We start from the raw sequence: 351,918 nt of genomic DNA, 5'->3' as shown, positions 1-351,918 counted from the left end.
AGACATTAGCCAGTACCTGATGCATCACTACAACTGGATCCGACCTCATCAATTTAACGATGGATTGGCCCCAGCGAAAACGGAAGAAAAACTCAAAACCGTGTCCGGGATGAGTTGACCACTACAATGCGACTTACGCCATCGACCGGCCTCAAACCCTCCAAGGTGGGATGAGCATCGCACTCCTCATGTAGAGTTCGTCACCTACGTAACTCCATTTCTTTCCGCTCAGCCAAACGCCTAACAGTTAGCCGTATGTCGCTGATGTTGTATGAGCTCAGGGCAAGGATGCTCACTACGCAGTAAGTTATCCATAGACCTCAATCAGAGTCGCAGACACTGGCCGAGGAAAATTTCCGGGCTTCCGGGATATGCCCTAGATCGGGGTGTGTCAGGAAGGTCAAGGCAAGAGCACTCCCAATCAAAAGCAGGCTTTAACTGCTTTAAAGACAGAAGCAAGAGCGTGTCAAAGCCTAAGGGCTTTGACACCAAGGCGGTGTCTGTCTAGAAAATTACGGCTGAGTAGATCGTGTCACGCACCAGGGTCGGCGATGCCTCGTTGCTCATCATGATCGCCAGGATCACCACTTCCACCAGCACCGCCGCCAGGGTCAGGATCATGGTGCCGTAGGGGTCGCCGACCTTTTCGGCGAGCAGTTCGGCATGGTGGGCCACGCGCATCGAGGCCATGACGATAAAACCGATCAGCACCAGGCCGCCGAGCAGGGCCGTCACCTGTCCACTGTGCAACAACCTGTGCTCCAGAGGGTAGGCCGCGAGGGCGGCGATCAGCGCCAGCCACATGTACTTTTCTTGCTTGAGGGATGTGAGCATTACGGGCCTTTTCGAGCGGCAAATCAGTCATTGATGGGGTACAGACTGCGGCGTATCGCTAACGTTTCGTTACACCTTAGTTCATTCGCCCATTGCCGCAGGCACGAACAATGCTTACCGCTCGGTCAGGTTTTACCGATTATTTGCGCCCTGGCCTGTAGAATGCCGCCATTGCACCTGATGAGAACGCACCCATGTACGACTGGCTCAATGCCCTGCCCAAGGCCGAACTGCACCTGCACCTGGAGGGCTCGCTGGAGCCCGAGTTGCTGTTCGCCCTGGCCGAACGCAACAAAATCGCGCTGCCGTGGAACGACGTCGAAACCCTGCGCAAGGCCTACGCCTTCAATAACCTGCAGGAGTTTCTCGACCTCTACTACAAGGGCGCCGATGTATTGCGCACCTCCCAGGATTTCTACGACCTGACCTGGGCCTACCTGCTGCGTTGCAAGGCGCAGAACGTGATCCATACCGAACCGTTCTTCGACCCGCAGACCCACACCGACCGGGGGATCCCGTTTGAAGTGGTGCTCAACGGCATCGCCAGCGCGCTCAAAGATGGCGAGCAGCAACTGGGCATCACCAGCGGCCTGATCCTCAGCTTCCTGCGCCACCTGAGCGAAGAGCAAGCGCAAAAAACCCTCGACCAGGCGCTGCCGTTCCGGGATGCGTTTGTCGCCGTAGGCCTGGACAGCTCGGAAATGGGCCACCCGCCAAGCAAGTTCCAGCGCGTATTCGATCGCGCCCGTGGCGAAGGTTTCCTGACCGTCGCCCATGCCGGTGAGGAAGGCCCGCCGGAGTACATCTGGGAAGCCCTCGACCTGCTGAAGATCCAGCGCATCGACCATGGTGTGCGCGCCATTGAAGACGAGCGCCTGATGCAGCGGATCATCGACGAGCAGATCCCGCTGACCGTGTGCCCGCTGTCCAACACCAAGCTGTGCGTGTTCGACGACATGGCCCAGCACAACATCCTCGACATGCTCGAGCGTGGGGTGAAGGTCACGGTGAACTCGGATGACCCGGCGTACTTCGGCGGTTATGTCACCGAGAACTTCCACGCGCTGCACACCTCGCTGGGCATGACCCAGGACCAGGCCCGCCGCCTGGCGCAAAACAGCCTGGATGCACGCCTGGTCAAGCCCTGACCAAACCCTGTAGGGGCCGGTTTTCCGGCTCCTACAAGGCCGCCATCCGGGCAATTTCCAGGCGCCCGGTCTCGGTGACCTGCAGTACGCTCGACTCATTGATCACCGTCAGCCAGCGTGACTGCATGAACAACTGCAACAATCCCGCCCCCAATGCCCCGCCCAGGTGCGGTTGCTGCTCGCTCCAGTCAAAACAATCACAAGCCATCGTCGAGTAACTGTGCTGCGCCAGGGCCTGGGTGTAAATGCCACGCTCGGCCAATTGGCGTGCGCCCAACGGCGTCACGTGAAGCCGCTGTTCGAAGCGTTCAACCCACTTCGCCAACACCATGCGTTGATAGAGTGCTGCCGCCATTTCACCCCCCAGATGGTCATGACAAAGCCGCGCATGACGCAACGACGACGGTGCCAGCAAGGCCGCCACCGGCAGGCCGACTGCACTGCGCGCCACACTGGCCATGGTGGTACTGGCCAGCGCATCGACTGCCGCGCTCACATCGGCCGCCGCCATGCGAAAGAAGCGTTTGCGCCCCCGGGCTTCAATGCGCAGCAATCCACCCGCCGCCAATCGCGCCAGATGCGCATTGGCCGATGACGCGGATAACCCCGCCAGCATCGCCAGTTCTTCGGACGGCTTGGCCGAGCCGTCCATCAACGCCCAGATCATCGCGGCGCGTTTGGGGTCGGCCAGCAAGGTGGCGATCTGGCTGATGCAAGGTGCCTGTTCCATGTATTCACTCCCTGTAGATTCGTTGGTCTGCTCCATTTCGCGGAAAAGTATAAGTGTGTAAGCAGCAGATTCCGTGGCGTCTTACAGCCAAATCAGCGACAGCATTTGCCTGAAATTTCCTGAATTCCCTGGGGTTATTACGTAGTCCCTTGCTGTTCAGGCAACTGCGCACTCAACTTCCCACAACGTGCCACGAGCATTTCACGCAGGAGGTTGATCGGCTTACTCAACTGCGCGCGATGGGCGCACAGCAGATTGAGCGGTGTGCGCTCACCCTGCAGCTCCGGCAAGAGCAACCGCAGGCGGCCTGCCAGTACGTCGGCGCTGACATCCAGCCAGGACTTATAGGCAATCCCCACCCCGGCCACGGCCCAGCGCCGCACCACATCGGCATCGTCACTGAAGCGGTCACCGGTAACCGTCAGACTGATTTCCCGTTTGCCATCCTGAAAGCTCCAATGGTCATGCACTCGGCTACCGAGCATGTACAGCAGGCAGTTGTGCTGGGCCAGTTCCTCCAGGTGGCGCGGCTCGCCATGCCGGGCCAGGTAGCTGGGCGCGGCGCAGAGCACCCGGCGATTGTCCGGCGCGACCGGCAAGGCCACCAGGCTCGAATCCTCGGGTTCGCCATAGCGCAAGGCGATATCCACCGGCTGGCGGAACAGGTCGGCAATCCGGTCGCCCAGTAGCAGGCGCACACTTAATTGCGGGTGCTCGCGCTGAAATTCGTCCAGCCACGGCAACAGCAGGTTGCGGCCGAAGTCCGAAGGCGCCGACAGTTGCAAAACACCACTGACATGGTCCTGGCTGCTGGCCAGCAGGCGCCGGCCTTCATCCAGTTGGCTCAAGGCACCGCGGGCGTATTGCAAGAAACCCTCGCCCTCGGCAGTCAGGCGCAGGCTGCGAGTAGAACGTGCCAGCAAGCGCGCGCCCAATTGTTGCTCAATGCGTTTCAACGCTGCGCTGGCCACCGCCGCCGACATATCCATGACCCGTGCGGCGGCCGACAAACTCCCCAAATCCGCCGCACGTACGAACAACTGCAAATCATCAAAACGCAGCATGACCACCGCCCCGAGGGATTATCAAAAAACCATTGAAAGAGACTGCTCTTTTAGCGGGTTTTATCTGCAAGAGAAATAGCTAATGATCTAACCATCCCATTCCGCCCTTCCTGGAACTTGCCATGAAAGCCATCGCCTACTATGCCGCATTGCCAATCAACGACTCCAAGTCCCTGCAAGATATCCAGTTGCCTGAGCCGGTGGCCGGGCCACGCGACCTGCTGGTAGAAGTCAAAGCCATCTCGGTCAACCCGGTGGATACCAAGATCCGCCAGAACGTCACCCCGGAAAACGGCGCGGCCAAAGTGCTGGGCTGGGACGTGGCCGGTGTGGTCAAGGCCGTGGGCAGTGAAGTGACGCTGTTCAAGGCCGGCGACAAAGTGTTTTATGCGGGCTCCCTGACCCGCCCGGGTGGCAACAGCGAACTGCACACCGTCGATGAGCGCATCGTCGGCCATATGCCCAAGAGCCTGGGGTTTGCCGAAGCCGCAGCCCTGCCGCTGACTGCCATCACCGCCTGGGAACTGCTGTTCGAGCGCTTGCAAGTGCCTGAAGGCAAGACCGATCAAGGCCAGAGCCTGCTGATTGTCGGCGCTGCCGGTGGCGTAGGTTCGATCCTCACCCAATTGGCGGCGCAACTCACCGCACTCAAGGTGATCGGCAGCGCCTCGCGCCCGCAAACCCAGGCCTGGGCCAAGGACCTGGGCGCTGACCTGGTAGTCGACCACAGCCAGCCACTGAGCGAAGAGCTCAAGCGCGTAGGCCACCCACAGGTGACCCACGTCGCCAGCCTGACCCAGACCGACCAGCACCTGGACCAGTTGGTCGAAGCGCTCGCGCCCCAAGGCAAACTGGCACTGATTGATGACCCCAAGTCGCTGGATGTGCTCAAGCTCAAGCGCAAGAGCCTGTCGCTGCACTGGGAATTCATGTACACCCGCTCGATGTTCGAGACTGCCGACATGATCGAGCAACACAACCTGCTCAATCGAGTGGCCGAGCTGATCGATGCCGGCACCCTGAAAACCACGGTGGGCGAGCACTTCGGCGTGATCAACGCAGAGAACCTGCGCCGCGCCCATGCTTTGCTGGAAAGCGGCAAGGCCAAGGGCAAGATTGTGCTGGAAGGCTTCTAAGAAGCGGGCTCTGTCAGTGTCGTCCGTTCCACCTGTGGGCAACGGACGGCACCGCTAGTCAGACACTTGATCCTTGTCATATTTTTGAGCGTCTTCGGGTTTATATTGGCCGCCTTTGCCACGCAATCTTTTACGTGAGGAAGTCAGCAATGAAGATCCTGATAAAAGCGTTAGCAAAATCCCAAGGCAACAAATGGCAGGTCCGCCTGGACCAGGACGCCTTTACCTTCCGCAGTGAAGCCGAGGCCCGCGCCTTCGCCAACACCCTGCAAAACCGGATCCAGGCGCCCCACCGGTTTCCCGAAAACCAGCAGCGCGCTACGGGCTGAAAAGACTGTCAGACCTGCGCTTGCAAGGCTCGCTGCCGCTGCAGGCGCTGGGTCCACATGGCCACCACTACCGCCAACACTCCGCACAGGCTGATGACGATCGACATCGGCATGGCCGTGCCGTCGTGCAATGCGCCGACCAACGATGCCGCACCTGCCGCCACACCAAACTGGATGCAGCCCAGCAGTGCCGAGGCGCTGCCGGCCCGCGCGCCCTGGCCGTTCATGGCGCACGCCGAGGTATTGGGCATGATGCAGCCCAGGCTGGCGATACACAGGAACAGCGGCACCAGCAGCGGCCACAGTGCTTCGGTATGCAAGGCACTGACGGCCAACAACGCCAGCGCTGCCGCGAGGTAAACCCATACTGTACGGGTCAGGAGAAAGGCCGGCCCGCGCTTGGACAGCAGCCGCGCATTGACCTGCGCCACCAGGATAAAGCCCGCGGCATTGGTGCCGAACAGCCAGCCATAATGCTCAGCCGGCACGCCGTACAGCTTGATAAAGACGAAAGGCGAACCGGCAATGTAGGCAAACATCCCGCCAATCGCGATGCCGCCGGTCACGGCATACCCCAGGTATACGCGGTCGGCCAGCAGGCGCCCGTACTGGCGCAACGCTCCGGACAGCGGCTGCCGAGGTTGATGGGCCGGAAAACTCTCCGGCAGACCGACAGCCACTGCCACACCCGCACCGACGCTGAACAGGGTCAACGCCAGGAAGATCGACTGCCAGCCCCACAGGCTGACCATCACCCCACCGAGCATCGGCGCCAGGATCGGCGCCAGCCCGACCACCAGCATCAACTGCGAAAAGACCTTGGCCGAACCCACCGCGTCGCACTTGTCGCTGACCACCGCCCGGGAAATCACCATGCCCGCACACCCGCCCAGGGCCTGGACGAAGCGCGCACCGATCAGCCACTCCAGGGACGGCGCATAGGCGCACGCCAGGGAGGCCAAGGTGAACAGGGTGACACCACTCAATAGCGGGACGCGCCGGCCAAAACGATCCGCCAGCGGCCCATAGATCAATTGACCGACCGCAAGCCCGGTGAAGTACACCGCCAGGGTCAACTGGATATGTTTTTCGTCGGTGCCGAACGCCACCGCCATGGCCGGGAAGCCCGGCAGATAAAAGTCGATGGCCAGCGGCGCAAATGCGCTCAAGGCCCCCAGAATGAGGAGTATGCGAAGGTTCATCAGGCACCCAAAAGAGTCGGCAGCCCGACAGTCTAGCCGCGCTTGGGTGCCTTGAACATTACGATAGCTCGCTAACTATTAAATAATCAGGCGAGCTTGGCGCTGTAGCCTTCATCGGTAATCACGCGGATCACTTCTTCCGGTAACAAACGACTTTCCACCCCCACTTCCTTGGCGCCCAGATCGACCTTCACACTGGCTGCCGGGTCCAGGGCCTGAACGGCTTGGGTGACGGCACGAACGCAGTGGCCGCAGGTCATTCCTTCAACGCTGAATATTTGCATGACATGACTCCTTAAGTGAGGTTGCACCCAGTTTCATCCTTGCCACGATGGCAAGGTCAAGCGCCGAAAACAACAGCCGGGCTGGTATTCCCTGGCGGCGTCGGCCAAGCTGCAACCATCCACGATTTGAAACCCGGAGAATTCACCATGCGCTGGTCGCTTTTTGGCCTTGTGAGCCTGTTGAGCCTGTTCGCCGCCGCCCCCCAGGCCAGCGCGGCCGAGGATTATGCGGTGCTGATCATTTCCAGGGAGCGCCTGGAAGTCCCCACCAATTGCGAGATTGGCCTGTACGTCAATGACCAGTTGGCCGGGCGGCTGTTCCAGGAGCAATCCACCTCGTTCAACTTCCCCGCAGGCCCGGTCTCGCTGCGCCTCAAGCTACTACCAGGCCAAGCCCCAGGCTGCCTGCCGGGATTGCTGGCGCCCAAGGCACAACACATCGAGTTGAAGGCAGGCGATGTGCGCAAACTGCGCATTGCCCAGGGTGCGGACGGCATGTACCTCAAGGCGGCAAAGCTGGGCTATTAATCCACGCCAGGCAAACAATGGAGCTTGACCTTCCCCTAAGGTCAAGGTTGATCCTACAGCTAACATTTCCCGGAAGACTGCCGCAAAGCGCAACCGCCGGCCGCGAGATCTGCGCAAAATTGGGCAGCATCCATTCGGGGCTGTTGTGTCCAACTGGTTCGGCCTGCTCGACCTGCTACGGACCCTGTCCAGCGCGGACATGGTGAGCAATGCGCTGCTGTTGAAACCTGGAAACCCAAGGATCTTGAGGATCACCGCCCATGAACATCGGTCTGGCAGCCCGGCAAAGCGGCTTGAGCGCCAAGATGATTCGCTATTACGAATCCATCAACCTGCTTAAACCGGCCAATCGCAGCGACAGCGGCTATCGCCTATATGGCCACGACGACCTGCACACCCTGGCATTCATCAAGCGTTCGAGGGATCTGGGGTTTTCCCTGGAGGAGGTCGGCAAGTTGCTGGAACTGTGGCAGGACCGGCAACGGGCCAGTGCCGACGTCAAGGCGTTGGCTCGACAGCATATTGAAGAGTTGAACCACAAGATCCGCGAGTTGGGGCAACTGCGCGATACATTGCAGGACCTGATGGAGCACTGCCAGGGCGATCACCGGCCGGACTGTCCGATTCTCAAGGAGTTGGCAGCGGGCGGTTGTTGCAAGTGACGGGGTATCACTGACCGCCCACAAAACCCAATGTGGGAGCCAGCTCCCACATTTACATTGCCAGTGACCTGAAGGTCACTGCATCCAAGGCGGTGGCGGTTCTTCCGCCGGTTTGCCCGGTGGCGCATCATCCGCCGCACGGATCGCCTGGCGCCGCTCTTCGTCGAGCCGTGCCGCTTCGATCTCGCGCATCACGCCGCCCACATCCGCCAACTCTTCCGGCTCGTCGAACTCGCCGGTCAGCACGCTGGCCGGGTGCAAGGTGCCGGCTTCGTACAGCGCCCACATTTCCTTGGCGTACTTGGTGGTCTTCAATTCCGGGGCAAAGCGCCCGAAATACGAAGCCATGTTGCCCACGTCCCGCTCCAGCATGGTGAATGCGTGGTTGTTACCCGCCGCATCCACCGCTTGCGGCAGGTCGATAATGACGGGGCCGGTCGGCGTCAACAGCACGTTGAACTCCGAAAGGTCACCGTGCACCAGGCCGGTACACAGCATCAGCACGATCTGCGAGATCAGGAAGGCGTGATACTCACGGGCCTGATCCGGTTCCAGGACCACGTCGTTCAGACGTGGCGCCGCGTCACCGTATTCATCGGCCACCAGCTCCATCAGCAACACGCCTTCGAGGAAGTCGTAGGGCTGGGGCACACGAACGCCCGCACCGGCCAGGCGAAACAGCGCCGCTACTTCGGCGTTCTGCCACGCGTCTTCGGTTTCTTTCTTGCCGAACTTGGAGCCCTTGGCCATGGCCCGGGCCTGTCGGCTGTTACGGACCTTGCGGCCTTCCTGGTATTCGGCCGCCTGACGAAAACTTCGTTTATTCGCCTCCTTGTAGACCTTGGCGCAACGTAACTCGTTGCCGCAGCGCACCACATAAACAGCTGCTTCTTTACCACTCATAAGTGGGCGCAGCACTTCGTCGACCAGACCGTCCTCGATCAGGGGTTCAATGCGTTTAGGAGTCTTCATCAGCTTTTATTGTGGGTCCTTTATTACCAAACACGCGTATGGCACTCGTTATACGGCAATCCTCGCACAGCGGGGAGAGGGTAACGAGCTTTGATCTGCTAAAGAATGCATCCAATATGCCAGATTAATCCGACAAAGCCGTTATTGCCCAAGGCGTTCGGATGATAGCCGAGATCAGCGCTCAATGATCGCTGTCACACCCTGCCCGCCCGCCGCGCAGATCGAGATCAGCCCGCGCCCCTTGCCCGCCGCATCCAGCAGCTTGGCCAGGTTGGCGACGATACGCCCACCGGTGGCGGCAAACGGGTGTCCGGCCGCCAGGGAGCTGCCCTTGACGTTAAGGCGGCTGCGGTCGATAGCGCCCAACGGCGCGTCCAGGCCCAGGCGGGTCTTGCAGTAATCGGCATCTTCCCAGGCCTTGAGTGTGCACAACACCTGGGCAGCGAAGGCCTCGTGAATTTCGTAGTAATCAAAATCCTGCAGTGTCAGGCCATTTCTCGCCAGCAGGCGTGGCACGGCATACACCGGCGCCATCAACAGCCCTTCGGCGCCGTTGACGAAATCCACCGCCGCCGCCTCGCCATCGCGCAGGTAGGCGAGGATCGGCAGGCCACGCTCCTTGGCCCAGGCTTCGCTGCCCAACAACACCAGGGACGCGCCATCGGTCAGGGGGGTGGAGTTGCCGGCGGTGAGGGTGCCCTTTTCGCTGCGTTCAAAAGCTGGTTTGAGGCTGGCGAGTTTTTCCAGGGTCAGGTCCGGGCGCAGGTTATTGTCGCGGGTCAGGCCGAGAAACGGCGTGAGCAAATCGTTGTGCCAGCCCTCGGCGTAGGACGCAGCCATCTTCTGGTGGCTTTCCAGGGCCAGTTGGTCCTGTTCGGCGCGGGGAATCTGCCAGGTCTGCGCCATCAGCTCGCAGTGCTGGCCCATGGACAGGCCAGTACGCGGCTCGCCATTGCGCGGCAGTTCCGGCTTGAGGTGTTGCGGACGAAGTTGTAACAGGACTTTTAATTTATCCGCCATGGATTTGCTGCGATTGGCTTGCAGCAGGATTTTGCGCAACCCCTCATTGACGCCAATGGGCGCGTCGGAGGTGGTGTCGACGCCGCCGGCAATCCCGCATTCGATCTGCCCCAGGGCAATCTTGTTGGCCACCAGCAGCGCCGCTTCCAGCCCGGTGCCACAGGCCTGTTGAATGTCATAGGCCGGGGTTTGTGGCGACAGGCGCGAGCCCAGCACGCATTCGCGGGTCAGGTTGAAATCCCGCGAGTGCTTGAGCACTGCACCTGCGGCTACCTCGCCCATGCGCAGACCGTGCAGGTTGTAGCGCTCGATCAAACCTTCCAGGGCGGCGGTCAACATGGCCTGGTTACTCGCTGTGGCGTAGGGGCCATTGGAACGAGCGAAGGGGATACGATTACCGCCAATGATCGCGACGCGGCGCAACTGAGTCATGTAAAGCTCCCTGAAGGTGGTAGGTGCAATCCTGAGCCTAGACTAGGAACGACTGTCACCGATTGATGGTCCACCCTTTGAACCCCAGCAGCCGGAGAGCGTTCCATGTCTGACCGTTATATCGACTTCGCCAACTCAAGCCTCGGCCACCGCCTGGTCTCGGCCATTGGCCTGCCGTCCCCGGTACGCCTGGAGCGCTGGCAAGCCGGGCGCCTGCGTCCGGTGGACGGCGCCCTGCTGTTGGGCGGCGGCCCGCTCGCGGCCCAGGTTCAGGGGTTTGCCAATAAACTCACCGAGGCCATCTACAGCTACGGCCCCGAACCGTTGCAGGCCACGCCGTGGATTCCCGGGCATGGCCCCAAGCTCAAGGCGGTGCTGTTCGACGCCAGCCACTTGCAGCACACCGACCAACTCAAGCAACTGCGCGAATTCTTTCAGCCGCTGCTGAAAAATCTCGACCACAGCGCACACTTGGTGATTCTCGGCCGCGCCCCGGAAAGCCTCGACGAGCCGTTTGCCGCCAGCGCCCAGCGCGCCCTCGAAGGCTTCAGCCGGTCCCTGGCCAAGGAGCTGCGCAACGGCGGCACCCTGCAACTGCTGTATGTCGCAGAAGGCGCCGAGGATCAGTTGGAAGGTGCGCTGCGGTTTTTCCTCTCGCCGAAAAGTGCCTATATCAGCGGCCAAGTGCTGCGCCTGAGCGCCTGCCCGACCCAGGTGCACGACTGGACGCGCCCGCTGGCCGGGCGCAAGGCCCTGGTGACCGGAGCTGCCCGTGGCATCGGCGCGTCGATTGCCGAAACCCTGGCGCGCGACGGTGCCGAAATTGTGTTGCTGGATGTGCCGCAAGCCAAGGCCGATCTCGACGCCCTCGCCGCACGGTTGGGCGGGCGTGGCATTGCCTTGGATATCTGCGCCGATGACGCGGCCACGCAATTGATCGAGCAATTGCCGGACGGCATCGACATTGTGGTGCACAACGCTGGCATCACCCGCGACAAGACCCTGGCCAATATGACCCCGGAATACTGGGACGCGGTGCTGGCGGTCAATCTCAACGCCCCGCAAGTGTTGACCAAGGCCCTGCTCGACAGCGGCACCCTGCACGACAATGGCCGCGTGGTATTGCTCGCGTCCATCAGCGGCATCGCTGGCAATCGCGGGCAAACCAACTACGCCGCGAGCAAGGCCGGGCTGATCGGCCTGGCCCAAGCCTGGGCGCCGTTGCTGGCGCAACGCGGCATCAGCATCAACGCGGTGGCACCGGGCTTTATCGAGACCCAGATGACTGCGCATATTCCCTTCGCCTTGCGTGAAGCCGGGCGACGCATGAGCTCCCTGGGCCAGGGCGGCCTGCCGCAGGACGTTGCCGAAGCAGTGGCCTGGCTAGGCCAGCCAGGCTCGGGGGCGGTCAGTGGTCAGGCGTTGCGGGTGTGCGGGCAAAGCCTGCTGGGAGCATAACGATGCTGTGGCACACATTACCCAGCAGCCCGGCGCTGCCACCGTTGTACTGGCGCGCCGCACTCAAGCGCAAAATCACCGGTACCACCCTGCCCGACTTTGGGCTGCACTGCCGGGTGCAGGTCAATCCCGAGGCAGTGGCGGCCTATCGCAAGGTCTGCGGGTTTGCCGACAGCCCAATGCTGCCGGCGACCTATCCGCACATCCTGGCGTTCGGCCTGCAGTTGCAGTTGCTGACAGCCCGGGAATTTCCTTTCCCACTGTTGGGGCTGGTGCATCTGAGCAACCGTATCCGCGTATTCCGCCCCATGGGCGGGGTCAGCGAGGTGCGGGTCAGTGTGCATACGCGCAACCTGCAACCCCATGCCAAGGGTGCGACCTTTGACTTGATCACCACCGTCGAGGATTCCCTGGGCTTGCTGTGGGAAGGCGAAAGTCGAATGCTCTGTCGTGGGGTGAAACTCGAGGGGGAGACGCCGGAGCAATCCCTGCCAACAACTAATACCGTCAGCGAACTGACCCGCTGGCAGGCGCCGTCCGACATCGGTCGGCGGTACGCCCGAGTATCCGGCGACTACAACCCGATCCACTTGAGCGCCCTCACTGCCAAGCTGTTCGGCTTCCCCCAGGCGATCGCCCATGGGCTGTGGAACAAGGCGCGCACCGTCGCGGCCCTGCATGAACATCTGCCGGCGGCGAATATCGAGATCTACGTTGAGTTCAAGAAACCTGTGCGGCTGCCTGGACAGGTCATCTTGTTAAGCAGTGCCCCCGGCTCCGGCGGCGAGTTGCAACTCAAGGGCGATGGCGACATCGAACATATGCTCGGGAATTGGCAGCCGATTGCCTGAAACCGGGGTAATTTGCTGATTAATTGTATATATACACCCTAAGTTATAGCGGGTCATTGGTAGCCCGCAAGCTTATTTAAGCCATTGATTTAAAACACATCACCCCAAACAAAAAGCCGTCTTATATACCTTTGGTATTAGTCACCAAGACGAATAAACCTGCCTGTATATAAATCGTTAATACCAAGTTGAGCGTTGCGACAAAGAGTACCGAGGACTGTTATAGCCACAACGGACGCATGTATTGCTCGCTGAAGAACGGGCGGACTAGCGAAACCAACAAAGGCTGTACCAGGTGCTAAGGAACTCATCATGAAAACTCAAGTCGTGTTGTGGAAGGCAAGTACTGCATTGGCCCTTATTCTGGCGATGAGCCTGGGAGGCTGCAGCAGTGGTGGTGGCGGTCATAAGAGCAGCGTCGCATCCTCCTCCCCGGATGCCGGTGCCGGTACCGGCGGTGGTGATGGTGGTGGCACTGGCGGCGGCACTGGTGGCGGTACCGGCGGTGGCACTGGCGGCGGCACTGGTGGCGGTACCGGTGGTGGCACTGGCGGCGGCACTGGTGGCGGTACCGGCGGTGGCACTGGCGGCGGCACAGGTGGCGGTACCGGCGGTGGCACTGGCGGCGGCACTGGTGGCGGTACCGGCGGCGGCACTGGCGGCGGCACAGGTGGCGGTACTGGCGGCGGCACTGGCTCGACCACCAGCCCCTTGGTCACCGGGCAGATTGCAGCCAACCTGGGCGACACGCTCGGCAATGTCGGCACAGCCATTGGTGGCATCGGCACAACCGTTGGCGGCGTTCCAGTAGTCGGCACTACGGCAGGTGGCCTGGTGACCAGCGTGGGCACCGCAGTCGGCAGCATCGGCACTGGCGTCGGCGATGGCCTGGGTTCCCTGGGCACTAACAGCAACTCCCTGGGCGTTACCGTGGCCGGCGTGGCCAACGGCGTTGCCGACCTGGGCACCGGGGTTTCGAACACCGGTAAAACCCTGTCGACCACCTTGGGCGGTATCCCAGTAGTCGGCGGCCTTACTGGCGGCGTCGGTGGGGCCGCCGGTGGCCTGGTGGATAAAGTCGGCCAGGCGGTCACCATGCTCGGCGATACCTTGAGCACTGCCAGCACCACCGGTCCCCTGGGATCGGTCACCAACACCCTGGGCGGCAAAGTGCTGGTGCCTGTGGTCTCGCTGGTGGAAAACACCACGGGCAATCTGGGCAAAGCCACTGGCCTGGGCAACCCGGTCAACGGCCTGCTGGATAAAGTCGGTTCTACCGCCACCGGCCTCGGCACCCAGGTGGCAGGCGCAGGTGGCACAGGCAACCCGGTGACCGGTGCCCTGGGCACGGTACTCGGCGGTGTCGGTGCGGTAGCAGGCACTGCAGGTGGTTATGTCGCACCGTCTGCCGGAACCGGCAGTGGCAGCGCCCCAGCCTCCGGTCTGCCTGAACTGGTGGGCGGCCTGGTGGCCAACGTCGGTAACGGCCTGAATGCGGGCAACACCAACGGTACCGTCAGCGCGGGCGGTGTGGCAGGTGGCGCATTGGGCAATACGGTGGCTTCGCTCGGCACGGTGATCGGTGGCAACGGCGTCGCCAACACGGCGGCAACCGCACCGGTCGCAGGTCTTGCGAACAATGTGGGCGCGGCGCTGAACCCTGTGACTTCAGGTATCAGCAGCCTGACCCAAAACATCGGCACCACTACCGGCATCGGTGCACCGGTCAATGGCCTGGTGACTCAAGTAAGCGGCGCAGTCAGCGGCCTCGGCGGCAACATCACCGCAGCCAATGCCAACCCGATCACCAACACCGTGGGTCAGACCGTCAACGCAGTCGGTGGAGTGGTCTCCTCAGTGGGTGGTCTGGTCACCGGCGGCACCAGCGGCAGTGGCGGTGGCCTGCTCGGCGGCCTGAACATCAACGCCAATGCCACGGCGTCTGGATCGGCCACTGCAAACACCGGCGTAGGCGGCCTGCTCAAGGGCCTGACCGGCAAATAGAAGAATTGCACCTGGCCATTAGACGGCCTCCCCTACAGCGCCTACGCTTGGTTGAGACGAGAGATTCCAATGGGTCTCTCGTCTTTTTTATTGGACTCCCAACCGCGTCCAAGAGCCCGGTGGGAACCTGCGAAATGCCGCTGCAGTTTTGACCATGGAGTGTCCTATGCGCGCCTTGACCCCGTTGTTATTGCTCACCCTCAGCGCCTACGTCCACGCCGAGACCCTACCCAGTTTCCTCAACAGCAACGACACCATTCGCAATCTCCCGGTTCCCAACCTGCCGGCCGACGCCTACCGCCCAGTGACGCCGCAGACCCAGCTACCCGAGACCCCGGCCGCACAAGCGCAACCGCTACTGATGGACACCAAAGTCACCATCCGCAAGCTGCAGATCGAAGGCGGCACGGTGTACCCGCTCAAGGACGTTGCACAGGTGTTCGAGCCGTTGATTGGCCGTGAAACCAACCTCGCGCAACTGATCGAAGCGACCCGCAGCATCACCCGCCGCTACCAGCAGGATGGCTACTTGTTGTCCTACGCGTTTCTGCCCGACCAGCGCTTCGAACAGGGCCTGGTGCGCGTGGTGCTGGTCGAGGGCTATATCAAGGACTACCAGGTACAAGGCGACATTGGTTCGGTCTCGGCCTACGTCGACAAACTGGCGCAAAAACTCCAGGCCGAACGCCCGCTGACCCGTAAGACCTTTGAGCGCTATACCACCTTGATGGGGCGCATTCCGGGCGTCACGCTGCAAGCGCAAGTACCGCCACCGGGCACCACCGATGGTGCCGCGCATATGAACATCCAGGCCAGCCGCAAACCCTTTACCAGCAGCATGAGCATGACCGACGACAGCCGTGGCGGCCTGCAAGCCTTGATCGCCGGCACCAGCAATTCCCACACGGCAATGGGCGAACAAGTGAGCCTCAGCGGCCTGTTCCCGCCGGGTGAAGACAAAGAGCATTACTACCGGCTCGACTACAGCCAATTCATCAACGCCGAAGGCACACAACTGAGCCTGTATGGCGCACGCTATCGCAGCGACCCTAGCACCCATATCCGCCTGGACGGCGGCTTCTCGCTCAAGCCGCACCGCGAGAACGACCGCTTCTCCATCGGCCTGAGCCACCCACTGATCGCCTCGCCCAGCGAGTCCCTGACCCTCGGCACCCGCTTCTACGGGGTGAACGACAAGACTCGCTATCAACTGGTGGGTTACCCGCAACGCTTTGACGTAGAAACCGACTTGCGTGCGCTGGCCTTTGAAGGGGATTGGCGCAAGGCCGACAATCGCCAACTGCGCATCCTCAGCGCCGGCCTGTACCAGGGCATCGACGGCCTGGGAGCCCACACGCGCAGTGACCTGGAGGGGACAAAGTCGGACCTGGACTTCTTCCGCCTGCGCCTGTCCGGGGTGCAGAGCGACAAGTTCTTCGACAACTGGCAAGGCGTGCTCTCGGCAGCGCTGTACTGGAGCGACGACACCTTGCCCGACAGCGAACGTGCGGTGTTCGGTGGGCAAAATTTCGGCCGAGGCTACCCGGATGACCAGGGCTCGGGCGACAAGGGCTGGGGGGTGGCCTACGAGGTGAACTACAGCTACAACCGCGCCGGCGATTGGGTAAGAATCGTGCAGCCCTACGTCGTGCTCGACCGCGCCAAGGCCTGGTTCAACAACCTGCCGGTCAAGGACAGCGACATGTCATCCGCCGCCGTTGGCGTGCGCTTTGGCGATGCCAAGTACTACAACATAGCGCTGGAGGCGGCCAAGCCGATGTCCGATATGGCATTGGATAGCTTTAACCGGCGGCCGCGCTACACATTGAGTTTTAGCTATCAGCTATAGGAACCGGCTTGCCGGCGATGTAGCGACCCGAAAAGCCAGCTCCCACAGGGAACGCAGCTTCGCCCTCTGACTCTGTTGTTGTGGCTCTGCTTTTGATCTGGCTTTTGATCTTGATCTCAGGCGCCCCGTTAAACCACGCTGGCCGCAGGCAGGTATTGCGCAGTGGGCACCCCGGCATGGATGCCGGGGTAGCCGCGACACGGCCATGGATGGCCGATCGCGGCGGGCCCACGGAGCAATGCCTGACTGCGGGCATGCCGAGCCTAGGCGAGGCACCGAGTGGTGGGGCAAAAGCGCTTTGGTTACTTTCGCGCTCTTAGAAAGTGACCCGCCGTAAGGGCGGAACCAATAGCCGCCGTGACCGCAGCAACGGATATGTACACAAACCCAGTGTAGATACCTATGGCCATCGCACTCAGGTCAACGCATCCCCCACCTTGCCAAAAAACGCCTCAATCTGCGGCCCCAACAACCTCCCAGCCGCCAACACCACCAACGCAATCACCACAATCAAAATCACATACTCGATAGCCGTCGCACCGTCCCGCCGGCGCCAGAACAGCATCGACCACGCATACATCCTCAGCAGCAGGGCAGGCAACATAGGGCATCTCCTCAGCAGGGCGCTACGGACAGGCCAACTGTTCCCTACGCCCGGGGAAACAGATTGTTCAGAGTGTCGATCAACCGAACCAGATAGATCGGTTTGCGAAACAGGTCCAGGACCTGCAACCGCAACATGTCACTGACATCATCCATTTCGGCATGACCGGACATGACAATCACGGGCAAGTGCTGGCGTGAGGTGTGCTCACGCAAGCGCTTGATCAGGGAAATGCCGCTTTCTTCAGGCATGCGCAGGTCGGTAATGACCAGCGCAATATCAGGATGCAGTGTCAGTTCCTGCAATGCGTCCGTAACGGAGTTGGCGCAGAAACAAACGAAGCCCTCGTCTCCCAGCGATTCCGCCAGTTCAACGAGGGCCTCTTCTTCGTCATCCACCAACAGGATCTGCTGGCGGCTCGCAACAACAGCGTTCATGAGCAATACCTTCCAAGACAATCACTGATGGGCTTGCTCAAGGCTCTATTGCCAATCAGCTCAAGGCATCCCCGATTCTTTCGAACATGTCCGCGATCTGAGGCCCAAGCAGTTGCCCGGCCGCCAGCACGACCAGCGCAATAACCGCGACAAGAATCACGTACTCAATCGCCGTCGCCCCCTCTTTGCGATGAAAGAACAGTTGGAGTTGAACGTAGAGTTTCATCATGAAGGTAAGGAACATATGACTTCTCCTTTGCGCTTGCTTGCGCTGATATCGCAGTGCTGCACGGTGATTGCCGCGTGCCACTAGAGCATTGTCAACAAAACCCACCTCAACAACTGTAAGAACGGATTAATCACAAAGTATTAGCCGCCATTTTGGCGCCATAAACCTGTGCGTCTAAGGCAATGCGCGAGGGTTCCAAAATAAATCGTGGTGGCTAATGGCATTTTGTCTTAGCTCGGCTACCGTCAAATAGCGAAATCGTTAGATGTTCATAGCTGCCTGGTTGCGAAATCAACTCGTTAGGAAAAACGGGCCCGTAGTGCAAGCAACAGGATAGGGAGAGCCTTCATGAACAGTCGTGTCAGCATGATCCTGGCCGGGTTGTTATTAATCGGTGCGCTGTTTGCAGGCTATTGGGGGCTGGTGCTAAGTCGTCCGCCTGAGCCGGCTGCAGAGCCTGCGCCCTCTGGTGTTTCTGTAGAAAAAACCGTCGCCGCCGTCGAAGACCAGACCCGCCAATCGGTGGTGGTACTGGCCCATGATGTGCCACCGTATGTTGCCCTCACCGCCACCGACCTGACCCTGGAAAAGCTGCGCACCGCACCCGCTGGCAGCTTGACCAGCCTCGACCAGGCCATCGGCCGCACGCCCTTGAGAGCCCTGAGCGCTGGCACTTGGCTGGACGATTCGAGCTTCAATGCCGGTGGCCCACTGGCCCGCATGATCCGCACTGACGAACGCGCCCTGGCAGTGGCCGTCGATGAAGTCATCGGTGCCGCAGGCCAGTTGAGCCCTGGGGATTATGTGGATGTGCTGCTGTTCCTGCGCCCGGAAGGCACTAATCCGGAGCCCACCTCGCAGATCATCGTGCCAGCCCTGCGCCTGCTCAGTGTGGGCGATAACTTGGGCCCCACCAACGATGGCAAGCCCGCCGTTGCGCCGCCCACTACCGATGAAGAAAAAGCCCGCCAGGCACAACGTCAGGCAGGCCCGCCGCGGACGGTAGTGCTGGCGGTGCCGCAACAGTTGATGAGCCGCTTGATGCTGGCCACCAGCGTCGGCGCCTTGCGCCTGGCAGTGCGCAGTGCCGATGAACAATTGCTGAGCCAGTACTGGGCCGGGGACAACGAGGCCTTCGCCAAACTGCAAAGCGCCAATCGCGAGCTGTACCAGTTCACCCAACTGGCCATGCTCGGTACGCCGAAAAGAGTCGCCCAGGCCGCAGGCGCCAGCGAACCCCGGCGCTCCGGCATCGAGGTCATACGCGGTAACCAAGCGACCCAACAAAATCCCTGATTGAACAAGGACGCCTTGAATGCGCCAACGTTTTGCACCTGCGTTCACTCAAATGGCCTGGGCACTGATGCTGTCCAGCCTGCCTGTGGGCCTGGCGTTCGCCGCCACCGACAGCTGCAGCAACCTGGGCGCCTTGCCGGCCGTGGTCGAGGTCGGTGAAGGCCTGCAACAAACCCTGCAATCGCCAGTGCCTATTACCCGCCTGGCCATCGGCGACCCGAAAATCGCCGACGTGCACCTCAACGGGAATCGTGCGTTCCTGCTCACCGGCGTTGCCTCTGGCGCCACCAGCCTGATGGTCTGGACCCACTGCTCCAGCGCGCCGCGCCAGAGCATGGTGTTCGTCAAGGGCAAGGCCACCTCGACCCTGACCAGCCTGGCCCTGTCGCCCTCCGACGACCCGTCCCTGCCGAGCCAGGTGCAGACCGATATCCGCTTTGTCGAAGTCAGCCGCACCAAGCTCAAGGAGGCCAGTACGTCGATCTTTGGCGGCACCCGCAACTTCCTGTTCGGCAGCCCGCGCACAGCCGGGGGGGCCCTGCCGCTGGACAACGAAAGCTTTAACATCGGCATCGGCGGCGGGCGCTTTTCGGCGATGATCAACGCCCTGGAGCGCAGCGGTTTTGCCTATACCCTGGCACGTCCGAGCCTGGTTGCCATGAGCGGGCACAGCGCGACCTTTCTTGCCGGCGGCGAAGTGCCGATCCCGGTGCCGAGTGCCGGCAGCGACACGATCTCCATCGAGTACAAAGAGTTCGGTATCCGCCTGACCCTGACCCCCACCGTGATCGACCGCACGCGGATTTCCCTCAAGGTCGCACCGGAAGTCAGCGAGCTGGATTACGCCAACGCCTTGGAGTTAGAAGGCATCCAGGTACCGGCCCTGACCGTGCGCCGCACCGACACCACGGTCTCCCTGGCCGATGGCGAAAGTTTTGTGATCAGTGGCCTGATCAGCAATAACAACCGCTCCACCATCAGCAAGTTTCCTGGCCTGGGCGATATCCCGATCCTTGGCGCGTTTTTCCGTGACAGCAACGTCAGCCGCGAGGAAAAAGAGCTGCTGATGATCGTCACCCCGCACCTGGTCCAACCCCTGGCCGCCAACGCCCGTTTGCCGTCCCTGCCCGGTGAAAAACTACGCAACTACGACCCCAACTGGTATCGCTTGTACTTCCTGGAAAACGGCAACTTCGACCGACACACAGGACTTTCCCAATGAGCGATAGCCTGAGCCAGACGTTCCTGGCAATTACCCGCAACACCACCGACCTGGAATGGCTGCAGGGGGCCCTGGCGCCCCTGGGCCAAGTGGTCAGTGCCGGTGGCGGCAGCCTCGACGAACTGTTGGCCCTGGTGGACGTAACCTTCGCCAACCTGGTGTTCGTCGGCCTGGACCGCGAGCATGTGGTCGCCCAGAGCGCCTTGATTGAGGGCGCGCTGGAAGCCAAGCCGATGCTGGCCATCGTCGCCCTCGGCGACGGCATGGACAATCAACTGGTGCTCAACGCGATGCGCGCCGGGGCGCGGGATTTTGCCGCCTACGGTTCACGCTCCAGTGAGGTCGCCGGCCTGGTGCGGCGCTTGAATAAACGCTTGCCGCCAGTCGCCCACAATGCGCACCTGGGTGGCCTGACGGTGCTGTATGGCACCCAGGGCAATGCCGACGGCGCGCTGCTGGCCAGCCACCTGGCGATGGTGGTGCAGAAGAGCGGGCAAGAGACCCTGCTGCTGGACCTGGGCCTGCCCCGTGGCGACAGCCTGGCGCTGCTGGGCCTGGAAAGTTCGTTCAACTTTGGCGATGCCCTGCGCCATTTGCGCCGCCTGGACACCACCTTGATCAACAGCGCCTTCACCGCCACCGAAGGCGGCCTGCGCATCCTCGCCTACACCGAAAACGACGAACCGCTGGAAATGACCAGCGCCGCTGAGCTGTACATGCTGCTCAGTGCCTTGCGCCAACACTTCCAGCACATCGTGGTGAACCTCACCGGCCAGCGCGACAGCGAAGCCCTGCGCACCTTTGTCAGCCACTGCGACAAGCTTTTGTGGTGTACCGACCAGAACGTCCTCGACTGCCGGCGCAACCTGGCCGTGCTGAACCATTGGCGGGAAAAAGGCATGAAGCTTGATCATGCCAAGCTGCTGGTGGACCGCTACCTCAAAGGTGCCGCGCCGGATACTGATACATTGGAAAAGAGCTTCGCCCTGGAAGCCATCGCGGTTTTGCCGTTCAGCCCCGAGGTGCGCCTGAACGCCAAGAACCAGGGGCAAACCTTATTCAGCCTGGCGCCCAGGGAGCCCCTGACGCAAAACCTCAAGACCCTCGGTGAACGCCTGGCCAAGCGTTCCGAAGGCCTGCAAAAACCCTCCACCCGTTGGTTTGAACGGCTGTTGGGGACGACCAAATGAACAGCGAAAAACTCTTTGGCGCCCCCGCTCGCGGGCTTAACAGCGCGGTGGATCACGACGGTCTGAAACTGGTGCTGCACCGCTACATCATCGACGCCATCGAAGAGTCGGGGAAAAACCTGCTGGAAGGTTCGCGCCAATCCCTGGCGCAATTTGTCATCGACAAGGTGTCCGAATACATCACCCGCATGCACCTGGCGATTTCCCGTTATGAGATGGAGCGCCTGGCCGAAGAAATCGTCGATGAACTGACCGGCTTCGGCCCGCTGGAAGTGCTGTTGCGTGACCCGTCGGTGACCGAGATTCTGGTCAATGGCCCGCACAGGGTGTTTGTCGAGCGGGACGGCCTGTTGCACCAGAGCGACCTGCGTTTTATCGACGCCCACCATGTGGAGCGGGTCATGCAACGCATCCTCGCCCCCCTGGGCCGGCGCCTGGATGAGTCATCGCCGATGGTCGATGCCCGGCTGCCCGACGGCAGCCGGGTCAATGCGATCATCCCGCCGATTGCCCTGGACGGGCCGTGCCTGTCGATTCGAAAGTTTCGCAAAGACATGCTCAAAAGCAGCGACCTGGTGGCGATGCAGACCATCGACCAGTCGATCTTCGAGTTCTTCCAGGAGGCGGTGGGCAAGCGCTGCAATATCCTGATCAGCGGCGGTACCGGCACCGGCAAGACCACCTTGCTCAATATTCTCAGCCAGTTGATCAACCCCCACGAACGCCTGGTGACCATCGAAGACGTCGCCGAACTGCAACTGGGCCACCCTCACGTGGTGCGCCTGGAAACCCGCCCGCCGAATGCCGAAGGGCACGGCGAGGTGAAGGCCAGCGACCTGATCCGCAACGCCCTGCGGATGCGCCCGGACCGCATCATCCTCGGCGAGATCCGTGGCGTGGAAGTGCTGGATGTGATGACCGCAATGAACACCGGCCACGACGGCTCCATGAGCACCGTGCACGCCAACAATGCCCAGGACGCCCTGTTGCGCCTGGAAACCCTGGTGGGCCTGACCGGTCGCGTGGTTGCCGAAAAAACCCTGCGCCAGATGATCTGCGCGGCCCTGGATGTGGTGATCCAACTGACCCGCCTGCCCGATGGCCGGCGTTGCGTCAGCGAAGTGGTGGAAGTGGTGGGTGTGCGCGATGACGTGTATGTCACCAACACCCTGTTCCGTCATGACCGGCGCACCGGCTTTGGCTTCCTGCGCGAGGCCCTCAACCCGGCGGGTGACAAGCTGCGCCGCGAATCCGCCCTGCCGCTATAGGAGCGTCACCATGACCGGCGCCATCCTGATGTTCAGTTGCGTGATTCTGATTGGCGTGTCGCTGCACCTGTTCCTCAGTGGCCTGCACCAGGCGGAAACCGACCGCGTGCTGGAACGGCTCGCCGCAGGCCAGCCACTGCTGGCCGAAGAACGCGGGCGCTGGGTCGGCCTGGAGCGCATGTTCCTGCGCGCGGGCCTGGGCAAACCCACCGACAGCCTGGGCCTGTGGCTGACCTGTTGGGTGTTGGGCGCAGTCCTCGGGTTTCTGGTATGGAGCTGGGTCGGCCTGCTCGCCATGCTTCTGTTGCCGCCGCTGATACTGCGGCTGTACATCGCCTGGCGCTATCGGCGGCGGGTGAAGCGGATGATCGAACAACTGCCCCAGGTGCTCGACCATACCGTGCGCAGCCTGAAGTCCGGGCGCACCCTGGCCGATGCCTTGCTAGGGGCCATCGACAGTACCGAGGAGCCCTTGAAGCCCGCCATGGGGCGCATTCAGCGCAACGTGCAACTGGGGGTCAGCCTGCCCGAGGCCGCCAGTGATTTCGCCGAATTCTACGAACAGGACGAGTTCCGCATGCTCGCCCTGGGACTCAAGGTCAACCATCGCTATGGCGGCAACGCCAGCGACTTGCTGGAGAACCTGATCAAGGTCATTCGCGAGCGAGAACAAGGCGCCCGGCAATTGCGCGCCATGACCGGCGAAACACGCGTCACCGCGTTCGTGCTGGCCGGCATGCCGATTGCGATGGTGGGCTATTTCATGCTGATCAACCCCGGCTACCTGATGACCATGTGGAATGACGACAGCGGCCGCTACATGCTGCTGGCCGCGCTGAGCATGCAGGTGCTGGGCTGCCTGACGATGTGGCGCATGTTGCGGAGTATTTGAGATGGTCCTGCTGATCAGTGCCTTATTATTTCTGGCTGCGCTCGTGCTGATCGCCGGCCAGCTGCTGAACCAGCGCCGCCGCGAACGCCTGGTCAACCAACGCCTGCAAGGCCAACTGGTGCGCGGTGACCGTCTCGGCACCCTGCTCAGCCAGTTTGGCAGCAGCCAGTTGGCCCAACGCTCAGTGAGCATGGATAACGAAACCCAGCTCCTGCTCAACCGCGTGGGCTGGCGCAAAGCCAATCAGCGCTCGATCTTCGCTGCCTGCCAGATTGGCGTGCCGCTGTTGCTGGCCGGGGTGATGCTGGTGGGACAAAGCCTGATCTTTCCCAATGCCGACTCCCCGTGGATCGCCCCCCTGCTCGGCCTGGGCGTGGGCTACCTGATCCCCAAGCGCATCCTCGCCAGTGCCGCCAAGGCCCGGCAGCAGCAAATCTCCCGCGAGGTGTCGACCTTTATCCCGCTGCTGCGCATTCTGTTCGAGTCGGGCATGGCGGTTGAGCAGTCGCTGCGTGTGTTGAGCGTTGAAGCGCAGCGCCTGCTGCCCGCCCTGACCCAGGAATTGCGCTTGATCCTGGCACGGGTCGACTCGGGCCTGGAACTGGGCGAGGAACTGGGCAAGACCGCCAGGCTCTTGGCCGTGGATGAGTTCACCGACACCTGCATCATTCTTCAGCAACTGATCCAGCAGGGTGGCGGTGCCATGAAGTCGCTGCTGGCCCTCAAGCAACTGCTCGATGACCGCCGCTTGACCCGTTTGCAGGAATTCATCTCGAAGATGTCGGCCAAGATGTCGGTGGTGATGATGGTCTTCCTGTTTCCCGCTTTATTGATTGTGCTGGGGGGGCCGGCGTTTATTGCGATCTCCCGGGCCCTGAGCAGCTTTTGAGGAGCACTCGATGAAAGCACTGATTGCAGGCCTGAGCCTGCTGATGCTCGGCGGTTGTGCCAGTAACGGCCAGACGCCGTGGTCGGCATTGATGACCCCGGGCAGTTGCGCCAAGCCCAGCGCCGAACAGGAGCTGTCGCTGAACCTGGCTGACGACATGGCCAACGAAGGGAAGATGCACGCCAGCCTGGCCAACCTGCAAAGCCTGCCGGACTCGTTGCCGCAAGTGCGCCAGCGCAAGGCCAAGGTTTATCGCCTGCTCGGGCGCAGCGAAGCGCAACCGCTTTACCGCAGCCTGCTGGGCACCTGCATGGCCGCCGAAGGGGAACACGGCCTGGGGCAATTGGCGGCGACCCAGGGCGACAACGCCCAAGCCCTGGCCCATATGCAGCGGGCGGCGCAACTGGCGCCCACCAACGAGAAAATCCGCAATGACCTGGGCGTGGTCTACCTCAATCAACGGCGCCTGGAAGAGGCGCGTTTTGAGTTCATGACGGCCATGGAGCTCAAGCAAAGCGACCAATTGGCGGCGGTCAACCTGGTGACGCTGTTGATCTACCAGGACCACTGGGGGCAGGCCGCGCAACTGGCCAGCCAGGTGGGCTTGAGCCCCGAGCAGGTCAGCGAGGCCCAGGCCCGCGCCGAGAAACTCAAGGCCGCCGGCACACCTGCGGCCAAGGACCAGGTCGCGGCGGCCAGCGATGCACCGCCCGTACTAATCAAGTAAGCGCTTGAAGGAGCCGATGATGAAATTCCATTACCTCGCCAGCCTGACGCTGCTGGCCCTGCCCCTGACGGCAATGGCCATCGAACCGGGGCCCTCGTCCAAGGCCCAGGAGGAAACGGAAAACTGGCTGGGGCTGCAAGTCAACGGGCAAGCCGCCTCGCCCACGGTGCAGAGAGCAACGCCCGCCGAACGCGAGCTGGCGATGCAGCGTTTGCTGGAAAGCAAAAGATACGCGATCCCCGAAAAGTTCGGCGAAGGCAGCGAAGGCGGGAGCTCGGGTGGCAGCAAATAAACCACAGCCATTGGAGAAATGTGGGAGCGGGCTTGCCCGCGATGGCGGGTGTCAGCCGATACATGCCCTGGCTGATCCGACGCTATCGCGGGCAAGCCCGCTCCCACATGGCTGTACGCAAAGCGTCAGTGCGCCGTCACCCGCTGGCGCAATGCCGAGTTGCTCGGCGACAGTGCCAACGCCAGTTGGGTGCGGTTGTGCATATGGGTCAAGCGCAACACCTGGGACACGTACAGCTTGACCGTGTTCTCGGTAATACCCAGCTCGCAGGCAATCTGGTAGTTGGTCTGGCCCTTGCCCACCAGCCGGGCAACATCCAGTTGCCGGGGTGACAGCTGATTGAAGATCGCCGGCACTTCCAGGACCTCCTCGCTTACCGCCTCACCCTCGGATTGCGGCGCCGGGCCGCGACGGACCTTGTCCAGGTCCTGGTACAAATCGTCGATGGACTCGGAAAGATACTGCAGCTTCTGGTTCAGCTTCCCCAAATGCAGATTCTTGTGGCGTTCTTCCAGCGCGGCTTCCTGGCGCTGCAACCCCTCCAGCAACTCATTGAGGTTGATGGGCTTCTGGTAGTAATCGGAGATGCCCACGCGCAAGGCCTTGATCACGTCCTGCTTGTCGGCCCGACCGGTCAACATAATGGCTTCGAAGGCACGCTGCTTGCCGGCGATTTTCTGCAGGGCCTGCACCAGTTCGATACCGTCCATGTCCGGCATATGCAGATCACACAGCACCAGGCCGATCTGCGGATCGTCGCTGAAGCGTTGCACGGCCTGCTGGCTGGACTCACAAGGGACACAGCGATAACCGCTGCTTTCAAGAAATTCGCAAAGCTCCTCCACAATCAGCGGCTGATCGTCGACCACGAGCACTTTTACTGCAGATGTAACTTTGTCCACACGCTACTCCATGCCTGGCAAGCCAAAGATTGACCTATCGGTTGCGAAGAACCTTCCTACTTGCTTGTATAAATAAACGTAGACGTACTTTCCGACTATGTACATAGCGATACAGAGCGCCCACGACTAATGGAGCCACGCCCAGGCCAGGCTAAAACCCACTAAAAGAAACGGCGCGAAAGGCAGCTTTTTTGACGGGTCCACCACCAGGTAACCCAGGCGCGCTCTAACACCTTGACTGGCAAGGGGCAGCAGCCGCGGCCCATAGACCAGCCAGGCGACATTGGCTACGCCAGCACCGATCAGAGACCACAACAGGTAGGTCGAATTCGACGCCAGCGCCAACGCCGCCAGCATCTTCACATCGCCCGCGCCCAGGCGCCCGAGGGCGTAGCCGGGCAGGGTCAACAGCAGGGCCAGGCAGAACGCCCACAGCCCTTGCGCCCTGGAAGTACCCAGCCACGTGCTGCCGCTCCACAGCAGATAGAACAGTGCCAGCAGCAGCGCGCCCAGGGTCAGGCGATTGGCAATCTGCCGCTGGCGAATATCCTGCTGCGCACACACCACCAACCAGACAAACACCACGAGGCCTTGGATCACGTAAAAACCGTCCCTTTTTGCTGATTGATTCTATGCTGATAGCAGGTAGTAGCAGTCAGGGTAGTCGCAGTGATGAAAACCAGCCTCCCTAGAAAGCAAAAAGGCGCCGTCGCTATCGAATTTGCCGCGGTGTTCGTGATTTTTTTTGCCGTGTTCTATGCCATGGTCAGCTACAGCCTGCCACTGTTGCTGCTGCAGTCGTTCAACCAGGCCACCGCCGAGGCCGTGCGCCGCAGCGTGGCACTGGACCCCAGCACCCCCAACTACAATGCAGCGCTCATCCTGCGGGCGACCCAGACCGTGCAAAGCCAATTGCAGTGGATTCCAGCGACCTTCCAGTTCCAGACGGCCCATATCAATCCGACCTACACCGCAGGCGTGCTGACCGTCGAGATCAACTACCCCTCGGCCAACCTGAAGAACGTCCTGCCGTTTATTGTGCTGCCGGGCATTGGCACGGTGCCTCGGCTGCCGACCACGTTGCACGCCCAGTCGAGCCTGCAATTTTGAACTCCGGTGACAAAATCTTCGGCAGGCTGCTCGGCCGCAACAGCGCCCAGGCCCTGGAGACGCCCGCCAGCCCACCCGCACAAGGCTTGCACCTGCGCCTGGATCAGCATGGTCATGTGCTGGATATCAGCCGCGCGTTGCACCCACAGTTAGCCCGCCACCTTAGTGCCCAGGCTCACCCGCTGTTGCGCGACCTGCTGTGCCTGCCTGGCGCCCTGAGCATCGAAGGCACCCCTGCCGACTGGCAGCGGCACAGCCTGGACCTGGATTTCCAGGGCGCCGCCGAGACCATCCTGCATACCCGTGGCTGGATCGAACCGGATGGCGACGGCTGGATCCTGCGCCTGCTGGATATCAGCGACCTGCTGAGGGGCCGGCAATTGGCCCTGCAGCGCGAGCAGAACCATCTGCTCGCCAGCCAGATGAGCGAACAACTGCGCGTGTGCAGCCTGTCGCGCCTGCCGCAAGTGTTCAGCGAGCACCTGCGCAGCCTGACCCAGCGCTGGCGTATCCCTTGCGCGGCGATGGTGCTGCTCGACCAGCAGGATCAGGACTGGCTGGTCTACAGCAGCTACAGCGCCCATGACGCGCCGCAACTGTGGGCGCCTGGGCAGCGCCTGGGCACCTGCCTGGACAGCCTCAACGGCAACACCCCGCTAAGCCTGAAAACCCTTCAGGGCCGCAGCGAGCACCCGCGCCTGCACAGCGTGTTTGGCAATGCCGAGGGCCTGCTGGTGCCGTACCGCGATAGCCAGGGGGTCGCCGCGTGGTTGCTGTGCGGGTTCTACAGCGGCCACGCCGACGTCAGCGAGCGTGACTGGCTGAACCTCACCGCCGCCCTCGCCGCGCCCTTGCTCAGCCGCCTGCGCGAGCAGCGCCATCACCAACAACTGGAGCGGGTGGAAGCCCTGCAAGGCCTGCTCGGCACCGGCTGGTGGGAACTGCTGGCCAACGGTGAAGAGATCCTGCTGGCCCCCCAACTGATGCGCAGCCTGAGCCCGGAAGATGCACCGACCAAACAGGTGCTGGCCAACTGGCTGGAACTGATCCACCCCGCCGACCGCCAGGAACTCAACAGCCGCCTGCAAGACCTGCAAAGCCTGGGCAAACCTTTGCTCGCCAGCGTGCGCCTGCTGCGCAGCGACGCCAAACAGAACCCCATCTGGTACCGCGTCCAGGGCCAGGTGCTGGGCGCCGGCGAGCAGCGGCGCTGGATCGGCTTCATGCTCGATATCAGCGACATCAAGAACCAGCAACTGCAGGCCGCCGCCGCCCATGCCCGCCTGGACAACCTGATCGCCAGCTCACCGGCGGTGATCTACGTGCAGCGCTACGTCAACGGCGCGCTGCACCCGGCATTTTTCAGCGACAGCCTGCTACCGCTGCTGGGCTGGACCCTAGCCGAATGCACCCACGACACCTCCGTGGAATGGGTGCACCCCGAAGACCGCGACCTGTACTTCGAACGCACCCGGCAATTGCTACGCGAAGGCAACGTGCGCAGCCGCTACCGCGTACGCGATCGCCAGGGCAACTACCACTGGCTGCTGGACGAAGCCAAGCTGCTGCGCGACGACCTGGGCTTGCCGGTGGAAGCCGTCGGCCTGTGGCTGGACGTCACCGAAGCCACCCTGGCGGCGCAACAGATCAAGGACAGCGAAGAGCGCTACCGCCTCCTCGTCGAAGACTCGCCGGCGATGATCTGCCGCTACCGCCCGGACCTGACCCTGACCTTCGGCAACACGCCCCTGGCCAACTACCTGGAATGCACGCCAGCCCAATTGCCGGGGATCAACCTGGGCCACTGGTTATCGGACGAACAGCGCAACGCCTTTGTAAAACGCATCGGCCAACTGAGCCCGGAATTCCCGGTCAGCACCGCGGAAATCAGCCTGCAACTGCCGGGACGCGAACATGCGTGGTGGGTCTGGTCTGACCGTGGTGTGTTCGACGAGCACGGCCAGTTGCAGGAAATCCAGGCCGTGGGCCGCGACAACACCGAAGTGCGCCGCTCCCAGCAACAACTGACCCAAAGCGCGAAAATGGCCACCCTCGGCGAGATGGCCACCGGCCTGGCCCATGAGATCAACCAGCCGCTGAACGTCATGCGTATGGCCATCGCCAACGTGCTCAAGCGCCTGGGCAACGGCGACGTACAACTCGACTACCTGACGGAAAAACTCCAGCGCATCGATGCACAGGTCCAGCGTGCGGCCAGGGTGGTGGACCACATGCGCGTGTTCGGCCGCCGCTCGGAGGTCGAGCAACAGCCCTTCGACCCGGCCCAAGCGGTGGAAGGTACGCAATCACTGCTGGGCGAAGGCCTGCGCGGTAAAGGTGTGGACCTGCGCATCACGCCCATGGACTTCAAGGTGCAGGTCAACGGCCATGTCGACCAACTGGAGCAAGTACTGATCAACCTGATGGTCAACGCCCGCGATGCGCTGATGGCGCGACACGAAAAAAACCACGATTTTCGCCCATGGATCGCCCTGTATAGCGAACACGACAGCCGCCATGTACGCATCTGGGTCGAAGACAATGGCGGCGGCATTGATGCACGGCTGCTGGAGCGGATTTTCGAGCCCTTTTTCACCACCAAACCGATTGGCGTCGGCACCGGGCTGGGGTTATCGGTGAGCTACGGCATTGTGGAAAACATGGGCGGACGCCTGAGCGTCGCCAACAGTGAACATGGGGCGCGGTTTTGCGTGGAGTTGCCGGTAGTGGGTGGGGGGTTAGATGACTAGGTAGGCGCGGCCTGATTGACAACTCAGGTTGGCACCTACATCCACTTTGTTCAGGTCGACGCCCAAGGCTAGTAATAGGGTGTTGATCAGCGAGTCCAGCAACGGTGTCAGTGTGGTTTTGATGGTATTGATCAACAGGGAAGTTACGCTGTTAAACACGGTTCCAAGACCACCAATGATATTACCTAGTAAGTTTTCATTTCCGGGCTGTGGGCCGTACATATTTAGAACAAGACCTGCTGCCGTCCCCTTGGCCGGGTCCGTGAGCCCGCTGACGATATTGCTAGTGGTGTAAGCGTAATAAAACGGTGGCTGCGAAATTTCCGGCAAATTGGGGGACAGGTATGTATGGGCAAGGTTTTTACTCCCACCCACATCAATGTTGGCAGATAACCCAATACCCCCCCCCACGGAGGGAACACGGGCGTTGCAGTCGTTGAATATCAAAAAGCGGCGGCATGACTCGGTACCGATATCCACGACCTTCAATGGTTTCACAACCATCTGGGGCGGAGTTTGACTGCTGCCGAAAATGCTGGACAAGCCATCAACCTGACCCAGTTTCAAATTGACCAGCGAGGTATTGGTGCTGGTTGTCAGGCTTTTATTGGTAGGACTTGCGCAACTGTAGGCTGTCACCCAACTACTGGCACTGGCGGCTTCCACCGCAATATCCACACGGACAGGCGGAGGCAGAATCTGCAGGTTGGGCGAAGTACACAGTGCTCCCAAGCTACACGTCAGCGCATTGATCGCGCCCACAACATTCAGCTGTAGCAGTGCACCCACCGTATTTGCCAGTGGTCCTGCCAATCCAGTCACCCCGTTCACCAGATCCAGGACTGTGTTCATTACGGGCAAGTTGACCGAGAGCAGAACCCGCAATTGAGACGTGCGCACATAGATGCGATTCGGACCGGTTTCAGGATTATGCCCCGATGCTACAGCTTTGGCTGGATTACCGACCGCAGATAATTGAGGCGGCTGTAAAACCTGAACGGTCGCAGTGATTTGCGCCACTCCAGGCACGTTGATCGGAACACTCGCCAGCAGGCCATTTTTCTTGTTGGCCAGTTGCACAAAACCTTCGATCAGATCAAACACCCGCATGTTCACTGCCAGAGACGCCACATCCGTGCCACTCGCAATCTGCAGAATATCGCCCAACACCACTTGAGTGGCACCCGCCGCCGTCTTGAGCGCGTTCAAGCCGACAATCGTCACATCTGCGGCCAATGTATTGGTGGGGTCCAATACATTGATTGCACTTTGAATGAGCTGACCAACACCGACGGTATTGCCAAGAACTTCTGTATAGCCGACCGCTGTCAGGCCCAGGTCGAGCTTTAGCCGGTCCAGGTAACTCAGTAGAGAGATGTTGGTATTAACTAAACCATTCCACCCGGCCACCGACAGGTTCAGGCCACCGCCCAACAACCCTCCGAACAGAGCATTGAGAGTGGAAGCCTTGTTGGCTGTATCGACAACGACTGCCGTGCTGCGGATTGTGAGTGCCGCCACCGGAGTCGCCAGCGCCGCAACGGCCGTCGCGGTCAATGTCGTATTGGCGTTATACGTACCGCTGAACAACCTCCAGACCCCGTTGGCGATACCGGTGGTCACCGTGCGGGTAGCAACGACGCGGATGGCTTCATTCTTGGTGGCATCTGCAGTAAAGACACGGATATTGGCCGCATTGGTCAGCAACGTCCCACACGTCACCGCCAATGCGCGGCTGCTGTCGTTGGCGACAACGGTGAAGCCGTTCCGGGTGGCATTCTGCTTGGCGTAATCGACGGCGGTGGTGCTGCCTGAACACTGCCCGCCACGATTGGCGGCTTCCAGGGCAGCGGTGTCGGCGACGGCCTGCAGCTTGCGTTTTTCCAGGTACAGGCGGCCGCTATCGACCACCAGCAACAGAAACACCAGGGCCAAGGCCAGGGTGCCGGCGAACACCAGACCGATTGCGCCACGCTGGCCAGAACGAAGTCGGGGAGACATCGAGCACTCCTTTGCCGGCGAACTGCCGAGCGCTTACTCTCCTGTAGTCAACAGCAGTGTAGACAAGGCTTGGCAGGTGCGCTGGCAAGTCGCCACTTTGGCGACTGACGGAAATAAACAGCGCCTGATGCTGGCTTGTCGGGCCGCCGTGCGATGCGGGCACCTCAGTGGATCGGGTGTAAGGAGGCGATCCCATCGCAGCCTCGCCGGGGCTCGACAGCTTCCACAGGGGAGCCGCGGCACCTGCAAATCTGTCTTGGAAACACAGATCGAATGTGGGAGCTGTCGAGCCCCGGCGAGGCTGCGAAGGGATCGCCTCGGTGTACCTGTTAAACCGCAGCGCCCGCATCGCAGTGATGCAGCGGCCCTACACGGACCGAGTACAACTTAGCGTGGCGGGTAGTTGGACAACACCTTGGTCACTGTCGCCCGGATCGCTGCACTGCGGTCCTGGGGGCTGGGCGAGTTGCTCATCATCTGTTCGTCGCTGCCGCGCCATACCAGCTTGCCGTCCTTGCCGTCGAGCAAGTCGATCTGGAGGGTCGCGACCTTGTAGGTGACGTTGCGGGTTTCGTTGTACATCGGTGCGCCCCAGTAGCCATTCCACGGGCCGCCCCAGGCGCCGCCGTAGTTGGTGGTGACTTGCTGCTGGCGGTCTTCGACGATCAGGTAGGCCTGCACGTTCAGGTCTGCCTTGGCCCCGGGGGCTGCCGGGCGCAAGCCGCGCTGGTCGAGCTGATCGGCCACCGCCTGGCGGATGCGCTGCTCGGTCAGGTCGCTCTTGATCCGCGGATCGTCAGGGCGGTACTGCAACGCCGGGTCTTTCCAGGCCCAGCTGCGGTAGGCGGCAAAGTCGCGGCTGGCGTCAAAATCGTGATTGACCTGATGGGTCTGGCAACCGCCCAGCAGCACGGCAAAAGCGAGCAACGCGATACGACGCAACATGGTAGTTCTCCAAAGGGCAAACCGAGCCTGAAATGAGAATAGCTGTTAACTGGGAGGATACGCCGTCATGGCCTTCTGCACAGCCTGGCGCAAGGCATCGCCGCGTTCACTCAGGCTGCCCTGGCTGCCCGTTTCGGCGCTGGCGCTCCATACCGCCTGGCCCGTGCGGGCGTCGAACAGGTTGACGCGCACCACCACGACTTGCACTTCATAGGTGCGCACGATCGGCACCGAGTTGTACATGCCGTAGCCGTTGCCATAGCGGTTGTAGCCACCGTAGCCGTAGCCATAATCGTCCTGCACCTGGCGCAGGCGTTTTTCCAGATGCACATCGGCGCTGACCAGCAAGTCCGGCGCGCGCTGGTCATGCACCGGTCGCAGGCCACGCTGGTCAAGGGCACCGCTGACGGCTTCGGCGATCTGCGCAGGATCTGCCCAGGCCGAGCCGGCCGGCAACTGGCCGTTGCGCCAGGCCCAATTGCGATAGGCACCGTAGTCACGCACCGGCGCCGGGTAGGCGCTGGCATCAAAGGTGTTGGCCGCCTGGGCAGGCGCCGGCGGCATGGGCTTGGAGGCCGCCACATACGGGTTGTTGCTGGAGCAGGCCCCCAGCCCCAGGCACAGCAGGATCAATGCACAGCGCTTCATTTCGATCTCCGCAGACTGGGCCGCTTAAACCGGACGGCAGATCCAGTGCAAATAACGCCCAAGTCCGGCAAAGCTTGGGTGACGACGGTGAGCGAGTTCCATCTCCAACAAGTCCTGCAAATCGGCGCGGGCCTGGAATTCCACCGGCATATAGTCGTGGAAGACCCGCACCCCGCTCTGGCTTTCGACCTGCCACAAGCCTTCAAGTTGCGCCGCCAGTTCCCGTGGGTCCAGGGGCTGTTGCGGGGTCAGGCTCTGCTTTTCGCCGGCCATGTCATTTTTGCGCATCTTGCGAAAGTGGCCCTTGAGCAAGTTGCGGTAAATCAGCGCATCACGGTTATAGAACGCCAGGGACAACCAGCCACCCGGCGCCGTCAACTGGTGCAGCACCGGCAGGATCGCATGGGGTTCGGCCAGCCATTCCAGCACGGCGTGGCACAGCACCAGGTCGTAGGGCTCGGTGAGCTGACCCAACAGGTCCTGCCAGGGCGCCTGGATGAACGTTGCACTCTGCCCCGCTGCGGCGAACCGCTGGCGGGCGCCTTCGAGCATCGGCTCGGCGGGCTCGGCCAAGGTCACATGATGCCCGCGCTCGGCCAGCCACAACGACATATGGCCCAGGCCGGCGCCGATATCCAGCACGCGCAACGGCCGCTCCGGCAGGGCCTCGGTCAAGTCGGCCTGCAACACCGCCAGGCGAATCGCGCCCTTGGCACCGCCGTAGATCTTCTCGGCAAAACGCGTGGCCAACTGGTCGAAATGGCGATCACTCATGGGTAAACCGCCGCTCGTTGTCGGCCAGCTTGGCGCTGACCACTTGATCCATATCCAGGCCCAGCTCACCGCAGAGCAGCAGCAGATAGAGCACGATGTCCCCCACTTCCTGGCCGGCATGGGCGAGTTTGTCGGCGGGCAACTGGCGCGACTGGTCTTCGCTCAGCCACTGGAAAATCTCCACCAGCTCGGCCATCTCTACGCTGGCGGCCATGGCCAGGTTTTTCGGGCTGTGGAATTGTTTCCAGTCGTTGTTATCGCGGATGCGATGCATGCGTTCGGTAAGGTGTTCGAGATTCATGGGGCGCTCCTGAAGGGGTATAGCTTCAGGCTCAAAGGCGGGGATGGCAAATAAATTTGCGGTGCTTGTCAGGGCGCTATCGCAGGCAAGCCAGCGCCCACATTGGACGGTGTTAACAAATCAAACTGTGGGAGCCGGCTTGCCCGCGATGGCGATTTTAATCAACCACGCTGAACTCAACCCTGGCCGTCTGCCCCGCCTCATCGAGCACACTCAGTTGATAGCGCCCCAACTGCTCCAGGCTGGCATTGATGCTGTCCTGGTTGGCACTGTCGCCCAGCGGCGCACCATTGAGGAACCACCAGCGCCGCCCACTGCCGCCCAGGGCCGAGAGCTTCAGGCGCAGTTGCTGCTGGCTGCCCGCCGGCAAGCGCAGTTGATCGCCCTCACGTACACCCACCACCGACAACGGCGACGACGCCGCCAGCGCCGGTGGCGGGCAATCCGGGTCTGGCGCAGGGATGCGTGCGTCACGCCGCTCGATCCTCGGCAACCACGGTTCCAGCGGTGCCGGCCACAGGGCAATGTCCCGCGATACCGCGCCTGGGCAACTGGCCGCCACGCGCAGGCCCTTGGCATTGACCCATACGGTTTCCATCAAGCCGACACCCAAAGGTTGGTCCAGGGCCTGCAAGGTCGGCGGCGTGGTGTTGTCCAGCGTCCAGGCAAACCGCTGGCGCCGGCAATTGGCGTCGCTGCGGCTCATGGGCTGGCCCAGGGGCCAACAGATCGCCGCCACGCCGACATTCATCGGCACGGGTTTAACCGGCGCGGTAATGCCGCGCTGGCTGTCGCGGTTGGTCAACACATCGTGCACTTGCAGCATCAACGGCGCCGCCGAGGCCAGGCCAAACTGGCCGGGCACCGGGGTGCCGTCCGGGCGGCCGATCCACACACCAATCAAATAGCGCGGCCCGACGCCAATGGCCCAGGCATCGCGAAAGCCGTAGCTGGTGCCCGTCTTCCAGGCCAACACCGGGCGCTGCACCAGCTCGGCCCGGGGATCACGGTCCGGCCGTGCCTGGCCACTGAGGATGCGCCGCACAATCCACGCCGAACCCGGCGATAACAACGGCCGCTCCTTGAGCACATCATCGGGCTGCAAACGGATGGCCGCGCTCTTGCCGTCGCGGGCCAACACGCTGTAGCCACCGACCAGGTCTTCCAGGCGGCTGCCGGCGCCGCCCAGGATCAACGCCAGGTTCGGCTCGGCCAGCGCCGGCAGCGCCAGGGGCATGCCGCCGATGCGCATTTCGCCAGCAAAGCGCTTGGGCCCATAGGCTTCCAATAGTTGCACCGCCGGCAGGTTCAGCGAGCTGGACAGCGCCGTACTGGCCGGCACCGCGCCGGTAAAGCCCATGGAAAAATTGCCCGGTCGGTAATCGCCATAGCGCCGAGGCACATCCTGCAACAGCGATTCGGAGTGAATCAGCCCCGCGTCCAAAGCCATGCCATACAGGAAGGGTTTGAGGGTCGAGCCCGGCGAGCGCAGGGCGCTGATCATATCCACATGGCCAAAGCGCCGCGCATCGTTGATATCCACCGAGCCCAGGTAGGCGCGCACGGCCATGCTTTCTTCTTCGACCACCAGGATCGCGGCCGAGGTGTGCTCCGGCAGCCGCGCGCGCCAACCCAGCAGCAGGTCTTCGAGACGGCGTTGCAGGGTCGCGTCGAGAGTGGTGCGAATCAGCGGCGGGCTGTCGGGACGGTTCAGGCGGCGCGCCAGCAGCGGCGCCAGGCTGGGTTCCAGGCGCGGCGCCAGCAACAGGGGTTCTTCCAGGGCTTCGTCGACCGCCGATTGCGGCCACACCTGGAACTCGGCCAGGCGCCGCAGCACTTTGTCCCGGGCCTCCTGGGCGCGCTGCGGGTGACGGTCCGGGCGCAGACGGCTCGGTGCCTGGGGCAGTACCGCGAGCAACGCTGCTTCGGCGTGGGTCAGCTGTTGCGGCGACTTGCCCAGATACGCCCAACTGGCTGCCGCCACGCCCTGCAAGGTGCCGCCAAAGGGCGCGCGATTGAGGTACAGGTTGAGTATCTGGTCTTTGGACAGGTGCCACTCCAGTTGCGCGGTGCGCCACAGCTGGCGCAACTTGCCCGGCAGGGTGCGCGAATGGGGATCGAGCAGGCGCGCCACCTGCATCGACAAGGTGCTGCCGCCAGACACTACCCGCGCGCCGGTCAGGTTCTGCCAGGTCGCCCGCACCAGGGCCAGCGGGTTGACGCCGGGGTGCTGGTAGAACCAACGGTCTTCGTAGGTCAGCAGCGCATCGAGGTAATACGGCGAGACTTCATCGGTCGCCACCGGGTAACGCCATACGCCGTTGGCATCGGCAAAGCGCCACAACGGCGTGCCGTCCTCCGCCAGTACCACACGGGCCAGATCGTCCTTGGGCAACGGCAGGGGCCAGAGGCGGTCGGCCAGCCACAGCAGGGCTATCACCACCAGCAGGCTACCCAGGGTAGCGCGTGCAACTATTCGCAAATTCAAACGGGCAAACCTCTATGCTTCTAGGGAACTCGCCCAAGGGATTGGCGACCAAAGGCTCAGGTCCGGCAGATACGCCCACCCTTTCATCAGGAAACTCATATGCAGGTAGAAAGCTTTTTCGAATGGCTGGGCCAGGCGCTCGGTTCGGTCATCCGCTTTATCGTCGATGGGCTCAGCGGCTTGTTCGGCGCCCTGACCAATGCCGGCGGCAACTTTATCGACGGCCTGTCGCGCACCCTGGGCATGGACACCTCGATCATCAGCATCATCACCCTGATCATTGGCCTGATGCTGCTGTACTCGGCAGTCCGGGCGTTTATGCGGGCCTCGATCATCATGGGGATTATCTGGTTGATGCTGGGGTTGTGGCTGCTCAGTTGGGTTGTGCATTAAATACAGACCCTGTGGGAGCGAGCTTGCTCGCGATAGCGGTGTGTCAGTCGCCGAATACATCGGCTGAAAAACCGCTATCGCGGGCAAGCTCCCACATTAAAGGCAGCACCAGTTCCTACAGGAGGCGCTTAACGCCCCTTGATCACCATATCCACTGGGGTATCCCCCACTGCCTGCCAGTTCGGCCGGTACATCGACTCCACTTGCGGCGGCGGTACGCGATAAGTCCCAGGCGTGACAGCGCGGGCCAGGTACAGCAGGTGCGTGGTGCCGTAGCCGTCCAGGTTCAGCGCGGCCACATAGCGATCATCGCGGTATTCCTGATGCTTGATCGACGCATTCTGCATCGACTCGCGCCATTCCTTGACCTGACTGCTGGCGTTTTCCAGGCTGGCGGCGCTTTGGCCCAGGTTCTGGTTCTCCAGCTCCAGGCCAGCTGGTAGCAGGTCGACCACCAGTGCATCCGGCACCCGTTGCTTGTTGGCGCTGACCGCAATGTGCACCAGCACCAGGTCGCCGCTGCGCAGGTTTTGCAGGTTCAGCGGCTGGCCGTTCATCCCCAGGTACTCACGACGAATACTCAGGTTTTCGCTACCCGCTACCGGCGCGTGCTGTGGATAACCGGAGATGCTCAGTTGCTGGTAAATCGGCTCGCTGCCCGGGTTGCGCAGGGTCAGCGGTGAAGCCAGCAACGGGCCTTCCAACTTCAGGCCGGACTGGCCGTTGTTCAGCTCGCGGGTTTCGCCGCCGCTGCTCAACTGCGCCGTCCAATTGGTTTCCGGTTTGCCCAGCAGGCCACGGCCGGCGAGGAACAGCGAGTTGCGCTCCTGGGTCGACAGCCATGGGCTGGCCGCCATCTGGTCCGACAGCTCGAACAGGCGCTCTTCACGCTTGCCCTTGGCCAGGTCGTTTTCTTCCAGCAAGGCCAGGATCATCGCCTGATCACGCAGTGGGCTGCCGTAGTCGGCCAGCCATTCATTGGCTTTGCGCTTGACCGCCAAACCGGCAAGCAATGCCTGGTCGGCGCGCGGCTGGTCGCCCATTTTCTGCAAGGCAATCGCCAACTGCACCAGGGGCAGGCCGGAACGCGCATCGCTGCGGCGTTCGAACAAGCTGCGCAATGCGCCCAGCGGCGCCTGTTGACTGCGCGCCAGCACCAGCCCGGCGTAGGCCTGCACGGCAAAGCGCGTGTGGTCGGCGTTGTCGCTGTAGTCGACTTCAATCAGATTGCGTTCCTGCACATAGCGCAGCAGGCGTTCGCTGGCCTTTTTCAGCGCTTCAGGCGGTACGGCAAAACCCTGGTCGCGGGCGCGCAGCAGGAAGTCGGTGACGTACGCCGTCAGCCAGTATTCTTCCTCGCCATCGGCGCCCCACAAACCAAAGCTGCCGTTGTAGCGCTGCATGCCCAGCAGGCGCTCGATGCCCAGTTCGATCTTGCGTTTGCGCTCGGCATCCGGCTCGCCGGTCAACCCCAGGCGCGTCAGCACGGCGGCGTCGGCGTACAGCGACGGGTACAGGCCGCTGGCGGTTTGCTCCAGGCAGCCATACGGGTAGGCCTTGAGCGCACGAATCTGCTCGCCCAGGTTCAACGGCGGGCGGCTCGACAGGCTCAACAGCGCCTCACGCCCGGCCGGTTCAAACAGGGCCAGTTCGCTGTCCGGCAGGCTCCAGGCTTCGTCCTTGAGCACTGCGCGGTATTGCTTGAGCAGCGCCGGATAAGCCGGGCGCACACCCAATGTCCATTCGCGGGTAAACGCCGGCAGGTTCTCGCCCGGCAGGTCCAGGCCGTTGACCGTAACCTTGATCTTGCCCTGGCCAAAACCGCCCAGCGCACGCACTGGAATCTGCAAGGTGGTGCGCTGGCCCTGGGTCAGTTGCACGCTTTGCGATGGCTCGCCCAGCAGGGTCAGTTGACCTTCGGCGGTCAGTTGCACATCGAGCTTCTGCGCCTTGCCCGACAGGTTGGACAGGTCCAACGCCAGGCGCGTCTGGTCGCCGCCAGCGAGGAAGCGTGGGGCCGACAGCTCGGCAATCAAGGGCGCGGCGATCACGGTCTTGGCTTCGGCCATGCCGTAGCGGTCATCGCTCCAGGCCTGGGCCATCAGGCGCAGCTCGCCGTTGAAGTCGGGGATATTGACGCTGACTTCGCCCTCGCCTTTCTCGTTCAGGGTCACCGGCGCGCTTTGCAGGGCGACGATGGTGACGCTGGTGTCCGGGCGCTTACCGCCCTTGGCCAGCGCCGCGTCACCACCAAAGGCCAGGCTGGCCAGGCGGCCCTGGCCGGCTTCGATCAACTGCCCATAGATATCGAACTGATCCACGCCATACGCCTTGCGGCCGAACAGGCTGGAGTAAGGATCCGGGGTCGGGTACTCGGTGATATTGAGGATGCCCACGTCCACCGCCGCCACCAGCACATGCACCTGTTTCGGCACGCTGCCATCGGCATTTTTTGCCGCGACCTTGACCGTCAGTGGCTGCTTGGGGCGCATTTTTTCCGGTGCAGTCAGGGTCAGGCCCAGTTTGCGCTGGGTACGATCCAACGGCAGGTGCAGCAAGCCCACGGCGCGTTTGGGGGTGATGTTGGCTTTGCGCTCGCCGGGACGGATCACCAACGCGCTGACATACAGATCATGACGCGACCATTTCGGATCGAGCTTCACTGCAAAGCTCTTGCCTTCGGCCGGCACCTCGATTTCCTGCCACCACAACGGGCCTTCACTGGATTCGACCAGCAGGTAGCCCTTGCCGGCTGCCGGCGGGGTGACGGTGACGTTGGCCGTATCGCCATCGCCATATGCCGGTTTGTCCAGCGCCAGCTTGACCTGGTCCGGGCGCACGGCGCCGCCTTCGGTGTTGTCCTGAGCCTGGTAGCCAGCCCAGAAGCGCTTGCTGCTGATCAACCCGGTCTGTGGGTCTTCGACTTCGACGCGGTAAGGGCCCCACTCCACCTGGAAGCTGACCTTGGCCGTATCGCCGGCCTTGATGTTGACGGTCTGCTCATCGAGGTTGAGGAATTTCTCGTTGTAGTGATAGCTCCAGCCGTCGTTGTCCGAGTAGTTCCAGTAGTAGTCGCGGCGCTCGCGGATCAGGCGGACCTTGAGGTTGTCCGCCGCCAGCTTGTCACCTTGCTGGTTGGCCAGCAGTACTTCGAATTCCGCCGGGCCATCGCCATCGGTCTCCTTGCCATCGAACAAGCCGCGCAGGCCGGGCAGTTGCTCGGCCGGCCATACCGGCTGTACCAGGCGGCGGGTGATCGGGCGCCCGCCGGATTCTTGCAGGCTGGCCTGCACGATCAGTTGCAGCGGCGACCTGGCCTCGCTCCATTTGCTTTCCAGGGTCAGCTTTTCCTGGCCCTGGGCATCGAGCACGCTTTCGTCCAGTTCAAAATCCTGGCTCAGCTCTTCTTCCGTTACCGAGCCAAACTCGTAGCCCGGCAGGGCTTTGACCGCCTCGCGCAGCGGGCGCACATACACTTGCCCGCTCAGGCGATTGCCCGCCGCCGGGGCGCCATAGAGGTAGCGGCCGTTGACCTGGATAACGGCGTTGTCCGCCGGGCTCAACGGCGTGTCGCTGCCCTTGAGTTCCAGGGCCAGGCGCTCAGGCAGGAAGTCCTCGACGAGGAACTCATACAGCTGCGGCTTACCGTCACCCAGGTCGAACACCAGCTGCCAGCGCCCGGTCGGCGCTTCGCCGGCCAACTGCAACTGGTATTGATAGAGGCCAGAGGCATCGGCGTCCCATACGAATTTGCGGCTGACCTGCTCATCCGGGCGGCGCACTTCGACACTCACGGGCTGCGGCTTGACGGCATTGCCGTCCTTGTCGCGCAGCAGGGCGTTGAGCAGCACGGTTTCGCCAGGGCGGTACAGATCACGCGGGCCGAACACAAAGAATTGCAGCGGGTGCGCGGGCTGGCCGCCGATATCGAACTCGGCCAGGTCCAGCGCTGCGCTGTCGAGGCGCAACAGGCTGGTTTGCTCGCCCTGCTTGGCCAGCAGTACCTGGGCCTTTTTCGGCAATGGCAGTTCGGCGTGGCCGCCCTTCTCGGTCTTGCCCTGGCCCAACACGCGGCCTTCGGCATCGAGGATTTCCAGCTCGACGCCATCGAGTGCCTTGCCGCCTTCCAGCGCCTGGGTAAACACATCCAGGCGGTTGGCGTAACGGTGCACCGACAGGCCGATATCACTGAGGGTGAACAGCGTGGCCGGTTGCGAATAGTTGTAAGTGCCCGAGGCGCGCATCACCGCCAGGTACACGCCCGGCTGTTGCAGTTGCTTGAGGCCGGCGATGGGCAGCAGCAGGGTTTCACGGGTGTTGCGCGCAGGATTCAGGTCGAAACGGCCGCCGTACACCAGGTCGGCCATGGGCAGCAGTTCACGGGACTCATAGCTTTGCAGGCTGGTATTGCGGCCCCACTGGGCGAGAAACGCCGGTAGCGATTCGGGCTTGATGCGGAAGAATTCGACGTCGATCTTGTCGACATTCAGCGCGATCACCGGCAAACCTTCGGCCAGACGGGTGGGCAACAGGGTGCCACGGCTGGCGAAGCCGACGGTGGCTTGCAGGTCGCGGGTTTCCAGGCGGCTGACGTACTCGGCGGCGAGCTTGGCGTCATTCACCCCACGCAGGCCGGCGTCCACGGTCAGCACCAGTTTGCGCTGGGGCTCCAGGTGACGCAGGCGCAGCTCCATCAGGTTGTCGGAAAGCTCCCAGGCACCGTCGACCTTGCCGGATTTGCTGTCCACCAGGTGCAGCTTGTCGGCGAACTTCTGGTCCGGGTCCAGCGGGATCGAGAAACTCACCGACAAGGTGCTGGCGCCATCCAGTTGCACCTCAGACACGTCCACCACGCTTAACTCACGGCCGGCATAACGCTGCTTGAGCGTCGCCACGTCTACCGCGGCCTTGGCCGGCGCCGTCACCGCTGCCGCAGGGGCTGCTGGGGCTGCTGGTTTGTCGGAAGAATCGCAGGCGCTCAGCAGGGCCAGCGTGCAGGCCAGGAACAATCCTTTGTTAAGCATAGGGCACTCGTTGTGAGGGTGTCTGAGGGGTGAACTATATATCAGCGCCAGTGAAGCGGGTGATGGTGGCGATCACATTGACCGACGGAGGGCGATTTGGTTCTGTGTACAGACCAAGTCAGGTCAAACCCTACCTCTGAAATGCTCCAGCGCCCGCTATTTGCGGATGCCTCGCCCCAACCTCCCGCAAAAACTCACCCGCGCTGAGCTTGAGCCAATCAATCAACCGAGCGATGGCCGGCTCGGACTGTCGACCCTTGCGGCAAATAATGTAGTACGCCGCCGGCGACATCATCACCGGGCTGCTCAAGGCAACCAATCCCCCCTCTTCCAACTGGTCATATACCAAAGCCGTCCTGCCCAGTGCGATCCCACCCCCCTTGACCGCAAGGCTTATAGCCAGGCTCGAATCCGGAAACCGAGGCCCAGGGTGATACGGGGGCGCCGCCACCCCCTGGAACGCAAACCAACTCTCCCACCCCGGACAGATCTGATCATCCGCCCGGTGAATCAATGGGTACCGGGCGATATCCTTCGGCGCAATATCGCCATGCTCGCGATAAAACGCCGGCGAACATACGGGAAACACCGCATCGCGCATCAGCAACTCGACATGATGCTCCGGATAGTCCCCGCCCCCTATGACCACTGCGACATCAAATTGATGAGCACCCAGGCTGGCAGGGCTCATATCTGCGCTGGTCAGCACCAGGTCGAGATTGAACGAGGCGTCAGTATGCGAGCCATGCACTCTGGGAATCAGCCAGGTCGAACAGAGTGAAGAGGTGCACGAGAGGTACAACGGTTGGGCTTCGCGCGGATTGAGAACCTGCAACGCCGCCTCCAGCCCTTTGAAAAACCCATCAGTGACCGGCAACAAGGCCTGCCCTGCCGACGTCAGCTTGACGCCACGTGAGTGCCGCTCAAACAACTGCACGCCCCACCACTCTTCCAGGCCCGCAATTTGATGGCTGATGGCACTGGCGGTGAGGTTAAGCTCAGATGCCGCACGCGCGAAACTGCCCGTTTGCGCGGCGCTGACAAAAGCCTGAAGCATCGCAGTGGGTGGAGAACGCTGAGCCATCAAGTGCTCACTTTGATCAGGATGATCCCGCAAACAATGACGCACGCCGAGAGCATCCGTCGCCAGCCGAACCGTTCATGAAAGAACAGCGCGGCAATAATGGCGCCGATAATAACACTGGTTTCCCGCAGCGCTGAGACCTTGGCCACCGCGTCCAGCGACAGCGCGAACAACACCAGGCCGTAGGATGCCAGGTAAAAAACACCCCCCAAGACACCCACTCGCCAATGACTGCCAATGGTTTGGACAAGTGCCGCACGCTCCTTGCAAAACGCCAGCAGCGGGATAGGAATGCTCTGGAACACCGTCAGGTAAATAATGTATTGCAGCACCGTTTCACTGGCTCTCACACCCTTGGCGTCCACCACTGTGTAGGACGCAATAAACACTCCAGCGCCCACCGCCATCAGGATTGGTTTGAGCATGTGCGCGGTCATCCTGCGCACAAATGTCAGGCTGATGATCCCCAGGCAAATCAACAACACCCCGGCCATCGCCTGGAACGACAGTTGCTCATGCAGCAGAAAGTAGGAAAACAACGCCACCAGCACTGGCGGCACACCGCGCATCACCGGGTAGACCTGACCGAAGTCGCCCGTCTCATAGGCCTTGATCAGAAACAGGCGATAGACCGTATTCAATATCACCGAGAGCAGTACATAACCCCAGACTTGCAGGCTCGGCACATTGACCAGCGGCAGCGCCGCCAGGCAGATCAGCAATGCTGTGCCATCGACCAGGGCCAGGGTCATGAAGCGGCTGCTGCCGGCTCGGACAACAGCGTTCCAGGTGGCGTGCATGAAGGCGGAGATCAGGACCAGGGTGATCGCGATATCGGAGTTATCCATGGAGTTTGGCTGTTCTGAGGAGAAGGCGGGTATTTAACTCAGCCTCGCGTGCTGGCCAGAAGCGAAAGCTCATCAGCGCAGCCATGAGCCTTCATCATGCCGACATTGCCACCCACAACGCTGGGACCTGCTGTGGGAGCTGGCTTGCCTGCTCCCACATTGGGTCTGCGATGCTGCCCAGGCAGCGTTACAATGCCGCTCCCCCAAGGAGCCCGCATGTCCACCTTACTCACCGACTGGCGTCATCGCCCCACTCACCGCCGTGTCTGGGTCCTGGCCGCGCCGATGATTCTGTCGAATATTTCGGTACCGCTGGTGGCGCTGGTGGACAGCATGGTCATCGGCCACCTGCCCCACGCCCACCAATTGGGCGCCGTGGCCGTAGGGGCCAGCCTGTATACCTTCCTCGCCTGGGCCATGGGCTTTCTGCGCATGGGCACCACCGGGTTTGCCGCCCAGGCCGCCGGGCGCAATGATGGCGCGGCGCTGCGGCAAATCCTGCTGCAAGGTCTGCTGCTGGCACTGGGGTTGGCAATGGTGCTCGGCACGGTGGGCATTCCCCTGAGCCACCTGGCGCTGGAGTGGATGCAGCCCTCCGCCGAGTTGAATCAACTGACCCGCGAGTTCTTCCACACCCGCCTGTTCGGCCTGCCCGCCGCCCTGGCTACCTATGCCTTGGTGGGCTGGTTCCTGGGCACGCAAAACGCCCGGGCGCCGCTGGCGATTCTGTTGACCACTAACCTGGTGAATATCGCCCTGAACCTGTGGTTTGTGCTGGGCCTGGACTGGGGCGTGGTCGGCTCGGCGCGGGCCTCGGTGATTGCCGAATGGACCGGCGCCCTGCTCGGCCTGGCCCTCACGCAAAAAGCCCTGCGCGCCTACCCTGGGCATATCGCCTGGGCGGCGCTCAAGGTCTGGCAAAGCTGGCGCGCGCTGCTGGCGGTCAACCGCGACATCTTTATCCGCAGCCTGGCGCTGCAGTCGGTGTTTTTCATGATCACGGTGCAAGGTGCGCGGTTGGGCGATGCCACCGTCGCGGCCAATGCCCTGCTGCTCAACGGGCTGTTGCTGACCGCCCATGCCCTGGATGGTTTGGCCCACGCGGTAGAAGCGCTATGCGGCCACGCCATCGGCGCCCGTGACCGTCAGGCCCTGCGCCGCTCACTGGTGGTCGCTTGCGGTTGGTCGCTGATCGCCAGTCTCGGCTTCGCCCTGCTGTTTACCTTCGGCGGGCACCTGTTTATCGCCATGCAGACCGATATCCCCAGCGTGCGCGCAACCGCCGATCTCTACCTGCCGTACCTTGCGGTACTGCCGTTGATTGCGGTGTGGAGTTACTTGTTGGACGGTTTGTTTATCGGCGCGACCCGTGCGCGGGAGATGCGCAATGGCATGCTGCTGACGGTGCTGATTATGCTGCCGCTTGCCTGGGCGCTGCAGGGTTTGGGTAACCACGGGCTGTGGATAACGTTCCTGCTGTTTATGGCGGTGCGCAGTCTGACGTTGTGGGCGATTGCGTGGCGACTGAACAAACAGGACCGCTGGCTCGGCCAACCCTGAGAACGCGGGCTATCTGTTGATTGTTACAAAACAGCTTGGCTGTTTTCGGGGAGCAGACCACAGAGCATTTACACCTTCGAGGTCAAACATCACCTCTCATCCAAGGTAGGTCTGTGAATGAATATACTCCCGACACCAGCAACCGCAGCCCCCCTTTCACCACGCGTCACTCCACCGGCGGAACCGGTCGGCACCCCACATATCAGCGTTTTAGCGGATGATGGAAACACCAAGATCCAGCAGATTTCAACCTATAAAACAGACCCTCAAGGCAAGCGTGTGCCCGGTGTCAGCAGAGTGCTGATTACCACCTCCGACCGGGCTGACAACGTCAGTATTACCGTAGGCGCAAACCACCAGCTCAACGCGCGTATCAATGGCAAAGACTACAAACTCCCACTGACAGCAAACAACAACGCGCACTCACTGAGGATCAACACTGCTGGAGGCAATGACCGTATTACCGTCGACAAGTACGTCAACATCGAAATGCACATAAACAGCGGCGAGGGTGATGACGATATTGTTTCAAATGGGCGAGTGGGGACCGTGATCGGTGGAAAAGGAAACGATCACATACGCCTGGGCACCGGCGATATGGCGGTAACTGGCGGTGATGGCGACGACACAATTACTGCCGGCACGGGCAACGCTGCGATATCGGGAGGAAAAGGAAACGATCACCTGTACGCAGGCTTTGGTCCTTCCAACAGAGTGTTATTCCTCAACGGCGACAGGGGAGATGACCATCTTTATGCTGGGCCTGGCAAGGTTGTACTAAACGGGGGAAGGGGCAATGACACACTGAGTGGTTATTACCGGACTACTTTTTATAGCGGCGAGGGCGCCGACACCATTAACTCTTATGATAAAAACGATAAGATCTATGCCAAGTCTACCGACACAATTAACAACCAAGGCAACTCTAAAATCATCCCTGTTACATATTCCGAGAGCGGTAGAAAAGGCTTGGTAATAAAAGGTACAGAACAATTCATAGAACAGACGGAAGATGTTATAGACCGACTAAGAGCCTCACCAGCGGGTCAAAAAGCACTCGAAGCCATGGATCAATTTGTTGAAGACGGGCATAGGCCTATCGTCCTTACCGAATCGCACACCCCAGGCTTTAGCGCCTACGGATTCAGGAATGAGTACACCTCAAACGCTGAACTCAGGAAAGACCCTTTCCGCCCTGAGTTTGGTTATATAAAAGACAACAGACCGGGTTCAGTTTCGACCCAGCCCGAAATCGTTTTCGAACCCGCTGACTTTGACCAGACCTTTTCCATCTCCCCGGAGATTACGCTCCATCATGAACTCGCTCACGCGTTCAATGGAGCCACAGGGACGGGCATACCTGGCAAACAAATCCTGAAGGACGCTAATGGAGCCCCCCTCCTCAGAGGCGGAGTGCCGAGAACCGTAAACAACGAGGAGTACCAAGTGGTTGGAATTCCCACGGATGCCACGCCTTTCGACTTTGACAATAACCCCAACACTCCAGCGACCAACGTCAACCCTTATCCCTTCACGGAAAACGCCCTCCGTGAGGAAATGGGCGTTCCGCTGCGCGACCGTTATGACGTGGATGAGGCGCCGCGCATCTGATAAGTCAGGAAGACAGGTACGAGGAGCGGGTCAGGCCCAGGCGCAAAGCATCCAGGAACTGCGTACGCTCCGCCGCCGTGATCTTCGCGCTGGCGCACTTGTCACGGTAGTGGGTCATCAACTCCTCCGGCGACAAGTGCACGTAGCGCAGCATGTCTTCGATGGTGTCGTGGGTCTCGATCCCAGCGCTGTAGACCGTGCCGTCGTCGCGCTGGTAGATGTTCACCGAGTCGGTGTCACCGAACAGGTTGTGCATGTCCCCGAGGATCTCCTGGTAGGCGCCCACCAGGAAGATGCCCAGCAGGTAATCTTCGCCTTCGTTCAAACCGTGCACCGGCAAGCTGGTCTCGATGCTCTGCTCGTCGACGTATTGCTTGATCTTGCCGTCGGAGTCACAGGTCAGGTCTTGCAGTACTGCACGGCGCAGCGGCTCTTCGTCGAGGCGATGCAGCGGCAGAATCGGCAGTACCTGGCCGATGGCCCAGGTGTCCGGCAGGCTCTGGAATACCGAGAAGTTGCAGATGTACTTGTCGGCCAGCTTGTCATTGAGTTCGTCCAGCACCTGGCGGTGCGAGCGCTGGCGGGCCTTGAGCGAGTTGTGCAGGCGGCGGCACACGGCGAAGTAGCACTGTTCGGCCAGGGCTTTTTCCGCGAGGGTCAGTTTGCCGTCGGCGTACTGGGCGGCCACGTCGCTCATGTAGTGGGTGGCGCGCCAGTAGGTTTCGGTGACCATTTCAATGTCGGTCGGGCCCAGCAGGTCAACCAGCCATTGCACGGTTTCCGGCAGGCTTTCCTTGTTCTCGATCACCGGCACGTCGTCGTTGTGTTTCTCGACGTCGGTGACTTGCACCACCAGCATGGCGTGGTGAGCGGTCAGGGAGCGGCCGCTTTCGGAGAAGATGTTGGGGTGCGGCAGGTTCTGCGCGTCGCAGAACTCCTTGAGCATGCCCACCACCACGCCGGCGTAGTCGTCCATGTCGTAGTTGATCGAGCTGGCGTTGCGCGAGTGGGTACCGTCGTAGTCCACGCCCAGGCCGCCGCCGACGTCGATGTGGTCCACCGGCAGGCCAAGGTTGCGCAGTTCACCGTAGTAACGGATGGCTTCCTTGAACCCGTGCTGGTAGTCCGCCAGGTTGGCGATCTGCGAGCCCATATGGAAGTGCAACAGGCGGATGCCCTGGTCCAGGCCGGCGGCGCGGAAGCGCTCGACCACCGACAGCAACTGCGCCGCCGACAGGCCGAACTTGGACTTCTCGCCACCGGTGTCTGCCCACTTGCTCGACGCCAGGGACGACAGGCGCACCCGCAGGCCGACCTGTGGCTTGACCTTGAGGTTGGCGGCTTCTTCGATCACCAGGCCCACTTCGGACTCTTTCTCGATCACGATAAACACGTTGTGACCCAGCTTCTGCCCCATCAGCGCGAGGCGGATGAACTCACGATCCTTGTAACCGTTGCAGACGATGGTGCCGCCTTTCGGTGCCAGGGCCAGCACCGCCAGAAGCTCAGGCTTGGAGCCGGCTTCCAGGCCGATGGACACGTCCTGGGTGGCGATGATGTTCTCGATCACCGCTTCCTGCTGGTTGACCTTGATCGGGTACAGCGCGGTGTATTTGCTCTGGTATTCCAGGCGCTCGATGTTCGCGTCGAAGGCGCCGGTCAGCTGGCGCACGCGGTCTTGCAGGATATCCGGGAAGCGCACCAGCAACGGCAGGGACAGGCCGCTTTTGCGCAGCTCGTCCACTTGCTCGTACAAGTCGATGGGCGAGCTGTTCGGGCCGTTCGGACGGACTTCAACGCGACCGGCATCATTGATCGCGAAATATCCGGCCCCCCAATGGCGAATCCCGTAAACACTGCGGCTGTCCGCAACTGTCCATTGGCTGCCATCGTCTTTGCGTGTGCGTCGTACGGACATCGAAGTCCCCTATATAAAGTCGAAGAGCGCCACCCAAGTCAGAGGCTGGCGCAGTCTAAAGAGTGAAAATGACGATTTGCCTGTGAGAGAGGTAGACCCCGCTCGCAGGACAGAGTTTAGACACCGGTCAGGAACAGGCTCTGTGAAACCATGGAGACGACGAGCGCGCTCGTCGGTGCGGGTTTCACAGAGGCTGCTAGCCGCCGGATTTCTTCGCCTTGTAACCGAGCTTGATCAACTCGGCCAACAGCAACTCGACGTGATCGCCCTGGATTTCGATGATTCCGTCTTTCAGGGCGCCACCGGTGCCACAGCGCTTTTTCAGCACGGTGGCCAGCTCCTTGAGTGGCTCGGCGGCCAGGGGCACGCCGGTGATGGTGGTCACCGTCTTGCCGCCACGGCCCTTGCTCTCGCGGCGTACGCGGGCAATACCGTCACCTTCGGGAATCAGGGTCTGTTTGCAGGTACAGGCATCCACGGGCTGGCGACAGTCCGGGCAATGCCGACCTGCGTCGGTGGAAAACACCAGGCCACCAAGGGCGGCGAAGGATGCGGCTTTTTTGGCCACCGGCAATCCTCTTGGGAGGATGAAGACTGATCAGTGCCCGTCAACCGGCCACCAACCGCGAAGCCCCACTCAGGCAGGGGCAGCGCTACCGAACCGCCAAGGCAGTTCGGCTTGAAAAGTCGCGCAGTGTAACGGCAAAAAGCCTACTTGCTAAGAGCCAAATGGCGCCAATTTATGCAACTTTAGCGACGCGCCGCCAGATAGCGTTTTAAGGCGGCCAGGGAGTCGGGGCAATAGGACTTTTGCTCGATATCGGCCAGGACTGCCTCAATGGACATAAAACGCGCTTCCAGCACCTCTTCGGGCTGCAACTGCAGCGGCCCATCCCAGACCGCCGAAAACGCCGAGCACCAGAGCCGATTACCCGTGTCCTCGAAAAAGAAGTGGTCGTGGGCGGTAAGCTCTACACCGCTGACGCCCAATTCTTCTGCCAGCTCACGGGCGGCCGACTGCTCGTAGGTCTCGCCAGCCCCGACCATGCCGCCCGCCGCCAGGTCCCAATAACCGGGATAGATGGCTTTGCTCAGGGTGCGCCGGTGCACGCACAGTTCACCCTTTGAGTTAAACAGCATGATGTAGGTGCCGCGCCCGATCAGCCCGCGCTCACGCAGGTCAGCACGCACCAGGGCGCCGAGCAGGTTGTCCTGCTCGTCGACCCAGGCGATGTGTTCGGCATCCGAGGCCGCGCGGTGCGCGACCTCCTTGGCGCTATCGACCATGACTCAACCCTGGTTCAGCAGTTGACGCAAGTCGATCACCGCCGCGTTGGCGCGGGAGATGTAGTTGGCCATCACCAGCGAGTGGTTGGCCAATACGCCATAGCCGCTGCCATTGAGGATCATCGGGCTCCACAGGGTTTCCTGGGACGCCTCCAGCTCACGAATGATCTGGCGCACGCTGACGGTGGCGTTTTTCTTGGCCAGCACGTCGGCAAAGTCGACTTCGATGGCGCGCAACAGGTGGGACAGGGCCCAGGCCTGGCCGCGGGCCTCGTAGAACACGTTGTCGATCTGCATCCATGGAGTTTCCACCACTTCTTCATCGAGCTGCGGCACTTCGCCCGGCGCCAGCGTTTCGGTTTTCAGCGCGGTATTGAGCTTGACCCGGCCGACACTGGCCGACAGGCGCTGCGACAACGAACCGAGGCGGGTAGCAACATCGCCCAGCCAGTTGTTCAGGTTGTCGGCACGCGCGTAGAACAACGCGCCTTTCTGGTTGGGGTCGGACAGGCGCGCCTGATAGCGGTTCAGGGAGTTGATGCCTTCCTGGTACTCCGATTCGCTGGAGGGCAGCACCCAGCTCTTGTTGTCGAAGTTAAAGCGCGGCTCGGCCTTGGCCAGGTCGGCGTCTTCGGCCGATTGCGATTGCGAGCGGGCGAAGTCCTTGCGCAGGGCACGGGTCAGGTCACGCACCTGCACCAGCACGCCATATTCCCAGCTGGGCATATTGTCCATCCACAACCCAGGCGGGAAGCGGTCATTGGAAATATAACCACCAGGCTTGTTCAGCAGGGTACCCACCACGGTCTTGACGGTTTCGACAGTGGTAAAGCCGATGACCATTTGCTTGCCGTCTTTTTCAGCGGCAATTTGCGCGTTTTGCTGGACCGGGAACAACGCCGGCTCCTGGCTCCAATACCAGCCCAGGCCACCGGTGACCAACAGGTAAATCACCACCAGGGTCATCAGGGCACGGCTCATCAACAGATTACGAAAATAGCTGCGGGAGGCCGACTTGGGCGCAGGGCTTGGGCCTGGGGCGCTGCCTGCACGGTTTTTCCAGTCCAGCATGGCGGATATCCTTTCAGTCACTTGAGTTCAATAGCTACGACCACAACCCTACCCCATCGTGCCCGTCGGTGCGGGGCTTTTAATCAAGGTGGCGTAAAGCTGGCACTCAACTATAAAGGATGGGCGCCGATGCGCCTACGCGACCCAAGGGTCAGCAAATGAATCCACAGGACGCTGCAGTTAATTGACGTATGACACTCGTGCGAATGAAAAGAGGTGCTAGCATAGAGCCACCAGTCGACCTCAGCATGCACCCTTACCTAGTAGTCAGGATATGACCGAGCCAGAAGACCCCAGTCGTGAGCGTCTCAAGCACCACTTTGCCCAGCGGGTAATTCATCAGGCGCGTCAAATTCTTGAGATCTGGCAGCGTTTACAGCGCAGCGAATGGTCGAACGCCGAATTGAATGAACTCAGCGAGGCCAATCTGCGCCTGCTGCGTTTTGCCGAACGCTTCGAACAACCCGAGCATGGCCAACTGGCCCGGCACATCATCGAGTCGCTTAAAGCCGTGGACGAAAACCGCGGCCGCCTGAGCAGCCACCTGATCACCGACCTCAACCGTTTGATGCAGCGCCTGTCGCGGACCGGCCTGCGTCAGGGCGACCAGTTGGACCAGACCTTCCTGCCGCCGATGCGCAAGCCGATCTACGTGATGCTCGCCGATCACGACCGCGCCGAGCGCCTGGCCAAGCAGCTGGAATTCTTTGGTTTGAGTGCGCAGTCCCTGGACAGCGTGGCCGCCTTCCGTTCGTCCATGGCCGAACGCCTGCCGGCGGCGATTGTGATGGACGTGGACTTCTGTGGCGCCGGCCTGGGCCTGAAGTTGGCCGCCGAAGCCCAGGAAGGCCTGGAGCAGAAACTGCCGCTGCTGTTCTTCAGCCTGCACGAAACCGACACCCCCACCCGCCTGGCCGCCGTGCGCGCCGGTGGCCAGGAGTTCCTTACCGGGACCCTGGAGGCGTCGAGCCTGCTGGAAAAAATCGAGGTGCTGACCTGCGTCGCCCAGTACGAACCCTATAAAGTGTTGATCATCGACGACTCCCGCGCCCAGGCGATGCACACCGAACGCCTGCTCAACAGCGCCGGGATCGTCACCCGCACCCTGATCGAGCCGATCCAGGCCATGGCCGAGCTGGCGGACTTCCAGCCCGACCTGATCATCCTCGACATGTATATGCCAGCCTGTACCGGCACCGAGTTGGCCAAGGTGATCCGCCACAATGACCGCTATGTCAGCGTGCCGATCATTTATCTGTCGGCCGAAGATGACCTGGATAAACAGCTGGATGCCATGAGCGAAGGCGGCGACGACTTCCTCACCAAGCCGATCAAGCCGCGCCACCTGATCACCACCGTGCGCAACCGCGCCGCCCGCGCCCGCCACCTCAAGGCGCGGATGGTGCGCGACAGCCTGACCGGCCTGTACAACCACACCCATATCCTGCAACTGCTGGAAGACTGCAGCTTCCGCTCGCGCCGCGAGAACAAGCCGTTGAGCTTTGCCATGCTCGACATTGACCACTTCAAGCGGGTCAACGACAGCCACGGCCACCCCATGGGCGATCGCGTGATCAAGAGCCTGGCGCTGTTTCTCAAGCAGCGCCTGCGCAAGACCGACTACATCGGCCGTTACGGCGGCGAAGAATTCGCCATCGTGATGCCCGACACCGACCTGGACGCCGCTTGCAAAGTGCTCGATGAAATCCGTGGGCGCTTTGCCGAAATCCACTACCCGGCCCAGCCCCAGGACTTGTGGTGCACCTTCAGCGCCGGAGTGGTCGAGCTGTGCGACGGCTCCGACAGCCTGATGATGGCCGCCCAGGCCGACGAAGCGCTCTACCGGGCCAAGGACGCCGGGCGCAATCGCGTGCACGCCGCAGGCACATCAAGGCAAAGTGCCACCTTTTCATCGGATTCCACTCAGTCCGTCATAACGCTGTAACGAAAACGCAATAACTTCAGGCACTTATTCTTCCGCCGTTGGTTGAAACCACGCATGCGCCTGAAGCTGCTGACAAATCTCAATACCCTTCTGCTGGTCGCCGTTTGCCTGGCCCTGAGCGCTACGCTCTGGTGGTCGCAACGGGCGCTTGAACGCCCTTATGTGCTGATGGAGCGCTACCTGGGCCTGTCCCAAGCCTTCCAGAACCAGACCGCGCGCAATATCGACGACTATTTGGCCAGCGGCGATGCCTTGCGCCTGAGCGCTGCCGGCCAGAGCCTGGAAAGCCTGGCGCTGAACCTGGACGAACTGCCGCCTGAGCTGAGCGAAAAATTGCGCCCCGGCTTGCTGGACCTTGAGGGTTTCAGCAAGACCGACCTGCTGGCCGCCGGCAAGCTGGCCGGCGACCCACAAGCCTTGCTGCTGCAAGCCGAGCGGGAGCTGGGGGCCAATCTGGAGCAACTGAGCCAGTACGCCATCGGCGTCAGCTCACCGGACGCGGCGCGTTATCTACCACCGTTGCTCGCCGCCGCGCAGCATCTGGGGCGGCTATCCCTGGCGCGGGACAAACTGGTGAGCAGTGGGCGCAGCGAGCTGGCGGCCGATGTGGAGCGTGAACTGGCCAACATCCGCAGCCAGGCGGACTTGATTGAGCAGCTACCACTGTTGGGCGTGACCGCCAGCAGTGCCTCCAACAGCGATGATTTTTCGGCGTTGATGGGCCTGGAAAGCAGCGAAACCAAGGTCGCCGAAGACACCGGCGTAGGCCTCAAGCGCGAGCTCAACAGCCTGCTCACGCGCTACCCTTCCGAACTGGCGCGGACCCGCGAGCAAATCCAGAAACGTACCGAATTGGCCGCCGCCACCCACCTGAAAATCAACACCGTGCAGCACGCCATTGCTGCGCTGGAGCCCGAAGTGCGCGCCCAGCACGCTCGAATCCAGGGCGAAGTGCGGGTGATCCAAGGCGTAATGATTGGCCTGATCCTGCTGATCGCCCTGCTCATCGACACCCTGCAACGGCGCCTGGCGCGGGTGCTGACCAGCCTGGCGCCGGCCCTGTCGACCTGGGCCGAGGGCGACTTCAGCCAGGAGATCGCCCTGGGTGCAACCAACCGTGAACTGCATGATATTGAAGCCTCGCTCAATCGCCTGCGGACTTACCTGGTGAACCTGGTGGGCACTATTCGCGCAAATGCCGAGCAAGTGGCCGGCAGCAGCCGCGCCCTGGCCGAACTGAGCGGCGGCCTGCATGACGGCGCCGAACGCCAGGCCGGGGACACTGCGCAAATCCGTGATTCATTGGGCGAGTTGGAGGCCACTATCCAGCAGGTCGCGGGTGACGCCAGCCAGGCAGCCGGGGCCAGCCGCAGCGCCGGCGAGGCCGTGGAGCATGGGCAACGGGTGATCGGCTTGAGCCTGACCGGCCTGCACGCGCTGGTGGGCGAAGTGCAGGGCAATGCGCAAATGATCGAGAAACTCGCCGAAGAGTCCGCGACCATTGGCAACGTGCTCACGGTGATCCGCTCGATTGCCGAGCAGACCAATCTGCTGGCGCTCAACGCCGCCATCGAAGCCGCCCGCGCCGGCGAGGCCGGGCGTGGGTTTGCCGTGGTCGCCGACGAAGTACGCTCCCTGGCCCAGCGCACGGCGGGCGCCACCGCCGAGATCCAGACCTTGATCGCCGGCCTGCAAACCGCAGCACGGCAATCGGTGGAAGGCATGCGCGCCCAGGTCGAACACGCCGAAGCCACCGCCCAGCAAGCCGAAGCGGCCGACGGCGCACTGGACGAAATCGTCGGCGCGATCCAGACCATTTCCGACACAGCCATCCGGATTGCCGATGTAACGGCCCAGCAGAGCGGCGCGGTCAGTGAGATCCGCGATAATAGCGAGCGCATCCACCAGTTGGGTGAGGACAACCTGTTGCGCATTGGCCAGGGCCGCCGCCAGGGCGAGCATCTGTTGGTGCTCGGCGGGCAACTCAACACGGCAGTGCAGGCATTTCGCGTCTGACTCTATCTCCCAAATCAGACGGGAATCAAAAATGTGGGAGCGGGCTTGCTCGCGAATGCGGTGGGTCAGTGATGGATAGGTTGACTGATACACCGCATTCGCGAGCAAGCCCGCCCCCACATTTGATCTCCTGTGTACTCGCAACCGTGTTACCAATGACCGGATCCAAGGCCCTAGTCACAAATTTTGCGCAATCCTCGCTAATCGTGCTGGCTATTGCAGAGAACTGGACAGTCACAAAGGCTTTGCGGCATAGTCGCCGGGTTCTGACGTACCCACATCAATAACAAGGAACAGCCGATGGCGACCTTACTGGTTCTGCACGGACCCAACCTGAACCTGCTCGGCACCCGCGAACCGGGTGTGTACGGTGCAGTCACCCTCGAACAGATCAACCTCGATCTGGAGCGACGGGCCCGTGAAGCCGGCCACCATCTGCTTTACCTGCAAAGCAATGCCGAGTATGAATTGATTGATCGCATTCACGCCGCGCGCAGCGAAGGCGTGGACTTTATCCTGATCAATCCCGCCGCTTTTACGCACACAAGTGTTGCTTTACGTGACGCGCTGCTGGCGGTGAGCATCCCATTCATCGAAGTGCATTTATCGAACGTGCATAAACGCGAAGCTTTCCGCCATCACTCTTACTTCTCCGACGTAGCGGTAGGAGTGATCTGCGGCCTTGGCGCCAGCGGTTACCGACTGGCCCTGGAGGCCGCCCTGGAACACATTGAAGAACAGGCTAAACGCCCCTGACCGACCCTTGGGAGTTGATGATTCATGGATATCCGTAAAGTTAAGAAACTGATCGAACTGCTGGAAGAATCCGGTATCGACGAGCTGGAAATCAAGGAAGGCGAAGAATCCGTACGGATCAGCCGTCACAGCAAGACCCCGGCCCAACAGTTCTACGCACCCCAGATGCAAGCGCCGGCGCCTGCCGCTGCTGCTCCAGCCGCCGCACCTGCTGCTAGCGCTGCACCTGCCGCACCTGCTGCCCCTGCGCTGAACGGTTTCGTGGTCAAGTCGCCAATGGTCGGTACTTTCTACCGCACCCCGGCACCGACCTCGCCAGCCTTCGTTGAAGTGGGCAAGACCGTGAAAGTGGGCGACACCATCTGCATCGTGGAAGCGATGAAGATGATGAACCACATCACGGCCGAAAAAGCCGGCGTCATCGAATCCATCCTGGTAGAAAACGGTCAGCCGGTTGAGTACGACCAGCCGCTGTTCACCATCGTTTGAACCGCGGAGCGCCTTCGATGTTGAAACCTGCGAAGAAACTGCAAAAAGTCCTGATCGCCAACCGCGGCGAGATCGCGCTGCGGATCCTGCGCGCCTGTAAGGAAGAGGGCATCAAGACCGTCGCTGTTTACTCGACGGCCGATACCGAATTGATGCACGTGAAACTGGCGGACGAAAGCATCTGCATTGGCCCGCCACTGGCCACGAACTCGTACCTGAAGGTCTCGAACATCATCGCCGCGGCTGAAGTGACCGGCGCTGACGGCATCCACCCTGGCTACGGCTTCCTCGCGGAAAACGCCGATTTCGCCGAACAGGTGGAAAAATCCGGCTTCGCCTTCATCGGCCCGAAAGCCGAGACCATTCGCCTGATGGGCGACAAGGTGTCGGCCAAGGACGCGATGATCGCAGCCGGCGTGCCAACCGTTCCAGGCTCCGACGGCCCACTGCCGGAAGACGAGGAAACCGCCCTGCGCATTGGTCGCGAAGTCGGTTACCCGGTGATCATCAAGGCCGCCGGCGGCGGTGGTGGTCGCGGCATGCGCGTGGTGCACAAGGAAGAAGACCTGATCGAAGCGGCCAAGCAGACTCGCTCCGAAGCGGGTGCCTGGTTCGGCAACCCGATGGTCTACCTGGAAAAGTACCTGACCAACCCACGTCACGTGGAAGTCCAGGTACTGTCCGACGGCCAGGGCCACGCCATCCACCTGGGCGACCGCGATTGCTCGCTGCAACGCCGTCACCAGAAAGTCCTGGAAGAAGCTCCGGCACCGGGCCTGGATGAAAAAGCACGTCAGGAAGTCCTGGCACGCTGCGTCAAGGCTTGCATCGATATCAACTACCGTGGCGCCGGGACTTTCGAGTTCCTCTACGAGAACGGCCGCTTCTACTTCATCGAGATGAACACTCGTGTGCAGGTAGAGCACCCGGTTTCGGAGATGGTCACCGGTATCGACATCGTCAAGGAGATGCTGAGCATCGCCGCTGGCAACGTGCTGTCCTTTACCCAGGACGACGTGAAGATGCACGGTCACTCCCTGGAGTGCCGGATCAACGCCGAAGACCCGAAAACCTTTATCCCGAGTCCAGGCCTGGTCAAGCATTTCCATGCACCAGGCGGCAACGGCGTTCGCGTCGATTCGCATCTGTACAGCGGCTACAAGGTTCCGTCCAACTACGACTCGCTGATCGGCAAGCTGATCACCTGGGGCGCCACTCGCGACGAGGCCATGGCCCGTATGCGCAATGCCCTGGACGAAATCGTGGTCGACGGCATCAAGACCAACATCCCTCTGCATCGGGATCTGGTTCGTGATGAAGGCTTCTGCGAAGGTGGTGTGAACATTCACTACCTGGAACACAAGCTGGCCAACCAGTAAGTTTGTGCTCCACCCACAAAACCGCCTTCGGGCGGTTTTGTCGTTTATGCGCACACAAGAACACCACAAAACCCTGTAGGAGCTGGCTTGCCTGCGATAGCGGCAGGCCAGGTACTGATGAGCAAGCTGACACCCCGCCATCGCAGGCAAGCCAGCTCCCACATTTGGCTCCCGTGCTGTCAGTGGTGTCGTCTTCTGGCCTGCTCTCGCGTAAACTTGCGCCCTTTCGCAGCCCCACCCCGCTGCACACTCATTTTTTCAAAGGTGCCCGCCATGCCTTGGCTGCAAGTCCGTCTCGCCATCAGCCCAGAACAAGCCGAAACCTATGAAGACGCGTTCCTCGAAGTCGGCGCCGTGTCGGTGACCTTCATGGACGCCGAAGACCAGCCGATTTTCGAGCCTGAGCTGAACACCACGCCGCTGTGGTCCCACACCCACTTGCTGGCCCTGTTCGAAGACGGCACCGACGCCAGCAGCGTGTTTGCCCATATGGAACTGCTGACCGGCGGCCCGCTGCCCGAGCACCATAGCGAAGTGATCGAAGACCAGGACTGGGAGCGCAGTTGGATGGATAACTTCCAGCCCATGCGTTTCGGCCAGCGCCTGTGGATCGTACCAAGCTGGCACGCGGCCCCGGAGCCTGAGGCGGTCAACCTGCTGCTGGACCCGGGCCTGGCGTTCGGCACCGGCACCCATCCGACCACCGCCCTGTGCCTGGAATGGCTCGACGGCCAGGACCTGCAAGGCTGCAACGTGCTGGACTTCGGTTGCGGCTCGGGCATCCTGGCCATCGCCGCGCTGTTGCTGGGCGCCAAGGAAGCCGTCGGTACCGATATTGACGTGCAGGCCCTGGAGGCCTCCCGCGATAACGCCGGGCGCAACAACATTCCTGAAGGCAAATTCCCACTGTACCTGCCGGAGCAATTGCCCCAGGTGCAGGCCGATGTATTGGTCGCCAATATCCTCGCCGGGCCGCTGGTTTCGCTGGCTCCACAACTGTCGAGCCTGGTCAGGCCCGGTGGGCGCCTGGCGCTGTCGGGGATCCTCGCCGAGCAGGGCGAAGAAGTCGCCGCCGCCTACGCCCAGGACTTCGACCTGGACCCCATCGCCAACCGCGATGGCTGGGTACGCATCAGCGGTCGTCGGCGCTAGAATGAGCGCCTGCATGAATCGGATGGCCGCATGACCGACAGTTTCGTCACCCAGTGCCCGCATTGCCAAACCCGCTTCCGCGCCAGCCATGCTCAATTGAGCGTGGCCCGTGGTGTGGTTCGTTGCGGCTCGTGCCTGCAAGTGTTCAATGCCGCCCGGCAACTGCTGGAGCAACGCGCCCACGCGCCTGAAGCGCCGGCTGCCGAAGCCCCGCCACGCGCCATCAGCCAGAAGCAATGGACCGCCGAAGAGCTGGACCTGGACCACCTGAACCTCGACGAAGAATTGGCCAAGCTTGAGCGCCGGGAGATCCAACACACCCAGCCCCAGGGCAGCGACCGCCGCCAGGCCGGCGCGGACCGTCGGCAAAAAGACGAGTCGATGATCGCCAGCCGCGATACGGTCAAGGCTGAAGAAGAACAGTGGGCCGCCAGTCTGTTCAGCGACCCGCCGGACGAACGGGCTGCGACAATCGCCCACACCGAGGAAACCGTCGAACCAGCCCCGGCCCCCACGGGCAAGCCCCAGCGTACCGAGCCCTCGATGTCCTTCGACATTCACGAGGTGGACGATGAGCCTGTGCTGCGTGCCGACGACGCTCTCGAGTCGCCCGAACCAACGCTCAGCAGCGAGCCGGACGAACCCGAGCCTGAACCACGCCGCAAGCGCACACGCGCCACGGGCAACGTCCATGACGAGATGCTGCAGGACCTGGAAGACGACCCGCTGCACCTCTACGCCGGCAAGCGCCCCGCCGGCTGGGGCCGCCGCCTGCTCTGGCTGACCCTGGTGCTGCTGGCCGCCGCCGCCCTCGCCGGCCAGTACATTGCCTACCAGTTCGACGACCTGGCCCGCCAGGACAAGTACCGCCCATGGTTCCAGGAACTGTGCCCGAAACTGGGCTGTACCGTGCCGTCGCGGGTGGATATTGCCCATATCAAGAGCAGCAACCTGGTGGTGCGCAGCCATCCGGAGTTTGCCGGCGCGCTGGTGGTGGATGCCATCATCTATAACCGTGCGACGTTCTCCCAGCCGTTCCCGCTGCTGGAGCTGCGCTTTGCAGACCTTAATGGCCGGATGATCGCCAGCCGGCGCTTCAAACCCGCCGAATACCTCAGCGGCGAGTTGGCCGGCCAGACCGAGATGCCGTCCCAGACCCCGATCCATATCGCCCTGGACATTCTCGACCCAGGCAACAAGGCCGTGAACTACAGTTTGAGTTTCCACTCCCCCGAGTGATTGGTTGCGCGCGTCAAGGTTCGGACGGCAGGTTATTGACTTGCTCGTCCACGACCAAACCGCTGGCGATAAGAAAATAACTGCTCAGATTTTATCCAATTCAGCCTTTAACCAGTCATCGAGAGCGGGTATCATGCCAACCCTTTTTCGAACTCTAATGATCCGGCCCCACAACAGGGAAGTCCTATGTCGGCGGTACGCATCGGCCCATATACATTGCCAAACGCTTTGATTCTCGCCCCGATGGCGGGCGTCACTGACCAGCCCTTTCGTCAGCTGTGCAAACGTTTGGGGGCAGGGCTTGTAGTCTCGGAAATGGTCACCAGCGACATGAGCTTGTGGAACACCCGCAAATCGCGGATGCGCATGATCCACGAAGGTGATCCCGAGCCCCGCTCGGTGCAGATCGCCGGCGGTGATGCGCAAATGCTGGCGGATGCAGCCCGAGCCAACGTAGAGCTGGGTGCACAGATTATTGATATCAACATGGGTTGCCCGGCAAAAAAGGTCTGCAACAAGGCCGCCGGTTCCGCCCTGTTGAAGGATGAGCAGTTGGTGGCCGAGATCCTGCACGCCGTGGTGGGTGCAGTGGATGTGCCGGTCACCCTGAAGATTCGCACCGGCTGGGACCGGGACAACAAGAACGGCCTGACGGTGGCGAAGATCGCCGAACAGGCAGGCATTGCAGCATTGGCGGTGCATGGCCGCACCCGCGCTGACCTTTATACCGGCGAGGCCGAATACGACACCATTGCCGCGATCAAGCAGGCAGTGTCGATTCCGGTCTTTGCCAACGGCGACATCGACTCGGCCGAGAAAGCCCGGCGCGTATTGCACGCAACCGGTGCCGATGGCCTGTTGATCGGCCGGGCCGCCCAGGGGCGGCCATGGATTTTTCGTGAGATCGAGCATTTCCTGCGTACCGGCGAAATCATGCCGGCACCGGGGCTGATCGAGGTGGAACGTATTCTGCTAGAGCATCTGGCCGCCCTGCACATCTTCTATGGGGACGTGATGGGCGCGCGCATTGCTCGCAAGCATGTGGGTTGGTACCTCGCAACCCTGCCCGGCGCCAAAGAGTTTCGCACCGGGTTCAATCGTTTGGATGAAACGCAAGCACAGGTCACCGCCGTTCGTGAGTTCTTTGCCGAACGAGACAAGAGCCTGAGAGCAGGGGACGGAGAAGGGGTGGCCGCATGACGATGATGACCGAGACTTTAGTGAGTGGAACAACACCCGTGAGCGACAACGTCAATTTGAAACAGCACCTCAACACGCCGAGCGAAGAAGGCCAGACCCTTCGCGGGAGCGTCGAGAAAGCGCTGCACAATTATTTCGCCCACCTTGAGGGCGCGGCCGTCACGGATGTGTACAACCTGGTGCTCTCCGAAGTCGAGGCGCCCTTGCTCGAAAGCGTGATGAACTACGTCAAGGGCAACCAGACCAAAGCCAGTGAGCTGCTGGGCCTGAACCGTGGGACCCTGCGCAAGAAGCTCAAACAGTACGATTTGCTGTAAGCATTCAATCAAACCAGAAAGGCGCCCGCGTAAAACCGGTCGCCTTTTTTGCTGACTCCTTTGCTTTTGATGGAAATTGAGATGACCGACCAGACTACCCGCCTGCCGATCCGCCGCGCCTTGATCAGTGTTTCCGACAAGACCGGGATCCTCGAATTTGCCCGGGAGCTGGAAGCCCTGGGTGTGGAAATCCTCTCCACGGGCGGGACCTTCAAACTGCTGCAGGACAACGGCGTGGCCGCAGTAGAAGTCGCGGACTACACCGGTTTCGCAGAAATGATGGACGGTCGGGTCAAGACCCTGCACCCGAAAATCCACGGCGGCATCCTCGGCCGTCGCGGTATCGACGACGCCATCATGAACGAGCACGGCATCAAGCCGATCGACCTGGTGGCCGTCAACCTCTACCCGTTTGAAGCCACCATCAACAAGCCAGGCTGCGACCTGCCGACCGCTATCGAGAACATTGATATCGGCGGCCCGACCATGGTGCGCTCGGCAGCCAAGAACCACAAAGACGTGGCCATTGTGGTCAACGCCAGCGACTATGCCCAAGTATTGGAAAGCCTGAAAGCTGGCGGCCTGACCTACGCCCAGCGTTTCGACCTGATGCTCAAGGCCTTCGAACACACGGCTGCCTATGACGGCATGATCGCCAACTACATGGGCACCGTGAACCAGGCCGCCGAGACCCTCAGCACTGAAGGCCGCAGCCAGTTCCCGCGCACCTTCAACAGCCAGTTCATCAAGGCCCAGGAAATGCGCTACGGCGAGAACCCGCACCAGAGCGCGGCGTTCTACGTGGAAGCCAAGCCTGCCGAAGTCGGGATCGCCACCGCGACCCAACTGCAGGGCAAAGAGCTGTCCTACAACAACGTGGCTGATACCGACGCCGCGCTGGAATGTGTGAAGAGCTTCGTCAAGCCGGCCTGCGTGATCGTCAAGCACGCCAACCCGTGCGGCGTGGCCGTGAGCCCGGACGCTGAAGGCGGGATCCGCCAGGCCTACGAACTGGCCTACGCCACCGACACCGAATCGGCATTCGGCGGCATCATCGCCTTCAACCGCGAACTGGACGCCGAGACCGCCAAGGCCATCGTCGAGCGTCAGTTCGTCGAAGTGATCATTGCCCCATCCGTCAGCGAAGAGGCCCGCGCCATCGTCGCCGCCAAGGCCAATGTGCGCCTGCTGGCCTGTGGCGAGTGGTCGGCTGAGCGTGCCGCTGCCTGGGACTACAAGCGCGTCAATGGCGGCTTGCTGGTGCAGAGCCGCGACATCGGCATGATCGGCAGCCAAGATCTGAAAGTGGTGACCAAGCGCGCACCGACCGAGCAAGAGATCAACGACCTGATCTTCGCCTGGAAAGTAGCCAAGTACGTTAAGTCCAACGCCATCGTCTACGCCAAGAACCGTCAGACCATCGGTGTCGGCGCCGGCCAGATGAGCCGCGTGAACTCGGCGCGTATTGCGGCGATCAAGGCCGAACACGCCGGCTTGCAGGTGGTCGGTTCGGTGATGGCCTCGGACGCGTTCTTCCCGTTCCGTGATGGCCTGGACAACGCTGCAAAAGCGGGCGTGACTGCGGTGATCCAACCGGGTGGCTCGATGCGTGATGCTGAGGTTATCGCCGCAGCGGATGAAGCCGGCATTGCCATGGTCTTTACTGGCATGCGCCACTTCCGTCACTGATTGATCGCGCCCACGCTCCGCGTGGGTGCGCAGCCCGGGACGCTCCGCGTCCCTCGGACGCAGGGCGTCCGTAGAGGCATTCCCACGCAGAGCGTGGGAACGATCAACTAACAGAATTTGAGGTTTTTGAAATGAATGTTTTGATCATTGGCAGCGGTGGCCGTGAACACGCCCTGGCCTGGAAAGTCGCCCAGGACCCTCGCGTCCAGAAAGTCTTCGTCGCGCCCGGCAACGCCGGTACCGCCATTGAAGCCAAGTGCGAAAACGTCGCCATCGACGTCTTGGCCCTGGAGCAACTGGCCGACTTCGCCGAAAAGAACGTGTCCCTGACCATCGTCGGCCCTGAAGTACCGCTGGTGGCCGGCGTCGTGGACCTGTTCCGCAGCCGTGGCCTGGACTGCTTCGGCCCTACCGCTGGCGCCGCCCAGTTGGAAGGTTCGAAAGCCTTCACCAAGGATTTCCTGGCTCGCCACAAGATCCCGACTGCCGACTACCAGAACTTCACCGAGATCGAGCCCGCCCTGGCTTACCTGCGTGAGAAAGGCGCCCCCATCGTGATCAAGGCCGATGGCCTGGCCGCCGGTAAAGGCGTGATCGTGGCGATGACCCTGCAGGAAGCCGAAGACGCGGTGCGCGACATGCTCGCCGGCAATGCCTTCGGTGACGCCGGTTCGCGGGTGGTGATCGAAGAATTCCTCGATGGCGAAGAAGCCAGCTTCATCGTGATGGTCGACGGCAAGAACGTCTTGCCGATGGCCACCAGCCAGGACCACAAGCGCGTCGGCGACGGCGACACTGGCCCGAACACCGGCGGCATGGGTGCCTACTCCCCTGCCCCGGTGGTCACCGCCGACGTGCACCAGCGCGTCATGGACCTGGTGATCTGGCCGACCGTGCGCGGCATGGCCGATGAAGGCAATGTCTACACCGGCTTCCTGTACGCCGGGTTGATGATCGACAAGGCCGGCAACCCGAAAGTCATCGAGTTCAACTGCCGCTTCGGCGACCCGGAAACCCAACCGGTGATGCTGCGTCTGCAGTCGAGCCTGGTACTGCTGGTGGAAGCCGCCCTGGCGCAAGCGCTGGACAAGGTTGAAGCCCAGTGGGATCCACGCCCAAGCGTCGGCATCGTGCTGGCCGCCGGCGGCTACCCTGCCGACTACGCCAAGGGTGACCTGATCCAGGGCCTGGACGCCGCGGCTACGCTGGAAGGCAAGGTGTTCCATGCCGGGACCGCGCTCAAGGATGGCCAGGTGGTTACCGCCGGTGGCCGCGTGCTGTGCGCCACCGCCATGGGCGCCAGTGTCGATGCCGCCCAGCAGCAAGCCTACAAGCTGGCTGCAAAAATCGACTGGCAGGGCTGTTTCTACCGCAAGGACATCGGCTATCGCGCCATTGCCCGTGAGCGGGGCGAGAGTCAGTAAACAGCTATCCGTTCGGCTAGGCAGGGGCCTTTGGCCCTTGCCGTCCCATTACGGTCCCGCGCATAGTTAACCCCGTGCATTAACCTACGAAGGGATTTCGCCGTGCGCTGGCTCAGGATCGCCATAATCTTCACGGTCAGTCTGCTGACCCTGCTCTGTCTGTTGCCGGCCCAGGCCGTTGCGCAAGGCAGTGGCTGGGCCGTATTGCTTGATGAACAGGCCGACCTGCAATTGAGCGATATTCGCTCGCCACGCTACATCAACCAATTCAGCCCTATTGAACTGGAACGGATCACCGCCGCCGAACCCAGCGGCGCGCTATGGGTACGTTTCAAGCTGCAACCCGGCAAGCACGAGCAAGTGCTGCGGGTCTTCGCGCCGGACCTGGCGCATCTCAATCTGTATGTGCTGGACGGCGACACGCTGATCGAGCAGATCAACACCGGCACCCGCCAACCCCAGGCCGAACGCCCACTGCCCAGCAGCGAATTCATGCTGCCCATGCCCCAGAGCCAGAAGCCCCTGGATGTGTATGTGCGCCTGGTCTCGGAGCATGAGCTGCGGCCCTACCTGACCCTGGAACCGGCCGTGCAGGCCGCCGCCAACCAGACCCAGACCCTGGTCTACGGCCTGTTGTTCGGCTGCCTGCTGATGCTGATCCTGCACAACCTCACCCGCTACGCCTACCATCGCTCGCGCAGCAGCCTGTGGCTGGCGGCCTGCGAAGTGCTGCTGATGCTCAGTCTGTTGCTGTTGCTCAACCTGCTGGGCCCGTGGCTGCCGAACTGGCAGGCGGTGCAAACCCCGGGCGCCTACATGGCGTTGCTGCTGACCGCGCCATGCGGCCTGATGTTCGCCTACCGTTTCTTCGCGCCATTGGGCCCGCACCCTCTGAACAAGCTGCTGATGGCGGACATCCTGTTGATCGTGCTGTGCGGCCTGTTGCTGCTGTTCGTCAACACCCTGCCGCTGAATATCATCACCTACGCCCTGGTGGCGCTGGCCGGCCTGAGCATGCTGTTTGTCTCGGCCTACCACTGGCAAAAAGGCTACCGGCCGGCACGTCTGTTCCTGCTCGCCATGGTGGTGTTCAACACCGGCACGCTGATTATCCTCCCGGCCCTGCTGGGCCTGACCCTGGTGGCGCCGCAAGGCCTGATCATCACCTTGCTGGCGGTGATCTGCGTCAGCGGCCTGTTGATGAGCCAGGCCCTGGGCGAGCGCCAGCGCAGCATCGTCGAGGATCGCTTCAGCCTCAGCCGCGACCTGGCTGCCAGCAATGCCGAAATTGCGGCCAAGGCCGAGTTCCTGGCGAAGATCAGCCACGAAATCCGCACCCCCATGAACGGCGTGCTGGGCATGACCGAGTTGCTGCTGGGCACGCCGCTGTCGGTCAAGCAGCGCGACTACGTGCAGACCATCCACAGCGCCGGCAATGAACTGCTGACCCTGATCAACGAGATTCTCGACATCTCCAAGCTCGAGTCCGGGCAGATCGAACTGGACGATGTGCAGTTCGACCTCAATGCCCTGATCGAAGACTGCCTGAGTATTTTCCGCGCCAAGGCCGAGCAGCAGAACGTCGAACTGATCAGCTTTATCCAGCCCCAGGTGCCACGGGTCATCAGTGGCGACCCGACGCGCCTGCGCCAGGCCCTGTTGAGCCTGCTGGAAAACGCCCTGCAAAAGACCGACGAAGGCGAAGTGCTGATCGTGGTCGCCCTGGATGAGCGCAGCAGCAAACCGCGCCTGCGCATCGCCGTGCAAGACAGCGGCGTGCCGATGGAGGCCGCCGAGCGCGATGCCCTGCTGCACAGCGAACTGCACAGCAAGAACTTCCTCTCGGCCACGCGCCTGAGCGGCCACCTCGGCCTGGTGATCGCCCGCCAGCTGATCCTGTTGATGAATGGCGAGTTCGGCATCAAGGCGGGCAGCCAGCAAGGCAGCACCCTATGGCTGACCTTGCCCCTGGACCCGGAGCGCCTGGAACACCCGACCTCGGACCTCGACGGCCCGCTGCAAGGCGCGCGGGTGTTGGTGGTGGACGACAACGACACCTGCCGCAAGGTGCTGGTGCAGCAGTGCACCGCCTGGGGCCTGAATGTCAGCGCCGTGCCATCGGGCAAGGAGGCCCTGGCCCTGCTGCGAACCAAGGCACACCTGCGCGACTATTTCGATGTGGTGCTGCTGGACCAGAACATGCCCGGCATGACCGGCATGCAACTGGCGGCGAAGATCAAGGAAGACCCGAGCCTGAACCACGACATCCTGCTGATCATGCTCACCGGCATCAGCAATGCGCCGAGCAAGATCATCGCGCGCAACTGCGGGATCAAGCGCATCCTGGCCAAACCAGTGGCGGGCTACACCCTCAAGACCACCCTGGCCGACGAGTTGACCCAGCGCAGCAAGGGTGTGGTCCAGCCGCGCCATGCCGCGCCGAACGTCCCCGTGACCATCACCGTGCCCAGCGATTTCCGCATCCTGGTGGCCGAAGACAACAGCATCTCCACCAAAGTGATTCGCGGCATGCTCGGCAAGCTCAACCTGCAACCCGACACGGCCAGCAATGGCGAGGAAGCCTTGCAGGCGATGAAGGCCCAGCGCTATGACCTGGTGTTGATGGACTGCGAAATGCCGGTGCTCGATGGCTTCTCCGCGACCCAGCAGTTGCGGGTCTGGGAAGTCAGCAACCAGCGCACCCGCACGCCGGTGGTGGCGCTGACCGCGCACATCCTCTCGGAACACAAGGAACGCGCACGCCAGGCCGGGATGGATGGGCATATGGCCAAGCCGGTAGAACTGTCGCAACTGCGCGAGCTGGTGGAGTACTGGGTGACACAGCGCGAGCAGCCGCAGGAGCAGGTGCACACGTCCTGAATCACCACACATCCCTGTGGGGGCCAGAGCTGGTTTGGGGGAACTGGCTTGTGTGGGAGCTGGCTTGCCTGCGATGCAGGCACCCTGGTTTTCCAGTTGCACCGAGGTGATGCTATCGCAGGCAAGCCAGCTCCCACACAAGCCAAGCCCACTCCCACATTGGTTCGCAGTCGCGCCTTCTGGCCCACAAGCCTGATAAACTCCCCCTCGCCCTTCCTTCGCTGTGAGCTCCCACCATGCTCCACGTGTTGTTCAGCGTTTATTTGAAGATGCTGGTGCTGTATAGCCCCTTCTTCGTCCTGTCCTGCTTTATCAGCCTGACCCGGGGCTATTCCAGCAAGGAGCGGCGACGCCTGGCCTGGAAGGTCGCCCTGGCGACGCTGGTGTCGAGCGTGTTGCTCTACCTGTTTGGCCGGGTGATTTTCAGTGTATTTGGCATCACCGTGGACGCCTTCCGCATCGGCGCCGGCAGTGTGCTGTTTATCTCCGCCCTGGGCATGGCCCAGGGCAAGTCGGCAGTGCAGACCGACAATGTGCAGCAGGACGTGACTATCGTCCCCCTGACCATCCCCTTGACCGTCGGCCCCGGCACCATCGGCGCACTGCTGGTAATGGGTGTCAGCCAGCCCCATTGGGATGACAAGCTCATGGCCATTCTCAGCATCGCCCTGGCCAGCCTGACGGTGGGCGTGGTGCTGTATCTGTCCAACCGCATCGAACGCATCCTCGGCGACCAAGGGCTGCAGATTGTCAGCCGCCTGATGGGCTTGTTCGTCTGTGCGCTGGCGGCGCAAATCATCTTTACCGGCGTACGCGGTTACCTGGTGCCCTGAGGCCCCGGTCAGATCCGGTATTGGGCGATGGCCAACAAGACCTTGTCGCCCGCACTCTCACGCAACTGCTGGAGGGTTGCGTCGTTGACCACGGCAGGGTTGAGCATCAGGCAGGTCTGGCCGCTGTAGGCTTCGACCGTGGAGCTGTCCCATTCAAAAAACGGCACCCCCACTTTCTTGCTGACGCCCTGGGCGCTGTAGGTCACCAGCACCATCAACACCTCACCGTCGACCTCGGAACAGGACGCCAGGCCAAAGTCGCCGCCCTCATGGTTGACGATGTTGCGCTTGAACAGATCAAAGGGTGCCGACAGCTGTTTCAAGGCGTCGAAAGCATCCGCCGCCAACTTGGGCAGCACCATCGCCAGGGAGCCTGACAGAAACGTCGAGGCCACCGTGGAGGTAATGATATTCAGCGCCGCCACCTGCACGCTCAGGCCCTTCACGGAGGTGGTGACGCGTTCGAAACTGCTGCGTATCGGTAGCCACCCCAGGTTGCCCATGACCTTGATGAACTCGTCGTACCAGGCCTGCGTGCCGCGCCCCACTTTCAGCACATCACTCACGTAGCTACTGGCCAACAGGTAACTCTTGCGGGTGTATTCCTTGTTGAGGCGGCTCATGCCCGCGACAAACGAAAACACACTGTTATTGATCACCGCGCCATTCAGGTCGCCGTCAGCCTGCACAGGCGCCGGCGAACCCGCCGGCCGGCTGCTCAGCGGCAGTCGGTACGCTGCGATCAGCTTGTTCTTTTTAGCCAGATTGATTCGTTTATGTTTGCGCTCCATAACTGTTTCTCCACAAAAACCCACATGGGCTTACAAGAAACACTAGTCGCGTGATTGAACTTTTTTCAGGGGGTACGGAGAGCGTCATTTCACCGTAGGAAAAATCAGAGTTTGTTGCACCCCGCGTAAATACTGGGGATGGGGTGACGCCTGATAATCGCAGGCTTACTTTCTGCAACTGAAAGAGAGGAACCGTTAATGGCATTGCGAAATGACGCGGCAGAACACAGAGGTTTCTGTCATCAATGATTAGCCTTTTCTGACAGATTAGCGGCCCCATTGCGGGGCCGCTGCCGTTTCAGGAGGCCGGTTTCTCGCCATACCAGCGTGGCGTGTACACCCACTCACCACCGCCCACCCGAGGGAACGCGCAGGTGGTGGACGAACCGATCAGCACCATGGTGCGCATGTCCACCTGGTCCGGGGTCAGTTGGCCCAGGGTGGTGGTGCGCAGCGTTTGCCCGGGGCGACCGATATCGCGCCCCAGCACGACCGGCGTGGCGGCGAGGCGGTGCTGGGCGACGATTTCCAGGGCACGCCCCAATTGCCATGGGCGCGAACGGGAGATGGGGTTGTAGAACGCCAAAGCCAGGTCGGCCTGGCAGGCCAGGTCCAGGCGTTTCTCGATGATGGACCAGGGCTTGAGGTTGTCCGACAGCGACATCACGCAGAAGTCATGCCCCAGCGGCGCACCCGCCTGGGCCGCGGTGGCGAGGGACGCCGAGACCCCCGGCAAAATCTCCAGCTCGACCCGCTGCCAGGCCGGGTCGCTGGATTCGTGCAGCGCCTCCAATACCGCCGCAGCCATGGCGAACACCCCTGGGTCGCCGGAAGACACCACCACCACCGAACGCCCCTGGGCCGCCAGCTCGAAAGCATGCCGTGCCCGTTGCATCTCTTCGCGGTTATCGGTGCAGTGCTGCACCTGGTCGGCGCGAAACGGCCCGGCCATGCGCACATAGGTTTCGTAACCCAGCACATCGGTGCAGCGCGCCAGTTCTGCCTTGACTGCCGGCACCATCAACTCGGCTGCGCCGGGACCCAGGCCGATCACGGCGAGACGGCCACGGGGGCGGCCCAGTTGCGCCAGCTCCACGGGCCCGGCGGCCGAGTGGATGACGATATCGGGGCCTGCCGCCAGCGCCGTAAAACGCAGCGGCACGCCCAGCTCCAGCGCCGCCTCATGCAGTTCGCCACTGGCCATGTCGGCGTCATCGGCCAGCAGGCACGCCAGGGACTGCACGGCGATGCCGTCCTGCTGCAACGCCTGGCGCACCCGCGCGGCCAAGCCGACGCCGGGGCGGCAGGTGACCCAAGTATTTTTCGGATAGATCAGCAGCTCATTGGCCGCCGGCACGCGCTCGGCACTGCCGACATGAATACTCAGGCGCGCCTGCTGGTCCTGCGGCAGGTTGGCCTGCTCCAGCCATGGCGCGGCGCCTTCAATGCGCACCTGTTCGCCAGCCAGCAAGTCCGAGACAAAACGCTTGCCCAGCTCAAGGTCCGCCAACTGATAACCCTGGGGCGGGTTGAGCAGACAGGTGCCAAAGCGCAGTTCACCACTGGTGGTAATCGCAGCCGCCACCCCCAGGGCCGCCGCGATTTCCCGCGCCATGATATTCACCCCGCCCAGGCCGCCGAGCAACGGCACCACCGCACTGCCGTCTTCAGCGACGGCCAGCACCGCCGGCTCTTCGCCTTTCTCCAGCAACAGCGCCGCCAAGGTGCGGATCACAATCCCGGCCGCGCACAGGGCAATGATCGGCGTGCCCTGTTGATACAACTGGCGCACGGTCGCGCCAAATTCGCTGTAGGCCTGGTCGGCGCCTTCCACCCGGCCTGCCAGGCCGTGGATCAAGGCGCCGGGGTACACCTGCTGGATGCTGCGCGCGGTGGCGAGGCTGCCCTGGCCGAGAATGACGATCGCCGGCGTCATCACCCTTGCCACCTTTCGCCCGGCACGATAATCAACGAGAAATATGGCGAAGACATGGGTTCCACCTGATCCAGCGCGACGATTTTCTGGTTGGCCATGGTGGCGCGTTCCACATACAGCGCACGCCCGGCCAGCCCCAGCTCCTCCAGCACCTGGCGCACCTTGGTGAAGTTGCGTCCCAGCTTCATGATCACCGCCGCATCGGCATCCGCCAGGCGGCGTTTGAGTTCGTCGTGGGGCAGCACCCCGGACAATACCGACAGGCTCTGGTTGCGATACACCAAAGGCGCCCCCAGCACCGAGGCACCGCCGAGCATCGAGCACACCCCGGGGATGACTTGGGCGTCATAGCGCTCGGCGAGGCGGTCATGCAGGTACATGTAGGAGCCGTAGAAGAACGGGTCGCCTTCGCAGATCACCGCCACATCGCGCCCGGCATCCAGATGCGCGGCCACATCAACACTGGCCGCGTCGTAGAAATCGCTGATCACCTGTTCATAGGACAGCGGCGCCGGCAAGGCTTCGGTGGTCACCGGGTACACCAGCGGCATCAGCGTCTGCTGGGGCACCAGGTGTTCTTCGATAATGCCGAACGCATTGCCCTTCTTGCCCTTGGCGACGAAGTACGCCACCACCGGCGATTCGCGCAGCAGGCGCAGGGCCTTGAGGGTAATCAGTTCCGGGTCGCCGGGGCCGACGCCCAGGCCGATCAAACGTCCACGCGCCTGCATCATTCGACCTCCGTAGCCAGGGCGTTGACCGCTGCGGCGGCCATCGCACTGCCGCCCAGGCGGCCTTGCATGATCACAAACGGCACGCCACGGCTGTCTGCGGCGAGCATCGCCTTGGACTCGGCGGCGCCGACAAAACCCACCGGAAAACCGAGGATCAGCGCCGGCTTGGGGGCGCCAGCGTCGAGCATTTCCAACAGATAGAACAACGCAGTCGGCGCGTTGCCGATCACCACCACACTGCCTGCCAGGTGCGGGCGCCACAATTCCAGGGCGGCAGCGGAACGGGTGTTGCCCAGCTCCCGCGCCAGCTCCGGCACGCTATCGTCACGCAAGGTGCAGATCACTGGGTTATTGGCAGGCAGGCGCGCACGGGTCACGCCTTCGGAGACCATCCGCGCATCGCACAGGATCGGCGCACCGGCGGCCAGGGCCTCACGGCCGGCTTTGCCTGCGCCTTCAGAAAACTGCAAACCGTCGATAGCCTCGACCATGCCGCAGGCGTGAATCACCCGCACGGCGAGTTTTTCCAGGTCGGCCGGGATGCGATCCAGCTTGGCCTCTGCGCGAATGATCGCAAAGGAGTTGCGATAGATCTCCTGACCGTCGCGGATGTAATCAATCATCGGTGTTGCTCCGTGGACGGGCACGCAACACGGCGCCCGCCGCTTCAATAGAAAGGTTGTGCGCGTGCAGGCGGCCGAAACCCGGCTGGCCTGCATCGCGAAAATAGAGGTCGTAGTGCCCGGTGCCCACTGCCAGCAGGGTGACCGGGGCAATGTGTGCCGCAGCGCAGGTGCGTGGGCAGCCAGACAGGTGCACATCAAGGCCATGGCCCTGGAGCAGCGTGGCCAGGTGCAGGGCGTCGGCCTTGGTGTCGGCCAGGGCCTTGGCGCAGCCGCTGGAACCGGTGCAGGCAATCAGCCGCGCCAGGGCCTGGTCGGCGGAACAGAGGAAGCCCAATTGCGCCAGGCCCGCCGTCACGCGCACGGCGGCGTCCGGGGCCAGGTTGGGCAGCAGCAGGCCTTGCCACGGGGTGAAGCGCAATGTGCCGTCGCCCTGTTCGAGGGCCAGTTGCGCGGCGCCACGCAGCATGCTCGAGTCCAGGCGTCCTAATGGCGTGACCGCCGCCACATAGACCTGCTGCGGTTGGCGCTGTGGATAAGTGCCCAGGCGCAAACTGCTCGGGTTGGCGCGGCGACGATAGCCATCGGCGGGCAGTACCGGCAGGCGCAAGCGCCCGACGAAGTTATCCACAGACGTGTGTGTCAGCAGGTCGCGCATGCGGTTCTGGTCGGGTCGGGCCAGCTCAAGAAACAGTTCCAACACCGCCACGACCAGCTCATGGCCTTGCTCCAGGGGTACGGCGCCCAGCGGCCTGTCACGCCCCGGGCAACCGGCCAGGCCGAATGCCAACAAGGTCTGGCCCTGCGCGGGGTAAGCCGATAACCACAGGTCGTGATGATGTTCGAGCATCGCCAGGGCTTCGCCGCCATCCAGTTGCACGGCGAACTTGGCCGACAACTCATGGAACCGTGGATGGGTTTGCAGGGTAGCGAGGATCTGCTCCGCCAGGGGCCGGGTGTCCAGCAGCATGTCGCGGTCGATGCCCGCGCCGGGGCTGAGCATTACATTGCGCACATCATCGCCCGCAGCGGTGGTCGGGCCCAGGCCTGCGGCTAGCAGGTGCGCGATCAAACCCTCGTGCTCCAGGCCAATGCCGCGGACCTGCAGGTTGGCGCGGTTGGTCGCCTCGATCACCCCGCCGGCGTAGGTCTGCGCGGCGTGTGCCACGGCCAGCGCCTGCGCGGCGGTGATGACCCCACCGGCCAGTTTGATCCGGCAAATCCCGCCATCCAATGCCTGGACAATACGCAGCAACCCCGGACAACCCGAGGGACGTTTGCTGGCGGACAGAGGAAGTGGCTTCACGGGGGCTACCGGTTCACGGGTAAAGGCGCGGTATTATGCCTGCTTTGTCCGGCAGCATGAAAAGCCTGCCCGTCGGATGTCGTTCAAGGAATCAATATGTCGCCCTGGCTGACAGTAGTAGGCATTGGTGAAGATGGCTTCAAGGGCCTGGGCAGGAATGCCCGGCATGCTCTGTTGCGCGCCTCTCGTATCATCGGCGGCCAGCGCCAGCTGGATTTGCTGCCGGTGTGCATCCGCGGCGAACGCGAGCTGTGGCCCAGCCCGTTTTCCCTGGAGCCGCTGCTGGCACGGCGCTTTGAACCGGTGTGCGTACTGGCCAGTGGCGACCCGATGTTCTACGGCGTCGGCGCCAGCCTGGCGCGGCAGGTGGCGGCGGATGAGCTGTTGATCCTGCCGGCGCCTTCGTCGGTGTCACTGGCGGCGGCGCGCCTGGGCTGGCCGTTACAGGACGTGGTGACACTGTCGGTGGTCGCCCGCCCGGTGGCCGCGCTCAATGCTCATCTGGCCAGCGGCGTGCGCTTGCTGGTGTTGAGCAACGACGGGCAGAGCCCGGCAGCCATCGCCGCGTTGTTGCGCGCCAGCGGGTTTGGCCCGAGCCGCCTGAGTGTGTTTGAACACCTCGGCGGCACGGCCGAACGACGTATCGATGGCCACGCCGAAAGCTGGCAAGACCCAGCCATTGCCGCGCTGAACCTGGTCGCCATCGACTGCCTCGCCGACGCCAACACCCCACGCCTGTCGCGCCTGGCCGGCCTGCCGGACTCAGCGTTCAAGCATGACGGCCAACTGACCAAGCGCGATGTGCGGGCGATGACCCTCGCGCGCCTCGCCCCCACCCCTGGCGAATTGCTGTGGGACGTCGGCGCCGGCAGCGGCTCCATCGGCATCGAGTGGATGCGCGCCCATCCCAGCTGCCGCGCCCTGGCGATTGAAGCCGACGCCGGCCGCCAGCAACTGATCGAACATAACCGCGATGCCCTCGGCGTGCCTGGCCTGCAATTGATTCGCGGCAGCGCGCCCCAGGCCCTGGCAGGGCTGGAAGCGCCTGATGCGATTTTCATCGGTGGCGGCGTGACCTGCGACGGCGTGCTCGACACCTGCTGGCAACACCTGCGCCCCGGTGGGCGGCTGGTGGCCAATGCCGTGACCCTGCAAAGCGAAATGACCCTGATGGCCTGGCGCGCGCAACACGGCGGCGAGTTGACCCGCATCCACGTGGCCCAGGCCCAGCCCCTGGGCGACTTCGATACCTGGCGCCAGGCGCTGCCCATCACCTTGCTTGAAGTGCTCAAGCCGCTATGAAGCGCATCCTGCTGCTGGGCGGCGTGACGGAAGCCCTGGCCATCGCCCGCACCCTCGGGCCCCAGCATATCTACAGCCTGGCCGGGATTGGCCGGGTGCCCACTGACCTGAGGTGCCAGGTGCGCGTCGGTGGTTACGGCGGCGCCGCAGGGCTGGCGCAGTTTATTCGCGAACAGGGCATCGACCTGCTGCTGGACGCCACCCATCCCTACGCCGCACAAATCAGCGCCAACGCCGCCCAGGCCGCGCGCTTGTGCACGATCCCCTGCTGGGCCCTGCGCCGTCCCGCCTGGCAGCCACAACCGGGTGATGACTGGCGTGAAGTCAGTGACTGGGCCGGGCTGATCGAGGCGTTGAAACCCTTCCAGCGCCCACTGTTCACCCTCGGTCGCGAACCGCTGCAACACCTCGATGAAATCCCCGCCGGGCAGTTCTGGACCTTGCGCGCACTGGACGTCTACCCCGGCAACGAACGCTGCGAAGTGATCGGCGCCCGTGGGCCGTTTTTGATCGAGGATGAACGGGCGTTGTTCGAACGACGGAGGATTGATGTGCTGATCAGCAAGAACAGCGGCAGCAGCGCCACCGAACCCAAGCTGGAAGTGGCCCGCGAGCGCGGCATACCGGTGGTGGTTTTGCAGCGGCCGGTGTTGGCGGGGGTGGATCGGGAGTTTTTGACGGTCGACTCGATACTGCAGGCTTTATAGAACAACACAGCTCAAATGTGGGAGCGGGCTTGCCCGCGATAGCGGTGTATCAGTCAGCATATTTGATCCTGACATACCCCAATCGCGGGCAAGCCCGCTCCCACATTTAGGACTGTGGTGTTTTCGCGATTGGTAATCCTGCGTTCGCGTCTATCATGATAAGCACAGCCACTGACATCACTGCGACACCAAACCACACCAGCAACTTTTACTTATGCCCCCCGATCAGGCTAAATACCCACCTGATCGCTTAACCCTACGGATTGTCCGCTATGGCCCGTCAACGCTTTGCATTTGCCTGGATCGCCTGCCTTGCAGTGCTGTTCAATGCGTTTGCCATGCCATTGGCCGGGGCAATGCAACAGGGTAAAAGCCCTGCCGAGCAATTGCTGTGGGGCAGTTTCTGTTCGTCCAATGGCAGCAAGCTGGTGGCGATGTCCCTGGGCACGCTGGATATACCGGCGCCGCAGCAGGATGAACATTCCAGCATGCAGCATTGCTGGTGCTGTTCGGGCTCGGCGCCGTTGGTGGCGCTGCCGGGACATGTGCCGCAGTTGTATCTCACACGAATCGACCCGGCGCCTGGCCTGCCATCGCCTGCCCTGCAAGCCCCGACTCCGCGCCAGCAATGGCCGAGCCTCAGCCCCCGCGCCTCTCCTACCGTTTGATCACTTCGCAATTGAACTGCGTTTGAATCGTTCTGGAGAACTGCCATGCTCAAATCTTCCCTGCTTCTGGCGGCCTTGCTGCTGCCTGCGTTCAGTGCTGCCAATGCCGATGACTACAAGGCCGGCGACCTGCTGGTGAGCGACCCCTGGTCACAGGAATTGCCGCCCAATGCGCCGACGGTAGCCGCCTACTTTGTGATCCATAACCAGGGTGAAGCCCCGGACCGCTTGCTCAGTGTCGACACGCCAGTGGCGGCCAAGGCCGAGCTGCATGAGCATGTGATGCACGGTGACCTGATGAAGATGCAGCAGGTGCCCAGCGTGGCCGTGCCGTCCAAGGGCGAGCTGACCTTTGCGCCGATGGCCTATCACGTGATGCTCCTGGATCTTAAAGATCGCAGCCAGTTGCGCGACGGCCAGCACTTCCCGCTGACCTTGAACTTCGAAAAGGCCGGGCCGGTAAAAGTGCAAGTCTCGGTGCAAAAAGTACCGCCGATGGCCGAGCACGGGCACAAGCACGCCCATTAACCAGCTCAGGCCGCTCCCCATGGGTGCTCGCGCCAACAGGTCGACCACGCGCCGCCGCCAGCCTTTGAGGTTGGCGGGCGGCAGTTGGATCAGCCTGTTCGCCATGCTGATGATCTTTATCGGACCGCTGATTTCCCAAGCGATGCCGATGGATCATCACGCCGGCATGTCGATGCAGATGTCCATGGACGACACCTGCCATGCCGCGCCCCAGCACCCGGCCGAGCACACCAAGGCCCCCGCCGCCGACCACGTGATGTGGGAGAAATGCGGCTATTGCAGCCTGTTGTTCAGTTGCCCGGCCCTGCCTGGCAGCGTGTCATTCGTGGCCCTCGGCAGCCCGCCGCCGGCCACTGGCCTGATCCCCGCACCGCGCCTGGGCCATGCCCGGCAGAGCATTTTCCCCGGCGCCCGCAGCCGCGCCCCGCCCAGCCAGTCGTAGACCGCCAATAACACACAACTTCGCACGGCCGCCTTCACACAGACAGCCGCAGGCTGCTGGCCGTGTTGTTTACGACTGATTGATGGAATTTTTATGTCCAGGTTTCCTGCTGACACCCGTATGGGACGTACCCCTGTGCTCGCCGTTTTGTGCGGCGCACTGTTGGCGCCACAGGCGTATGCCGACGAACACGCCGAGCACCACAATGAGCTGAGCCCGACAGTGATTACCGGCGTCGCCCCCAGCTCCCCCCTGACCATCGTCACCAACCCCAAGGACCCGCGCCAGCCTGTGCCGGCCAGTGATGGCGGTGATTACCTCAAGACCATCCCCGGCTTTGCCCTGGTGCGCAATGGCGGCACCAATGGCGACCCGGTGCTGCGCGGCATGTTCGGCTCGCGCCTGAATATCCTCACCAACGGCAGCATGATGCTCGGCGCCTGCCCTGGCCGCATGGACGCACCCACCTCCTATATCTCGCCGGAAACCTACGACAAGCTGACCGTGATCAAAGGCCCGCAAACCGTGCTCTGGGGCCCGGGCGCCTCGGCCGGTACGGTGCTGTTCGACCGTGAGCCGGAGCAGTTCGGCGAGTTGGGCACCCGAGTCAATGCGAGCATCCTCGCCGGCTCCAACGGTCGCTTCGACAAAGTCGTGGATGCCGCCGCCGGCGGTTCACTGGGCTACATTCGCGTGATCGGCAACCAGGCTCACTCCGACGATTACAAGGACGGCAACAACGACACCGTCGCCTCGCGCTACGACAAATGGAACGGCGACGTCGCCCTCGGCTGGACCCCAGACGCCGACACCCTGCTGGAGCTCACCGCCGGCCGTGGCGATGGCGAAGCGCGTTACGCCGGGCGCGGCATGGACGGCTCGCAGTTCCTGCGCGAAAGCCTCGGCCTGCGTTTCGAGAAATCCAACATCGGCGAGGTGCTGGACAAGGTCGAAGCGCAGGTCTACTACAACTACGCCGACCACGTGATGGACAACTACAGCCTGCGCACGCCGTCGGGCACCGGGATGATGGCCGGGCCCATGGCTTCCAACGTCGACCGCCGTACCCTCGGCGCGCGGATCAAGGCCACCTGGCGCTGGGCCGATGTGCAACTGATCAGCGGTATCGACGCACAGACCAACGAACATCGCCAGCGCAGCAGCGCCGGGGTCGACACCTACAAGAACCTGCCGCGCAACAAGGACGCCGACTTCCATAACTACGGGGTGTTTGGCGAGTTGACCTGGTACGCCGCCGACAATGACCGGCTGATCACTGGCGCCCGCCTGGATCGCGCCTCGGCCAAGGATTACCGCCAGCGCACCGGCAGCGGCATGATGAGCCGCGCCAACCCGACCGCCGGCGATACCCGCGCCGACACTCTGCCGTCCGGTTTCGTACGTTATGAACATGACTTGGCCGACAGCCCGACGACCCTCTACGCCGGCCTTGGCCACGCCGAACGCTTCCCGGACTACTGGGAGCTGTTCTCCCCCGGCAAAGGCCCAGCGGGTTCGCTGAATGCCTTTGATGCAGTCAAACCAGAGAAAACCACCCAACTGGACTTCGGCCTGCAATACAAAACCGCTGACTTGGAAGCCTGGGCCTCCGGGTATGTCGGCCAGGTGCGCGACTACATCCTGTTCAACTACACCCCGGGGATGATGGGCATGACCTCCCAGGCGCAGAACATCGACGCGCGGATCATGGGCGGTGAATTGGGCGCAGCCTACAAGCTGACGGCCAACTGGAAAGCCGATGCGACCCTGGCCTACGCCTGGGGCAAAAACAGCAGTGATGGCAAGGCCCTGCCACAAATGCCGCCATTGGACGCGCGCTTCGGCCTGACCTACAGCGAAGACGACTGGAGCGCCGGCGCCTTGTGGCGCGTGGTGGCGGCACAAAACCGCATCGACCAGAACAAGGGCAACGTGGTCGGCAAGGACTTCGCCAAGAGCGGTGGCTTTGGCGTGTTCTCCCTCAATGCGGCGTACCGCATCAACAAGAACTTCAAGGTCAGCACCGGCGTCGACAACCTGTTTGGCAAGGCCTACGCCGAACACTTGAACCTGGCCGGCAACGCTGGCTTCGGCTACCCGGCCAACGACCCGCAAGCCATCAATGAACCAGGGCGCACGCTCTGGACCAAGGTGGATATGAGCTTCTAACAGGTGGCTTTGTGTAGGAGCGAGCTTGCTCGCTCCTACACAGGCCCGTACCTCCAGACCTACCTATAAATAAAAAACCTTGCGGAGCACCCTGATGAACCCGCCAAAGATTTCCTTCTACAACCTGGCCTGGCGCTGGCATTTCTACGCCGGGCTGTTTGTCGCGCCCTTCATGGTGTTGCTGGCAGTGACCGGCATCATCTACCTGTTCAAACCCCAGCTGGACCCGTTGATGTATGGCGACCTGCTCAAGGTCGAGCCCGCCGCGCATGTCCTCAGCGCCGACGAGCAATTGCAGCGCGCCAAGGCCGCCTACCCCCAAGCCACCCTCAGCAAATACCTGCCACCTGTGGACGCCAGCAGCAGCGCGCAATTTGTCCTGCACAACGCCGGCCACGAACTGACAGTGTTCGTCGACCCCTATCGCGGCAACGTGCTCGGGGAGCAGGACGCGACCTACAACCTGCAAGCCATCGTGCGTGCCCTGCATGGCGAGTTGATGATCGGCACCACTGGCGACCGCCTGATCGAACTCGCGGCGGGTTGGGGCGTGATGCTGGTGGTGTCCGGCCTGTACCTGTGGTGGCCGCGCGGCCGATCGGCCGCCGGGATCCTGTGGCCACGCCTGGGCAGTCGCGGGCGCCTGTTCTGGCGCGACCTGCACGCGGTCACCGGGTTTTGGGGCGCGGCGTTCCTGCTGCTGATGATCCTCAGCGGCCTGACCTGGACCGGCTTCTGGGGCAAGCAATACGCCGACCTTTGGAACCGCTTCCCGGCCTCCATGTGGAACGACGTGCCGCAATCCGACCAGCAAGCCCGCAGCCTCAATACCGCCACGCAACAGACCGTGCCCTGGGCCATGGAAAACACCCCCATGCCGATGTCCGGCGAGCATGCCGAGCACATGCAGCACGGCGGCATGCACCACGGTCCTGCCGCCCCGACAATCAGCCTGCAGCAGCTGGTGGACCTGGCCACCGCACGCCAGGTCGAGCCGGGCTACAGCATCACGTTCCCGACCACAGCCACGGGCGTGTTCACCCTCGCGGTGTTCGCCAACGACCCGCGCAATGATGCGACCCTGCATGTCGACCAATACACCGGCAAGGTCCTGGCCGATGTGCGCTGGGAGCACTACAACACCGTAGCGCGGGTCACCGAGTCCGGGGTGATGCTGCACGAGGGCAAGATGTTCGGCGTGGTCAACCAGATCATTGTGCTGCTGGTGTGCCTGATGATTCTGCTGAGTTCGGTCAGCGGCCTGGTGATCTGGTGGAAGCGCCGGCCACAGGGTGGCCTGGGGGTTCCGCCGTTGCGCCATGACTTGCCGAAGTGGAAAACCGCGATGGTGATCATGCTCGCCCTGGCGATTGTTTTCCCGCTGGTCGGCGCCTCGCTGATCGTGGTCTGGGTATTGGATCGGCTGGTCTTGTCACGCCTGTTCAAGCAACGTGAATCGGCCTCATCTTCTGCATGAGGTAGGCGAGATGCCCTACATAGAGGCGTTATGTAGTCTTACGCGGGCTTTCATCCTTCACGTAAGAAGTGTTAACTTATAACACTTATTGCACTGTCCCCACTCGCCGCGCCCAGCGGCGAGTACCGTCTCGAAGAAGCGATCTGCCGCCCGATGAACAAGTACCTTGCCAGCGGCCTGTGCCTGCTTGCCTTGCACAACAGTGCCCAGGCCCTGACCCTGCCCGTCAGCCCCGTGACCGCCCCGGCGGTGGACAGCGCACCGGTCGACCTCAACACCCCGACCACCGCCGGTTCGCGCCTGGGCCTCAGTGCCCTGCAAACCCCCGGCAGTGTCGAAAGCCAGACCGGCGAGCAGATCCGTGAACGCGCTGACGCCAGTGTGCAGGACGCCATCTCCCGCGCCACCGGCATCAGCCGCACCGGCACCCCGGGCGACGGCGGTACCTCGCTGCAGGCTCGGGGTTTTGCCGGCCAGGGCTCAGTGATGCAACTGTATGACGGCAACCGCCTGTACAACGGCATGGGCACCTCGACCTTTCCGGTCGACACCTGGGCCGTCGAGCGCGTGGACGTGCTGCGCGGCCCCGCATCGGTGCTGTATGGCGAAGGTGCCACCGGCGCGGTGGTCAATACCGTCGCGAAAAAGCCCTTTGAGGGCGAGATCGAAAACCACATCCGTCTCGGCTACGGTTCCTATGATCGCCAGCAACAGGCCCTGGACAGTGGCGGCTCGCTGACCGACACCCTGAGCTATCGCCTGAACCTCAACCGCCTGCGCAGCCATGGCTTTATCGACCGTGGCGACTCGGCCAGCGATTTTGCCAGCGGCGCCCTGCGCTGGCAGGCTGCCGACAACCTGAGCTTCACCCTGGCCCACGACTACGGCGACCAGCGCCCGCAGAACTACTTCGGCACACCACTGCTCAACGGCCACTTGCACAAGGGCCTGCGTGACAAGAACTACAACGTCAGCAACGACACCCAGCATTACAACGACCAGTGGACCCGCCTGAGCAGCGAGTGGCAGATCAACGACAGTGTCAGCGCGCGCAACGAGCTGTACTACCTCAAGGCCCAGCGCCGCTGGCAGAACGCCGAGAACTACAATTTCAGTGCCGGGCAACTGACCCGCAGCGGCTTCTACGGCATCAAGCACAACCAGGAACAGGTCGGCGACCGCCAGACCTTTACCTTCAAACACACCCTGTTTGGCCTCGACAGCCAGACCGTGACCGGCGTGGAATACAACCGCATCCGCTTCCGCCTGGCCAGCAATTCACCGTTTACCGACGTAGTGACCGGAGGTCAGCCCATTGACCTGAAACACCCGGCCCAGGCACCGTTTGAAAGTGCCACCCCGTTCCTGCCGCTGTTCGCCACCACCACCAAGCAGTTCGCGGGCTTTGCGGAAAACCGCCTGCAACTGACTGACCGGCTCTCGCTGATCACCGGCATCCGTCGCGACTACGTGCACCTGGACCGCGATGAACTGCGCAGCGGTGAACGCAACGACAAGACCCTCACCGGCAACAACTGGAAGGCCGGCCTGGTGTTTGCCCTCACCCCGGACACCTCGGTCTACGGCCAGTACGCCACCAGCACCGATGGTGTCGGCGGCCTGATCTCCCTGGACTCAAGCCAACAGGCGTTCGACCTGTCCACCGCCAAACAGACGGAAATCGGCATCAAGCAAGCCTTCTGGGACCAGCGCGGCGAGTGGACCCTGGCGGCCTACCATATCGTCAAAAAGAAACTGCTGACCGATGTACCGGGCAACCCGCAGTTCAAACAGCAGGTGGGCCAGCAATCCTCCGACGGCCTGGAGGCCAGCCTCGACCTGCAACTGCCCCACGCCTGGCAACTGCAGGCCAATGCGGCCATCGTGCGGGCGCAGTACGACGACTTCCAGCAGAACGTCGGCGGCCTGCAGGTTTCGCGCGACGGCAATCGCCCGGTGGACGTGCCGCGCCGCACCGCCAACCTGTGGCTCAGCAAGGCCGTGACCGACGACATCCGCGCCGGGGCCGGCGTGCGTTATGTGGATGCGCGTTACGCCGACATGGCCAACCGCAATGAGCTGCCCAGCTACACCGTGGTCGACGCCACTGTTTCGTGGAAAGCCCTGCGCAACACGACATTGGGCCTGCAATTGAATAACCTGTTCGACCGCACCTATGCCGTAAGCCAATACAATGACGGCCAGCAATGGATTCTGGGGGAGCCGCGCTCGTTCTTCGTGACGGCGGACTACACCTTCTGACCCCCACCCCGGATCGCTGTTTGACTTGAGATATTTGATGCCCACACTCAACCTTCACCACCTCGCCTGGTCCCCCCTGGGGCATGGCCACTGCCATCACCAGTTCCATCTGCGTGATGCCAGCCTGCAGGTGGGTGCCGGGGAGTTTGTCGGGTTGATCGGGCCCAATGGCAGCGGCAAGACCAGCCTGTTGCGCTGCGCCTACCGCTTCAGCAAACCCGAGCAGGGCGAAGTGCACCTCGATCACCAGAACGTGTGGAAGCAATCCTCGCGCTGGTGCGCCCAGCGCATCGCCGTGGTGCTGCAGGAATTCCCCGATGCCTTCGGCCTGCGGGTCGATGAAGTGGTCGCCATGGGCCGCACTCCGCACAAAGGGCTGTTCGACAGCGATACCCTGCACGACCGCCAATTGATTCAACAGGCCCTCGAGTCCGTCGGCCTGCTGGGCTTTGAAGACCATGCCTTCGCCACCCTGTCCGGCGGTGAAAAGCAGCGCGTGATCCTCGCCCGCGCCCTGGCCCAGCAACCGCAACTGCTGATCCTCGACGAGCCGACCAACCACCTCGACCCGCGCTACCAACTGGAGCTGCTCAAGCTGGTCAAGCGCCTGCAGATCGGCACCCTGGCCAGCATCCACGACCTGAACCTGGCCGCGGCCTTCTGTGATCGCCTGTACGTGATCAACCATGGCCGTATCGTCGCCAGCGGCACGCCCCACCAAGTACTGACCGTCGAGCTGCTGCGTGAGGTGTTCGGGGTTGATGCCTTGATCGACACCCACCCTTTGTCCGGCTACCCACGAATCACCTGGATAACCCAACCATGATCCTGCGTTCCCTGCTGTGCCTTACCCTGCTGTGCGGTGCGACCCAGGCCTTTGCCGAAGCCACCCGCTACCCGTTGAAGATCCAGAGCTGCAACCGCGAGGTAACCTTCAATCAAGCCCCTGAACACGCGGTCAGCCACGACATCAACATGACCCAGATGATGCTCGCCCTGGGCCTCAAATCGCGCATGGTCGGCTACAGCGGCGTGACCGGCTGGAAGGCGGTGACCCCGCAAATGGCCACCCTTCTCGACGGCCTGCCGGAGCTGGCGGCCAAGTATCCGTCGGTGGAAACCCTGCTCAATGCCAACGTGGATTTCTTCTTCGCCGGCTGGGACTACGGCATGCGCGTCGGTGGCGATCTCACCCCGCAAACCCTGCAACCGTTGGGCATCAACGTGCTGGAATTGACCGAGTCGTGCGCATTCGTGATGAAGCGCCCGGCCGCGACCCTGGACGACACCTATAACGACCTGCGCAACCTGGGCCGGATCTTCGACGTGCAGGACCGCGCCAATGCCCTGATCGCCCGGATGCAGGCCCAGGTCGGCGCCGTGCAGAAAACCCTGCCCGCCGAACAGCCACGGGTATTTCTCTACGACAGCGGCGAAGACCGCGCCATGACCTCCGGCCGCCTGGGCATGCCCCAGGCGCTGATCGCGGCCGCCGGCGGGCGCAATATCCTCGACGATGTGGATGCCAGCTGGACCCGGGTCAACTGGGAGACCGTCGTCGAGCGTAACCCCCAGGTGATCGTGATCGTCGACTACAGCGAAATCACTGCCGAGCAGAAAATCCAGTTCCTGTTGGATAACCGGGCCCTGCAATCGGTGGATGCGATCAAGCAGCGACGCTTTATCGTGATCCCCTACGTGCAGGCCACGCCGGGCATCGACAATGTGCTGGCGGTGGAAACCCTGGCCAAGGGGTTCCACGGCCAATGATCGAGCGCCGCTATGCCCTGCTGCTCGCCGCCCTGGGTGCGGTGCTGCTGGTGTCCTGTGTGGTCTCGCTGGGCTTCGGCTCGGCGCGGGTGCCGGTGGACGTGGTGTGGCGGATTCTGTTGTACAAGGCCCTGGGGATCGGCGAAGTGGATTGGTCGGTGGGCCAGGAGCATATCGTCTGGCTGATCCGCGTGCCGCGCATGGTGCTTGGGGCACTGGTGGGCGCCGGGCTGGCGCTGATCGGCGCGGTCTTGCAGGCAGTCACCCGCAACCCGCTGGCCGACCCGCACCTGTTGGGCGTGACCTCGGGCGCAACTCTGGGCGCAGTGATTGTGGTGCTGCATGTCGGCCAGATCATCGGCCTGCTGACCCTGCCCATCGCCGCCTTTATCGGCGCCTTGCTGAGCATGCTGGTGGTGCTGGCGGTAGCCAGTCGCAACGGCCGGCTAGAAAGTGATCGCCTGTTGCTGTGCGGCGTGGCGGTGTCGTTTGTGATGATGGCGGCGGCCAATCTGCTGCTGTTCATGGGCGACCATCGCGCCGCGTCGGCGGTGATGTTCTGGATGCTCGGCGGCCTCGGCCTGGCACGCTGGGAACTGCTGGCGATTCCCAGCGCCACCGTGCTGTTGGGCCTGCTGTTGCTGCTGGGCATGGCCCGCCCACTGAACGCGCTGATGGCCGGCGAGCAGACCGCCGTGACCCTGGGCCTGAATGCCCGCACGGTACGGCTGCGGGTGTTTTTGATTGCCTCGCTGATGACCGGCGTACTGGTGTCGATCAGCGGCTCTATCGGCTTTGTCGGGCTGATGGTGCCGCATATCGCCCGGCGCCTGGTGGGCGCCGAGCACCGGCGCTTATTGCCGGTGTGCGTGCTGGTGGGCAGCCTGTTCCTGGTCTGGGTGGACGTCGCCGCGCGCACCCTGATCGCCCCCGAAGACCTGCCGATAGGCGTGGCCACGGCGGCGATTGGCGGGCTGTTTTTTATTGGTCTGATGCGCAGGCGCTAGGCCTCCTCAACACTCATCGACCGGCGGCGTATCGGCAGGTTGACCCTCGCCCTTACAACTCATCGCGGTCGCGTATCCTCAACGCTTCATCCATCTGGATTTCTTCGGTTTGCGTGTCGTCGCGGGTATCGACCTGAGCGTCTGACAGGCGTCCCTCGTACCGCCATAAGGCATCCCGCTCCAGTACAAAAAGCTCGCCGCTACTGGTCACGCGTTTCAAGAAGACACTGGGCTGAAGACCGGTGCCCAACACCATGACTTCCTCTTCCATCCTGGAAAAACTTGGGATGTATTTGAGGAGCGCCCCTTCGCGAACCGACAGATAAACGCTGGCTGGCCGTTGCGCATGGGCACGTACCACGCGCAGATAGAATCCGAGGAGGGTCGGGCCGACAAAGTTGTTGATCAGCCTCTGTTCCTTGGGATCACTGCTTTGAGTAGACGGCATGCTTTTATAGACAAGCTGGGCAGCGACCACTTCATAGCGCGATGGGAACACGGGTAACGGCACCGGGCGGCCCACCGGCTGTACCAGAGGCTGTACCGGCCCGTCGGGCCCCGTGTAGAAAAGTGCCAGTTGCTGCGCCGTATCGAGCCCGGCCGCCAATGGTTGCGTGCCGACAAACGAGGTGCGCGTGGGGTTACCCAATACGGCGGCCAGGTACTCCCGCCCCCGATACGGCGCGAGCCTGCGATGGATGGAGCGCGCTGCATCGTCGGCAAGGGAAAAGAGCGGGCCACAGGCCTGCCAGGTTGCAAAAAAGCCTTCCCCCGTACCGGGTCGCCAATCGGCGGCGACCCGCACAGTGCCGGACCAGACCCGGCCCTCGATCAATATATCCAGATTGCCTCGGGCAATCAGGCTGCGCACGTAGTCGAGCATGCGGGCGCCCCCCTGCAGTAGCTGCAAACGCAGGGTCTGTAGCGTGCCCAGGGTGTCCAGTTGCTCATCAGTGCCAAGGTACTGATACCTGAGCAGCGCGCCGTCCAGGCACGACAGGTAAAACGTTAGTTTTTTGTCCTTGAGCCCGTGAATGGAGAAGCGTATCCCCGTATCAATATCCGAGGGCAGAAAGAACGCCTGATGCAACGGGTCATCCTCCGCGGTCAGAACCTCCCGGGTAGCACAGAGGTAGAAACCTTCGAGCGTATAGCCCTGGGGAAACAGGCCCTGGGGGAAAACCTGGTTGTAGTCGCGATAGCTCTGGCGCACCAGCGGCAGACTGACCATGTAATGCCCCGATCTGTGCGATTTGAAGATGTAGCCGAACTGCAGGCTTTCGCCGTGCCTGCAGTGCTCATGGGCATAGCGCACTGCATCCTGTTCCTGAGTGAAGACCGGGCTGAACGGCGGATCGGCCAGCGAGTTCCTGATCAATAACGGCTCAGGTCGGTCGAGGTTGGCAATGAACGGGGTGCTGATCCTGCGAGGCAGGCCCCACACCTGGCTCCCCTCCACGACCCGCAATACACCGGCCTGGCCCAACCGGGACACAAACTCGACCGGGGTCAGCGTGCCATCGCGCATCTGGCGCTCGACAAGGTTATCCAACAGTTCCGCCCGTTCGAGCTTCAACGGCAGCAAGGCCTTTTTCAGCTCATCCTCCAGGACTGTATGGCTTCGGGTGTAACTGAGCACACAGCCGTCACTGCCCAATAGATACTCGCGGGTCAGACGCGTGTCCGGGGACTGCAACGATGAACTGATCACCCGAGTGGAGAGCATGTTGCGATAGACGTTTTTCTGCGTGACCTCCAGAGCAAACGGCAACTCCCGCACCGGGCTGGTGCGGTAGCGCGCGACAATCGTGTGCCCCGCCGGAAAGCCCCCGGAGGCGACCACTTCATCCGGCAGGATCCACTTGGGATCGAAATCTTCCCGAGGCACCCTCAACGGTTCGGTCGCCACGAACAGGCCGTCAGGGCGTTTGAGGATCACCCCCCCCATCCCTCCGTTATCGTGATTGCTCAGCTGCGAGCGCACATGCCGCACCGCATCATCCTGCTCCTGGAAAGCCGGCCCCAGGCGACGACGGATAAAGTTCCTGTAGGGCCGCCATAACACAGCGTTTTCGCTCACCGGGCCCCGTCGGTCCCAGCACTGGCTGCTGTACAACACCCGCAAGTCTCCGGCCTTGGCAATCAGCGAAATATAGCGGCGGGTATCCAGGGAGCCATTGCGCAGGCTCATGCCCTGGATCGTCACACCGTCCCCGCCACTACTCTGCTTGAGCAATGACGAAGCCTGGGGCTGATACCGCAACAAGGCCCCGTCCAACGTCGAAAAATACACCGGCAGCACGGGAGTGGTGGAAGACCGCGGTAAATTCCGGGCATCCTCTTCAGCACGCAACAACACCTCGGGCGTGACAAAAAAACTCGTCAGCCAGGCCTCTGTCGTGGATAGCCCCACGGGCAGCCATTGCTGTGAATACAGCAGGCCCACCAGGACAAACCCCTTGGCGAAATCGCCACCGGCCAGATACCCGGCGCCTCGGGTGGAATCACTCAACCAACGCCCGTCCGTCTTGACCGGCAACAGTTCACTGACCACGAATTCATCGCGTTGTGGGTGTTTGAGGATGTAGGCCGCCCCTCCCTGGGCATCCAGGTTCCTGCCGTACCAGCGAACGTGGGCGTTGAGTGCCGCCGCGTCCTGGCTGTTGAAAATCGCACCAAACGCCGGGGCTTGCAGATCCACTTCGGCGTACTCAAAGTTGGGCGTCCAGTCGTTGTAGACCTTGCCACGCGGCCCCCACAACTGGCTGCGAATCAGCACCTGCAGATTGCCCGCCTCCGCCAGGCGGCTGACAATGTCCACCGGCTTGAGCTTGCCGCTTTCCAACCGTTCGAAATACCCATGCTGGCCCGGCTCGCGGGTGGTGTTGTTGAGCACCAGCAATTCATTGGCCGAGCCACTGGGGGTGTAGCCGATCAGGTTGTTCGGCGACCCGCTCAGATAGGCCGGCTGCCGGGATTCGATCACCGAGCGGATCTCCCTGTCCGAGAACATCGTGATATTCACCTCCAGGTCGGCAAGGGTCCAGCCAAGACGCCGCTGGCGCCCCAGGTCACTCAAGGACAAAGCCGCATGGGAGGCGTAGCGGGCATGAATTTCATAACCCGCCGGGGGCACCAGCAAGCCACTGCCCTGTGTCGGCAGCAGCAGGTCGGAGGCAAAGCCGTCACCGTGGATGCTCACCGGATCAGTGAACACAAACCGCCCGTCGGTCTTCTTGAGGAGGTAGCCACCCAGAGCGGTCCCACGGCGAAAGCCGATCTTCTCGTGGGCATGGCGTGCGGCGTCATCGGCCGTCAGGAACGAGGCACTGAGCACCATGGCGCCCAAGCCCAACGGCAGTTGCTCAAGGTCATGCATCGGCCCCAGGACGTTCCATAACCCGCCCTGCTGAAGCACCACCAACTCCCCAGCGCGGATGACCCGGCGCACGAACTCGCGCGGGGCCAGCGAGCCATCGAGCAAGGCGGCCTGGTTGCCGTTGTCGGTGACTGCCTGGCCCGCCACGCTGAACAGTTCGTTGGCGGTCTGCGCACTCGGCACCTGCCAATGCAGCAGCGCGTTGTCGGCGGTCTGCAGATACAGCTTGAACCCCAGTCCGGCGATTTGCAGGCCGAAGGTGGCGATGGCCTGAGTCATGGCGTCCACCCACAGCGCCGGGCTGGCAAAGCGCTTGTACAACCAGGCTTCGCTGGCCGGCAATTGCCCGGGCTCGAAGCGCGGTGCGTTCCGGTAGACGCCGACCACCCGATAGTTAGAGAGCAGTTTCGGCTGACCGTCGGCGCGGGTCGGGAACAGGCTTGCCAGGGTCGAGCCCGCCGCCACCGGTAACGTCGCGACATACGACGAGCGGGTCTGATGCTTGAGGACAAACCCCTGGTATGCAGCAGGCGGCAGCGAGTCGAGATTATTCAGGGCGATCAGCGCCGCCACATGCCCCATGCCGGCGACCGGTGTAAAGAACGGCTGTTCCTGCACACTGCCGGCGGGGGCGACCGGGTGGCCGAGACGCCAGCCTCTGGATATCCGACCGCGAGCACCGCCCCAGACACGATTGGGCAATACCACCCGCAGGTCTCCAACATCCGCAAAGCCCCAGATGGCCCCTTCAAAGTCAGTGAACGGCTCGATCTCCAGCTCGCCGGTCAGTTGCTTGAGCAGCTTCTGCTCCGCTGCCGAGCCGCTGCTCATGTACTTGAGCAAAGAGCCCTCCGGCCCCGAGAGATAGTGGGCCGGGGCGAACTCGCGGTTACCGATGATAAACGCCTGGTCGGCCGACGAGAAAAAGCTGATAAACACCCTGACCTGGTCGGCGGAAAACTGTTCGTGCAGCTGTTGTTCCCCAGCGGAGCCTGCCGGATGCGAATGGTAGAAGGCGTGGCAGTCATAGGGCGACGGTGCAATGAAGTAGTCATGCTCGTCGGTGGCCATCATGGTGCGGAAATCAAACTGAATGGACGCACCGGCCACCGGCTCAGTGGCGAAATAACGCCCGCCCTGTTTCAGTACCGCGCCGCCATACTCCTTGTCACGCCGCTCGCCGATCCGATTGTGGGCCCAGCGGGCAGCATCGTCGGCCGTGGCAAAAGGCGGGCTCAAGACGGGCTTGGGAATCAACGAACAAGCACGCCAGTGCCCATCGACCGGGCCAACCTTGTCCCAGATCTTCCCTGCCCGGATCACCGCCAAATGCCCGGCTGCTGCCACGCGCAGCACAAAATCCCGCGGCCGCAACGTGCCGGCAAGCAGCGCCGAATCAATCTGGTTATCCACCACCCGCCCGCTGGGCTCGACGCGAAAAAGCTCCGTCTCAGCCGCCGAAAACCCACAGGTGTATCGCAACAACGCGCCATCGTTGAGGTTGCGATAGAACCACAGCTGGCGCCCCGGCCCCAGTAAATCCGTGGCCTGGTGCCCCTGATAAAGCTGGGTCGCCAGCTCAAGCGGAGTAAAGAAGTTACGGTACAGCCAGGGTTCCAGGGCGGCGAGCCGCACTGGCGTCGGGGTTTTTCCCAGATAGACCCCGACCCAATGAAAATGGTCGTGCACCACGCGCTTGCCATCCGGGGTGCGCGGGAAGAGCTGTTGAACCGACAGCGCCGGTGCGCCATCGGCCTGGGGTTCGCTCAGCACATAGTCTTCTTTGTCGACGTGCTTGAGGATAAACACCGGCCGTGTCCGCTGGGGGCTGCGCGCCTGCAGCACCGCCAACGCAGCCGTCAGTCCCGCCTGGACAGGCCCGCAGGCAGGCAGGTCGTAGGTGTGTGAGGCAAAGGGTGAATACGCCTGCCACTGCTTGGGAACGGTGCCCACCGAACCGCCCCACAAGGGACTGGACACCACAAAGGACAGTTGGCTGACACTGAGCACCTTCTTGATAAGGCTTTCCGGTTTGTTGTCGGGGATCCCGTCCTCATGATTGAAGTGCAGCTTTTGATCAAGCCAGACCCCGAAACGGCGCTCCTCTTCCGAGCCGCTGGTGACATGCTTGAGCAACGCGCCGTCGGGAGCGGACAGATAGGACGCAGAGAAAAAACCGCGCTCCAGAATATTGATGGCCAGATCAATGTCCGAAAAAAAGCCGTTCAGCGCCCGGACCTGACGATCGGAAAACTGCGGATTATTGGCTTCGAACTCATCGAACAGATCGGGGTGAGAGTGGTAGTCGGCCACACACCGATAGCCTTCCGGGGCCAGGTACTGCCCATTGCTGTCGACTTTCAGTACCTTCCAGTGATCGAAACTATTGCGCTCCCCGGCGATGGGCTCGGTGGAATGAAAGTAACCATCCGCCAGGCTCTCCAGAATCACTCCGCCGTACTCCACATCCCGCCGCCGACCAATCTGCTGATGAGCATAACGAGCCGCATCATCCATGCTGGCAAAGGCCGGCCCCACTGGCGGCAGCACCGCATCTGACTGCAAACCGCCCCCGAACCAGCCGCGTTTAGGTCGCTCCATGACATCCCCTCCAATTGGATAATCGCTGTGGCCAGACGCTGGCCACACAACCAGCCAAATAATCACCGCTGCGGCCAGGCAGGGGGCGCTAGATAGTTATCTGCCGCCGCGCCCTGCCCTATTCGGGCGCGCGTCACGCACCAGCATGCAAAACAGGCCCTCACTTGGTGCAGCGTGCCTTGCCCACCCAGTCGATAGCCCCTGCAACCGCGCGGTGCAGGCACTAGGCACAGCCTTTGCAAACGCTCCAGCAATGCCCCTATCTGCCCTCATGAAAATAATCAGTTCTGGAGATCGCACCATGAAGCGTCGCAGCTTGATCAAGGCTTTCACTCTGTCGGCATCCATTGCCGCCATGGGCCTGACCTGGACCGTCCAGGCCGCCGAGACCATCAAGGTCGGCATCCTGCATTCGCTGTCCGGGACCATGGCCATTTCCGAAACGTCCCTCAAGGACATGGCGCTGATGACCATCGACGAGATCAACGCCAAGGGCGGAGTGAACGGCAAGATGCTCGAAGCGGTGGTGGTCGACCCGGCCTCCAACTGGCCGCTGTTCGCCGAGAAGGGCCGACAGTTGCTGACCCAGGACAAGGTCGCGGTGGTGTTCGGCTGCTGGACCTCGGTGTCGCGTAAATCGGTGCTGCCGGTGTTCGAAGAACTCAACGGCCTGCTGTTCTACCCGGTGCAATACGAAGGCGAAGAGATGTCGCCCAACGTGTTCTACACCGGCGCCGCGCCGAACCAGCAGGCGATCCCGGCGGTGGAATACCTGATGAGCGAAGAAGGCGGCAGCGCCAAGCGTTTCTTCCTGCTGGGCACCGACTACGTGTACCCGCGCACCACCAACAAGATCCTGCGTGCGTTCCTGCATTCCAAAGGCGTGGCCGACAAGGACATCGAAGAGGTCTACACCCCGTTCGGCCATAGCGATTACCAGACCATCGTGGCCAACATCAAAAAGTTCTCGGCGGGCGGCAAGACCGCCGTGGTCTCCACGGTCAATGGCGACTCCAACGTGCCGTTCTACAAGGAACTGGCCAACCAGGGCCTGAAGGCCACCGAGGTGCCGGTGGTGGCGTTCTCGGTGGGCGAAGAAGAACTGCGCGGCATCGACACCAAGCCGCTGGTGGGCAACCTGGCGGCGTGGAACTACTTCCAGTCGGTAGAAAACCCGGTCAACGCCAAGTTCGTCGCCGACTGGAAAGCCTACGCCAAGAAACACAACCTGCCGGGCGCCGATAAAGCGGTGACCAACGACCCGATGGAAGCCACCTACGTCGGCATCCATATGTGGGCGCAGGCCGCTGAGAAAGCCAAGTCCACCGACGTCGACAAGGTGCGCGAAGCCCTGGCCGGCCAGACTTTTGCGGCACCGTCGGGCTACACCCTGACCATGGACAAGACCAACCACCACCTGCATAAGCCGGTGATGATTGGCGAGATCCAGTCCGACGGCCAGTTCTCGGTGGTGTGGCAGACCGAAGGGCCGATCCGTGCCCAGCCGTGGAGCCCGTACATCCCTGGCAATGACAAGAAGCCGGATCACGCGGTGAAGAGCAACTAAACCGCACCACAGATCAAATGTGGGAGCAGGTCGAATCGCCGCTCCCACATAAACCTAGTCCGCGCATGACCAGGACATTTGTTTATGCCCACTGCCCTCCACCGCTTCCTCCTGGCCTGCCTGCTGCTGCTGCCCCTGGCCGCACACGCCGGTGATGCCGAAGACTTCCTCGCCGCCAACCCGAGCCAACAAGCCAAGCTGTTGCAGGACTGGGCCGCCCAGCCTGACCCGGCGCGCATCGAGTTGGTCAACGCCCTGCAACAAGGCCAACTCACGGTCAACGGCGAACCCAAGACCGTGCGCCTGAACAACCGCCTGCGCGGCCTGATCGATAATGTGCAGGCCAGCCAACAACTGCTCGCCGCCGATCCCACGGTGCGCCTGGCCGCTGCGCGGACCCTGCAAAAAAGCGCGCAGCCTGCGCAACTGAAATTCCTCGACCAGCAACTCGCCAGCGAAGCCGACGACGACGTCCACAGTGCCCTGAGCCTGGCCCTCGCCAACCTGCAACTGGTCGACCCCGATCCGGCCGTGCGCCTGGCTGCCGTGCGCCTGCTTGGCAGCACCGGCGACCCGCTGGCCCGCACGCGCCTGGAAGCCTTGCTGGCGCCCGGCGTGGAAACCGATGCCGGGGTGCACACCGCCGCCGAAACCAGCCTGGCCCAGGTCAAGCGCAAGTTGCTGGTGGGCGAGATCCTCGGGCAAGCCTTCAGCGGCATGTCCCTGGGTTCGATCCTGCTGCTGGCGGCCCTGGGCCTGGCGATCACCTTCGGCTTGCTCGGGGTGATCAACATGGCCCACGGCGAGATGTTGATGCTCGGTGCCTACTCCACCTACGTGGTGCAGTTGCTGATGCAGCGCTACATGCCCCAGGCAATCGAGTTCTACCCGCTGATCGCGCTGCCGGTGGCGTTTTTTGTCACCGCCGGCATCGGCATGGCCCTGGAACGCACGGTGATCCGTCACCTCTACGGCCGCCCCCTGGAAACCTTGCTCGCCACCTGGGGCATCAGCCTGATGCTGATCCAACTGGTGCGCCTGCTGTTCGGTGCACAGAACGTCGAAGTGGCCAACCCGGCCTGGCTGTCGGGCGGGATCCAGGTGCTGCCCAACCTGGTGCTGCCGTACAACCGCATCGTGATCATCGGCTTTGCGTTGTGCGTGGTGGTGCTGACCTGGCTGCTGCTGAACAAGACCCGCCTGGGCCTCAACGTGCGTGCCGTGACCCAGAACCGCAACATGGCCGCCTGCTGCGGCGTGCCCACCGGGCGTGTGGACATGCTCGCCTTTGGCCTCGGTTCGGGTATCGCCGGCTTAGGTGGCGTGGCCCTGAGCCAGATCGGCAACGTCGGCCCGGACCTGGGCCAGAGCTACATCATCGACTCGTTCCTGGTGGTGGTACTCGGCGGGGTCGGCCAGTTGGCCGGCAGCGTCATGGCCGCCTTTGGCCTGGGGATCGCCAACAAGATTCTCGAACCGCAGATCGGTGCCGTACTCGGCAAGATCCTGATCCTCGCGCTGATCATTCTGTTTATCCAGAAACGCCCGCAAGGACTCTTCGCACTGAAAGGACGGGTGATCGACTGATGAACCAGCCATTGATGCTTACAGCCGCGCAAAAGGCCGGCCCCAAGGTAACGATCGCGGTGGGTGTGGTGATCCTCGCCGTGCTGCTGGCGTTGCCGCTGCTGTCGCTGCTGCCTGCCGATAACGCATTGCATGTCTCGGCCTACACCCTGACGCTGGTGGGCAAGATCCTCTGCTACGCCATCGTCGCCCTGGCCCTGGACCTGGTGTGGGGCTACGCCGGTATGTTGTCCCTGGGGCACGGCCTGTTCTTCGCCCTCGGCGGTTATGCCATGGGCATGTACCTGATGCGCCAGGCCGCCGGCAGCGAGTTGCCGGCGTTCATGACCTTCCTGTCGTGGACCGAACTGCCGTGGTATTGGCTCGGTACCCAGCACTTCCTCTGGGCCCTGTGCCTGGTGGTGTTGGCCCCGGGTTTGCTGGCGCTGGTGTTCGGCTTTTTTGCCTTTCGCTCGCGGATCAAGGGCGTGTATTTCTCGATCATGACCCAGGCCCTGACCTTTGCCGGGATGCTGTTGTTTTTCCGCAACGAGACCGGCTTTGGCGGCAATAACGGCTTTACCAACTTCCGCAGCATCCTGGGCTTCGGTATCACCGAGCCCGGTACCCGCGCGGTGCTGTTCCTGGCCACGGTGCTGCTGTTGGTGGGCAGCCTGTTTATCGGCTGGCGCCTGGCCCGGAGCAAGTTCGGGCGGGTGCTGACGGCCCTGCGCGACGCGGAAAACCGTCTGATGTTCTGCGGCTATGACCCGCGTGGCTTCAAGCTGTTTGTGTGGGTGTTGAGCGCGGTGCTGTGCGGCCTCGCCGGGGCGCTGTACGTGCCGCAAGTGGGCATCATCAACCCCAGTGAAATGTCGCCGACCAACTCCATCGAAGCCGCCGTATGGGTGGCCCTGGGCGGGCGCGGCACACTGATCGGCCCACTGCTGGGTGCCGGCGTGGTCAACGGCATGAAGAGCTGGTTCACCGTGGCCTTCCCGGAGTACTGGCTGTTCTTCCTGGGGGCACTGTTCATTATCGTCACCCTGTACCTGCCCAAGGGCATCATCGGCCTGCTGAAGAAAAGGGGCGAACAATGAGAGTCACGGCAACCGACCAGTTCATGCTCGAACCGATCATCGAACCGAACCGCGACCAGGGCACCAGCCGCGACGCCATCGGCCTCGGCCAGGCCGCCGGCAAGGGCCTCAATACCCGCCATGGCACGATCCTGACCCTGGAAGATATCAGCGTCAGCTTCGATGGTTTCAAGGCCCTCAACGACTTGAACCTGTACATCGGCGTCGGCGAATTGCGCTGCATCATCGGCCCCAACGGCGCGGGCAAGACCACGCTGATGGACGTCATCACCGGTAAGACCCGCCCCAGCCACGGCAAGGCGTGGTTCGGTGAGACCCTGGACCTGACGCGCATGAGCGAAGTGCAGATCGCCCAGGCCGGTATTGGCCGCAAGTTCCAGAAGCCCACGGTGTTCGAAGCCCTGAGCGTGTTCGAGAACCTGGAGCTGGCACAGAAGACCGACAAATCGGTGTGGGCCAGCCTGCGCGCGCGTCTGAGCGGTGAACAGAAAGACCGCATTGAGGAGGTGCTCGACACTATTCGCCTGACCACGTCGGTACAGCGCCCGGCCGGCTTGCTGTCCCACGGCCAGAAGCAGTTCCTGGAAATCGGCATGCTGCTGATGCAAGACCCGCAACTGTTGCTGCTCGACGAGCCGGTGGCCGGCATGACCGACGCCGAGACCGAGTTCACCGCCGAACTGTTCAAGCGCCTGGCGGGCAAGCATTCGCTGATGGTGGTGGAGCACGACATGGGCTTTGTCGGCTCGATTGCCGACCATGTGACGGTGCTGCACCAGGGCAGCGTGCTGGCCGAAGGGTCGCTGGAGCAGGTGCAGGAAAACGAGCGGGTGATCGAGGTATACCTCGGTCGTTGAGCCAGACACAGACCGCTTACTGTGGGAACCAAATCAAATGTGGGAGCTGCCTTGTCGGATCGCCGCATCGCTGCGATCCAGACAACTCGGTATGTCTGATGGACCGAGGTGATGCCATCGCAGGCAAGCCAGCTCCCACAGTTGATCCGGTTCCTACCAGGGATTTGAGGAGAGTTTGAACATGTTGCAAGTCGACAAGCTGCACCAGTACTACGGCGGCAGCCACATCCTGCGCGGCCTTTCGTTCGACGTGAAAGTCGGTGAGGTCACCTGCCTGCTCGGCCGTAACGGCGTGGGCAAGACCACCCTGCTCAAATGCCTGATGGGCCTGCTGCCCGCCAAGGAAGGTGCGGTGAACTGGGAAGGCAAGGCCATCACCGGCTTCAAGCCGCACCAGCGGGTACACGCCGGCATCGCCTACGTGCCCCAGGGCCGCGAGATTTTCGGCCGGCTGACGGTGGAAGAAAACCTGCTGATGGGCCTGTCGCGTTTTCCCGGCAGCGAAGCCAAGCAAGTCCCGGCGTTTATCTACGAGCTGTTCCCCGTGCTGCTGCAAATGAAGCACCGGCGCGGTGGCGACCTGTCCGGTGGGCAACAGCAACAACTGGCCATCGGGCGCGCCCTGGCCAGCCGTCCGCGCCTGTTGATCCTCGATGAGCCCACCGAAGGTATCCAGCCGTCGGTGATCAAGGAGATCGGCGCGGTGATCAAGAAGCTCGCCGAGCGCGGCGACATGGCGATTTTGCTGGTGGAACAGTTCTACGATTTTGCCGCCGAACTGGCCGATCAATACCTGGTGATGTCCCGGGGTGAGATCGTCCAGCAGGGCCGTGGTGAAAATATGGAGGCCGACGGTGTACGCGGCCTGGTTACCATCTAATCTGTAGCGTCCCGTTGATTAAGCCCTGACCATGACCGTTCCTGCCCCCACCGCCCTGTTCACCCCCAGCTGGCACGCCGCGCTGGAGTTGGGCTATGCACGCTTCGGCGCCAGCACACGCCCGGTGATGCGCCGCCACCTGGGCCCGCTGCGGGTGCAAAAGCACCTGTACGCCGAAGGCCCCGAGGTGTGCCAGCACATCATCGTGCACCCGCCGGGCGGGATTGCCGGAGGGGATCGCCTGGAGATCACCGCCCACCTGGCTGAGGGCGCGTGGGCGCAATTGACCAGCCCCGGCGCTGCCAAGTGGTACCGCGCCAGCGGGCCGGCCTATCAGCAGGTGGCCTTGACGGTCGAGGCCGGCGCCACCCTGGAGTGGCTGCCCCAGGAAACCATCGTGTTCAGTGCGGCCCAGGCCGAACTCAGCACCCGCATCGACCTGCACGGCGACGCCCGGCTGTTGTACTGGGATGTGGTGGCGCTGGGGCGCCCGGCCAGTGGCGAGCGTTTCGAGCGCGGGCACTTCCAGTCGCACCTGGACATCCGCCGCGACGGCCAGTTGCTCTGGCATGAGCGCCAGCGCATCGTCGGCGACGACGGCCTACTCGACTCGCCGATCGGCCTGGATGGCCAGCCGGTGTTTGCCACCTTGCTGGTGACCGGTGAAATCGACAGTGAACTGCTGGAACAGTGTCGCGCCCTGCCCCATGCAGTACGCGGCGACCTGACCCAGTTGCCGGGCTTGCTGGTGGCGCGCTGCCTGGCCAGCGAGACCCTGCTGGCGCGGGCGTGGTTGATTGATTTATGGCGACTGTTGCGCCCGGCACTGCTGGGGCGTGAGGCTGTACCCCCAAGAATTTGGAACACATGAAGGTGGAACCGGGCTTGTGTGGGAGCGGGTTCCCACAATGAATCTTCGGTGTTTTTTAGAATGCTTTTTATGACGGACTGCTGACCATGGACCTGACCCCAAGGGAAAAAGACAAACTGCTGATCTTCACCGCAGGCCTGGTGGCCGAGCGCCGCCTGGCGCGCGGGGTGAAGCTCAATTACCCGGAAACCATCGCCTATATCTCCGCCGCCCTGCTTGAAGGCGCGCGCGACGGGCGCACCGTGGCCGACCTGATGCACTTTGGCACCACCCTGCTCAGTCGCGAGCAAGTGATGGAAGGCATCCCGGAGATGATCCCGGATATCCAGGTTGAAGCCACTTTCCCGGACGGCACCAAACTGGTGACCGTCCACCAACCCATCGCCTGAGGCCCGGCCATGTCCTTGCTGATTCGTGACGCGGTACACGGCGACCTGCCGGCCATCTGCGATATCTACAACGATGCCGTGCTCAACAGCACCGCCATCTGGAACGACCAACCCGTGGACCTGGGCAATCGCCAGGCCTGGTTCAGTGCGCGCCAGGCGCAGTGCTATCCGATTCTGGTGGCGGTGGAAGCCGAGGAGGTGGTCGGCTATGCCTCGTTCGGCGATTGGCGGCCCTTCGACGGTTTTCGCCACACCGTCGAACATTCGGTGTACGTGCGCAACGACCAACGCGGCAAAGGCCTTGGCCCCTTGCTGATGCAGGCACTGATCGAACGCGCCAGGGCCTGTGACAAACACGTGATGGTCGCCGCCATCGAAAGCGGCAACCAGGCCTCGATCCGCCTGCATGAGCGCCTGGGCTTCAGTGTCACCGGGCAGATGGCCCAGGTAGGCACCAAGTTTGGCCGCTGGCTGGACCTGACCTTTATGCAACTGCTGCTCAACCCTGGCGCCCAGCCGCCGGCGGTTCACAAGGAGTAATAGCGATGAACGCTGCCCAACTGCGTCGAGTGAATGCCGAAAGTTTTGCCCATTACCGCCAGGGCTTGATTGAGTTGTTGCTGGACGCCGTGCAGCACGGCGCATCGGTAGGCTTCATGGCCGACCTCGACGCGGCCCAGGCGCGCAGCTACTTCGATGGCGTACAAGCCGGCGTCGAGGACGCCAGCGTGTTGCTGTGGGTGGTGGTGCGTAATGAGCAAGTCCTGGCCAGCGTGCAACTGGCGCTGTGCCAGAAAGCCAATGGCCTCAACCGTGCCGAGGTGCAGAAACTATTGGTGCGCAATGACGCCCGGCGCCACGGCCTCGGCCAGCAATTGATGAGCGCCCTGGAGCTGTGCGCGCGCCAGCACAAGCGCGGCCTGCTGTACCTGGACACCGAAGCTGGCTCCCCCGCCGAAGCCTTCTACCAGGCCCTGCGCTACACCAAAATCGGCGAGCTGCCGGACTACTGCCAAAGCCCGGACGGGCGCTACAGCCCGACCGCCATCTACTACAAGACCCTGGGGCAACCTGCATGATTCCTGGCCAATTCCAGATCCAGCCTGGCGACATCGAATTGAATGTGGGCCGGCGCACATTGAGCCTGAGCGTGGCCAACAGTGGCGACCGGCCGATCCAGGTCGGCTCCCATTACCATTTTTTCGAGACCAACGACGCGCTGACCTTTGACCGCGCCCTCAGCCGTGGCATGCGCCTGAACATCCCGGCGGGCACGGCGGTGCGCTTTGAACCGGGGCAGAGTCGCGAGGTGGAGTTGGTGGAGCTGGCAGGGTTGCGCCGGGTGTTTGGCTTTGCCGGACGGATCATGGGCGACCTCGACTGACTGATCGTTCCCACGCTCCGCGTGGGAACGCCGCCTGGGACGCTCCGCGTCCCGCTCTTAACGTCGTGACGCAGAGCGTCAGCGGATGCATCCCCACGCAGAGCGTGGGAACGATCAACACAAATTTTTCAGGACACCCCAATGAAAATCAGCCGCCAAGCCTACGCCGACATGTTCGGCCCCACCGTCGGCGACAAGGTCCGCCTGGCCGATACCGAGCTGTGGATCGAAGTCGAACAGGACTTCACCACCTACGGCGAAGAAGTGAAGTTCGGCGGCGGCAAGGTCATCCGGGACGGCCAGGGCCAGAGCCAACTGCTGGCCGCCGAGGTGGTCGACACGGTCATCACCAACGCGCTGATCATCGACCACTGGGGCATCGTCAAGGCCGACGTCGGCCTGAAAAATGGCCGCATCGCCGGGATCGGCAAGGCCGGAAACCCGGATATCCAGCCCGGCGTGACCCTGGCCATCGGCGCCAGCACGGAGGTGATTGCCGGCGAAGGCATGATCCTCACCGCCGGCGGCATCGACACCCATGTGCACTTCATTTGCCCGCAGCAGATCGAAGAGGCGCTGACCAGTGGCGTCACCACCATGATCGGCGGCGGCACGGGCCCGGCCACCGGCACCAACGCCACCACCTGCACCTCCGGCCCATGGCACCTGGCGCGCATGCTGCAATCAGCCGAGGCGTTTCCGATGAACTTGGGCTTTACCGGCAAGGGCAACGCCAGCCTGCCCGAGCCTTTGATCGAGCAGGTCAAGGCCGGGGCGATTGGCTTGAAGCTGCATGAAGACTGGGGCACCACCCCGGCCAGCATCGACAACTGCCTGAGCGTGGCCGACGAGTACGACGTGCAGGTGGCAATCCACAGCGACACGCTCAACGAGTCGGGTTTTGTCGAAACCACCCTCGCCGCCCTCAAGGGCCGCACCATCCACACCTATCACACCGAGGGTGCCGGCGGCGGGCATGCGCCGGATATCATCAAGGCCTGCGGCTTCCCCAAGGTGCTGCCCAGCTCCACCAACCCGACCCGGCCGTTCACCCGCAATACCATCGACGAACACCTGGACATGCTGATGGTCTGCCATCACCTCGACCCAAGCATTGCCGAGGACGTGGCCTTCGCCGAAAGCCGCATCCGCCGCGAGACCATCGCCGCCGAAGACATCCTGCATGACCTCGGCGCCTTTTCGATGATCAGCTCCGACAGCCAAGCCATGGGCCGCGTAGGCGAAGTGATCATGCGCACCTGGCAAACCGCCGACAAGATGAAGAAACAGCGCGGGCCGCTGCCCGGCGACGGCGAGGGCAATGACAACTTCCGCGCCAAGCGCTATATCGCCAAGTACACCATCAACCCGGCGATCACCCACGGTATCAGCCATGAAGTGGGCTCCATCGAAGTCGGCAAATGGGCCGACCTGGTGTTGTGGCGCCCGGCGTTCTTCGGCATCAAGCCCACGTTGATCCTCAAGGGCGGGGCAATTGCGTCCAGCCTGATGGGCGATATCAACGGCTCGATCCCCACCCCGCAGCCGGTGCACTACCGCCCGATGTTCGCCAGCTTCGGCAGCTCGCTGCACGCCACCAGCCTGACGTTTATCAGCCAGGCGGCGCTGGCCGAGGGCCTGCCGCAGGCGTTGGGCCTGAAGAAGCAGATCGCCGTGGTCAAGGGGTGCCGCCAGGTGCAGAAGACCGGCCTGATCCACAACGACTACCTGCCAGACATCGACGTAGACCCGCAGACCTACCAGGTCAAGGCCGATGGCGAACTGTTGTGGTGCGAGCCGGCGGACGTGCTGCCGATGGCCCAGCGTTACTTCCTGTTCTGACCGTTCATCGGCAGATACCCGCCGTGCCAGTGAAGCGAAGAGGTGTAAGGCGCTACGATGCGCCACGCTTCTTCACTGTCTTGCACTTGGGAACCTGGCTATGCGCCTATCCGAATTCATCGTGTTACATGCCGACCGGATCGTCGATGAATGGGAACAGTTTGCCGAAACCTTGACCCCGGCCGCCGAAACCCTGAACCGCACGCAACTGCGCGACCACGCGCACTCCATCCTGCTGGCCGCTGCGCGGGACATGAACACCCGCCAGAGCGCCAGCGAACAGGCGGCCAAGGCCAAGGGCGAAGGCCTGGAAAAAACCCCGAGCCTGGACGAAGCCGCCGCCAGCCATGGCGAGCTGCGCCATACCGTTGGCTTTGACCTGGTACAGATGACCTCCGAGTTCCGCCACCTGCGCGCTTGCGTGATCCGCCTGTGGGTCAATCACCTGGAATCGCCAGAGCTGACCTATTTCCAGGACATGATCCGCTTCAACGAAGCCATCGACGAAGCCCTGGCCGAATCCACGGCGGCCTACGCCGAGCAGGTCAATCGCTCGCGGGATATCTTCCTCGCCATCCTCGGCCACGACCTGCGCGCACCGTTGCAGGCGGTGAAGATGTCCACCGAGATGTTGTTGCGCAAAGCCCCGCTGGACAGCAAAGGCCTGAGCCTGGTGGGCAATATCCAGAATGGCGCCCGGCATATGGGAGCGATGGTCAGCGATCTCTTGGAGTTTGTGCGCAGCCGGCTGGGCAGCAGCCTGCCGATCGAGCCCAAACCGATGAACCTGGCCGATGCAGCCAGGGAGGCCATCGCCGAAGCGTGCGCAGGCCGCCCGGATTGCCAGGTTCACTTGCATACCGACGGGGACACCCAAGGGCAGTGGGATCGCGGGCGCATTGATCAACTGCTGCAGAATCTGATCGGCAATGCGTTACAGCACGGGCTCAACGGCCAGGCGCCGACCCTGAGCCTCGACGGCACCGCCGACAGCGTGGAACTGCGCATGCACAACTTTGGCCCGCCGATTCCCCAGGCGGCGCTAGGTACCGTATTCGACCCGCTGGTGCGCAGCGCCACTGAAGAACTGGGCAGCAACTCGACCAGCCTTGGGCTGGGGTTGTTTATCGTCAAGGAAGTGGTGCAGGCCCACCGAGGCACGATTGAAGTGGCGTCCAGCGAGGCGGGGGGCACCACGTTTACCGTGGTACTGCCACGCCGATAGGCCACGCAAATCCTTTGTGTGTCGAGCGATAGCGAGGCTGCGATAGCGGTGGGTCAGCCAACATCAATACTGGCAATGCCGCCGCCATCGCAGCCTCGCTGGGGCTCGACAGCTCCCACAGTAAACTTGCGTTCCTGACACAGATTGAGAGGCGCCGCCAATCCCTGTGGGAGCTGTCGAGCTTTAGCGAGGCTGCGATAGCGGTGGGTCAGCCAACATCCACGCTGGCAATGCCGCCGCCATCGCAGCCTCGCCGGGGCTCGACAGCTCCCACATTGGACTGGTGTTCCTGACATAGACTGAGAGGCGCCGCCAATCCCTGTGGGAGCTGTCGAGCTTTAGCGAGGCTGCGATAGCGGTGGGTCAGCCAACATCCACGCTGGCAATGCCGCCGCCATCGCAGCCTCGCCAGTGCTCGACAGCTCCCACAGTAAACTTGCGTTCCTCACACAGATTGAGAGGCGCCGCCGATCCCTGTGGGAGCTGTCAGCGGCTCCAGGTTTCCCGTGGATCAAAGTTGGCCTTTTTCGCCAATTCCTGCCACAGCGCCTTGACCTCTTCGTCGCTGCTTTTCGGCATCACTGCCTTGAGCTGCACAAACAGATACCCGCGCTGCCCGGCCTTGTTCAGCAAGCCATGGCCCTTGGCCCGCATGCGCTGGCCATTCTGGCTGCCGGCCGGGACTTTGAGGTTGATCTTGCCGGTCAGGGTCGGCACCGCGACTTCTGCACCCAGGGCCAATTCCCACGGTGCCAGCGGCAAATTAATCACCAGGTTTTCGCCTTCCACCTCAAACTTCGGATGCGGCGCAAAGCGGATGATCAGGTACAGGTCGCCATTCGCGCCGCCACCAATCCCCGGGGCGCCCTGGCCCTTGAGGCGGATGCGCTCGCCATCGGCCACGCCGGCCGGGATCTTCACGTTCAGGCTCTTGGTGGTGTTGCTGACGTGCTGGCCCGCCGCATTGTATTGCGGCACCTGGAAGCTGATCGCCTTGGACTCGGTAGACAGCGTCTCTTCCAGGAACACCGGCAGTTCCATCTCCACATCCTGGCCGCGACGGCCGGGGCTGCGCCCTTGAGCGCCGCCGAAGCCGTTGCCACGCGAACCAAAGATCGAGCTGAAGAAGTCCGAAAACTCGCCCGTGTCCTGGCCACCGCCAAACCCGCCACGGCTCTGCCAGCCTGGCGGCCCCTGGAAAGGTTGACCGTGCTGGCCATAGCGGCGCAATTCGTCATATTCGGCGCGCTTGTCGGCACTTTTCAGCGCTTCATAGGCTTCCGAGGCGTCCTTGAACTTCTCTTCCGCGTCCTTTTCCTTGCTGACGTCAGGATGATACTTACGGGCCAGCTTGCGATAAGCGGCCTTGATTTGCTTGTCATCGGCCGTCGGCTCGACACCAAGAATCTTGTAATAGTCTTTGAAATCCATGGGGGCATCACCATCCGTTATCGAGATCGCACAGTCGAGCCCTGCCTGCCGGGGCATTGCGGGGCGATTCGAGGTGCGTCAGAAAAATATCGGCGGCTTGCAGGACAAACTTGATCCTTTCGACAGCCACCAACCGTATGCACAGGAGTTGGGGGCAAGGAGCCGACCTTTCAAGGTAACAAGTCTGCTGTATTTAGCGGATAGTCGGCCTACGCATCTGCACGCGAGTGACATACACTGCGCGGCCGTTTTTTAACCGGAACCTGTTAGACATGAACAACACCTCCCCAGCCCGTGCCTGCGGCATCGACTTCGGCACGTCCAACTCCACTGTCGGCTGGATCCGTCCCGGCATGGAAACGCTTATTGCGCTGGAGGACGACAAGATCACCCTGCCGTCGGTGGTGTTCTTCAACTTCGAAGAACGCCGCCCGGTGTACGGCCGCCTGGCGCTGCACGAGTACCTGGAAGGCTACGAAGGCCGCCTGATGCGCTCGCTCAAAAGCCTGCTGGGCTCCAAGCTGATCAAGCACGACACCAGCGTGCTGGGCACGGCCATGCCGTTCAAGGACCTGTTGGGCCTGTTTATCGGCCAACTCAAGAACCGCGCCGAAGCCACCGCCGGCCGTGAGTTTGAAGAAGTGGTGCTGGGCCGCCCAGTATTTTTCGTCGACGACGACCCGATGGCCGACAAAGAGGCCGAAGACACCCTGGTGGACGTGGCCCGCAAGCTCGGTTTCAAGGAGGTCTCGTTCCAGTACGAGCCGATTGCCGCGGCCTTCGACTACGAGTCCACCATTGAAAAAGAAGAGTTGGTACTGATTGTCGACATCGGCGGCGGTACCTCCGACTTCTCCCTGGTGCGCCTGTCGCCCGAGCGACGCAAGCATGACAACCGCCACGACGACATCCTCGCCACCGGCGGCGTGCATATCGGCGGTACCGACTTCGACAAACAGCTCTCGCTGGCCGGCATGATGCCGCTGTTCGGCTATGGCAGCCGCATGAAAAGCGGCGCCTACATGCCCACCAGCCACCATATGAACCTGGCCACCTGGCACACCATCAACTCGGTGTACTCGCAAAAATCCCAGCTGGCCCTGGGCAGCATGCGCTACGACATCGAAGACACCGGCGGCATCGACCGTCTGTTCAAGCTGATCGAACAGCGCGCCGGCCACTGGCTGGCCATGGAAGTCGAAGAGACCAAGATCCACCTCACCCACGACGACAGCCGCCATGTGCCGCTGGACCGGGTAGAACCGGGCCTGAGCGTGGAACTGAGCCGCGCCCTGTTCGAGTCCTCCATCGACAACCTGCTGGAACGGGTGCGCAACAGCGTGACCCAACTGCTCGACGACGCCTCGGTGGATGTGGCCCAGGTCGACACGGTGTTCTTCACCGGCGGCTCCAGCGGCATCCCGGCCCTGCGCCAGAGCATCTCGGCGATGTTGCCCAATGCCCGGCACGTGGAAGGCAACATCTTCGGCAGTATCGGCAGCGGGTTGGCGATTGAGGCCAGTAAGCGTTACGGCTACTGAGTGAGGAAATCGCCTCGTGATGGCACGGGGCGATTCATCACAACTTACCTGTGGCCAACTGATCGACCCATGCCTTGAAGGTATCGGCATAGTCATAAAAACCGACAACCGTACGGACTAATTTTCCGTCCCGGAAAAACAGCGTGGTTGGCGCGGACTGCACGTCATAAGCAGGCGTCTTCTCGATCGGACCATTGACCTCCAGCGTCTTGTCGAGGAACTCAATAGCCGTGCCCTGATCCCGGGCTGCAGCCTCCAGTGTCACGACCATTCTGTTTGAAGAGGGCTTGCTGGCATTACTGAACAGCACAATCACTGGGGTCGTGGCCTTGAGCACACGACTTTCAAAGCTGCTGGCATCTACCGTAGGCAAAGACATGATTTAGCTCCTGTCGAAACGAAAAATGATATTCCGCACTCAGGAGCAGACCAGCAAACCCGTGGTGGGTCTACTGTCAGAAATAACAGGTGTGAGCCAAAGGCAGCCTCCTACCGCGGCTCTCTAAACCATCCCGCCCAGCTTCAATTCACTCTTCAAATACGCATAGTAGATCGGCCCCGCCACCACTCCCGGCAGGCCAAAGGCTGCCTCGAACACCAGCATCGCCAACAGCAACTCCCACGACTTGGCGCTGATCTGCCCGCCGACGATGCGCGCATTGAGGAAGTACTCGACCTTGTGGATCACGATCAGGTAGCCCAGCGCCGCCACCGCCACCCAGATCGACACCGACAACGCGACGATGGTGATCAGGGTGTTGGACATCAGGTTGCCGATCACCGGCAGCAGGCCCAGCAGGAAGGTGAGGACGATCAGGGTCTTGGTCAGCGGCAGGTGGATCCCCGCCAGCGGCAGCACCACCGCGAGGAATATCCCGGTGAAGATGGTGTTGAGGGCGGCGATTTTGATTTGCGCGAAGACAATGTTGCGAAAGGCCTGGACCAGCAGGTGCAGGCGGTCGAACAGCACGGCGGCCAGGGGTTTGCGTTTGGTCAGGTCGGGCACCCGTTGCAGGGCGATGATCGCCCCCAGGACCATACCGATCAGCAAAGTCACGAACATATGGGCGGCGTCTTTGCCCACCAGTTGCAGTTCGCTCAGGTGCTTGCTCAGCCATTCGCCGATGGCCACGCGAAACTCGGCGGCGCTGGCTGGCAGGTAGGCGTCGAGGAACGGCGGCAACTGGCCGCGCGCGCGGTCGACCACGCCCATGAATTTATCGAGGGAGGCCCCGGGGTTTTCCGCTTCGTGCAGCAGGAAACTGATGGCACCAGCGAAAATCAGGGTCAGCGCGCTGACAATCACAGTGCCAAGCAACGCCACCGCCAGCCAGCGCGCACGCCGGCCTTCGATCAGGCGTTGCAGCTGCGGGGTGAGCATATTGACCAGTTCGAAAACCAGCAGGCCGGCCAACAGGCTGGGCAGCAGTTTTAACGGTAGGACCAGCAACAAGCCGCCGAAAATGATGATGTAGCTGGCCAGCAACAACACATGACGCTGAGAAAACGTTGGCATACAGCCTCTAAACGAACGGCGTTAAAGGATGGGCAGTCTGCCAGCCTTGGGACAATCAAGCGAGAAGTCTGATGGCTGTAAACGCCATCGACTGTGGGAGCGGGCTTGCCCGCGATGGCGCTGGCTCAGTCGATATCTCGCCGGCTGACACACCGCAATCGCGGGCAAGCCCGCTCCCACAGGGGTATTTAAGCGGGTCAGCCTTTGAGGCAGGTGCTCATAAAGGTTTTACGCGCATCGCCGGTCAGCGCCTTGGTTTTTGCCGACGCGTTGCAGTCCTTCATTTTTTGCTGCTGCTGGGTCAGGGTCTTGGCGTCGTTGGCGGCCGGGGCCGAGAGGCAGGTTTTCATGAAGGCCTTGCGCTCGTCGCCCTTCAAGGTCTTGGTCGAGGCTTCGGCATTGCAGGTGGTCATTTTGTTTTGCTGGGCAGTGGCCGCAAACCCTTGGGAACAGAGCAGCAGACCGATCATCAACAACGGAATACGCAACATCTTCATGGAGTTTTCTCCCTGTTACCACGCCGAGGGGCGCGGCCTCCCCTGCAGTGTAGACAAAGCCTGTTACACCTTCACCTGCTACGTAAGTTCGTTCGTCGATACTGCTCCGGCGTACAACCGGCCTGGCGCTGGAACATCGCAATAAACGCCGAGGCGGTGCTGTAGCCCAGGTCAAACGCCACCTCCTGCACGCTGCGCGTGCTTTCCAGGGCCTCGATGGCCGCCAGAAAGCGCAGGCGCTGACGCCACTCGCCAAAGCTCATGCCCAGTTCGCGCACAAACTGCCGGGCCAGGGTGCGCTCGCTGACATGCACCTGCTGCGCCCACAGCGCCAGCGCGCGATTGTCCCCAGGATCGGCCTGCATGCCTTCAAGCACGCTGAGCAGGCCGGGGCTGCTGGCATACGGCAGGAAACAGTCATGCACCGGCGCCTGCTGGAGTTGGTCCACCAGCACCTGGGCCAGGCGCACGTCGGCCTCGTTGGCCGGGATGTTCACGTCGCGCTCGGCGAAATCACTGAGGATCGCCTTGAGGATGTTGCTGATGGTCAGGGTGCAGGGCTGCTTGGGCAACAGCTCGCACAACGACGGCGACAGGTACACCGAGCGGTAGACAATCGCCTGGGCATTGTAGGAACTGTGCTGGGTGTTGGGCGGGATCCACACCGCGTATTGCGGCGGCGACATAAACCGGTTGCCGCCCACTTCAAAGCGCATCACGCCACGGGCCGAGTAGTCCAGGGAGCCCCAGGCATGCTGATGGCGGGAGGCGCGGCTGTCGGCGGCAAATTCCGAGTAGCGGAAGTACACCGGGGCCGGTAGCACGTCGAAATCGGGCAGGTTGATGTAGGTCTTGGACATATTGTCTGGATACAAAGGCGGCTTGTCTGGATCGAAGTATAGGCTTCGATCCAGACAAAGGATAATCAACCCTCACTAACGTTCCTGGTTCCTTGCAATGCAATACGCTTATCCGCTGCTGGCCATCTTTATCTGGGCTGGCAATACCGTGGTCAACAAACTCGCCGTGGGCTCGATTTTCCCGGCCGAGATCGGTTTTTATCGCTGGCTGCTGGCGGCCATCCTGTTCACCCCGTTCATGCTCAAGCCGGTCATTGCCAACTGGGCATCGATCCGCCCCAACCTGGGCAAGATCGCTGTGCTCGGCGTGCTCGGCATGGCGGTTTACCAGAGCCTGGCGTACTACGCCGCGAGCCTGACCAGCGCCACCAATATGGGGATCATCCTCTCGCTGATGCCATTGATGGCCCTGACTGCGGCGATTATCAGCCTCGGCCAGCGCCTGACCTTCGGCGCCCTGACCGGGGCGGTACTGTCGTTTGCCGGGGTGGCGGTGGTGGTGTCAGCCGGCAGCCTCGGCGCGCTGCTGCAACACGGGGTGAACCTGGGTGACGCGATGATGTTGGTGGCCACCCTGGCCTATGCGATCTACAGCACCCTGTTGAAAAAATGGCAGCTGCGCCTGCCGCCCCTGGTGCTCCTGTATTTGCAGGTGCTGGTGGCTGTGGTGGTGCTGTTTCCACTGTTCCTGGCCTCGGACAAGGTCGGCCTCGGCCCGTCGAATATTGGCCTGGTGGTGTACGCCTGCCTGCTGGCCTCGATGATCGCGCCGCTGGCGTGGATGCATTCGGTCAAGCAGTTGGGGCCGAGCCGGACCACGCTGTTTTTTAACCTGCTGCCGTTGATCACCGCGCTGATTGCCGCAGTGGTGCTCAAGGAACAGCTGGCGCTGTATCACCTGGTCGGCGGCGTACTGACGCTGGGCGGGGTGATTTTGTCGGAGCGCTGGACGACGCCCGTAAGACGTTAAAGCCCGGCCGCCTTCAACCGCTGTGCATGCTCGACAAACAGGCGGATCGGCTCGGCACCTTTGCCCACCAGGCCCAGCGACTGGTTGACGATATCGAAATGGTCCAGCGGATAGTCGTCACCGATCACCGTGCCCAAGTGTGAGCTGTAGCGCCCGACCATGCCGTCGCACTGGCCTTTCTCCTTGACGAAGGTCCGCGCAAACAGCCGGCAACTGCGGTTGGTGCCGTCCAGCAGGTTGCGCCCGCGATCGGTCTTGCCCGGCTGCAGGGTGCCGGACCAGGAGTAATAGCGCACACCGCCCACTTCCTCGGCGCCCTGCCCGCCCCAGGTGTCTGGCAGGCCCTGAGGGTACTGGCGATTGAACAGCGCCACTCCCGCGCTGGTCAGCGACTGATGGGAGGCGTGGATATCCGCCGCAAAACGCGGGCCGCGATAGCCGGTTTCCAGAAGCCCCATCACCACGCCCACCAGGCGCAACAGCGCACTCATGATCCGGCCCTTGGCGCTGTCGGCCGGGTAGTGGGTGTGCAGGTAGTCTGCCAACTCCGAGCCGTGATTAGGTCCCGCCACCGACGTCACCGAAGCCACCCATTCCGGGCGTTTGGCCGCTGCGTAACGGGCGGTGAGCGAGCCCTGGCTATGGCCGATCAGGTTGACCTTGTCGGCGCCGGTCTGGCGGCGTATCTGCTCGATCTGCACCAGTAACTGCTCGCCACGCACCTCGCTGGAGTTGAGCGGCGCCACTTGCACCGCAAACACCTGCGCCCCGCCGGCACGCAAGGCCGGAACGATGCCGTACCAGTACGGGTACAGCACCAGCCGTACAAACCCGAGCATGCCCGGCACCAAAACCAGGGGATAACGTGTAGCCAATGTCTGCGTCATAGGGGCAAACGTCCTTGAAAGAGGCGATTAGGCTGATCCTAGACCAGCCCTGCCGCCACCGATATGACACCCGGCAACATCCGATAAAACTTTTTGCGCCGCGCAGCACTCACAACTTGGAGCGATCACGCCCCGAGAGTGTGGCGCAAAACCGGATTAGCCTCAGGAGATTGAAATGACTGACATGCATTTGTCTGACGTAAGCACCCTTCGCGAACGGGCACGCAAGAATGTGGAAAACGGCGCGGTGACCGAAGGCTACAGCGCCGACCGCGAAGAGATCCTGCGTCTGCTCAATGAGTCGCTGGCCACCGAACTGGTCTGCGTGCTGCGCTACAAGCGCCACTACTTCATGGCCAGCGGCCTGAAAGCCAGCGTCGCCGCCGATGAGTTCCTGGAGCACGCCAACCAGGAACTGGAACATGCCGACAAACTGGCCGAGCGCATCGTGCAACTGGGCGGCGAACCCGAGTTCAACCCGGACCTGCTGTCCAAGAACTCCCACGCGCAGTACGTAGCCGGCAAGACCTTGAAGGAAATGGTCTACGAAGACCTGGTGGCCGAGCGCATCGCGGTGGACAGCTATCGCGAGATCATCCAGTACATCGGCGAAAAAGACCCGACCACCCGCCGCATCTTTGAAGACATCCTGGCCCAGGAAGAAGAGCACGCTGACGATATGGCGGACATTCTCAAAGACCTGTAAGGCTCTGCCAGCACAGCTAACGACGGTGGGAGCGGGCTTGCTCGCGAGAGCGGTGTATCAGTCAGCATTTTAGCGACTGACCCACCGCTATCGCGGGCAAGCCCGCTCCCACATTGAGCTATCGGTTTCTTCAGTTAGCCTTTCACCGTTTTCGGTGCTTTGCCTTCCCGCATCTGCTGCAACAGCGGCACGCACTGGTTCGGCTCATCCCCACTCGGCGCCACCAGCGCCAGCAAGCCCGCCGCAGGGGCGACGATCACACCCAGCGCCACCATGCCTGCGCCACGCAACAACAGTGGCACCGTCTTGACCCCGGCATTGGGCTTGATAAACGGCCCGTTGACGTACAACGGCGAGCGCAGCGAGAACAGGCGAAAGCCCTTGGACTCTGGGCTGATCGTCAGGTCCAGCTGTTCGCTGGCCATGTTCGCGGTGCCGTCGATGTAGATGATCGCGTTCTCGGTATCGAACACAAACAGGCGGGTGGTGGCCAGGCCGGTCTTGATGCCGAAATCCGCCGCCGCGCAGTTGATCTTCACTTCCTTGTCGCCAAACAGTTTGCCGATCACATAGTTGCCCACGTTCAGCCCGGCGATTTCCATCAAGCCACGGCTGATGGCCCCGTCGTTGATGAGCATTTTCAGATCGCCATTGGCACTGCCCAGCAACGCTGCCACCGAGTTGCCGCGCCCGGCGATATCGGCATCGCCATTGAGCTCGCCAAAGCTGGTCTTCATCGGTTCAAAGGTGGGGAACAGTTGCTTGAGCTTGAAGTTGCGCGCCGTCAGTTTCGCCCGGCCTTCCAGCGGGGTGATGCGGCCATTGAGGCGAATCTGCGCATCCAGCTTGCCGCCCGCCACGCCAAAGCGCAGGGGTTCGAGGCTCAGTTGGCCGTCGTTGAGCACCAGGTGCGTGTAGAGGTCGGTAAAGGGCAATTCGGCACTGTGGACGATGCGTTTGCCGGTGAACTCGACATCCGCGTCCATATCGTGCCAGCGCTCGGTGCGAAACTCCTCCACCGGCAACACCTTGGTCGCCGGTTGCTTGCTTTCACCGCCACGGGCTTTTTGCTTGGCATTGGAGTCGGCACCGATCAGCGGCGCGAGGTCGGCCAGCAGCAGTTGATTGGACACCAGCGCGCCGCTGAGCTTGGGCCGTGGCTGGCTGGCGACATAGGCCAGGTCGCCGTGGATGTCGCTGTTGCCGATCTTGCCGTTGAAGTTTTCATAGCGGAACGACGCACCGCCGGCCTCCTGCAACTTGGCGATCAGGCGCCCATCGGTGGAATAGGCCGGCGAGTCCGGCAGGGTCACGCCGGTCAGTGGGTAAAGGTTGCCCAGGCTGGTGCCGGACAGTTTCAGGCGCAGGTCCAGGGCGCCGAGGTTCAGTGGGTCGGTCAGGGTGCCAGCTAGGGCAATGCTGGTATCACCGATTTTCGCCTGGGCTTGCAGGGGGAATGGCTTGGCAGCGTCCTGCAGGGCCAGCAGCCCGCCGATCTTGCCGCTGCCCGCGAGTTTCTGGCCGTGGTACTGGCCGCTGACCTTGAGGCCAAAGGCATAGTCCTGGGGTGTCGCGCCCTGCTCCAGGGCCTTTTTGGCATCGCGCTCGCCGACGATTTCGCTGAATGCGATGGGTTTGCCCAGGAGGTCGATCAGCACATCGAGACGGGTCTTGAGGGTCTGATCGTCGAGGGTCACGTGGCCCTTGTCGAAGCCGATGGCGCCGATATCCACCACCCAGTTGGACGGTTCGGCATTCGGATCCTTGGGATCAAAGGTGAAGGTCCAGTTGGCGCGGCCATCGGCCAGGCGCTGCAACTCGGCGCTCGGTTCGGTCAGGTCGATGCGCGGGATCACCACGCGCTGGGCCAGCAAGGCCAAGGGCGAGATGCGCAGTTCAACGCGCTTGAGGGTGACCATCTGCGGTTTTTTCGACCACTCGGGGTTGCCCAGGCTCAGGTCTTCGGCCACCACATGGGGCCACGGCACCCAGGCGCGCCAACCGCCCTCGTCCGGCTCGCGCTGCCAGACCACCGCCAGGTTGCCATTGATGGCAAAGGCGCGATGCAGCTCTTCGGAGACTTTGGCATTGAGTTGCGGTTTGATCCGGTTCCAATCGAAGAACACCAGGATCAGTACCACTGCGGCGATCAGCAGGACGAAGCAAGCACTGCTCCAGGCGAGAATTTTACGAGTGCGCGTCATTGCACAGGGCTCCTGATTACGACTGCGCGTGCCACGGGCAACGCGCGCAAGGGCTAAAGCTTATATGGCTACGACTGGCAAATGGCCTGGGGGTTTAACCGCAGAGGGCGTTTAGCAGTGAAAAGCGTTTTTTCTGACTAATCCGACAGCTTATTTCATCAATGACGCACCGTTGTTACCCACGCCCGTGTCGAAAATACCCACCTCGGTGCAAAAGCGCGTGCTTGAGAGCCGCGATTTAGAGCCTCGGCGCAGAACAATCAATTCTGTTGATTATTACCATTGCGTTTATGAACTTTTATATCGAGATATCGAGAGTAGCATTGGCTCCGTACCCACTTTATCGCCCTCCCAAGGAGCCACTCTCATGAAACGCCAATTACTGCTCAGTGTTGCACTCTCCGTCCTGGCCACCAGCGCTTTTGCCCTGCCAGCCACAGAACAAGCCATCCCACAAGCCAAGGCTGACGCCGCGCACATCAGCCAGACCGTTGCCGAAGGTGGCCGCGATCGCCTGGAACAGAAAGGTCTGGTTGAAGGCGGTTCCGACCGTCTGCAAGAGCGCAACGCCGTCGCCGAAGGCGGTCGCGATCGCCTGGAACAGAAAGGCCTGGTTGAAGGCGGTTCTGAGCGCCTGCAGAAACGTGAATTCGTAGCCGAAGGCGGCCGTGATCGCCTGGAACAGAAAGGTCTGGTTGAAGGTGGCTCGGACCGCCTGCAACAGCGCGAATTCGTTGCCGAGGGCGGCTCCGACCGTCTGGATGACATGCATAAAGCTACGAGCTAAGCCTGTGCCGGCCCTGAAAAAAGCCCGATCCCCAGTGATCGGGCTTTGACTTTGTGGGACCTGCCCCCCTTTTGCCCTGTTTCAAGTTCGACGCCGGTAAAGTTGTTTTGCTAGAGTGCGTCGCTGTCCTTGTCTACAAAGCCCAGCTGCCAATGCTCCCCCGCGCCGAACAGAAGCAACAGACCCGCCTTGCCTTGATGGACGCAGCCCGCCATCTGATGGAGGGTGGCCGTGGGTTTGGTAGCCTGAGCCTGCGTGAAGTGGCAAAGAGCGCCGGCATCGTGCCCACCGGTTTTTACCGTCACTTTGCCGATATGGACCAACTGGGCCTGGTGCTCGTCAGTGAGGTCGGCCAGACCTTCCGCGCCACCATCCGCCTGGTACGCCACAACGAATTCGTCATGGGCGGCATCATTGATGCCTCGGTGCGGATCTTTCTCGATGTGGTAGCGGCCAACCGTTCGCAATTCCTGTTCCTGGCCCGCGAGCAATACGGCGGTTGCCTGGCCGTGCGCCAAGCCATCGGCGCGCTGCGCGAGGACATCACCTCGGACCTGGCAGCCGACCTGACGCTGATGCCCAAGCTCCAGCACCTGGATGCCGACGGCTTGCATGTGATGGCCGACCTGATCGTCAAGAGCGTGTTCGCCACCCTGCCCGACATCATCGACCCGCCCGCCGCCGCCCTGCCGCCGCATCTCACGCCCCAGGCCAAGATCACCCAGCAACTGCGCTTCATCTTTATCGGCCTCAAGCACTGGCAAGGCCTGGGCAGCACCGAGTAGCGCGGTCAACGCACCGTGTGAAAACGCTTGGCGGTGGTGTAGTTCTTCTTCCAGTAGTTGTTGGCCAGGGAGTCGATGCGGATGCTCTTGCCCTTGCGCGGCGAATGAATGAACTTGCCCTCACCCACATAAAGGCCGACATGGCCGACCTGGCTGCTGCCATTGGCCTTGAAAAACACCGCATCGCCGGGCTGCAGCGCATCACGCTTGATCGTCGCCGCCGTTGACCGGTGCATCGCCGCCGTGGTGCGCGGGATGACAATATTGGCCTCGGTCTTGAACAGATAGACCAGCAACCCGCTGCAATCGAACCCCTGCTCCTGGGAGCTGCCGCCCCACGTGTACGCGGTGCCCAGCAACTCATGGGCGCGGTCGACCACACTCTCGATGGTGGGTTGCGGCACGGCCTGCAACGATGAACTGAAAGGGGCCAGGGAGGTGGTGCGCTTATTGAAGTTGGCCGAAGCCGATGAGGTGATGCCAAACAGACCGACCATGACTACACATAAAAATGACTTAAACATGAGGAACGTCGCAATGGATTAAACACGGGGGCGAAATCCTAGTGAAACGACGCGTAGAAATATGAGCGAGGAATCCCCTATGCGCGTAGGAGCAATCCCAAATCAACCCTGGGACAAGTAGCTGAAGGAAACGCCCTGCAAAACACCTGGCGGGCCCCGCCAAAACCGCCCAATTCGGGTGCTTGCGCAGCCCATGACGCACCACAATGAATCACTCCCTCACCACCCCCTCGCCCCGTTTAGTGGCGCAACGCCCCAGACCTACGGCGTTTTCCTACGTCCAGCAGGGTTGGCAAGCCCCTTGCTCTAGCCTGTTTATCGCTCATAGCTGGAAGCTTCCTGATGCTGGTGATCCACCGCCGAATCGCCCCCCAACCCACCTGGGCCGCAGAGTTGCTGCTGAACTTCGAAGCCCGCAGCAAAAGCCGCCTGCGCTGTTTCAGTGCCGAGGGAGAAGACGTCGGCCTGTTTCTGGAGCGCGGTCAGCCGCCGCTGCACGATGGGGAATTCCTACAGGCTGAAGACGGACGTGTCGTACGTGTCTGCGCGCGCCCTGAACAACTGCTGCACGTGACCTGCAGCAGCGCGTTCGAGCTGACCCGCGCGGCCTATCACTTGGGCAACCGCCATGTGGCCCTGCAAGTGGGTGACGGCTGGCTGCGCCTGCTTGATGACTACGTGCTCAAGGCCATGCTCGAGCAATTGGGGGCCCATGCCGAAACCCTCGAAGCACCGTTCCAGCCCGAGCACGGCGCCTACGGTGGCGGTCATCATCACTCACGCCACGGTGACGAAGACTTCAACTACCCGCCCAAACTGCATCAGTTCGGCGTGCGCCTGTGAATCCGGCCTGGGCGCTGTTGCGTCTGGCCAGTCCGCAATTGCCGATTGGCGGCTACAGCTATTCCCAGGGCCTGGAAATGGCCGTGGACAATGCCCGTGTCAGCGATGCCGACAGCGCCCGGCGCTGGATCAGCGACCAACTGCTACTCAACCTCGCACGCTTCGAAGCGCCGTTGTTGCTTGCCCATTGCCAGGCCGCCGCCGACCAGGACTGGGCGCGCCTGCGCCAGCTCTGCGAAGAGCATCGTGCCAGCCGCGAAACCCGCGAACTGTTCCAGGAGAGCCGGCAAATGGGCTACTCCCTGCAACAACTGCTCAACGGTCTGCCGGAACTGGATGACGCAGCGCGCCGCTTTCTCGACGCCACCCCCGAACCCCACCTGGCCCTGGGCTGGGCACTTGCCGCGCGCGCCTGGGCGATCAGCCCCGAGGATGCCCTGGCCGCCTGGCTGTGGAGCTGGCTGGAAAACCAGTTGGCGGTGCTGATGAAGACCCTGCCCCTGGGCCAGCAGGCCGCCCAACGCCTGACCAGCGAGCTGCTGCCGTTGCTGCAACAAGCCCAGCAGGACGCCCGCCAGTGCGATCCCCACCACGTTGGCAGCGCCGCGTTCGGCCTGTCCCTGGCATGCATGGCCCACGAGCGCCAGTACAGCCGCCTGTTCCGTTCCTAGGAGAAACCCATGAACACACAACCTCTGCGCGTCGGTATCGGCGGCCCCGTTGGCTCCGGCAAGACCGCCCTGACCCTGGCGCTGTGCCTGGCCCTGCGTGATCGCTACAACCTGGCGGTGGTCACCAACGACATCTATACCCGCGAAGACGCCGACTTCCTGGTGCGCAACCAGGCCCTGGCACCCGAGCGCATCATCGGCGTAGAAACCGGCGGCTGCCCGCACACGGCGATTCGCGAAGACGCGTCGATCAACCTCGAAGCCGTGGATCAACTGAACCGGCGCTTCCCAGGCCTGGACCTGATCCTGGTGGAGTCGGGCGGCGACAACCTGTCGGCCACCTTCAGCCCCGAGCTGTCGGACCTGACCATCTATGTGATCGATGTGTCGGCCGGCGACAAGCTGCCACGCAAGGGCGGGCCGGGGATCTGCAAGTCGGACCTGTTGGTGATCAACAAGATCGACCTGGCGCCGCTGGTCGGCGCCTCGCTGGAACTGATGAACAGCGACACCCAGCGCATGCGCGGCGGCAAGCCGTTTGTCTTCAGCAACCAGAAAACCGGCGTCGGCCTGGAAGAAATCGTCGCCTTTATCGAACGCCAGGGCCTGCTGACCGCAGCCTGATCCCTTACCAAGGAGCTGTTTATGAGCCTCAACAAACTGTTTGCCGCCGCCACCCTGCTACTGGTCCCAGCCCTGGCCTTTGCCCATCCGGGCCACGGCGACAATGGCCTGGTGGCCGGCATCAGCCATCCCCTCGGCGGGCTGGACCATCTGCTGGCGATGCTGGCCGTCGGCCTATGGGCGGCGCAGCAACAAGGGGCGGCGCGTTGGGCGCTACCGTGTACGTTTGTCGGCACCATGCTGCTCGGCGGCGTGCTGGGGTTTGAAGGGTTGGCCTTGCCGGCCCTGGAAAGCGGGATTGCCGCGTCGGTACTGGCCCTGGGCCTGGCGGTGGCCTTGGCGATTCGCCCGCCGGTGGCGCTGGCCGTGGCCGCAACAGCGGTGTTTGCCCTGTTCCATGGCGTGGCCCATGGCCTGGAGCTGCCGGACATGACCAGCCCCTGGGCGTATGCAGCCGGGTTTGTCGGGGCGACGGCGGTGCTGCACGCGGCCGGGTATGCGCTGGTGCGCTTCTTGCCGGCTGCGGCGGCGCCGCTGGTGCGGCTGGCGGGCGCGGCTTCGGCGGCGACCGGGGTCTGGTTGCTGGCGGGCTGAGCCTTGCGGCGCCTGTAAGGGCCCCATCGCAGGCAAGCCAGCTCCCACATTTGAAGGGGTTCACAACTCAAAAATGGGGAGCGGGCTTGCCCGCGATAGCGCTCGCACAGACACCACTGTTCTCAAGCCTGCTACCATGCGCGGCAAACACCCCTGCCGTGACGACGCCAGCCGATGCCCATCGCTCCAAGCTCCGCCCACAAGCCTCAATTGAACGCCGTGCTCACGCACTTCAACGACCTGATCGTGCCGCTCTGGCAGGGTCCGGGCTGGAATGCCGAGCTGGCGTTGCCCTATGAGGCGCTGGACGCCGACCATCGCCCCTTGCCCCCGCAACGCTACCGCGCCATGGCCTGTGCCCGGCAGTTGTATGTGTTTGCCAGCCTGATCGGCGAGCCAGGCAAAGCGTTTGCGCAAGAGCGCGCTGCGGCGTTGTTCCGCTCGCTGCAACGGCACTTCCATGACGCCGAACACGGTGGCTGGTTCTACAGCATCGACCCCCACGGCAATCCGCTGGACCAGCGCAAAGACCTCTACACCCACGCGTTTATCATCTTCGCCTGCGCCCATTACTGGGCCAAGGTCCGCGAGCCGTTGGTGGAGTCGGTGCTCAATGCCGCCCTGGAAGTAGTCGCCGAGCGCTTTGCCACGGGCGACGGCCTGTATGAGGCGGTCCTGGAGCGTAACTGGTCGTCCCTCAAGTCCGGGCCGCTGCAGAACCCGCTGATGCACTTGGCCGAAGGCTTCCTCGCCACCCTCGCGGTGCGTGAAGACGCGGCGGTGCAACAGGCCCTGCTGGCACTGGCGACGGCCATGCAACAGCGCTTTATCGAGCGCCAGCATGGCGTGATGATGGAGAAACCCCTGGGCGCTGTGGATAACTGGTTCGAGCCGGGGCATCAGTTTGAATGGTTCTTCCTGCTGGAGTCCTCGCCCCTGCTGCGCGGCACTGCGCTGCATGCCTCGCTGAGCCGGGCATTTGCCTATGCCGAGCAAACCGGTGTGGATAACCTCACTGGCGCCGTCAGCGGCATGTTGGCACTGGACGGCAGCGTGCGTGACGCCACCCAGCGCATCTGGGCCCAGGCCGAGTACCTGCGGGCACTGACCTTGCGCCCGGGCAGCGCGGCGGTGCTGGAGCGCCAGTTGCTGGCGTTGCAGCAGCACTTCCTGCATGCCAGGGGCTGGAATGAGTGCCTGGATGCCAAGGGTGAGGTGAGCCGGCGGGATATGCCGTCGACTACGCCTTACCATTTGGCTACCTGCTATCAGGGGTTGAGCGAGTTTCTCGGCTGATTTTCCCGGCCCCATCGCAGGCAAGCCAGCTCCCACACTTGAACGGGTTCCATCGTTGGAACGCAGTCGAATGTGGGAGCTGGCTTGCCTGCCAGAGCCTCACCTCGGTCTAACGGCCGATCACGCAATCCACTTGCGATCCCCAGTAAAACTGATCGTCAGCCATCGCGCCTTGTCCGGCGCGCCCAGCCCTGTGGATATCTCTTCGCGTAGCCCGTCGAGCGTCGCGACCTTATCCACCGGGTAATCGGCCGGCAACACCACATGGATCTCGATAAACCGCGCCCGCCCGTGTTTCTGCACGTAGGACACGTAGTCCTCGAAACCATGCCGGGCCTGGGCCGCATCCATCACTTCGCGCACCTTGTCGTCCAACTGGTCCGGGGCAATCCCCAGCACGTCACGCAAGGCCGGACGCAGGATCTTCAAGGCCGGCGCCAGCATGCTCAGGGCCAGCAGGATCAGGATCAAGGGGTCGACATACACCGCCCACTCGCCGTAGCCCTGGGACTTGAGCAACAACGCGGCCAGGAAGCTCACCAGCAGGCCCACGGAGAGCATCGCGTCCACCAACCAACTGATGTTGTCGAACTGGATCAGCGACGACTGCAGCTTGCGGTTGCGGTGGCGCACATAGAAGAAGTAGGCGAACTCGACCACGGTAAACACCGCGGCGTAGATGATCACCAGCCCCAACTCGATCTCGCGCCCGCCATTGATAATGCCGAACACCCCGTTGAGAAACGCGTAGATGGCGATCAACAGCAGGAAACTGCCCTCGATCAGCAATACCATGGGTTCCAGGTGCCAGTAGCCGAACTGGAAGCGGTCATTGCTTTTCTTGGCGATCAGCTTGGCCGTGATCAGCATCAGCACCTTGATAAAGGTCGCGATCAACGAGAAAAAGCCATCGAATAAAATGGATTGGGCGCCTGATATCACACCCGTGACAATCCCGGCGATCGCCACGGCGAACATCAGGATGGTCGATTGTTTGAGCAGTGCCTGCTCACCTCGGTTACTCACATATCCTCCTGTCAAAACCTTTAAACCGCTGGTTGCGGTGGGGTTTTCAGGAGTGGAGTGTACCTTATGTCGCCTTTTGGCCGATTTGCCGCCTTCGCCGGCAACCCCGGCTCCCCCATTTGATTGCATTTCAGAAGAGGGAGCCGCGCTGCAGGCGGCGCGGTGCTAAGCCTTATTTAGCCCCACGCTCAATCGCAAACCCAGCCCAGGTCTGGCTGACCGGCATCAGCTCCAGGCGGTTGATGTTCACATGCGCCGGGGTGTTCATCACCCAGAAGATGGTGTCAGCAATATCTTGCGGCTGGATCGGCTCGGCGCCCGCATAGGTGGCGTCGTAACGCGCCTGGTCACCGCCGAAGCGCACCAGGGAGAACTCGCTCTCGCACAGGCCCGGCTCGATGTTGGTCACGCGTACGCCGGTGCCTTGCAGGTCGCAGCGCAGGTTCAGGGAGAACTGTTTGACGAACGCCTTGGAGCCGCCATACACGTGGCTGCCCGGGTACGGGTAGTTACCGGCGATGGAGCCCAGGTTGATGATCCCGGCGCCACGACCATGGGCGATCAGGCGCGGCAGCAGCAGGCTGGTGGTGGTCAGCAGGCCCTTGATGTTGGTGTCGACCATGGTTTCCCAATCGTCGAGGCTGCACTTGGGCGCCGGGTCGGTGCCCACGGCCAGGCCGGCATTGTTGATCAGCCCACGCAGTTTGCTGAACGATGGCGGCAGGTTGGCAATTGCCTCTTCCATGCCCTTGCGATCACGCACGTCCACCACCAGGCCATGCACCTCGGTCTGCTTGGAAAGCTCTTCGACCAGGGCATTCAAGCGCTCGGCACGCCGGCCGGTGAGCACCAGTTTCCAGCCAGCCTCGGCAAAGCGACGGGCACAGGCTTCGCCGAAACCTGAAGTTGCGCCAGTAATAAACAGCGTGTTGGACATGGTGTTCTCCTTGCGGGCATCGGGAAAAAATCAGCCAGCAGAATGCCCTTACGCCGCCGTTGCGGCAACCGCTATGCACATAACGTCATGCACACCTGATCATTTTTTAATCACTCCAGGTAAAGCCTTATAAACCGTGGCCTGCAGCCATATGCGCGCAGGTTATCCACAGCTGCGCCCACAGTCTTTGGGGGCAAGTACAAAACCCTCCAGGCCGCTATGTACAAGGCTTTCAGGGCGATTCAAAAAGTTTTTTGCTTGACCTTGGGCGGGCCATATGTAGGCCCCTGCGGGAGGATGAGTCGGGATGCATGGCTCCAGGCCAGTAAATCCGGCCTCTACACCAGTCTTTCCAGAGTTTAACCACAGACTTATCCACAGGCTTGAATGTCATGTTTCGGTCATATACCTGTGTCTATGAACAGGTTGACAAAACCTGCGACACTCCACAAAAAAGCCCCTGATCAAAAAACAACCATAGCGCTACAGGCCGCGTAGATAAAGGCTTGCAGCCAGCTACTCCCATGTTACCCACAGCCGGTTCCACAGTGGATGGGGACAAGTCATTTGTGTGACAAAACAGGGATTTGCGGCGGCTATATGTCGCGCTTGAGGAGGTGTGTGGATTTGTTTTCCACAATTTGCCGGAGGGCCTGTGGACGACCGAAAAATGCAGGCGCCCGCTGATCGTTCCCACGCTTCGCGTGGGAATGCCGCCAAGGACGCTCTGCGTCCCAAAGCGTGACGCGGAGCGTCACAGGATGCGCTCCCACGCGGAGCGTGGGAGCGATCAGGCCGGGTTAGTGCCCACCGAGGTAGGCGTTGCGCACTTCCTCGTTCACCAGCAACTCCTTGCCGGTGCCGGTCAAACGGATTTCGCCGTTGACCATCACATACGCCCGGTCAGACAGGCGCAACGCATGGTTGGCGTTCTGCTCCACCAGGAAGATGGTCATCCCGGTGGCGGCCAGCTCGCGCAAGGTGGCGAAGATCTGCTTCACCACAATCGGCGCCAGCCCCAGGCTCGGCTCATCGAGCAGCAACAGCTTGGGTCGGCTCATCAATGCCCGGGCAATGGCGAGCATTTGCTGTTCGCCACCGGACATGGTCATCGCCCGCTGGTTACGCCGCTCCTTGAGCCGTGGAAACAGCTCGAACATGCGCTGCATATCTTCGCTGGCGTGCTTGTCGCCAATGGGGATGGTGCCCATCAGCAGGTTTTCCTCGACGGTCATGTCCGGGAACACCCGCCGCCCTTCCGGGGACTGGGCGATGCCGTTGGAGGCGATGTAGTGGGACGACTTGTGGGTGATGTCCACGCCCTGGTAGAGGATCTGCCCGGACTCGGCGCGCGGCTGGCCGAAGATCGACATCAGCAGCGTGGACTTGCCCGCGCCGTTGGAGCCGATCAGGCTCACCGTCTCACCTTCGTCGATGTGCAGCGAGACTTTTTTCAGGGCCTGGATCGGGCCGTAAAACACGTCCAGGTCCTTCATTTCGAGGATAGGCGTACTCATACCAACTCCTCTTCATCGGCGCCCAGGTAGGCCGCAATCACTTTCGGGTCGTTACGGATCGCGTCCGGCCCGCCCTCGGCGATGACGTTGCCGTGGTCCAGCACCACGATGTGGTCGGAAATACTCATCACCATGCCCATGTCGTGTTCAATCAGCACCACTGTGAGGTCGTGTTCGTCGCGCAGCAGGCGAATCATCGCGCTGAGGGCTTCGGTTTCCTGGGGGTTGAGGCCCGCTGCCGGTTCGTCCAGGCAGATGATCTGCGGCCGGGTGCACATGGCACGGGCGATTTCCAGGCGGCGCTGCTGGCCGTAGGAAAGCTCGCCGGCCAGGCGGTTGGCACAGTCCACCAGGTCCACTACTTCCAGCCAGTAAAAGGCGTGGTCCAGTGCATCGCTTTCTGCCTTGCGGTAGCCCTTGGTGTTGAGAATGCCCGCCAGCATGTTGCGGTTGACCCACATGTGCTGGGCTACCAGCAGGTTTTCCACCACCGACATTTCCTTGAACAGGCGAATGTTCTGGAACGTACGCGCCAGGCCGGCACGGTTCACCAGGTGGGTGCCGCCGAACATCTTGTAGTACACCCGGCTGAAAAAGCTCTTGGGCGACACGAAGTCGGTGGGCTTGAAGCGCTCGCCGAGCAACTGGATCACGTTGGTCTGCTTGCCACGGATATTGAGTTCGATCTTGCCGCCGCTGGCCGTGTAGAAGCCGGTCAGACAGTTGAACACCGTGGTCTTGCCGGCGCCGTTGGGGCCGATCAGGGCGAAGATCGAGTTGCGTTCGACCTTGAGGCTCACATCGCTCAAGGCCTTGATGCCACCGAAGTGCATCATCAGGTGTTCCACGTTGAGGACCACTTCCTTGCTCATGGCGCTACCCCCTTGCGTGGTGTCACACCGGCACGGCTGATCCGGATCAGGCCACGCGGTCGCCAGATCATCATCACCACCATCAACACGCCAAACAGCAGCACACGGTACTCGGAGAAGCTACGCAGCAGTTCAGGCGCCACGGTCAGCACGAACGCGGCAATCACCACGCCCACCGTCGAGCCCATGCCGCCCAGTACCACGATGGCGAGGATCAATGCCGACTCGAAGAAGGTGAACGAAGACGGGTTGACGAAGCCCTGGTAGCTGGCAAAGAACACCCCGGCCAGACCGGCCGTGGAGGCGCCGATGGTGAAGGCCGAGAGTTTGACCAGCACATGGTTCAGGCCCATGGAACGGCAAGCAATCTCATCTTCACGCAGGGCTTCCCAGGCGCGGCCCACTGGCATGCGGGTCAGGCGGTGCTTGATGTACAGCACGGCCAGCACCACCAGGAACAGCACGATGTAAATGAACAGGAATTTCACGTTGGGGTTGTAGGAGATGCCGAAGAACTCATGGAACGGCACCCCGCCTTCTTTGGCGCGGCGGCCGAACTCCAGGCCGAGGAAGGTCGGCGATGGCACCGGCATACCGTTCGGCCCGCCGGTAAACGACAGCCAGTTGTTGAGCACCAGGCGGATGATTTCACCGAAACCCAGGGTCACGATGGCCAGGTAGTCACCGTGCATTCGTAACACCGGGAAGCCGAGTATGCACCCCGCCAACGCGGCCGCAATGGCCGCCAGCGGCAACACCGTCCAGAACCCCAGCCCGAGGTATTGGTACCCCAGGGCCAGGCCATAGGCGCCGATGGCGTAGAAAGCCACGTAACCCAGGTCGAGCAACCCGGCCAGGCCCACCACGATGTTCAGGCCCAGGCCCAGCAACACGTAGATCAGCCCGAGGATCACCACGGTCAGCAGGTATTTGTTGGCAAAAAACGGAAAGACAATGGCGATCACGATCAGCGCCGGGATGATCCAGCGCAGCCGCGACTTGTAGTCCGGCGCCAGCACATGCACCCCGGAGCCCGAGCTTTCAAAACCCTGGAGGATCTTCAAGCCCTTGGGCGTTTGCAGGAACAGGCTCATGACCAGCCGCCCGGCCATGACGATGGCGACCAGCAAGCCCACGCGGGCCGGCTCCAGGTTGAAGCTGTAGCCGTCCAGGACCACGCCGACGATAGGGCCGAACACGATCAGGGAAATCAGCCCGGCGAGGACCGCATCGACCACACTTTTCTTGATATCAATAGATTTGGCAGCAGACATGTTTACACCTTCGCCACGAGAGGGCGACCAAGCAGGCCCTGGGGACGGAAAATCAGAATCACCACCAGCAGGGAGAAACTGAACACGTCTTTGTAGTCAGAGTTGATCAACCCCGAGAACAGCGACTCGGAAATCCCCAGGATGATCCCGCCCAGCATCGCCCCAGGCAGGGAGCCGATGCCGCCGAGTACCGCTGCGGTAAATGCCTTGATGCCGATGATAAAGCCGGCATAGAAGTCGAACGTGCCGTAGTTCAGGGTAATCAGCACACCGGCCAGGGCCGCCATGGCGGCACCGATGACAAACACGTAGGAAATCACGCGGTCGGTGTTGATCCCCAGGATCGAGGCCATCTTGCGGTCTTGCTGGGTCGCACGGCACATGCGGCCGAGCTTGGTGTACTTGATAATGTAGGTCAGCAGCGCCATACCGGCAAAGGCTGCGACCAGGATAAACACCTTGGTGTAGGTCAACTGGACGAACCCGGTGCCGATATCGACGCGCCAGGCGCCGGCCAGCAGGGTGGGAATGCCTTGTTGCTTGGCGCCCTGGGCGATCTGCGCGTAGTTCTGCAGGATCAGCGAAATCCCGATGGCGCTGATCAGCGGGGCCAGACGCGTGGAGTTACGCAACGGTTTGTAGGCGACACGCTCGATGACCCAACCGTAGACGCCCGTGACGACAACGGTGAACACCAGGGTGCCAAGAATGAGCAGCGGGAAGGATTCGAGGCCGAAGTAAGCCAGCAGTGCCAGACTGATCGCCGCGAGGTAAGCGGAAATCATATAAACCTCGCCGTGGGCGAAGTTGATCATGCCAATGATGCCATAGACCATTGTGTAGCCGATGGCGATCAGGCCATAGACCGACCCGAGGGTCAGACCGTTGACCAGTTGCTGCAGGAAAATACCATCCATAACGCAATCTCACGCGGTGAGAACCTGCACACCGTGGGGTGTGCGGTCCTTCTGGAGGAAAAGACAGATCTGGTGCCGGACGCAATGGCCCGGGCAACCGCGATCCAGTGTGGGAGCTGGCTTGCCGGCGATAGCGGTCTCACATTCAACACAGGTGCTGGCTGTCAGTCCGTCATCGCGGGCAAGCCCGATTCCCACAAGGGGTCGGTGGTGGCTGGTTGATTACTTCTGCTTTTCCAACTGGTGGTATTTGCCGTCCTTGTCCCACTGGTACACCACGTAGTCGGAGACTTTCAGGTCACCCTTGGTATCCCATTCTTTCTTGCCCATCACGGTTTGCACCGGGTTGGCCTTGAGCCACTTGGCTGCATCTTCGCCCTTGTTGGACTTGGCGCCGTTGAAGCCGGCGGCCAGGGCCTGGATCGAGGCGTAGGCGTACAGGGTGTAGCCTTCAGGCTCGGTGCCATTTTTGCGGAACTCTTCCACCACGGCCTTGCTGTCTGGCAGCAGGCGCGGGTCGGCGCCGAAGGTCATGTAGACGCCATTGACGTACTGCGCACCACCGGCGGTCGCCACCAGTTCGTCGGTCACGACACCGTCGTCGGACATGAACTTGACGTCATTGAGGCCGGCTTCACGGATCTGGCGTACCAGTGGACCGGCTTCCGGGTGCAGGCCGCCGAAGTACACAACGTCGGCACCCAGCGAGCGGATCTTGGTGACCAGGGCGCTGAAGTCTTTTTCGCCACGGGTCAGGCCTTCTTCCAGCACCGGCTTGACGCCGCGCTTGGCCAACTGGGCGGCGGTGGCATCGGCCAGGCCTTTGCCGTAGGTGTCCTTGTCGTTGATGACCGCGACTTTCTTGCCCTTGAGCACGTCGACGATGTAGTCGCCGGCCACGATGCCTTGCTGGTCGTCACGCCCGCACATACGGAACATGGCCGCCAGGCCACGCTCGGTCACTTGTGGGTTGGTGGAGCCAGGAGTGATTGCGATGATGCCCGCTTCGTCGTACACCTCGGAGGCTGGAATGGTGTTGGACGAGCAGAAGTGGCCGACCACGCCGATCACTTTGTCCTGGTCGGCCAGGCGGTTGGCCACGGCCACGGCCTGCTTGGGTTCGCACGCATCGTCACCGGCCACCAGCTTGATCTGTTCGCCGTTGATCCCGCCCGCCTTGTTGATCACATCGGCTGCCGCCTGGGCACCTTTCATGTACTGCTCACCGAAGGCTGCGTTGGCGCCCGTCATCGGCCCCGCCACGCCAATCTTCACATCAGCTTGAACAAACGTAGAAACACCCAGCGCGGCAGCTACCGCGAGGGCCAGGAAACCTTTCTTGTAAAACGTCTGGGACATGAGTGGTGCTCCGAGTTTTTTGTTGAATGGGCACTGCAATTTCACTTCAAACTTTCACTTGAAACCTTCACCGGAAAGCTGAGAGCAAGCGGCGTGCCATTGCGTTTTTATATTTCAAAAAGACACGGTGTCATTGTTATTACAGGCGTTTCGGTGCCTTTTTGCCGGGACGTGCAACCCTCTGGAACGCAGAGGTGCAACCAAAGGCCCGAAAGAGTGAAACCCGCCGATTGGACTGATGTCAGCCAGCCATCAAGCGCCCCTTCGGACATCTGTAACCACGCGCGTAACGGAAGTGCACATTTACAGTGCGTCACTGCTACGACTCGCACCAATACAGATTAGTAGCCGGCTAAGAAAACGCCGGCTTTTGGGCGGTATTTCGCTGATCAGATGACAATTCGCAGGCATTGGCCGGCGTGATACAACAAAAACCCGGCTTCATACAGGCAACTGCGCAGGCCCACCCCGGCCAGAGGCTGCATCGGTGCAAACGGAATCGGCAGAGCCTGGGGATCCTGGTGACACAGGTAGTCGGCAAATGCCTTGCCCACCACCGTCCCGGTGGTCACGCCACGCCCGTTGTAGCCAGTGACGGCCACCAACCCGGGCGCGGGCTCGAACAGTCGCATCAGATGGTCCGGGGTAAAGGCGATACAGCCGGTCCAGGTGTATTCCCAGTCCACCTTCTTGAGGTACGGGAAATAGTGCTGCTGTACACGGTCGGCCCAGGCCTTGAGGAACCAGGCGGGCTTCTGGTTGCCGTTGCCCAGGCTGCCCAGCAACAAACGCCCGTCGGCATCGCGCCGGATACTGCTCAGCACCTGACGGGTATCCCAGGAACCCTGGCCGCCCGGCAGGATTTGTTGCGCGGCGGCATCGGCCAACGGCGCGGAGGCTACCTGATAGTAATAACCGGGGAAAAAGTTGCGCCGCAGCTCGGTCCATTCACCTTCGGTGTAGGCGTTGGAGGCGATCACCACTTGTGCAGCCTGCACCGCGCCCTGGGCAGTTTGCACAGACCAGTGCTGGCCCTGGCGCTCCAGTTGAGTCACCGGGGAATGGTCGAACAATTGCCCACCCAGGCCCACGGCGGTAAGGGCCAGGCCGCTGGTGTAGGCCATCGGGTTCAAGGTACCGGCACGCCGGTCGAGCAAGGCGGCGGCGATCTTTCGGGTGCCGGTGGCCTGCTCGCACGCGGCCCCCGTCAACAGTTCGACCGGCGCACCACGGCGCTTCCACTGCTCCTCGCGGCCACGCAGGTCCGCTTCGCCACGGGCGTTGTGCGCCATGTGCAACGTGCCCTCGCGGCGCAGTTGGCAATCAATGTTGTATTTGTCGATCAGGCTGAACACCAGGGACGGTGCCGCGCCGAGCATGCGGTTGAGCTGGCTGCCCACCGCCGTGCCGAAACCGGCCTCAATCTCGTCCGGAGGAATCCACATCCCGGCGTTGACCAGCCCCACGTTGCGCCCCGAACCGCCATGGCCGGTGCGATGGGCCTCCAGCACGCAGACACTTTTGCCTTGCTCCAGCAGGTGGATGGCCGCCGACAAACCGGTGATACCGGCGCCGATCACGCACACATCCACCTTGACCTCACCCTTGAGGGCGGCGCGATCCGGCCGGCCAGGGGTCAGTTGTTCCCACAAACACGCTTCGCGTAATGGCATTGCCAGACTCCGGGATCTAACCAACAACGCTTATTCTGAATTGCGAACCCAATCGGATGTGGGAGCTGGCTTGCCGGCGATAACGATGGTGAATCCAATACCGCTATCGCCAGCAAACCAGCTCCCACATTGACCGCACCTGATTCAGTCGAAGGTAATGCCCTGGGCCAACGGCAGTTCCAGCGAATAGTTCACGGTGTTGGTCTGCCGGCGCATATACCCGCGCCACGCGTCCGAACCCGACTCACGCCCGCCACCGGTCTCTTTCTCGCCGCCAAACGCGCCGCCGATCTCCGCGCCACTCGGGCCGATATTGACGTTGGCGATCCCACAATCACTGCCCACTGCCGACATGAACTGCTCGGCCTCGCGCACATCGGTGGTGAAGATGCACGACGACAAGCCCTGCGGCACCGCGTTATTCAGGCGCAATGCCTCGCTGAAGTCCTTGTAGCCGACCACATACAGAATCGGCGCGAAGGTTTCACTGCACACCACATCGCTCTGCTCGGGCATTTCGACGATGGCCGGCGACACGTAGTAAGCGTTGGGGAACTGGTCCTGCAACTGACGCTTGCCGCCAAACACCTTGCCGCCTTCGCTCAAGGCCTGCTCCAGGGCGTCCTGCATGTTTTCAAAGCTGTGTTTGTCGATCAGCGGGCCGACCAGGTTGCCTTGCAACGGGTGACCGATGCGCACCTTGGAATAGGCGGCCTTGAGGCGCGTGACGATTTCGTCCTTGACCGACTCGTGGGCGATCAGCCGGCGCAGGCTGGTGCAGCGCTGGCCTGCGGTACCGACCGCACTGAACAGGATGGCACGCACGGCCATGTCCAGGTCGGCGCTGGGGCCGAGGATCATCGCGTTGTTGCCGCCCAGTTCCAGAATGCTGCGAGCAAACCGTGCGGCGACTTTGGGCGCCACTTCGCGGCCCATGCGCGTGCTGCCGGTGGCGCTGATCAGCGCCACACGCGGGTCGTCCACCAGGGCGGCGCCGGCATCGCGCCCGCCGATGACCACCTGGCAGAGATACGGCGGCGCGTCGCTGAAGTTTTTCGCGACACGTTCAAACAGTGCCTGACAGGCCAGGGCGGTGAGTGGGGTTTTTTCCGAGGGTTTCCAGATCACCGGGTTGCCGCACACCAGCGCCAGCGCCGTGTTCCACGCCCACACCGCCACCGGGAAGTTGAAGGCGCTGATCACACCCACCACGCCCAACGGGTGCCAGGTTTCACGCATATGGTGGCCAGGGCGCTCGGAGGCGATGGTCAAGCCGTACAGCTGACGCGACAGGCCCACGGCGAAGTCGCAGATGTCGATCATTTCCTGCACTTCACCCAGGCCTTCCTGGGTGATCTTGCCGGCTTCCCAGGACACCAGCTCGCCCAGGTCGGCCTTGTACTCACGCAGCAGGTCGCCGAACTGGCGCACCAGCTCACCGCGACGAGGCGCCGGCACCTTGCGCCAGGCGTCGAATGCATGCTCGGCGCGACTGACCTGCTGCTCGACCTCGGCCGCCCCTTCCCAGTGCACACTGGCGATGCGGCTGCCATCTATAGGTGAATGCACAGGCTGTTTCCCCGCCTGGTACAACGCCGGGTCTACACCGAGACGATCAAGCAATGCGGCAACCATGGGTCACTCCTTCAATCCACCAACAGAAAAATTGCGCCGTGGCCCGCACGACGATCCAGACCTTATTTGTAGCTGGCCCAGGACTTGCCAACAAACGACGATTAGGCGAGATATCATTCCGTTTATTCATGCAAAACAAAAAAAGAGGCGTGCCGTGCTCAATAAAAGACATTTGCCCTCGATCACCGCCCTGCAGTGCTTCGAGGCCGTGACCCGCCACCTGAGCTTCACCCGCGCCGCCGAGGAACTGAACCTCACCCAGAGCGCCGTCAGCAAGCAGGTCGCACAATTGGAGGAGTTGCTGCAGCACCTGCTGTTTCGCCGGGTCCGCCGGCGCTTGCAGATGACCCCGGCGGGCGACCTGTACCTGGTGGAAGTACGCAAGATCTTGAGCCAGGTGGAGATGTCGACCCACTACCTGCGCTCCTACGGCGGCGAAACCGAAGTGCTGCGCGTATCGACGCCCTACACCTTTGGCGCGCGCTGGCTGGTGCCACGGCTCAAGGGCTGGCGCCTGCGCCACCCGCAGATCCACCTGGACTTGTGCAACGAGCAGACGCCGGACGAGTTGCTGCAAGGCAAGGCCGACCTGGCCTTCTACTTCGGCACAGGCGCAAGGCCAGGCACCGAAAGCCTCAAGCTGTTCAGCGAGGAACTGGTGCCGGTGTGCGCCCCCGACAGCCTGCCGGCCCAGCCCTTCAGCGACCCCACGCAACTGAGCGAGTTGGTGCTGCTGCAAAATGCCTCGCGCCCCCAGGGCTGGCATAACTGGTTCGCCAGCCTCGGCTACCAGACCGAGCACAGCTACCACGGGCCGCGCTTTGACACCTTCTATATGTGCATCCGCGCCGCGCAGGTAGGTTGTGGCGTGGCGCTTCTACCGCGTTTTTTGGTGGAAGAAGAGTTGGCAGACGGCAAGTTGGTGATCCCCTGGCAGCACGCAATGCCCAGCCAGGATGCGTACTACCTGGCGTATCCGGAGCATTCGGCAGAGGTGCCCAAGGTGCGGGATTTTGTGAAGTGGATGATGGAGCAGGTTGTTTAGCCCCTGGAATACCGCCATCGCAGGCAAGACTGCGCCCACATTTGGAATGCATTCTCCTGTGGGAGCTGGCTTGCCTGCGATGACGCCAGAGGCCACGACAAAAAAACCTCTGGCAAAACAACACAGGTCTATGCGCCACTAGCGCCATTCTTGTCTGGAGATTCCCGTTATGAGCGAGAGTGTGTTTGCCGATCGCATCGTGCAGAACCTGCTCGACACCGACTTCTACAAGCTGACCATGATGCAGGCGGTGCTGCACAACTACCCCAACGTGGAAGTTGAATGGGAATTCCGTTGCCGTAACAGCGAGGACCTGCGCCCCTATCTGGCAGAAATCCGCTACCAGATCGAGCGCCTCGCCGAGTTGAGCCTGAGCCCGGACCAGTTGGGTTTCCTGGAACGCATCAGCTTTATGAAGCCGGACTTCCTGCGCTTCCTGGGTTTGTTCCGCTTCAACCTGCGCTATGTGCAGACCGGCATCGAGAACGGCGAGCTGTTTATCCGCCTGCGCGGCCCCTGGCTGCATGTGATCCTGTTTGAAGTGCCGCTACTGGCGATTGTCAGCGAAGTGCGCAACCGCTATCGCTACCCGACCATCATCCTGGAGCAGGCCCGCGAGCAGCTGTATCGCAAGTTCGACTGGTTGACCGCCAATGCCAGCAGCGACGAGCTGGCCGAGTTGCAGGTCGCGGACTTCGGTACCCGCCGGCGCTTCTCCTACCGCGTGCAGGAGGAAGTGGTGAATGTGCTCAAGCACGACTTCCCCGGCCGTTTCGTCGGCACCAGTAACGTGCACCTGGCCCGCGAACTGGACATGAAGCCCCTGGGCACCATGGCCCACGAATGGATCATGGCCCACCAGCAACTGGGCCCGCGCCTGATCGACAGCCAGATCGCCGCCCTTGATTGCTGGGTCCGCGAGTACCGTGGCCTGCTGGGGATCGCCCTGACCGATTGCATCACCACCGATGCCTTCCTCAGCGATTTCGATCTGTACTTCGCCAAGCTGTTCGACGGCCTGCGCCATGACTCCGGCGACCCGGTGCAGTGGGCCGAAAAAGCCATCGCCCATTACCACAAGCTGGGCATCGAGCCGATGAGCAAGACCCTGGTGTTCTCCGACAGCCTGACGCTGCCCAAGGCCCTGGAGATTTTCCGCGCGCTGCGCGGTCGGATCAATGTCAGCTTTGGCATCGGTACCAACCTGACCTGTGACATTCCAGGTGTGGAACCGATGAGCATCGTGCTTAAAATGACCGCCTGCAATGGCCAGCCCGTGGCGAAGATCTCCGATGAAGCGGGCAAGACCCACTGCACGGATCCGAACTTCGTCGCCTACTTGCGCCACGTTTTCAAAGTACCTGCCATCTCTAGCGAGGAGTGAATCATGCAAGCCGTACAGCGTGAGATTGCTGAACAGCTCAAGGTCCAACCACCGTTCCAGGACCACGCCGCCCTCGAAGCGGAAGTGGCCCGGCGGATTACCTTTATCCAGGACTGCCTGCTCAATTCGGGGCTCAAGACCCTGGTGCTGGGCATCAGCGGCGGCGTCGACTCCCTGACCGCCGGCCTGCTGGCCCAGCGGGCGATGAAAGAGCTGCGCGCGCTCAAAGGCGATGACGCTTACCGCTTTATCGCGGTGCGTCTGCCTTACGAGACCCAGTTCGACGAACACGATGCCCAGGCCAGCGTTGACTTCATCAACCCCGACGAACGCCACACGGTCAACATCGGCCCGGCGGTCAAGGCCCTGGCCAATGAAGTAGCGGCCTTCGAGGGCAAGGCGGCGGTGTCCCGCGATTTTGTACTGGGCAATACCAAGGCGCGGATGCGCATGGTCGCGCAATACACTATCGCCGGCGCGGCAAGTGGCCTGGTGATCGGCACCGACCATGCGGCGGAAGCGGTGATGGGGTTTTTTACCAAGTTTGGTGATGGCGCCTGCGACCTGGCGCCGTTGAGCGGGCTGGTGAAAAACCAGGTACGGGCGATTGCCCGGTACTTTGGTGCGCCCGAGTCGCTGGTGGAGAAGATCCCGACAGCCGACCTGGAAGACCTCTCACCGGGCAAGCCGGATGAAGCGTCCCATGGCGTGACCTATACCGAAATCGATGCGTTCCTGCACGGCCAGCCGGTGCGTGAGGAAGCGTTCAGGATTATCTGCGAGACCTATCGCAAGACTGAGCACAAGCGGGTGATGCCGTTTGCGCCTTGAGGTGAGGCGGGTGGTTGTGTATTGATTGTCAGGCCGCTATCGCGGGCAAGCCCGCTCCCACAGTTGAATGTATTCATACATCAAAATGTGGGGGCGGGCTTGCCGGTGACGAACGATAACGCGGTCTGTGGCCTTACTTCAGGGTCACAGTGCCTTTCATCATCGCGATGTGGCCTGGGAACGAGCAGAAGAACATGTACTTGCCGTCAGCCTTGAGCTTGGACACATCGAAGGTCACCGAGTCGGTCTCGCCAGCGCCGATGATCTTGGTATGGGCGATGATGCGGGTGTCGTCTTTTTTCAGGTAGTTGTTGTCGATACCGGCGGCCATGCCCTCGGTTGCAACCGGCTGCATATCAGCCTCAGTGGTCAGCACCCAGTTATGGCCCATGACGTTCTTCGGCAGGTTGCCCGAGTGCTTCAGCTCAACGGTGAACGTCTTGCAGCTCTTGTCGATTTCAATGGCCTTGGTGTCGAAGGACATTTGGTCGGTGGAGTCGACAGTGACCTTGCACTCTGCAGCGAGCAACTGACCGCTGGCCAGAGTCAGCAGGGAAACAGCAACGATTTTGGCGAACATGTGAATCTCCAAGGCAGGGTTTAAAAAACGCATATGCGACAAGGGTGCCTGAGGCAGGCAGATGTACCAATGATCTGAATCAACAGATTGTATACAACTTTAGGCTATCAGACTGATCGACAGAATCAACCAGCCAAAGTGCCGCACGCTGCCTATGATCGGCTCATCTTTCCTTCCTGGAGTCCGAGCCATGCACCTCAATAGCCTGTTATGCAGCCTGCTTGCCGCTTACGCCTGTGGCGCCAGCGGTACTTACGAAACGGTTAATGTCGACTAACGTTTAGTCAGCAGAGACGATTCTGAAACCCGATTACCCCTTGGAGCCCGTTTAAAGGCAGAATACCCGCCGCTCAACCTCACCTTCGACCCCAGAGGATCGCCCATGGCAAAACCTAATTACTCCTTCGCCAAACGTCAGAGAGACTTGGCCAAGGAACAGAAGAAAGAGGAAAAGCTGCAACGTAAGAAAGCTGCGGCCGACGAAGAAGCAGGCGCACTGAACCCGGATGCTGAAGGGGAAGTGATTGCTGACGAAACTGAAACCCCGAAAGACCCGGCACCCGAGGCCTGAACCCCCGCCTCAATGAATGCCTGACCTGTGGCGAGCAGGCTTGCCCGCGTTGGGGCGCGAAGTGGTCCCAGAACTGGGACGGCTACGCAGTCCAGCGGGAGCAAGCGCCCTCGCCACAGCACACGCTCGCCACAGCGGCCTGCTCTCCACGGGAGCATTGGCCACACCGCATCGGTTATTCCAGCGGCATCACCGTCACCCGAACTTCCGGGTCATGGCTGCCCCCTCCCAGAATCACCCCGCGCAACGGCGAGACATCGGAAAAATCCCGGCCCCAGGCCAGGGTGATGTGCTCCAGTGCCGGCTGCACATTGTTCGTCGGATCAAAATCCACCCAGCCCGACAACGGGCAAAACACCGACACCCACGCGTGCGACGCATCAGCGCCGATCAGCCGTGGCTGGCCGGGCGGTGGCTGGGTCAGCAGGTAGCCACTGATGTAACGCGCCGCCAGGCCCCGTGAGCGCAGGCAGGCAAGCATCAGGTGGGCAAAGTCCTGGCACACCCCCCGTCGACGCTCCAGCACCTCCACCAGCGGCGTGGCGACCTGGGTGGCTTCGGCATCGAAGGTAAACTCGCTGAAAATCTTCTCCATCAACGCCTGCACGCCCAGCAACAGCGGCCGGCCAGCCGGAAAGCAGCTCTCGGAAAAATCGACGAAGTTTTTCTTCAAATGCACGTAGGGCGATTCGAAACGATAGCGGCACGCCTCGATCGCCTCTGCCGACAACGGCTGGCCACTGTAGGTCAGGCGGTTGCGGGTCTGGTCCCAGGGCGGTGACTGGTTGAAATCCAGCACAGGCCGGGCCAAAACCTCCACGGTCAGGCCGGCGTTGACTAGCAATTCATCATGGGGCCGCTCGAACGCCAGCCGGGTGATCGGGTTGCCGAACACATCCAGCTCATCACGGCGCGCCGTCGGCTCGGGGCTGATCTCCAATTGCCGTGAAGTGCAGCGCTGCCACGCACACGGGCGCGGCCATAAGTGCGCCAGTTGCTGGGCCAGGGACACCGGGCTGTCGTAGTGATAATGGGTATCGTGGAAAATCTGATAGCGCGCGCTCATTACACAGACACCGTTTGCTGGCTGACATCATCCACATGGGCAAAATGGCGCAGGGCCAGGCGATCAGAGACTTGCCCGCTTTCATCGGCGACCGCCTGCAACAGGTCCGCCAGGCCGTCGAGGGCCGCGCGCACGCTGGCGTCACCAAACAACGGGTTCTCCAGGCAACCCAGGTCAAAGCGCGACAGGCGCTCCACCAGCGGCGCCAGCCCGGTCTCCCGAGGCACGCCGAAGTCATCGTTGAGGCGACGCAGGGTGCGACTCACCAGCTTGAGCTGGAACACCACCGCGTGGGGGTTCTGTTCATCCAGCAGCAACAGGTCCAGCACCGGAATCAATTGCGGCACTGCCAGGTAACGCGAGCGGTAGGTGATGCTGCTGTTGCCCAACTCCAGCAACCACTCCAGCCCGGCCTGGTCGAACACCGCCACGCCGCGCAGGAAGGCCGCGAGGCTGCTGCTGAGAAACTGCAGGCGCTCGATGCGCCGGCCCATCATCAAAAAGCGCCAGCCTTCGTCGCGGGTCATGTCGTCGAGGGCAAAGCCGGACAAGGCCGCCAGCGACATCACCAGGCGATTGAGAAAATCCAGCAGCTCGCCAAAATCCGGCGTCTCGCGCTCCAGCTCCAAGGCTTCGCGCTGCAACTCCACCAGAGCCTGCCAGTTCTCCCGGGACAGCTTGCCGCGCACCTGGGACGCCGCCCACTGCAAGCGCTGCAAGTTGGCGCGCAGGCTCGACGGCCAGTCATCACCGAGCAGGGCCTGCAGCAGGCGCTCGGGCAACTCGCCCTCCTCCGGCAGCAGGCGCAGGCTCTCACCGAGTTCTACGGCGGCCTGCAGGGCCAGCGGGTCGTCACCATCGACATAGCGCGCGAGCACCACACGCAGCCAGCGTGCACTGTTATCGCAGCGCTCGCAGTAACGGCCGAACCAGAACAGGTTTTCCACCACCCGCGAAGGCAGGTAGGGGTCGCGACGCACCAGGTCATGGGTGCCAATCACCCGCTGCGCACGCCATTGCTCGCCACCGGGGGCCCGCTCGCCCAGCACCCAGGTGTCCTTGCTCGCCCCGCCGCGTTGCATCGACACCACTTCGGCGTCCGCGTGGGCTGCCACGCGGGTCAGGCCGCCCGGCAGCACCCGGTAGCCATCCTCACCGGCCACCGCGTACACGCGCATGCCGATGGCGCGATGTTGCAGATGATCATCCACGGTGTGCCAGACCGGCGCCTGGGACAGCTGCGCCAGCTCCTGGGCCACGTAGGCGTATGGGCGCGCCTGCATGCGTTCGGCCAGGGCCTGGCGTTGTTCGTTGTTCAAGTCGCGGCCAAACACCGGGGCAAAACTTTGCGAAGGGAACGCCGGTTTGATCAGTAACTCCGGCAGTTTTTCCAGGGCTTCGGCCAGTACCGGGGCCTCGCCGCACCACCAGGTGGCGATGGACGGCAGGATCAGTTCTTCACCAAACAGAAATTGATTGATCTTCGGCAGGAAACCCAACAGTCCAGGGGACTCCAGCACGCCGGCGCCCAGGGCATTGGCCACCAGCACATTGCCCTGGCGTACCGCATCCAGCAGGCCGGGCACGCCCAGGGCCGAGTCGGTGCGCAGTTCCAGGGGGTCGCAGAAATCATCGTCCAGGCGGCGCATGATCGCGTGCACGCGGCGCAGGCCGCTGAGGGTCTTGAGGTACACCGTGCTGTCGCGCACGGTCAGGTCGCCGCCTTCTACCAAGGGGTAGCCAAGCTGGCGGGCCAGGTACAGGTGTTCGAAATAGCTTTCATTGAAGCGCCCCGGGGTCAGCAGCACGATCAGCGGCGGCTGGTCATCACCGGGCGCCTGGCGGGCCAGGGTTTCCTGCAGGGTACGGAAGAACCCGGTGAGGTGCTGCACCTGCAAGTCGCGATACAAATCCGGGAATGCACGGGAGACGATGGTGCGGTTTTCCAGGGCATAACCGGCGCCGGAGGGCGCCTGGGTGCGGTCTGCCGTGACCCACCAGCGGCCATCCGGGGTGCGCGCCAGGTCCACCGCGTACAGGTGCAGGAACACCCCATCGGGCGGCTGGATGCCCTGGCACGGCCAGAGGAAGTTGTTATGCCCGAACACCAGTTCTGCCGGCAGCAAGCCTTCGGCAATCAGGCGTTGCGGGCCATACAGGTCGGCCAGCACCGCATTGAGCAACCGCGCACGCTGGGCAATGCCTGCCGACAAGTACGCCCACTCATCCGCCGCCAATACGTGGGGCAGCAGGTCCAGCTCCCATGGGCGGTCGGCGCCCTTGGGGTCGGCATAGACGTTGTAGGTCACGCCGTTTTCCTGGATCTGCCGCGTCAGCAACGCCTGGCGCTGGGCCAGTTGCGCCGGGGTGCTGCGCTGCAGGTGGTCGAGCAGGCGCTGCCAATGGGCGCGCACCGCGCCGCTGCCATCCAGCAGTTCGTGATAGGTGCCCGCAGTCAGCGGGTAACGGTCGAGCAAGTCGGACATGGAACGCTCGGCAGGGGCAAGGGAAGCCAGATTAACCTAACAAACACTGCAAATCCTCTGTGGAAACTGGCCGTGTGGGGAAGCGGGCTTGCTCGCGATAGCAGTGCGTCAGCCAATGCATGTCCTGGCTGATACTCGGTCATCGCGGGCAAGCCCGCTCCCACATAAGCCCGCGCCTACAGGTGGGGTTGTGTTTAGTCATTTTTATTGGGGAACCGCCGCAGATCCAGGGTCATTGGCAGTTCATCGTTGATCACCATCGCCGGCACCGGCAATTTGCCCGGGCTGTGACCCAGGCGGAAAAACCGCGCCATGCGCCGGCTTTCCGCTTCGTTGGCATTCACCGGCAAGCTGTCGTAATTGCGCCCACCCGGATGGGCCACGTGGTATTGGCAGCCGCCCAGGGAGCGTTGCATCCAGGTATCCAGCAAATCGAACACCAGCGGTGCATGCACTGCGATGGTCGGCTGCAGGCAATTGGCCGGTTGCCAGGCGCGATAACGCACGCCCGCGACGAATTCCCCCACCCGGCCGGTGGCGTGCAGTGGCACCGCCACCCCGTTGCAGGTCAGCACATAGCGCTGCGGCGCCAGGCCGCTGAGTTTTACCTGCAAGCGCTCCAGGGATGAATCCACGTAGCGCACCGTACCGCCCGCCGCGCCCTCTTCGCCCAGCACATGCCAGGGCTCCAGGGCCTGGCGCAGTTCCAACTCGATACCGCTGACGGCATAGTCGCCGACCTTGGGAAAACGGAATTCCAGGTGTGCCGCGAACCACTCGGCGCGCAGTGGATAACCGGCGGCGTTGAGCTCGACGATCACGTCGGCAAAGTCCTGCTCGATAAAGTGCGGCAGCAGGAAGCGGTCGTGTAGCTCCGTGCCCCAGCGCGCCAGCTTCGGCGGCGCGTAGGGCTCACGCCAGAAGCGCGCCACCAGGGCGCGCAGCAGCAACTGTTGGGTCAGGCTCATGCGTGCATGGGGCGGCATCTCAAAGGCGCGCAGCTCCAGCAGGCCCAGGCGCCCGGTAGCACCGTCCGGCGAGTAGAGCTTGTCGATGCAGAATTCGGCGCGGTGGGTATTGCCGGTGACGTCGATCAGCAAGTTGCGCAGCAAGCGGTCCACCCGCCACGGCGGGCATTCCTCGCCTGGCGCGGGCATCTGCGCAAAGGCGATTTCCAGTTCGTACAACGCGTCATTGCGCGCCTCATCCACCCGTGGCGCCTGGGAGGTCGGGCCGATAAACAGCCCGGAAAACAGGTACGACAACGACGGATGGTTATGCCAGTAACTGATCAGGCTGCGCAGCAGGTCCGGGCGGCGCAGGAACGGCGAATCCTTGGGCGTGGCCCCACCCAGCACAAAGTGGTTGCCACCGCCGGTGCCGGTGTGGCGCCCGTCGATCATGAACTTTTCGGTGGTCAGGCGGGTTTGCCGGGCCTCTTCATAGAGGAACTCGGTGCGCTCCACCAGTTCGTCCCAGGTGGCGGACGGCTGCACGTTGACCTCGATCACGCCAGGGTCTGGCGTCACGCGGAAGTTGCTCAGACGCGGGTCGCTCGGCGGCTCGTAGCCTTCCAGCAATACCGGGCAATGCAGTTCCTGGGCGGTGGCCTCGATGGCGGTCACCAACTCCAGGTAATCCTCGACCCGCTCCAGGGGCGGCATAAACAGGTAGAGCCGCCCTCCCCGCGCTTCGGCGCACAAGGCAGTGCGGGTCAGCCAGTCGGCAGACTCGTCGACCTTGGGCACACGCTCGTCGCTGGGGGCCGGCTCGCCCGGGGCTGACGCGCTGATGGCCAGCGCCGGCAGATCTTGATTGGGATCGGTGGGGTGCACAAAGGGGTAATCTGCCGCCGTCACCCAGGGCTGCGAAGCCAGGGGCAAGCGATAGCCCAGCGGCGAATCACCCGGCACCAGCCGGCAATGGGTGTCGCGCAGGTACCAGCGGCCGCTCTGCCAGCGATCATTGGCTGCGGTGCGCGCCAGGGGCAGCACATGACCGATGACTTTATCCAGGCCCTGGCTGAACACCTTGCGCAGGCGTTCGCGCTCCAGCTCATCCTCCAGGCGCGAATCCTGGGCGCTGACGTTCTGTGGCAAGGCACCTTCGCGCCACAGGTAGTAAAAATTGTCCTCGAAGGCTGGGAATACAAAGCGCGCAGGGAGCTTCAGGCGCTCGGCAATGCTCGCCAGGAAGCGCCCGGCCATGACCTCATCCGCGCCGTAGTCTTGCTGCTCGTCGGCGATCAGCGCGTCGTTGTGCCAGACCGGCACACCGTCCCGACGCCAATGACAATTGAGCGACCAACGCGGCAATTGCTCACCGGGGTACCACTTGCCCTGGCCGAAGTGCACCAGGCCCTTGGGCGCGTAGTGCTTGCGCATGCGCTGGAACAGCTCGGCGGACAGTCGGCGCTTGTCCGGGCCCAGGGCAGCGGTGTTCCACTCGGCACCGTCGGGGTCGTCGATGGACACAAAGGTCGGTTCGCCGCCCATGGTCAGGCGCACATCGTCCTTGAGCAGATCGCTATCAATCTGCCGGCCCAGGGCCTGGATCGCCAGCCATTGTTCTTCGGTGTAGGGCTTGGTCACCCGAGGGGCTTCCCAAATGCGCTCCACCGACATTTCGTGGGTGAACTCACACTCGCACGGCTCCACCAGCCCACTGATCGGGGCGGCAGACGATGGATCGGGACTACAGGCCAATGGGATATGCCCTTCACCGGCGAATAGACCGGAGGTGGCATCCAGGCCGATCCAGCCGGCGCCGGGCAAATACACCTCGCACCAGGCGTGCAAGTCGGTGAAGTCCACCTCGGTGCCGGAGGGCCCGTCGAGGGCTTTGACGTCGGCGGTCAACTGGATCAGGTAACCGGAGACAAACCGCGCCGCCAAACCCAGATTGCGCAGCAGCTGCACCAGCAGCCAGGCCGAGTCGCGGCACGAGCCGGAGGCGTTTTCGAGGGTGAATTCCGGGGTTTGCACGCCCGGTTCCATACGGATCAGGTAGCCGATATCCGCCGCCAGGCGCTGGTTGAGGCCGACCAGGAAATCCACGGCCGGCAGCGGCGTGCGGTCAATACCGGCCAGGTACGCAGCAAACTTCGGCGTCAGCGGCAGAGTTTCCAGATACGGCGCCAGCTCGCGCTGCTCGTCGGCGGCGTAGCTGAAGGGGATTTTTTCGGCGTAGGGCTCAAGGAAAAAGTCGAACGGATTGAACACCGCCATCTCGGCGACCAAGTCGACCTCGATACGCAGCTCATCGGTCTTTTCCGGAAACACTAGGCGCGCCAGGTAATTGCCCTGGGGATCTTGCTGCCAATTGATGAAATGCTGCTCGGGCAGCACCTTCAGCGCGTAGGACAGGATCCGCGTGCGGCTATGGGCCGCCGGTCGCAGACGCACAATCTGTGGGCCAAGCTCCACAGCGCGGTCGTAACGGTAATGCGTAACATGGTGCAACGCGACATGAATCGACACGGCGGCCTCCTGCGAGCCAGAGCATGAACACAAAGCGCGCAAGACTTATGCCAGAGCGGCGGTCATTGCGCTTTATCGAGGGAGCCGATGCAGTACAGCACCAAAACGGCGCGAGAGCGGCCGTCGTGGTGCGAGGGTTGCACATATTTGTGGCGCAAGTGCGGGGCGCAGTGGTGAATCTACCCAATCAGCGCTTTTTGCGCGTTGCGTTGAAACCGGTTATCGAAGGCAACGCCTTCACATGCGACTACTCGATCTAGCGGTTGATTTGACAGACTGCCGAATGCGACGGATTCCAACGAGTTTTGTACGCATCTCTCGTTGAACCTTGCTGTTAAGTGTCAACAATCCAAGGAATGGGAATAACAGCGCCAACCCATAGAGAACTTTATGAGGCTGGTACTGAACCATTGGAACTACAAACACTAGACAGGCGAGGTAGATACCGACCATCACCCACACCCAGGAGGGTCGGCCCCGCAAAATCATAAAGTTGCTATGGACCGTCAACAGAATGAGCAGCGCCCCGACCAACATGATCTTGAGCCCCACTTGAGCCAGCGGCACATCACGAAAATAAGTGACGAACGCCAGCGCAACAGCCAATGCCAACGAAAAATACGCAGCGAATACACCACCCAGAAACGTCAGAAAGTATTGCCTGAAAAAGTCGCGTAGCGTCATTAACTCGTTCATTCGCTTACCCCATCAACGCTTTTTGCGCGCTGCGATTACGGCTTGGCGCAGGTGGCGTATTTCGAGCAGCCGCTGGCGCATTTCGCGATGGCGCTTGCTATTGAGCAGCAGCAACCCCGCCAACGGAAACAGCAGCCCCATTACATACGCTGCCATATGTGGCCGATAGCTATAGGTTGGCAACACGACCAGCAAACATACAACGTAGAAGGCTGCGATAGCCCAAGCCCCCCATTCTCGCCCTCTGATCATGACGAAATGGCTGAACGCCAAGAGCAAGCCCAAGAAAACTGCCGCCAGAAAAGAGTAACGCGCCCGCTCTGGGTCACTGCGAAAAAATGTACTTGATGCCAATGAAATAGCGGCAGAGAGAGAGAAGCAGGCAAGGAAGAACGCGCATATAAACGCTGGAAAATATTGCGCCAAAAAAGCTCTTAATGAACCCGGACGATCCATCACTCAACCTCCTCATAGAGGCCAACTGCAATCGTTCGAATGTTGCCTGATATAGCGCTCCCGGTAAGACCAACGGCAGCCCCGAGGGAGTCTCTGATCTGCGTCACAGTAGCGTGATTGATCTCGCTAGCTGAATAGCGCTTGGCCAGCAGACCGGAGCGCTGGCGCAGTTTCAAGAGTTTATTGCTCAGTCTTGGATCTTTCAGGCTCAGCAACTCTTTGGTGAGCGCCTTGCGTTGCTGGCGGGTCAACCCCTTGGACAACTCGTACCAACTTCTGCCAGTGGTCACCTTTCGAGCCTGCAGCAGCCGAAGAGTGGTCAGAGTAGAGGCGCCGGCACCCAGCAGTGAAGCGGCGTCCAATACCGGCATTGCATAGCGATACCAGTCCTCGCTATCCATATCGTCGTTGGCTGCCGGGTCATTGAGTTCGTTGATAGTTCTCACCCCCCCGACGACACATTGCACAGTACTGGCCGCTGCAGCCGTCGCACCGATACCCGCCACCACCAGGCTCGCGCCACCCGTGAAAGGCACGGCGACTGTACCGCTGAACACAACAATCCAACCGAGGATTGCGCCCGCACAAGACAGGGTCGTATTGACTGCTTCGCCCACCAACCGGGACTCACGCGGGTTGTTAGCCACCTGATTGGCAAACTGCGCCGGCGAAATGTACCTCTGCGCCTCACGCAAAATGATGCGCTTGGGCTTGATGCTGCAGATCGGCTTGAACTCGCGCAGGGTAATGACATTGAAGTCAGCGTCGATATACACCACCCCTGCGCCGACGATGCCGGGGTCGGCGTCGATGGCCGCGAACAGGCGTGGCAGGTTGATCTGGCTTTCGATGCGCTGGCGCGCCATGAACTGGGAGCGGTTGGAGTCCATGCCGATGTTGAGCAAGGGGTTGCTCATGGGGTGTTCTTCCTTGAAATAGGTGGTGTCTGAACTGGCGCCTTCGCGAGCAAGCCCGCTCCCACAGTTGACCGAGTTCCAGCATGAGAATGCGGTCGAATGTGGGAGCGGGCTTGCTCGCGAAGGCGATTCAATGGGCGCCACCTTAACAAACAGGTTTCCCACCCGCTAGAAAGCAAAACGCCAGCACGAGGCTGGCGTTTTGCATTTCAGGCTGCGATCAACGCGGTACGACCGGCTTACGCGCAGGCTTCTTGCCTTTGCCCTTGGCCGCGTCGGTGCGCTCTTTAGCCGCCTGCTTGTTGCGGGCCATGGCCGCGGCCTTGGCTTGTTCGCGCTTGTCCCACGGGTTGCTGCCGTCGCTGCCACGAGGCGGCAGGCCGGTGTGCTGGGTGAGGATCCTGGTGGTGGTTTCCTTGGCGACCTTATGGCTGCCCACCGGCGTCGAGTTCTTGCGACGGGCGCTCTGGTAGCTGTCGGTGGACGGCTGATGCAGCGGAATCAACTGATCCTTGCCCGGCCCGATCAGGTCGGCGCGGCCCATGCGGGTCAGCGCTTCACGCAGCATCGGCCAGCCTTTGGGGTCGTGGTAGCGCAGGAACGCCTTGTGCAGACGGCGCTGTTCTTCGCTCTTGACGATGGTCACCGCGTCGCTCTTGTAGGTGACCTTGCGCAGCGGGTTCTTGCCCGAGTGGTACATCGCGGTGGCGGTGGCCATTGGCGACGGGTAGAACGCCTGCACCTGGTCGGCGCGGAAGCCATTGCCCTTGAGCCACAGGGCCAGGTTCATCATGTCTTCATCGGTGGTGCCGGGGTGGGCGGCGATGAAGTACGGGATCAGGTACTGCTCCTTGCCCGCTTCCTTGGTGTACTTCTCGAACATGCGCTTGAACTTGTCATAGCTGCCAATGCCCGGTTTCATCATCTGGTTGAGCGGACCTTCCTCGGTGTGTTCCGGGGCGATCTTCAGGTAGCCACCGACGTGGTGGGTCACCAGCTCTTTGACATATTCCGGCGACTCCACAGCCAGGTCGTAACGCAGGCCGGAAGCGATCAAAATCTTCTTCACACCCGGCAAGGCACGGGCGCTGCGGTACAGCTGGATCAGCGACGAGTGGTCGGTGTTCAGGTTCGGGCAGATGCCCGGGAACACGCAGGACGGCTTGCGGCACGCGGATTCGATTTCCGGGCTCTTGCAGGCAATGCGGTACATGTTCGCGGTCGGCCCGCCAAGGTCGGAAATCACCCCGGTGAAGCCTGGGACCTTGTCGCGGATCTCTTCGATCTCGCGGATGATCGACTCTTCGGAACGGTTCTGGATGATCCGGCCTTCGTGCTCGGTGATCGAGCAGAAGGTGCAGCCGCCGAAGCAGCCACGCATGATGTTCACCGAGAAGCGGATCATGTCGTAGGCCGGGATTTTTTCCTTGCCGTACACAGGATGCGGGACACGGGCGTAAGGCATGCCAAACACGTAGTCCATTTCTTCGGTGGTCATGGGAATGGGCGGTGGGTTGAACCACACGTCCACTTCACCGTGCTTCTGCACCAGGGCGCGGGCGTTGCCTGGGTTGGTTTCCAGGTGCAACACGCGGTTGGCGTGGGCATACAGCACTGCGTCGCCACGGACCTTTTCCACCGATGGCAGGCGGATCACGGTCTTGTCGCGGGTCATGCGCGGGCTGGCGAGGATCTGTACGACCTTGGCTTCTTCCGGGTCTTCAACCGGGCCCTTTTCCTGCTCGATGGCGCAGGCCTGGGTGTCCTGGGTATTCACGTACGGGTTGATGATCTTGTCGACCTTGCCCGGGCGGTCGATCCGGGTGGAGTCCACTTCGTACCAGCCCGCTGGCGTGTCACGGCGAATGAACGCGGTGCCACGCACGTCGGTGATGTCTTCGATCTTGTGGCCCCACGACAGGCGCTGGGCAACTTCGACAATCGCCCGCTCGGCGTTGCCGTACAACAGGATGTCGGCGGTGGCGTCGATCAGGATCGAGTTGCGCACCCGGTCCTGCCAGTAGTCGTAGTGGGCGATGCGGCGCAGGGAAGCTTCGATGCCACCGAGCACGATCGGCACGTTCTTGTAGGCTTCCTTGCAGCGCTGGCTGTACACCAGGCTCGCACGGTCCGGACGTTTGCCGGCCATGCCGCCAGGGGTGTAGGCGTCGTCGGAGCGGATTTTCTTGTCGGCGGTGTAGCGGTTGATCATCGAGTCCATGTTGCCGGCCGCGACGCCGAAGAACAGGTTCGGCTCGCCGAGCTTCATGAAGTCGTCTTTGGACTGCCAGTTGGGCTGGGCAATGATCCCGACGCGGAAGCCCTGGGACTCCAGCAGCCGGCCAATGATCGCCATGCCGAACGAAGGATGGTCCACGTAGGCATCACCGGTGACGATGATGATGTCGCATGAATCCCAGCCAAGCTGATCCATCTCCTCCCTGCTCATGGGCAGGAATGGCGCTGGACCGAAACATTCGGCCCAGTACTTGGGATAGTCAAATAACGGCTTGGCTGTTTGCATGACGGTGACCGGTGTTGAGATGAAAAATCGCGGGCGCGGAATATAGCACAAAATTTGACCAATTCCGACGGTAATGGTCGGAATTGTGCTGACTCCATCGCGGGCTAGCCCACCCCCACACTTGAATGGTGAATGCTTTCAAATGTGCGGGCGGGCTTGCCTGCGACAGGGCCCTTATAGACGCTGGAAACTATTCGTCGTCGTCGAAGTTATAACTGCCCGGCGCCAGGTTCTCGAAGCGCGTGTACTTACCGATGAACGCCAGGCGGATAAAGCCGATCGGCCCGTTCCGCTGCTTGCCGATGATGATTTCGGCAATGCCCTTGTGCTCGGTTTCCGGGTGATACACCTCGTCGCGGTACACGAACATGATCACGTCGGCGTCCTGCTCGATCGCTCCGGATTCACGCAAGTCGGAGTTCACCGGGCGCTTGTTGGGACGCTGCTCCAGGGAACGGTTGAGCTGGGACAACGCCACCACCGGGCAGTTGAATTCCTTGGCCAGGGCTTTGAGGGACCGGGAGATTTCGGAAATCTCGTTGGTCCGGTTGTCGCCGCTGGAGCCGGGGATCTGCATCAACTGCAGGTAGTCGATCATGATCAGGGCGATATCGCCGTGCTCACGCACCAGGCGCCGGGTACGCGCACGCATCTCGGACGGGCTGATACCGGCGGTGTCGTCGATAAACAGCTTGCGGTCGTTGAGCAGGTTGACCGCCGAGGTCAGGCGCGGCCAGTCGTCGTCTTCCAGGCGACCGGCACGCACTTTGGTCTGGTCGATCCGGCCCAGGGACGAGAGCATACGCATGATCAGCGATTCGCCTGGCATCTCCAGGGAGTACACCAGCACGGCCTTGTCGCTGCGCAACACGGCGTTTTCCACCAGGTTCATCGCAAAGGTCGTCTTACCCATGGATGGACGGCCGGCGACGATGATCAGGTCGGACGGCTGCAGGCCGCTGGTCTTCTCGTCGAGGTCGGTGTAGCCGGTGGAAATACCGGTGATGGCGTTGTCAGTGTTGAACAAGGTGTCGATACGGTCGATGGCCTTGGTCAACAGGTCGTTGACGCTGACCGGGCCGCCGGTTTTCGGGCGGGCCTCGGCGATCTGGAAGATCTGCCGTTCGGCTTCGTCGAGGATCTCGGCGGCGGTGCGACCTTCAGGGTTAAAGGCACTGTCGGCGATTTCAGTGCTGATGCCGATCAACTGGCGCAGGGTCGCCCGCTCGCGCACGATCTGGGCATAGGCCTTGATGTTGGCGACGGACGGGGTGTTTTTTGCCAGCTCACCGAGGTAGCCGAGGCCACCGACTTGCGAGGTCTGGCCTTCCTTGTCCAGTTGCTCGGCCAGGGTCACCACGTCAATCGGTGAGTTCTGGTCGGCCAGCTTGGCAATGGCGCGGAAGATCAGGCGGTGGTCATGCCGATAGAAATCACCGTCCGAGACTTGATCGAGCACACGTTCCCAGGCGTTGTTATCCAGCATCAAGCCACCGAGCACGGCCTGTTCGGCCTCGATGGAATGCGGCGGCACCTTCAGGGCAGCGGTTTGCAGATCGTATTGCTCAGGAGCTGAAATATCGTTCATGGCCACTTGGAATTAGGGGGTGTGAAAAAAACAAAAGGCACGACCTGTAAACAGGATCGTGCCCGATGTTAACCGCCTGGCACGCGAGGTGCCAGTCAGTTAGGTGCTACTTAAGCTGCTACCACGACAACGCGTACGGTGGCTTCAACTTCAGCGTGCAGGTGCACGGCTACGTCGAATTCGCCTACGTTGCGGATGGTGCCGTTCGGCAGACGAACTTCGCTCTTCTGCACTTCAACGCCGGAGGCGGTCAGTGCATCAGCGATGTCGTGGGTGCCGATCGAACCGAACAGCTTGCCTTCGTCACCGGCGGTGGCAGTGATAGTCACTTCCAGCTCGGCCAGTTGGGCAGCACGGGTTTCAGCCGAAGCTTTCTTGTCTGCTGCGGCTTTTTCCAGCTCAGCGCGACGCTCTTCAAACGCGGCCAGGTTGGCAGCGGTTGCAGCGGTGGCTTTGCCGTATGGCAGCAGGTAGTTACGACCGTAGCCGGCCTTAACGTTTACTTTGTCGCCCAGGTTGCCCAGGTTGGCGACTTTTTCCAGAAGGATCAGTTGCATGTGAAAATCCTCTAACTTTTAACCTTCACCGTTCGCGTTATCGGCGTCTTTCGGCGCCAGACGACCGCGAAAATCAATCAGGCCGTCGACAATGGCCAAGACCACGAGTAACGGATAGATCAGTTGCATAAACAGCAACAGCGTCACGTACAACCCCACCAGCCAGAACTTGGCCAGGCGCTTTTGCGCCACCAGCCCGTGCATCAGGGCCAGCCCGGCAATCACCAGCGGTACGCTGCACAACGGCGTCAACATGGCCATTTGCGGACCAAAGTTCGGCCCTACAAGCATGCACGCCAGCAGCAACATCGCTGGTCCTGCGGGGATTCTGATACTGCGAAACTCGCGACCAAAACCACCCGGGTTATACAACAACGCCTGCCAGTAGCGCCCAAGAATCAGGCTCAGCACACTGACGATCTGCAACAGTGCCGCTATCAGGCCGGTAAGGACCGGAGCAATCAGTGTGGCCATGCGCGCTCGCTCATCTACCGACAATTGCTGGTAGAGATCCCCGAGGGCCAGTGGCAGGATTTTTACCAACTCCTGCGACAGCGCCTCGATTTGCGGGCGGAAAGCCGCGCCAAGCACCACTGAATACACCACTCCCAATGCCACGCTGACCAGCAGCGTACGGACCCAGGACTCACTTGCGCGTAAAACCAACGCAAGGCTCGAAGACCCCAGCAGTACCAGAAGTACCCGTGGATCGTCGAATTGCAGCCACCAGATCAAGGCCGGCAGCAACCCCAGGGCAAGAACGCCCAGGGCGTCCTTCAAACCGCGCCGCAGCAGCACAAGGCTTCCTGCGGCAGCACCCAACCAATACAACAACGGCAATGCAGCACATCCAGCCACTACCAGAGTGGCCTGCACACGACCGCGCATGATGAACTCAGCTAAGGCGCGCATGCATTCAATCCCTTACTACTTGTCGACTGCCCGGTCTCAGCGGCCGTGGCTGTCGGTGTAGGCCAGCAGGGCCAGGAAGCGGGCGCGCTTGATAGCGGTGGCCAGCTGACGCTGATAACGAGCTTTGGTACCGGTGATACGGCTTGGAACAATTTTGCCGGTCTCGGATACGTAGGCTTTCAGAGTGTTGAGATCTTTGTAGTCGATCTCCTTCACTTCTTCAGCGGTGAAGCGGCAAAACTTACGACGACGGAAGAAACGTGCCATTTGATAGGCTCCTTAATAAGGTCCGTGGATTACTCGTCAGCGTTATCGCTGTTGTCGCTGTCATCACTATCAGCGCTTTCAGCGCCTTCGTGCTCAGGACGGTCGCGACGCTCACGGCGCTCACTGCGGTTTTCTTCAGCCTTGAGCATCTCGGATTGGCCGGTAACGGCTTCTTCGCGACGGATGACCAGGTTACGGATCACTGCATCGTTGTAGCGGAAGTTGTCTTCCAGCTCGGCCAGGGCCTTGCCAGTGCACTCAACGTTCAGCATCACGTAGTGAGCCTTGTGAACATTGTTGATTGCGTAGGCCAGTTGACGACGGCCCCAATCTTCCAGACGGTGGATTTTGCCGCCGTCTTCTTCGATCAGCTTGGTGTAACGCTCTACCATGCCGCCGACTTGCTCGCTTTGATCCGGGTGGACCAAAAAGATGATTTCGTAATGACGCATGAATGCTCCTTACGGGTTGTAGCCTGCCGCTCAAAAACGGTCAGACAAGGAGTGAATGACACTTAGGAATCTTGCCGCTGGGAGGCACATGCGTGCCCGCCGGGAAGGCAAGGGGCGCAATTGTAGAGAAGGGGGAGAAAGGGCGCAAGGCAATTGGTGATTATTTGACCAAAAACCAATGTGGGAGCTAACTTGTGTGGGAGCTGGCTTGCCTGCGATAGCATCACCTCAGTACAACTGATGTACCGAGGTGCCCGCATCGCGGGCAAGCCCGACTCCCACACAAACCAGCTCCCACATTTTGCATCTATGCCAGGCTCAAAATTACTTCTTGGACTTGGCCTTGGCGCCACGCTGGCGCTGAGCTTCGAACAGGCAGACGCCCGTCGCGACTGAAACGTTGAGGCTGCTGACGCTACCGGCCATCGGCAAGTGCACCAGGTAGTCGCAATGCTCTCGGGTCAGGCGCCGCATGCCCTTGCCTTCAGCACCCATGATCAGGATGGTCGGGCCGGTGAGGTCCTGGTCATAGATACTGACCTCGGCCTCCCCCGCCGTACCCACGACCCACAAGCCGCGCTGCTGGAGTTTTTCCAGGGTGCGCGCCAGGTTGGTCACGGCCACCAACGGAATCACTTCCGCTGCGCCGCAGGCGACTTTACGCACGACCGGGGTCAAGGTAGCCGACTTGTCTTTCGGCACGATCACCGCCAGCGCGCCGGCAGCGTCCGCCGAACGCAGGCAGGCGCCAAGGTTGTGCGGGTCGGTCACGCCGTCCAGCACCAGTAACAGCGGCGCGCCTTCGGTGCGGTCGAGCAGCTCGTCGAGCATGGCCTCGCCCCAGACCTGGCTCGGACTCACGTCCGCCACCACGCCCTGGTGCACGCCTTCGACCCAGACGTCCATTTCGCGCCGCTCGGCCTGGCCGATGGCAACTTTATTCTGGTTGGCCAGCTCGACCAACGCTTGAACGCGCGGCTCGCTACGACCCTCGGCCAACCACACTTGCTTGACGCGCTTGGGGTGGTGACGCAGCAACGCTTCTACGGCGTGTACGCCGTAGATTTTTTCCAGACTCATGACTTGGCCTTAGGTTTGCGCGACCCGCCGCTCTTGGCAGGGGCCGAACCCGCTTTTGGCGGGCCTTTACGGTGTTTACTCGGTTTGCTCGACGGCTTGTCGGCGGCCTGGGACTTTCCCCCAGACGCCGCTTTACCACCGCTTTTGGCTTCGTTGAGCAACTGCTGCTTCAACTCGCGACTCTTGCGCAACTCGGCGTTTTTCGCCGCCGCATCACTGGGGCGGTACGCGTCGCTGACCTTTTCCTTGGCCGAGGAGCGGCGCGCAGGCTTGGCCGGCGCAGGCTCGGCAGCCGCTGCAGCTTTCGCAGGAGCGCCTTTTTTCGCCGGAGCTGTGGTTTCGGCACCCCGTTTTTTGCGGCCAATCGGCGCCTCGAGGGTTTTTTCAGCCATCTCGAAGTCGATCTTGCGTTCGTCGAGATCGACGCGCATGACCCGTACTTCTACGGTATCGCCCAAACGGAAGCTGCGACCGGTGCGCTCGCCCGCCAGGCGGTGATGCACAGGATCGAAGTGGTAGTAGTCACCCGGCAAGGCGGTGACGTGCACCAGGCCTTCGACGTAGATGTCGGTCAGCTCGACGAACAGACCAAAACCGGTCACGGCGGTGATCACGCCTGGGAACGACTCGCCTACGCGATCCTTCATGAACTCGCACTTGAGCCAGTTCACTACGTCACGGGTGGCTTCGTCGGCACGGCGCTCGCTCATGGAGCACTGCTCGCCCAACTGTTCCAGGGCCGCTTCGTCGTACGGATAGATCCGTGCCTTCGGAATGGTCATGGCACCGGCGCGCTTGACGTGCGGGGTGTTCTGCTTGGAATGGATCACGCTGCGGATGGCGCGGTGCGTGAGCAGGTCCGGGTAACGGCGGATCGGCGAGGTGAAGTGGGTATACGCCTCGTAATTCAGGCCGAAGTGGCCCTGGTTGTCGGCGCTGTACACCGCCTGGCTGAGGGAACGCAGCATCACGGTCTGGATCAGGTGGAAGTCCGGACGGTCCTTGATGCTGGCCAACAGAGCCTGGTAATCCTTCGGCGACGGGCCATCCTTGCCTTTGTGCAGGGACAGGCCAAGCTCGCCCAGGAAGGCGCGCAGTTTTTCCAGGCGCTCCGGTGGCGGACCATCGTGCACCCGGTACAGCGCAGGAATCTCGTGCTTCTTCAGGAATTCGGCGGTGGCCACGTTGGCCGCCAGCATGCATTCCTCGATCAGCTTGTGCGCGTCATTGCGGGTGGTCGGCGTGATTTCCGCGATTTTGCGCTCGGAACCGAAGATGATTCGGGTTTCCTGGGTTTCAAAATCTATCGCGCCACGGACATGACGTGCGCCCAGCAACACCTTGTACAGCGAGTAGAGCTGCTTGAGGTGTGGGACTACGTCAGCGTACTGGCTGCGCAAAGCCTTGGCTTCGCTGGTTTTCGGCGTTTCCAGGATGGTGCTGACCTTGTTGTAGGTCAGGCGGGCCTGGGAGTGGATCACCGCTTCGTAGAACTGGTAGTCGGTCATTTCGCCGGTTTTCGAGATGGTCATCTCGCACACCATGGCCAAACGGTCGACTTTCGGGTTCAGGGAGCACAGGCCGTTGGACAGCTGCTCAGGCAGCATCGGGATTACGCGCTCAGGGAAGTACACGGAGTTGCCGCGCACCTGGGCTTCGTTATCCAGGGCCGAACCGATCTTCACGTAGCTGGATACGTCGGCAATCGCGACAAACAACTTCCAGCCGCCGGAGAACAGGCGCAGCTTGCCGGGCTTGGCTTCGCAGTAAACAGCATCGTCGAAGTCGCGGGCATCTTCGCCGTCAATGGTGACGAACGGCAGATGACGCAGGTCGATGCGTTTCTCTTTGTCTTTTTCTTCGACTTCCGGCTTGAGCTTGGCGGCTTCTTTGAGCACAGCCTCAGGCCAGACGTGAGGAATATCGTAGGTGCGCAACGCAACATCGATTTCCATGCCCGGCGCCATGTAGTTGCCGACCACTTCGACGATATCGCCCTGTGGCTGGAAGCGCGGGGTTGGCCAGTGGGTGATTTTCACCTCGACGAACTGACCGACCTTGGCGGCGCCATTGCGGCCCGGGGTCACCAGCACTTCCTGCTGAACCTTCGGGTTGTCCGGAATCACGAAGCCGATGCCGCCTTCTTCGAAGTAGCGACCGACGATGGATTCGTGGGCACGGGACACCACTTCGACGATCACGCCTTCGCGTCGACCGCGACGGTCCAGGCCGGACACGCGCGCCAGTGCACGGTCGCCATCGAACACCAGGCGCATTTGCGCCGGGCTCATGAACAGGTCGTCACTGCCGTCATCAGGGATCAGGAAGCCGAAGCCGTCACGGTGACCGGCAATGCGGCCAAGGATCAGGTCGAGCTTGTCCACCGGCGCGTAAGTGCCGCGACGGGTGTAGATCAACTGTGCATCGCGCTCCATGGCGCGCAGGCGGCGGCGCAGTGCTTCGAGTTGGTCTTCGGTGGTCAGACCGAATTCTTCAACCAGCTGCTCGCGGCTAGCAGGCGAACCCCGATCGGCGAGATGCGCCAGGATCAGTTCGCGGCTAGGAATAGGGTTTTCATATTTTTCCGCTTCACGAGCGGCCTCGGGATCGAGGGACTGCCAATCGGCCATTAGAGAGTTTTCACCTTGTCTATATGTGGGTTAGTTTGGCATACGCGTATTGAAACGGGAAATTTCAAGCAATAACTAGCCCGCAAATGCGTTTTATAGCCGCGCAAAACCACCTTGCGTGACCGCCTGCGAAATTTTCCAGGCTTTTTTGATGACGGGGGTTTACAGCTCAAAAGCCACTCCGTATAGTGCGCGCCATCGACGACGGCAACGTTGAAGATACTGCCCAGATGGTGAAATTGGTAGACACGCCAGCTTCAGGTGCTGGTGACCGCAAGGTCGTGGAAGTTCGAGTCTTCTTCTGGGCACCAATTCAAAACTTGAGGTTTGCGCCTTGAGTCTCACAAAAACCCGCGAAAGCGGGTTTTTGCGTTATAGCCCTTTGATTTTTAACCCAAAAGTTGATTTATAAAATCAAATCAGGGGTTTACAGATCAAAAAGCCCGCCGTATAGTTCGCCCCATCAACAGCGGCAACGTTGCTTGATAATGCCCAGGTGGTGAAATTGGTAGACACGCCAGCTTCAGGTGCTGGTGATCGCAAGGTCGTGGAAGTTCGAGTCTTCTCCTGGGCACCAAATTCAGATCAAACCCGCGAAAGCGGGTTTTTTCGTTTCTGGGGTTTAAAAACTCCACCCGCAATTCCCGCTGCGCCCGCACTTGAGAAGTTTTATCGTTTATCCTTGCAATGATTTGTTGCACTCAAGTGAGGAACACCCCGGATGATGATCCGCGATATCCGTCTCAAGACATCCCTTCTGCGTGGCCTGACCATCACTCTGCTCGGCCTGACCCTGCTCTCTCCCACCGCCTACTCGGCCGACAAGGTTGAATTGACCCTGTACAACGGCCAGCACAAGGAAGTCGGCGATGAACTCGCCAAGGCCTTCGAAGCCAAGACCGGCATTCATGTGAATGTACGCAAGGGCAGCAGCAACCAACTGGCCAGCCAGGTCGTCGAAGAGGGTGAGCGCTCCCCCGCCGACGTGATCTACACCGAAGAATCCCCGCCACTGAACAAACTTGGCGAACAAGGTCTGCTGGCCACTATCGACGCCAGCACCCTGGATGTCCTGCCCAAGGAATACGTGGCTGCCAATGGCGCCTGGATGGGCGTCACCGCACGTACCCGGGTAGTGGCCTTCAACCCGAAATTGATCAAGGAAGAAGAGCTACCCAAGTCGGTACTGGATTTCGCCAACCCCGAGTGGCAGGGCAAAGTGGGCTTCGTCCCCACCAGCGGCGCCTTCCAGGAACAGGCCGTGGCCATCATCAAACTGCATGGTCGCGATGCCGCCGAAGAATGGCTGACCGGGCTGCGCGCATTCGGCAAGGTCTACAGCAATAACATGGTCGCCCTCAAAGCTGTGGAAAACGGCGAAGTAGCGACGGTGCTGGTGAATAACTACTACTGGTTTGCCCTGAAAAAGGAAAAAACCAACCTGGATTCGCAACTGCACTACTTCACCGATGGCGATGCTGGCGGCCTGATCACCGTATCGGCAGCAGCGGCATTGAAATCCAGCAAGCACCCCAAGCAAGCCCAGCAACTGCTGGCGTTCATGGCCAGCGAAGAAGGCCAGCGGGTCATCACCAACACCTCCGCCGAGTACCCGCTGCGCAAGGGCATGCAGTCCAACCGCGGCCTCAAGCCATTCAGAGAACTGCAACCGCCCAAAGTCACTCCCGCCGACCTGGGCAACGCTGAAGAAGCCCTGGAGCTGGAACGTGACGTTGGCTTGAACTGATGACCCCATCGCAATCCGCCCCCGCCTTGCGCGGGGGCTTTAGCCCCCGGCGCAAACGCCCATCAATCTGGCTGCTGCTGCCGGTCTTGTTACTGGTGGGCTTGAGCCTGCTGCCGTTGGTGTATGTGGGCCTCAAGGCCTGGCAAGCCGGCTGGGCCGAGGCTGTGCATCTGCTGTGGCGCCCGTATGTGTTCGGGCTACTGCGCAACACCTTGGCATTAATGGTCGGCGTGACCGTCGCCTGCGCGGTGATCGGCCTGTCCCTGGCCTGGCTGCTGGAGCGCAGCAACCTGCCGGGCCGGCGGATCTGGGGCGTAATCCTGTGCCTGCCGTTTGCCGTGCCGGCGTTTGTCAGCAGCTTTACCTGGGTATCCCTGAGCGCCCAGTTCGAAGGCCTGGGCGGCGCCATCCTGGTCATGACCCTGTCCAAATACCCCCTGGTGTTCCTGCCGGTGGCGGCCACCCTGCGCAACCTGGACCCGTCCCTGGAAGAGTCGGCCCGCACCCTGGGGCTCAATCGCTGGAGCGTGTTTTTTCGCATCACCCTGCCGTTGCTGTGGCCGTCGCTGCTGGCCGGCGCCCTGTTGATCGCCTTGCATATGCTGGTGGAGTTCGGCGCCCTGTCGATCATCGGCCTGCAGACCTTCACCACGGCGATCTACCAACAGTTCGAATTGGAGTTCAGCAACGCCAATGCGGCGATGCTGTCTGCGGTGCTGCTGGTCATGTGCCTGACCCTGCTGTGGCTGGAACTGCGCGTGCGCGGCAAGGGCCGGCATGTGCGCACCGGACAAGGCGCGGCGCGGCATGCCGAACAGGTTCGACTGGGCAGATGGGCGCCATTGGGCCAGCTGTACTGCCTGATGCTGGCGATCATTGGCAGTGGCATTCCGTTGGGGATGCTCGGCTACTGGCTGGCCGTGGGTTCTTCAGCAGCCTTCCCGATAGCCGAGATCAGCGAGGCGCTGCTGTCCTCCCTGGCGCTGTCCCTGGGCGGCGCGGCACTCTGCCTGGCGCTGGCCTTACCGGTGGGTCTTCTGGTGGTGCGCTACAAAGGCCAACTGGCGCTGTGGGCCGAACGCCTGCCCTACTTGCTGCACGCCCTGCCCGGCCTGGTGATTGCCCTGACCCTGGTGTATTTCGCCCTGCATTACGTGCCGGCGCTGTATCAGACCTCGGCGTTGCTGCTGATCGCCTACGCGCTGCTGTTCCTGCCACTGGCCCAGGCGCCGATCCGTACCGCCCTGAACAAGGCTGCACCGCAACTGGAAGAGGCCGCCCGCACCCTCGGCGCATCGTCGTTCAGCGCGTTTTGTCGGGTGACCCTGCCGATTATCTTTCCGGCATTGGGCGCGGCGTTTGCGCTGGTGTTCCTCGATGCGATGAAGGAGTTGACCGCGACTTTGCTGCTCAGTCCAACCGGGTTGAATACCCTGGCCACGGCGGTGTGGGCGCACACCTCGAATGTGGAGTTTGCGGCGGCGGCGCCTTATGCGGCGCTGTTGATTCTGGTGTCGGGGTTGCCTGTCTACCTGCTCACGACACGGATGTATCTGAGCCGCTGAGAGCGCTATCGCAGGCAAGCCAGCTCCCACATTGGAGCGGGTTTGCCCGCGATAAGGCCCGAGCCGCCAACCTCAGGCCCGGAACTGCCCCAGGCTGGCCTTCAACTGCGCCGCCAACCCATCCAGCACCTTGCCACTGGCCGTGGTTTCCACCACCGCCTGCGCTGCGCGCTCGGCCTGGGCATGGATCACCTCGACCCGCCCCCGCACCGCATGCGCGCCCTGGGCCTGATGTTCGGCAGCCCGGGTCGCCAGGCCAATCGCCGCATGCACCTGCTCCACTGAGTCTTGCACCGTTTGCTGCAAGCGCACACTTTCGCGCAGCACCAGCAGCCCCTCACTGGCCTGGCGCCCGGCCTTGCCGATGGTTTCCACCGCCTCGCGCGCGCCTTGCTGCAACGCCACGATATGCGCCTGGATATCACCGGTAGAGCTTTGGGTTTTACTGGCCAACGCCCGCACTTCGTCTGCCACCACCGCAAAACCCCGCCCGGTTTCACCAGCACGCGCTGCTTCAATGGCGGCATTCAGGGCCAGCAGGTTGGTTTGCTCGGCAATGCCGTGGATCACCGTCAGCACCACTTCAATCTGCTCGCTTTGCTGGGCCAGGCGCTCGATCACCTTGGAGCCGGCCTGCACCTGCCCGGCCAAGGCCTCGATCAAACTGCCGACCTCGGCCGAAGTACGGGAGTTTTCATCCGTGGCCTGACGGATATCCACCACCTGCTGCAACGCGGCCTGCATGGCATGGCTTTCAGCCTGGGCCTCGTCAGCCATTTGCGACAGCGCCCGCAGGCTCTCGGCCACTTCATCACGCTGCAAACCTGCTGCGGCATCGGCGCCGGCATTGCGCAGGGTCATCGCGCCGATTTCCACGCCGGTACGCTGGGCCACATCCCCCGCCTCGCGCACGATGGGCTGCAACTTATCCACAAACCGATTGACCGCCGAAGCCATGGCGCCGATTTCATCCTTGCTGTTGATCTGCACACGCTTGGTCAGGTCACCGTCACCGGCCGCCAAATCATCCATGGCCGCGATCAGCAGCTTGAGGCGATTGACCACCCGCCGCCCCAGCACCACGGCAATCAGCAACAGCACACCCAGGCCCACCACCGCCAGACCCAGGCCGATACGCCAGCGCAGGGCCTGCGCGGCCTCTTGTACGGCGCTGGAGGTATTAGCGGTCATTTGCGTGGCCGTGGCCTGCGCCGACTGCAGACGGGCACCCATGGCCGCCGCACTGTCCGCCGCCGCGCCTTTGAGGCTATCGCCCACCAATTGACCGCCACTGGCGATCAGCGCGGCAAAACGCTGGTCCAGCGCCGCCAGATCCGCCTCGACCGCTGCAGTAGAAACCCCCATCAGCACCTTGCCGATCTCTACACCATTGGGGCTGATGGACGCTTCGACGTAGTACACCGAAGGGTCGTTTTTCGCGGCATTCAACACTTTATCCAGCGCACGGTCGCCCTGGCCTTTTTCCAGGAGCGCCTTGTTGATCGGGTTTTCCCGGTTCAAATAACGGGTCAGGTGCTGGCCTGTGGCGTCGTCATACACCACAAACAGCACATTGGGATTGCGCTGGGCACGCCGGGCGAACTCCGACAACGCCGGAACATCGCTGTCCCACATTGCACGGGGTGCAACCGAGGCCAGCAACTGCGCCATGTCATTGGCAGAGTCCTTCAGGTCCTTTTCCAGGGTCGTACGCAGTTGCTGCTGCTCTTGCTTCAACCGCGCAGAAAGCCCGGCCGTCAGACGGTCGCTGGTGCTGGCCGACAAGCTATCCAGGCTGGACGTCACTTCCTTGCCGGCCTGGGTCAATTCGCCCGACAGTTTCTGGCTGTCCACACCCAGGCGTTTGCCCAAATCGGCTTCCAGGGCCGTGACTGTGCTCCGGGTCAGGGCGACCGCCACCAGCACTTGCACCAAAAGAGCGATACCAAGGGTAACGAACACCGGCCTCAACAGCCGGCTTTGTAACAATGAGAGAACGGCAGACATCGGGAATCCCTCCACCACGGGTGCCATTAAATTGATAGCACCGCGAAAGAGAGAAACATAGCAAGGGTCGTGCCGTGCGCACCGCAGAAACGACAAAGGGCCCCCGAAGGGACCCTTTGCTTTTTACATCAACAGCTTATTAAGCGAACGGATGACGCAAAACGATGGTCTCGTTGCGGTCCGGGCCCGTCGAAATAATGTCGATCGGCGCGCCAATCAGCTCTTCAACGCGCTTGATGTAGGCGCGGGCGTTAGCTGGCAGTTCTTCCAGGGTCTTGGCACCCACGGTCGACTCGCTCCAGCCCGGCACTTCTTCGTACACAGGCTGCAGGCCCACGTAGCTGTCAGCGTCGGTCGGGGCAACATCATTACCTTCTGCGTCTTTGTAGCCGACGCAGATGTTGATGGTTTCCAGGCCGTCGAGTACGTCCAGCTTGGTCAGGCAGATGCCCGAGATGCTGTTCACGTCGATAGCGCGACGCAGGATGACAGCATCGAACCAGCCACAACGACGGGCACGACCGGTCGTCGCGCCGAACTCGTGACCTTGCTTGGCCAGGTGCGCACCGACGTCGTCGAACAGCTCAGTCGGGAACGGACCCGAACCTACGCGCGTGGTGTAGGCCTTGGTGATGCCCAGGATGTAGTCCAGGAACATCGGACCAACGCCCGAGCCCGTCGCAACGCCGCCAGCGGTGGTGTTGGAGCTGGTCACGTACGGGTAGGTACCGTGATCGATGTCCAGCAACGAGCCCTGGGCACCTTCGAACATGATGTCTTTGCCGGCGCGACGCAGGTCGTGCAGCTCGGCAGTCACGTCCAGCATCAGCGGCTTGAGCAGCTCGGCGTATTCCTTGCACTCGGCCAGGGTCTTGTCGAACTCAATGGCTGGCTCTTTGTAGTAACCGACCAACATGAAGTTGTGGTAATCCACCAGTTCACGCAGCTTGTCTTCAAAGCGCGGCATGTTGAGCAGGTCGCCCACACGCAGGCCACGACGTGCAACCTTGTCTTCGTAGGCCGGGCCGATACCGCGACCGGTGGTGCCGATCTTCAGCTCGCCACGGGCCTTTTCACGGGCCTGGTCCAGCGCAACGTGGAAGGACAGGATCAGCGGGCAGGACGGGCTGATACGCAGGCGCTCGCGCACCGGTACGCCTTTCTCTTCCAGCTTGGTGATCTCGCGCAGCAGGGCGTCAGGTGCAACCACCACGCCGTTGCCGATCAGGCACTGCACGCCTTCGCGCAGCACGCCCGACGGGATCAGGTGCAAGACGGTTTTTTCGCCATCGATGACCAGGGTGTGGCCAGCGTTGTGGCCACCTTGGTAGCGCACTACGGCGGCAGCATGTTCGGTCAGCAGATCAACGATCTTGCCTTTGCCCTCATCACCCCATTGGGTGCCCAGGACTACGACATTCTTACCCATAACACTTGTCCTCATTCGCGCAAACTTGGTGCCGGCGTTGGCCGGCAGGAAAACTCAAGAAGCCAGTGGCGATACTTGCCAAAGCCCGTTCTGCTGAATCAATTGCCGGTCGCAGTCCGCTTCACGGGCGGCGGCCAATGGCTGCCCAGGCAAGGCCTGGACGACACGCTGACCCTCACTGCGCAACTGGCAGACCTGCTGCCAGAGTGCCGCGTCCGTACTGTCTGGCATCCAGATACCGCCAGACGGTAGCTCGACTTCAGCACGCCCCAGGGTCACCAGGGTTTTCAAATCGGTGGAAAAGCCAGTCGCCGGACGGGCACGACCGAAGTCGGCGCCGATATCGTCATAGCGACCGCCCTGGGCGATGGCTTGGCCAACGCCCGGAACAAACACCGCGAACACCACACCGGTGTGGTAGTGGTAGCCGCGCAACTCACCCAGGTCAAAATACAACGGCAGTTGCGGGAAGCGCGCCGACAACTGCTCGGCAATCGCCAGCACGTCGTCCAGGGCCGCCAGCACCGGGGCCGGCGCGTTGGCCAGGCGATCACGGGCAGCGGTCAGCACTTCGCGACCACCACACAGGTCCACCAGCGCACGCAGCATGCCAGCCAGGTCGGCAGGCACGCCTTCGGTCAGGGCGATCACTTCGTCGATGGCCTTGCGCTGCAGGGCATCGAACAACTGCTGCTCCACTTCGCCGGACAAACCGGCCGCACGGGCCAGGCCACGGTAGATACCGACATGCCCCAGGTCCATGTGGACATCCGGCACATCGGCCAGTTGCAGCATCGCCAGCATCAGGCTGATGACTTCAACGTCGCTGCTTGGGCTCGCATCGCCATACAACTCGGCGCCCAACTGGATCGGGCTACGGGACGATGACAAGGCGCGCGGTTGCGCATGCAGCACGCTGCCGGCGTAGCACAGGCGGCTCGGCCCTTCACGACGCAAGGTATGCGCATCAATGCGCGCCACTTGCGGCGTGATGTCGGCGCGAAAGCCCATTTGCCGGCCCGATTGCGGGTCGATGACCTTGAAGGTGCGCAGATCCAGGTCCTGGCCCGCGCCGGTCAGCAGGGATTCCAGGTACTCGATATGGGGAGTCACGACAAACTCGTAACCCCAGCTCTGGAACAGATCCAACACCTGGCGACGCGCGATTTCAATACGCGCAGCCTCTGGTGGCAGTACTTCTTCGATGCCATCTGGCAGCAGCCAGCGGTCTACCGTTGCCATTACGCCATTCCCCTATGACCCGGCCTGCCCTTGGGCGAGCCTTGAGTGAAGCAGAAAATACCCGGCCCCTGCATAAACCACGCGCAAGAGCGACGTGACGAATGGCCTGTAGACGGCCTCGTCGGGCACTTTCCTCGAAAAACCTGTCACGCCTGCAACGCACAACAACAATCAAACATGCAGACGCAAAAAAGCCGGGAATTTCCCGGCTGCCGCATCATACACCCGTTTTCCGAAAGGATCACCCCGCCGAGCGTTTTAGCCGCCCGACGGAGTGGAACCAGCCAGTCAGCGGGTTACTTGGACTTTTCCAGGTAGCGGAAGAAATCGCTACTTGGGTCCAGCACCATGACATCGGTTTTGTTCGCAAAGCTTTCACGGTAGGCACGCAGGCTACGGTAGAACGCGTAGAACTCCTGGTCCTGGCCATAAGCCTTGGCGTAGATCGACGCTGCTTGGGCATCACCATCACCACGAGCCTCTTCAGACTCACGATAGGCCTCTGCCAACAGTACGCGACGCTGACGGTCGGCATCCGCACGGATACCTTCAGCCAGTTCGTTACCCTTGGCACGGTGCTCACGCGCCTCACGCTCACGCTCGGTGCTCATACGCTCGAACACGCTGCGGTTCACTTCCTTGGGCAGGTCAATGGCCTTGACCCGAACATCGACCACTTCGATACCCAGCTCTTTTTCCGCCATGGTATTCAACGAACGGGTGATGTCAGCCATCAGCGCATCACGTTCACCGGATACCACCTCGTGCAGGGTGCGCTTACCAAACTGGTCACGCAGGCCCGATTCCAGACGACGGGACAAACGCTCGTCGGCAATCTGCTTGAGGCCGGAAGTCGCGGTGTAGAAGCGCTCGGCATCCTTGACGCGCCACTTGGCGTAGGCGTCAACCATCACGGCTTTCTTTTCCAGGGTCAGGAAACGCTGTGTCGGTGCATCCAGGGTCATCAGGCGGGCGTCAAACTTGCGCACCTGGTTGACGTAGGGGACTTTCACATGCAGGCCCGGCTGGACATCAGCCTGGACCACACGCCCGAATTGCAGCAACACCGCACGCTCGGTCTGAGCCACGATGTAGAAGCAGTTCCAGGCAGCGATGACCACGACGACGCCCACAATCAGGGCGGTCAGCGATTTATTGCTCATCAACGACTCTCCCGGGAACGTGTTTGCTGTTGCTGCAAGTCAGCGGCCGCACGGGCGCTCGCTTCGTTGGCAGCGGCAGTCGAACTGGCGGAAGACGAAGTACTGCCGGCGCTACGACCACCTTCGATCATCTTGTCCAGCGGCAGGTACAGCAGATTGTTCTGCCCACCTTTGTTGCCGGTCACGAGAACCTTGCTGGTGTTGGTGAAGACTTCCTGCATGGTGTCTAGGTACAGACGCTCGCGGGTGACTTCCGGTGCCTTGCGGTACTCGGCCACCAGCTTGGTGAAGCGGTCAGCCTCACCCTTGGCGCGGGACACGACTTCGTCGCGGTAACCGTTGGCATCTTCAAGGATGCGCTGGGCCTGACCACGGGCTTCCGGCACCACGCCGTTGGCGTAGGTTTCAGCCTGGTTGCGCGAACGCTGCTCGTCTTCACGGGCGCGGATCACGTCATCGAAGGCTTCCTGCACTTCACGCGGTGCCGCTGCGCTCTGTACGTTGACCTGGGTAACGGTGATACCGGTGCGATAGGTATCGAGGAACCGTTGCAGGCGCTCCTTGATCTCGCTGGCCATCAGTTCACGGCCTTCGGTCAGCACCTGGTCCATCGCAGTGGAACCCACTACGTGGCGCAGGGCGCTTTCGGTCGCGTGCTGCAAGCTGATTTCCGGCTGGTCGACGTTAAGCACGAAGTCCTGCAGGTTGCTGATCTTGTACTGCACGGTCAGCGGCACTTCGACGATGTTCTCGTCTTCGGTCAGCATCTGGCCCTGCTTGGTGTAGGCACGCTCACGCGTGACGTTCTCCATGTACTTCTTGTCGATCGGCGGGAAGTAGATATTCAGGCCGGGGCCGACAGTCTCGTAGTACTTGCCGAAGCGCAGCACCACGGCTTGCTCCTGCTCGTCCACCACATAGACCGCGCTGTACAGCCAGACAGCCGCCAGCGCCACGAGGCCCAGGCCAAGCAGGCCGTAGCCGCCGCCCTTGCCTGTGCGACCGCCGTCGTCACCACCACGTTTTTTTCCACCACCGAACAACCCATTCAGGCTTTCCTGCAGCTTTCGGAAGGCCTCGTCGAGATCTGGTGGCCCCTTGCGGTCGCCATTATTGCGGCGTTTACCACCCCAAGGATCCTGATTATTCGAGTTGCCACCCGGCTCATTCCAAGCCATAGCGCTCTCCATCTGATAAAGCAAAGACGCACCCACGGCGCGCCGACCAATGCTACAGAATGCCTGCCACAGCGGCACAACCGCTTTCTCAGGCTTTTATTGCAAAGTGTGTTGTTCGAGGAACTCCGTCGGTACAACGCCCTCACGACTCACCAGCCGATTGAGCTCCGAACGAGGCAAACGAACAGCCAGCAGGCTGACACCCTCTTCGTCGTGTTCTTCTTTCTGTACGGCACCCAGCTCAAAGAACTGAGCACGCAGTCGAGCAAAACGCTGAGGCAAGCGCAAGGTACCGACGAACAAATCGCCACCGAGCAACTCGGCAATCGCCTGCTCAAGCAATTCCAGACCGCTACCGTCCCGCGCCGACAGCCAGACCCGCTGGGGCCTGCCGTTTTCGTCGCGCTGGATTTGCGGCTCCACACCCTCAAGCAAATCGAGTTTGTTATAGACCTCGAGGATCGGCAAGTCCTGGGCGCCAATCTCACCCAGTACTACCATGACCTGCTCGATCTGCAACATCCGGTCAGGCTCGGCCGCATCAATGACGTGCAGCAGCAGGTCGGAGTTGCTCGACTCTTCGAGCGTAGACCGGAATGCCTCGACCAGCTTGTGCGGCAAGTGGCGGATGAAGCCCACAGTGTCGGCCAGCACAATCGGCCCCAGGTCGTCGAGTTCCAGACGGCGCAAGGTCGGGTCAAGGGTGGCGAACAGTTGGTCTGCCGCGTACACGTCCGATTTGGTCACGTTGTTGAACAGCGTGGATTTACCGGCGTTGGTGTAGCCCACCAGGGACACGGTAGGGATATCCGCACGGGTACGGCCGCGTCGCGATTGCTCGCGCTGGCTGCGCACCTTCTCCAGCCGGCCCTTGATCTGGCGCAGGCGCACCCGCAGCAGACGCCGGTCGGTTTCGAGCTGGGTTTCACCCGGTCCACGCATGCCGATACCGCCACCCTGACGCTCAAGGTGCGTCCAGCCGCGAACCAGGCGGGTGCTCATGTGGTCAAGCTGGGCCAGTTCGACCTGGAGCTTGCCTTCATGGGTACGGGCGCGTTGGGCGAAGATATCGAGAATCAGACCGGTACGGTCAATCACGCGACACTCGAAAACACGTTCGAGGTTACGTTCCTGACTGGGCGTGAGGATGTGATTGAAGATAACCAGATCGGCTTCTTCGGCATGGACCAGGTCGCGCAGTTCCTCGACCTTGCCGCTGCCAATCAGAAATTTGGCGGTTGGCCGATGACGCGGCACGTTAAAAAACGCGACGGTCTCGGCGCCGGCCGAATTTGCCAGCTCCTGAAACTCCTGCGGATCTTCGCGCGCCTCAGGGTCCTGTCCATCCAAGTGAACGAGGATTACTCGCTCACCACCACCATGGCGCTCAAAGAACAAAGGAGACTCCTATCAGGCGTTACCTGGCTCAGCGTCACCCTGTTCGGATTCGGTTGCGCTAGGCAGACGAATTGGACGAACCGGCACTACTGTCGAGATAGCGTGTTTGTAGACCATCTGGCTGACGGTGTTTTTCAGCAGGATCACGAACTGGTCGAAAGACTCGATCGTACCTTGCAGCTTGATGCCGTTGACCAGATAGATGGAAACCCCAACTTTCTCTTTACGTAAAGTATTCAAGTAAGGGTCTTGTAGCGAATGCCCTTTTGACATGTGCCGCACTCCTTTAAGGATCAATAATAAAAAATCGGAAAAATAGATAGCTTGTGACCGTCACACCCCCAAGGATAGACGGCAATTGCAAGGACTCAGCTCAATATGGAGACCGTTCCCAAGTATTTCAAGGCGCGTGACAGATTGTCGCAATCCAGACTGTCCAGCCAATGCAGGTCAGTCCAGCTGCGCAGCCAAGTGAACTGGCGTTTTGCCAATTGGCGCGTGGCAATAATGCCGCGCTCCTGCATTTCGGCTGACGTCAGCTTGCCATCCAGATGATCCCAGACTTGGCGGTAGCCTACAGCACGTATCGAAGGCAATCCCGGATGCAGATCACCTCTTGAACGCAGTGCTACGACCTCCTCCACGAACCCCTGTTCCAACATAATTGTGAATCTTTGTGCAATTCGTTCATGCAGCACCTGCCGATTCGCCGGAGCGATAGCCAGATTGGCGACAGTATAGGGCAATTGTCCCGGTCCAGAGGTGCCTGCGTCAGTACTTTGCGCAGATTGTCTGAGGCGATGGGCCGTCATTGTCTGGCCACTCACGCGCCAGACTTCCAGAGCCCGGCTCAGGCGCTGGGGGTCGTTGGGGTGAATGCGCGCGGCAGATACCGGGTCAATCGCCGCCAATTGCTCGTGCAGGGCCTGCCAACCAAGGCGCGCAGCCTCTTCTTCGATTTCGGCGCGCACCTGCGGATCGGCGGGCGGCATGTCGGCCAAACCTTCCTGCAGCGCCTTGTAATAGAGCATCGTGCCGCCCACCAGCAGCGGGATATTGCCCCGCGCGGTGATTTCAGCCATTGCCGCCAGGGCATCAGTACGAAAATCCGCCGCCGAGTAGCTTTGCGACGGATCAATAATGTCGATCAGTCGATGGGGATGGGCGGCCAACAGCTCCTTGGAGGGCTTGGCGGTACCAATGTCCATGTCCCGGTATACCAGGGCTGAATCGACACTGATCAGCTCACACGGCAAAACCTTGGTCAGCTCGATCGCAAGGTCTGTCTTGCCGGCGGCCGTCGGGCCCATCAGGAAGATGGCGGGAGGTAGAGAGCTCATCAGCGGCCGCGCAGGAATAGTTTGTCCAGATCATCCAGGCCCATTTGGGTCCAGGTCGGTCGGCCATGGTTGCACTGGCCACTGCGCTCGGTGTTTTCCATGTCCCGCAGCAGGCCGTTCATTTCCGGCAGGGCCAGGCGCCGGTTGGCGCGGATCGCGCCGTGGCAGGCCATGGTGCCGAGCAGTTCGTTGATATGCGCCTGGATCCGGTCACTGGTGCCGTATTCCATCAGGTCCGCCAGCACGTCGGCCACCAGCCGATTGGCCTCGGCCTGCTTGAGCAAGGCGGGAATCTGCCGGATGGCCAGGGTTTCCGGGCCCAGGCGCTGCAACTCAAAACCCAGTTTCTGGAACACCGCGTGGTGCTCCTCGGCGCAATCGGCTTCCCGCTGGCTCACCGCCAGGGACTCCGGCACCAGCAATGGCTGGCCGCTCAGGCCTTCACTGGCCATGGCGATCTTCAGGCGCTCGTACATGATCCGTTCGTGGGCCGCGTGCATGTCCACCAGCACCAGGCCGTGGGCGTTTTCCGCGAGGATATAGATGCCCTTGAGCTGGGCCAGGGCATAACCCAGGGGCGGGATATCACCGCCGCCTTCCGGCAGGGCCACTGCGCCCGGCTCGGCACCGGGCAGCGGCGCGAAGAATTCGCGATAGGCCGCCTGGGCCTCGGCCACCGGCACCGCCGATTGCGGACGCGGGGTGTATTGATACTGATAGCCCGCCCCCGCGCCGGAACCCGGCGCCGGGTAACTTGGCTGGGCTTGCGGCGATTGCAGCAGGTTGGCCGCCAGGCTCATTTCGCCCTGGGGCCCGAATTCACCGGCCTCCGGCCCTGTCGGGCGGACGACGGCGGTGACAATCGGCGCCGCCAGTTGATCGTCCGGGCGCACATCGCCCAAGGCGCGATGCAAGGTGCCATAGAGGAAGTCATGGACCATGCGCCCGTCACGGAAGCGCACCTCGTGCTTGGTCGGGTGCACGTTGACGTCGACCACCGCGGGGTCCACTTCAAAAAACAGTACAAAGGTTGGGTGCCTACCATTGAACAGCACGTCGCGATAGGCCTGGCGCACCGCATGGGCCACCAGCTTGTCGCGCACGGCACGGCCATTCACAAAGAAATACTGCAAGTCTGCCTGGCTGCGGGAGAACGTCGGCAGGCCGACCCAACCCCACAAATGCAGGCCGTTACGCTCGATCTCAATCGGCAGCGCCTGTTCCAGGAAGCCTGCGCCACAGATTGCCGACACGCGTCGGGCGCGGGCGGCATCGTCATTGGCCTCATGCAGGCTGAGGATGGTCTTGCCGTTGTGGCGCAGGTGGAAGGCCACATCAAAACGCGCCAGGGCCAGGCGCTTGATGACTTCTTGCAGGTGATCGAATTCGGTTTTTTCGGCCTTGAGGAATTTGCGCCGCGCCGGGGTATTGAAGAACAGGTCGCGCACTTCCACCGAGGTGCCCACTGGATGGGCTGCCGGCTGGACCCGAGGGGCCATGTCGCGGCCTTCGGTTTCTACCTGCCAGGCCTGTTCGGCGCCACGGGTGCGGGAAGTCAGGGTCAGGCGCGCCACGGAGCTGATTGACGCCAGCGCCTCACCACGAAAGCCCAGGCTCATTACCCGCTCAAGGTCTTCCAGGTCACGGATTTTGCTGGTGGCATGGCGTGCCAGTGCCAGCGGCAGGTCGTCCGAGGAAATCCCGCTACCGTCGTCGCGCACCCGCAGCAGCTTGACGCCGCCCTGCTCGACATCCACGTCGATGCGCTTGGCGCCGGAGTCGAGGCTGTTTTCCAGCAGTTCCTTGATCACCGAGGCCGGGCGCTCAACCACCTCGCCCGCAGCGATCTGGTTGGCCAGCCGCGGGCTGAGCAGTTCGATGCGCGAAGCGCTGTTCAATACCGATTCGCTCATTACTGTGCTGCCAATTCAGTGCCGGGGATGGTCAACACCTGGCCGACTTTCAGTTCATCGGTTTTCAGGTTGTTGGCGCTGCGCAAGGTGGCGGCCGAGACCTGGAAACGCACGGCCAGCATGGCCACGGTGTCGCCGGGCTGCACCCGATGGTCACGCGGGCCCTGGGCGATTTTCCCGGAGTCCCGCAGCCAGGCGATATAGGTGCCCGGCGGCGGGTTCTGCTGGAAGAACTGACGCACGCCGGAACTGATGGAGCGCGCCAGCGCCTGCTGGTGGCTGGCGCTGGCCAGCTTGTTGGCTTCGTTGGCGTTGGAGATAAAGCCGGTTTCGACCAGGATCGACGGGATATCCGGCGACTTGAGCACCATAAACCCGGCCTGCTCCACCCGCTGCTTGTGCAACGGGGTGACCCGGCCCATGTTGGTCAGGACTTTCTGCCCGACGTTCAGGCTGGAGGTCAGCGAGGCAGTCATCGACAGATCCAGCAATACACCCGCGAGCATGCGGTCCTTGTCATCCAGGGACACGTTGCCGGCACCGCCGATCAAGTCGGAACGGTTTTCGCTGTCGGCCAGCCAGCGTGCGGTCTCGGATGTGGCACCACGATCCGACAGGGCAAACACCGAGGCGCCAAAGGCGGCCTTCGACGGGGCGGCGTCGGCGTGGATCGACACGAACAGGTCGGCGCCCTTCTTGCGGGCGATTTCGGTACGCCCGCGCAGCGGGATGAAGTAGTCGCCGGTACGGGTCAATTCGGCGCGGTAGCCTTTCATCCCGTTGATCTGGCGCTGCAATTCGCGAGCGATGGCCAGGACCACGTCTTTTTCGTGCTGGCCACGGGAGCCCGAGGCGCCCGGGTCTTCACCGCCGTGGCCGGCGTCGATCACCACGATGACGTCACGTTTGCCGGCCGGGGCTGGCGGCAGCGGTGGCAACTTGACCTGGGGCTGCGCGGGGCTGACCGGCACGGCTGGCGTGGTGGCGACCGAAGGCGCAGGTGCCGGGGCTGGCGCCGCATCGGCAGGGTTATCGAACAGATCGACCACCAGGCGGTTGCCATACTGGGCGTTCGGCGCGAGGGAAAAACTCTTCGGCGTCACGACCTTTTTCAGGTCGATGACCACCCGCAGGTCGGTCGGCGTGCGCTGGGCCGAGCGCATCGCGGTAATCGGCGTGTTCGCAGTGGAGACCTTCAGGGGCGCGGCCAGGGTCGCACCATTGATGTCAATCACCAGGCGATCAGGCGCCGTCAGGGTAAAGACACTGTGCTGGACCGGGCCAGACAGGTCGAACACCAGTCGCGTGTTATCCGGAGCTCGCCACAGGCGCACACTTTTCACCTGTGAAGCAGCCAGAGCATTGACAGTCATTGCCGCAAGCAACACCCCCACGACAGCAACCAACGCGCGAAAGCGCATACCTAACCCACCCATTATTAGAATTTCAAAGCCAAAGCGGCACACCAGGACTCACTGCGCGCGCTCTGGGACAACAATTTCAACTGACGCCCATGGTTATGCGCAGTAATGGTAATGGTCAGGTCGGGCTTTGGCAAAAAGCCTGTGCCCTTGTCCGGCCACTCGATCAGGCACAAGGCGTCGCCATCGAAGTAATCGCGGATGCCCATGTACTCCAATTCCTCGGGATCCACCAGGCGATACAGGTCGAAATGGAACGCCCGCACCTCACCGATCTCGTAAGGTTCTACCAGGGTGAACGTCGGACTTTTCACTGCACCGCTATGCCCAAGCCCGCGAATGATGCCGCGCGACAGCGTGGTTTTGCCGGCGCCCAGATCACCTTGCAGAAAAATCAGGCCCACACCCCCGGTGATCTCGGCAATGCTCTTGCCGAGAGCCACCATGGCCTCTTCATCCGCTATAAACAGCGTTACTTCAGACACGGTGACTGCTCCTCCAACAACTGACGAATGGCGGGAATCAGGTCACTGGCCACCAGGCCGCGACCCAAGGTGCCCTGACGATCGCCGGCCGTGGCGTGCAACCACACTGCCAGGCTGGCGGCCTCGAACGCCGGCATGCCTTGGGCCAGCAGCGCGCCGGTCAAGCCGGCGAGCACATCCCCCAGGCCCGCCGATGCCATGGCCGGATGCCCCTGGTCACAGCGCGCCACCCGCCCATCCGGGCTGGCGATCAGGCTGCCCGCGCCCTTGAGCACCGTGACTGCATTGAATTTCTGGCTCAGCGCGCGCGCCACCTTAAGCCGGTCGGCCTGAACCTCGGCTGTCGAGATCCCCATCAGCCGCGCCGCCTCCCCTGGGTGCGGAGTGATCACGCAATCGGCCGGCAAGGTTACATGGCCTGCGGCCAGCAGGTTCAGCGCATCGGCATCCCAGACCTGGGGTTGCCGGGCATTGGCGGCCACCGACAGCAGGCTTTTGCCCCACGCCATGTCGCCCAGGCCAGGGCCGACAACCATCACCGAGACTTTTTCCAGCAAGCCCATCAACTGATTGGCCGAATGCACGCCGCGCACCATGACTTCCGGCAAGCGGGTCAAAGCGGCAGGGACATGTTCACTGCGGGTCGCCAGGGACACTAGGCCAGCACCGCTGCGCAAGGCGCTTTCGGCACTCAGTAGCGCGGCACCACCAAAACCATGGTCGCCACCAATCACCAGGACGTGGCCAAACTGCCCCTTGTGGGCCTCTGGGGAACGCGCAGCCAGTTGCGGCAATTGGCCGGGCAACAGGGGCTGCACGTCGGTTATTTCGTGTTTTGTCTGCGGCATGCGTCTTCAAGCTCCGATGTCTGGCAGAATTATACGCATCTAACCTGCGGTTTCTCTCGTCTCATGCCTGCTATTACCACCGATCTGCCCGCCCTCGCCCAATCGATCAAAGACTGGGGTCGCGAGCTGGGCTTTCAACAAGTCGGCATCAGCGGCCTGGACCTGGCCGAGCATGAACAGCACCTGCAGCGCTGGCTCGACGCGGGCTACCACGGCGAGATGGACTACATGGGCGCCCATGGCAGCAAACGCTCGCACCCGGACGAACTAGTACCAGGCACCTTGCGTGTGGTGTCCCTGCGCATGGATTACCTGCCCGGCGATACGCAAATGGCGCAACTGCTGGCCCAACCCGAAAAAGCCTATATCTCCCGCTACGCCCTGGGCCGCGACTACCACAAGCTGATCCGCAAGCGCGTGCAGCAACTGGCCGACCGCATCCAGGCACAGATCGGACCGTTTGGTTTTCGCGCCTTCGTCGACAGCGCCCCAGTGCTGGAAAAAGCCATCGCCGAACAAGCCGGCCTGGGCTGGATCGGCAAAAACACCCTGGTCCTCAACCGCAAGGCCGGTAGCTACTTCTTCCTCAGCGAACTGTTCGTCGACCTGCCACTGCCCGTAGACCCGCCCCACAGCACCGAACACTGCGGCCGCTGCACCGCCTGCCTGGACATCTGCCCCACCAATGCCTTCGTCGGACCCTATGTGCTGGACGCCCGGCGCTGCATTTCCTACTTGACCATCGAGCTCAAGAGCGCAATCCCCGAGGATCTGCGGCCACTGATTGGCAACCGCGTGTTCGGCTGCGATGACTGTCAGATCGTTTGCCCGTGGAATCGTTTCGCCCGACCTTCAGGAGAAAGCGATTTCAAGCCGCGCCACAACCTGGATAACGCCGAACTGGCCGAGTTATTTATGTGGGATGAGGATAAATTCCTCAGCAGCACCGAAGGCTCGCCGCTACGCCGCGCCGGTTATGAGCGTTGGCTGCGTAACCTGGCCGTGGGCCTGGGCAACGCGCCTTCCAGCATTCCGGTGCTGGAAGCCTTGAAGGCGCGCCGGGACTACCCCTCCGAACTGGTCCGCGAACATGTCGAATGGGCGCTGAACCAGCACGCGACGCGTCAATGTTCGTCGTTGTAGACGAACTTGGGCATTTCCCAGTGAAAGCGGATGGCCAGCAGTCGCAGTAGAAAACCGCTGAACAGGGTGAGCAGAATCGCTTGCTCGCTGGGCAGTTCGAGGTAGATGCACAGCATGTAGCACCAGGCGGCGAGGAACGACACGCTGGCATACAACTCGCGGCGGAAGATCAACGGAATATCGTTACAGAAAATATCCCGCAGGATCCCGCCGAAGACTCCGGTGATCACCCCGCTGACCGAGGCCACCAGCATGCCGTGCCCCATTTCCAGGGCCGTCATGCAGCCGATCAGGGTGAAAGCCACCAGACCTACGGCGTCCAGCGCCAAAAACAGTGAGCGCAAGTGGCGCATCAGCGGGGCGATAAAGATCGTCACCAATGCCGCTACCGAGGTCAGCACCAGGTATTCCGGGTGTTTGACCCAGGTCAGCGGGTAATGGCCGAGCAACACATCGCGCACCGAACCGCCACCCAGCGCCGTCACGCAGGCGATCAACACCACGCCAAACCAGTCCATGCCACGACGGCCGGCGGACAAGGCGCCGGTCATGGCTTCGGCGGTGATGGCGATGAGGTAGAGCATCAGCAGCATGATGGCGATCCTTGCAAAGAGGCGCGCAGTCTAATCATTTGGCGAGGGCACCAAAAGGGGGCGCTCGGCGAAAGACCGAGCATGCCCACACGTGGAATGCGATCAAATGTGTGGCTTGCCTGCGATAGCGGTAGGTCAGTCGATACATCCTTACTTGTCCCACCGCCATCGCGGGCAAGCCCGCTCCCACAGGGGATCTGGGCAGGGCACAGAACTTTGCACACACCACACAGCAACTGTGGGAGCGGGCTTGCCCGCGATGGCGCCAGCCCTGGCGCCACGAACTCAAGCCTTGATGAAATGCTTGCGGTAATGCTGCAACTCGGCAATCGACTCGCGGATATCATCCAGGGCCAGGTGGGTGCTGCCCTTATGGAAGCTGTCCTTGACCTCTGGCGCCCAACGCGCGGCCAGTTCTTTCAAGGTCGACACATCGAGGTTGCGGTAGTGGAAGTAGCTTTCCAGCCCCTTCATATGGGTATAAAGGAAGCGGCGGTCCTGGCAGATGCTGTTGCCACAGATCGGCGACTTGCCCTTGGGCACCCACTTTTCCAGGAAGGCAATCGTCTGGGCCTCAGCCTCGGCCATGCTGATGCGGCTGTCGCGCACGCGCTGGGTAAGGCCCGAGTTACCGTGGGTGCGGGTGTTCCACTCGTCCATGGTGGCCAGCACCGCGTCGCTGTGGTGGATGGCGATCACCGGACCTTCGGCCAAGGTGTTGAGGTTGCTGTCGGTGACAATGGTCGCCATCTCGATGATGACGTCGGTGTCAGGGTTCAGACCGGTCATTTCCAGATCGATCCAAATCAGGTTCTGTGGGTTTTGCATGTCGTGGTTCCTTGGCACCTTGGCGTAGCTGCGCAGTTTAGCAGGCGGGGCGTGCTAGACTCGCGACCGTTTTATCCAACCTTTGCATTATCGACACGGAACACCAATGGCCAAACGCCAGCTCAACCGTCGCCAAAACTGGCGCATCGAAAAAATCCAGGGTGAACGCGCTGCCCGCGCCGCCAAACGTGAATCTTCCGCCGTGGAAGCGCTGGAGGGTGGCGACCTGGGCCCCGAACAAACGGGCCTGGTGATCGCGCACTTTGGGGTGCAGGTCGAAGTCGAGGCCCTGGAAGGCGAACTGGCCGGCGAAGTGTTCCGCTGCCACCTGCGCGCCAACCTGCCGGCCCTGGTAACCGGCGACAAAGTGGTGTGGCGTGCCGGCAACCAAGGCATCGGGGTGATCGTCGCGCAACTGCCGCGCAGCACCGAACTGCGCCGCCCGGACAGCCGTGGCCAACTCAAGCCGGTGGCGGCCAACGTCGACATGATTGTCATCGTCTTCGCCCCGCTGCCCGAGCCACACGCCAACCTGATCGACCGCTACCTGGTGGCGGCCGAGCACGCCGGCATCCGCCCGCTGTTGCTGCTGAACAAATTCGACCTGATCGACGACCAGAACGCCCCGGCGCTGAATGCGTTGCTTGCGGTGTATCGGCAGTTGGGCTACCCGGTGCTGGAAGTCTCGGCACACCATGGCAACGGCATGGAACAGCTGCAACAGCAGTTGGACGGGCGCATCAGCGTGTTCGTCGGCCAGTCGGGCGTGGGTAAGTCGTCGCTGGTCAACAGCCTGCTACCGGAAGTCGAGACCCGCGTCGGCCCGCTGTCGGAGCTGTCCGGCCAGGGTACGCACACCACCACCACCGCACGCCTGTTCCACTTCCCGGGCGGTGGCGAGCTGATCGACTCCCCCGGCATCCGTGAATTCGGCCTGGGCCACGTCAGCCGCGCAGATGTAGAAGCGGGTTTCATCGAGTTCAACGACTTGATCGGCACGTGCCGCTTCCGCGACTGCAAGCACGACCGCGAGCCGGGTTGTGCGTTGCTCAAGGCCCTGGAAGACGGGCGCGTGCAGCAACAACGCATGAACAGCTATCGCTCGATCATCGCGAGTTTGCCGGAAAGCAGTTACTGAGTGGCCATGCCTCGATACACTTTAAGTGCAGCCTGCAACCCCCTACTCCATTGATTTAATAGGGGCCGGCATCAAGAATTCAGGACAACTGGGTAGCTCGTTGACACAAGCCAGCTTGAATTCGGAATTCCTGATGCCCATAATCACTCCGTTACCGGCGAAAGTCGGCAGGAGTCTGGATCCTTCCCGGAGTTGATCCAGCGGCGCAGAAGGGGCGAAGCAAGCTCCACTGCGTGTCGAATGAAGCCGCCTTCGGGCGGCTTTGCTTTTGCGCGACATTCGATTGACTCTCTACTATCACCCCAAACAAGGCGATGTTCTTCTCTGCGATTTCACACGAGGCTTTGTCGCCCCTGAAATGCTGAAGATCCGTAAAGTCGTGGTGATATCCCTTACCTCCAGCCACAATCGCAGGCTGTGCACTGTAGTCCCGATCTCCTCTACTGCCCCCGAAGTCCAGCATGCCTGGCACCACCTGTTACACATCAACCCCCTTCAGTCCGATGGCTACAAAGAGCTGTGGGTGAAGTGCGACATGATCTATACCGTGAGTTTCGAGCGCCTCGACAAGCTGCATAGAAAGACCCGCTCCAAAGGTCGGGAGTACTTCGTACCGCGGCTGAATACCGATGATATGCAAGGCGTGATCAGTGGCGTCAAAGCCTACCTCCCACTTTGAGCACAAGTAAAAACGCCCCGACTGATCGGGGCGCTTTCATTTAGACGGTACGCCTACGAGCCTGGCGCAGGCACCGTAGGAGCCTTTACCCCGCCCTCATCAAACAGATTCAGCTTCTGCCGCAACTCATGGGCCGGCAACGGCTGCTGCTCGGGTGGCAGGGCATTCGGGTCTACCGGCACTTCACCCGGTGCGCCCTCGCCCTGGGTCGGTACCGGCGCAGGGGCACCCTGCTCGCCTTCGATGGCACGCTGGGCCTTTTTGGTCAGCACCACAATATCAATGCGCCGGTTGATCGGGTTGAACGGGTCCTGGACATCAAACAGCTGGGATGAAGCAAAGCCCACGACGCGCGCCACCTGGGTATCCGGATAGCTGCCGGCCACCAGCACGCGGCGGGCGGCGTTGGCACGGTTAGCCGACAACTCCCAGTTACCGAAATCGCCCAGGCCCGAATACGGCTTGGCATCGGTGTGGCCGCTGACGCTGATCTTGTTCGGCACCGCCTTGATGGTGTCGGCCATGGCCAGCAGGATGTCTTCGAAGTAAGACTTCAGGCGCGCACTGCCAGAGTCGAACATCGGTCGATTGGCCGCATCCATGATCTGGATACGCAGGCCGTCCTGGGTGATATCGAAGTGGATCTGATCCTTGAATTTTTGCAGTTGCGGGTTTTCATCGACCTTGTTCTGCAACTCTTGCAGTAACAACTCCAGGCGTTCCTGCTCGACCTGTTCGGCCATGCTCTCGACGGTCTGGCGTTCGATCGGGATATTTTCCTGGGGCGCTTCGGTTTGCACCTCCGGGTTGATGGTGCGCTCAGGGGCCAATTCGGGCGAGCCGCCCAAGTCGATCACAAACGGCGTGCCGCTCTCGGAAAACCCAATGGGGTCCTTGAAGTAACCGGCGATGGCGATCTTCTGTTCCGGCGTCGCGGTGGACATCAGCCACAACACCAAAAAGAACGCCATCATCGCCGTCGCAAAGTCAGCGAAGGCAATTTTCCAGGCACCACCGTGGTGCCCGGCAGCGAAGCGCTTGACGCGCTTGATGATAATCGGCTGGTTGTTTTCCATGGCTTAGCGACCGCGAACTGCTTGTTCCAGCTCGGCAAAGCTTGGACGGTGCTTCGGATACAGCACCTTGCGCCCGAACTCCACCGCCAGGGATGGCGGCATGCCGGAAGCCGAAGCCACCAGGGACGCCTTGATCGCTTCGTAGATATTCAGCTCTTCCTTGGCGTCGTGGGCCAGGGAGGTGGCCAGCGGGCCAAAGAAGCCATAGGCCGCGAGAATACCGAAGAAGGTCCCCACCAGCGCCGCGCCGACGTGCATACCGATGGCCGCCTGGTCGCCTTCGCCCAGGGACGCCATGGTCACCACGATCCCCAGTACTGCCGCGACAATACCGAAACCGGGCATGCCGTCGGCGATACCGGTCACGGCGTGGGATGGGTGCTCGAGTTCTTCCTTGAGACTGAACAGCTCCATGTCGAACAGGCCTTCCAGCTCGTGGGGGGCCATGTTGCCGGAGGACATGATGCGCAGGTAGTCGCAGACATAGGCGGTCATGCGGTCATCCTTGAGCACGGCCGGGTACTTGGCGAAGATCGGGCTCGCTGCGGCGTCCTCGATATCCGCCTCGATGGCCATCATGCCTTCGCGGCGGCTCTTGTTAAGGATCTCGTAGACCAGGCCCAGTACTTCCAGATAGAACGTGTGGGAAAAGCGCGAGCTGAACATGCCCAGCGACTTTTTGATCACGTGCATGGTCATGTAGCTAGGGTTGGCCTGCAGGAAAGCGCCAAACGCCGCACCGCCGATGATCAGCACTTCGAAGGGCTGGATCAGCGCAGCAATTTTACCGTGGGACAGAACGTATCCGCCGAGCACGCTTGCGATGACGACGATGATGCCGATAATTTTAGCCATAGGGGATGAGTACTTGCGCCGTCGGGTTCATGGACATATTCGGAAGATCTAAAAACTCTTCTTCTACTTATCGGCAAAACTGCGCCAGACTATAGCCCGTTAAGGCGAAAAGCCAGTTCGGCCCACTCCGGGCGTGTTGACCGCAAGTGATGATCGCGCCCCAATCATGGCAAACGAAACGACAGTCCCAACTACAAAACCCAACTCTCTGGCTGGCTGGATCAAGCGTCTGGACGAGGTTCTCCTGCCCGTCCCGCAGGCGAGCCACATTGCCGTGTGCAAGGCCATCGGCGACAGTCGCCGTTCGTTGCGAGATATTGCAGAGCTGATGCAAGACAGCCCGGCACTGGTCCTGAGCGTCATGCGTGAAGCCAACAACCAGGCCCACGGCAGCCTGGCAGAGCCCGCAGAAAACCTTGAAGTGGCGATCAACCGCCTCGGCCTCAAGCGCACCGAAGAACTGCTCGCGCGCCTGCCGTCAGTGCCGCTCAATGAAATCCCCGTGGCCCTGCGCCAATTGCAGCTGATCAGCCAGCATGCCTCGCAGCAAGCCAGCGGCCTGTTTGCCAGCCGCCTGGCGCGCCTGTGGCAGGATATTCATTGGGGCAGCCTGCTGTTTCTTTCACCGCTGTGGCCGATGGCCGTTGCCTACCCCAAGCTCCTGGAGGAATGGGAGCTGCGGGTGATCCACAAGGGTCAATCGGCACGCAAGGTCGAACAGGAATTGTTTGGCGTGCCCCTGCTGGCACTGTGCCTGGAGCTGACCGAGGCCTGGCGCCTGCCGATCTGGGTGTCCCAGGGCTACCAACTGCTGCTCAAGGAACAACGCTTACTGGTCAAGGCCCTGCACATCGCCCGCGATGAAGTGCCGTTGAGCCAGCAGCAAAAACTCGATGCCGACCCGGCGCTGCGGCGCTGGCTGAACCAGCCGGCCAATACCGTGCTGCTGGCCAATGGCATGGCACTGGCGGCCCAGGAATCCTGGGCCTGCCCCCATACCCAGCGCTGGCAGTACCTCACCGCGTTGTACCTGCAACAACCATTGGCCGACGTGCAGCAACAGGTGCACCAACAGGCGGTCATCAGCGCGCGCCATACCCTGACCGCCGGTCTCTGGCATCCGGCACTGGCGTTGATCTGGCCGTGGCATGTGCAACGAGTGCATCGCGGCCTGCTGCCCGCACCGCCGCCGACCGCCGAAGCCCTGGCGGTGTGGCGCAAGCGTTGTACTGAGCTGCTGGTGGAGCCCAGCCGCTTCGCCAATGCGATGCACTTGACCACCTGCGCCAAGGAGGCCCTGGTTGCCAGTGGCATGCAGCGCGTGATGTTGCTGATGGCCGACAAGGCCTTGGCCACTTTGCGCGTGCATCAGGTCGATGGCCTGCCCAAGGACGCTGCCAACCTGAGCCTTGAGTCCGCACAAAGCACGCTGCTGCAACGCTTGCTGGAGAAGCCTGCGCAAGTGCGCCTCAACCCGGAAAATCACGCACAATTCGCGGTGCTGCTGCCTGCTTCATTGCGGCGCCTGTTCGTCGGCGAGCATTTGCTGCTGCGCTCCCTGAGCTGTAACGGCCGGGTGGTGATGCTGATGATTGCCGACCAGGGGGGCGGGCCGTTCTCCGAAACCACCGTGCAGGCCTTCGGCAAAACCGCCCAATGCATCGAGAAAGCCCTGCACTGCTTTACCAACCGCACCGCTTGATGCTTGCGTTACAATCGCCCTCTTTTATCACCCAACCTAGCGCCCGGGAGACCTCACATGCCTGACTTTTCTGGCTTGCCGCTGGTGATCGAACCCAGCGACCTGCTTAGTCGCCTCGCCGCCGAGCCGTTGATTCTGGTGGACCTCACCAGCGCCGCCCGTTATGCCCAGGGGCATATCCCCGGCGCGCACTTTGTCGATCCCAAGCGCACCCAGTTGGGCCAGCCACCGGCCCCAGGGCTGCTGCCGGCCAAGGCCGACCTGGAGAAACTGTTCGGCGAACTGGGCCACACCCCGGATGCCACCTACGTGGTGTATGACGACGAAGGCGGCGGCTGGGCCGGGCGGTTTATCTGGTTGCTCGACGTGATCGGCCACAAGAAATATCACTACCTTGATGGCGGCCTACTGGCATGGCTGGATGAACAGCACCCCGTGTCCACCGAGGTCACCGCAGCCGTCGGCGGCCCGGTCAGCCTGACCCTGCACGACGAGCCCACGGCCACCCGCGAATACCTGCAAAGCCGCCTCGGCGCTGCCGACCTGGGCATCTGGGATGCCCGTGGCCCGCTGGAATACAGCGGCGAAAAAGTCCTCGCGGCCAAGGGCGGGCATATTCCCGGCGCAGTCAACTTCGAATGGACGGCGGGCATGGACAAGGCACGCAACCTGCGGATCCGCCGCGACATGCCGCAGATCCTCGAAGGCCTGGGCCTGACCAAAGACAAAGAAATCATTACCCACTGCCAGACTCACCACCGTTCTGGCTTCACCTACCTGGTGGCCAAGGCGCTCGGTTATCCGCGAGTCAAAGGTTATGCCGGTTCCTGGGGCGAATGGGGCAACCACCCCGACACCCCCGTTGAGATTTAAGGTTTAAGGACAGTTCATGAAAAAGCGTTTGTTTATCCTCAGCCAGTACCTGCTGCCCCACCACCTGCTGTCGCGCCTGGCCGGCTGCATTGCCGAATGCCGTGTGCGCTGGTTTAAAAATGCCTTCACCACCTGGTTCGCCAAGCGCTACCAGGTGGATATGTCCCAGGCGCTGGTAGAAGACGTGACCGCTTACGAGCACTTCAACGCCTTCTTCACCCGTGCCCTGAAAGACGGCGCCCGCCCCCTGGACCCAACCCCAGGCGCGGTGCTGAGCCCGGCAGACGGCGCGGTCAGCCAGCTCGGCCCGATCGAGCACGGCCGCGTGTTCCAGGCCAAGGGCCACAGTTTCAGCGTGCTGGAACTGCTCGGTGGCGACGCCGCCGTTGCCGCACCGTTCATGGGCGGCGACTTTGCCACCATTTACCTGTCGCCGAAGGACTACCACCGCGTGCACATGCCACTGGCCGGCACCCTGCGGGAAATGGTCTACGTGCCTGGGCGGATTTTCTCGGTCAACCAGACCACGGCCGAAAACGTGCCGGAGTTGTTTGCGCGTAACGAGCGTGTGGTTTGCCTGTTCGACACCGAACGCGGCCCGATGGCCGTGGTATTGGTGGGCGCGATGATTGTCGCGTCGATTGAAACCGTATGGGCCGGCCTGGTAACGCCGCCCAAGCGCGAGCTGAAAACCGTGCGCTACGACGAAGCCGCCCGTGCGCCGATCCACCTGGAAAAAGGTGCGGAACTGGGGCGTTTCAAGCTGGGTTCGACCGCTATCGTGCTGTTTGGGCCGGATCAGGTGAAATGGGCTGAAGAACTGGTGGCGGGAACGCCGGTGCAGATGGGCCAGGGTATCGCGCTGCCAAAAGCCTGATCCGAATACAGCGAAAATCAAATGTGGGAGCGGGCTTGCTCGCGAAAGCGGTGTGACACCTTAGTTGACTGACACACCGCCTTCGCGAGCAAGCCCGCTCCCACATTTTTGACCGCGTTCCTGTCGTTATTGACCGTCGCGGTCACGCAGCCCCAACAGATACAACACACCATCCAGCCCCAAGGTCGAAATCGCCTGCTTGGCCGATTGCTTGACCAGCGGCTTGGCCCGGAAGGCCACGCCCAACCCCGCAATAGCCAGCATCGGCAGGTCGTTGGCGCCGTCGCCGACCGCAATGGTCTGCTCCAGACGCAAACCTTCCTTGTGTGCCAGCTCCTTGAGCAAGTCAGCCTTGCGTTGCGCATCGACAATCGGTTCGACCGCCACGCCCGTCACCTTGCCATCCACCACTTCCAGCTCGTTGGCGAACACGTAGTCGATGCCCAGCTTGGCCTGCAATTGCTTGGCGAAGTAGGTAAAGCCGCCCGAGAGGATCGCGGTCTTGTAGCCCAGGCGCTTGAGTTCGGCGAACAGGGTTTCGGCACCTTCGGTCAAGCGCAGGGAGGCGCCGATGGAATCGAGGACGCTGACGTCCAGGCCCTTGAGCAATGCCAGGCGCTCCTTGAAGCTGGCGCGAAAATCCAGCTCGCCGGCCATGGCGCGCTCGGTGATCGCCGAGACTTGCTCGCCCACACCTGCGGCCTTGGCCAACTCGTCGATAACTTCGGCTTCGATCAGAGTCGAGTCCATGTCGAACACCGCCAGGCGCCGGTTACGACGGAACAGCGAATCTTCCTGGAAGGCGATATCCACGTTCAGTTCCTGGGCCACGCTGAGGAACTCGGCGCGCAAGGCTTGCGGGTCAGCCGGCTCACCGCGCACGGAGAACTCGATGCAGCCCTTGCCCTGGTCCGCCGGGGTGTCCAGGGGCATGCGACCCGACAGACGGTCGATATGGTCGATATTCAAGCCATATTGCGCAGTGATCGAGCTGACCCGCTGCAATTGTTCAGCGGTGACCTTGCGCGTCAGCAGGGTGACGATGTGGCGTTTCTTGCCTTGGCCGGCCACCCAGTGCTGGTAATCCGCTTCGGATACCGGGGTGAAACGCACCTGCTGGTCCAGCTTATAGGCGGTAAACAGGATGTCCTTGAGCACAGACGACGCCTGTTCGGTATCTGGAATCTCCACCAGGATGCCGAACGACAGGGTGTCGTGGATCACGGCCTGGCCGATGTCGAGAATGGTCACGCCACCCTGGGCCAGAACACCGGTAATGGCTGCGGTAAGACCCGGACGGTCAACACCGGTGATGTTAATCAGGACAATTTCGCGCAAAGCGCACCCCCGAGCTGGAAAAAAACCGCATTCTACCCACTTTCAGTGACCATCGGGCACAGCCAGCGCTTTGCCGGTCTTGGGCCTGTCGCTATACTGCGCGTCAACTTCACGGACCAAGAGCCGAGCGCAAGTGAACCGGCCCACGCCAGTAAAAACCGATAACTTCTTCCTGCTGATCTTCCGGGCACTGCGCCACCGCCGTGTACCGATCGCATTACGCATCGCCAGCCATAACGTGATCCTGGTCGCCCTGGCCCTGGTGATCTACGCCTGCGTGATGGGTTTGCAGTTCAAACAGGCCATGCACGAGCAAGCCGACGCCCTGGGCGAGAGCTTGACGACCCAGACCGCCACCTCGGCGACCGAGCTGTTGGTGTCCAACGACATCCTCAGCCTCAACGTGCTGCTCAACAACCTGACCAAGAACCCGCTGGTGGCCCACGCGGCCATCTACAGCGTGGACAACCGGATCATGGCCGAAGCCGGGCAACGCCCGAAAAACGGCCTGCTGGGTGAGGCCGAAGGCCTGTACCAGAGCAATATCACGTTTCAGGATGTGAAAGCCGGCCAATTGCGCATCAGCCTGGACATGCAACAGTTCCAGCAGCCGATGACCATCAGCCTGCAAAGCATGGGCATCCTCAGCGCGATCCTGCTGGCCTTGGCCCTGGCCTTGAGCCTGCGCCTGGGCCGGCATATCTCCACGCCGCTGATGCAATTGCGCATCTGGCTGCGCGATATCGACGAACACACCCCGGCCACCGACCGCCAGGATGAGATCGGCGACCTTGCCCGCCAGTTGCACACCAGCTTTGCCCCGGAGCCGGTCATACCTGAAGCCAAGCCCGAGCCGGAGTTCGACGACACCGACTATGACGACGAACCCGAGTTCGAAGTGCGCAACCTGCGCGATCCGAGCTTCGACGAGTCGACGCCGATGGCTGGCCTCAAGCCGGCACCGCGTACGGCCATCAAGGCCGAAGAAGACAGCCTGGACGATGACGATCCGTTTGCCGACCTGCGTGACGAGTCGGCGCCAAGCCCGGTGGTCGCGCCTCGGCCTGCGAGCAGCCAGCCCCAGCACAGCGCGGTATTGGCCGTGCAACTGGGCGCCCAGGAGCAATTGCGCCGCCTGCCACGGGCACGCCTGACCGAGTTGCTGGAACGCTACCGCGACTGTCTGGACCAGGCGGCCTCGCTGTACCAGAGCGAACTGCACACCCTGAACGACGGCAGCACGTTGATGCTGTTTCACAGCGAAGACAGCGGCGAAGACTACCTGACCAATGCCATCTGCTGCGGTGAACTGCTGCGCGCCCTGGGTCATGCCTTGCAGATCGAAGTCGCCGACAGCGGCATCACCCTGCAACTGCAACTGGGCCTGACATTGGGCGATGATCTGTATGGCATGAGCCAGATTGATCTGCTGCTGACCGAAAACGCCCAGGACGCCCTGGCCTTGTCGCAACACAGCCGCAACCTGCTGCTGGTGGAGCGCAAGATCAGCGACGACGCCTTGATCCGCCAACGCGCACGTATCCGCCCGATTGCCAGCCCTGAAGGCGCGTGCTGTGTAGAGCGCCTGATGGAGCCTTACCCGTCGATGCTGGAACGTCAGTTGGCACGGATGCATGAGACCCGCAACAAGCCAGCAATGTGACACAGGCTTGTGTGGGAGCGGGCTTGCCCGCGATAGCGCTGGATCAGTCATCAGGTGTCGACTGACACTGCGCTATCGCGGGCAAGCCCGCTCCCACATTGGATCTGCGCCAAACAAAAAGGCCCGCTTACTCAGCGGGCCTTTTATTTGGCTGCGATTCAGGTCAGAACCTGAACACTTCCATATCCGTACGAATCGGCGATGCCATCGGGATCTTGGGCTTTTCCGGGGCTGCCGGCTTGGCCGGCGCCGGGGCCTGCTTGCGCGGGGCCTCGGCAATCGGTGGCTGGTTGGCCAATGGCTTGAGGGCAACCGACAACTGCTCAGCCAAACGCTGCAACAACACGCCCTGGGCCTGGACCTGGGAAGCGGTGCTACCGGCATGCTGCTCCTGCAGATGCACGATGCGGTTGTCCCGCACCTGGCCACGGCGGTCGATCAGGCGCCATTGCGCGTCAAGGATGGCCGGCTGCGAAGCCCCGGAGTCCAGACGCGTAATGGTCAGCAACACCTGCACATCCGGCGTGAAGCTGGTGGGCGCCGGCGACAGCACCACACGCTGGCTGTCCAGATGGCCGGCCACCTGGCGCAGCATCAACTGGTTGATATCCGAAGACAGGCTACCGGCCCAACGGCCGTCGATGGAGCCTTGCAGGCTGCCATCGTCCTGGCGTTGCAGCAGGGTTTCACGTTGCAGGTAATCGGCAACCACGACCGGCCCGAGCAAGACCGCCATGCCAGCACTTTGCGCAGGCTGCGCCGGATTTCCGCTATCCAGCTGGTACAGCGACACCGGTTGGTGCGTAGTGCAACCCGCCAACCCCAAAAGGCCAGCGAGCATCAAAAATAAAGGAAGGCGTGGAGCAGTCATCATCCCATCCAGGTGGCTGCCACAAGGCAAACCACAATGTAATACTAAAAATAACCTATACGCGCTCAGCCACGCCGGCGCTGGAAAGGCCATATCATCCGTGAATATGCGCCATGACTCCAGCGCGAAAGCGCCGATCTACGCGTTAAATCGTAGATCGGGCGCTCTATATCGCTTTAAGCAGGTGTTTCTACCAGCAAAGCATCCACCCGCTGGAAGCCACGGGGCAATTTGTTCCCGCGGCGTCCACGTTCACCCTTGTAATGCTCAAGGTCATCAGGGCGCAGGGACAGCGTACGTTTACCGGCCTGCAGCACCAGGGTAGAGCCTTCCGGGATCACCGCGATGTCGGTCACGTACTCTTCGCGACTGGCCACCCGCTCCCCTGGGATACCAATGATCTTGTTGCCCTTGCCCTTGCCCAACTGCGGCAGGTCGCTGATCTTGAACACCAGCAAACGCCCCTCGGTGGTCACCGAGGCCAGCCAATTGCCTTCACGGTCCTCGACCGGACGCGGCAGGATCACCTTGGCGTTGTTCGGCAGGCTCAACAGCGCCTTGCCCGCCTTGTTCTTGGCCTGCAAATCCTCGCCCTTGACCACGAAACCGTAGCCGGCGTCAGAGGCGATGACGTACAGCGAGTCATCATCGGGCAGCAATACACACTCAAAACTTGCCCCTGGCGGCGGCGCCAGGCGGCCGGTCAACGGCTCACCCTGGCCCCGTGCAGATGGCAGGGTATGGGCCGGCACCGAATAACTGCGCCCGGTGGAGTCGATAAACACCGCGAACTGGTTGGAACGCCCGGCTGCGGCGGTCTTGAACCCATCGCCGGCTTTGTACGACAAGCCAGTGGCATCAATATCATGCCCCTTGGCGGAACGAACCCAACCCTTTTCCGACAGAACGACGGTAATTTTCTCGTTGGGCAACAGCTCGGTTTCGGTCAGGGCCTTGGCTTCGGCACGCTCGACAATCGGCGAGCGGCGGTCGTCGCCATAGGTTTCGGCATCTTTGATCAATTCGCTGCGCACCAACTTCTTGAGCTTGGCTTCGCTGCCCAGCAGGGCTTGCAGCTTGGCTTGTTCCTTGAGCAACGCGTCCTGTTCGTCGCGCAGCTTCATCTCTTCCAGGCGCGCCAACTGACGCAGGCGGGTGTCGAGGATGTAGTCCGCCTGGATCTCACTCAGCTCGAAACGCGCGATCAGCTCGGCTTTCGGGTGCTCGGCGGTGCGGATGATGTGGATCACTTCATCCAGGTTGAGATAGGCGATCAGCAAGCCGTCCAACAGGTGCAGGCGACGCTCGACCTTGTCCAGGCGGAACTGCAGGCGGCGGCGCACGGTATTGACCCGGAACTCCAGCCACTCCACCAGCAGGTTGCGCAGGTTTTTCAGCTGCGGCTTGCCGTCCAGGCCAATGATGTTGACGTTGACCCGGTAGCTGGACTCCAGCTCGGTGCTGGCAAACAGATGCTGCATCAGCACTTCGTGATCGACCCGGCTATTGGTCGGGATGATCACGATGCGGCAAGGGTTCTCGTGGTCGGACTCGTCACGCAGGTCCGCCACTTGCGGCAGCTTCGACGGTTTGGCCTGCATCAGCGCGGCAATCTGTTCCAGCACCTTGGCGCCGGAGACCTGGTGCGGCAAGGCGGTGACGATGATGTCGCCATCTTCGATGTGGTACACCGCACGCATGCGCACCGAGCCCTTGCCGGTCTCGTACATTTTCAGCAGGTCGGCACGCGGCGTGATGATTTCCGCTTCGGTCGGGTAATCCGGGCCCTGGATATGCTCACACAGTTGCTCAACCGTGGCCTTGGGCTCATCGAGCAGGCGCACGCAGGCAGTGGCGACTTCACGCAGGTTGTGCGGTGGCACATCAGTGGCCATGCCCACGGCAATGCCGGTGGTGCCGTTGAGCAGGATATTGGGCAGGCGCGCCGGCAATACCAATGGCTCGTCGAGGGTGCCGTCGAAGTTCGGGCCCCAGTCTGCCGTGCCCTGGCCCAGCTCGCTGAGCAGCACTTCGGAGTAACGCGACAGCCGCGCCTCGGTATAACGCATGGCGGCGAACGACTTGGGATCATCCGGCGCACCCCAGTTGCCCTGGCCATCGACCAGGGTGTAGCGGTAGCTGAACGGCTGGGCCATCAGCACCATGGCTTCGTAGCACGCCGAGTCGCCGTGGGGGTGGAACTTGCCGAGCACGTCACCGACGGTACGCGCCGACTTCTTGTGCTTGGAGTCCGCGTCCAGGCCCAACTCACTCATGGCGTAGATAATGCGCCGCTGTACCGGTTTCAGGCCGTCACCGATATGCGGCAAGGCACGGTCCATGATCACGTACATGGAGTAGTTGAGGTAGGCATTTTCGGTGAAGTCAGCCAGCGACCGGCGTTCTACGCCGTCTAAGCTGTCTGCAAGGATGTCACTCATGCGGGCCTCATCATTGTCTGGTCTGGCGTAGCAGCAAGGTGCCGCCACGCTGGGTAAATTCAAGTTGTTTCAATGCGCTCATGCCCAACAGCACTTGCTCGCCACCCAGCCCCGGCGCCACCAGGGCGCGCACGTCCTGCAGGACGATATCGCCCAACTGCAGGCGGTCGAGGTGGGTGCGATAGCCCTGGCTGCGGCCGTTGGCGGTGCTCAAGGTCACCGGCAAACCGCGCTTGAGCCCCAGGCGTTCGGCCAACTCGGCCGGCACCGCCACATCGGTGGCGCCGGTATCGAGCATGAAATCCACCGGCTGGCCGTTGATCTGGCCAGTGGCGACGAAATGCCCCTGGCCGTTGCCGACCAGTTTCACTTCGATATAACCCTCGTGTTGCTGTGAGGAGACCACGGCATTGGGGTTTTCCTGCCGCGCCTCCCATTGCCCGAAAAACCGCGTGGCCAGAAACAGTCCGGCACCCCAGGCCACGAACATCAACACCCGCCCGGCACGCTTGCCCGGTGGTTGCGCACTCAAGGCTGGGCGCTCCAGCCACCGGCCGGGGCGGCAAAACGATAGACCATCGGGCGTTTTTCAGCATCGGCCCGAGCGCCGAAATTATTGTCGATGCCAATCCAGGCGCCGTCGGCGTCAATCAACAGGGCTTCCGCCAGGCCGTAGTTCTGGGGGTAACGTCGATTGGGCACCAGGGCCTCATCGGCATACGACCAGCACAACTCGACCTTGGCCGTCACGCTGTCGCGCCGGCAGATCTGGAACGCGTTGCGCTCCAGGGTAAACAGCTTGCCGTTGAACAACGCCAGGTCAGCAAAGTCCTTGGACACCGCCTTGGCCCCCGGAAACTGCGCCGGTTGCATTTCCTGGCCGGCTTCGCTCAACAGTACGCACGGGCCATCACAATCCCAAACGCTTTGCCCGCGCTTGATCGAGATCAGCCCGCGCCGCTCACGCTCGGCTGCCAGCCAGATCTGGTTGCCCTCGGGGTTGACCGCCAAACCCTCAAACAGGGCATTGAAGTGCAACAACAGGCCACTGGCCCGCGCCTCGCGGACCATGCCAGGGGCAATCTTCAGCCACTCGGGATCACCGCTTGCCGGCACCTGCAGCACGGCCGCATGGGCTTCGCTGACGATATAGCGATTACCCGCGGCGTCACAGCTGATGCCTTCAAAATCCAGGTCGCCGCCGCGAATCACCGACGCCGCCGTGGTGCGTGCGCGCAAGCCCCAGGGCAGGCCAGACTCGGGCACCGGCGGCACGTTGATCGTTACCGTCTCGGCCTGCCAGGTGTCGGCGCGGGTATCGAGGCGGTAGATCTGGTCGTCGTCGCGGTCAGAGACCGTCCACAAGTCCTTGCCACACAAGGCCAGGCCCGACAGGTTGCCGCCGCGTATGCCGTCTACCGGGTGTTCGGACAACAACTTGAGCTCGGCCGCAGGCTGGGCAACCACTGAGGTAGCTGCCAACCCGCTCAACAACAGTATCGCCAGGGCGAAACCGCTGCGCATCAGCCCAATACCTCGGCCAGGTTGCCTTTGGACTCCAGCCAGGCCTTGCGGTCGCCGGCGCGCTTCTTGGCCAGCAACATGTCCATCATTTCCGAAGTGGCGGCATAGTCTTCGAGGGTCAACTGCACCAGGCGCCGGGTGTTCGGGTCCATGGTGGTTTCGCGCAGTTGCGGCGGGTTCATTTCACCCAGGCCCTTGAATCGGGTGACTTGTGGCTTGCCGCGCTTCTTCTCGGCCACCAGGCGGTCGAGGATGCCGTCGCGTTCAGCCTCGTCCAGGGCGTAGAAGATTTCTTTGCCCAGGTCGATGCGGTACAGCGGCGGCATGGCCACGTAGACGTGACCGGCATCCACCAGTGGGCGGAAATGCTGGACGAACAGTGCGCAGAGCAACGTGGCAATGTGCAGACCATCGGAGTCGGCGTCGGCCAGGATGCAGATCTTGCCGTAGCGCAACTGGCTCATGTCCTCGGCGCCTGGATCGACGCCAATGGCCACGGCGATGTTGTGCACTTCCTGGCTGGCCAGGACTTCGCTGCCATCGACTTCCCAGGTATTAAGGATCTTGCCGCGCAGCGGCAGGATCGCCTGGAATTCCTTGTCCCGCGCCTGCTTGGCCGAACCACCGGCGGAATCACCTTCGACCAGGAACAGTTCGGAGCGCATCGGGTCCTGGCCGGCGCAGTCCGCCAGCTTGCCGGGCAATGCCGGGCCCTGGGTAATGCGCTTGCGCTCGACCTTTTTGCTGGCCTTGAGGCGACGGCCGGCGTTGTTGATCGCCAGCTCCGCCAGGGCCAGGCCCAGTTCCGGGTGCTCGTTGAGCCACAGGCTGAACGCATCCTTGACCACGCCCGAGACAAACGCCGCGGCCTCGCGGGACGACAGGCGCTCCTTGGTCTGGCCGGAAAATTGCGGCTCCTGCATTTTCATCGACAGCACAAAGGCGATGCGTTCCCAGACGTCTTCCGGCGCCAGCTTCACACCGCGCGGCAACAGGCTGCGGTATTCGCAGAATTCGCGCATGGCATCCAGCAAGCCCTGGCGCAGACCGTTGACGTGGGTACCGCCCTGGGCGGTGGGGATCAGGTTGACGTAGCTTTCCTGGACGCTGTCGCCCCCTTCGGGCAGCCACAGCAAGGCCCAGTCCACGGCCTCCTTGTTACCTGCCAGGCTGCCGCAGAACGGCTCGTTGGGCAGGCGCTCGAACTCGCTGACCGAGTCTTCGAGGTAGGAGCGCAGGCCGTCTTCGTAGTGCCACTCGACCTTTTCGCCGGTGCCTTTGTCTTCAAAACTGACCAGCAAGCCCGGGCACAGCACGGCCTTGGCCTTGAGTACGTGCTTGAGACGGCTGATGGAGAATTTCGGGGAATCGAAGTACTTCGGGTCCGGCGCGAAGTACACGCTGGTCCCGGTATTGCGCTTGCCGACCGTGCCGACCACTTCCAGCTCGGTGGCCTTGTAACCATCGGCGAAGGTCATCTGGTATTCGTTGCCGTCGCGCTTGACCTTGACCCGCACCTGCGTGGACAAGGCGTTGACCACGGAAATACCCACACCGTGCAAGCCGCCGGAAAACTGGTAGTTCTTGTTGGAGAACTTGCCGCCCGCGTGCAGCTTGGTGAGGATCAGCTCGACACCCGACACGCCCTCTTCCGGGTGGATGTCCACCGGCATGCCGCGCCCGTCGTCGGACACTTCCAGGGAATGGTCGGCGTGCAGGATGACCTGGACCGACTTGGCATGCCCGGCCAAGGCTTCGTCGACGCTGTTGTCGATGACTTCCTGGGCAAGGTGGTTCGGCCGACTGGTGTCGGTGTACATGCCGGGGCGTTTGCGCACCGGGTCGAGGCCCGAGAGGACTTCGATGGCGTCGGCGTTATAAGAGCTAGCGCTGGGAGTGGCCATGGGGTCTCGTCGTGAGTCGTTCGATTAAAAAGTAACCTGCGGTTTCACAATGCGGTGAAATCGAAGGATTGGTACTGATCTGCGCCAATGCCGGCAAAACTCAACAACGCCGGCAACTGTCGGCCAAAGCCCTGGTAACCGTGGTCGCCGCCAGCCTGGATACGCAAGGCACAGGCCCGGTAATACTGCTCGGCGAGGCGATAATCCAGTGTTTCGTCCCCGGTCTGCAACCACACCTGATAGCGCTGGGCATCCTGGGGCGCTGCAACCTCAAGCTCAGCCAGGGCCGCGACGTGATCGTGGGTCAGTTCCCAGGTTTCATCGGTGTAGAGGTTCTTCTGGGTGCCCAGGTAACCGTCGAACATGCGATGGGGGCTGACCGCCGGGTTGACCAACAGCGCCTTGAGGCCATGGCGTTCGGCAAGATGGGTTGCATAGTAGCCGCCGAGTGAGCTGCCGACCAGCAGCGGCCGCCCCAGCTCGCCGATCGCCTGCTCCAGCTGGGCCATCGCCTGGCGTGGGTGATGATGCAAGGCCGGCACCCGCAATTGGTCGGCCAGACCGAGACTGTCCATCACGCCCATCAGCAAGCTGGCCTTGGTCGAGGCCGGCGCACTGTTGAAACCGTGGATATACAAGATCGAAGCGGACATGCAGGGCTCTCCGTGCGTTATCAGCCAAAGGGGCGCAGTTTACAGGGAACGCGGGGGTTGTGGGTGCAGCCCATCGCCGCTGGCGGTACTATCGGTGGCGCCGCGTTGATGAGCCGCCAGGCAGGAAAACCGCATGCAACTAGAATGGCTTGAGGATTTTATCGAACTGGCCCGCACCCGCAGCCTCTCGCGGGCCGCCGAAAATCGCTGTGTCACGCACCCGGCGTTCGGCCGACGTATCCGCGCCCTGGAAGAATGGGTCGGTACACCCTTGATCGAGCGCAAACAGCCCCTGTCACTGACGCCTTGCGGCGTGCTGTTCCTGGACGCCGCGACACAATCACTGCAACTGCTGACCACTGTCAGGGCGCAATTCAAAGGCACCACCCTGAGCCGCGACGAGCCCGTGCGCATCGCCACCGGCCGGACCCTGGCCAGCGATTTTTTCCCGGACTGGTACGAGTCATTGCACCAGCGCCTGGGCAATTTTGCGGTGTCATTGGTCACCAGCGGGGCGCAAGAAGCGATCAGCAAGCTGTCCGCCGGCGAGGTCGACCTGCTGTTGAGCTTTTCCAGCCCATTGACCCAGACACTGCTGGGCGCGGAGCGTTGCGACTCCCGGGTACTGGCCAATGAGGAACTGTTGCCGGTCAGTGCGCCGGACACCAATGGCCTGCCGCGCCAGCAGATCTGCACCGCGCCCTGCGCCATGAGCATCCCCTGGCTGGCCTTTTCTCCGTCCCTGGCACTGCGCGGCGTGCTGGCCCAGCACCTTGAGCGGCTGCCACAGCACCTGGCGCTGCGCATGGTCTACCAGGCGGACTCTTATGACGCCATCCTGGAAATGGCCAAGCGTGGCAGAGGCCTGGCATGGCTGCCGCGCATGGTGGTCAAGGATGCGCTGGCCTCGGGCGAGTTGCTGATTGCAGGCGGCCCCGAGTTTCACGTCGCCTTCGACGTCTCGCTGCATCGCCTGCACGCCAACCAGAGCGAAATGGTCATGAAGATCTGGGAAGGTCTGTGAACCTGTCGTTGCGCCAACAGCGTTTGCGATCATAGCGCCAGGCATTGCATCAACTCCAAGATGCGTAAAACCCAATGCCTGTCGGCCCCGTGCCAAAACAGCTCAAACCTGTGCCGAAACGGCAATTGCTGTTCGTGCGCACTTGATTCAATTTCACCCGGGCTTTCACCCATAACAATTAATGCCTTCGATCTCGTCAGGCCGCGCTGCGGTTCGGCGAATCCGAATGCCAACTGTGAAACAGACCCGGTGCACACCCATGACAGTCCCATCATCCGTCTTATCATCGGCACAGGCTCCAACCCAGCGAGGTCCATGGAAGGAGATCGTCGCTGCCAGTGTCGGTAACGCCTTGGAGTTTTATGATTTGCTGATCTACGGCTATTTCGCGGTGGTGATCAGCAAACAGTTTTTCCCGTCCGATAACGAAACCACCTCACTGCTGCTGGCCGTAGGCTCGTTTGGCATTTCCTTCCTGATGCGCCCCCTAGGCGCCATCGTGCTCGGTTCCTACACCGACAGGGCCGGGCGAAAGGCATCGTTAACGATGTCGATCATGATCATGCTGATCGGCACCGCAATGATTACCTTCGCCCCGACCTATGAGCAGATCGGCTTGGCAGCGCCGCTGTTGATCATCGTTGCGCGCATGCTCCAGGGCTTTTCTACGGGCGGTGAGTTTGGTGCGGCGACCGCATTCATGGTCGAGCACGCCGATGCCAAACGCCGTGGCTTCTTTGCCAGTTGGCAATTGTCGACCCAGGGCCTGGCGACCGTACTGGCCGCGGGGGTCAGTGCAATCCTCAGCTATGTGCTGTCGGATGTGCAGTTGAACGACTGGGGTTGGCGTGTGGCCTTCGGCTTCGGCCTGCTGATCGGGCCGGTGGGTTTCTACATTCGCACGCAAATCGATGAAACCCCGGACTTCAAGAAAACCGCCGCCAGCACAAAGGTGAAGACGCCGCTGCGCGATGTGTTGGTCAAAGGGCACGTCAGCCTGTTGCTGGCTATCGGCGTGGTGGCCGGGGCCACAGCATTCAACTATGTGCACAAACTGTACATGCCCATTTATGCCCTTAAACAACTGAACATCACCGCCACCTCTTCGTATCTCGGGGCGCTGATGACTGGCGTGACCCTGATGTTGATGGCCCCGGTATTTGGCGGCTTATCCGATCGCTACGGACGCTTTCGAGTACTGACAATCGCCTTGCTGCTTACCGGGTTTTCGTCCTATCCGATGTTCGCCCTGCTCAACGCCTTCCCCAGCTTTTCTACGCTGCTGACCGTGCAGGCGATTGTCGGGTTGTTGATCGCTGCCTGCCTGGGGCCCATCCCGGCGATGCTTGCCGATATTTTCCCAACCAGCATTCGCGGGACCGGCCTGGCGCTGAGCTACAACTTTTCCGTCACCCTGTTTGGTGGTTTTGCGCCCTTGATCGTGACCTGGATGATCGACGCCAGCGGCAGCAAGCTGGCCCCCAGCTTTTATGTCATGGCGACCATTCTGATCAGCGTACTGGCGATTATCTGCCTGGGCCGACGCATGCGCGGCACCCACCCCGCTGCCCATTAAACAAACCCTTCCTGCTTGTCGCGCGCCAAGCCCGCGCGGCAAGTGCACACCTCGGTCAGTCGGAGACTGAAATGAAAACCCTTGAGCAGGTTCGTGCAGCACTCAAACCCTACCCCGTGGAGGTCCAGTTCCCTGATCTGAGCCAATGGAAAACCGGTAACTGCGGGATCGACTACATCCACAGCTTCGACAGCGGCACGCCAGGGCCCCATGTGCTGATCATGGCACTGACCCATGGCAATGAAGTCAGCGGCGCAATCGCGGTGGACGCCCTGTTGCGTAGCGGGGTGCGCCCGCGCCAGGGGCGATTGTCACTGGGCTTTGCCAACATACAGGCCTATCAACGCTTCGACCCACAGGACATTGATGCGACCCGCTTTATTGACGAGGACATGAACCGCGTCTGGCTGCCATCAACCCTCGACGGCCCGCGCGACTCCGCCGAATTGCGCCGCGCCCGGGAGCTGCGCCCGCTGATCGACAGCGTCGATTTGCTGCTCGATATCCACTCAATGCACGAAGAATCACCGCCGCTGATGATGTGCGGTGCATGCGCCAAAGGCCTGGCGTTCGCCCAATCATTAGGCGTACCGGCAACCATCGTCGCAGACGCCGGCCACGCCAACGGCCGGCGCATGCGTGACTACGGCGGATTCGGCGATGCCGCCAGCCCCAAGAATGCGCTGCTGATCGAGACCGGCCAGCACTTTTCGAAAAGCAGTGAACGGGTCGCCCTCGACGTCGCGGCCCGCTTCCTGATTGCGACTCAGGCAGTCGTCGAGGCGGATGTATCGACGTTTCTCAGCCAGGAAAAACCTGCAGCCCAGCAATGTTTGCAAGTCACTGACCCAGTGATTGCCCACAGCATGGACTTCAGTTTCACCGATGACTTTCGTGGCCTGGAGCGGATCAGCCACGCGGGAACGGTGATCGCCCGGGATGCCCAGCGCGAAATCGTCACGCCGTATGACAACTGCGTGTTGATTCAGCCTTCGCTGCGGCATTTGGGGCAAGGCGTTACGGTGGTGAGGTTAGCGCGGGACTACCGTCAATAGATCAGTAGCCATTGCTGGCGTAATCGACGGTGAAGGCAAACCCCTGGACCCGCTCTACGCCTGTTTCCAAGCGTCCATCGGCATGCAAACGCAGCCAGCGATAGCCAGGGGCCTGTTCGCTGACGTTGAAATCCTCACTGCCCGGGGTGAACTGGATACAGGTCGACGGCGACGCCAGCAGGCGCACGCCATGGCGTTCGCGGTCGATTTCCTGGTGCACATGCCCCCACAGCACCGCCCGTACCTGGGGAAACCGGTCGAGGACGGCGAACAGCGCCTCAGGGTTACGCAGGCCAATCGGCTCCATCCAGGCACAGCCGATAGGCACGGGGTGATGATGGAAGCACACCAGGTGATGGCGGCCCGGTGCTTCGCTCAACGCCTGGGCCAAGAGCTGCAATTGCACATCCGCCAGATAACCCGGCACCGAGCCCGGCACGGCGGAGTCCAGCATAATGACCCGCCAGTTGCCCACATCCACCACCGGCTCCAGCAACGCACTGCCCATGGTGGCCTCGGCCATGACCTGCGGCTCATCGTGGTTGCCCGGGATCCAGCGCGCCGGGGCCCCGACCTGCTGGCTCAGTTCGCGAAACAGCTGGTAGGACGCAAGCGTGCCGTCCTGGGACAGGTCGCCGGTGGCCAGCAGCAAATCAATCTGCGGCTGCTGGGCGCGGACCAGGTCAATCACCCGCTGCAGGCTGTCACGGGTGTTCATGCCCAGCAGCGTGCCGTCGGCCTCGGCAAACAGGTGGCTGTCAGACAGTTGCACCAGCAACGCCGGCGCATCAGGGTTCACGATGGATACGCTCGGCAAGGCGTTCTCCCAGGGCGATCACGAAAAATGGACAATGGGCGCAATTATGCTGGGGCAGGCTACAAAGAGGAAACCCGTGAAGCAGACGCAGTTCACATCTACCGCACGACTTCAAACTCATGGCCCAACGCCAGGCAATGGCTCAACCACTCACCGAGGAACACATTGAGCTGGGCTTTCTCATCGGGCTGGTGCATGAACACATTGGGGTAAGGATAGATGCTGCGAAAGCGCCGTGCATGTTCGGCGCTGACCACTTCGGCCATCTGTGCATCGTGATACACCTGCACTTCCAGCTGCGGCACCGGCAGCCACGGCAGGCTGTGCTCCTGGCGCACCCGCAGGGTGCTGGTGTACGGGCAGGTGAGGATCACTTCCAGGTTCAACACGCCGAGCATCTGGTCGCCGTGGGTCACGGCGATCCGGCGCGCTTCGGGCGCGTGGCGCATGTCCGGCAACAGGCGCATCAGCCGCGCGTAGTTGGCCTCGCAAGCGGCTTGCAAGCCGATCAGATCAACCCGGTAGCGTTCCCGTACCTTTACTGCCATAGCCCCCTCACTTCCGCGCGATTAAGCGCAAGCCATTGCAGGGCGATAATGCTGGCTGCGTTGGAAATTTTACCGTCGCGTACCGCTTGCAGGGCATCTTCAAAAGCCCAGACGGTGACACGGATATCTTCTGCCTCCTCGGCCAGGCCATGGATACCGCCGGCACCGGCACTGTCGCAACGCCCCAAAAACAGGTGGACGAATTCGGTGCTGCCACCCGGCGAGGGGAAATATTTGGTGATCGGCCACAGCGCGGAGAAGGTCAGCCCAGCTTCCTCTTCGGCTTCGCGGTGTGCAACCTCCTCCGGTTGCTCGTCCTTGTCGATCAGGCCGGCCACCATTTCCACCAGCCAGGGGTTGTCGGTGCGCCCCATGGCGCCCACACGAAATTGCTCGATCAACACCACTTCATCGCACTGCGGGTCGTAGGGCAGTACACACACGGCATCGTGGCGTACAAAAATCTCACGGTTGATAACCGGGCTCATGCCGCCATCGAACAACTCGTGACGCAGTTGCACGCGATCGAGCTTGTAGAAGCCGCTGTAGGCATTGTCGCGCTGAACCTCTTCGAATCTGGTCGGCGTCGATTTCGCACTGTCGGTCATATCAACCCTCGTTTAATCCAGTGTGTGTCTTAGCATCGCGCCATCCTACAGCGCTCGCGCGCCTCGGTGCAGCCCCTTTGCGGTTGCCGGGACGGGCGGCGGCGGTCACACTCACTGTAATCAGCTTAGTGGCGAACTGACTGGGATGCCGATAGTCGAAGCCCCATATCTTTCGCTCTTCTCCGCTTTATGAAGGACGCCCATGTCGCTGTTAAAAGTCGCCTCCGTGGCCTGTATTGCCCTGACGCTCGGTGCTTGCCAGAGCCTGTTCCAACCCAGCTACCGTGCGCCGCTGGAAGCCACTCGCGATGCCTCCGAGGTGGTGCAACCCGGCTGCACCACTGCCGATTGCCCGCTGGTGAACATCGATACGGTGCATTTCGCCAGCGAGCCCAAGCTCGATGCGTTGATCGAGCAACGCCTGCTGGAAATGACCCGCACCACCCCCGGCGCCCCGGTGCCGGCGACCTTGAATGCCTATCGGGAAAAATTCCTGCGTGAGTCCGGCCCGCGCAACAGCATGTATTTGCAGGCCAAGGTACGGGAGCAGCATGACGGCTTGGTGATCATCGAGCTGTCCAGCTACCTGGACACCGGCGGTGCCCACGGCGAACCCGGCCGTGGCTTCATCAACTACTCGCGCCAACAGCAAAAAAACCTGACCCTGGCGGACATGCTGCGCCCGGGCAAGGAAGACGCGTTCTGGAAAGCCGCCCAAGTGGCCCACAACAGCTGGTTGATCAGCACTCGCCTGAGCCTGGAGCCGGAGTACGTGAAAAGCTGGCCCTTCCAGAAAACCCCGAACGTGGCGCTGACCTACGGTGCCGTGGTGCTCAAGTACCCGACGACCACCATTGCGCCTTACGCCATGGGCCACGTCGAGTTGCAGATTCCTTACGCTCGCCTCGACGGCATCATCAAGCCTGAGCTGGTGCCCGTGCGCCGCTGAAAGCGCGCCCAAGGATAAATTGCAACAGCCCTGCCAGCGCCAGTGCCGGCAGGGTCGCGCCAATATCCGGGTACAGATTGGCCAGCAGATGATAGGTACTGATTCCTCCCAGCCAGGCCAGCAATGCCGGCCAGCGCAGGCTTGTAGCCAGGGCCTGGCCACGCCGGCGCAGGATGAAGTGGTCCACCAGCACCACGCCAAACAGCGGCGCGAATACCGAGCCGATCAACAGCAGGAAGTTCTGATACTGGGCCAAGGGCGCGAAACAGGCGATCAGCGTGCACACAAGCCCAATCGCCAGCGCCAGGTGCTCGACTTTCAGGCGCAATAGCATGCCGCTGGACACCGCCGCCGAGTGAATATCAGCGAAGGCGTTTTCTGATTCATCCAACAGAATCAGCAACAGCGGAATCCCCAGGCCAGCCCCGGCCAACGCCAGCAACAGCGCATTGACTTCGCCACTGGGCGCAAACGCCAGGGTGTAGGCCACGCCCAGGCTCATCAGCCAGAAATTACCGATAAAAAAGCCCAGGGCGGTGCCGCCGAACACACGGGTGGCGCGCTGGCCGAAGCGTGAGTAATCGGCAATCAGCGGCAGCCAGGACAACGGCATGGCAATGGCGATATCAAACCCGACGGCAAACGGCAGCGAACCATCGCCGGCCTGGGCCCACAGCGCGGCCAGGTCGGCCTTGGCGAACAGGTTCCAGGTCAGCCACAGGCACGCCGCCAGCAACAGCCAGATCCCCCACTTGCGCAGGATCTGCCGCACGAAGGTCAACGGGCCGCTGACCGCGAGCAACGTGGCGAGCCCACCGAAGAACACGGTCCAGAGCAACGGGCTGGCCCACAGGCTGCCGGCGCTGAAAGCCCGGGTACCCAGCAGGCTGGCGGCATCGCGCATGACAATAATCTCGAACGAGCCCCAGCCGATCAGTTGCAACAGGTTCAACAGCGCCGGCAGGCTCGCCCCCTTGGCGCCGAGGCTGAGCTTGAGGGCGGCCATGGACGACAGGCCGGTGTCACTGCCGATCACCCCGACGGCAGCCAGCAACAGCACGCCCACCAGGGTACCGAGCAAGATCGCCAGCAACGACCCCGACAGGCCCAGCCCCGGCGCCAACAGTGCACCGGTTTGCAGGACCATCAGGCCGATGCCGAGGGAGAACCATAGGGAAAACAGATCGCGGGCGCCGAAGACTCTTTTATCGGCAGGCACCGCGATGTCAGGGGAATAGGTGCTGGGTTGAATGCTCAAGGGGGTTATCTCAGAGGGACATGATCGTTCCCACGCTCTGCGTGGGAATGCCGCTTTGGACGCTCCGCGTCCGCTTTGTGACGCGCAGCGTCACGGGATGCATTCCCACGCGGAGCGTGGGAACGATCATTGGGCTCAGACCTTTTTGTAGAGCTGACTGCCTTCCTGCTTGAACCGCTCCGCCTGCTCGGCCAAGCCCTTGGCCACATCCACGTCCACCGCCTCGATGCGCTGGTTGGCCGCGTACTCGCGCACTTCCTGGGTGATTTTCATCGAGCAGAATTTCGGCCCGCACATCGAGCAGAAATGCGCGACCTTGGCCGAGTCCTTGGGCAGGGTTTCATCGTGATAGGAACGTGCGGTGTCCGGGTCCAGGCCGAGGTTGAACTGATCTTCCCAGCGGAACTCGAACCGCGCCTTGCTCAAGGCGTTGTCGCGGATCTGCGCGCCCGGATGACCTTTTGCCAAGTCGGCCGCGTGGGCCGCAATCTTGTAGGTGATGATCCCGGTCTTCACGTCATCCTTGTTCGGCAGGCCCAGGTGTTCCTTGGGCGTGACGTAGCAGAGCATGGCGCAACCGAACCAGCCGATCATCGCCGCGCCGATGCCCGAGGTGATGTGGTCGTAGCCCGGTGCAATATCGGTGGTCAGCGGGCCCAGGGTGTAGAACGGCGCTTCGTCACAGCACTCCAGCTGCTTGTCCATGTTTTCCTTGATCAACTGCATCGGCACATGGCCAGGGCCTTCGATCATGGTTTGCACATCGTGTTTCCAGGCGATCTTCGTCAACTCGCCGAGGGTTTCCAGCTCGCCGAACTGCGCCGCATCGTTGGCGTCGGCAATCGAACCTGGCCGCAGGCCATCGCCGAGGGAGAAGCTGACATCGTAGGCCTTCATGATTTCGCAGATTTCATCGAAATGCGTGTAGGTGAAGTTCTCTTTATGGTGCGCCAGGCACCACTTGGCCATGATCGAGCCGCCCCGGGACACAATGCCGGTGACGCGCTTGGCGGTCAGCGGTACATAGCGCAGCAACACGCCGGCGTGGATGGTGAAGTAGTCGACGCCCTGCTCGGCCTGTTCGATCAAGGTGTCGCGGAACAGCTCCCAGGTCAGGTCTTCGGCGGCGCCGCCGACTTTTTCCAGGGCCTGGTAGATCGGCACGGTACCGATCGGCACCGGCGAGTTGCGGATGATCCACTCGCGGGTTTCGTGGATGTGCTTGCCGGTGGACAGGTCCATCACCGTGTCCGAGCCCCAGCGAATGCCCCAGGTGAGTTTCGCCACTTCTTCTTCGATGGACGAACCCAGGGCGCTGTTGCCGATATTGCCGTTGACCTTCACCAGGAAGTTACGGCCGATGATCATCGGCTCCAGTTCGGTGTGGTTGATGTTGGCCGGGATGATGGCGCGGCCACGGGCGATTTCTTCGCGCACAAATTCCGGGGTGATGATTTTCGGCACGCTGGCCCCGAAGCTGTGCCCGGCGTGTTGCTGGTCGAGCAGGCCAGTGGCGCGAGCCTCTTCAAGCTTCATGTTTTCGCGGATGGCGACGTATTCCATCTCCGCGGTGATGATGCCTTTGCGCGCGTAATGCATCTGGGTCACGTTGGCCCCGGCCTTGGCGCGGCGCGGGTTTTTCACGTGGGCAAAACGCAGGGCGGTCAGCTCGGCGTCGCTCAGGCGCTGCTGGCCGAAGTGCGAACTGAGGCCCGACAGGCGCTCGGTGTCGCCACGGGATTCGATCCACGGCGAGCGCACATCGCCCAGGCCTTTGCGCACGTCGATGATGATATTCGGGTCGGTATACGGCCCGGAGGTGTCGTAGACCACCACTGGCGCATTGATTTCGCCGCCGAAGTCGGTGGGGGTCACGTCCAGGCTGACTTCACGCATCGGCACGCGGATATCCGGGCGAGTGCCCTGCACATAGACTTTTTGCGAGCGGGTAAACGGCTGCACGGATCCGGAATCGACCTTGGCCGACTCACTCAAATGCACGGTGTTTTTTAGTTTTGTACTCATCACGGGCTCTCCAGACACATCCAGGCAGTGGATTTTTGTCGGAGTGAACCTGTGGCGGACGAACGCACTGGAAGCAGTGCTGTGCTTGGCGCACGAGGGCTGTTCGATTGTCGAACAACATCCCGGACGAAGCACAAGAGGACTCGCCGGGTGACGAGAAATCTTGTTCCCTACGCAGGCGCTAACCTGATCAGGTTCAACGGGATCCGGTATTTACCGATCTCAGCCTCATAGCAAGGCACCCCGACAAGAACGCGGCCAGTCTAGACCATGGAGCAGGCAAATTGCCAATAGCGGTGCATTCAGCGTGATGAATGGCGCAATTACAGGATTGTTGTGCCGGGGTACGGCCACTACACTCGGCTCCTGCCTCAGCGGCTTGACGCTATGGATTGCTCGTCGTAGCCTTGAACGCTAAATTATTGTCGTAATATTTATCTAGGGATCGCCTCATGCTGCGCAAACTTTCACTGGCTCTTGCCGTGTCTTGTGCGACCAATGGAATGGTCTGGGCAGCAGAAGCGCCCTTGTCGACCAAAACCGACCTGGTCAGCGTCTACCAGGAGGCGGTGGACAACAACGCCGACCTGGCCGCCGCCCGCGCCCAATATGGCGCGCAAAAAGAAGTGGTGCCCCAGGCCCGTGCCGGCTTGCTGCCCAACCTTTCGGCCGGCGCCGACGTGAACAACGTACGCACCCAGATCGACACCCCGTCAGCCACCGCCAATCGCGATGCCCACACCTGGCGTGCGACCCTGAGCCAGCCACTGTTCCGTGCCGACCGCTGGTTCCAGTTGCAGGCGGCCGAAGCGGTCAATGAACAGGCCGCACTGCAGCTGTCGGCCACCGAGCAGGAACTGATCCTGCAAAGCGCGGAAAACTACTTCGCCGTGCTGCGCGCCCAGGACAACCTGGCCTCGACCAAGGCCGAAGAAGCCGCTTTCAAGCGCCAGTTGGACCAGTCCAACGAGCGTTTCGACGTGGGCCTGTCGGACAAGACCGACGTGCTGCAATCCCAGGCCAGCTACGACACCGCGCGGGCCAACCGGATCCTCGCCCAGCGCCAGGTGGATGACGCGTTTGAAGCGCTGATCACCCTGACCAACCGCCAGTACAACGCGATCCAGGGCATTGTCCACACCCTGCCCGTTTTGCCGCCAGCGCCGAATGACGCCAAGGCCTGGGTCGACACCGCCGGGCGGCAGAACCTGAACCTGCTGGCCAGCAACTATGCGGTCACCGCTGCCGAAGAAACCCTCAAGCAACGCAAGGCCGGCCACGCGCCGACCCTGGACGCGGTGGCGCAATACGAAAAAGGCGACAACGACGCCCTCGGTTTCAGCAACCCCAACGCGTTCGGCCAGCCCTATCGTGGTGATGTCGAGCAACGCACCATCGGCCTGCGCCTGAATATCCCGCTGTACAGCGGCGGCCTCACCAGCTCCCAGGTACGTGAATCCTATTCGCGCCTGGGCCAGACCGAACAGCAACGCGAAGGCCTGCGCCGCCAGGTGGTGGAAAACACCCGCAACCTGCACCGCGCGGTGAACACCGATGTGGAACAGGTACAGGCACGCCGCCAGTCGATCATCTCCAACCAGAGCGCAGTGGAAGCCACGGAAATCGGTTACCAGGTGGGCACACGCAATATCGTCGACGTGCTCGACGCCCAGCGCCAGCTGTACACCTCGGTGCGCAACTACAACAACAGCCGTTATGACTACATCCTCGACAACCTGCGCTTGAAGCAGGCGGCGGGGACGTTGAACCCGGGGGATCTGCAGGATCTGGCGCGGTACCTGAAGGCTGACTACAACCCGGACAAGGATTTCCTGCCGCCGGATCTGGCCAAGGCCGCGGCCGAACAACTGAAGGCCCGCCCCAACAATTGAGCCACACCACAACACCCGTTTGAGAGTTGGCTGGTGTGGGAGCCGGGCTTGCCCGCGATACAGGCACCTCGGTTTATCTGCACGTCTCTTTAGTGATTCTTAGGTTTGTGTACATATCCGTTGCTGCGGTCATGGCCACTTAGGGTTCCGCCCTTACCGCAGCAACGGATATGTACACAACCCCAATAAGCACTAGAGAAAAGAGTTATGTAGATACCTATGGCTATCGCAAGCAAGCCAGCTCCCACATATTTGACCGAGCGGGGTCAGGGTTTGATTAGTCTGTCCAAGCCATCGAGCAAACGCTTCAACGCGCCCTGATTAGCCTGCATCACCTTAAGCCCCGCCAACGCCCGCTTGCGCGCATCCTGCGGTAGCTCGAACAGCTGCCGCACCACCTCGGCCAACCCCTCGGCATCATCCACTTCCTGCAACGCTCCGGCCTCGCGCATCATCGCGGCGATTTCGAGGAAGTTGAACAGGTGCGGGCCACTGATCACCGGTTTGGCCAGCGCCGCCGGCTCCAGCAGGTTGTGCCCGCCATTGGGCACCAGGCTGCCGCCGACAAAGGCGCTATCGGCCAAGGCGTAGAGAAACAGCAACTCGCCCATGGTGTCGCCAAGCAATACCGAGGTGTCGGCACCGACCGGCGCGCCGCTGGAGCGCTGCACCGTAGCAAAACCCTGCTGTTGGCAAAGCTCCAGCACTGCGTTGAACCGCTCCGGGTGACGGGGCACCAGGATCAGCAGCGCGTTGGGGTAACTGGCCAGTAGTTGTCGATGGGCAGCCAGCACCACTTCATCTTCGCCCTCGTGGGTACTGGCGGCGATCCATACCGGGCGCTCGCTGGCCTGCCATTGCTCGCGCAACGCAGCGGCGCGCGCCAGCAGTTCGGGGTCGATGGTCAGGTCAAACTTGATCGAGCCGGTGACTTCGACTGTTTCCGGGCGCGCGCCCAGGCTGCGGAAGCGCTCGGCCTCGGTGGCGGTCTGCACGGCAAACAGGCTCATTTCTGCCAGCATTGGCGCAGTCAGCTTGGCGAAACGCCCGTAACCCTTGGCCGAACGTGCCGACAGCCGCGCATTGGCCAAGGCCACGGGAATCCCGCGCTTGGCACATTGGTGAATATGGTTGGGCCACAATTCGGTTTCCATGATGACCGCAAGCCTGGGCTGCACCCGGTCCAGAAAACGCTTGGCGGCACACGGTAAATCGTAAGGCAGGTAGCAATGCTGGATGCGCGGTTCATCGGCGAACAGCGCCTGGATCCGCTCGGAACCGGTGGGCGTCATGCAGGTGACGGTGATCGGCAACTGTGGATGCCGCTCCAGCAAACCGCGGATCATCGGCGCGGCGGCGATGCTCTCGCCCACCGACACCGCGTGCACCCAGATCCCGCCGGGCTTGAGTACCGGCAAGCCGTAGGAAAAGCGCTCGCTGACGCGCTTGGCGTAGGCCGGCGCCTTGCGGGCCCGTAGCCATAGACGTAAGGCCACCAACGGCAGCGCCAGGTAAAACAGACAGCTATAGAGAGTTCGATTCATGGCGGCGGAGTTTATCGGCTTTTTCAGCCGATCGCCAGCAAACACGCGGTAAAACGTTCGGCCAGAAAGCGCGCCGCCGGGCCAAGGGGCTCATCGCGCCGCCACACCAATTCCACCACCAGGGCCGGCGGCGTCCACTCGCTGTCCAACTCGACCATCTGCCCCTGATACGTCGGGTACTGCACCACATGCCGGGGCAACCAGGCCCAGCCCAGGCCGCGCACCAACCATTCGGCCAGCACGTAGAAACTGTCGGCGCGCCATACCTGGGGGCTGGCCGCCTCGCTGCCGGGGTAGACGCTGGTCTGGGTCGACATCAGCAATTGGCGAAACTGCGCCAGACGCTGGCAATCGACAAACCCACCCCTGGCCAGCGGGTGCCCGACGCCACACACCGTGACCATTTCCACACTGCCGACCACCCGCCGTTCAAGGGCCTCAGGGATCTGATCGTGGTAGAACAGCAACCCCAGGTCGGCCTTGCGCTCCACCAACTTGCGAGCGACATCGCCCTGGGCCGTGCTGGACAATTGCACCTCCAGACTGGGAAATTTCCCGGCCAGCGCCTCAAGGCTGTCGAGTACCGGCTGATACAGCATGGCTTCGTCCTGGGCCAGGCGCAGCCGCGCTTCTTCGCCGCGCATCAGGGACAGGGCGCGGCCGTTGAGGCGCTCACACTGGCGCAGCACTTCCCGGGCTTCCTCCAGCAATACCGTGCCGGCCTCGGTCAGGCGTGGCTGGCGACCGCTGCTGCGATCAAACAGGCTCACGCCCAGGTCGGCCTCGAGCAGAGCAATGCCATTGCTCACCGCCGATTGCGCCTTGCGCTGGTCCCGTGCCACCGCCGAGAACGAGCGCTGCTCGGCGACGCTGACAAACAGGCGCATCTGCTCCAGATTCCACTGCACGCTCATTGGCTCAACCCATCTTGAATTCGGATAGGTAATGACTTTACCCCATCTGCGGATTCTCTAGAATGCCGGCCTTATTACACGCCCCAATTCCGAGGAACACCCCATGAACGCCGCCTACTACTACCTGGCCATTGCCATCTGCTCGGAAGTGATCGCCACCGTTTCCATGAAAGCGATCAAGGGCTGGAGCACGCCAATCCCCCTGCTGCTGGTGATCGTCGGCTATGGCGTCGCATTCTGGATGCTGACCCTGGTGGTGCGCACCGTGCCCGTGGGCGTGGCCTACGCAGTGTGGGCGGGGCTGGGGATCGTCATGGTCAGCATCGCGGCGCTGTTTATCTACGGGCAAAAACTCGATCTGCCGGCGATGCTGGGGATGGGCATGATTGTGCTGGGGGTGGTGGTGATTCAGTTGTTTTCGAAAACCGCGGGCCACTGACCTTCTACAGTTGTTGATCCTGGGCAAAGATCCCGCTGTCGAGTCTGTATACTTGGCCTCTTGTTCCGAACACTGAGGTCGCCCCATGCCATCCGTTATTTCCACCGACGTCCTGATTGTCGGCGCCGGGGTTGCCGGCCTCTGGCTCAATGCGCGCCTGCGCAGCCAGGGGTTCTCCACGATTGTGGTGGAGAACGCGACCTTGGGTGGCGGGCAGAGCGTGAAGTCCCAGGGGATCATTCACGGCGGTGCGAAGTACGCCCTGCATGGCGCCCTGACCGGCGCCTCCGAAGCCATTGCCGATATGCCGCGACGCTGGCGGGAAGCGCTGGCGGGCAGTGGCGAGCTGGACCTGACGGGCGTGCGCCTGTTGTCCCAGGCTCATTACCTGTGGTCGCCGGGCACCCTGGCCGGCAACCTCACCAGCTTCTTCGCCAGCAAGGCGGTGCGTGGCCGCGTCGATCAGGTCAAGGGTGACGATTTGCCGCCGGCCCTGCAAGACCGCCGCTTCAAGGGCAAGGTCTATCGCCTGGCCGAACTGGTGGTGGACGTGCCGAGCCTGATCGAGCGCCTGGCACAACTGGCCGGCGACGGCCTGCTCGCCGGGCAACAGATCGAACCGCTGCTGGAAGATGACATCCTCGTCGGCCTGAAAGTCGACGGCCGGGCGATCCGCGCCCAGCGCATCGTGCTGAGTGCCGGCGGCGGCACCGCCGAGCTGCTGACGGCCCTGGGCCTGAGCCAGCCGGCCATGCAAAAACGCCCGCTGCATATGATCATCGCCAAGGGCCCCGGCCTCAAACCTCTGTACGCGCACTGCCTGGGTGGCGGCACCAAGCCTCGGATCACCATCACCACGCACCCGGCCGCCGATGGCCGTTGGGTGTGGTACATGGGCGGTGATATTGCCGAGACCGAAGGCGTGCACCGCACGCCCGCCGAGCAGATCGCCACGGCGCAAAAGGAACTGGCGCACCTGCTGCCATGGATCGACATGAGCCAGACCCAATGGGCGACCCTGCGAGTAGACCGCGCCGAACCCCTGCAAACGGGCCTGACCCGGCCGGACAACGCGTTCCTCGCCGAACAGGGCCGCTTGCTGGTGGGTTGGCCGACCAAGCTGGCCCTGGCGCCGGACTTCGCCGACCGGGTGCTCAGCGCCCTGCAACGTGACGGCATCCAGCCAACGCCAAGCACACCGCTGCCCGAACTGCCGCGCCCGGCCATCGCCCAACCTGCCTGGGAGCAATTGTTGCCATGAGCCTATCGACCCTGCATGACCTCCATCGCCCCCTGGGCAGCACCGGCCTGCTGGTGTCGCCACTGGGCCTGGGCACCGTGAAGCTGGGGCGCGACCAGGGGGTGAAGTACCCCAATGGTTTCCAGATCCCCAATGATGAAGAAGCGCGCATGTTGCTGCGCCAGGCCCGCGAGCTGGGGATCAACCTGATCGACACCGCCCCCGCCTACGGCCATAGCGAAGAGCGCCTGGGGCCGTTGCTGCGAGGCCAGCGCCAGGACTGGGTGATTGTCAGCAAGGTCGGCGAAGAATTTGCCGACGGCGTGTCCCATCACGATTTCAGTGCCGCCCACACCCGGTTGTCCGTGGAGCGCAGCTTGAAACGCCTGGAAACGGATTTTATCGACCTGGTGCTGGTGCATTCCGACGGCAACGACTTGCATATCCTCAACAACTGCGAGGTGTACCAGACTCTGGCGGAGCTTAAGCGCGAGGGCAAGATTCGCGGTTTCGGCTTCTCCGGCAAAACCGTCGAAGGCGGAGTGAAGGCTCTGGAACAAGGCGATTGCGCCATGGTCACCTACAATCTGAGCGAGCAAAACGAAAAAGCCGTGATTGATTACGCCGCCGCCCATGGCAAAGGCATCCTGGTGAAAAAGGCCCTGGCCAGTGGCCATGCCTGCCTTGAGCCGGGAGTGGATCCAATTCACGCCAGTTTCACCTTGTTGTTTGCGCAAACGGGCGTGGCCAGTGCTATTGTCGGAACCATCAACCCGCTGCACCTTGCCCATAATGTGGCAACCGCTGCCAAGATCATTCGCCAATCCTGATGCCGCCCACGCGGCCGACCCCGACGCAAGAAGGAGCCGACATGCCGCGAACGCTCATAAGAAAAAACCCCAGTAATTTCAAAACACTGCCGCTGTACGTCGAAGCCACCCCCGAAGGCCTGAGCTACCAGAGCGTGGGCATGCCGCTCAACTTTGCCCAGACCCTGCAGCGGCGCAAGCCAGTGGACGTGGCAGACGCCGAACGCTTTGCCCTGGAACTGGCCAACCTCGGGGTGTCGGTGCGCCTGACGCTGCACTGGCAAAACCGCGATTACTGGGTGTTGGTGCGCCAGCGCCGGCAGGACCGTGGCGATGTGGTGCTCAAGCTGATTTCCGGCTACGTGCCAGCCCATGAACTGAACCTGCCGCTGCACACCGCTATCCAGGAAATCGCCGAGGAATGCCTGCTGGAAACCCCGGAGGGCTGGCTCGGCGGACGTTTCAATGACACCTGGCTGCCGGCGCCCTACTCCAGCGCCCTGCACTACCGCGAGGCCTTGCCGTTTCGCCTGTCGCCGCTGTCCGGCGCTGCCCGCCCGGTGCGCTGCGCCAGCATGCAGTTGATCGAACGCCCGCGGGCCTATGTGCACCTGCCCACGGCCTCACTGCAATTGATCTATGACCTGCGCCTGGAAGTGCCCAAGGAAGCCAAGTCCCTGAGCCTGTTCCATGTGGACGAACGCCTGGAGGGCGACCAACTGGTGGCGCGCCTGGACCGCCAGCGCCCGGATTTGTACCTGATGCCCCTGAAGGACGGCCAGCCGTGCGCCGAGCTGTATACCCTGAAGAAGGATCAACTGATCCCGGCGAGCACCCGTGGGTTGTACCTGGCGGAGAGTTTCGCCCAGCAGGAGGGCTGGTTGGTGCGCGATGAGCGGATCCGCTGGAAGGACTGGCTCAGGCAACAGGGCCTGAGCGCGCCGGAGAAGGAATCGAAGTTGAAGCAATTGACCGGGCGGGCCAGGCAGATCTTGCGCAAGATGGTGCCGAAGAAGGCGGGTCGCTGAAGCAGCCCCGCCTGTGGCGAGCGGTACCTACTGGTTGAGTAGTCGCTCCAGACCAACCTTCAGCGGCGTCGGCTCAGGCAATGTGAAGCTTGCCGCCAAGCGCTGGTTGTTGGCTCTGGAGTGCCGGATATCACCCGAGCGCGGCTCTGTGTAGCTGACAGCCGGCAACGAGCCGATGATTTCCGACAGCGCCTGCAGCAACTGCTTGAGGGTGGTGGTGTGGTTCCAGCCGACATTGATCGCGCCCAGGGGGGCATCCGCCATTTCCACGGCTTGCACCAGTACCGCAACCAGATCCCCGACATACATGAAGTCACGGGTTTGCTCACCGTCGCCGAATACGGCAATCGGCAGGCCTTTTTGCGCGCGCTCGCTGAAGATGCTGATCACCCCGGAATACGGCGATGACGGATCCTGGCGCGGGCCAAAAATATTGAAGAAGCGGAAAATCACCGGCTCCAGGCCATGCTGGCGGCGATAGAAGTCAAAGTAGTGCTCGCTGGCCAGCTTGTCCGAGGCATATGGCGTCAACGGTGCCTTGGCGGTTTGCTCGTCGATCGAGTCGCCTTCGCCGTTATTGCCATACACCGCCGCACTGGAGGCAAACACCACGCGCTTGACCCCAGCCTGGCGCATGGCCTCGCAGACATTCAGGCTGCCCACGAAGTTGCTCTGGTGCGTACTGACCGGGTCATCCACCGACGCCTGCACCGAAGCAACCGCCGCCAGATGCACCACCGCCGTCGCCCCAACCGCTGCGCGAGCGACCAATGCGGCATCGGCCACATCGCCTTCGAGCAGTTGCAGGCGCGGGTTATCCAATGGCAGGTTACTGCGCTTTCCGGTGGACAGGTTATCCAGCACGCGCACCGCATAGCCCTTGGCTAGCAGTGCATCGACCAGATTGGAGCCGATAAAACCAGCGCCGCCGGTAATCAGTACGAGAGCATCAGACATAGCGGTAAACCTATCGGGCGGCATCGTTGGTTTGACGAATTTTATCGACAATCGCGGTGGTCGAGCTGTTCTCCACCAATCCCAGGACTTTGACCTTGCCGCCATAGGCATTGACGATATCGGCACCGACCACCTGGTCGACCGAGTAATCCCCGCCCTTGACCAATACATCTGGCTTGACCTGGGCCAACAGGTTTTCCGGGGTGCCCTCGGAGAAGCTGATCACCCAGTCCACCGCGCCTAACCCAGCCAGCACCGCCATGCGCCGATCCACGCTGTTGATCGGCCGGCCAGGGCCTTTGAGGCGACTGACCGAAGCATCGTCGTTGATCGCCACGATCAGGCGATCACCCTGGGCGCGAGCCTGCTCCAGGTAAGTCACATGGCCAGCGTGCAGGATGTCGAAGCAACCGTTGGTGAAGACAATGCTTTCGTTATGGGCGCGGGCATCGTCAATCGCCAGCAGCAACTGCTCAAGGCTCAACACGCCACGCTCCGAACCTTCCTCACGCTGGATCGCGCGACGCAGTTCCGGGGCGCTGATGGACGCCGTACCCAGTTTGCCGACCACGATGCTCGCCGCCAGGTTGGCCAGGGCCACCGCGTGGGGCAACTCCTCGCCGGCGGCGATCGCCGCCGCCAGGGTGGAAATAACGGTGTCGCCGGCGCCGGTGACGTCGAACACTTCCCGCGCTCGCGCAGGCAGGTGCATGGCCGGGTGACCGGGGCGCAGCAGGGTCATGCCGTGTTCGCCACGGGTCACCAGCAACGCGCCGAGGTCGAGGTCGGCCATCAGGCTTGCGCCTTTGCTCACCAAGTCGTGCTCATCGACGCAGCCGCCGACGATGGTTTCAAATTCGCTGAGATTCGGCGTGATCAGGCTGGCGCCCCGGTAGACCGAGAAGTCCTTGCCCTTGGGATCGGCCAGCACCGGGATGCCCCGGGCCTTGGCAGCCTGGATCAGCACCTGGTGGTTTTTCAGTGCGCCTTTGCCGTAGTCCGACAGCACCAGCACCTTGATGCCTTCAAGCAACGCGTCGACCTGGTCACTGAGGGCCAGGGCGTCGGTGGCAAAGGGTTCCTCAAAGTCGATACGCAGCAATTGCTGGTGACGGCTCATGACCCGCAGCTTGACGATGGTCGGCTGGTGGGCAATGCGCTGGAACAACGCACGCACGCCAGCGCCGCGCAGGCTGTTGGTCAGGCTGTCGGCGGCTTCGTCGTCGCCGGTCACGCCAACCAGGGAGGCCGGGGCGCCGAGCGCGGCGATGTTAAGGGCAACGTTGGCGGCGCCCCCTGGACGGTCTTCGATTTGCTCGACCTTGACTACCGGTACCGGTGCCTCAGGGGAAATCCGTGAGGTACCGCCATGCCAGTAACGGTCGAGCATGACATCGCCGACCACCAAGACAGGGGCTTGATCGAATCGCGGCATGGACAACTTCATGGAGCAACCCACATACAAAATGAACAGGGGCGCGATATTAGCACAGGGAAAAGCATCGACCGATTCAATCCTGGCGGTCAATGCCAGCCTGGCTGCAATGGCGCCTCAATAGGCATCTGTCACGTGGGAGGGCGCCACCGGGTCACCCTCTTCGAACTCCTTGGCGTGCAACCGCGCGTAGTAGCCATTCTTCGCCAGCAACTCGACGTGGGTGCCGCGCTCGACAATCTGGCCGTCATCCATCACCAGGATCAGGTCAGCTTTCTCGATGGTGCTCAGGCGGTGGGCAATCACCAGGGTCGTGCGGTTCTTCACCACATGGTCCAGGGCGGCCTGGATATGGCGCTCGGACTCGGTGTCCAGGGCCGAGGTGGCCTCGTCGAGAATCAACAGCGGCGCATCCTTGAGCAGGGCCCGGGCAATCGCGATGCGTTGGCGCTGGCCACCGGACAGCAACACGCCGTTCTCGCCCACCAGGGTTTCATAGCCCTGGGGCATCTTCACGATGAACTCATCGGCATAGGCTTCGCGAGCGGCATGATGCACCGCGTCGGTGGGCGCGCCGGCCAGGTCGCCATAGGCGATGTTGTTGGTCACGGTGTCGTTGAACAAGGTGACCTGCTGGGTCACCAGGGCGATTTGCCGGCGCAGGTTACGCAGGGTGAAATCCTGCACGCGTACGCCATCGAGCAGAATCTGCCCCTGTTCGTGCTGATAGAAGCGTGGGATCAAGCCCGCCAGGGTGGATTTGCCGCTGCCCGAACGCCCTACCAGTGCGACCATTTGCCCAGGCTCGACGATAAAGCTGATGTCGTTGAGCACCTTCTTGTCGCTATCCGGGTATTGGAAGCTGAGGTTGCGCACTTCAATGCGCCCCGCCAGACGCTCATGTTCAATCACGCCCTGGTCAACTTCTACCGGCTCATCCAACTGCTCGAAAATACTTTCGGCGCCCGCCACACCCTTCTGGATGGTCGAGCTGACTTCGGAAAGCTGGCGAATCGGCTTGGGCAACAGGCCAGCCATGGTGATGTAGGCCACCAGATCACCCGGCGAGGCATCGCCACGCAAATACAGGACCAGGAACATGACCACGGCCATCGCACTGTAGGTCACCAACTGCAGCATCGGCGTGTACACCGCGCCGGTCTTGGTCATCGCCAGTTGTTTCTCGGTGTTGCTCAGGCTCGCCTGCTCGAAGCGCACCTTTTCATACTGCTCACCGCCAAAGCTGCGGACCACACGGTAGCCGTGGATCGTCTCGGATGCCACATGGGTCACGTCGCCCATGGACACCTGGATTTTCTTGCTTTGCTTGCGAAATTTACGGCTGGTGCTATTCACCATCATGCCGATCACCGGCAGGATCGCCAGCATCACCAGGGTCAGTTTCCAGTTCATCCACACCAGGGTGCAGAACAGGAAAATCACGGTCATGCCTTCACGGATAACCACCTTGATCGCATCGGTAGCAGCACCGGTGACCATGGTCACGTTAAAGGTAATGCGCGAGATCAGATGGCCGGAGTTGTTCTTGTCAAAGAAGCGGTTGGGCAGCTCCAACAGCTTGTTGAACAGCACCACACGCAGGTCGTGGACCAGCCCCAGGGAAACCCGGGCCAGGAAGAAGTTGCCGAGGAACGAACCTACGCCCTGCCAGGCCGCGATCAGCACGATCATCAGCGGCACGGTTTCCAGCAACTGCAACTTGCCCAGATAGGGGTTGCCGGGGAACAGGCTGGCCTCGGGGTTCGCCAGGCCATCGACGAAATATTTGAGGATATAAGCGAGCATCGGCTGGGTCGATGCGAAGATCAGGAACCCGACGATACTCAGGATGAACAGACCCACATAAGGCCGTACGTAAGTCAGGAGGCGAAAGTAAATCGCCAGCGTCGACTGGGTTTTCGGTTCAGGACTGCTCATGGGAATCCGCGCAAATCAGTAAGGCGCGGATCATATCACAGGCCTCTTCAGCCCAAAAAACATGAGCAGGGGCCAGCCTTGCACCAAGTCGGTTAAGATAACCGGCTATTGATGGGAGTCAGGCATGCAAGTAATCGATCACAACACCTATGAGGCACTGCGCGCCGGCGCGCAGGTGCTGGAAGCCGATGGTTCTGGCGACAAGGTGCTCCGGTTGACCGATGGTTGCATGCTCAAACTGTTCCGGCGCAAGCGCCTGCTCAGTTCGGCGCTGTTCTACCCGTATGCACAACGTTTCGCCAACAACACCCGCGCCCTGCAGCAACGGGATATCCCCTGCCCGCGCATCATTGCGGTGTATCGCATCCCCAGCATTGCGCGGGATGCGGTGTACTACAGCCCGCTGGCCGGGAAAACCATCCGCCAGTTACAGCTTGCCAAAACCGAGGCCGACGCCCTGCGTGTGCGTCTTGGCAGCTTCATTGCGCAATTGCATGAGAAGGGCGTGTACTTTCGCTCGCTGCACTTTGGCAACGTGGTCCTGACACCGGAAAACACCCTGGGGCTGATCGACATTGCCGACCTGAGTTGCCAGACCGCCCCCCTGAGCCAGAGCAAGCGCCGGCGTAACTTCAGCCATCTGCGACGCTACCCTGAGGACCGCCAGTGGCTGCTGGGCGATGATGCCGGGCAAGCCTTTTTCGATGGCTATCGCCAGGGCTTGCCGGCAGGCAGTCAACAGGCGCCGTTGATTAAGCGCCTGCGGCAATTACTGGACTGATCTCACTGGGTGATGACCAGTACCGTGGCGCCTCGGCGATTGGCGAAGCGTTCGACGATGCGCAGGTTGCGCTCGGCCAGCCAGTTGGTGAGCCAGGGCTCGTTACCGCGGGCTTCGATCAGGAAGTAGCGGAATTTACCTGCGTGCGCCGGAGACATCGCCGCTTCACGGGTCAGTTTCTTGAGCAGATAACCCCGTCCAGCGTAATAGCCGATACGGCCATCATCGAAGTAAGCAGGCACATCCGGCTCGACATTCGCCGCCATCCAGCGCCCCGCCTCGACGTACTGGACCTTGCCCGGCCCGGTGGACACCACATTGGACAGCATCACCAATAGGCATATCGCCACCAGCGCCTTGCCGAGGCGCGGGAACTGCTGGGCAAACATCTGCAGCGCCATCGCCAGCGCCGGCACCAACAGCAGGTTCAAGAAGCTCATGTAGCGCACGTTCATGAACTGCTGCTGGATAAAGAACAACAACAATACCAGCAGGTACAACACCGCCGCCCAGGCAAAAGGCCGGTATTCATGCCAGTAGCGCTTGATCGCCTGCCAATTGCGGCCCCGTAAAAACGGCACGGCAAACGGACCGCAAATATTCACAAAGCTGATGGACATGGCCGCCAGGATGCCAAAAAAGATGATGCGTCCGGCTTCATCCTGGGAGTACTTGTTGATCAGCGACTTGGCGAACTGCTCGCGCAGCAAATCAAATGACGCCAGGACACTGCTCGGGTTGATCAGGTCCATATAGTAGGCAACGCGCACCGATGAAAAACCACCGGTAGCCGAGACCAGTACCATCCCCGCCACCACGCCGAGCAGCGGTAGCGCAATAAACTGCAGGAGCGCCAGGCGCCGCTCACGCAGCCACAGGCCAGGCAACTGCCATAAGCCCAGCGCAGGCAACAGCAACAACGCTTCCAGCCGAAAAGCTGCCGCCGCGACAATTGCCAGGTGGATGGTTGCCGCACGCAGCCACCCCCCCCGGGCCTGCCAACGCATGGCCAGCCAAAGCGTCAGGGTGCAGAAAAACCAGAAGCCGAACTCACGCAGGATCTCGCCACGAAACTGGTTGAACGCCGGCATCGCCAACACCACCAGGCAAGCCCAGGGCGCAACCTGCACCGAGCGCTGGCGAACGCAGTCAACCAGCAGGGCACAGGTCCCGGCGGCAAACAGCGAACACCACAAGTGAGCACTCAGCTCTATGGGCAGGGCTGTAACCGAATGGGTGCCCGCCAGGAGCAGGGAGAACCAGGGCCAGTTGAACAGGGCAAAGGCGGCTTTCGGGCCGTGGACGTGAGCGTCCTGGGCAATGGTCAGGTAGAAAGCCGCATCACGCCCGACTGTCGCGGCGCCCAATACGGCGATCAGGGATAGCAGCAAACTCCCGAAAAATGCCACTCGAACGGGCTGTTCGACGACAACACTCAAAACCCGGGCCCACAATTTACTGCCAATTCCAACCACACCCCCCCCTTAAAACCTGGCGTCACATCGTGTGCACAAGATTTGAAAACATATATTCCAGAAAAGCCACCACGCCACAAAAAAACCAACGCCCGGTCATTGCAATCAACTCAGGCGCTTCATAGGTCATTCCAGGCGTAGCGTAACAGGCTACAAAACGCTTACTTGAACATCAGCTGAAGCGCCTTGCGTGTGTACGACCAACGCGTCAGGGCGCGCCAGTCTGTACGTACCGCCTGGCAGTAAAACTGCCTGGCAAGCGTGTACTCCCCAGCACTGAAGCAATTGCGAAACAAAGACAGGCAGCGCTGCGCGAGAAACGCACTGCGCAAGCCTTGCAACTCTGCCGGCATACGCACTGGCGAAAACACCTCGTCAACCAGACTCACGCCTGCCGCCACGCTGTGCTTGATGTCATGCCGCAAGCTGTCCGCATGTTTGTAGACCAACGCCAGCGGCTGGTCGATAACCGTGCAGGGCACGCGCGCCAGGGCCTGGGCAAACACCGGGATATCCTCGGCGTTGCGCATGCGCTCCGGGTAGTTGCCTACCGCAAAAATCTCCCGGTGCATGGCGCAGGCGCCATTGGAGATGGCGATGGTCTTGTCCAGCAAATACCCGCGCACCCGCAGATAAGGCGTCGCAGGCAAGGGCTTGACGGCATGCAGGCGGCGCTTGCCATCTTCAAATACCGACCAGTGGCCACCGATGATCAGGCGGCTATCCGGGTGAGCAGCAATATGCTGCGCAACCAGGGCCAGGGCGCCCGGGGCCATTTCATCATCGGCGTCCAGGAACATCAGGTACTGGCCCGCAGACTCCTCAATGCCACGATTGCGCACCGAGGCCAGGCCGCCATTGGGCTTGCGCAGCACCTGGAAGCGTCCGGGATGCTTGGCCAGCAGAGCGTCCAGCACCTGCGGCGTATCGTCGGTAGAGCCGTCATCAATCACCAACAACTGCGCATCGGCTTCGTCGAGTTGCGCCAGCACCGACTCAACCGCGCGCCCCAGGGTGCGCGCGTAGTTGTAGGCAGGGATGACGACGCCAATCAGTGCTTCAGTCAACGGCTTGCCCTTCCACACCATCTTTGACGACCAGGATGTCTTCCATGATCAGGTACTGCAGGTCGGAGCCGAAGAACATGTTCAGGGCGTCGGTCGGCGAGCAGATCATCGCTTCGCCACGGCGGTTGAGCGAGGTGTTCAGGGACACACCGTTGCCGGTCAGCACTTCCAGCTCTTTCATCATGTCGTAGTAGCGCGGGTTGTACTCGCGCTTGAGCACCTGGGCGCGGGAGGTGCCATCTTCATGGACCACTTCCGGCACGCGGGTTTTCCACTCTTCGGCGACTTCAAAGGTGAAGGTCATGAACGGGGCCGGGTGATCGACCTTGATCATCTGCGGGGCCACGGTGTCGAGCATCGACGGGCAGAAAGGTCTCCAGCGCTCGCGGAACTTGATCTGGTGGTTGATCCGGTCAGCCACGCCCACGGCGCTCGGGCAACCGATGATCGAACGACCGCCCAAGGCGCGCGGACCGAACTCCATGCGTCCCTGGAACCAGGCTACCGGGTTGCCGTCGACCATGATCTGGGCGATGCGCTTGGGCATATCGTCGATCTGGCGCCACTTCGGCTTGCTCGGGTGCTTGGCACACGCGGCAATCACTTCTTCGTTGCTGTAGGACGGGCCGAGATAGACGTGCTCCATCTTCTCTACCGGTACCCCACGGGCATGGGACACATAGGCCGCCGCACCCACGGCGGTACCGGCATCGCCGGACGCCGGCTGCACGAACAGCTCCTTGACGTCGTCGCGGGCAATGATCTTCTGGTTCAACTTGACGTTCAACGCGCAGCCGCCGGCGAAGGCCAGCTTGCCGGTTTCCTTGAGGATATCGCCCAGGTAATGGTCGATCATCTGCAACGACAGCTTCTCGAACAGCGCCTGCATGCTGGCCGCGTAGTGGATGTACGGCTCGTCGGCGATGTCGCCTTCGCGCTTGGGGCCCAGCCACTCGATCAGTTTTGGCGAGAAGTAGAAGCCCTTGCCCTTCTCTTTATAGCGGCGCAGGCCGATGACGTTGGCGTAGTCGGTGTTGATCACCAGCTCGCCATTTTCAAAAGAGGCCAGGCGCGAGAAATCGTACTTGCTGGCATCGCCATAGGGTGCCATGCCCATGACCTTGAACTCGCCGTCGAGCATCTCGAAACCGAGGAACTCGGTGATCGCGCCGTACAGGCCGCCCAGGGAGTCCGGATCGTAGAATTCTTTGATCTTGTGGATCTTGCCGTTCTCGCCATAACCGAAGAAGGTCGTGGCGTACTCGCCTTTACCGTCGATCCCGAGGATCGCGGTCTTCTCCTGGAAGCCCGAGCAGTGATAGGCGCTGGAGGCGTGGGCCAGGTGGTGTTCAACCGGTTCGATCTTGATCTTCTTCGGATCGAAGCCCAGTTGCTCCAGGCACCAGACAATCTTGTTGCGATAGCGCTTGTAGCGCCGGTTGCCCATCAGGATCGCGTCAAGGGCGCGGTCCGGGGCGTACCAGTAACGCTTGGCATAGTGCCAGCGAGCCTCGCCGAACAAGCTGATCGGGGCAAACGGGATCGCCACCACATCAACGTCGGAGGGTTTGATGCCAGCCTGTTCCAGGCAGAACTTCGCCGATTCGTAGGGCATGCGGTTCTTTGCATGTTTATCGCGTACGAAGCGCTCTTCTTCGGCGGCCGCGATCAGCTTGCCGTCGATATACAGGGCTGCGGAGGGATCATGGCTAAGGGCGCCGGACAGGCCAAGAATCGTCAATGCCACTGGGGTCTAGCCTCTTTTAGTCTGCATGCAGGCGCTGGCGCCTGAAAAAATGTGTGCCCCTCGCCTCAGCGAGAAAAGCTAAAGGGCGGGATTATAGCTTAAAAGCGGCAAAACGCCTCTAGCCGCAAATGGCAGGGAGAAACAAGAGGCATCATCGGAAAATCTCGATACTGCCATCGCGGTTCTGTCGGTAGACGGTATAGGGCAGTACCAAAGTATCGAGGACGCCCGACAGGGCAAAATCAATGGCAATCCAGGGCACCGAGGCAATCTGCTGGTCTTCCAGGCTTTTCTTGCCGTTGGGTTCGCCATTCAGGGAGCAGAAGTCATACACCACCCCGCTGTAGATACGGGGCACGCTCTCGCAGTGGCTGCGCAGGTCCTTGAGTTTCTGGCTGGCTACTGCGTCTTCGCGAAACACCGTGTCGAGGGTGCCGCAGGCAGTGGTCGAAAGGACAATGGCGGCAAGCAGCAGAATGTTTGTAGGATTCACGGGCAACCCTCTTTGGCATGGAGCGGACAGCCTAACCCAAGATGGCGTAAGACGAATATGCCGGTATTTTGCGGGAATATTCTTCGGAAACGCCACGCAGAATCGTTAAACTCGCGCCCTTTTTTCCGCGCCGGCGCTGCGCGTCATGGAAGTTGGTTCGCTCATGAAAGTTGTTGCTCCCACCTGTTTTGCGATGTTGCTCCCCAGCCTGCTGGGCCTGCAGCAAACGGCCCTGGCCGAAGAGGCCCCACTGATTCTCGACCCCAGTGTGGTGACGGGCTCGCGTAGTGCCAGCCGCAGTTTCGACCTGCCCTACTCGGTGGACAGCATCAGCCGTGAGCAGATCAGCGACGGCCAGCTGGGCATCAATGCCTCGGAAGCCCTGTCCCGCGTGCCGGGGCTGGTGGTGCAGAACCGCCAGAACTATGCCCAGGACCTGCAAATTTCCTCCCGTGGCTTTGGCGCGCGCTCGGCGTTTGGCGTACGCGGGATCAAACTGATTGCCGATGGCATCCCCGCCAGCACCCCGGACGGCCAGGGCCAGGCCGCCACCTTCAACCTCGACACCGCCGACCGCATCGAAGTCCTGCGCGGCCCGGCCGCCACCCTGTATGGCAGCAACGCCGGCGGGGTGATCCAGATGTTCTCGCGCAACGGCGAAGGCCCACCCCGTATCGGCGCCGAAACCCTGGTCGGCAGCGATGGCCTGAACAAGCATCACCTCAGCGCCGAGGGCGCGGTGCAGGGCGCCGGTTTTGTCCTCGATGCCTCACGCATGGACACCGACGGCTACCGCGACCACAGCAGCGCCCGCCGCGACCAGACCTTCGCCAAGCTCAACCTCGAGCCCGATGACGACAGCAAGCTGGCCCTGATCTACAGCAGCCTGGAGCAGAACGGCACCCAGGACCCGCTGGGGCAGACCTGGGCAGGCTACAAGGCCGACCCGCGCTCGGTGAGCAGCAATGCCCTGGCGTACAACACACGCAAGAGCATTGATCACCAACAGGTAGGGATGAATTACGAGCGGTACATTGGCGATGCGACATTGCAGGTGAATGCCTACACCGGGCGCAGGAGTGTGATTCAGTATTTGTCGATTCCAAAGTTCACGGTGAACGGGGGGCTTAACCCGGCCAACGAACGCGGCGGCGGCGTCGTGCAATTCGACCGCAAGTTCTACGGCGGCGGCGTGCGCTGGATGCAGCCCATCGACAACGTGCCGGGCGAATTGATGATCATCACCGGCCTGGACTTCGACCAGAGCGAAGACAGCCGCCACGGCTACCAGAACTACAGCGGCAACACCCTCGGCGTGAAAGGCGAATTACGCCGCAATGAAATCGACACCGCCCGCAGCCTTGACCCGTATATCCAGGCCAACTGGGCCATCGACCGCTGGACCCTGCAAGCCGGGCTGCGCCACAGCACCATGGAAATGGACGTCGATGACCAGTTCCTGAGCAATGGCGATGCCAGTGGCAACAAGACCTACCAGAAGAACACGCCGTCGATGAGCGTGATGTACGCGTTTACCCCTGAGCTGCACGGCTATGTCAGCGCTGGCAAGGGCTTCGAAACGCCGACCCAAGCCGAAATGGCCTACGCCCCGGGCGCCATCGAAGGTTTCAACTTTGGCCTGAAGCCGTCAGAAAGCACTCAATATGAAGTGGGTTTGAAGGCGCAGGTGAACAACAGCACGCGGGTCAATGCCGCTGTGTTCCAGATCACCACCGAGGATGAGCTGGTAGTCGCACAGTCCAATGGCGGACGCACCAGCTACCAAAACGCCGGCCGCACCCTGCGCCGTGGCTTTGAACTGGGTATCGAAAGCCAACTGAGCGAACAGTGGAGCGCCAACCTCGCCTACACCCGCCTGCAAGCCACCTACGACAGCAACTTCAGCAACAGCGGCAAAACCGTGGAGAAGGGCAACTACCTACCCGGCGTCCCACAGACCACGCTCTTTGCCGAACTGAACTGGAAACCACGGGACTGGGTCAGCACCGCCGTCGAAGGCATGTACCGCAGCAAGATCTATGTCGAAGACACCAACCAGAAACAAGCGGCACCGGCTTACAGCGTTTTCAACTGGCGTGCACGCTTTGAACAGAAAGTCGAACACTGGACCTTTCACCAGACCCTGCGCCTGGACAACCTGCTGGATCGCCAGTACATCGGTTCGGTGATTGTCGGCGATGGCAACGATCGTTATTACGAAGCCGCGCCCGGCAGGTCGTGGTATGCGGGCGCAGGAGCCCAGTACAGCTTTTGAGTGATAAAAACCAATGGGCAAATAACATTGCCCATTTGGCTCCCACATTAATAACAGAAACTTCCTATAACCCGACCCCTACACTTTGAAAAAGTACCCACCAAAATTACAAAGAACCACAAACAAAAATACCCACTCAACTTTTAAGCAATCATCCATCAGCTTTTAATTGCCACTCCCCATTGGCTCCGTAAACCAGTTCATGATCTATGGGCTCTCGATAGGGATCACCAAAGTTCACATAACCGCCATCACCTTTGCCATTAGAGGCGGTTGGCTGCCATTCCTGGGTATCGGCGTTAAAAAATTCGGCGTCATCACCAGCGGTTGTGTCCTTTGGATTGCGCACACCCGACTGCACTTTATCTATTGGGCTCGTTGGATTCACCGGATCTATCGGCTTATTTTTACCGGCCAGATCACTGTAAAAAGAAAACGGATGAAAGCCTGTTATCGAAGTCATTTGCACACTCCCGGAATTAACATTTCGACTACTCAATAAACATCTATATAAGATATTCCTATCAAGCGTCGATACAACCTATTAACCCCAACAAACAATGTCCAGAGCACTACTTAATCAAAATATTAAGTAATGCCCCTTGCCTTCGAAAACACTGTGATTTCCCAGACCTGAAGAAATCGCTACGACTTATGACGGCCTCACGCGGATCACCCAACTAACTCACTCACCTTGGGCAAGCGCTGATCAATCACGCGATACAAAGCACTATCAGCCGGCCAGTTGCGCATAAACCGCGCACGGTCCTTGGCAAACGCCGGTGCGAAGCTGCTCAGCGAGCCATGCTGACACATCGAATCCAGATCAATCAGCACCCAACGCCCTCCTTGCCAGAACAGGTTGCGCCCCTTGAAGTCGCCATGGCTGATCCGCTCGCGAATCAGCTCGCCAAACAGGCGATCCAGGGCCAGCAGTTCAGGCTCGGGCACCTCGCCGCTGTCCACGTAAGGGGTCAGGTGTTCGATCAGGTCGGGCCCGGACAAGTGCTCGGTGACCAGATAAGCCCGGCTGCGCAGCCAGAAAAAGCGTCGCTCCAGAAGCGCCAGGGGCTTGGGCGTGGCAATCCCCAGGAATGTCAGGCGGTTGCCTTCGCTCCAGGCGTGCCAGGCGCGACTGGGCCTCCAGAAGCGCCTGAGCCAGTGTGTAAAACCCTTGATGTTGTAGCGTTTGATCACCAGCGCTCGACCCGCAGCATCAACCCCGGCCACCGTGGCCGAGGCGCCGGCCTTGTACATTTGGCCCTGGTCGACAAGCCTATCGACGTTTGCCAGTACCGGCAGCAGGGTGGCTTCTTCTTCACGCCGGATGGCGCGCAGCCCAAAGGCCCCGCGCACTACGCTGAACAAGGTGCACTCACGGCCGATCTTGCCCATGAAGTCTTTCAGGCGCCAGGCGCGCACTTTGCGCACCTGTTTTTGCAAGGCTTCCAGGGGCAACGCGTGCTCGCCGTTGCTTAACAGGTAGTGCACCAGTAATTCTTCGGTAAACGGTTCGAGGTCGCTCGGTAACTGGGCAAAAAACACCCCGAGGTTTTCCAGCACCCGGTTACGTGACAGGGGTTTACCCGCCTGTTCGACGCAGATGCCCCCCCCGTCGATCAAATACAGCTTGTCAGCCTGACGCATCAGGTTGTCCAGGTGCAGATCTTCCTGCCACAAACCCTTGGCGTGCATCTGGGCAATCGCACCCAGCGCTTCGGCCAGTACCGCCTGTTGCTCATCGGCCAAGGGCGGCAAGGCTTCGACTGCCGCCCAGGCGTCGGCCAGGCTTTGGGCCCCTTCCAGAAACTCGAACAGCAGCCAGCCACCCTCACCGTCTTGCAGGCCGTCGGCGAGCAACAGCGGGGTGGTGAGGCCTTGCTCGGCGAGCAGGCGCACGCCCTGGAGTTCGCGCTGGAAATGTCGCGCGGCGTTGCTACCCACCAGCAACTTGGCCAGCACCGGCCGGCCACGCCAGATGGCCGCGCCCACATAACGCTGGCCGGGCAACACCCGCAACAGGCTCAGCAGTTGCAACTGCCCAGGGCCCGCTGCATCCGCCAACTCAATACTCAAGGGCAACGTGGGCGTACGCCCGGCGTTTTTGAGCTCAGACAACCGCATCAGCGGGCCTCCTTGTGACTGCGCCGCCCCGCCAGGTACTGCGCCCAGGTATCCACCAGCGAACTGTCCTCCGGCTGGTCGAGGTAGGCCGCCAGGAATTGCCGCACCTGCGCAGATGTCCATGCGCCGGCACGGCGCAGCAATGGCTCAAGGTCTTTGACCCGGTCACGCCGGCCCAGCAACAGCGGCCGGGTTTTTTCCAGGTCGATCAACTGCGCCGCGTAACCGTCGCCGGTGGCCTGCAGGAAGATATGTTTAGGGTAAAAACAGCCATGCACCTGGCCGACGCCATGGAGCTTGCGCGCCAATTGGCCGCAAGCCACGAGGATCGCGTGGTGCTGGGCGGCACTCAGGGCCGGCCACTGCTCAAGCAATGAGTCCAGGTCATTCCAGCCATCCAACGCGCGGGTCAGCAGCAAGGCGCGGTATTCGCCGGCAACCTTGCGCTCGCCATAAAAGGCGGCCTGCAAGGCCGGGATCGCCTTCTGCCGATAGCGGCTGATATTGCGAAACTCACGGGCAAAGGTCGGCTCGCCAAAGGGCCGATGCAGGGTGCGCGTCAGGTAGTTGCTCTGGCGCTTGAGGTAAAAGCCACGGCCTTCCAGTTCCAGCCGGAACACACTGCTCCAGCCGCCGCGACTGGTGTTGGGCTCATCCACTGCGTCCAGTTGCCTGGCCCACAGCGCGTCGAAGTCAGCCAGGCCATTGCGCTCCAGCAAGGCCCGGTCTTCAGTTGCCAGGAAGTCATTCATTCGCGTCCCTCGAAAAACTTCAGCACATGGCGAATCCGCTGTTTATCCGACGTATTCAGGTGCTTGCGCCGACAATATTGCATGTAGAAGCGTAGGCGCTGGGTGGCCGACAAGTGGTATTTGGCAACCTTGTCCAGGCACGCCAGGTCCTTGGTGATCCGGTACTTGAGCCAGAACCCGCGCCAGAAGTCGCCGTTGGGGCAGTCGATCAGGTACAGGGTTTGCTGGTCGTCGATCAACAGGTTGCGCCACTTCAAATCGTTGTGGGTAAACCGGTGGTCGTGCATGGTCCGGGTGTATTCGGCGAGCTGGCGGCTGACCTTGTCGACCCATACCGGGTCGGACAATTGCGGATCCTTGCGTTCGGCCAGGGCCGCCAGGTCTTCGGTGCGGGGCAACTCGCGGGTGATCATCGCCCCACGATCATAGGCCAGGCCCTTGCGCTCCAGGCCCCAGGCCACGACTTTGGCCGTGGGAATGCCCCACTTGGCGAAGCGCTTGAGGTTCTGCCATTCGGACTTGACCCGTGGTTTGCCCAGGTAACGCCGCAACCCCTTGCCGGCGCCGGTGTAGCGCTTGACGTAATAGTTGACCCCGCCGCGCTGCACACGAATGACTTCGGACAGCGGATCACGGGTCAGCCGCTCGCCTTGCAGGGTAAACACCGCATCGAGGCTACCAAAATCGTCCACAAGCTCCGAGTAAGCAGGTTCCAGGTTCCAACCCGCCATCAGAGCGCACCTCCGTACCGGACTTTACGGTCATAGAGCTTGCTGGCCTTGCGCTCCAGCCACTGCAGCAACGCACCTTCCTCGGCCAGGATCTGGCGCAGGGGTTGCTGGAAGTAGCCTTTGAGGAAGCGCAACTTGTCGCGGCGGGTCAGGCCGATATCCAGGATCGAGAAATACAGGGCCGCCAAGTCCTTGTTGCGCCAGCGCTGACTGATGCGCGGGCGCACTTGGGCACGGTGCAGGTCGATCACCGACAGCTTGAAGTCATCGGCCGTCACCGGTTTGTCGGTGTGCAGCAGGAAGTGGCAGATGTAGCAGTCACGATGGTTGACGCCAGCGCGATGCATCATCCCGGTCATACGGGCCACTTCGGCAATCAGCGCGCGCTTGAGACGCGGCTCGGGTGGCTGCTTGAGCCAGTCCATGCTCAAGTCTTCCAGGCTGATGGTCGGCGCCAGCTCTTGGGTGACAATAAAGGAATGCTGGTCGGCCGGGTTGGCGCCGCGCTCGCCGTAAGCCACGGCGGTCATGGTCGGTACGCCCACTTCGTGCAGGCGCTGAATTGCCTGCCACTCCTGCCCGGCACCCAGCACCGGCAGTTTGGCGGTGAACAGGTTCTTGAAAATTTCACCCCAGCCGATACCACGGTGGATTTTCACAAAGTAGCCGCGTCCATCCACCTCGGTGCGCAAGGTGCGACGGGCTTCCAGTTCACGGTAAACCTCACCCTCCAACAGCTCGACTTCGGCGAACGCATCGCGCCCGGCCCAAAGGCTCTTGAACGGTTCGGCAAGAATCAACTTCATCAGTGTTGCTCCGCCAGAATTACATCCGCAGCGTGCTGCGGCATGCTATAGAGGTCGGCCGTCTCGGCGAAGGCCAGACCATTGCGGCTCCAGGCCGCACGTTGCTGCTGATCACTGAGCATCCCGGCCAGGTACTGGTTGAGCTGGGCCTGTTCGAAAGGCTCGTCCAGCACACGCCCGCAATCAGCTTCGCTGATGTAATGGGCATAACCACACACCGCTGTGACCAGTACCGGCAACCCGGCCACCAGGGCTTCGAGCAGCACGGTCCCGGTGTTTTCGTTGTACGCCGGGTGAATCAACAGGTCGGCGCCCAGCAGGAAACGCGGGATATCACTGCGCCCCTTGAGGAACTGCACATTGTCGCCCAGGCCCAGGGTAGCACTCTGCAATTGGAATACTTTGGGGTCGTCCTGGCCAATTACAAACAGGCGGGTGCGCTTCTTCAGGTCTGGCGGCAGTGCGGCCAGCGCCTTGAGGCTGCGGTCCACGCCCTTGGTCTTGAAGCCCGAACCGATCTGCACCAGCAGCAGATCGTCGTCCGCGAGGTTGAATTCGGCACGGAAGCCGGCGCGGACCTCGGCCGCATTCGGCGGCGCCCGACGGTCCTGGGCGATGCCCGGTGGCAGCAGGTGGAAGCGCGCCAGCGGTGTGTCGTAGTGTTTGATAAACAGCGGCTGCTGGACCTCGGAGATCATCAGCACTTGAGTCTTGGCCTCCTTGGCAAACACCGCGCGCTCGTACTCGGCAAAGTGCCGGTAGCGGCCAAAGCTGCGATACAGCGAATGCCGCAGGTTCTGCGCCTTGTCCTCAAAACAGCCGTCTGCCGCGTAGTACACATCCAGGCCGGGCATTTTGTTGAAGCCGATCAAGCGGTCCACCGGGCGTTTGGCCAGGTCGGCCTGCATCCAGGCGGTCAACTTCTCGTTGCGCCGATGGTTGAAGAACGCCTTGACCGGCGCCACCAGCACTTCAAAACCGGGCGGCACGTCGCCTTCCCAGATCAAGGTGTACACACGAATCTGGTGGCCGCGCTGCTGGCACTCCAAGGCGATGCGCATGAAGTCGCGCTGCAAGCCACCAAAGGGGAAATATTTGTACAGTACAAATGCCAGTTGCATCAGTGCAGCTCCTCAGCCAATAACAACGTGCTCAGTCGGCTGGCCACACGCTCAGGGTTCAGGCGAGTAAAGCACAGTGGCCACTCGCGCTTGAGATCAAACCGGCGCTGGTCTTCAGCGGTCGGTTGGTAGGTGCATTTCTTTTGCAGGCAGGGCGCGCAGGGGAAATCGCTGCCCAGATGAATCTGCGCCTTGCCATAGGCACCGGTCAGGCCCGGGTTGGTCGGGCCGAACAGGGAGATCGTCGGCACATCCAGCGCGGCGGCCAGGTGCCCGAGGCCGGTATCCACCGCCACACAGGCCCTGGCGCCGGCCAATACCCGCGCCACACCGGCCAGGTTCAGCTTGGGCAAGACTTCGGCATTGGCCAAGCCCTGGGCCAGGCGTTCGGCGCGGGCTTTTTCGGCGGCATTGCCCCACGGCAGTTTCACATCCACTCCCAGGCTGCCCATGCGCTCGGCCAGCTCGCGCCAGTAGGCTTCGGGCCAGTGCTTGGTGTCCCAGGTGGTGCCGTGCAGCAGCAGCACAAAAGGTTTCTTCGGCGGCAGGCCGAGCAGTTTCTCAGTGCTCAGGCCGTAATCCCCAAGGCCTTTGGGCAGGTCATAGCCCAGGGCCACGGCGAACAGCTGGCGCAAGCGCTCCACCGCATGCTGGCCACGAGCAACCGCCAGGCGCCGGGAATAGAAACGCGCAGCAATGGGTTCGCGAGCTGAATCTCTGTCAAAGCCCGCCACCGGCGCCCGCACATAGCGGGTCAGCCAGGCGCTTTTAAGCAGGCCCTGGGCGTCGATTACCAGGTCGTATTTAGTCGACTGGATCTGCTTCTTGAAGCGGCGCCACTCGCCACTCTTGAAGGTCTGCCAGAGGTTCTTGCGCCAGCGGCGAATCGCCACGGGGATCACCTTGTCCACCGCAGGGTGCCAGGTGGGGATTTCGGCGAAGCCTTCTTCCACCACCCAGTCAAAGCGAATCCCCGGGATCGCCCGGGCCGCGTCGGTCAATGCCGGCAAGGCGTGGATCACATCGCCCAGGGATGAGGTCTTGATTACCAGTACCCGCAACTCAATGAACCTCGACCACGTTGCCCTGCAAACGCTGCAAGGCTTCGGCTACCGCATCGGGCAGCAACTGGCGCAGGCAATTGTAGTGGCCGAAACGGCAGGTGCGGTCAAAGCACGGGCTGCAATCGAGGCCCAGGCGCACCACTTCGACCTTATCGGCCAATGGCGGGGTAAAGCCCGGCGAGGTGGAGCCGTACACCGCCACCAGCGGGCGGTTCAGCGCGGCGGCCACGTGCATCAGGCCGGAGTCGTTGGACACCACCGAGTCGGCGCAGGACAACAGGTCGATGGCTTCGGCCAATGACGTATCGCCACTGAGATTGACCGCTTCTTCGCGCAGGCCGGGGATCAGGCGCTGGCGGATATCCTCGCCCACCGAGTGATCGTTTTTCGAGCCAAACAGCCAGACTTGCCAGCCTTCGCGGATTTTCAGCTCGGCGACCTTGGCGTAATGCTCCGACGGCCAGCGCTTGGACTCGCCAAACTCGGCGCCTGGGCACAGCGCCAGCACCGGCCGATCGAGGCTCAGGCCGAACTTGGCCAGGGCCGCGTCGCGGGTGACCGGGTCGATGAGCAGGCTCGGCCGTGGATACGGCGTCGGCAACTCGGCATTGGGCGCATAGGCCAGGGCCATGAAGCGCTCGATCATCAGCGGGTAGCGGGCCTTGTCGAGCTTGCGCACGTCATTGAGCAAGCCATAGCGGAACTCACCGCGCCAGCCGGTACGCTTGGGGATGCCGGCGAAGAACGGCACCAGGGCCGACTTCATCGAGTTGGGCAGCAGGATCGCCTGGTCGTACTGGCCGGCCAGAGACTTGCCGATCCGCCGCCGGGTCGCCAGCTCCAGCGCGCCATGGCCGAGCGGGAAGCTCAAGGCCTGCCGTACCTCGGGCATGCGTTCCAGGATCGGCCGGCTCCACTCGGGGGCGAGCACGTCGATTTGGCAGTCGGGATGACGCTGTTTCAGGCACTGGAACAGTGTCTGCGCCATTACCATGTCACCGACCCAACTGGGCCCAACGATCAGAATATTCATGTAGTTTCCACAAACGATTCGGGGAGGCTCATGCCTCCCCGCCTCGATAATTACTGTAGGTCACGGTTTGTGTGGGAGCGGGCTGGCCCGCGATAGCATCACCGCGTGCTGTCAGCCAGACCGCAGCGCCTGCATCGCGGGCCAGCCCGCTTCCACCTAAAGCCGGTCTCCACATTCAATTGGGGTCGCCGTAGTGTTTTAGCTTAACCCCAGTTCTTGCCAGATCCGTTTCACCTGCCGCCGTTCGTCGGCAAACTGATCCCCGGCCACCACACCCGCCTCGTTCTGCAAGGCCTGGCGATGGGCTGCCGAGCGGTAGGCCTTATACACCTCGCGCAACAGGTGGGCATCGGCGGCGGGCATCAGCCCGACCTGCTCCAAGCCTTCCAGGATGCGGATATTGTCGGTATAGCGCAGCAGCAATGGATGTTGCGCAGACCACGCCAAAGCGGCGTATTGCACCATAAATTCAATATCGACGATACCTCCTGCGTCCTGCTTGAGATCGAACAGCGCCGTGGGCTCGAAGGCATTCGCCGCGGTGCCGGCTGCGGTCGACTTGGTGCCCAGGTTGTCACGCATCTTGGTGCGCATCTCGCTGACCTCCTGGCGCAGCTTCGCCAGGTCCTGCGTGCGCCCCAGTACCCGCGCCCGTACGGCCTCAAACGCCCGGCCCACGTCCTGGCTGCCGACCAGCACCCGCGCGCGCACCAGGGCTTGATGCTCCCAGGTCCAGGCCTCGTTTTCCTGATAACGGGCAAATGCCCCCAGGGAGCTGACCAGCAGGCCGGATGCGCCAGAAGGTCGCAGGCGCATATCCACTTCGTACAATTGCCCGGAGTTGGTCTGGGTGGTCAGCAGGTGAATGATGCGCTGACCCAGGCGGGTAAAGAACTGCGCGCCATCAATCGGCTTGGCGCCGTCGGTTTCGGCCTGGGGGTCACCGTCGTGGATAAACACCAGGTCCAGGTCCGAGCCATGCCCCAGTTCGATACCGCCGACCTTGCCATAACCGACGATGATAAATCCGGGGTCGCACAAGGTACCGTCCAGGCGTTGCGGCGTACCGTGGCGGGCCACGGTCTGGCGCCAGGCCAGGGCCAGCACCTGCTCCAGAATCGCCTCGGCGAGCCAGGTCAGGTAGTCGCTGACCTTCATCAGCGGCAGGCTGCCAGCGATTTCCGAGGCCGCGACCCGCAACCGGTGCGCCAGCTTGAAGTGGCGCAGGGCTTCCATTTGCTGCTCAAGGTCATCCTCAGGGATGCGTGTGAGGCGCTCGCGCAGTTCGGCGGCCAGTTCCGGCGCCAAGGGCGGTTTGAACAGGCGGCCTTCGTTGAGCAATTCGTCCAGCAGCAGCGGGAAGCGGGTGATCTGCTCGGCAATCCACGGGCTGGCGGCGCACAGGGTCAACAACCGACGCAAGGCGTCAGGGTTTTCCGTCAACAGCACCAGATAAGCAGAACGCCGCGCGACGGCCTCTACCAACGGCAGCACACGCTCCAGCACCAGGTCCGGGTCGGCATGTTCGACAGCCTGGGCCAGCAGGCGCGGGATAAACGCATCCAGACGCTCACGCCCCAGGCGCTGCATCGCGCGCAATTGCGGGCTGCCGCGCAGGCTGGCCAAGGCTTTCAGGGCCTTGGGCGCGTCGGCAAAGCCGCCTTCGGCCAATTGGCGACAGGCGGCCTCCTCATTTTGGGATTCTTCCCACAAGGGCAGCCACTCGCCACCCACCACCAATTCGCTTTCCACCCCCTCCTCTTCGTCCGGATCGGCAATCACCTGGCGGAAATGCCAGTCCACCCGGCCACGCCAATACATCAACTGTTCATGGAACGCCGTCCAGTTGGCAAAACCCAACATAAAGGCAATGCGCGCCTGGTCCTCATCCGTGTTGGGCAGCATTTGCGTCTGGCGATCGGCAATGGCCTGGATCGCATGCTCGGTGTAGCGCAGGAACTCATAGCCAGCACGCAACTCGGCAATCACCGCCGGCGGCAGGTAGCCCTGGCCTTCCAGGGTGCCCAGCACCTTCAGCAGCGGCCGTTGTTGCAGGCTGAGGTCGCGGCCACCGTGAATCAGCTGGAACGCCTGGGCGATAAACTCCACTTCGCGGATGCCGCCAGCCCCCAGCTTGATGTTGTCGGCCATGCCCTTGCGCCGCACTTCCTGCTGGATCAACTGCTTCATGGTGCGCAGCGCTTCGATCGCAGAAAAGTCCAGGTAACGCCGATAGACAAATGGGCGCAACAGGTCGAGCAGTTGCGCGCCGGCCACCTGGTCGCCGGCCACCACCCGCGCCTTGATCATCGCGTAGCGTTCCCAGTCGCGGCCCTGGTCCTGGTAGTACTGCTCCAATGCGTTGAAGCTCAACACCAGCGCCCCGGCGGAGCCGTAGGGCCGCAGGCGCATGTCGACCCGGAACACAAAGCCGTCGACAGTCATCGGGTCCAGGGCCTTGATCAGCTTCTGGCCCAGACGGATAAAGAACTCCTGGTTGTCGAGGGCCCGCTTGGCGCCCACGGTCTCGCCGCCTTCGGGGTAGGCGAAGATCAGGTCGATGTCCGACGACAGGTTCAGTTCCACCGCTCCCAGCTTGCCCATGCCGAGGATGACCATCTGCTGCGGCTCGCCGCTGCGCCCGCCGATGGGGGTGCCGAATTGCGCGCAGTGGCGCTGGTACAGCCACTGGTAAGCCTGGTCGATGCTGGCGTCGGCCATGTCCGACAGGTCGCGGCAGGTCTGTACCAAGTCCGCCTGTCGGGTCAGGTCGCGCCAGATGATCCGCACTTGCTGGCGGGTGCGCTGGCGACGCAGCACACGCCCCAGCTCATCTTCTGTTTCAGCCTGTTGCACGGCTGCGGCAATCTGCCCACACAGTTCATCAGGCGCAAAGCCGCGGTCCAGCTCGCCCCAGGCCACCAGCTCAAGCAACATCAAAGGGTCACGAACACTCTGTTCAATCACAAAATCGCTGGCGGCACATACCCGGGCGAAGTCGGCCCAACGTTGCGGCGTCCACGCAGACAGGCCATGATCGGCATCCAGCATGGCCGCCGCGTCACGAAATGACTGCTCGGCCCGGTTGGCAAATGGCAACAGAACGGCTGGGAGTTCAACCAGCGTTGGAAGGCTCATGGTCTATCCTTGATCGGCGCGTGAATGGCGAGTGGCTGTGAACGCAAGAACCACGCTCGATGAAGGACTGTCGAACAAAAGTTAGAAATAGCTGAAAAATCATTAATTTTGGCAGGCAACATTAAACTTCTACCTTTTCTTGTTCGCAAAAGATCAACAATAACGATTATGCTCACCAGCCAGACCGAGCAACCACCTCGGTCTTGTGTAGTTTTACTACTCGTATATACATTCGAAAGGCTGAAATGGCCGACGATTTGTAGTAAAACTACAGGACGCCGAAGCAACCTTCGGCCATCCAAGAATTTATGTCGTCTGCCCACAAGGCCAGTCGCAAACTTCAGGCAACCGATTCTGGTAGCCTTTCCGCCCTGGAGCAAGCCATGCAAGACCTCGATCCCGTCGAAACCCAGGAATGGCTGGACGCCCTGGAATCGGTTCTCGACAAAGAAGGCGAAGACCGTGCTCACTACCTGATGACCCGTATGGGCGAACTCGCGACCCGCAGCGGCTCGCAACTGCCCTACGCCATCACCACGCCATACCGCAACACCATCCCCGTTACCCACGAAGCACGCATGCCTGGCGACCTGTTCATGGAACGCCGCATTCGCTCGCTGGTACGCTGGAACGCGATGGCGATGGTTATGCGCACGAACTTGAAAGATTCTGACCTGGGCGGTCACATCTCCAGCTTCGCTTCCAGCGCAACCCTGTATGACATTGGCTTCAACTACTTCTTCCAGGCCCCGACCGAAGAACACGGCGGCGACCTGATCTACTTCCAGGGTCACACCTCGCCAGGCGTCTACGCCCGCGCGTTCATGGAAGGTCGCATCACCGAAGACCAGATGAACAACTTCCGCCAGGAAGTCGACGGTGGCGGCCTGTCGTCGTACCCGCACCCTTGGCTGATGCCTGACTTCTGGCAGTTCCCGACCGTATCCATGGGTCTGGGCCCGATCCAGGCGATCTACCAGGCACGTTTCATGAAGTACCTGGAAGCCCGTGGCTTCATCCCGGAAGGCAAGCAGAAGGTCTGGTGTTTCCTGGGCGACGGCGAGTGCGACGAGCCGGAATCCCTGGGCGCCATCTCCCTGGCCGGCCGCGAGAAGCTGGACAACCTGATCTTCGTCATCAACTGCAACCTGCAGCGCCTCGACGGCCCGGTTCGCGGCAACGGCAAGATCATCCAGGAACTCGAAGGCGTGTTCCGCGGTGCCCAGTGGAACGTAACCAAAGTCATCTGGGGCCGTTTCTGGGACCCACTGCTGGCCAAGGACGTCGACGGTATCCTGCAACGCCGCATGGACGAAGTCATCGACGGCGAGTACCAGAACTACAAAGCCAAAGACGGCGCGTTCGTACGTGAACACTTCTTCAACACGCCTGAACTCAAGGCGATGGTTGCCGACCTGTCCGACGACGAGATCTGGAAACTCAACCGTGGCGGCCACGACCCGTACAAGGTCTACGCGGCGTACCACGAAGCGGTCAACCACAAAGAACAACCGACCGTCATCCTGGCCAAGACCATCAAGGGTTATGGCACCGGTGCCGGCGAAGCGAAGAACACTGCCCACAACACCAAGAAAGTCGATGTCGACAGCCTGAAGTTGTTCCGCGACCGCTTCGACATTCCGGTCAAGGACGAAGAGCTGGAGAACCTGCCGTTCTTCAAGCCCGAGCCAAACAGCGCCGAAGCCCGCTACCTCAGCGAGCGTCGCACTGCACTGGGCGGTTTCGTGCCACAGCGCCGGGCACAGAGCTTCAGCGTACCGACGCCGGACCTCAGCACCCTCAAGGCAATCCTTGACGGTTCGGGCGACCGTGAAATCTCCACCACCATGGCCTTCGTGCGGATCCTCGCGCAACTGGTCAAGGACAAGGAAATCGGCCCGCGCATCGTCCCGATCATCCCGGACGAAGCCCGTACCTTTGGTATGGAAGGCATGTTCCGCCAGTTGGGCATCTACTCCTCCGTCGGCCAGCTCTACGAGCCAGTCGATAAAGACCAGGTGATGTTCTACAAGGAAGACAAGAAGGGCCAGATCCTCGAAGAAGGCATCAACGAAGCGGGCGCCATGAGCTCCTTCATCGCTGCCGGTACTTCGTACTCCAGCCACAACCAGCCGATGCTGCCGTTCTACATCTTCTACTCGATGTTCGGCTTCCAGCGCATTGGCGACCTGGCTTGGGCAGCAGGCGACAGCCGTACCCGTGGTTTCCTGATCGGAGGTACCGCCGGGCGCACCACGCTGAACGGCGAAGGCCTGCAACACGAAGACGGTCACAGCCACATCCTGGCTGCCACCATCCCGAACTGCCGCACCTTTGATCCAACCTACGGCTACGAGCTGGCGGTGATCATCCAGGACGGCATGAAGAAGATGACCGAAGAGCAGCAGGACGTTTTCTACTACATCACCGTGATGAACGAGTCCTACCAGCAACCAGCCATGCCGGCCGGTGTTGAAGAAGGCATCATCAAGGGCATGTACCTGCTCGAAGAAGACACCAAGGAAGCGGCACACCACGTGCAACTGATGGGCTCCGGCACCATCCTGCGCGAAGTGCGTGAAGCGGCGAAGATCCTGCGTGAAGAGTTCAACGTCGGCGCTGATGTGTGGAGCGTTACCAGCTTCAACGAACTGCGTCGCGACGGCCTGGCCGTAGAGCGCAGCAACCGCCTGCACCCAGGCCAGAAGCCTGCGCTGAGCTACGTCGAAGAGTGCCTGGCTGGCCGTAAGGGTCCGGTTATCGCCTCTACCGACTACATGAAACTGTTTGCTGAACAAATTCGCCAGTGGGTCCCGTCCAAGGAATTCAAAGTCCTGGGCACCGATGGTTTCGGCCGCAGTGACAGCCGCAAGAAGCTGCGTCACTTCTTCGAAGTCGACCGTCACTTTGTGGTGTTGGCAGCCCTGGAAGCCTTGGCTGACCGTGGTGAGATCGAACCCAAGGTGGTGGCTGACGCCATCGTCAAGTTCGGGATCAACCCGGAAAAACGCAACCCACTGGACTGCTGAGGAGACTTTTTGTGAGCGAACTCATTCGCGTACCTGACATCGGCAGCGGTGAAGGTGAAGTAATCGAGCTGTTTGTAAAGGTCGGCGACACCGTCGAAGCCGACCAGAGCATCCTGACCCTGGAATCGGACAAGGCGAGCATGGAAATCCCTGCTCCCAAGGCCGGCGTGGTCAAGAGCCTGAAAGTGAAGCTGGGCGACCGCCTGAAAGAAGGCGACGAACTGCTGGAGCTGGAAATCGAAGGTGCCGCTGATGCGGCCCCGGCGGCGGCGCCTGCTGCCGCTGCTGCACCGGCACCAGCCGCCGAGAAACCTGCTGCTGCCGAGGCTCCTGCTGCCCCGGCCGCAGCTCCGGCCGCAGCCACTGTCCAGGACATTCACGTCCCGGACATCGGCTCGTCGGGCAAGGCCAAGATCATCGAGCTGCTGGTCAAAGTCGGCGACACCGTCGAAGCCGACCAGTCGCTGATCACCCTGGAGTCCGACAAGGCCTCCATGGAAATCCCATCGCCGGCTGCCGGCGTAGTGGAAAGCATCGCGGTCAAGCTCGAAGACGAAGTCGGCACTGGTGACTTCATCCTCAAGCTGAAAGTACAAGGTGCTGCGCCTGCTGCTGCTCCGGCGCCTGCCGCTGCCGCTGCTGCTCCGGCCGCCAAAGCTGAAGCTGCACCGGCTGCTGCCGCACCGGCTCCTGCGGCAAAAGCCGAGGCCGCACCGGCCCCGGCGGCTGCCCCTGCGCCAAGTGGTGCCAAGGCTCACGCCGGCCCTGCCGTGCGTCAACTGGCCCGTGAATTCGGCGTCGAGCTGAGCGCTGTCAGCCCTACCGGCCCACATGGTCGCGTGCTCAAGGAAGACGTGCAGGTCTACGTCAAGTCCATGATGCAAAAAGCCAAGGAAGCTCCGGCTGCCGGCACTGCTACCGGTGGCTCGGGCATTCCGCCGATCCGCACCGTAGACTTCAGCCGCTTCGGCGAAATCGAAGAAGTGCCGATGACGCGCCTGATGCAAATCGGCGCAGCCGGTCTGCACGCCAGCTGGCTGAACATTCCGCACGTGACTCAGTTCGACCAGGCCGATATCACCGACCTGGAAGCTTTCCGCGTTGCGCAGAAAGCCGTGGCCGAGAAGGCTGGCGTCAAGCTGACCGTGCTGCCACTGCTGCTCAAGGCCTGCGCGCACCTGCTCAAGGAGCTGCCGGACTTCAACAGTTCGCTGGCACCAAGCGGCAAGGCGATCATTCGCAAGAAATACGTGCACATCGGCTTCGCCGTCGACACCCCGGATGGCCTGCTGGTACCGGTCATCAAGAACGTCGACCAGAAGAGCCTGCTGCAACTGGCTGCCGAAGCGGCTGCACTGGCTGCCAAGGCCCGCGACAAGAAGCTGACTCCGGACGATATGCAAGGTGCCTGCTTCACCATCTCCAGCCTCGGGCACATTGGCGGCACTGGCTTCACGCCAATCGTCAACGCGCCGGAAGTGGCGATCCTCGGTGTTTCCAAGGCCACTATCCAGCCTGTGTGGGACGGCAAGGCCTTCCAGCCGAAGCTGATGCTGCCACTGTCGCTGTCCTACGATCACCGCGTGATCAATGGCGCGGCCGCTGCACGCTTCACCCAGCGCCTGAGCCAGTTGCTGAACGACATCCGCACCATCCTGCTGTAAACGGCAGCGGCCTCCCCTTCACCGGGGAGGCCTGGCTGCAACGATTTCCGAGCGCCACGCTCGTACCTCAACCCCGCCAATTTGGCGGGGCTTTTTTTGCCCGCCTCAACTGCCCAAGCGCCTACAAAGGCCACGCAGGATAACCGTCCATCATTGCGACTGTAGAAATCCGCTGCGCGGCCGATAACCCACTTATAGCACTTAGCCTTCATCCTCTCTTGTCAGTCCGTGCTGCATGATGCAACCTTGCTGCAGACAGCAACAAAGAGGGCGATAGCCCGGCGCGATGCGCATTTTTCCAAGCGAGCTCCCCCATGAAAAGCCAACCCGATGTCGCCCGAACGGCGGCCGAGGTCGTGACGCAATTACCGGTGCCTTCGCGCCTCGGTATGCTGCGTTTCGAGCGGCTGAATGAGGCCAGCTGGGCGCTGCTGTACCTTGACCCCAATTGTGAACGACAATTCGGCTTGCCCGCCGTAGAGCTGTGCTCGCTGATCGGCTCGCCCTACGCCAGCCTGATGGAGCCCCAGGCACGCTACCAGTTGCATGACGCGATCCAGCAGCAACTGACTGCCAGCCCCCACTACCTGGTGCGCTACACCTTGCACACCAACGACGGCCAGTTGAGCCTGCTGGAGGTCGGCGAGGCCTACAAGCAACACAATCGCCACCTGCTACGCGGCTACCTGATGGTGGTAGACGGCTTGTTCAGCAACCTGGCGCCGATGCCCACCGCCGACCTGGAGGACCAGAACAGCCGCCTGCAGATAGCCCTGGAGCTCAACCAGCGTGCACAACAGGAACAGTTGCAGCACCTGGAGCGGGTGCGCGCCCAGCAGGAGCTGATCCTGCTGCTGGCCCGCCAGCGCTACAGCACCAACAATTCCCTGCAAGAAGCCGCCGAACTGATCACCCGCAGTGCCTGCGATATCTACCAGATCGACTGCGCCAGTATCTGGAACCTCGAAGGCCAGCAACTGGTGCCGATTTCCGCTTTTCTCCGCGCCGACCAACAGCACCATCTGCCCTTGCCGATTGATGCCAGCGGCTTCCCGGACTACCTGGAAGCCCTGCACAGCAGCCGCGCCATCGACGCCGGCAATGCCCTGCGCGATCCGCGCACCCGGGACATGGCCGAAAGCCTGCGCCCTCTGGAAGTCCACGCCATGCTCGACGCCAGTATCCGCGTGGATGGCCAGGTGGTGGGCGTGCTGTGCCTGGAGCAAAGCACTTGCACCCGGGATTGGCTGTCCGATGAAATTGCCTTTGCCGGTGAATTGGCCGACCAGTTTGCCCAGGTCATCAACAACCACAACCGTCGCACCGCCACCAGCGCCCTGCACCTGTTCCAGCGCGCCGTGGAGCAAAGTGCCAACGCCTTCCTGCTGGTCAATTGCGACGGCGTGGTGGAGTACGTCAACCCCAGCTTTACCGCAATCACCCAGTACAGCACCGAAGAAGTCCACGGCCATCGCCTGGCCCAGTTGCCGGCCCTGGAGAACCTCAGCGAACTGCTGTTCGACGCGCCCTCCAGCCTGGCCCAAAGCAACAGCTGGCAGGGCGAGTTCAAGAGCCGGCGCAAAAACCTCGAACCGTACTGGGGCCAGCTGTCGATTTCCAAAGTGTATGGCGACAACCGCGAACTGACCCACTACATCGGCATCTACGAAGACATCACCCAGGCCAAGCTGGCCCAGCAGCGTATCGAGCGCCTGGCCTACACCGACAACCTGACCAACCTGGGCAACCGCCCGGCGTTTATCCGCAACCTCGACGAACGCTTCGCCCGCGACAGCGACGCGCCCATCAGCCTGTTGCTGGTGGATATCGACAACTTCAAGCGGATCAACGACAGCCTCGGCCATCAGACCGGCGACAAGTTGCTGATCAGCCTGGCCCGGCGCCTGCGCAACAGCCTCAATGCCGGCGGCAGCCTGGCGCGTTTTGCCAGTAACGAATTTGCGGTGCTGCTCGACAACGCCGACCTTGAAGTCGGCCAGCAAATGGCCTGCCAGTTGTTGATGACCCTCGACAAACCGATGTTCGTCGACAACCAGTTGATCAGCGTCACCGGCTCCGTGGGCCTGGCCTGCGCCCCGCTGCATGGCCGCGACCCCCAGACCCTGATGCGCAACGCCGGCCTGGCGCTGCACAAGGCCAAGGCCAACGGCAAGCACCAGGTGCAGGTGTTTACCGAAACCCTGAATGCCGAGGCCAGTTACAAACTGTTCGTGGAAAACAATCTGCGCCGCGCCCTGACCCAGAACGAGCTGGACGTGTTCTACCAGCCCAAGCTGTGCCTGCGCAGCGGGCGCCTGCTCGGCATGGAGGCGCTGTTGCGCTGGAACCACCCGGAAAAGGGCATGATCCGTCCGGACCAGTTCATCAGCGTCGCCGAAGAGACCGGCCTGATCATCCCCATCGGCAAATGGATCGCGCGCCAGGCCTGCCGCATGAGCAAGCAGTTGAGCGCCGCGGGCATGGGCAACTTGCAGGTGGCGATCAACCTGTCGCCCAAGCAGTTTTCCGACCCGGACCTGGTGGCCTCCATCGCCAGCATCCTCAAGGAAGAACAGCTACCGGCCAACCTGCTGGAGCTGGAGCTGACCGAGGGCCTGCTGCTGGAAGCCACCGAGGACACGCGCCTGCAACTGGATCAGTTGAAGAGTTTCGGCCTGACCCTGGCCATGGATGATTTCGGCACCGGCTACTCGTCCCTGAGTTACCTGAAGAAATTCCCCATCGACATCATCAAGATCGACCGCAGCTTTATCCATGAAATCCCGGACAACCAGGACGACATGGAAATCACCTCGGCGGTGATCGCCATGGCGCACAACCTCAAGCTCAAGGTGGTCGCCGAAGGCATCGAGACTGCCGAGCAACTGGCGTTCCTGCGCCGCCATCGCTGCGACGTCGGCCAGGGCTACCTGTTCGACCGGCCAATCCCCGGCTCCGAGCTGCTGGACAGGCTCAAACGCTATCCGCGCGGGCCAATCGCCTGACAGCGCTGTAACACTCGGGCACACTGGTGGTCTGAACTGTTAACTCAACCTGACGAGAGGACTGATCATGGTCTTGCGCTCGGAAATCCTGGTGAATAAAAACGTGCTGCCTACTGCCGAACAAGCCTTGCCTGGTCGTGAAACCCCGATGAACCTGCCCGAGACGCACTTCGTCAACGGCAACCCGCTGCTGGGCCCGTTTATGGACGATGTGGGGTTTGCGATTTTTGGCCTCGGCTGTTTCTGGGGCGCAGAACGCAAATTCTGGCAGCGCGACGGCGTGGTCAGCACCGTGGTCGGCTACGCCGGCGGCTTCACACCAAACCCGACCTACGAAGAAGTCTGCTCGGGCCTGACCGGCCATAGCGAAGTGGTGCTGGTGGTGTATGACCAGGCCAAGCTCAAGTACGAAGACCTGCTGAAGATGTTCTGGGAACTGCACAACCCAACCCAGGGCATGCGCCAGGGCAATGACATTGGCAGCCAGTATCGCTCGGTGATCTACGCGACCACGCCTGAGCAACTGGAGGCTGCGAAGGCCAGTGCACAGGCCTATCAGGAAGAACTGACCAAGGCCGGCCTGGGCGAGATCACCACGGAAATCGACGAGGCGCCCACGGTGTACTTCGCCGAGGCCTATCACCAGCAGTACCTGGCGAAGAATCCCCAGGGTTATTGCGGGATCGGCGGTACTGGCGTGACCTGCCCGATCTGACGTCAAAAGCATCGCGGGCAAGCCCGCTTCCACATGGGATCACATAACCATATGGGAGCGGGCTTGCCCGCGATAGCACTCTAAAGAGTGATGCCGTTACTCGGCGATCAGCCAATCCATCTGCCACCCACCCTGAGTCTGCCCCAGTTTCTTCGACAGCCACGGCAGCAGCTCACGCAACTCCTCCTCCAGCCCCCACGGCGGGTTGGCAATCGCCAGGCCCGAGCCGGTCAGGGTGTTGGGGGTATCCAGCGGATGCACCAGCAACTCCACGCGCAGCAGCTTTGGCGCGCCGGTGCCCGCCAGGTCCTGGTAGAAGCGGCGCAACATGCGCTGGTCCTTGACCGGGTACCAGATCGCGGCGACCGTCTGGCGCATGCGGCCCACGGCTTCCTTGAGGGAGGCGGCGCAACGCTGCATCTCGTCGAGTTGCTCGAACGGCGGGTCAATCAGCATCAGCGCGCGCTTTTCCGGCACCGGCAGCAAGGCCCGTGGCACGTGCCAGCCTTCGCCCAGATGGACCTTCACACGGCGGTCGCCCTTCATGTTGTCCTTGAGCAACACGCCGTCTTCAGGGTGTTTTTCGTTGAGCAGCACGCGGTCCTGGGGGCGCGTCAGGCGCCGCGCCAGCTCTGGCGAACCGGGGTAATAGCGCAATTGGCCATCCGGGTTCATCTCGTGCAGCACCCGCATGTAGTCAGCGGTCAGCGCCGGCAGGTCCGCCTCGCCCCACAGGCGGGCAATGCCTTCCAGGTATTCACCGGTGCGGTTGGCCTGGTCGCCTTGCAGGTCGTACAGACCAATCCCGGCGTGGGTGTCGAGATAGGCAAACGGCTGTTCCTTGCGCGACATCAGGGCGATGAGGCGGGTCAAGGTCAGGTGTTTGAAGACATCGGCGTGGTTGCCGGCGTGAAAGGCGTGACGATAATTCATGGTTGCTCCTGCGCAGGGGGCGAAGTTTACCTTTTACGCGGGCAAAGGTGCAGGGCTGCATGCCGGGCGGTGCTTATGTCGCAAATGTAGGAACAGCAGCGAAAACGTTCTAGCGAGTTATGTGCGAGCGGGCTTGCCCGCGATGCAGGCGACGCGGTATTACCCGTACTCTGCGCTGATGCCATCGCAGGCAAGCCAGCTCCTACCTTATCCGGGGCTGCCCCATGCAATCCAGGGAGGTCAGTATCCACCATGAAAGACGCCACAATCGCATTGCACCACGGCTTCAAATCGGACCCGACCACCAAGGCGGTCGCCGTGCCGATCTACCAGAACGTCGCCTTCGAGTTCGATAACGCCCAGCATGGCGCCGATCTGTTCAACCTCGACGTACCCGGCAATATCTACACGCGGATCATGAACCCCACCAACGACGTGCTGGAACAGCGCATGGCCGCACTGGAAGGCGGGATCGCGGCCCTGGCCGTGTCGGCGGGCAGCGCGGCCATTCACTATGCCATCCAGGCCCTGACCCGTGCCGGCGACAATATCGTCTCCACCCCACAGCTGTACGGCGGCACCTACACCCTGTTCGCCCACCTGCTGCCGAGCTTCGGCGTTGATGTGCGCTTCGCCCGCAATGACTCGGCCGAGGCCATCGCCGAGCTGATCGACGACAACACCAAGCTGGTGTACTGCGAGAGCATCGGCAACCCGGCAGGCAATATCGTCGACCTGCAGGCCCTGGCCGACGTCGCCCATGCCCGCGGCGTACCGCTGATGGTGGATAACACCGTCGCCACGCCGATCCTGTGCAAGCCGATCCAGTTTGGCGCGGATATCGTCGTGCATTCCCTGACCAAGTATGTCGGCGGCCACGGCAACTCCCTGGGCGGGGTGATTGTCGACAGCGGCACCTTCCCCTGGACCGACTACCCGCAGAAATTCCCCGGCCTCAACCAACCCGAGCCGGCCTACCATGGCGTGGTGTACAGCGAGAAATTCGGCCCGGCAGCCTTTATTGCCCGTGCCCGCACCGTGCCGCTGCGCAACACAGGTGCCGCCCTGGCCCCGATGAACGCCTTCCTCCTGCTGCAAGGCCTGGAAACCCTGGCCTTGCGCATGGAGCGCCACACCGAGAACGCGTTGAAAGTCGCACAGTTCCTGCAGGCCCACGAGCAGGTGGAATGGGTCAGCTACGCCGGCCTGCCGGATCACCCGCACCATCACCTGGCGCAAAAGTACATGCAGGGCAAACCCTCGGCGATCCTGTCCTTCGGCCTGAAGGGCGGCTATGCCGCCGGGGTGCGCTTCTACGATGCGCTGCAGATCTTCAAGCGCCTGGTGAATATCGGCGACGCCAAGTCCCTGGCCTGCCACCCGGCGTCCACCACCCACCGGCAGATGAACGAGCAGGAGCAGGCCAAGGCCGGCGTACGTCCGGAGATGATCCGCCTGTCGGTGGGCATCGAGGCGATCGAGGACCTGCTCGATGACTTGCAGCAGTCACTGAACGCCTGACTCAACCCCGCTCGCCGGCCAGATAGGCAATCAATGCCTGCTGCCCGGCGTAGGGCGGGCGCACAAAGTACGCGACCTTGTGCTGCAAGGTCGCTGGCGCGAAGGCGTCGTGCACGTCGGGATGCTCCTGGGCCAGCCATTGCAACAGGTTATCCACCAGGGTCACGCTGGACTGTTCGCCAAGCTGCTTGAGTAACGTGGGGGGCACCTCCCACCAGGGACTTTTCCTCGCCACCCCCACTCCCGTGGCCGGCACTTCCTGGAGCTGGCCGTTGATCCAGTAGCGTCGAAATACCGCAAGCACCTCCCCCGCACCAGGCCCCAGCCCTTGCAGGATCGGCAGCAGATAACCACCATCCCAGAAGCGGAAAAACACTTCCTGCCCCTCGGGCAAACGCACCTTGGTCAGGCTGGCGAGATGTTCGACCACCGTGGGCAGCGGGCTGGAGGAAACGGCCAACCAACCCCAATCGGTAGCCGCGCATTCGGCCACCCAGTCGAGAAACCCACTGCTCTCACTGACCAATGCCACATAGGGCATCACCTCAGCCCAGGCGGCGTACTCGCTGCCGGCCCACACCGGGCTCAACGGCCCGCCATCTGCCTGGCGCCAGGCCGCCACCGGCTGACACTCACTGGTACTGGCCAGGATGACAAACAGCTGCTCGCCGTCCTGCAGCGGATCCTGGGCCAGCCACTCACGGGGGGTCATCATCGCAAGCCCCCCACTCGATGCTGCGGAGTGTCGCAGACGCCATTTTTGCAGCGCTCACACTCCTCACAGAACGGCGCACTGCGCTTGAAGCTGAACACCTGTGCGGCACTCAACGGTGCGGCCAACGCCGCCAGCAGGGTTTCCTGAACCCCCGGACGCAGGGGTGATGCCGCCGTGGCAGCCGACGGCACACCGCCCAACTGGATCGGTGTGCTGCTGAAAATCCCCCCGGCCGACAATGTGATCCATTGCCCCCCGGCCTGCAGTGTCAGGCTGGCGCCGCCATCGACCACCATTTGCTGGCCTGCGCCGAGGCTGATCTGCTCGCCCGCCTGCAACGAATAGCGCGCCACTTGCACCTGCTGCTGCCCCGCGATCACCAGGTGATCGTCCTGCTTGAGTTCCGTCAGCCGGTTGCCGTGGGTAATCCGCTGCTCTTCGCCGTGCAACTCGTGGTGCGACTCGCCGCTTACCTGCACATGCCGCTGGTGATCCACCTGCAGGCGCAGATCGTGGAGCACGTGCTGGGTCCAGTCGCGCTGGGCACGCAGGTAGATCTGCTCGGCGCCCTTGCGGTCTTCGATGCGCAGCTCGTTATAGCCACCACCCCCAGGGCTGCTCTGGCTGCGGAAGACGCTGCGAGTCTTGTCCGCCGGCAGGTCGAGGGGCACTGGCGTCGCGCCATTGGCCAGGCAGCCGACCACCAGCGGCATATCGACATCGCCGTTGACGAACCCCACCAGCACTTCCATGCCCACCCGCGGGATCACCACGCTGCCGTAGTGCTCGTGGGCCCAGGCGCTGGCAACCCGCAGCCAGCAGCTGGAGTGTTCGCTGTATTGGCCGTGGCGATCCCAGGCCAGTTGCACCTTGACCCGGCCAAACTCATCGCAATGGATTTCGCTGTCGACCGGCCCGGTGACCACGGCGTTCTGAAAGCCTGCAACCGGCGCCCTCGCCGCAGGCAGCGGCGGGCGAAACGGCACGTCCCAGGGCGTGGCGAAGAAATCGTTGCGGTACCCCTGCTCATCCATCGCGCCGACGGACTCCTCCAGCACTTGCGGTTGCCGGCCCTGGTGGATCACCCGCGTCACCAGCCACAGGCCATTCCATGCCTGGCGCGGATGGTCGGCCAGTGTGAGGAACTGTCCGCTGACCAGCGCCGTCTGGTCGCCCTCGCCGTGGGCTTGCCGCTGGTCGCTGCGATGACGCTCCAGCGCCCGCTGCGCCAGGTGCTTGCCGTGGCTACGGTCGGTGAAGTGCCCAGGGTAGCCCTGGGCCTCCAGCGGCGGTAGCTGCTCGCCGAGGGCGGCGCTTTCCAGCACCAGGCGCGGCTTGTGAAAATCATAGTCGCGCAGGTTGACCCCGGTAGTCCGCGCCTCCAGGCGCACCGTGAAACGCTTGATCACCGGCGCCGCCGCCACCATGCCCGAACCTGGCGCATAGCCCGTCGGCTGGTCTGCCTGGGCAAATACCGTCTGATCATCGCCGAACACCAGCAGATGCCCGTCCGGCCGGTGCTGAAAGTGATAGTGAACCCCCAGTTCGGCGCACAGCCGCTGGATAAATGCCAGGTCGGTTTCATCGAACTGCACGCAGTACTCGCGCTCGGGATAGGTCGCGCCCAGTCGCCACTCAAAGGCATCGCGCTGGATGCCCTGCCCCTCCAGCACCAGGCTGACAATCTGCGGCACCGTCTTGTGCTGGAAAATGCGTTGCCGAGCACTGTGTTGCAGATAGGCCAACTGCGGCACCAGGCTCAATTGATAATGGGTCAGGCGCTGGCCCGAGTCACCTTGCGCGACCCGCTGGATTTGCCCATGGATGCCATGGCCCTGGGCATCAAAGGCGAGAAAGGCCTGGCGGTGCAGGAGGTTTTCCAAATCCAGGTCCGGCTGTTCGCTGACCAACTCAAGATCGAAACGATAGGGCTGGCTGATAGCCTCCTCGCCCCTGAACGCCAGGACCTTGAGGTCACTGGGCTGGCCATCGACGATCAGGCTAAACGCACTTTGATTGGCAGGAGCGAACATCCGGTGTTTCTCTGCAAGTGGAGGGCCTGGGATTCTGCACCAGCCATTTGCCGAGCTGCGTACGCTGCAGGCAATTCAGTTAATCCCTACAACGCAGGCTCCATCGTCGCACCCAAAAAAAACGGCCCGACATCCAGGGATGCGGGCCGCTTTCAGTTCAGCAGGCCATCAAGGCCTGCATGAACGCCTCACTTGTTGAGGTTGTAGTCTTTCTCGGCAGCGTTGAAGCGCTCAACCATACCGGCAGTCGGCGCGCCCATCTTGCTCACGAAGTAGATCGCCAGGCTGGCGAACAGGAAGCCTGGGATGATTTCGTACAGACCCAGCAGCTCGAAGTGTTTCCACACGATCACGGTGATCGCGCCGACCAGGATACCGGCCAGTGCGCCGTTGCGGGTCATGCCTTTCCACAGGACCGAGATCAGGACCACAGGACCGAACGCGGCGCCGAAGCCGGCCCAGGCGTAGCTCACCAGGCCCAGTACGCGGTTTTCCGGGTTGGCAGCCATCGCAATGGCGATCAACGCAACCACCAGCACCATGATCCGACCGACCCATACCAGCTCAAGCTGGGACGCGCCCTTGCGCAGGAACGCCTTGTAGAAGTCTTCGGTCAGGGCGCTGGAGCACACCAGCAACTGGCAGCTCAGGGTGCTCATCACGGCAGCCAGGATGGCCGACAGCAGCACGCCAGCAACCCAAGGGTTGAACAGCAGCTTGGCCAGTTCGATGAACACACGCTCTGGGTTTTCGGTCACGGGACCAGCGACTTCCGGGTGCGCCGAGAAGTAGGCAATACCGAAGAAGCCTACGGCCACGGTGCCGGCCAGGCACAGGATCATCCAGGTCATGGAGATACGACGTGCATTGGCAATCGACTTGACCGAATCCGCCGCCATGAAACGCGCGAGGATGTGCGGCTGGCCGAAGTAGCCCAGGCCCCAGCCCATCAGCGAGATGATGCCGATGAAGGTGGTGTTTTTCAGCATGTCGAAGCTGGTTGGATCCTTCGCTTCAATAGCCAGGAAGGTGGTATCGACACCGCCGGTGGCCAGCAGCACGATGATGGGCGTCAGGATCAACGCGAAGATCATCAGGGTGGCTTGTACGGTATCTGTCCAGCTTACTGCCAGGAAACCACCGATAAAGGTGTAGGCAATCGTCGCCGCAGCACCGGCCCACAGCGCCGTCTCGTAGGACATGCCGAAGGTGCTTTCGAACAGACGGGCACCGGCCACGATGCCGGAAGCGCAGTAGATGGTGAAGAACACCAGGATCACTACCGCCGAGATAATCCGCAGCAGGCCGCTCTTGTCTTCAAAACGGCTGGAGAAGTAGTCCGGCAGGGTCAGGGCGTCGCCGTTGTGTTCGGTCTGCACGCGCAGGCGACCTGCCACAAACAGCCAGTTCAGGTAAGCACCGACGATCAGGCCGATGGCGATCCAGCTTTCCGACAGGCCCGACATGTAGATGGCACCTGGCAGGCCCATCAACAACCAGCCGCTCATATCCGAAGCGCCAGCCGAGAGTGCGGTGACGACGCTGCCGAGGCTGCGACCACCGAGGATGTAATCGGAAAGGTTATTGGTGGAGCGATAGGCCATGAGACCAATCAGCACCATTGCCGCGATGTAGATCACAAATGTGATCAAGGTTGGATTACTTACGCTCATTGAGTTACGCCCTGGCTTTGTTTTTATGTAGCGGCGGTCTGTCAGGCCATCTACAACCGAGTAGTGTGTAGACGAAGCTGCGTGCCGCGCATTTATGACTGACGTTTCCCCAGGAAAGCCATCAGCCGATGAACCGAACCCTAGGGTTGGTTGCACCTTGGGCGTGAATGCTATTCAACAAAGCAAATAAGGTGCAACCAGTTTCGTGAGAATTAGTTGCACCCTGGCGCGTTTTTCGGCAAACGGCGGTTTTTTGCTCCTTTTCGGAGCAAGAACAGCCAAATCCAGAAGCAAATGCACCAATATTCAGCCGATTTGGTCGAGTGAAAATGATTTCTGACGAGCAGCGTGAATTTCATGAAGAAAATGGGTTGCACCCGGTTGCACCTCGTACGGCGCAAAGCTAATCTTGCCGCCAGCTGATGCCACACAGTAGTGGCACCCATGAGGATAAAAATATGGCTACGACCACCCTTGGGGTCAAACTCGATGACCCAACCCGCGAACGCCTCAAGGCCGCCGCGACCTCCATTGATCGCACGCCGCACTGGCTGATCAAGCAGGCAATTTTCAATTACCTGGAGAAACTCGAGGGTGGTGCAACCCTGACGGAGCTCAACGGTTCGGGCCTCAAGGACGCAGACGACGCGGGCGAGGTGCAGAACGACCACGCTCACCAGTGCTTCCTCGAATTTGCCGAAAGCATCCTGCCGCAATCGGTGCTGCGCGCCTCGATCACCGCCGCTTACCGCCGCCCCGAGCCGGAAGTGGTGCCGATGCTGATCGAGCAGGCTCGCCTGCCGGCCCAGATGGCCGAAGCCACCAACAAGCTGGCCGCCTCGATTGCCGAAAAACTGCGTAACCAGAAGAGCGCCGGCGGCCGTGCCGGTATCGTCCAGGGCCTGCTGCAGGAATTTTCCCTGTCGTCCCAGGAAGGCGTGGCCCTGATGTGCCTGGCCGAAGCGCTGCTGCGGATCCCCGACAAGGGCACCCGTGACGCGCTGATCCGCGACAAGATCAGCACCGGCAACTGGCAGCCGCACCTGGGCAACAGCCCATCGTTGTTCGTCAACGCCGCCACCTGGGGCCTGCTGCTGACCGGTAAACTGGTCGCCACCCACAATGAGGCCGGCCTGACCTCCTCCCTGAGCCGCATTATCGGCAAGAGCGGCGAGCCGATGATCCGCAAGGGCGTCGACATGGCCATGCGCCTGATGGGCGAGCAGTTCGTCACCGGCGAAACCATCGCCGAAGCCCTGGCCAATGCGAGCAAGTTCGAAGCCAAGGGCTTCCGCTACTCCTACGACATGCTCGGTGAAGCTGCACTGACCGAACACGACGCACAGAAGTACCTGGCCTCGTATGAACAAGCCATTCACTCCATCGGCAAAGCCTCTCACGGCCGTGGGATTTATGAAGGCCCGGGCATCTCCATCAAGCTGTCGGCCCTGCACCCACGCTACAGCCGCGCCCAGTACGAGCGCGTGATGGACGAGCTGTACCCACGCCTGCTGTCCCTGACGCTGCTGGCCAAGCAATACGACATCGGCCTGAACATCGACGCCGAAGAAGCCGACCGCCTGGAGCTGTCCCTGGACCTGCTCGAGCGCCTGTGCTTCGAGCCGCAACTGACCGGCTGGAACGGTATCGGTTTCGTGATCCAGGCTTACCAGAAGCGCTGCCCGTACGTGATCGACTACGTGATCGACCTGGCACGCCGCAGCCGTCACCGCCTGATGATCCGCCTGGTAAAAGGCGCGTACTGGGACAGCGAAATCAAGCGCGCCCAGGTCGAAGGCCTGGAAGGCTACCCGGTCTACACCCGCAAGGTGTACACCGACGTTTCCTACATCGCCTGCGCACGCAAGCTGCTGTCGGTACCGGAAGTCATCTACCCGCAGTTCGCCACGCACAACGCCCACACCCTGTCGGCCATCTACCACATCGCCGGCCAGAACTATTACCCCGGCCAGTACGAGTTCCAGTGCCTGCACGGCATGGGTGAACCGCTGTACGAACAAGTCGTAGGCAAGGTTTCCGAAGGCAAGCTGAACCGTCCGTGCCGCGTGTACGCGCCGGTCGGCACCCACGAAACCCTGCTGGCCTACCTGGTGCGTCGCCTGCTGGAAAACGGCGCCAACACCTCGTTCGTCAACCGTATCGCCGACCAATCCATCTCGATCCAGGAGCTGGTGGCCGATCCAGTGGCCAGCATCGAGCAGATGGCGACGCTGGAAGGCGGCTTCGGCCTGCCGCACCCGCGTATCCCACTGCCACGCGACCTGTATGGCAGCGAGCGCGCCAACTCTGCCGGTATCGACCTGGCCAACGAACACCGCCTGGCGTCGCTGTCCTGCGCCTTGCTGGCCACCGCGCACAACAACTGGAAGGCCGCGCCGATGCTCGGTTGCGCGTCCAGCAATGAAGCCGCTGTGCCGGTGCTGAACCCGTCCGACCTGCGTGATGTGGTTGGTCACGTCCAGGAAGCTACGGTCGAAGACGTCGACAACGCGATCCAGTGCGCCCTGAATGCCGCACCGATCTGGCAGGCCACCCCGCCGGCCGAACGCGCCGCGATCCTCGAACGTGCCGCCGACTTGATGGAAGGCGAGATCCAGCCACTAATGGGCCTGCTGGCCCGTGAAGCCGGCAAGACCTTCGCCAACGCCATCGCCGAAGTGCGTGAAGCCGTGGACTTCCTGCGTTACTACGCCGTGCAGGCGCGTAACGATTTCACCAACGACGCCCACCGCCCACTGGGCCCGGTGGTGTGCATCAGCCCGTGGAACTTCCCGCTGGCGATCTTCAGTGGCCAAGTCGCCGCCGCACTGGCCGCCGGTAACCCGGTATTGGCCAAGCCGGCCGAACAGACCCCGCTGGTCGCCGCGCAAGCCGTGCGCCTGCTGCTCGAAGCCGGCATTCCGGAAGGCGTGCTGCAACTGCTGCCGGGCCAGGGCGAAAGCGTTGGTGCCCGCCTGGTGGGTGATGATCGCGTCAAAGGCGTGATGTTCACCGGCTCCACCGAAGTGGCGCGCCTGCTGCAACGCAATGTCGCCGGACGCCTGGATGCCCAGGGCCGCCCAATCCCGCTGATCGCCGAAACCGGCGGCCAGAACGCGATGATCGTCGACTCCTCGGCTCTGACCGAACAGGTGGTGATCGACGTCGTCTCCTCGGCCTTCGACAGTGCCGGCCAGCGTTGCTCGGCCCTGCGTGTACTGTGCCTGCAGGAAGATTCGGCAGACCGCGTCATCGAAATGCTCAAGGGTGCCATGGCCGAATGCCGTCTCGGCAACCCGGAGCGCCTGTCTGTGGATATCGGCCCGGTAATCGACGCCGAAGCCAAGGCGGGCATCGAGAAGCACATCCAGGCCATGCGCGACAAAGGCCGTACCGTGTACCAGGTGGCAATTGCCGACAGCGAAGAAATCAAGCGCGGCACCTTCGTGATGCCAACCCTGATCGAACTGGAAAGCTTCGACGAGCTGCAACGGGAGATCTTCGGCCCGGTCCTGCACGTGGTGCGCTACAAGCGTAAGGAGATCGACCAGTTGATCGGTCAGATCAATGCTTCTGGCTACGGTCTGACCCTGGGCGTGCACACCCGTATCGACGAGACCATCGCCAAGGTGATCGACAACGTCCATGCCGGTAACGTCTACGTTAACCGCAACATCGTCGGTGCCGTGGTCGGCGTGCAGCCATTCGGTGGCGAAGGCCTGTCGGGTACCGGCCCGAAAGCCGGTGGCCCGCTGTACCTGTACCGCCTGCTGTCGACCCGTCCTACCGATGCGATCGAGCAATCCTTCGTACGGGGTGATGCACTGGCCGCACCGGATGTGCGCCTGCGTGACGCCATGAGCCAACCGCTGAGTGCCCTGAAAACCTGGGCCGACGGCAACAAGTTCAGCGAACTGAGCGCCCTGTGCAGCCAGTTCGCCGCGCAATCGCAAAGCGGTATCACCCGCCTGCTGGCCGGCCCGACCGGCGAGCGCAACAGCTACGCCATCCTGCCCCGCGAGCACGTGCTGTGCCTGGCGGACGTAGAAGGCGATCTGCTGGCGCAACTGGCGGCCGTACTGGCTGTGGGTAGCTCGGCAGTGTGGCCGGAGTCTGACCTGACCAAGGCGCTGTTCCCACGGCTGCCCAAGGAAGTTCAGGCGAAGATCCAGCGTGTAGCCGATTGGACCAAGGACGAAGTGATCTTCGACGCCGTCCTGCACCACGGCGATTCCGACCAACTGCGTGGGGTTTGCCAGCAAGTGGCGCAGCGCAGCGGCGCGATTGTCGGGGTCAATGGCCTGTCCTCGGGCGAAACCAACATTGCGTTGGAGCGCCTGGTGATCGAGCGTGCGTTGAGCGTCAACACCGCTGCGGCGGGTGGTAACGCGAGCCTGATGACTATCGGCTAGTCACCACCGAGCACTCCGCGTCCGCGACGCAGAGCGTCGCAAGAGGCGTTCCCACGCAGAGCGTGGGAACGATCTTGTACATCCATCCTGCCTTTGTTTTGCTGCTCCATCACCCAGATCAATCTTGCTATCGCGCCTCTATTCGCGCACTTAGACTGCGGCCTATTCCCAAATAGGTAAGCCGCCATGTCCGAGACGCTCCTCAGTTCCCGCAATCTGGCTTTCGAGCTGTATGAAGTCCTCGATGCCGAGGGCCTGACCCAGCGCGAGCGGTTTGCCGAACACACTCGCGAAACCTTCGATGCCGCCATCGGCACCGCCCGCCACATCGCCGAAAAGTACTTCGCCCCCCACAACCGCAAGGGCGACGAGAACGAACCGCGCTACGAAGATGGCCAGGCGATCCTGATCCCGGAAGTGAAACCTGCCGTGGATGCCTTCCTCGAAGCCGGTTTTCTCAATGCAGCGCGCAGTTTTGAAGCCGGTGGCATGCAACTGCCGACGCTGCTGTCCCAGGCCTGTTTTGCGCACTTTCAGTCAGCCAATGCGGCTTCCACCTCGTACCCGTTCCTGACCATGGGCGCGGCCAACCTGATCGAAAGTTTTGGCACCGAGGAGCAGAAGCAACGCTTTCTGCAACCGATGATCGAGGGCCGCTTCTTCGGCACCATGGCCTTGACCGAACCCCATGCCGGCTCGTCGCTGTCGGATATCCGCACCCGCGCCGAGCCGGCGGCGGATGGCACCTACCGCCTCAAGGGCAACAAGATCTTTATCTCCGGTGGCGATCACCCGCTGTCGGAAAACATCGTGCACATGGTCTTGGCCAAACTGCCGGACGCGCCCGCCGGGGTGAAGGGCATTTCGCTGTTTATCGTGCCCAAGTTCCTGGTCAACGACGACGGCAGCCTGGGCCCGCGCAATGATGTGCTGCTGGCCGGGCTGTTCCACAAGATGGGCTGGCGTGGTACCACCTCCACCGCGCTGAACTTCGGCGATAACGGCGAGTGTGTCGGTTATCTGGTGGGCAAGCCGCACCAGGGGCTGGCCTGTATGTTCCAGATGATGAACGAGGCGCGGATTGGGGTCGGCATGGGTGCGGTGATGCTCGGTTACGCCGGTTACCTGTACTCCCTGGAATACGCCCGGGAACGCCCGCAAGGCCGCCTGCCCGACAGCAAAGACCCGAACACCGCGCCGGTGTCGATCATCCAGCACGCTGATATCAAGCGCATGTTGCTTACGCAAAAAGCCTATGTAGAAGGCGCCTTCGACCTGGGCCTATATGCCGCGCGCCTGTTCGATGACACGACCACCCTGGACAGCGAAACCGGGCGCAGGCAGGCCCATGAGTTGCTGGACCTGCTGACCCCGATCGTCAAATCCTGGCCTTCGGAGTTCTGCCTGAAGGCCAACGAGCTGGCGATCCAGATTCTCGGCGGCCACGGCTACACCCGCGAATACCCGGTGGAGCAGTACTACCGCGACAACCGCCTGAACCCGATCCACGAAGGCACCCACGGCATCCAGTCCCTGGACCTGCTGGGACGCAAGCTTGCGCAAAATGGCGGTTCGGGCCTGAAGCAGTTGATTCGCCTGATCGCCGAGACCGGCGCACGGGCCCAGCAATACCCGTCACTCACGGCCATGCGCGAACCGCTGGAGCAGTTGGTGGCGCGCCTGCAAAGCGTAACCCTGGGGCTGTTGACGGATCTCGCCCAGGGCAAGGTCAACAGCAGCCTGGCGAACTCGGCGCTGTACCTGAAAGTGTTTGGGCATACGGTGATTGGCTGGCGCTGGCTGGAACAGGCGATCCGCGCCGAAGAAGGGCTGGCCAGGGGCAATGCGGCAGATGTGGCCTTCTATAAAGGCAAGCTGCAAGCGGCCCGGTACTTCCTGACGTGGGAAGTACCGGGCTGCCATCATGAACTGTCGATCCTGCAGGCGCGGGACGATACGTGCCTGGCCATGCAGGATGAATGGTTCTGATCAGGGCTGGCCGATGGCCTTGGCAATCACATCGACCGTGGCGCTGACTTGCTCTTGGTAACGGTCGAGTTCCTGCTGGTGACGCTGCTGCATGTCGATCTGCTCGGCACATAGATTCAGCGCCGCCAGCACCAGCAGCTTGTCGCCGATCAGGGTCGGGTACTTCTGCTTGGTGGTTGCCAGGGACGCCTTGAGCAGGGTCACGGCCTTGAGCAGGGTGCTGTCTTCCCCATCCGGGGCCTTGATCGAGTAATCCTCACCGAGAATCGAAACGACCTTTATCCCTTCACTCATGCGCTGACAGGACCTGCGCTCACACGCTCAACCAACGCCTGGATACGGGCTGCGGTGGCGCCCTGCTTTTCTTCCTGTTCCATCAGGTTCAGTTGCAAGCTGTCGTTCTCATCCTTGGCGCGGGCCAGCTCGGCCTTGAGGGATTCGTTGGTGCCCAGCAGTGCTTGATTCTGCTGCACCAGGTCACTGACCAGTTGTTCCAGTTGGCTGAGGGATGTTTCTAACATTTTGAATTCTCGGGCTTTTTCAAAGGGCGGTGACGATAAAGAAAATTCACCGTGGAAGCCAGGGTTATCCTGGCGCGCAGCCCCGATTTCACGGGTCAGGCCACGCTGTGGAGCCTTAGTGACTGCATTTACGCCATCTGGTTCCTGAATCCATTCCAATCCGCGCAGGGTGCGACAAAAGCGCGCACCCCCTCAAGACTTTAGTCGTACGTCCGATAGGTCTTGCTTACCCCGCCTCAAAGCCGCACGGATCGCGCCTCTCCCAGGACCACTGCATGTCTCTTCGTAATATGAATATCGCGCCGCGCGCGTTTCTCGGCTTCGTGTGCATTGGTGCGCTGATGTTGTTTCTCGGTGTTTTTGCGCTGAATCAGATGGGCAAGATCCGTGGCGCGACCGAAGACATCACCCTCAGAAGTGTGCCGAGCATTCGCGCCCTCGACGACTTCACCCAACTGACCCTACGCCTGCGTGTGTTGTCCTACCGCCTACTGACCAACCGCGAGCCCGAGGTTCAACAGAAAACCCTGGAAGCCTTTGAACTGCGCAACCAGCAGATCCGTGCCGCCCAGAGCGTGTATGAAAAGCTGATCGACAGCCGCGAGGAGCGCTCGGCCTACGACGATTATGTGCGCCTGCTGGGCCAGTACCGGCAGATCGAAGAGCGGATGAAGAGCCTGTCGCGCAACAATCAGATCGAAGAGCTGCGCACCTTGCTCAACACCGAACTGCTGAGCAACTCCGAGGCAGTCAACACGGTGCTGACGCGCCTGCTGGACATCAACAATTCGATGGCCAACGACAGCAACCAGAAAGCCGCCGAGCAATATGATTCGGCCTTCGGCCTGGTGGTCGCCCTGCTGGTGCTGGCCACGGCGCTGACCATGCTATTTGCCTGGCTGCTGACCCGCAGCATCACCCTGCCCATCGCCCAGGCCCTGGACGCCGCCGAGAACATTGCCGAGGGTAACCTGACCCAGCCGATCAAGGTCGATGGCGATGACGAAGCCGGCCGCCTGTTGCGCGCGATGAATAAAATGCAGGAGAAATTGCGCGACACCCTGCAGCGCATTTCCGGCTCGGCCACCCAACTGGCCTCGGCTGCCGAAGAACTGAACGCCGTCACCGATGAAAGCGCCCGTGGCCTGACCCAGCAGAACAACGAGATCGAGCAGGCGGCCACCGCCGTCAACGAGATGACCAGCGCCGTCGAAGAAGTGGCGCGCAATGCCGTCAGCACTTCCGAGGCCTCGAAAAACGCCACCGCCTCGGCCGGCGATGGCCGCGACCTGGTGCAGGAAACCGTCAGCGCGATTGAGCGCATGAGCGGCGATGTGCAGGGCACCGCCACGCTGATCGGCGCCCTGGCCGAAGAGTCGCGGGATATCGGCAAGGTATTGGATGTGATTCGCGGCCTGGCCGACCAGACCAACCTGCTGGCCTTGAACGCCGCCATCGAAGCCGCGCGTGCCGGGGAAGCCGGGCGCGGGTTTGCCGTGGTTGCCGATGAAGTACGGGCCCTGGCCCATCGGACCCAGCAATCGACCAGTGAAATCGAGCGGATGATCGGCAGCATCCAGGCCGGCACCGAACAGGCAGTGGACTCGATGCGCAACAGCACCGAACGCGCCGAATCGACATTGAACATCGCCAAAGGCGCGGGGATGTCCCTGGATACCATCAATAGCGCAATTATCGAGATCAACGAGCGCAACCTGGTGATCGCCAGCGCCGCAGAAGAGCAGGCGCAGGTTGCGCGGGAAGTGGACCGCAACCTGGTGAACATCCGCGACTTGTCGGTGCAGTCGGCCACCGGCGCCAGCCAGACCAGTGCGGCGAGCAGTGAGTTGTCGCGCCTGGCGGTGGATTTGAATGGGATGGTGAGTAGATTCCGTCTCTAACAGACACTGCATCATAAATGTGTGAGCGGGCTTGCCCGCTCCCACATTGGTTCTGTGTAAACCTGAAAAGCTTTTTGACAGCGCAGCAATTCAACAGGTTAGAATCGCTGGCACGCAGACTGCATGGTCAGTCTGCGCCCGCCTTATTTTCGGAGTACTGCCTTTGAATGCGACGACCATCAACAGCCTGTTCTTGATCGGCGCGTTGCTGGTAAGTGCGAGCATTCTGGTGAGTTCTCTTTCGTCCCGCCTGGGGATCCCGATCCTGGTGATCATCCTGGCCGTGGGCATGCTGGCCGGCGTCGATGGCGGCGGGATCATTTTCGATAACTACCCAACCGCGTACCTGGTGGGCAACCTGGCATTGGCAGTGATCCTGCTCGATGGCGGCTTGCGGACCCGGGTCGCGAGTTTTCGCGTGGCACTGTGGCCAGCCCTGTCGCTGGCGACCGTGGGGGTGTTGATAACCACCGGCCTCACCGGTATGGCGGCGGCCTGGCTGTTCGACCTCAATATCATCCAGGGCCTGCTGATCGGCGCCATCGTCGGCTCCACCGATGCCGCCGCCGTGTTCTCGCTGCTGGGCGGCAAGGGCCTGAACGAACGGGTCAGTGCCAGCCTGGAAATCGAATCCGGCAGCAACGACCCGATGGCGGTGTTCCTCACCGTGACCCTGATCGACATGCTTGCCAGCGGCCAGACCGGCTTGCACTGGAGCCTGTTGACCCATTTGATCCGCGAGTTCGGCATCGGCGGCATTATCGGCCTGGGCGGCGGCTGGTTGATGCTGCAACTGGTCAACCGGATCAACCTGGCCAACGGTCTGTACCCGATCCTGGTGATCGCCGGCGGCCTGTTTGTCTTCGCCCTGACCAACGCCTTGCACGGCAGCGGCTTCCTCGCCGTGTACCTGTGCGGCCTGGTGATCGGCAACCGCCCGGTACGCAGCCGCCACGGCATCCTGCATATGCTCGACGGCATGGCCTGGCTGGCGCAGATCGGCATGTTCCTGGTGCTGGGCCTGCTGGTCACGCCCCATGACCTACTGCCCATCGCCCTGCCGGCCCTGGGCCTGGCGCTGTGGATGATCCTGTTTGCGCGGCCGCTGTCGGTGGCCGTCGGCCTGCTGCCGTTCAAGGCCTTCCATGGTCGCGAAAAAGTGTTTATCGCCTGGGTCGGCCTGCGCGGCGCGGTGCCGATCATTCTCGCGGTGTTCCCGTTGATGGCCGGCCTGCCCCATGCCCAGCTGTATTTCAACCTGGCGTTCTTTATCGTGCTGGTGTCGTTGCTGGTGCAAGGCACCAGCCTGCCGTGGGTCGCCAAGCTCTTGAAAGTGACGGTCCCGCCCGAGCCTGCGCCGATTTCCCGGGCAGCCCTGGAAGTGCACGTCACCAGCGAGTGGGAGCTGTTCGTCTACCGCCTGGGTGCGGAGAAATGGTGCATCGGCGCGGCCCTGCGCGAGCTGAAAATGCCTGAAGGCACGCGGATCGCCGCGTTGTTTCGTGGTCAGCAACTGCTCCATCCGTCGGGTAGTACGGTGCTGGAAGCCGATGACCTGCTGTGCGTGATCGGCCATGAACACAACCTCGCCGCCCTCGGCAAGCTGTTCAGCCAGGCACCACAACGGGGCCTGGACCTGCGCTTCTTCGGCGACTTCGTGCTGGAAGGCGACGCCCAGCTGGGCGCGGTTTCGGCGCTGTACGGGCTCAAGCTCGACGGCATCGACCCGGACATGCCACTGAGCAGCTTTATTACCCAGAAAGTCGGTGGCGCGCCGATTGTCGGCGACCAAGTGGAGTGGAACAACACCATTTGGACGGTTGCCGTGATGGACGGGAACAAGATCGGCAAAGTCGGCGTCAGATTCCCCGAAGGAAGTCGCCCGGGGCCCGGACTCTTCCTCTAAACTGCGGGGCGACGGTGTGCCAGTGGCCATCAGCACGCCCCCTATTCTTCATCTTGTTCGATCGGTCTCTATGACATTCCTGCGCACTTTTTTAGCCACTGCCCTGCTGGGTCTGACCCTCTGCGTCAGCCCCGTATATGCCGCCGCCCCGCCAAGCATCGAGAGCGTGCAACAGACCCTGGACAAGCTGCCTGACCGCAAACTGCCCGACGCCGACATGAAGGCGCTGCAAAATGTGTTGCAGCAGACCCTGACCCTGCTGGGCAACAAGCAGGATTACGAGCAACGCCTGACTGACCTCAAGCGTCAGCTCGAAGGCGCGCCCCGCCAGACCACGGAAAACTCCCGTGAACTGGCCCGCCTCAAAAGCACCAAAGTGGTGCCTGTGGCCCAGCGCTACGCCAGCCTGCCGGTGCCGCAGCTCGAACAACTGCTGGTGCAGCGCAGCACCCAGCAGGGCGATCTGCAAAAGGAGTTGGCCGACGCCAACAGCCTGAGCATCGCCGCCCAGACCCGCCCCGAGCGCGCCCAGACCGAAATCAGCAACAGCCAGACGCGCATCCAGCAGATCAACGGCATCCTCAAGGCCGGCAAGGACAATGGCAAACCCCTCAACGGCGACCAGCGCAACCTGCTGAACGCCGAACTGGCGGCGCTCAATGCCTTGATCCCGCTGCGCCGCCAGGAGCTGGCGGGCAACAGCCAGCTGCAAGACCTGGGCAACAGCCAGCATGACTTGGCAGTGGAAAAAACCGCGCGCCTGGAGCAGGAAATCCAGGATCTGCAAACCCTGATCAACCAGAAACGCCTGGCCCAGTCCCAGGAAACCGTGACTCAGCAGTCCATCGAAGCGCAGAAGGCCGGCGGCAGCAGCCTGCTGACCACGGAAAGCGCGGCCAACCTGAAACTGTCCGACTACCTGCTCAGGAGCACCGACCGGCTCAACGAGCTGACCCAAGAAAACCTGAAAACCAAGCAGTTGCTGGACAACATGACCCAGAGCGATTCGGCCCTGGACGAGCAGATCAACGTGCTCAAGGGCAGCCTGCTGCTGTCGAAAATTCTCTATCAACAGAAACAGGCCTTGCCGCGCCTGAAGGTCGACCGTGACCTGGCGGACGATATCGCCAACATTCGCCTGTACCAGTTCGAGGTCAACCAGCAGCGCGAACTGATCAACTCGCCAAGTGCCTACGTCGATAACTTGCTGGCCAACCAGCCCGAAGACCAGGTCACCCCGCAATTGCGCCGCACCCTGCTGGAACTGGCCGTGACCCGCAGCGACCTGCTCGAGCGCCTGAGCCGGGAACTGAGCGCACTGCTCAACGAATCCATCACCCTGCAACTGAACCAGAAACAGCTGCTCAGCACCGCCGCCAGCCTGCGCGCGACCCTCGACGAACAGATGTTCTGGATCCCCAGCAACAAACCGCTGGACGTCGAATGGCTGGAAGCCGTGCCCACCCGCCTGGAAAAACAGGTCAACACCCTGCCCTGGGCCTCCAGCCTCAGCGAACTGTATGACGGCCTGACCCAGCGCCCGCTGCTGTTCTTGCCCCTCCTGCTGTTGATCGGCGCCCTGCTATGGCGACGTAACAACCTGTACGAGCGGCTGAAAAAAATCCATATGGATATCGGTCACTTCAAACGTGACAGCCAGTGGCACACCCCGATCGCCATTCTGGTGAATATCCTTCTGGCCTTGCCGGTGACCCTCGGCCTGGCGCTGTGTGGCTACGCCCTGCAAATCGATGCCCGTGGGCAGAACGCCAACCTGGGCATGGCCCTGGTACAGATCGCCCAGGCGTGGTTAGTGTTCTACACCGCCTATCGCATCCTGGCGCCGGGCGGTGTGGCCGAACTGCATTTCCGCTGGGAAAAACCCCAGGTCGAATTCCTCCAGGGCTGGATCCGCAAACTGGGGCTGGTGGTGTTGGCGCTGGTGGCCGTGGTGTCCATCGCCGAACATCAGCCGGCGGCCCTGGCCAACGATGTGCTGGGGATCGCTGTGGTCCTGACCTGCTACGGGCTGATGGCCTGGCTGCTCAGTCGCCTGTTGCTCAATAGCCCGACCCATGAAAAGGCCTCGCTGTTTCGCAAGGTGGTCGGCGTGGCGTTTACCGCGCTGCCCATCGCGCTGTTTATTGCCGTGTGTTTTGGCTACTACTACACCGCGCTCAAACTCAGCGACCGCCTGATCAACACCCTGTACCTGCTGATGTTCTGGCTGGTGATCGAAGCCACCTTCGTGCGTGGCCTGGGTGTGGCCGCACGGCGCCTGGCCTACTCCCGGGCACTGGCCAAGCGCCAGGCGGCCAAGGAAGCCGGCGACGGCGAAGTGGTGATCGAGGAACCGACCCTGGATATCGAGCAGGTCAACGAGCAGTCCATGCGCCTGATTCGCCTGGCCTTGCTCGGCGGCTTTATCGCGGCGCTGTACTGGGTCTGGTCGGACCTGATCTCGGTGTTCTCCTACCTGGACAACATCACCCTCTACGAGTACACCAGCGGCACCGGCGCCAATATCAGCATGGTGCCCATCAGCATCGGCGACATGCTCGGCGCACTGATCATCATCGGCATCACCTTCGCCCTGGCGCGCAACCTGCCGGGCCTGCTGGAAGTGCTGGTGCTGTCCAAACTCGACCTGGCCCAGGGCAGTGCCTATGCCACCACCACCTTGCTGTCGTATGTGATTGCCGGTGTGGGCTTTGTGTCGACCCTGTCGACCCTCGGGGTCAGCTGGGACAAATTGCAATGGCTGGTGGCCGCGCTGTCGGTGGGCCTGGGTTTCGGCATGCAGGAGATCTTCGCCAACTTTATCTCCGGCATCATGATCCTGTTCGAGCGCCCGGTGCGCATCGGCGACACCATTACCATCGGCAACCTGTCGGGGACGGTGAGCAAGATCCGCATCCGCGCCACCACCATCACCGACTTCGACCGCAAGGACATCATTGTCCCGAACAAAACCTTTATCACCGGGCAACTGATCAACTGGTCGCTGACCGACACCGTCACCCGGGTGACCCTCAAGCTTGGCGTGGACTACGGCTCCGACCTGGACCTGGTGAAGGAATTGTTGCTCAAGGCCGCCAGGGATAACCCACGGGTACTGAAAGACCCGGAACCCCTTGTGTACTTCCTGAACTTCGGCGAAAGCACCCTAGACCACGAATTGCGCATGCATGTGCGCGATCTGGGCGACCGCAACCCGGTGATTGATGAGGTCAACCGCTTTATCAACCGTGAGTTCAAGAAGCAGAGCATCAACATTTCGTTCCGCCAGATGGAGGTTTACCTGAAAAACCTGCACGGCCAGGAATACAAGCTGGTGGAAATCGAACCCCTGAGCAAGCCGGCGAATGACGGCTCGCCACAACCCACACCACCGGCCAAACTCGACTAACCGCGCTATCCCCAGCAGAATGCTCGGACATTCTGCTGGAGATGGCCGGTGAAAGCCCTCGACGACCTGACCTTCGACAACCGCTTCGCCCGCCTGGGCGATGGTTTCTCAACCCACGTATTGCCCGAGCCCATCGACGAGCCACGGCTGGTGGTGGCGAGCAACGCCGCCATGGCCCTGCTGGACCTCGACCCGGCCGTGGCCGACACGCCGGTGTTCGCCGAACTGTTCGGCGGCCACAAGCTGTGGGCCGAGGCTGAACCGCGGGCGATGGTCTATTCCGGGCATCAGTTTGGCTCTTACAACCCGCAACTGGGGGACGGCCGCGGCTTGCTGCTGGGCGAGGTGTATAACGCGGCGGGCGAGCACTGGGACTTGCACCTCAAGGGCGCCGGGCAAACGCCTTACTCGCGCATGGGCGATGGCCGCGCGGTGCTGCGTTCGTCGATCCGCGAGTTTCTCGCCTCCGAAGCCTTGCACGCCCTGGGCATCCCCAGCAGCCGCGCCCTGTGCGTGATCGGCTCCGACACCCCGGTATGGCGCGAGAAGCAGGAACGCGCGGCCATGGTGCTGCGCCTGGCGCCGAGCCATATCCGCTTTGGGCACTTCGAATACTTCTACTACACCCAGAAAACCGAGCTGCACCAGCAACTGGCCGAGCACGTGCTGAAGCTGCACTTTGCCCAATGCCAGGAGCAACCCGAGCCCTACCTGGCAATGTTCCGCGAGATCGTCGAGCGCAATGCCGAGCTGATCGCCAAGTGGCAGGCCTATGGGTTTTGCCATGGGGTGATGAACACCGACAATATGTCGATCCTGGGGATTACCTTCGACTTCGGGCCGTTTGCCTTCCTCGATGACTTCGACGCCCACTTCATCTGCAACCACTCCGATCACGAAGGCCGCTATTCCTTCAGCAACCAGGTGCCCATCGGCCAGTGGAACCTCAGCGCCCTGGCACAGGCGCTGACGCCATACATCAGCGTTGAAGCCCTGCGCGAGACCCTGGGCCTGTACCTGCCGCTGTACCAGGCCCACTACCTGGACCTGATGCGCCGCCGCCTGGGCCTGACCACCGCCGAGGACGATGACCAGAAACTGGTGGAGCGCCTGCTGCAATTGATGCAGAACAGTGGCGTGGACTACACCTTGTTCTTCCGCCATCTGGGCGACGAATCCGCCGCACTGGCCGTGGCGCGCCTGCGCGATGACTTTGTCGACCGCGCGGGCTTCGATGCCTGGGCCGACGAGTACAAGGCCCGGGTTGAGCGCGACGGCACCGGCAGCGAGGCAGAACGCCGCGAGCGCATGCACGCGGTCAACCCGCTGTATATCCTGCGCAACTACCTGGCACAAAACGCCATCACCGCCGCCGAGTCAGGCGACTACAGTGAAGTGCGAAGACTGCATGAGGTGTTGAGCACGCCATTTGAAGAGCAGCCGGGAATGGAACAGTACGCTCAGCGGCCGCCCGATTGGGGCAAGCATTTGGAGATCAGTTGTTCGTCCTAGCCCTGCTCAATCAATACGCTCATTTCCTGTCATTCCTTCCACTTGCCGTTATCGCATCTTGCTATGAGCGTTAGCCCCGGGATCAAGTTATCGCAGTATGCGATAAGCGTTCAGCAGACCAGTGGCGGTATCTCATACCTGCGTAGGCATCCTGGAGACACCGTCAAACATGTGCACAAGCAAAAATGTGAGCGCATGCGTCGCTACCGCCTAACCTTGATAATCTTGGCCCTGGCTCCAAATAGTGTTCATTGGCAACGTCAACGGAACCCCACCATGTCCGATTCTCTTGTAATCCCCTGCCCACACTGCAACGGCCTCAACCGCATCCCCCACGAACGCCTGGGCGATACCCCGAAGTGCGGGCGCTGCAAGCAGCCGGTGTTGCTGAGCAAACCGTTTGAATTGAACCAGGGCGATTATTCCAGCCAGATCAAGGGCGATTTACCGCTGCTGGTGGACGTGTGGGCCGCGTGGTGCGGGCCGTGCAAGGCGTTTGCGCCGGTGTTTGAACAGGCCGCCGGGCAGTTGGCCGGCAAGTGCCGGCTGGCCAAGCTCGATAGCGAGGCCAACCAGCAGCTTTCGGCACAATTGGGGATTCGCTCGATTCCCAGCCTGATCCTGTTCAAGAACGGCCGGGAAGTGGCGCGCCAGAGCGGGGCGTTTCCGTTACCGCAACTGATGAGCTGGTTGCGTAGTCAAGGGGTGTAACCCCAGATGACAGTGTGTCAGTTGATGCCTCTGCAAGCTGGCACCCCCTGATCGCAGGCTCGCCAGCTCCCACATTTCAGATCAGGCGTTTTCCAGCAAGTTATGCAGCTCCACAAACTGCAGGGTCAGTTTGTGGCGCGGGTCCAGGTGGATCAGCGGTTTGCTTTCCTGATGGGACTCGCGCATGCGCACCGAGCTGGCCAGGTACACCGGCAGCACCGGCAGGCCTTCGGCAATCAACTCGTCCAGCATCTTCTGCGGCAGGCTCGCCCGGGCCTGGAACTGGTTGACCACGATGCCTTCCACTTCGAGGCCTTCGTTGTGGTCCTCCTTGAGTTCTTCGATTTCCGCCAGCAGGCCATACAGCGCCTGCCGTGAGAAGCTGTCACAGTCGAAAGGAATCAACACACGATCAGCGGCGATCAGCGCCGAAACCGCATAGAAGTTCAGGGCCGGCGGCGTATCCAGGTAAATCCGGTCGTAATCCTCGGACAATTCATCCAACAGCTTTCGCAGCTTGTTGATCTTGTGCTTGGCCTCGAGCTTGGGCTGCAGGTCCGCCAGCTCTGCGGTGGCGGTGATGACATGCAGGTTGTCGAAGGGGGTTTCGTAGATATCCACCTGGTTTTTCTTCGAAAACGGCCCGGAAGACAGGGTCTGCTTGAAGAAGTCGGCAATACCCATGGGAATATCGTCGCCCGTCAGCCCCGTCAGGTACTGGGTCGAGTTGGCCTGGGCATCGAGGTCCACCAACAGGGTTCGATAGCCTTCACTGGCACTGACCGCTGCCAGGTTGCAGGCGATGCTGGATTTGCCAACGCCGCCTTTTTGATTGAACACCACGCGCCGCATGGAAAAACCTCCGTGTATCAATGAATGCCCGAGTGTAGAGGGCAAAAGCGCCCGCTCGCTACCTTGATCAAGCTTGTACTACAGCATCTGGGGATGGATCCCGCATAACTATCTCGTAACACGCCAACCAATACAGAGTTACCTGACACCAGACACCCGTAGCCATTGGCGGACAATCACTGATCCTTTTTCGCCGACTTTGTAATATCTCGTGAACAATTCTTTACCAAAGTTTGCTAGAACCCCACAGCACCGGGATAATGCGCGCCACTCGGCCATCGCGCCATGTCCCGTCGTGGCGGGGCAATTTGCAGCACAAGGAAGCCCGCAGGGGCGGGAAATCTTCTCAGTGATCAACTTCAACATCGCCCAATGGCGTGCCTGGGCCCCTGGGCTCGACAGCGAGGATGCCTGGCGCGACTGGTGCCAGGCCAAGGTGTTGCTCGCCCAAAGCGATGCCGCGCCCGATGTGTCGTTCCTGCCGGCCATGCAGCGCCGGCGCCTGAGCCGCCTGGCGCGGATGGCCTTCAGCGTCGGCTGGCCATTGGCCGAAGGTTTGCAGGATCTGCCGCTGGTGTTTGTTTCACGTCACGGCGAAACCCCGCGCACCCTGGATATTCTCAGCGACCTGGCCAATGACCAGCCCCTGTCGCCCACCCAGTTCAGCCTGTCGGTGCACAACGCGGTAATTGGCCTGTGGTCGATCCTGCGCAATGAAACCAGCGAAATGACTGCCCTGGCAGCCGCGGGCGACGGCCTGGAGCACGGCATGCTCGAGGCCGCCGCCCTGCTCAACGAAGGCGCGCCGGCGGTATTGCTGGTGATTACCGAAGAGCAGCCACCTCCAGCCTACGCACGCTGGATCGACGACGTGCCGTTCCCCTACGCCCTGGGCCTGCTGCTGACCCCAGGCGACGAATGGCAACTGGCGCTGCACACCGCGACTGTCCAACCTGCCAAGACCCAGTGGCCCCATGCCCTGAACCTGCTGTGCACCCTGCTTACCGAGCAGGGTGCCTGCCAACATGCCTGGAAGAACCGAGTATGGAACTGGCAACGCAAACCCTGACCGACAAGCCCCGGGACGCCTACTACTGGCGCCTGTTCGCCACGGCCGCCAGCTTCGTGCTGTTCGGCCTGGGCGGCCTGTGCCTGCGCCTGCTGGTGTTTCCCCTGCTCAGTTGCCTGCCGGGGGATGCGCAGCAGCATCAGCGCCGTGCGCGCCTGACCATCGGCCGCCTGTTCTGGTTCTTTATCAACATGATGTACCGCGCCGGCATTCTCACCTACAGCGTCGAGGGTGCCGAAAAACTCGGGCGCCCCGGGCAGATGATCATCGCCAACCACCCGTCGCTGATCGACGTCGTCGTGCTGATCGGCCTGGTGCGCGATGCCAATTGCGTGGTCAAGCAAAGCCTGTGGCATAACCCTTTCACCCGTGGCCCGGTGAGCGATGCCGGCTATATCAGCAATGACGGCAGCATCGACATGCTCGATGCCGCCGCAGGCGCCCTGAGGGGCGGCCAGACCCTGATTATCTTTCCCGAAGGCACCCGCACCGTACCGGGCAAAGCCCCGGCCTTTCATCGCGGGGCCGCCGCCATCGCCCTGCGCGGTGCGACAATCATCACCCCCGTGGTGCTCAAGGTCAGCCCGACCACGCTGACCAAGGCCGAGCCCTGGTATCGCATCCCCCACCGCCGCTTTCACTTCAGTTTGCAGGTGGGTGCCGATATAGACCCACAGGTGTTTGCCTCACAAGGGCCAGCGCCTCAGGCCTCACGCAAGCTCAACGATTACCTGCATCACTATTTCATTAAGGAGCTCGCCGAAGATGAGCAACCCAAACAGCCTTGAGCACGAAATCAAAACCCTGATCATCGAGGCCCTGGGCCTGGAAGATATCGACGCCTGCGACATTGGCAGCGAGCAAACCCTGTTCGGCGAAGGCCTGGGCCTGGATTCGGTAGACGCCCTGGAACTGGGCCTGGCGATCCAGAAAAAGTACGGCATCAAGATCGACGCCGACGCCAAGGACACCCGCAATCACTTTATCAACGTGGCCAGCCTCGCGGCGTTCGTCACGGCCAGACAGGCAGCTTGAGACCCAACCATGCAAACTCGTGACGATATCTTCAACACCCTGCGCGACGCCCTGGTGGAACTGTTTGAACTGGACCCGGCACGGGTCACTCTCGACGCCAACCTGTACCAGGACCTGGAAATCGACAGCATCGATGCCGTGGACCTGATCGACCATATCAAGCGCCAGACCGGCAAAAAAATCGCCGCCGAAGAGTTCAAGGCCGTGCGTACGGTCAATGACGTGGTCGAGGCGGTCTACCGCCTGGTCCAACCGGCCGCATGAGCCGGCTGATCGGCCTTGGCCTGTTGCTGGTAGGGCTGCTGTACCCTTTTGCGGTGTATTACGGCACGGAGCATTTCGCTCCGTGGCAATTCGGCCTGCTGCTGGCCAGCCTGTGGTTGCTGCGCGCGCTGACCGGCCCGCGACGCCCTGGCAGTGGCTGGATGGCGGTGGCTGCAATTGTGTTTTGCCTGCTGCTGGCCTGGTTCGACAACCCGCAACTGCTGCGCTGGTACCCGAGCCTGGTCAGCGTGTTCATGCTGGCGCTGTTCGGCCTGAGCCTGAAATACGGCCCGCCGATGGTCGAGCGCCTGGCGCGCCTGAGCGATCCGCAATTGCCCGAAAAGGCCATTGCGTACACACGCCAGGTCACCGTGGCATGGAGTGTGTTTTTCTTGTGTAACGGCCTGCTCGCCGCCGCGCTCACCCTGTGGGCACCGCTGAGCTGGTGGACGTTGTACAACGGTCTGATCGCCTACGGCTTGATGGGGCTGTTGTTTGCCGTGGAATGGCTGATACGACAAAGGGTTCGAGGCCGCGTATGAATTGGGTCAATCTTGAGCATCTGTTGCTTGAGCCTGTGGAACTGCGTTTGGTCACTACCGAACCGTCGATGAATCACGCGCAACTGTGCGAGCGGGCCCTGAGCCTGGCGTCCGGCCTGCAAGCCCGTGGCATCCAGCGCCTGGCGGTGCACCTGAACGACGCCGGCGAGCTGGCGATCGCCTTGCTGGGCGCCTGGCAGGCCGGGGTCAGCGTGTTGCTGCCCGCCGACCTGCAACCCCAGACCCGCCAACGCTGGGCCGCTGATGTTGACGCCTGGCTGACCGAAGCGGGCGACCTTGACGCGCTCTACCAGCCCCCAGTTGCCGCCGCCGCCCTTGACCTGGATACCTGCCAGTTGAGCCTGTGCACCTCCGGCTCCAGCGGCGAGCCCAAGCGCATCGACAAAACCCTGCGCCAGCTGGCCAATGAGGTCCAGGCCCTGGAAGCCTTGTGGGGCGCCGACCTGGGCCAGGCCTGCATCATCGGCAGCGTCGCCACCCAGCATATCTACGGCCTGCTGTTCCGCGTGCTGTGGCCGCTGTGCGCTGGGCGCACGTTTGTACGTGAGCAACTGCCGTTCCCCGAAGACTTGCAGCGCGTCAGCCGCCAGCACCCGCACTTTGCCTGGGTGGCCAGCCCGGCCCTGCTCAAGCGCATGGGCGACAATCTTGACTGGGCCGCCTTGAGCACGGTCAAGCGCGTGTTCTCCTCCGGTGGCGCACTGCCCGGCGACGCGGCCGACAGCCTGCATCAACGCCTGCAGCAGTGGCCGACGGAGATCCTCGGCAGCTCGGAAACCGGCGGCATTGCCTGGCGCCAGGGCCACGCGCCGTGGCAGCCGTTTGCCGATGTGCAACTGAGCCAGGATGCCGACGGCGCCTTGCGCATTGCCTCGCCGTACCTGCCAGCGGGGCATGTCGAGCAGACTGCCGATGCCGCCCAGATCCACGCCGACGGGCGCTTCGAACTGCTCGGGCGCCTGGATCGGATCGTCAAGCTGGAAGAAAAACGCATCTCCCTGCCGATGCTCGAACAAGCCTTGGCGGATCACGCCTGGGTCGCCGAAGCGCGCCTGGGCGTGGTCCAGGAAAACCGCGCGTCCCTCGGCGCCCTGGTGGTGCTCAATGGCGACGGCCTGCACGCCTTGCGCAACCAAGGCCGACGGACCGTCACCCAAACCCTGCGCCAACACTTGGGCCAGCATTGCGAAGCCCTGGCCCTGCCCCGCCGCTGGCGCCTGTTGCGGCAGTTGCCGCTCAACCCCCAGGGCAAGCTGCCCCAGGCGCACATCGAAGCCCTGCTGCTGGCGCCGCGCCCCAAGGCGCCGGACGTCCTGGCGCAGGTCGAGAGCGACGGCGAATGGACCCTGCAACTGAGCATTCCGCCGGACCTGGCCTACTTCAGCGGCCACTTCCCCCACACCCCGGTGCTGCCGGGGGTGGTGCAGGTGGAATGGGCGTTCAATCTGGGCCAGCAACTGCTCGATCTCCCGCCGACCTTTGCCGGCATGGAAGTGCTCAAATTCCAGCAACTGGTGCGCCCGGGCGATGTGGTCGAGTTGCACCTGCGTTTTGATCGCGAGCGGGGCAAGTTGTATTTCGCTTATCGCAATGACAGTGCGGCGTGTTCCAGCGGGCGGGTTTTGCTGGAGAATTCTCATGCATAGGTTGGGTGAGCGCTGCGCGCTCAATCGCGGGCAAGCCCGCTCCCACAATGGGTACACATTCCCAATGTGGGAGCTGGCTTGTCTGCGATGCAGGCAACTCGGTCCATCAGGTGTCCGCCACCATGCATAACCCCTGCGCCCTGATCCCGGTCTACAACCATGAAGCCGCCGTGCCCGCCGTGGTCCGCAGCCTGCTGGAGCATGGCCTGCCCTGCCTGCTGGTGGACGATGGCAGCAGCCCCGCCTGCGCCGCCGTACTGGCGCAACTGGCCAGCCTGGACAACGTCTCGCTGATCACCCTGCCCACCAACCAGGGCAAGGGCGGTGCGGTGCAAGTCGGTTTTCGCGAAGCCGCACGCCTGGGCTTTACCCATGCCCTGCAAGTGGACGCCGACGGCCAGCACGACCTGCGCGAAGTCGCCCTGTTTATCGACGCCTCGCGCACTCACCCCGATGCGGTGATCTGCGGCTACCCCGAATACGACGATAGCGTGCCCAAGGGCCGCCTCTACGCCCGCTACCTGACCCATGTCTGGGTGTGGATCAACAGCCTGTCGCTGCAGATCCGCGACTCGATGTGCGGCTTTCGCATCTACCCGCTGGCACCGGTGCTGGCGCTGATGGACTCGGCGCGGATCGGCAAGCGCATGGATTTCGACTCCGACATCCTCGTGCGCCTGTCATGGCGCAACCAGCCGATGCGCTGGCTGCCGACCAAGGTGCATTACCCGGCCGATGGCCTGTCGCACTTTCGGATGTTCCACGACAACCTGCTGATTTCGTCGATGCACACCCGGCTGTTCTTTGGCATGTTGCTGCGCGCACCGCTGATCCTCTGGCGACGGTGGCAAGCATGAGCGAAAACACCCGGCATTGGGCCGACCGCCAGGAGCGCGGCAGTTTCTGGCTGATGAAGCTCACCGCGTTCGCCGCCAAGGTCCTCGGACGCCGGGTGCTGAGCCCACTGCTGTATGGCATCGTCCTGTACTTTTTCGTGTTTGGCCGCGCTGCGCGCCAGAGCATCTGGCAATACCAGCAGCGCCTGGCCGACTGGAGCGGGCGCGACGAGCTGCGCCCCAGCCACAAAAAGGTCTTCGGCCAATTCATGGCCTTCGCCGACGCCTTGCTGGACAAGCTCGACGTATGGAACGGCAAGCTGCGCCTGGAACAGATCGAGATCATCGACCCGGCCCAGTTGCGCGGGCAACTGCGCGGCGAACGCGGGCAGATGCTGGTGGGTGCGCACCTGGGCAACCTGGAAGTGTGCCGGGCCCTGGCGGAGCTGGGCGAGAAAGTCACCATGAATGTGCTGGTGCACACCAAGCATGCCGAACAGTTCAACCGCCTGCTGGGCGAAGCCGGGGCGAGCAACCTGCGGCTGATCCAGGTCAGCGAACTGGACCCGGCGGTGATGCTGCTGCTCAGCCAGCGCCTGGACGACGGTGAATGGCTGGCAATTGCCGGCGACCGTATCCCGCTGCATGGCGGGCGCACCGTGCGCGTGGATTTTCTCGGCCATAGCGCGGCCTTCCCCCAGGGCCCGTGGTTGCTGGCCGGGCTGCTCAAATGCCCGGTCAACCTGCTGATGTGCCTCAAGCACCAGGGCCGCTATCGTTTGATCATCGAGCCCTTCGCCCAATTGATCGAATGGAAACGCAGCGACCGCCCGCAAGTGATCGCCCACTGGGCCGCCCGCTACGCCGAACGCCTGGGCCAGTTCTGCCTGGAAGCGCCCCAACAATGGTTCAACTTTTACCCTTTCTGGAAGACCGATGACGACGCATCTGCTTGAGCCGGTAACCTTCGGCGAACTCCCTTTGCGCATCGAAGATGTGCTGGCCCTGGCCAACCGTCAGGCGCCCACTCGCCTGCAAGACGATGCCGGGTACCGCCTGCGCATCGCCAAGGGTGCGCAGTTCCTCGATTCGCTGCTGGACAAAGAAGGCGTGATCTACGGCGTGACCACCGGCTATGGCGACTCGTGCGTGGTGGCGGTGCCGTTGCAGCATGTCGAGGCATTGCCGCGCCACCTGTACACCTTCCACGGCTGCGGCCTGGGCAAGTTGCTCGACGCCCAGGCCACCCGTGCGGTGCTGGCGGCGCGTTTGCAGTCGCTGTGCCATGGCGTGTCCGGGGTGCGGGTTGAACTGCTGGAGCGCCTGCATGCGTTTCTTGAACACGACATCCTGCCGCTGATCCCGGAAGAAGGCTCGGTCGGCGCCAGCGGCGATCTGACGCCGCTGTCGTACGTGGCCGCGACCTTGTCCGGCGAACGTGAAGTGCTGTTCCGTGGCGAGCGCCGCCTGGCTGCCGATGTCCATCGCGAGCTGGGCTGGACCCCGCTGGTGCTGCGACCCAAGGAAGCCCTGGCGTTGATGAACGGCACCGCGGTGATGACCGGCCTGGCCTGCCTGGCCTTCGCCCGCGCCGACTACCTGCTGCAACTGGCCACACGCATCACCGCGCTGAACGTGGTGGCGTTGCAAGGCAACCCGGAGCACTTCGACGAACGCCTGTTCGCCGCCAAACCACACCCCGGGCAGATGCAGGTCGCAGCCTGGCTGCGCAAGGACCTGGCGATCGACGCCCCGACCGCGCCGCTGCACCGCTTGCAAGACCGCTACTCGCTACGCTGCGCGCCCCACGTCCTCGGCGTGCTGGCCGACAGCCTGAACTGGCTGCGCTCGTTTATCGAGATCGAACTCAACAGTGCCAACGACAACCCGATCATCGACGCCGAAGCCGAACGCGTGCTGCACGGCGGGCACTTCTACGGCGGGCATATCGCCTTTGCCATGGACAGCCTGAAGAACCTGGTGGCCAACGTCGCCGACCTGCTCGACCGGCAACTCGCGCTGCTGGTGGACGAGCGCTACAACCATGGCTTGCCGAGCAACCTGTCGGGCGCCCCGGCGGACCGCGCAATGATCAACCACGGCTTCAAGGCGGTGCAGATCGGCACCAGCGCCTGGACCGCCGAAGCGTTGAAAAACACCATGCCGGCCAGCGTGTTTTCGCGCTCCACCGAATGCCACAACCAGGACAAGGTCAGCATGGGCACCATCGCCGCCCGCGATGCGATCCGCGTCTTGGAGCTGACCGAACAAGTGGCCGCCGCCACCTTGCTCGCCGCCAACCAGGGCGTGTGGTTGCGCGCCCAGGTCAAGGATGCACGGCCGTTGCCGCCAGCCCTGGCCGCGATGCACGAGGCACTGGCCAAGGACTTCCCGCCGGTGATCGAAGACCGGGCCCTGGAAGGCGAACTGCGCCTGTGCCTGCAACGCATCGCCGCGCAACACTGGAGGCTGCATGCGTAGCCCCGGCGTATTGCACAGCGACACACAAATCCTCGTACCGTTCTTCGACATCGACACGATGAACGTGGTCTGGCACGGCCACTACGTGAAGTACCTGGAAATCGCCCGTTGCGCGTTGCTCGACAAGCTCGGCCACAACTACACGGCAATGCTCGAATCCGGCTATGCGTGGCCGGTGATCGACATGCAACTGCGCTACGTGCGTGGCGCCACCTTTGGCCAGACCCTCAACGTGCGCGCCAGCCTGGTGGAGTGGGAGAACCGCTTGAAGGTCAACTACCTGATCACCGACCTTGCCAGCGGCGAGCGCCTGACCCGCGCCAGCACCGTGCAAGTGGCCGTAGAAATTGCCAGCCGCGAGATGCAACTGGCCTCGCCAACCGTGTTCACCACCGCCGTCGAAAGGGCCTTGAAATGCTGACCCCTGTGGGAGCTGGCTTGCCGGCGATGGACGTCAACGCTAACCCAGGGGCCCTGACACTGCGCAGCGCCCTGAGGTTTTTTGCGAGCAAGCTCGCACCTACAGCGGCAGGGTTGTTGCTGAGCTTCGGGGCTTATGCTTTTGACCTGCAACAGCTCAGCGATCAACTGGCCAAGCCTACGGTGATCCACGGCAACTTCATCCAGGAAAAACACCTGCGTGCCCTGCCCCAGCCGCTGACCAGCACAGGTACCTTCGTCCTGGCCAAGGACCACGGCCTGCTCTGGCTGCTGAAAACCCCGCTGCAGCAGGACTACCGCATCAACGCCCAGGGTATTGCCCGCCGTGATGCAAACGGTTGGCAGCCACTGCCGAACAAAAGCGCCGGCGCCGAGCAGAACCGTTTGTTCCTCGCCGTGCTGCAAGGCGACAGCAGTGGCTTGCAGCGCGACTTCGAGTTGCAGCTGCAAGGCGAAGCCAAGGCCTGGAAACTCACGTTGATCCCGCGCTCGCTGCTGCTCAAGCAAGTGTTCACCCAAATCAATATCGACGGCGGCGAACTGGTGCACACCATCGAGTTGCTGGAAACCCAAGGCGACAGCACCCTGTTGCGCATGCAGGACAGTACCAGCACGCAACCTTTGAGCGACGCGGAGCAACACGACTTTGCCCAGTGAGCGTTGGTTGCCGCGCCTGTTCCTGATCCTGCTGGTGGCGGTGCTGGCCCTGGCCGGCTGGCAATGGCGCCAGGGCGCGCCGTTGTCGGCCAACCTGATGGAACTGGTGCCGGGTAACACCCCGGACGCCCTGGAGCTGGCGGCCGAGCAGCGCATGCAGGAACCCCTGAACCGCGAGATGCTGGTGCTGGTCGGGCATGCCGAGCGTCAGCAGGCGGTGGCCATGGCCGAACAATTGGGCGAGCGCTGGCAGGCCAGCGGTCTGTTTGAAAAAGTCACCTGGACCCTGCAAGCCGACCTGCCTGCCCTGCGCCAGCAATTGCTGCAAGGGCGCCTGGCGATGCTGTCGACCAAGGACCGCGAACAGTTGATCGGCGAGCCTGCGGCGTTTATCGCAGAGCGGGTACACACACTGTTCGATCCCTTTACCGGCTTCAGCCTGGTCCCCAGCCAGGACGACTGGCTGGGCCTGACCGGACGCATCCAGAGCAGCCAGCCACAACACGGCGCGGTGCAACTGGACATCGGCAGCGGCGCGCTGATCGCCGATGCCGACGGCAAGAGCTGGGTACTGCTGCGTGCACGTACCCAGGGCAATGCCTTTGATATGAAGCTGCCGCTGCAAGTCGCCGACTTGCTGCAAGCCAGCCGCGAACAGGCCGCCCAGCACGGCGTGCAACTGCTCGCCGCCAGCGGCCTGTTGTACGCGGCCAACGGTCAACAACAAGCCAGCCGCGAGATGACCTGGGTCGGCGGTGGCGCAACGGTGGGGATCCTGTTGCTGTTGCTGCTGGCGTTTCGTCGCTGGCGGGTGTTGCTGGCGTTTGTCCCGGTGCTGGTGGGCATGCTGTTTGGCGCGGTGGCCTGTGTGGCGCTGTTCGGCCATATGCATGTGATGACCCTGGTGCTGGGCGCGAGCCTGATCGGCGTGGCCGTCGACTACCCGCTGCACTACCTGTCCAAGAGCTGGAGCCTGCAACCCTGGCGCAGCTGGCCAGCCTTGCGCCTGACCCTGCCGGGCCTGAGCCTGAGCCTGGCCACCAGTTGCATCGGCTACCTGGCCCTGGCCTGGACGCCGTTCCCGGCGCTGACCCAGATCGCCGTATTCTCCGCCGCCGGCCTGGTGGGCGCCTACCTGTCGGCGGTGTGCCTGTTGCCGGCGCTGCTCAACGGCATGGACCTGCGCCCGGCGCAATGGCCGCTGCGGGTCGCCGAGTTCCTGCTGGGGGTGCGTGAGTCGCTGCTCAAGCGCCTGCCGAGCCAGGCATTGCTAGTGCTGGCCCTGCTGTTCTGCGCCGGTGGCCTGTGGCAGCTGAACAGCAAGAACGATATTCGCCAGTGGATCAGCGCGCCGCCGCAACTGCTGCAAGAAGCCCAGGCGATTGCCCGCATTACCGGCTACCAGCCCACCAGCCAGTTCTTCCTGGTACGCGCGGACAATCAACAGCAGTTGCTGGAACGCCAGGCGGCGTTGAGCCTGCGCCTGGATCAACTGGTGCACATGGAAAAACTGCAAGGCTACCTGGCGCTCAATCAACTGGTCAGCCCCCCCGGCGAACAGCAGCAATTGCGCGAAGCCCTGAATCAACTGCCTGCCCTGTGGCAGCCGCTGCTCGACCTCGGCATCCCCGCCAGCGCCCTGCAAGCAGAGCTGGCGCAGTTGCAGGCGCTGCCCACCGCCGACATCGACGCCGCCCTGGCTGGCCCGCTGGCCGAGCCGTGGCGCCTGCTGTGGCTGGGCAATGTCGAGGGCGGCGTGGCGGCGATGGTCAGCCTGCAAGGCTTGAACAACCCGGCGCTGCTGCGCATCCAGGCCCTGGACCTGCCGGGCGTGCAACTGGTGGACCGCCTCGGCGACTTGAACCAGGTATTTGCCGCAACCCAGATCAGCGCTGCCGAATTGAAATTATTGTCCTGTGTACTGATCGTCTTGCTGCTGATCCTGCCCTTTGGCCTGGGCGGCGCGCTGCGGATTGTCGCCCTGCCGCTGCTGGCTGCGCTGTGCAGCCTGGCCAGCCTCGGTTGGCTGGGGCAGCCGTTGACCCTGTTCAGCCTGTTCGGCCTGCTACTGGTGACGGCGATCAGCGTCGATTATGCAATCCTCATGCGCGAACAGATCGGCGGTGCCGCTGTCAGCCTGCTGGGGACGTTGCTGGCAGCCGTCACCACCTGGCTGTCCTTTGGCCTGCTGGCGGTGTCCAGCACCCCGGCGGTGAGTAATTTCGGCCTGTCGGTCAGCCTGGGCCTGGCCTTCAGCTTTATGCTGGCGCCATGGGCCGGCCGCCAGGAACATGCGCAATGATGCCCACTAATTTTTTTGAGTTGAATGTGATGATCGCCAACCCGGCAAGGAGCCACAGTGCCCACAGTTGAAATGGAACGCCGCCAGGTCGTGGTGATCGGTGCCGGCCCGTCCGGTGCCATTGCGGCCGCGCTGCTCAAGCGTAACGGGCATGATGTATTGATCATCGAGCGCGAGCACTTCCCGCGTTTTTCCATCGGCGAGAGCCTGCTGTCCCACTGCATCGACTTTATCGAAGAAGCCGGCATGCTCGAGGCCGTCAACGCCGCCGGTTTCCAACTGAAAACCGGTGCCGCGTTTGCCTGGGGCGAGCGCTACAGCGCCTTTGATTTCGGTGACACGTTCAGCGACGGCAAGCCCACGACCTTCCAGGTCCAGCGCGCCGATTTCGACAAGTTGCTGGCCGATCAGGCGGCGCTGCAAGGCGTAGAGATCCGTTACGGCCAGACCCTGGTCGGGGTGGATTTCGCCGCCGGCCACCGCTACCTGCATGTACGCCGCGAAAACGGTCGCGAATACCACATCAAGGCCGGCTTCGTCCTCGACGCCAGCGGTTACGGCCGCGTGCTGCCACGCCTGCTGAACCTGGAGGCGCCGTCGAACTTCCCGCTGCGCCAGGCGGTGTTCACCCACGTCGAAGACCGTATCGAACATCCGGGCTTCGACCGCAGCAAGATCCTTATCACCACCCACCCGACCCAGCGCGATATCTGGTTCTGGACCATCCCGTTCAGCAACGGGCGCTGCTCGGTGGGCGTGGTCGCGGCCAAGGAGCATTTCGCCGGCTGCGATGGGGATCTGGATGCCTGCATGCGCCGCTTTATCGAACAAACCCCGAGCCTGTCCAGCGTGCTGGCGAATGCCGTGTGGGATACCCCGGCCCGGACCATTGGCGGCTACTCGGCGAACGTCACCACCCTGCATGGCCCGGGGTTTGCGCTGCTGGGCAATGCCGCGGAGTTCCTCGACCCGGTGTTCTCGTCCGGCGTGACCATCGCCATGCGCTCGGCCAGCATGGCCGCCGGCCTCTTGCACCGCCAGCTCAAGGGCGAAAGCGTGGACTGGCAAACCGAGTTCGCGGTGCCGCTCAAACGCGGGGTCGACACCTTCCGCTGCTACGTCGAAGGCTGGTACGCCGGCACCTTCCAGGATGTGATCTATCACCCTGGCAGCTCGCCGGAAATCCGCCGCATGATCAGTTCGATCCTCGCCGGCTACGCCTGGGATGAACGCAACCCCTTTGTCAGCGAACCCAAGCGCCGCTTGCGGATGCTCTCGGAAATTTGTGCGGCAGAAAACCTATGAGCAGCCCACCTGTGTCAAAAGAGTACTTGAGCAAAAACTACGTCGAAGAAACCAAATTCGGCTTCTGGTTCCTGCGCAGCCACACCTGGCAGCATCATGTGCTGCGCGTGGCAATCAACGACCTGCGCAGCCTGTTCAGCACCCCGCTGCCGGAAGCACCCGTGCTGCTGGATGCCGGTTGCGGCCAGGGCAAGTCGTTCCGTTATTTGCAGCAGGTGTTCGCCCCCCAGCGCCTGATCGGCCTTGACGCCGACCCCCACAGCCTCGACCTGAGCCGTGCCGAAGCGGCGCGCCAGGGCATTGATATCGAGTTGATCGGCAGCGATTGCGCAACCCTCAAGGTGGCCGATGAGAGTGTCGATATCCTGTTCTGCCACCAGACCTTCCACCACCTGGTGGAGCAACAGCGGGCACTCACCGAGTTCTATCGGGTGCTCAAGCCGGGCGGCTACCTGCTGTTTGCCGAGTCCACCGAAGCCTATATCGACACCTGGGTGATTCGCTGGCTGTTCCGCCACCCGATGCATGTGCAGAAAAGCGCCGCCGAGTACCTGGAGATGATCCGCGACCAGGGTTTCGAGTTTGGCCCGCAGAATGTGTCGTACCCGTACCTGTGGTGGAGCCGCTCGGCTGACTTCGGCCTGCTGGAGCGTTGGGGCCTGCGTCAGCCCAAGCCGTTTGGCGAGCGTGAAGAGACCCTGGTGAATGTGGTTGCACGCAAGCCACTCGCAGGCCCGCCAGCATGATCCGCGCGCTGTTGATCGGCTGCCTGTTGCTGCTGGCCGCGTGCGCCAGCCAGCCGCCACTGCCGGTGCATACACCGAGCCTGGCCTTGCCCCTGCAATTGCATATCGAGCGCGAGCAGGACGGCCAGCGCCAGGACTGGTTGCTGGTGATCCAGCGCGAAGGCGAGGCCCTGCGTTGGTCACTGATGGACCCGCTGGGCATCCCCCAGGCCCGGCAAAAGCTGGTGGCCGGCCGTTGGCAGGCGGATGGCCTGCTACCGCCCAACCCCCAGGCCCGCGAGCTGTTTGCGGCGCTGCTGTTCGCCCTGACCCCGGCCGCTGAAATGCCCGGCAACTACCCCCACGCCCGTGAAGACGATGGCGTCCGGGTACTCAAGCCGCACTGGCAGGTGATCTACCGCGCCCCCTTGACCTTCAGCGTGAACATGCCCGGCCAGCACCTGAACTATCGCGTCACCGCGCTTGAGAGCAGCCCATGACCGCCTACCTCAATGCCCTGGGGATCATCTGCGCCCTGGGCCGTGGCCAGCAGGCCGTGCGGCGCAATCTGTTTGCCGGGGATTGCTCGGGTATGCGCGCCGAGAGCGGTTGGGTGCCCGAGCGAGTACTGCCGGTGGGCAGCGTGCCTGGCGAACTGGCGCCACTGCCGCCGCACCTGGCCCAGCAGAGCAGTCGCAATAACCAGCTGTTGCTGGAGGCCGCCTTGCAGATCGAAGGCCCGATCCGGCAGGCGATCGACACCTTTGGCGCCTCGCGTATCGGTGTGGTGCTGGGTACCAGCACCTCGGGCATTGATGAAGCCAGTCGCGGCATCGCCCATTACCTGCGCGAAGGGCAGTTCCCCGAGGCCTATGACTACCGGCAGCAGGAACTCGGCGCCCCGGCCAACTTCCTCGCCGACTGGCTGCAACTGAGCGGCCCGGCCTATGTGATTTCCACTGCCTGCACTTCCAGCGCCCGCGCAATGATGAGCGCACGCCGCCTGCTGGACCTGGGCCTGTGCGATGCGGTGCTGTGTGGCGGGGTCGATAGCCTGTGCAAGCTGACCCTCAATGGCTTTACCTCGCTGGAAGCGGTCTCCAGCGAACGCTGCAACCCGTTTTCGGTGAACCGCAACGGCATCAATATCGGCGAGGCGGCGGTGCTGTTCCTGATGAGCAAAACCCCGGCGCCCATCGCCCTGCTGGGTAGCGGCGCCAGTTGCGATGCGCACCATATTTCTGCGCCAGAGCCCAGCGGCAAGGGCGCATTGCAGGCCATGAGCAAGGCCCTGGCCAGCGCGAAACTGGCGCCGGCGCAGATCGGCTACCTGAACCTGCACGGCACCGCCACCCAGCATAACGACGCCATGGAAAGCCTGGCCGTGGCAAGCCTGTTCCCCGCCGGTGTAGCCTGTTCCTCGACCAAGCCCATGACCGGCCATACCCTCGGCGCTGCCGGGGCGCTGGAAGCGGCGTTCTGCTGGCTGAGCCTGATGGAAGGTGCTGTGCCGCCCCATATCTGGGACGGCCAAGCCGACCCGGCGCTGCCCGCCCTGCGCTGGGCCAAGGTCGGCGACCTCCTGGAAAAACGCTGCCTGATGAGTAACTCGTTTGCCTTCGGCGGCAATAACGTCAGCCTGATTATCGGAGACGCCCTATGAGCCATTGGCCACTCGCCGAACTGCTGCCCCACGCCGGGGACATGATCCTGATCGACCAGGTGTTGGCGTTCGATGAAGAACAGATCCGCACCCGCGTCACCGTCAAGCCCGGCGGCCTGTTCAACCGCCCTGACGGCAGCCTGCCGGCCTGGGTCGGCGTCGAGTTGATGGCGCAAAGCGTGGCCGCCTATGCCGGCTGCCGCGCGCGCCAGAACGGCGAAGCGGTGGAGTTGGGCTTCCTGCTGGGCACGCGCAAATTCGAATGCAATGTCGAGCACTTTCCCGCCGGCAGCGAACTGACCATCCACGGCCTGCGCTCCCTGGAAGACGACAACGGCATGGGTGTGTTCGAATGCCACCTGACCGGCGACGGGATCCAGGCCAGCGCCCGCCTGAACGTATTTCGACCGCCCCAGGCGGCCAACTATTTAGCTGAATCGAAGGACACGCGTCATGACTGAATCCGTACTGGTCACCGGCTCCAGCCGGGGTATCGGCCGCGCTATCGCCCTGCGCCTGGCCCAGGCCGGCCATGACATTGTGCTGCATTGCCGCAGCGGCCGCGCCGAGGCAGATGCCGTACAGGTCGAAGTCGAGGCCCTGGGCCGCAAGGCGCGGGTACTGCAATTCGACGTGGCGGACCGGGCCACCTGCAAGCAGATCCTTGAAGCCGACGTAGAAACCCACGGCGCCTATTACGGCGTGGTGCTGAATGCCGGGCTGACCCGCGATGGCGCGTTCCCGGCGTTGTCGGAAGACGACTGGGACGTGGTGATGCGTACCAATCTCGATGGTTTCTATAACGTGCTGCACCCAGTGATGATGCCGATGATCCGGCGTCGTGCGGCCGGGCGCATTGTGTGTATTACCTCGGTCTCGGGGCTGATCGGCAACCGTGGCCAGGTCAACTACAGCGCGTCCAAGGCCGGCCTGATCGGCGCCGCCAAGGCCCTGGCCATTGAGCTGGGCAAGCGCAAGATCACCGTCAACTGCGTGGCCCCGGGCCTGATCGACACGGCAATGCTCGATGAGAATGTGCCGGTGGAAGAACTGATGAAAATGATCCCCGCGCAACGCATGGGCACCCCCGAAGAGGTCGCCAGTGCGGTGAACTTCCTGATGTCAGCCGAAGCCGGCTACATCACCCGCCAGGTCCTGGCCGTGAACGGGGGCCTGTGCTGATGAAACGTGTGGTAGTCACCGGCATGGCCGGCATGACCTCCCTGGGTAGCGACTGGGACACCATCGTCGCCAACTTCCGCGCCCGGCGCAGCGGTATCCGGCGCATGGACGAGTGGGATCGCTTCAGCGAACTGAACACCCGCCTGGCCGGGCCGATTGACGACTTTGTGGTGCCCGCCCACTGGACCCGCAAACAATTGCGCAGCATGGGCCGGGTCTCGCGCCTGGCGGTGTGGGCCGCCGAGCAGGCGCTGCAGGACGCAGGCCTGCTGGGCGATGCGTCGATCAAGGATGGGCGCATGGGTGTCGCCTGCGGCTCATCCACCGGCAGCACCGACGAGATCAAGGCATTCGGCAATATGCTGCTCAACTCAGTGGCCGAGGGTCTGAACGCCAACTCCTACGTGCGCATGATGCCGCACACCACGGCGGCCAATATCAGCATCTTCTTTGGCCTCACCGGGCGCCTGATCCCCACGTCCAGCGCGTGTACCAGCGGCAGCCAGGGCATCGGCTATGCCTATGAAGCGATCAAGTTCGGCCGCCTGCCACTGATGCTCGCCGGTGGCGCCGAAGAACTGTGCCCCACCGAAGCCATGGTGTTTGACGCGCTCTACGCCACCAGCCTGAAAAACGACGCGCCGCAAACCAGCCCACGGCCCTACGACAGCGGTCGCGACGGCCTGGTGATCGGCGAAGGCGGCGGCATGCTGGTGCTTGAGGAGCTGGAACATGCCCTGGCCCGTGGTGCGCATATCCATGCCGAAATCGTTGGTTTTGGCAGCAACGCCGACGGCCAGCACACCACGCGACCTGAACAGACCACCATGCGCCGCGCCATGGAGCTGGCCCTCGAAGATGCCGGCCTGGCGCCGGATGCCATCGGTTATGTGAACGGCCACGGCACCGCCACCGAACAAGGCGACATTGCCGAAACCCAGGCCACCAGCAGCCTGTTCGGCAGCCGCATGCCCATCAGCTCGCAGAAGAGTTTTCTCGGCCATACCCTGGGCGCCTGCGGGGCGCTGGAGTCGTGGTTCAGCATCGAGATGATGAACCGCGACCAGTACGTGCCGACCTTCAACCTCGATCAAGTGGACCCGCGCTGCGGCGAGCTGGATTACCTGCGCGGCGAGTTCCGCCAGATGCACAACGACTACGTGATGAACAACAACTTTGCCTTTGGCGGCGTCAACACGTCGCTGATCTTTCGCCGCTGGCAGTAAGCCTTTTATTTGATTGGAGAGAACGCAATGTCTTTGTTGCTACGCGCCACCCTTATCGCCCTGACCCTGCTGACCGCTGCCGGCTGCACCAGCAAGCCGGTGCTCAACACCCAGCACGCGCTTGCCGCCAACGAGCAGGTCAGTGAAGAGAAAATGAAACAGAGCATCCTCACCGCCCTGGACAAGCGCAACTGGACCGTGCAACGCGCCGACCCACGCCTGATCCAGGCCCAGATCAACGTGCGCAACCGCTACTACGCCGAAATCGACATTCGCTACACCGGCACCAGCTACGCCATCACTTATCGCGACAGCCAGGAACTGGGCTACAAGAACGGCAAGATCCATCGCAACTACAACCGCTGGGTGAGCATGCTCGACCGCGACATCATGACCGCGTTGCGCTCTAACGGCGCCGCGCAAGCGGGTACCGCGGCACAGTTGTTCAAGGAGACGGGGACGTCGAAGCAGAACTGATCGGCGCCTGAAAAACCGGCATCGACCTAGCACCAGAAACAACAAAGGGCGCCTTTCGGCGCCCTCTTCACAAGCAGGCTGGCTTGGCCTTAACAGCTAAAAACTGCTCACTGGAAAGTTCAGCGATTTTGTAAGTTCGTTTACCAGGCCGATCCTTACGCTTGATTCGATCAAGTCGTCCAAGGCTGACGGTGGCAACGATGTCGCATTTCGCCCAGCACACTGGGTTCGCTTTCAAGCTGCAAGTGGTGTGCGAGTACCGTCTGCGGCGCCGTGGTACTTAGGGGCACAACCGTTACCAACAGCTTATTGGTCCTGTGCCTGCGTATCACAATGACGGGTCTGATCTTGATGATTTCCGGCACCTCATAGCCTCGAAAATCACGAATCAACACACTGCCTTCTTTGGGCTGATAGAGAAGTGTCATCCATATCACTCAGTGAAAAACAAACGGTTCCGGTACCTGATATGTGAACGCCGCTACACCAACGCCTTACGCGTCAGCAGCTCGACAAACGCCTTGGCCATGGGTGACTGCTGGTCCTTGCGCTGCACCAGCCACACTGCCGTTACCGCCTCCGGGTCGAGCAAGGTGCGGTAGACCACACCGTCGATGCGGATGCGCTGGTATGACGCCGGCAACACCGAGACTCCCAACCCCGCCGCCACCAGGCCGATGATGGTCATGGCCTCGCCCGCCTCCTGGGCGAAGTGCGGGCTGAAACCGGCATCGCGGGCCAGGTTGATCAACTGTGCGTACAAACCACTACCGTAGGCCCGTGGGAAGAATACGAAGGGTTCTTCAGCCAACTGCGTCAGGTGCAAACCGCGCTCGCTGCCTTGCGCCAACGGATGCCCGGCACTGAGTACCGCCACCAGGGGCTCACGCATCAGCTCTACGACACTCAATGCATCGGGCAATGGCAACGGGCGCATCAAGCCGACCTGGATCGTTTCATCCCCCAGCGCATCAGCCACCTCGGTGCTGCTCATCTCCTGCAAATTCAAATGCACTGCCGGGAAGGCCTGGCGAAAAGCAAAAATCGCCTGTGGGATGCTGGAGTTGAACGGCGCCGAAGAGGTGAAGCCAATCTTCAGTTCCCCCAGCTCCCCCAACTGCGCTCGGCGTGCCACATCCGCAGCCTTGTCGACCTGGGCCAGTACCAGGCGGGCTTCCGTGAGGAACAAGCGCCCGGCCTCGCTCAGCTCGACCCGACGATTGGTGCGTTCGAACAACCGGGCGCCGACCTCCTGCTCCAGCGCCTGGATCTGCTGGCTCAAGGGCGGCTGAGAGATGCCCAGGACCTGGGCGGCCCGGCCGAAATGCAGCTCTTCAGCCACGGCGATGAAGTAGCGCAAGTGGCGCAATTCCATGAAAACCTCATTAGGTCGTAAAAGCTATCAAACAGGTCGAACAATATATTGGAAAGAATCATTAGCCAGCTATATTCTTTTTTGCATGGCCAGTCCTGGCTGCCTTTGCTTCCCGAGGTCCCGCGTGAAAGCTGCTGTCGCTCCGCTTGCCCAAGAACGTCCGCCCACTGCCCTGGATGAGGTGGTGGCGCAGCTCAACGACGTGTACATCGAAAAAGGTACGCCGATGTTTATGCGTACAGTGCTCGCGCTGTTTTCCGGTGGCTTTGCCACCTTTGCCCTGCTGTATTGCGTACAGCCGATGATGCCGGTGCTGTCCCACGAATTTTCCATCAACGCCGCGCAGAGCAGCCTGATCCTCTCCGTCTCCACCGCGATGCTCGCCTTTGGCCTGCTGATCACCGGGCCGATTTCCGACCGCCTGGGGCGCAAACCGGTGATGGTCACCTCGCTGTTCTGCGCAGCCGTGTGCACCATCGCCAGCGGCCTGATGCCGACCTGGGAAGGCATCCTGTGGATGCGCGCGCTGCTCGGTCTGTCCCTCAGTGGCCTGGCGGCCGTGGCCATGACCTACCTCAGCGAAGAGATCCACCCGCAGCACATCGGCCTGGCCATGGGCCTGTACATCGGCGGCAATGCGATTGGGGGCATGAGCGGGCGCCTGATCACTGGCGTGTTGATCGACTTTGTCAGCTGGCACACGGCAATGCTGATCATCGGCGCACTGGCGCTGATTGCGGCGACGGTGTTCTGGAAGATCCTGCCGCCCTCGCGCAACTTCCGCGCCAGCAGCCTCAAGCCGCGCAACCTGGTCAACGGTTTCGTCATGCACTTCAAGGATGCCGGCCTGCCCTGGCTGTTTCTTGAGGCCTTTGTGTTGATGGGGGCGTTTGTCACGCTGTTCAACTACATCGGCTACCGCTTGCTGGCCGATCCCTATGACCTGAGCCAGGCGGTGGTGGGCCTGCTGTCGGTGGTGTACCTGTCGGGCATCTACAGCTCGGCGAAGATTGGCTCGCTGGCCGACCGCCTCGGCCGCCGTCGCGTACTCTGGGCCACGATTGTGCTGATGCTGGCCGGCATCACCCTGACCCTGTTCAGCCCGCTGCCACTGATCATCATCGGCATGCTGATCTTCACCTTCGGCTTCTTCGGCGCCCACTCGGTAGCCAGCAGTTGGATCGGCCGCCGCGCCCTGAAAGCCAAGGGGCAGGCGTCGTCGCTGTACCTGTTCAGTTATTACGCAGGGTCGAGCATTGCCGGGACGGCCGGTGGGTTTTTCTGGCATTACGCCGGATGGAACGGGATTGGCGGGTTTATCATCGCGCTGCTGATCGTGGCGCTGCTGGTGGCGTTGAAACTGGCCAAGTTGCCACCGCTCAAACTGTAGGCGCTGGCTTGCCAGCGATGTGGCCCGAAGAATCACCACAAGGCTCAGGCATGTCATCGCCGGCAAGCCGGCTCCTACAACAATCGTCAGCCAATAAAAAACCGGCCTGAGCCGGTTTTTTATTAGCTGATGCTTACTCGTGATACTGCGCCGACAACTCATGCACCGCACGCAGGAACGCGCCTGCATGCTCTGGGTTCACTTCCGGGGTGATGCCATGGCCGAGGTTGAACACGTGGCCGCTGCCCTTGCCGTAGCTGGCGAGGATGCGGCCCACTTCGGCGCGGATCGCTTCCGGCTTGGCGTAGAGCACGGTCGGGTCCATGTTGCCTTGCAGGGCCACCTGGTTGCCGACGCGGCGACGGGCTTCGCCCAGGTCGCAGGTCCAGTCCAGGCCCAGCGCATCGGCGCCCGCATCAGCGATGCTTTCCAGCCACAGGCCGCCGCCCTTGGTGAACAGGATCACCGGCACTTTGCGGCCTTCGTGTTCGCGGATCAGGCCGCTGACGATTTTGCGCATGTAGGCCAGGGAGAACTCCTGGTACGCCGCCGCCGACAGGTTGCCGCCCCAGGTGTCGAAGATCTGCACCGCTTGCGCGCCGGCCATGATCTGGCCGTTGAGGTAGGACACGACCGACTGCGCCAGCTTGTCCAGCAGCAAGTGCATGGCTTGTGGGTTGTCGTAGAGCATGGCCTTGGTCTTGCGGAAGTCTTTCGACGAACCGCCTTCGACCATATAGGTGGCCAGGGTCCATGGGCTGCCGGAGAAGCCGATCAGCGGTACGCGGCCATTGAGCTCACGGCGGATGGTGCTGACGGCGTCCATCACGTAACCGAGGTCTTTGTGTGGGTCCGGGATCGGCAGGGCTTCGATGTCGGCCAGGGTGCTGATCACTTTCTTGAAGCGTGGACCTTCGCCGGTTTCAAAGTACAGGCCTTGGCCCATGGCATCGGGGATGGTCAGGATATCGGAGAAAAGAATGGCCGCATCCAGTTGTGGATAACGGTCCAGCGGCTGCATCGTGACTTCGCAGGCGAACTCCGGGTTCATGCACAAGCTCATGAAATCGCCCGCGTTGGCGCGGCTGGCGCGGTACTCCGGCAGGTAGCGACCGGCTTGACGCATCATCCACACGGGGGTGACGTCTACGGGTTGCTTGAGCAGGGCACGAAGGAAACGGTCGTTCTTGAGGGCAGTCATGTCGGCATCCGCAAAAAAAGTGCGGGCATTTTCTCAGAGCCGGACGCAAAAGGCACGGTTACAGGTCAGCCTTTTGTCTATCGGGTCAATTTGTCGCGGACATGAAAGCACCGCAAAACAAATGTGGGAGCGGGCTTGCTCGCGAATGCGGGTTGTCAGTGGACATATCTGGTCACTGTTAGATCGCATTCGCGAGCAAGCCCGCTCCCACATTTTTGATCCCATTCCAGGGGGATCAGTATTAGACCTGCAAGTAGTCCAGGATGCCCTCGGCGGCGTTGCGGCCTTCGAAGATCGCCGTCACCACCAGGTCAGAGCCGCGCACCATATCGCCACCGGCGAAGATTTTCGGGTTGCTGGTCTGGTGCTTGTACTGGCCTTGTTCCGGGGCCACGACGCGGCCCTGGCTGTCGGTCTGGATCTGGAACTGCTCGAACCACGGCGCCGGGCTTGGGCGGAAGCCGAAAGCGATGACCACGGCGTCAGCCGGGATGATCTCTTCGGAACCCGGGATCGGCTCGGGGCTGCGGCGGCCACGGGCGTCCGGTTCGCCGAGACGGGTCTCGACCACCTTCACGCCTTCGACGCGGTCTTCGCCGACGATCGCGATCGGCTGGCGGTTGTAGAGGAATTTCACGCCTTCTTCCTTGGCGTTCTTCACCTCTTTGCGCGAGCCCGGCATGTTGGCCTCGTCACGGCGATAGGCACAGGTCACCGACTTGGCGCCCTGGCGGATCGACGTACGGTTGCAGTCCATCGCGGTGTCACCACCGCCCAGTACCACGACCTTCTTGCCTTTCATGTCGACGAAATCTTCCGGCGACTTTTCAAAGCCCAGGTTGCGGTTGACGTTGGCGATCAGGAAGTCGAGCGCGTCATACACGCCCGGCAGGTCCTCACCGGCAAAGCCGCCCTTCATGTAGGTGTAGGTGCCCATGCCCATGAATACCGCATCGTATTCTTCGAGCAGTTGCTCCATGGTGATGTCTTTGCCGATTTCGGTGTTGAGACGGAACTCGATACCCATGCCGGTGAAGACTTCGCGGCGATTACTCAGCACGGTCTTTTCCAGCTTGAACTCGGGGATGCCGAAGGTCAGCAGGCCACCGATTTCCGGGTTCTTGTCGAACACCACCGGGGTCACACCGCCACGCACCAGCACGTCAGCACAACCCAGGCCCGCCGGGCCCGCGCCGATAATCGCCACGCGCTTGCCGGTCGGCTTGACCTTGGACATGTCCGGGCGCCAGCCCATGGCGAACGCGGTGTCGGTGATGTACTTCTCCACCGAGCCGATGGTCACCGCACCAAAGCCGTCGTTGAGGGTGCAGGCACCCTCGCACAGACGATCCTGGGGACACACCCGGCCGCAGACTTCCGGCAGGGTGTTGGTCTGGTGCGACAGCTCGGCGGCGGCGAGGATATTGCCCTCGGCCACCAGCTTGAGCCAGTTGGGAATGAAGTTGTGCACCGGGCACTTCCATTCGCAATACGGGTTACCGCACCCCAGGCAGCGGTGGGCCTGATCGGCCGAGTGCTGGGGTTTGAAGGGTTCGTAGATCTCCACGAACTCTTTCTTGCGTTGACGCAACAGTTTCTTCTTCGGATCTTTGCGCCCGACATCGATGAACTGGAAGTCGTTATTCAGACGTTCAGCCATGTTAAAACCTCATCAAACTCTTCAGGCGCATATCACTGCGGGTTGGCACGGATGCTGGAAAGCAACGATTTCAGGTTGGCAGCCTTGGGCTTGACCAGCCAGAAACGACGCAGGTAATCATCGAGGTTCTCGGCGAGGTTACGACCCCATTCGCTGCCGGTTTCCTCGACGTACTCGTCCAGCACGTGCTGCAAGTGGTTCCGGTAGGACTCCATGGCCTCGCCGCTGATCCGCTGGATCTCGACCAACTCGTGGTTGACCTTGTCGACGAAGGTGTTGTCCTGGTCCAGCACGTAGGCGAAACCGCCAGTCATGCCCGAACCGAAGTTGTAACCGGTCTTGCCCAAGACGCAGACAAAACCACCGGTCATGTACTCGCAGCAGTGATCGCCAGTGCCTTCGACCACGGTGTGGGCACCGGAGTTACGCACGGCGAAACGCTCGCCGGCCGTACCGGCAGCGAACAGCTTGCCACCGGTAGCGCCGTACAAGCAGGTGTTGCCGATGATGGCACTGTCCTGGGTCTTGTAGATGCTACCCGCTGGCGGAACGATCACCAGCTTGCCGCCGGTCATGCCCTTGCCCACGTAGTCGTTGGCGTCGCCTTCGAGGTACATGTGCAGGCCGCCGGCGTTCCACACGCCAAAGCTCTGGCCCGCAGTACCCTTGAAGCGGAAGGTGATCGGCGCCTTGGCCATGCCCTGGTTGCCGTGTTTGCGGGCGATTTCGCCGGAGATCCGCGCGCCGATGGAACGGTCGCAGTTGCAGATATCCAGGGCGAACTCGCCACCGCTGGCGTCATTGATCGAGGAGCCGGCCATGTCGACCATTTTCTCGGCCAACAGGCCTTTGTCGAACGGCGGGTTGCGATCCACCTGGCAGAATTGCGGCTTGTCTGCCGGGATGTGATCGCTGCCCAACAGCGGCGTCAGGTCCAGGTGCTGTTGCTTGGCGGTCTGGCCTTCGAGGATGTCCAGCAGATCGGTACGCCCGATCAGCTCTTCCAGGGAGCGCACGCCGAGCTTGGCCAGCCATTCACGGGTTTCTTCGACGACGTAGGTGAAGAAGTTCACCACCATGTCGACGGTGCCGATGTAGTGATCCTTGCGCAGCTTCTCGTTCTGCGTGGCCACGCCGGTCGCGCAGTTGTTCAGGTGGCAGATGCGCAGGTATTTGCAGCCCAGGGCGATCATCGGTGCGGTACCGAAGCCGAAGCTTTCGGCGCCGAGGATCGCGGCCTTGATCACGTCGAGGCCGGTTTTCAGGCCGCCGTCGGTCTGCACCCGAACCTTGCCGCGCAGATCGTTGCCGCGCAGGGTCTGGTGAGTCTCGGCCAGGCCCAGCTCCCACGGTGCGCCGGCGTACTTGATCGAGGTCAGCGGCGAAGCGCCGGTGCCGCCGTCATAGCCGGAGATGGTGATCAGGTCGGCATAGGCCTTGGCCACGCCAGCGGCGATGGTGCCGACGCCGGCTTCCGCGACCAGTTTCACCGAGACCAGAGCCTGCGGGTTGACTTGCTTGAGGTCGAAAATCAGCTGCGACAAGTCTTCAATCGAGTAGATGTCGTGGTGCGGCGGCGGCGAAATCAGGGTCACGCCCGGCACTGCATAACGCAGCTTGGCGATCAGACCGTTGACCTTGCCGCCTGGCAGTTGGCCGCCCTCACCGGGCTTGGCGCCCTGGGCGACTTTGATCTGCAGCACTTCGGCGTTGACCAGGTATTCCGGGGTTACGCCGAAACGGCCAGTGGCGACCTGCTTGATTTTCGAACTCTTGATGGTGCCGTAGCGCGCCGGGTCTTCGCCACCTTCGCCGGAGTTGGAACGCGCACCCAGGCGGTTCATGGCTTCGGCCAGGGCTTCGTGGGCCTCGGGAGACAAGGCGCCCAGGGAGATACCGGCAGAGTCGAAACGCTTGAGGATCGACTCCAGTGGTTCGATTTCGCTGATAGCCAACGGTGTGTCCAGGGTTTTCACCTGGAACAGGTCGCGGATCATCGACACCGGGCGGTTATCCACCAGCGCGGTGTATTCCTTGAACTTGGCGTAGTCGCCCTGCTGCACAGCGGCTTGCAGGGTGCTGACCACGTCCGGGTTGTAGGCGTGGTATTCGCCACCGTGCACGAACTTGAGCAGGCCACCTTGCTGGATCGGCTTGCGCGCGCTCCAGGCCTCCAAGGCCAGGGCTTTCTGCTCGGCTTCGATATCGACGAAACGCGCGCCCTTGATGCGGCTTGGCACGCCACGGAAACTCAGTTCGCAGACTTCTTCCGACAGGCCGATGGCCTCGAACAACTGCGCGCCACGGTAAGAGGTGACGGTGGAGATGCCCATCTTCGACAGGATCTTCAGCAAGCCCTTGGTGATGCCTTTACGGTAGTTCTTGAATACCTCGTAGAGGTCACCCAACACTTCACCGGTACGGATCAGGTCACCCAGCACTTCGTACGCGAGGAACGGGTAAACGGCCGAGGCGCCAAAGCCGATCAGCACCGCAAAGTGGTGCGGGTCGCGGGCGGTGGCGGTTTCGACGAGGATGTTGGAGTCGCAACGCAGGCCTTTTTCGGTCAGGCGATGGTGCACCGCGCCGGTAGCCAGGGACGCGTGGATCGGCAGCTTGCCTGGGGCTATATGGCGGTCGGTCAGCACGATCTGGGTACGACCGGCGCGCACGGCTTCTTCAGCCTGATCGGCGACGTTGCGCACAGCGGCTTCCAGGCCGAGGCTCTCGTCGTAGTTCAGGTCGATGATCTGCCGGTCGAAGCCTGGACGCTCCAGGGTCATCAGCGAACGCCACTTGGCCGGGGAAATCACCGGCGAGCTGAGGATCACGCGCGAAGCGTGCTCTGGCGATTCCTGGAAGATATTGCGCTCGGCACCGAGGCACACTTCCAGGGACATGACGATGGCTTCACGCAGCGGGTCGATCGGCGGGTTGGTGACCTGGGCGAACTGCTGGCGGAAATAGTCATACGGCGTGCGCACGCGCTGGGACAGCACGGCCATCGGCGTATCGTCGCCCATGGAGCCGACCGCCTCGTAGCCTTGCTCGCCGAGTGGGCGCAGCACCTGGTCGCGCTCCTCGAACGTGACCTGGTACATCTTCATGTACTGCTTGAGCTGGTCGACGTCATAGAACGCCGAACCGTGGTCGTTGTCTTCCATGGTCGCCTGGATACGCAGGGCGTTCTTGCGCAGCCATTGCTTGTACGGGTGACGCGACTTCAAGCGGTTGTCGATGGCATCGGTGTCGAGAATCTGCCCGGTTTCGGTGTCCACGGCGAGGATCTGGCCAGGGCCGACGCGGCCTTTGGCAATCACGTCTTCAGGCTGGTAGTTCCACACGCCAACTTCCGAAGCCAGGGTGATGAAGCCGTTGGTGGTGGTCACCCAACGCGCCGGGCGCAGGCCGTTACGGTCGAGCAGGCACACCGCGTAGCGACCATCGGTCATGACCACGCCGGCCGGGCCGTCCCACGGTTCCATGTGCATCGAGTTGTACTCATAGAACGCCCGCAGATCGGGGTCCATGGTCTCGACGTTCTGCCACGCAGGCGGAATGATCATGCGCACGCCACGGAACAAGTCGATGCCGCCGGTGACCATCAGTTCGAGCATGTTGTCCATGCTCGAGGAGTCGGAACCCACACGGTTGACCAGTGGGCCGAGCTCTTCGAGGTCCATCAGGTCGTTGGCGAACTTGGTGCGACGGGCCACGGCCCAGTTGCGGTTGCCGGTGATCGTGTTGATCTCGCCGTTGTGGGCGAGGAAGCGGAATGGCTGGGCCAGCGGCCATTTCGGCAGGGTATTGGTGGAGAAGCGCTGGTGGAACACGCAGATCGCGGTTTGCAGGCGCTCATCACTCAGGTCCGGATAGAAGGCGGTCAAGTCCGCCGGCATCATCAGGCCTTTATAAATGATGGTCTTGTGGGAAAAGCTGCAGATGTAGTGATCGGTGTCCAGGGCGTTGGCCACGGACGAACGGCGACGCGAGGTGAACAGCTTGATCGCCATGTCCTGGTCGCTCAGGCCGTCGCCTGCGATAAACACTTGTTCGATCTGCGGCAGGCGCTCATGGGCCAGGCGGCCGAGCACGCTGGTGTCGATCGGCACTTTGCGCCAGCCAACGAGTTGCAGGCCGGCGGCGAGGATCTCGCGGTTCATGTTCTCGCGAGCGGCCTCGGCTTTGACCGGGTCCTGGTTGAAGAACACCATGCCCACCGCGTATTGCTTGGGCAAATCGGCGCCGAAGGTTTCCTTGGCGACAGCGCGCAGGAACAGGTCGGGCTTTTGAATCAGCAAGCCACAACCGTCACCGGTTTTGCCGTCGGCGTTGATCCCACCGCGGTGGGTCATGCAGGTCAGGGCCTCGATGGCCGTTTGCAGAAGGGTATGACTGGGTTCGCCCTGCATATGGGCTATCAGGCCGAAACCACAGTTATCCTTGAATTCGTCGGGTTGGTACAGACCTGCTTTCATAGACACTTTCTCACCAGGCTGCCTCTTATTTCGAGGCAAATTTCTTTTCAATTCAACCGGTTACCTTCCACGCCGAACGTACGCCGGCTTAGCGGGGGCAAAAGGGAGGTCATTGTACACACCGACACAGACGCCCACAAATTTGGCGACGAACTGTCGCAAATCTATGTCGCATTTATGAAAGGTTTAAAGCGATATGCTGTGCTAGTCAAAACTTTTTTAATTCTGACTGCTACTACTCAAAAGCCACTGTGGCGCAGACACCACAAAGCGCGCGGCCTTCAGGGCTGCACGCTGTTGTAGTTTTTTTGAGGTGCTGGGAGGGCGACCTGGGTAAGGTCGCCGGTTCTTCAGCGAGTTGTTGCGAGTTCTTGTTGAACGCTGGCAACAGTGCGAGGCCAAGGTTTACCAGCCTGGACCTTCGCTGGCAAGGCTTTGATAGCGGAATCGGCAGCCGCACGGCTCGGGAAACTGCCGTAGGTGATCACGTAGAGAGGCTTGCCGTTGAGCACTTTCTTGAAGTAACGGTACTCGCCGCCGTGCTCTTTGACGAACGCCTGGGCGTTGCCTTCGGAGCTGGTGCCGAGGATCTGCACCACATAGTTCTTGGCCGGTTGGCTGCCGTACCAGCCGCTGCCGGCAGCAGCCTTGGCCACGGTCACCGGTTTTTCAGCAGGCTTGGCGGCTGGCGCGGGCTTGGCCACCGGGGCTGGCGTCGGCTTGACCACTGGCGCCGGGGCTGGCTTGGCGGTGGCAACCTGGGTCGGCGCAGGCGTTGGCTTGGCCGCCGGCACAGGTGCCGGGCTGGCGGTTTCACCAGGTGGCGGAGCTACGGTGGTAACGGTCGGCGGCGTGGCGCTGGAGCCTTCTACCGGCACACCGTCGTCGCCTTCGGAGATGGCGCCGGCCTCTTCTGCCAACGGGCCACGCATGACCGGCTGGCCAACCATCGGCAGGTTGGTAGGCTGGCCGGAACCGGCAAACTCAACGGCAGGTGCGCCATTGGTGGTGGGCTTGCCCAGTGGCAGTTGTGCCTGCTCGGTAGGCGCGCCTGGTGCGGTCGGTGCCTTGCTGCGGCCAGGAATCAACCAGGCGGCGGCTACGGCAACCACGACAACGGCAGAAATCGCCAGTACGTGTTTCTTCGGCATGGTGAACCCCATCTTTGGACGCTTAACCGCAGAGCGGCTGGCAATCATGGCTTCGATCATTGCATCGCGGGCAACCTGGTTGATGGTGCCAGGCCAGCCGTCGGAGCTTTCGTGAATATCAGAGATCTGCTGGGCAGAAAAAAGTTCGATGCCCTGGCCGGCACCTTCAAGGCGCTGGGCCAGGTACTCGCGGGTTTCTTCTTCTTCGTAGGGCTGCAATTCGATGACGTGAAACAGCTCTTGCTCGCCACTGAGCTGCTCCAGATCGGCAATCAGCGACGCCTCACCGAACAGGAAGACATGGGGACGACCTTCCGGCGTACCCGCCGCCAGGGCCAGCAACGCTTCCAGAGCGGACTCGTCGAGCTGCTCGGCATCGTCCACCAGCAGGTAGACTTCCTGGCCAGTCAGGCCCAACTGCACCACTTGCTTGAGAATGGCGGTGGGCTCGGCATTCGCCACGTCCAGCGCCTGGGCAACCTGGCGCAGCACGCCTGCCGCATCGCCGGCACCACGGGCGGAAACCACCACGCTCTGCACCGATTGCTTGTTGGTGCTGGCCACCAGGGCCTGGCGCAGCAAAGTCTTGCCGCTGCCCAGGGGGCCAGTGACCACCAGCAGCAACTGGCTGTAGCGCGCCAGGTGATGCAACTGCCCCAGCACCGGCTTGCGCTGCGCAGGGAAAAACTTGAAACCGGGAACCCGTGGCGCAAAAGGGTCGTGGCTCAACTGGTAATGGCCGAGGAAAGCCTCGTCGGCATGCAAACTAGTCATCGGGATCTGGTTAACCTTTCAGCTGGGCCAGGGCGCGGTAATCCGCTCCCAGCGTGGCCTGTAGAATCTCTTTCGGATAATCGTCGGTCACTACCGCTTCGCCCATTCGGCGCAACAGCACCAGACGCAAACGACCATCGATCACTTTTTTGTCTATCGCCATATGTTCAAGGAAATCAGCCTCGGTCATCTCCTCAGGGGGGATGACCGGCAACCCGGCGCGCTGGAACAGGCGGATACCGCGATCACGCTCTTGGACACTGATCCAGCCCAGGCGTTGCGACATCTCCAACGCTATCACTGTGCCAGCCGCTACGGCCTCTCCATGCAACCAGACACCATAGCCCATGTGAGTTTCAATCGCATGGCCGAAGGTGTGGCCCAGGTTCAAGGTGGCACGCACACCAGACTCACGTTCGTCGGCATTGACCACCAGCGCCTTGGCCGCGCAGGAGCGGGAGATGGCTTCGGTCAGCGCCACCTGATCCAGGTTGCGCAAGGCATCGACGTGCTCTTCAAGCCAGGTCAGGAACGGCTCGTCGCAGATCAACCCGTACTTGATGACTTCCGCCAGGCCCGCCGACAGCTCGCGGGGCGGCAAGGTGTTGAGGGTAGCGGTGTCGATCAACACAGCATTGGGCTGGTAGAACGCGCCAACCATGTTTTTGCCCAGGGGATGGTTGATCCCGGTCTTGCCGCCCACCGACGAATCGACCTGGGACAGCAGGGTGGTCGGCACCTGGATAAAGTCCACACCACGCTGGTAACAGGCCGCCGCAAAACCGGCCATGTCGCCGATCACGCCGCCACCAAGGGCCACTACCGTGGTCCGCCGGTCGTGGCGCGCGGTGAGCAGGCCGTCAAAAATCAGCTGCAGGGTTTCCCAGTTCTTGAAGGCTTCGCCGTCGGGAAGAATCACCGAGATCACCGAATACGCCGCAAGGCTGCGACTCAGGCGCTCAAGGTAGAGCGGCGCCACGGTCTCGTTGGAGATGATCGCCACTTGTCGCCCGGCAATGTGCGGCGCGAGCAACTCGGGCTGGTCCAACAAACCCTCGCCAATATGGATCGGGTAGCTACGCTCGCCAAGATCGACCTTAAGTGTCTGCATGTGTCCCCGCGCTGAAGATGGAAGCAGGCGTCCTGCCTTGTATTAACGTTGTCGGCACCGTCGAGATCGGACGCTGCCTGATGGCTCTACGCCACACCTCGGACGGCTGTAACGCGCTGCCGAGGATAGCGCATTTCGGCCCTGGCTTTAACGGGGCGGCAGTTGCTGCAGGCGCTCGAGAATGTCGATTACGACCATGCGCGGTGGCCGTTCATCGGTTTCCACCACCAGATCGGCGATTTCCCGATAAAGCGGATCGCGCAGCGCCAGCAAGTCACGCAGGGTTTTCTCGGGGTTGGCGGTGCGCAGTAATGGCCGGTTGCGGTCACGGGCGGTGCGCCCGACCTGCTGCTCGACCGACGCATGCAAATAGATCACCCGACCGCCAGCATGCAGCGCCCGCCGATTTTCCTCGCGCATCACGGCGCCGCCGCCGGTGGCCAATACCACGCCATCGCAGCCGCACAGCTCGGCAATCATTGCCTGCTCGCGATCACGAAAGCCCAGCTCGCCTTCCTTATCGAAGATCCACGGGATATTGGCGCCCGTGCGCAATTCAATTTCCTTATCGGAGTCTTTGAACGGCAGGCGCAGCTCTTTGGCCAGCAAACGGCCGATGGTGCTTTTTCCAGCCCCCATCGGCCCTACAAGAATCAAATTTCGCACAGAATCAACGACTCACAGCAATCGCCTGGTTATTCATAATACGCGGAGTCAGGAATACCAGCAGCTCGGATTTTCTTTGGGCAACCACATCACGCCGGAAAAGGCGGCCAAGATACGGCACATCGCCCAAAAATGGCACTTTATCTACCACCTTGCTTTGGTTTTTGGAGAAAACCCCACCGAGGACGATGGTCTCGCCGTCCCTGACCAGAACCTTGGCGTTGACCTCGTTCTTCTTGATCGGCGGCACATCGTTGAGTTTGTTCAGGTAGTCGGGCTCATCCTTGGTCACCCGAACCTCCATGATCACCTGGTCATCGGGGGTGATTTGCGGCGTCACTTCCAGGGACAGCGAGGCTTCCTTGAACGAGACCGAGGTCGCCCCCTCGGACGTGGCTTCCTGGTAAGGAATCTCGGTGCCCTTGAGAATCCGCGCGGTTTCCTTGTTGGAGGTGACCACCTTGGGCTGGGAGATCACTTCGCCATTGCCGCCTTTTTCCATGGCCGTGAGTTCCAGGTCCAGCAGCACGTTATCGGTGATAAAGGCGATGCCCAGGCCGGAGCTCGGGCTTACCACGCCCAGGTCAACGAACGGTGAGCTATCGGGCGACTCGCCCTCACCGGACGGTTTTTTATCGACCCCGCCCCCACTCCAATTACCTTTACTGCGCAGCAACCCGCCCCAGCGCACCCCCACGCTTTTGTCATAGTCGACATTGGCCTCGACTATCCGCGCCTCGATCATCACCTGGCGTACCGGCACATCCAACTGACTGACGATGCGCCGCAGCTCCTCCAGGCGCTCGCCCGTCTGGTAGGCGATGATGTTGTTGGTGCGGTCATCCACCGTCACCGAACCGCGCTCATCGGTCGCCCCCTCCAGCCCGGTCACCGACTGGAACAGCTTGGCCAGCTCAGACGCCTTGGCGTAATTGACTTGCAGCAGCTCCCGACGCAGTGGCGTCAGCTCGGTCATCAACTTGCGCGACTCCAGGGCCAGCAACTCCCGTGCGGCCAGTTCCTCGGCCGGGGCCACCAGCAGCACGTTGGCGGTCACCCGCCGGTCCAGGCCCTTGGCCTGCAACACCAGGTCCAGGGCCTGGTCCCACGGCACATCCTTGAGGCGCAGGGTTATCGAGCCTTGCACATCATCACCGGCCACCAGGTTGAGCCCGGCCACATCGGCAATCTGCTGCAAGACAGCGCGCACCTCAATGTCCTGAAAGTTGAGGGACAGCCTGTTGCCGGTAAATGGGCCACGCGCTGTGTTCAAGGGCGAACTACCGGGAGGAGGCAATTGAATCAGGTCGATTCGCTTGGGCACAGCCTCAGTCATCGGTGCTGTGAACGCTATCCATAGCGCCACACCGAAGGACGAAATAATCCTTTTCATTTTTTGCTTCCGTTATGAGTTCACGTTCAATACCAAAGTGCGCGGACGCTCAAGCCAGGCGCCCTCACCGTCGGGGAAAAGCTCGACCAGCTCCAACTGCCCCTCATGGATCGCCACGACGCGCCCATGATCAGTCCCCAGGTAATCCCCCACCGCCAGGCGATGAACACCCGCCGCGCCGCGTAGCAGGGCAAACGTCTGCGCGCCCAGCGACAGGGTGCCGACCATCTGGAACTGATCCACGGCAAACCCTTCGAGAAACTGCCGGGGGCGGTCGAGGTCCGGCGCAGCTCCAGGCTTGCCGGTAGGACGACTGGCGGGCTGGTCCGGCGGCTGGAAGGGGTCACGCAGGGGTGGCGAACTGGAGACAAACCGTGGCCCCGGTCTCGCCACGGGTACCTCATCCGCCATAGGCAGCGCTTGCTGGCGAATCGTTTGCAACTCGTCATTCAGTGCCTGCAACTGCGGGTCACTGTCGCATCCAGCAAGCAATACCAGGCCCAGGCCCACAACCTTGAGACGGCTCATGGCAATGGTCCCTGGTCGCTGTACCTGTAGGTTTTGGCGAGCATCGTCAGGCTCAGCAATGCGCCGCCCTGGGGATCCGCAGGACGAATGACAAAGTCATGCAGGGTAACGATCTGCGGCAACCCGGCCACGCCACTGACGAAGGCCAGGAGGTCGTGATAGGTGCCTAGCAGCTTGAGCTGCATCGGCCGCTCGACGAACACCGGCTGCACGTGTTCATCCAGCACACTGAGCTGCTCCACCAGTACCCCGCTGAGCTGCCCCAGCCGAGTGAAGTCGTCCAGCAGACCGGGCATTTGCCTCAGCGTCGGCATTTGGCGCAACTGTTCAGTGAAGGCGGTGCGCAGGGTTTCAAGCTCGCGCACCACGCTGTCATGCTGCGCGGCTTGCCGGGCTTTGGCCGCAAACTGCTGGCGCAGGCTTATCTCTCCCACCTCGTGACGCTGCAAGACCTCGCGCGCGCTGCTCAGGTAGACAGCATTCCCGACCATCAGCACCAGCAAGGCAAGCACCGCGCCCACCACAATCCGGCCAGCCAAAGGCCAGTGGGCGGTGTTGCGGTACAGCGTGGAGAGTTGCGGGAGTGCCAGCCCTGACAGGCTGGACCCAAGGCTCACCGCAGCGTCTCCTGATGCTCCCCATGGTCCACCATCAACTGGAAGGCGCTACCCGCACCGCCCTCCTCGGCCCGTACATGGCGCAGATTAGGCGCACGCAGGGTATTGGAGGCTTCCAGGCTCCGCATCAGCCGGGCGACATCATCGCTGGACACCGCCGTACCAGTGACCTCCACCGATGCGCCACTGACGCTGACCTCGCTCAGTTGAACCCCATCTGGCATGGCGCGGGCCAACTGGTCGAGAAACTCCTGGCCCGATGTGCGATGGCCCTGGAGGTCTTCGACCACCTTCATCCGCTCCATCAACTGCTGACGCTGCTCACGCAACTCGTCGATGGTCTTGATACGCGAATCCAATACCGTGACTTGCTTGCTCAAGTGGTTGTTACGAGCCACCTGCCGATCAATCGCGCGGTCGATGACCCGGTCGGCCAGCCAGACGGCGACCAAGGCAATAGTGGTAATCACCAACAGGAAAATCAGAAAAAATTTGCGACGGCGCTCAGCGCGTTCTTCACGCCAGGGTAAAAGGTTGATTCTTGTCATCAATCGAAACTCCTGAGGGCCAAACCGCAGGCGACCCGCAATCCCTGGGCATCGGCAGCCCATTGTGCACTATTGATCCCACTCCCCGGCACTATCCGGGCGACCACCTGATCGGTCATCCGCGCCAGGGCAAACGCCTCTACATCCACCACTCGAGCAACCAGGCCGGCCATGGCCAGCACCGCTTCGCGCGCTTCTACCTGCTCCTTGAGGCATGCCACAAGCAGCACATCAACATAACCGGGTTCACGACTCGATGGGCCCTGGACCTGAAAATCAATTGCAACCTCATCCAACGGATAAGGAATGTACTGGTCAGCTTCGCAGCGCAGGCGCTGCTCCATCTCGCCTGCTTCAAGCCCCGCCTCCAGCGCAACCACCCGGCTGATCACCGAAGGGCCCGCCACGGCAACCGCCGCATGGGCGACCTGGGTCCGCGCCCGGAACAATGCCTTGGAAAGGGTCTGCGCGACAACCTCCAGATCAACGATATTACTGTCGACCACCGCATGCCCCGGTAAAGGCTGGCTCGCATACGCGTGCACTGCATAGCCATCGCCGGCGCGGGCCAGCTCCAGAACCTTCACGCCGCTGTCCTGGATGTCCACACCCAGCACGGTATCGGCTTTTTGCCTGAAAAATCCCTTTCTCATAAAACTCCCTAAAGCTTTGCCTGTCTCAGGGCTGGTCAGTTCCGGGCTTGATGCATTCGGTCGGCTCGGTTGAGCGGCGCCCATGACGCCCCGAGGCGAAAAATGCTTTAATGCCCAGCGTTTTTTCCCGCTTTTTATCTGCAGGTCGGGTCGATACATCCTTAGTCATGCCTATCCCGACACCTAACCCATTCTTTTCTCTGGAAATCCAAAAGCCTTGATTCGTCTGCTGAAGTTTTTCGGGTACTCCTTCGTCGCTATCGTTTGCGGGCTGCTGCTCGTGTTCAGCGGCGCCTATCTCTACCTTAGTCCGGGATTGCCATCGGTAGAGGCCCTGAGAAGTATCCAGTTGCAGATTCCTTTGCGGGTCTACAGCAGCGATGAAAAACTGATCGCGGAGTTCGGCGAAATGCGCCGCACCCCGATCCGTTTCGCCGACATTCCACCCAATTTCATCAATGCCCTGTTATCGGCCGAAGACGATAATTTTGCCAACCACTATGGCGTGGACCCCAGCAGCCTGGTGCGTGCAGCCACGCAGCTGGTAAAAAGCGGACACATTCAATCGGGCGGCAGCACCATCACCATGCAGGTGGCGAAGAACTTCTTCCTCACCAGCGAGCGCAGCTTCTCGCGCAAAGCCACGGAAATCCTCCTGGCGCTGCAGATCGAACGCCAACTGACCAAGGACGAAATCCTTGAGCTGTACGTCAACAAGATCTACCTGGGCAATCGGGCCTATGGGATCGAGGCAGCGTCCCAGGTGTACTACGGCAAGTCGATTCGTGATGCCAGCCTGGCACAAATGGCAATGATTGCCGGCCTGCCCAAGGCCCCGTCACGCTTTAACCCGCTGGCCAACCCGGCCCGCAGCAAGGAGCGCCGCGACTGGATCCTGGGGCGCATGTACAAGCTGGGCAAGATCGACCAGAGCGCCTATGAAAGCGCGGTGGCCGAGCCGTTGAACGCCAGCTACCACGTGCCGACGCCCGAGGTCAGCGCGCCGTATATCGCCGAAATGGCCCGCGCCGAAATGGTCGGCCGCTATGGCAGCGATGCCTACACCGAAGGTTTCCGTGTCACCACGACCATTCCGAGCAACTTGCAGGAAATCGCCAACCACGCGGTGCATGAGGGCCTGATCGCCTATGACCAGCGCCACGGCTACCGTGGGCCGGAATCGCGCCTGCCAGGCAAGACCCTGAGCGCCTGGACGGTTGAACTGGGCAAGCAGCGCTCCATCAGCGGCCTGGATCCGGCCATCGTCACCCAGATTAAAAAAGATGGCGTGCAGGTCCTGACCCGCAGCGGCGAAGAACATGTGGCGTGGGACAGCATGAAGTGGGCCCGCCCTTTCCTGAACACCAACAGCATGGGGCCGATGCCCAAGCAGCCATCTGATGTGGCCCAGGTCGGCGACCTGATCCGCGTGCAGCGCCAGAAGGACGACAGCCTGAAATTCAGCCAGGTCCCGGTCGCCCAGGGCGCCCTGGTCTCCCTGGACCCGCAGAACGGTGCGATCCGCGCCCTGGTCGGTGGCTTCGCCTTCGAGCAGAGCAACTACAACCGCGCCACCCAGGCCAAGCGCCAGCCGGGCTCCAGCTTCAAACCGTTTGTCTACAGTGCCGCGCTGGATAACGGCTATACCGCCGCCAGCCTGGTCAACGACGCGCCTATCGTGTTTGTCGACGAGTACCTGGACAAGGTCTGGCGTCCGAAGAACGATACCAATACCTTCCTCGGTCCGATCCGCGTGCGCGAGGCGCTGTACAAGTCGCGCAACCTGGTGTCGATCCGCTTGCTGCAGGCGATGGGCGTGGGCAAGACCATCGACTACATGACCCGCTTCGGCTTCAACAAGCAGGACCTGCCGCCAAACCTGTCCCTGGCCCTGGGCACCGCGACCCTCACGCCAATGGAGATCGCCACCGGCTGGAGTGTGTTTGCCAACGGCGGCTACAAAGTCACGCCGTACCTGATCGACAAGATCGAAAGCCGCAACGGCGACACACTGTTTGTCGCCAACCCACCGAGCGTGCCCAACGGCGTCGCCGCCAGCGATGGCCTGGCTGCACCGGCCAACAGCGGTATCACCATCGAACCGACACCCGGTGCTGCACCCACTGATGCCACGCCGGCTCCAGCCGCACCAGCGGTGGCGGAGCGGATTGTCGATGGCCGCACCACCTATATTCTCACCAGCATGTTGCAGGACGTGATCAAGCGCGGCACCGGCCGCCGCGCCCTGGCCCTGGGCCGTACGGACCTGGCGGGCAAGACCGGTACCACCAACGAATCCAAGGACGCCTGGTTCTCCGGTTATAACGCCGACTACATCACCACCGTCTGGACCGGCTACGACCAGCCAGAAAGCCTCGGTCGCCGCGAATACGGCGGCACCGTCGCCCTGCCGATCTGGATGAGCTACATGGGCGGCGCCCTCAAGGACAAGCCGGCCCACACCCAGGCCGAGCCGGAAGGCATCCTCAGCCTGCGCATCGACCCGATCAGCGGCCGCGCCGCCGCACCGGGCACGCCAAATGCGTACTTTGAACTATTCAAGAGCGAAGACACGCCGCCGTCGATGAATGAACTGGGCAATGGCGTGGCACCGGGCAGCCCGTTGCCGGCGGATGAATCTGCGCCGATCGACTTGTTCTGATAAACACAGATCCAACTGTGGGAGCGGGTTTGTGTGGGAGCGGGCTTGCCCGCGAAGACGTCGGCCCAGCAAACATTGATGTTGACTGAGCCACTGCTTTCGCGGGCAAGCCCGCTCCCACATTGGACGGTGCACACTCCCCCGTTTTGCAGCCACAAAAAAAGCCCCGACTCGCAAGAGCCGGGGCTTTTTGTTGGTGCGCTACAACGGTTTAGCCGTTGAACACATCATCCACGCTTTGCAGCGGGTAGTTCTTCGGATACGGCAGGGTTGCCACACCTGTCTCGATGGCGGCCTTGGCCACGGCATCGGAGATCACGGTGATCAGGCGCTTATCCATTGGTTTTGGAATGATGTACTCACGGCCGAATTCCAGCTTGGCGCCACCGTAGGCGTCGCATACGTCCTGAGGCACTGGCAGCTTGGCCAGTTCACGCAGGGCGTTGGCGGCAGCCACCTTCATCTCTTCGTTGATGCGCTTGGCGCGAACGTCCAGGGCGCCACGGAAGATGAATGGGAAGCCCAGTACGTTGTTGACCTGGTTCGGGTAGTCCGAACGGCCAGTGGCCATGATCACGTCGTTACGGGTGGCGTGTGCCAGTTCCGGGGCGATTTCCGGATCAGGGTTCGAGCAGGCGAACACGATCGGGTTGGCCGCCATGGACTTCAGGCCTTCAGCGCTCAGCAGGTTCGGGCCGGACAGGCCAACGAACACGTCAGCACCATCCAGTGCGTCAGCCAGGGTGCGCTTGGAGGACGGGTGGGCAAACATCGCCTTGTACTGGTTCAGGTCGGTACGCTCGGACTGGATCACGCCCTTGCTGTCGACCATGTAGATGTTTTCAAGGCGCGCGCCCATGCTCACGATCAGCTTCATGCAGGAGATAGCCGCTGCACCAGCGCCCAGGCAGACGATTTTCGCGTCGGACAGGGTTTTGCCAGCGATTTCCAGGGCGTTGATCATGCCGGCCGCAGTAACGATCGCGGTGCCGTGCTGGTCATCGTGGAATACCGGGATGTCGCACTGTTCGATCAGGGCCTTTTCGATCTCGAAGCACTCAGGTGCCTTGATGTCTTCCAGGTTGATGCCACCAAAGGTGATGGAGATGCGCTTGACGGTGTCGATGAAGGCTTGCGGGCTTTCGGAGTCGACTTCGATGTCGAATACGTCGATGCCGGCAAAGCGCTTGAACAGTACGCCCTTGCCTTCCATCACTGGCTTGGAAGCCAATGGGCCGAGGTTACCCAGGCCGAGAATCGCGGTGCCATCAGAAATCACTGCAACCAGATTGCCCTTGCCGGTGTATTTGTAGGCCAGTTCAGGATCGCGGGCGATTTCACGCACGGGCTCGGCTACACCGGGGCTGTACGCCAGCGACAGGTCGCGTGCGGTAGCAGTGGCTTTGGTGAGCTCGACACTCAGCTTTCCTGGACGAGGATGGGCATGATATTCGAGAGCGGCAGTTTTCAAATCAGACATATCGGCATTCCGCTTTTTACTGTTGGACGACGGACCGCCGAGGATACTCGCCTCGCAAAGTCCCTACAAGACTGGGTAGTCACCGGTGTCAAGGGCCCTACCCTACGACTTTCGGCCAAGAGCCACGGGATACAAGGCCTACAACTGTTCACAATCGACAGAAAAAATGTCTACAATTTTTCTTATTGTGCCAATTGCAGCATGCCGGGATCGGTCAAGGGGAGCAGCCAGCGCGCCTGGCCACTTTTCAGGCCGCCACGCCGGGAGCGATCCAACACCCAGCCACGGGCCTCGATATCCTGGCCTTGCAGGCGCTTGAGCAGGGCATTGTCGAATTGCCCGACCAGATTGGGTGCAACCCGTAATACCAAGGAGTCCTGCAGTTCGATCCAGATCCCGCCGCGATTGCGTTCGACCTTGCTCACGCGACCGCTGACGACGGCGAAGCCCGACTGCTGGATTTGCCCGGCTTTTTGCACAGGCGACTGACGCCACAGGCCCAACCTGGCTGCGCGCGCACTGCGCTCGGCAGCTTGCTGGCAGGCGACCAGGTCAACATTGGGGGCCACCGCCACCAGGAACCCGAGCCCCTCGGCGAGCAGTTGGGCCTCCAGATTCGCGCCGTTGGCCCCATACAGATGGGCCAGGGTTCGCCCATAACGGTCCTTGCCCTCGCGACCCGGCACGACCCCGACCCGACCGTCGCTGGCATCCACCAAGCCTTGCAGGCGCTGGCGCGCAGCCACGGCGAACGGCTCGTCCGGGCGGCCTTTCTTGCCGGTCTCAGGCGCGTTGACGCCGATCATGCGCACACTGCGCCCGTCCTTGAGACGGACGGTGTCGCCATCCACCACGCGCTGTACCTCGAAGGTGCTGACCGCCGCAGGCGCAGGGCAAAACACCTCGGCCTGGGCGGTCGACAGCCAGATCGCAGGCACAAAAAAGGCGCCCGCAAGGGACGCCTTCTTCATAAGCAGGTAAAAGCCCATCAGGCTTTCGAACCTTACTCTGCAGCAGCTGGAGCTTTCTTGCCGAAAGCACCGAAACGGTCGGCGAAGCGCTGTACACGGCCGCCAGTATCCAGAGTCTTCTGCTTACCGGTGTAGAACGGGTGGCACTCGTTGCATACGTCAGTGCCCAGTGGCTTGCACAGGTTCGAACGGGTTTCGAACTTGTTGCCGCAGCTGCAAGTAACTTGGATGGTTTCGTACGCTGGATGGATATCGGCTTTCATGGTGTCTTCCTCAGGCTAGCGTGCCGCCACTCGACACTATTGTCGAATACCGCACGTAATTAGGCCGCGGATTCTACCAGAGCTTTTTAAACGCGCAAGCGCCGCCATGCCCCCTTTCATCAGAAACTGTGGCAGGACACTCCCCTGCGGGTCTGCTAGGCTCGCGCCCTTCTCCACCGCCTGCCATATGAGAACCTCCCGCGTGCCCGACGCCATTTTGCGCCTCGCCCTGCCCTCGCCCCTGCGCCGTCTGTTCGATTATCGGGCGCCTGCGGGTGTCGTGCGGTCGCAGTTGCAGCCGGGGATGCGCGTGCGCGTGCCGTTTGGCCGAAGGGAGATGATCGGGATTCTGATCGAGGTGGCGGACCACAGCGAAGTACCGGCAGAAAAGCTCAAGCCGGCCCTGGCCATCCTCGATGCCACGCCACCGCTGCCGGCGTCGCTGTTCAAGCTGTGCCTGTGGACCTCCCAGTATTACCAGCACAGCCTGGGCGATACCTTGAGCTGGGCCTTGCCGGTGCTGTTGCGCCAGGGCGAGTTGGCCGAGGCCCGCCAGGAGCGTTTCTGGTCGATGGCCCCCGGCGCGCGCCTGGACGACCCACGCATCGCCCGCGCCCCGCGCCAGCGTGAGGCCCTGGCCACCCTGGCGCAGCATCCCCATGGCGTTGCTCACCAGTTGCTGAGCAAGCTGATGTTGAGCAAGGACAGCCTCGACCTGCTGCTGGCCAAGGAGCTGGTGCAAGTGGAAATCCGCCGCCACGCCCCCGGCGAACGCCATGAACACTGGCTGGCCCAACCGGAATTGCCGCTGAACCCGGAACAACGTGCGGCCTTTGAGGCCATCAGCGCCGGTGCCGACAGCTTTCACGCGTTCCTGCTGGCCGGTGTCACCGGCAGCGGCAAGACCGAAGTCTATTTGCAACTGATCCGCGAAACCCTGGAAGCCGGCAAGCAGGCACTGGTGCTGATCCCCGAAATCAACCTCGGCCCACAGACCCTGGCGCGCTTCGAGCAACGGTTCAATGCACGGATTGCCCTGGTGCACTCGGCCGTCAACGACCGCGAACGCCTGGAGTCCTGGCTCGCCGCCCGGGACGGCGAAGCCGACATTATTATCGGCACCCGCTCGGCGCTGTTCACGCCGATGAAAAACCCCGGCCTGATCATCATCGACGAAGAACACGACGGCTCTTATAAGCAGCAGGAAGGCCTGCGCTACCACGCCCGCGACCTGGCCCTGGTGCGTGCGCGCCAGGAAAACATCCCGATTGTGCTGGGCTCGGCCACCCCCTCCCTGGAAAGCCTGCACAACGCCTACACCGGGCGCTACGGCCTGCTGCGCCTCAACGAGCGCGCGGGCGGCGCCAAACAACCGCACTTCCTGCGCCTGGATGTGAAAAGCCGGCCACTGGACAGCGGCATTTCCGGGCCGATGCAACAAGCCATCGGCCAGACCCTGGCGGCCGGCCAGCAAGTGCTGGTGTTCCTCAACCGCCGGGGCTTTGCGCCGACCCTGCTGTGCCATGACTGCGGCTGGATGTCCGAGTGCAACCGCTGCGATGCGCGCATGACGGTGCACCAGCGCTCCGGCGAGTTGCGCTGCCACCATTGCGGCCATGTGGAGCGAGTGCCACGCCACTGCCCGCAATGCGGCAAAGTCGACCTGCGGCCGGTAGGCGCCGGCACCGAGCGCGCCGAGGAGCGCCTGGGGATTCTGTTCCCGGACTTCCCGGTACTGCGGGTGGACCGCGACAGTACGTCGCGCAAGGATGCGATGAACCAGCTGTTCGCCACGATCCAGAAAGGCCAGCCGTGCATCCTGGTGGGCACGCAGATGCTTGCCAAAGGTCATCACTTCCCCCGCGTGACCCTGGTTTCGATCCTGGATGCCGATGGCGGCCTGTTCTCCGGGGACTTTCGCGCCAGCGAACGCATGGCGCAGCTGATCGTGCAGGTCGCAGGCCGCGCCGGGCGTGCCGAAGAGCCAGGCAAGGTGATCATCCAGACCCACCTGGCCGACCACCCATTGCTGATTCAACTGACAGAACAAGGCTACTTCGCCTTCGCCGAGCAGGCCTTGAGCGAGCGCCGCTCCGCCGGTTTGCCCCCCTTTGCGCACCTCGCGCTGTTGCGCGCCGAGGCCCATAAACCGGGGCAGGCCGAAGGTTTCCTGGATGAAGCGTGCAGCGCGGCTGAACGTTTGCTCGGCGAGCTGGGTCTGAGCGGCATCGAGTTGCTGGGCCCTGTGCCTGCACCGATGGAGCGCCGCGCCGGGCGTTATCGCGCACAGCTCCTGTTGCAAGCCACCGCCCGCGCGCCGCTACATCGGCTATTAAGTAGCTGGTTGCTTGCTCTGGAGCAAATGCCCAGCGGGCGACAGGTGCGATGGTCGTTGGATGTCGATCCGGTGGATTTGTACTGATAGGTAAATCGCTATCGCCGGCAAGCCAGCCTACATTTTGAACGGTGGGCTTGCCCGCGATGAGGCCCGCAGGTCCAGTAACCGACCTTGATGGTTGGCAAGCCCGCCCTCGCACCGGATAATGTCCAGTTTTTCCACCTGCGCATCGCGCGCCGCCGCATGCGGTCGAAAGAGAACACCATGAAAGACACAATTCGCCAGTTGATCCAACAAGCCCTCACCCAACTCGTCAACGAAGGTGTGTTGCCTGAAGGCCTGACGCCGGCGATCCAGGTGGAAAACTCTCGAGACAAGACCCACGGCGACTTCGCCAGCAACATCGCGATGATGCTGGCCAAGCCCGCGGGCATGAAACCGCGCGACCTCGCGGAAAAAATCATTGCCGCACTGCCATCTGATCCGCAGGTCAGCAAGGCCGAAATCGCCGGCCCCGGTTTTATCAATATTTTCCAGAACACCCAGGCCCTGGCTTCGCGCCTGGACGCAGCCCTGGCCGACGCCAAGATCGGCGTGCGCAAGGCCGGCCCGCTGCAGCGTGTGGCCATCGACCTGTCGGCCCCCAACCTGGCCAAAGAGATGCACGTCGGCCACCTGCGCTCGACCATCATTGGCGACGGCGTGGCGCGGGTCCTGGAGTTTCTCGGCGACACCGTGATCCGCCAGAACCACGTAGGCGACTGGGGTACCCAGTTCGGCATGCTGATGGCATACCTGCAAGAAAACCCCATCACCAGCAACGAGCTGTCGGACCTGGAAAACTTCTACCGCGCCGCCAAAAAGCGCTTTGACGAATCCGAAGAGTTCGCCAACCGCGCCCGTGGCCTGGTGGTCAAGCTGCAGGCCGGCGACCCGGAGTGCCTGGAGCTGTGGGCACGTTTCCGCGATATTTCCCTGTCCCACTGCCAGAAAATCTACGAGCTGCTGAACGTCAAACTGACCATGGCCGACGTGATGGGCGAAAGTGCCTACAACGACGACCTGATCAACGTGGTCAACGACCTCAAGGCCAAGGGTCTGCTGGTTGAGAGCAACGGCGCCCAGTGCGTGTTCCTCGAAGAATTCAAGACCGCCGACGGCGAACCGCTGCCGGTGATCATCGTCAAGGCCGACGGCGGCTATCTGTACGCCACCACCGACCTGGCGGCCGTGCGCTACCGCAGCGGCGTGCTGAAAGCCGATCGCGCGCTGTACTTCGTCGACCAGCGCCAGTCCCTGCACTTCCAGCAAGTGTTCGAAGTGGCGCGCCGCGCCGGTTTCGTCACCCACCCGATGCACATGGAGCACATGGGCTTCGGCACCATGAACGGCGCCGACGGCCGCCCGTTCAAGACCCGCGACGGCGGCACCGTGAAGCTGATCGACCTGCTGAACGAAGCCCAGGAGCGTGCCTACAACCTGGTGAAAGAAAAGAACCCGGAACTGGCCGAAGCCGACCTGCGCAATATCGCCAAGGTAGTGGGTATTGGTGCGGTGAAATACGCCGACCTGTCCAAGCACCGCACCAGCGACTACAGCTTCAACTTCGAGCTGATGCTCAACTTTGAAGGCAACACCGCGCCGTACCTGCTGTATGCCTACACCCGTGTGGCGGGCGTGTTCCGCAAGCTGGGCAAGGATTTCAGCGAAGTCGAAGGGCAGATCGTGCTGGACGCGCCCCACGAGCAGGAACTGGCGGCCAAGCTGGCGCAGTTCGGCGAAGTGCTCAACAGCGTGGGCGAGAAAGGTACGCCACACATTCTGTGCACCTACCTGTATGAAGTCGCCGGGTTGTTCTCCAGCTTCTACGAGAACTGCCCGATCCTGAGCGCCGACGACGAAACGCAAAAGCAAAGCCGCCTGCGCCTCGCCGCACTGGCTGGACGGACCCTCAAGCAAGGCCTGGAACTGTTGGGCCTGGAAGCTCTGGAGCGTATGTAAGTTGGCAGCCAAGAAAAAACCTGCACCCAAGCGCGGCGCCAGCCGCTACCAGGCACCGGCAAAACAACCGATCCCGGGCTGGATGTGGCTGGCCATCGGCCTGTCGGTCGGTGCGTTTATCGTGTTCCTGATGAAGCTGGAGCCGGGCCAGGGCGAAGACGTGAAGCGGGTCAAGCAGGAGCAGCAGAAGGCCAGCAAGATCGCCGAAGCGAACAAGACACCGCCGAGCCCGACCGCGCCGGTGAAGCCGAAGTACGACTTCTACACGTTGCTGCCGGAATCGGAAGTGATCGTGCCGCAAGACGCCGTGCCGGAGAAAACCCTGCCGACCCCGCAAGTACCGACCACCCCGGTGACCCCGGCAGAAGCGGCGAAGATCGACACCGCGCGGGCCCAGGCCGCACTGGCCGGGATTACCCCGCCACCGGCACCACCGGTCGCCACCACCAAGGCGGCGCCGGTGACCAAGTTCTTCCTGCAAGCGGGCTCGTTCCCCAAGCAGGCGGATGCGGACCGAGTGCGGGCGCAGATTATCCTGCTGGGGCAAGCGGTAACGGTGGAATCCGGGACGGTGAAGGAAGCGACCTGGTATCGCGTGCTGGTGGGGCCGTTCAGCAACCGTGAACAGCTGACCGTGGCGCAGAAACAACTGGCGGGCGCGGGCTTTAGCAACCTGTTGTTACAACAACGCCAGAGCCGCTGAGCCGCAGCCAACACGGATCAACTGTGGGAGCTGGCTTGCCGGCGATGACGGTGCATCAGTCAATATTTTCAGTGACGGGTGCACCGCTATCGCAGGCAAGCCAGCTCCCACATTGGTTTTATAGGGCTCTCGAGCCTGTGCCAGTGCGCTAGACACCACTCGTCCGCGCACCCTTCCTACGGTTGAAATCTCCCCCGCCACCCCCATATGAGTTCCATCAGGGCATTTTCGCCCCGCAGCGTGGAGACTCTCCCCTTGACCACCATCGTTTCAGTTCGTCGCCACGGCAAAGTCGTCATGGGCGGCGACGGCCAGGTTTCCCTTGGCAATACCGTGATGAAAGGCAACGCGAAAAAAGTGCGTCGCCTGTACCACGGCCAGGTCCTTGCCGGTTTTGCAGGGGCCACCGCTGACGCCTTTACCCTGTTCGAGCGTTTTGAAGGCCAACTGGAAAAACACCAGGGCCATCTGGTACGTGCCGCCGTCGAACTGGCCAAGGAGTGGCGCACCGACCGCTCCCTCAGCCGCCTCGAAGCCATGCTCGCCGTCGCCAACAAAGACGCGTCCCTGATCATCACCGGCAACGGTGACGTGGTTGAGCCCGAAAACGGCCTGATCGCCATGGGTTCCGGTGGGGGCTATGCCCAGGCCGCAGCCAGTGCCTTGCTGAAAAAAACCGACCTGTCGGCCCGGGAAATCGTCGAGACCGCCTTGGGTATCGCCGGCGATATCTGCGTGTTCACCAACCACAACCTGACCATTGAGGAGCAGGACCTCGCGGAATAAGCCGTCGGCTTTTTCCTGCTTGAGGACCACACACCACTATGTCCATGACTCCCCGCGAAATCGTCCATGAACTCAATCGCCATATCATCGGCCAGGACGATGCCAAGCGCGCCGTTGCCATCGCCCTGCGTAACCGCTGGCGCCGGATGCAACTGCCCGAAGAATTGCGCGTTGAAGTAACCCCCAAGAACATCCTGATGATCGGCCCGACCGGTGTCGGCAAGACCGAAATCGCCCGGCGCCTGGCCAAGCTGGCCAACGCACCGTTCATCAAGGTCGAAGCCACCAAGTTCACCGAAGTCGGCTACGTGGGCCGTGACGTCGAGTCGATCATCCGTGATCTGGCCGACGCCGCCCTGAAGTTGTTGCGCGAACAGGAAATGACCAAGGTCAGCCATCGCGCCGAAGACGCTGCCGAAGAGCGCATCCTCGACGCCCTGCTGCCACCGGCACGCGCGGGCTTCAATGAAGACGCCGCTCCTGCCTCGGATTCCAACACGCGCCAGCTGTTCCGCAAGCGCCTGCGTGAAGGCCAGTTGGACGACAAGGAAATCGAGATCGAAGTCGCCGAAAGCGCTGGTGTCGATATCTCGGCGCCGCCTGGCATGGAAGAAATGACCAGCCAGTTGCAGAACCTGTTCGCCAACATGGGCAAGGGCAAGAAGAAAAGCCGCAAGCTCAAGGTCAAGGACGCGCTCAAGCTGGTGCGTGACGAAGAAGCCGGGCGCCTGGTCAACGAGGAAGAACTCAAGGCCAAGGCCCTGGAAGCCGTCGAGCAGCACGGCATCGTGTTTATCGACGAGATCGACAAGGTGGCCAAGCGCGGCAATTCCGGCGGCGTTGATGTCTCCCGCGAAGGCGTACAGCGCGACCTGCTGCCGCTGATCGAAGGCTGCACGGTGAATACCAAGCTGGGCATGGTCAAGACTGACCATATCCTGTTTATCGCATCCGGCGCGTTCCACCTGAGCAAGCCAAGCGACCTGGTGCCGGAGCTGCAAGGCCGCCTGCCGATTCGCGTGGAACTCAAGGCACTGACCCCGGGCGACTTCGAACGCATCCTCAGCGAGCCACACGCTTCGCTGACCGAGCAATACCGCGAGCTGCTGAAAACCGAAGGCCTGGGGATTGAGTTCCTGCCAGACGGTATCAAGCGTTTGGCGGAAATTGCCTGGCAGGTCAACGAGAAGACCGAGAACATCGGTGCCCGTCGCCTGCACACCTTGCTTGAGCGTCTGCTGGAGGAAGTATCCTTCAGCGCCGGCGACATGGCGGGCGCGCAGAATGGCGTGGCGATTAGGATCGACGCCGACTACGTCAACAGCCACCTGGGCGAGTTGGCGCAGAACGAAGACCTGTCTCGTTATATCCTGTAAGACTTGCACAGGAACCGCTCTGCTTTAATGTGGGAGCGGGCTTGCTCGCGAATGCGGTGGGTCAGTTTCTGCAACTGTGACTGACCCACCGCATTCGCGAGCAAGCCCGCTCCCACATTTTAAAGCCGGTTCCTTCAGGATCATCCACGAGCGGTTCCCCCAATGTCTAAAATGCCCACCGCCATCAATCTGCACAAAGCCTCCAAGACCCTCTCTCTGACCTACGGCCCCGACGAGGTCTATCACCTGAGCGCCGAACTGCTGCGGGTGCACTCACCTTCCGCCGAGGTCCAGGGCCACGGCAAACCGATCCTGCAATTCGGCAAGCTGAATGTCGGCCTGACCAAGATCGAACCTGCCGGGCAGTACGCACTGAAATTGACCTTCGACGACGGTCATGACAGCGGACTGTTCACCTGGGACTACCTCTACCAACTCGCCGTACGTCAGGACGCGCTGTGGGCCGATTATCTTGCCGAGCTCAAGGCGGCCGGAAAAACCCGCGACCCGAGCCAGTCCGTCGTCAAGCTGATGCTCTAAATCAAGCCTCTTGCTCATTAGTGGGCATTTTCTAATTTCATCTGCTTGAATGCCCTGTGGTGTGACCAAAGATTGGTCCGCTTGCGCATTAAATAAAACTCGGGTAACCAATGGAGTTGGCAAGTTCCCTGCATTTTACGATGCGGTATCAACGGTCACCCGAGCAGCAGTACCAGGCTTGTGTTGTGCCTCGATAATTGGGTGCACAGCGGTACCCGGTACTCGTCTTTCGGACAATGGAGCGTCGTGGATGAGTAACAAGAATAACGATGACTTGAAACGCCAGGCCTCGGAAAACACCCTGGGGCTGAACCCGATCATCGCATTACGGAAAAAGGATTTACTGGCTTCTGCACGCATGGTGCTAACCCAGGCCATCAAGCAACCCCTGCACAGCGTCAAGCACGTCGCCCACTTTGGCGTCGAATTGAAAAACGTGGTGTTCGGCAAGTCCGAGCTTGCCCCTGAAAGCGATGACCGTCGTTTCAACGACCCGGCCTGGAGCCAGAACCCGCTCTATAAGCGCTACCTGCAAACCTACCTGGCGTGGCGCAAGGAACTGCACGACTGGATCGGCGACAGCAACCTGTCGGAGCAGGACATCAGCCGTGGGCACTTCGTCATCAATCTCATGACCGAAGCCATGGCCCCCACCAACAGCGCCGCCAACCCGGCAGCGGTCAAACGCTTCTTTGAAACCGGCGGCAAGAGCCTGCTCGATGGCCTCTCGCACCTGGCCAAGGACCTGGTGCATAACGGCGGCATGCCGAGCCAGGTGAATATGGGTGCCTTTGAAGTGGGCAAGAGCCTGGGCACCAGCGAAGGCGCGGTAGTGTTTCGCAATGACGTGCTGGAGCTGATCCAGTACAAGCCGATCACCGAACAGGTGTACGAACGCCCACTGCTGGTGGTGCCGCCGCAGATCAACAAGTTTTATGTGTTCGACCTGAGCCCGGACAAGAGCCTGGCGCGTTTCTGCCTGCGCAATAACCAGCAGACCTTTATCGTCAGTTGGCGCAACCCCACCAAGGCCCAGCGCGAATGGGGCCTGTCGACCTATATCGAAGCGCTGAAAGAGGCGGTCGACGTGGTCACGGCGATTACCGGCAGCAAAGACATCAACATGCTCGGCGCCTGCTCGGGCGGCATCACCTGCACCGCGCTGCTGGGCCACTATGCGGCGCTGGGCGAGAAGAAGGTCAACGCCCTGACCTTGCTGGTCAGTGTGCTGGACACCACCCTCGACACCCAGGTAGCCCTGTTCGTCGATGAGCAGACCCTGGAGGCGGCCAAGCGCCATTCCTACCAGGCCGGCGTGCTGGAAGGCCGGGACATGGCCAAGGTGTTCGCCTGGATGCGCCCCAATGACCTGATCTGGAACTACTGGGTCAACAACTACCTGTTGGGCAATGAGCCACCGGTGTTCGACATCCTGTTCTGGAACAACGACACCACGCGCTTGCCGGCGGCCTTCCACGGCGACCTGATCGAACTGTTCAAGAACAACCCGCTGATACGGGCCAATGCCCTGGAAGTGTGCGGCACCCCGATTGACCTCAAGCAGGTGACGGCCGACATCTACTCGCTGGCGGGCACCAACGACCACATCACGCCCTGGCAGTCCTGCTACAAGTCGGCGCAACTGTTTGGCGGCAAGGTCGAGTTCGTGCTGTCCAGCAGCGGGCATATCCAGAGCATCCTCAACCCCCCCGGCAACCCCAAGGCGCGTTACCAGACCAGCGAGAGCATGGGCGAGAAGGCATTGGACTGGCAGGAAAACGCCACCAAGCATACCGACTCGTGGTGGCTGCACTGGCAGGGCTGGCTAGGGGAGCGTTCGGGCAAATTGAAGAAGTCGCCTGCGAACCTAGGCAATAAAGCCTACGCGGCGGCGGAGGCTGCACCAGGGACATACGTTCACGAGCGCTAAGGCCACACTTTTGTGTGATTGCAATGAGATCAAATGTGGGAGCTGGCTTGCCTGCGATAACGGTGGGTCAGCCAACACATGTACTGACTGACCCGCCGCTATCGCAGGCAAGCCAGCTCCCACATTGACCGCAGTAACACTTCACAGGGCTTGAGCATGCCGCAACCGTTCATCTTCCGTACCATCGACCTGGATGGCCAGACCATCCGCACGGCGGTACGACCGGGCAAGTCTCACTTGACGCCACTGCTGATTTTCAACGGCATCGGCGCCAACCTTGAGCTGGTGTTTCCGTTCGTCCAGGCCCTGGACCCGGACCTGGAAGTGATTGCCTTTGATGTACCCGGAGTGGGCGGGTCATCGACACCCAGCCGCCCCTATCGCTTTCCCGGCCTGGCCAAACTCACCGCGCGCATGCTCGACTACCTGGACTACGGCCAGGTCAATGCCGTCGGGGTTTCCTGGGGCGGCGCCCTGGCACAGCAATTTGCCTACGACTACCCGGAGCGCTGCAAGAAGCTGATCCTGGCCGCCACCGCCGCCGGTGCCTTTATGGTGCCCGGCAAACCGAAGGTGTTATGGCTGATGGCCAGCCCGCGGCGCTATATCCAACCGTCCCATGTGGTGCGCATCGCGCCGATGATTTACGGCGGCTCGTTCCGCCGGGATTCAAAACTGGCCGCCGAACACGCAAGCAAAGTGCGCTCGGCCGGCAAGCTGGGCTACTACTGGCAGCTGTTTGCGGGCCTGGGCTGGACCAGCATTCACTGGCTGCACAAGATCAAGCAGCCGACCCTGGTGCTGGCCGGCGACGACGACCCGCTGATCCCCTTGGTCAATATGCGCATGCTGGCCTGGCGCATCCCCAATGCGCAGTTACACATCATCGACGACGGCCATCTGTTCCTGATTACCCGGGCCGAAGCGGTGGCACCGATCATCATGAAGTTTCTCCAGGAGGAGCGCTTGCGCGCGGTGATCCATCCGCAGCCGGCGCCCCATAGCCACACCTGAGCGGTATCGGGTCAGGACGACCCCTACGCGCAACTTGGCCAGAACCGACTATGGTTCTGAATTGGCGTGCTTGTTGGCGAATTGACGAAGGAGTGTTGACCCATGCGTGACCGACCCGTAAACGTCCCGGCGCCTACACCCGCCGCGTTCATCAATGCACAAAGTGCAATCACCGGCCTGCGCGGCCGGGATCTGCTATCGACCCTGCGCACTGTCGCCGCCCACGGGTTGCGCAACCCGTTGCACAGCGCCCGGCATGCGCTGGCATTGGGTGGGCAACTGGGCCGGGTGCTGCTGGGTGAGACCGTGCATGAACCCAACCCCCACGACAGTCGCTTCGCCGACCCTACCTGGGCCCTCAACCCCCTGTACCGGCGCAGCCTGCAAGCGTATTTGAGCTGGCAGAAACAAACCCGGCACTGGATCGACGACAGCAGCCTGAGCGACGACGACCGTGCACGGGCGCACTTTGCCTTCTCGTTGCTCAACGATGCAGTGTCACCGTCCAACACCCTGCTCAACCCGCTGGCGATCAAAGAGCTGCTCAATTCCGGCGGCCACAGCGTGGTGCGCGGCGTAAGCAACCTGTTCGATGACCTGCTGCACAACAATGGCCTGCCACGCCAGGTCACCAAGCAGGCGTTCGAGGTGGGCAAGACGGTAGCGACCACGCCCGGCTCGGTGGTGTTTCGCAATGAGCTGCTGGAGCTGATCCAGTACAAGCCCATGAGCGAAAAACAGTACGCCAAGCCACTGCTGGTGGTGCCGCCGCAAATCAACAAGTACTACATTTTCGATTTAAGCCCGGCCAACAGCTTCGTGCAGTACGCCCTGAAAAACGGCCTGCAAGTGTTTATGGTCAGCTGGCGCAACCCGGACGTGCGCCATCGCGAGTGGGGCCTGTCGACCTATGTGGCGGCGCTGGAGGAAGCATTGAATATCTGCCGGGCGATCAGCGGCGCCCGCGAAGTGAACCTGATGGGCGCCTGCGCCGGCGGCCTGACCATCGCCGCCCTGCAAGGCCACCTGCAGGCCAAGCGCCAACAACGGCGGGTCGCCAGTGCCACTTACCTGGTAAGCCTACTGGACAGCCAGATCGACAGCCCCGCCACGCTGTTTGCCGACGAACAGACCCTGGAAGCGGCCAAGCGCCGTTCCTACCAGGAAGGGGTGCTGGATGGTCGCGACATGGCCAAGGTCTTTGCCTGGATGCGCCCCAATGACCTGATCTGGAACTACTGGATCAACAACTACCTGCTGGGCAAGGAGCCGCCGGCGTTCGACATTCTGTACTGGAACAACGACAACACCCGCTTGCCGGCGGCCTTGCATGGCGATCTGCTGGATTTCTTCAAGTACAACCCCTTGAGCCATCCCGGTGGCCTGGAAGTCTGCGGCACGCCCATCGACTTGCAGAAGGTTACCGTCGACAGCTTCAGCGTGGCCGGGATCAACGATCACATCACCCCGTGGGACGCGGTCTACCGTTCGACCTTGCTGCTGGGCGGCGACAAACGTTTTGTGCTTTCCAACAGCGGGCATATCCAGAGCATCCTCAACCCGCCGGGCAACCCCAAGGCGAACTTCGTCGAGAACCTCAAGCTGAGCAGCGATCCACGCGCCTGGTACTACGACGCCAGCCACATCGAGGGCAGTTGGTGGTCGCAGTGGCTTGAGTGGATCCAGCAACGCTCCGGGGTGCAGCGCGAAACCCTGACGGCCCTGGGCAACCAGAACTACCCACCGATGGAAGCAGCACCGGGCACCTATGTGCGGGTGCGCTGAGCTCAACGATCAGATTAAGAAGACTGGATGAAAACCCGCGACCGGATCCTTGAATGTGCCCTGCAGTTGTTCAACCACAAGGGCGAGCCAAATGTTTCAACCATGGAGGTGGCCAATGAAATGGGGATCAGCCCCGGCAACCTCTACTACCACTTCCATGGCAAGGAGCCCCTGGTACTGGGGCTGTTCGAGCGCTTTCAGGGGGAGTTGGCACCGCTGCTCGACCCGCCGCCGGATGTGCAGTTGGCGCCCGAGGATTACTGGCTGTTCCTGCACTTGATCGTCGAGCGCATGGCGCACTATCGGTTCCTGTTCCAGGACCTGTCGAACCTGGCCGGACGCTTGCCCAAATTGGCCAAGGGGATTCGTAACCTGCTGACCGCGCTCAAGCGCACACTGGCCTCACTGCTGGCACGGCTCAAGGCACAAGGGCAGTTGGTCAGCGAGACCCAGGCACTGGGGCAGTTGGTGGAGCAGATCACCATGACACTGCTGTTCTCCCTGGACTACCAGCGGATCCTGGACCGCGAGGCCGAGGTGCGGGTGGCGGTGTATCAAGTGATGATGCTGGTGGCACCGCACCTGTTGATGCCGGCACGGTTGGCCACCGAGCGTTTTGCACTACGCTACCTGGACGACACACAGCCCGCGTAGGCCGGCGACTTACAAGTCTGCAACCAAGGTTGACAGACTTACATCGTCATCTATTGCTGTTGCAACTTCCCGCTATTGCTTTTCTCACTTGGCAATTATCACGGGCGCCAATGTATTACGCCGGCAGCCTCTTTGAAGTAACCATCACCGAAAACCCTGATCGACGAATAGCGCATAACGATATGGGTAACTTTGAATATGATCGCAAACACACACTTGAGCACTGCGATCACCGACGCTTTCTTTTCCTTCTCAAGAGCCCCCGAGCCCCACGCTACCTGATGCAGACGGCCAGGGCAGTGAACCACGGGCAGGGTTTCAAATTCGTGCAAATACCTAACCAGACCGATAGGTGGCACCATCAAGCTCTGTAACATGATAGGTAATACGAAAGATTGACCGCATGTAACATGCCCGGGTTTTATAATGACGATTAAAGAGTAACGACGTAGCATCATTATAAAAAACCGTATTACATATCTCTCAGCGAAAGGGATTCTTGTGGATATCAGATTTCTCGAAAGTTTGATTGCCGTCATCGAGACCGGCTCAATCGCCGCAGCGGCGCGCAGGGAAAACCTTACCGCCCCGGCGATCAGCCAGCGTATCCAGGCGCTTGAACGCTCTCTTTCCTGCGAGTTGCTCAACCGAGCGGCCCATTCTGTCGGTCCTTCCGAGCAGTGCCTTGTACTCTTGCCGAGCATTCGCGCCCTGATTCAGGGCTGTGCACAACTACACGACGAGCTGGATGCGGGCGGGCTGTCCGGCGACCTGCGGCTGGGAGCCGTGTCCACGGCATTGACCGGTATCCTGCCGCAGGTCATGGAACAACTGCTGGTCGCGGCACCACGCTTGCGCCTGCGGATCACTCCGGGCGATTCGCGCAACCTTTATGAACAGGTCGTCGCCGGCGAGTTGGACGCTGGCATCATGGTGCGACCGCCCTTTGCATTGCCTAAAACCCTGACCCTGGAAGTGTTGCGGCGCGAGTCATTGATGATTCTTACAAAAGCGCCTGTCGAACCCGGTGAAATTGCCTCGACCATTCTTTCCCACCCGCTGATCAGCTATGACACCAATGCCTGGGGCGGCCAGATCGCCCAGCAGTACCTTCAAGACCACCAATTACAGCCAGATGTGCTGTGCAATCTGGATGCCTTGGAGGCGATATCCCTGATGGTCGCCAAGGGCATGGGCGTATCCCTGGTGCCGGCATGGGCCGGGTTGAAGACCGACGATGTGTACGCAACACCAACAAGCCACACGAACGCCTACCAGCGGGAGATCGTTCTGCTCCACCGATCAACCCCGAGGCGGCCCCAGGCATTGAAGGTACTCAACAACCTGCTGATGCAAACCTGCCGCGAATCCGAGGCCCCAGGCGAGCCCGACCGTTAGACGTGTATCACTGTCGGTGTTCCACCCGCCAAAAAAAACGCCCGGCCTTTAAGGCCGGGCGTTTTTACACGTCCCCCGAAAATCAGGACTGACTGGATGGCGTCGGGGTTGCCGGCGTTACAGTCGGGGTCGCCGCGGCCGGCGTCGGCGCAGTGGCCGAGTTGGTCGCAGGTGCCGGGGTTGCAGGCTTGGCCGCGACAGCTGGCTTGGGCGCTGCAGGCTTCTTGGCTACGGCGGGTTTCTTCGCCGCGGGCTTTGCAGCAGGTTTCGCGGCCGGTTTCGCGGCAGCCGGTTTGGCAGCGGGTTTGGCTGCAACTGGCTTGGTCGCCGGCTTGGCGGCAGCGGTTTTGGCCACTGGCTTGGCGGCAGGTTTGGCTGCCGGCTTGGCCGCTGGTTTTGCCGCAGCTTTGGCCGCTACCGGCTTCTTGGCTGCTGGTTTGGCTGCTGCCGTTTTCGCCGCGGGCTTGGCTGCTGCCTTGGCCGCAGGTTTAGCTGCTGGCTTGGCTGCAGGTTTGGCTGCGGCCTTGGCCAATGGCTTGGCCACGGTTTTCGCTGCTGGTTTGGCCGCAGCCGTTTTCGCGGCCGGCTTGGCAGCAGGCTTGGCCGCCGCTTTGACTGGAGCGACTTTAGCGCCGGTCAGCTTTTCGATTTGCTTGGTCAGGGTATCGACCTTGCTGTGCAGCGCCTTGACTTCATTGCGGCTAGGCACACCCAGGCGCGAAATAGCACTGTTCAGGCGCTTGTCGAGTGCGCCTTCGAGTTCGCCCCAAGTACCCAGTACCTGTTTTTTTGCATCACTGATACGGGACTTGGCAGAGCTCGCGCTCGCCTTGGCCGCATCGACTTGCTTGCCCACTGTGCTCTTGGTCAACTTCTCGGCCTTCTCGCCGTCTTTAACCAAAGTCTCGAAGAGTTTGCTACCGTCACTGTCGATCTTCGAGTACACGCCTAAACCAGCCAGCCAGATCTTGCGGGAGTATTCTTCAACTTTCCCGACCCAAGAGCTGCCTTCTTTCTGAGTAGTCTTTTTAACAGCCATCCGATGTCTCCTTAGTGTTTACGCGCGACACGTTCGAGCAATGCCGTTAGCTCATCGAGCTTAGCAGAGAGTGTCTCCACGTCATGTTTAGACGCAATGCCGATTCGATTCAAGGCACTTGCAACACGCTCGTCAAAAGCCTTCTCGACTTTATCCAGTTGCACTTCGACGCGACCTTTGACGCTGGAGACATTGCTCTTAACGTAATCAATCTGACTGTTGGCGGCATCAAGTTGTTCATTCACAACTTTTTTGCCTTTACTTTCAACATGTTGACCCGTCTTAACGAGTTCCTTGAAGTACTCGCTGCCTTCGCTGCCGACCTTCGCGTAAGCCCCCAAACCCGCCAACCAGATCTTGCGAGCATAGATTTTAACGTCGCTCAGGGCGCTGATTTGGGTGTCGATTTTTTTCTTCAAAATAACTTTGGCCATGGTGCACCTCACGCATAAAAGGGTGGAGGAACTGCCCACAGGAGTTGAGGGCTGAGTACAAAGTAGGGAGAAAAATTAGAATCGGCACCCTAAGAACGGCGCAATCGACCGGCACCCAATGCGGCGCGCGGTCGCAGATCAGGCCAGGGCCTTATCCAGGGCCTTCTCGATTTCGGACTTGATAGTGCCACTCATGGCCGACATCAACAGACCCAGTTCCACGTCGATCCGTAACGAATCCTCGGCCACTTTCAGTGTGCCTTTGACGCCGGAACGCTTGAGGTTCAACGTGTCGCCAGACCAAGACGGCTCCAGGCCATATTGTTCCTTGAGTTTATGTGCCAACTTCTCGGCTTTCGCCCTGGCAGCTTCCTTACCCAGTGCGTGGGCACGTTCAATCTGAATGCGGGCCATTTGAATGACTCCTCGTTATAAAGACGTATTGAGCACCCTACTCACCCGCCATGCGGCAAAAGGTCTCGGTGGCCACCCATCTTACCTTCAGCCTTGCCAAGACAAAGCATGCCTTGGGGATTAGAATGCCCCCATTCTCTTTTGGTGACAGCGATATGACTGATCAGCGCAAAGGCAGCGATGCCGAACCCACCACTCACTTCGGCTTCAAGAACGTCCCGGAAAGCCAGAAAGCGGAAAAAGTCGCTGAGGTGTTCCACTCCGTGGCCGCCAAGTACGACCTGATGAACGACGTGCTGTCGGGTGGCATGCACCGCCTGTGGAAACGCTTCACCATCGAATTGTCGGGCGTGCGCACCGGCAACCGGGTGCTGGATATCGCTGGCGGCACCGGCGACCTGGCGGCCAAGTTCTCCAAGCTGGTTGGCCCCACCGGCCAGGTGGTATTGGCCGACATCAACGGCTCGATGCTCAAGGTCGGCCGCGACCGCCTGCTGGACAAGGGCGTGGCGGGCAATATCGAGTTCGTCCAGGCCGACGCAGAAAAGCTGCCGTTCCCCGACAACCATTTCGACTGCGTGACCATTGCCTTCGGTCTGCGCAACGTGACCCACAAGGAAGACGCCCTGCGCTCGATGCTGCGGGTGCTCAAGCCGGGCGGGCGCCTGCTGGTGCTGGAGTTCTCCAAGCCGACCAACGCGCTGATGTCCAAGGTCTACGACACCTACTCATTCGCCTTTATGCCGCTGATGGGCAAGCTGATCACCAATGACGCCGAGAGCTATCGCTACCTGGCCGAGTCGATCCGCATGCACCCCAACCAGGAAACCCTGAAGTCGATGATGGTCGAGGCCGGTTTCGACCGCGTGACCTATCACAACATGACCTCGGGCATCGTTGCCCTGCATCGCGGCATCAAGCCCTGATGTTGTTCACCGGCCTTCTCGCCAGCGTCGAACACGGCCTCAACCGTGTCCTGCGCCTGGACAGCACCGCCCTGGCGCGGCTGGCGCACTTGAACGGCAAGATCATTGCCGTCGATTGCAGCAGCCCGGCCTTGCAGCTGTTTATCCTGCCCAGCGATGAAGGCCTGATGCTCGCCGCGCACTGGGCCGCCGATGCCGACTGCACCCTGCGTGCGCCAGCGGCGAGCCTGCTGCGCCTGGCTTTGAGCCGCGACAAGACTGCAATCCTGCACGGCCCCGATGTGACCCTTGAAGGCGACAGCGCGGTGCTGATGGACCTCGCCGCGGTGCTGCAAGACCTTGATCTGGACTGGGAATACGAGCTGTCGCGCTGGCTCGGCCCGGTGGCCACCCAGTTGATCGGCGGGCACCTGCGCAGCCGTTCGCGCTGGTACCAGCAGGGTTTCGCCAGCCTCAATCAGAACCTCGCCGAATACCTGAGCGAAGAATCGCGCACCCTCGTCGGGCAACGGGAAGCCGAAGCGCGCTTTCGTGAACTCGACCAGGCCAAACTCGACCTGGAACGGCTTGAGGCGCGCTTCGAGCGCCTGAGCCGCTCCCTTGATCCAAGCGATAACGCATGAAGCTGCTCGCCGTCCGCCGTTTGTTCCGAATCCAACGCGTCGTCATTCGCTATCGCCTCGATGACCTGCTGTTCGCCCTGCCGCTGCCGTGGTTCCTGCTGGCGGTGCGCTATGTACTGCCGTGGCGCTGGTTCCCGCGCAAGACCCTGGACCTGAGCCGTGGCGCGCGCCTGCGCCTGGCACTGCAGGACCTGGGGCCGATCTTCATCAAGTTCGGGCAGATCCTGTCGACCCGCCGCGACCTGTTGCCCGAAGACATCGCCGACGAGCTGATGCTGTTGCAGGACCGCGTGCCACCGTTCGACTCCCAGCAGTCGATGAAGCTGATCGAAGAACAGCTGGGCAAGAAAATCAGCGAAGTGTTCAGCCGTTTCGATGTCGAGCCCCTGGCCTCGGCCTCGGTCGCCCAGGTGCACGCCGCACAGCTGAAAACCGGCGAAGAAGTGGTGGTCAAGGTGATCCGCCCCGGCCTCAAGCCGATCATCGGCCAGGACCTGGCGTGGCTGTTCATTCTGGCCCGCGCCGCCGAGCGTTTCTCTGCCGATGCACGCCTGCTGCACCCGGTGGACGTGGTCGCCGACTACGAAAAAACCATCTACGACGAACTCGACCTGTTGCGCGAAGCGGCCAACGCCAGCCAGCTCAAGCGCAACTTCGAAGGCTCGACGATGCTGTATGTGCCGCAGGTCTATTGGGACTGGTGCCGGCCAAAGGTGCTGGTGATGGAGCGCATCTACGGCGTGCAAGTCACCGACCTGGCGACCCTGGCCGACCAGCGCACCGATATGAAAATGCTCGCCGAGCGTGGCGTGGAAATCTTCTTCACCCAGGTGTTCCGCGACAGCTTCTTCCACGCCGACATGCACCCCGGCAATATTTTCGTCAGCACGGTGAACCCGTGGAGCCCGCAGTACATCGCGATCGACTGCGGCATCGTCGGCAGCCTCACGCCCGAGGACCAGGACTACCTGGCGCGCAACCTGTTTGCCTTCTTCAAGCGTGATTACCGGCGCGTGGCACAGTTGCACATCGACTCGGGCTGGGTGCCGGCCGAGACCAAGCTCAATGAATTCGAAGCGGCGATCCGCACCGTGTGCGAGCCGATCTTCGAAAAACCGTTAAAAGATATTTCATTCGGCCAGGTGCTGATGCGTCTGTTCCAGACTGCGCGGCGCTTCAATATGGAAGTGCAGCCGCAGTTGGTGCTGCTGCAAAAGACCTTGCTCAACATTGAAGGCCTGGGCCGCCAGCTGTACCCGGACCTGGACCTGTGGAACACCGCGCAACCGTTCCTCGAACGCTGGATGCGCGAGCGGGTCAGCCCGAAAACCCTGCTGGGCAACCTGCAAAGCCAGGTCGAGCAACTGCCGCACCTGGCCAACATGACCCGCGACCTGCTGGAGCGCATGTCCCAGCCCCACGCCAAGGACCCGGCGCCGCCGTGGCACCAGCGCAAGGACGACTGGTTCCTGCGCCTGCTCGGCGCGGCGCACCTGGGCGGTGGCGCGGTGCTTGCCGCCGGTGGACCGTTGAACGAGCTGGGCCATTGGCCGGCCGGGATCATGGTCGCCGTGGGCCTTTATCTGGTCGTGCGTCGATAGGTCGACCGGTTATACACTGTTGCACATTGCCGGGGCGGGTCGCGCACGGCTGTCGGAGTCGAAGATGAAAGACTGGCTGGACGAGATCAAATGGGACAGTGACGGCCTGGTGCCAGCCATTGCCCAGGACCACAAGACCGGGCGCATCCTGATGATGGCCTGGATGAACCGCGAGGCCCTGAGCCTGACTGCCGCCGAGCAGCGTGCCATCTACTGGTCACGTTCCCGTGGCAAACTGTGGCGCAAGGGCGAAGAGTCCGGGCATGTGCAAAAACTGCACGAAATGCGCCTGGACTGCGACGCCGACGTGATCGTTCTGATGGTCGAGCAGATCGGCGACATCGCCTGTCATACCGGCCGCCACAGCTGCTTCTACCGGGTGTTCGAGAACGACGCGTGGAAAACCGTCGAGCCCGTACTCAAAGACCCGCACGCCATTTACTCGGCAGGACATTGAACATGAGCGATACCCTGAACCGTGTGGCCCAGGTGCTGGAGGACCGCAAAGGTGCGGACGCCGACAGCTCCTATGTCGCCAGCCTGTACCACAAGGGCCTGAACAAGATTCTGGAAAAACTCGGCGAGGAATCTGTCGAGACCATCATCGCCGCCAAGGATGCCGAGATCAGCGGCGATTACAGCGATGTCATCTATGAGACTGCCGACTTGTGGTTCCATAGCCTGGTCATGCTCGCCCAACTGGGGCAGCATCCACAGGCCGTGCTGGATGAACTGGACCGTCGCTTCGGCTTGTCCGGGCACGCCGAAAAGGCCTCGCGCCCGTCCGCCTGAATAACTTTCTGACTGAGGAATTGCAGCATGGGCATTTTTGACTGGAAACACTGGATCGTTATTCTCGTGGTAGTCGTCCTGGTGTTCGGTACCAAGAAACTGAAGAACCTGGGCACCGACGTCGGCGAGTCCATCAAGGGCTTTCGCAAGGCCATGAACGACGACGAAAAACCGGCCGATACCGGCGCCAACCCGGTCCCGCCGGCGCAGCCTGTACACCCCCAGGCAGCCCAGCCGATCACCGAGCGCCGTACCTTCGACGTGCAGGCCGAGAAAGTCGAAGAGCCGTCCCGCAAAGACTCGTGAGCACTGACTAATGTTTGGTATCAGCTTCTCTGAACTGCTGCTCGTCGGCCTTGTTGCCCTGTTGGTGCTGGGGCCTGAACGCCTGCCCGGCGCCGCACGCACGGCCGGCCTGTGGGTCGGGCGCCTGAAACGCAGTTTCAACGCCATCAAACAGGAAGTTGAACGGGAAATCGGCGCCGACGAGATTCGTCGGCAGCTGCACAACGAACATATTCTGTCCCTGGAGCAGGAGGCGCGCAAAATTCTCACGCCCCAGCAACAGGCGCCGACACCGGTTGAACCGGTGGCCGAGCAGAGCATTGCACCGGTGGCCGAGACGGCCCCGATTGCCACGCCCGCTCCTCCAGCAGAGCCCGCGCCGACGCCCGCCGCGTCGCCCGCGCCCCACGACCCTACATTGCCGCCGCGAGCCCCATGAGCGCTGATAAACCGGAAAACGACCAGCATATGCCGCTGGTCTCGCACCTCACCGAGTTGCGCACCCGCTTGCTGCGGTGTGTTGCGGCGATCTTTGTGATCTTTGCCGGGCTGTTTGCCTTTACCCAGCAGATCTACACCTTCGTCTCGACACCGCTGCGCGAGTACCTGCCGGTGGGCGCGACGATGATCGCCACCGACGTGTCCTCGCCGTTCCTCACGCCGCTCAAGCTGACGATGATGGTGTCGCTGTTCCTGGCGATCCCGGTGATCCTGCACCAGATCTGGGGGTTTATCGCGCCCGGCCTGTACAAGCATGAAAAGCGCATTGCCGTACCACTGCTGGTGTCTAGCATCATGCTGTTCTACACCGGCATGGCGTTCGCCTACTTCCTGGTATTCCCGCTGATCTTCAAGTTCTTCGCCGCCGCCACCCCGGCCGGCGTGGAAATGATGACCGACATCACCAGCTACCTCGACTTCGTGATGACACTGTTCTTCGCCTTTGGCGTGGCCTTCGAGATCCCGGTGGCGGTGGTGCTGCTGGTGTGGATCGGCGTGGTCGACGTGCAATACCTGCGCAAGATCCGGCCGTACGTGATCATCGGCTGCTTTGTGGTCGGCATGATCCTGACCCCACCGGATATCTTCTCGCAGACCTTGCTGGCCGTGCCGATGTGGATGCTGTTTGAAGTGGGCATCCTGTTTGGCAGCCTGGTGAGCAAGCGTGGCGAACACCCAGATGACCAACCTGCCGATGACGACCAGCCGCCAGCGACCCAACCGTGAACCTGTTGCTGCTGGAAGAGGCCGACTTTATCGCGGCCGACCGGGTGATCCTGCGGGATCGGCGCCTGGTGCATATGCAGGAGGTGCATCGTGCGGCGGTCGGCGACAGCCTGCGCGTCGGGCGCATTGGCGGGCTGATGGGCAATGCCAAGCTATTGCGCCTGGAGTCGGGTGAAGCCGAGCTGCAAATCAGCCTCGACCAGCCGCCACCGGCCAAATTGCCACTGACCCTGCTGCTGGCCCTCCCCCGCCCGAAAATGCTGCGTCGGGTACTACAGACCGTGGCGTCCATGGGTGTGCCACGGGTGGTCCTGGTCAACAGTTATCGGGTCGAGAAAAGCTTCTGGCAAACCCCATTCCTGGAGCCAGAAGCCGTACGCGAACAACTGATCCTCGGCCTGGAACAGGCGCGGGATACCGTGTTGCCCGAGATCATCATCGAAAAGCGCTTCAAGCCCTTCGTCGAAGACCGTCTGCCGGCCCTGGCCCAGGGCACTCTCGGCCTGGTCGGGCATCCCGGCGACTACCCGTCCTGCCCACGCGGGCTGGATGAGCCGGTGACCCTGGCCATCGGCCCCGAAGGTGGCTGGATTCCCTACGAAGTGGACTTGCTGGCCAAGGCCGGCTTGCAGCCGGTGCAACTGGGCGCGCGGATCCTGCGTGTGGAAACTGCCGTTACCGCGCTGCTCGCTCGCCTCTTCTGATTCCGCCCCTCCAAACACCACAAAGCCAGCTACCACAGGGCTTTGTGTCGCTACAGAATCGCGTTTGCATGCCGATATCCTCAGGATAAGTCCAAGCCTTGTTCAGGGGAGTCCACCGCATGTACCGTTGGTTAGCTGAAAAACTGGGGAATGTAAGCGTCAATCGTAAGCTGAGCGTGGGGTTTGGCCTGGTATTGCTTCTCACCCTTCTAATCACCTTCACCGGCTGGACAGGCCTGAGTGGCGTGATCAGCCGTGGCGATAAGCTGGGCTTTATTTCCAGCCTCAATGAGCTGACCAAAGACCTGCGCCAGGCGCGCCTGGACTATGAAATGCGCCGTGGCGAACAAGGCCCGGGGCTGGTCAACGAGTTGATGGAGAAACTCGACAGCGGCCTGAAAACCGCCCGCAGCCAGATCGAGCAACCGGCAGACGTCGCCTTGATCGACGAGCAGTTGGCCGCGGTTGCCAAGTATCGGCAATCCTTCAGCGCCATGGTCCAGGCCGGCGCCCAACGCGAAGATGCCCGCAGCAAACTCGGCGCTACCGCCGACAACGCCGTCGCACGCATCGCGGAGATCGAAAAAGTCCTGCTGCAAGGTGACAGCGTCACCCAGTTCAACAGCGTGATCGAGCTGAGCAAGCTGATTCAGCAAGCGCGCTTCCAAGTGCGTGGCTACACCTACAGCGCCAAGGTCGAAGCTGAGCAGCCGGCGCTGGAGGCCATCGCCAATGCCCTGAAGAGCGCCGACAGCCTGCGCAGCAAACTGCCTGAGCAGTACGGCGCCAACCTGCAAGAGGCCAGCGACTCCCTCAAGGCTTATCTCGCCGCCGTCAGCCAGTTCCGCGACTCCCAGGTCGCCAGCGCCGCGGCGCTCAAGGCCATGGCTGAGCAAGGCGACCTGCTGTTGGACCGCAGCAAGAAACTGACTGCCTCACAAACCGTGATCCGCGACAACGATGCCGCACAGGCTAAGTTCCTGTTGATGCTGGCCACCGCCCTGGCATTGTTCTGCGGCATCGTCGCGGCCTTGGCGATTACCCGGCAGATCGTGATCCCACTGGGCCAGACCCTCAAGGTCGCCGAGCGCATCGCCGCCGGCGACCTGACCCACGACCTGGTTTCGCAACGCCAGGACGAACTGGGCCAACTGCAACGCGCCATGCAAAGCATGACCATGGGCCTGCGCGATCTGATCGGCGGGATCAGTGATGGCGTGACGCAAATCGCCAGCGCCGCCGAGCAGCTGTCGGCCGTTACCGAGCAGACCAGCGCCGGGGTAAACAATCAGAAGGTCGAGACTGACCAGGTCGCCACCGCGATGAACGAAATGGCCGCCACCGTGCAGGAAGTGGCGCGCAATGCCGAGGAAGCCTCGGAAGCCGCCGTCGCCGCCGACCAGCAGGCCCGCGAAGGTGACAGGGTCGTCGGTGAGGCCATCGCCCAGATCGAGCGCCTGGCCGGCGAAGTCGGTAACTCCACCGAGGCCATGGGCCACCTCAAGCGCGAAAGCGACAAGATCGGCAGCGTACTGGACGTGATCAAGTCCGTGGCCCAGCAAACCAACCTGCTGGCCCTTAACGCGGCCATTGAAGCCGCACGCGCCGGGGAAGCCGGCCGTGGCTTCGCGGTGGTGGCCGATGAGGTGCGCAGCCTGGCGCAACGCACCCAGAAGTCCACCGAGGAAATCGAAGAGCTGATCGTCGGCCTGCAAAGTGGCACCCAACAGGTGGCGACCATCATGGACAGCAGCCGCAGCCTCACCGACAGCAGCGTCGAGCTGACACGCCGGGCTGGCAATGCCCTGGAAAACATCACCCGCACGGTCTCGGCCATCCAGGCCATGAACCAGCAGATCGCCACCGCTGCCGAGCAACAGAGCGCCGTGGCCGAAGAGATCAACCGCAGCGTGCTGAATGTACGCGATGTGTCCGAACAGACCGCAGCGGCCAGTGAAGAGACCGCCGCCTCCAGTACCGAACTGGCGCGCCTGGGTTCCCATCTGCAGGCATTGGTCGGGCGCTTCCGGGTCTGACACCTCCCCTTCGCGGCGACCCGTCCGGGTCGCCGCATGCAGCTTGTGAAATTTCCTACATGTTTTTCAGGCCCTGATCGGTACGCCTGGCGCCCAAGGGAACTAGCGTTCAATGGGTTCACTGTGTCCACGCCCCTCGGCGTCCCGGCACGTTGATTTCCTTTGTGCACTTGCCGGAGGTTGGCCATGCTTCGTCGAATGACTCAACTGCTGGGTAACGCCAGCGTCACCCTCAAACTGGTCCTGGGTTTTGCCTTGGTGCTGGCCCTGAGCCTTGTGATTGCCCTGACTGGCTGGCAGGCCCTCGCCGCCTCGCTCTACCGCTCACAGACCCTAACCGTTCTCGCCCAACTGGCGGTCGCCGGCGAGGAGCTAAGGGCCGACCGCATCGTCTACCGCACCCTGGACGACGAGGCCAGCCTTGGCAAACTGAGCCAGTCCATGGAGAAGATCGACGGATATCTGGCCGAGCTTGCACAACGTCTGAAAGCGCCGAAACCCCAGCAGTATTTGCAAAGCATGGGGAACCTCTCCGAGCATTTCAAAACGACGCTCAAGGATGTCCCCGCGCGGGTCAAACAACGGGAAACCGCCCGTGAGCAGCTCAAACAGAGCTCTGTGCGCACCAGTGACGTCCTCGCGCAATTGGCCAGCGACCTGCCGGACCAGGAAGACGAAAAAGCCCTCGATGCCGTCGAAAGCCTGCGCCTGGCCATCGAACAGGCCGAAGACCGCGCCCTGAGCCCGGCCTGGGCCGCCAGCAGCCTGGATGTCTATACCCAGGAGGTCAACGACGCAGAACGCAGCCTCGAACTCGCCCAGTCGGCCGTGGAGAGGCTACCCGTGGACAGCAGCGCATTGAAAAATGCCGTACTCAACATTCGCACGCACCTGACACGCCTGCGGGACACCCAACTGACGACCGAAACCGCGCAAAACCAGCTCGAGCAGCAGTTGGACCAGCTACTGGCACAAAGCGACCTGCTTACTCAGGACCAGACTCAGCGCCGTGACCGGGAAGCCGAACAAGCCCGCACCCAGACCCTGGCCATTACCGGGGCGGCCCTGCTGTTCGGCGCCCTCGCCGCCTGGATAATCTCCGGGCAGATCGTCAAACCATTGCGCAGGGCGCTCACAGTGGCCAATCGCATTGCCGAGGGCGACTTGAGCCACGATGTGCAGACCCAGCGCCGTGATGAACTGGGCCAGTTGCAATGCAGCATGGCGCGAATGACCCTGAACCTGCGGGGGCTGATTGGCAGCATCAGCGACAATGCCCGGCAAATCGCCAGCGCCGCCGAGGAGCTTTCGGCCGTTACCGAGCAAACCCGGGTCGGCGTCAGCAATCAGCGCGACGAAACCGAGCAGGTGGCGACCGCCATGAACCAGATGCTCGCCACTGCCCAGGAGGTCGCCCGGCACGCCGAACAGGCCTCGATCGCCGCCACCCAGGCCAATCAGCAGACCGAACTGGGCGACCAGGTGGTGGCCGATGCGGTGGCACACATAGAACACCTCGCCCACGAAATGGCACGCTCAAGCCAGGCCATGCTGGGCCTGCAGCGGGAAAGCCAGAAGATCGGCAGTGTGCTGGAGGTGATCAAGTCGGTGTCCCAGCAGACCAACCTGCTGGCGCTCAATGCGGCAATCGAGGCCGCACGTGCCGGTGAGGCCGGCCAAGGGTTTGCGGTGGTGGCCGACGAAGTACGCAGCCTCGCCCAGCGTACCCAGCAGTCCGCTGAGGAAATCGAAGAGCTGATTGGCGGATTGCACAGCGGCACGCAACAGGTCGCCGATATCATGGACAACAGCCGCACTTTGACCGACCGCAGCGTCGGCCTGACCCGCAACGCCGGCGACGCCCTGACGGAAATCGCGCGCACCGTGCTGGTCATCCAGGAAATGAATCCACAGATCGCCGCCGCTGCCGAACAGCAAAGTGCGGTGGCCGAGGAGATCAACCGCAGCGTGTTGAAAGTCCGGGATGTGTCGGAGCAAACCGCCGCTGCCAGCGAACAGACAGCGGCGGCGAGTATCGAATTGGCACGCCTGGGCACGGACCTTCAGCAGTACGTGGGCAAGTTCAAGGTATGAACCTGCCCCTGGGCTTTACAGAACCTGGCGCAAGAACGCTTGTGCCCGTGGGTCCTTCGGCGCATCGAAGAACTGCGCGGGCGCAGCATCTTCCAACAGTTTGCCGTGATCAAAAAACAGCACACGGTCCGCCACTTCCCGGGCAAAGCCCATTTCGTGGGTCACGCAGACCATGGTCATGCCTTCCAGGGCCAGGGTCTTCATGACGTCCAGCACTTCGCCGACCATTTCCGGGTCCAGCGCCGAGGTGGGCTCGTCAAACAGCATGACCTTGGGCTCCATGGCCAACGCCCGGGCAATCGCCACACGCTGTTGCTGGCCGCCGGAGAGCCGCGAGGGGAACTCGTTGGCTTTCTGCGCAATGCCGACCTTTTCCAGCAAGGCCAGGGCCTTGGCCTCGCGCTCTTTCTTGCCGCGCTTGCGCACGACTTTCTGCGCCAGGCACAGGTTTTCCAGCACGGTCATGTGCGGGAACAGGTTGAAGTGCTGGAACACCATGCCGACTTCCCGGCGATAAGCGTTCACATCAGTCTTGGGGTCGGCCAGTTGCAGGCCGTCGATGCTCACCGAGCCCGAGTCGAACTCCTCCAGGCCGTTGAGGCAGCGCAGGAACGTCGATTTGCCGGAACCGGACGGACCGATCACCACCAACACTTCGCCCTTGGCCACCTGGGTGGTGACGTGATCCACCGCGCGCACCACGTGCCCACGGGTGTCGAAGACTTTTACCAGATCGCGGACTTCAATCACTTTGGGCGAGCCTCCGCTCAAGCCGGCTGGCCATTTTCGACAGCGGCAGGTTGATCAGCAGGTACAGGCCTGCGACACAGAACAGGATTTCAAACGGCGAAAACGAGGTGGTGATGACTTCACGGCCGCTTTTGAGCAGCTCGGTGATAGCGATCACCGACACCAGCGAGGTGTCCTTGACCAGGCTGATAAATTGCCCGGCCAACGGCGGCAGCACGCGCTTGAAGGCTTGCGGCAGTACCACGTGGCGCATCGACTGGCTGGCACTCAGCCCCAGGGAACGGGCCGCTTCGCCTTGGCCACGGGCAATCGACTGCACGCCCGCGCGCACGATTTCCGCCACGTAGGCGCCGGTAAACAGCGACAGCGCGGCGATACCGGCAAACTCACGCGATAGGTTCAGCACCGTGCCGATAAAGAAGTAGAAAATGAAGATCTGTACCAATAGCGGCGTGCCACGCACCAGTTCGACGTAGATCGTCGACAGATCGCGCAAGGTCGGGTTATTCGACAACCGACACAAACCGGTCGCCAGGCCGATGAGCAGGCCCAATACCCCCGACACCAGAGACAGCCACAAGGTGGTCCACAAGCCCCACATCAACGGGCCCAACGCCCAATGCCGGGTCACACCGATCACATCGCCTTCGGCCACATCGTCGCCACGGGCTACTTGCAGGCTGTTTTCGGCCACCGTCAGGTGCTGCTCGGCGCCTGCGTCGTTACGCAGGGTGACTTCAGCCACGTCGCCCTTGCGCACCAACTCGACCACCGTGGAAATATCCGCCGCGCGCTTGGACTCTTCGGCCTGGTAGGCAAAGTATTGCGGCACACGGTTCCAGCGCCATTCGTAGGACATCAGCGAGGTGGCGTAGTACAACGCGCCGGCCATGCCGACTAGCACCAGCACGGTCAGCAGGTGCCAGGGCCATTGGGCTTTTTTCTGTTTCATTGCGAGTTCCGGGAGGTGTATCGGCTGTCAGGCCGCCATCGCGGGCAAGCCCGCTCCCACCTTGGAATGCACTCCAGCTGTGGGGACGGGCTTGCCCGCGATGGGCGCGACGCGGTTGCTAGCTTATTCCATGTCCTTGAGCCACTCGGAGCTCTTGAACCACTTGTCATGGATGCGATCGTAGGTGCCGTCGTGCTTGATCTGGTGCAGGAAGTTGTTGATGAAGTTGATGCTGTCGTAGTCGCCCTTCTTCAAGCCGAATGCCAGGGGCTCATAGGTGAAGGGTTCTTCGAGGTATACCAGCTTGCCGTTGCCGACTTTTTTCTCGGCCACCACGTTGTACGGCGCGTCGTAGACAAAGGCATCGGCCTTGCCGTTGACCACGTCAAGCACACCTTCCTGCTCGTTGTCGTAGCCGTGGTACTTGGCCTTGGAGATCAGCTTCTTGGCCACCATCTCGCCGGTGGTGCCGAGCTTGGAGGTCAGACGGTACTTTTCGTCGTTCAGGTCTTTGTAGGACTTGATAGTGCCTTCCAGTTCCTTGCGGATCAGCAGGGTCTGGCCCACCACGATGAACGGTTCGCTGAAGTTCAGGCGCAGGTTGCGCTCCTGGGTCAGGGTCATGCCGCTGCCGATCATGTCGAACTTGCCGGTCAGGAACGCCGGGATGATCCCGTCGTAACCGGTAGAGACCAGTTCCAGCTTGACCCCCATGGACTTGGCTAGCGCCTTGAGCAGGTCGACTTCAAAACCAATGATTTCGCCGCGCTTGTTGGTCATCTCGAACGGCATGTAGGTCGGATCCATGCCGACTTTCAAGGTGCCGCGCTTGACCGCTTCGTCAATCGCCCCGGCCTGGGCCGTATTGACCGCCAGCAGGGCCGTCACGCCGAGCATCAGCATCGAAAGATACTTTTTCATCACCAAGTCCCCTGACTCATTTTATTTTGATGCGGGCCCCAGCAGGGCTGCACTATTTCTTCGGGGAGCGATGCTAACCCACTCGCCCACTGGCACAAAGGTCTAGCCGGGATTTGTTGGCTGATATGACAGAAAAACCCTACAAAAACCCGGAGAAAGCGCAGTTAGAGAGTTTGCCCTACTGGGCGCCCCCTGTATGAGTTATGTAAGAAGTTGTGACCGTCATTCGATCTCCGACAGCCAGTCCGTGTCCCGGAACCACTTGTCATGCAGCCGATCGTAGGTGCCGTCCTGGGCAATCTGATTAAGGAAGTGATTGATCCAGTTCAGGCTGTCGTAGTCGCCCTTCTTCAGCCCAAACGCCAGGGGTTCGTAGGTGAAGGGTTGCTCCAGGGCCAGCAGTTTGCGGTTTTGTGGCTTGGCCAGGGCGATTAGGTTATAGGGCGCATCATGGATAAACGCATCAACCCCACCGCTGACCACCTGGCGGACGCCTTCCTCCGCCGTGGCAACGCTCTGCAGTTGCGCAGCCCCCAGGAAGCGCCGCGCCGCCACTTCGCCCGTGGTGCCATCCGCCGCCGCAATCCGGTAGCCGGCTTCGTTCAAGTCTTCAATGCTGCTGACTTTGCCGGCCAGGCGCGGGTGAAGCAGCACGGTCTGGCCGACAATGATGAATGAATCACTGAAGTTGAGTTTGAGGTTGCGCTCCTGGGTCACGGTCATGCCACTGCCGATCAGGTCGAACCGGCCGGCCAGCAGGCCCGGGATCAGTTCGGTATAAGCCACCGGAACCCATTCCAGGGTCACCCCCAGGGCTTTGCCCATTTCTTCAAGCAGGTCTGCTTCGAAGCCGATGACCCGCCCCTGTTTGTCAGTCATTTCGAAAGGCACATAGTTGGGATCCGTCCCCACCTTCAAGACCCCGCGCCGCACGGCCTCATCAATCGCGCCTGCGTGTGCCATCTGCAGCTGTACCAACGCGACAATGCCCAGCAGCAGCATCGACCAGTAACCCTTGATCATGAAAAGCCCCTTTTTCATTACACAGCCGCACACCGGGCGTTGCGGGTTTAGCGCAAACCAGAGGCGGTCGATTCAGATTTGGGGGGCGATGCTAACCCACCGGCAGGCAGGGCAATACGCCTTGAACCAGGGTCTTTTGTATCGAAGTTAGAAGGGTGAAGCAGAAGCGACAAGCGCTGTAGGAGAGGCGTATCAAGCGCCCCCGAGACAGGTCTCGGGGGCGTCTGAATCAGGCAGGTTGCGCCTGGGATGACAGCGGTTGCAGCGGCAGCAGCGGCGCATGGGGGTCGGCCTTGACCGACTCGCGCCAGGCACCCAGCCATTCGGCATGCCCCTCGCTCCAGACTTGCTCATGCAGGCGTGCCAGGGCTACCGGGTCGCTGAGCAACGCCACGCGCTCGTTGTTGTTCAGGCCGGCAGGGCCGACTTTCAACGCATGCCGCACACGCTCGATACGCAGCCACTCGATCGGCTCTGCCTGACCATGTCGGGACGTTGCCAGGGCACAGGCCAGGGCATTCTGTTGCGGATCGACCACTGCCCGGATAAACCCGTCATTGAGTGCATGCCAACGGTTTTCGTGGGTATAGCGGTCGGTCGACAGCAGCGCCTGCGGCGGATTGTATTCCTCGGGGATCAGGAACAGGCTTTCGTCGCGGGACTTGAGGCCCAGATTGACCCGGCTGGAGATCACCGACACCGGGATCGACAGCATCAGCGAACCGACAATCGGCACCAGCCACCACAGGAAGCTGGGGTTCAACCACACCACCAGCAGCGCCCAGAAGAAGCCCAGCAAGGTCTGCGGACCGTGGCGCTTGACCGCCTCGCTCCAGGGCGTGGAGTCGTCGTCACGTTGCGGCGAGTTCCAGGTCGCGGCCCAGCCGAGGAACGCAGCGAGCACGAAACGGGTGTGGAAAATCATCCGTACCGGCGCCAGCAGCATGGAGAACAACATCTCCAGGAGCATCGACAAGGTCACCTTGAACTTGCCACCGAACTCTTTCGCGCCCTTGGCCCAGATCAGGATGATGCTCAGCAATTTAGGCAGGAACAGCAGCACGATGGTGGTGGAGAACAGCGCCACCGCCTTGTCCGGATGCCATTGTGGCCACAGCGGGTACAACTGGCGCGGCGCCATGAAGTACTGCGGCTCCATCAGGGTGTTGACCGCCAGCAGGGCCGTGGACAGCACCAGGAACAGGAACCACAACGGTGCCGACAGGTACGACATCACGCCGGTGAGGAATACCGCACGGTGTACCGGGTGCATGCCCTTGACCAGGAACAGGCGGAAGTTCATCAGGTTACCGTGGCACCAGCGACGGTCACGCTTGAGCTCGTCCAGCAGGTTGGGCGGCAGTTCTTCGTAGCTGCCCGGCAAGTCGTAGGCAATCCACACGCCCCAGCCGGCACGGCGCATCAGCGCAGCTTCAACGAAGTCGTGGGAAAGAATCGAACCGGCGAACGCACCTTTGCCGGGCAACGGCGCCAGGGCGCAGTGCTCGATAAACGGCTTCATGCGGATGATCGCGTTGTGGCCCCAGTAGTGGGATTCGCCCAACTGCCAGAAGTGCAGGCCGGCGGTGAACAGCGGGCCGTAGACGCGGGTGGCGAACTGCTGCATGCGTGCATACAGGGTGTCCATGCCCGAGGCACGTGGCGCGGTCTGGATGATCCCGGCGTCCGGCGTGGCTTCCATCAGGCGCACCAGGCTGGTCAGGCATTCGCCGCTCATCACGCTGTCGGCGTCGAGGACCACCATGTACTTGTAGTCACCGCCCCAGCGACGGCAGAAGTCGTCGAGGTTGCCGCTCTTGCGTTTGACGCGACGGCGACGGCGGCGATAGAAAATCTTGCCAAAACCACCGGCTTCGCGGCACACGTCGAGCCAGGCTTGCTGTTCGGCGATGCAGATATCGGCGTCGTTACTGTCACTGAGCACGAAGAAATCGAAGCGGTCCAGATCGCCAGTGGCAGCGACCGACTCAAAGGTCGCACGCAAGCCGGCAAACACCCGGGGCACGTCTTCGTTGCAGATCGGCATCACCAGCGCGGTACGGGCCTCTTTCGGGATCGGCTCGTCGCCGGCGCTTTTGCCGGAGATCCGGTACTTGTCGTGACCGGTAAGCAGTTCAAGGAAGCCCATCAGCGCGGTCCAGAAACCTGCCGAAACCCAGCAGAACAGAATCCCGAACATGATCAGGATACTGGTTTGCAGGGCGTAGGGCAGGACCTGGGTAGCGGTTTGCAGCAGGGTCTGGTTGCGCACCTCGTCAAAGTCGACGAAGGACCAGCCCTGGTAAGGCATGATGCCTTTCATGTACCAGCCGGCCACAATCGTCTGGCCGAGCATCAGCACCAGCAGGATATAGCGGCGGATCGAACCGACCGTGCGCCAGCGCGCAGCCGGCAGCACGCGCTCGTCTTTCGGCGGCGCTGGAGGGTTGCTGCGGCCGGTCAGCCGGCGCCAGCCACGCACCAGGATATTGGTGCGCCAAGGCTCGGGCACCACTTTGGTACGGCGGATCGGCGGCGTGGCCTTGAGGCAAACCCGACCGCTGGCGTCGAGCACCAGCATTTCGGCTTCCTCTAGCTCCTCGGCAGTGTTGAGGGTCAGCCGGCGGCCAACCGACGCCTGCGCGGCGTCCACCGGTGCGTCAAAGGTCGACGACGACAGGCGCTCGTGCAGTTCGGAGAAGGACTTGCAGCCCGCCAGTTCGGCGCGCTGCTCGTCGGTCATCGGAAGATGCGCCAGGTACTCGGCAAGAGTCTCTGGCTGGACTTGAGAGTTACTCATCGGCAGGCAACTGATTGCTCCAGGTTTCGGTCAGGACTTGTTCTGTCTTGACTGGCTCCGGGGTGGCTGGGGCAGCTTCTGGCTGCTTGTCTTGCTTGTCCTTGGCGTCTTTCTTGGCCTGTTTCTCGTGTTGCTTGGCCAAGACTTTGTCAGCCTTCAGGACTTGGGTGGAAGCCTGCTCTGGCTCAGGCTTGACGATGTCCTGGACCAGGGCCGCACGCATTTCGGTCGGCTTGCCTGCATCCTTGATCTTCAAGCGCAGGGTCAGGCGCCAGCCTTTGGTGTGCGGGTTGTAGCGCACGCTGTTTTCCACGACTTCGCCGTTTTCGCCGACGCTGACCTGGCTGCGCACCGCCGCATCGGGCTTCAGGGCCTTGAGGGACGGGCCTTCGAAGTCCACCAGATAGGCCACGCTGCCGTCTGGCTGGCGGATCAGGTTGGACTGTTTCACATCACCGGTAGAACGCAGGGTCTGTTTGACCCAGGCACTGTCCGGCGAGTGGAACGGTGCATCGTTGAGAGTCCAGTGCAGACGGTAGGCGATATCCAGCGGCTCGCCGGGCTTAGGCAGTTCGGCCGGGCTCCAGAAGGCAACGATGTTGTCGTTGGTTTCATCGGCGGTCGGAATCTCTACCAGATCCACGGAACCCTTGCCCCAGTCGCCTTCAGGCTCGATCCAGGCGCTTGGGCGCTTGTCGTAGTTGTCGTCGAGGTCTTCGTACTGGCTGAAGTTGCGACCACGCTGCAACAAGCCGAAACCACGTGGGTTTTCTACCGAGAAGTTGCTGACCGACAGGTGTTTTGGGTTGTTCAGCGGGCGCCAGATCCACTCGCCGTTACCGGCATGGATCGACAGGCCGCTGGAGTCGTGCAGTTCACGACGGTAGTTGAGCACTTTGGACGGCTGGTTGGCGCCGAACAGGAACATGCTGGTCAGCGGGGCAACGCCCAGCTTGCTGACCTTGTCACGCAGGAACATCTGCGACTTGACGTCGACAATGGTGTCGGTGCCCGGGCGCAGGATCAGGCGGTAGGCGCCAGTGGCCCGCGGCGAATCCAGCAAGGCGAAGATCACCAGGTGCTTGTCGCCCGGCTTTGGACGCTCGATCCAGAATTCGGTGAAACGCGGGAACTCTTCGCCGGACGGCAGCGCGGTATCAATCGCCATGCCACGGGCGGACAGGCCATAGACCTGGTCCTTGCCCACGACGCGGAAATAGCTGGCGCCGAGCATGGTCATGATTTCGTCTTGCTTGTCGTCCTTGTTGATGGGGTACAGCACGCGAAAGCCGGCATAACCCAGCTGATCGGTGGCCTTAGGATCAAACTTGACGTCGCCGAAATCGAAACGAGTCGGGTCGTACTTGATTTCCTGGACGTCGGTCGCGGTGATTTCGTTGATCTTCACCGGCGTGTCGAAGTGCATGCCCTGGTGATAGAAGGACAGCTTGAACGGAGTTTTCTGCTCGGCCCACTCGGCTTTTTCATTGCGGAAACGAATTTTCTGGTAGTCAGCGAACTTCATTTCGCGGAATTCGTTCGGCAGATTGCTGCGCGGGGCTTCGTATTTCTGCCCGGCCAGCTCTTTTGCCTTGGCCGACACATCGTCCAGGCTGAATGCCCACAGTTGACCCGCGCCGAACAGGCAAAACAGGGCGGAGCCCGTCACCAGTGCGTTTCGTAACCGTTTGGCAGACAATTTTGGTGCATTACAGGGACTAACAATCACGAGCAACCCTCGCCGAAAACAGATCAAAAAACCAACGGCCAGCTATCTATATGCCAGGTTGGCGAGCATTGTTCCGACTCCGATGGGGCTAAATGATTCCCCAAGGGCGACCGGACAAGTCTCTACCTAAATCAAAAATGGACCAATTTACGCTGATCCCCGTAGCGCGCGATTATCTAGTAGCCCGTGAGATAACGCAGCAGGGTCAGCCAAGTATTTGTAGCGAAAACTTGCGTTTTTGCGCATTAAAAGTCGTTTTTCATACAATCAGGTCTGTAAAAGGAAGGTGACCGGCCCGTCATTGACCAAATGCACCTGCATATCCGCGCCAAAACGCCCCGACGCCACCGTGCCATGCAATTGTTGCGCTTGTGACAACAAGTGCTCGAAAAGCGCTTCGCCCAACGCCGGTGGCGCCGCGGTGGAGAAGCTGGGACGCAGGCCGCTTTTGGTATCGGCTGCCAGGGTGAACTGGGACACCAGCAGCAAACCACCGCCAATGTCCTTCAACGACAGGTTCATCTTGCCCTCGTCGTCACTGAACACCCGGTAGTTAAGCAGCTTATGCAACAACTTGTCGGCACTGGCGGCGGTATCTGAAGGTTCAACGGCCACCAGTACCAGCAAACCCTGGTCTATCGCGCCCACCACTTGCCCCGCCACCTCGACCCGGGCGCCACGCACCCGTTGCAAAAGGCCCTTCATGCTTCTTCAGGGGGCAGATCAAGCAGGCGTCGTGCCATATCGCCCGCCGCACGCACCAGCGCATCGGTGATGCCCGGCTCGGACGCCGCGTGACCCGCCTCGCGGATCACCTGCAACTCACTGTTCGGCCAGGCCTGGTGCAGCTCCCAGGCATTATCCAGCGGGCAGATCATATCGTAGCGGCCATGCACGATGATCCCCGGCAGATGGGCGATCTTGTGCATATCGCGAATCAGCTGGTTGGGCTCCAGGAACGAGTTATTGGTGAAGTAGTGGCACTCAATGCGCGCAATCGACAACGCGCGCTGGGGCTCGGAGAAGCGCTCGATCAGCTGCGGGCTGGGGCACAGGCCGAGCATGCGGCCTTCCCAGGTGGACCAGGCCTTGGCGGCATGCATCTGGGCGATCTGGTCATTGCCGGTCAGGCGCTTGTGGTAGGCGCTGATCATGTCGTGGCGCTCTTCCACCGGGATTGGCGCGATGTAGTCCTGCCAGTAGTCCGGGAACAGGCGGCTCGCGCCGGCCTGGTAGAACCACTGGATATCCTGGGGGCGGGCCAGGAAGATGCCGCGCACAATCAGGCCAAGCACGCGATCAGGGTGGGTTTGTGCATAGGCCAGGGCCAGGGTCGAGCCCCAGGAACCACCGAACAGCACCCATTTTTCAATCCCCAGGTGCTCGCGAATGCGCTCAAGGTCGGCAACCAGGTCCCAGGTGGTGTTGTTTTCCAGGCTGGCCCGCGGAGTGGAGCGCCCGCAGCCGCGCTGGTCAAAGGTGACGATGCGGTACAGGTTCGGATCGAAATAGCAGCGACTGTTGGCATCGCAGCCGGCGCCGGGACCGCCATGGATGAAGACCACGGGCAAACCTTGCGGGGAACCACTTTCGTCGACATACAGCGTGTGGGTTTCATCGACGGCCAGATCGTGCCGGACGTAGGGTTTGATCTGCGGGTACAAAGTCTGCATTGCGCGCTCCGTAAGGGGTCGGGTCCATCCCTGGGGGGACGTCTATTATTTTGCCGTCTGGCATCATAAACCCGAATTGTGCAATGAGCATGTCCTTGAGGACTTAGACCTGTGTCAGTGATCAGCCAGGAAGGTTCGCGCACCACGTGTGGGAGCGGGCTTGCTCGCGATAGCGGCGGATCAGTCGACATATTGGGAACTGACGGACCGCCATCGCGGCGATGCGGCGACCTGACAAGCCCGCTCCCACATTTTGATCCTCGTTGACTCAGGTGTAGTGCTTCTGGCCCCACGCCAAGAACCCTTCCAGCAACTGCCTCAACACCACCCGCGTCGGCTCGGCCAGATCCTGTCGATACCTGAACGGCTCAAACTCCTCCATGTACGTGCACTGCCCCAACTCCAACTGCACCGCATGAATATCCTGCGCCGGGTTGCCGTAGTGCCGGGTGATATGCCCGCCCTTGAAGCGCCCGTTCAGCACATGGCTGTAGTGCGGATGCGCCGCGCAGATGGCTTCCAACTGGCTGGCCAACTGGGGGTCGCAGGCGGCGCCATTGAAGGTGCCGAGGTTGAAGTCCGGTAGCTTGCCGTCGAACAGGTGTGGGATCACCGAGCGGATCGAGTGGGCGTCGAACAGCAGCGCGTAGCCGAATTCGGCCTTGAGCCGCGCCAGTTCCTGTTGCAGGGTCTGGTGATAAGGCGTCCAGATCTGCTCCAGATAGGTCGCCCGCTCCGCCTTCGACGGCTCCTTGCCTTCACTAAACAACGGCACGCCATCAAACAGCGTCGCGGGAAACAGGCCGGTGGTCGCCCCGGCATACAGCGGCTTGTCGTCCGACGGCCGGTTCAAGTCGATGACAAAACGCGAATACTCGGCCGCCAGGGTGCTGGCCCCCAGCTCTGCAGCAAAATCGTACAGCGTAGGGATATGCCAGTCGGTATCCGGCAGGCTTTGCGCCTCGGGGATCAGGCCCGCTGCAACCGCAGGCGTCAGGCGCAGGCCGGCGTGGGGCATGCTGATCAGCAGCGGTGTGCGGCCTTGTTTGAAGTTCAGAACCTTATCCACAGCAGTACTCCTTACTCACAAAGGCAACCTTACACATCGACGTCGACGCCATGGCGCACGACGCGTTTATCCAACTCGCCACCCAGCCAGTAGGCCAGGTCGGCGGGGCGGTCGATCTGCCAGGCGACAAAATCCGCGACCTTGCCCACTTCCAGCGAGCCATGGGTGTCGCCCATGCCCAACGCCGTGGCGGCATGCCGGGTGACACCGGCCAGGGCTTCTTCCGGGGTCATGCGGAACAGGGTGCAGGCCATGTTCAGCATCAGCCGCACGGACAAGGCCGGCGAGGTGCCGGGGTTGAGGTCGCTGGCAATGGCGATCTTCACCCCGTGCTTGCGCAAGGCGTCCATCGGCGGCAACTGGGTTTCGCGCAAAAAGTAGAATGCGCCCGGTAGCAACACGGCAACGGTACCGGCGGCGGCCATGGCGATGGCGTCTTCTTCGGTCATGAACTCCAGGTGATCCGCCGACAGCGCCTGATACCGCGCCGCCAGGCTGGAGCCGTGCAGCGACGACAGTTGCTCGGCGTGCAACTTTACCGGCAACCCCAAGCGCTGCGCGACCTTGAATACGCGCTCCACCTGCTCGGTGGAAAACGCCAGGTATTCGCAGAACGCATCCACCGCATCCACCAACCCTTCTGCTGCCAGGGTCGGCAGCATCTCGTTGCAGATGTGCTCGATATAGTCGTCGGCACGATCCTTGTACTCCGGCGGCAACGCATGGGCCGCCAGGCACGTGGCACGCACGCTGACCGGCAGCTCCTGGCCCAGGCGCCGGGCCACCCGCAGCATCTTGCGCTCGTTGGCCAGGTCCAGGCCGTAGCCGGACTTGATCTCCACCGTGGTCACGCCATCGCGCAGCAAACTGCGCAGGCGCTTGCGGCTACTGTCGAACAGCTCTTCCTCGGTCGCCGCACGCGTGGCACGAACGGTGCTGGCAATGCCGCCGCCGGCCGCCGCGATCTCGGCGTAGCTCACGCCTTGCAGGCGCTGCTCGAATTCGCCGCTGCGGTTGCCGCCAAATACCGTGTGGGTATGGCAGTCGATCAGCCCCGGCGTGACCCACGCCCCTTGCAAGTCATGGGTCTGCGCGTAGTCGCCAGGCGGCAGCTCGGCACGGGGGCCGATCCACTCGATCAGCGAACCGGCCGTGACCATGGCGCCATCCTCGATGATCGAGTACTCGCCCCGGGCCATGGTTGCGATGTGGCAGTGTTGCCAAAGCGTTTTCATCAACGCCTCCCTAAGTTATCGGTGAGACAAAGCCGGGTCGTAATTGACCTTGGCCGCTTGCCCGGCTGCGGGCTTGACCCACAGCAGGTAGGCGAGGACCAGCAACACGATCCATACGGCGCCCACCAGCAGCGCGGCCTGGGTGTCCGGGAAGTAGCCCAGTACACCAAAAATAAACAGCATGAACACAATGGCCGCCGCCGGCGCATAGGGCCAGAACGGTACCGGGAATTTCAGTTCGGCGATCTGCGCCTTGGTCATCGAGCGGCGCATCGCCACCTGCGTGACCAGGATCATCAGCCACACCCACACGGTAGCGAAGGTGGCAATCGAGGCAATCACCAGGAATACGTTTTCCGGGATCAGGTAGTTCAACACCACGCCGCCCAGCAGCGCTGCGCCCATCACCACCACGGTCATCCACGGCACACCGTGGCGCGACAGTTGCGCAAAGCCCTTGGGCGCCTGCCCTTGCTGGGCCAGGCCGTACATCATGCGGCCGGCACCGAAGATGTCACTGTTGATGGCCGAGACGGCCGCCGAAATCACCACGATATTGAGGATGGTCGCCGCCGAGCCAATCCCCAGGTTGCTGAAGATCTGCACGAATGGGCTGCCTTGGCTGCCGATCTGCGGCCACGGGTAGATGGCCATCAGCACAAACAGGGTCAGCACGTAGAACAACAGGATGCGCAGCGGTACCGCGTTGATCGCCTTGGGGATCACCCGTTGCGGGTCCTTGGCTTCACCGGCAGTGATGCCGATGATCTCGATGCCGCCAAAGGCAAACATCACCACCGCAAACGAGGCGATCAGGCCGCCCAGGCCATTGGGCATGAAGCCACCGTGGGCCCACAGGTTGCTCAACCCGCTGGCCGGTGCGTCAGCCGCCGAATGCACGCCAAACAGCATGATGCCGAACCCGCCAAGGATCATCGCGACAATCGCGCCGACCTTGAGCAACGACAGCCAGAACTCCATTTCGCCGAACACCTTGACGTTGCACAGGTTCAGCCCGCCGATCAGTAGGACGATGCCGAGCACCCAGACCCAGCGTGCGACCTCGGGAAACCAGAAGCCCATGTAGATGCCGAAGGCGGTGACGTCCGCCAGGCAGACGATGATCATTTCAAAAGCGTAGGTCCAACCGAGGATAAAACCGGCCATCGGGCCCAGGTAAGTGCTGGCGTACTGGCCGAACGAGCCGGACACCGGATTGTGCACGGCCATTTCGCCGAGGGCGCGCATCACCATAAACACGGCGGCGCCGCCGATCAGGTAGGCCAGCAACACCGCCGGGCCGGCCATTTGGATCGCCGAGGCAGAACCGTAGAACAGCCCGGTGCCGATCGCCGACCCCAGTGCCATGAAGCGAATATGGCGGGCGGTCAGTCCGCGTTTGAGACCTTGTGCTTGCTGGTGCATTTCTCGTCCCTAATTATTGTTATCCAGAGAGAATCCGAACCTATGGGCGACCCCATGCGGGAGCCAACTCCCACACAGGATCGGTGTGCGGCTTACAGGCTCGGCAGCAGCTTGGCCGGCACCAACTCGTTCAGGCAGCGGCTGGCCAACAGTTCGCTGGCGGCGTTGATATCCGGGGCGAAGAAGCGGTCCTTGTCATAGAACCCCACTTTGGCGCGCAGGATCCCACGGGCCTTTTCCAGCTTGGGCGAGGTTTTCAGGCCATCGCGCAGGTCCAGGCCCTGGCAGGCGGCCAGCCATTCCACTGCGAGCACCCCACGGGTATTTTCAGCCATTTCCCACAGGCGCTTGCCGGCAGCCGGCGCCATCGACACGTGGTCTTCCTGGTTGGCCGACGTCGGCAGGCTGTCGACGCTATGGGGATGGGACAACGCCTTGTTCTCGCTGGCCAACGCCGCTGCCGTCACCTGGGCAATCATGAAACCGGAGTTGACCCCGCCATTGCCCACCAGGAACGGCGGCAATTGCGACATGTGCTTGTCCATCATCAACGAGATACGGCGCTCGCTCAGGGAGCCGATTTCAGCAATGGCCAGGGCCATGTTGTCGGCGGCCATTGCCACCGGTTCGGCGTGGAAGTTACCGCCGGAGATCACATCGCCTTCGGCGGCGAATACCAGCGGGTTATCCGATACCGCGTTGGCTTCGACCACCAACACTTCGGCCGCCTGGCGGAACTGGGTCAGGCAGGCGCCCATGACTTGCGGCTGGCAGCGCAGGGAGTACGGGTCTTGCACTTTGTCGCAGTTCTGGTGGGACTGGGACACCTGGCTGCTTTCACCGAGCAGGTCGCGATAGGCGGCGGCCGAGTCGATCTGCCCACGCTGGCCACGGGCTGCATGGATGCGCGCGTCGAACGGCGAGCGCGAGCCCAGCACCGCTTCCACGGTCAGGCCGCCACAGGCGATGGCGGCGGCGAACAGGTCTTCGCCTTCGAACAAGCCGCGCAGGGCGTAGGCCGTGGAGACCTGGGTGCCATTGAGCAGCGCCAGGCCTTCCTTGGCAGCCAGGGTCAGCGGCGTGAGACCGGCGACTTTCAGCGCTTCGGTCGCCTCCAGCCACTCACCTTTGTAACGGGCCTTGCCTTCGCCCAGCAGCACCAGGGACATATGGGCCAGCGGCGCCAAGTCACCGGACGCGCCCACCGAGCCCTTGAGCGGGATATGCGGGTAGACCTCGGCGTTGATCAAGGCGATCAGCGCGTCGATCACCTGCCGGCGAATCCCGGAGAAACCGCGGCTCAGGCTGTTGACCTTGAGCACCATCACCAAACGCACCAGCGCATCGCTGATCGGCTCGCCGACACCGGCAGCGTGGGACAACACCAGGGAACGCTGGAGGTTTTCCAGGTCTTCGCTGGCGATACGGGTCGAGGCCAGCAGGCCGAAACCGGTGTTGATGCCATAGGCGGTGCGGTTCTCGGCGAGAATCTGCTCGACACAGGCCACACTGGCTTCGATCTGCGCCGAGGCGCTGTCATCCAGGCTGAGGGTTACCGGCTGCTGGTAGATGGCCCGCAGTTGGGCAAGGGTCAGTTGGCCTGGAATCAGATTTAGCGCAGTCACATTCATGCTCCTTTTGAAATAGGGTTCAGTGCAAATTCGGTAAAGCGTGGTTCAACAAATCGGTGTTCTTGAGCAGTGCCGCCGTGGTCGCGATGTCCGGCGCCAACCAACGGTCCTGTTCATAGGCCGGGACGTGCTCGCGCAGCAGGCGCCAGGCGGTGTGGGTGCCGGCGCCGAAGCCTTGTGCCTTGAGGAACTCAAAGGCCTGGGCCGCCAGCAGGTATTCGATGGCGAGGATCTGGGTGAGGTTTGCCAACACTGAGTGCAGCTTGAGCGCGGCGTTGGTGCCCATGCTCAGGTGGTCTTCCTGCAGGCCCGAGGTGACGAAGTTGTCGAGCACGGCCGGCTGCGCCAGTTGGCGATTCTGCCCACAGAGGGAAGCGGCGACGTACTGCACGATCATCATCCCCGAGTTGACCCCGGGGTTACTCACCAGGAATGCCGGCAAGCCGCTGACGTGGGGGTTGATCAGGCGGTCCAGGCGGCGCTCGGCGATGGAGCCGATTTCCGCCATGGCGATGGCCAGCATATCCGCCGCCAGCGCCACGGACTGGCCGTGGGGGTTGGCCTGGGACACCACGCGGTAGTTGTCCGGCGTGCCCAGCAGCAGTGGGTTGTCGGTGGCACCGTTGAGTTCGGTTTCGATCTGCCGGGTGGCGTGCTCCAGTTGATCGCGGGCGGCGCCGTGGACCTGGGGGATCGAACGGATGCTCAGCGCGTCCTGGGTACGAATGCCACGGCTGGCGGCAATCACCTCGCTGCCCTCGAGCAGGGCCCGCAGGTTACTGCCGACCTGCTGCATGCCGGGGTGTGGCTTGAGGGCGATGATCTGCTCATCGAAGGCGTCGATCTGCCCGCGTTGTGCTTCAAAACTCATGGCGCCGATCACATCGGCCCATTGCAGCAAGTGGTGGGCATCGGCCAGGGCCAGGCAGCTCAGGCCACTCATGCATGGTGTGCCATTGACCAGGCACAGGCCGTCCTTGGCGCCGAGCACCACCGGCTGCAAGCCTTCGGCGGCCAGCGCCGCCTCGGCCGTCACAATCTGGCCGCGATAGCTGACATTTCCCACTCCCAGCAGGGCAATGCCGATATGGGCCATGTGGGTCAGGTAGCCCACCGAGCCCTGGGACGGCACGTGCGGGGTGATGCCATGGTTGAGCAGCGCCAGCAGCGAATGCACCACCTGCGGATGCAGGCCGGACTTGCCCTGGCTGAAGTTGATGATGGCCGCGCAGATGATCGCGCGGGTCTGTTCATCACTCAGCGGCGCTCCCACACCACAGGCGTGGCTGAGCAAGGTGTTGCGCGACAGTTGACTCAGTTGCTCGCCCTTGAGCGACACATTGCACAAGGCGCCCAGGCCGGTGTTGACGCCATAGGCCCGCTCGCCGCTGGTGACGATGCGTTGCACGATGGCCTGGGCATTGTCGATCCGCGCCCAGGCCGGGCCCGACAGCTCCAGCTCGGCGCCGAAGCGCGCGACGGCAACCACGTCCTGCCAGTGCAGGGGGGTGTCGGCGATGACGATTTTTTTAGCCTGGGACATCTTCATACCTTCTTCAATTCTTTTGCAGCCTTGCCGGCCTCTTCGCGAGCAAGCCCGCTTGTATGGTTAGACTTGTAGGGGTGGTGGGACTAAAAGCCAGCATCTGACTCTAGCCAGTACAGACCGTGGGAGACTTCGCCCCACCCCTTCACCAAAGCGCCGATAAGGAATGCATCGGCCATG

The 351,918-nt window shown here is 61.9% G+C and carries 295 protein-coding genes, 2 tRNA genes, 1 pseudogene and 1 riboswitch; of the genes and pseudogenes, 150 read left to right on the top strand and 148 right to left on the bottom strand.

The features are described 5' to 3' along the window. Window positions 1-510: 510 nt before the first annotated feature. Window positions 511-834, bottom strand: a pseudogene (locus HBR94_RS08580) (calcium:proton antiporter); the annotation flags it as partial. 194 nt (window positions 835-1,028) lie between these two features. Here HBR94_RS08580 and HBR94_RS08575 point away from each other — a divergent pair. After that, window positions 1,029-1,982, top strand: a complete 954-nt coding sequence (locus tag HBR94_RS08575; RefSeq protein WP_032859755.1) for an adenosine deaminase — start codon at window positions 1,029-1,031, stop codon at window positions 1,980-1,982. A 31-nt stretch (window positions 1,983-2,013) separates the two neighbouring features. Here the strand turns inward: HBR94_RS08575 and HBR94_RS08570 are convergent, their stop codons facing one another. Both HBR94_RS08570 and HBR94_RS08565 read right to left on the bottom strand, forming a co-directional pair. Then, on the bottom strand, window positions 2,014-2,712 hold the full coding sequence (locus HBR94_RS08570) for a helix-turn-helix transcriptional regulator (protein WP_170044509.1): 699 nt from the start codon (window positions 2,710-2,712) through the stop codon (window positions 2,014-2,016). Between the two features lie 137 nt (window positions 2,713-2,849). Then, window positions 2,850-3,776, bottom strand: a complete 927-nt coding sequence (locus tag HBR94_RS08565; protein ID WP_057958244.1) for a LysR family transcriptional regulator — start codon at window positions 3,774-3,776, stop codon at window positions 2,850-2,852. A gap of 122 nt (window positions 3,777-3,898) precedes the next feature. Between HBR94_RS08565 and HBR94_RS08560 the strand changes: the two genes are divergently transcribed. Both HBR94_RS08560 and HBR94_RS08555 read left to right on the top strand, forming a co-directional pair. Beyond that, window positions 3,899-4,912 (top strand): zinc-binding alcohol dehydrogenase family protein, encoded by a 1,014-nt coding sequence (locus HBR94_RS08560; protein ID WP_170044508.1) that lies wholly within the window; start codon window positions 3,899-3,901, stop codon window positions 4,910-4,912. A gap of 149 nt (window positions 4,913-5,061) precedes the next feature. Beyond that, entirely contained in the window at window positions 5,062-5,241 is a 180-nt protein-coding gene (locus HBR94_RS08555; RefSeq protein WP_057437642.1) for a hypothetical protein, read from the top strand. A gap of 8 nt (window positions 5,242-5,249) precedes the next feature. Here HBR94_RS08555 and HBR94_RS08550 read toward each other — a convergent pair whose 3' ends face one another. Together HBR94_RS08550 and HBR94_RS08545 are read right to left on the bottom strand one after the other, a co-directional pair. Next, complete coding sequence (locus tag HBR94_RS08550; RefSeq protein ID WP_057437641.1) at window positions 5,250-6,443, bottom strand: multidrug effflux MFS transporter; 1,194 nt, start codon at window positions 6,441-6,443, stop codon at window positions 5,250-5,252. 86 nt (window positions 6,444-6,529) lie between these two features. Further along, window positions 6,530-6,727 (bottom strand): cation transporter, encoded by a 198-nt coding sequence (locus HBR94_RS08545; protein WP_057437639.1) that lies wholly within the window; start codon window positions 6,725-6,727, stop codon window positions 6,530-6,532. Between the two features lie 147 nt (window positions 6,728-6,874). Here HBR94_RS08545 and HBR94_RS08540 point away from each other — a divergent pair, with 147 nt between their 5' ends. Continuing rightward, on the top strand, window positions 6,875-7,255 hold the full coding sequence (locus HBR94_RS08540) for a hypothetical protein (RefSeq protein WP_057437637.1): 381 nt from the start codon (window positions 6,875-6,877) through the stop codon (window positions 7,253-7,255). A 260-nt stretch (window positions 7,256-7,515) separates the two neighbouring features. Beyond that, window positions 7,516-7,917 carry a Cu(I)-responsive transcriptional regulator gene (gene cueR / locus HBR94_RS08535; protein ID WP_057437636.1) on the top strand — a complete coding sequence of 134 codons (402 nt, stop codon included), beginning with the start codon at window positions 7,516-7,518 and terminating at the stop codon, window positions 7,915-7,917. Between the two features lie 75 nt (window positions 7,918-7,992). Here cueR and HBR94_RS08530 read toward each other — a convergent pair whose 3' ends face one another. Together HBR94_RS08530 and HBR94_RS08525 are read right to left on the bottom strand one after the other, a co-directional pair. Then, the gene (locus HBR94_RS08530; protein ID WP_029297573.1) at window positions 7,993-8,889 is read right to left on the bottom strand and encodes a PA4780 family RIO1-like protein kinase; all 897 of its coding nucleotides are present in this window, start codon (window positions 8,887-8,889) and stop codon (window positions 7,993-7,995) included. A gap of 174 nt (window positions 8,890-9,063) precedes the next feature. Beyond that, window positions 9,064-10,341 (bottom strand): acetyl-CoA C-acetyltransferase, encoded by a 1,278-nt coding sequence (locus HBR94_RS08525; RefSeq protein WP_115127314.1) that lies wholly within the window; start codon window positions 10,339-10,341, stop codon window positions 9,064-9,066. A gap of 105 nt (window positions 10,342-10,446) precedes the next feature. On the opposite strand from HBR94_RS08525, the gene HBR94_RS08520 reads away from it, so the two are divergent. The 4 genes from HBR94_RS08520 to HBR94_RS08505 all read left to right on the top strand — a co-directional run bounded on the left by HBR94_RS08520 (window position 10,447) and on the right by HBR94_RS08505 (window position 16,503). Further along, complete coding sequence (locus HBR94_RS08520) at window positions 10,447-11,799, top strand: 3-oxoacyl-ACP reductase (protein ID WP_057437632.1); 1,353 nt, start codon at window positions 10,447-10,449, stop codon at window positions 11,797-11,799. Between the two features lie 2 nt (window positions 11,800-11,801). After that, the gene (locus HBR94_RS08515) at window positions 11,802-12,650 is read left to right on the top strand and encodes a MaoC/PaaZ C-terminal domain-containing protein (RefSeq protein ID WP_120731480.1); all 849 of its coding nucleotides are present in this window, start codon (window positions 11,802-11,804) and stop codon (window positions 12,648-12,650) included. Between the two features lie 312 nt (window positions 12,651-12,962). After that, window positions 12,963-14,654, top strand: a complete 1,692-nt coding sequence (locus HBR94_RS08510) for a collagen-like triple helix repeat-containing protein (protein ID WP_170044507.1) — start codon at window positions 12,963-12,965, stop codon at window positions 14,652-14,654. A 166-nt stretch (window positions 14,655-14,820) separates the two neighbouring features. Next, window positions 14,821-16,503: a POTRA domain-containing protein gene (locus HBR94_RS08505; RefSeq protein ID WP_115127312.1), complete on the top strand. Its 1,683-nt coding sequence runs from the start codon at window positions 14,821-14,823 to the stop codon at window positions 16,501-16,503. 415 nt (window positions 16,504-16,918) lie between these two features. Here HBR94_RS08505 and HBR94_RS08500 read toward each other — a convergent pair whose 3' ends face one another. Genes HBR94_RS08500 through HBR94_RS08490 form a run of 3 tightly spaced genes read right to left on the bottom strand, consistent with a single transcriptional unit; the run spans window position 16,919 to window position 17,788 of the window. After that, complete coding sequence (locus tag HBR94_RS08500; RefSeq protein ID WP_057958236.1) at window positions 16,919-17,107, bottom strand: Flp family type IVb pilin; 189 nt, start codon at window positions 17,105-17,107, stop codon at window positions 16,919-16,921. A 44-nt stretch (window positions 17,108-17,151) separates the two neighbouring features. Beyond that, window positions 17,152-17,544 carry a response regulator gene (locus tag HBR94_RS08495; RefSeq protein WP_057437620.1) on the bottom strand — a complete coding sequence of 131 codons (393 nt, stop codon included), beginning with the start codon at window positions 17,542-17,544 and terminating at the stop codon, window positions 17,152-17,154. A gap of 55 nt (window positions 17,545-17,599) precedes the next feature. After that, complete coding sequence (locus HBR94_RS08490) at window positions 17,600-17,788, bottom strand: Flp family type IVb pilin (RefSeq protein WP_057437618.1); 189 nt, start codon at window positions 17,786-17,788, stop codon at window positions 17,600-17,602. 333 nt (window positions 17,789-18,121) lie between these two features. Here HBR94_RS08490 and cpaB point away from each other — a divergent pair, with 333 nt between their 5' ends. Genes cpaB through HBR94_RS08450 form a run of 8 tightly spaced genes read left to right on the top strand, consistent with a single transcriptional unit; the run spans window position 18,122 to window position 25,549 of the window. Then, window positions 18,122-19,069 carry a Flp pilus assembly protein CpaB gene (cpaB, locus tag HBR94_RS08485; protein WP_120731476.1) on the top strand — a complete coding sequence of 316 codons (948 nt, stop codon included), beginning with the start codon at window positions 18,122-18,124 and terminating at the stop codon, window positions 19,067-19,069. 19 nt (window positions 19,070-19,088) lie between these two features. Further along, window positions 19,089-20,291 (top strand): type II and III secretion system protein family protein, encoded by a 1,203-nt coding sequence (locus HBR94_RS08480; RefSeq protein WP_170044506.1) that lies wholly within the window; start codon window positions 19,089-19,091, stop codon window positions 20,289-20,291. Next, on the top strand, window positions 20,288-21,481 hold the full coding sequence (locus HBR94_RS08475; protein ID WP_170044505.1) for a pilus assembly protein: 1,194 nt from the start codon (window positions 20,288-20,290) through the stop codon (window positions 21,479-21,481). The genes HBR94_RS08480 and HBR94_RS08475 overlap by 4 nt, the downstream gene beginning before the upstream one ends. Beyond that, window positions 21,478-22,749 carry a CpaF family protein gene (locus HBR94_RS08470; protein ID WP_115127309.1) on the top strand — a complete coding sequence of 424 codons (1,272 nt, stop codon included), beginning with the start codon at window positions 21,478-21,480 and terminating at the stop codon, window positions 22,747-22,749. Before HBR94_RS08475 ends, HBR94_RS08470 begins: the two co-directional genes overlap by 4 nt. A gap of 10 nt (window positions 22,750-22,759) precedes the next feature. Continuing rightward, complete coding sequence (locus HBR94_RS08465) at window positions 22,760-23,641, top strand: type II secretion system F family protein (RefSeq protein WP_170044504.1); 882 nt, start codon at window positions 22,760-22,762, stop codon at window positions 23,639-23,641. Between the two features lies 1 nt (window position 23,642). Continuing rightward, the gene (locus HBR94_RS08460) at window positions 23,643-24,530 is read left to right on the top strand and encodes a type II secretion system F family protein (RefSeq protein WP_120731467.1); all 888 of its coding nucleotides are present in this window, start codon (window positions 23,643-23,645) and stop codon (window positions 24,528-24,530) included. 10 nt (window positions 24,531-24,540) lie between these two features. Further along, window positions 24,541-25,257, top strand: a complete 717-nt coding sequence (locus tag HBR94_RS08455) for a tetratricopeptide repeat protein (protein ID WP_115127307.1) — start codon at window positions 24,541-24,543, stop codon at window positions 25,255-25,257. Window positions 25,258-25,276: 19 nt separating this feature from the next. Beyond that, on the top strand, window positions 25,277-25,549 hold the full coding sequence (locus tag HBR94_RS08450; RefSeq protein ID WP_115127306.1) for a DUF3613 domain-containing protein: 273 nt from the start codon (window positions 25,277-25,279) through the stop codon (window positions 25,547-25,549). 125 nt (window positions 25,550-25,674) lie between these two features. Here HBR94_RS08450 and HBR94_RS08445 read toward each other — a convergent pair whose 3' ends face one another. Both HBR94_RS08445 and HBR94_RS08440 read right to left on the bottom strand, forming a co-directional pair. Further along, window positions 25,675-26,451 carry a response regulator transcription factor gene (locus tag HBR94_RS08445; RefSeq protein ID WP_170044503.1) on the bottom strand — a complete coding sequence of 259 codons (777 nt, stop codon included), beginning with the start codon at window positions 26,449-26,451 and terminating at the stop codon, window positions 25,675-25,677. Between the two features lie 126 nt (window positions 26,452-26,577). Then, complete coding sequence (locus tag HBR94_RS08440; RefSeq protein ID WP_057437604.1) at window positions 26,578-27,051, bottom strand: prepilin peptidase; 474 nt, start codon at window positions 27,049-27,051, stop codon at window positions 26,578-26,580. Window positions 27,052-27,123: 72 nt separating this feature from the next. On the opposite strand from HBR94_RS08440, the gene HBR94_RS08435 reads away from it, so the two are divergent. Beyond that, complete coding sequence (locus HBR94_RS08435) at window positions 27,124-27,561, top strand: TadE/TadG family type IV pilus assembly protein (RefSeq protein WP_057437602.1); 438 nt, start codon at window positions 27,124-27,126, stop codon at window positions 27,559-27,561. After that, complete coding sequence (locus HBR94_RS08430; RefSeq protein ID WP_170044502.1) at window positions 27,558-30,311, top strand: ATP-binding protein; 2,754 nt, start codon at window positions 27,558-27,560, stop codon at window positions 30,309-30,311. Before HBR94_RS08435 ends, HBR94_RS08430 begins: the two co-directional genes overlap by 4 nt. Here HBR94_RS08430 and HBR94_RS08425 read toward each other — a convergent pair. From HBR94_RS08425 to pbpC, 6 genes are all read right to left on the bottom strand, one after another. After that, complete coding sequence (locus tag HBR94_RS08425; protein WP_170044501.1) at window positions 30,300-32,312, bottom strand: pilus assembly protein TadG-related protein; 2,013 nt, start codon at window positions 32,310-32,312, stop codon at window positions 30,300-30,302. The two genes, HBR94_RS08430 and HBR94_RS08425, sit on opposite strands and share 12 nt — an antisense overlap. Window positions 32,313-32,699: 387 nt before the next feature. Continuing rightward, window positions 32,700-33,257: a DUF4136 domain-containing protein gene (locus tag HBR94_RS08420; protein ID WP_057437600.1), complete on the bottom strand. Its 558-nt coding sequence runs from the start codon at window positions 33,255-33,257 to the stop codon at window positions 32,700-32,702. Window positions 33,258-33,302: 45 nt separating this feature from the next. After that, the gene (locus HBR94_RS08415; RefSeq protein WP_057437597.1) at window positions 33,303-33,905 is read right to left on the bottom strand and encodes a DUF4136 domain-containing protein; all 603 of its coding nucleotides are present in this window, start codon (window positions 33,903-33,905) and stop codon (window positions 33,303-33,305) included. 24 nt (window positions 33,906-33,929) lie between these two features. Beyond that, complete coding sequence (locus tag HBR94_RS08410) at window positions 33,930-34,679, bottom strand: methyltransferase (RefSeq protein WP_057437591.1); 750 nt, start codon at window positions 34,677-34,679, stop codon at window positions 33,930-33,932. Continuing rightward, window positions 34,672-34,980, bottom strand: a complete 309-nt coding sequence (locus HBR94_RS08405) for a MazG-like family protein (RefSeq protein WP_057437589.1) — start codon at window positions 34,978-34,980, stop codon at window positions 34,672-34,674. The genes HBR94_RS08410 and HBR94_RS08405 overlap by 8 nt, the downstream gene beginning before the upstream one ends. A 157-nt stretch (window positions 34,981-35,137) precedes the next feature. Beyond that, the gene (gene pbpC / locus HBR94_RS08400) at window positions 35,138-37,468 is read right to left on the bottom strand and encodes a peptidoglycan glycosyltransferase PbpC (RefSeq protein WP_170044500.1); all 2,331 of its coding nucleotides are present in this window, start codon (window positions 37,466-37,468) and stop codon (window positions 35,138-35,140) included. Between the two features lie 99 nt (window positions 37,469-37,567). Here pbpC and HBR94_RS08395 point away from each other — a divergent pair, with 99 nt between their 5' ends. After that, window positions 37,568-37,861: a hypothetical protein gene (locus tag HBR94_RS08395; RefSeq protein WP_057437585.1), complete on the top strand. Its 294-nt coding sequence runs from the start codon at window positions 37,568-37,570 to the stop codon at window positions 37,859-37,861. Between the two features lie 128 nt (window positions 37,862-37,989). Here HBR94_RS08395 and HBR94_RS08390 read toward each other — a convergent pair whose 3' ends face one another. From HBR94_RS08390 to HBR94_RS08380, 3 genes are all read right to left on the bottom strand, one after another. Continuing rightward, a complete protein-coding gene (locus HBR94_RS08390) occupies window positions 37,990-42,885 on the bottom strand; it encodes an alpha-2-macroglobulin (RefSeq protein ID WP_170044499.1) in 4,896 nt (1,631 codons plus the stop codon). Between the two features lie 130 nt (window positions 42,886-43,015). Continuing rightward, window positions 43,016-43,969 carry a LysR substrate-binding domain-containing protein gene (locus HBR94_RS08385; protein WP_170044498.1) on the bottom strand — a complete coding sequence of 318 codons (954 nt, stop codon included), beginning with the start codon at window positions 43,967-43,969 and terminating at the stop codon, window positions 43,016-43,018. Further along, entirely contained in the window at window positions 43,969-44,817 is an 849-nt protein-coding gene (locus tag HBR94_RS08380; protein WP_170044497.1) for an EamA family transporter, read from the bottom strand. The genes HBR94_RS08385 and HBR94_RS08380 overlap by 1 nt, the downstream gene beginning before the upstream one ends. Before the next feature lie 216 nt (window positions 44,818-45,033). Here HBR94_RS08380 and HBR94_RS08375 point away from each other — a divergent pair, with 216 nt between their 5' ends. Together HBR94_RS08375 and HBR94_RS08370 are read left to right on the top strand one after the other, a co-directional pair. Then, entirely contained in the window at window positions 45,034-46,377 is a 1,344-nt protein-coding gene (locus tag HBR94_RS08375) for an MATE family efflux transporter (RefSeq protein WP_170044496.1), read from the top strand. A 117-nt stretch (window positions 46,378-46,494) separates the two neighbouring features. Beyond that, window positions 46,495-47,988 (top strand): M91 family zinc metallopeptidase, encoded by a 1,494-nt coding sequence (locus HBR94_RS08370; protein WP_170044495.1) that lies wholly within the window; start codon window positions 46,495-46,497, stop codon window positions 47,986-47,988. A gap of 4 nt (window positions 47,989-47,992) precedes the next feature. Here HBR94_RS08370 and speA read toward each other — a convergent pair whose 3' ends face one another. The 4 genes from speA to HBR94_RS08350 form a co-directional block, all read right to left on the bottom strand. Beyond that, window positions 47,993-49,906: an arginine decarboxylase gene (gene speA / locus HBR94_RS08365; RefSeq protein WP_029297633.1), complete on the bottom strand. Its 1,914-nt coding sequence runs from the start codon at window positions 49,904-49,906 to the stop codon at window positions 47,993-47,995. A 196-nt stretch (window positions 49,907-50,102) separates the two neighbouring features. Further along, on the bottom strand, window positions 50,103-50,474 hold the full coding sequence (locus HBR94_RS08360; protein ID WP_029297635.1) for a translation initiation factor Sui1: 372 nt from the start codon (window positions 50,472-50,474) through the stop codon (window positions 50,103-50,105). 182 nt (window positions 50,475-50,656) lie between these two features. Further along, on the bottom strand, window positions 50,657-51,193 hold the full coding sequence (locus HBR94_RS08355; protein WP_170044494.1) for an NUDIX hydrolase: 537 nt from the start codon (window positions 51,191-51,193) through the stop codon (window positions 50,657-50,659). 3 nt (window positions 51,194-51,196) lie between these two features. Further along, window positions 51,197-52,264, bottom strand: a complete 1,068-nt coding sequence (locus HBR94_RS08350; RefSeq protein WP_057437575.1) for a DUF2333 family protein — start codon at window positions 52,262-52,264, stop codon at window positions 51,197-51,199. A 274-nt stretch (window positions 52,265-52,538) separates the two neighbouring features. Here HBR94_RS08350 and HBR94_RS08345 point away from each other — a divergent pair, with 274 nt between their 5' ends. From HBR94_RS08345 to HBR94_RS08285, 13 genes are all read left to right on the top strand, one after another. Next, window positions 52,539-54,209: a PleD family two-component system response regulator gene (locus HBR94_RS08345; protein ID WP_115127297.1), complete on the top strand. Its 1,671-nt coding sequence runs from the start codon at window positions 52,539-52,541 to the stop codon at window positions 54,207-54,209. Window positions 54,210-54,263: 54 nt separating this feature from the next. Then, window positions 54,264-56,225: a methyl-accepting chemotaxis protein gene (locus HBR94_RS08340; protein WP_170044493.1), complete on the top strand. Its 1,962-nt coding sequence runs from the start codon at window positions 54,264-54,266 to the stop codon at window positions 56,223-56,225. Between the two features lie 300 nt (window positions 56,226-56,525). Next, window positions 56,526-56,981: a type II 3-dehydroquinate dehydratase gene (aroQ, locus tag HBR94_RS08335; protein ID WP_057437567.1), complete on the top strand. Its 456-nt coding sequence runs from the start codon at window positions 56,526-56,528 to the stop codon at window positions 56,979-56,981. 24 nt (window positions 56,982-57,005) lie between these two features. Beyond that, window positions 57,006-57,470, top strand: a complete 465-nt coding sequence (accB, locus tag HBR94_RS08330; RefSeq protein ID WP_057437565.1) for an acetyl-CoA carboxylase biotin carboxyl carrier protein — start codon at window positions 57,006-57,008, stop codon at window positions 57,468-57,470. A gap of 17 nt (window positions 57,471-57,487) precedes the next feature. After that, window positions 57,488-58,849 carry an acetyl-CoA carboxylase biotin carboxylase subunit gene (accC, locus tag HBR94_RS08325; protein WP_003188188.1) on the top strand — a complete coding sequence of 454 codons (1,362 nt, stop codon included), beginning with the start codon at window positions 57,488-57,490 and terminating at the stop codon, window positions 58,847-58,849. Between the two features lie 273 nt (window positions 58,850-59,122). Continuing rightward, window positions 59,123-60,001, top strand: a complete 879-nt coding sequence (gene prmA, locus HBR94_RS08320) for a 50S ribosomal protein L11 methyltransferase (RefSeq protein ID WP_057958210.1) — start codon at window positions 59,123-59,125, stop codon at window positions 59,999-60,001. Window positions 60,002-60,031: 30 nt separating this feature from the next. Beyond that, window positions 60,032-61,240, top strand: a complete 1,209-nt coding sequence (locus HBR94_RS08315; protein WP_057437561.1) for a DUF3426 domain-containing protein — start codon at window positions 60,032-60,034, stop codon at window positions 61,238-61,240. A gap of 186 nt (window positions 61,241-61,426) precedes the next feature. Then, window positions 61,427-62,440 carry a tRNA dihydrouridine synthase DusB gene (gene dusB, locus HBR94_RS08310; protein WP_057437552.1) on the top strand — a complete coding sequence of 338 codons (1,014 nt, stop codon included), beginning with the start codon at window positions 61,427-61,429 and terminating at the stop codon, window positions 62,438-62,440. Beyond that, entirely contained in the window at window positions 62,437-62,757 is a 321-nt protein-coding gene (gene fis, locus HBR94_RS08305; protein ID WP_003186237.1) for a DNA-binding transcriptional regulator Fis, read from the top strand. Before dusB ends, fis begins: the two co-directional genes overlap by 4 nt. Window positions 62,758-62,838: 81 nt before the next feature. After that, window positions 62,839-64,446: a bifunctional phosphoribosylaminoimidazolecarboxamide formyltransferase/IMP cyclohydrolase gene (gene purH / locus HBR94_RS08300; protein WP_057958208.1), complete on the top strand. Its 1,608-nt coding sequence runs from the start codon at window positions 62,839-62,841 to the stop codon at window positions 64,444-64,446. 131 nt (window positions 64,447-64,577) lie between these two features. Next, window positions 64,578-65,870, top strand: a complete 1,293-nt coding sequence (purD, locus tag HBR94_RS08295; RefSeq protein WP_057437548.1) for a phosphoribosylamine--glycine ligase — start codon at window positions 64,578-64,580, stop codon at window positions 65,868-65,870. A 102-nt stretch (window positions 65,871-65,972) separates the two neighbouring features. Continuing rightward, complete coding sequence (locus HBR94_RS08290; protein WP_115127294.1) at window positions 65,973-68,750, top strand: hybrid sensor histidine kinase/response regulator; 2,778 nt, start codon at window positions 65,973-65,975, stop codon at window positions 68,748-68,750. 236 nt (window positions 68,751-68,986) lie between these two features. Continuing rightward, window positions 68,987-69,583, top strand: coding sequence for a MarC family protein (locus HBR94_RS08285; RefSeq protein WP_057437546.1), 597 nt, complete (start codon window positions 68,987-68,989; stop codon window positions 69,581-69,583). A gap of 8 nt (window positions 69,584-69,591) precedes the next feature. On the opposite strand, the gene HBR94_RS08280 is transcribed toward HBR94_RS08285, so the two are convergent. The 5 genes from HBR94_RS08280 to cobG all read right to left on the bottom strand — a co-directional run bounded on the left by HBR94_RS08280 (window position 69,592) and on the right by cobG (window position 74,958). After that, entirely contained in the window at window positions 69,592-70,374 is a 783-nt protein-coding gene (locus HBR94_RS08280; RefSeq protein ID WP_120731444.1) for a hypothetical protein, read from the bottom strand. A gap of 298 nt (window positions 70,375-70,672) precedes the next feature. Then, complete coding sequence (cobJ, locus tag HBR94_RS08275; RefSeq protein ID WP_170044492.1) at window positions 70,673-72,310, bottom strand: precorrin-3B C(17)-methyltransferase; 1,638 nt, start codon at window positions 72,308-72,310, stop codon at window positions 70,673-70,675. After that, on the bottom strand, window positions 72,310-73,041 hold the full coding sequence (locus HBR94_RS08270) for a precorrin-2 C(20)-methyltransferase (RefSeq protein ID WP_029297692.1): 732 nt from the start codon (window positions 73,039-73,041) through the stop codon (window positions 72,310-72,312). The genes cobJ and HBR94_RS08270 overlap by 1 nt, the downstream gene beginning before the upstream one ends. Then, window positions 73,041-73,667: a precorrin-8X methylmutase gene (locus HBR94_RS08265; RefSeq protein WP_057437540.1), complete on the bottom strand. Its 627-nt coding sequence runs from the start codon at window positions 73,665-73,667 to the stop codon at window positions 73,041-73,043. The genes HBR94_RS08270 and HBR94_RS08265 overlap by 1 nt, the downstream gene beginning before the upstream one ends. Further along, a complete protein-coding gene (cobG, locus tag HBR94_RS08260) occupies window positions 73,660-74,958 on the bottom strand; it encodes a precorrin-3B synthase (protein WP_120734394.1) in 1,299 nt (432 codons plus the stop codon). Before cobG ends, HBR94_RS08265 begins: the two co-directional genes overlap by 8 nt. A gap of 111 nt (window positions 74,959-75,069) precedes the next feature. On the opposite strand from cobG, the gene cbiE reads away from it, so the two are divergent. The 11 genes from cbiE (at window position 75,070) to HBR94_RS08205 (ending at window position 87,305) form a co-directional block, all read left to right on the top strand. Next, complete coding sequence (gene cbiE, locus HBR94_RS08255) at window positions 75,070-76,275, top strand: precorrin-6y C5,15-methyltransferase (decarboxylating) subunit CbiE (RefSeq protein ID WP_170044491.1); 1,206 nt, start codon at window positions 75,070-75,072, stop codon at window positions 76,273-76,275. Next, on the top strand, window positions 76,272-76,982 hold the full coding sequence (locus HBR94_RS08250; protein WP_170044490.1) for a cobalt-precorrin-6A reductase: 711 nt from the start codon (window positions 76,272-76,274) through the stop codon (window positions 76,980-76,982). Before cbiE ends, HBR94_RS08250 begins: the two co-directional genes overlap by 4 nt. A 272-nt stretch (window positions 76,983-77,254) precedes the next feature. Then, a complete protein-coding gene (locus HBR94_RS08245; protein WP_057437532.1) occupies window positions 77,255-77,650 on the top strand; it encodes a DUF2946 domain-containing protein in 396 nt (131 codons plus the stop codon). A gap of 45 nt (window positions 77,651-77,695) precedes the next feature. Beyond that, complete coding sequence (locus HBR94_RS08240) at window positions 77,696-78,178, top strand: copper chaperone PCu(A)C (RefSeq protein WP_115127288.1); 483 nt, start codon at window positions 77,696-77,698, stop codon at window positions 78,176-78,178. A gap of 19 nt (window positions 78,179-78,197) precedes the next feature. After that, window positions 78,198-78,620, top strand: coding sequence for a DUF2946 domain-containing protein (locus HBR94_RS08235; RefSeq protein ID WP_128593122.1), 423 nt, complete (start codon window positions 78,198-78,200; stop codon window positions 78,618-78,620). Between the two features lie 93 nt (window positions 78,621-78,713). Next, window positions 78,714-80,789, top strand: coding sequence for a TonB-dependent copper receptor (locus HBR94_RS08230; RefSeq protein WP_057958197.1), 2,076 nt, complete (start codon window positions 78,714-78,716; stop codon window positions 80,787-80,789). A 94-nt stretch (window positions 80,790-80,883) separates the two neighbouring features. Beyond that, window positions 80,884-82,266: a PepSY domain-containing protein gene (locus HBR94_RS08225; protein ID WP_170044489.1), complete on the top strand. Its 1,383-nt coding sequence runs from the start codon at window positions 80,884-80,886 to the stop codon at window positions 82,264-82,266. 153 nt (window positions 82,267-82,419) lie between these two features. Then, complete coding sequence (locus HBR94_RS08220; RefSeq protein WP_170044488.1) at window positions 82,420-84,528, top strand: TonB-dependent receptor; 2,109 nt, start codon at window positions 82,420-82,422, stop codon at window positions 84,526-84,528. Window positions 84,529-84,565: 37 nt separating this feature from the next. After that, window positions 84,566-85,354 (top strand): ABC transporter ATP-binding protein, encoded by a 789-nt coding sequence (locus HBR94_RS08215; RefSeq protein ID WP_057437525.1) that lies wholly within the window; start codon window positions 84,566-84,568, stop codon window positions 85,352-85,354. After that, window positions 85,351-86,298: an ABC transporter substrate-binding protein gene (locus tag HBR94_RS08210; protein ID WP_170044487.1), complete on the top strand. Its 948-nt coding sequence runs from the start codon at window positions 85,351-85,353 to the stop codon at window positions 86,296-86,298. The genes HBR94_RS08215 and HBR94_RS08210 overlap by 4 nt, the downstream gene beginning before the upstream one ends. Beyond that, window positions 86,295-87,305: an iron ABC transporter permease gene (locus HBR94_RS08205; protein ID WP_169959872.1), complete on the top strand. Its 1,011-nt coding sequence runs from the start codon at window positions 86,295-86,297 to the stop codon at window positions 87,303-87,305. Before HBR94_RS08210 ends, HBR94_RS08205 begins: the two co-directional genes overlap by 4 nt. Before the next feature lie 52 nt (window positions 87,306-87,357). Here HBR94_RS08205 and HBR94_RS08200 read toward each other — a convergent pair whose 3' ends face one another. Further along, the gene (locus HBR94_RS08200; protein ID WP_170044486.1) at window positions 87,358-93,285 is read right to left on the bottom strand and encodes a DUF4329 domain-containing protein; all 5,928 of its coding nucleotides are present in this window, start codon (window positions 93,283-93,285) and stop codon (window positions 87,358-87,360) included. Between the two features lie 301 nt (window positions 93,286-93,586). Between HBR94_RS08200 and urtA the strand changes: the two genes are divergently transcribed. The 12 genes from urtA to HBR94_RS08140 all read left to right on the top strand — a co-directional run bounded on the left by urtA (window position 93,587) and on the right by HBR94_RS08140 (window position 104,966). Beyond that, window positions 93,587-94,852, top strand: coding sequence for an urea ABC transporter substrate-binding protein (gene urtA, locus HBR94_RS08195; protein ID WP_057437515.1), 1,266 nt, complete (start codon window positions 93,587-93,589; stop codon window positions 94,850-94,852). Window positions 94,853-94,936: 84 nt separating this feature from the next. After that, window positions 94,937-96,439 (top strand): urea ABC transporter permease subunit UrtB, encoded by a 1,503-nt coding sequence (gene urtB, locus HBR94_RS08190; protein WP_128593127.1) that lies wholly within the window; start codon window positions 94,937-94,939, stop codon window positions 96,437-96,439. Then, entirely contained in the window at window positions 96,439-97,518 is a 1,080-nt protein-coding gene (urtC, locus tag HBR94_RS08185) for an urea ABC transporter permease subunit UrtC (RefSeq protein ID WP_057437513.1), read from the top strand. The genes urtB and urtC overlap by 1 nt, the downstream gene beginning before the upstream one ends. A gap of 23 nt (window positions 97,519-97,541) precedes the next feature. Then, a complete protein-coding gene (urtD, locus tag HBR94_RS08180; protein WP_169960030.1) occupies window positions 97,542-98,375 on the top strand; it encodes an urea ABC transporter ATP-binding protein UrtD in 834 nt (277 codons plus the stop codon). 181 nt (window positions 98,376-98,556) lie between these two features. After that, window positions 98,557-99,255, top strand: coding sequence for an urea ABC transporter ATP-binding subunit UrtE (urtE, locus tag HBR94_RS08175; protein WP_170044485.1), 699 nt, complete (start codon window positions 98,557-98,559; stop codon window positions 99,253-99,255). 31 nt (window positions 99,256-99,286) lie between these two features. Next, on the top strand, window positions 99,287-100,126 hold the full coding sequence (locus HBR94_RS08170) for an urease accessory protein UreD (protein ID WP_057444483.1): 840 nt from the start codon (window positions 99,287-99,289) through the stop codon (window positions 100,124-100,126). A gap of 86 nt (window positions 100,127-100,212) precedes the next feature. After that, window positions 100,213-100,515, top strand: coding sequence for an urease subunit gamma (locus HBR94_RS08165; protein ID WP_032862374.1), 303 nt, complete (start codon window positions 100,213-100,215; stop codon window positions 100,513-100,515). A gap of 9 nt (window positions 100,516-100,524) precedes the next feature. Then, entirely contained in the window at window positions 100,525-101,055 is a 531-nt protein-coding gene (locus HBR94_RS08160) for a GNAT family N-acetyltransferase (RefSeq protein ID WP_115127280.1), read from the top strand. 5 nt (window positions 101,056-101,060) lie between these two features. Continuing rightward, window positions 101,061-101,594: a GNAT family N-acetyltransferase gene (locus HBR94_RS08155; protein WP_057437504.1), complete on the top strand. Its 534-nt coding sequence runs from the start codon at window positions 101,061-101,063 to the stop codon at window positions 101,592-101,594. Beyond that, window positions 101,591-101,899: an urease subunit beta gene (locus HBR94_RS08150; RefSeq protein ID WP_057958190.1), complete on the top strand. Its 309-nt coding sequence runs from the start codon at window positions 101,591-101,593 to the stop codon at window positions 101,897-101,899. The genes HBR94_RS08155 and HBR94_RS08150 overlap by 4 nt, the downstream gene beginning before the upstream one ends. Before the next feature lie 141 nt (window positions 101,900-102,040). After that, window positions 102,041-103,741 carry an urease subunit alpha gene (gene ureC, locus HBR94_RS08145; protein WP_170044484.1) on the top strand — a complete coding sequence of 567 codons (1,701 nt, stop codon included), beginning with the start codon at window positions 102,041-102,043 and terminating at the stop codon, window positions 103,739-103,741. Window positions 103,742-103,841: 100 nt separating this feature from the next. Further along, the gene (locus HBR94_RS08140; protein WP_169959875.1) at window positions 103,842-104,966 is read left to right on the top strand and encodes a HAMP domain-containing sensor histidine kinase; all 1,125 of its coding nucleotides are present in this window, start codon (window positions 103,842-103,844) and stop codon (window positions 104,964-104,966) included. Window positions 104,967-105,452: 486 nt separating this feature from the next. Here the strand turns inward: HBR94_RS08140 and HBR94_RS08135 are convergent, their stop codons facing one another. Then, window positions 105,453-106,397, bottom strand: coding sequence for a DnaJ C-terminal domain-containing protein (locus HBR94_RS08135; RefSeq protein ID WP_057437496.1), 945 nt, complete (start codon window positions 106,395-106,397; stop codon window positions 105,453-105,455). A 272-nt stretch (window positions 106,398-106,669) separates the two neighbouring features. Here HBR94_RS08135 and HBR94_RS08130 point away from each other — a divergent pair, with 272 nt between their 5' ends. Beyond that, window positions 106,670-107,938 carry an Hsp70 family protein gene (locus HBR94_RS08130; protein WP_128593130.1) on the top strand — a complete coding sequence of 423 codons (1,269 nt, stop codon included), beginning with the start codon at window positions 106,670-106,672 and terminating at the stop codon, window positions 107,936-107,938. Between the two features lie 37 nt (window positions 107,939-107,975). Here the strand turns inward: HBR94_RS08130 and HBR94_RS08125 are convergent, their stop codons facing one another. The 4 genes from HBR94_RS08125 to HBR94_RS08110 all read right to left on the bottom strand — a co-directional run bounded on the left by HBR94_RS08125 (window position 107,976) and on the right by HBR94_RS08110 (window position 110,811). After that, complete coding sequence (locus HBR94_RS08125; protein WP_057437492.1) at window positions 107,976-108,317, bottom strand: thioredoxin family protein; 342 nt, start codon at window positions 108,315-108,317, stop codon at window positions 107,976-107,978. A gap of 123 nt (window positions 108,318-108,440) precedes the next feature. Further along, complete coding sequence (locus tag HBR94_RS08120; protein WP_057958180.1) at window positions 108,441-109,454, bottom strand: AI-2E family transporter; 1,014 nt, start codon at window positions 109,452-109,454, stop codon at window positions 108,441-108,443. A 197-nt stretch (window positions 109,455-109,651) separates the two neighbouring features. Beyond that, on the bottom strand, window positions 109,652-109,951 hold the full coding sequence (locus HBR94_RS08115) for a PsiF family protein (protein WP_170044483.1): 300 nt from the start codon (window positions 109,949-109,951) through the stop codon (window positions 109,652-109,654). Window positions 109,952-110,022: 71 nt separating this feature from the next. Then, on the bottom strand, window positions 110,023-110,811 hold the full coding sequence (locus HBR94_RS08110; RefSeq protein WP_120734393.1) for a helix-turn-helix transcriptional regulator: 789 nt from the start codon (window positions 110,809-110,811) through the stop codon (window positions 110,023-110,025). Window positions 110,812-110,908: 97 nt separating this feature from the next. On the opposite strand from HBR94_RS08110, the gene HBR94_RS08105 reads away from it, so the two are divergent. Next, complete coding sequence (locus HBR94_RS08105; RefSeq protein WP_115127276.1) at window positions 110,909-111,781, top strand: DMT family transporter; 873 nt, start codon at window positions 110,909-110,911, stop codon at window positions 111,779-111,781. On the opposite strand, the gene HBR94_RS08100 is transcribed toward HBR94_RS08105, so the two are convergent. Next, window positions 111,778-112,668: a triacylglycerol lipase gene (locus HBR94_RS08100; protein WP_170044482.1), complete on the bottom strand. Its 891-nt coding sequence runs from the start codon at window positions 112,666-112,668 to the stop codon at window positions 111,778-111,780. The genes HBR94_RS08105 and HBR94_RS08100 overlap by 4 nt on opposite strands. 175 nt (window positions 112,669-112,843) lie before the next feature. Between HBR94_RS08100 and HBR94_RS08095 the strand changes: the two genes are divergently transcribed. Continuing rightward, window positions 112,844-113,374 (top strand): ferritin-like domain-containing protein, encoded by a 531-nt coding sequence (locus HBR94_RS08095; RefSeq protein ID WP_029297770.1) that lies wholly within the window; start codon window positions 112,844-112,846, stop codon window positions 113,372-113,374. Window positions 113,375-113,508: 134 nt separating this feature from the next. On the opposite strand, the gene HBR94_RS08090 is transcribed toward HBR94_RS08095, so the two are convergent. Continuing rightward, window positions 113,509-115,578, bottom strand: a complete 2,070-nt coding sequence (locus HBR94_RS08090; protein WP_170044481.1) for an AsmA family protein — start codon at window positions 115,576-115,578, stop codon at window positions 113,509-113,511. Between the two features lie 367 nt (window positions 115,579-115,945). Between HBR94_RS08090 and HBR94_RS08085 the strand changes: the two genes are divergently transcribed. Together HBR94_RS08085 and HBR94_RS08080 are read left to right on the top strand one after the other, a co-directional pair. After that, complete coding sequence (locus tag HBR94_RS08085; RefSeq protein WP_169959877.1) at window positions 115,946-116,365, top strand: hypothetical protein; 420 nt, start codon at window positions 115,946-115,948, stop codon at window positions 116,363-116,365. A 152-nt stretch (window positions 116,366-116,517) separates the two neighbouring features. Continuing rightward, the gene (locus HBR94_RS08080) at window positions 116,518-117,150 is read left to right on the top strand and encodes a TetR family transcriptional regulator (protein WP_057958175.1); all 633 of its coding nucleotides are present in this window, start codon (window positions 116,518-116,520) and stop codon (window positions 117,148-117,150) included. Between the two features lie 5 nt (window positions 117,151-117,155). Here HBR94_RS08080 and HBR94_RS08075 read toward each other — a convergent pair whose 3' ends face one another. After that, window positions 117,156-117,674, bottom strand: a complete 519-nt coding sequence (locus HBR94_RS08075; protein ID WP_057437473.1) for a C40 family peptidase — start codon at window positions 117,672-117,674, stop codon at window positions 117,156-117,158. A gap of 342 nt (window positions 117,675-118,016) precedes the next feature. On the opposite strand from HBR94_RS08075, the gene ureE reads away from it, so the two are divergent. The 5 genes from ureE (at window position 118,017) to HBR94_RS08050 (ending at window position 121,702) form a co-directional block, all read left to right on the top strand. Continuing rightward, entirely contained in the window at window positions 118,017-118,517 is a 501-nt protein-coding gene (gene ureE, locus HBR94_RS08070; RefSeq protein WP_057437471.1) for an urease accessory protein UreE, read from the top strand. Beyond that, window positions 118,514-119,188 (top strand): urease accessory protein UreF, encoded by a 675-nt coding sequence (locus HBR94_RS08065; RefSeq protein ID WP_057437465.1) that lies wholly within the window; start codon window positions 118,514-118,516, stop codon window positions 119,186-119,188. The genes ureE and HBR94_RS08065 overlap by 4 nt, the downstream gene beginning before the upstream one ends. A 9-nt stretch (window positions 119,189-119,197) precedes the next feature. After that, complete coding sequence (ureG, locus tag HBR94_RS08060) at window positions 119,198-119,812, top strand: urease accessory protein UreG (protein ID WP_003217431.1); 615 nt, start codon at window positions 119,198-119,200, stop codon at window positions 119,810-119,812. A gap of 21 nt (window positions 119,813-119,833) precedes the next feature. Next, window positions 119,834-120,406, top strand: coding sequence for a HupE/UreJ family protein (locus HBR94_RS08055; RefSeq protein WP_057437463.1), 573 nt, complete (start codon window positions 119,834-119,836; stop codon window positions 120,404-120,406). Window positions 120,407-120,580: 174 nt separating this feature from the next. Further along, window positions 120,581-121,702, top strand: coding sequence for an AGE family epimerase/isomerase (locus HBR94_RS08050; RefSeq protein ID WP_057437461.1), 1,122 nt, complete (start codon window positions 120,581-120,583; stop codon window positions 121,700-121,702). Between the two features lie 120 nt (window positions 121,703-121,822). Here the strand turns inward: HBR94_RS08050 and HBR94_RS08045 are convergent, their stop codons facing one another. The 9 genes from HBR94_RS08045 to HBR94_RS08005 all read right to left on the bottom strand — a co-directional run bounded on the left by HBR94_RS08045 (window position 121,823) and on the right by HBR94_RS08005 (window position 132,912). After that, window positions 121,823-122,728, bottom strand: coding sequence for a cation diffusion facilitator family transporter (locus tag HBR94_RS08045; protein WP_057437459.1), 906 nt, complete (start codon window positions 122,726-122,728; stop codon window positions 121,823-121,825). Between the two features lie 172 nt (window positions 122,729-122,900). Continuing rightward, the gene (locus HBR94_RS08040; RefSeq protein ID WP_057437457.1) at window positions 122,901-123,665 is read right to left on the bottom strand and encodes an SDR family oxidoreductase; all 765 of its coding nucleotides are present in this window, start codon (window positions 123,663-123,665) and stop codon (window positions 122,901-122,903) included. Window positions 123,666-124,465: 800 nt separating this feature from the next. Further along, a complete protein-coding gene (locus tag HBR94_RS08035) occupies window positions 124,466-125,182 on the bottom strand; it encodes an ABC transporter ATP-binding protein (RefSeq protein WP_057437450.1) in 717 nt (238 codons plus the stop codon). Then, a complete protein-coding gene (locus HBR94_RS08030; RefSeq protein WP_057437448.1) occupies window positions 125,179-126,054 on the bottom strand; it encodes an ATP-binding cassette domain-containing protein in 876 nt (291 codons plus the stop codon). The genes HBR94_RS08035 and HBR94_RS08030 overlap by 4 nt, the downstream gene beginning before the upstream one ends. Next, complete coding sequence (livM, locus tag HBR94_RS08025; protein ID WP_170044480.1) at window positions 126,051-127,328, bottom strand: high-affinity branched-chain amino acid ABC transporter permease LivM; 1,278 nt, start codon at window positions 127,326-127,328, stop codon at window positions 126,051-126,053. The genes HBR94_RS08030 and livM overlap by 4 nt, the downstream gene beginning before the upstream one ends. A 2-nt stretch (window positions 127,329-127,330) precedes the next feature. Beyond that, window positions 127,331-128,245 carry a branched-chain amino acid ABC transporter permease gene (locus HBR94_RS08020; RefSeq protein WP_057437447.1) on the bottom strand — a complete coding sequence of 305 codons (915 nt, stop codon included), beginning with the start codon at window positions 128,243-128,245 and terminating at the stop codon, window positions 127,331-127,333. A 222-nt stretch (window positions 128,246-128,467) separates the two neighbouring features. Next, the gene (locus HBR94_RS08015) at window positions 128,468-129,604 is read right to left on the bottom strand and encodes a branched-chain amino acid ABC transporter substrate-binding protein (RefSeq protein ID WP_170044479.1); all 1,137 of its coding nucleotides are present in this window, start codon (window positions 129,602-129,604) and stop codon (window positions 128,468-128,470) included. Between the two features lie 389 nt (window positions 129,605-129,993). Beyond that, window positions 129,994-131,277: an FAD-binding oxidoreductase gene (locus HBR94_RS08010; RefSeq protein ID WP_170044478.1), complete on the bottom strand. Its 1,284-nt coding sequence runs from the start codon at window positions 131,275-131,277 to the stop codon at window positions 129,994-129,996. A 144-nt stretch (window positions 131,278-131,421) separates the two neighbouring features. Continuing rightward, the gene (locus HBR94_RS08005) at window positions 131,422-132,912 is read right to left on the bottom strand and encodes an aldehyde dehydrogenase family protein (RefSeq protein ID WP_057437443.1); all 1,491 of its coding nucleotides are present in this window, start codon (window positions 132,910-132,912) and stop codon (window positions 131,422-131,424) included. Between the two features lie 154 nt (window positions 132,913-133,066). Between HBR94_RS08005 and HBR94_RS08000 the strand changes: the two genes are divergently transcribed. The 3 genes from HBR94_RS08000 (at window position 133,067) to nadE (ending at window position 136,172) form a co-directional block, all read left to right on the top strand. Further along, window positions 133,067-133,957 carry a LysR substrate-binding domain-containing protein gene (locus HBR94_RS08000; protein ID WP_170044477.1) on the top strand — a complete coding sequence of 297 codons (891 nt, stop codon included), beginning with the start codon at window positions 133,067-133,069 and terminating at the stop codon, window positions 133,955-133,957. A gap of 169 nt (window positions 133,958-134,126) precedes the next feature. Next, window positions 134,127-135,341: a nicotinate phosphoribosyltransferase gene (gene pncB, locus HBR94_RS07995; RefSeq protein WP_057958168.1), complete on the top strand. Its 1,215-nt coding sequence runs from the start codon at window positions 134,127-134,129 to the stop codon at window positions 135,339-135,341. A gap of 3 nt (window positions 135,342-135,344) precedes the next feature. Next, on the top strand, window positions 135,345-136,172 hold the full coding sequence (gene nadE / locus HBR94_RS07990) for an ammonia-dependent NAD(+) synthetase (RefSeq protein WP_057437440.1): 828 nt from the start codon (window positions 135,345-135,347) through the stop codon (window positions 136,170-136,172). Window positions 136,173-136,305: 133 nt separating this feature from the next. Here the strand turns inward: nadE and azu are convergent, their stop codons facing one another. Beyond that, window positions 136,306-136,752 (bottom strand): azurin, encoded by a 447-nt coding sequence (azu, locus tag HBR94_RS07985; protein ID WP_057437438.1) that lies wholly within the window; start codon window positions 136,750-136,752, stop codon window positions 136,306-136,308. Window positions 136,753-137,134: 382 nt separating this feature from the next. Here azu and HBR94_RS07980 point away from each other — a divergent pair, with 382 nt between their 5' ends. Continuing rightward, window positions 137,135-137,323 carry a hypothetical protein gene (locus tag HBR94_RS07980; RefSeq protein ID WP_057437435.1) on the top strand — a complete coding sequence of 63 codons (189 nt, stop codon included), beginning with the start codon at window positions 137,135-137,137 and terminating at the stop codon, window positions 137,321-137,323. 175 nt (window positions 137,324-137,498) lie between these two features. On the opposite strand, the gene HBR94_RS07975 is transcribed toward HBR94_RS07980, so the two are convergent. The 14 genes from HBR94_RS07975 to rnr form a co-directional block, all read right to left on the bottom strand. Continuing rightward, the gene (locus tag HBR94_RS07975; RefSeq protein WP_115127263.1) at window positions 137,499-138,389 is read right to left on the bottom strand and encodes a transglutaminase family protein; all 891 of its coding nucleotides are present in this window, start codon (window positions 138,387-138,389) and stop codon (window positions 137,499-137,501) included. Next, window positions 138,389-140,875, bottom strand: coding sequence for a circularly permuted type 2 ATP-grasp protein (locus HBR94_RS07970; protein ID WP_170044476.1), 2,487 nt, complete (start codon window positions 140,873-140,875; stop codon window positions 138,389-138,391). Before HBR94_RS07970 ends, HBR94_RS07975 begins: the two co-directional genes overlap by 1 nt. 194 nt (window positions 140,876-141,069) lie before the next feature. Continuing rightward, the gene (locus HBR94_RS07965; protein WP_120731413.1) at window positions 141,070-144,354 is read right to left on the bottom strand and encodes a transglutaminase family protein; all 3,285 of its coding nucleotides are present in this window, start codon (window positions 144,352-144,354) and stop codon (window positions 141,070-141,072) included. A 237-nt stretch (window positions 144,355-144,591) separates the two neighbouring features. Next, complete coding sequence (locus HBR94_RS07960; protein WP_057437428.1) at window positions 144,592-145,050, bottom strand: hypothetical protein; 459 nt, start codon at window positions 145,048-145,050, stop codon at window positions 144,592-144,594. Between the two features lie 12 nt (window positions 145,051-145,062). Beyond that, window positions 145,063-145,506: a hypothetical protein gene (locus HBR94_RS07955; protein WP_170044475.1), complete on the bottom strand. Its 444-nt coding sequence runs from the start codon at window positions 145,504-145,506 to the stop codon at window positions 145,063-145,065. Next, window positions 145,506-146,423, bottom strand: a complete 918-nt coding sequence (locus tag HBR94_RS07950) for an NAD synthetase (protein WP_169959883.1) — start codon at window positions 146,421-146,423, stop codon at window positions 145,506-145,508. The genes HBR94_RS07955 and HBR94_RS07950 overlap by 1 nt, the downstream gene beginning before the upstream one ends. 220 nt (window positions 146,424-146,643) lie before the next feature. Then, window positions 146,644-148,947, bottom strand: coding sequence for a YgiQ family radical SAM protein (locus HBR94_RS07945; RefSeq protein ID WP_057958158.1), 2,304 nt, complete (start codon window positions 148,945-148,947; stop codon window positions 146,644-146,646). Between the two features lie 190 nt (window positions 148,948-149,137). Continuing rightward, window positions 149,138-150,535 (bottom strand): replicative DNA helicase, encoded by a 1,398-nt coding sequence (dnaB, locus tag HBR94_RS07940; RefSeq protein WP_017138451.1) that lies wholly within the window; start codon window positions 150,533-150,535, stop codon window positions 149,138-149,140. Window positions 150,536-150,645: 110 nt separating this feature from the next. Beyond that, window positions 150,646-151,092, bottom strand: a complete 447-nt coding sequence (gene rplI, locus HBR94_RS07935; protein ID WP_003171376.1) for a 50S ribosomal protein L9 — start codon at window positions 151,090-151,092, stop codon at window positions 150,646-150,648. Between the two features lie 18 nt (window positions 151,093-151,110). Next, the gene (locus HBR94_RS07930; protein ID WP_057437422.1) at window positions 151,111-152,004 is read right to left on the bottom strand and encodes a hypothetical protein; all 894 of its coding nucleotides are present in this window, start codon (window positions 152,002-152,004) and stop codon (window positions 151,111-151,113) included. A 36-nt stretch (window positions 152,005-152,040) separates the two neighbouring features. Further along, the gene (gene rpsR / locus HBR94_RS07925) at window positions 152,041-152,271 is read right to left on the bottom strand and encodes a 30S ribosomal protein S18 (protein WP_003171373.1); all 231 of its coding nucleotides are present in this window, start codon (window positions 152,269-152,271) and stop codon (window positions 152,041-152,043) included. A 29-nt stretch (window positions 152,272-152,300) separates the two neighbouring features. Then, window positions 152,301-152,723, bottom strand: coding sequence for a 30S ribosomal protein S6 (gene rpsF, locus HBR94_RS07920; protein ID WP_003217491.1), 423 nt, complete (start codon window positions 152,721-152,723; stop codon window positions 152,301-152,303). A gap of 324 nt (window positions 152,724-153,047) precedes the next feature. After that, window positions 153,048-153,803, bottom strand: coding sequence for a 23S rRNA (guanosine(2251)-2'-O)-methyltransferase RlmB (gene rlmB, locus HBR94_RS07915; RefSeq protein ID WP_057444490.1), 756 nt, complete (start codon window positions 153,801-153,803; stop codon window positions 153,048-153,050). Continuing rightward, the gene (rnr, locus tag HBR94_RS07910; RefSeq protein WP_115127258.1) at window positions 153,800-156,433 is read right to left on the bottom strand and encodes a ribonuclease R; all 2,634 of its coding nucleotides are present in this window, start codon (window positions 156,431-156,433) and stop codon (window positions 153,800-153,802) included. The genes rlmB and rnr overlap by 4 nt, the downstream gene beginning before the upstream one ends. 224 nt (window positions 156,434-156,657) lie before the next feature. On the opposite strand from rnr, the gene HBR94_RS07905 reads away from it, so the two are divergent. The 4 genes from HBR94_RS07905 to HBR94_RS07890 all read left to right on the top strand — a co-directional run bounded on the left by HBR94_RS07905 (window position 156,658) and on the right by HBR94_RS07890 (window position 159,745). Further along, window positions 156,658-156,744 (top strand) — tRNA-Leu (locus HBR94_RS07905). A gap of 179 nt (window positions 156,745-156,923) precedes the next feature. Next, window positions 156,924-157,010: transfer RNA gene (locus tag HBR94_RS07900), tRNA-Leu, on the top strand. 144 nt (window positions 157,011-157,154) lie between these two features. Further along, entirely contained in the window at window positions 157,155-158,180 is a 1,026-nt protein-coding gene (locus HBR94_RS07895) for an extracellular solute-binding protein (protein ID WP_170044474.1), read from the top strand. After that, a complete protein-coding gene (locus tag HBR94_RS07890; protein WP_120731401.1) occupies window positions 158,180-159,745 on the top strand; it encodes an iron ABC transporter permease in 1,566 nt (521 codons plus the stop codon). The genes HBR94_RS07895 and HBR94_RS07890 overlap by 1 nt, the downstream gene beginning before the upstream one ends. Window positions 159,746-159,817: 72 nt before the next feature. Here the strand turns inward: HBR94_RS07890 and HBR94_RS07885 are convergent, their stop codons facing one another. From HBR94_RS07885 to HBR94_RS07830, 12 genes are all read right to left on the bottom strand, one after another. After that, complete coding sequence (locus tag HBR94_RS07885) at window positions 159,818-161,752, bottom strand: methyl-accepting chemotaxis protein (protein ID WP_120731399.1); 1,935 nt, start codon at window positions 161,750-161,752, stop codon at window positions 159,818-159,820. 139 nt (window positions 161,753-161,891) lie between these two features. Next, complete coding sequence (locus tag HBR94_RS07880) at window positions 161,892-163,181, bottom strand: adenylosuccinate synthase (RefSeq protein WP_057437412.1); 1,290 nt, start codon at window positions 163,179-163,181, stop codon at window positions 161,892-161,894. A 54-nt stretch (window positions 163,182-163,235) separates the two neighbouring features. Beyond that, window positions 163,236-164,423 (bottom strand): ATP phosphoribosyltransferase regulatory subunit, encoded by a 1,188-nt coding sequence (locus tag HBR94_RS07875; protein WP_057958153.1) that lies wholly within the window; start codon window positions 164,421-164,423, stop codon window positions 163,236-163,238. Between the two features lie 296 nt (window positions 164,424-164,719). Continuing rightward, window positions 164,720-165,586 carry a protease modulator HflC gene (gene hflC, locus HBR94_RS07870; protein ID WP_017849753.1) on the bottom strand — a complete coding sequence of 289 codons (867 nt, stop codon included), beginning with the start codon at window positions 165,584-165,586 and terminating at the stop codon, window positions 164,720-164,722. Beyond that, entirely contained in the window at window positions 165,586-166,764 is a 1,179-nt protein-coding gene (gene hflK / locus HBR94_RS07865) for an FtsH protease activity modulator HflK (RefSeq protein WP_115127254.1), read from the bottom strand. Before hflK ends, hflC begins: the two co-directional genes overlap by 1 nt. 96 nt (window positions 166,765-166,860) lie before the next feature. Further along, window positions 166,861-168,162 carry a ribosome rescue GTPase HflX gene (hflX, locus tag HBR94_RS07860; protein ID WP_029299582.1) on the bottom strand — a complete coding sequence of 434 codons (1,302 nt, stop codon included), beginning with the start codon at window positions 168,160-168,162 and terminating at the stop codon, window positions 166,861-166,863. Between the two features lie 12 nt (window positions 168,163-168,174). Continuing rightward, window positions 168,175-168,435, bottom strand: coding sequence for an RNA chaperone Hfq (gene hfq, locus HBR94_RS07855; protein WP_010221594.1), 261 nt, complete (start codon window positions 168,433-168,435; stop codon window positions 168,175-168,177). Window positions 168,436-168,530: 95 nt separating this feature from the next. Beyond that, the gene (gene miaA / locus HBR94_RS07850) at window positions 168,531-169,502 is read right to left on the bottom strand and encodes a tRNA (adenosine(37)-N6)-dimethylallyltransferase MiaA (RefSeq protein WP_057958151.1); all 972 of its coding nucleotides are present in this window, start codon (window positions 169,500-169,502) and stop codon (window positions 168,531-168,533) included. Continuing rightward, window positions 169,502-171,400, bottom strand: a complete 1,899-nt coding sequence (gene mutL / locus HBR94_RS07845; protein ID WP_162947781.1) for a DNA mismatch repair endonuclease MutL — start codon at window positions 171,398-171,400, stop codon at window positions 169,502-169,504. Before mutL ends, miaA begins: the two co-directional genes overlap by 1 nt. Window positions 171,401-171,414: 14 nt before the next feature. Beyond that, complete coding sequence (locus HBR94_RS07840) at window positions 171,415-172,836, bottom strand: N-acetylmuramoyl-L-alanine amidase (protein WP_115129351.1); 1,422 nt, start codon at window positions 172,834-172,836, stop codon at window positions 171,415-171,417. A gap of 17 nt (window positions 172,837-172,853) precedes the next feature. After that, entirely contained in the window at window positions 172,854-173,321 is a 468-nt protein-coding gene (tsaE, locus tag HBR94_RS07835; protein WP_057437400.1) for a tRNA (adenosine(37)-N6)-threonylcarbamoyltransferase complex ATPase subunit type 1 TsaE, read from the bottom strand. Beyond that, the gene (locus tag HBR94_RS07830) at window positions 173,309-174,169 is read right to left on the bottom strand and encodes an NAD(P)H-hydrate dehydratase (RefSeq protein WP_057437392.1); all 861 of its coding nucleotides are present in this window, start codon (window positions 174,167-174,169) and stop codon (window positions 173,309-173,311) included. The genes tsaE and HBR94_RS07830 overlap by 13 nt, the downstream gene beginning before the upstream one ends. 63 nt (window positions 174,170-174,232) lie before the next feature. Here HBR94_RS07830 and queG point away from each other — a divergent pair, with 63 nt between their 5' ends. Then, entirely contained in the window at window positions 174,233-175,312 is a 1,080-nt protein-coding gene (gene queG, locus HBR94_RS07825; protein WP_057958149.1) for a tRNA epoxyqueuosine(34) reductase QueG, read from the top strand. Here queG and HBR94_RS07820 read toward each other — a convergent pair. Together HBR94_RS07820 and orn are read right to left on the bottom strand one after the other, a co-directional pair. Then, window positions 175,294-175,908, bottom strand: a complete 615-nt coding sequence (locus tag HBR94_RS07820) for a trimeric intracellular cation channel family protein (RefSeq protein ID WP_169851492.1) — start codon at window positions 175,906-175,908, stop codon at window positions 175,294-175,296. The two genes, queG and HBR94_RS07820, sit on opposite strands and share 19 nt — an antisense overlap. A gap of 282 nt (window positions 175,909-176,190) precedes the next feature. After that, window positions 176,191-176,733 (bottom strand): oligoribonuclease, encoded by a 543-nt coding sequence (gene orn, locus HBR94_RS07815; RefSeq protein WP_003188046.1) that lies wholly within the window; start codon window positions 176,731-176,733, stop codon window positions 176,191-176,193. 106 nt (window positions 176,734-176,839) lie between these two features. On the opposite strand from orn, the gene rsgA reads away from it, so the two are divergent. Continuing rightward, window positions 176,840-177,871 carry a small ribosomal subunit biogenesis GTPase RsgA gene (gene rsgA / locus HBR94_RS07810; protein ID WP_057437388.1) on the top strand — a complete coding sequence of 344 codons (1,032 nt, stop codon included), beginning with the start codon at window positions 176,840-176,842 and terminating at the stop codon, window positions 177,869-177,871. A gap of 268 nt (window positions 177,872-178,139) precedes the next feature. Beyond that, window positions 178,140-178,550 carry a type II toxin-antitoxin system PemK/MazF family toxin gene (locus HBR94_RS07805; protein ID WP_234451175.1) on the top strand — a complete coding sequence of 137 codons (411 nt, stop codon included), beginning with the start codon at window positions 178,140-178,142 and terminating at the stop codon, window positions 178,548-178,550. A gap of 53 nt (window positions 178,551-178,603) precedes the next feature. Here HBR94_RS07805 and motB read toward each other — a convergent pair whose 3' ends face one another. Together motB and motA are read right to left on the bottom strand one after the other, a co-directional pair. Then, entirely contained in the window at window positions 178,604-179,626 is a 1,023-nt protein-coding gene (gene motB, locus HBR94_RS07800) for a flagellar motor protein MotB (protein ID WP_128593134.1), read from the bottom strand. A 3-nt stretch (window positions 179,627-179,629) separates the two neighbouring features. Next, on the bottom strand, window positions 179,630-180,481 hold the full coding sequence (motA, locus tag HBR94_RS07795) for a flagellar motor stator protein MotA (RefSeq protein WP_120731393.1): 852 nt from the start codon (window positions 180,479-180,481) through the stop codon (window positions 179,630-179,632). A 166-nt stretch (window positions 180,482-180,647) separates the two neighbouring features. Here motA and HBR94_RS07790 point away from each other — a divergent pair, with 166 nt between their 5' ends. From HBR94_RS07790 to asd, 3 genes are read left to right on the top strand one after another with little or no spacing between them, the layout of a single operon-like run. Next, window positions 180,648-182,183: an HDOD domain-containing protein gene (locus HBR94_RS07790; RefSeq protein WP_120731391.1), complete on the top strand. Its 1,536-nt coding sequence runs from the start codon at window positions 180,648-180,650 to the stop codon at window positions 182,181-182,183. Between the two features lie 57 nt (window positions 182,184-182,240). Beyond that, window positions 182,241-183,056, top strand: coding sequence for a thiosulfate sulfurtransferase (gene rhdA, locus HBR94_RS07785; protein ID WP_170044473.1), 816 nt, complete (start codon window positions 182,241-182,243; stop codon window positions 183,054-183,056). Between the two features lie 16 nt (window positions 183,057-183,072). Then, window positions 183,073-183,933, top strand: a complete 861-nt coding sequence (gene asd / locus HBR94_RS07780; protein WP_057437374.1) for an archaetidylserine decarboxylase — start codon at window positions 183,073-183,075, stop codon at window positions 183,931-183,933. A 126-nt stretch (window positions 183,934-184,059) separates the two neighbouring features. On the opposite strand, the gene serB is transcribed toward asd, so the two are convergent. Then, on the bottom strand, window positions 184,060-185,271 hold the full coding sequence (gene serB / locus HBR94_RS07775) for a phosphoserine phosphatase SerB (RefSeq protein WP_115127251.1): 1,212 nt from the start codon (window positions 185,269-185,271) through the stop codon (window positions 184,060-184,062). A 133-nt stretch (window positions 185,272-185,404) separates the two neighbouring features. On the opposite strand from serB, the gene HBR94_RS07770 reads away from it, so the two are divergent. Then, window positions 185,405-186,934, top strand: a complete 1,530-nt coding sequence (locus tag HBR94_RS07770) for an AhpA/YtjB family protein (RefSeq protein ID WP_057437372.1) — start codon at window positions 185,405-185,407, stop codon at window positions 186,932-186,934. A 163-nt stretch (window positions 186,935-187,097) separates the two neighbouring features. On the opposite strand, the gene HBR94_RS07765 is transcribed toward HBR94_RS07770, so the two are convergent. The 6 genes from HBR94_RS07765 to HBR94_RS07740 all read right to left on the bottom strand — a co-directional run bounded on the left by HBR94_RS07765 (window position 187,098) and on the right by HBR94_RS07740 (window position 194,327). After that, window positions 187,098-187,805: an ABC-type transport auxiliary lipoprotein family protein gene (locus HBR94_RS07765; protein WP_057444497.1), complete on the bottom strand. Its 708-nt coding sequence runs from the start codon at window positions 187,803-187,805 to the stop codon at window positions 187,098-187,100. Window positions 187,806-187,981: 176 nt separating this feature from the next. Next, window positions 187,982-190,246 carry a DNA topoisomerase IV subunit A gene (parC, locus tag HBR94_RS07760; RefSeq protein WP_057437367.1) on the bottom strand — a complete coding sequence of 755 codons (2,265 nt, stop codon included), beginning with the start codon at window positions 190,244-190,246 and terminating at the stop codon, window positions 187,982-187,984. Between the two features lie 10 nt (window positions 190,247-190,256). After that, window positions 190,257-190,778, bottom strand: coding sequence for a TIGR02281 family clan AA aspartic protease (locus tag HBR94_RS07755; RefSeq protein WP_170044472.1), 522 nt, complete (start codon window positions 190,776-190,778; stop codon window positions 190,257-190,259). Further along, window positions 190,775-191,770, bottom strand: coding sequence for an esterase-like activity of phytase family protein (locus tag HBR94_RS07750; protein ID WP_170044471.1), 996 nt, complete (start codon window positions 191,768-191,770; stop codon window positions 190,775-190,777). Before HBR94_RS07750 ends, HBR94_RS07755 begins: the two co-directional genes overlap by 4 nt. Further along, the gene (parE, locus tag HBR94_RS07745) at window positions 191,770-193,674 is read right to left on the bottom strand and encodes a DNA topoisomerase IV subunit B (RefSeq protein WP_057437361.1); all 1,905 of its coding nucleotides are present in this window, start codon (window positions 193,672-193,674) and stop codon (window positions 191,770-191,772) included. The genes HBR94_RS07750 and parE overlap by 1 nt, the downstream gene beginning before the upstream one ends. 44 nt (window positions 193,675-193,718) lie before the next feature. Continuing rightward, on the bottom strand, window positions 193,719-194,327 hold the full coding sequence (locus HBR94_RS07740) for a YqiA/YcfP family alpha/beta fold hydrolase (RefSeq protein WP_115127248.1): 609 nt from the start codon (window positions 194,325-194,327) through the stop codon (window positions 193,719-193,721). Window positions 194,328-194,460: 133 nt separating this feature from the next. Between HBR94_RS07740 and HBR94_RS07735 the strand changes: the two genes are divergently transcribed. From HBR94_RS07735 to HBR94_RS07725, 3 genes are all read left to right on the top strand, one after another. Continuing rightward, on the top strand, window positions 194,461-195,351 hold the full coding sequence (locus tag HBR94_RS07735; protein WP_170044470.1) for a LysR family transcriptional regulator: 891 nt from the start codon (window positions 194,461-194,463) through the stop codon (window positions 195,349-195,351). Between the two features lie 226 nt (window positions 195,352-195,577). After that, window positions 195,578-196,927, top strand: coding sequence for an MFS transporter (locus HBR94_RS07730; protein WP_315492230.1), 1,350 nt, complete (start codon window positions 195,578-195,580; stop codon window positions 196,925-196,927). A 71-nt stretch (window positions 196,928-196,998) separates the two neighbouring features. After that, a complete protein-coding gene (locus tag HBR94_RS07725; RefSeq protein ID WP_057437348.1) occupies window positions 196,999-197,982 on the top strand; it encodes a M14 family metallopeptidase in 984 nt (327 codons plus the stop codon). Between the two features lies 1 nt (window position 197,983). Here the strand turns inward: HBR94_RS07725 and cpdA are convergent, their stop codons facing one another. The 3 genes from cpdA to HBR94_RS07710 form a co-directional block, all read right to left on the bottom strand. Further along, complete coding sequence (cpdA, locus tag HBR94_RS07720) at window positions 197,984-198,799, bottom strand: 3',5'-cyclic-AMP phosphodiesterase (protein WP_115127244.1); 816 nt, start codon at window positions 198,797-198,799, stop codon at window positions 197,984-197,986. A 98-nt stretch (window positions 198,800-198,897) separates the two neighbouring features. Next, window positions 198,898-199,347 (bottom strand): DUF1249 domain-containing protein, encoded by a 450-nt coding sequence (locus HBR94_RS07715; RefSeq protein ID WP_057437343.1) that lies wholly within the window; start codon window positions 199,345-199,347, stop codon window positions 198,898-198,900. After that, the gene (locus tag HBR94_RS07710; RefSeq protein WP_169959891.1) at window positions 199,338-199,955 is read right to left on the bottom strand and encodes an NUDIX domain-containing protein; all 618 of its coding nucleotides are present in this window, start codon (window positions 199,953-199,955) and stop codon (window positions 199,338-199,340) included. The genes HBR94_RS07715 and HBR94_RS07710 overlap by 10 nt, the downstream gene beginning before the upstream one ends. 202 nt (window positions 199,956-200,157) lie before the next feature. Between HBR94_RS07710 and HBR94_RS07705 the strand changes: the two genes are divergently transcribed. Next, window positions 200,158-200,904: an RsiV family protein gene (locus tag HBR94_RS07705; protein WP_057437337.1), complete on the top strand. Its 747-nt coding sequence runs from the start codon at window positions 200,158-200,160 to the stop codon at window positions 200,902-200,904. Here HBR94_RS07705 and cytX read toward each other — a convergent pair. Both cytX and thiC read right to left on the bottom strand, forming a co-directional pair. Continuing rightward, window positions 200,873-202,162 (bottom strand): putative hydroxymethylpyrimidine transporter CytX, encoded by a 1,290-nt coding sequence (gene cytX / locus HBR94_RS07700; protein ID WP_115127243.1) that lies wholly within the window; start codon window positions 202,160-202,162, stop codon window positions 200,873-200,875. The genes HBR94_RS07705 and cytX overlap by 32 nt on opposite strands. Before the next feature lie 135 nt (window positions 202,163-202,297). Then, window positions 202,298-204,187, bottom strand: coding sequence for a phosphomethylpyrimidine synthase ThiC (gene thiC / locus HBR94_RS07695; protein ID WP_170044469.1), 1,890 nt, complete (start codon window positions 204,185-204,187; stop codon window positions 202,298-202,300). 150 nt (window positions 204,188-204,337) lie between these two features. Beyond that, window positions 204,338-204,443: riboswitch (TPP riboswitch) on the bottom strand. A gap of 196 nt (window positions 204,444-204,639) precedes the next feature. On the opposite strand from thiC, the gene HBR94_RS07690 reads away from it, so the two are divergent. Beyond that, complete coding sequence (locus HBR94_RS07690) at window positions 204,640-206,079, top strand: TolC family outer membrane protein (protein ID WP_115127242.1); 1,440 nt, start codon at window positions 204,640-204,642, stop codon at window positions 206,077-206,079. A 266-nt stretch (window positions 206,080-206,345) separates the two neighbouring features. On the opposite strand, the gene waaA is transcribed toward HBR94_RS07690, so the two are convergent. Beyond that, complete coding sequence (gene waaA, locus HBR94_RS07685; RefSeq protein WP_057958131.1) at window positions 206,346-207,623, bottom strand: lipid IV(A) 3-deoxy-D-manno-octulosonic acid transferase; 1,278 nt, start codon at window positions 207,621-207,623, stop codon at window positions 206,346-206,348. Between the two features lie 23 nt (window positions 207,624-207,646). After that, window positions 207,647-208,537, bottom strand: coding sequence for a LysR family transcriptional regulator (locus HBR94_RS07680; RefSeq protein ID WP_170044468.1), 891 nt, complete (start codon window positions 208,535-208,537; stop codon window positions 207,647-207,649). A 103-nt stretch (window positions 208,538-208,640) separates the two neighbouring features. Between HBR94_RS07680 and HBR94_RS07675 the strand changes: the two genes are divergently transcribed. The 4 genes from HBR94_RS07675 (at window position 208,641) to HBR94_RS07660 (ending at window position 212,053) form a co-directional block, all read left to right on the top strand. Continuing rightward, window positions 208,641-208,976, top strand: coding sequence for a multidrug efflux SMR transporter (locus tag HBR94_RS07675; protein ID WP_057437331.1), 336 nt, complete (start codon window positions 208,641-208,643; stop codon window positions 208,974-208,976). Between the two features lie 85 nt (window positions 208,977-209,061). Next, window positions 209,062-210,237 (top strand): FAD-dependent oxidoreductase, encoded by a 1,176-nt coding sequence (locus tag HBR94_RS07670; protein WP_057958129.1) that lies wholly within the window; start codon window positions 209,062-209,064, stop codon window positions 210,235-210,237. After that, the gene (locus HBR94_RS07665; RefSeq protein ID WP_170044467.1) at window positions 210,234-211,046 is read left to right on the top strand and encodes an aldo/keto reductase; all 813 of its coding nucleotides are present in this window, start codon (window positions 210,234-210,236) and stop codon (window positions 211,044-211,046) included. Before HBR94_RS07670 ends, HBR94_RS07665 begins: the two co-directional genes overlap by 4 nt. Window positions 211,047-211,087: 41 nt before the next feature. Next, complete coding sequence (locus HBR94_RS07660) at window positions 211,088-212,053, top strand: hypothetical protein (RefSeq protein ID WP_057437325.1); 966 nt, start codon at window positions 211,088-211,090, stop codon at window positions 212,051-212,053. 27 nt (window positions 212,054-212,080) lie between these two features. Here the strand turns inward: HBR94_RS07660 and HBR94_RS07655 are convergent, their stop codons facing one another. The 3 genes from HBR94_RS07655 to msbA form a co-directional block, all read right to left on the bottom strand. Further along, window positions 212,081-213,010, bottom strand: a complete 930-nt coding sequence (locus HBR94_RS07655) for an NAD-dependent epimerase/dehydratase family protein (protein WP_057437323.1) — start codon at window positions 213,008-213,010, stop codon at window positions 212,081-212,083. Between the two features lie 10 nt (window positions 213,011-213,020). Next, window positions 213,021-214,457 carry a bifunctional D-glycero-beta-D-manno-heptose-7-phosphate kinase/D-glycero-beta-D-manno-heptose 1-phosphate adenylyltransferase HldE gene (hldE, locus tag HBR94_RS07650; protein WP_115129349.1) on the bottom strand — a complete coding sequence of 479 codons (1,437 nt, stop codon included), beginning with the start codon at window positions 214,455-214,457 and terminating at the stop codon, window positions 213,021-213,023. A gap of 105 nt (window positions 214,458-214,562) precedes the next feature. Then, window positions 214,563-216,383 carry a lipid A export permease/ATP-binding protein MsbA gene (gene msbA, locus HBR94_RS07645; RefSeq protein ID WP_169959894.1) on the bottom strand — a complete coding sequence of 607 codons (1,821 nt, stop codon included), beginning with the start codon at window positions 216,381-216,383 and terminating at the stop codon, window positions 214,563-214,565. 124 nt (window positions 216,384-216,507) lie between these two features. Between msbA and HBR94_RS07640 the strand changes: the two genes are divergently transcribed. Then, window positions 216,508-217,164, top strand: a complete 657-nt coding sequence (locus HBR94_RS07640) for a phosphotransferase (RefSeq protein WP_170044466.1) — start codon at window positions 216,508-216,510, stop codon at window positions 217,162-217,164. Between the two features lie 2 nt (window positions 217,165-217,166). Here the strand turns inward: HBR94_RS07640 and HBR94_RS07635 are convergent, their stop codons facing one another. From HBR94_RS07635 to HBR94_RS07620, 4 genes are all read right to left on the bottom strand, one after another. Continuing rightward, window positions 217,167-218,555, bottom strand: a complete 1,389-nt coding sequence (locus HBR94_RS07635) for a hypothetical protein (RefSeq protein WP_262383370.1) — start codon at window positions 218,553-218,555, stop codon at window positions 217,167-217,169. A 245-nt stretch (window positions 218,556-218,800) separates the two neighbouring features. Continuing rightward, window positions 218,801-219,706: a glycosyltransferase family A protein gene (locus tag HBR94_RS07630; protein WP_057437703.1), complete on the bottom strand. Its 906-nt coding sequence runs from the start codon at window positions 219,704-219,706 to the stop codon at window positions 218,801-218,803. After that, window positions 219,699-221,453 carry a carbamoyltransferase gene (locus HBR94_RS07625; protein WP_057437314.1) on the bottom strand — a complete coding sequence of 585 codons (1,755 nt, stop codon included), beginning with the start codon at window positions 221,451-221,453 and terminating at the stop codon, window positions 219,699-219,701. Before HBR94_RS07625 ends, HBR94_RS07630 begins: the two co-directional genes overlap by 8 nt. A 151-nt stretch (window positions 221,454-221,604) precedes the next feature. After that, window positions 221,605-221,946: a YceK/YidQ family lipoprotein gene (locus tag HBR94_RS07620; protein WP_057437310.1), complete on the bottom strand. Its 342-nt coding sequence runs from the start codon at window positions 221,944-221,946 to the stop codon at window positions 221,605-221,607. A gap of 163 nt (window positions 221,947-222,109) precedes the next feature. On the opposite strand from HBR94_RS07620, the gene HBR94_RS07615 reads away from it, so the two are divergent. Then, complete coding sequence (locus tag HBR94_RS07615) at window positions 222,110-224,221, top strand: TonB-dependent receptor (RefSeq protein ID WP_170044463.1); 2,112 nt, start codon at window positions 222,110-222,112, stop codon at window positions 224,219-224,221. 151 nt (window positions 224,222-224,372) lie between these two features. Here HBR94_RS07615 and HBR94_RS07610 read toward each other — a convergent pair whose 3' ends face one another. From HBR94_RS07610 to glnE, 9 genes are all read right to left on the bottom strand, one after another. Further along, window positions 224,373-224,684 carry a hypothetical protein gene (locus HBR94_RS07610; RefSeq protein WP_157717210.1) on the bottom strand — a complete coding sequence of 104 codons (312 nt, stop codon included), beginning with the start codon at window positions 224,682-224,684 and terminating at the stop codon, window positions 224,373-224,375. Window positions 224,685-224,893: 209 nt separating this feature from the next. Further along, window positions 224,894-226,345, bottom strand: a complete 1,452-nt coding sequence (locus HBR94_RS07605; protein ID WP_170044462.1) for a lipopolysaccharide kinase InaA family protein — start codon at window positions 226,343-226,345, stop codon at window positions 224,894-224,896. Next, window positions 226,345-227,097, bottom strand: coding sequence for a lipopolysaccharide kinase InaA family protein (locus HBR94_RS07600; RefSeq protein WP_057958120.1), 753 nt, complete (start codon window positions 227,095-227,097; stop codon window positions 226,345-226,347). The genes HBR94_RS07605 and HBR94_RS07600 overlap by 1 nt, the downstream gene beginning before the upstream one ends. After that, window positions 227,094-227,828: a lipopolysaccharide kinase InaA family protein gene (locus HBR94_RS07595; RefSeq protein WP_170044461.1), complete on the bottom strand. Its 735-nt coding sequence runs from the start codon at window positions 227,826-227,828 to the stop codon at window positions 227,094-227,096. Before HBR94_RS07595 ends, HBR94_RS07600 begins: the two co-directional genes overlap by 4 nt. Further along, window positions 227,828-228,634 (bottom strand): lipopolysaccharide core heptose(I) kinase RfaP, encoded by an 807-nt coding sequence (gene rfaP, locus HBR94_RS07590; RefSeq protein WP_057958118.1) that lies wholly within the window; start codon window positions 228,632-228,634, stop codon window positions 227,828-227,830. The genes HBR94_RS07595 and rfaP overlap by 1 nt, the downstream gene beginning before the upstream one ends. Continuing rightward, window positions 228,634-229,755, bottom strand: coding sequence for a glycosyltransferase family 4 protein (locus HBR94_RS07585; protein WP_170044460.1), 1,122 nt, complete (start codon window positions 229,753-229,755; stop codon window positions 228,634-228,636). Before HBR94_RS07585 ends, rfaP begins: the two co-directional genes overlap by 1 nt. Further along, complete coding sequence (waaC, locus tag HBR94_RS07580; protein ID WP_115127230.1) at window positions 229,755-230,816, bottom strand: lipopolysaccharide heptosyltransferase I; 1,062 nt, start codon at window positions 230,814-230,816, stop codon at window positions 229,755-229,757. Before waaC ends, HBR94_RS07585 begins: the two co-directional genes overlap by 1 nt. A 1-nt stretch (window position 230,817) precedes the next feature. Further along, a complete protein-coding gene (gene waaF, locus HBR94_RS07575; RefSeq protein WP_115127229.1) occupies window positions 230,818-231,852 on the bottom strand; it encodes a lipopolysaccharide heptosyltransferase II in 1,035 nt (344 codons plus the stop codon). Between the two features lie 198 nt (window positions 231,853-232,050). Continuing rightward, the gene (gene glnE, locus HBR94_RS07570) at window positions 232,051-234,990 is read right to left on the bottom strand and encodes a bifunctional [glutamate--ammonia ligase]-adenylyl-L-tyrosine phosphorylase/[glutamate--ammonia-ligase] adenylyltransferase (protein ID WP_170044459.1); all 2,940 of its coding nucleotides are present in this window, start codon (window positions 234,988-234,990) and stop codon (window positions 232,051-232,053) included. Window positions 234,991-235,373: 383 nt separating this feature from the next. Between glnE and aceE the strand changes: the two genes are divergently transcribed. The 4 genes from aceE (at window position 235,374) to msrA (ending at window position 243,403) form a co-directional block, all read left to right on the top strand. Beyond that, complete coding sequence (gene aceE / locus HBR94_RS07565) at window positions 235,374-238,019, top strand: pyruvate dehydrogenase (acetyl-transferring), homodimeric type (protein ID WP_057958114.1); 2,646 nt, start codon at window positions 235,374-235,376, stop codon at window positions 238,017-238,019. Window positions 238,020-238,030: 11 nt separating this feature from the next. Then, window positions 238,031-239,683, top strand: a complete 1,653-nt coding sequence (aceF, locus tag HBR94_RS07560; RefSeq protein ID WP_169959902.1) for a dihydrolipoyllysine-residue acetyltransferase — start codon at window positions 238,031-238,033, stop codon at window positions 239,681-239,683. A 314-nt stretch (window positions 239,684-239,997) separates the two neighbouring features. Then, entirely contained in the window at window positions 239,998-242,688 is a 2,691-nt protein-coding gene (locus tag HBR94_RS07555; protein ID WP_115127226.1) for a GGDEF and EAL domain-containing protein, read from the top strand. Window positions 242,689-242,755: 67 nt separating this feature from the next. Next, on the top strand, window positions 242,756-243,403 hold the full coding sequence (gene msrA / locus HBR94_RS07550; RefSeq protein ID WP_057444633.1) for a peptide-methionine (S)-S-oxide reductase MsrA: 648 nt from the start codon (window positions 242,756-242,758) through the stop codon (window positions 243,401-243,403). A gap of 96 nt (window positions 243,404-243,499) precedes the next feature. Here the strand turns inward: msrA and rlmJ are convergent, their stop codons facing one another. Next, window positions 243,500-244,336 (bottom strand): 23S rRNA (adenine(2030)-N(6))-methyltransferase RlmJ, encoded by an 837-nt coding sequence (gene rlmJ, locus HBR94_RS07545; protein ID WP_057958111.1) that lies wholly within the window; start codon window positions 244,334-244,336, stop codon window positions 243,500-243,502. Between the two features lie 252 nt (window positions 244,337-244,588). Between rlmJ and HBR94_RS07540 the strand changes: the two genes are divergently transcribed. Next, on the top strand, window positions 244,589-245,857 hold the full coding sequence (locus HBR94_RS07540) for an aminotransferase class V-fold PLP-dependent enzyme (RefSeq protein WP_057437305.1): 1,269 nt from the start codon (window positions 244,589-244,591) through the stop codon (window positions 245,855-245,857). Window position 245,858: 1 nt separating this feature from the next. Here HBR94_RS07540 and HBR94_RS07535 read toward each other — a convergent pair whose 3' ends face one another. The 3 genes from HBR94_RS07535 to putP all read right to left on the bottom strand — a co-directional run bounded on the left by HBR94_RS07535 (window position 245,859) and on the right by putP (window position 250,278). Then, entirely contained in the window at window positions 245,859-246,572 is a 714-nt protein-coding gene (locus HBR94_RS07535; RefSeq protein ID WP_170044458.1) for a DUF4123 domain-containing protein, read from the bottom strand. Then, window positions 246,569-248,605 carry a type VI secretion system tip protein VgrG gene (locus HBR94_RS07530; RefSeq protein WP_170044457.1) on the bottom strand — a complete coding sequence of 679 codons (2,037 nt, stop codon included), beginning with the start codon at window positions 248,603-248,605 and terminating at the stop codon, window positions 246,569-246,571. The genes HBR94_RS07535 and HBR94_RS07530 overlap by 4 nt, the downstream gene beginning before the upstream one ends. Before the next feature lie 188 nt (window positions 248,606-248,793). Next, window positions 248,794-250,278, bottom strand: a complete 1,485-nt coding sequence (putP, locus tag HBR94_RS07525) for a sodium/proline symporter PutP (protein WP_170044456.1) — start codon at window positions 250,276-250,278, stop codon at window positions 248,794-248,796. 458 nt (window positions 250,279-250,736) lie between these two features. On the opposite strand from putP, the gene putA reads away from it, so the two are divergent. Continuing rightward, window positions 250,737-254,690 (top strand): trifunctional transcriptional regulator/proline dehydrogenase/L-glutamate gamma-semialdehyde dehydrogenase, encoded by a 3,954-nt coding sequence (putA, locus tag HBR94_RS07520; protein ID WP_169959906.1) that lies wholly within the window; start codon window positions 250,737-250,739, stop codon window positions 254,688-254,690. Window positions 254,691-254,876: 186 nt separating this feature from the next. After that, complete coding sequence (locus HBR94_RS07515; RefSeq protein WP_169959907.1) at window positions 254,877-256,679, top strand: acyl-CoA dehydrogenase; 1,803 nt, start codon at window positions 254,877-254,879, stop codon at window positions 256,677-256,679. Here HBR94_RS07515 and HBR94_RS07510 read toward each other — a convergent pair whose 3' ends face one another. Both HBR94_RS07510 and HBR94_RS07505 read right to left on the bottom strand, forming a co-directional pair. Beyond that, window positions 256,680-256,973, bottom strand: a complete 294-nt coding sequence (locus tag HBR94_RS07510) for a cell division protein ZapA (protein WP_057437293.1) — start codon at window positions 256,971-256,973, stop codon at window positions 256,680-256,682. After that, a complete protein-coding gene (locus tag HBR94_RS07505) occupies window positions 256,970-257,200 on the bottom strand; it encodes a hypothetical protein (protein WP_029299225.1) in 231 nt (76 codons plus the stop codon). Before HBR94_RS07505 ends, HBR94_RS07510 begins: the two co-directional genes overlap by 4 nt. 275 nt (window positions 257,201-257,475) lie before the next feature. Between HBR94_RS07505 and HBR94_RS07500 the strand changes: the two genes are divergently transcribed. From HBR94_RS07500 to trxC, 5 genes are all read left to right on the top strand, one after another. Then, complete coding sequence (locus HBR94_RS07500) at window positions 257,476-259,101, top strand: methyl-accepting chemotaxis protein (RefSeq protein ID WP_170044455.1); 1,626 nt, start codon at window positions 257,476-257,478, stop codon at window positions 259,099-259,101. A gap of 163 nt (window positions 259,102-259,264) precedes the next feature. Continuing rightward, window positions 259,265-261,007 (top strand): potassium/proton antiporter, encoded by a 1,743-nt coding sequence (locus HBR94_RS07495; protein ID WP_115127220.1) that lies wholly within the window; start codon window positions 259,265-259,267, stop codon window positions 261,005-261,007. Between the two features lie 70 nt (window positions 261,008-261,077). Beyond that, entirely contained in the window at window positions 261,078-264,416 is a 3,339-nt protein-coding gene (mscK, locus tag HBR94_RS07490; RefSeq protein WP_057437285.1) for a mechanosensitive channel MscK, read from the top strand. A gap of 48 nt (window positions 264,417-264,464) precedes the next feature. After that, a complete protein-coding gene (locus HBR94_RS07485; protein WP_170044454.1) occupies window positions 264,465-265,928 on the top strand; it encodes a protein adenylyltransferase SelO in 1,464 nt (487 codons plus the stop codon). Window positions 265,929-266,204: 276 nt separating this feature from the next. Continuing rightward, window positions 266,205-266,639, top strand: a complete 435-nt coding sequence (trxC, locus tag HBR94_RS07480; RefSeq protein WP_057437277.1) for a thioredoxin TrxC — start codon at window positions 266,205-266,207, stop codon at window positions 266,637-266,639. An 81-nt stretch (window positions 266,640-266,720) separates the two neighbouring features. Here the strand turns inward: trxC and HBR94_RS07475 are convergent, their stop codons facing one another. Next, a complete protein-coding gene (locus HBR94_RS07475; RefSeq protein WP_057958100.1) occupies window positions 266,721-267,491 on the bottom strand; it encodes a ParA family protein in 771 nt (256 codons plus the stop codon). Window positions 267,492-267,840: 349 nt separating this feature from the next. Between HBR94_RS07475 and HBR94_RS07470 the strand changes: the two genes are divergently transcribed. From HBR94_RS07470 to HBR94_RS07375, 20 genes are all read left to right on the top strand, one after another. Continuing rightward, a complete protein-coding gene (locus HBR94_RS07470; protein ID WP_057444629.1) occupies window positions 267,841-268,560 on the top strand; it encodes a beta-ketoacyl synthase chain length factor in 720 nt (239 codons plus the stop codon). Next, window positions 268,536-269,348 carry a lysophospholipid acyltransferase family protein gene (locus tag HBR94_RS07465; RefSeq protein ID WP_057437274.1) on the top strand — a complete coding sequence of 271 codons (813 nt, stop codon included), beginning with the start codon at window positions 268,536-268,538 and terminating at the stop codon, window positions 269,346-269,348. Before HBR94_RS07470 ends, HBR94_RS07465 begins: the two co-directional genes overlap by 25 nt. Then, window positions 269,326-269,595 (top strand): phosphopantetheine-binding protein, encoded by a 270-nt coding sequence (locus HBR94_RS07460; RefSeq protein WP_032862152.1) that lies wholly within the window; start codon window positions 269,326-269,328, stop codon window positions 269,593-269,595. Before HBR94_RS07465 ends, HBR94_RS07460 begins: the two co-directional genes overlap by 23 nt. Before the next feature lie 9 nt (window positions 269,596-269,604). Then, a complete protein-coding gene (locus HBR94_RS07455; protein ID WP_032862153.1) occupies window positions 269,605-269,859 on the top strand; it encodes an acyl carrier protein in 255 nt (84 codons plus the stop codon). After that, the gene (locus tag HBR94_RS07450) at window positions 269,856-270,401 is read left to right on the top strand and encodes a hypothetical protein (RefSeq protein ID WP_057437272.1); all 546 of its coding nucleotides are present in this window, start codon (window positions 269,856-269,858) and stop codon (window positions 270,399-270,401) included. Before HBR94_RS07455 ends, HBR94_RS07450 begins: the two co-directional genes overlap by 4 nt. After that, window positions 270,398-272,068: an acyl-CoA synthetase family protein gene (locus HBR94_RS07445; protein ID WP_120731339.1), complete on the top strand. Its 1,671-nt coding sequence runs from the start codon at window positions 270,398-270,400 to the stop codon at window positions 272,066-272,068. The genes HBR94_RS07450 and HBR94_RS07445 overlap by 4 nt, the downstream gene beginning before the upstream one ends. 122 nt (window positions 272,069-272,190) lie before the next feature. Next, on the top strand, window positions 272,191-272,925 hold the full coding sequence (locus HBR94_RS07440) for a glycosyltransferase family 2 protein (protein WP_057437268.1): 735 nt from the start codon (window positions 272,191-272,193) through the stop codon (window positions 272,923-272,925). Further along, window positions 272,922-273,860 carry a glycosyl transferase gene (locus tag HBR94_RS07435; RefSeq protein WP_115127216.1) on the top strand — a complete coding sequence of 313 codons (939 nt, stop codon included), beginning with the start codon at window positions 272,922-272,924 and terminating at the stop codon, window positions 273,858-273,860. The genes HBR94_RS07440 and HBR94_RS07435 overlap by 4 nt, the downstream gene beginning before the upstream one ends. Next, window positions 273,841-275,385 (top strand): aromatic amino acid ammonia-lyase, encoded by a 1,545-nt coding sequence (locus HBR94_RS07430; RefSeq protein ID WP_169959911.1) that lies wholly within the window; start codon window positions 273,841-273,843, stop codon window positions 275,383-275,385. Before HBR94_RS07435 ends, HBR94_RS07430 begins: the two co-directional genes overlap by 20 nt. After that, window positions 275,378-275,806 carry an acyl-CoA thioesterase gene (locus HBR94_RS07425; RefSeq protein ID WP_057958093.1) on the top strand — a complete coding sequence of 143 codons (429 nt, stop codon included), beginning with the start codon at window positions 275,378-275,380 and terminating at the stop codon, window positions 275,804-275,806. The genes HBR94_RS07430 and HBR94_RS07425 overlap by 8 nt, the downstream gene beginning before the upstream one ends. Next, on the top strand, window positions 275,800-276,483 hold the full coding sequence (locus HBR94_RS07420; RefSeq protein WP_225923833.1) for an outer membrane lipoprotein carrier protein LolA: 684 nt from the start codon (window positions 275,800-275,802) through the stop codon (window positions 276,481-276,483). Before HBR94_RS07425 ends, HBR94_RS07420 begins: the two co-directional genes overlap by 7 nt. Continuing rightward, a complete protein-coding gene (locus HBR94_RS07415; RefSeq protein ID WP_170044453.1) occupies window positions 276,473-278,785 on the top strand; it encodes an MMPL family transporter in 2,313 nt (770 codons plus the stop codon). Before HBR94_RS07420 ends, HBR94_RS07415 begins: the two co-directional genes overlap by 11 nt. 57 nt (window positions 278,786-278,842) lie before the next feature. Further along, complete coding sequence (locus tag HBR94_RS07410; protein ID WP_170044452.1) at window positions 278,843-280,090, top strand: tryptophan 7-halogenase; 1,248 nt, start codon at window positions 278,843-278,845, stop codon at window positions 280,088-280,090. Next, complete coding sequence (locus HBR94_RS07405; protein ID WP_115127213.1) at window positions 280,087-280,836, top strand: class I SAM-dependent methyltransferase; 750 nt, start codon at window positions 280,087-280,089, stop codon at window positions 280,834-280,836. The genes HBR94_RS07410 and HBR94_RS07405 overlap by 4 nt, the downstream gene beginning before the upstream one ends. Further along, entirely contained in the window at window positions 280,833-281,315 is a 483-nt protein-coding gene (locus HBR94_RS07400; protein WP_169959915.1) for a hypothetical protein, read from the top strand. Before HBR94_RS07405 ends, HBR94_RS07400 begins: the two co-directional genes overlap by 4 nt. Then, window positions 281,312-282,478 carry a beta-ketoacyl-[acyl-carrier-protein] synthase family protein gene (locus HBR94_RS07395; protein ID WP_115127212.1) on the top strand — a complete coding sequence of 389 codons (1,167 nt, stop codon included), beginning with the start codon at window positions 281,312-281,314 and terminating at the stop codon, window positions 282,476-282,478. Before HBR94_RS07400 ends, HBR94_RS07395 begins: the two co-directional genes overlap by 4 nt. After that, complete coding sequence (locus HBR94_RS07390; protein ID WP_057437248.1) at window positions 282,475-282,939, top strand: hotdog family protein; 465 nt, start codon at window positions 282,475-282,477, stop codon at window positions 282,937-282,939. The genes HBR94_RS07395 and HBR94_RS07390 overlap by 4 nt, the downstream gene beginning before the upstream one ends. Continuing rightward, a complete protein-coding gene (gene fabG, locus HBR94_RS07385) occupies window positions 282,932-283,660 on the top strand; it encodes a 3-oxoacyl-ACP reductase FabG (RefSeq protein WP_115127211.1) in 729 nt (242 codons plus the stop codon). The genes HBR94_RS07390 and fabG overlap by 8 nt, the downstream gene beginning before the upstream one ends. Beyond that, window positions 283,660-284,886, top strand: a complete 1,227-nt coding sequence (locus HBR94_RS07380; RefSeq protein WP_115129347.1) for a beta-ketoacyl-ACP synthase — start codon at window positions 283,660-283,662, stop codon at window positions 284,884-284,886. The genes fabG and HBR94_RS07380 overlap by 1 nt, the downstream gene beginning before the upstream one ends. A 27-nt stretch (window positions 284,887-284,913) precedes the next feature. Then, window positions 284,914-285,363: a hypothetical protein gene (locus HBR94_RS07375; protein WP_170044451.1), complete on the top strand. Its 450-nt coding sequence runs from the start codon at window positions 284,914-284,916 to the stop codon at window positions 285,361-285,363. A 170-nt stretch (window positions 285,364-285,533) separates the two neighbouring features. On the opposite strand, the gene HBR94_RS07370 is transcribed toward HBR94_RS07375, so the two are convergent. After that, window positions 285,534-285,791, bottom strand: coding sequence for a type II toxin-antitoxin system PemK/MazF family toxin (locus HBR94_RS07370; protein WP_240435956.1), 258 nt, complete (start codon window positions 285,789-285,791; stop codon window positions 285,534-285,536). Window positions 285,792-285,844: 53 nt separating this feature from the next. Then, on the bottom strand, window positions 285,845-286,738 hold the full coding sequence (locus HBR94_RS07365; RefSeq protein WP_057437242.1) for a LysR family transcriptional regulator: 894 nt from the start codon (window positions 286,736-286,738) through the stop codon (window positions 285,845-285,847). Window positions 286,739-286,862: 124 nt separating this feature from the next. Here HBR94_RS07365 and HBR94_RS07360 point away from each other — a divergent pair, with 124 nt between their 5' ends. Beyond that, on the top strand, window positions 286,863-288,128 hold the full coding sequence (locus HBR94_RS07360) for an MFS transporter (protein WP_170044450.1): 1,266 nt from the start codon (window positions 286,863-286,865) through the stop codon (window positions 288,126-288,128). Window positions 288,129-288,261: 133 nt separating this feature from the next. On the opposite strand, the gene hemE is transcribed toward HBR94_RS07360, so the two are convergent. From hemE to pilM, 11 genes are all read right to left on the bottom strand, one after another. Further along, window positions 288,262-289,329 (bottom strand): uroporphyrinogen decarboxylase, encoded by a 1,068-nt coding sequence (gene hemE, locus HBR94_RS07355; RefSeq protein WP_057437235.1) that lies wholly within the window; start codon window positions 289,327-289,329, stop codon window positions 288,262-288,264. Between the two features lie 241 nt (window positions 289,330-289,570). Then, complete coding sequence (locus tag HBR94_RS07350; protein ID WP_034105894.1) at window positions 289,571-290,989, bottom strand: FAD-dependent oxidoreductase; 1,419 nt, start codon at window positions 290,987-290,989, stop codon at window positions 289,571-289,573. Between the two features lie 32 nt (window positions 290,990-291,021). Beyond that, on the bottom strand, window positions 291,022-295,467 hold the full coding sequence (gene gltB, locus HBR94_RS07345) for a glutamate synthase large subunit (RefSeq protein WP_170044449.1): 4,446 nt from the start codon (window positions 295,465-295,467) through the stop codon (window positions 291,022-291,024). Between the two features lie 350 nt (window positions 295,468-295,817). Next, a complete protein-coding gene (locus HBR94_RS07340) occupies window positions 295,818-297,392 on the bottom strand; it encodes an AAA family ATPase (RefSeq protein WP_057958083.1) in 1,575 nt (524 codons plus the stop codon). Between the two features lie 10 nt (window positions 297,393-297,402). After that, on the bottom strand, window positions 297,403-298,503 hold the full coding sequence (aroB, locus tag HBR94_RS07335) for a 3-dehydroquinate synthase (protein ID WP_170044448.1): 1,101 nt from the start codon (window positions 298,501-298,503) through the stop codon (window positions 297,403-297,405). Window positions 298,504-298,650: 147 nt separating this feature from the next. Continuing rightward, window positions 298,651-299,169 carry a shikimate kinase AroK gene (gene aroK, locus HBR94_RS07330; protein WP_057437234.1) on the bottom strand — a complete coding sequence of 173 codons (519 nt, stop codon included), beginning with the start codon at window positions 299,167-299,169 and terminating at the stop codon, window positions 298,651-298,653. A 4-nt stretch (window positions 299,170-299,173) separates the two neighbouring features. Continuing rightward, window positions 299,174-300,505 carry a type IV pilus secretin PilQ family protein gene (locus HBR94_RS07325; protein ID WP_057958081.1) on the bottom strand — a complete coding sequence of 444 codons (1,332 nt, stop codon included), beginning with the start codon at window positions 300,503-300,505 and terminating at the stop codon, window positions 299,174-299,176. 69 nt (window positions 300,506-300,574) lie between these two features. Continuing rightward, window positions 300,575-301,090: a pilus assembly protein PilP gene (locus HBR94_RS07320; protein ID WP_170044447.1), complete on the bottom strand. Its 516-nt coding sequence runs from the start codon at window positions 301,088-301,090 to the stop codon at window positions 300,575-300,577. Further along, a complete protein-coding gene (pilO, locus tag HBR94_RS07315; RefSeq protein ID WP_170044446.1) occupies window positions 301,087-301,707 on the bottom strand; it encodes a type 4a pilus biogenesis protein PilO in 621 nt (206 codons plus the stop codon). The genes HBR94_RS07320 and pilO overlap by 4 nt, the downstream gene beginning before the upstream one ends. Then, complete coding sequence (locus tag HBR94_RS07310) at window positions 301,704-302,255, bottom strand: PilN domain-containing protein (RefSeq protein ID WP_170044445.1); 552 nt, start codon at window positions 302,253-302,255, stop codon at window positions 301,704-301,706. Before HBR94_RS07310 ends, pilO begins: the two co-directional genes overlap by 4 nt. Next, window positions 302,255-302,908: a type IV pilus assembly protein PilM gene (gene pilM, locus HBR94_RS07305; protein ID WP_170044444.1), complete on the bottom strand. Its 654-nt coding sequence runs from the start codon at window positions 302,906-302,908 to the stop codon at window positions 302,255-302,257. The genes HBR94_RS07310 and pilM overlap by 1 nt, the downstream gene beginning before the upstream one ends. A 217-nt stretch (window positions 302,909-303,125) precedes the next feature. Between pilM and HBR94_RS07300 the strand changes: the two genes are divergently transcribed. Beyond that, entirely contained in the window at window positions 303,126-305,570 is a 2,445-nt protein-coding gene (locus tag HBR94_RS07300; RefSeq protein ID WP_170044443.1) for a penicillin-binding protein 1A, read from the top strand. A 211-nt stretch (window positions 305,571-305,781) separates the two neighbouring features. On the opposite strand, the gene HBR94_RS07295 is transcribed toward HBR94_RS07300, so the two are convergent. From HBR94_RS07295 to rpmE, 3 genes are all read right to left on the bottom strand, one after another. Beyond that, window positions 305,782-307,050 (bottom strand): malic enzyme-like NAD(P)-binding protein, encoded by a 1,269-nt coding sequence (locus HBR94_RS07295; RefSeq protein WP_057958076.1) that lies wholly within the window; start codon window positions 307,048-307,050, stop codon window positions 305,782-305,784. A gap of 182 nt (window positions 307,051-307,232) precedes the next feature. Continuing rightward, complete coding sequence (locus HBR94_RS07290; protein WP_169959923.1) at window positions 307,233-308,039, bottom strand: thermonuclease family protein; 807 nt, start codon at window positions 308,037-308,039, stop codon at window positions 307,233-307,235. 14 nt (window positions 308,040-308,053) lie between these two features. Further along, on the bottom strand, window positions 308,054-308,284 hold the full coding sequence (gene rpmE, locus HBR94_RS07285) for a 50S ribosomal protein L31 (RefSeq protein ID WP_029296053.1): 231 nt from the start codon (window positions 308,282-308,284) through the stop codon (window positions 308,054-308,056). 202 nt (window positions 308,285-308,486) lie between these two features. Between rpmE and HBR94_RS07280 the strand changes: the two genes are divergently transcribed. The 11 genes from HBR94_RS07280 to HBR94_RS07230 all read left to right on the top strand — a co-directional run bounded on the left by HBR94_RS07280 (window position 308,487) and on the right by HBR94_RS07230 (window position 322,809). Continuing rightward, on the top strand, window positions 308,487-310,706 hold the full coding sequence (locus tag HBR94_RS07280) for a primosomal protein N' (RefSeq protein ID WP_170044442.1): 2,220 nt from the start codon (window positions 308,487-308,489) through the stop codon (window positions 310,704-310,706). A gap of 180 nt (window positions 310,707-310,886) precedes the next feature. Then, the gene (gene argS, locus HBR94_RS07275) at window positions 310,887-312,623 is read left to right on the top strand and encodes an arginine--tRNA ligase (protein ID WP_170044441.1); all 1,737 of its coding nucleotides are present in this window, start codon (window positions 310,887-310,889) and stop codon (window positions 312,621-312,623) included. Between the two features lies 1 nt (window position 312,624). Continuing rightward, a complete protein-coding gene (locus HBR94_RS07270; RefSeq protein WP_115127198.1) occupies window positions 312,625-313,326 on the top strand; it encodes an SPOR domain-containing protein in 702 nt (233 codons plus the stop codon). Window positions 313,327-313,581: 255 nt separating this feature from the next. Further along, a complete protein-coding gene (gene hslV / locus HBR94_RS07265) occupies window positions 313,582-314,112 on the top strand; it encodes an ATP-dependent protease subunit HslV (protein ID WP_017738857.1) in 531 nt (176 codons plus the stop codon). Between the two features lie 38 nt (window positions 314,113-314,150). After that, window positions 314,151-315,488 carry an ATP-dependent protease ATPase subunit HslU gene (gene hslU, locus HBR94_RS07260; RefSeq protein ID WP_057437226.1) on the top strand — a complete coding sequence of 446 codons (1,338 nt, stop codon included), beginning with the start codon at window positions 314,151-314,153 and terminating at the stop codon, window positions 315,486-315,488. 162 nt (window positions 315,489-315,650) lie between these two features. Continuing rightward, a complete protein-coding gene (locus HBR94_RS07255; protein WP_057437225.1) occupies window positions 315,651-316,028 on the top strand; it encodes a DUF971 domain-containing protein in 378 nt (125 codons plus the stop codon). A 250-nt stretch (window positions 316,029-316,278) separates the two neighbouring features. Further along, window positions 316,279-317,958, top strand: coding sequence for a class II poly(R)-hydroxyalkanoic acid synthase (gene phaC, locus HBR94_RS07250; RefSeq protein WP_057958071.1), 1,680 nt, complete (start codon window positions 316,279-316,281; stop codon window positions 317,956-317,958). Between the two features lie 156 nt (window positions 317,959-318,114). Continuing rightward, window positions 318,115-318,972, top strand: coding sequence for a poly(3-hydroxyalkanoate) depolymerase (phaZ, locus tag HBR94_RS07245; RefSeq protein ID WP_057437223.1), 858 nt, complete (start codon window positions 318,115-318,117; stop codon window positions 318,970-318,972). Between the two features lie 102 nt (window positions 318,973-319,074). Next, on the top strand, window positions 319,075-320,757 hold the full coding sequence (gene phaC / locus HBR94_RS07240; RefSeq protein WP_170044440.1) for a class II poly(R)-hydroxyalkanoic acid synthase: 1,683 nt from the start codon (window positions 319,075-319,077) through the stop codon (window positions 320,755-320,757). Between the two features lie 27 nt (window positions 320,758-320,784). After that, window positions 320,785-321,411, top strand: a complete 627-nt coding sequence (locus HBR94_RS07235) for a TetR/AcrR family transcriptional regulator (RefSeq protein ID WP_128593006.1) — start codon at window positions 320,785-320,787, stop codon at window positions 321,409-321,411. Between the two features lie 501 nt (window positions 321,412-321,912). After that, window positions 321,913-322,809 (top strand): LysR family transcriptional regulator, encoded by an 897-nt coding sequence (locus HBR94_RS07230; RefSeq protein WP_057437215.1) that lies wholly within the window; start codon window positions 321,913-321,915, stop codon window positions 322,807-322,809. An 82-nt stretch (window positions 322,810-322,891) separates the two neighbouring features. Here the strand turns inward: HBR94_RS07230 and HBR94_RS07225 are convergent, their stop codons facing one another. The 3 genes from HBR94_RS07225 to HBR94_RS07215 all read right to left on the bottom strand — a co-directional run bounded on the left by HBR94_RS07225 (window position 322,892) and on the right by HBR94_RS07215 (window position 324,696). Then, window positions 322,892-323,848, bottom strand: a complete 957-nt coding sequence (locus HBR94_RS07225) for a phasin family protein (RefSeq protein WP_169959925.1) — start codon at window positions 323,846-323,848, stop codon at window positions 322,892-322,894. 11 nt (window positions 323,849-323,859) lie between these two features. Next, window positions 323,860-324,282: a phasin family protein gene (locus tag HBR94_RS07220; RefSeq protein WP_057437211.1), complete on the bottom strand. Its 423-nt coding sequence runs from the start codon at window positions 324,280-324,282 to the stop codon at window positions 323,860-323,862. 138 nt (window positions 324,283-324,420) lie between these two features. Further along, on the bottom strand, window positions 324,421-324,696 hold the full coding sequence (locus HBR94_RS07215) for a polyhydroxyalkanoic acid system family protein (protein ID WP_038445377.1): 276 nt from the start codon (window positions 324,694-324,696) through the stop codon (window positions 324,421-324,423). 155 nt (window positions 324,697-324,851) lie between these two features. Here HBR94_RS07215 and ubiE point away from each other — a divergent pair, with 155 nt between their 5' ends. The 11 genes from ubiE (at window position 324,852) to HBR94_RS07160 (ending at window position 334,984) form a co-directional block, all read left to right on the top strand. Continuing rightward, window positions 324,852-325,622, top strand: coding sequence for a bifunctional demethylmenaquinone methyltransferase/2-methoxy-6-polyprenyl-1,4-benzoquinol methylase UbiE (gene ubiE / locus HBR94_RS07210; RefSeq protein ID WP_003209306.1), 771 nt, complete (start codon window positions 324,852-324,854; stop codon window positions 325,620-325,622). Further along, window positions 325,622-326,245, top strand: coding sequence for an SCP2 sterol-binding domain-containing protein (locus tag HBR94_RS07205; RefSeq protein WP_057437209.1), 624 nt, complete (start codon window positions 325,622-325,624; stop codon window positions 326,243-326,245). The genes ubiE and HBR94_RS07205 overlap by 1 nt, the downstream gene beginning before the upstream one ends. Next, a complete protein-coding gene (gene ubiB / locus HBR94_RS07200; RefSeq protein ID WP_057958067.1) occupies window positions 326,242-327,846 on the top strand; it encodes a ubiquinone biosynthesis regulatory protein kinase UbiB in 1,605 nt (534 codons plus the stop codon). The genes HBR94_RS07205 and ubiB overlap by 4 nt, the downstream gene beginning before the upstream one ends. A gap of 64 nt (window positions 327,847-327,910) precedes the next feature. After that, on the top strand, window positions 327,911-328,303 hold the full coding sequence (hisI, locus tag HBR94_RS07195) for a phosphoribosyl-AMP cyclohydrolase (protein WP_169959927.1): 393 nt from the start codon (window positions 327,911-327,913) through the stop codon (window positions 328,301-328,303). A 2-nt stretch (window positions 328,304-328,305) separates the two neighbouring features. Further along, complete coding sequence (locus tag HBR94_RS07190; protein WP_029295998.1) at window positions 328,306-328,638, top strand: phosphoribosyl-ATP diphosphatase; 333 nt, start codon at window positions 328,306-328,308, stop codon at window positions 328,636-328,638. Between the two features lie 27 nt (window positions 328,639-328,665). Beyond that, the gene (locus HBR94_RS07185; protein ID WP_038445371.1) at window positions 328,666-328,944 is read left to right on the top strand and encodes a twin-arginine translocase TatA/TatE family subunit; all 279 of its coding nucleotides are present in this window, start codon (window positions 328,666-328,668) and stop codon (window positions 328,942-328,944) included. A 10-nt stretch (window positions 328,945-328,954) separates the two neighbouring features. After that, window positions 328,955-329,362, top strand: a complete 408-nt coding sequence (tatB, locus tag HBR94_RS07180) for a Sec-independent protein translocase protein TatB (RefSeq protein WP_057958066.1) — start codon at window positions 328,955-328,957, stop codon at window positions 329,360-329,362. Continuing rightward, on the top strand, window positions 329,359-330,150 hold the full coding sequence (gene tatC, locus HBR94_RS07175; protein ID WP_029295992.1) for a twin-arginine translocase subunit TatC: 792 nt from the start codon (window positions 329,359-329,361) through the stop codon (window positions 330,148-330,150). Before tatB ends, tatC begins: the two co-directional genes overlap by 4 nt. After that, a complete protein-coding gene (locus HBR94_RS07170) occupies window positions 330,147-330,854 on the top strand; it encodes a 16S rRNA (uracil(1498)-N(3))-methyltransferase (protein ID WP_115127194.1) in 708 nt (235 codons plus the stop codon). Before tatC ends, HBR94_RS07170 begins: the two co-directional genes overlap by 4 nt. A gap of 119 nt (window positions 330,855-330,973) precedes the next feature. Continuing rightward, window positions 330,974-332,890: a methyl-accepting chemotaxis protein gene (locus HBR94_RS07165; protein ID WP_170044439.1), complete on the top strand. Its 1,917-nt coding sequence runs from the start codon at window positions 330,974-330,976 to the stop codon at window positions 332,888-332,890. A 186-nt stretch (window positions 332,891-333,076) separates the two neighbouring features. After that, window positions 333,077-334,984 carry a methyl-accepting chemotaxis protein gene (locus HBR94_RS07160; protein ID WP_170044438.1) on the top strand — a complete coding sequence of 636 codons (1,908 nt, stop codon included), beginning with the start codon at window positions 333,077-333,079 and terminating at the stop codon, window positions 334,982-334,984. Between the two features lie 15 nt (window positions 334,985-334,999). On the opposite strand, the gene HBR94_RS07155 is transcribed toward HBR94_RS07160, so the two are convergent. The 13 genes from HBR94_RS07155 to hutH (HBR94_RS07095) form a co-directional block, all read right to left on the bottom strand. Further along, window positions 335,000-335,734 carry an amino acid ABC transporter ATP-binding protein gene (locus tag HBR94_RS07155; protein ID WP_057437198.1) on the bottom strand — a complete coding sequence of 245 codons (735 nt, stop codon included), beginning with the start codon at window positions 335,732-335,734 and terminating at the stop codon, window positions 335,000-335,002. Next, window positions 335,727-336,686 carry an amino acid ABC transporter permease gene (locus tag HBR94_RS07150; protein WP_057437196.1) on the bottom strand — a complete coding sequence of 320 codons (960 nt, stop codon included), beginning with the start codon at window positions 336,684-336,686 and terminating at the stop codon, window positions 335,727-335,729. The genes HBR94_RS07155 and HBR94_RS07150 overlap by 8 nt, the downstream gene beginning before the upstream one ends. 123 nt (window positions 336,687-336,809) lie before the next feature. Further along, window positions 336,810-337,607, bottom strand: coding sequence for a transporter substrate-binding domain-containing protein (locus HBR94_RS07145; RefSeq protein WP_057437194.1), 798 nt, complete (start codon window positions 337,605-337,607; stop codon window positions 336,810-336,812). A 222-nt stretch (window positions 337,608-337,829) separates the two neighbouring features. Then, window positions 337,830-338,630, bottom strand: coding sequence for a transporter substrate-binding domain-containing protein (locus tag HBR94_RS07140; RefSeq protein ID WP_169959931.1), 801 nt, complete (start codon window positions 338,628-338,630; stop codon window positions 337,830-337,832). A 229-nt stretch (window positions 338,631-338,859) separates the two neighbouring features. Beyond that, a complete protein-coding gene (gene mdoH, locus HBR94_RS07135; RefSeq protein WP_057437190.1) occupies window positions 338,860-341,430 on the bottom strand; it encodes a glucans biosynthesis glucosyltransferase MdoH in 2,571 nt (856 codons plus the stop codon). Further along, window positions 341,423-343,159, bottom strand: coding sequence for a glucan biosynthesis protein G (locus tag HBR94_RS07130; RefSeq protein WP_273506459.1), 1,737 nt, complete (start codon window positions 343,157-343,159; stop codon window positions 341,423-341,425). Before HBR94_RS07130 ends, mdoH begins: the two co-directional genes overlap by 8 nt. Window positions 343,160-343,426: 267 nt before the next feature. Beyond that, window positions 343,427-343,864: a D-aminoacyl-tRNA deacylase gene (gene dtd, locus HBR94_RS07125; protein WP_115127190.1), complete on the bottom strand. Its 438-nt coding sequence runs from the start codon at window positions 343,862-343,864 to the stop codon at window positions 343,427-343,429. Next, window positions 343,861-344,832, bottom strand: coding sequence for a prolyl aminopeptidase (pip, locus tag HBR94_RS07120; RefSeq protein WP_170044437.1), 972 nt, complete (start codon window positions 344,830-344,832; stop codon window positions 343,861-343,863). The genes dtd and pip overlap by 4 nt, the downstream gene beginning before the upstream one ends. Window positions 344,833-345,100: 268 nt before the next feature. Further along, window positions 345,101-345,901 (bottom strand): N-formylglutamate deformylase, encoded by an 801-nt coding sequence (gene hutG, locus HBR94_RS07115; RefSeq protein WP_169959934.1) that lies wholly within the window; start codon window positions 345,899-345,901, stop codon window positions 345,101-345,103. Window positions 345,902-345,930: 29 nt separating this feature from the next. Continuing rightward, complete coding sequence (hutI, locus tag HBR94_RS07110) at window positions 345,931-347,136, bottom strand: imidazolonepropionase (protein ID WP_057437177.1); 1,206 nt, start codon at window positions 347,134-347,136, stop codon at window positions 345,931-345,933. Between the two features lie 15 nt (window positions 347,137-347,151). Then, on the bottom strand, window positions 347,152-348,561 hold the full coding sequence (locus HBR94_RS07105) for an amino acid permease (RefSeq protein ID WP_057437175.1): 1,410 nt from the start codon (window positions 348,559-348,561) through the stop codon (window positions 347,152-347,154). 92 nt (window positions 348,562-348,653) lie between these two features. Continuing rightward, window positions 348,654-350,192 carry a histidine ammonia-lyase gene (gene hutH, locus HBR94_RS07100; protein ID WP_115127187.1) on the bottom strand — a complete coding sequence of 513 codons (1,539 nt, stop codon included), beginning with the start codon at window positions 350,190-350,192 and terminating at the stop codon, window positions 348,654-348,656. A gap of 19 nt (window positions 350,193-350,211) precedes the next feature. Next, window positions 350,212-351,735 carry a histidine ammonia-lyase gene (gene hutH / locus HBR94_RS07095; RefSeq protein ID WP_057958073.1) on the bottom strand — a complete coding sequence of 508 codons (1,524 nt, stop codon included), beginning with the start codon at window positions 351,733-351,735 and terminating at the stop codon, window positions 350,212-350,214. Window positions 351,736-351,918: the final 183 nt, after the last annotated feature.

Origin of the sequence: Pseudomonas sp. WS 5412, from assembly GCF_012985615.1 — a bacterium.
Classification (GTDB): domain Bacteria; phylum Pseudomonadota; class Gammaproteobacteria; order Pseudomonadales; family Pseudomonadaceae; genus Aquipseudomonas; species Aquipseudomonas shahriarae.
Note: the sequence above shows the minus strand (reverse complement) of the source record. Positions and strands in the feature narration are given on the sequence as shown.

Excerpts from the sequence above, each read along its gene's own strand:
- HBR94_RS08575 (WP_032859755.1), top strand. The coding sequence starts at position 1,029 with ATGTACGACTGGCTCAATGCCCTGCCCAAGGCCGAACTGCACCTGCAC.
- HBR94_RS08570 (WP_170044509.1), bottom strand. The coding sequence starts at position 2,712 with ATGGAACAGGCACCTTGCATCAGCCAGATCGCCACCTTGCTGGCCGAC.
- HBR94_RS08565 (WP_057958244.1), bottom strand. The coding sequence starts at position 3,776 with ATGCTGCGTTTTGATGATTTGCAGTTGTTCGTACGTGCGGCGGATTTG.
- HBR94_RS08560 (WP_170044508.1), top strand. The coding sequence starts at position 3,899 with ATGAAAGCCATCGCCTACTATGCCGCATTGCCAATCAACGACTCCAAG.
- HBR94_RS08555 (WP_057437642.1), top strand. The coding sequence starts at position 5,062 with ATGAAGATCCTGATAAAAGCGTTAGCAAAATCCCAAGGCAACAAATGG.
- HBR94_RS08550 (WP_057437641.1), bottom strand. The coding sequence starts at position 6,443 with ATGAACCTTCGCATACTCCTCATTCTGGGGGCCTTGAGCGCATTTGCG.
- HBR94_RS08545 (WP_057437639.1), bottom strand. The coding sequence starts at position 6,727 with ATGCAAATATTCAGCGTTGAAGGAATGACCTGCGGCCACTGCGTTCGT.
- HBR94_RS08540 (WP_057437637.1), top strand. The coding sequence starts at position 6,875 with ATGCGCTGGTCGCTTTTTGGCCTTGTGAGCCTGTTGAGCCTGTTCGCC.
- cueR (WP_057437636.1), top strand. The coding sequence starts at position 7,516 with ATGAACATCGGTCTGGCAGCCCGGCAAAGCGGCTTGAGCGCCAAGATG.
- HBR94_RS08530 (WP_029297573.1), bottom strand. The coding sequence starts at position 8,889 with ATGAAGACTCCTAAACGCATTGAACCCCTGATCGAGGACGGTCTGGTC.
- HBR94_RS08525 (WP_115127314.1), bottom strand. The coding sequence starts at position 10,341 with ATGACTCAGTTGCGCCGCGTCGCGATCATTGGCGGTAATCGTATCCCC.
- HBR94_RS08520 (WP_057437632.1), top strand. The coding sequence starts at position 10,447 with ATGTCTGACCGTTATATCGACTTCGCCAACTCAAGCCTCGGCCACCGC.
- HBR94_RS08515 (WP_120731480.1), top strand. The coding sequence starts at position 11,802 with ATGCTGTGGCACACATTACCCAGCAGCCCGGCGCTGCCACCGTTGTAC.
- HBR94_RS08510 (WP_170044507.1), top strand. The coding sequence starts at position 12,963 with ATGAAAACTCAAGTCGTGTTGTGGAAGGCAAGTACTGCATTGGCCCTT.
- HBR94_RS08505 (WP_115127312.1), top strand. The coding sequence starts at position 14,821 with ATGCGCGCCTTGACCCCGTTGTTATTGCTCACCCTCAGCGCCTACGTC.
- HBR94_RS08500 (WP_057958236.1), bottom strand. The coding sequence starts at position 17,107 with ATGTTGCCTGCCCTGCTGCTGAGGATGTATGCGTGGTCGATGCTGTTC.
- HBR94_RS08495 (WP_057437620.1), bottom strand. The coding sequence starts at position 17,544 with ATGAACGCTGTTGTTGCGAGCCGCCAGCAGATCCTGTTGGTGGATGAC.
- HBR94_RS08490 (WP_057437618.1), bottom strand. The coding sequence starts at position 17,788 with ATGTTCCTTACCTTCATGATGAAACTCTACGTTCAACTCCAACTGTTC.
- cpaB (WP_120731476.1), top strand. The coding sequence starts at position 18,122 with ATGAACAGTCGTGTCAGCATGATCCTGGCCGGGTTGTTATTAATCGGT.
- HBR94_RS08480 (WP_170044506.1), top strand. The coding sequence starts at position 19,089 with ATGCGCCAACGTTTTGCACCTGCGTTCACTCAAATGGCCTGGGCACTG.
- HBR94_RS08475 (WP_170044505.1), top strand. The coding sequence starts at position 20,288 with ATGAGCGATAGCCTGAGCCAGACGTTCCTGGCAATTACCCGCAACACC.
- HBR94_RS08470 (WP_115127309.1), top strand. The coding sequence starts at position 21,478 with ATGAACAGCGAAAAACTCTTTGGCGCCCCCGCTCGCGGGCTTAACAGC.
- HBR94_RS08465 (WP_170044504.1), top strand. The coding sequence starts at position 22,760 with ATGACCGGCGCCATCCTGATGTTCAGTTGCGTGATTCTGATTGGCGTG.
- HBR94_RS08460 (WP_120731467.1), top strand. The coding sequence starts at position 23,643 with ATGGTCCTGCTGATCAGTGCCTTATTATTTCTGGCTGCGCTCGTGCTG.
- HBR94_RS08455 (WP_115127307.1), top strand. The coding sequence starts at position 24,541 with ATGAAAGCACTGATTGCAGGCCTGAGCCTGCTGATGCTCGGCGGTTGT.
- HBR94_RS08450 (WP_115127306.1), top strand. The coding sequence starts at position 25,277 with ATGAAATTCCATTACCTCGCCAGCCTGACGCTGCTGGCCCTGCCCCTG.
- HBR94_RS08435 (WP_057437602.1), top strand. The coding sequence starts at position 27,124 with ATGAAAACCAGCCTCCCTAGAAAGCAAAAAGGCGCCGTCGCTATCGAA.
- HBR94_RS08425 (WP_170044501.1), bottom strand. The coding sequence starts at position 32,312 with ATGTCTCCCCGACTTCGTTCTGGCCAGCGTGGCGCAATCGGTCTGGTG.
- HBR94_RS08420 (WP_057437600.1), bottom strand. The coding sequence starts at position 33,257 with ATGTTGCGTCGTATCGCGTTGCTCGCTTTTGCCGTGCTGCTGGGCGGT.
- HBR94_RS08415 (WP_057437597.1), bottom strand. The coding sequence starts at position 33,905 with ATGAAGCGCTGTGCATTGATCCTGCTGTGCCTGGGGCTGGGGGCCTGC.
- HBR94_RS08410 (WP_057437591.1), bottom strand. The coding sequence starts at position 34,679 with ATGAGTGATCGCCATTTCGACCAGTTGGCCACGCGTTTTGCCGAGAAG.
- HBR94_RS08405 (WP_057437589.1), bottom strand. The coding sequence starts at position 34,980 with ATGAATCTCGAACACCTTACCGAACGCATGCATCGCATCCGCGATAAC.
- HBR94_RS08395 (WP_057437585.1), top strand. The coding sequence starts at position 37,568 with ATGCAGGTAGAAAGCTTTTTCGAATGGCTGGGCCAGGCGCTCGGTTCG.
- HBR94_RS08390 (WP_170044499.1), bottom strand. The coding sequence starts at position 42,885 with ATGCTTAACAAAGGATTGTTCCTGGCCTGCACGCTGGCCCTGCTGAGC.
- HBR94_RS08385 (WP_170044498.1), bottom strand. The coding sequence starts at position 43,969 with ATGGCTCAGCGTTCTCCACCCACTGCGATGCTTCAGGCTTTTGTCAGC.
- HBR94_RS08380 (WP_170044497.1), bottom strand. The coding sequence starts at position 44,817 with ATGGATAACTCCGATATCGCGATCACCCTGGTCCTGATCTCCGCCTTC.
- HBR94_RS08375 (WP_170044496.1), top strand. The coding sequence starts at position 45,034 with ATGTCCACCTTACTCACCGACTGGCGTCATCGCCCCACTCACCGCCGT.
- HBR94_RS08370 (WP_170044495.1), top strand. The coding sequence starts at position 46,495 with ATGAATATACTCCCGACACCAGCAACCGCAGCCCCCCTTTCACCACGC.
- speA (WP_029297633.1), bottom strand. The coding sequence starts at position 49,906 with ATGTCCGTACGACGCACACGCAAAGACGATGGCAGCCAATGGACAGTT.
- HBR94_RS08355 (WP_170044494.1), bottom strand. The coding sequence starts at position 51,193 with ATGGTCGATAGCGCCAAGGAGGTCGCGCACCGCGCGGCCTCGGATGCC.
- HBR94_RS08350 (WP_057437575.1), bottom strand. The coding sequence starts at position 52,264 with ATGCTGGACTGGAAAAACCGTGCAGGCAGCGCCCCAGGCCCAAGCCCT.
- HBR94_RS08345 (WP_115127297.1), top strand. The coding sequence starts at position 52,539 with ATGACCGAGCCAGAAGACCCCAGTCGTGAGCGTCTCAAGCACCACTTT.
- HBR94_RS08340 (WP_170044493.1), top strand. The coding sequence starts at position 54,264 with ATGCGCCTGAAGCTGCTGACAAATCTCAATACCCTTCTGCTGGTCGCC.
- aroQ (WP_057437567.1), top strand. The coding sequence starts at position 56,526 with ATGGCGACCTTACTGGTTCTGCACGGACCCAACCTGAACCTGCTCGGC.
- accB (WP_057437565.1), top strand. The coding sequence starts at position 57,006 with ATGGATATCCGTAAAGTTAAGAAACTGATCGAACTGCTGGAAGAATCC.
- accC (WP_003188188.1), top strand. The coding sequence starts at position 57,488 with ATGTTGAAACCTGCGAAGAAACTGCAAAAAGTCCTGATCGCCAACCGC.
- prmA (WP_057958210.1), top strand. The coding sequence starts at position 59,123 with ATGCCTTGGCTGCAAGTCCGTCTCGCCATCAGCCCAGAACAAGCCGAA.
- HBR94_RS08315 (WP_057437561.1), top strand. The coding sequence starts at position 60,032 with ATGACCGACAGTTTCGTCACCCAGTGCCCGCATTGCCAAACCCGCTTC.
- dusB (WP_057437552.1), top strand. The coding sequence starts at position 61,427 with ATGTCGGCGGTACGCATCGGCCCATATACATTGCCAAACGCTTTGATT.
- fis (WP_003186237.1), top strand. The coding sequence starts at position 62,437 with ATGACGATGATGACCGAGACTTTAGTGAGTGGAACAACACCCGTGAGC.
- purH (WP_057958208.1), top strand. The coding sequence starts at position 62,839 with ATGACCGACCAGACTACCCGCCTGCCGATCCGCCGCGCCTTGATCAGT.
- purD (WP_057437548.1), top strand. The coding sequence starts at position 64,578 with ATGAATGTTTTGATCATTGGCAGCGGTGGCCGTGAACACGCCCTGGCC.
- HBR94_RS08285 (WP_057437546.1), top strand. The coding sequence starts at position 68,987 with ATGCTCCACGTGTTGTTCAGCGTTTATTTGAAGATGCTGGTGCTGTAT.
- HBR94_RS08280 (WP_120731444.1), bottom strand. The coding sequence starts at position 70,374 with ATGGAGCGCAAACATAAACGAATCAATCTGGCTAAAAAGAACAAGCTG.
- cobJ (WP_170044492.1), bottom strand. The coding sequence starts at position 72,310 with ATGACGCCGGCGATCGTCATTCTCGGCCAGGGCAGCCTCGCCACCGCG.
- HBR94_RS08270 (WP_029297692.1), bottom strand. The coding sequence starts at position 73,041 with ATGCAGGCGCGTGGACGTTTGATCGGCCTGGGCGTCGGCCCCGGCGAC.
- HBR94_RS08265 (WP_057437540.1), bottom strand. The coding sequence starts at position 73,667 with ATGATTGATTACATCCGCGACGGTCAGGAGATCTATCGCAACTCCTTT.
- cbiE (WP_170044491.1), top strand. The coding sequence starts at position 75,070 with ATGTCGCCCTGGCTGACAGTAGTAGGCATTGGTGAAGATGGCTTCAAG.
- HBR94_RS08250 (WP_170044490.1), top strand. The coding sequence starts at position 76,272 with ATGAAGCGCATCCTGCTGCTGGGCGGCGTGACGGAAGCCCTGGCCATC.
- HBR94_RS08245 (WP_057437532.1), top strand. The coding sequence starts at position 77,255 with ATGGCCCGTCAACGCTTTGCATTTGCCTGGATCGCCTGCCTTGCAGTG.
- HBR94_RS08240 (WP_115127288.1), top strand. The coding sequence starts at position 77,696 with ATGCTCAAATCTTCCCTGCTTCTGGCGGCCTTGCTGCTGCCTGCGTTC.
- HBR94_RS08235 (WP_128593122.1), top strand. The coding sequence starts at position 78,198 with ATGGGTGCTCGCGCCAACAGGTCGACCACGCGCCGCCGCCAGCCTTTG.
- HBR94_RS08230 (WP_057958197.1), top strand. The coding sequence starts at position 78,714 with ATGTCCAGGTTTCCTGCTGACACCCGTATGGGACGTACCCCTGTGCTC.
- HBR94_RS08225 (WP_170044489.1), top strand. The coding sequence starts at position 80,884 with ATGAACCCGCCAAAGATTTCCTTCTACAACCTGGCCTGGCGCTGGCAT.
- HBR94_RS08220 (WP_170044488.1), top strand. The coding sequence starts at position 82,420 with ATGAACAAGTACCTTGCCAGCGGCCTGTGCCTGCTTGCCTTGCACAAC.
- HBR94_RS08215 (WP_057437525.1), top strand. The coding sequence starts at position 84,566 with ATGCCCACACTCAACCTTCACCACCTCGCCTGGTCCCCCCTGGGGCAT.
- HBR94_RS08210 (WP_170044487.1), top strand. The coding sequence starts at position 85,351 with ATGATCCTGCGTTCCCTGCTGTGCCTTACCCTGCTGTGCGGTGCGACC.
- HBR94_RS08205 (WP_169959872.1), top strand. The coding sequence starts at position 86,295 with ATGATCGAGCGCCGCTATGCCCTGCTGCTCGCCGCCCTGGGTGCGGTG.
- HBR94_RS08200 (WP_170044486.1), bottom strand. The coding sequence starts at position 93,285 with ATGGAGCGACCTAAACGCGGCTGGTTCGGGGGCGGTTTGCAGTCAGAT.
- urtA (WP_057437515.1), top strand. The coding sequence starts at position 93,587 with ATGAAGCGTCGCAGCTTGATCAAGGCTTTCACTCTGTCGGCATCCATT.
- urtB (WP_128593127.1), top strand. The coding sequence starts at position 94,937 with ATGCCCACTGCCCTCCACCGCTTCCTCCTGGCCTGCCTGCTGCTGCTG.
- urtC (WP_057437513.1), top strand. The coding sequence starts at position 96,439 with ATGAACCAGCCATTGATGCTTACAGCCGCGCAAAAGGCCGGCCCCAAG.
- urtD (WP_169960030.1), top strand. The coding sequence starts at position 97,542 with ATGCTCGAACCGATCATCGAACCGAACCGCGACCAGGGCACCAGCCGC.
- urtE (WP_170044485.1), top strand. The coding sequence starts at position 98,557 with ATGTTGCAAGTCGACAAGCTGCACCAGTACTACGGCGGCAGCCACATC.
- HBR94_RS08170 (WP_057444483.1), top strand. The coding sequence starts at position 99,287 with ATGACCGTTCCTGCCCCCACCGCCCTGTTCACCCCCAGCTGGCACGCC.
- HBR94_RS08165 (WP_032862374.1), top strand. The coding sequence starts at position 100,213 with ATGGACCTGACCCCAAGGGAAAAAGACAAACTGCTGATCTTCACCGCA.
- HBR94_RS08160 (WP_115127280.1), top strand. The coding sequence starts at position 100,525 with ATGTCCTTGCTGATTCGTGACGCGGTACACGGCGACCTGCCGGCCATC.
- HBR94_RS08155 (WP_057437504.1), top strand. The coding sequence starts at position 101,061 with ATGAACGCTGCCCAACTGCGTCGAGTGAATGCCGAAAGTTTTGCCCAT.
- HBR94_RS08150 (WP_057958190.1), top strand. The coding sequence starts at position 101,591 with ATGATTCCTGGCCAATTCCAGATCCAGCCTGGCGACATCGAATTGAAT.
- ureC (WP_170044484.1), top strand. The coding sequence starts at position 102,041 with ATGAAAATCAGCCGCCAAGCCTACGCCGACATGTTCGGCCCCACCGTC.
- HBR94_RS08140 (WP_169959875.1), top strand. The coding sequence starts at position 103,842 with ATGCGCCTATCCGAATTCATCGTGTTACATGCCGACCGGATCGTCGAT.
- HBR94_RS08135 (WP_057437496.1), bottom strand. The coding sequence starts at position 106,397 with ATGGATTTCAAAGACTATTACAAGATTCTTGGTGTCGAGCCGACGGCC.
- HBR94_RS08130 (WP_128593130.1), top strand. The coding sequence starts at position 106,670 with ATGAACAACACCTCCCCAGCCCGTGCCTGCGGCATCGACTTCGGCACG.
- HBR94_RS08125 (WP_057437492.1), bottom strand. The coding sequence starts at position 108,317 with ATGTCTTTGCCTACGGTAGATGCCAGCAGCTTTGAAAGTCGTGTGCTC.
- HBR94_RS08120 (WP_057958180.1), bottom strand. The coding sequence starts at position 109,454 with ATGCCAACGTTTTCTCAGCGTCATGTGTTGTTGCTGGCCAGCTACATC.
- HBR94_RS08115 (WP_170044483.1), bottom strand. The coding sequence starts at position 109,951 with ATGAAGATGTTGCGTATTCCGTTGTTGATGATCGGTCTGCTGCTCTGT.
- HBR94_RS08110 (WP_120734393.1), bottom strand. The coding sequence starts at position 110,811 with ATGTCCAAGACCTACATCAACCTGCCCGATTTCGACGTGCTACCGGCC.
- HBR94_RS08105 (WP_115127276.1), top strand. The coding sequence starts at position 110,909 with ATGCAATACGCTTATCCGCTGCTGGCCATCTTTATCTGGGCTGGCAAT.
- HBR94_RS08100 (WP_170044482.1), bottom strand. The coding sequence starts at position 112,668 with ATGACGCAGACATTGGCTACACGTTATCCCCTGGTTTTGGTGCCGGGC.
- HBR94_RS08095 (WP_029297770.1), top strand. The coding sequence starts at position 112,844 with ATGACTGACATGCATTTGTCTGACGTAAGCACCCTTCGCGAACGGGCA.
- HBR94_RS08090 (WP_170044481.1), bottom strand. The coding sequence starts at position 115,578 with ATGACGCGCACTCGTAAAATTCTCGCCTGGAGCAGTGCTTGCTTCGTC.
- HBR94_RS08085 (WP_169959877.1), top strand. The coding sequence starts at position 115,946 with ATGAAACGCCAATTACTGCTCAGTGTTGCACTCTCCGTCCTGGCCACC.
- HBR94_RS08080 (WP_057958175.1), top strand. The coding sequence starts at position 116,518 with ATGCTCCCCCGCGCCGAACAGAAGCAACAGACCCGCCTTGCCTTGATG.
- HBR94_RS08075 (WP_057437473.1), bottom strand. The coding sequence starts at position 117,674 with ATGTTTAAGTCATTTTTATGTGTAGTCATGGTCGGTCTGTTTGGCATC.
- ureE (WP_057437471.1), top strand. The coding sequence starts at position 118,017 with ATGCTGGTGATCCACCGCCGAATCGCCCCCCAACCCACCTGGGCCGCA.
- ureG (WP_003217431.1), top strand. The coding sequence starts at position 119,198 with ATGAACACACAACCTCTGCGCGTCGGTATCGGCGGCCCCGTTGGCTCC.
- HBR94_RS08055 (WP_057437463.1), top strand. The coding sequence starts at position 119,834 with ATGAGCCTCAACAAACTGTTTGCCGCCGCCACCCTGCTACTGGTCCCA.
- HBR94_RS08050 (WP_057437461.1), top strand. The coding sequence starts at position 120,581 with ATGCCCATCGCTCCAAGCTCCGCCCACAAGCCTCAATTGAACGCCGTG.
- HBR94_RS08040 (WP_057437457.1), bottom strand. The coding sequence starts at position 123,665 with ATGTCCAACACGCTGTTTATTACTGGCGCAACTTCAGGTTTCGGCGAA.
- HBR94_RS08035 (WP_057437450.1), bottom strand. The coding sequence starts at position 125,182 with ATGAGTACGCCTATCCTCGAAATGAAGGACCTGGACGTGTTTTACGGC.
- HBR94_RS08030 (WP_057437448.1), bottom strand. The coding sequence starts at position 126,054 with ATGAGCAAGGAAGTGGTCCTCAACGTGGAACACCTGATGATGCACTTC.
- livM (WP_170044480.1), bottom strand. The coding sequence starts at position 127,328 with ATGTCTGCTGCCAAATCTATTGATATCAAGAAAAGTGTGGTCGATGCG.
- HBR94_RS08020 (WP_057437447.1), bottom strand. The coding sequence starts at position 128,245 with ATGGATGGTATTTTCCTGCAGCAACTGGTCAACGGTCTGACCCTCGGG.
- HBR94_RS08015 (WP_170044479.1), bottom strand. The coding sequence starts at position 129,604 with ATGTCCCAGACGTTTTACAAGAAAGGTTTCCTGGCCCTCGCGGTAGCT.
- HBR94_RS08010 (WP_170044478.1), bottom strand. The coding sequence starts at position 131,277 with ATGCCATTACGCGAAGCGTGTTTGTGGGAACAACTGACCCCTGGCCGG.
- HBR94_RS08005 (WP_057437443.1), bottom strand. The coding sequence starts at position 132,912 with ATGGTTGCCGCATTGCTTGATCGTCTCGGTGTAGACCCGGCGTTGTAC.
- pncB (WP_057958168.1), top strand. The coding sequence starts at position 134,127 with ATGAGCGAGAGTGTGTTTGCCGATCGCATCGTGCAGAACCTGCTCGAC.
- nadE (WP_057437440.1), top strand. The coding sequence starts at position 135,345 with ATGCAAGCCGTACAGCGTGAGATTGCTGAACAGCTCAAGGTCCAACCA.
- azu (WP_057437438.1), bottom strand. The coding sequence starts at position 136,752 with ATGTTCGCCAAAATCGTTGCTGTTTCCCTGCTGACTCTGGCCAGCGGT.
- HBR94_RS07980 (WP_057437435.1), top strand. The coding sequence starts at position 137,135 with ATGGCAAAACCTAATTACTCCTTCGCCAAACGTCAGAGAGACTTGGCC.
- HBR94_RS07975 (WP_115127263.1), bottom strand. The coding sequence starts at position 138,389 with ATGAGCGCGCGCTATCAGATTTTCCACGATACCCATTATCACTACGAC.
- HBR94_RS07970 (WP_170044476.1), bottom strand. The coding sequence starts at position 140,875 with ATGTCCGACTTGCTCGACCGTTACCCGCTGACTGCGGGCACCTATCAC.
- HBR94_RS07960 (WP_057437428.1), bottom strand. The coding sequence starts at position 145,050 with ATGAACGAGTTAATGACGCTACGCGACTTTTTCAGGCAATACTTTCTG.
- HBR94_RS07955 (WP_170044475.1), bottom strand. The coding sequence starts at position 145,506 with ATGGATCGTCCGGGTTCATTAAGAGCTTTTTTGGCGCAATATTTTCCA.
- HBR94_RS07950 (WP_169959883.1), bottom strand. The coding sequence starts at position 146,423 with ATGAGCAACCCCTTGCTCAACATCGGCATGGACTCCAACCGCTCCCAG.
- HBR94_RS07945 (WP_057958158.1), bottom strand. The coding sequence starts at position 148,947 with ATGCAAACAGCCAAGCCGTTATTTGACTATCCCAAGTACTGGGCCGAA.
- dnaB (WP_017138451.1), bottom strand. The coding sequence starts at position 150,535 with ATGAACGATATTTCAGCTCCTGAGCAATACGATCTGCAAACCGCTGCC.
- rplI (WP_003171376.1), bottom strand. The coding sequence starts at position 151,092 with ATGCAACTGATCCTTCTGGAAAAAGTCGCCAACCTGGGCAACCTGGGC.
- HBR94_RS07930 (WP_057437422.1), bottom strand. The coding sequence starts at position 152,004 with ATGCGCGCCTTAGCTGAGTTCATCATGCGCGGTCGTGTGCAGGCCACT.
- rpsR (WP_003171373.1), bottom strand. The coding sequence starts at position 152,271 with ATGGCACGTTTCTTCCGTCGTCGTAAGTTTTGCCGCTTCACCGCTGAA.
- rpsF (WP_003217491.1), bottom strand. The coding sequence starts at position 152,723 with ATGCGTCATTACGAAATCATCTTTTTGGTCCACCCGGATCAAAGCGAG.
- rlmB (WP_057444490.1), bottom strand. The coding sequence starts at position 153,803 with ATGAGTCTGGAAAAAATCTACGGCGTACACGCCGTAGAAGCGTTGCTG.
- rnr (WP_115127258.1), bottom strand. The coding sequence starts at position 156,433 with ATGGCCGATTGGCAGTCCCTCGATCCCGAGGCCGCTCGTGAAGCGGAA.
- HBR94_RS07895 (WP_170044474.1), top strand. The coding sequence starts at position 157,155 with ATGATGATCCGCGATATCCGTCTCAAGACATCCCTTCTGCGTGGCCTG.
- HBR94_RS07890 (WP_120731401.1), top strand. The coding sequence starts at position 158,180 with ATGACCCCATCGCAATCCGCCCCCGCCTTGCGCGGGGGCTTTAGCCCC.
- HBR94_RS07885 (WP_120731399.1), bottom strand. The coding sequence starts at position 161,752 with ATGTCTGCCGTTCTCTCATTGTTACAAAGCCGGCTGTTGAGGCCGGTG.
- HBR94_RS07880 (WP_057437412.1), bottom strand. The coding sequence starts at position 163,181 with ATGGGTAAGAATGTCGTAGTCCTGGGCACCCAATGGGGTGATGAGGGC.
- HBR94_RS07875 (WP_057958153.1), bottom strand. The coding sequence starts at position 164,423 with ATGGCAACGGTAGACCGCTGGCTGCTGCCAGATGGCATCGAAGAAGTA.
- hflC (WP_017849753.1), bottom strand. The coding sequence starts at position 165,586 with ATGAGCAATAAATCGCTGACCGCCCTGATTGTGGGCGTCGTCGTGGTC.
- hflK (WP_115127254.1), bottom strand. The coding sequence starts at position 166,764 with ATGGCTTGGAATGAGCCGGGTGGCAACTCGAATAATCAGGATCCTTGG.
- hfq (WP_010221594.1), bottom strand. The coding sequence starts at position 168,435 with ATGTCAAAAGGGCATTCGCTACAAGACCCTTACTTGAATACTTTACGT.
- miaA (WP_057958151.1), bottom strand. The coding sequence starts at position 169,502 with ATGAGCTCTCTACCTCCCGCCATCTTCCTGATGGGCCCGACGGCCGCC.
- HBR94_RS07840 (WP_115129351.1), bottom strand. The coding sequence starts at position 172,836 with ATGCGCTTTCGCGCGTTGGTTGCTGTCGTGGGGGTGTTGCTTGCGGCA.
- HBR94_RS07830 (WP_057437392.1), bottom strand. The coding sequence starts at position 174,169 with ATGCCGCAGACAAAACACGAAATAACCGACGTGCAGCCCCTGTTGCCC.
- queG (WP_057958149.1), top strand. The coding sequence starts at position 174,233 with ATGCCTGCTATTACCACCGATCTGCCCGCCCTCGCCCAATCGATCAAA.
- orn (WP_003188046.1), bottom strand. The coding sequence starts at position 176,733 with ATGCAAAACCCACAGAACCTGATTTGGATCGATCTGGAAATGACCGGT.
- rsgA (WP_057437388.1), top strand. The coding sequence starts at position 176,840 with ATGGCCAAACGCCAGCTCAACCGTCGCCAAAACTGGCGCATCGAAAAA.
- motB (WP_128593134.1), bottom strand. The coding sequence starts at position 179,626 with ATGGAAAACAACCAGCCGATTATCATCAAGCGCGTCAAGCGCTTCGCT.
- motA (WP_120731393.1), bottom strand. The coding sequence starts at position 180,481 with ATGGCTAAAATTATCGGCATCATCGTCGTCATCGCAAGCGTGCTCGGC.
- HBR94_RS07790 (WP_120731391.1), top strand. The coding sequence starts at position 180,648 with ATGGCAAACGAAACGACAGTCCCAACTACAAAACCCAACTCTCTGGCT.
- rhdA (WP_170044473.1), top strand. The coding sequence starts at position 182,241 with ATGCCTGACTTTTCTGGCTTGCCGCTGGTGATCGAACCCAGCGACCTG.
- asd (WP_057437374.1), top strand. The coding sequence starts at position 183,073 with ATGAAAAAGCGTTTGTTTATCCTCAGCCAGTACCTGCTGCCCCACCAC.
- HBR94_RS07765 (WP_057444497.1), bottom strand. The coding sequence starts at position 187,805 with ATGACTGCTCCACGCCTTCCTTTATTTTTGATGCTCGCTGGCCTTTTG.
- parC (WP_057437367.1), bottom strand. The coding sequence starts at position 190,246 with ATGAGTGACATCCTTGCAGACAGCTTAGACGGCGTAGAACGCCGGTCG.
- HBR94_RS07750 (WP_170044471.1), bottom strand. The coding sequence starts at position 191,770 with ATGCGCAGCGGTTTCGCCCTGGCGATACTGTTGTTGAGCGGGTTGGCA.
- parE (WP_057437361.1), bottom strand. The coding sequence starts at position 193,674 with ATGGCCACTCCCAGCGCTAGCTCTTATAACGCCGACGCCATCGAAGTC.
- HBR94_RS07740 (WP_115127248.1), bottom strand. The coding sequence starts at position 194,327 with ATGTCCGCTTCGATCTTGTATATCCACGGTTTCAACAGTGCGCCGGCC.
- HBR94_RS07735 (WP_170044470.1), top strand. The coding sequence starts at position 194,461 with ATGCAACTAGAATGGCTTGAGGATTTTATCGAACTGGCCCGCACCCGC.
- HBR94_RS07730 (WP_315492230.1), top strand. The coding sequence starts at position 195,578 with ATGCCAACTGTGAAACAGACCCGGTGCACACCCATGACAGTCCCATCA.
- HBR94_RS07725 (WP_057437348.1), top strand. The coding sequence starts at position 196,999 with ATGAAAACCCTTGAGCAGGTTCGTGCAGCACTCAAACCCTACCCCGTG.
- HBR94_RS07715 (WP_057437343.1), bottom strand. The coding sequence starts at position 199,347 with ATGGCAGTAAAGGTACGGGAACGCTACCGGGTTGATCTGATCGGCTTG.
- HBR94_RS07710 (WP_169959891.1), bottom strand. The coding sequence starts at position 199,955 with ATGACCGACAGTGCGAAATCGACGCCGACCAGATTCGAAGAGGTTCAG.
- HBR94_RS07705 (WP_057437337.1), top strand. The coding sequence starts at position 200,158 with ATGTCGCTGTTAAAAGTCGCCTCCGTGGCCTGTATTGCCCTGACGCTC.
- thiC (WP_170044469.1), bottom strand. The coding sequence starts at position 204,187 with ATGAGTACAAAACTAAAAAACACCGTGCATTTGAGTGAGTCGGCCAAG.
- HBR94_RS07690 (WP_115127242.1), top strand. The coding sequence starts at position 204,640 with ATGCTGCGCAAACTTTCACTGGCTCTTGCCGTGTCTTGTGCGACCAAT.
- waaA (WP_057958131.1), bottom strand. The coding sequence starts at position 207,623 with ATGAATCGAACTCTCTATAGCTGTCTGTTTTACCTGGCGCTGCCGTTG.
- HBR94_RS07680 (WP_170044468.1), bottom strand. The coding sequence starts at position 208,537 with ATGAGCGTGCAGTGGAATCTGGAGCAGATGCGCCTGTTTGTCAGCGTC.
- HBR94_RS07675 (WP_057437331.1), top strand. The coding sequence starts at position 208,641 with ATGAACGCCGCCTACTACTACCTGGCCATTGCCATCTGCTCGGAAGTG.
- HBR94_RS07670 (WP_057958129.1), top strand. The coding sequence starts at position 209,062 with ATGCCATCCGTTATTTCCACCGACGTCCTGATTGTCGGCGCCGGGGTT.
- HBR94_RS07665 (WP_170044467.1), top strand. The coding sequence starts at position 210,234 with ATGAGCCTATCGACCCTGCATGACCTCCATCGCCCCCTGGGCAGCACC.
- HBR94_RS07660 (WP_057437325.1), top strand. The coding sequence starts at position 211,088 with ATGCCGCGAACGCTCATAAGAAAAAACCCCAGTAATTTCAAAACACTG.
- HBR94_RS07655 (WP_057437323.1), bottom strand. The coding sequence starts at position 213,010 with ATGTCTGATGCTCTCGTACTGATTACCGGCGGCGCTGGTTTTATCGGC.
- hldE (WP_115129349.1), bottom strand. The coding sequence starts at position 214,457 with ATGAAGTTGTCCATGCCGCGATTCGATCAAGCCCCTGTCTTGGTGGTC.
- msbA (WP_169959894.1), bottom strand. The coding sequence starts at position 216,383 with ATGAGCAGTCCTGAACCGAAAACCCAGTCGACGCTGGCGATTTACTTT.
- HBR94_RS07640 (WP_170044466.1), top strand. The coding sequence starts at position 216,508 with ATGCAAGTAATCGATCACAACACCTATGAGGCACTGCGCGCCGGCGCG.
- HBR94_RS07615 (WP_170044463.1), top strand. The coding sequence starts at position 222,110 with ATGAAAGTTGTTGCTCCCACCTGTTTTGCGATGTTGCTCCCCAGCCTG.
- HBR94_RS07610 (WP_157717210.1), bottom strand. The coding sequence starts at position 224,684 with ATGACTTCGATAACAGGCTTTCATCCGTTTTCTTTTTACAGTGATCTG.
- HBR94_RS07605 (WP_170044462.1), bottom strand. The coding sequence starts at position 226,345 with ATGCGGTTGTCTGAGCTCAAAAACGCCGGGCGTACGCCCACGTTGCCC.
- HBR94_RS07600 (WP_057958120.1), bottom strand. The coding sequence starts at position 227,097 with ATGAATGACTTCCTGGCAACTGAAGACCGGGCCTTGCTGGAGCGCAAT.
- HBR94_RS07595 (WP_170044461.1), bottom strand. The coding sequence starts at position 227,828 with ATGGCGGGTTGGAACCTGGAACCTGCTTACTCGGAGCTTGTGGACGAT.
- rfaP (WP_057958118.1), bottom strand. The coding sequence starts at position 228,634 with ATGAAGTTGATTCTTGCCGAACCGTTCAAGAGCCTTTGGGCCGGGCGC.
- HBR94_RS07585 (WP_170044460.1), bottom strand. The coding sequence starts at position 229,755 with ATGCAACTGGCATTTGTACTGTACAAATATTTCCCCTTTGGTGGCTTG.
- waaF (WP_115127229.1), bottom strand. The coding sequence starts at position 231,852 with ATGAATATTCTGATCGTTGGGCCCAGTTGGGTCGGTGACATGGTAATG.
- glnE (WP_170044459.1), bottom strand. The coding sequence starts at position 234,990 with ATGAGCCTTCCAACGCTGGTTGAACTCCCAGCCGTTCTGTTGCCATTT.
- aceE (WP_057958114.1), top strand. The coding sequence starts at position 235,374 with ATGCAAGACCTCGATCCCGTCGAAACCCAGGAATGGCTGGACGCCCTG.
- HBR94_RS07555 (WP_115127226.1), top strand. The coding sequence starts at position 239,998 with ATGAAAAGCCAACCCGATGTCGCCCGAACGGCGGCCGAGGTCGTGACG.
- msrA (WP_057444633.1), top strand. The coding sequence starts at position 242,756 with ATGGTCTTGCGCTCGGAAATCCTGGTGAATAAAAACGTGCTGCCTACT.
- rlmJ (WP_057958111.1), bottom strand. The coding sequence starts at position 244,336 with ATGAATTATCGTCACGCCTTTCACGCCGGCAACCACGCCGATGTCTTC.
- HBR94_RS07540 (WP_057437305.1), top strand. The coding sequence starts at position 244,589 with ATGAAAGACGCCACAATCGCATTGCACCACGGCTTCAAATCGGACCCG.
- HBR94_RS07535 (WP_170044458.1), bottom strand. The coding sequence starts at position 246,572 with ATGATGACCCCCCGTGAGTGGCTGGCCCAGGATCCGCTGCAGGACGGC.
- HBR94_RS07530 (WP_170044457.1), bottom strand. The coding sequence starts at position 248,605 with ATGTTCGCTCCTGCCAATCAAAGTGCGTTTAGCCTGATCGTCGATGGC.
- putP (WP_170044456.1), bottom strand. The coding sequence starts at position 250,278 with ATGAGCGTAAGTAATCCAACCTTGATCACATTTGTGATCTACATCGCG.
- putA (WP_169959906.1), top strand. The coding sequence starts at position 250,737 with ATGGCTACGACCACCCTTGGGGTCAAACTCGATGACCCAACCCGCGAA.
- HBR94_RS07515 (WP_169959907.1), top strand. The coding sequence starts at position 254,877 with ATGTCCGAGACGCTCCTCAGTTCCCGCAATCTGGCTTTCGAGCTGTAT.
- HBR94_RS07510 (WP_057437293.1), bottom strand. The coding sequence starts at position 256,973 with ATGAGTGAAGGGATAAAGGTCGTTTCGATTCTCGGTGAGGATTACTCG.
- HBR94_RS07505 (WP_029299225.1), bottom strand. The coding sequence starts at position 257,200 with ATGTTAGAAACATCCCTCAGCCAACTGGAACAACTGGTCAGTGACCTG.
- HBR94_RS07500 (WP_170044455.1), top strand. The coding sequence starts at position 257,476 with ATGTCTCTTCGTAATATGAATATCGCGCCGCGCGCGTTTCTCGGCTTC.
- mscK (WP_057437285.1), top strand. The coding sequence starts at position 261,078 with ATGACATTCCTGCGCACTTTTTTAGCCACTGCCCTGCTGGGTCTGACC.
- trxC (WP_057437277.1), top strand. The coding sequence starts at position 266,205 with ATGTCCGATTCTCTTGTAATCCCCTGCCCACACTGCAACGGCCTCAAC.
- HBR94_RS07475 (WP_057958100.1), bottom strand. The coding sequence starts at position 267,491 with ATGCGGCGCGTGGTGTTCAATCAAAAAGGCGGCGTTGGCAAATCCAGC.
- HBR94_RS07465 (WP_057437274.1), top strand. The coding sequence starts at position 268,536 with ATGGAACTGGCAACGCAAACCCTGACCGACAAGCCCCGGGACGCCTAC.
- HBR94_RS07460 (WP_032862152.1), top strand. The coding sequence starts at position 269,326 with ATGAGCAACCCAAACAGCCTTGAGCACGAAATCAAAACCCTGATCATC.
- HBR94_RS07455 (WP_032862153.1), top strand. The coding sequence starts at position 269,605 with ATGCAAACTCGTGACGATATCTTCAACACCCTGCGCGACGCCCTGGTG.
- HBR94_RS07450 (WP_057437272.1), top strand. The coding sequence starts at position 269,856 with ATGAGCCGGCTGATCGGCCTTGGCCTGTTGCTGGTAGGGCTGCTGTAC.
- HBR94_RS07445 (WP_120731339.1), top strand. The coding sequence starts at position 270,398 with ATGAATTGGGTCAATCTTGAGCATCTGTTGCTTGAGCCTGTGGAACTG.
- HBR94_RS07440 (WP_057437268.1), top strand. The coding sequence starts at position 272,191 with ATGCATAACCCCTGCGCCCTGATCCCGGTCTACAACCATGAAGCCGCC.
- HBR94_RS07435 (WP_115127216.1), top strand. The coding sequence starts at position 272,922 with ATGAGCGAAAACACCCGGCATTGGGCCGACCGCCAGGAGCGCGGCAGT.
- HBR94_RS07430 (WP_169959911.1), top strand. The coding sequence starts at position 273,841 with ATGACGACGCATCTGCTTGAGCCGGTAACCTTCGGCGAACTCCCTTTG.
- HBR94_RS07425 (WP_057958093.1), top strand. The coding sequence starts at position 275,378 with ATGCGTAGCCCCGGCGTATTGCACAGCGACACACAAATCCTCGTACCG.
- HBR94_RS07420 (WP_225923833.1), top strand. The coding sequence starts at position 275,800 with ATGCTGACCCCTGTGGGAGCTGGCTTGCCGGCGATGGACGTCAACGCT.
- HBR94_RS07405 (WP_115127213.1), top strand. The coding sequence starts at position 280,087 with ATGAGCAGCCCACCTGTGTCAAAAGAGTACTTGAGCAAAAACTACGTC.
- HBR94_RS07400 (WP_169959915.1), top strand. The coding sequence starts at position 280,833 with ATGATCCGCGCGCTGTTGATCGGCTGCCTGTTGCTGCTGGCCGCGTGC.
- HBR94_RS07395 (WP_115127212.1), top strand. The coding sequence starts at position 281,312 with ATGACCGCCTACCTCAATGCCCTGGGGATCATCTGCGCCCTGGGCCGT.
- HBR94_RS07390 (WP_057437248.1), top strand. The coding sequence starts at position 282,475 with ATGAGCCATTGGCCACTCGCCGAACTGCTGCCCCACGCCGGGGACATG.
- fabG (WP_115127211.1), top strand. The coding sequence starts at position 282,932 with ATGACTGAATCCGTACTGGTCACCGGCTCCAGCCGGGGTATCGGCCGC.
- HBR94_RS07380 (WP_115129347.1), top strand. The coding sequence starts at position 283,660 with ATGAAACGTGTGGTAGTCACCGGCATGGCCGGCATGACCTCCCTGGGT.
- HBR94_RS07375 (WP_170044451.1), top strand. The coding sequence starts at position 284,914 with ATGTCTTTGTTGCTACGCGCCACCCTTATCGCCCTGACCCTGCTGACC.
- HBR94_RS07370 (WP_240435956.1), bottom strand. The coding sequence starts at position 285,791 with ATGACACTTCTCTATCAGCCCAAAGAAGGCAGTGTGTTGATTCGTGAT.
- HBR94_RS07365 (WP_057437242.1), bottom strand. The coding sequence starts at position 286,738 with ATGGAATTGCGCCACTTGCGCTACTTCATCGCCGTGGCTGAAGAGCTG.
- hemE (WP_057437235.1), bottom strand. The coding sequence starts at position 289,329 with ATGACTGCCCTCAAGAACGACCGTTTCCTTCGTGCCCTGCTCAAGCAA.
- HBR94_RS07350 (WP_034105894.1), bottom strand. The coding sequence starts at position 290,989 with ATGGCTGAACGTCTGAATAACGACTTCCAGTTCATCGATGTCGGGCGC.
- gltB (WP_170044449.1), bottom strand. The coding sequence starts at position 295,467 with ATGAAAGCAGGTCTGTACCAACCCGACGAATTCAAGGATAACTGTGGT.
- HBR94_RS07340 (WP_057958083.1), bottom strand. The coding sequence starts at position 297,392 with ATGACTAGTTTGCATGCCGACGAGGCTTTCCTCGGCCATTACCAGTTG.
- aroB (WP_170044448.1), bottom strand. The coding sequence starts at position 298,503 with ATGCAGACACTTAAGGTCGATCTTGGCGAGCGTAGCTACCCGATCCAT.
- HBR94_RS07325 (WP_057958081.1), bottom strand. The coding sequence starts at position 300,505 with ATGACTGAGGCTGTGCCCAAGCGAATCGACCTGATTCAATTGCCTCCT.
- HBR94_RS07320 (WP_170044447.1), bottom strand. The coding sequence starts at position 301,090 with ATGAGCCGTCTCAAGGTTGTGGGCCTGGGCCTGGTATTGCTTGCTGGA.
- HBR94_RS07310 (WP_170044445.1), bottom strand. The coding sequence starts at position 302,255 with ATGACAAGAATCAACCTTTTACCCTGGCGTGAAGAACGCGCTGAGCGC.
- pilM (WP_170044444.1), bottom strand. The coding sequence starts at position 302,908 with ATGAGAAAGGGATTTTTCAGGCAAAAAGCCGATACCGTGCTGGGTGTG.
- HBR94_RS07295 (WP_057958076.1), bottom strand. The coding sequence starts at position 307,050 with ATGTCTGATTTGAAAACTGCCGCTCTCGAATATCATGCCCATCCTCGT.
- HBR94_RS07290 (WP_169959923.1), bottom strand. The coding sequence starts at position 308,039 with ATGGGCTTTTACCTGCTTATGAAGAAGGCGTCCCTTGCGGGCGCCTTT.
- rpmE (WP_029296053.1), bottom strand. The coding sequence starts at position 308,284 with ATGAAAGCCGATATCCATCCAGCGTACGAAACCATCCAAGTTACTTGC.
- argS (WP_170044441.1), top strand. The coding sequence starts at position 310,887 with ATGAAAGACACAATTCGCCAGTTGATCCAACAAGCCCTCACCCAACTC.
- hslU (WP_057437226.1), top strand. The coding sequence starts at position 314,151 with ATGTCCATGACTCCCCGCGAAATCGTCCATGAACTCAATCGCCATATC.
- HBR94_RS07255 (WP_057437225.1), top strand. The coding sequence starts at position 315,651 with ATGTCTAAAATGCCCACCGCCATCAATCTGCACAAAGCCTCCAAGACC.
- phaC (WP_057958071.1), top strand. The coding sequence starts at position 316,279 with ATGAGTAACAAGAATAACGATGACTTGAAACGCCAGGCCTCGGAAAAC.
- phaZ (WP_057437223.1), top strand. The coding sequence starts at position 318,115 with ATGCCGCAACCGTTCATCTTCCGTACCATCGACCTGGATGGCCAGACC.
- phaC (WP_170044440.1), top strand. The coding sequence starts at position 319,075 with ATGCGTGACCGACCCGTAAACGTCCCGGCGCCTACACCCGCCGCGTTC.
- HBR94_RS07235 (WP_128593006.1), top strand. The coding sequence starts at position 320,785 with ATGAAAACCCGCGACCGGATCCTTGAATGTGCCCTGCAGTTGTTCAAC.
- HBR94_RS07225 (WP_169959925.1), bottom strand. The coding sequence starts at position 323,848 with ATGGCTGTTAAAAAGACTACTCAGAAAGAAGGCAGCTCTTGGGTCGGG.
- HBR94_RS07220 (WP_057437211.1), bottom strand. The coding sequence starts at position 324,282 with ATGGCCAAAGTTATTTTGAAGAAAAAAATCGACACCCAAATCAGCGCC.
- HBR94_RS07215 (WP_038445377.1), bottom strand. The coding sequence starts at position 324,696 with ATGGCCCGCATTCAGATTGAACGTGCCCACGCACTGGGTAAGGAAGCT.
- ubiE (WP_003209306.1), top strand. The coding sequence starts at position 324,852 with ATGACTGATCAGCGCAAAGGCAGCGATGCCGAACCCACCACTCACTTC.
- HBR94_RS07205 (WP_057437209.1), top strand. The coding sequence starts at position 325,622 with ATGTTGTTCACCGGCCTTCTCGCCAGCGTCGAACACGGCCTCAACCGT.
- ubiB (WP_057958067.1), top strand. The coding sequence starts at position 326,242 with ATGAAGCTGCTCGCCGTCCGCCGTTTGTTCCGAATCCAACGCGTCGTC.
- hisI (WP_169959927.1), top strand. The coding sequence starts at position 327,911 with ATGAAAGACTGGCTGGACGAGATCAAATGGGACAGTGACGGCCTGGTG.
- HBR94_RS07190 (WP_029295998.1), top strand. The coding sequence starts at position 328,306 with ATGAGCGATACCCTGAACCGTGTGGCCCAGGTGCTGGAGGACCGCAAA.
- HBR94_RS07185 (WP_038445371.1), top strand. The coding sequence starts at position 328,666 with ATGGGCATTTTTGACTGGAAACACTGGATCGTTATTCTCGTGGTAGTC.
- tatB (WP_057958066.1), top strand. The coding sequence starts at position 328,955 with ATGTTTGGTATCAGCTTCTCTGAACTGCTGCTCGTCGGCCTTGTTGCC.
- tatC (WP_029295992.1), top strand. The coding sequence starts at position 329,359 with ATGAGCGCTGATAAACCGGAAAACGACCAGCATATGCCGCTGGTCTCG.
- HBR94_RS07165 (WP_170044439.1), top strand. The coding sequence starts at position 330,974 with ATGTACCGTTGGTTAGCTGAAAAACTGGGGAATGTAAGCGTCAATCGT.
- HBR94_RS07160 (WP_170044438.1), top strand. The coding sequence starts at position 333,077 with ATGCTTCGTCGAATGACTCAACTGCTGGGTAACGCCAGCGTCACCCTC.
- HBR94_RS07150 (WP_057437196.1), bottom strand. The coding sequence starts at position 336,686 with ATGAAACAGAAAAAAGCCCAATGGCCCTGGCACCTGCTGACCGTGCTG.
- HBR94_RS07145 (WP_057437194.1), bottom strand. The coding sequence starts at position 337,607 with ATGAAAAAGTATCTTTCGATGCTGATGCTCGGCGTGACGGCCCTGCTG.
- HBR94_RS07140 (WP_169959931.1), bottom strand. The coding sequence starts at position 338,630 with ATGATCAAGGGTTACTGGTCGATGCTGCTGCTGGGCATTGTCGCGTTG.
- mdoH (WP_057437190.1), bottom strand. The coding sequence starts at position 341,430 with ATGAGTAACTCTCAAGTCCAGCCAGAGACTCTTGCCGAGTACCTGGCG.
- dtd (WP_115127190.1), bottom strand. The coding sequence starts at position 343,864 with ATGAAGGGCCTTTTGCAACGGGTGCGTGGCGCCCGGGTCGAGGTGGCG.
- pip (WP_170044437.1), bottom strand. The coding sequence starts at position 344,832 with ATGCAGACTTTGTACCCGCAGATCAAACCCTACGTCCGGCACGATCTG.
- hutI (WP_057437177.1), bottom strand. The coding sequence starts at position 347,136 with ATGAAAACGCTTTGGCAACACTGCCACATCGCAACCATGGCCCGGGGC.
- HBR94_RS07105 (WP_057437175.1), bottom strand. The coding sequence starts at position 348,561 with ATGCACCAGCAAGCACAAGGTCTCAAACGCGGACTGACCGCCCGCCAT.
- hutH (WP_115127187.1), bottom strand. The coding sequence starts at position 350,192 with ATGAATGTGACTGCGCTAAATCTGATTCCAGGCCAACTGACCCTTGCC.
- hutH (WP_057958073.1), bottom strand. The coding sequence starts at position 351,735 with ATGTCCCAGGCTAAAAAAATCGTCATCGCCGACACCCCCCTGCACTGG.